Raw genomic sequence first — 461,373 nt, 5'->3', positions numbered from 1 at the left:
GCCGTCGCCGAGGACATCACGCGTCAGTCGGGAATAGCGGATCACGGCGCGCGGAATATTGCCGTATACAGGTCCTAGTTGCGGAAACCGTAGAGGGCAGCAGGGGTCGCGCTCAGGATCCGTCCTCTCGCATCATCGTCTGGGACCAGTTCTTCAAGCCAGTCCAACGTCTGTGCATAGGTTGGCGCATAGGCGTGCGCGGCCGTCACGTGCGGCCACTGCGACCCCCAGAGCAGCTGTTCCGGCCCGAGCCTCTCCAGCAGCCGACCCGCCGCTGCCTTGGCCCAACCATCCGCGACACGTCCGATGCCCGACAGCTTCACCCACACCTCGGCGCCTTCAGCGAGGGCCAGAAGCCGCTCCAATCGAGGGTCCCAGGTCGGATCGCGAGTGCCGTCCGCGAGTCCGAAGTCTCGGAACACCAGGCGATGGCCATCGGCCAGCAGCATCTCTGCGAGGCCCTCTCGTCCTTCGAGCCCGCCGGACACCTCCAGGTGGAGACCCGATTGAAGAGCAGCCTCGAAGGACTCAGCCAGCGGATCACGATCATCAAGGGTTACCGCCAAACCCACGGCGCCCGATCGGGCCCACTCCTCCAAGACCGCAGGCGCCAACGATTGCACGAGGGGTGGAACCAGTCGCACCGGAATTTGGGCCCGGCTCGCCTGGGTAAAGAGCTCTATCGGGTCGCCGTGCAGGAAAGTGGGTTGGACCAGCACCAGCCCGGTGATCGCGCAGCCGCGCGCCGCGCTTTCCAGCTGTTCCAAGGTGCCGTCGATGAGGGGCGTCTCCCGCCGGACCTCTTGGCGGAAGGCGTGAACCTCGCAGTCGATCCTCATGCCTCACTCTCCCGGAGCGCAGCCGGCAGAGCGCCGGCTGGGCCGTAGTGCATTCGAAATCACAACTCTGACGGCTGTCCAGCGGACGCGGACACACGCGAGCTTCTGCTTGGCACGCGGCGGACGACGTCCCGCTGCGCGTCTAGCTCGAAGCGCTCACTCTCCACGAATACGCCGATAGAGCCGCGCTCGAGGTAAATTACTCGCGCACCGTTGTAGTAGTGGCTCGCTGTAGGTGTTCATTTGGTTATTGGCTCAGGATTTCAAGCCTTCGCTCGTCTCCCTTAGCGCGTACGAGAAACAGGGACAATGGTGCCGAATGAAGCGAATCAAACCTTCGTACGTTTCGGACGAAGGTGCGCGCGATTCGGCGGCGGACTTGGAAACTGTGTTGACGGACCTTTTTCCTGGTCCGGACGAAGGGCTCGGCTTTGTCGTTGTACGGCGTTGACGTCGTCATCGATGTGTTCCTGAAGCTGCTTGAGACTTGTGAAGAAGGGGCCACTAAGCGACTGCCCGGCTCGGCCAACTGAGTATACCTGACGCTAAAGCCACCTCTTCAGGCGGGCAATAAATCGGGGACGCGCCGGCGTTCGCTCGGCCGCTTTGATGGACCGAATCACGGAGTCCCCGGCTCTGCCGGGGGATGCTTGGTTCTCTCACAACTTGCCCGCGGATATCGAAGGAAAGCTGAAGGGCTTCTGGACCGTCAGTGCCCGGCGGCGAGCCCCGAATTGCGGCGCGGATCGTTCGCGCCATAGAAGCGGTTGTTGCCGACCGGCTTGCCGCCCAGCGACGGCGCGCCGACGATGATGACCGCGAGATGGTTGGCCGGCTGCGGCGGGCCGAATTTGTGGCCGAAGCCTTCCAGAATTTTCCGCGTGTCCGGCGACAGCGCAAAATCCTCGACATTGGTGGCTTCGGGAAGCCACTGCTGGTGGAAGCGCGGCATGTCCACGGCTTCCTGCGCGTTCATGCCATAGTCGATGGCGTTGATCATCGTCAGCAGCACGGCGGTGATGATGCGGCTGCCGCCCGGCGTCCCCACCACCATGACCGGCTTGCCGTCCCTGGTGACGATGGTCGGGCTCATCGAGGACAGCGGACGTTTGCCGGGGACGATGGAATTGGCCTCCCCCTGCACCAGGCCGTAGAGGTTCGGCACGCCGACCTTGGCGGTGAAGTCGTCCATCTCGTCGTTCAGCAGCACGCCGGTTTTGGCCGCGGTCACCTTGGCGCCGAACCAGTCGTTGAGCGTGTAGGTCACCGACACCGCGTTGCCGTCCTTGTCGGCGATCGAATAATGCGTGGTGTTGCTGCCCTCGTGCGGCGAAACGCCGGGCTTGATGTCCTTCGACACGCCGGCCTTGGCCGGGTCGATCACGGCGCGGATCTTCGCGGCATAATTCTTGTCGAGCAGACGCTCGAGCGGATTCTTCACGAAGTCGGGATCGCCGAGATAGCTGTTGCGATCGACATAAGCGTGGCGCATCGCCTCGATCTGGTAGTGCACCGCCTGCGCGGAATGGTAGCCAAGTTCCTTCAGCGGGTAGCCCTCTAGGATGTTCAGGATCTCGCAGATCACGACGCCACCCGAGCTCGGCGGCGGCGCCGAGACCACGTGGTAGCCACGATAGTCGCATTCGACCGGCGCGAGCTCGCGAACCTTGTAGTTGTCGAGGTCCTCCTGCGTGAGCAGGCCCTTGCCGGCCTGGCTCGAGGCGACGATCGCTGCGCCCACCCAGCCCTTGTAGAAGCCGTCGGTGCCGCGCTTGCTGATCTCGCGGAGCGTCTCGGCGAGCTCGTGCTGCGTCAGCCGCTCGCCGACCTGGAACGGCTTGCCGTTGTTGAGGAAGATCGCGCCCGAGGCCGGATCGTCCTGAAAATCCTTGGTCGAGGTTTCCAGCATGCTGACGTCGCCCTGGTCCAGCACGAAGCCGTCCTCGGCGAGTTGCAGCGCCGGCGCGATCACATCCGCACGCTTCATCGTGCCGTATTTCTCGCGCGCATATTCCATGCCGGCCACCGAGCCCGGCACGCCGACCGCGAGATGCCCCTTGGTCGACAGGCCGGGAATGACGTTGCCATCCTTGTCGAGATACATATTGGCGGTGGCGCCCTTCGGCGCCGTCTCGCGGAAGTCCAGGAAGGTCTTGCGGCCGTCGGCGAGCTGGATGGTCATGAAGCCGCCGCCACCGAGATTGCCGGCGGCAGGATAGGCGACCGCCAACGCGTAACCGACCGCAACCGCAGCGTCGACCGCGTTGCCGCCCCGCTTCAACACCTCGATGCCGACCTGCGTCGCGAGATGCTGCGCGGATACCACCATGCCGTTCTCGGCGGCGACCGGCGCAACGGATGCCGCGTGCGCGGGGCTGACTGTCGCGAGACCGATCAACGCAACTGCTGTGATCAGTGACCGCACGGTCGTTCTTATATTCCGCAATGGAACCTCCTTGTATAGTCGACGGGGATAGAGAGTCCCGTCGCAGATGAGTGATGATCGCAACGACGCGGTTGACGGTGAATAGCGCATTTTGCTGCCAGCAATACGCTTGAGCCCTATCCACCTGTTGTCGCGCGATCGCGCTACGAACCACTCGTCTGTGACTTCAGCTACGAGGATCTAGGGACTGACGCGAGCTCAGATACTATGATGCTGAGCGGGCGCCCGCCCTTCGATCGGCGCGCGAAGTGGGCTGCTGACGACAGTATCTGCTGATGCTCCGGCGAAGTGCTCGTCGCCAGTCACGTGCAGGCCCGCCGTCAGGAGAGCGGAGCAGACGACTTTACGTGCGAAGCTCATGAGCATCTTCCTAGCGCATTCCAATTGTCCAGTTACATTCCGACGCCAGGCATATCTTATGCCAAGCGCCTCATAAGGTCGACTTATGCATCGTCGCGCTGCAGAGCTTGAGTTCGTAACCAAACGACGCCAGGAAGAGTTCGCCAAGCTGCAGGTGGACATCAATGATGAACGAGCCAGCCGATGACGCGCTGCGAAATCGCGGCGAGCTGACCTCTCGTATGCTCGGATTTGGAATGGTCGCGCTGCGGCGGGCTTCCCGTCGACGAAGGCGGGTCTAGGCGTTCACTGTCGCTTCGGCCTGGGCTACGTGAGCGATGATGTCGTCGAAGGACGGGACGTCTCCGAAGATCATCCCCGCCATCTTGTCGTATTCCGCCTTTAGGGCCGCGAGCATACCGTCGACTGGCACGATGCCGTAGGATCCAGGGGTGGCTTGATCGAGATCGAGAGGCCTCCGGTTGAAATACGTGTTGGACGCAGCTTTCGGCCAGCTGACGATCTGCCAAGGCCACGACGCCGTAAGAGTTGACGAGCCGGTAGATGTCGTAGTGGTGGCGCGAAAGCCGTTGGCCATCCTTGTAGAGGCTGCCCTTGTTCTGAAACCAATGGCGCAGCCCGTGAAGAATGATGATCTTGTCCCAGAACGTCCGCTCCGGTCTGATGGTGAGGACGTTCGGCACGGCCAGGTTCAATCCAACGGTATCCGTGGCGCAGTACGGCACGATGGTCTTAACGTCGTGCGGGTCGAGCGCCGACTTCGCTCCGGACTCGATCTTCACCACGCGACGGACGTAGTCATCGCCGTCCTCGACAAACGCGCTCGGATAGTTGAAAAGTAACGATTGGCCGTCGGGATCTTCCGCATCCGGCTCGATCTTATGTTGAAGGCCTTCGAGCTCCTCGGCTGCCACCTTCGCGAGGGCCTTCCGAAAATCCCCCTTGATGAAGCCGCTGCAGTGCTCCTTGATCTCGTCAAGCCGTCGGCCCCGCGCGTTCGACCCCATCGAACGGAGTTCGTCGTCGGACGGGAATTCGTCGCCGAGAAGGTCGGTTCTGAACACGGTGATGTCAATGTCTTCCGAAAACCGTTGGATCAGATCGAACGCTTTGGACAGCGACGCGCCTCCTTTGAAGAGCAGGCGCGGTTTGATGCCGGCTCTGTTGTAGAGCGCGTCGAGCGTCCACGCGACCCAGAAATCCCTTTCCACGTTCTCGGGAGCGCAAGCGAGGCGTTGGCCGGCCTGCTGAAATAGGCCCCGGCGGTCTTGGATACTGGCGCGGATGACTTCCGACAGATCGTTCATGGGCGACTTCCTACGGGCTAGGAGACGACTTGAAAGTGAGATCGTCCTCGGGCGACGGTCCGGCGCACGCGAGCAGGTCCTTCACGATGGGGACCAGCCAATCCGGCAAATCTCCGAGAAGGTCCTGCAGATCATGACGGATGAGGCCTCCATCCTTCTGCAGGATGGATTTCAGGCGCTTCATGACGTTGTCCTTGTCCGACGGAAGGACGTCTCTGAGCCAGATGAGAGCTTGAACGACTTGGGCGGCTGGTCTGTCCGCCCATGCGAGCCGGCTCGGGGCGACCTTCTTGAAGTCGATGACCATCCGATCGAGCTTGATCTACTTCACTCGCGCATCCGTCCACACCACCACCTTGGCCGGCACGGCATTTGTGAGACCGAGATTGTTCGCGGCCGTTATCCCGTCGACGAGAAACCTGGCGCGGTCGCGCCGCGCGACCGCCTGGATCACCGACTTGTAGTCGGGAGGTGAGATCTTTTTGGTAAGGCGGTTCGTGTGCGGAACGTCGTAGAGCCCGTGATCGATACGACGTATCTTCTGATCGCCCTGCAGTCTGTGGAGGGCAACGTCGATGGCCGACCGCGTCCCGATGTCCGCGAAATCGCACAGTCCATACTTTGGTGGACGAAGTGTCCTTCGTTATCAGATCGTAGATGCGAGTCGCAGTGCTGGCCATAGAAGCCTCCGCTGTAAGAAATATGCATCATAAATCTTACAGTTAAGCCTGTAAGAACAATGCTACATATCTCTTACATAAAACGTTATATAAAAATCAGATACATAGACATCAAAATGGCTTTCCATCCCCTGGCTTCCGGTTGCGTTGGGACCGCTGGCGCCGGTGCTGTGCCCGCCTCTTCCGGCATCACGGTAATTCGTTCGCCCGTGCCGATGCCGACCACGACCGAGCATGCGAGCTCTTGGCGAGACCATGGCGCATTGCAGCGCCCGCTTCCCGACGGGTCACGGAAGATCGTGGCGACCGCTGAGAAGGAAGATTGGGTGATCGCAGCGTAAAGAACACGGATGCTGGCCATACGGCAGGTCTCGACTTCAACAGTCGTGGCGTGCTTGGAGCAGCATCAGCGCGATCAAGCCGAAAGGCTCAAACCCGCCGGACGAGGACGACACCGCGCCCTGGAGGCTCGATCAGTTGCCCGAAGGCAACCGGCGTCAACGCCTCGGCTATCCTAGACGGGCCCCGACGAGCCCGACCCGGTTACGCGTCGTTCTCTGGGCCGAAGATCGCGAGCGGCCATGCCGCCGTGCGATCGTCAGGATGCCGTTGCCTGCGCCGCTCGCAGCAGGGCCAAGGACGCCGCGGCCCCTCCGCTAACAAACCGAGGACGCGAGCGCCGATCGGGTGCGTGACTACCGAAGCTACCACCTGCAGAACGATTGCAGTTCGTGGCGTTTGCGACGCAAAAACGCGCGCTCGGTGACAAGCTCGGTGTGCCGCGGTCGCTCAAATGGCAAGGGAATGTCGTTGACAACACCTGCCGAGCCTCACGCTCATGACGATGATCCGATCGGCCAGCAGCAGGCTTCCTCAGTGTCATGAGTGACGAACACGGTCGTCTTCGTCCAGATGTCGAGCAGCACCTCTTGCATCGAGGTAAGCCTCTGAGCATTCTTCAGTCGAAGCTGGCTGCGGCAAACCCTCGTCAGCTAACCTCGGTGAGGATATTGTCTTCTTTGTCGCATCGCGCTTCAGGCGCTCGCGTATTTCCTTGCCGGCCTTGAAGAACGGAAGACGCTTTTGGTCCATCTGCATATTTTTTCCGGTTCGCGGATTGCGGCCCATGCGGGCCCGCCGAAGCTTGACCGAAAATACTCCGAAGCCACGCAACTCAACCCGGTCGCCGCGAGCGAGTGCGTCGGCGATTTCGTCTAGGATTGCGCCTACGATTTTTTCGACGTCGCGCGGATAGAGATGCGCGTTGCGGTCGGTGATGCGCTGAACGAGCTCGGACCTGATCATCGACGGCGATGTCCACCATATTTCTTGCAAGAGGCCATATCCTCGAAAGCATCGACAATTGTCAAGCATGGCAGGTTTATGGCAGCACGGATCTATAACGGCCTTGCACGATCAAAAGCCAGGGCGTTTGCCGGCGGAACCTGGTTTCGTTTCAGCGCGCCCGACATACTCCAGCATTGACGCGCCCTGTCTTCCCTGCATTCGGCAAAAAAGAGCGTAAGAGAGCCGACGAGGGGGAGCGCGGCCAAGGCGGGAGCTCTCGACGTTCAACGCCAACGTTCCGACTTTCCGCACCGCGACACCAAAGTAAGAGGCCCTACCGGCATATCCAAATCGAAATGATTGTGGATTTGACAGCTCATACCAGCCCATTCGGTTCAGTGCCCTGTTTTGGTTTCTCCCTAACTCCTGCTGCAGCCCAATGACGATACCGCTTCTCCTCGCGCTCGCGGGCGAAACGCATCATCAAACGTCGAACAGCCGCGAAACTTCGGCTAGCGCAGTCCGCGCGCGGTCGAGATTGAGACCATGACAAAGCCTTCCCCACGCATTGCAGACGGGGGATAGTTCACACGAAATCTCCTTAATGGCCCTCCTGATCGGCACGTGCCATGCCAACTTCGCCTCAAGAACAAACACCTGTCCCGCTCCCGCGCGGCGATCGCCATCAACGGTGCGGGCGCTGCGGCGAAGACGAATGGACGTCACCAATTGACCAAGAAATCGTGCAGCGCGTGGTCGTGAGAGCGCGCCGGCAGCGCCCCGCGCCTTCCCGCAGGTGTGCACCACCAAGAGGTTTTCGCGCCCTTCAAATGATGCGGCGGGCCCGCGTCCCGTTCGCCGCAAATGCTTCCGCGGCATCAGCCTCTGACCTGAAGGTTTATGGTCGCCATTTTGAAAACACGCGAGCTCCTCGAAAAGACAAACACATATGACATCACACAAAAAATATGACGTGCAATGTTCAGCAAGCACTCGCGCGCTGCGAGCCCATCCATGAACGGAACGCGACATGCGCCGCCACCTCCGCCGATGATTTAGCTGCATGTCGGGGGCGGGATCTGGAATTTATGCGGGGGCAGCTCAAAGGCCTTGAATCGTACGTGACATCACGTTGTACGATCTCATCGTAGGTCACGAGGATCCCCGGCAGGTCGATGGGGGACCACGGCTTGCTGCCAGCGGTGAGACGATGATGCCAATGCGGGCTGTGTGTGTACAGCAGAGGGCGAAGCCGGTGCCCGATCATCGGCTATGAGATCGCGCGAACGGACTCCGAGCGCTCGCCTCCGAACCAGGTGGCTCTTCGCGGCCTCTTACTGGCGGATGTCCACAGGGGATGCCGCCTTGCTGCGCTCTGCAGTCGACACGTTGACGCCGGTGTTGAGCCGCATTCCGTGAAAAATCGTCTTGGTAACAAAAGAGGCGACGCCAGATTTGTCCGAGATCGATCGTTTCGTAATTGGAATTTGCGGTGAATGTTTCGCCGCAAATAACCGTCGGCAGCCCTCCCTCTGTCGACGGCAGTTGGCGGGATGCTTAACCGCCTCGCTCCCCCAGACTGAATTCCGCTCGGCCCTCGAAATGAGGCCGGGCGTTTTTTTATCGACTATGAAAGGCGGCTTGGTGTTCTAACCCGCGTCTGATGCGAAGGGTTAGCAAGACCAACCGTGTCCTGGAGGCTCATCATCACGGGATCGCCTTCTTGTCGCGACCAACGATTGTACGGGCATGAGTGTTGTTTGCATCGACCAACCCGTTGCCAGCGAGATCGGGGGCCTCAAAAACGCTGCCCCGCATGGCCCGTCGACGCATCCGGATTCGAGAAGTATCGGCGAGCGCCCGTTCGATCGTTCAAAAACACAGGCGGGTGGATTGGACAACCAACTTGAATCTCATGGATCTCTTCGACAGTCCTACTGCTTCCGGAAAAGCCGCTCGGTCATATTCATGCGATTGCCGCCTCGAAGGGCTTGAATCGCACGTTACGTCACATTGTACGATCTCACGGTAGCTCGCGATGATGCTTGGCAAACAGCGAGACCATACCGGGAAATCTGGGGCTCTCGCATAGACCTGCCGCACGTTCAGCGCTGAATATGGCAATTGTCTCACGGCGGCTGGTCATTAATGAATAGGACGCGATTGCGCACCATCGATGTTCGTTGCCAAAGGGTGGGATATGACGGCCGATATCGTTGATGTATGCGTGATCGGGAGTGGTGCCGGCGGCTCGACAGTGGCCTACGAGATCGCCCAACACGGATTGCGAGTGCTCCTTCTCGAGCAAGGTCGAGCGCTTCCTCCCGATGCCTCGCTGGCGAGCGTCCAAAATGGCATGGATACCGCCCTGGCCCGGTCTGCGGCGGGTACGATGACGCCATTCGGACGTCCGTGGACGGTCTGCGCGCTCGGCGGCGGGATGACTTTGTATGCCGGAATAGCCTTCCGGTATCGCACTATTGATTTTGACGCGCAAGCACATGTGGCCGGGGACGCGCTCGATCCGACCTGGCCGATCAGCTACGCCGAACTACGTCCGTTCTATGAGGAACTGGAACGGCGCATGGGAGTGGCCCGTCTAGCCGGGGCGGACCCTCTCGAGCCGCCGAGCGATCCGCCGGTTCTGCCCCCGCATCAGTACAGCGCGCGGGGCCGGTTGATTGCCGATGCGGGCGGACGCCTGGGCCAGCTACCGTTCCCCACCCCGTTGGCAATCAACTCGGTGCCATATCGCGGCCGGCCAGCCTGTCACTGCGACGGACCGTGCAACGAACATCTGTGTCCGACTGGCGCCAGGGCCGACGCACGCTCGCCGTTTACGGATATCTCCCTGCCGCCTGGCGCGCTCACGGTTGCGCTTGGCAGCAAGGCCGTGCGCATCGATCTGGGCAACGTCAGCCGCGCGGACTCGGTGGAATGGCTGGACACTCTCAGCCAACAACGTGCTCGGGTCCGCGCCCGCTGCGTGGTACTCGCCGGCAACGCTGTGCAATCCGCCGCCCTATTGCTACGGTCGGCGCAGCGGGCAGCGCCCAACGGCATCGGCAACGCCTCCGGCATGGTCGGCAGTGGCATCTCGTTTAAAATCAGCGGCTACGTGTCCGGTCGCACCGCGATCGATCCGCTGGCCGCGCACCCGGCCGGCGGCCCATTTTCCACCGTCGCGATCTCCGATCATTACCTGGACGACGAGGCTCCTTCCGGGCTCGGCGGAATGATCTACGAAGCAAGTCGGGTTGAGCGCACGGACCACGACGGAAAGATAACGCTACGGATGCATTTCCTGGCGGCCGACCAGCCCATGCGCAGCAATGCGGTCCGACTGGCCAACAGTCGGGACGGGCTGGGTTTGCCGAAGATCATTCTCGACTACGGGACCCACCCGCTGGACAAACGCCGGTTGGGCTATTTGTCCCGATGCGCGTCGAACCTGCTGGCCGAGGCTGGTGTGGAACAAGTCGATTATGAGGATTCCAATTATCAGTTTGGCAGTGGGCATCTGCATGGTGGCTGTCGGGCCGGGATCGATCCGACACAATCCGTGGTCGACCGCTGGGGCCGGGTGCATGACGTTGACAATCTCTATGTCGCGGACGGCGGCTTCTTCCCCTATTCCGGAGGCGTCAACCCGACCTTCACCATCCAGGCGAACGCGCTGCGGATCGCTCGAAGAATAGTCACGCAGCTGACCTAAGGGCATGATCATCAAACGGAGACGGCTCATGTCCATCGCCAAGCCGACTGTCACCGCCGGCGCCACCGACGGGCACAGATCCGCACTACGCCGCGCCCTGCGTGTCACCGCCTCGGAGAAATGGGATATCAACAGGCGTTTTCCGGTCGTGATGACGCGCGCTTCAGGCGCGCATGCATGGGACATCAACGGAAAGCAATACGTCGATTTCACTTCGTGTAGCGGGGCCGCGCCGCTCGGAGCCGGATATGAGCCGGTCATGGCGCATGCAGCCGCCGAGATGCGCCGTACCGGCGGCATCTTGCCCGGGCCGCTGTCGGTGCACCGGGTCGAACTGGCCGAACGGCTGGCGGAGATCTTCCCCGTCGCGGAACGCTCAATGTTCTTCCGCACCGGATCGTGCGCGACCACCGCCGCCGTCCGCCTCGCCCGCGCGTTCACGGGTCTGAACCATGTGCTTACAAGCGGATATCATGGCTGGCACGACTGGCAGTTGCAGGACCGCCCGGAGATGGGGCTGCCCAACCGCGACTGGGACAGCGTGGATTTCCGCTACAACCTGGACTTGCTCGACGACCTGGCAAGTGTCCAGCGCGTCGCCGCGGTAATCGTCACCCCCGAGGTCAACTTCTTCCCGCCCGAGTACCATCAGGAACTGCAGAGGTTGGTGCATCGGCATGGCGCCCTGCTCATTCTTGACGAGGTGATGACCGGATTCCGCTACGCCTTTGGCGGCTACCACATGGCGGTCGGCCTCACGCCCGATCTGATCACACTGAGCAAAGGACTGGCGAACGGATTTGCGCTATCCGCGGTGGCAGGGCGGGCAGACGTACTCGCCGCCGGCGAGAGGACATACATGGGCAACACCTACCAGCGCGAGGTCACCCCGTTCGCGGCCGCACTGAGCACCCTGCACGCGCTGCGCGACGGGACCATGCTGGCCCGGATGCGCGAGGTTGGCGAGCAACTGATCAAGGGGCTCAACGAGGTATTCGCCAGACAGCAGGTCGCGGCATGGGCGTTCGCCTGGCCCACCATGTTCGACGTCGTGTTTGCGGACGCCGAACTTGGTCACGACTTCTTCCAGGAGATGTGGGCGCGGGGCTTCCTCATGCAGTACGGAGGGCGCTTCATGCCATCGGCGGCGGTGTCCGACGCCGACGTCCAGGAGGCCGTCGAAGCTGCTGGAGAAGCCCTGCCGGCGGCGCTGTCCCGCATGGAGAGCACCGGTGGCGACCCGGATCCAGTGGCGGCCGCCGTACGGTTCGCCAGAGATCGTTTTGTGGCGAGCCCAGGGGCGGTTCGGCGCTGGTTCACCGCACCCGTCCACTGATGAGCCGCATCTCGAAGGAACGTGGTCATGCCGCAGCCCGATCCATTTTCCACATCGCCAGTGCTGCTCGGTGGTGAGAACCGCTCGGGCACTACCTTGCTGAGCATCGTACTGGACTCGCATCTGGATCTGGTAGTCGGGCCGGAGATCGACTTCCTCGAACCGCCCAATCTAGGACCACACATACTGCGCGCGATTGACCTGCTGGCGGCCGGCGATTCCCGAGTCACGGGCACGACCAAAAACGCGATTGATCCGTTCTGGTATGACGGGGTGCATTTTGTGGTGCAGTGCCGCCGGTTCGGTCTTGACTTCGATGACATGAGCGAGCTGGTCAGCAAGGTCGTGGTCGAGGCGGGCAATGACATTGTTTCGTTCGCCGACCGATGCCGGCTTATCAACGAGATCGGTGAGTTGCGCAGAGCGCGCAGCGGAGCCCGGCGCTGGGGATTGAAACTGCAGCGTAAGATCACCAAGATCGACGACTTCGTCCGGCTGTGGCCGCGTGCACATTTCGTGCATATCGTGCGGGACGGTCGCGACGTTGCCGCCTCGCATCTGAAAACCGTTCCCGATTGGGGGTACCGAACTGTTGCTGACGCCGCGCACGGCTGGCTTGACGTGGTGTCCCAGCCGCATCGGATCGCGCCACCCGGGCGTTATCTCGAGGTGCGTTACGAGGATCTTATAACCAGTCCCCGCCCCACTCTGACTCGAATCCTCGCCCACCTCGGCTTGCCCTGGGACGAGGCTGTGCTGCGTCACGCCGAATACGATCACGCATTGTTCGAACAACCGCACGGTCATCCGGCGGCGGAGGCTGCAGGAAAGCCGCTGCACCAAGGTCGGATCGGTCGTCACGTCCAAGATCTGACGCGAACCCAGATTGCCGAGTTCGAGCAGATCGCCGAAAGCGAGCTGGCCCGACTAGAGTATCTTTCAGTCCCAAGCCTGTCTGGCGACGCGTGAGGCACCGGCCCCGTTCCGCCGCGCCTCGCGGACTGCCACGCAGCTACCTTGCACTGCTCGTCGGCCAGACCATTTCGCTGCTGGGCTCCAACGTGACCATGCTGGCGCTGCCGCTGACCGCAATTACCTTGCTGGACGCGGGACCGGCGCAGACGGGGCTGCTGCTGGCCTGCGGTCGAGCGCCGTGCCTGGTTGTGAGCCTGTTCGCCGGAGTCATCGTGGACCGCCTCCCGCACCGGCGCATCCTTTTGACCGCCAACGTGGTGATGGCGGCAATGCTGGCCACGATTCCGTTGTTCGCCAGCCTTGGACATCTTGGAATGGTTCAGCTTTATACGACAAGCATACTGGTTGGGGTTGCCGCGGTGATCGCGGACGTGGCTTATCTGGCGTGCATACCCACGGTCGTAGACCGCTCTCAGCTGGTTCGGGCGCAGAGTTCACTGGAGCTTAGCCAGGCGAGCGCGATGGCTGTGGGTCCGTTCCTCGCCGGTTGGCTCGTCAACGCACTCTCCGCCCCGACCGCGATCCTGGCGGACTCGGTCTCGTTCCTGGTTGCCGCCGCGTTACTTTCGCTGGTGCCGATGCGTGCCGCCGGCTGCTCGGCAGCCGAGTCCAGCGCGGTGCTCGGCCAAGTGGCCGAGGGGCTGGCGGGCGTGTTTGGCAATCCGGTATTGAGGGCCGTCACGTTGGCCAGCGGCACATTCATCTTTTGGCACAACGCGTATTCTGCGGCTTTTCTGCTGCATCTGACCAAAGACCTAGGGTTCGACGGCCGGATCATCGGCATGGTGCTTGGCATCGGCGCACTTGGCGGTGTGGTCGGCGCCGCCAGCTCACCGTGGGCGGGCCGGGCAATCGGACTTGGCCCGGTCTTGATGATCGGTTTGGCGGTGAGCGCCGCAGGCATGAGCTTGGCGGCCCTGCTCATCCAACCCTTCTGGGCCGCGGTGGCATGCGTGGCGCTCTCCCAATTCATTCTGTGGATCGGCCAAGGGATCTACAACGTGCAGCAGGTTCCCATTCGATATGCGTTGGTCCCGCAGCGCTTGCAGGGCCGGGTCAATGCGAGCATCCGCGGCGTAGTGTGGGGACTGGGTTCATTGGGTGCGCTGGCCGGCGGCGCGGCCGCTGGTGCAACAGGCCTGCGCGCCACGTTGCTCGCGAGCAGCGTGCTTGGTACCGCCTCGATCGTTTGGATTTGGCTGTCGCCGTTGCGCCACACGCGCAGCCTGCCGTGACCATCGCGACGGACCTGCGCATGGACATCAAGGAATTTGGCGATATTGATCGGCAGCCGGTTCGGCTGGTGGTGTGGCGAGTCACAGTTCCCGACCCTGTCAGCTGGCGGCCCGATCCGCGCCGTGCGTCCCATGTTCAGGAGGAACATCTTCGCTCTGTCGGACAATGGCCGGCCAGGCTGGCTCGGCGCCGCGTTCGAGTTGCCAGGCGAGTTCAACGTAGCTGCGCTGACGAACGCGATCCTTGGCTGGGTCAACCGGCACGAGGCACTGCGCAGACGCTTGGCGAAGAATGGATCAGTCCTTCATCGCGCCACGATTGATCCAGGCGCGGCAGCGCTAGGGTGTTTAGTCCCGGCATTTGCTGGAGCGGGTTGAGTCTGAATCGTTCTGGCTGGGAAGTCCAGCATTTGCAGATGTGTTCGTAAGGCGTGAGGCTGTTCAGGGTCTTCAAGCGCCGAGCGTAGTTGTAGGCGGTGATGAAGTCAGCAAGGTAAGCTTCGAGCTGATCGTGTCGATCATAGTGGTAGCGTTGGACGGTCGCTTCCTTGATCGTGCGGTTCATGCGCTCGACCTGGCCATCAGTCCAAGGATGCTTGATCTTGGTCAGCCGATGTTCAATCCCGTTTTCTTGGCATCGCATATCGAACATATGCGTCACGTATCTTGCCGTCGGGCCGTCCGCATAGCGGGGCAGGAAGGTGAACTGGATCCCATTGTCGGTGAGCACCGTGTGGATCTTGTAGGGGACAGCCGCGATCAGAGCTTCGAGGAAGGCCGTGGCTGAGGTCTTCCCGTCTTCTTGACCAGTTGCCCGAAGGCGAACTTACTGGTGCGATCGACGATCGATGCGTTCGGTTGGATGGTATGTCGGGATGAGTCCGGTGAGCTTCCGGCTGCCCGATACGTTGCCGGAAATCATGCACGCCGCCCGGCTCGAACTCAAACGCGCCAAGAAGACAGCTCAGGTGCCATTTTCAAAGGCGATGTAAGAGATGAGGGCGATAATCGTACGGCTAAGCCAAATGAGTGTTGTTCCAGACAGTGACAGGCACAGTGCCGACTGCCATGTCGGATCTACAACAACTCAAATATCGCGAGCTAGCATTCTCACATGCATATTTTTTGCATTGAGCTAGCTGTGGCACAGCCGTTGCAAAGTCTTCGTTCAATAGGTGGATTCGTCCCTGCCGGGCGGACCGAATGGTTCTGCGGGATCACGAGCTGTTGGAATCATATTCGCATGCGATGACGCAGATGGTTCGAATGAGGCTTGCCACCAACGACGTAACGAAGAGATACAAACCGATTTATCCGGGTTTGAAGAAGCCGAAGAAGGAAGCCAAGGCGCGGGCTGCGCATCAACTACAGCAGCAAGGCGTCTATGTTGTCGCGCTAAATGAGCCCCCGAACGAGAGGACCATGCGACAAGCTCATCCAACGCTCTCCATGCACCCGGTCTCACGGGCGATCTTTATCTAGCCGAACGCTAATGCGTCAGTTCGCTTTAACTGAGACAACAATAGCAGGGTTAAGCGCGTGACGAAACTGGCGCATCTGAAGGAATTACGAGAACTGATGCAGTTGCTTTGGCATTTGTTCGAAGCAGTGCACCAGCTTCCCAGAGGGCCAGAGCATTCAGCAGCCGTTCGGAACATTAAGCGTTTCGAGCGCCGACTGGTCGTGTTGATCCAAGCATCAGAAAGAGCTCGGGCTGCTGACCGCGAAGTCGCCGGGCCTGTCGGCTCACAAAATAATCGACCCCGTGGGCGACTCTTACGGCAATCAACGAGACGCCCGACATAAGCAGCCGTTAGAAGCGCGTATTTTTGAGCAGCACATCACCTTCCACGGCGCGGGGATAATGGCTGCCACTTCGAATGACGGCAATAGGTCGCGAATGGCCTGCACGGACAGCTGCCCTCAAGCATGAGCGGCGCGTGAATTCGTCGCATGAGCATGACCGCGACGTTCAGCGCACTGAACACCAGTGCGCCGCCCTCCATGGACAAGCGCCCCGCCGGGTGTCCCACATATAGGGGAGTAGGCGATCAAGACCTTGCCATGGCCCGCCTCGACGGTCGCTTCCTACGTCTGATCGACAAGCTCGCGCGCGTCCAGTTGCTCATCGTGGATGATTGGGGCACTCACCCCCTCAATGACCAGCAGCGCCTCGATCTCCCCGAAATCTTCGAAGAGCGCTACAAGCGCAAATCCCCCCTGATCACGGCCCAGCTGCCCGTTGCGCAAGGGCATGATATGATCGGAGAGCCGATGACTTCATGATGCCTCCTTCCTCGAACGCTTGGTGCGTCGTACTCGATTACGAAGCTGACGGATTTGGTCATCTGAGAGCTCGATCTGCCATGGCTGGCCTTTGGCTAACTGACGACCTACCAACAATCCCCGCGCAAGATAGTCGAACACCGTTTGCGGGGTAACGCCGAGCTGAGCCGCTGGGCCCTGAATTGAGAAGCTCCCATCGGGCCAGCGTATCGGATTCTTGTCCACGCCGTTGATTTTGACGGTAGGAATGCCCCAGCGAGTCCGCAACAGCCAGACATTCTCGCCTTTGAAGGCGCAGCCTCTCGCCGCGACGAAGCCTTCTTGATTGAGTATTGCCGCGATCTCGCCGTCCATTTTGTGTTCAGCGTTCAACTCGACGATCCGTTTCCGCAATCGATCAACGTCGATGTAGTCGCGCTAGGTGTGAACACGCCGTTGCACGTGATGCTCGCTGGTTGCACCGGTCCGCCACACGATCTGAATCATACCTGACCTCGGGTCCGCTTCTGATCAAGAACGACTTCGCGGATCACAAATCGCAGAATGCGCTTGCGATCGGCTGCCGACGTGGTGGCCGCGTTCCAATCCGCGGCAGATTCTCGCCGAGCGCTTGTAACCCTGCGCATTCCGTCGGACCAATCAGAAGCGGCTCTTGCACGCGCCAACGCGCATGCTCCTGCTCGACCGCCTCGACGGCACGCAGCCTCTCTTCCCAAGCCCGCTCAAGTGAGCGCGCCACAAGACGGTTCTCGGGCTCTACGGCGTCATACTGGCGCCGAGCGCGCTCGGCCTCGTAGCAGGCGCGCTCCACCCGAAGCGCCCACTGGCGCTCGAGCTGGCGGCTCTCCTGCTCCAGTTGGCCCGCGGCTGCGAGTGCGATCTCAATCTGATCCGGCACCAGGGCATCGAGGACTATCCGCTCAACCAGCGTGTCAACCGCCAAGGCTCGGACTTCCTGGCACATTGCACTGCCTTGCTGGTCCCGATCCGAGCGGCAGCAATAGACCGGATAGTCGGCATTCGGGCCCGTGTAGCGCATGCTCATGCGCCGTCCACAACGACCGCAGACCGCAATTCCCTGTAACAGGGCTGCCCCCTTGCGCGGTACGCCAGAATGTCCTGCCTCATAGCGGCAGACGTTATCTGCCAGTCGCCCCTGGTTGGCCATGAACTCCTCCCAGCTGATATAGCCTGGGTGAGCGGCGTGGAGGCAAACCGCCCAATCGCCGATCGCTACCTTGACCGTTCCCGTCAGCGATCCCGGCCGGCATCGGCTCGGATCCTTTTGCCGGCGGCCATAAACATACGCCCCAGCATAGGCCGGATTCTGGAGGATATTAAGAACGCGTGCACTATCTGGCGCACGCCAGACGATCTCGTGTGGAGATGGTCAAGCAGCGGTCGAACCGGCAAGGACAATCCGTTCCGGTCCAGGTACCGCATCACACGGCGAGCGCTTTGCAGTTCCCGGAATTTGGCAAACACGAGATGAAGACGGGCCTGCACCTCCTCATCGGGATTGAGAACAATTGTGCCCGCTCGATCATAGGCGAGCCCGCCTGGCAGCGGCAGCCGCAGTTCGCCCCGCGCCGCCTTTTGGCGTTCGCCTTGGTGCAGGCGCATCCGAAGCTGATGCAACTCCGCCTCACTCATGATGGCAGACAAGCCCAACAGCAGGCGGTCGTGATAGGCGCGTGGATCGTAAAGCCGTTCGCCATCCGCAATGACCACGCCGAACACCGAGCACAGTTCGAGAAGCTGATGCCAGTCCCGGTTATTGCGGGCCAGGCGAGAAGCGTCGAGGCTCACCACCCGACCGGCGTTGCCAAGGCCGATCTCGGCAATGAGCTTCTGGAAACCATGACGATCCACGCCGCCAGCACCGGATTTGCCCAGATCCTCGTCAATCACCTGGACGCGCTCAGGCGGCCAGCCCAGACCGATGGCGCGATCGACGAGGCGGTACTGCAGCTCCGTGCTCTCCTGATGCTGGCGCACCAGGTTCACGGATGACTGCCCGCACGTAGACTAGGCCAACTTGGCCCGGTGTGCGGTCGTGAGCCGCTCGTCAGCGACGGTCGAACTGATCAGCACGACCCAGTCCCCTTCCGGGCGTGCCGCATCAGCGCGGCGATCGTTTGAGCAATCTGGGTTTGCGTCGCGGTCGACAGATTCGGCCACAGGCGCGGAATGTCGGCCGTCGGACGGCCGGGTGGATTTGCCAACGTTGGCAGGGGTCGATACGCAACGCGACCTGGGAGTGGTCGGTGGGTCATCGCGAATCACCTTCTCGTCGAGAAGGCTCAGACTCGCCCTCAAATGTTGCATCAATGGGATCAGCGTACGTACACTGATGCGCGGCAGATCGGCCGCGTTCGGGCGGGAAGCGATCGACGTCTCGGCAAGGTCCGTTGACGCGATCCGACCCCCCCGCCGCCGTCCGTCCGGCAGCGCGACAACGACGTAGGCGGGACCGCGCCCCGACCGCTCCTTCAGCACCTCAAGCCGGTGCCCGAACAAAAAATGATGCGGGTCGGTGATCGTGATGTGAGATACGACCCGTTCCAAAATAGGGGTACTCTGCCGTGTTCGGCGATCCCACCATCGCCGACGCCATCCTCGACCGGATTATCCACAATGCGCACCGCATCGCCCTCGAAGGCGATAGCATGCGGAAAAAAAGGCCGCGTCCCCCTTGACCAGCGCCGAAAACAGCGAAACCAATCTTAAGTAGCTTCAATCAGGCAACCGAAAGCCCGCCGCAGCAGTACTGTCCGTGATTTAGCGAAACTGCTGTCCCTTAGTTAGCGAAACCACTGTCCGGTTTTTGCGAAATACGCAACCATCCGCAATCTGTCGCCGGCGACGCAACGATCCGACATCAGCGTGGTTTCGATGTTCAGCCGCTATTTTTGGCCGATCGCCAGACCGGTTAGAGCTGGAAGACGTCCGCGCCTTCCAGGTGCATCTGGTCGCGACCGGCATCTCATGGCCGACGCTGAACCAGATCGTCTGTGCGGTACGGTTTTTCTACGGCGTCACGCTCGGCGAGGCGCTCATCCCGGAGCGCATTCCCTATGCGCGAGAACCGCGCAAGCTGCCGGCTTCCTCAGGTTGTAGCCTGGTGCGGCACGAGACCCAACCACGCGGCGAGGTCGCGTCCTTTGTCGAAGGTCGCCGCACTGCCAACGGCGGCCACCGGCGCGGTGGCGTTCAGCGCGCCGATGTCAGGAATGCCAGTCAGCCGACGAGCCCGGTTGTCGGCCCGGGCCATGGCTGAGAACTCAATTTCAAAGGCGGCGATGCGGCGGTCTAATTCCTCTCAGCGTGTGCGCATATCCCCAAGCAGGAACGTCATGCGCGGGCTCAATGTGCCCGAGCCGCAATCCAGGAGTTCGCGGAGCAGGAGACGTAGTCGAGCGTGGCCCTGCACCACGATGTGGCCCACGCTCCAGTAGAAGGCTCCTGATCTGGTTCGTCGATGATGTGCGTTCGCCGACTAGGCGGTCGCGCACTCGGTGCACCGTCTGAACGTCAAGCTGCTCCTCGCTCTTGAGTTCAACGAAGCGCATGGTGGGCCGGGTCGCCGCTTCGGCTATAGCCTCGGCGTCGCGGCAGTCGTTCTTCTGGGCCTTGACGTAAGGGCGCATGTACTCCGGCGACATCAACCGGACCTGTGCCCCTGCACCACCAGCGACCGGCCCATATTATGGGCGCCGCAGCATGCTTCCATCACCATCGTGCAGGGCGCCAGCTTTGCTGGCAAACGCAATCACGCGTCGCGACGCATCTGCCGTCGCACAACGACCGTCCCGCGCTCGTCCACCCCGACGACACTGCAGCTGTTCCTGCCCAGGTCGATGCCAAGGATCACTATGCTCATGGTCCGTTCCTTCCATTTCTGAACACCGACATCCTACACCGATGTCGGCGGGAGGGGCGGGCCATCCATAAGGGCCAAAGATCAGGCGCTGGGGCGTTCCCGAGGCGGACTGACCATTAAGATCCACCTGCTGGCCGATGCGCTCGGCCGGCCACTTCGCATCATCGTCACGGCTGGGCAGGCTAATGACATCACCCAGGGACCGGCGCTGCTCGGCGGCCAGAGCGGCGATGCCTTGATCGCCGACAAAGCCTATGACAGCAACGCCCTGCGTGCGATCATCGCGAAAATCGGCGCAGCGGCGGTGATCCCATCAAACCACACCCGCAGGATCATCAATTCCGCACGACGCCGACGCCTACAAACGGCGCAACCGCATCGAGCGCTGCTTCTGCCACCTCAAACACTTCCGACGCTTGGCGACCCGTTATGACAGGCGAACCGACAACATTACCGGCTTCATCCATCTCGAAGCAATGATCTGGATGCAATGAATGTCGATCTGTCCTAGGCTGGCGCGGCGGAAGCCTCTCTTGTTCCAGGCCTTCCAGCCATTCCACGAGATTTAACGCATATGCGGCGGTTGGGCTGCGATGCCCAGGATGCAGCAGGGTCGTGCGATCGTAGGTCACATCTGCGTTGCTCTGCGCTCGAACCGGGTCCTCAAGTGCGTTAAGGCGCGCGTAGATGCGGTGAGCCCGACTTGCATCGTTTGGCAGGGTCAGAACCGCGGTCAAACAAGCGTCGATCCGACTGATCTCCGTTAGCGGGTTGTGGATAATGTCATAATAATCGGTTTCGAGATCAGACCGGGAATGCCAAGTATTATAAATCGCCTGTTGGTCTCGGAACGCCTCGCGTACAGCTTCCCGCGTAGAGGCTAGCCATTCCATGCGCACGCGTGAACGTAAGCAATCTGCTAATGGGCGCCAAGTCGTTAGGACCAGATCGGCGGTCTGTGGCGCCTGTTGTGGGCTGTGGACCTTGATCAGGCGGATCCGCCCGGTCTCCGCCGGATCCAGATCTCCAATCCAGCCGGCCCAGTAGTCGGCGCCGGAGTCCTCTAGGATTAGACGCGCAACGTTAAATTGCCAAGTGCTGCCGGAACGATACATCCCCGCCGCGAGAATTGTTTTCATGGACCCCTGTTTCAATCACGTCTCCTCTTAGTTGTTCTCATAACCTAAAGCGCAAAGGTCGCCGCGTGTTGCACCCCACATCACATGCCTTTGTTCAGGGATGTGCGGTGCCGCTTCGATGCAGGGCAAGGCCAGCAAGTTATGGATAACGAGGGTAGAGGCAGCCGAGACATCGAAGGATGCAGTGGCGGAGATGAGGTCAATCGCCTCTTGCAAGGGAAGAGCTAAGAAGCGCGTGTTGCTCACGGTCTGCATGCCGCCGGCGATGATATCGGCCTCGGCTCCTTGGACATCCATCCAGATGAAATCGACGGCGTCCAGCTTGGCTTCGCTGCACCAATCGTCCAGCTGTCGGGTTTCAACCGAGAACGGGCGATCGAACCGAACCCAATCATACTCAGTAAGATGGTGCGGCGTATCGAGCCGGAGAAATCCCATTCCTTTGCGTCTCCATCCGCATTGTTCACCCTATCGAGGGACAGGTCCAGCCTCACCTTGAAGCGGGCGATTGCTCGCGGGTCCGACTACAAAGCAGTAGAGCTGAGCTTGTGGGCACAAGGCGAGAAACTCTTGCGTATCGGCTCCGTCATTGCAGCCGATATCCAAGATGACCGGATTCGGCTTCTGAAGAAGCGAGACGATGTGCTGATGTACTTCTACAGCTGACACAGGTTCTTCTTCCATTGGCGCGAAGATCTGTTGAATTTCTTTCTCGAACCCGCAATCACACGCCAGACGTTCGGGCACAACGTATATCAACGTATATAATCCATGTGCCGGCCCAATCCCGTTGATCGATCGGGGCAATTGGGATGCCGCCGAACACCAAAGGAAGCCTCTCGCGCCGGGAGTTGCAGCGATTGCCCCGCAACGTCAATTCTGCTGCAGTCGAGGCGGTCGAAAGGCTGGTGCTTTTACCAAATCGGACAATGTGCAGGAGGAGCGGATGGTGATGCCAGATCGTCCCTTCGGGTGCATTGTTCGGGCAATTGAATGGCGGCTTCGCCCGAACGCTAGCCCGTCAGTTGCTCGCGCTAGAGCGGCTCGAGCAGCGTGATCTCTCCTACGCAAGGCTAGCCAATACTCTCAGACCGCAGCTCCGAATACCAAAACTCTTCTCGTGCCGATAGGCGGTCGAGGGTGCGCACTGCGACCAGATCGACCGCTATCTTCTTCGAATCATCTATTGCGAGGCTCGCCAGGGTTTAACATTCCTGGATCGAGGCGAATCCCATATTTGGAAAGCGGGCGAAATGGCGTAAGTATCGCTCCGGCTCGAGATATGACATCTCGCTAGTCGCAAGTTGGAAAGGCTGGCGTCAGAGTGGCTGTGACCTGCAAACAGTCCTCAGGGCCGACGACCTTGATAGACCCGTTCTCTTTTGACGCCGGTTGCATGAGTACTTCCTCCAGCCAAATTCGTACGAGCGGCTTCGATGACAACGCCGACAATGGACAGCCGTAAGAAGCTACGGACCAGGAGACTCTCGGCGCTCGCTCGATAGCCTGGCCATTCATTGGCCCGCCGTTACGGCTTCCTGGCCTCCCGTGACCGGCCTGACCTTACTGTGACCGAGCATGCACGATTTTGGCCCAGCGCGTGGCGGTAGTTGACGAGAGCGATGTCAGTTTCGCGACAGCTTGGCGGGCTGTGTACATGAGGTCGTTTGCTTCCGGACGAACACACGCGAAGGCCAAGCGTGCGATTCAGCAGAATTGCAGGTACGGCTCGCCCCGCTCATTGCTGGCCTGTCTCTTGCTATACTGGGGCTGTTCACAATCTGCCCATCGTCAACTCGTTCAAATGCCCAGGAGGCCTACATGAATTTCCGTCCGCTTCACGACCGCGTCGTGGTCAAGCGCATCGACGCTGAGGAGAAGAGCGCTGGCGGCATCATCATTCCCGATACCGCCAAGGAAAAGCCCTCACAGGGCGAAGTCATCGCAGTTGGCCCGGGCGGCCGTGACGAGACCGGCAAACTGATTCCGATCGACGTCCAGGTCGACGATCGCGTGCTGTTCGGCAAGTGGTCGGGTACCGAGGTCAAGATCGACGGCCAGGAGCTGTTGATCATGAAGGAGAGCGATATCATGGGCGTTCTCACCGACGTGTTTTCCAAGAAGAAAGCCGCCTAATCTAGCGCTCGCACCGCTCACCCTGACGAGCGCCCGCCGGGCACGCCGAAGGATGAGAAAATAGAAGGACTGAGGGAATTCATTATGTCAGCCAAAGAAGTCAAGTTCGGCGTAGACGCGCGCGACCGCATGCTGCGCGGTGTCGACATCCTCGCTAACGCCGTGCAGGTCACGCTGGGTCCGAAGGGCCGCAATGTCGTGCTCGAGAAGTCGTTCGGCGCTCCCCGCATCACCAAGGACGGCGTCGCCGTCGCCAAGGAGGTCGAGCTGGAGGAGAAGTTCGAGAACATGGGCGCCCAGATGGTGCGCGAGGTCGCCGCCAAGGCGGCGGACGCCGCGGGCGACGGCACCACCACCGCAACCGTGCTCGCGGCTGCCATCGTTCGTGAAGGCGCCAAGTCGGTTGCCGCCGGCATGAACCCGATGGACCTGAAGCGCGGCATCGACCTGGCTGTGGAAGCCGTTGTCGCCGACCTCGTCAAGAACTCCAAGAAGGTCACCTCCAACGAGGAGATCGCTCAGGTCGGCACCATCTCGGCCAACGGCGATGCCGAGATCGGCAAGTTCCTCTCCGACGCCATGAAGAAGGTCGGCAACGAGGGCGTGATCACGGTCGAGGAAGCCAAGTCGCTCGAGACCGAGCTCGACGTCGTCGAAGGCATGCAGTTCGATCGCGGCTACATCTCGCCCTACTTCGTCACCAACACCGACAAGATGCGCGTTGAGATGGACGACGCCTACATCCTGATCAACGAGAAGAAGCTCTCCTCGCTGAACGAGCTGCTGCCGCTGCTCGAGGCCGTGGTGCAGACCGGCAAACCGCTGATCATCGTCGCTGAAGACGTCGAAGGCGAAGCGCTCGCCACGCTCGTCGTCAACCGCCTGCGCGGCGGCCTGAAGGTCGCGGCCGTCAAGGCTCCGGGCTTCGGTGATCGCCGCAAGGCCATGCTGCAGGACATCGCGATCCTGACCGGCGGCCAGGCCATCTCGGAAGACCTCGGCATCAAGCTCGAGAACGTCACGCTCGCCATGCTCGGTCGCGCCAAGAAGGTGATGATCGACAAGGAGAACACCACGATCGTCAACGGCGCCGGCAAGAAGGCCGACATCGACGCCCGCGTTGCCCAGATCAAGGCGCAGATCGAGGAGACCACCTCGGACTACGACCGTGAGAAGCTGCAGGAGCGTCTCGCCAAGCTCGCGGGCGGCGTCGCGGTGATCCGCGTCGGCGGCGCGACCGAAGTCGAGGTGAAGGAGCGCAAGGATCGCGTTGATGACGCGATGCACGCGACCCGCGCGGCTGTCGAGGAAGGCATCCTGCCGGGCGGCGGCGTCGCCCTGCTGCGTGCTTCCGAGCAGCTCAAGGGCCTGCGCACCAAGAACGACGACCAGAAGACCGGCGTCGAGATCGTGCGCAAGGCGCTGTCCTGGCCGGCCCGCCAGATCGCGATCAATGCCGGTGAAGACGGCTCGGTCGTGGTTGGCAAAGTCCTCGAGCAGGATCAGTACTCTTACGGCTTCGATGCGCAGACTGGCGAGTACAGCAACCTTGTCTCCAAGGGTATCATCGATCCGACCAAGGTCGTGCGCATCGCGGTCCAGAACGCCTCCTCGGTGGCGGCACTGCTGATCACCACGGAAGCGATGGTTGCCGAGCTGCCGAAGAAGAACGCCGGCGGCCCCGCGATGCCTCCCGGCGGCGGCATGGGCGGCATGGACTTCTAAGTCCAGCCTCTGAATCCATCGATGACAAGCAGGACCCTGGCAGCAATGCCAGGGTTTTCCAACTTCGGGCGGGCTTGCAACGATTGGCAGCCCTTGCAAGCTTGGAGGCGGATCGGCAGGTCGCGCGAGAACTCTAACGCCAATGCAGGCTGCAGTCAGCGTGCCGTTCGTGAGGTGGCCCTCGGGCAAGCCTTCGCGTCGTGCTACAGGAAGGGTGTTGGTGGCCGAGAGACCGAGGGCGCTTGCGGCCGCATAATAGGGAGCACGGCCGTGCCTGATCAGCGCGTCCATCGACCCTGGAGCAGACGCGCTGACACGTTCCCAAGCCGCAAGACACACGAGCCCTTTCCTCAAGAGGACAGGTACGGAGAGCCTCCCGAGATTCTCCGTGATGTGGATGCCAACTGCGACGCACCCGCTTACCCCTTGACAAGGCGACGTCGGGACAAAGGTGCCATGCTGTCGCATTCGGGATAATTCGGCAATGAGCGCCGCTCGCCTGAGAGACCATAGATCACAAACCATAAAACGGAGCTTGGGGATCTCCATCGAGAGAGAACGAAAAGCAAAGGGCTGGCTGGGTGGATAGCTGGAACACCCTTCTACCACGGGCTAAAGCCGATAGGTGGGGGCCACTACGGACCAGGTGTTCCCGTGCCCAGCGCGAAAGTTAATGCTCGCATCCGTCTCTTGAGACAATACGCTTCTTCATCACCGCTTAGCATGCGGTGTTGACAACGCAACGTCACGTTCCCGCCTTCTCAAATGATCTAAGATCTAGCTTCCTTGGGCCCGGTTGCCACTATCCTGAGTACTGTATACAGGATCACTCCTTTTGAAATGGAGGAAGTGACAGACATCATAGCACTCAGCATTGCTTATGCGGAAGCCACAGGCCGATATGCGCCTCTCCAGGAAGAACGGATCGAAAGCGAACGCCTGGAACCCGTGGAGCAGTCTAAGCGGACGTAGTCATCGGTACGCACTACACTCTGAACGGCGATGCCACAAAGATCATAGTATTCGAGGCGCGCAACCGTTGCCGTCTCGCTCGTTGAAAAGAGCGACAAAGCGAGATCAAAGGGCGCTCGGCAGACCAGTGCGAGAAATTCCATTGGCGCATCCATCGTACCGAGAAAATTAAATGGCAATATGCAAAGCACACGTCCGTCATATCGGATCATTATCTCATTGATCAGCCGGGTTCTCTTGAAGAATTTGTTAGCATCACATCGGATAACCGCTCCGCGCCCATTTTTTAACCGCCGTGTACGAGGTGGGTTTATATCGATGCCAAGGTAATCATTGTAATCGCCTTTGACGCCGATCAGGCGATAGGCGCTACAACCTACCTCAATGATCAAATCGTATCGGCTCGCGCGCAGGAGATCGCGATAGAAGCGTCTCTCATAATCATGGAACCGACGCACCTTGACGGTGAAGTGGTTCGGACACATGAGACGCATGCCTGCGTCGCAGAGATAGATCGTTCGATTGACTTGCACCGATTGGTGGGCGGAGGAGTTCACCGTTGCCTCACATCATTTCGCTTAAACATAAATTCTGCAGCATCGCCGCCCAATTGCTGTGGTCAATTCATCGCTCAGCATTTTCGCGGCTGACGCCATATCTGCCACGGTTTGCTCGGTGCAGATCAGGTCGACCAAAGTGCCCGGCGCCGTCCAGCTCTCGGGCAGATCTGTTACGTCAACAGTCATAAGATCCATCGAAACGAAGCCGACGATTGGCACGCGCGTCCCACATATAAAGGCATACCCTCGATTGCCTAGAATGCGCGGGAACCCATCGCCGTAGCCGATGGAGGCCGTAGCGACCCGCATCCGCCTCTCCGCGCGGTAGGATCCGTGGTATCCGATCGCTTCGCCACGCTTTACCTTACGGCATTGAATGATTTGCGTTCGCAGACCAACGACTTGCGACGGCTTGAAGCAGGGATCATCGGACGTCGAAAGGCCGAAAATCCCCCCACCGCACCTTGTGAGGTCAAAATGAAATTCACATCCCGCGAATAGTCCGGCCGAGTTCGACAGCGAAAGAATAGCCTTCGGGAACAAATAGGTGAGTTTGCGGAACCGCTTCAACTGTTGAAGACTGATCTCGTTTCGCCACTCGGCGCAGGCGAGCTGGCTCATGAACAGCGCTACGGGCAATTCCGACAGCCCGTTTTCATTCTCGGCGATTGTCTGCAACTCATCAATGAGAAAACCCAGTCGAGACAGGCCGGTGTCGACATGGATACCCGCTGGCAACGCGCGATTGCGAAGTCGGCAATGCCGAAGCCAGGCCTCCAGTTGCTCCCTGCTGTTGAGGATCGGCAACAACTCATGCTGCTCGGCCAACAGCTCCATACCTGGCATAACGCCGTGGAGCATGTAGATCTTTGCAGAGGACGGCAGCACATCGCGCACGGCAATGCCTTCCTCCACATCAGCTACAAAAAAATGCGTACAGCCAAGGTGAGCAAGGAACGGCGCTAAGCGCGCCGCGCCAAGGCCGTAGGCGTCGGCCTTGACAACTGCGCCGCAGGCGCTGTTTGGCGCAAGCGCCTGACACTTCCGATAATTGGATTGAATGGCGCTGAGATCAACTATCATGGTCGATCTCGAGCGATCGCGACAACCGGCATCTGCGAATTTGCGAGAGAGGTTGAGTTCGAAATCCATCGTATCTGGCATGGCCCCCTCATGTCACGGTGATGACATGGCGACTAGGGCGCATACAGGGCACGTATTGCCTCTTCCGCGCAGGCCGGCCCAAAGCGAAACCCGTTACCCGCTCCACCACCAATGACGTACAGACCGGCGACATTGCTAGCTGGCTGGGAGAACGGGACACCATAGTCAGAATAGCAATCGCAGAACACACGCGCAGAGGCCACCGCGGGCACGTCCGAGGAGAACCATTTTGCCAGGATTGCGGTGGCGCGCGCGAGATCATCCGGACTGACATGCAGCCCATCGGTGTCGGGCTTCACATCCCATTCCTGCGAGGTAAAGCTGAACAACCAATATCCCTCCTCGATCATGGGAACGAGGAAAGCGTAGTCATCGAGCAAGCCGATCATTGGACACGTCGGGGCGGGGCGTGCCGCCAAGTGAAGCGCGACCACCTTTTTAACTCGCAAACGCGGCTCCTCTGCGAGAAGCCCACGCAGGGGCGAATCGGGTAGCCACGGCCCAATCGCCAGGATGGCCCGCCTCGCCGTGATTTCGCCGCCATCAGAGGTTCGGAGAAGAAGATTGCTTCGTCCCTGCCGTATCCTTTCAATAGATGTCTTTTCGCATATCGAAATACCGACAGCTTTGAGCCTTTGGGCCAGATCCTGAACAATGGAATTCACCGGACTGTAAGACCCCCGATCCAGTGCCACAGCCATACCTCCGGGGATCACAAAACGGGGCAGCGAGGAAAGCCTCTCGGTCAGCGCAAAAGAAGTTGATGGGGTAGCACCGCCCACGCTACTCAGTCGGGCGAGTTCGTTGGGAGCGCGTGTCAACCAATACACGTCACAGTCTCGGCCGTTGCGCCAAAGCCCATGGGGATAGATACCTCGCCAGAACCTTGAACCAGGATTGACGAGGCTTCTTTCCTTTTCATTACAACAGATGTTGACTTGGATTCCGGGAGCAAACCCACTGGCACCTGCCCCAACGGTATCTCGTTCGAAGATGACGATTCTTTCGCGCGGACTATTGCGCGCTGCCATGAAGGCAGCACTCAGGCCCATGACGCCGGCGCCAATGACGGCAAGATCACAAACCCCGTCGGTCATCGGGCTTCTTTCCAGGAGATGGACAAGGCGCTCAAAACGTCACTGCCACGATTTTCCAAATGATGGGTTTGATCTGGGTGCAGAAACACCAGGTCTCCTGCCGTGACGACCAACTCACCATCGTCAGTTATCACCCGGCCGTGGCCGCTCGTGATGCGCCAGATCTCGCTGGGACGGATGGGAATGAGGCGTCGACGCCGCAAACGGAGCCAGCCGGAATTCGATGAGGTCCACCGGACAAGTGGTCTCGGGATCAGCTATTTCCTCGACGTGCTGCACCAATACACCGGGGCTATAGACCCCCATGTCGCCCAGGGTCATCAACCGTGGATTCTTCATAGTATACTCCGAATGAACATAGGGTGGTGGTGGCATGCTGCCGAGTTTTTCAACAAGAGCCCTCAAAGCCAACGCCACTCCACTTGACGACGCCCGTTGCAGGTCGACAATCGTAAACGACGCGGCCGATGATAGAATTGAGGACTGTTGAAGCGCGCCAAGCAACCAAGCTCAGATTTGTATCAGCGATGCCATGTTGAAAGCGCGCGCCATTCTGTCGTACAAGCGACATTCGTCGGGGCCATCAAAACGAGCCGAAAAGTCCGGCTCGACCACGATCTCTTGAGAGCCACCGGGGGCACTCACGACCGTGAGCCGGCTTGCGATCGGCTCCAGAAACGAAGGGATTTCGGTGCGGTAGCCGGTGGCTAAGACGACAATATCAGCGACATGTTCTGAACAATCGCCTGTCGTCCGCTGTCGTAAGCCAAAGCGAAAAGGAGATAGGCCGCGCAAGTCTTCAGCGCTGGTGTCGACGCGTATTTCTACGTGATTCGGGTAAGCCCGCTTATGAGCGACGCGATCGTACAGCGCGTTGTAGATAGCGCGTAGCGTTGAACTGTTGACGCCATCGCTGGCCAATGACTGCCGCTCCAGAATTTGAGTTCGAGTTGAGTCACTTTGCTCAAAGAACCAACCACCATATTGCGGAAAGAACCATTCATTGACGAAAGGGCTGTCCTCGAGCGCGAATATGTTTGCGCGACGCGTCACCCATGTCAGAGCCCCCAGCGCTCCGCATGCGCCACTCAGTAAATGAAGAAATATTTCTGCCCCGCTTTGCCCGCCGCCGACGACCACAGCGCGCTTGCGCGACAATTCGCGGCGCTGGAGCAGAAGAGTACTCGCGTGAAACACCTCGTTTGGTGGTGCATTGCGGCCCCAATCAGGGATAGACGGCACTCTTCCCACGCCAAGTACAGCCGTGGATGTTTGATATCTGCGGCGACTGGTTATGACCTCAAAGGAGTTGCCGCGGAGTTCGAGAGCAGTAACATGTTCGCCAAATCGAATGTTCGTCAGCTTTTTCGCCGCCCATCGCAAATAATCTTCAAATTCACTCCGGCTAACGCGGTCAAGTCCACGGACAATGGCTTGATAAAGTCGTCTTTGATCATGCAAATAGGCAAGGAAGCTGTATGCGCTCGTCGGATCCGCCGGTGTGACCAGGTCCTTTAATGGGCTGGTCTGCATAACGGCGCCTCCTATGAGCATGCCCGGATGCCACTGAAGCGTCTCTGACCTTTCCAGGATGTGCAGAGACATTTCCGGGATCGGTGCCGCAAGCGCTGCCAAGCTTAGATTCGCCGGCCCGGCACCGATCGCGATTACGTCACAGCCATCGCTTTCCTTCAGCATCCCATCATCCCTAAACGGAGCCGCTCAATGCTTCCCGCCGGTTGAGAACACTTGAATTGTAAGAAGTACGTCATTAGCGACGATAAGCATGATCGTGCTCATCAGCAGATGATCGAAGTTGCCGGCTTTCACGATCTGCGCGGCGATATATGGAAATCCGAATAGGCCGATGAAGTAGGAGAGCGTGAAGACCTGAGAAGCAATAGCCAACGATGTCCCATCGATACCTGCAATGTGGACAACCATGCTGTTCAATGTCGAATAGCTGAGACCATATCCCAGCGCGAACATCGTTGTGCCGAGGATATAGGTTGTCATACTACCTGCATTCACGAAAAGGATGACCAGTCCCGCGATTGTGCACACGATGAGAAACGCGGCCACGCGCTCAAGACGACACTTTCCGATTACCGGCGCCACCGCAAACCGCAAGAAGACGGCCGTCAGCGTGAAGACCAGAAAGAATGTATCGGGAGATTGCGCTCGCGACGCAGCGTAAAGCGCTTGAAAGGTTGAAAGGCCTGCGAAAACGCAGGCCCCGACACCGATCATGATTATCGGATAGCGCGTGTTCGATCTAAGGGTTCCCAGCACGCCCTCGAAGGTAAGTCGCACGGTCGACATTCTGATCCGAGGAGCTTGCGCCAGTGCCCCACCGGCGAACGCCAAAAGCGTCGTACCAACGAGACATGCGGCCGCAAATGAAACGTAAACTGCAATGTAGGATCCCGCCACTTTCGCCATGGCGCGTGCAAGGGGGGCAGCAAGCCCGATGCCCATCATTTGAGATCCGGAAAGCAAGGTAACATACTTGAGACGGGCGTCAGCTCGCACGTGACACAAGACTTGAAGAGGCGCCAGTATGTAGAACACTGACCATCCCCCCCGAGAAAAAGCCCGCCGATGTAAGCGAAGAGCGTCAGAATTGATGCTGATGCGAAACAAATCATCGCTATCGCCATCATCGCCGCGGCAAGGGTGATCGTTCGCATCATGCCCAGTACATCGGCAATGCGGCCAGCTACGAGCGAACAGAGTATTGTCGCGATGGTACCGGTCGAAATGATGGCGCCGGCGGTCGTGGCACTTTGTCCATTGGACCGCAGAGCGTCCACGAGAAAGAAACTTGAGCCATAGGATGCCGCTAAGCTGATGCTACCAAGCATGAAGGGGATTGAGATTTCCAACGAGACAGCATCGGGCAATTCTTCGACCGGAACGATGTTCGTGACCGGGGTCATGCCGCGATCTTCCCGGGAAGGCATCGATCAATATCTGCGGCCGCTAACCTGCTTCCGTTGAGTTTCGGCACAGTTCCGCTTCGCTGGGTTGAAGGCCTCGAAGCGCATGCGGCAAGGGGATGCCCGCCATGACCGAGCCAATGCCATACGGCTTGCGTTATCTTTGGCATCAGTGGCCAGGCCAGTATGCTAAACCCCATCAACCATGTGTAAGCTGTCTGAGGGTCCGGCGCGGAACCGACACAATCGACCCATTCGACAACCGACCTCGACGCTCGGGATACTCGCAGATGGTCTAGCGAAAGGGCGGCACATTGCTTCTCATAGAGCCGATCCAGCGTGACCATCATCGCAGACTCTACGTAGCACCCGGTGAGAGCCGGCACCCCGCTTATGGACTCCGTGCAACGGTCGATGGCTGCAGATATCTTATCGAAAACTGCGTTGCAGCGATCGGCCAACTGCTCTGACACCAAATCGGTCTCGGTCTCTTCCGGGCAGATTTCCGACAGGTACACCCGAAGAACATCGACAGATATGTTTGGAATTCGAGCGATTTCACCTGCCCAGATCACGTGACCTCGGCTGGTGGAGAACTTCGATCCGTTCAGCCGAAGGAAGTGGTTAAAGAAAATTCGATCAAACGGCCGAAACGAGTTCTGCCCCAATGCACATCCTGTAACTCCGACAAGCATCGGAATTGTGTTATCGATGCCTGTAGCGCTAATGAGGAACGCATCGGAATCGCGGGAAAAAGGACTGGGCTTACCGGAGCCCTCTGTGTCTTTATGCCCGCAATAGAGAGAATGAGCGTAGAGTAAGGAGGAATAGCTAAATAGTATCTGCTGTGTATTGCAATGCGGCGAATTCCAAGCCATTCCGTGCAGTCCCGGTACGGTCACCCGCATTTGCTGTCCTTTGCGTGCGACATACCGCTTCCCTATGTCCAGGAAGCTAGCTTCGATGGCCGTGTCCTCCCACGCCCGTCGGAGTCGGTCGTTTCCCGAAATTGAAAGAAAGGCGGAAATGTTGTCGGTCCATTCCACGATCCGCCCTCGCCGCGACACTGGGCTCAACGCTTCCTCGGGCTCGAAATGATGGCCACAGTGTTCGCAGAAGAAGCTACCTGCAGATGCTTCACAAATCGGACAGGTTGCACCAAACCAGCCTCCAATGCAGAAGCGCTCTTCTCGTGGCACAGCCGTCGAAACCGCATCGTCCACTGGTAAGCGTGCTGCACGGAAATGTAGCGCGCCGGCTGCTAGCAAGGCGTCCATGAGCGCGTTGCTGACATTCGAAAATCGTCGCAGATTCCCGCCATACGCCGGATCATCGAAATGATCGAAAACGAGACCTAGTGAGGCAAGATCTTCCACAATTTTGATATGGAAGCCATGTGCCAGGTCCGATGGGTCAACTTTTTCAAGAGCCGCTCGGACCAGGACATGGTTCTCGAAGCCGTCCGTCGTCAGCCCAGAGCGGACATGATGCCCCGCCCTCTTCAGGTGCTTCTGTACGACATCCATTCTGAGGAATGGCCCGGCAGCGTGCCCGAGATGTGCTCTGCCATTGGCGGTCAAGTTGACGGGCGAGATGTACACATCGATAGGATGCGTGTTCGCTACGTCTATCCGCGAGATGGTTGGGCTTCTTCTCATATCTGCAAAAAAACGTTCTTGAGCACAGAGATAGCCAAACAGATGCCCCGGAAACCACCAAGGCGCAGGCGGCTTGACGGAGTTGTGGACGCAATCGGGTTGCGTATTCCAAACCGGGCTCCACAGTCCGTCGAAAGCCTTTAGCGCTCTGTTTGAGGTTTTCGAGCAGACGCCCCTCTTCCGTAAGCGGCAAAGAGATCCCATCTGGCCGAGTGGGTGAGCGATCGGCTATCGGCTGCTGAGTTTGTGAGCCGATGTGAGCTTCTATGTCTGCGCCTAGTTCTGAAACTAGAACCTTCCATATGATCGAAGCGGTCGCCGAGCGTTTTGAGGGGGCGCCGCGACAGCTTCGCCGACGCTGGTCGGATGAGTTCAAGGCACAAGTTGTGGCAGAGGCGCTGGAGCCCGGCGCGAGTGTATCGGGGATCGCCCATCGGATCGGCATTCACCCGTCGCAGCTCTTCGCCTGGCGTCGCGATGCTCGGGCCGAACGAACTTACCTGTCGCGGCCTTCGAGTCGCGAAGCCGCGGTGGCGGGCATGGCGGACGCCGTGATCGAGATTGCCATTGGCGAGGTCGTCGTGCGCGCCGGCGTCGATGTCGACGAGGCCCACTTGATGTGTTCCGGGCCAAAAGAGCCGACAGAATCAAGATCGTATGGTGGGATGGCTCTGGCGTGTGCCTCTATTTGAAACGTCTCGAAAAGGCGACGTTCTGCTGGCCGCGGATCGGGCATCATCGGGTGCAGCTTACCCCCGCGCAGTTGATGGCGCTGGTGGATGGGATGGACTGGAAGCGGGTCCGGACTGTGCCGGTCAGGCCGCCGGAGATTGTTGGGTAAAAACGCTGCGACGAAGTGAATCAACTGCCTGAAAGGGCGAGAGAACCGGAGCAAAATGTGCTCTGGTCGGGTCAATGACGCCGCCCGATCTCGACCTCCCGAATGACGTAGAGACGCTGAAGACCATGGTGCTTGCCATGGCCGAGAAGGCGGCCCGTGTCGATGCTCTGGAGAGCGAGGTCGACGATCTCAAGGCCCGCAACGCCGATGCCGACGCGCGCATCGCGCGGCTGACGCAGATCCTGAAGGCCTTTGACCGCGCCCGGTTCGGCCGACGATCGGAGAAGCTCGGCCCTGCGAGCATCGATGATGAACAGCAGGTCTTTGCCTTCGAGGAGATCGAGACCGGCATCGCTGCGATCAAGGCACAGGTCAACAAGGGCCGCGAGCGTGCGGATGGCAAACGCGCACCTCGTCGGCGCAAAGGCTTCGCCTCCCATCTGGAACGGATCGAGGTTGTCATTGAGCCGGAAGCATTGGCTGAGCATGCCGGTAAGCAGAAGGTGCTGATCGGCGAAGACGTGTCGGAGCGTCTGGATGTGGAGCCGGCGAAGTTCCGCGTCATCGTCACGCGCCGGCCCAAGTATGCCTTCAAGAACGAGGACGGCGTGATCCAGGCGCCGGCCCCAGCCCACATCATCGAGGGTGGCATTCCGACCGAAGCCCTTCTGGCCCAGATCGCCGTCTCCAAGTACGCCGATGGCCAGCCGCTCTACCGGCAGGAAGCCATCTACGCCCGCGACCAGGTCGAACTTGACCGCCAGCTGATGGCGCAATGGATGGGCAAGCTCGGCTTCGAGCTGGAGATCGTGGCCAACTACATCTTCAGCGAGGTCAAGAAGGCGGATCGGATCTTTGCCGACGAAACGACCTTGCCGACCCTGGCTCCCGGCTCCGGATCCACGAAGACGGCCTACTTATGGGCCTATGCCCGAGATGACCGAACTTTTGGCCGCAGCGGTCCGCCGATGGTGGCGTATCGCTTCGAAGACAGCCGCTCCGGCGAATGCGCGGTCCGGCATCTCAACGGTTATCGCGGCATCCTGCAGGTGGACGGCTATGCCGCGTATAACAAGCTGGTGCGCCCGGATCGCGCCAATGACAGCGTCACCTTGGCTGGCTGCTGGTCACACAGCCGGCGCAAGTTCTATGAGCTGCATGTTGCAGGAAGTTCGAAAGTGGCAACGGCGACGGTCGAGCGGATGGCGACGCTCTGGCAGGTCGAGAAGACCGTGCGCGGTCAAAGCCCCGACGCACGCGTTGCCGCGCGCCAGCAAGCCTCCTCGGCGGTCGTCGCAGATCTCTTCGATCTCTGGCAGCAGACTTTGCGACGGATCTCCGGCAAATCAAAACTGGCCGAGGCAATCCGCTATGCAGTCTCGCGCCGTGCCATCTTCGAACGCTTCCTGGCTGATGGTCGCATCGAGCTCGACTCCAACATCGTCGAACGCGCCATCAGACCACAAACAATTACGAGAAAGAATAGCCTCTTTGCCGGTAGCGACGGCGGCGGACGAACCTGGGCGACCATCGCAACACTGCTGCAGACAGCAAAGATGAATAACGTCGATCCGTTCGCCTGGCTCAGCCTAACGCTTCAGCGTATCGCCAACGGCTGGCCGAGCGGCGAAATCGACGCGCTTATGCCATGGAACCACGCCGCCTGACGGCCGCAGCTTGCCGCTTACCCTCTTCCGCGTAATTCTTGACGAATAGCTCTACCGCAGCTCGCGACATGGCCAATCTCCCCGCCTCTGCTCAATGAGGACAATTATCCGCCTCCCTTGAAAGCCATCGACGATGACGCCGCGAACAAAGCAAGCAGCGCCCCAAGATGAAATTCCTGATTCTGCGCTTTGTCTGGACCTGCGTATCGTCGGCTTTCCGACGTTGGTCGCGAACCTAACAAGTGGCTCGGTAAAGGCGGATGAGAGCTCGTTGCTCCCAGAACGGCCGATCGGCAGCGATGCCGAAAACTGACGGTTCAGTATGCTGGACCAACCGGCCTCATCGTGCACCGTGAAACCGAAGTCTTCCGAGTACCGCCCAGTCTCGAAGAACCACTTCTTGTGACCATCGAATGTCTAGCTTTCGGCGAGTTCCCATTGGCATAGCTGCCGACGAACATCAGCCAAGGACATAATCCTTCGATGACGTGCGGCGTGAGCAACGTCTGCGTGGCCAAGTCAGACGAGCGCGGCGCCGTCTGAGGAGCGAGGCGGACCTAGCCGGGACCGTCTCCCACCAAAAGTTACCGGTCCGGCAAGTTGTTCTGTCATGATATCACAGTTGAAAGCCACGGACCGGCGTCGTCGATCGCACGCGTCGCGACGAGCGTGAGCCACGCAGGATGACGTAGCCGACGTCTGGCGGCTTGAGCACCGTGTATGAAGAGCGCCCGCAAGAGCAAGCGATCTCGTTGAACTCTCGGCGGCTCGCCACATAGCTTTCCGAGGGCCCTTCGTCAAGCCCACGCTCTAACATCTTCAGGGCTGCGGTGAGCTCCAGTATCGGCATATCTAGCGCACTTTGGCGGCGGCACAATCGGCCTTCGCGGCCGACGGTATTGCACCCCAGAGCCGATGCGAACGTTCTCAGTCTCGATCGCCGCCGTTCCGCCAGAGGATCCACGCGTGGACATCGGCAAGGTACGCCAGAAGCGCTAAAAAACTCAGACTATTTTTTGTGTGACGACCGTCGATATATCATGTCCGTTCAGGTTACTGTAGCGGTCGGCGAGACTTTTTAACAGCTCACCCAACTGATCTGACCGAACAGTGAATTCTCCATAGTTGGGATCAAAGAGGGTCGTCATTCCATTCGACGTCGACGTTGCCAATGTGTGTGCGCCACCTGCGGCGAACCGCAAGCCGAGCAAATAGATCGATGGGTCGTCGGTGACTTCGTTCACTATCTGGGCAACGCGCGAAGATGTACCAAACCTATACCGCGTCTGGTCGGCGGATGGATCCAGGCCCGCTTCGCGCAACATTGTAATTTTTGCCTGAAGGTTGTGAGAACCTCCCGCCCTATCGCTTCGCAGCAGCGTATCGAGATCTTCATACCGCTGCTGCCGCGTTGCCGCTGAGGCGTGGCTTTGAGCACCCGGGCGCAGCGCATTCATTCGGGAGGACGGACTGCGATTGAGATTGAGGAGCCACTCCGCTGTCAAACCAACGCAGATACCATTGACATTGGCCCCGGGCAATTCAGCAGTCCTGTATTGGAACAGGGGACGGATTGGACTGGCCGGAGAGGAGGGATTTGAGTCGGAGGACAGAGAGGATGTGCTGGGGTTTGAGGAGCCTGGACTGTAAACGTTTGCATCTGAGGTATGTGGCTTGCTGCAGCAGAGCCCCATTTTGTCGTACAGTTCCTCAGGTGCCAGGCTTTCGCGTTGCAGGAGATCCATAAGCGCTTGCGAAAAGTTGCTATTGTCTGGCGACTGCCCCTGTTCGTCAGCATGATCGATACGTTTCGATTGGCTACCAACTCGATTATCCATGGCGGCTGCCTCATGAGCGTACGTTTCCTCAGAGCGGGTGCGGACTGCTTGCGCCCTGCTCGCGAATGATATTGCGGCTAGCTGACGACGAGCTGACGAGCAAACAAGCTCGGACATGACGCCGCACCCATGCAGGCGATCTGGCGAGCCGACCGTCTTTACTCACCCAGCCCCGCTCCAGACGCGAGGGCGGTGGACGACGTGCTTGTGGCTCTTGGAAGGTGGCCGGCCATCGGCCTTGGTGAGATGCTGCTGTTGCTTGCGGACCAAAGTTCAGCGCGATTTCGCGAAAACTGGCGTCAATACCGGCAAGAACCAACTCCAATCTATCTTTCCGTCCACAATGGAATTGGCCGCACCTGGCATAAGAGACATCAGAGACATCTCTTGAACCGGTTCAGTACGCTGTCAGCCCTCCTGCTCGGCAGCAGCGATTTCACGCTTCAGAACCCCTGTACGTTGTCGACAGGCGGAAGAACCCGACATGTCCGCCGGTGGCGCGACCTTCCAGTGGCGCCGAACCGATGTTTCTGCACGCGCTCGGCCTCAACTTCGGCGCGGATATCGTTGACCCAACCCATCATGCGGTCGCGCGCATCCGTGCCGACAACATTGCCGCTTCGGATGGTCCCAGCCCAACGATGCCTACAAAACTCGGCGGGGGCATTGGAATGTCCTGATGAGTGGGTCTCCACAGATGCAGGCAATACCGGCTGTTATTCACATATTGCGAATGTGGCGGATGCAGTTGCATTACGCACTCCTCCTCATCCCAGAACAGGTTTTTGACAAAGCACATCTCTTCCCAGTTCGGACAACGCCGCGGCGTCGAGACAGCGACATGCTCCCAGCCAGGACGGAGCAATCCACTGATCTTCAATTCACACCCGCAAGGCCCCTGCACAAAGAACAGGCCGCAAGGGCCTGATCCCGGAACGCTGGCGAACTGGCCGTATTGTACGCGGCCGGCCTCCAGTTTCTCTATGATCTGCGCTCGCACGCTCCCTCCTTTGCCTCACGGATCGCTTTGAAATCGACGTAGATGACGTTGTCTCGCAGCTGGTTAGCCGGGGCCAGTTCGGTCGTCAGCGCAGCGTTTCCATACCACTGTTTAGCGAACCATCTGCTGAGAAAACCGCAGATGTCCATCATCACTTGTTCTCCTACCATCAGTTTTCGGAAGTTCACTTCGCGTTTCAGGGACCCGACGAACGCTCTCACGAGCTCCTGATTGCCTGAATGCGGACCCTGCACGATCTACTCGATCCGAATCAGCGCGCAAACTGGACTTTCACGCTGATGATGGGCCCGGCGAGTGGGCCCGCCAGATAACCCCGTCACCAAGCGAACCTCACGCAGGCATCTTGCTCATCGACGCCAGCAAGCGCTAGCCGCACATCGGCGAGCAGCGCGCGCTTCGGCAACAGAATTCTGCTCTTGAGCTTTCGGACTTGCAAAACAAGCTCTCCCTGCCCCTGCCCATTCCCCCCGGAGATGTGCTTGAGCATATGAAATTGGCCGATCGCGGCCCGTCAGTTCACCGCCAATAAATCTATCGTCATCCCGGCGTGCTCCATATAATGGCCTCCGACATCTACACTCCCATTATGGCTCGCAAGCCGCGTGGCACCCGCACCGGGTCAAAGGCGATATCGCGTCGGCGGCGATGCTGCTTCGTGATGCGGTATTTGATCATTCGCGGCCTTCTGGTTGCCGAGTCTGAAACATTGCCAATGCGTCATCTATGTGACCACCGTTGAGTTGTATAAGGACTAAATCGACTGGGCTCGCATCAGAGCCGCAGACGCTCGGCATACTACCTCCTTGATTGAACGCTGAGACAACATCTAGCGGATCGCCTGCCATCTCAGTGCCTCCTTACAAGGTGACGATCCGAGAACGTGATTAGTCCGCTGTATTGACTGCAACTGCGACCATCGGCGGGTCTTGCGCAGCGTCATTACGATGCAACTCCTAACGCATTGTTGCCGGTATGGCGCTAGCAGACCACTCACCTTTTACCTGCTACTTCCGGTGCTGTCTTTCAGACATCAATGTCGCGAATCCGACTACGGGCAGTTACGTGGAACACGACAGACACGTATTTTCTGTGCCAAAGCGGTGCCGGGACTTCTCCGCCGGTGGCATGCTGATTGCTGTGGTTAAAGAAACGCGAACCAACAGAACGTAATATATCCAAGCAACAATTCACAATGGACTATTGTTTGGTCCTGATCGATACAGTGAAAGCCGCGCGACAAAATCATCCGCTGGGTGCTCCCCGCGCAACAAACAAGATGATGACACCTGATCCTTTGAAAGCCGACTGCGAACTTATGACCGATACGAGGCATCCAGACGCCAGCCTTTTTCTGTGGACCGGCGTGGCGTGTGATGAATGACGCACTGTCGCACTCCAAAGCACCCCAGGATCAGGCATTACGGCGCTGATTGCCGATCTTGGCAGGCGCAAAGGAGGTGGAACCTGTGGCCGCTGGCCGCGCTTCTCCTAAATGCGCTGCTCTGGGCCGGTGTTTGCTGATCATCGCAGCGTTCTTATGAGTGCAATAACCTCGACGAACTCGCGAAGCTCACGACAAAATGGTGGGCGGGTATACAAGGCCTTTTCGACGCATCCTGCGGAGCCGACTCGGCCGGATCATCCGCGACATCCGCCGCAAGGTCGGCCAGTCCTCGAGGCGTTCGCGCTGCAGCTGGGGTGGGCCGCCGAGATCCGTTCGCAACAGCAGCGCAAGCGCGGCTGGAAGCTTTACTTCTTCCGCGCCTTCGAGGTCGAATGCATCGGCAAGGACAACGCCGCCGCGCCCTACGAATTCGGCGTCAAGCCTCCATCGTCTCCGTTAATCGGCCTGCCCCCGGCGGCTAGTTCGTGCTGTACGCCAGGGCGTTGCCGGGCATTCACGATTATTGGGAGCCATCTAACGCGACCCAAGAGCCGCCCGTGCGGCTCGCCATACGGCGTCACCTCAACGTCGCATGCAAGCGCCACTGACTTGCCCGCACCGAGCGACGCGTGACGTTTTGTTCTTCACCGATAACGCTGCGTAGCGGTCTATGCGGGCGTTTGATCGAGGCGCGGCGACGGCCTACAGATCCTGATCGGGCCATGCATCGTCCGAATTTCTGGGCGTCTGCCACTCTTGGGCACGCCGCGCCAGCTTGTCGTATTCCATGGCAGTCTTAAGAAGCCGATCTCTGGGTTTGCCGTAAGCGAGCGCTTCCGCTTTCTTTCGCGTTGCTTCCGCACGGCCTCGCCAGTGGTCGGGCTCGCAGAGTTTACTTTTCGGTTTCATGCCCAGAGCATGCAATTCGCAGATCAAAGAAATGCGACACCGGCGCTACGTACAATTACGTAACAGCACGCTGGAGGTCTCCGTTGCCCAATGCGATCGTCACACCAAAAGTCGGCGCTGAGTGTTGCTTGCGCTGCCCCGCACCCATGCACAGCCGCCGCCGTTCAGAAAACACGATGTGCGACCTTGCAGCCGAAACTCATACGAGATAGCGCACACCTCAGGCATCTTCATGTCTTCAGGCAACTGGACGCACGAAAAGGCTTGAATCGCACGTAGCGTTAGATTGTAGGATCCTAAGTGGGGACCACCTCCGACAATCTAGACGCTTCCCGACAGGTACTGAGAATTGCGAATGTCTCACTCATCCAGATTCGTTCGGCGAGACTCAATCACGATTCCAGGATCCTCCGATTGCACGGCTGTCTGCATTTCATTGGAGGCCGGTTCAGCCGCGGCTGAACGAAATCACGCGTTTCGGGATCTGCACGGGGACGCTCTCCCGTCGTACTAGCCGCGTGGAAACGGGCGCTCGGCAAAGGCTCGATCTCAGAAATCCCGCCCGTCGTCTTCACATCAAGTGGAATACAGGTTGCAAGGCTACAACACACATGACGTAGGCGCGCGCGACCATGGTTCGCTCCCCACCATCGAGTGCATCATTCGCAATGGCTTAAGCGCACCTTGCTTCTACCTCATCGCTCTGCCACGCGACACCTTGGCCCGGGCCGCAAGTCTTGTTCGATCCTACGTCGCGCCGGCTATGGCGTCATCAGGGGGCTGGCAGGTTAGTCGGCCGAGCCCGGCACCCTAAAGCATGCCACGCCCACGCAATGCCTCGCGACATCGAGGCATGGCAGACCCGACCACACGATCACCGGAAGCCTAAAAATGATTACTTGCTCGGCCAGCTCAGCTGCGAATACCTCCCGTCCGCCTGGGGCTCGGCCCCGACTACGACCAATGCTGATTGCGTCATGCCGACAGAGGACGAGCACCGTGCGTGGCTAGGTCCGCAGAGCGAAAGAGCGGGATCACAGGCACCGGCACTTAACCAGTTCCGGCCCGTTTCTCGTTTGACAGGTCATGTTGCGCGTCGCGCAGGAAGAACAATACGGCAGACCCGCCGACTTGAAGGAATAATCATGCTTGAAAACCAACGATTCCAATTGGCTACGCCCCTCAAAGCCTACCACTGCGCCATCGCTCTTGCTGTCGTAGTGACTGCTGTAATCCCCGAGCGGGTTCACGCGCGCGATCAAGAGCCGACCGCAGAGGAGAAAGAAGCGTGCATGGAGGACGTGTTCCGCCTGTGTAGCAGCCACATACCAGATCGCGCCGCTATCACGGCTTGTCTCGGATCCAAGCAAGCGAACCTCAGTCAGCAATGTCGCCACGTATTCTCCGTTCGAGATACAGGAAAGAGAAACAACGACGCGAAGTGAAGGATCGCGGATCAGGCGGCCTGTTCGCGTCGATCACGCTCAGAAGTCGCCCCAGCCTGACCTGCAGGACGGTCACGCGAGGACAGATGAACGAGCAAAGTCGCTCACAACTGACGGACGCTCTGGTTCCAGCGCGCTTGTCCGGATAGGCAAATGCACAAATTACCATTCGATACAGTTCTGATCGCCAATAGGGGCGAGATAGCCACACGAATCATCAAAACGTTGCGCACGCTTGGACTTCGTTCCGCAATTGCCTACCACGAGGTCGACGCGCAGACCCCCGCCGTCTCCATGGCCGACTTAGCGATTCCGATCACTGGCCGCACGCCGATCGCGAGCTATCTGGACATCGCGCAGATCATCGCGGCCGCCCACAGAGCGAACGCCGGCGCGCTGCATCCGGGTTATGGATTGCTTGCTGAGAATGCGGAATTCGCCAGGACAGTGACAAGGGCCGGTATTGCATTCATCGGACCCGCTCCAGAAACTATCGAACTCATGGGCGACAAGATCCGCGCCCGCAATTTCGTTCAGAGCAATGGCTTTCCAGTCGCGCCCTGCGCCATCGAAGAAGATGACCCGGCGACATTCGTTGCGAGGGCATGGGCTATTGGAGCTCCTTTGCTCGTGAAGCCATCAGGGGGCGGTGGCGGCAAGGGCATGCGGATTGTACACGATCTTGATGCATTGGAGGTCGCCATTGAGCAGGCGCGCGGTGAAGCGCACCGCTACTTTGGGGACAGCCGACTCTACGTCGAACGATACATCGAAAGCCCTCGACACATCGAAGTACAGGTACTCGGTGACTCCTTCGGTAACTTGGTCCATCTCTTCGAGCGCGAGTGTTCGGTCCAGCGTCGCTTCCAGAAAATCATCGAGGAATCGCCCTCGCCGGCGCTATCACCAGAATTGCGGACACAAATTTGCGAGACCGCAGTCGGCATCGCTCGTGCAGCGAACTATCAAAATGCAGGAACGGTCGAGTTCATCTTCAGCGGGAGAGAGTTCTACTTTCTCGAAATGAATACACGCCTTCAGGTCGAGCATCCAGTGACTGAGATGATCACCGGCGTCGATCTGATCGCCGAACAGGTCTATGCGGCAGCGGGTCGCGAACTTGCGCTTTCGCAGTCCGATATTGCTTCAAATGGGCATGCAATCGAGCTCAGATTGTACGCGGAAGCTCCGGAGCGCGGCTATGTCCCGACCATTGGGAAAGTACTTCTTCTCGAGTATCCGGATAACGTACGGATCGACAGCGGCATCACGCAAGGCCAGAACATCACGCCGGCGTTCGATCCCATGCTCGCCAAGATCATCGTGCATTCTCCAAGCCGCATAGAGGCTGCTCTGAAAGCCTACCGCGCGGTTCGGGAGCTGGTTCTCCTTGGGTGCGAAACGAACGCAAGCTTACTCGCCCGGGTCCTTTCCGACGAGGCATTTCTCGACGGTCAGTTCCATACGGGATACCTCGAAGAGAATCCGCATCTCGCAGCGGGCAACTTTGCTGCCGGAATGTCTGCGTTCCTGGCATCCGCTGCTCTGCTGACGAGGCCGGTCCGCGAGTCGGCCGATGCCGTGCCCGCGCTTCACGCGGCACTCGGCAGTTGGAGGAATTGACGTGTATCACTCATTCGAAGTCGACGGCGTAGATTACAGATTGTGGCTTTCAGCCAGCCAGCAGGGCTATCGGCTCCATCTGTGTGATCAAGTGATCGCCCCCGTCGCGTTCACCCGTCACAGCGACAGTAGCGGCATCCTGACCATCGCGGGCGAGAGCGAACCGGTTCGGTTCGCCATCGAGGGCGATCTCATCCACCTGCACATACGCGGCAGAACGCGCGTATTGCGCTACAATGACCCGTTGCGAACGCTCGTTTGCGGAAATGACGAGGCACGTCCGCGGGTTGCGCGGGCGCCGATGCCTGGCGTGGTTGTTGCGACCATCGTTTCGCCTGGCCAGGCAGTCTCGGCGGGAATGGCGCTGATGATGATTGAAAGCATGAAGCTGGAAACGATCATTCGCTCACCACAGGATGGCATCGTCGATCGAATTCACGTCAACGAAGGCGAGAGCTTCGAGCGCGACGCTGTGCTGGTCACGCTCTCCAAGGAAGGGCGCTGAAATGCAACGGATCGGTTCCGTGGTGGACGTGAACTCACGGGAGTTTCGTCGCAATGACCTCCACAACAGACAACTTGCGGCCGACTTGAGGGAACGCCAGCGCGTTGCCCGCTTCGACCGGCCCGAGCGGGACCTTGAGCGGCTGCGTCGGCAAAATAAACTGTTTGTTCGCGAGCGCCTCGCGGCCTTGCTCGATCCGGAAACCCCATTCCTGGAGCTTTCCACGCTGGCCGCCAACAAGGCATACGACGGCGAGGTGCCAGGCGCTGCGCAGGTCGTCGGCATCGGTATTGTGGCGGGTCGGGAGGTGATTGTTCACGCCGACGATGCCAGCGTGAAGAGCGGCGCATGGTATCCGCTCTCGGTCAAGAAGATCGTGCGGGCCTTGGATATCGCTATCGAAAACCGTCTGCCGGTGGTTCATCTGTGCGACTGCGCCGGCGGGTTCCTGCCTTTGCAGGCGGAGTTCTTTGCTGATCGTTACCATGCCGGTCGAATTCTCCGCAATCAATCCATTCTCTCGAAGATGGGAGTGCCGCAGGTCGCCATCGTGATGGGCCAATGCGCCGCGGCAGGGGCCTACGTCCCAGCGCTTAGTGAATACAACATTATGGTCGAAGGTGCAGGAGCGATTTTCCTCGGTGGCCCCCCGGTCGTGAAGGCTGCCACCGGAGAACAAGTATCCGCCGAAGAGCTTGGGGGCGCCCACATGCATACCAGCGTGTCGGGCAGCAGTGATTACTTCGCAAGCTCCGAGATTCATGCAATTGCGATTGCCCGCGACGTCGTCGCTCGCTTCCGCCAGCCGGCGAAGACCTGGATCGATCGAGTCGCCCCTGAGCCGCCCGCCTATGGTGCGACGGAACTCTACGGTATCATTCCAATGGACACGCGAGCGCAGTTCGACATGCGAGAGGTCATCGCTCGTCTGGTCGATGGCAGCCGATTTCATGAATACCAGCCGCGCTATGGGACATCACTCGTGTGCGGCTTTGCGCGGCTTCATGGATATCAAATCGGGATCCTTGCCAATGATGGCGTGCTGTTCGGTGACAGTGCGCAAAAGGGTACTCATTTCATCCAATTGTGCGACAAGAACCGAACGCCCCTGCTCTTTCTGCAGAACATCACGGGCTTCATGGTTGGCCGCGAATATGAGCGGCGTGGGATCACCAAGGACGGCGCCAAGCTAATCATGGCCGTGTCCGGAGCGTCCGTGCCGAAGTTTACGATCGTTTGTAACAGCTCGCACGGCGCAGGCACTTACGCTATGTCGGGACGCGCGTTTGATCCCCGGTTTGTGTTCAGCTGGCCGAATTCTCAGATGTCTGCGATGGGTGCCGAGCAGGCTGCCGGTGTCCTCACCCACGTCAAGGCGAGACAATTGGCCCGCGCAGGGGGACGCCTCTCGGAGCAGGAATTGGCAGCCATTCGAGAGCCCATCCTTGAAGAGTATCGCGAGCGGTCGAGCGCCTATTATGCGACCTCCGAAATCTGGGACGACGGCATTCTTGATCCCGTCGACACCAGAACCGCCCTCGCAATCACATTGAGCGCTTCGCTCAATGCGCCGATCGACGCACCACAGTACGGCGTGTTCCGGCTGTGAAGCGGGGCAGAACACGATGCATGGCTCGAGACATACCTCGTTCCGCTAACCGAGAGGTAGAATTATGATGATAACGGATCCCGCCAGCCGCGAAGGTGGTCGCCCCACAGTATCGATGGCGATGCCGCAATCGTCTTCCGCATCTGTCAAGGCTCCAAATTGGGCCGTGGCTCCCCCCAGTCGTTTAAGCGAGCGCTCGCCTACCGCTGCAACGATAAGGAGTTCTCGGTGGTATCATGAGAGAACAGGCAGCCCGTTGTTTGTGGATGCCTGCACATCTTCACTCGCGATCTGGCAGGGCATGAGGTGACGCTTCGATCTAACCGGCATCGATACTCCAGAAGCAGGTAGAGGAGGCCTGCTTCAAAGCTCCACTACGGCGGCGCCCGCAAGCCGAAACGCTTCGAAGGATACGGTGAATCGGCAGGAACGCCGCGATCGAGGCGGACGCGGCAAGTGGCCGCGTGAGATAGCCCCGTCGGCGTCCAGGCGCCTACACCGTTCTCGTCGGTCGACGATCTCCTCTTGACCGCTCCACGAAATGGAGAGCTTGACCCTCACGTAGCGTCAGGTTGTAGCCTCACCACGGGGCCCACGCTCAAACCGACCGATACCCAAGCGTCAATGAGGCATCTGCCGCGCGCAGACGGGGTGGGCACTGCATCAATGCAGCCGATGGCACGTCTCTTCAACGAAAGCCCCCGTTGGACGGAAGAGCCTCAGGTTTGGACAGGGACCGTGTAAGTTCGATGGAAGCGCTTAAATCGATCATTGGAAAAGTTGCCACGGGTGCCACTCTTACGCGCGAGGAAACTGCGTTAGCTTTCGACAGCATGATGTCGGGCCACGCGACCCCCTCGCAGATCGGTGGCTTGTTGATGGGAATGCGGGTCCGCGGCGAAACGGTCGAAGAAGTCACCGGCGCAGCCTCCGCGATGCGGAATAAAATGCCGCGGGTCGAGGCGGCATGTGACCCCATCGATATCGCTAGCACCGACGACGCCCCATTGTGTTCGATCAGCATGTCGACGTGCGCCTCCTTTATCGTCGCCGGGGTCGGCGTTCCTGTCGCCAAGCATGCCAACCGCGCTGCATCGTCAGCTTCCGGCGCCGCAGACGTGTTGGCACACCTCGGCGTGAAGATCGATCTCAAGCCTGACGCCGTTGCTCGTTGTGTGCACGAAGCCGGCATCGGCTTCATGTTTGGGTCGGCCCATTATCCGGCGATGCAGCGCATTGGTCAGATCCGGACCGCACTTGGGACCCACACGATCTTCGATCTAATCGGACCTCTGTCCAATCCGGCTGGGGTCAAGCGGCAGATCGTTGGGGTATTCTCGCGCGAATGGGTTCAGCCTCTGGCGCAGGTAGTAAGGAACCTTGGTGCCGAGTCGGTATGGGTGGTTCATGGCTCGGACGGGCTCGAAGAGATAACCCTCACCGGCCCAACCTTTGTTGCCGCGCTTGAGGCGGGCACCGTCCGCACCTTCGAAGTGACGCCGGAAGAGGCCGGGCTCCCGCGCTGCCGCAACGACGTGCTGGAGAGCGGCGATGCCGATATCAATGCCGTCGCGCTGCAAAACGTGCTCGACGGGGCACCAAGTCGACATCGTGACGCTGCGCTTTTGAACGCGGCGGCGGCATTGATCGTGGCCGGCCGGGCCTCGACGCTGCAGGAAGGTGTCGCACTTGGGCAAGAATCGCTTGATCGCGGCGCCGCTGCCGCTCGCCTGAAGCGCCTGATCGCGGTTTCCAACGCATGACAGCCGAGTTGACCGATGTCTCAAGATTTCGACCAAGACCAACACTCACAACCGCGGCCAGATTGCTTGCGCGAATGCGCATTGCTTCTGCGAGATTTCGGGGACGCTGCGGCGCCTGCTCGCGCGCGAATCAAAGCAATTCGCGCTGAGCACGCGGCGCGAGGGCCAACGCTCTTCGTCGGCGAGAGCCTGTTGCGGCACGCCGTTGAGGTCAGGGCTCGAGACGAAGTGCGCGCTGCGCTCCAAAGGAGATAATCGATGATGTCCTCGCAGACTACGGAAACACTCGGATCTATTAACATGATAGAACATATCATTCGAAAGTTTCGGGAATTGATCGATCGAGATAGCTCGATCCCGCCGGAGCTGCGGGGTGCGCTGCACGCGACGCTCGATGAGCATCTTCTCGATGCGAAAAAGCGTCTTCTCGTGAGAGTAGATGAGGGTGCCGATGCTGTTATATGCGGATAACATCTGGCAGGCGCCCGCCGGTAGCGGAATCGGCATCATCTTGTACGCACGGGAACATGGGAATGCTCCTGCCCAGCTGCTCCGATCGCGCCATGAATCCATGAGCACCGGCCGCCTCTTCGCCGTGGCAATTCGGCGCCAGGAGGTTTCTTGAGGAGCGCCCGTTTGAAAAAGGGTGGGCGGCAACTCGCACTCCTGCTGGCTACCCCAGATCCGGCGCGACGCGGCGAGATATTGCACGTCCGTCAGGGTCATCATTGTAGCTGATCTGGAGGAGATCGATGCGGTCCCCAGTACCAATCTGTGCTCGCCAGTCGAGGATCGAGGTCATCACTGCGTGCAGGAGACACTAGAAATGGAGTGCAACTCCAGAGACGGCTCATGAGTCACCAGCAGCTCCCTCCTACAATTCGAGATGTTCCGTCTATCCAATCGGCGGAGTTCCGTCAGGCGATGCGACATCTGGCGAGCGGCGTCGCCATTGTGGCGACCGGAGCCGCCGACGAACGACGTGGACTGACGGTTAGTTCCGTGACGTCGATCTCCATGGAGCCGCCGTGCCTGCTCGTTGGCATCAATGCCGGCTCCGAGACCAATGATGGGATACTGGCCAGCCGCAGTTTTGGAATCAGCCTTCTCCGCAGCGACCAGGAAGATCTTGCGCTGCGTTTTGGCGGCCAAGACGGTGCGAAAGGCGTTCACCGCTTCGATACCGCGCCCTGGATTCGAGGCGTCCTCGATGTACCGCTATTGCCGAACGCGTTTTGTTCGCTCGAATGCGTTTTGTACGACAATATGGTGGTTGGCACACATACCATCTTTGTCGGACGAATTGTCGCGACCCGGGCGGGCCAGGGCAATCCATTGATCAACTTCAGGGGCGCGCTTCGAACCTTGCTGCTTGATTGACTGCGATTTACGAGAATGCCGTTAGGAGAGAAGAACAGGACAATCCGCTGATCTCTGCTGAGTGGCCCCTCCTCTGCTTGGTCGCCCGAAGGACCGAGGCCCGAGCAGCAGCCTGCGAGAAGGTCGCAGCAAGCGCCCGCAAGGCCGCTGGATTGATGCCATGGGAATGCAATTTGCGAAGATATCGAAAGAAGATATCGAAAGGAGCCCTGATCGGAATGGCTACAACTCACCAGAACGGCCCAAGCAGGACAGACCCTTGAGCTTGTGCAAGTGCGTCGATACCTACCAGCCTTGGTAGCTCCTTTACTATCGGCAGGCGCGTAGCTTCCTTGCCGCGGCAAGGCCGAGCTTCTGAGGCAAACCTGTCCCACAACAGTTGGCAACTCTGAAGGCCTTCGCGCTCGATCAAGATGCGATTTTGTGAATCTTATCATGAACTTGTGCGAGCATGCCCTCAAAGTCACAGAGACACCCATGTCCAGCAATCCGTTTGGAACAGCTACGATCCTCGACGGCATCCGCCGCTGGGTCGAGATCGAGTCTCCGACGGATCGGCCGGATCAGGTCAACAAACTGGCTGATCTCGTCGCGGCGGGCTATCGTGACCTGTCGGTCACCATCGAGCGCGTTGCGGGCCGTGATGGCTGCGGCGATCATCTGGTCGCGCGCTCGTCCTGGGGGCAGGGCATACCGGGCATTCTGGTGCTGAGCCATCTCGATACAGTTCACCCGATGGGATTCATCGAGCGTCTGCCGTTCAAGGTCGAGGGCGGCAGGGCATTCGGCCCTGGTATTTACGATATGAAGGGCGGCGCCTACCTCGCCTATCACGCGTTCCGGCAGATTTGCGCCGACGATGTCCGCCCGCCGCTCGGCATCACCCATATCTACGTATCGGATGAGGAGATTGGTAGTCCGACCTCGCGGGCGTTGATCGAGGCCGAGGGCCGCAAGGCCAAATATGTGCTGGTGACCGAGCCCGCGCGCAACGGCGGCAGGATCGTCACCGGGCGCAAGGGCGTGGCGCGTTTCGACGTCTTCGTCAGCGGCTCGCCGGCGCATGCCGGGACGCGCCCCGAGGACGGCTGCAGCGCGATCCGCGAACTCGGAAATGTGATCCAGACGCTGGAGGCGATGAACGATCTCAAGCGCGGCGTCACCGTCAATGTCGGCGTGGTCCGCGGCGGCACCAGGCCGAACGTGATCGCCGAAGAGGCATATGCGGAAGTCGACATGCGGGTGCCGACCATGGCTGACGCCGACGAGCTGGTGCCAAAGGTCCTCGGCATCATATCACGCACCAAGGGCGTCAGAGTGAAGGTCCGCGGTGAATTGAAGCGTCCGCCGTATGAGAAGAGCAACGCCGGCGCCGCGCTTTACGAACACGCTAAGGAGATTGCCGCCGAGCTCGGCTTCAAGCTGCTTGACGTCTTCAGCGGCGGCGGCTCGGACGGCAATTTCACCGCGCCGCATACCGCGACGCTTGACGGCCTCGGCGTCGACGGCAAGGGCGCGCATACGTATTATGAGCAACTCTACGTCTCATCGATTGAGCCTCGCGCGCGGCTGCTCTACCGCCTCTATCAGACGCTGCGATGATCTCAGCACCAGGGAAGCCGCGACCGCGACGTGCGTGCGATGGCGGCCGCTCGCACATTCGCACCGCTCGTTGCTCGAACGGCGCAAAGAGCCATAAACTGCCTTCCCCATCAGGCCGACCTGATCGACAATTATCGTCGGATCCCACACTTGGCACTGCCGAGTCAGCGGCGGACAGGTACGACTGAACCATTCAATGACGACGCTGCGGACGTCAGGCACAAAATCGACTCCGATGGCGGCGAAGCACAGGCGTTTCCGACAACGGGCTCAGCTGCTGTGAATCTAATCTCAATGGGGTGACGACCTTTCTGACGCACGAAGCGCAGAATGCTGTCAACCCCACGTCGCTCGGCGGCGCTTTTCCGGCGAACCTGCGAGCTGTTGCCATGTTCATACCGGGTGCCAAGAGGGCTTGAATCGGACGTAACGTTAAGTTGTACGATCCTGAGATTGGCGCGAATCTTCGTGTGCCGTCGGGATTGTGAAGGATTACGAATGTCTCACCTGATCGGAACCGAGCCGCAATGGTTGGTCGCGATCCTCATCCCCGGCGGCGGGTCGGTCGAAATGGCTATGCAGCGCGTCATGATCGTGGCGCTACGGCGCGCAGGTAGTTGTGAATGGCCCGGCATTCCAGGACCGATGCTACGCGGTGGTCCTAAGCCGGGTCACCAGAGAGCCAATGATGTCAGAAAAGATCGACGTCGATTCCGATCCCAAGCCTTTGCAGGGCGCCGCCGCTTCGCGAATTTGAAACCGAACCCTTCGTCTGCTGGGATCCCCTACCGGAATCAGGCCGGCGAAGCAGCATTTCGCTCTGTTCACACCGCTTTCCAGGTGCTGGCAGGGGCCTTCTCATCGCGCAAGTGTGCGACAAACCGTGCGACCGCGGGGGTTTTCAAAAGGCTTGAGCTGCAAGTGTCGCCCGGCGTGACCCCCGCGACATCGGAAGAGATGGCTTGGCACTGCGGAGCAGCAAGTTGAAAGAGCCCGATGGTGTCCAGAAGGTCCTGTTAATCGACCACATTGAAGGCCAATGCCGGGCCATTGTCGGCTTCAAAGATGGAGATGCCAGAGCGGCGTATATGTGCGGCGAGCCTGTATATCAAAAACCAGGCAAGAGACAGTCGTCGTGGTGCGCCTATCACCACGCGCAGATGCACGCGACCGAGCAGAACAGAGTAAGTACTCAAGTGCCTGAACGTCCTCCAGCAATATCCATTGTTCGTTACCCATGACAACCATCAAGGACCGCGTTGTTCTGCTTAGGCCGTGTGAACAAAGCCTGTGCGAAGGACGACCGAAGCATGTGATCGAGGCGTCCCGAAGCAATTGCGCGCTTAGGCTTAACTGCATCAGTACAAACCTGTTGTGCCGAGCCGTGCCACACGGAGAATACATTGGATCTCTGCACACTGATTGAGCGCAACGCGGCGTATGCTCCCGACAAAGCCGCGATCCATTTCGAGGGACTGACTCTAAGCTACGCCGACTTCAATCAACGGATCGAGCGGGTTTCACGCGCACTCAAGAACCAGCTTGGCGTCGAGAGAGGAGACCGGATCGCGATCCTCAGCCTCAACCGGCCTGATTATCTGGCGCTGCTCTATGCCTGCGCGCGGCTCGGCGCAATCCTCGTACCATTGAATTGGCGCCTTGCAGCCGCCGAGCAGCTTTTTATCTTGTCCGACTCTGGGGCAAAGGTGCTCGTGCTTGAGCAGCCCTTCGACGCAGTCTTGCCCCTTCTGGCGGGGCACCTGCCCGATGCCTCCCTCGTGGGGTTGGACTTTGCGCCTCTGGGCGGAAGCAAGTTGGACGATCTGTTAGACGAAGACGGTGGTGACGAGCGCAATCCACGTGCGGACCTGACCTGCCCGCTTCTGATCGTCTATACGTCGGGTACCACAGGGCGACCGAAAGGCGCGGTGTTGCGTCAGGAAGCGTTGCTGTGGAACGGCGTCATGAGTCAACACATGCATGACCTCACCTCGGCCGATCATGCTCTGACTGTTCTGCCGCTCTTCCACGTCGGCGGTCTGAACATCCAGACGACTCCGAGTTTGCACCACGGCGCCACGGTAACTATCCAAAGCCGCTTTACGCCGGAGGCAACGTTTGATTCGTTTGAGCGTGATCGGCCCACGCTGGCAGCCTTGGTCCCTGCCATGATGCAAGCCATGACCAACCATCCGCGATGGGAAAGCACGGACCTATCCGCGCTCAAAGCAATCTGTACCGGATCGACGATGGTGCCGCAGCGCCTTGTCGAGCGCTTTGTCATGCGCGGAGTGCCAGTCTTGCAGGTTTACGGTTCGACGGAGACCTGCCCCATCGCTGTCTATACGAAGCTCGGCGGAGATCTCGTTCCTGAGGGGTCAAGCGGCCTGCCCGGTCTTTGTTGCGAAGCGGCGATCATCGATGGTTCCGGCAGCAAGTTGCCGCCCGGTACACCAGGCGAGATCGCAATACGTGGGCCCAACGTCTTCTACGAATATTGGGGAAATCAACGGGCTACGCGAGAGGCTTTGAGTAATGGCTGGTATCGCACCGGTGATATCGGCCGCCGCGACGCCGATGGATATTTTTGGGTCCACGACCGCAAGAAGAACCTGATCATTTCCGGCGGAGAGAACATCTATCCGGCCGAAGTGGAGCGTGTGCTTATGGGCCATCCGGATGTCGCGGAATGCGCCGTCGTCGGTCGCCCCGATCCGCGCTGGGAGGAAGTACCGATCGCTTATGTGATCAGGCGACCGGGGGCCCAGATCGAAGCGGAAGCGTTGATGGCGCATGTGCAATCACAGCTCACCCGTTTTAAGGTGCCGCGCGAAATCATTTTCACGCAAGAACTACCGAAAACGGCGTTGGGCAAGGTCCAGCATTTTGTGCTGAAGGAAGCCGGCACGCGATCAGACCCAAAAGGAGACAGCAATTGAGGATGGCCGATTGGCTGGCCGTACTTTCCCGCTACACCGCGGGTGTTATCGAGACGGCGCACAATCAGCTTCCGGTCGGGGACTGTACACGCTGCGCCGCAGCGAGGTCATCATTGCTGGCATGGCGGTCTCTGTCTGATCGCGCCAAGTGCCCGGGAGGTCGTTATTGCCTCGGATCCTAATCATGAATTCCGGCACGCCTCAAATGTCGGGCGGCGATCTAACAGCCGCTCAACTTTCCCTTGCCGCCAACTCGGCTTGCCGCTCAGCTTGGTTTGCGCAGGAGGGTGACCTCATAGTCTCTCCGGTGGCCATCCCGACAGATCTGCTATCTTTCATTGGCACCACGCTTGATTTTGATGCCTCGAGCCTCTTGCTGCTTGTGCCTGAAGGTACCCGCGAGGCGCGGGTCCTTAATGATTGCACGCTGCTGTCCAATACTGTTGTTGAACGAATCAACAGCCATATTCACCTGAAATCATCCTGGAGAATACATCCCTGCTACTCTAGTGAAGGAGTCGCGCGCCTGGCGGCTCTGCTGGGCATCCCGCAAAGCGGGGACGACTTCGCCCTGCAGCGAGGGCCTGATCTATTGAACCGCAAGAGCCACTTCCGTCAATTGGCGACAAGTGTCGGACTTCCTTTGCCCAATGGATGCGTAACCACGGACCCAAACGAACTATTCAGGGCAGTCACCTCGCTAAGGTCTGAGACCGGCAGCGTGATTGTCAAGTTGGACAATGGAGCGGGCGGGGTCGGGAATGTCGTCCTGACCAGCAACGAGAGCGGTCCACTGCCTGGGGCAAGAGATACCAGGCAGATTCCTTGGCCGTCGTTTGATCCTGAAGCACTTTGGTCTGAGATGACAACAGCATCGTGCGAGACGTTGGTCGTGGAATCGTACCACGTGGCTCGATCTTTGTTCTATCTCGAGTATGAGATCGGGCAGGATGGTTCAATCGTTTTCATCAACAGTGGAAACATACGTCTGCGTCGAAGCAACGATCGATTTGAACGGGCTCTCATCTGGACAGGACTTGAGCTTCCAAGCGACCTGAGGAATGAGCAATGGTTGACCGCCCAGGCGCACGCCTACCAATTTGTGCAGCTTGCGCGAACCCTTGGGTATCGTGGAATGATTAACATTGACGCTATTTTCGCGAGCGACGGGCGGCTGCTGTTTAATGAAGCGAACGGCCGATGGGGCGGAAGCTCGGTGTTGCACAGCATCGCTGTCCGCTTGCTGGGCTACGACTATTCCAGTTGCTACGTTATCTTATCCGTGAGAAACGTCCGATCAAGTTCTCTCCAAGCCGCGCATGATCGTTTCGTCGAGGACGGATTTCTGTTCGACGGCACACGCAAGGAAGGCGTGATCCCGCTTGCCGCTGATCAAGAGGCTGGCACGGTGGAGTGCCTCGTGATTGCGCGCGATAGGTCCGCAGCCCGCAATCTGCAGCACCGCCTATTGACAATGGTTTGATTGAGATCGCAGCGACCATATCTTAACTCCCTCCATTCATTCGAATTCCCCCTGCTTTTGAACGTGTGGTTGAAACCGGTACTTGGGACGTGACGTGAAGGTGTGCTTCGTCTCACTCGAGGCCGATACCCACCGTGAACGAGTATGCGCTACGAGGAGATACAAAGGCCTCTGTCCGAGGTGAGCGGCGTCTGTCGGCAGCTTACTCTCCAAAGCTAAATCGGGGGATCGGCAGATCCTCAAGGCGGAGTGGGCAGGTTCCCGCTCGACCAATATCGCAGCGCCATTCCGATTCGGTGCAAAAGGAGAGCCCGATGGCAGTGGCTCAGTGCGCGGACTATAGGCATTCATCGTGAAAGGTGCCGACCTCCTCTCTTCCGAGCAGCTTTCGCTGACGACGTGTCACCGAGCCTGACCGAGCAGCCCATATCGCACAGCCACGAAATCACCACAGGATATCTTCTGCCAGGACCGCTGCAAGGACCGCGCCACCGATCACCTCCCGAGAGTTCATCCGTTCCTCAACTCATTCGGAAGCCATTTCAGCTAACTCACCTCATGGGCTACCGGTAGAGCCTTCGATGATCCGGCGGTTCGCACCGCTGCGTCTTGAACAGAAGTACACCAGCGATCGTCGCTCTCCAGCGCGTACAGGCTTCACCTCATGCCGGACCTTACATGTGGTGACAAGCACGGCCCCAAATGGCGGTCGGAATACCTGCTGTTCGTAAGCGCTGGGATATACCACAAACTCACCTCCCTCGAACTCTCTCGCAAGCTGCACAATCACGGAGTACTCGAAATCAGGGTCGCTCTCAGCATCCAAATGGATGCCAACAAAGGAGCCAGGAGGCATACGATGCATTTGGCACCGGCGAATCACGTAATCTGACGATGCTCCCAAGATCTTTCTCAGCGCGAAGCTGCGGTCCTTCTTTTCCAGCAGTTCGATGATTTGCCTTGGAGCTGTACCATTCGCATTGCCAGGAGGGCGGCCGGGCGGATCCACCCTTACGCGTTTCACGAAGACATTGTGCGAGTCGCCGGCATCTCCCACCCGTACCTGTTCCTCGGGAATCTCAGTCTGCAGCTGGTCGATCCTCGCCAGGTCATCCTGGGTGAACAACGTCTGCGGGCCGATCACGACCGTACCCTTCACCAACAACTCTATGCGGTACTTCGTGAGAGCCTCTTCTGAAAGCAGACCGGATCTATCATTTACCGCGCGCGCCATTCGGGTTTCACTCCAAGGTTTGATCTTCAAGGGACGCCTTCATATCCTCGTGCATCGAGCGGAACGCTTGCTCCCAATGCTCGCCATCGAAATCATCTATTCTTATGCTGTCGATAGTTCTTCTATCCAAGCATCCAACATTCACGCTGAAACCGGAGGGGTTCGATCGCGGCCTATAGAATGGCTTTACGCCGCAATTCCGGCAAAACGTGTGTCGAGCGATGTTCTTGTTGAACTGGTATGAGGTAATGCATTGTTCGCCGGACTCAATGCTGAGCTTGTCAACTGGCACGAGCAAGTGCAGAAACCCCGACATTCGGCATATCGAGCAATTGCATCGAACTGCTGACAGCTGTCGCGGCGCTCGGACGCTGAACTTGACAGCACCGCAATGACAACGGCCCTGGTGTTCGATCTCCGCTCGACCATCTCCCTCAAGTGGGACAATTCGGAGCAGATCGCGGCACCACTGCAAGCTTAGCCGATAGGCTCGATCGAATTCATCGAAAAAGCGACCATTGCTGCTAGCCGGTACAAGTTCGCGAATGAGACGGGTTGTCATTTCTCCGTGATATTTCTCCGCGGGATCTTCTCCGCCGACATGACTGCGGAAGTACACAAGATCGTCCAAACGCACATCAAAGGCCTTGACCAGAGTAGTCCACAGCGACCGAATCATTTCCGCAGCATGCAGCTCGAAAGCGACCATGTAGGCGCAACGCACTACGGGGTCTTTCGATGACAATCCGGCAAAGAGAGAATGCAGGTACCGTTTCGTTGTGGCGCTGTAGTTAGGCTGTATTGCTCTGCCGAGCAGTCGCGATACATCCTGTCTAAGCAGATTTGAGTGGAAGTTTTCAGTGGCCAGAATATCGGGCAGCGCCGCCTTGCCGCCTTGGAGAACTCGGCCATAACCACCCGTCTCATCCCAACAGATGAAATTTCCGACCACGCTGGTCAGTTCAATATCTCTCGGAAGGTCGCGATTGTGATGCATTGCATCGAATATGAGGTCCTTTTGCGACCCCGCCTGCAGGTACGGGAACGCTTGTGACATTGCCAAGTATTCAGGCAGCAGGTTGGCAAGTTGGTCTTCAGTCAACTCCGCAGCGAGCGGATGCGGGCCGAACAGAGCTCGCGCCTGCTCGGTCAAATACTCGCAGAACATCTGCGAAGGCTGATCCAGTGTAAATTGAGACGCTTGAGAAGACCTCATTTGATTCCTGACTATGAGGAGAGAACGATCCTTGACGGGGCCACTTCGTGCCCGGGCCCACTATTGGCAGTAGCGAGATCGATGGTTCGCTGGGTCGACCCGGTCTATGGTCGCGTTCACCATTTTATCGTCGCCACGGCTCTTCAGATCACGTATCACGGGCCAGTGCTGCAAGATCGGTTTCGAGCTTTGGTTGATGCTTGAAGATGGCGTCAATCAACGCCTGCGCTGGTTGCTCGGTGGCCTCAACCAGCGCTGCTTTCTCGGCCCGCGCAGACGGAGCGAACACGCGCTTGACGACCGTCGGCGAGCCCCTAAGACCGCATTTTGAGACGTCCTCGACACCGGCATCGTGCGCGTTCCATTTCACGATTGGCGCGCGCGCGGCACGCAAGGCATCCGCCATCGCGCCGCGCCGAATCTGGTTTGTTGCCTCCAGCATGGTGATGAGACAGGGCAGCCTCGTGTGCAGCACCTGGACGCCACCTTCGGAGCGTCGCTCCGCTTCGATTGTCCGGGCGGTGAGATCCAGGGATCTGACCTTGGCGACGTAGGTAAGCTGCAGCACGCCGAGCCGTTTTGCGATGCCGGGTCCAACCTGCGCGGTATCGCCGTCGATGGTCTGCTTGCCGGTAAAGATGAGGTTTGGCGGGCCATACTCCTTACCAATTTTTCCGATCGCTGTTGCCAGTGCATAGGTTGTGGCCAGGGTATCGGAGCCCGCAAAGCAGCGATCGGTGAGCAGTACGGCGCGATCAGCGCCGAAGGTCAGCGCTTTTCGCAATGAGTCTTCCGCCGATGGCGGCCCCATCGTAAGCGCGGTTATTTCGCCGCCGAACCGATCCCGCAGCCCGAGCGCGGCCTCAAGCGCGAAGAGGTCATATGGGTTGATGATGGTCGGCACGCCCTGACGCATGATCGTATTGGTCACGGGGTGCACGCGGATCTGCGTAGAGTCGGGAACCTGTTTGATGCAGACGACATTGTGCACGGAGTTGCTCCAAAAGTTGCGATGGCCGCAAAGAGGACAGCAAGTGTTGTACCATCGCACCCGATTCGAAATCGCCTAGCCACAACAGAGACTTAGACGAGACTGATGCGCCCCTCTGGCTTGGTATTCCTGACGAACGAATACCGACACGCGTAGGAGCTACGACAGCCACGCGCACTGAGTGATGCCAAGATAGCTGGCGACAAATGACCGTCGTTAATCACAAGCGGGCAACGTACCGGTTGATGGTGAACAAAGCGCAGTCGGAATCACCACGGAATCGTCTGGCCTCGTAAGCGAAATAGCCGCCGTGTTTGGCGGCACGTTGAAGCGGGCCAGGCGGACACAATTGAGACAGGATCGAGGCTGCGTTAACGCGCTCGCGCTCGAACTCCCTTAGCAAACGTGTTCAAGGATTCCGTAAAAACGCCAAAGGCGACGTTAACGCTCGGCTGTTCAACGGTGGCGCAGTCTCGTTTCGACGCTGCCAGCGCTTGGTGCGCTTCGAGAATTGCCGCGGGCCACTTCGAACTTGATCGGCGGATGCGCTTGACACCTCGCTTGACTTCGGCCAACTGACCATTCCCCAGGGCTCTTGAACGAATAGGCGCCTGGGTGATGCTCTGCATTTCGCGACGAGCAACTCCATCTCTCGACGAACCACGCGAACTCGCGTTGCGACAGCGGCGCTCGCAAGCGGACAGGGTCCTTTCGCTCATGGCCAAGCTGTCGCCGAGGCGAACCATCCCCTTCAGATTTGGACGGGATTGGACGCCCCGAACGACGAAGATTGTCCTGCTAGCCATTTTCGTCAACTGTGATGGTCGCAGCTCCAGCCGCTGTGGTCCTTGCGTTCAGAACCGCTTGATCTCGATTCCGTATTTCCTCAGCGCGTAGCCAATCTGGCGCGGCGTTAGTCCGAGCACGCGCGCTGCCTTTGCCTGCACCCAACCAGATTTTTCCATGGCCGCAATGACCCGCTCGCGATCGGCCACCTTCGCGCCACTTACGAGGACTGTGCCGGGAGGCGCCAGCGAGGCCACGTCGCCGACGACGGGCGAGACCGGCGCGGCCGCTCCAGATAGTGGGATAATGGATTTCGCAGGCACCGGCACAGGCGCTGCCGGTCGGACTGTCATCTCGTCCGAGGTACTTTTCCACAGCATCGCGGAAAGGCACTGGCCGTGGCAGCATGCAAAGTCATTTCTCACGATCGACGGTCCGGCGCACATGGTCGCTGTGCGCTCGATGCAGTTTTCGAGTTCGCGGACATTGCCTGGAAAGCCGCAGTTCATCAGCACATCGATCGCGCTCGCCTCTAAGGTCAGCGTACGGCCGTTCTCGCTGTTGAAATTCCTGAGGAACTCGCCGGCCAGCAGCGGAATATCACTGCGCCGTTCCCGCAACGGTGGCAGCAGCAAGGGAACGACGCTGATGCGATAGTACAGGTCTGCGCGAAACTCATTCCTTGCCACAGCCTCTTCAAGGTTCCTGTTGGTCGCAGCTATGACACGAACATCGACTTTAATGGTCTGGTTGCTGCCGACGCGCTCGAACTCCTGCTCTTGCAGGACTCGCAGCAACTTCGCTTGGAACGGGGCCGAAATCTCGCCGATCTCGTCAAGAAATAGCGTCCCTTTGTCAGCAAGCTCGAAGCGTCCTTTGCGCGAGCTAAACGCGCCGGTAAAGGCTCCCTTCTCGTGACCAAATAATTCGGACTCCAGGACTGTCTCAGGGAGCGCCGCGCAATTCAGCTTAATGAAAGGCCGCTTGGCGCGGGACGATGATTCGTGAATGGCCTTGGCTACGAGTTCCTTTCCGGTACCCGATTCGCCGCGCAACAGAACCGTGCTGTTCGATTTGGCTACGATCGCGATCTTCTCGAGCAGCCCGCGCACCGCCGGGCTGTCGCCAATGATCCCATGGGCGTGGGCCTTCTTACGCTCCCGTGCAGGCCGCTTAAGCTCAAACAATTGCTTTTGTAGCCGGTTCTTCTCCCCCATCAGTCGCTCGCGGTCGCAGGCGAACAACCGATGCAGCCTCACTGTCTGTCCCACCAGGTTGGCAACCATGGCAAGCAGCCGCGCGTCATAATCGAGCCGGAGACTCGACCTGTCGTCACGGATGCGGTCGACCGTCAGCGTACCCACGACTTTCGGATCAATGCGAATCGGAACCCCGATGAACGACACCGGCACACTATCGGAGGCGCCGAGCACTTCCAGGTCCGCCGCGCCGAATGTCGGCTCGGCTGCCACGTTCTCGGCGACAAGAGGCCTCTCCGTCGCGACAATCTGGTCGATGGCCTTCCGCGGCAGGTTCATCCGGTAGCGCTCGTCGCTGCCTTCGCTCCAACCGGCGCCCACGGTAATGTCCGGCATCCCGTCATCGTCGAGCAGTGAGACGATGCCGTGTCGCATCTGCACAAACGACTGCAGAAGATCGACGACGTTGGCCAACGTGACTTCGAGCCGGCAAGGAGTTGTAAGTATCTTCGATATTTCGAAGATACCGGTCAGAGCGCTCTCGCGCAACGGCTCGACCAAGAGCTCGCGCTCCGTCTCCGGAAGTAAGGTCGGTCTTTCGCGTGCGGAAGCGATATGCAGCATGGGGCGGTCTCCGTTGTTTTGATCATCCTCCCTGGCACCTTGTTCGGATTTTCGAGCTTCGTTTTGCATGTCATTCTCGATCTAGCGCCACGTATTGACGAGATGACATGGAGGGGTAACACCTTTTCATGGCACGACGATAAACTTACAGTGCACTTGATTTTTTCTTTTCGCAATGAATGCGCGACGTTAGCGTAGAACGCAAAGTCCATCGCCGTAGCTCAAGTGAGCTAGCTGCATTGCTAGGCCGCCTCGTTTCACAGATGCTGCCCACCATTGATCGGCACCTCGGCCCCCGTGACGTAGCTTGCGGCATCCGAGCATAAGAAAAAGATGACCTTAGCCACCTCATCGGGCGTTCCCACTCTGCGCAGCGGGATGTTTGGCACGAGCCGCGCTTCTGTCTCGGGCGACAACATGTCCGTTTTGATTTCACCGGGCGCGATCGCATTCACGCGAATGCCATGCGGCGCATAGTCGTGGGCCATTTCCCGTGTGAGACTTGCAAGCGCAGCTTTCGACGTCGCATAGGCGCTGCCGGCAAACGGGTGCACCCGCGACCCCGCAATCGAAGTCACGTTGACAATCGATCCTGACGCGGCCCTTAGCTCGTCAAATAGACCCTGCGCCAGCAGGATCGGGGCCACCAGATTCAGATGGAACACCCTCATCCAGGTTTCGGTCGACGTTGTCAGCGACGTCAGCCGGTCACCATCGGGCGTCTTCGGTGAGATGCCGGCATTGTTCACTAGCGCGTGCAAAGGTGCGCCTGCCAAGCGTCTCCTGACCTCGGTGATCACGCGCGGCAGCATTCGATGATTGCTGAGGTCAACCTGGACATGATCCTCGGTCACGAACTCCCACGGGCATCGCTCGCCCTCGAACGGTTGGCGCGCGCAAGAAATGATGCGCCAGCCTGCCTCCGAAAACAGTTTGGCAGTGGCGCGACCAATTCCGCGCGATGCCCCGGTCAGCAACATCGCCTTTTGTTCTCCCCGATGGACGCGGACTTTATCGTCGTGCGAGGGACAACCCAAGTGTGTCGCCGACAGCGGACCTCCATCCAGATTGTCATTTGGCCGATCGAGACCCACGCCCGCCTCCTCTTCTCTAGCGCCGCTGGCGAAGCCGTAGCAGGATTTGGGCCATTGCGATGCACGCAAACGGGCGCTGGTTTCGCGTCCTAATGTCGCGCACGCGGAACGCTTGGCGGGTTCGAGACACCGCGTGTTTGCTTTGCGACAGCGACGGTGCAGCACCTACAAAATCCCCAGAGCAAGCTCGCCCCACTGCTAAGACCACACTACATGCACTCTCCTCGTGATCGCGCAACCATAAGGAGAGAGCGGATGGACGGCGCCTCTCATCGGAGCACCGATAGGGCAGGACAGCGCCCAGCAGCCGCGCCAACTTGTGATCGAAACTTGACGTTATACGTTTCCACGTTAGGTTTACCCACAACTGGCGCCGACTTCATGGCGCCCTGTGCTGTTGTGTCTGGCTCTGGCACATCGCCGCGCGGATTGATTTCGCGACCCACGAGCTGGCAAACACTGAATGTCTAGCCCCACGTAGTCGATCCCGAATGCGCCAGTCCGCGTGAGCGAGTGTCCCAGGGGGGGCGACGGAACTCGCCGGCTCAACGGAGACCCTTTCGATGACTTCATCCGCGATCGCCCACCGAGAAGGTCCCGCTTGCGGGTCCGCACGAGGCGAAGACGAAGATATGTTCCACCGCTCAGCACGCGGCAGCGCGTTAGGCCCCCTCTTGTCGAGGTCGAGCCTCAGCAGAAGGCGTTCCGGCCGCAGCATCTTTCCCTTCTCCAGTGAAAGGAGGCGTCGGAGCGTCAGTTCGGGCAACAACTTGCCGCGCGGAAACATAGTGACAGTACTGCTGGATGCAAAGAGCGGCCATCAGACCGATGAAACGGGTTACGACTTCATAAAGCCAAGAGCTCTTGCGAGGTCTCCTCGATCAGGATCAATCGGCTCGGATCGTTCAAATCGAATTCGATAACGCGTGGCGCAAAGAGGCGCGCATAACGCGTGAAGGCGCTCGTCGGCGGGAAACGGATCACTGTGTTGCACCGCGCAAGGAGATACATCTCAATGAGGGCGGAAAAGCCCCCATCGGCTCCGAGCGCGGCACCGTGCAACGGCCCGGCCTCAGGCGCCTGGAAACGTTTTGGAATCGTGAAAACCTCGGGAAACATCGTCGAAACCTTCTCAAGGACGAGCGCGCTGTCCGTGCACAGGAAGGGCCTCACAGGTTTTGCGTGCAGCAACGCCCTGGCCTTATCGATGGCACTATAGACCTGTCGCAAGGCGCGCTCCGGATCGGCCCAGTAAGGAGCATGCCCCATAATATCCTCGCCGTTGCCGTGCCGAACATGAATGCCGATCATGCTGTACGGCTCAAAGCGCTCGCGGTAGATGGCATCAATCCGAGCCTGAATTTCAGATCGCAGCTTAATGCTCCGAAAGATCTCTCGTTCAGCATCCTGATCGCAGCGCCACATCAAGCACGCGTCGCACACAACGGTGCTAGCGTCACTGTCTTGCTGGCTTTCAAACAGTTGGTCGAGTTCGTCGCGCTCCCGGAAAATCTGCTCGTCCGACCGATAGACGCAGTCTATGGACGGCTTGTTCCACCATGCCGGGAAGTATGGTCCCGGAAATGAGCGCTGGTTGATCTGGTCGTCGCAGATCACCCGCACGCCAGCAATGTCTTGAATTGGTTCGAAGAAGACCGGAAAGGCATTGGTGAATGGCTGATCGAGATAACAGGACCCCCGCCAATCGATGGCAAGCGTCCGTCCGGTCCGCTGTGCAAAACGCCAGGCTGCAGCGAGCGACCATAGGCAGTCGCCGAACCCCGTACGTCGCCGGGAAACAACGAACCGATCATTCCTCGAACTGCTAAGTATCTGCATTGCCTCGTTCCGGGCTCCTTGTTGGACATGAGACGTCATTGGAGACGCCCCACGTATGATTTCGTCCGACGTCATGGTCGGCCTTCGCGGTGCCGGCAAGCTGCGTCGATAGAACTTCATAGCAGCGATATCCCTGTTGTGGCGGGTTCGCTCAACGCTTTCGACCTCTTCTATTCAACGGTGTCGCCTCGACATAACCGATTTCAGCCGGATGCCGATTGCAACCGAACCCGCTGGCCTGCCTCTTCTCCAGATGAACGCGTAGACATAGCCATGCTCATGAGTTCCGGTTGGGCTTCGCCTTGCGTTTCATTGCAGTCGCAAACAGCGCGTGGCGGATGCAGCCGGACGCGGCGTTGCTCCCACACGAGTCGCAGTTCCTTCACGAGGTCTTCACGCTTGGCCTCGTCCGATTCGGTTGTGTCGAGAAGCCAGCCGAGCGACGCCTCACCTTCGATCCGCATCAGTAGCTCGAAAAGCTCATGTGAGACACGCATGCTGTCGTGGTCCGAACGTCCCGTGCGGATTTCGCAGACCGTTTCCTGACGATTTCCCGCCGTGTGGGAGCGAACGCGATGAAGCGATGCGTAGGGCGGCAATGAAACGCTCAGTGCGGTCCAATCCCGCCGTGTTGGTGCCCGCTTCTTGACGAGGAAGGGCCCAACAACAAGTCCGTCCAGGTCAGTCGTCAAGAACGTGGCGATCGCGTCTGAAACGGAATCCACGATCGGCTCGGCATTGTTGTTAAAGGACGTATTTAGAAGAACCGGGATGCCGGTTCGCTTCTTGAACGCATTAATCACATCCCAATAGGCGGGGTTTGTCTCGCGCGATACTGTTTGCAGCCGGGCGGTACCATCAATGTGCGTGATCGCACCGAGCACGCTACGCTGTGCTTCACGCACACGAACCACGAAGTTCATGAAGGGAAACTCCCGCTTGCCGTCCGGGAGCTCAAAGAACTCGCTCGCGTCCTCCTCCAGCACCGATGGTGCAAACGGACGATAGCCCTCGCGCTTTTTGACCATCGCGTTGATCCGGCCCTTGTTTTCGGCCGGCCGAGGGTCCGCAAGAATGCTGCGGTTGCCAAGCGCACGCGGCCCGAACTCAGAGCGGCCCTGAACCCAGCCGATCACAGCGCCATTTGCCATCCAGTCGGCCGCACCGCCTGCTATGTCATCACTTCGTTGAATATCGAGATGGCCGGACCATGCATTGAGCTCCTGTTCTATGGCTCGCTCGTTCCCGAGACCGGGCCCCCAATAGACGTCCCGCAGTCGCTCGCGCGGCACCGGCTTGCCCAACTCGTTAGACATCATTAGTGCGGCGCCCAGTGCGCAACCAGCGTCGTGCGCCGCGGGTTGGACGAAGATGTCGTCGAAAAGTCCGGAATAGAGCAGTTTACCGTTCACGGTGCAGTTGTGCGCTACCCCTCCAGCCAGGCACAAACGCGTCATGCCGGTCGCTTCGCGATGGTGCCGCAGGACGTGAAACACGATCCGCTCCAACGCCTCCTGGAGCGAAGCGCTGACATCCTGATGCTGCTGCGTGAATGGCATTCCCTTTCGCCGGATCTCGATGCTGTGGAGCAGGGCCGGACCGATTCGATCCAGGTGGACGCGATAGCCACCATTGTCCAACAACTCGTAGAACTGCGCGAAGAGCTCGCGATAACGAGCAGGGTCACCGTAGGGGGCAAGTCCCATGACTTTGTACTCATCGAACAGCCCGTAGCCGAGATATCGAATCGTCTCGAGATAGAACAGCCCCAGAGAGTTATGTTCTGGGAAGCTGGCGAGGTGCCTAATGTCGGTGCCAGACCCCACAGCCAAGAGGCCTGAGAGAAAGTCGCCACCTCCGTCGACCGCAAAAACGAGACTTTGCTCGAATCCAGACATGGCAAACGCGCTCACTGCATGGGCTTCGTGGTGATTTACGAAGGAAACCCGCGACGCGTCGACCTCGGCACCGAACTCCCGTGCCAGCAGCTCCCGCAGCACCAGTTTGGCGTCCAACGGAATGGGCTGGGAAACACACAGGCGCTCGAGCATAGTATTGCAGTAAGCTTCAGTCGCGTAGAACGCGATACGGTCGATCTCGCCAAGCTCGACTCCTGCAGCAGAAAGGCAGTATCGGATCGCGTTATTGGGGAACTTATTGGAGTGCTTGACCCGATTGAGGCGTTCCTCTTCGACGGCAGCGATAACGCGGCCATCCCGCACAAGAACTGCAGCGCCGTCGTGCAGAAATGTACTCGGTAACTCTGGCGAGCTCTCATAGACTCTGTCTAGACCGCCACTCACTCCTAGGCACAACATCACCTTCTCCATCTAAATCATGACAGGAATGTCAACTGCCGTTCCACCTACGTAGTCTGGACTGTTGCACTACGCCGGCTGCGCGGGACCGGACAGCACAACCAGGACTCTCGCCGAATCCGTCCCGACGCGTAGCGATCGGCGAGCAGCAATCGAGAGGCTAGTGCTCGCACCGATCAACCGATCAGCCGGCTAACCAGCTTGATCGCGACCTTTTGAACCCATGCAGCTACTGCTGTGGTGGGTCGGATCGTCTCGCGCCACCGCTCCGTGAAAGCGTCGTGCGACCGCATCGATTGAAGTTTCTCCGTTTTCAAAAGATTTCATGTCAACGCAGCAAGCGGCGCCGAAACAGTGCCGTCGATACGAAGAAGGGCAATATCGCGTACATGCAAAGCGCACCGACATGCAGGGCAGCGCCGCCGGCTGTGCGCTCAAGCATCACCGGGCGAATAAGGTCGACCGAATGTGCGAGCGGCAGCCAACCGGCGAAGTGCTGAAATGAGCCGGGCAGTTGGCTCATCGGAAACACCGCACCACACAGAAACACCATAGGGGTCATGACAAGCGTCTGGTAAAACACGAAGTAATCGTAACTTGGCGCAAGAGATATGACGACCATCGCCAGGCTGGCGAAGACAAGGCCGGTAAGGGCGACTGTCGGCACCGCATAGACAATGGACGGCCAGGATGCATAACCCAGCGTGGCAGCAACAATCCCAATCGCAGTTCCAGCTAGAACGGACTTACTGGCCGCCCACACCAATTCACCTAGAACGATATCGCCAAGCGTGAGCTGTGTGGACAGAATAGCTTCCCAGGTGCGCGTGGAATCCATGCGCGCAAAGGCTGCATACAAGGTTTCAAAGGTCGCAGCAGTCATGGCGCTGGTCGCGACCATGCCCGCCGCCAGAAACGCGATGTAAGAAGTTCCCTCGACGCGCCCCACGATCAGCCCGAGGCCAAAGCCAAGGCCAAATAGATTGGTCATGGGATCCGCGAGGTTGCCGAGAACCGATGCAAGTGCGACTTTCCTCCATGCTAGGAAGTTTCGACGCCACACCGCGATCCAGTTGTACGCGTTAGCGGGCATCACCGCCGCGTAACCTTCACCCATCGCTCACTTCTCCGTCTCGCGCCCCGATCAGCCGCAAAAACACGTCTTCGAGATTTGCCGGACGCTGCAGAATACGAAGGCCCGCTCGCCCGCGCAGTTGCACGCGTATCTGCTCCGGATATGGCGCGTAACAGAAGAGTGTCTCTCCACTCGTTTCGATGTGCCGCGCATGAGGCCTGATCAGCTCACGGAGCACCTGAGGATCACCGCCATAGATCTCGATCACGTTGCAGCCGATATGCTCGTCGATCAAGGCGTCGGGTTTGCCTTCAGCGATCTTGCGTCCATTCTCGAGAACACACAGCCGATCGCATAGGCGTTCTGCCTCTTCCATGAAGTGTGTGGCCAAGAGGATCGTCTTGCCACGGGAAAGCAGCACTCGCAGGCGTTCCCAGATCAGATGGCGTGCGTGTGGATCCAAACCGGTCGTGGGCTCGTCCATCACTAGCAGATGCGGGTCATTGATCAACGCACGCGCCAGCGTCAACCGCCGTTTCATGCCACCGGACAGCTCGGCGACGCGCATGTCCGCCTTGCCTTCGAGGCGCGCGAACTCAAGCAACGACGGCACGACTGCCCCGATCTTGTGAGCGCTCATGCCGAAGTAGCGGCCGAACACCAGCAGGTTCTCTCGTACCGTGAACTCGAGCTCAAGGTTATCGAACTGCGGCACCACGCCGATGCGCACACGTGCTACACGAGCGCGTGCAGGCACAGGTTCATCAAGGACTGTAATCTTGCCTGCGTCCGGCGAGATCAAGCCAAGGAGCATACGCGCAATCGTGCTCTTGCCAGCTCCATTGGGCCCGAGCAGGCCGAAGCATTCTCCGCGCGCAACCGAGAACGACAGCTCATTGACGATGATCTTGTCGCCAAAGGCCTTTCTTACGCCGGCAAGGTCGATTGCTGCGGTGGACATGCTCATCCTAGGCAGGCAGAAGTCGCTCAGCCGACGTTGGCCTGCGTACGACCGTTTTGGTCCAGAGCAAGCCGTCGCACCAGACATGTTCGACGCGTCCCCATTGGCAGGCTGCGGCTGCATCCGGGAAGAACCCACGTCCGTGGAGGTTGGCACTCGTATTACAGAGCAGCGGAATGCCCGTGAGTTGCTCAAATTCGACGAGGAGCTCGGCGATCTTGTGCGGAGAGTTGCGAGAGATTGTCTGCAATCGCGCAGAACCGTCCAGATGGACGACAGCGGGGACCTTGTCGCGCCATTCCGCGCGGGTCTGGTGATCGAACAGCATGTAAGGATCTGGCGTACCTGGGCTGAAGATTTCTGGCGCCCGGTCCTCCAGGCAGATCGGCGCGACAGGCCGGAAGTGCTCGCGATGCTTAATGTCGTTGAGATGATCCTTCATCGCTGGCGAGGTCGCGGCGGCAAGAATGCTTCTGCCGCCCAACGCCCGCGGCCCAAGCTCGGCGCGCCCGGAAAGAAAGATTACCGGCTTGTTGCCGGCGAGAATGGCCGCCAGCTCACGCAGACTACACGGCGCGGCCTCCCATTCTGACGGAATCTGGCTGGCCTGCAGGGCCGGACCACTATAGACCGACCATTCCAGCGGCCCGAACCCATTTTTCGCTGCCATCGCACTGCAGGCAGCACCGATTGCCGAACCGCTGTCATTCGGAAATGGCGGCACCCAGACATCATCGAACAGTCCCGTCGCGCGAAGTGCGGTATTCCACTTGATGTTGAGACCGCAACCACCGGCTACGCATAGATTTCGCGCTCCCGGGAGCGACGAGTACCGCAGCAGAACCATCGCGATTTCCTTGACAAGAAGACGTTCTAGAAACACATGGAAGGACGCTAGGACGTCCTCCGCTCGCTTGGTCTTGAGGCGCAGTGCGCTTGCCTCGAAGAAGTCGTGAATGGCTGCAAGAGATAATTCCGCGTTGTTGATGTCCGCGCGGTAGCGACGAGCCTGCTCGGTGTCGGCCGCGAAGCGCTTTTCGTAGAGCTGCAGAAACACTGCCATGATGCTTTCGTCGACAGAGCCAAGCGCGACGTAAGCCATCAGCTTGCCGGCGATGCCCAAATCCCAACTGGAGCGGTTCGGCTGCCTGTAAGGTCCGAAGTGAAGGCCGGCGGCAGCATAGGCGTGACCAATCATCGGAAACAAAGATCCAATGAGCCGCGCTCCCCGAGGTTCGACATAGTAAAGACGTGGAAAGATGCAGCCGTCCCATACCAGACAAAACGCGGGTTTCCCGGCCATGGCAAAGGGGCTGGTGCTATATGCTGACGCGACGTGGCCCGTGACGTGCGGGTAACTCTTGTAGGGGAACACCTTGCCGCCGAGGATCAGGCCAAAGCCATCGACGGAATCAAGAAGACCCTCAGCATGGCGCTCGACATATGGCGCCCCTTTCAACGCAATCGGCACCGCTCCGCTGAGGACCTGAAACTGCGATTCAATCTCGCCATCCCAGCCGTCGATGACGAACTGATCAATTTCGTGCGGTTCCAGGCCATGTTCCGCCAAGGCGAGCACGACTGCTTCGAGATTGTCGATGGATTGATAGCGTGGATTGCTGCCGCGTTTCTCTTGCTCGGTGCAAAAGACAAGCCGCCCGTCCTCGACGACAGCAATTGCGCCGTCATGTGTTAACTTGATGCCGCAGATACGCATACGACCCCCTGGCCTAATGACCGACATATGATTGTTCTGACGAGCGACCCAGCTTCCGGAATCGGACGAGCAAGCAGTCTTCGTTGACCGATTCGGTGCGGCAGTGCAGACGCTCGACCTCCGATAGACTCTCGTTGAAGAGAGCAATCGCCGTCTCGGCACCAGCAGCATGACCCCAACGTTGACACGTGGCATCACGCGCGGACCCGAACACCAGAATTCCATTCGGCGCAAGCATACTCACCAGGTTGCGGATAGCCGCGTGCATGTCGGCAATATCCTTGAGATAGTAGAGAATCTCGGCAACGACGATCAGATCAAACTGCTCGGCGGTCGAGAACTGTTGGATGTCGCAGACCACCCATGTGATATGTGACCACTTCCTGGTCCGTCGTCGCGCTCGCTCAATCGCCTGCGGCATCACATCGACCACCGTGACTCGTTGGCAATGCGGCGCCAGCATTTCCGTGAATGCACCGGCTGCACACCCGACTTCGAGGGCATGCGCATAATCCCCGTTGCAACGCGACATCCGGAGCATTTGCGCGTACCGCTCCTGCTCGAACGAACTACTGTCGAGGCGCCATGGATCGTCGACAGCCAATTCGCGCTCTAATAGCTGATGATTTGTGTCCAGGGTCATGAGCCAATCAACCTATTTGTAGGCAGTCGAACGATCGCTAGCGCAAACACGCTCCGTCACCGCCAAGCTCGATGGGCGGCGCGAAACCCCCGGCTGACGAATTGTGCGAGAGATTCTCGCCGTACTTGAAGGGCTTAATCCAGCGTTCGGGTGCGGAGTGACGGCCTGGCTTTCCCCTTCGGCCACGTTGGCGACCTTGCGCGACAGCCAGTCGCTATTGCTCAACGTACAAAGCGCATAGGCTTTCAAAGGAAGTAAGAGAAAAATGTTGATCGGTGTGTGGAGCGAGAAGCCGAGAAACCGCACCTCGCGAGCACGAAAGGCTGCCACACTGCACCGGACCATCGTCATTGCTGCAATCGTCAGCCCCGTCCACCAGGGTACCGACCCGCCGATTACGAGCTGTGTGAGCGCAGCCAGCGATGAAACGGCGAGAAGCAGCGGGCCGAGATTTTGCCCGATAACGTCCAGCGTGAGATAGCCATCGAGCTCTGGCAGCAAGCTTAGCGCAAGAAATGTGTCCCGAAAGGTACTGCGTGCCCAGCGGAGTTGCTGACGCAGATATGGTCCGAGGCCGTCCGGGACGACTGTTGCCGCGATTGCATCCGGGACATACTCGGTTCGAAACCCCGCCTTGAGCATGAGGATCGTTAGATGACGGTCCTCGCCGAAATCGCTCGGCTTTCCACGAAAGAATTGCGCTTCGTATTGATCAAGCAGCAATGCGAGAGCAGAGCGACGATACATCGCGCATGGGCCGCAGCAGCACATGACTGCCCCGAACCGAGCCTGTGCCGCGCGCTCTTCGTTGCACGCCAGCCAGTATTCCATGTCGATCAGCTTGGTCAGCCAGGTTTCGCCGCGATTGCTCGCTATCAACTGTCCCATGGCCGCACCGATCTCTGGCTCTCGCATCTTCAACGCAAGCTTCGTGACCACGTCGGTGGCAAGGATCGTATCCGAGTCGACGTTGAGCACCAGGTCTCCAGCGGAGCTGCGTATTGCCGCGATCTGCGCCTTGCGCTTTCCAACATTCTTGGGTAGCAAGGTGATGCTAAACCTCGGATCGTTCGCATAGATGTTGTGTACAGACCTCAAAACGTCGCGATTCGCTGATCCGTCGTCGACCACATAGACCCGCAGTTTTCCTGCGTAGTCTTGACTTGCAATCGACTCGAGACATTTGGAGAGCGTGTTTGGGTTCTCGTTGAAGCAAGGCACGATGACGTCTACGCTCGGTAGAGCTATCTCGGATTGTGCTAGATCGTCGTCCAGCGATGAAGCATTCGCCGGCTGGGCATAAAGCGCTTGCGCGCTCTTGTAGACAGCCGAGAGCAGCGCATAAGACGTAACAGCGACAGCGCTGGTTGTAGCGAGCAGGTCCATAGGGTGCCAGTTTCATTCAGTGAAGTTGAGGAAGCGGACGGACTGCAAACCCGCGCTGTTGTAACGTCGGAATCAGATATGACAGCGCCATCACCGTCTGATCACGCAGAGTGACATCAGTGCCCAGCCTCTCCTCACCCGGAGGATATCCGTCGTGCAGCAGCACAATTGCACCCGGGCGAACGGCCGCCAGCACCGATTTCACAATCCTATCAACCCCAGGGCGCGACCAATCTCTCGGATCGACCGACCAGTGCACAGCTGCGAGACCGGCCCTCGCTGACGTAGCAAGCACCTCCTGGGTCCATATACCGTAGGGTGCTCGCATGTGCCTGGGCGAGGCCTGCGGGCATGCCAAACGAATCGCCTTGCTCGCCGTTAGCACTTCATCGCGGACCACTGCTGGTTCGCATCTGGACAGATCCGGATGCGTCATCGTGTGGTTTGCGACTTCGTGCCCCTCCGCGATCATTCGTCGAATGAGTTCAGGCTGATCGGCCACGTACGTGCCGATCACGAAGAAGGTCGCCGGCACTCGATGTTGCGTCAGCACATCAAGGACGCCTGGCGTACAAAATGGATTTGGCCCGTCATCGAAGGTCAAATAGACGCTGCGACTTCCACTGACGTCAGCGTAATCGCGACGCACCGCAGATAGGGGGGCGAGTTCTTTCACAGCTCAGGCCCGTTGCGATCGATAATCGTCCCGGCCGGCCACTCGCTTATCGGGCGTCCAAGGGGGAAGACCACCACGAGAACGTCCTCGATCCGGATCGGCGACAGATTGGAATAAACATCGCGATGCGTAGACCGGACGCGAATGCCGGACATGAGGGTTGCCAGTCCCTGCCTTCCGACTAGTCTGGTAAGATGTTTCTCAAGCGTAGGCCGAACCGTACCAAAGGCGAACGGAACCCCGAACTCCTGCAGTGCAGGATACATCACGCGCATTGAGTGGCTGATTCCAAGCCCCTCAAGATCCGGACGCACCGCATATAGTCCCAGTTCGGCCACGAGTAGATCGACCCCGCCAATCTTGATAAATCGGCGTAGCAGGCCGACATGAGCAGCGACGCCGCGCGCGTCGTAACCAATTGCGCGGACCTCTGGCCTTGCACCGGCCCAACTTCGATTGCCTTCGAATGGCCGCGCATTGGACGACCCGGTCGGCCCGTAGCTGTTGCGGAAGAAGTCGGCGAGCTCGGCATGGTCAGCGAGCCGCAGTTCGTTTTCCCAGCGAAGGCTCCACCGGACTTGAGAGCGCGCTGAAGGACCTTCCGCAGACCGAGATCCTGGAATGTTCATGGCGCGCTTCCCTGCAGCAGTGGAGTTAGGAGCGGAGATGGCCACGTGAGCAACTCGCTATTCGCCGAACCGCTCAACAATACTGATATGCGCTGACATGCGGCATCGGAGCTCGGTCACCTCACCAGCACCGCGCCTGAGCAGATCGATCGGAAAGACGCCTTCAATAGCGGCGAGATCAACGGACAGGTTGCGCTCCTCGCTCCGACCGAGGCCACGGAGATATGGCAGGACATGCCGACGGGGCGACTGGATTGCCCACGAGCTAACGGCACCACGGAGCGGTTCCACCTCGTCCAGGATCGTTATCTGCGCTGTGCAGTCTGAGGGCTGGCCATCGAAGCGTGAGACCTCATCGAAGGCGCGTCCGATTGGCACCAGATCAACTTGGGTCTTATGCATTTTCAACGCGTCCTGAATGCGATGGACAGGCGAGCCGTTTGGCCATTCGCCCGAGATATTTGGCATTCGCAATCTGCGCCTACCGCTCGATCGCGATACTAGGGCGAGGCCGAGCGCACCCTCTAGTGTCCATGGGTAAACCGCCGATATGAAAAGGGATGGAATACACATACGAAAGTTTGTCGGCGCCCGCCTGGTGTCGTATCGAGCCCTCGCCGCATCGAGAAGCAGCGATGCAGGTCGCAGGGCGCGCGGATAGCCACCCCCACTCAGCGGATTCGGCAGGTGCCCGCACGTCCAGGAGTTCTTCTCGGGGCCCGCGTTACCACCAGCAGCCATCGCGATATGCCTGATAAATTATTCCAAACTGATGTTTGCTATCCGACATTCCACAATTTGGTAAAATCGATTGTTTCGATAGAATACATCCACACCATGGATACACTCACAACATGCGGTTCAAGGGACTTGATCTAAACCTTCTCGTTGCGCTCGACGCTCTGATGACGGAACGCAACCTCACAGCGGCGGCGCGCAAAATTAACCTGAGCCAGCCTGCTATGAGCGCTGCGATCGCGCGGTTGCGCACCTATTTCCGCGATGAACTGTTTACGATGAGAGGTCGCGAGCTCGTCCCGACACCTTGCGCGGAGTCGCTCGCGGGTCCGGTTCGCGAGGCCCTGCTGCACATCCAACTCTCGATCATTTCAACGGACGGGTTCGACCCGACTCAGTCGAGCCGGCGCTTCAGGGTCATTCTCTCCGATTTCATGACAATCGTGTTTTTCCGGAGAATTGTCGATCGTATCGCACAGGAAGCTCCCGCAGTGCGCTTCGAATTGCTGCCATTTTCCGATGAGCCCGATGAACTGCTCGGCCGCGGCGAAGTCGATTTTCTCATTCTGCCGGAACTGTTCATGTCGAGCGCGCATCCGAAGGCGACGCTGTTCGATGAGAGCCTCGTATGCGTGGGATGCCGCACAAACAAGCAGCTATCACGACAGCTTACATTCGAGGAATACAGTTCGATGGGGCACGTGACGGCCAAGTTTGGACGGGCGCTGAGACCGAACCTCGAAGAATGGTTTTTGCTTGAGCACGGCCTCAAGAGACGCATCGAAGTCGTTGTGCAGGGCTTTAGCCTGATTCCGCCTATATTGTTAGACACGTGCCGTATAGGGACAATGCCGTTACGTCTCGCCAGACACTACGAAAAGCAGATGCATCTGCGGATTGTCGAGCCCCCGCTTCCCCTGCCCACCTTCACCGAGGCTGTGCAGTGGCCTGCACTCCACAATACCGATCCGGCGAGCATCTGGATGCGTCGGATATTGTTGGAGGAAGCATCCAGCATGGCATCAGCGCATCAGAAGGCCCCAACTCGCAGGCGCTGCTAAATTCGCCACAAGCCGCGCTCGGCAGGTTGCAAATATACTAGCAACCCCTTCAACGTGCTCGGGCGCTTTGGTATTTCAACGTCTCAGACGGCGATGCTGTAACAGGGCCGTGCGAACCCGGCGATGGGTCGTGACGATTCGCTGTTGGCGAGCGTCGTGATCTCACAAGTTGTGGTTTGGCGCGCCTGCACTGCAAGCAGCGGCGTCCGGCACGATCGCGGTGACGTGTTCGGCTGCAATAATGTCTGGCTTGCCGAATTAAACTGCTTGAATCCCACACTGCGTCAGGTTGTAGATTGGCCGCCGTGACTAACGCTGCGCTACGCGGACGTCGACGGGGCAAATTGGCGAACTCCACGGCTCTGGCCGGATAGGCTCCGGGGCCGCCTGCCAACAATGTTATTGTCCAGTTCGCGCTGCGAATGTCGCCGGAGCGACGAGATCGATCATCGCGGCTGCCGACGGCTTCCGGCCGCTGGTGGTCCGCCGATCGCCTTGCTCGCCAATCTAACGATGATTCCGCGAGGTTCTTTTCACGATCGCGCGGTAGGAACGGAGTCGATTCGGGCGAGCCAATGGGACTGCTTCAAGCGCAGCCGTTGTCGCTCATTGTATGCACCGCAAAACGTCTTGCGCCGGATAAGAAGATATGCGTTTCAAAGGCTTGGATCTAAATCTCCTCGTCGCGCTTGATGCTCTCATGACTGAGCGCAATCTCACCGCAGCAGCGCGCAAGATTAACCTTAGTCAGCCGGCCATGAGCGCAGCCGTTAGCCGACTGCGGTCCTATTTCCGTGATGAGCTGTTTGCGATGAGAGGCCGGGAACTTGTCCCGACCTCACGCGCCGAGGGATTGGCGGCTCCAGTTCGCGAGGCCCTAATGCAGATCCAGCTCTCCATTATCGCGCGGGAGACGTTCGACCCGGCTCAATCGAACCGGCGATTCAGGATCGGCCTTTCTGATTCTATGACAGTCGTGTTCTTCCGAGATGTCGTGGAGCGTGTCGCGCGAGAAGCGCCCGCCGTCAGCTTCGAACTGGTGGCACTCGCCGATGAGCACGACGAGCTTCTCCGGCGCGGCGAAGTCGATTTTGTCATCCTGCCGGAACTATTCATGTCCAGCGCGCACCCGCGGGTGGCCCTGTTCGAGGAGAGGCTCGTCTGCGTTGGCTGCTGCACGAACGGCCAGCTACTACGGCCGCTTACATTTGATCGATATATGTCGATGGGCCACGTTGCGGTTAAGCTTGCAGGCACGCGCAACACCGCCTTCGAGGAAACCTTTCTATTAGATTTCGGCCTCAATCGGCGCATCGACATTCTAGTGCAGAGCTTCAGCATGATCCCGCCCTTGCTGGCAGGCACAAGCCGCATAGGGACTATGCCATTGAGGCTCGTTAAGCACTTCCAAAGAGCGACGCCGCTTCGCATCGCCGACCTTCCGCAGCCTTTCCCCACCTTTACCGAAGCGGTCCAATGGCCTGTCCTTCACAACAGCGACCCGGAAAGCACCTGGATGCGAGAGATAGTGTTACAGGAGGCAGCACGTATGGTGTCCGCGCGCGAAGAGCGCTCGATCAGCTGCGCTTCGGAACAAGCGGATACTGACGGAGACCTTGCTAGATCTGTCTAGCCGTTGTCGCAAGGAGCTTGCAAGGTGCGCGAGCCTTGCATCCGGACGGATGCTCGATGCACGCAATTTGAGCTTGCCCTGCTCTAACTTATTGCTGCTAGATCAAACGTCCCGCAGTTTTGGCTGCATGGACGGGCTGTCATGGCGACTGCTCGCCGTCAACTCTCAGAATGAGCAGGCTCCCAGCGAGCGGAGCCGGATACGGCTTCGCCGCAGCCGCACCATGACGGACAGCCAGCGCGGCGCCGATCGATTTTGCAGATGACAAGAATCGCCCGTGCGCTTTCGAAGCTGAGTGTCGCGCACCTGTGTTGCCGTATCGCATCACCTTCAAGCGCATCGGACCTTCATCGCTCTGCGCCGTCGGTCTGACTTCTTCTGGCCCTATCGCGGCCACACGTCTTGACGACGTGCGCTACCCCGGCGCAATGACAAAGAAGGAGCTGAACGTTGGCGCAACACAGCGGTGTATTTGATCCGGAAGAACTATCCGTCTTGGGAAGCCTTTTCGATGGCACAGTCACGGCGTTACCGCCATCGATGCGAACTCTGGAAAATCGAACGGCGATCGCGAGGCTCATTTTGGAGCGTACAGCGGTTAGCGAGGCTCAATTGGCGCGCTTAATGAACTTGCTGGACACCATTTCGCGTCAGGGTTGATCGCCCGCCATTCTGAGGATAGTGACCTCTCTTACGCTGGAATCAGAGACGATCCAGCTAGAGCTTTGAAATAGCTTGAATCATACGTGACGTCAGGTTGTAGGCTTTGAAATTGAACAACATGAGCAAAGCTACACCACGAAGGCGTCGATGGCGCATTGGCGAACTGGCGGAGGCGACCGGAGTAACGGTACGCACGCTGCATCACTACGAACACACGGGCCTGTTAGCCGCCTCAGATCGTACGGACGGCGGCCACCGGATGTACGACCGCGAAAGCGCTCAGCGGGTTCATCAGATTCGGGCGCTACGTGAGCTTGGCTTCTCTCTTCACGAGATTCGCAAAGCTATGGAGCGCACGACTTCACTCACAGACCTGCTGCGCAAACATTTGGAGCGGATTGAACTTCAAGTTGCTCGTGCGACCCTGTTGCGAGATCGTCTGCGCAACATGACGACAGACGGTGAAGTCCAGGTAAGTGTAGATGAGCTGCCTGCCACTTTGGATGCCATGGCGCGGGTCGAGACGCGCAGTCCGACGTCCCGATGCACATGCAAGTTGGCTGCAGAGCGCGAGGAGCGGTGGCGGCGGATCCGTGATGAGCTGCGTGATTGTATGGATGGGGGTGAGCATCCTTGTGGCGAGCGGGCAACGGCTGTCGCGATTGCGGCGCGCTTGCTGATCGGCGAGGTAGCCGGAGCCGATTCACGCGTTTCGACGATCTTGAAGGTACTTGCACGGTTAAGCGCCCCCCGCAGCCTGGCTGGTTGGGATCCCTGCCTCATGCAATATCTCGATCTCGCCCTTGCCGGGTTGGAGGATCAGCCGTACTGACGCCCTCACGGCGGATGCGCACAGATTGTCGGTCGGCTTTTCTCAAGCTGGGAGTGCGATGAAGTGTCGGTTGATCTGGCCGCTCTGATGCGCGCCGGCAGCTTTATGGACTCAACCGGACAGCTCTTCCCGCCCTGGCCTCGTCGATCCGCCCTCGCTGACACATTCATCGAATGCGCCCTTCAAGGGGGCTTGAATCGCACGTAACGTCAAATTGTAGGCTCTACCATGGTCGCGGTGTGGCCAAGCCGACGCGCATGACTTGGCTTGGCAGAAGCAACCGCGTCGATCTCTGCAGGCGCGTCTGACCGCAGAGGCTAGCAGTTCACTTCAGGTGAGAATTGGGAGCTCTACAATGTTAAATGGGCGTTACGCTTCAGCCGCAAGTACAGTGCTCGTCTTCTGCGCACTCACCTCGACTGCGCGCGCGTCCGACATCCATTTTGCCGGGGTTAGCCCGATCAGCGGAAGCAGCGATGCGTCCGGCGCGCTGATGCGCAGTGGTGCGGCTGCGGCGGTCGAGACGTTGAACGGTTCAGGCTTACTTTCCGATACCGAGGTGACATCGAGCACAGCCGACGACGCCTGCGACCCGAAGCAAGCCGCGGCAGTTCCCAATAAGCTCACAACAGACCAGGTCCGGCGGAGTCGCTGGTCATTCTTGTTCCGCTTCTTCGATCCGCGGCTCCGACGTCTACGACGAAGCGGACATGATTCACGGATCACCAGGCTCGACAAATCCTCAGCTGCCAGAACGTTGCTTTAAGACCGTCTTTCGGATCTGCGGCCACGACGACCAACAGGGTGTTGTTGCAGCTGTCGAGCAACACTGATCGGCACGAACACAAAGCCTCACCAAATTCAACCAGTGACACAGATGATAAGACGACGCTCTCACGACCTTGGTGCAGCGATACTCGCGTGCTCCCTTGTACTCGCGGCTTTCGGAGCATTTGTAGCGCTCGCTGCAGCGCTCGCGGAGCTTCCCGATGTCGATCTGCTGGAGGATGAATTACGTCAGATGATAGACAAATAGCACTTGCACCACCTCTCAGCGTTGCAACTCTTGCTTGCCAAGCCTGCTTTGATCAGCTCGACGGTTGGCCGCGTTGGGTCGTCGGCTTTCTTCTTCAAATGAGCCCGCCATACCGGATGGTACGCGCTTTGTTTGGCGGTGTCACGAAGTGATGGCCGCTAGCTTTCTCGCACAGTAGCCATGAAACTCAATTTGCCGCACAATTCTGTCCTATCGAGCTCGCATGCTGGCAACTGCACCGGCACCCCGCAACTTCCAGGGATCACCAAGTCGTGTGGCACAGGGCGAACTGTATGCCCTGCTCCCCGTGCGGTGGTGCGTCAGTCGGTCGTTCTGCTATCCGGCCGGATTGCTTCCCACGCGACTTGCGTCGACCTCGACATCAATGAAAACCGATTTCCGGTGCCCACACGCCTCATGCAATGGTCACTTGCCGCCGCCCTCGAACGGCAGTGCAGATATCGAGAGGACCGTCTTATCCTGGGGCACGCAGCCGCCAAGCCGAGCATGCCGAGACGCCAATCGGGTCACTTCGCAAGATCCAAAACGTTTTCAACATGATTGTGATCAGGTATGCCATCGGCGGCCGCATCCTTCATCGTTCTGCTTTCGAGGACAACCGTCGGCTTATCCGGCAAAAGCGGCAAGTCGTGGCAGCCCAATTTACTGAACTCGGACTTTCTGTATCGCCTTCGGACCTAAGCTTCGGGCCAACGCATGTGGCAGATGATTCCTCATCGCATATTTCCTCCCGCTGGAGTGCAGGTCCGGCCCCAAGAAGGGCGGACAGATGAAGCGACCAAGATTCACGGAACAGCAGATTATCGCGATACTGAAGGAGCACGAGGCTGGGGCGAAAGCGGCTGATTTGGCGCGCAGGCACAGGACGTCTGAAGCGGCGATTTACAATTGGAAGGACAGGTTTGGCGGCATGGACGTTGCTGCGGCCACGCGGTTAAAAGCCCTTGAAGAGGAGAATGCGAAGCTAAAAATGCTTGTAGTCGAGCACATGCTCGGTGTGGCGGCGCTTCGCGAGCTCCTATCAAAGTAGTGGTCGGGACCACCGACTGCAGGTCGTGATGGGCCGCTCGCATCGCGCACGCTTAGAGCCACGCATCCCAAAGAGACGACGCCAAGCGGCCAATGACGAACGAGACGAATTTGGGCGCGACGGACTGAAGCAACCAGGACCCTGTTCCACAATCGGAGATGATCGAGTGAAGAGCGACCTTCCTTCCAGACTAACCTGCGGCATTTTCGACCACTTGGACGACAACGGTCGCGATGTCGCACGACAATACGAAGATCGCCTCAAGTTAGCGGAAGCGTGCGACTCTCTGGGCTTTTACGCTTATCACCTGGCCGAGCACCACTGCTCACCACATGGCAGAGGGCCGTCGCCGAATCTGTTTCTATCAAGCGTCGCACAGCGCACCCACAGACTGCGCGTTGGTCCGCTGGTATTGTTGCTCAACCTCTATCATCCATTGCGCGCATTCGAAGAGATCTGCATGCTCGACCAGTTGAGCGCCGGCCGGCTTGAGCTCGGTATCGGACGGGGCTCGCAGCCGATCGAATGGGGCTATTACGGCATCAGTGCGGACGCGGCGCCAGGCCGTTATGAGGAAGCCAGCGAAATCTTAGATATTGCGCTGAAGGAGCATACGCTATCCTATCTGGGGCACCATTTTGAGCTGAGCGAGATACCTCTAACTTTGAGGCCTCATCAGCGCCCACATCCGCCGATCTGGATCGCGAGCAATCGGGCCGAGTCGGCAGAGTGGGCCGCTGCAAATGGTGCTAACCTGGCGTGCGCAGGCCCTTCCTCTACTGTCCGAAACATTACGGATGCGTTCCGCTCCCATCGCGCGAAAAATAGAAGAGCGGACGGTCGAGAGCCATTTCTTGGGTTGCTCCGCATGGTCGTGATCGCGCAGTCTGACCAAGACGCCCATGCCGCCGCCGAAACCGCTTATCGACGATGGTTGGAGAGCTTCAAATTCCTTTACGAGCGGAATGCCATTCCGACACCACCTAACCTGCCGCTGACTTTCGATGCAGCGCTTGAGAGCGAGTTGTGCGTCGTCGGAACGAGAGCTTCGGTCCGACAGCTCCTCCTTAATCAGATGGAGCAGGCAGGTGCCAACTACCTACTTTGCCAGCTTGCATTCGGAAACCTGCCGTTGGAGATTTCCCTATACACCGCAACCACAATTCAATCCGAACTCATCCCTCGGTCTGGGTGACAATATCTATCGGAGCTTTGCACCTCAGCAGGCCACCGCATCGCTACCTCCGTCTATGATCGAGCGTCTTGCCGACCGCAAAGGGCATATTGGCTGCTAATCTCGACCTCCCGCCTGCACTGCAGGAGGTCCACCGACAACAAGGACACCGGAGCGCGCCTCGAGCACCATCAGTCAGCCACTTGACCGATGTCATCGGTGATGACGTGATTGGCTTCGGGAGCGCTGGCATGACAAGTCGAATCTATTCATATGGGCTTGGCTGAGTGCGTCATTCAAAGCAGGTTGATCCTGCCCCGCGCGCTATCCGGGAGCTGGATGCGTCCCATCAAAACTTTCGATTTTACGGGTTTTAGCCAAATACCCCATAGTTAACCGCCGGTTTCCGGAAAGCACCTTTCACGAACGTCGTGTGACAATGGACCCTTTTTGCTTTCAGCATAGTCGCAGGCCAACTCAGACCCCTCGTGCCTGCATCGCCAACGGGCCTGCCCAATCTTTCAGATCGACGCACGTGCCGCCCCGTTGCAGTCAGATGGCCCATCGCAACGTCTGGCGCGCAATCTATCGCGTTGCCGCCGACCCAATTGCCATCGCCCCAGAGGTGCCCAAGAAGATTGGCTCTCACACACTCTCATTGGCCGGGGGCGATGCGTGGCGCCGCTGCCTAGAATTCGGACCGACGAACTGCGCTCTCAGCAAGCGCGGCCTGGACTTGTCGCCTTGAACAGCTGGGCAGCGCCGTCAAGCTGCCGCTGTGGCGGCCTGCCGACGACGCTGTGCTGGCTGCTAACCGGCTATCCCAATTGCGAGACACATGTCCTCCGGTCAGGACGAGGCGCTGATGTCGATCTGTGTGACCAGACCAGCTTCGCGGCCTCACTGCCCGGCCCTACGTCGTGTGATCGGATATTCTCATTACGCTCGCGTGCCCAGTCTTGCTCGGCGGCGGTCGCCAACACCTGCTTCCTATACGGCACCGTCGCCATCTCGTCCTGTGCGCTGCTCTCGACTGACCGCACGCGCACAGCTTTTTTGTGCGGCAGGAATTCGTTCCGGCCTCGCGTCCGCCACCTCGCGAATCGGAAAAACGAGACACACATTCTTACTCGACCTACCTGCTTTTTAATTACTCTGGAGCAACACCGTGGACCTTGACCCCTCCAATTCACGCAAACAGGACCTCGAGGATCGCATCGACCTGCAACTGGACATCGTTGCTGCCCTCGCCGGCGAACAAGGCAACCAGCTCGACACGATCCGACTACTTAGTGTACTCACAAACGAAATGATAACGGCAGAACTGGAGCTCAACCAGCTCGGCAATACGAGAACCGGAGGATGTACCGGCAATGGGCGAACGACGCGAATGTTCCGCGACCGCGGCGTTTACTATCCAGAAGACCTTCAGGTCTTGGGACGCGTTTTCGATCAAGCGATGGCGGCCTTACCGGAAGCTCTGCGAACTCCTACCAACCAGATGAAGATCGCGGCGCTGATTCTGTCACGTGCAACGGAGTGAGATGCCACCTGGTGCGTTTCTGCGGTGAAGGCGCGCTTACAGAACGTTCATTGCCGGGCCGACGGCCTTGTTGCGATCTTACCGAGTACCGCAGCAAGGCTGGGCTTACCATCGTGCAAGCGTGCCGCTTCCACTGGCTTATCCATTTCGCAGTCGCCCCCCCCAATCGCCGCCGGATTCGGCAGTGCGGCGCCGTATTAAACGATCTTGCGCCGGAGATGATACAGTTACCTTTCGATCTCAGCTGCGCACTTTCTGTTACTCGAGTACTTCATAGCTATAGTGCTACATGCCCACAGCCAACCTCGCCGCCGATAGCGGGCACGTGCGAAGCAACGCATGGGCGCGAGACACTGGCAGGGGCTGATCGCCGGCCGAATGTTTGGCTTTTCACGGATGGTTGCCCCCCTTGTTGCGGCCGTATTGCCTCTCACACGCCCACAACGACTACACGCCACACTTCTTGGCAGGACGACAACGAACCCACAGATCGTCGCGATTGCCCGCATCTCGTCATCCTCTCCTTTAGTGCGCTTTACTCGAGGCAAACGCCGCACTAAGGGCACGGGGCCCCATACCCACGGGTCGAACAACAGACCGAGGGGCATGGGCATGCGCATGCACATGTTACAAAGCAAACGAGCAATGTCCGGATTGCGCCACACGATTGGAGGACGACATCATAAAGACGGACGGTACTGCGGTTAGAATGCTCCTTGGCTTGACGCTACGAAAACGTCGCGAATAGCCACTTCGTCATGCACGGCTGTAGCAACGATTGCTAGGGGGCCGATCTTCCGGTTGCCTGGAACAAGAGCGACCAGTGTTGGCCCACACCAGGCAACACGAGAAATGGAGCAGAGACGCACCCGACAACGCATGTTCGAATTCAAGCGATTGAGAATTATTCGAACCGCGCTTGGCACTACGACATTCGGTCATCCGAACTTCAACAAGCATCTATATAAACATCATTGTAGCGCCGAGAGCATCTCGATACGCGAGCCGGCCGCGGACCCGATCTCTTGCTTGCTGGGACCGGTCATATGCTCTCGGTTTCACCTTGGACAGGTTACTTCCTTATCAGGACGTCGAGTGGAGTTTTGAGATGGATCAGGTTTTGTCCGAACAAGTACAAGCGCCAGAGGCTCTCGTGAGCGTCGCATTTGACAAAGCGTGGCGCTTTGTCGAGAAGGACCCGATCCTGGCGCACAATCTCAAGACAGTCCTTCATAGCCGATTGCGCGCTTTCCTGGAGTGCTCGATAAGGGACGGCGAACGGAATACTTTGCATCTGGCAAACGAGGCGATACGCAATTTACGCGCCGAACTGGCGCCATCGACCAAACAGTAGGTCGCTCGCACCTCCACTGGCAGGAGCAGTTCGGTCCATTACGGCTTTTCGTGATCTTACGCAGCAGGGAGCCGACCCGCATGGATCGTGGTTGAGCTGGTCTTCCTCTGCTGATATTCTGCCCGCAAACGGCGAACCACGTCCTCGACTACCGTAGCCTGCGCAACCCTCGTGGCGCTGCGCGACCAGTCAGCTACAAGCGAGAGCGATGCGATTACGAGCGAGACGGGCGCGCTATTCTTTACGCACTAGACGATCTGGAGGCCTTAGCGGATTTGATTGATGATCACCGCACCAGTGACGATCGCAAACGGTGGCATCGTCGTCTTGCTGAACGGATGAGCTTGATCGCCCCTGGAAGCGTGCTCTGTCAGCTCTCGGTCATCTCGGTCGAGGCTGTGCATGATGAAGGTTGCGCGCTTCACAAGCTGACGCAGCGTGCGTTTCGGCCCATTTCTTCCGGAACAATGTTGTGCTGCAGTTACAGCAATTCGCGATGATGTTGCTAAGACGCACGGCGCCGGGGGCATCGAAAGGAACGACACTCGAATGAAGAATTTGCTGATTCTGACTGCAAGCATCGGCGCACTCAGTGCGGCCGCGCCCGCATTTGGTGCGGACTTCGCCGCGCAGCCCATCACCATCAAGGCGCCTCCGCTGCTGGTCGCAGCCCCAATCAACGACTGGACCGGCTACTATATCGGTATCAACGGCGGCTGGGGATCAAGCCACAATTGCTGGGACTTCAATGGCGTCACTCCCGAGGGCTGCCATAATTCAACTGGCGGCACCGTCGGCGGCCAGATTGGCTATCGTTGGCAGATCTTCAAGACGGTCTACGGCATCGAAGGTCAGGGCAACTGGGCCGACTTCAGCGGCTCCAATGTCAGCACCGCCTTCCCAGGAACCACGGTTAGCACCAGGACAGATGCGTTCGGCTTGCTGACCGGCCACATCGGCTACGCCTTGGATGCCGTGCTGCTTTACGCGAAGGGCGGTGCTGCGGTGACCAGCAACATCTATCACATCAACTCAGTGGCGACTGGGGCCGAGGTTGCCAGAAACAACGATGTGCGTTGGGGCGGCGCGCTCGGCGCCGGCATCGAAGTCAGCCTCACGCCGAGCTGGTCAGCTGGCGTCGAGTATGACCACTTGCTCATGCAGGGCAGCAACGTAACCTTCCCAACAGCCGTTGGCGCCGACCGCGTCCACCAGGACGTCGATCTGATCACGGCAAGGCTCAATTACAAGTTCAGCCCGGTGTTTGCCAAATAATGATCACCCCGCGCTTGCGACGGTGACTCGAGAGCCCCGACCATCGGCCGGGGTTCTTTCTTCAAGCGCTCCTCTCTCCAACGGCATCCGTGCAGCACTTTCCGAAGCACCAGGCTCGAACTCGTCAGCGATATCCCTGGCTGGATGGCACGACGTCGCCGGGCCCAACATTGGCAGTCCATGTCAGTTGGTCCGACATGTCATCTGAAGGCTACGGAACTCCACGACCTGACGCGGCGTGAGGTTTCAAATCGCTCGTCTCGACGGAGCGAGTGTGTCAGCGGTTTCGGCAAATAGCGCCATGCTGATACTTGCCAGAAGCTGGGAGCAACAGTTCTAATCAATTGGCGCTTGCTCCATTCGAGTGAGGAACTCAAAGAACATTAAGCCGAATCGCCATAACGATCGCCTGGATTCGGCTGCTCGCCCCCAGCTTTCGCATCGCATTCTTGATATGAAAATTGACTGTATTCTCGCTGATTTGCAGGATCTTCCCGATTTCCCATGAGGATTTTCCCTCTGCCACCCAGCGCATGCAACTGATCTCCCGCTGCGATAGCGCCACTTTCCTTTCACAGCCGTTATTGCAGGGGCGTGCGATCTCGCCATAGGCGGTGTGAAAGTGCCACGCCAGTGCGTTGAGATGACCGATGCGGTCCTGAGGATCAGCATCGTCGGACGGAGATGCAAACGACACCACAGATACGCGGCCCAACGGTCCAAACAACGGCACGCTCATGCCATGCTTCAGGCCTGCCTCTCTGGCCTCATCGAGTACGCGTCTCTCGTCGGGTTGAAGTTGATAGTGGTCGGCGAGTTGATCCCACAAAAACGGCCGCGACAGCATGGGCGTCCGCCGGACCACCGGATCGATGGTATGGTACTTGCGTTTGAAGTATCGGTCGCACCAGTCTGGCGGCCACTTCACAGCCACAGTCGGGGGTGGATAGTCCGCCAGCCGAAGCGGCTCGACGAAGTTGAGGGCGCCGTAAGCAACTTCACTGAACCCCTCCTCGGTGGCACAGCTCACAAGAAGCTCGAACAGCGCTCTGAGCGAATGCGTCTGGTTTGCGCATTCAGTAAAGCTGAAAAGATCCATGATGGGCGCCTCAGGACGCCGATCAAGGTCGGTGTCACGGCGTTCGATTGCGCCTGTTTCAGGCGGAGCCAAGTTCCATTCCATGACCTGAACTCTTGGGTTTGTTCCTCGTGAAGTCTGGAGCGCTCGTTGCTGCGTCAGGCCCGAATTCGTAGCCCTGCCGCCAGCCGCGGCGGCGTGATCGTCGCCGTAAAACGGCCGAGGAGCCACCGCCATCCTTCGACCCAGGCCGAACGACGCGCCGCGACCACAGCGCCGATGCCCGTTCAATTTGATCTGTCCGGCTCGCGGATGACGCACTGGCGGAATCGATGATCGCCGCAATGTTGTCTGTGTTGATGGTCTGCGCCTTCGATGCCGTTCCGGCGACCAATTGCCCTGGTAATGCAGGCAGCGACAGAAGGCTTGATCGCTGGTCTGGCCGACATGCACGAGCGATCGATCGGAGGCGATCCGACGGTCGTAAAGACTTCACTGGCGATGCGAACCAAACAGCACCAGCGGCTACGACGTCAGCACAGGTCAGATGAGGTTGTGCGAGACCGGAGTCGGGCCTGACGGAAACTTCGTTCGGTCTCAAGGGCGAGCACAAGGGGGCTCTAGACGCTGCACTTCGCGATCTCGGCGAGTGAGAGCACGCCGGCTCGCTTGGAGGTGCCAGGCTCCGCCTGCTCGGTATCGGCATCGATGCTCTACTTGCGGGCGAAGATGACAGGGGCGTCACTTTTCTTCCCAATCTTGCGGATTGCTATCGCTAGCCCTCGGCCGGTCCTCCGCCGTTCGACGGCGTCGAGGGCGCGATTGATGAGCAACACGCAACAGTCGACGCGAAAGGTAGCCGCCCAGCATCAGTGCCCGGCCTCTGAGGCGCTCCGTCTGGCAGGTCCGACGCGAATGAATCGACGGGGCAAATAATGGTCGCGTCAGAGGCGCAACGGGAGATACGCGGAGTCGCGAGACCTGCTTGATGCAGAGGACACTTAGCATGCGCAACTCCAGAGGGGAGAGGACCTGTGGATCGGATCAGCAAGTGTCGTACCAATTGTCGGATTCGTCAGAATCAACTGTCCACACAAGCGCTTTAGAGGATAGCGATCGGTTCCCGCGTACTAAGCGCATTGAAGCAATCGTGACACCGGGAGGAAACGCAACAGCGCCGTTTGCGCCAGCTGCTGGGAGCCGGCTGGATGGTCAATCCGTTTCCGTCTCTTCGCCGCGACGACCTTCCAGCACGCGCGCATGGCTGCCAGCCCTCGCGTGGTGAGCTGACGGGACGGGATGCCGCCAAGGCGCCCCGACGCACTTTGCCGGGGTTGGAAGTGCGCCGGGGCCGCCCCAACATCATCAGTACATCCGTGATGATGCTTGCGGCAATGAGACAAGTAGCGTGGCGGAATTGAGGCTCAACCATTTTTCCAATTTGGGGTCCAAAATGTTTTCATGCGGGCTCCCAGGGACTTGAATCGCACGTAGCGTCAAGTTGTACAATCTCGTACTCGACGTTTTCATCTAACAAGCAACTGCTTGTCCGTGAGATCACTAGGCTTTGGATCGGGATTTCGATGGACGCTCTGCCGGGATTTTTGCTGGTGAGGCGAGACCCACCGAGACCAAGTGCCATTCCGCCCGAAGGGGCCAGGTCTAATCCGTGGGTTGTTTCCCGATGATCGAGTTGCCTTGAATAACTCCACAACATCCGAATGCAAACCTGCGGCACTATCGAAAACGTCTCCAAATCGCGAACGGCGCAGCGACCCCCGAGCTATCACTGCTTGTTGAAGCTTTCAGTGTACACAGAGGCTATTTGTTCGGCCTGCTTGCGCTTTTGATCCGTAGCGGCAGACAGACGTAGAGAATGCAGCAACGAGAGCGTACGACCATCGAACGGGAGCAGATTTCAAAGCGGTCGCGTTGACATAACGCAAAGACAGAGGGGTGAACATAGGTCAGCTTCATGCTGTATGAGCATGGGAATGTTAAGCCTTGCAGACATCACTCCTGAACAAGTATTGCGATGCTCGCCTGCCTTGGTACACCATCTACCCAACCGTACCTGATTTCACTGCGACCGTCGGCGCCGAAGCTTGTGAGACATGGTTGAGGCGGCTGCCGCCCGACGACCCCGTATCTCTCTATCTCCACGTTCCGTTCTGCCGGTCGATCTGCTGGTATTGCGGATTCCCCACGAGTCTCACTCGCAGCGAGCGGCCGATTCGTGATTTTCTGGCGGTGCTGCGGGACGAGATTCGATTGGTCGCAGAGCAAGTGCCGCGCACTCTGCCCGTAAGCGACGTGCATTTTGGCGGCGGAACGCCGACCACCATTGCGCCGGTCGATTTCCTGGCCCTGATGGAACTCCTACGCCGCTGCTTCGCGTTCAGCGAAGCGGCTACCGTCGCCATCGAGATCGACCCGCGCGCGTTCACGGCGGAGATGGCCGAAACCTTAGGCGCAGCCGGCGCCAGCCGCGCGAGCATCGGCGTGCAAAGCTTTGACCCCCTGGTTCAAAGGGCGGTCAACCGCCTCCAGAGCGAGGCGCAGACGGCTTCTGCCGTCGAAAGTCTTCGCCAGCATGGAGTAAGCCGCATCAACTTCGACCTCCTCTTCGGGCTGCCACATCAGACAGTGCAGTCCTGCGTGCACTCCGCGAGGACGGCCCTGGCCATGCGGCCCGACCGGCTTGCGGTTTTCGGCTACGCCCACGTTCCCTCCTATATGAAACGTCAACGCCGGATCGACGAGGCGGCGCTGCCGGACAATGTTGCCCGCGCCGAGCAAGCCGCGGCCGTGGCCGATACGCTGGTCTCCGCCGGCTACCGCCAAATCGGGCTCGACCATTTCGCCTTGCCGGACGACGAGCTCGCGCTGGCGCAGAAAGCCGGTCAGCTGCGCCGCAACTCCTTGGGTTATTCGGCCAATACCTGTAAAACCGTGATCGGCTTCGGTCCGTCAGCCATCGGCCGTCTCCGTGAGGGTTACGTCCAGAACGAGATCGCAACTGCTTCCTATATCCAGCATATCAGAGCCGGCCGTCTGGCAACCTCAAAAGGTTACTGTCTCGCCGCCAAAGATCGCCTCCGGGCCGCAATCATCGAACGTCTGATGTGCGATTTGCAGGCCGACGTACCGGCAATCTGTGCCTCCCACGGATTTGATCCGATTGCTTTGCTCGATTCAGCTGACCGCCTGCGAATGCTCGCGGAAGACGGGATAGTGGACATCGATGAGGGTTTCATCCGTGTCAAGCAGGAGCGCCGTTTTTTCATTCGCGCTGTTGCTGCCGCGTTCGACGCTCATTTCGACCGCCCCCCTTATTAGGAATAGCCACGCATGTGAGCGCACCCAAGCCCGCGCCTCCCTAAGAATAGCGCGGCTCAACCGCGGCGCTGTAGCTTCGTGTTTCGCAAGCCTGAACCGCCGCGATACTTTCGGAGCTGTACGTGGATGCCCAGACAGGGCGGCTTGTTCTTCTTCCCGCAGCCCTCAAATGCGTGCCCTGATCTAGCCCGTCTTATTCACGATGAGCTTTGAAGTGGCTGGCGGGTGTGGCGTAAGCCGCTGATGGGGCGTAGGATTCGGTTGCTGACACCAATTCTGCGCTGACATTGAGGCCGCCACACCCGCCATGGTCGACGATACGATTCTGCCCTTCATATTTCCAGCGTCGGACGCAAGAAGATCACAGCCGCTTTCGATGGCGGGCGACTGATGTCGGATGCAGGCGTCATGCTGCTGGTTTCGGAGAAACTGGCGCGCGTTTTTCGCGAGCGGCGCGATCCGGCCCGCATCGCACATCGCCTTGTCGATCTGATCCGCGCCCGGATCTTCGCCATCGCGTGCGGCTACGAGGACGGCAATGATCTCGACCAGCTGCGCAGCGATCCGGCCTTCAGGCTGGCCTGCGGCCGTCCACCGGACAGCGGTTTGAACCTCTGCTCGCAGCCGACCCTGTCGCGGCTGGAGAATGCCCCTGACCTGCGCGAGACGATCCGACTGAGCTATGCACTTGTCGACCTGTGGATGGACAGCTACTCACGCGCGCCGGGCGCTGTGACGCTCGATATCGACGACACCGTCGACGTGGTGCATGGGCGTCAGCAGCTATCATTGTTCAACGCCCATTACGACGAGCACTGCTTTCTGCCGATCCATGTCTACGATACCGAGCGCAGCCGGCCGGTTGCGGTCGTTCTGCGCCCGGGCAAGGTGCCGGGCGGCCTCGATCTTCGTGCCCATCTGCGCCGCCTCGTCCGTCACATTCGAAAGCGCTGGCCCACGACGCGCATCACCTTCCGCGGCGACAGTCATTACGCCCGCCCCGAGGCCATGGAGTTCTGCGAGCAAAACGGCATCGATTACGTCTTCGCCGTGGCCGGGACCAAGCCGCTCGCCGTGAAGGTCGAGCAGATCGCAGACGCGGTCCGCGTCGAACGGGCGATCGAAGGCAAGGCGGTGGTGCGGGACTACACCGAGGTCCGCCACGCCGCCGGCTCCTGGCACCACGAGCGCCGCATCGTCGCCCGCATCGAGGCGAGCGAGCACGGGCTCGATATCCGTTATGTCGTCACCAGCCTGGGCATCGGCTCGGCTCAATGGATTTACCACAGCCTCTATTGCCAACGTGGACAGGCCGAGAACCTGATCAAGCTGTACAAGAGCCAGCTCGCTTCCGATCGGACCAGCTGCCGCTCGGCGCTCGCCAATCAGGTCCGCCTCGTGCTCCACACCGCCGCTTATTGGCTCGTGCTCGTCATGCGCGACAGGATCCCGAAACTGCGCGACCCCGCCACCGCCGAGTTCGCAACGATCAGGCTCAGGCTTCTCAAGATCGCCGCTCGCATCGTCGAGACCACAAGCCGGATCCGCATCGCCTTCGCCGCAGCCTGTCCCGAGGCCGACCTGTTCCGCGGCCTTGTCAACGCATTCTTCCCTCAACCGCCGTGACCAACGGGGCGGCTGATGCCCCGTTCATCCCCATCGCTCCTCAAACGCGTTCCCCACATTCGACGCAAACCGCGGAAAACTCCGCAACCCTCACTCGCGACCCCACCCCGGGAACGCAAATGTGGCTTTCTTCACGCGGGCACATCGTGAATAAGACGGGCTAGAAGGTTGTTGTCGAAAGTGTCCGGTGCGCACTCGACAGTAATCTCAGATTTCCGGCTTCGTTTTGGAAATGCGGCATCGCGGGCGGCGAAAACCTTGCCGAATTGATGCTAAGTCAGCAAGGTTGGCGTGCGGCCGCCGAAATAGACACTTACAATCTCTCGATCACCGAAGTATTCTCTATATCGCGCGATGTGCTCCAGCAGTCGAACAACATAAGATTCCCTCGTCTCCGGTTTTTGACCCGTTGCAATGACCTTGCCCTCAAGTTTTATCCAGTTCTGAGTTCGCCCCTGCCGTTGGATTTGCCCGGTTGGGCGGTGGAAGCGACGGGGGGCTGGCGCGGAGCCTTCGGCATAGCGCAGCGCCAAATCCCGGCGCGGGTGGCATGTCATCGCGAACTCGGACGGGGTTCTCCATCCGAGCTGCGAGTGTGGTCGTGTGTCGTTGTAATCGGCCCGCCAACTTGTGCCAGTGACGTGAACAACGTCTCGTTCAACAGCTCGTCCCGCAGCCGGCCGTTGGTGGGGAAGACGGCCCCGCTCCCTTGGCGCCGACGATATACTGGCGATGGATGAACCCGCTAACAGGAGCAATTCACCAATGGAAGCCGCAACAATTGGGTTGGACATTTCGAAGCACGTGTTTCACGTCCATGCAGTCGACAGCCAAGGCCAAGTGACCAGTCGCCAGCGCCTCCGGCGAGGCGAGATCATGTCGTTCTTCTCCTCGCTCGCACCGTGCTTGGTCGGCATCGAGGCTTGCGCGACCGCTCATCACTGGGCGCGGGAGATTCGGCGGTTTGGACACGATGTAAGATTGATTCCGCCGGCCTATGTCAAACCCTACGTACGAAGAGGAGCCAAGAATGACGCCGCTGACGCGGCCGCGATCTGCGAAGCGGTCACCCGTCCAAATATGCGCTTCGTTCCAATCAAGAGCGTCGAGAACCAAGGATTCTTGATGCTTCATCGCGCAAGAGGCCTGCTGGTCCGCCAGCGAACCATGACAGCCTGCGCCATTCGGGCTCACTTTGCTGAGTTCGGTATCATTGTCGGACAGGGCCGGCAACGGGTGGATGGTCTGGTGGACTTGTTGAATGACGAGGGGTTGACGTTGCCGCCCATGCCCGCATTGCGCTGGCCGTTCTTGTGAACCAACTGAAGGAATTGGCCCGGCAGGTCGACGCTATCGAGCGTGAGCTGGCCCAGATCCAGAGAGTAAATCCGATGGCGAAGTTGCTGTCCTCAATTCCCGGCGTTGGTCCCATAACGGCCACGGCTCTTGCCGCAACCGTGCCGGACCCGACCATGTTCCGCTCCGGGCGGGAGTTCGCGGCCTGGCTGGGCCTGACGCCTAAGCAGAATTCTACCGGTGAGAAGGATCGGCTCGGTCGGATTACGAAACAGGGCGATTCCTATCTCAGGCACCTGCTTGTCATCGGAGCACGTAACGTCGTTCGGGACCCAAAGGCACGCTCCCGGGTGGGAGGCGGCTGGATCGAAGCCCTGCTTGAACGGCGTCGGCCCATGGTCGTCGCCATCGCCGTTGCCAACAAGTTGGCCCGGATATCTGGGCGATGATGACGACCGGAGAATTCTATCGGCCAAAGCTCGCGGCCTGAGCTGCCCGCGTATCCTGGGCCACCTTATGGTGTGAGGGCAAATGACAGCATGATGGACACCGGCGGAGCTGGGGATCGAGCAAGCCCGAAGAGTTTTAAGCGCAACAAGCGCGACCCGTTGATGAGGCCTCGATCCGCGATCTCCATCAGGGCCAGCGGCCATGGCATCGGTCGCACGAACAGGCCGTATACATGGACGCACCCGACCGGTATCCAAAGTGCTGCAGAAATCCCTTGCATCCGCGGGGCCGTCTATACATGAAGCTCTCGATGAAGGCGTTCTGCATGGGTTTGCCCGGCGCGATGTAGTGCCATTCGACACGGCACTGGTCGGCCCATACCAGGATGGCGTTGCTGGTCGGTTCGCTGCCGTTGTCGCTCACCACCATCCTGGGCTTGCCGCGCTCGATCATCAGCCGGTCCAATTCCCGCGCCACACGGACGCCGGAGAGCGAGGTATCGGCCACCAGCGCCAGGCACTCACGGATCCAATCATCCACGACGGTCAGGATGCGGAAGCGGCGGCCGTCGGCCAGCTGATTCGACACAAAGTCGAGCGACCACTGGTCGTTCGGCGTCATCGGAACCAGCATCGGCGCCCCGGTCCCGATCGCCCGCTTGCGGCCACCACGGCGGCGCACCGTCAGCTTCTCTTCCCGATAGAGCCGGAAGAGCTCTTTGTGGTTGATCCGATACCCCTCCCGCCTGAGCAGAACATGCAGCCGCCGATAGCCGAAACGGCGGCGCTCCTGGGCGATCGCCCTCATGCTCTGGCGAAGGCTGGCGTCGGCAGCCTGGGTCGTCCGGTATCTCATGGTCATGCGGCAGCAGCCGATGGCTTTACACGCCCGCCGTTCGCTCATCCCGAATGCCTCGCGCAGATGGACGACAGCTTTCCGCTTCCCTGCGGGCGTCACCACTTCTTTCCCACGAGGTCCTTCAGCGCCGCATTGTCCAGCATCGCCTCGGCCAGGAGCCGCTTCAGCTTCGTGTTCTCGTCCTCTAGCGTTCTCAGCCGCTTGGCCTCGGAGACGTCCATCCCGCCGAACCTGGCCTTCCATTTGTAGCTGCTGGCGTCGCTGACGCCGTGCTTGCGGCACAGATCGGCCACCGAAACCCCGGCCTCGTGCTCCTTCAAGATCCCGATGATCTGCTCTTCCGTAAAACGATTGCGCTTCATGCTCTGGTCCTCGTCTTGGGCCAGAGCGAACTTCAAACTGGATTATGCCAAGGGGGCAAGGTCACTCCAAAGCTGCGGGTGTTTTGCCGCCACAAAGCGCTTTGCGAAACGACGGCCCACCTTCTCGAGCCCGACTGAGGATCCGGCCACGTCTGTAGCCGTCCGAGACGTCAGGGCTCGCCTGTCTTCGGGTTTGCGATCACTGGCGCGCCTCCGACGGAAACAGGTCCCTGTGCTTTCGACCGCCCAACGCGTTTCTTGGCTGGGCTCGAAACAGCTTGGGCTGGCGACGAGGGAGGGACGGAAGGAGCAGCGGGGGCGGGTATTAATTTCTGGAGGGACTCGATCCGCGAACTCAGCACGGTGATCTGATCCAAGTTCGCTTTGAGGTCCTGCCTCTGGGCATCGAACCGGCGGTTGAGTTCTGAGATCTCATCGGCAGCCTTCTGCTGCGCCCACCTTATTTCGGAGAGGGATGCCCTGTCCTCCGGTGACAGGCCCATCGTTGAAGGGACCTCCCGGGCTACCGGCGTCTCGACAAACTCTCCGAGGTGGGCCCAAAAATAGGCACTAGCGGCACACGAGCCGAGGAGGACGAATGGGAGCACCAAACCCCAGAGAATGCGTCTTGGCGGCCTGTGCAAGAGCGGCCGCAAGTCCGAAGCAGCCGCTTGATCAATCATCTCCATCGTCCCTCACCCAACATCCCTGTTCCGATCGGCTTGTTTCGTTGACGCGAGAGCTTATGACGCTCACGCATTCCTGAGGCATTGACCGCCGACAATATCATTCTTCGCAGCCTCATCCCGATCGCGTGACCCATCGCCTTGATGAAAGGGCACCTATGAGGCGCCCAACACAAAGAGACACTTTGCGCGGGCTCCAGCACCATAGCGACACCAGCGAGCAATAGTTCTCGTCTTCGTCAGCGATGGCGCGACATTTTTCTATCATCAGACCCTTGCAGAATCTTGCCTTGCCGGCGCTCGAATGCGAACTGGCTACTGCTTCTGACTTGCCACCGAACTTTCATCCGGCGGCGGTTAGAGTCTCGGGGTTTTGTACGCCAAGTGGCGCGGGGTGGAGCAACGGACGATCGGCGGAGCTGGTCGGGGTTGCGTAGCCGGTCGTCCGTTGCGGTGAGCTGGGCGGCATAGGCCGCAGGGGTAAGGTATTTCAGCGACGAGTGAGGCCGCTGGAGATTGTAGTCGGCGACCAAGGTGGCGATTTTGGCGCGGGCGTCGTCGAGATCGAAGAACAGGGTTTCGTTGAGCAGTTCTTCCCGCATCCGGCCATTGAAACTCTCAATGAAGCCATTCTGCATCGGCTTTCCCGGCGCAATGAAGTGCCAGTCGATGAGCGTATCCTTGCTCCAGGCCAGCATGGTGTCGCAGGTGAACTCGGTGCCATGGTCGGACACGATCATTCCTGGCCTGCCGCGTCGTGCGATGATCGCCGTCAGTTCGCGGACGACGCGCCGTCCTGAGATCGACGTATCCGGAATGGCCCCCAGACACTCCTTGGTCACGTCATCGACGATGTTGAGAATGCGGAAGCGTTGGCCGCTGGCGAACTGGTCGTGGACGAAGTCCAGCGACCAGCGGACATTGGGCCTCGCTTCCACCAGGATCGGGGCCCGTGTCCCCACGGCCTTGCGGCGGGCATGTCGCTTGCGGACGGTGAGCCCTTCCTCCCGATAAAGCCGGTAGATCCGGTTGATCCCCGACGGCTCGCCCTCCCGCCGCAGCAAGACGAACAGCCGGCGGTAGCCGAAACGCCGCCGCTCGTTGGCGAGATCGCGCAACCGGCCGCGCAAAGCCGTGTCTGGAGGGCGGCTGGTGCCGTAGCGGATCATCTTCCGATCCGCGCCGACGATCGAACAGGCCGCCGTTCCGACAGGCTCATGACGGCCTGCAGATGCGCGACGGCAGCGCGCTTGGCGGTGGGCCCTACCATTTTTTTGAAAGAAGCTCGCGAAGGGCGGCCGCATCGAGCATCTGCTCGGCAAGGAGCTTCTTCAGCTTCGTGTTCTCCTCTTCCAGGCCCTTTAACCGCTTGGCCTCAGAGACCTCCATGCCGCCGAACTTGGCCTTCCAATTGTAGATCGTCGCCTCGGAGATTCCATGCTTCCGAGCCAGATCGGCCGCTTGGCCCCAGCCTCATGCTCCTTCAGCACCGCGATAATCTGCTCTTCCGTGAACCTTGCTCGCTTCATCTGTCCGTCCTTCGTCAGGCCGGACTCTAACTCCATCCGGAGGAAATACGCAGTCGCAGGTCACTTCCCGGAGTGTCTTCGCGATGGAGCCCGCCTTGCGGCTTTGCCGAGACCGGCGACTTGATCGAACCGTTGCGCATGGTCAACTACCAATTCCGGCAGATTGATCGAGATAACGGGTACATGGCAAGCGACTAACGAAAGCCGTGCACGTCGAGGGAGACCGAATGCAGGACAGATTTGGCCGGACCAACCGAGCCGATGGATTACCAACTGCTTGTCCACCCCCACCAAAGCTGCTGGAAGGCAAATTTCTCTGTTCTCGCGGGGCACCATGATGGAGGTTGTGGTGCGATCGCCGGGCGCACAGGCTCCAAGGCTCTCTGGCCTTCGAGCCTATCGATTGTCTCGCTTTTTCCGCGACAACGACACCAAGGAGGCCTCATGAGGCACGGCACGTGGCCGGCGAAGCTTGCTTTCTGGTAGCTGCCATTTCGCTGAGAACGACGCCTTCGATCAAGGTACGCGGCACCGCGAGACTCCTCCGACCCAAGTGAAGCAAGGTCGTCGTTCGCAATGTCATGGTGGCGAGGAAAGCCGAGGCTCCGCTCAGTCGTCGCCAACATCTCGCCGAGCCAGCGCGCGCCGCTCGCATGATGCACAAAGCAAGATACAACGAGATCATGCTCGCGTCTGCCAGTGACGAGGTTTGGCAAGGCTAAGTGGATCTCGCTGGATCGAGGGATCTCCTGCTGTAGGGCGTCCCCTTCGCCCTCTGACGCAAACAATTGGGAGCCCGCTCTGGGCCAATCAGAGCGAAGTGCAGTCCATTCATGGCCAGCAGACACGGACCGAAGTACACTATGCATGACTACATTCTCGCGACGACATCGCCTCGGATAGACTCGGCTGCACCGGCCCTTTCTTTCAACTTTCGACCAACCGGGAAGCGATCTGGGCTTGCCATCGCACTTTCGCTAGCCGCTTGTCTGGCCGGCAATTCCGTGCTGGCACAAGCCGCTAACGAACTTGATCCCAAGAGCGGCACTGCGGATCGGGCCAACAAGCGAAGAATTCAAAGGGCTTCCGATCCGGCCACAAAGGTCCGGATCGGCATGATCAGTCAGGCAATCCGCTCTCGTCCTTGGGCGCCAGCAGTAAGTCCCGGCATGTCCCTCGAGAAGCGCGACAGTGCGGATAGGGCTGCTGAGGCGAGAACGCAAAAGACGATCGAGCCCTTCGCGAGGTACGAAAATCTGCGTGAAAAAGGGTTGTGGCTCAACATACCCGGCCCTGCCGACACGATTGATCAGGACAAGCACGGCATCAGATCCGCGCTGGCAGACGTCGGCATCGGCTATATCGGCTGGACACATAACACCCTTGCAAACAACCAGCTGCCGAATGCAGCCAGAAGCAGTATCGCCAACCAGCTCTATATGGGCCAGAATCCGACGTTTGCTACGGCGAACTTCATGATCGTCACCTACGATCTCAGCCGGTTTGGCATCCCCGATGGCCAGATTGTCGTGGGAGCCGAGCAGCAATACTGGACATGGAAGCGCCCGGGGCCAGATCGAGTGGGACTGAATATGCTCGCCTACTACCAAACTTTCTTCGACAGGAAACTCGAACTCAAACTAGGTTATCTCAGAAATCAAAACGAGTTCACCGGCACATTGTTCGGAGGGATCTCAGGATCAAACATGTTTGCCTTGTTCCAAGCGGGCATGAGCACCAATCCCACGCCCACGCCCGCGGTTAACCTGAAGTACAATCTTGATGATCGTTTGTACAACAAAGTCTCTGTGCAGCGCTCGATCAGTCCAGATGGTCCCTATGCGCAGATAACCGAGAATCCATCCGGCTTGAACTGGAGCACGGCCAACGCGGGCATTCTTTTCGTTGATGAACTCGGCTACAAGAGCAAGGCTGCTGCCGGCGTACCCGACACGTGGCTGCGGGCGGGCGTCGGCTTCAACAGCAGTCACTACAAGAATTTGGCGGATCCAGATCAGCAAAGGGAGAGCGGGAATAATTTTCATTACATCGCAGCTGACAGGCAGCTCTGCCAGAGTGACGTTGAGGGGGCGCCATCTCGCGGCATCTATGGCGGATTCTCTATCATGGGAGCTCCGCCGGACCTGAACAGGATCAGCCGGTATTACGAGTTTCGTCTTTATGCGAAGGGACCTTTTGATAGTCGGCCCAGTGATCTGATCGCTCTCGTTGCCACCAACACGGCCTGGAGCAAGTTTGCAGTGGATGCTGCCTTGGCCAAAGGGCAGCTTGCGCATCGCGATACCACAGCAATCACGGGAACATATACTGCGCATCTCGCGCCTGGGATATATGCAAGCATCGGTTTGTCATACATTCATAACCCGACGAGCGTCACGCGCACGCCCCAAACGGAACATGCGCTCAATCTGCTGGTGTCCACGTTGATATTCTTCTGACTCATCGAGAATGTTCACCAATTCGGCCCGGAACTCCCGCTTCTGTGAATTGCCTGCCGATCGCGGCGACGATTGGCGCGACCGGTCGCGCAGCGATGTCCGCGGCGCAAGCTGGAACCACCGCGACGGACGTCACAATGCTAGCAGTCACAACAGACTGGTTCTTTATTCGAGCTTCAGTCGTTTGGACGACCACGGCTGCGCGGCGGCGTAGCAGCCCGAACGCCTATTCACTGCAATGTGCATGCGACATTCAGCTCGCAGGAATCACCTTGAATTTCAACGAGCGTCAGGATGCAGACTCGCATGGTCATTCATCACAATTGAAGACATGCGAGGTCTTGATGCGGCGATGGGACTGCGCATCAAGGCCAGAAGTGGAGTCAAGTGTGGTCAAAGCAAGCGCGACGACAAGATCACCGGCTGGAAAGCCGACCATCCTCGCTCCAGATGATGATCCCCTATCTGTGGTTGGAACAGGTCGAAGGCGCGCGGGCGCTGAAATTTGTCGAGCAACAGAATGGCAAGACGCTTCAGGTGCTTGGCGGAGCAGCATTCGAGTGGGATCGGGACGCGCTGGCGTCGATTTACGATAGAGCGGACAAGATCCCCTCTGTCAGCCCGTGCGGCGGTTATCTCTACAATCTGTGGAAGGACGCCGACAATCCACGCGGCCTCTGGCGACGAACCCGCACGCCGAACCCGTCATGGGACGTTCTGCTCGACATCGATCAAGTCGCCGCCAGCGAAGGCGGAGACTGGCTTCTGACGAGAGCAGCCTTCCTGCCACGGAATTGGACAGGCGATTTTAGCGTTGTCGCGCGGCGGCAGCGACGCCGTCACCCTGCGCGAGTTAGATACGGGCGTGAAGACCTTGTCCGCGATGGCTTCGGCCTGCCGGAAGCGAAGAGCGACGTTGAATGGCTCGATCCGGATACGCTGGTGCTGACGAGCTCTTATGGGTCGGGCATGGCGACCACTTGCGGCTATGCGCGCACGGTACGGCTGTGGTGGCGCGGCACGCGGACCGATCAAGCTCCGGTGATCTTTGAGCTTCCAGCCAATCATGTCATAGCCAAGTGCGGTGACGACCATACCGTCGTGCTAGCACGGATGTGGTTCGTCGATCAGCCGGACACCTTCAACTCCTTGTAGTGGGTTGGCGATGAAAAGGGCGCCACGACAAAGCTCGATCTTCCAAGTACATCCGCCTGCGAGCCCATCGCTACTGGCTTGCGATCAGGCCGCGCAAATCCTGGTCTCTGGGGCAGGGCAGACCTATGCCGCAGATCAGGTGCTCGTTATCTCGTTGGCAGCTTTCCTTGCAGGCAACCGTCCGTTCGAGGTTTTGTTCGGTAGGATGGAGGACTGGCGCGCCGGCAAGCCTTTTGACCGCGCCACGTTTCCCGTCCCCTCCACGTCGCACGCAGCGTGTGGATTTCCCGCACTGCGCGCCCCCATTTGCTTCACGCCAACGCTTATGGGACCTATCCTACTGGGGAAACTTTCGGCCCGTCGCGTCGCACTCTGTAGGCGTTGAACAACCCTAGAGTGTCGTACAGCCACCGCCTATTCCATCGTTCCCAGCCAAAGCCCTATCATTTCTGAGCATGCGCCAGATGGCGCCTGACCTTCTTCTCTGCCCAGTCTTTGATGAAGCTGAAGCACTCGCTGGAATGCCCCACCGCGAAGTAATTCACCCACCCCCGGAGCATCGGATTGATCAAGTTTATTGCCTGTTCAATCGGTTGCGACCGGTGTCGGCGGAACACCTCTTTGAGCGCCCGCACCAGCGCCGTTCGCTTCTTGAGCTTGGGCGTGTAACGCGGCCGCATCGCTCCGCTCAGACCGCGGAGGTAGCGGAACTCAAAACCTGGGAACCCGAAGCACTCACCGCGCTCAAGGTCCACTGTGCGGCTCTTTTCATCATTGATTTCAACCTGCAGCTTGCCGAACTCCTCCCGAAGCCGCTTGTCCACAGCCCTGATCAGCCAGTCATGACGTTTGTAGGCGTCGATCAAGATCACCAAATCGTCAGCGACCCTCGCATATTCGATGTAGGCGTACTTGCCATTTCGCGTGACCTCCCGCGCCCGCTCCAGCATCTTGCCCACCTCATTGAGGTACAGGTTGCTGAGCAAGGGCGAGATGACTCCGCCTTGTGGAACGCCCTTCTTGCCAGAAGCCTTCAACATAACCTTCAGGAGGTGCATGACGTCCGCGTCATCGATCCGTCGCGCCACTTTCGCCAACAAGCGGTCGTGCCGAACATTGTCAAAATAGGCGCGCAGATCAAACTCGAGGACCCGCGTCTTCCGCTGGACTATCGTCTCGGCAACTCGCTTGATCGCATCATGAGCTGTCCGCTTGGGGCGATATCCAAACGATCCCGGTTGGAAGTCCGCCTCGAAGACAGGCTCGAGTATGAGCTTGAGCGCGCCCTGAACCACTCTGTCGCGGATCGCCGGAATCGACAGGACACGGACTTTGCCCTCGTCCTTCGGTATCTCCTGTCTCCGCGCTGGGAGTGGCTGGTAGGTGCACCCGATCAGTTCGTCCCGTAACTGCTCGAGCAGAGCCTTTACGCCTTGCGCCTCGATGGCCTCGAAGGTGACCCCGTCTATTCCCGGTGCGCCATCGTTCTGTTTGGCCATCTCATCCTGATTGGGTTCTTCCGCATATTTGGTGCAGTTTGAGCAGCTGGGGGCGGATAGGTTGAGCGATCGTTCTCAGGCAGCCAGAAGGACGCGTCGACGTAATAGCGGGTAGCTTGCCCGACCATACATTTGTCGTTTGATGGCTTTGATTCTGCTGATCTGGCCTTCGACCGGACTGGTCGTCCAGGAGGTAGTTATTGCCGCTCGGACCGCATCGATGTCGCGCGCGATGTCGTTGGCGAAGCTCTTGAGCTCGCTGTTGCGTGTTTCTGTGATCCATTCATCGAGCTCCGCGATCACGCAATTGCGCTCCAGATCGCAGATGATCGTTCCATGTCACTGGCCACGACGCCAAGCCCAATCGTCGATACCGACGACGGTCGGGGCAACGAAATCCGGCAAGGGAGCCGAGTGAATCATTCGGAGCAAGGTGTCACTGCTGATCGGCATAGCCAGTTTGCGCGACAGGCGCGAGCCAGGCTCACCGCCGACCGCAAAGCCACCAGTTGGCTCTCGCCGGGGCGGGTTGTGCGTCTTGCTTTCGGCCGCACGGTTGCCGGTAGCCGCTCAGTGAATATCCGACGCGGGCATTGCGGATTCGCGCATCGAAACCGTCGCGCGTGAAGCCGAATTTCGACCACCTGACCTTGCCACGGCAGATCGGTTAAGCGTCGCACGTAATGGCTGTGGACGCGACCCGTCTGGCCGCCGCAACAGGGGCAGAGCGAGACCGCTGACTTCGGCCGAGCCACGAGCACCACCCTGTCGGTCTGGGGAAGGATCTGGACAATCGAAAGCTCGGGGGAAACCAGTGAACGGAAGGCATGGAGCAAGGCGTATCACCGGCGTCGAATGCGATTCCGACCTTATGCCCTTATTCGCACCGTCCGTGAATCCTGCACCTTGCACCAAATATGCGGAAGCCCCCCCGATTGTCGCGCTATACTCCTGTGATGAGGATCGGCTCGGTTCGCCCGAGCAACCCTCGGACGCGCAGTGTAGGGCGAGCCACCTCATCGGCAGAGGCGACGATGGATGCTGGTGGCCGTTCCCCGATAAGATGGAAGTACGGGCTCACGACCGGAAGCCGGGCCAAGCATCTGATGGAGAACAGCCATGGAAGAGTATATCGGCCTTGACGTCTCTCTGAAAGAGACGGCGGTATCTATTCGGCGCGGCGGCGAGCGTGTCTGGCGTGGCAAGTGCGTCTCGGATCCACAAGTTGTTGCAGGGCTGATCCGCAAACACGCTCCGTCGGCCAAGCGAGTGGTGTTCGAGAACGGACCGCTGTCCGTCTGGTTCTTTCCTGCCCTCACTGCGGAAGGGCTGCCGGCGATCTGCATTGACGCCCGCCACGCGAAAGCCGCGCTCGACATGGCAGCCAACAAGACCGACGCCAACGATGCCGGTGGGCTCGCGCATTTGGCGGAGGTTGGCTTCTTCGCGAAGTGCGGGTGAAGGGTTTCGACAGCATGCTCTCGCGGACTTTGGTCGCGGCTCGAACGAAGCTCGTGCGAGCGACGCTCGACGTCGCGAACCAAGTCCGCGGGCTCATGAAGACGTTCGGGCTCATCGTGCCACGTGGCATGGGCGGTCAATTCGAGGCGCATGTTTGCGTGTTTCGGCAATTTCCGGACAGCAATTTCGGTAATTCGCGGACAGCGATTTCAGTAATTCCGGGACAGGGATTCCGCTAAATCGCGGACAGTTGCGGGAGGTTGGTTTTCGGGAGCGCCGTTCAGGCAATGTTCTCTCTCAAGCTGTGAGTTTGAGAGGGGCAATGCCGAGACGGAAGCAAGCGAAACGAACCACTGTGAAGGACCTACGATCGATCCTGAGGCTGACGTACGAGCAGGACCTGTCGGTTCGGGAGATCTCGGAACGGCTGCAGATCAGCAAGAGTTCGGTTGCCACCTACCTGCTGCGAGCGCGTGAAGCGGGTTTGAGCTGGCCGCTGCCGCCGATTTACGAGAGCGAGGCGGCCTTGCAGCGAGCCTTGTTCCGGCGGGTCGGGCGGCCCCCGCAGGACTTGAGCGAGCCTGAGTGGCCACGGGTGGCGCAGGAGCTCAAGCGCAAGGGCGTGACGCTGACGCTGCTGTGGCAGGAATACCGGACGGCGCATCCCGACGGCTATGGTTACACGTGGTTCTGCGAGAAGTTTGACGCCTATCGGCGCCGGGCGAACCCGACCTTCCGTCATCGCCACGCGGCGGGTGCAGTGATGCAGACCGACTATGCGGGTCCGACGGTGGAGGTGATCGATCCGCAAACCGGCGAGATCCGTCAGGCGCAGATATTTGTCGCGGTGCTCGGGGCCTCGTCGCTGACCTTCGCTATGGGGAGCTTCGGTCAGCGACTACCAGATTGGATCGAAGGCCAGACCCGGGCCTTGTCGTACTTCGGCGGAGTTCCCAGGGCGATCGTCTGCGACAATCTGAAGGCCGGGGTCGTCAAGGCGTTGTGGTTCGAGCCGACGCTCAACCAAACCTTTGCCGCCATGGCCGAGCACTACGACACGACGATTTTGCCGACCCGCAGCCGCAAGCCGCGCGACAAGGGCAAGGTTGAAGGCGCGGTGCTGATTGTTGAGCGCTGGATTCTGGCACGGCTGCGCCATCGGCGGTTCTTCAACCTGACCGATCTCAATACTGCGATCGCCGGTTTGCTGGAGGAGCTGAACCATCGGCCGATGCGCCATATCGGCAAATCCCGCCGGCAGCTGTTCGAGGAGATCGAGCGCGCTGCGTTGACGCCGTTGCCGGGCGAGCCGTTCGAATACGCCGAATGGAAAACGGCGAAGGTCCACCCCGATTATCACGTCGAAGTCGACAAGACCTTTTACTCGGTGCCGCACCGGCTGATCGGCCGTCGGGTGGACGTCCGGCTCACCTATCGAGCCGTCGAGATCTTCCAGGATCACACGCGTGTTGCCAGCCATGTGCGCCGCTCTCAGCGCAGCGGCCATGTCACCGTGAACGAGCACATGCCCAAGGCCCATCAGCGTTACGCCAATATGACGCCGGCGAGCTTGATCAAGATGGCAGCGCGGATCGGCGTCAACGCCGCCACGCTGGTCGAGCGGATGATGCGTGAGCGCCCGCATCCCGAGCAGGGTTATCGCTCCGCCATGGGGATCATCGCCCTGGCGCGGCGCTACGAGCGCGATCGGCTCGAAGCAGCTTGCGAGCGGGCACTCGTCATCAACGCGATCAGCTACTCCTCGGTGAGCGCGATCCTCAAATCCGGGCTCGACCGCGCGAGCCCTGCTGCCGCCCCCGTCAAAGCCACCCCCTCGCACGCCAACATCCGTGGTGGGGGCTATTATCAATGAAGGAAAGGACCATCGCGATGCTGACCCACCCGACCCTCGACCAGATGCAGGCGCTCGGCCTTGCCGGAATGGCGGCCGCCTACCGGCAATTGGCCGAACAGGACAATGCCGCCGATCTCAGCCGCGACGAGTGGCTCGGCCTGATGCTCGATCGCGAAGCCGCCATGCGCGCCGACCGGCGCCTGACCAATCGGCTGGCCGCAGCCAAGCTGCGCTTCATCGACGCCTGTATCGAAGACGTCGACTTCGCGTCCCGCCGCGGTCTTGACCGGCGCAACACCCTGCAGCTGGCGCAAGGCGCCTGGCTGAAAGCCCATGAGAACTTCATCATCACCGGCCTGACCGGGACTGGCAAAACTTGGCTGGCGTGCGCCTTCGGACGCCAGGCGGCCAGGCTCGATCATTCCGTCCTCTATTTGCGTATGCCGCGCCTGTTCGAAGACCTCGCCATGGCCCGTCTCGATGGTCGCTTCCCGCGCCTCATCGATAAGCTCGCACGTGTCCAGTTGCTCATCCTCGACGATTGGGGCACCCACACCCTCAATGACCAGCAGCGCCTTGATCTCCTCGAAATCTTCGAAGAGCGCTACAGGCGCAAATCGACCTTGATTACCGCTCAGCTGCCCGTTGCCCAATGGCACGACATGATCGGCGAGCCAACCATCGCAGATGCTATCCTCGACCGGATCATCCACAACTCCCACCGTATCGCCCTCGAAGGCGACAGCATGCGAAGGAAAAAAGCTGCGCGCCCCTTGACCGACGTCGAAAACAGCGAAACGAATACCAACTGACTTCAACAACCAGGCAACCAAAAGCCAGCGCCGCCACGCTGTCCGCGATTTAGCGAAACTGCTGTCCGTCAGTTAGCGAAACCGCTGTCCCGTTTTTGCGAAATACGCAGCATGTTCGCTCCCTGCTCGCCGACAATGCCGCTCTCGCCCGAATCATCCTGCCCTTGCTCGAGGCATGGCGAAACCTACGCAGCCAGGCGGCCGAACTGGCCCGGCGGCTCCTCGCGGAGGCACGCCGGAGCCAGCAATGCCAGCTGTTGATGTCGATCCCCGGCGTCGGTGCGATTACCGCCACCGCCTACCTGACCGCCGTCGAGTATCCAGCGAACTTCAAACATTCGCGCTCGGTCGGCGCCTGGCTGGGGCTGACCACGCGACGCTATCAGTCGGGCGAGGTCGACTATGACGGCCATATCTCCCGACGCGAAGATATCCATGTCCGCTCGCTCCTCTATGAAGCCGTGGTGGTAATCCTGACCCGCAGCCACACAGACGGCGATGTGCGCAGCTGGGGCATGAAATTACGCGAGAAGATCGGCTTCAAACGCGCCGCTGTTGCCGTGGCCCGCAAGCTCGCCGTCATCATGCATGCGATGCTACGCTCCGGCGAACTATTCAAAAGTGCGGCAGCTACCGCCTGAAAACGAACTCGAAAGCGCCCATGGCGTGACGAGGCGTCCCTGCCGGGACGTAGGCTGGTCCATTCCGTTAAGACCGTTGCACGACGAGGTTGCTCGGAGTGCGTGACATACATTGGAAGAACTATCCCGCGAAGCGCCATGATGCGGCGGCTCATGCCGACCGCGTAGACGACCATGCTCCCGGCAAACAACGTCCCGTGCAAAAAAACGCTTGCAAATGCCGCTATTAGACGACGGTCTTACCCTATCTCTCAAGCCGGTCTGCATTCTTCACGGACGACGAAAAAGCTTTCGCGGCATGCGGCGCGCTTCACTTACTCGCGCTGACGCCGAGTAGCTGACGGCTGGATCCCAGCATCGAGCGCTGGTGGCCAAGACCAATTCCAAGCTTCAAGGCTTTCTGCCTGGGAGATCCTTCCGACCGCTTCATCAGCTTTGCGATTCTTCCGACCGGCGTTCTTACCTTCGAATGCTGCTTCAGCAACTTGATGTCAGCTGCGGCGTATGGCTTGCCTCATCGACTGCTTCATCCAAACCGAATGCAAAAACTACTTCGATGCCGCGGGATATGCTGCAACCTGATCCGCGATTGCTCTTGCGTTAAGGCGCCTCCGTCACATCATCTCGTCCGACACATAAGAACGGATCAGATCGCCAAGAGCCGCTCCAGCCAGCTCTACCAACCAACCGAAGTCCGCATGGGACGCGCCAGAGTCGTCGGACGCGTCCCACAGCCGTACCGCGGTCAGCCCCTGAGACGGTTTTGCAGTGCCTGCCGATCGACGACGAGGTTGCCAAGGTTCAGGTCTGGCTGACGTCTTGCCGCCAATCGACTAACTAGCGCCCGGGTGCTGTCCACGACAAAGACGCCGCAATCATTACCGTTTCTTTGCTGGCTTATGGGAGCGTCTTGCAGGTTGGCCCCCACCCGCCTTGCGAGCATTGCTGCGGGTCTGTCATTGTATCCCCGAGCGGAGTCGTAGTGATAGGCAACTGGCCTGTCGCGATCGCGGCGGTCCACCAGCAGCAACGACCAATGGCTGCCGCGGAGATGAGGATCCGCGCCGGCATCGTTCACTGGCATGAACAGGAAGTCGGCTGTATCGTTACCATTCCGATCATCGACAATGCGATGGAATGCGCCAAGCGCGTCGACGTTGGTACCCTGGCCCACCTGAAAGGCGATGAGAGGATCCACTAACCGAGTCCGGGCGGCAAGATTTGGATTGCTTTGCTGCAACTCCTGCGCAAGGAGCTCGTAATCCCTCGCGATATGTTCGTCACCCAGCCATTCCGTGGTTCCGAGCACCCGTCCGCTGCGGTCGCCGGCAGAGGCACTCGCAGTCGAAGCGCCGATCCGGGCATCAGGAACCGAGGACGGGCCAGGGTGATGGATCAGCTGCGCGTCGCGGCTTCCTCGCGGCCCCAATGCGATGGAGTAGGTCTCGCCGTTGATAGAGACCGGCTGGGGAGCCATTCGCGAACTCGGCAACAGCATTTTATTGTCCAATACATCGAGCAGCAAGTCCGGCACCGGCTGCGAGCCATGCTGCCAATCCTCGCCGACGAGATATCCGATATCCTCGAGCTCCTGCGGCATGCCTGATGGACTGATGAAGAACGGCGGTCTGCCGGCAGGGCTGAGCACCGGCCTTGACTGGGCATCGTCACGCATTTCCAGCGGTGTGGACGGCAGATCAGCGATAGATCCAAGACCGCGGTAAATTTCTGACGACCGAGCTGGTTCGCTCCGGGCCGGCGGCGCATAATGAGCATCATCAAGCACATCCTGCGGTGTGAACGGCAAATCAGCGATAGATCCAAGACCGCGGTAGATTTCTGACGACCGAGCTGGTTCGCTCCGGGCCGGCGGCGCATAATGAGCATCATCGCGCATATCCTGCGGTGTGAACGGCAAATCAGCGATAGATCCAAGACCGCGGTAGATTTCTGACGATCGAGCTGGTTCGCTCCGGGCCGGCGGCGCATAATGAGCATCATCACGCACATCCTGCGGTGTGAACGGCAAATCAGCGATAGATCCAAGACCGCGGTAGATCTCTGACGACCGAGCAGGCGCGCCTTCCGGACCTGGCCACTCCCTTGGATCAAAGTCGGACGGCACGCGCGGGGACCAGGTCGAGCTCGCCCCAGCCGGTTCCTGCAAGCCGGCCTGCCCAACCGGGCCTAGCACTGGCGGCCACCCACTTTCGGACGGCGGAGTCGGCAAATCTCGCACCCAGGTTGAGGTTGAGTTCGCGTCAGCCCTCTGCTGAGGGAAGGTCACACCCAGCGCCCTGTTTGCCTCGACGATTTGCACATACTGCGCAAGCCTCTTGAAGCCAATGCCAACGTTGCCTTCGGCTTGCGTGAACTCCCGGTAATCTCTGTCCAATGAATCGCGCTGATGCCAATCGCCGTTGATCCGGCTCGCGATGCTCTCCCTGCCCATTGTTCGGAGCCAATCACTGAACTTTCGTTGCCCCGAAGCAGTATTGCGGACGGTCTTGGAAGTCCGGCCGGATCCGAGCTTGCTCAACTCTTCCTCGACCAAGCCATCGATGATGTTGGCGTCGTCGTCATAAGGATGCAGCCCATGCTGGAGTTCATCGCCCTGGGGATGCCGAAGCTTGTTGATACCCAACCCAATGTACGGTTGGCCAATGGCTCGCTTGAACTCCGAAATATCTTTCTGCAGTTGTTTTTTCTGCTGCTCATTGCCGTTGAGTCGACTCGCTATGCTTTCCTTGCCCTCTCTTTGCAGCCACTCACTAAGCTTGCGCTGATTGCTAGCGATCTTGAGGAAAGGCGCCCTCTCTTTGGCAGTCGCGGCCGGTCCAAGCTTACGCAAGGCTTCGTTGGTCGCGTCGTCAATCATGTTGGCGTCGCTCTCATAAGCGCCCAAAGTACGGCGCCCCATCATGCGGGGCCCGGGTCCGAGCGCTTCGAACCCTGCCCCGTCAGGCTGAAGCCTTCGGAGATAATCGAGGGCCGTAAAGAGGCGGCCCTCGGGATCATTCTCGTCGCAGAATGCCATGATGTCTTCGGCTATTTCTTCGGTTCGAAACTGAGCCGTCAGGGATGGCCTCTGGTTGGCCGTGAGCCACTTAGAAAAGCTATTGAGAATCCTCGTATGAGACCTGATAGTTTTGTCGGGCACCTCATGTGCCCTGGCTGCTGCCGCGAACTGGTGAATGAGTAGCGCGTCTCCGGTAGGAGCAGGCGGCTGAGAACGAGGAGCTGGCGCGGGAGGCCGAGGCAACAACTCGCCGGCACGGAACTTCCGAACCGCTTCCAATGCCGCACGCACTCGCTTGACGCCCCCCGCGTTCACAAACTCATCCGCATGGGCGTTCAACTGAACAGGGCTTTCAACCAGACCGGCCAGTGTCAAGTTTTTAGAGTTGAGGAACTCGCTGAATCGGTTCAGTTGCTCCACCATCTTCTGAAGGGTGCTGGAAGCATAACTTCCTGCGGCCGCGCGCACGAACTCAGAAATGAGGGCTGTGTCCTCTTCGGACGCACGGGTGCGCTTATAGGCGAAGATACGAAGCTCTGAATCGACTGCATCCGACGCTGAGCCGCCCAACGGCCTTTCACCGCGACTTCCTCCAAACACTTTGCCAAGCCCCGACTTAACCTGAGAAAGCAGTCCACCGCCCTTTCTATCCTTCGTGCGCGCCGCAGGCTTCGGTTCCGATGACGCTGTGTCGCGCATGCTACCCAGTGCCCTGTTGCGTAAGTCAGCTGGAGAACCTTGCATGGCCGCGTCAAAGTGAGCGCGAGGAATGTCGACACTGTGCCGGATACTGCTGAACCGATTATCCTGCGGGTTGGATTGCGGCGGCATCCGCATCGAGCCGCCGAGGCCAGTGAGCATGGATACTTCCATGGCCCGTTGATTGTCGGGCGAGCTCAGCTCGGCGGACCCCTCCTCCGATGAGCTGAGCTGCAGGTGGCTCAGCTGCTGCTCAAAGCCGGCTTGGTCCGCCGGCACGTCGTGCGATTCCTGCCTCACACGCAGCAGCTCTTGCTGCTCAGCGTACCAATTGTTCCAATAGTTCGGATCGCTATGGTTCATTTCCACAGTACTCTCCCTGATCAGATGATTCCTCGGGCGCACTCTCGACAGTGACACGAGCCTCAGAAAGCCGATGCTAGGCTCGGCAACCAGAAAAGGAGGACAGCCGTCTCACGCACCTCCCAGTTCGCGCATTCCTCACACCAGCCCAGCTGGTACCTGCCGCAGAACAATTCGTTCGCCCTACCCAGCAGGTCAGGCCCGGACGCCAAAGCGCGGCCGTGGGACGATCCCGCTGATCGGAGAGGCTGGGACACTTGCGGGCCCGCACTCACAACAATCTCGAAAGAACAGCGCAAGAGAATGCTTGCGGCATCCGAACGCAACAGCATGCGGGACATCGGATTGAACCTGCCCCGCCGCATCGGTGCCAGGATGATGCCCGGATTGGTCTTGAACTGCACGAACTGCACGTCCTGGTCCAGCTCTTCAATTTGACGCCCCTCGCATTCGGTACGAATCGCTTCGGTTATCCCGCGAAGCTAGCTGCTTGGATGGCGCATCACGTGCCCTCTGTGTGGAAAGTGCAAGCGACAGCCGGCGGTAACAGAGAGTCCCGCGCCGTCGGCTTTCCGCTCGTCTACCCCCGGCCGCTCTAATTCGTTAGCTTGACGGCGCCGCCTGAGCTCCATCAGTAGGGGTATCTTGGTGTGCCGGCTCTCAGCCCCGGCACTGCGGTCTCGAACGATCGACCCATGCTTCCCGCACGTTCTAGGCGAAACGGGAGCGCACTCCCATTTCCCTATCCCCTTCGCGTCCGGCACGCAGGACATGAATATGATAGCCTTCATGCACGTTCCGTTCTTATCGAGACTCTCAGTCGGCCGGTCCTCCGCGGAAAAGAGCGCCCAATCCATGAACCAAGCAAAATAATCGCGGACGAATCTGTCTCGACATGTCTTTCGTTTTCGTCGCTACTTCGTTCAACGGTAAGCGAGCGAGCTGACAACAAGCTGACGCACAGAAGAGTGCATGCTCGGAACCCCTATTCGATCTACCCCCCGGTTCGCGCCGGGTCTTGGTTTGCTCGCCCTCGCCAATTCTCGATTCGCCCTGGGAAGTCGCGCTACGGAGGTTCAACCTAGGACACTTGCGCTGCGGAAATGTAGACGATAGCGCCGCGCTCAGCGCCTGTGACGCGCAGATCGTCGCGCAGCTGGCCTACATGCGCACTGTGGGCCGCCGCCGCGGCGGTTCAGCACACCTTTATGGATCGCATTGAGCGACTTTGACGATGCTGCTCCGACAAGGCTGGATCTTCGGTACGATGCTCCTTCGCGGATTGTCCCGGGCTCAATCATTCGCGGTCTATGCAAGCTTAAGGAGCGAGGTGTTCTTCAACGCGGCTCGTCAGCTGATCGACAGATAAGCTTCGTATGGGAACGCTTGCATTTGGACTGGTGCTGACCTGTCACCGAGTATTTCCGCTCGCATGCATGCAAGCGTGATAAAATCATGGCTTGAGATAGCTGCCCTTCCATATTTCTCGGCCGGCGCGCTCGGGGTAATGAACTTCCTGCCACGCAGCCAGCGTCCCTCGAAGCGTCCCAGAGCAAGCCGGTCGCATTGAACGGCAGGTTGTTCAACCGGCATGGCGCGTAGATTTTGTCCGAATGCTCGCGGATGTGGCGATCCTCCAAGGCAACGCGGTACGTTCGGTCGGCGCCGAAGCGCGGTCCAGCGCCACGTGGATAAAAGCCTTCTGAATCAGGAATTCGGGAGTGCGCCCGATCACGTTGCCAATTTGGCGCCTGAACTGCGGGAACGGATCGGCAAGATCATTCTGAAGGCGTAGCCGAGGGAGCGGCGCAGATCGATGTAGCGCTCGACCTTGTCGCCGAGGAATGCGGCGAAGGCGGTCATGCGGCGCCTCCCGGAACGGGGAGCGCGACCTCAGCGAGCTGCGAAGCCGCGACCTTCACGTACAGCGCCGTTGTGTTGATGCTTCGGTGCCCTAGAAGATCGGCGACCTCGTTGATCGGCCTTCGTCGCCCCACGAGCTGGGTGGCTAGACTGTGGCGCAGGAGATGTGCGCCTCCGACGCGACCGAGCTCGATCCCACCATGCTGCAATCGCTTCCGCACGATCCTCGAAACAGACGACGCGTACTTGAATGGTCCCACGGGCGGCGTGACGGACAGGAACAGATGCTGACTATCGACCTTCGGTCGAGCCCGCAGGATGTAGTCGGCTAGCGCGGCGCCGGTCTCCTCGATGAGCGGGGCCACTCGGTCACGCTTGCCCTTGGTGCGCCGGACAAAAACCTCGCCAGCGCCAGTCGATATCCCGGAGCTGAAGAGCGCGTAGCTCGCCGTTGCGAATGCCTGTGGTGGCGAGCAACACCAGGACAGCTCGATCGCGAAGGTCGATCGGCGTCGCCTTGCCGACCGCATCGATGACGCGGCGAACATCATCCCACGAAAGCCGGGGCGGTAAATGGGCCAGTCGCCAATATGGCGTTCTTGGAACGACGGGAGCCAGATCCTGCTCGTGGTGGCCACCCCAATGCAGAAAGCGGAGAAACGTTCGGATGTGAGAGATCGCCGTCGTGCGAGTGCCGGAGGTCGCCGAGAGCGACAGCCGATACTCGACAGCGGCAAGGACATGCTCTGCCGTCAACGCCTCGAGGTCTTGGCCAGGATGGCGATGGCGGAGCCAATCCAGAAAGCGCCGTGCGCCCAAGAGAACGCCATCGCGGGACCTTGGCTCAAGGCCTCGTACCCTGCTCAGATAGTCAGAAAAGGAGCGCAAAAGCGGAGCGTCCGGATCATCGACTACAATGGGCGTCGAAGCAATGAATCGTTCGGGCGCCACCCGTCGCGCGTATTGGAGCGCAGACACTGCCGCAATCCGCGGTGAGTCCGTGGTGAATGTGCATAGATAGCTATCGACGATAGCTTCGCCGATCGGCCGTGAACCGCAATGTGCTGCAGCAAAACGGCCGAACCGCGCGATCCGGCTCAGATAAAGTTTAGCGGATGCTTGCTTGTAACCGAGCGAGAAAAAGTGCCCCGCGATGCGATCCATCTCGGCGCCGAGCGCCCCGTCACGAAGGCGTTTAAGCACCCCGCGGTACGAAAAATAGAACTCGAGCATTGTGCCCCTCCGGCGTTACGGCGCAGGGGGATCCCGCGTCCACACGAGGGGCACGAAATATTATGTGGCGGAGGAATCCAGCCGTGGCCGGCCCTGGCTGGCGTTAGGGCGCCTCTGCCACATAATCTCGTCCGACACATAAGAATGGGTCGGCTCCGCCATCTCGCACCAGCGCCATCAAGCCGGTCGCTCCCTTCCGGAAGTCGACCGGCGTGCTGGCCACGTAAACTTGAATGCCTGCCGAACCGCCCGGATGACCGCGGCAAGGCGCTCAGGCTCCACGTCGCTACCGATGCGCACCGCGACATCGCCGACCACGATTTCCATCGTCTCGCCCGCCACGGCTTCAAAACGCGCGAACTTGACCGGTCGGGCTCGCTCGGAAAGCGGCGCGACCATTCCCGAGGCCAGCGCCTTGCGTCGCCACGCAAACACCTGCGATGAATCAAGCCCGTGAGCGCGCGCAATTGCCGACACGCTCGCCCCCGGCGCGAACGTTTCACCGACGATCCGCTCCTTCTCTTCCCGCGACCATGTACGGTAGCTCCGCCCCGGACTAACCGAAAGCCGCTCAGGTGTCGCCATGATAACTTCGAAGTTTCTTAGCGTCAGACCTATGTTCGCTCACATGATCTCCTGGGAACAAATCACCAGGAGATTCTCTGACAATCAAACGCCACCCGCTATGTGGGGTGACCTACACGCTAACCATCCTGCGGCACTGTCGCGACGATCAAGGCCGTCCGTTGCTCGGGCCGCCACGAAACAGCCCTGACACCAACGCCGATATTCCAGCGGCTGTGGAGACGCTCCGCCAGTGCTGGATGCCGATCCGCTACCCGCGCGCCCGCTGATCACCCCGGACGGTGGAGCTCATACCGGTTACAATCAGGCGCTCCCGACCGTGGGTGCGAAAGGCACGCTTGGAAGGAGCTGGTCAAGACATTTGACATCGAGGCCAGCAGCGGTGAGGACTACTCGATCGGCGGGACGAGGTTCAGCATCCACTCCTACCGCAGCATCCCCGCGGACGATGATTGATGGGACAGCGGCACAGCCGGGTCGAGCATTTCGTCCAATGTCTGGCCAACCAGGAACATTGAGCCTGGCACCGTGAGATGACCGGGGTCGAATGCGGTCAATTCCGACTCGTTCGGCCCGATCCGCGATAGGCAGCCATCGTCATTGCAGAAGATATTGCGCACCGAGATGTAGTGGATGCCAAGCTTGCGCGACAACGCGCTCAGCATGACATCCCTGCCTCGCGTCCACTCGTCGTTCGAGCGATAGAAGGTCCGCGCCGGCAGGACCGTCCCTGTTTGTCTGTAGTAATCCAGCACATTGGCCGACAACCCCCCACCCTGCCAGCTTGGCGGCGGCCCCATGAGAACGATACGTGCGATATTCGCAGCCTTGAGCTGTGAGACCGTACGCGGCAAATCCGCGCTTAGCGTCGGCTCGGCCTGTCCCCAAGTCGCATCGAGAATCACAACATCGGGATGCAGTTTGCCAATTCGCGCGACGACATCGTCATTGATGCTTTTGCACAACGGCCGCTCCGCGAGCGCGTATCCGATCAATGGCGGGCAGGCCGAAGCGGTGTACTGGGCAACGTCATACCCTCGCTCACGGGCAAAGTGCAGCAATCCGGGATAGAGAGCCCCGCCATACGAATCTCCCCAGATTAATAGCAGCGGATGACCGCCGTTACCGGCGCATTCGGGAGCGAACTCCGACGCAGGTTTCTGCAGCAACAGGCACCTGCCCGGTCGCCAGTAGATCGAGGTTTCGCTGCCCGACAGCATAAAGCCACGAATTGATTCCGGGAAGCGCACCGGCAGGCCGCGTGTATTGACGGCGCCAAACCCGATCAACCAGATACCCACCATCGCGACAATAAGAGGTGCGACCCTCAACTCGATCGTTGATTTGCCAAATCTGATGGGTCGTTCGACGAAGCGATAGGTCAACCACGCAAGGAGGAAGCTGAGGACGAGAAGCCCGCACATGGACAGCGTGGGCACCGTTACTCCACCGGCGTTCAGCTTGGCGAAGGCGATGAGCGGGAAGTGCCATAAATAAAGCGGATAGCTGATGAGGCCGACGAGAACCATCGGCCGCGCTGACAATAGACGACGATGAACGAGCGTGCCCGCAGTCGCGATCAAGGTCATCGCTGCCAGCACGGGAACCAATGTCAGGAAGCCTGGCCAAGGCCTGCTGCCACTGAGCCCCCAGAACGCGAACGCGACGCCGCCCAGTCCAGCAAAGGCGAGCGCGGTGTCAAACTGACGACGGACGACACCAGGGTCCTCCGGTAACCACAACGCGAGTAGAGCTCCGGCAAGAAGCTCCCACCCCCTGGTCGTCGGCGAATAAAATGCCCAAGCCGAATCGACCGGAGGCGTCAAAACGCAGGCCACGAAGGAGCAGAGCGCAAGGGCCAAGACAATGAGCACGCGCCGCGCGGGCCAAAGCGAGATGAGCCAAAGCGCCGCCGGCCACACGATATAGTATTGCTCCTCGATTCCGAGCGACCACAGATGCAGCAGTGGCAGGCGCTCCGCGGCAGGATCGAAATATCCGACGATCTGCTCGTGAAGGACGAAATTTTCTATGAACGCCGCCGCACCCTTGATGTTGGCTCCCAACGCTTCCATCTCGCCCACCGGCAAGACAAACCAGCCGACCATGAAGGGCGCGACAACGACGACAATCAGCGCCGGAAATATTCTCAGGACGCGACGGGCGTAGAAATTGGCAAACCTGAAGCGCTTCTCCAGCATTTCGCGGTGAATAATCCCGGTGATCAAATAGCCAGAAATGACGAAGAAGATATCCACGCCGGCGAAACCGCCCGGAATCAGTCGCGGGAATGCGTGATAGGCGATCACCGCCATGACTGCGACCGCGCGCAATCCGTCGATGTCGGGACGATATCCGCGAAAATGCGGCGTGTCGGCACCAAGCGCACGCACGATACCGACATTGAGCTCGCCTGCTCCACCGCCAATGTCCATCTTTACTCCTCTCTAGGCGTGAAACGCAGCTGTCTTCTCCAGCGCGCTGACGAGGTCGAGCATAAATTCGGCCGCGCCGTTCCCGTCGAGATACTCGCCTTTTCCGCAACTTCTCGCCGACGATAATCCGGCGGTGAAAATGACCCGCGTTCTCGATTGCCACAACACGTCGGAACCCATCGGGTCCGCGCGTGAGTTCCTTCGCAACTTAGGCGCGCCCGTTGTGCTGAATCCTCTTGGCAACGAGCCCATCGAGATTGTGTACTTGGAATTGGAATGCTGACATTCTTGCTGCGGTGACGTTGAACGAACGCGTCCGGCAAGGCCGAGCTGCCAGCAGAGCGCGCACGCCTGACCGACGGCCCTCGGCAATCAATTTCATTACCTGCTATGCTCCACAATTCTATCTCAACCGACGCCTTGACTAGCAGCACTCGATACGATTGATAAAATCGATTTTTCTGATGGATAGCTTCCACGCCGTGGATACAGGGAGGGAGATAAGCTTCATTATTATGCGATTCTAGGGAATGAAAAGGGTGCGGCCTTTGCGCTTTTGTTGGACGGTGGACGAATGCACGACCGTTGTGCCGGACAGGGGATTTGAGAGGTCTTCAGCAGGGGGAGTTTCACCGCGTGCTCGTTTGAGGCCGAGCTGATCGAATCGCGGATGCTCGCATGGGACCTCTCCGTCAACGATGCCTATCGCGAACGCTTCGCGCGCACTACGAACTGGCTCGACGAGATAAAGTGGTTATACATCAACTGAAGTAAAACTTGGGCCGTATGGATATCTGAAGTCGGCAATGGCCAAGCTTCCAGCCGAGCGAGCGTGGCGTAAAGCGCTGATGCGGCGTAGGATTCGGCTGCGAAGCCAATCCCATCACCTTCAACCGCGAACACCACGCCCACCATGACCGACGATACGATTCTGCTCCTCTCGTTTCCAGCCATTCACGCCAAGAAAGTCACAGCTACCTTCGATGGTGGGCGCCTGACCTCGAATGGGGGCGTGATGCTTCTGGCGATGGCCGAGCGGCGTATTGGTTTGGCTGACAATTTGGCCCGGGTGTTCCCGGATCGGCGCGGCGCGATCCGACGCGGGTCGTACACAGCCTTGTGGATATGTTCCGCGCGCGCGTTCGCGATCTGCTTCGGCTACGAGGAGGACAGCAGCGTTTTGAAGTAATGGCGAAACTAATCCAGTTCATGGACCGTGAGCTCCAGAGCGCGGCGGATGCCGCCGTCGCTAATGTGATGAAGCGACGGAAGTCGATGGATTTCGACGCCTTCGCGTGTTTGCCAGATGCCCCTGCTGAGAACGCGAATTGTGTCTTCGATTGCCTGCTGGAAAGCGGGAAGATTGCCCTCCTGATGAAACGGTGTTCGCAAAGCCGGGCGGCCAAATGCACAAGCGAGCATGGTCAAAGCCTACTCGTCGTCGATATCCGGGATTGGGCAACAAATTTACGCAATTCCGTTTCTGTGTCAGGAACCGGAACGCCCTCGACCAGGCGCCGCAGGAGGAATTGGGCTCGATGCCGGAGATGCCCCTCAAACTCTGGGCCAGACCAGATTGCCACTTTAGGGACACCGAGTTTCGCGGCTGCTGAGCGGATCTCGTCGCGACGCTGGGCCGAGACGCTGCCGCGGCACACGAACTTGAAAGCGCCAGGTTTGCCCGTCGTAGCTTTGACCGCAGCTGCCATATCCTTCTCGGCCTTCGCCTGAGTCAGGCTGCCGCGATTGCGCATTGAATGACGGTGCGTTCTTCCGGCTGGTCGTCGAACGGGCGTGCCGATGATGTCGCGCCCTCGGTCGCGGCCCGTTTGGCCACCAAGCGAGATCGGTCCAGCCATCACAGAGGTGATAGGCGAACACCAGTCGTCCAAACTCGGGGCCGCTGAAATCCTCGAAGTGAATCGGCCGGACCGTTCGAGCTATCGCCACCTGTCTTACGTCCCAACTAACTCCCAGAGCTGCGAAGCGGGTTGATGATCTGAACACCGTCCTTTTCATTGTCTGTCACGACGACGCAGTGGTTGCCTCAGCAATCGCAGCGATGATGGTGTCTAACGCGCTTCTAGGTCGCCCCTTGGTCCTGGCATCGGCCATGAGCCGCGCCCATATCAGGCCAACTTTCTCGTCGAACGAGAGAATCCGGCCTCCAAACAGGGCCTGAGGCCCCTCAGGTCCAGCGAACCAAGCGTCAAGCGCCTCACGCTTTCGACCTTTTGGCTTTTCGAGAATGCCTCGGCGGATCTCGGCGACGGTACGCGAAGCAATGAAGAGGTCGTCGTCCTTCTGAGCACCCATCCAAGCCAGCAGCGAGTCCGATGGCTCCGGCTTTATGATGTTGCTGATGATATTGGTATCAAGGAGGTAGCGCGTCACAGATCGACCTTACGTCCCTCTTCTCGCGGACGGCTGAGGCTGAGATCCGCGCCGACCATAGGTGAGCGACGCAGCGCAGCGAGAATACCACCCGCTTTTGGAGGCTCACCCGCCACTGCCCGCCGTATGGTCCGGCGAAGCTGGACGGCTTCCGGACCGTCCTCCGTTAATTTCCGGGCAAGGGATCGAAGCAGATCGCGGTCGACGTCGAGCGCCTGGATCTCGAACCGCGCGATGCCTCGCTCAGTCAGGCGGGACCGATAATTCTCGAGGGCTCTCTTCTGCGCACTGTTGCTCATCGCGTGCCTGCGTTCTATATCCAGATATATAACGACATTATCTTTGGATCGCAAGGCTGGCGGAATTGTTATCGGTCTCGCCAAATGAAGATGGCCTCTCCAAGGCATGGGTGCCCCCGGGGTTGCCACCATGACAAGACGCCCCTCTTCCAAGGGCGGCCGATCACCCAAATATTAAGCTACGACGACGATCAACCCGTGCCCCGCCGCTGCGCTGTCCCCCAGCATCCCAGGGGAATCGCATATGAGTAAAACGCGACTTGCGGATCGCTGTTTGAGAGATTCTGTCGTGGCTTTCTCTTTGCGGAGAAGGCCCGATGCAGTGTCTTACATCTCGACATTGCGAGAAGTGCGCGACCCACACGACATCAATGCTCGTCACCCTATTGGAACTATACTGTTTTTGACTCTGGCGGCGACGCTGTGCGGAGCGTTGAAGCTCGCGTGGAAGAGCTTTCCGCGATCGTCGATCTGCCACATGGGGCACCGAGCCATGATACCCTCAGTCGCCTGTTCCGCCTGCTCGATCCGGACGAACTGGCGAAGGCGTTTACGGCCTTTATGACCGCGCTGCGGGCGGAGCTGGGGTTGAGGCCGGCGCCGGGGGTTGTGGCGATCGACGGCAAAAGCCTGCGGCGCGGCTACGAGAAGGGACGGGCTTACCTGCCGCCACTGATGGTGAGCATCTGGGACACCCAGACACGAGTGGCCTTGGCCCAAGCGCGCGCCCGGCGGAAACGAGGTGGCCGCAACCCTGGAATTGCTGGGCAGCCTTGTGCTCAAGGGCTGCACCGTGACGGCAGATGCACTGCATTGCCATCCGGCGATGGCCCAGGCGGTATTGGACACCAAGGCTGATTATGCGTAACCGGCATGAGGCACCCACCTCGCCATCCTTCGGCTCGCCTGCGATACAGGCTGGCATGAGCTGATCGGTAGAGGTGGCGCGATGGTAAATGCCATGCTTGATGCCAGGCAGGAAGGTGACGCTTTTCGTCGCGTCGAGGTGATCACCGGGGAGCGCCGGCGGCGACGATGGACGGGCGAGGAGAAGGCCCGGATCGTGGCGGACAGCTTTGAGGCGGAGGCAAACATCTCCGAGGTGGCGCGGCACAATGGCGTTTCCCGCGGGCTGCTCACGGTGTGGCGACGCCAGGTTACGGCGGCGGTTGCCGGCAAGGCGCCGAACTTCGTGCCGATCCAAATTGATGCCGAGAGCAGTGGCGGGACAGCTGGCGAGTCTGAGCGTATTTCGCCGGCACTGATGGCGTCTTTGGAGATCGTCGCGCCGCCGGCCAAGCCCTGCGGGGCGGTCGAGATCGAGTTGAATGGGGCGCGCATCCGCGTCGAGCCAGGCGTGGAGCTGGCGACGCTTGCGACGGCGCTGGCGGCGCTTCGGGGCATACGGTGATCGCGTTACGGTCCGACCTCAAGGTGGTGCTGGCGGCCCAGCCGGTCGATTTCCGCAAGTCGGTGCACACGCTGTCGGCGCTGGTGAGCGAAGCACTGCGGGCAAACCCGTATTGCGGCGACGTCTTCGTGTTCCGCAGCAAGCGCATGGACAGAGTGAAGCTTCTGGCGTGGGACGGCAGCGGTATGGTGCTGGTGACGAAGTGGTTGCACGAAGGACGCTTCACCTGGCCGCCGATCCGCGACGGCGTTCTGCATCTCAGTGCGACGCTAGCTCGCGATGCTGCTCGATTACGCATGTTGATGCCCCTCCTCGTGAGGCTCAGTGATTCTGAGATCGAGCTGATCGAGTTCATGATTGCGTAGTTTTCGAACAGCCTCAATCACGCGCGACGTGTTGGAGAACAGATGTGCGCCGGAAGGATGACGATCGATCAAAAGGCGCCCTTGCCTGATCTGGACGTAGAGCCAGTTCACGGGAATGTTCAATACGCCTGCAAGTTGCTGTGCGCTGAGCAAGTCGGTTGAATGCCGCAATCGTGTACGTTGCTCGGTAAGCCCCTTGAGGCCGGCGTGCAAGCGAATGCGCTGAACGGTGATCGGCAGCACCTTGTCGGGGCAATTTGGTGACCGGTGTCCTTCGCTCGTCAACTTGGCAGCGATCTCGTCGTCGTGCATCTTGGCGCGGGCGAGCTCAAGCACGCGTTCTCGCATCTCCGCGCCTTGGGTAAGATCGGCTACTGAGTTGACACGCATCTTTACCTCGATGTCGGTGACGGCTCCGCCGCGCCAGACGATCCTCATTCTGACGACGTCGTGCTCGCCGCGGTCGAGGATCACCTTGTCAATAAGACAGCGCAGCAGCGCCTTGCGTTTCGCGTCGGTCGTGCTCGGGTCCGTCCAGATCTCAGGCAGACGGGCGGAGAGGCGGACGACTTTGTCGTTCAGCACCTTGTTGCCGACGGTGATCTGAGCGATAGCCTGGGGAGACTTCAAACGGGCCAGGGCCTCCTCTGCCACTCGGACCTCCTTCAGAGCCACCTCCCAACGGCACTCGAGTTCGGCGGCGAGAAGCCGGTTGTCAGGATCGACGCGGTTGAACTGACGTTCGGCGAGCGCTGCTTCATAGCGCCGGCGTTCGAGCTGCTGCTCGGCACCACTCTGCATTGCTTTGTACGCCTGTTGCTGAGCGCGACGAGCGCACGACAATGCGTCGATCTCGGCCGGCGCCAGCGCTGTGAGGAACGCTTGCGCCACGGCGGCGTCGACGCGGCGAGCACGGATGTATTGACATGCCGGCAGCCCTTGATGCGAACGCAAGTGATTGCAGACGTACTCGGCTCCCCCCTTGTAGCGAGCGTACATCTTGTGACCGCATCTTCCGCACCATGCGATGCCTTGCAGCAGTAGTTCGCCCTCACGTGGAGCACCCCTGGTCTTGTTGCGCATGTATTCTGCTCGGTTGTCGCTGACGATGCCCCTGATCTTCTCGTAGCTTTGCCAGGCGATATAGGGAGGATAGCGGTCCTTGACGATGATCCGCCATTGCTCGATCGGCTTTGGCACCTTCGTCGGCAATCTTCCGTCCGACGGTTTGCGCAGTCGTGTCCGTCCGTAGACGAAGGCGCCCGCATAGGCAGGATTCTTCAGAATCGCTGCGACCGCGGATGTCGTCGCCCGCGCCCAATGCAGATCGCCGTGACGATCGCGGCGCGGCAGCTCCAGACCACGGTCGTTGAACTCACGCATGACCTTGGCAATGGTGCGCACTTTCAGGAAGGTCTCGAACAACAGCTCGAGCCGTTCTTGCACCTCCAGATTCGGGTCCTTGACCACGACGCCAGACGGATCGCGGACAAGGCCGATCGGTAAGGTGAGCGCAAGCTCACCGCGCTCCGCCTTGGCAAGAAGACCAGCCGTCAATCGACTACGTATCGTATGGAGCTCGAGCTCCGATATCGTCCCCTTTAGGCCAAGCAGCAGTCGACCATTCGCGCTGCCAGGGTCATAGACGCCGTCACGGTCGGCAATGAGGCAGCCGTGCAGCCCGCAGATATCGAGCAGCGGATACCAATCCGAGCAGTTGCGGGCGAGGCGCGTCACGTCGATCGACAGGATCAGACCAACCTCTTTGAGCCCAACACGTCCGACCAACTCCTTGAAGCCGCTGCGCTGAGCCGCCGACGCTCCACTGATGCCGAGATCAGCGTCGATGACGTCGATGCCAGCTTCGGGCCAGCCGAGCTCGATGGCGCGTTGGCGAAGCGCGTATTGCAATCGCAGACTCTCTTGGTTGGTCACCACCTGATGGGTCGTCGATTGCCGGATGTACACGACCGCCCGTCGCGCCAGGTGTATCGGTTTGATCAGCTCGGATTTCATGACTTGCCTCCGCCAGCACCGCGGCGACCTCGCTGACGATTTGGCGCTGCAGTGTCGTTGACAGCGTGGCCCAAAGGTCTTTTGGATCGATCGGCATCGTGTTCGAGCTGCTCAACCAGAGAGGTCAGATCGTGTAGTGCCTCGACGCTCAGCTTCGTTCGATTCTCCATCGACATCCGTGGCTCGGTCGCCGCGAGCGGAATCAAAAGGCTGGCACCGTCTCGATATTCGACCTCGTACGAAAGCGGGAAGCCCCCGCCACGATGAACCGAGCGCCGAATGACGCGGAACGTGCGGCCGAACAGCGGATGCGTCGGTTCGCACACTGTAACTTCGATGGCAGGTGATTCGTCAGACTCCCCAGAGGGGATATTTCGATGTGCCCTCGCTCGACGGGCTTGAGTGGACGCGTGTCTCACCCAAGCCTGTGAAGCAGCCGGCCGTTGTCGGCTGAGAGGTGGAGACTTCGCTGGAGCCTGTGGCGCGCGGATGTATCGTCTGCTCATGGCGATTCGCCCCGAGGCTCTCCCGACCGATCCGTCAGCTCTGACCGAGATGGTGCTGGCGCTTGACGCCGAGAACGAGAAGCTGCGTGTGGCGATGCGGACGCTCAAGGAGATGATCTTTGGGAAGCGCTCGGAGCGACTTGCGGTGCTCGTGGACGAGCAACTCGCTCTTAAGCTGGGCGATCTCGAGACCGACGCCACGTTGCCTGTGCAGGCCAACGACGATGCGCCTGCGGCGAAGCCGCCCGGCAAGCTGCGCAAGAAGGCGCGCCGCAACATCGGCGCACTCCCAAAACACCTGCCGCGCTGCGAGCAGGTGCTGGAGCCGGAGGCGACGGCCTGCCCGTACTGCCAGGGTCAGCTCCACAAGATCGGCGAGGACGTCAGCGAGGTGCTGGACATCATCCCGGCGATCCCGCGGGTGCTACGCACGATCCGTCCCAAATATGGCTGCCTCAGCTGCACCGATGGTGTGGTCCAGGAGAAGGCGTTGCCGCGCCTGATCGAGAGCGGCATGGCCTCGACCGCACTCGTGAGCCACGTGGTGGTCTCGAAGTTCGCCTGGTATCTGCCGCTGTACCGACAGGTGCAAATCCTGGCTGGTCAGGGCATCCATCTCGACCGGGCGACGCTGGCCGGCTGGGTGAAGCGTGCAGCCTGGTGGCTCAAGAGCCTCTATGAGCTCCAGCTGCGCACGATCCAGACCTCGCCGCGCGTATTCTGCGATGAGACGCCAATGCCGGTGCTCGATCCCGGACGACATCGCACCCGCATCTGCCAGTTCTGGGCACATGCCATGGATGATCGGCCATGGGGCGGCCCCGCGGCGCCGGCGGTTGCCTACGTGTTCGCTGACGGCCGCGGCACGGAGGAGATCGCCGGACAACTGAAGGGCTTTTCCGGCATTCTGCAGGTACATGGTTATGCTGCCTACAAGGCGCTTGCCCGCGGTCATGGCGGCGCGATCCAGCTTGCTTTTTGTCTCGCCCATGCCCGCCGCAAATTCGTCGAGGTCTACAAGACGACCCAGTCGCCATTCGCGCGTGAGGTGATCGAACGCCTGCAGGCGGTCTATGCTATCGAGGCGGAGAGCACCGCTGATGGCGGCGCTCAAGGCGCGACTGACCGAGATGGTCGACCAGCTCTTCTCGCAGTCGAAGTTGGCGGAGGCGATCAACTATGCACTCAATCACTGGGATGGGTTGACGCTGTTTCTTCGTGACGGCCGCGTCGAGGTCGACAGCAATACGGTCGAGCGCTCCATGCGCCCGATTGCCATGGGAAGGCGCAACTCATTGTTCAGCGGCAGCGAAGGCGGTGCCGAGAGCTGGGCGATCCTGGCGTCGATCGTGAACACCGCAAAACTCCATGAGCTCGATCCGCAGGCCTATCTGGCTGACGTGTTGGAACGCATCGTGTCCGGGCGAACCAAGAGCCATCAGCTCCACGAGCTGCTGGCCTGGAACTGGAAGGCGGCGCGCCAGCACATCGCACAGGCTGCAGCATGAGCCCACGTCGCCCTAAAGCTTCATCGTCGATGGCTGCCGCCGCGATGCCGCTTGCGGAGCTCGAGCAATGGCTCCAGGCTCGCGTCGATCAGAATCCTGCCGCCACCAGTTCTCCCCATGCTCGACGGCTACGTTGCCGCGATCGTGACCGGACCGGTGTCGATAAACCCACTCGACTGGATCTGCCCGCTGCTCGCCATCGATGCCGATACTTTCAACCACGGCGGCCCCCGGAGTTCGCCGCGATCTCCGCGTCGCGCTGCGCTATAACGAGATCAGCCAGATCCTTTCGACTACGCCTCGTCAGTTCGAGCCGATGCACCGGCGCAAAGCCAATGGTGGCGTCGATCCGCGACCCTGGTGTCAGGGATTCTACGCCGCGATGCGGCTCAGGCTGTTGGCGTGGGCGCCAATGCTGGACGCCAGCAACGTCAATCACGGCCTGCTTCTGCCGATCCTGCTGCACTGTCGCGACGATCAGGGTCGTCCGCTGCTCGGACAGCCTCGAAACGGCCGCGAGACCCGGCGCGCCTACGCCGATATTCCAGCGGCTGTCGAGACCTTGCGCCAATACTGGATGCCGATCCGCTACGCCCGCTGATCACCCGCAAACGTGGGAGCTCATTCCGGTTACGATTATGCTCTCGGTCTCAAGGCCAACAACGGTCCGCTTTACGCGGAGGCCGAACGCGCCTTCGCAAAGGCCGGCGACGCCGTTCCTTCGCTGGCCACGGAGGAGAAGGCCCACGGCCGGATCGAGTGACGTCGCGCCAGCGTGGTGCCGGCTCCGGCCGCGGCGCGCGTCTTGCTGCCTGGCCTCAAGGCGCTTGGTCGCATCGAAGCGGAACGCACCATGGCCAGCGGCAAGCGCGAAATCGCCACGCGCTATATTGCGCTCTCGCGCAAGCTCTCGCCGGAAACAATGGCCCAAGTCGTACGTGCGCATTGGAGCGTCGAGAACCAGTTGCAATGGATTCTCGACGTCGTATTCGACGAGGATGCCGCACGTACCCGCAAGGATTATGGACCGGAAAACTTCGCTGTAATCAGTCGCCTTGCTCAAAACATCTTGCGAATGCATCCCTCCAAAACATCCATCAGCGGCAAAATGCGCCGCGCCATGTGGAGCAAAGACTTCTTCTTCGAACTCTTTACTCATATGCGATAGTCCTGCCCAGCATCCGCTCAGATTCACCATAAGCCTTTGATACAATCAGTCCTATCTTGCGCTGCGCCGTTACTAGAGTCATCATTGTCGCGAAACGGGGTATTCCGCGCGAGGACAAGGACGCGATCGTGGCGCGACCGAGACGTACAACAGCCGAAAAGCTTCGTGTGGTCGCCGACGCGGCCCGCGAACCGGCTGTGTCGGCGTCGTCGAAGCCCGATCCGCGCCTCGTCAATTTGGTCCGGCTGCTGGCGCGACAGGCTGCGCGGGACTTTGTTCAAGCCGAGACAGATAGCCGGAAGCGAGATCGCCTCCCGGAGTAAGAAGGTCACCTCGTGAAGGTCGCGCTCTACGCCCGCTACTCATCGGACAATCAGCGAGACGCCTCGATCGAGGAACAGTTGCGGCTCTGCCGCCTCCAGGATCGGCCTTCGGTCAGACCAGCCTCTATCGAGGACGCAGATGGAGCGCCCGTCGCGAAAACGCACGGAATGAAGACTGAGTGGCGTTCGTCGCGCGCCACATCACAAAGCAATGCGGACGTAACGACACGGAACGCTCCTCCTCGACGAAGCCGGCGGGTGGTTCGATTGCTGCTGCAGCACCGCCGATCGACCTGTTCCTCGCCAGCTTGCGAACGGCGTGGAAAGAGAGCGGCTCTCGACCGACGGACCGGCCGATCCTCAAAGTGAAGCAAGGTCGCCGTCGCCCTGATCCGCTCGTTCAGGCGACCCCACAGCTGCAGGAGTGGTTCAAGGCCGAGCCGTGGCGAACCGGCGCCGAGCTCCTGACGAGATTACAGGCGGAATATCCGGGCGCGTAGGCGACAGAACGGCGGCGGCCACGTTGTGACGATGGCGACCGACCGCGTGGCGCAGGGTCTCACCCAAACTGTTGAGCAGGTGCCAGCGGTCCGCCACCTGCACCGCGTCGGGCGCGCGGCAGCGTGCGCCATCAGCATAAAGTCCCGCACGGTCGCGGGCTACGACCTTGATGCCCGGCCAGCGCTTCAGCCAGCGCGCAACACTGTGGGCATTACGATCGGGAAGCAGGTCCAGCACGCAATTGCGCTCCAGATCGCAGATGATCGTTCCATATCGCTGGCCACGACGCCAAGCCCAATCGTCGATGCCGACGACGGTCGGGGCAACGAAATCCGGCAAGGGAGCCGAGTGAATCATTCGGGGCAAGGTGTCGCCGCTGACTGGCATGGCCAGTTTGCGCGACAGGCGAGAGCCGGGCTCACGCCGGCCGCCAAGTCGATCGCCAGCTGGCTCTCGCCGAGGCGGGTTGTGCGTCTTGCTTTCGGCCGCACCGTTGCCGGTAGCCGCTCAGTGAATATCCGACGCGCGCATTGCGGATTCGCGCATCGAAAGCGTCGCGCCTGAAGCCGGATTTCGACAACCCGACCCTGCCATGGCAGATCGGCTAAGCGTCGCCCGTAATGGCTGTGGACGCGACCCGTCTGGCCGCCGCAACAGGGGCAGAGCGAGACCGCTGACTTCGGCCGAGCCACGAGCACCACCCTGTCGGTCTGGGGAAGGATCTGGACAATCGAAAGCTCGGGGGAAACCAGTGAACGGAAGGCATGGAGCAAGGCGTATCACCGGCGTCGAATGCGATTCCGACCTTATCCCTTATTTGCACTGTTCGTGAATCCTGCACCCTGCACCAAATGTGCGGAAGAGCCCCTGATTGTCGCGCTATATCTGTGTTCCCAACCGACGCTGTCGCGCCTGGAGAATGCTCCGCGCCTGCGCGACTGATCCGACTGACCTACACTTTGGTCGATGCATGGATGGATAGTTATCCGTGCGAGCCCGCATCCGTCACCCTGGACATCGACGACACCTGCGATGTTGTCCAGGGCCATCAGCAGATCTCGCTGTTCAACGCTCATTATGACGAACGCGGCTTCGTGCCAATCCACGTCTACGACACGGAGAAGGCCCGTGGCGGTCGTGCTGCGACCCCCGGCAAGACGCCGGGTGGCGTCGAGGTGCGTGACCATCTGCGCCGCTGGTACGGCATATCCGCACGCGATGGCACAAAACGCAAATTACGTTCCGTGGCGACGGGCACTATGGTCGGCCGGAGGCCATGACGTGGTGCAAGAACAACGGCATCGACGACATCTTCGGTCTGTCCGGTACCAAGCCTCTCGCCAGAAAAGTCGACGAGGTCGCTGACGACATCCGCACCCTGACGCGCCATCGAGAACCTGGCTGTTCTGCGCGGCTATACCGAGACGCGCCACAAGGCAAAGTCCTGGGATCGCCAACGGCCCACCGTCGCCCATATTGAGGCGGCCATGCTCGGCCTTGAGCGCCGAAGGGACTTCAACTCCCATGATTCATGCGCTGCCCAGCGCACACTATTAGTCAGTATGCCTTCAACCCGGTCATCAAACCCTTCTCACCTCATCGGCTCGGCCAGCCTTACAAGCTTGTGCTTGGACCGGATGGATCTCCCTTGTTCACGTTCCTTCCTTTGGTTGCATGCTGACCGTACGAACCCCGGGAGCATCTCAGGCCGCTCGCGTTATCGCGGCCTGCGGTTCCTCCTTCCCCTTTGAGGGACAGGGTCGGCTACTCCGATCACGTTCGATTTCGGGGCTATTTTCCCGTTAACTTCATTCCGGCCTACAACCTCCCTGTCTACGCTTCGCAACGGCCGTTACCGGACGCCAGGCAAGACGCGATTCGCGGCTGCTCGCTAGGCTTTGCCGCGGCCGTCATCTCAGACGGCAGTTTTCAACGCGCTTGCAAGGCGCACCCCGTACGGATCCACGCGGACGGCGTTGCCGCACGTGGTTCCTACGTCGACTGGATGGCTGGCGAGGAACACCTCACCCCGGAGGGGTTCATGCCGAACCGGATCACTCGCTGCAGGTGTGCCGCATCGACATCCACGCCAGCGCGGTCACCAGCACACAGTCAGCCTGGTGTCGGCGAGGGCCGCTCCAGCCTGAGCTATCCACCCATGGCGACATCAGCCCCTGAGTCGGTTCTGCAGTGCCTGCCGATTGGCGACGAGGTTGCTGAGGTTCAGCAGGTCTGGCTCCCGTCCTTGCTCCAATTGCCTAACCAGCGCCCGCGTCCCGTCCACGACAAAGACACCGCAATCATAACTGTTCCGCTGCCGGGCCATGACAGCTGGCTCCAGGCGGAGGTCCAGCCTGCCTGCGAGATGTTCCGCATCCCTGTTGTTGAGTCCGCCGAAGGAATCGTAGTGATAGGCAACCGGCCGCCCCCGGTCTCTGCGATCAACGAACAGCAGCGACCAATGGTTGCCGAGTCTATTAGGATCTTCAGGATCGGCATTAATCACGGGCAGGAACAGGAAGTCGGCTGTATCATTACCATTACCATCATAGACGATGCGCTGGAATTCGGTTAGCACGACGCCATCGTGGTTAGAGCGCAGATAATTTAGCACGATGAGGGGATTCACGAACCGCGTCCGGGCGGCGAGATTTGGATGGTACCTCTGCAAATCCTGCTCCTGGAGCCGGTAATCCCTGTCGATATGCTCGTCGCCCAGCCATTCCGTGTCCTCGAGCACCAGCCCGCGGTTGTGGGACGAGGCTGTCGGATCTAAAGCCCCGATCTGAGCATCAGCGGAGGTGCTCGGAAACGGCCGCACATCGTCGCGCAATGGGGACGGTGCGGGCGCGGTCAGATCAACCACGGGAAAACCACGGTAGATGTCTGAGCGAATCCTGGCAGAGGGCGCTGGCGCAAAGTGAGCATCGTCGCGCAATTCGGACGGTGTGGGCGGATCCAGATCAACGAATGACGCAAGACCGCCGTAGATGTCTGACGGAGCCCTGGCAGAGGGCGCTGGCTCAAAGTGAGCATTGTCATCCAACTCGGCCGGATCCGGATCAAGCAGTGCCTCAAACCCACGATAGAGATCCTGAGCCCGGGCAGTTGACGATGCTGCCGGTTCTTGCATCTGCCGCGCAAGCTCCTCGCTCAACCAGGCCAAAGCATCATCGTCCGAGGAGGCTGGCACCGGAGAAAGCCCCTGCGGCGAGCTGAACTGTCGAGCGCCCTGGTGATGACCCGGTACCGGCCCGGCAAACAGCGGCGGAAAGTCAGGCGCCGGGCTCCAAGCATTGTCCCGCAACTCAAATGATGCGGGCGAATTCGGATTAACCGCTGCCTCAAGACCGCCGTAGGTGTCTGAGCGAGCCCTGGCAGCCAGCGCCGGCGCTGCTTCCAGGGTCGGCCACATACTCCAATCAAAGTTGAGCGGCATCTGCGGCAACCAGGTTGAGGCGAACCGGGCAGGTTCCTGCTGTCCAGCTTGGACGATGTCATGCGCCTGCTCAGGGGGACCCCCGGACCACGGTGGGGCCTCTTCCACCATCAAACGCAGATCCTGATCGTAACCTTCCGGGAGGACAAATGGCCGACTGACAGCTCCCTGCGGCGCGCTGTGCTGCGCAGCGGCGCCCCCGACGTACGTCGCGGCCGCATGCGGCGCCGTGGCATCTTCGTGCCCGCTCGCCTGCATCATCGGCTGCGCCTGCCATGGCGATGCCCCCTGTTGATGGGTGGGGGCCGGCGTCGCGGCGATCTCGCTCAGCTGCCGCTCAGCAAGGCCTTGCGGATTGTCTAGGGTCCTCAGCCTCTTCGCTGGCCTCAACTCAGCTGTGTCCTGCTCATCGTTGATGAGGACCTCCTCGCTTGGCGGGAGGTTGCTCCTGGCAAGTGCGGCCATCGACTCGTCCGGGAACTGCTGGCGGTCATGGCGCCAGTTCAGGGGACGAATGGACTCTCCGGGATCCGATGCCTGGTCGTGGCGCGCGACCGGCTCGAGAGATGACGACAGGCCGGGGTCGTCGATCAGCCCCAAAAGCAAATCCCGCTCGTGGCCTTCCGCAGGAAGCAGCTCCTCTGGCCAACTGCCAACTTCCTGCGAGCTGTGCTGCGCAGCGGCTTCGCCGACCCGCCCCGACTCCCTCAGTGCCGCGTCTTCGGGATCAGGACCGGGGGAAATATAGCGCGCGCGCTCCATCGCTTTAGCGCCCGCCTGTGATTTTCGGAGATGAGCCAGTGCGGTACCGATAGTCACATCCCCGCCGGCGACCTTCCTATAGCGCTCAACATCTTTATCCAACGTGTTGTCGGAAAGCCGAGCAGCAATGCCCGGCCTGTTGTTTTCACGCAGGTAGTCACTGAAACTGCGAAGAGCAGTTGCATGCCTCTTGCCGGACCCTGTCGCTGCTTCGTTTTTGTACTCATTGATGAGGGCCACGTCCTGGGGGTAAGGATTCAGTTCAGCGCGGCGTGCGGCCGTCACTCCGTCCGTCAACTGAAAGGTCCGGAGATGGTACAATGCCGCAAGGAGCCTCGCGGGATGCCCCTTTCCGAACTCGCGTGCATCATCGGTCAGCGACTTGTCATTGAGCCGAGCAGCAATGGGATCTTTGTTATTTGCGAAGAGCCAGCGGCCAAAGCTAAGAAGGGAACCTTCATAGGCCGCAGCGACGCGTTCGGTGACATTGCGATCAATGAGCGCCTCCTTAACCCCAGCCGAAATAACGCGAGCATCCTCGGAATAAAGAGGCTGCTTGCTCCGCCCCATCAAAACCCCAGACGGCAACGCCGAGGACGACGCGCCGGGTTCGTCCATCAGCCCCAAAAGCAAATCCTGCTCTTGGCCTTCCGCAGGAAGCAATTCCTCTGGCCAACTGCCAGCCTTCTGCGACGCACTGTGCTGCGCAGCGGCGTCGCCGACCTGCATCGACTCCCTCAGTGCCGCGTCTTCGGGATCAGGACCGGGGGAAATATAGCGCGCGCGCTCCATCGCCTCAGCGCCGGCCTGCGATTTTCGGAGACGAGCCAGTGCGGGACCGATCCTCGAACCAGTACCGGTGATCTTCCTATAGCTCTCGACATCTTCATCCAACAACGTGCCGCCAAGCCGACCAGCAATGCCCGGCCTGTTGTTGTCACGCAGGTAGTCGCTGAAACTGCGAAGAGCAGTTGCATCCCTCTTGCCGGTATCTGCCGCTACTTCGTTTTGGTACTCTTTGATGAGTGCCGCGTCCTGGGGATAAGGACGCACCTCAATGCGGCCTGCGATCGGCACGATTCCGCCCGTCGACCGCGAGATCCTGAGATGGTCTATTGCCTTAAGGAGTGCCGCGGGATTACCCTTTCCGAACTCGCGTGCATCATCGGTCAGCGACTTGTCGTTGAGCCGAGCAACAATGGGATCTTTGTTATTTGCGAGGAGCCACTGGCCAAAGCTGAGAAGAGTACGTCCATTGCCCTTGGCGGTGTCTTCCGCGGCCCCGCCCTTGATGAGGGCCTTCTCAAGCCCCGAAATAAGGGCAGCATCCTCGGAATAAAGAGGCCGCCTCCTCCTCCCTCTCAAAATCCCAGGAGCCGACTGCAACGCCGAGGACGACGCGCCGGGTTCGTCCATCAGCCCCGAAAGCAAATCCTGATCATGGCCTTCCGCAGGAAGCAATTCGTCTGGCCAACGACCAGCCTTCTGCGACGCACTGTGCTGCGCAGCGGCGTCGTCGGCCTGCACCGACTCCCTCAAGGCCGCGTCTTCGGGATCAATATGGCGCTCGAGCTCCATCGCCTCAGCGCCGGCCTGCGATTTTCGGAGACGAGCCAGTGCGGCACGGATGTTGCGGGCACCACCGACGTCCTTCTTATAGCTCTCGACATCTCCATCCAACAACGTGCCGCCAAGCCGACCAGCGATGCCCGGCCTGTTGTTTTCACGCAGGTAGTCGCTGAAACTGCGAAGAGCAGTTGCATACCTCTTGTCGGTATCTGTCGCTACTTCGTTTTGGTACTCGTTGATGAGATCCGTGTCCTGAGGGTGAGGATTTAGCTCAGGGTGGCCTGCGATCGGCACGATTCCGCCTGTCGACTGAAAGGTCCTGAGATGGTCTATTGCCTTAAGGAGTGCCGCGGGATTACCCTTTTCGAACAACTCGCGCGCATCATCGGTCAACGACTCGTCGTTGAGCCGAGCAACAATGGGACCTTTGTTATTTGCGAAGAGCCAGCGGCTAAAGCTGCGAAGAGAACCTTCGTAGGCCTTGGCGGTGTCTTTGGTGGCCCCGCCCTCGATGAGGGCCTTCTCAAGCCCCGAAATAAGGACAGCATCCTCGGAATAAAGAGGCTGCTTGCTCCGCCCCATCAAAACCCCAGACTGCAACGCCGAGGACGACGCGCCGGGTTCGTCCATCAGCCCCAAAAGCAAATCCTGCTCATGGCCTTCCGCAGGAAGCAATTCCTCTGGCCAACTGCCAACTTCCTGCAAGCTCCGCCGCGCAGCGGCATCGCCGACCCGCCTCGACTCCCTCAGTGCCGCGTCTTCGGGATCAATATGGCGCTCGAGCTCCATCGCCTCAGCGCCGGCCAGCGATTTTCGGAGACGAGCCAGTGCGGCACCGATGCTGAGGTGACCACCGACGTCCTTCTTATAGCTCTCGACATCTTCATCCAACAACGTGCCGCCAAGCCGACCAGCAATGCCCGGCCTGTTGTTGTCACGCAGGTAGTCGCTGAAACTGCGAAGAGCAGTTGCATACCTCGTGTCGGTATCTGTCGCTACTTCGTTTTGGTACTCGTTGATGAGATCCGCGTCCTGAGGGTGAGGATTTAGCTCAGTGCGGCCTCCGACCCGCACGATTCCGTCCGTCGACTGAAAGGTCCTGAGATGGTACAATACCGCAAGGATCCTCCCCGGACGCTCCTTTCCGAACTCGCGTGCATCATCGGTCAGCGACTCGTCGTCGAGCCGAGCAGCAATGGGATCTTTGTTAGTTGCGAAGAGCCAGCGGCCAAAGCTGCGAAGAGTACGTACATAGGCCTCGGCGGTGTATTCGGTGGCCCCGCCCTTGATGAGGGCCTTCTCAAGCCCCCAAATAAGGGCAGCATCCTCGGAATAAAGAGGCCGCCTCCTCCCTCTCAAAATTCCAGTTGACTGAGCCGGCTGCGGCGCCGCGGCGGCCGGCATTGCTGCACCACCTTCACCTGAACTGCCGATCTCGCTCAATTGCCGCTCAAAGGTCGCCGCGGCTGCAGACGGAGCCGCGGGTGAGCTCTCTTGCGGGCCCGTGCTGTCCGATTGTTCACGCACCCACTTGGTCGAGGGGAAATCCATCCGTTCTCCTTCCAAAATATGAACCAGGGCTTCGCTCTGACATGCTGGCAATCAGCAACAAACCACCTTTTACAGCCCTCGACCGGCACGCACCGTGAGCATCGGCAGGTTCTTCCAAGGCGACCAGCCCTGTATGTTTTGCTAAATGGGAAAGCTGTCGAGAACCTGATGACGACGTGCCGCGCCAAGACAGCATGATGCATGTGCCTGCGCGCTTCGCCGTCAACAGCCGATAGACCGAACATTCAGAGACAAAATACTGCTTCTCATCGGTGAGGCGTTCGGCCAGCTTTCGCGGCGAGGACTATCTCCAGCCAACATCTTGACAGGATGCGCTAAACGCGCGAGTCAAAATCGAAACGCAACCAACTTTTGGTGCCTCACAATTCAGTATTAATCTTGAGACGCCTATTGCATCGGGGTCGTCTAGAGCATTTTCCGACCGGAAAGAATCGGGTGGGTATTCCCAAAACGGCGCGAGTCAGATTCAAGCTACATGCTGGCGAGGGAGGCCAGCATGTAGGCCAGGGCGCTTTCGGTTGATCTTCGCCAAAGGGTGGTAGCCGCGGTAGACGGTGGCATGTCCTGCCGATAGGCTGCTGACCGCTTTGGTGTCAGCGCGGCCAGCGCGATCCGCTGGCGCGGTCGCCTCAAGGAAGTTGGCGACATCGTTCCTAAACGCCAGGGCGGTGACCGCAAATCGCAGCGCATCGAAGCCCATTCGCAGTTGATTTTGGACGCGGTGACAGCGAAGCCGGATATCACGCAAGCCGAGTTGCAGGAACTGTTGAAGCGTCGTGGAATATCGGCCGGCATCGCGTCGCTCTGGCGTTTCTTCCAGCGCAGAAAGATCACACTTAAAAAAGACAGCGCACGCCGCCGAGCAACGGCGCCACGATATAAACGCCGCGCGTGAGGAGTGGTTCGAAGGGTAAATCGATCTTGATCCTGAGCGTCTCGTCTTCGTCGGCGAAACCAGCGCCAACACCAAGATGGCACGGCTCTACGGGCGCTCGCCACGCGGCGAGCGATGTCGTGCAGCTGTCCCACACGGGCATTGGAAGACGACGACATTCACCGCTGGATTGCGCTTCGATGGTCTGATCGCGCCGCTTGTTCTGGACGGTCCAATGGATGGCGACGCTTTCCTGGCCCACGTCGAACAATTGCTCGCCCCATCGCTGCGGCCGGGCGATACCGTTATCATGGATAACTTGCCCGCTCACAAGGTCCATGGCGTTCGAGAAGCCATCCAGGCCGGCGGAGCAAGTCTGCTCTTATCTCCCGCCCTACAGTCCAGACTTCAACCGGATCGAAATGGCCTTCTGTAAATTGAAGGCGATGTTGCGGGCCGCGGCAGCGCGTACCATGCCCGATCTCTGGCAGGCAATCGCCAATGCTCTCAAACGCTTCTCACCCCAGGAATGTCAAAATTATCTCGTCGCGGCCGGTTACGACGCAACGTGATCGGAATATGCTCTCTAAGTGTGTTTGCAATCGAAGCCAGTCCGGTCCGGTTGCCCGCAATCTGTTTCTTGTCGCGACAATTCTCCTGTTCGCTCCGTGTAACATGGCGACAATCGGCGGACCGACCACGGCCCCGGCTGATGTCGACGTGCTCGACAAGGTCCGATCGCTCGACCTGCCGCGCGGCGAACAGCCGGTCGTGGTGGCCCAGGGACGGCCGAACGCCGACCGCGCGACGAGCCGCATTTTTCAGGGCTCGGTGATCTCCGGGGTCGCGGAGATCCGGCCACAGCCGACCTCGAACGGCCCGGCTACGACCTGAACTTCGAGAACACGCCCGTTGCCGCTGAGCGCGCTGCGACTTTCCGGCGTCGTACTGGTGCGCGACGCGGGCGGATACAAGTTGACGCCACTCGGTGATGCCGCTGGAACCCGTAATGTCGACGCCCAGGCTGGTCGCCCCGAAGCCGGCTACGGGTCTCGGTGGCACGCTGCAATATGTTGGAGCACAAACCATCCTCAAGCTGATGGACAGCTTTGCAACCCGCGCCGGTAGCGTCCGCGCTAACAACTCGCGAAACCTGCTTTTGACCCAGGGGACCGGAGCCGAGCGACGAACCGCCGTCGACACTGCCCTGAGCTTTGATGTTAACTGGATGCGAGGCCAGTCCGTCGGCATCTTCCCGGTCGGCTGCGGAGAGGCCAACTGTATGTCGCCTGGGAGGATGGGAGACGTTGCGGTATCCGTAAGAGAGCACGAGCTTGCCGTTCTCATTGGTCGGCGACGGCCGCCGAAACGACTGATGGCCTCAATGCCTAGGCCGGTGGCATCGGCCTGGGCGCGGGTAACCTCCTCGCGGTGGTCGCTGGCCCACATCCCTTCAGCCGCGAAGATGGTGTTGAGCTTTGTAATGACCGACGGATACTTATCGACGAAATCGGAGCCCGCGATGTAGAACGCGTTCGGCTTATGCACGTCCTTGTCGAAGACGACGACGCGTGCCTTGAGCTCCGCGAGCGCAAGGTAAGGATTTCAGATCGACCATCCGTCAACGGCGCCCTTGGCGAAAGCGACGGTTGCGTCGGCCGACGCCGGCGTAATGTCGTTCCAGGAACGGCCTGCTTTTTCGAGCCCTGCGACCAGCAGATTGTGCGCGCTGGATCCTCGACCGAATGCAATTCGCTTGTCTTTCAGATCGGCCAGCGTCTTCATCGGAGAGTCCCCCGGCACAATGATCGCCTAATTGTTGCCGTCAGACGTCACCGCGGCGACATAACGAATCTTGGCGGCGCCGGCTTGTGCGAAGATCGGTCAGCGCATCGCCGACGAACCCGAAATCAACGCTGCCGACATTGATTGCTTCGAGCAGCGGCGGCCCGAACCGGAAGTCGATTTACCTGACCTCGATGCCCAGCGGCTTGAATGTGTCCTCGACGGCGTGGCGCTGGCCGACGGCAGGAAACAGGCCGCCCTTGCGTCCCGATGCGGATCTCGGCTGGCTTGTCCTCTGCCCGTGCCGGCGCGATTGCGAATGCGGACAGCACCAGGGCGGCTGCAAGAATGTTACGTCTCGTGTTCATGTCTGTCCTTTCAGATGCCGATCAGATGCTCGGCGTGGGCGCGGGCTGATTCCTGACTTGCCGCCGCCGATCGACCAGCGCCCTCGCCGCACGTTCCGCGGCACGAGCGGAGCCAAAATAACCGCCGTCGAGGCGGTCAAAGGCACGTTCGGAGGAGAAGAAGCAGAAGCCGCTGTTATCGCTCACAACGATTCCCGCAGTGCGGTCGGATACTTCGATGATATAGGCTTGTGACATATGTGCTCGATCGCCGATCTTCGGCGCTCCTGTCTGATTTGTTGGTGGCTTTGGATTTTTTCGAAACGATCAACAACGGACGCCGGTCGCCACCGAGACGCAGCGATGGGGTATGCGGCTCCGCATGTCGCAAATCAACCTTCCGTCCTTCGTTCTCATTACGGTGACCCTAAGCGGCACAATCTGCTGCCGGCGAATATCCGGCGGAACAGCACAATGGTCAATGAAATGGGTATCCAAAGTTGAGCGACCGGCGCGATACCTCATTCGCCGCAGACGAAAAAATAAGCACAGTTATGGTGATACCGCTTGTCGATTCCATCCGTCAGAACAATTATCTCGCGGTTAACACCGACTCCACCCGGCGCAAACAACCACGTCTGCAGTCGGGAACCGGAGCAAGGTGGGTCTCAACAAGCCTTCAGTGAGATATCGCAGGAACGATTTTTTCCCTTCGCTCCTGAAGAGGGAATGGTGCTTCCGCAAAGCACCTCGACACATGCGTTTGATTTCATAATGAGTCACGCGCGCGACTTCCATGAGCGGCCAGAACAAACGCGTGGTATCCTCCGAGCAACTTGGGTTGCCAAGGAGGCTCTATCTTGCAGGAATCCTCTTGTCTTTGCGTTCTCGGTCGCACAGCCCGACGGCTGAAACGGTGGCGTCGACGGCTTGCGCGTTCTGCGAACCCGGACGGAAACGACAACTTCCACGAGATCTTCCTGTTTGGACCGCATGGCTGGTTGACTTCGCGTCCTTCTCGGTGGTCCAAGCCGACGCTTTGATCGCGTCGAAATATCGGCGGCTCATGACCTTGGCCGATGCGATCTATGGCTTCGCTTTCTGCAGTAACAAGTCTCTCGCGCCACACATTCCGTGCGGCGGGCTGATCGACAGGGCGGTAGCATGACGGGCTACGGTGAGCGGCACGTGATCATCGTCGGCGGTGGCGCCAGTGGCGTCCTGCTGGCCTACCAATTGCTGCATCAGCCGACCTGTCGGCTTCGTGTTACGCTGGTCGAGCAGCGCGCCGATATCGGCCGCGGCATCGCCTATCACACGGGTAATCCCGACCATCTGCTCAACGTACGCGTTGCGAACATGAGCGCGCTTCCGGACCAGCCGGATCACTTTTGGCGCTGGCTGATCTCGCGTGAAGTGGATGTGCCGCTGTGTCCAGACCCCTATTGTTTCGTACCCCGGCGCGTTTACGGCGATTATATCGCGAGCCTGCTTGAACATCGGACAACCGACTCGCAGGATCTGTCGATCGTGCACGGCACGTGCATCGAAATCAGCGAGGGACAGGCTGAGGTCGCGGTCATGCTGAGCGACGGTCGCCGCCTTAACGGTGACTTCGTGGTTCTCGCAACCGGACACGACACAAGAGCGCCCCTCCGCGGCCACGCCGATCCCTGGGCGCCGCCATCGTCCGCCCCCATTGATGCGGATGCGACCGTGCTGATCCTCGGCACCGGGCTCACCATGGTTGACTGCGTCCTGTCGCTACTGCGTGACGGACATCGGGGGCCGATCGTCGCCATGTCGCGTCGCGGTCTCCTCGCAAAACCGCATCGTCGGGTCGATGCGCTGAAGATCGATGAGGCCGATGTTCCCTTCGGCGTCAGCATCGGCAGACTGCTGCGCTGGCTTCGCGGTCGCATTGATACGCATGTCGCCCGGGGCGGCGACTGGCGCAGCGTCATCGACGGCCTTCGTCCCTATACACAGCGGCTGTGGCGCGAGCTACCACCCCGATCAAAACGCCGTTTCCTCGAACATGCGCGTGCCTGGTGGGATGTGCATCGGCATCGAATGGCGCCGGAAGTCGAGGCGCGCGTCACCGAGGTTCTCCATGCCGGAAAGCTTACACTGATGGCGGCAAAGGCGACAAGCATTGAGCCGAACGATGCGGGTGCCGAGATCACCTACCGCCGACGCGGCGACACCAAGGTCCATAGCATGCAGGTGGGCGCGGTCGTCGATTGCACCGGCATCGTCAAGGATCCACGCGCCACGGCCAACCTGGCCGTGCGCAGCCTGTTTGACCAGGGCCTGGCGCGCGTCGATCCCCTCTCGATCGGTATCGACACCGATGGCAGTTGCGCGATCATCAACCGCGACGGCACTCCGTCGCGGCGCCTGTTTGCCGTAGGTCCGCTGACGCGTGCGGCGTTCTGGGAGATCATCGCAATCCCCGACATCCGCAACCAATGCACCGGGCTCGCAACCGTACTGCTCCGCTCAGTTGCTGAAGCCGGCCGGAACGAAGGCCGGCAGCTTCTGCTCGATGAACTGCTTGAGCTTGAGTGAATTGCAGACGTGGATGAAGGCCTTCAACCGCGGATCGTCCTCTCGTTCGGCCGCGCCGTGAAGCGCAGCACCAGACCGTCGTATCAACGGTACGATCAATGAGCAGTGGCGATTTCGGGTCACCGCCGGCCGGGATCAGGTAGGTGATGTTGACCAACGCCAGCGTGACATCATCGAGCCAGTGACAGGTCTGCGCGGGATCAAGCTCGACGAGCTTCAGGTTCTTCGGGTTCTCGATGATATCGAACCGGCTGACCGAAAATCCCTTCCCCCCGCGCCAGCTTGATCAGCCCGGCGCGCTCGAGCAGGATCAGCACGCGCGCGCCATTGAGCGGCTCGCTCGGAATTGCGACGCTGTCGCCTGGCTTGATCTCGTCGAGCGACTTGATCTTCCTGGAGAACAGCCCGACGGGCGCGATCACGCCGACCTTTTTGTCGACCTGAACCAGATTGAAGCCGCGCTGCTCGTTCTGGATCGCGAGATAGCTGCCGTGCGGGAACAAATTGGCGTCGACGTCACCGCTGTTGACGACCTCGTTCAGCGCAACCCAATCGGACAGCTCTTGTGTACTTTAAAGCGCCTGAACTTCCGCATCGCCCAAGCCAGAAGCATCTGATTGACGTATCTGAGCAGTGGGTACAGAGCCGAGGGCGCCTATCGTCCGTAGTATTCGATCCACTCCCGCGGAGAGGATTGATCTGCCGTGCGATCTCGTCCATCCATCGGCAGAAGTCAATGCGGTCACCGTTGGCTCGTTGTGGATCCTTCTGAGGATCGTCAGCTTCTCGAAAGCTAACGCTCCTAGCATGAGACGCAGATATCCGGACGGTTGACTAGCGCAAGGCCTTCGAAGCGCTCTCGGCTCGGTCGCAATGCAAATTGCAAGGGGTAGATGACTGATTTCGACGGCGCGTAGAAGAGACAGACGGGGGTGTCTGACCTGACGCGCGTGGTTTCGACCCGGCTCGCGGGTTTACAGGAACGCAACCAACGAGCGCGTTCAGTAATGCTGAGGGCGGGGCGACTTCATCGTCCCGCCTTGCCTGTCCTCGCCGGTGTGAGTCATGCGCGAAGTCGGAATGGGCCGTACGGCAACTGCCGTATGATGGCTTGTTTTTCTTTTCCGGTTTTCGATCTCGACGATCACAGTCTCAAGCTGAAACCTCTGCGGACCGTCCACCAGATCCGGGCTTAGCTCCGGAGATTGCGAAGAGTCTGTCTGTCTCTTCCAGGGAAAGCGCTATGAAACCCGACAATTCAATCGACCCATTCAACACGGCGGCTTGGATGCAGGAGTACCCCGCTTTGCTAGAACAGCAGCGGGCGAGGCAACAGTCGGACAGCATGCCTGCGGGTCAAGCAGGCTTTGAACAGCAACTGAGCGAGTTGCAACTCAATTCCTCCGATGAGAGCTCCGCAGAGGCTAGCTCGCCCGATACTCGCCCCGTAGCGGCGCATGGAACGATCCGGCGCACTGAGATCGGCGGTTCGATGCAGATGCCGCCGCAGTCCGGCCTGCGGGATAACCGGTTCAGCAGCGCGCGCTACAGTGCAGACCTCCCTCACGCTCCCCTTGGGGGCTCGACCGGGGGGGCGTCGCAGTCAGACTTGCATGACAGCAGTGCGGACTACATCTCGATCTCGCCGCCCGAGGCGTGGCCCACGATGCAGACGAAGGATGGCAAAAACCGTGGCCTGTGGTCGCGCATTAAGTCAGGGGTTGGGAAAGCGTTTGGGGGAAGTCGCAGCGAAAACTCGTCCGGCGGCTGGACGTCGATCGTAGTCCATTCAGAGCTTCGAATGGATTTCGCCAAGCGCAGCCGCGCCCCCGACGAGCAGCTCATTTCCGAGTTCAGAAACAGGGCCGACAACGTCTATGCTGCCCCCAGGACCGTTGACAATTGGGTATCCCTTCTAGGCCAGTTCAGCACCTGGCTTCAGCCCAGGAACTTGACACTAACCAGCCTGCTTGAGGACCCTGATCAATTGAATGCCCGTGCGGCAGAGTTTGTGAACAAGGGTGGCAACAACCGTGTCAACAGGGCGTTGACAGCGCTCCAGGATGTCCGTGCCGGGAACGTCCTGCGGCACCGACCGTCCCAGGAGGACGAGCGGCTCATTTCCGAGTTCAGGAACAGGGCCCGCGACAACAACTATGCTGTCCCCAGGACCGTTAACAATTGGGTATCCTCTCTAGGCCACTTCAGTGCCTGGCTTCAGCCTAGGGACTTGACGCTGGCCGGCCTGCTTGAGGACCCTGATCAATTGAATGCCCGTGCGGCAGAGTTTGTGAACGAGGGTGGCAACAACCGTGTCAACAGGGCGTTGACAGCGCTCCAGGATGTCCGGGCCGGGAACGTCCAGCGGGGCCCCTCCCAGGAGGACGAGCGGCTCATTTCCGAGTTCAGGAACAGGGCCCGCGACAACGGCTATGCCACCAACACGGTTACCAATAGCGCATCCACTCTACGCCAGTTCACCATCTGGCTTCAGCCCAGGAATTTGACGCTGGCCAGCCTACTTGAGGACCCTGATCAATTGAATGCCCGCGCGGCGGAGTTTGTGAATGAGGGCGGCAACAACCGTGTGCATGGGGCACTGAGAACGCTCCGGGTCCGCGCTAGGAACGTCCTGCCGTCCCGCCCATCCCACCCGTCTCAGGAGGACAAATGGCTCATTTCCGAGTTAAGGGACAGTGCCCTCAGCACCGTTGCCCCTAGCACCGCTGGGGAGTGGGTAACCCTTCTAGGCCAATTCAGCGCCTGGCTTCAGCCCAGGGACTTGACGCTGGCCAGCCTGCTTGAGGACCCTGATCAATTGAATGCCCGTGCGGCGGAGTTTGTGAACGAGGGTGGCAACAAGCGTGTCCTTAGGGCGTTGAGAGCGCTCCAGGAATTTTGCGCCGGAAACGTCATCAGACCGCACGTACGTTCACCTCTTTATCCCGAAGACGCGGTCCTCGTGGAGCAGTTCGCGGCAGCAGCCGGGCGGCGCGGGAGTCTCAAACGAATCATCGAAGGAAATGCATACACTCTTTGTGGGTTTGCTGGGTGGCTCCAAGCAAACAACAAGCCGTCCTTGGCTTCTCGGTTTCGAGACGATGTACTAGCCGATGACCTCCTGGAGTACAGGAGCCAGGGTGGGGACCCTCATGACCTCCTCAAGTCGGCGCTGACTCATCTCCGGGGGCTCGGGCCTGGGAATGAAGAAATCGAAACAATCGGACCCGGATCCCGATTCATGGGACGTACCCGGGCTCCTTATCCCGAAGACGACCGCCTCATCGATGGTGCGCGCGGCCAAGCCTTGCACGACCTTGGAGACTCGACTGCGCAAATGCGGAAACCTATCAATGAGCGGTGTAGCCGTCTTCGAGGGTTCAGTGAGTGGCTTGAAAGGGAGGGCAGGGGGAGCATAGTTGACCGGCTCAACGGCACTGAGCAGCAATGGCAAACGTTGCAGCAAGATGCTGAGGATTTCAGGGCGTTTCGAGATGGGCGAGGTGCGCTACACTTTACGGATTTGACGTTCGTTCGAAACTACTTACAAGTCGTCGAGGCGAACCGGGCGCTGAGGCTGCAAGGCCGTGAGCAGCCGGGTTCGCCCTCCGCGGAGGGAACTCGGGAGCCCGGCTCATTGCAGAGGCCGGCTGATTCGACCTTCACGCGCTCGTTGCCGTCCAATTTCGATCTGCAGGACCTGAACGGCGCCGCGCCTGCAACGTCTGCCAGGGCTCAGTCGTCGGACATCTATCACGGTCTCGCTCCCCTGCTTCATCTGGATGCGATGAGGCCGCAAGAGCGCGGATGGACTCCCGTTCCCGAGTCGCCATCGGGCTTGCTGGGCAGCCGTTGGGACCAGCTTCCGATGACGCCGCAAGGGCGCCCGTGGTCTACGGAAGGACCATCGTCGTCCGGGAATCCGATGACGCCGCGGGGGTCGTATCCGGCAGTCCCGGGCTACGATGCAGGCGGCTCCGAGGAGGCCGGCCTGTCGTCGTCTGGCCGGGCTCGGTCGTCAGAGATCTACCGCGGTCTTGGATCTATCGCTGATTTGCCGTTCACACCGCAGGATGTGCTTGATGATGCTCATTATGCGCCGCCGGCCCGGAGCGAACCAGCTCGGTCGTCAGAAATTTACCGCGGTCTTGGATCTATCGCTGATCTGCCGTCCACACCGCTGGAAATGCGTGACGATGCCCAGTCAAGGCCGGTGCTCAGCCCTGCCGGCAGACCGCCGTTCTTCATCAGTCCATCAGGCATGCCGCAGGAGCTCGAGGATATCGGATATCTCGTCGGCGAGGATTGGCAGCATGGCTCGCAGCCGGTGCCGGACTTGCTGCTCGATGTATTGGACAATAAAATGCTGTTGCCGAGTTCGCGAATGGCTCCCCAGCCGGTCTCTATCAACGGCGAGACCTACTCCATCGCATTGGGGCCGCGAGGAAGCCGCGACGCGCAGCTGATCCATCACCCTGGCCCGTCCTCGGTTCCTGATGCCCGGATCGGCGCTTCGACTGCGAGTGCCTCTGCCGGCGACCGCAGCGGACGGGTGCTCGGAACCACGGAATGGCTGGGTGACGAACATATCGCGAGGGATTACGAGCTCCTTGCGCAGGAGTTGCAGCAAAGCAATCCAAATCTTGCCGCCCGGACTCGGTTAGTGGATCCTCTCATCGCCTTTCAGGTGGGCCAGGGTACCAACGTCGACGCGCTTGGCGCATTCCATCGCATTGTCGATGATCGGAATGGTAACGATACAGCCGACTTCCTGTTCATGCCAGTGAACGATGCCGGCGCGGATCCTCATCTCCGCGGCAGCCATTGGTCGTTGCTGCTGGTGGACCGCCGCGATCGCGACAGGCCAGTTGCCTATCACTACGACTCCGCTCGGGGATACAATGACAGACCCGCAGCAATGCTCGCAAGGCGGGTGGGGGCCAACCTGCAAGACGCTCCCATAAGCCAGCAAAGAAACGGTAATGATTGCGGCGTCTTTGTCGTGGACAGCACCCGGGCGCTAGTTAGTCGATTGGCGGCAAGACGTCAGCCAGACCTGAACCTTGGCAACCTCGTCGTCGATCGGCAGGCACTGCAAAACCGTCTCAGGGGCTGACCGCGGTACGGCTGTGGGACGCGTCCGACGACTCTGGCGCGTCCCATGCGGACTTCGGTTGGTTGGTAGAGCTGGCTGGAGCGGCTCTTGGCGATCTGATCCGTTCTTATGTGTCGGACGAGATGATGTGACGGAGGCGCCTTAACGCAAGAGCAATCGCGGACAGGTTGCAGCATATCCCGCGTGACCTTGCCCCCTTGGCATAATCCAGTTTGAAGTTCGCTGTGGCCCAAGACGAGGACCAGAGCATGAAGCGCAATCGTTTTACAGAAGAGAGATGGGGTATTCGGTCCCGATCGCCTGGCGGCCTATTTGCCGCGCAGCACGTTTTGACTGACGATCATGGACCAATTCCATTCAAGGAGGGAAAGCCATGATTTACGTCGGCCTCGACGTTTCGCTGAATTCCGTTGCGGTATGTGCGGTGGACGAGACCGGAAAGCTTATCCGGGAGGGAACGACGTTGGCGGATGCGCCATCGATTGTGCAATATCTCGAACCATGGGCTGATCAAGTTGAACGGGTGGGCCTTGAGGCAGGACCGACGTCAGAATGGCTGACCGCAAATCTAATCGAACTGGGCCTGCCGGCCATCAGTTTGGAAGCCCGCCAAGTTAAGGCGGCGCTTTCGGCCATGCCGGTGAAGACCGATCGGAATGACGCCCGTGGGATCGCGCAGGTGGTGAGAACGGGATGGTTCAAGCCTGTTCACGTCAAGAGCATCGGCAGCCAAAGGGCGCGGACGCTGGCCGCCGCTCGCAAGCATATCGTTCGCTCCATCGCTGCCGCAGAGCAAGTCATCCGTGGACTTCTGCGTCCGCTCGGTCTCAAAGTCGGAATCGTCTCGCGGACTCTGTTCGCGACGAGAGTTCGTGAGTTGGTCGGCGATGACGCCTTGCTCGAGGCGATCATGAATCCGCTGCTTGCCGGACGCGAAGCGCTGATGCGGGAGTACGCCCGACTACATCGCCTGGTTCTGAAGACCGTGCGCAGTGACCCAGCTTGTCGGCTCTTGATGACGATGCCGGGGATCGGCTCAGTCTCTGCGTTGACCTTCCGCTCCACTGTGGACGATCCCAGGCGATTCCTGCATTCCCAATCCGTCGGCGCCTATCTCGGGTTAACGCCCCGACGATACCAATCTGGCGAGGTTGATCGGGTGGGACGAATCACAAAAGTCGGAGATGGAGAGACGCGCACAGCCCTGTTCGAAGCTGCCAACGTCGTTCTCAGGCCATCAACCCGATGGTCTCCGATGAAGGCCTGGGCGGTGCGTGTTGCCCACCGGCAAGGAAGCAAACGTGCGAAGGTCGCGCTGGCCAGAAAGATGGCTGTCATCCTTCACCGAATGTGGGTTGATGGAACCGAATTCCGATGGACGGCGGTGGCGTAAGAACGCCATCGCCATCCCAAGAGACGCCCGTCGCGGGGCGTGGGGATGGTCGAGTTCGTATGATCTGTCGTGGCATCCGCCCTCCAGGTCGGGTGATTACGCCGAAGAGCTTGAACCGACCATTCAACCGAATCCCATCGTGTGGGCGGCTTTGCCGACCACGAACAGAAGCAAGGTACCCGCGGCACGCGCTCTTAAGGGATTGACAGAAGCAGACCGAATACAGAAGCAGATCATCGGGATCTTGAAGGAGCACGAGGCCGGGGTTTCGGTGGCCGATCGGTGCCGCAAGCATGGCGTCAGCGACGCCAGCATCTACAAATGGAAGGCCAGGTTCGGCGGGATGGACGTCTCCGGGGGCCAAGCGGCTGAGAACGAGCTGAAGCGGCTCCTGGCCGAGGCCATGCTGGACAATGCGGCGCTGAAGGACCTCGTGGGAAAGAAGTGGTGACGCCCGCAGGGAAGCGGAAAGGCTGCGGGACGAGCTGTTGAACGAGACGTTGTTCACGTCACTGGCACAAGCCCGCGTCACACTTGGATGTTGGCGGGAACTTAGAACTGGATAAAACTTGGGGGCAAGGTCATGCTCGCCCTTCGCGAACTCGATGACGCGCTTTCGTAGTCGGCCGTTAAGAAGCCGGATTGAGCTGAGCTGGAGAGTTGAGTGTCCGCCGGAGTGGGACCAGGAACAGGCACAAAAGTTCTCTGAGCCAGGCCAGGACACGGCGGAGGTTGTGGCCGACGGCTGAGAGGAGAACGTTGGCGGCGTCTCCGGCGCGGCCTTTGAGATAGCAGCGGCCGAGGTGGCCTTCGGTCTTCAGGTGTCCGATGATGGGCTCGATGGCGGAGCGGCGGCGCAGCTCGCGCTTGATGACACCAAAGACGCCGCGCTTCTGGCCAGAGATGAAGACGCGACGGGGATTTTGCGCGTCGTGACCGCGGTATCCCTTGTCAACATAGACCCCCTCGATCGCACAGCCGGTGAGTGTCTCGGTGCGGTCAAGGACGTCCCGCAAGGTGTGACCGTCGTACGGGTTGTCGGGCAGCGACCTGGCGTGCAGCACGAACAGGCCACCGGGGGCCCGGCGATTGTTGGTGACGATGGAGGCCTTCACGCCGAACTCGTAAGGTGCGCTGGCCTTGCCCTTGCCGATGCACTCCACCTCCGGGGCGTGGAAGGAATAAAGCTTGAAGCAGCGCTGGCGCTGCTGCTGCGAGCGAATCTGCCTGGCCCGGCCAAGCGGGAGGGCGAATGCCTCCTCCAGTGCGGGCTGGCCCTCTGTCTTGCGGCGGATGTCGCGGATGATCCGGCCCAGCCGGCTGCGCAGGATGCGCAGCTGCCGCTGATGCCGGTTGAACTGTTTGGCATGCGCGTAACGGCCCGCCATCATCGCTGCGTTTTTGGCCACGCGAGCATAGGATTGCCGCAGTCTGACCCCGTGCTTCCTCGCCAGGCGGTTCAACCCGCGGATCGCCGCATGCAGCAGTTTGGCGTCGGTCGGGAAGCTGATCGCCTTCGGCTGCACGGTCGTGTCGACCGTGACCCGCTTGAGGTCCTGGCTGCGTAACGCACCGGCCGCGTGCGCCACCCGAAGGCTCTCGGCCAACAACCGCTCCAGCTTGTCGCCGAGCCGTTTGCGCCAATGGCTCAGGTCTGAGCGCTCGTGCGGGAAAACGTGCGGGAAAAACTTATTTCGACAACTCTATGAGACCGCACAGGTCATGCTGACGCGGGTTCAGAAATGGTCCTGGCTCAAGGCGTGGGCCCTGCAGATCGCCAAACGACGCGGGCAGCAGAAGGCGATCGTCGCTTTGGCGCGGCGGCTCGCCGTCATTATGCACCGCATGTGGAGCGACGGAACGGAATTCCGCTGGACACGGGAGGCCACGCCCGCGGCACAATAGTGCGACGCGCGGTCCACACACCCGTTGTTTAGCGGGAGGAGGTCCCTCGCGGGACGATGGACGAGATGAACTCGCTTTGGGTTCTTGTACGGTCGCGTCCTTGCGATCAGCACGCGAGTCAGATTGTTCCGTCTCGTTCTACTGATCCCATGCTGGGAGAGCCAGCGGCTGATCCCGAAGAGAAGCACGGCCCCGCGAGCGGTACCGAACCCAAGGAGGCATTCAATCAAGCCCTTGACTAAATCCGGCCGAATAGAGAAGAGCCCTTATTCCATGCCGAAACACAGCGACGCCGGATCGCGTGCCGCGCCCGCCTATGTTGGCCTCATCTGGCCGATGAGCCGCTTCTCGTAAAAAATGACTGCATATCCGTCTAGCACCCCTTCCCGGCGGCGAACATAGCCAGCGCTCTCATAAAGTCTTTGAGCCCCTACCTGGATCATTGTCGTATCGAGCACGATCCACTTGAATTCCAGCGCAACGGCTCGCGCTTCCAGCTCACGAAGAATCCTTGTCCCAAGCCCCCGTCGTTGAAAGGAGGGATGGACCCGCATTCGCTTCAATTCTACGACGTCATGATCAAGCGGTTTCAGACCACCCATGGCAGCGAGACAGGAACCGACATGCGCAACCATGAAGTCGCCGCCTGACCTGATGTATACTTCCCCGATACTCCGTAAATCATCCCCCCACGTCCCATCCGGACTACAAACACCAACATGCTCCGACGCGATTCTGTGTAGAGTCCAGACATCATCAGTATCGGCTGACGAAAATCGACGAAAAATCACTTCGCCCTGCAACATCTATGACACCTTATACATTGGCATCGGACGCCCGCACCTCTCATGCCGCCGTCGGTTTCCGGGGCGGATACCTCCTTTCACCTATGAAGGCGGTGTCAACAGCCGCTGACAAAGGACATCCTCAATACTCTCCGACGACTCAATTCCGACAAGTGGTCGACCCGGCCCGACGGTATGCTTTAGAGCCGTGCTACGGTGCATCCGGGTAAATCGATCCAGCGCACAAACACAAGCCGCGTGTAGTTCTTTGATTTCGCGGCCGCGGTGCTCGATCAGGGGCGAAATGGTCGCAGACCTGGGAAAGCTTGCCTTCCCTTGAAGCCATGCAGGCTTGAGCAATGCGCAGTTGTTGTCTGGCGAAAGCCAGCGGAACACCTCGCCTATGCTCGCTTGCGGATAGTATTCGGACAGCCGATATAGATCCCTATAGAATTGAGGTTTTTGGCGGAACAGATCTTCACCGACCAGCAGAACCGAGACGGCTACTACGCGAGCTGAGAAACGGCCGCTGGGACCAAGCGTATTTTTGTAAGGATTTTTTCCATAGAATACGCGAAACTGGCTGAACAGGTCCGGCGACATATGCTCATCAAAGCGCGTCAAAACATCATGTGCTGACCGAAGCCGCGCCAGGCATCGCGCGAGACATTGAGGAGCATCCGCGCCGCCTACGTCGCGCAACTCAAGTAGCGCACCCATCGCTGATTGCAATTCGCTCTCGATCAGTTGATGGCCAATGCAAAAATCGCGTTCCTCGACACCAGCCACGCCAAGGCAATACAGGCGGGGGTCGGTCTGTATCGGATTCGTAAGGATCATGTCTTCATAGGAGAGGACACCAATGCTTGGCTGGCGCTGGCACGTCAGGCTCGCCAAGCGGTTCAATTCCGTTCCCACGGTCAATTCGGCGCTAGAAGGATCGAGGCCGGCAAAGGCCGACATCTGATAAGTGCAATTGACCAGATACTGGATGTCCGTTTTGGCGACTTCGAAATCGCATTGCGGCAGACTCACCAGCAGCGCGTTGTAGTCCGCCTCCCCAAGCATTGCGTTGACACCACGCCCGAACGCCTTTATCGCTTCGTTTGGTCGTTCACTGCATTTGACCTCCGCAATACACAGCGGCATTTTTTCAACGGTAAAGTTGCTCAGCTCTCCAAGCGGACGCTTTCGTTCACTCCGATTGATGCTATCGGTTAGATGAGCAAAAATGTCCCTCGGACATTTGGGCGACTGTTCCGTGACGGCTAACGCAACACTATTGTCCATGCTTGGCTCACCAACGATGTCATTGAAAGACAGCTTTCATCTGGATGCTTGAGCCGTATCTCGCCGCCGGTGAGTAATCATGTTTTTCGATAAGGTCAGTTCGCTTGTCGGCTATCCGACTGTCATTGTAAGCGACCTGCTCAAGCACATCATTCGAGAAGAACAGCAGAGACACTGCCCCAGAATTGATGATCCCGGCATCCGTTAACGAAAGCACGCCATCCGTTGAAATGCTGATAAGTCCCGCCTCCTTCAAGGTCTTAATCTCGCGGGTAAAGTATTTTTCAAGGGATACGCCGAATTCCCGTTCGAAGCGGGAGAGCAACACGCCGCTGCTTCGCAAGGCAAACATTAGCGTCCTGCGCATGAGATCATCCTGCGAGAGGACGACCCCTTTCCACACCGGTTTTTCGCCCCCTTCGACCCTCGACAAGTAGCGATCCAGATCCGCTTCGTTGTAGAACTGACACTCGCTCATGAAGCCAAATCCGCCCATCCCAAAAGGGATTAGATTATTGTCGTTCCAGGAATCGTATTTCCGGGCTTGTTGAACGCAGTGTGGCTGCGACATCCTAGTCCAATAGAAAATCGGCCCATGGCGGTAGCCGAGGCTCGTGAGGATGTGATCCGCCATGAAATGCATTATGACGCGCTCCTTCGCCCCGGCGAATTGATATCGTCCGCTTGCCAAGTGCCGAGCTACGGGATCTGTCGATTTGAACATCAAGGGGAATACGTTGAACTTTTCGACTCCCATATCGAGGAGGCCGATGAGAGAGTCGTACCAGCTGCGGAGCGTTTGCTCCGGCAGTCCATACATCAGGTCGAGCGACAGGTTCTCGACACCCATCTCTTTCAGCAACTTTACGGTTTGCATCACCTCATCCACACGGTGCCCCCGGTTGAGTATTTGCAAAATACCTTGATCTAGAGTTTGAACGCCCAGCACGAAGCGAGTTACGCCACCTTTAAGGAGAGTAGATATGCGATCAGTAGCGTCTGCCTGCTTGGCAAGAGACGGATGTAACTCGAAGCTTACCTCCGAGTTAGACAAGTCAAAGCGCTTTCCGATCATACCAAAGAATGTTTTGAGTTGATCGTTCGTCAAAAATGACGGGGTGCCACCTCCAACAAAAGCCGTCTCAATAGCTCTGCCGGCTAGCGCCGCGTCCGACCAGCTCATCTCTTTATCTAGAGCCGCCAGGTAACGTTCGACGCGTCCGGCCGGCGGATTGATCTCCTTGCCGAAGTGGCAAAAGGTGCAATACTGATGACAGAAGGGGATGTGGAAATAGAGATCAATTGATGGTGCAATCCGATTCAGCAACGTTTCTGGGTTGATCTCGCCCATCGCCTTGAGAGGCGGATATGTGCCCACGAGATAATCGTTAAACGTGTCAAGGTGCAAATTTCGCGACCTCAACATGTCAATGTTAACATCGTATGAGCGGTCGATCGCGAGTTCCAGGGCCTCGGAATAGGTCGGCGCACGCATTTTTCGGGCTCCTTAAGATTCTGCGTTACGGCTAGGTAGGACTGAAGCTCTCTTCGTTCGGCGACGACGCGCGGATGTCGCGCCGATGCGAACATGCTCGTGAGTTATGGGGCGAGGCGGGCGTTCACGAGCATTCCTCAAGAAACTCATGGATTGGTCCGCAGATATGATGAAGCGGACTTGGCTCTGTGAGTTCACTTTGATGCAAGCAGCTCTCGTACAGCGTCTCTTCGCTCCTTTCTCCGCCAGCAATGGCACTTGCTTTGATTAGTTGAGCAAGTCTGATCTAGACTCAATCCCTGGTCCCGCGACTGCGACACCGCCATGGTCGCGCGGATCGATTACTGGGTGCCAGCAAGCAACGTGCCACCAAAGATTGGCAAAGCTTGCTCTGAAAGAGGCACAAAGCAAAAGCGAACATGTGCTCCGGACCGCGAAGCGGTGAGTTCTTGCGTATCGGTGTTCCCTTTCGGACATAAAGATGTCTCCGGCCGTACGCAGCTGAGCCGGTATAGATTTGACCGCCGTGTCGAGGGATTTAACCGCTGCGGCGACATGAGGAAGTGCTCTCTTGTTTTTTTGGTGGAGCTGAAGCAAGCCGGTTGAAATGCGCGCCCCTTATAACGCTGTAGTGGGCGGCTTACGTCACGAGTTCCTCTCCGATTTGGCATCTGGCGCGGCGGGCTCCTGAGCCAGCACGCTGCAACAGGCTCCTTCAGCCGACGACTGTCTCCGCGGAGTATACATTGCTCGCCGTCACGGCTTGTGGGACAAATTGAAGGGTTTTGCGGAAGGCCGGATTTGATTCATCGCAGCCGGTAGGAGCGAAGATGAATCAGAAATTCGGACCGGGCAAAAGCGCCAGCAGAAGGATGGTATAGGACATTTTGAGAAGAATATTACTGAGCAGCTCCTGCTGGCACGAAGGCATTGCCTCCTCAATAGCAGCCACGGCTGATCCTGATCTCCGAGCGGGAGGCGATTTTCTCCGTAGGCGCTCGGCGCGCCTCGCCGATCCCGCTCGCTCACATTCCCGCAGATTAAAGATTTCGCGGATGGGGACCCGACGTCATATTCCCATATTCGATCGCGACGATCCGACAGCAGCTCGAACAAGGGCTCGCTGCGGACACCGTCGAAATGTTCTTGCTGAGCGACCAAGTTCGCCCCCCACTTCATTGCCGCACGCCAAAACGACGAGGAGTTCATTGGACATTAGTCATCCGCGAGAACAATCCGGCTGTCACCGATCGGCGCGGGCGCAAGTGAGCCATCCGCCTGGACGATCATGGGCCGAGAGAGAGGCGCGTCACGCGGCGGAACCGTCGATCGCCGATTTTGCGACATATAGGGGCGCGCAAACGCGGCGATTAGGTTCTGGCGGAGGCGGGCCTTCTCGACGGCTGCCTCTATAGCTGCCTCTTTGGCACATAGCGCAGCCCGGTATGCCCTTTGGCGCTGGCGACGCCAATCTTGCACCTCGCTTATCAGCCAATGCGCATCGCCGTTCAGGGCCGTCGCACGCGGAAAATCGGGCTCTTGTGCCCAACGGACGATTGTCGCTGGCGACTTCCTGAAGTGCGCGGCTAACTGCGCCGCTGTCATCTGCCCCCCGTGAGGTTCATCGGAGGCGATGCACCGTCCGTGGTGGCGGCGATCACATCGGTCGTGTTGTCGGTCATCAAGAGTGGCGTCCAAATGGTGAGATGCAGCTCAATTGCGAGTAGACAGGATGCCGGCTTAGGACACATGTCATCGAGAGCTCTGACGCAATGCAATCACACAGCGAGTTGTTCTCTTACAGGACAGGATCAAGGGAAGCGCAGCACATTTTGGTCGATCACGACCCGCGCTATCGGTAGCGACGGCGAAAAGCTATCCTATACCTCACATCTGTGACCTCCGGCTTGCGCGTACTCCGACGGAATCCGTTAGCACGGCCATGCTGCGAGTTCGCCGGCCGTCCAGCTCTGATGGGTAGCCATTTCGGCTTGAATAGACGACTGCTCGATCTGGTAGGTAATCTTAAGGTTGAAGGGCGTGCAGATACGCTTTGGTCTGGGGATGAGAACATCTCCGGGCAGCCAGGCGCCCCGAGCAAGTGGCCGCGATATCATGTCGGGTAACTAGAGCATTTTCCGACCGGAAAGAATCGGGTGGGGATTGGCTCGGTAGCGGCTCGGCGATATCGAATAAGGCGGGGAGCAGCGCATCGATATGTTCAATTGGTAGCTTTCCTGCCATTGCGGCCCGATCGAGCCGGTCCAGCATTTCTGGTAGGAGCCCGCGCTCACGGATGTCGGCTAAAGCTGCGTCGACATCTGCCCGGTCAGCGCAAACCTCGATAAAGCCCAAGAATTCCGAGTCCGATATTCTCCCGTCCGGCAAGCGAAGCGCGAAGTACCGATCGAAATTGCGCGCGCTGCATATCCGCCGTTCGGACGACCAGCCCTCTTCCCAATCGTATCCATGCCAGGCCGCGCCATAGGCCCATGCGATCACCGGAAATAGTTGCGACGCAGTTTGTTGGATGGCACGCGTGTTTTCTTGCGTCGCGCAAGCGAGCACCGCCTTGATCTTCTCCTTGTCAGTATCGCGACGATCCCGGGTGCCAGTGATAAGCGTCTTGTTTCGCCCGATTGCCTCGTACACATCCAGTTCGAATAGCCGCAGCGCTTCCAAGGCCACTGTGTCGATCAGATTGGTCTCGAGTAGCCGTACGTATCTGATCGAGCTCGAGGCGATCGAGGTCATCGATGACGACGAGGATGTTTCGCGACAGACTTACTCAGTCGATCTTCCAGCGCGGCCCGCGCGACATCTAACGGGTGAGAGTCCTCTCGATCCCGCCAGAAGAACGCCAAGAGCTTGCTCAAAACAAGAGTAAGACCTGCCAGAACGGTCAGCGAGAAGGCCAGCCATTTCGCCGGCAGATCGAGGGTGATTACGCCGCCGGCCAAGATCAGTCCGAAACCACCGAGCCAGGCGGCAAGCCCGGAAAGTCGATTTCCAGCTTGCTTGGCGCCACCGGAAAACTGCTCGAGCATCTTCGCGTAGCGTCCGAATTCATGTGCCCGCAGTCGCGCAGGTAGCGACTGCTCGCTGTCTCCGAGAGCGGCGGCGATCTCGCGGAAGAACGCGCGGTTGATCGCCTCGTCGGTTCCCCATTGCCACGGATTGAAGGTTACTACCTTCATTTTGGGCGCATCCTCCGGCGTCGGTGCTTCAATCACCAGGTTCTTAATCGACGTCTTTCCGGAACCCCAGTCACCGCGCAATACAATTACCAGACTATCGATCCCTCGATGATGAGAAATTACAGTGGCGAGACCACGAGCGAACGCACCTCTATTGAGGAGATCTTCGGACGAACGTTGGATCGGCAAGTCGGACGCAAACAGGCCTTCCCGCCGACTGCCGCTGTCTCTGTGCCAGATGTTGTCCCACAAAGATCGAATGTAAGCTGCGATTTTCATATCATCCACAAGCGCTTCTCCTCATTGCGGCGAAGCCGTTGCATCGTGACGCCGGACCTAAGCGTCACGGCACGCCAACCTTGGGGGCCGCAGCCATAACGGCGCCCACAAGTGTGGCGAGATCGACCTGCTTCGCCTGTGCCCAAGCCAAGAGATTTTCAGGACGGTAGGACGCGTCGGCCCGCCAGCGATCGAAGACCGAGCCATCGATCGTCTCGTTGATGCGCGCCGTTGTTGCTGTAAGCGTTCATTAGCTCGTGACAAGTTTGGCGTCGTAGCGGTCCAAGATGGAGACCTCTCAGTGTGCTTCACAAGGGACAGGCGAATCTTGGCTAAAAACGGTCCGACCAAGTTCCGCCGCATCAGTCCTCTTTATTCGCTATTGGCCGGACATCGCGCCGCATTCGCAGGCGGGAGCCTCGGATCAAGCTCCTCCTGCTCCAGCCACTTGGCATCATCACGTTTAAGGTAGGTGACGAGGTCGGAGATGGCCGACGGCATGACGCCGGTCGGCAGCCTTGTATGGTCAGCCGGCAGCTTACCCAAACTGTCGGCTAAATCTGCCGACATAAGGTGAGGCTTCAAATCCCGCGTTATCGAGGTCTCTATGGTGCGGAAGATCCACGTCCCGTCCGGATCGATGTCTGACCAGTGAAAGAACGGAACGTCAGTAGGCAGTGCTGTGGCAATCGCCTTCAAAGCATCCTGGGTCGCAAGTGAGGGGTATCCGCCTACATAGATGGACACGCCGGTTCGCTGCGGGTCCGCTTCCACGATATGGCGATTAAAGCTCGCGAAATTCTCGATCGTGAGCACGTATTGCGGTCGCTCTCGAAACTTCAGACGCTTAGCCTCGCCGGGCGGTATGCCGAAATACGTCGGCGCGGCGGCCGACAACTCGGCTACGTCGAAATCGAGCCGCCCCGACAGCAGCATCGGGGGCGCGAACTTCTCGAGCCCCAGCGTCCGCAGCGCATCTCGCGGACGGGCAGCGGGAGGGAGCTCGACAAGCCCGCTCAAAAGTCTAACAACCGGTCCTTCGAGCCGCTCAAGAGCTTTGCTGTCGCCGGCAAAGCGTCGCGAAAAGGTCCGGTAGTCCAGACCAACGTGCCGGTACTCGACGATTGCCCTCGCCATGACGAAGGCCGGCTTGAGACGATCCGCGTCCCCGAGCGAGAAGCCTTGCCACTCCCGGCCGCGGGACCAAGCAGACCGAAGCGCCTCCAATGAGCCGTCGAACTGGACCGGCAGTTCCAGTCCCTCCAGCAGTCGGCCGGTCGCCGCCTCCACCAACTCTCCGATCGGCTTCCGTCCGAGCACTTCGTAAGTCAGCGGGACATTATCAATCCTGACGTGTTTGATTTGGTCGCTTTTGAGCCCCCGCCCCCTGGCTATGCGGATAGCACCCCGTCCCTCCGCGTCGCGAAGGTCCCTTATGAATTTGTCCATCTGGGCAACATCGGCGAATCCGTCGTAGTCCGGATAGGCGATCGGGCTGTCGGTCCCGCCTTCGTAACGGTCCAGAAGATCCGACATCAGCAAGCGTGCGTCGGTGAACTGCCTTGGCATCTATTCCGCGGCCATCTTCTTGAGTTCATCATCCGACATGCGATCAGGATCCATCGCTTGGAGTTCTTTGCGAGCACGCTCCTTAAGTTCGGCCACCGCGACCCGAGCGCTTTCGCCAATTCGATCTACCTCGACTACCGTATCGATATGCTCAAGGACTGCGACCCTCTTCTCATTCGGCGCTGCAATGATGATCTGGAGTCCGAGCTTCTTGTAAAAGCTCATCATCTGCCGTTGATTTTTCCCATCCATCTTGGAGAACGCTTCGTCGAAGATCGCTACCGACATGCCCGACGGACGCCGCGCTCCGGACTTACCGCTGCCGTAGACCGACGCGAGCGACGCTCCGATAGCTACATAGATCGGGACCTGTTGCTCTGCGCCGGATCCCGTCCCCCGGCGCGTCTCCCATCGCGTCGGGCGACCAGTCACGATGTCTGTCATATGGATTTCGAACGTGAAGAAGTTGCGGTAGTCCTCGAAGAGACTGAAATCCTTGTCGGGATCCTCGAGCAGCGCCTCGATCTCCCGCAAGGTGTCTCGATGAGGAAAGTCCTCCGGTACCTCGTCCCCTTTGAACAACATGTCGAGCGCCTCAGGTGAAGTCTTGCTTATCTCGACGACCTTCAGAATTGGTTGGAATTCGACTAGGCGTGCGTGGTGGAATGAATACCGTTCATTGTGGAACGGGTGATCGGCCAAGCCGAGATTCATTGCAGAGAGCTCGCGCTCCATTTTGTTGATCCGAGACGTCAAGGCATTAATGAATTCGCCTCGCAGGAGGGTCTTGGCCTTATCGGCCGCTTCCGCTGCCTGTCGCTCGTACCGCCGTAGCTCGTTCTCCTCCATTTCCTGGATCAGCGTCTCCATCCAGGGCCTTACTTCCTGCAGAGGCTCGCTCTCGGTGCCCACCTGCGAAACGACACCAAATTGATCGAAATAATCTCCGAGCGCTTGCCGAACGCGACGCTCGATCTTGATCCGGTCATCATCCGCGCCGGCCGCTGCTTTCGATGCCTCGGAGGCGATCGTCCTGTGCCGATCGAGGACCGCTCGCGTCGAAAGAACTCCGAAACGAGCCCGGTAGGTCGCTCGCCCGGAAATCCGATCATAGAGCTTCCGGTACTGCCCATACGACGCCCAGGCGACCTTCACGCCAAGCCTCGAGCCCGAAGTACTCTCCCCGGACTCGATCGTGTGCATCGCGATGTCGGCGGCCCTTGTATGCTTGCGATGAGCCTCTTCTTGCGGGGTCCTCTGTCCCACGCGATGGCGCTTCAGTTCCAACTGGGCTTGTCGTTTTTGCTTCAGGCCTCCGTCACCGGCACCGTCCAGCGCTGCGATACGTTGCTCGAATTCTTTCCTCTCCAAAGTCGACTTTTCGTAGTCTTCGACGATAATCTTGAAGGACGGCAACTTGTCATCAAGGATCCTTCCGAGCTGTACGTACGCCGCATCAGCGAGCTTGGCCGCGCCGTTGGACCTTGTGTAGGCATCGGACAGCTGCTCTGCCTGATCCTTCAGGTCGTGAAGCGCCTGCGTCTGCGCCGCCTTTCCGATCTTGAAGTCCGATGGTTCGGCGGCGCGATGCGTCCGCACCAAGCCATCGTCATAGAGACCGTCCTTCATGATCGCCCGCCCCGGCTCGTTGAACTGGGCCATCGTATCCGCCAGACGCACCGCCCCATGCCTTCGGATTATGAATGCGATGGCATCCCGGTCGTCGGACTTGAAAAGGGCAGGAAAGGTTCCGGCGCGCAGCCCGGGACCGTTCGGATCGAGCTTGTTCAGGCTCACCAACGAAGCACGCCGGAAATCGCGACGCCCATCTTTGAAGAGAGCCGTGGCGCGCGCGATATCGGGCCGATCGACAAAGACCGCCTCACGGTCTCGGCCCAGGAGCCCCTCAGCTGCTGCCGTCCAGGAGGCATCCGATACTTCAACGAGGTTGCACAGCACTCGGGGAGACATCCCCGCCTGCCGCAACCTTAGGCACAAGCGCTCCGTGTCTTCGTGTAGATAGATCGAGCTTCCACCGCTCGCGTGGTTACGAAGCCGCTCTTCAAGCAACCGTGCTCGGCTCCTTTCCTCCTCAGCCTTCCGGATCAGATCGCGGCGCGCTTGATCCACTCTCGGTAGCAGCGTCCGATCGGACGTCAGCAGCCGCGCTTCCGCATCCAGCAAGCTGCCGGTTGGTCCCTCTACGGACGCGTCGGCAGCAACCTTCGTCAGCCCGGAAATCAACGGGATTAGCTCGTCGAAGCCGAAATCCCTCATGGCAATCAGCGCCTGCAGAGAACGGACAGAATCCAACCTTCGCTCGAACTCGATGATTGCACGCTGACTAGCCTGTAGGGCTGCGGTCAACGATTGAGCAAGCGTACTCCGTCCACTTTTTGCGTCATGCTCTGAGATTGCGATGTCCAACCTTCTGACTTCGGTCTCGATTGCCCTCAAGTCACCATCGATGAAGTCCATCTCGGCTTTGGCGGCGTCGCGCTTCTCCGTCTCTTCCTTGTATTTAGCAGCTTCCGCGAGATAGGCCGTACGTGCCACGAACCAGTTGGCACGCTTTGACATCCATCGTTCCAGGGCCTTCCGCTCATGGGAGTCGACAAGTTCGACAAGAATGGCTTTCAACGCGACAAGTGTCTCAAGCTTTTCGCGCATCGTGCGGATCGTATCGTTGATGTTGCGATAGGTGCGTATCGACTCCCGAAGCTCTCCCACCTTCATATTGTTCTTTTCGAGAATGTAGTTTCGCACAAACTCGGTGGCGGTCTGATCGTGATCCAGCGTCATCGCATTCACGACGGCCTTTTGAAGCGAGTTTGCGTTCTGCTCCCCCACGATGGACGCATGCGGGACCAGCTTGCGCATGTACTCTCGGACGTAGTCAATCGCCTTGTCCCGGTGATTCACGAAGTTCTCTTGCCCAACAGCCGAGACGATCCGATTGCGAACATCGTCCCATTCCGCCGCAAATCGCTTGCCTTCCCGCACTTCGACAAAGTCCGCCGCCTTCAATATCTTGCCGGTAACGACGAAGCGGCCCAGCACCGTTTCGTTGGTTTCAGACCGTCTGGCTTCGATCGCCATTCCGATCGAAACCGGAGGCCGCTTGCTTTCAGAATCTACAAACCCAAGACAGATGTAGGTGCGCGCCTGCTCTCTCTTGCGCACGTCCTCTCCCAAAGCGCCGAGGCAGTAGTCCACGATGGTTCGCTTGGAGGCGCTACGGCTTTTCCCCTTGTCGCCGGCGACCGCGTTAAGCCGCTGAACGTTCTTGTTCCCACCCGTCAGCACCACTTGAGCCATGTCGAGAATGGTCGACTTTCCTGACCTGTTCTCACCGAACACGCCGGCATGCCCCGTTAATTCGAAATCCTCGACGTCAAAAAGGTGCCAGTTGACCATGGACACATGACGCAACTCCATCACGGTTCGTCTCCATCGATCGCCTGTGGGGCACTCACCTCCTGAGATCGGACGTAACGTTCGATCCGTTGCAGGGCGTCCGAACCGCTGATCAGTTTTATCATCGGACGGATCGCTACCTCGAAGTCTTGCGCCTCGCTGTCGAAGTCGCCGACATCGACAAGGCTCCTTTGAGACGCCTCCTTCAGGATCTCCCTGAAGCGGCCCAAAGAGATCGCGCTCGAACCGTTCGGTTGAACCATGTCCTTGTAGCGGTCGAACAGATTGTTTACCGTCGTGACGACTATGGCGCGGTCTTCGACCGCGCCGACGTTGACCTCGTCCTGCCAGTGCGCTGCCAACACCAACACAACGATGGTCTCGTCGAGTTTCATGCGTGGCAACGGCACGTCTTCGCCAATAGCGGTAATGCCGGCCCATTGAGCCTCGGTGTCCCGATGCACGCGGTACCCACAACTATCGAAGAACTCATCGATCACCGACCGGAAGCGGCTGTCCATGATCACATTGTAGATCGTACCGGTTCGCGGATCGCCGGCGAAGAGGAACTGTCGCCTCAAGAGGAAGTGCACCGCCTTCCTGAGGTCGGCTGCCTTTTCAGTGCCTAGACTGCGCTCGATCGCTTCGAACTCACCGAGCATGGCGGCGCCTCGCAGCGGCATGACGCCTGACTATGAAATTTGAACACCGCAACCACTCGCTATCATGAGGCGGCGAATCCGGAGCAAACTCAAGTTCGAAGTGAAGGCCAACCTCCGGCGGGATTTCCTTCGTCAAAGCAAATCTGCGTGCAGCATCAAATGCCAGGAAATCGTCAACCGTCTCGAGCGCCATAAATCGTGCTTCTCTCGTCCCCGCGACCGGCACCTGGGCTTCGAGGAAGCGTTGGACCTCCTCAGGACCGGGCGCAATTCTCTCGATATATCGCGTGCGCAATTTCTTTCGGAGTTCGTAGAGAGGATCGTCGGGCCAATCGCCCAAGGGCTTCAGTTCGATGGGTTTGCGCGGCTCGCGGCTCGGTGCGTGATGGAATTCCGACCACGGCGACCGAAGTGGCTCGAGACTCCATTCGACCGTGGCGTTCGCATGGCGCCCTCGCGCGATGAGCCCGTCGAGGCGGCGCACCAGATCCCCTGCCCGCCCTACTAGGCCGTGGGTTCCACGCTCCGCGTATTTGATGGTGTTGCGGACGCGTGCTTCCAGTTGGCGGCGGAAGGTCTCGATCCGTTCAAACATTTCGCCAATATGACCGAACGTGCTTTCGATCGCGAGTAGATCACCTTCGACGTCGAGGATCGCCTCCGACATCGATGGCGAAACGCCCGCGGTTACGTACTCCTCCGAAAGCACCTGCATGGTCGCGGGCGTATGGGCAATCCGCCTCGCGAGATCGACGATGGTATCCCTGAAGCGGTACGGATGATTGAACGTCAGGATCGACTCGAAATCCCGCAGCAGCAGCTGCTCCACGAACTCCTCGAAGAACGCCTCGAGCCGATCGCCGACCGTCTTGGATTCCATGACAGCGCGACGGATCCGTTTCAGGTCCGACAGGATGGCCCGCAGGCTCTTCGTGAACTGATCTACCTGGTTACGCGCCTCCCGCAGCGCCAACGCTACTTCCCGTTGCTTCCTGTCCACGACTGTTGGATTGAGTTTCTCCACAGCCTCGAGGTTCACGCGGACAGTAACGATAAGACCGCCGAATCTCTGAGAGACATCCTTGTTCAAGCTGGCCAAGCGTTGGATCACCAGGAGTGGTCCCATCGACATATCGACGGTTACGCGCAAGCCGTATTCCTCCTCCTCGAGCCAGCCCCACGCTATCAGACGGTGGTACAGCTGGCGCGCGACGAGAAGCGCCCGGTCTGCCGTGTCGGTCTTGGTCGCCGCAGCGCGCTTGATCCGCCTGCGTCCTGCGGACACAACGTCGGGCAGAGGCTCGCCGAAGTCGTCGCTCTCATTCCAAAGCGACGGATTGGCCCGCATTACGTCGTAGATTGCGTGCGTGACCTCTTGCGGTGTCGGGAAAGCCGGAGCTCCGGTGAAGAAGCGATCGTACAAGTCCAGCAAAATCAGGGAGTACAGATGCTTGTGCTCTCGCGAAAATGCCAGAAATGCATCGTCATTGAGGTATCGGAACAGCAAAAAATCCCCCTGCCGGAAGCCGCCCTAGTCCAAGCGGGCAGGACGCCCCGATTGTTCCCTTTCCGTTCATGTTAATGGGACAAGCTGCGGTTGTCCATCCGTCGAAAGCGGTGAGCTGGAGATCACGATCGAGGATCGCTCCGTCGACATGATCGAGGAAGGATATGACTTGGTGATGAGGGTCAATGCGGATCCTGACGAAACCCTGGTCGGACGAGTCCTGATGCACGATCGGCCGGTTATCGTGGCGAGTCCTGCCCAGAGCCATGAACGCGGTACTTCGAAAACGTAAGTGGTGGGACTCAAGACGAGCGGCCGGCCACGGTTCCGACACCGCTATGCTTCCGCCGGATACATTTTCTAGCGAGGGCTCGGCTCGAATGTTGATATATTCTAACACGGTGTGACCGAGCGCCCAGCGAGCTGGGGAATGCCGACACCCAAGCAGATGTAAAAAATGGCCGCAGCTGCCGTCGGCAGAAAGGCTTCTCCCGTGCGCGGATTGGCTCCGAACGAGGCGCTTCTGGACGACCCTAGCGCCGACGGCGGCCATCCCGGCCCGGGCACGTCCGGAGGCCTGCTGCGCAGTGCCATACCCGCAAAGTCGCGTTCCGACACGGTCGGCCTTCTTGAGATCCGGAGTGATGGTTTCGACCTGCACGACATGCAGTTTACCAGGGCGGACCTTTAACTTGACGTCCTTGTCGTCGGAGACGATCAGACTCACTTCGGCTTTTTGGCCGGTTTGCGCGCCATGGTTACCTCCGGCGCATCTTTGACAACCTATGGTGGCACATTGTTCCTATTCGTCAAGTGCGGCCTCGCAAAGCAATGCTAGGAGCCGGAACAAACCCACCTAGCGACTGCCACGCTCGATCCTGTGCCGCCAAGCCCTTCTCGGTCGAGCTCCATCCAAGAGCAGGGATGCTTTCGAGGCCGCCGGCGCAAACCGGGCGGCCTGACGGTCGGCGGAATGTTTCGGCGGCGAACCGGCCCACGTTCACCGAAAGGCGGCGCCGCGTGGCTGCGCCACGTCGGACGCGGGTTAGAGGGGCCGACCGACCAAGAGGCTCTCTCGGAGGACCGAGATCCGTTTCCGGTTTTGAGAGCTCGGCTCGCAGGAGCGCCAGGGCGTGGTCAGGTCCGATTGCATAGGCTTGCACTTCGACGACTGACTTGGACGCAATGTCGCCGGTAGGCACTGACCAGGGTGCATCCCGGGCCGACATCCGTCCCTGATCCATCGGTGCGTCGTAGAGCACTGGTAAAGTGAACTGAATCGGTGCAACCTCAGGTAATAACAGGCGGAGACCTACATATGCGTCGCATGGCTTCTATCAGCCTTCTGGCCATGGCTCTCGGCATCGCGGCATCTCCGGCCCACGCATGGTGGGACGAAGGGCACATGCAGATCGCATATTTGGCGTACAAGCGCCTCTCGGATCCCGTCCGCGACAAGGCCGACTCGCTGTTGAAATTCAACAAGGACTACGCGAAGTGGACCGCCGGTGCCGCAGACGACAAGACCGCGACGATTGTACGCTTTCGTTTATGCCGCGACTTGGGCGGACGACATCAAGATCAAGGAGTATGGCTACACGCGTGACGCCGTCACTAGCCCGACGGCCAGCCAGAACATCGGCTACTCGGACCACAACCAACATGCCTACCGACATTTCAAGGACATCGACTTCACTCCCGACGGCACGCCCCTGCCGCCGCGGACCCGGTCGACTTCGTCACGCAGCTCAAGCTGATGATTGCTGCGCTGCCGGCATCCTCGAGCGCATCCGACGACGTACGCTCGTACGACCTCGTCTGGATTCTTCATCTCGTCGGCGACGCCCATAAGCCTCTGCACGCCGCCGCCCGCTACACGCTGCAGATCCCTCACGGAGACGCCGGCGGCAATGCGGAATCCGTGATGTCGGCGAGCGGATCGAGCATTGGCTCTGCACGCCTACCGGCACGCTGTATTCGGCGGTTATTCGTCGCCCTACGGCGCCATCTTCGACGCCGACGATAAGGACGGGCTGTCGAGCGTCGGTGTCAGTCAGGCCGAGGCACTGATCGCCGATCCCGTCCCGCCATCTGGGCTCAGGAAAGCGCCGAGCTCGCCAAGCAGTACGCCTGCGCTCCGCCGATAAGCACGGGAAAGAATCCTGTGCTTCTGACGCGCGACTACGAAACGAGCGTCAAGAACGTAGCGCGCGCCAGGGCGGCGCTTGCCATCGCCCGATTGGCAAATCTGATCGAGCATGCGCTTAGGTAGATTTTCGCCGGATCCCGGCAAACGATGATTTGGAGGGACCAGACCATGTTGAGACTTTTCGTAGCCGTCACCTTGTTCCTTGCTTCGCGTCTTTCCGCGCCCGCCTTCGCGGAATCACCTTTGGCGCAGCTGACGCCGACCTCCGGCACTCCCGTTTTTTCGACGCCAAGCGGATCACCGCGGTCACTTCGCTGCCGCCGGTCAACGAATTCAGTGTGAACGCCCAGACGTTCTCCCTTTCGCCGCAGATTTTCTTCCCGACGTCCGCCCAAATCGAATCGACCGCCCCGAGGGCACCAGTCACGCAGGTGCTGGGCGTCTTCGCGAACCTGATGGCGGTGAAGGAGTCCATAGACGACGTTCTGAAGCTGGCCGGCCGCGACCAGTTCGCCGAGTTCACCCTTATGGACGGCTCGAAGGTGTGGATGCGCGCCTTCGCGATCGGTTGCGTCTCTCACCAATTCCCGGCCGCTGAGGTTCCCGATGCAGGTAGCTTCGTTGGCCTCGGGCTTGCGCCCGGCCCGGCCACCGCATTGAAGGAAGACGTGGACGCGGTGCGCAAAGCTATCGAGCAGATCACTCCAAATTAACCGACGACGTTTCGCGCTCTGGCCGTCATCGCAATTGGGGCGCGAGCTCATAAGTCCGGGATCGGGGATGGCCGCTCTCGAGAGGTAAGCGGACACGTGGCGCGACCGCAGGGATGTCGCCTAGTAACCCCATAGCGGGCCTCGAATCGGCATCCGCGACAAGGCCAAATCGACAGGCGAACCTGCCAACGGTGTCATTGCGCAAGAAACGATGCAGGCCCCACTCCTCCATGGTGCATCTGAGCCCCGAGGGTCTCTACGGTGTGGACGTACCCAACCCGTGGAAGCTTGTGAAGGCTGCTCAGGAACTGAAGGAAGCCAACGATAATCTGCGTCGGCAGCTTGATACCCAACGCGCCGAGATCGAGAGGGTCGAAGGCCGGGGCCAATTAATCAGGGTTGGCGCCATTCGAACCATCAAGCAGTGTCATGCTGTCGTGCGGAACATGCTAACCATCATCCCGCACGACGAACTCGCCCGGGTCAGTGAGACCTATGTGTCCCTCTTCACGCTCGCACGCGAGCAGCGACTGAATATGTCCGGCTTGCTCCGCCGACTTCGGGCAGTCGGAGTGAAACCAGCTCCCGAACTCGAAGGTGTGGGCGCAACCTTCTTCAGGCGAAGCGATCTGCGTTCATAGCCGTTCGGCTCAATGCGTCGTCGTAAAAATGCTCCCGTCAGCGGGAGCATTTTTTGCGCCCCAACTCTGGCTTGCCACATTGGGCGTTCTGCGCGGACAGATTGGTCTGATATGACATGTCTATCGCCACACCGATTCAGAAAAGCCCGAGAAAGAAGGGTTTCGCCTGGATCCGACGCACAACCTCGCCTAGTTTTCACAGTGCGGAATGGTGTCTTCGTGCACGTTTCTCTACGTCCTATCTTGATGGTTGCTTCGACTGCCAATCTGTGTCACCTCCGAAGAATGCTTCCAGGAACCATTTGGCGACCTCGCTATCCGTCAGCTGGTGAGAGTAAGGCTCGCGCCCTGCGGGATTGGCGCCGATGCCGGAGGATCTGTATTCGGCATAGTAGGCCGTCCTCAGTGTATTGGTCTCCGGATTCCATTCGCGCCACCCTTCCGGTATGACCGGTGCATCGATCTTTGTCGACAGGAAGATCACTGTGGCATAGGGGCGCCAGGCCCGGCCAAGCGCAAGATAGCGCGCGGAAGAGTCGGCAGTCAGCCTGCAATGATCGAAAACATAGGCGCTGTCCTCGTCCGGCGTGCCTTTGCTTTGGGCGGTATACACAACCGCCTGGTTCGCGATGCCGTGCAACTCACAGCGCCGGAAATAGGCCTTGGCATTGCCAAATATGAAATCGACATGTCCTTCGATGTAGCAATCCGAGAAGTACTGTCGCGCCATGCGGCCGTTTGGCCCCTTACCGGCGAACAGCGTGTCCTGGGCGCCGAGCAGGCGGACACGGATGATAACGTCCCTGTCTCCGGTAACGGACAGCGCCACGGCCTGCGAGGATGGATTGGCAGGGTTCCGCGCGTAGTCGTTTTGGATCGTCAGATTGTCGAGCCGGAAGTCATCACCCGAAGCGTCCAGCGTCGCAGAATGAGCAGTCCCTCCGACATTGATCGCGCCGTCGCCGTATACAATGACCGTATCATCCGGCTTCTTCCCGGTAGCTTTGAGATGAACACCGGATTTGACGACTTTAACCTTCTCGCGATAGATGCCAGGGGCAATCTCGATATCCCCGCCTTGCGCCGGCAATGCGTCGATGGCTGCCTGCACGGAGTGATAGGCCGTCCCATCAGCGTGCGAGACAAAAAGCAGCTGAGCATCAGCTGCCGAGATGCAGCAACATCCGGCCAGAGCCGCAGCGCAAAGCGCGATAATTCGCATTTGATCTCACTCTTCATCCGTCTCGCTGCACGCTCGATGCGATCGGCCGCACCAAAACAGCACCGAAACTCGTCAACGCAGTGACCATGCCCACCGGGAACTGGCGCACGAATTCCAGAGCGGCCGAGTGTGATGAGGCTGTCGGAAGGCTTAGCAAGGAAGTCAGAGCGCCATGAAACCACGTCGGCGCAACGTCAGTGATCAAACCGCATCAAGGCGGAGCTAACCCGCCTGACGCTTGCGCGAAGTTGTTGTGGTTACTCATCACCAATTGCGGAAGGCCTTTGCACATCCTTCCCATCCGTCCGACACCTGTTCTCTGGCCTGCCCGGGCAGCGGCGGCGACACGCCAGAATGATTCGCGGTCACATTTGCATTTTCCAGCTGCCAAGTCGCGGTATCGGCAAATCGAACATCCTCCAGCGTCACGTCAAGGGCATGCCTCTCGTCTACACCGCGCATCAGCAGCGCGCCGTCGTCGCCACGCACATGGCGCAGAGCGATTTGGCGATACACTGGAATTCTTGTGCCTTGTGCGTGTGGATCGTACTTTGTATCGAAGGCGATCGGCCATCGGTTGCCCCGCAGACACACGTTCTCATACGTCACTCGCTCCACAAGGCCGCCTCGCCTGACATCGCTCTTGATGCGCAGGCCAGACGTCGTGCCGTCCAGGGTCAGGTCGCGAACCAGTATGTCGCTGGCACCGGAGTTCACTTCGCTGCCGATCGACATGCCGTGTCCCCAGCCGAAATAATTATCGATAATGGAGATATGCCGGGTTGGGCCATTGTCGCCGGCTTTGATGGCCACGTTGTCGTCTCCGGTGCGGATAAAGCTGTGGGTGATGGTCACATCCTGGCTGGCGCCAGGGTCGATACCGTCGGTGTTGCGGGCATCGGCCGGTGCATCGATCGTGAGGCCCCAGAACGTGGCGCCTTCGACCCGGTTCATCGCCACGTGGAAATTGGGCGCATTGCGCAACGTGACCCCATGGAACGTGATGTCCTGCGCATGGTCGATCTGGATCAGACGCGGGGCGTTCTGGTTGCCGCCCTCACCTTGCGCGCGGCGGGCCAGCTGCCACCAAGTCTCGGTGCTGCCTGCGATGGGTGCGCCACCCCGGCCGTCGATGATGCCGTCGCCATAGATGCCGCCTCCGTGCGTTGTGGAAAAGCTGATGAACGGCCGGCAACCGTCGCCTTTGCCAGCGATGCGACCACACTGGGCCCGGCCCTTGTCGTAAGCAGTTGGTTCGGGGATGGCAAAAAGCGTGGCGCCCCGTCCAATCCATAACGTCACGCCTGACTTCATCTCCAGCGGACCCGACCGGAACTCGCCACGCCCTAGATAGACCGCAGCACCGGCGGGGCAATGGTCGATGGCGTCTTGCAGTCTGCCCGTGTCGTTCTTGCCTGACGGCGCCGGACGGTCGCAGACCGTATGGGGCGCAAGAGGTTCGGTGACAATGCGGCGGTCTTGTCCTTTGGCGGCGGGGCAAACAGCCATGGAGGCAACGATGGACAACAAAACCCCTTCGCGCAAACGCTTTATCATCGACGTCCTCGTGCTTTGCCGCCCGCATCCTTTGCCGCGTGCTTTGTCTGGAACTGAGCGCTGGCTGGATCGGCCGCCGCTCGCCTCACTGGCCCGCGTAAGATGACATTTATAAGACATACGGGCGTGGCCTTGTGAGCTCGCAGCAGCAGCGTACCTGCGCGCGGCTAAAGCCCCCGATACGGTGCGGGTGGCGGATCGCTGACACTTGCTCAACAGTCTAGGTGAGGCCCGGCGCCACGCGGCCGGCCGCCATCGTCACAACGAGGCCGTCGTCGCGCAAATCATGGCGTCCGCACGACGAGCGAAGACCAGCGGTTCCACGTCGTCGCCTGGCCTTGCACAGTTGCGCGCGGATCGAACGGCCGCGGACGCGAGCGCTGAGATGAAATTTGTCGCCTACGCCAGCAAGGTTGCCCGACATCCGGGATCGCCCAATTGCTCGGCGTCGACAGGCGCATCGTTCAGCGCTGGCCGGCTGCAGGCGGCGAACCGGAGCATTCGCGTCCCGCGGCGCTCGCTACGGACGTGCGCTGGCGTGTGTCACAAAAGACCGCTGAGCCAAACTTGAGGCTGCGGCCGCGGCTCGCGCTCCGCCAGCTCTGCTTTAAACGTGGCCCACATCCGATCGAGCAGCAAGGAGCTTGACCTTGAGCTCGTCTCGTCGCCTCAATCCTTCCTCGAGCTCCCAACCGTCCCGCATCAGCTCGTTCGCCTTCTATGAGCGAGCTCGGGCCGGTGGCTGGCTGCCAGCCTCAAGAACATCGCTCAGCATCCTCCCGGCGTCAGATCGCTGCGCTTGGGCCCCAGCGTGACGTTTGCCAGATCGATCATGCGGAACCGCCCGCGGCAGGAACGTGGTGCGCCACTAACGCTGCAACAAGCTGATGGACTCTACCAATTCTAGGAGGAGATTGCCGGGCCCTAGTCGATTAGAAATCCTCACGTCTGACCTCCATCGGAACTGGGCCAAGTCTACGAGGCCGGCCGGAAGAGACAATGCCAGGAGATAACCAATTTGCCAACGGGAGGACATTCTCAGTCTTGCTTGATCGGACTTTGCGGCTCTGTCCAACGTAACCAGAGCAATCCTTTTCGCCCCTTTGTGCAACAGGGACGCTGTATCGCCAGCCAACCGCCCCTGACGGTGTTGGCACAGCTGCTCACTGCATCAGTCGCCAATGGTCGCCTCTTCAAGCCGTTTCGTCTGGCAGAGGATTTGCGCGCCCATCCCGCTGTCGTGCTCCTGCGGGGTGGTAGAAAATTTGTTCTCTCGCAATCTCTGGTCACGGCTGGAGCTCAGGCTCGTACAATCGGCACTCGAGGAGTCGATCTTGCTGGCCTCGCGCTGAGCCTGATGTATGTGCCCAAGACGCGGGAGGCCGGTCTGCTGTTCTCCTTTGGAGCTCGGCAGCCGGACGACGGCCTTTCCGTTACGCTCGATTCCCCGTCCTTGACAGGAGGTCTCCATATGCTCGGCAGTTTCGGTTCAAGTCCGTGCGCCCCCTCGCGCCGGTGCGAGCAATCCAGCGAACCCAGGCGACAATGGTCGGACGGCCGGAAATGGAGCCAGCGGTGAAAGCTGTGATTCTCGCGGGTGGACTTGGAACCCGAATCTCCGAAGAAACCCACCTTCGGCCCAAGCCCATGATCGAGATCGGCGGAAAGCCGATGCTGTGGCATATCCTCAAAATCTACTCGCACCATGGCGTCAACGACTTTGTCATCTGCTGCGGCTATAGGGGCTATTTGATCAAGGAATACATCGCCAACTATTTTCTACATGTATCGGATGTCACCTTCGACATGACAAGTAACCGGATGGAAGTCCATCAGCACTATGCCGAACCTTGGAAGGTGACGCTCGTCGATACTGGCGAGAAGACCATGACCGGTGGTCGGCTCAAGCGAGTTGCTAACTACTTGACCGATGACGATGCCTTCTGTTTAACCTATGGCGATGGCGTGGGAGACATCGACATAACCGCATTGATCGCCTTCCACCGTCGCCAGGGTACGCTCGCCACTCTAACCGCGACCTATCCGCCTAGCCGTTTCGGTGCCCTCAAAATTTGTGGTGTTCACCGTGTCGCCGCCTTCAAGGAGAAACCTCGGGGGGATGGGGAAATGATCAATGGCGGCTTCTTCGTGCTCTCACCTAAAGTCATTGACCTGCTGGCGGATGACTCCACTGTTTGGGAGCACGAGCCGCTGATGACCTTGGCCGATCAGCAACAGCTTTCGGCTTACGAACACCGCGGCTTCTGGCAGCCCATGGATACACTGCGTGACAAGACGTTCCTCGAAGCGCTCTGGGTTGAGGGCAAGGCTCCGTGGAAGGTCTGGGAAAAATGAGCAGTTTCTGCGCGGACAAACGCGTCTTTCGCCCGGGGAACACGGGTTTGAAGGGCTCGTGGCTCACGTTTTGGCTGCAACGTCCCAGCGGGTCGGCGGCATGGGGTCGATTCTTCTCGACGTGACCAACCGCGATTGACCCTCATGCCACCTCGTCGTCTACGGCAATTCGCCATGTTCAGGGTTCGAGCTGATGGGCACAGCAATTTCTGTCGTTAGGATGCGGCAATGGAAACGGTATTGGTGACCGGCGCACGAGGTTTTATTGGATCGCAGCTTTGCAAGAGGCTCGCGGGCTCGGGTGTCGAATTACACGCAGTCTCGCGCCAGCCACCAACCGACGTACCGGCCTGGTGGCAATCGATCGGTGGAGACGTTAGCGACGCCCGACACGCTGCCGCTATCCGTTGGTGGAACGTCAATCTGATCGACCTGCAGGCAACGCGAGAGCTGATCCAGACCGTCCGGCCTGACACGACCTATCACCTCGCTGGTCTGGTGACAGGTTCGCGCAGCTTTGAAATGGTGCTGCCGATCCTGCAAAACAACTTCCTCGCCGCATTTAACCTGTTCCTGGTCACCGCTGAAAGCGGCGTGGGCCGCATCGTGCTCGCGGGCTCCGTTGAAGAGCCGGATAGCCCCAATCCCTTACCCAGCTCGCCCTATGCCGCCGCAAAAGGGGCGACGTCGGGATATGCTCGGATGTTCGAGGCACTTTACCAGACCGAGGTCGTCATCGCGAAGATCTCCATGGTTTATGGCCCGGCGCAGGCAGACCTCACGAAGCTGATACCCTACGTTATCACCACCCTTTTGCGCGGCGAGCGTGCCGAGCTGAGCAGCGGCGTCCGGGCAATTGATTGGATCTACGTCGATGACGTAGTCGATGGCCTTGTGCTATGCGCCCACGCATCTGGCACCGAGGGGCGCGCGATAGGTCTCGGATGGGGAGAGGTGTGCACGGTCCGGGAGATTGTACAGCAGTTAACAGAATTGATTCCCGGTGCGCCCGAACCGCTTTTTGGAACAGTTCCCGACCGACCGCTCGAGCGAGCACTGAGAGCCGATCTTGCTCCTTCCTCTAAATTGATCGGCTGGAACCCGTCGACAACGCTACAGGCGGGCCTGCGCCGTACAGTGGATTGGTATCGATCCCGCCCCCCGGGTTGACCGGACCGCAGGGACGAAGCGTCATCCGTTGCTCGGTTAAGCGTGGCTGATGGGGGCTCGTCCTGACATGATCGCGTGGTGCGGCTTGCGTGTCGCCCCGCGGCGCGCGTTTCCAAAATGCATCATCAGAGGAGGAGACTTCGCGACATGCCGGGTTCAGATTTCGCAATTGCGACAGCTCGAACAGGACTTGAATGGGGTTTCGCCGAGCCCAGATAGCTTCGATAACGGCTTTGAGCATTGCTCAAGAAAGTGCTGCGGAGAATTTGCACAGGCAAAACATGGGCTACCGGCCCACTCGACAACAATATCTTCGACGCTATCCAAGCGGCAACGACGAGACGGCACCACGTCATCGACTTCGGCGCCTAACACGTCCTCAACGCCATCGAGCCGATCACTTGCAAGCTGAACTCGCGGCGATGGTGCATCCTTTGACCCGCCCCGATCATTCGGGACATGCGCGGATAAGTCCTGCGTCGAGTGCGATCCGTGCGGCGGACTCAAGCCGAGCAAAGGGCACGTCGGCCCGCATCGCCATGTCCAATAGGCTATGGCCGCCATCCGCGAGGTTGAGCAACCACAATAGGTCCATCTGTGTGGCGCCGCCCGCCTCACGTTGCCCAGCGATCGTTCTGTAGAGACCGCGTCTTCCGAGCTGTGGCTCGCATCGTCCGTCGACGCGCTCGTACGTGCAGTCTACATCAAGTAGATCCAAGACCGTCTCTACCATCGAATAAGATTGATCGAGGGCCTCCGGCTTCACGAAATCCAGATTGTCTGCCGACGTATGGTATTCGGCGAAAGCACCATGTACACCGCGCATAAGGCATCCTACCGGCAGATTGAGAGCAGGCGAACAAAACTGCCGCTCATCATATCCGTAGGGGGCGAAGCGCAGTATTTCATGGCCGACGCCGGAATGTCTCAGGACATGTGCCACGGCCCGGTCGATTGTAGCCCCCTTGCGGCTCTGCTTATAGTGAAATTGCCCGCTATCACCCAAACACGACAGCACGAGGCCATGCTTGATGTTAGCCAAGCCCGGCTCGTTGCGGGCAAGCCAGGTGATGGCCCCGATCGTCGCTGGAACGAAAAGAAAGCGATACCCTAGCTGTCGTCGTCTTTGGCGCGCCTGCCGCATGGCCAGAGCGGTCATGACCGCGATTCCCGAAAGATTGTCATTTGCGAGGCTGGGATGACAGACATGAGTGCTGAGCAATACTTCGTTCGGCGTCTCGCCGGGGAGGAAACATTCACCAAATGTCAGTGAACCAGGCGAGATATCGCTGTCAATCTCGACATGATAGACGTCATCATTCATGGTCTGCCAGAGATTATGAGGCAGGCAGAAGCCCCAATCGTCGGCGTAATAGCCAGTCCTGTATGGAATAAGATCTGGCTGATCGGGCAGCGTGTGGATGTGCCGTTCCAGTTCGGCATGCGTAAACACGCCCTGCACCGGCCTACTATATCCTAGAACGTGAAGATTGTTGTCGGCGAAGTCGACCAAGCATTTCCCGCCCACCGTGGAGATCGACCCGCGGCGAATGCTCCATTCCATCGGAACGTGCCAGTCGAAAACAGAAGTTCCCGTTTGGACTTCATTGATCTGGAGATCAATGTGGCGGGCGATGATGCTCAGTGTCTTGCGAACTCCTGATCCTGTTTGACTACGGTTGATCGGAAACAGCTCGCAGACCAGTTGATACAGGTCAATCGCAGGCTTCCTCTCAATTTCCCTTGCGTCAAACTTCATCGGCATCTCGTTTCCGCCGGGGTCACGACTGCGCGGTCCGTGATCGATCGGGCGTTATCGTTGGCCAAAAACAATGGCACCCGTCGAAGCGAACCCACCGGACAGGCCTTCGACTATTCCCATCAGAAATACGATAACCGTGCCAATACGGAAGAGGGTTACATGACATCATGTTCGTCTCCCGCTCGATGAATCCGATCGCGCCGGTTAGCAAGATTTTCATGTCAGGACCGTCAGTTCGGGAATCGCAATGACAAAGTTGCCGCCCCACCTTTTGATCTGCTCATGTTGCTGCATCACCTCGGCAGCGATGTTCCAGGGCAGGATCACCACCCAATCTGGCTGTCGCTTCACGAGCTCTGCTGGGTGAAGGATCGGAATGTGGCTGCCGGGCATGAACTTGTGCTGTTTCGAGGCTGCCGCGTCGCAGACGAAATTAATCAGGTCGTGTTTCAGGCCGGCATAGTTCATCAATGTATTGCCTTTGGCGGCCGCGCCATAGGCCGCGACCGACCTGCCAGCGCGCTTCTGCTCGATCAGGAAAGCCAAGAAGTCGTTCTTTACCTTGTCCGCCTTTCGCTGGAATGCCCGGTACAGACCGAGGTCTTGCAACCCCAGCCTTTTCTCCTCCGCCAACGTGGCCGTGACCGCAGGCGTGGTTTTGCGCGCATCATCGCTGTTGCAGCCGTAGATGCGCAAGGAGCCGCCATGCGTTGGGAGTTCCTCAAGGTCGAAGACCCGAAGACTGGCCTTTTCGAATAGTTGGACAACCGCTGTCAGCGACAGATACGAGAAGTGCTCATGATAAGCCGTGTCGAACTGGTTGTGCGCAATCATGTTCTTGAGATGCGGGAACTCCAGGCTCACCGTACCTTGCCGCTTGAGTAGAATACGCAGGCCCAACGTGAAGTCATTGATATCAGGCACATGGGCGTAGACGTTGTTGCCGCAGATCAGATCCGCTTGCTGCCCGCCTGCCGCCAGCCTGGTCGCGGTGGCTGCGCTAAAGAACTCACGAAGCACCGGCACGCCAATCTGTTCGGCAGCACTGGCGGTGCTGGCAGTCGGCTCGATGCCCAGACATGGCACGCCCATCGCTACAAAATTTTTGAGAAGATATCCGTCATTGGAGGCGACCTCGACGACAAAGCTGTCTCGGGTCAGATGCAGCATCTCGGCGATCTTTTCACAATAGGTTCTGGCATGTTCCAGCCAGCCCTGCGACGTCGAGGAAAAGTATGCGTAGTCGCTGGAGAACAATTCGTCCGCAGCCGTGTGATCTTCGGTCTGTACGAGCCAGCACGCGTGACAGACAAGGATCTTGAGCGGAAAGGTCGTCTCGGGGGCGTGGAGCTGCGACTTTGAAAGATAGGCGTTCGCCGGCGGCGCGTGTCCTAGGTCAAGGACCACGTGTTGTAACTGCGTCTTGCAATTCCGGCACTTCATAAGTCTAGTCTCTTGAGGTCCGCATCATGAACAGTCCGCCTTCAGATCATCAAATAGCGGCTCCTCGTCCGGCGACGAATTAGAACCACATAGAGGATAACGACGCGGGCCATGGCGCCGCGGTGCTCGGCCTGGCCGTGAAGCAGCACCCTCCACGCAACCAGGGGATGAGAGTTGACTCTCCGAGGCTGCCAATTCCTGCCGATAGCGCCGCGGCTAGCGGCCTGCCCGCTGGCCAAAGCCCCGGGGCCAGGAGGACGCTGCAAGTCCAGCTCAGCGCTATGGTGGGCGTGACGTTTGTCATGCGAAGCACTGTGATGCCGCGACGTGCAATAGGATTGAGACTGAAACTGCTGCAGTCTGGCAGCCCAGCGAGATTGCTGTGGTTACGGCGGACAGGCCCAGCAAGGTCCGATCCAGGAAGACTGACGTCCCGCTTGCAAAGTGGTCGTTTCCTGCCATTGGTCCCTTCTTGCCAGCTTGGTCGACAAGACTCATCTTAATAAAGCCTCTAGGTCCTTCTAACGGGCCTGAACTCCACAATCTCCTCCCAAAATTGGTAGAGCCTGTCATCGGCCTGCACCGAGACCGAGGTGTGGACCGCTCAGAACTAGAGTTTTGCGCCTCTCATCACGTTGTCAGGCCGATTGCGCAGACGTGGTTTTGCAGCAAATCGGCGCCTGTCTTCTGTGGTGGGCATGCAAAATGCTGTGCCCCGGTCAACTACCAGAGCCAGTATTTGATCTAGATGACGGAAGCTTGTTTCCTGTCGATGATCAACGTCGGCCGGTCCGATAATGCGGCCGGTCAAATGCACGGTCCGTTTCAAAGAAACCCGCAAACCTCACATCGCAGCGGTAACCACAAGGGACGTTTTTTGACCAACGGAGAGCGCACTCCGGAAAGCCCAAGCATGGCTCCAGCCGGTTCAATGGCGGCTACTTTCACCTTCCGTCGGTCCCTCTTGGATTACCTTGAATCGCGCCGTTCACGTGCTGGAGAATGCGCCCTCCACCGACCGCACCGAGCCACTGGTTGGCGCGACGTCGTCACGCCGGCTTCTGGACTTACATGGATACGCAGTATGACAAGGATCAACTCGAAGAAGCTATGGGTATCCCATCGAGCCCTGCGGGTTCACACCAACAACGCCCAGCCTTTCGTTCGGAGCGCTGCGTGACAATCAGCCTCATCGTCAAAGAAGATATCGAGCATATCCATGCGGCCGTGCCGCAAGGACGCTTCGCGGGAGCAACGGTCCTGCTCACGGGCTGCGCGGGCTTTCTTGGATATTACTTCCTCCAGTACTTCACACGAAAGGCGGCCGAACTCGGCCTAAAGCAGATTATCGCAGTCGACACATTCCTGCTGCATCGGCCGCGATGGCTGACCGATCTGAGTGAGGAGTTTCCGGCGGTGCTCAGGACGCACACGTTCAACATCGCCAGGGACGACCTTCGAACGGTCGACGGCGCTGGCGCGGCGGACTACGTCATCCATATGGCCTCGATCGCTTCGCCGACCTTCTACCGGCAGTATCCGGTCGAGACCATCGACGCAAACATCTGGGGACTGCGGCGGCTACTCGAAAGCTATCGGGATTCGGATCGCCTCAAGGGACTATTGTTCTTTTCAAGCAGCGAAATCTATGGCGATCCGGCGGAGACGGCGATCCCGACCGACGAGGAATACCGCGGTAATGTAGCGTGCCTGGGCCCGCGAGCCTGCTACGACGAATCGAAGCGTTTCGGCGAGACGCTGTGCTACGTCTTCTCCAATACGTATGGCATGCCCATCACCGTCGCTCGCCCCTTCAATAATTATGGACCCGGCATGCGCATCGACGACCGTCGGCTTCCAGCCGACTTCGCGCGATGTGTGATCAATCGACGCGACATCGTTATTTTTTCCGACGGCAGCCCGACCCGCACTTTTTGCTACGTCTCGGACGCGATCACAGGTTATCTCCTCTGCCTTCTACATGGGAGGTACGATTACTTCAACATCGGCATCGATGGGCCCGAGATCTCCGTCCACAACCTTGCCGAGATCTATCAGCAGGCCTCGCTGGAGCTTTTCGGACGCCGCGGCGCGGTCGTCTTCGAGATTAGCTCCGACTCAGAGTATCTTGTCGATAATCCAAGCCGGCGCTGCCCCGTGATCAAGAAGGCGCGGAACATTCTCGGGTACGCTCCCAAAGTCCCCGTAAATGATGGCGTGCGCCACTACCTGTCCTTTCTACGCGACGATTTGAGGGCGTGATGCGCGTCACAGTTGTTGGCTCAGGTTATGTGGGCCTCGTCTCCGGAGTGTGCCTGGCGGCGAAGGGACACGACGTGACGTGCGTCGATCTGCGGAAGGATGTCGTCGGTCAGCTCAATGCCGGCGTGCCGCATATCCATGAACGCGGCCTGACTGAACTGCTCAAGTCAGTACTTGCATCGGCCCGTTTTCGGGCGACCACCGACCTTCACGCTTCGATCGAGACAGCGGAAATCGCCTTGATCGCAGTCGGCACGCCGTCCAAGAACGGCGCGATCGACCTTAGCGCCGTCCGACAGTGCGCTCGCCAGATTGGCGCGTATCTAGCGACCAGCCTTCATCACCTGTCGGTTGTCGTGAAGAGCACCGTCATCCCGGGGACAACGGACACGATCGTGCGGGGAGAGCTCGAGCACTCGTCCGGAAAGGAGCTTGGGGCATTCGGCTTGGGTATGAATCCGGAGTTTCTTCGCGAAGGAGAGGCGATCGAGGATTTCATGGAGCCCGATCGCATCGTGATCGGTCAGGAGGACCAAACGACGCTGGAGCGGCTCGAGGAACTCTACGCTCCATGGAATTGCGACAAAGTGCGGGTGAACACCCGCACGGCCGAAATGATCAAGTACGCCAACAACGCAATTCTGGCTACCCAGATATCCATCGTGAACGAGGTGGCAAATCTTTGCACTGCGATCGGAAGCGTCGACGCCCTCGACGTCATGCGCGGCGTCTATCTGGACAAACGCTGGTCGCCGATCACGCCCTTTGGACGCCTCGCTCCACAGATCCTGACTTATCTCGTTCCGGGCTGCGGGTTCGGCGGGTCGTGCTTTCCAAAGGACATACAGGCGCTGCGCAGCCAGGGCGAGAACCTTGGCCTCCCGATGAACATGTTGAATGCAGTTCTCGACGTGAACACCGCGCAGCCGGGCCAGATCGTCGCTACCCTCGAGCAGAAGCTCGGAGCGTTGTCCGGCCGGCGAACCCTCGTTCTCGGCCTCTCCTTCAAACCGAATACCGACGACGTCCGCGAAGCCGCCTCGATCAAGATCGTTGGCGATCTTCTGCGGGTCCAAGCGGACGTCAGGTGCTACGATCCACTCGCGACGGAGAACTTCAAGCTCGCCATCGGAGACGCGGCGAACCGTATCCAGTTCTCATCTGACTGGCGGCGAGAGGTCGATTGGGCCGAGATCGTCATCATTGCGACTCGGACACAGGAATACAGCGAACTTGCCTCCTTGCGAGTCAGCGGCAAGACGGTGTTCGACGCGCGCCGACTAATCAACCCCGCCGACGTGGCCACGGCGGATTACCTCACCTTTGGTCGGCGCCCGAACTGAGATGACTACCGCGTGATCCACGAACGTGCCCTCACCGGCGCCTCCTCGGCAGTCTCAAGCGTGGCGGCGGCGATCGCAACGATCTGGCTCGCGTCTTCTGCGCTTAACGTTCGGTGCGCGCCCGCGACCTAGTCGGCCGTTAAGAAGCCGGATTGAGCTGAGCTGGAGAGTTGAGTGTCCGCCGGAGTGGGACCAGGAACAGGCACAAAAGTTCTCTGAGCCAGACCAGGACACGGCGGAGGTTGTGGCCGACGGCTGAGAGGAGAACGTTGGCGGCGTCTCCGGCGCGGCCTTTGAGATAGCAGCGGCCGAGGTGGCCTTCGGTCTTCAGGTGTCCGATGATGGGCTCGATGGCGGAGCGGCGGCGCAGCTCGCGCTTGATGACACCAAAGACGCCGCGCTTCTGGCCAGAGGTGAAGACGCGACGGGGATTTTGCGCGTCGTGACCGCGGTATCCCTTGTCAACATAGACCCGCTCGATCGCACAGCCGGTGAGTGTCTCGGTGCGGTCAAGGACGTCCCGCAAGGTGTGACCGTCGTACGGGTTGTCGGGCAGCGACCTGGCGTGCAGCACGAACAGGCCACGGGGGGCCCGGCGATTGTTGGTGACGATGGAGGCCTTCACGCCGAACTCGTAAGGTGCGCTGGCCTTGCCCTTGCCGATGCACTCCACCTCCGGGGCGTGGAAGGAATAAAGCTTGAAGCCGCGCTGGCGCTGCTGCTGCGAGCGAATCTGCCTGGCCCGGCCAAGCGGGAGGGCGAATGCCTCCTCCAGTGCGGGCTGGCCCTCTGTCTTGCGGCGGATGTCGCGGATGATCCGGCCCAGCCGGCTGCGCAGGATGCGCAGCTGCCGCTGATGCCGGTTGAACTGTTTGGCATGCGCGTAACGGCCCGCCATCATCGCTGCGCTTTTGGCCACGCGAGCATAGGATTGCCGCAGTCTGACCCCGTGCTTCCTCGCCAGGCGGTTCAACCCGCGGATCGCCGCATGCAGCAGTTTGGGGTCGGTCGGGAAGCTGATCGCCTTCGGCTGCACGGTCGTGTCGACCGTGACCCGCTTGAGGTCCTGGCTGCGTAACGCACCGGCCGCGTGCGCCACCCGAAGGCTCTCGGCCAACAACCGCTCCAGCTTGTCGCCGAGCCGTTTGCGCCAATGGCTCAGGTCTGAGCGCTCGTGCGGGAAAACGTGCTGGAAAAACTCTTCGCCAGTGAAGAACTGGAAGTACGGGTCGTGGACCCAGCGCTCGCACACGCCCTCATCGGACAGCCCGTAAATGTGCTTGAGCAACAACAGCCCGATCATGAAGCGGGTCTCGATCCCCGGCCTGCCGTTCTCGCTGTAGAGCGGGGCTATCTCCCCGTCGATCCAGTCCCAATCGATCTTGCCGGCGAGCAAAACCAGCTCGTGCTTCATGTTGATGATCTGGTCCAGCCGTGCCCGGAATAGATCGTTCGATCCCGTCGTCTTGTGCTCTTCGGCCGCATCGTCCCCTCGATGCGCCACACAAGCACGGTTCACAGCGAAGGGGAATCCACAAAACGAATTTGCAAGGTTTGCGGCGCTCAAGCTTCAAATCCCTGCAAATCTCAAACGCTCCCAAACCCCAAAAACAGAATCCCGCTCAATCGCTTAGAGACTTGTTTACGGGCGACGACCTAGGGGATTCACACGCATCAACAACTCGGAGACTGCGGCCGTGACGGTCTCTCGCTCGAGCTCGACGATGCTTCGTGAAACGCACCGATCCAAGCGACTCTGTGCGAGGATAGGAGTGGATTGCATCCTGCTCTGGGCCCTTCGATGGCGTGGCTGGAAGATTTCCGCCGCGCGCTATCGCAGACATCCCGGAAATCGTCGAAGCCTATCGCCTAGCAGGGCGAAACCGACTGTCGTCTTCGCCTCGTACTGCCTAGCGTGGGAAGTCTATGACGCCGCTTATAAGACGTTGATTACGCGCGGCCCGACTTCTCTGACGTTGGCTCCTTCATGTGCATGGAGGAACTGAAGTTCACTACCGGTCGTACGACGGGAAACTGCCGGACGATTCGATTGTCAGACTTGAGACCACTGTCAGCAAGTTGACGCTACACACTCTTACGAAATGCCTGCGGAAGATGCGAACTCAGTCGGCACGCGGCTTGCTTCGCTCAAGCCTCATCACCAATCGTTGTGCGGTGATCTTCGCGGCGGACTCAACGCTCGTTTCCGTTAGCGTCTGGTTTGCCCCAACGGTTTGCTGTGCGGCGATGACGCGAGGAGCCGGTTAGTAGACCGGAAAAGTACAAGGCGAATCTTTGATGCGATCTAGAGTTCTTTTTTGGGGCGCCACAACAGTTGCGATCGTCGCAAGCGGTGCAGCCAAGGCAGCGGACCTTGAGTCAGAAGTAAGACTACCGCCGGCAGTGTGGAACTGGTCCGGAGGCTATATTGGCGGGCACGTCGGCGGCGGGTACGGCCGAACCTCCTTCAGCAATCCCTACGGTCCATCAATTTATGGCGGCGGCGTCGATACTCCCGTAGCCCTTGCAGGTGGCCAGATCGGCTACAATTGGCAGAACAACAGCTGGGTGTTTGGCGTCGAACTGGATGCCAGCCGTGTTGCCTCCGACGGCACAAATACCTGCCTCGCCGCCTCCGGCTTTATTGTGAGCGCAAACTGCAACGCTGGTCCCAAGGTCTTTGCCACCGGGACCGGTCGCGTTGGTTATGCGTTTGGCGCGCTCGGCCGCACGCTGGCCTATCTCAAGGCAGGTGTGGCCTGGCAAAACAACCGGGGCGACGTCATCAGCAACTTTGAAGGCGGCTGGCCACAGGAGAAAACCCATTTCGACTATGGTCGGGTCGGTGGCATCATCGGGCTGGGCGTCGAGCAAGCCCTGACGCCTGCCTGGTCGGTCCAAGTCGAGTATGACTATCTGCATTTTGGCGGACCGAGTGTCGCGACCACTTCGACAGTGCAGTTTCCACCGCTCGCAATTCTGCCGCCGAACACGACCAGCCTGTCCAGCAACTATCATATCGCAAAGCTCGGTCTGAACTACCATTTTGGTGCCGAGGCGCAGGCCGCGCAATGGTCCGATACGCCGCTGTACGCGAAGGCACCCGCCGGCGTGCCGCCCATTCCCCACGCGGCGGGTTGGTCATTCGAAGGCGGCTCGCGGCTATGGCTCAGCCGGGGACGGTTCCAATGGGACCACAGCGCGGTGGACTATGGCTGGCCTCAAGACCCCAGCATCCTCGCATCGAGGCTCACCTATCACGGACTGGACGGACTTTCCGGGGAGTTATTCGGCCGTCTTGATAGCCCTTGGGGATTGTTCCTGAAGAGCAATATTGGCATCGGCCACTTCGACAAAGGAAACATGAACGATGAAGATTGGGGCGCCCCGTACGTCAACACCATATCAGGCCAAGCAAACGGAAGGTTCACGTATTACACGGCCGACGTCGGTTACGATTTCTTGCACGGTACCGACTACAAGATCGGCGGATTTCTAGGCTGGACTTATTACGGCCAGAGCTCGGACTCGATCGGATGCGTGCAGATCGCTAACCCCCTCTATTCATGTCTGGCGCCGGGTAACACCAGGGTCGTCGGGAGCGAGGATACTCAATGGAATGCGCTTCGGATCGGCCTAAGTACAGAAACCATGCTGACCGAGCCTTGGCGTTTGAGCACTGACGTCGCTTACCTGCCTTGGACCGATTTCAAGGGCCGTGATTATCATCTCTTGCGCGACATGAGCACCTTTGTTGAACAACGCGGCGATGGTGGCGGCGGGGTCCAAATTGAAGGCGTGTTGTCGTACTTCATCACCAAGAACATCAGCGTCGGCGTCGGTGGCCGCTATTGGGCCATGTGGACCAAAAGGCGGGGTGACTCTCTGTGCAGCGGCAGCGGCTGCGTCGGTCAGCCGCCCCAATTTGCGAAATACAGCATGGAGCGCTGGGGAACATTCTTGCAGGCCTCCTACAAGTTCAATTGAAAAGGCTCGCCACAGCCAAGCTCCAGCCTCTTCGACGGCATCCTGAAGCCGGCTGGTGACAATCAACGTCGGCGCCAACAGTGGCGCCGACACCGTTGTCATGGCGCGGCTCGGCCCGCGTGAGTGAAGCCCGGATCTAGATCAACGGCATGGACAAGGCGAGCGCAACTCCAATGCTCGGACCAAAACTCATCTCGACGGCACAGAATGCTGGTCGATCTGTTGACCCAGGACGAAACCCACATCAGCAAATATTGACCCGTTGCGGTTGCGCAATTGTCGCTGGTTGGACACATTTGTCATGAGCGCAATCAGCGGATCACCTGTCTTGAAATCTGCGCGCATCTTGCGCCATGACCGAATGAGCGCTGTTATGGAGATCAGCCGCCGCCGCAAAGACTTTCTGGGCCGTGAGCTGCTGGTGGAGCTAGCCATCAACCTTCTCATTGAGCGCGCGAACATCATTGGTTTGTACCGAAGCTGTCCGCGAGAACGCCGGAACGGCATCCGTGCCCCGCAGAGATATCCGCTCAGCGATCAAGAACGAGAACTCCGCTGCATGTGGCGAACCTCGTCGTGTGTTGACGGCGGCATCAGATCGTAAAGGAGCTGCGGCGGCATCGCTTGGGCCGGCGGGCCGAGAGGCTTCCCAGGAAGCGGATGCTGCTGGGCCTCAAGGACGTCCGACAGGTCGCAGCCTGTATGGAACCCGGCCAGGATGAGACAGCTCCGGAAGGCCAGGTGGCGCGCGCACCCAAGCATCGCCAACCGTGGAGCATTGCCGCACGTCTGCCGGGGACCGAAGTTGTGGTCGACATCGATGACAAGACCCGTCCATGCTGCAGCGCGACCTGCGCGGAATCGGCGAGGGTCGGAGCCAGCGGTTGGAGCCGGCGCTCAATCCGGCACTCGAGGTCGTCCGCGACATGGCAACATGGCGCGGCCGGTGCAAGCTCTAACCAGAACGAGCCGACGACGATTGGGAAGTCCGAGCACGACGACAAGCACGGGCGCGACAAGCCGCAGGGCCAGTTGACAATCCGCTTGCGGTGGCCCCTGAACTTGGCTTACGGCCATCAACCCAGCGAGGGAAGCATTCAATCGCCTGCACCTAACGGCATTGCGAGATCGCCGCATTGTAGATGGTATGCAGCGCGACCTCGGTGAGAATGGCGTATCTCCACGGGCGCAGCGAGTTTTTTTAGCCGCTACTGTGAATATTTTTCGCTCCGGATCATGGCGGCAATTCTCTATCCTCAGCCCCGCATGACTGACCGCGCATTCGCCGGTTACTCGTGCCTGAAGGAAGGAGACCGCGATGAAAAAGAAACTTGCTGAGATCAGGACAACCATCCGCACGACCACTCCGTACAAAGGTACGGTCTAAGCTCGTCGGCGGCACGCTTTGAATAAACCTGCTTTGAGACAGGCACAACGATGAGCATCGGAGGGTGGTCCTTCGACCACCCTCCTTTGTGATGGCTCCAGGAGGGTACAATGGTTGATCTGTTCCAGCTGAGCATTGCGCCGACCATCTCAACATCTGTCGATGTCAGCCCAATCACGATCTTGAAGACGGAACCCGGTATGGCGCCGACGCCGACGATCAAATCGGCACTCGAGAGGTCCGCTTCACTCGTATCAATTTCGGATGGTGATTGGCGGACCGGCGGCTATCTCGCGGGTCTACAAGATGTCATCGATGCCGAATTGAGATGGGCTACTGACCATAGGCCACAATTGGTCGAAGCGGCACAGCAATCCTTGAAGCGGTTGTTCCCTCTCTTGGTCAGCGACGCCTTTTCCGTCCCGAAGGATCTCACCAACACCTCGAGCAAAGAGGAGCGCACGCGGTTCTATCATCACGAATATCAAAACAAGCTGCTGGTCGGATTAGCGGAATTTCTGATCGAATGTGCCCGAGAACGCAACGAACGCAACGCAAGTCGGGTCATCGTCATCGATCGGGCTTCCGCCCTCTCCAATTCGACCAAGCATCTGATCAAGCTTCTCGTCAGGCTGCAAGACGGCACGAGCCTGTTTCGATTTGTCCTCATCGATTATGAACAGCGCCTTTACTTTCCTGATGCGAGCGAACTGCATTTCGGCAGATATAGTCAGGAGGAGATAGCGTCGATCCTCAGTCAGGATCTCGCTCCGGAGAAGCAGCGACAGATCTATGAGGCGAGTGGCGGCAATCCGCTGATCGCGGAGGCCTTGAATAAATGTGAGGCGGCGGGATTGCCAGTCATTGGTTATCTCGACCCAATAGCGATTGTGGACCTCTATTTGGCGAGCCTCAAGGGCGGTGAACGGCGCGGCCTCCTTGAATCGTATATCGAGTCCAATTGCACAATCCCTGATCTGATCGCGCAGCGCAACTACGCGATTTTCGAGCACGCGACTGCAGATCATCTGCACGAGCAGTTACATCGCAGCTGCATGGATCGCTATCTCGCCGGCGAGGCACCGCTCGTCATGCTTCATGCGCTCTCTGTCCGGGACAAATGCAAGCGTCTGGAATTGCTGGCGGAGCCGAGTGAGATCCTGCAGAGCATCGGCCTGTATGATCTATGGTTTAGCTATTTCGGCGAGATTTTTGCTGATCCGGCGCTCCGCGGTTATGGAACGGGAGATGCTCCGGTGAACGCGGCCTTCATCAGCGCGGCATTTGTACTGTATTCCCTCGGATGTGGCCGGGTGTCGGTTCCTTATCTCGAAGAATTCTACAAAACATTCCCCAAGAGCCAATACACACCGACCGTTCTCTATGCCCAATCGATGACTTACGGACGCTATCAACAGCCGGTCAACTTGACCGTGGCCGAAGAGTATGCCGTGCGCAACCTCCAGACCATTGAGCGCGATTTCAAAGATCACGAGAAGTATCATTATATCAAGGTCTTCGCAGAGAACGCTTATGCTTACATCAAGGCCAAGCAGGAGAAGTATGATGAAGCCCTCACCCTTTGCGCAGAAGGGCATGGGAAGATGCTGGAGGTCTATGGCGACCAGCGTTTCAAACTTCACCAATCGATCCTCATCTACAATACGAGCCAAGTCTATGAACTCGTCCATGATCTGGATCGCGCCGAAAAGCAATTGCGTGAGGCCATCGCTTACGATCCCTATTATGGCGAATATCAAAACGACCTGGGGAATTTGCTTTCAAAAGTGCCCGGCCGTGAATCTGACGCTCTAGGGGCATATGGTCGCGCAATTGAGCTATGCCCGCCCTATTACGAAGCCCATCTCAACAGGGCAGCGCTGCGCGCCAGAATGGGGGACGCGGCTGGTGCTCTGAGTGATCTCGACAGGGCCCTTACAATCAAGCCGAACGAATGGCGAGCTTACTTCGAGCGGGGCAACATCCTGATGAGGCAAAACAAGGCGCACGCCGCTCTACAGTCCTATCTCTCGGCCTCCGAGATCAATTTCAAGAACGCCGATTTGCAAAGCAATCTCGCCCTCGCCTATTCCGAACTTGGCAAGGGTAGCGAGAGCATTACGCACTATCTTCGTGCCCTTGAAATCAATCCCCGGCACGCGCTCACGCACAACAATCTGGCAATTGAGTATTTCAATGAGGGTTGGCTAGATCTGTCGCTTAACCACGCCACAGTTGCCGCCGAGATCGGCGGGGACCCGGACTACGTCTCTACCCACGAACATATCCAGACGAGGATGCAAGCTGATCTTGATTCTCGGAGAGGGAGAACGCCTACGTCTTCCCCGCGCCCATGAGGCAAGTTGCGGGCCGAACGATGGTGCCTCGCTACTCCCGGTCAGCGATATTGCAATACGGTATGCCAGCGAATGAGCCCCGCAGCGTCGAATTTCATTGAAGATATCTGGCAGACTCCGTCTGCGGCGCTGAAGTCCTGCAATTCCGTTTGCGATCAGATTGACGACATTGGGGTTCGTGCCCGCCTATGCTGCGGTTTCTTCCGAACGGCCCCCCACGAGGCAGACGCAAATATCGGGTGTCTCGAGCAGCCGTTAGCGAGCGAGGACGTCGATCGCGCCCGGAACAGCGCCGCAATTCCCCCACTGCCGATCGATGGGCGTATCCCGAATGATCGTCGTTACGATAACGTCATCGGTGGCACAATCTGGCGCCAGCTGAGTGGGCCAACCGTCGTAAGCGGCGCATCGGTCGGCAGCTCGGCTGGAGCTGGTGCTGTTCTACCCGGTAGCAACGCAACGGCTCCCCCGACCGAACAGGCGAGCTACTTCCGCCCTGATCCCCCTCTTTCCGAACCCCGGCCAGCCGAAGCATCTCGATCTCGTCAGCGACCTGGAGGAGCCGCGACGCCCCGGGCCTCATCGGACCGATATCGCAGGACATGGCACGACTGCATTGTCTCGCCGGCGCCCCCAACCGCAATCAAGCTCTCTCAGCTCAATGGCGCTTCCGTGGGGATCGGCTAACAATGAGCATCCCGACCATACGGCGGCTCGTGTATCTGTCGCATCTCATCGTCCAGATCGGTAGTTGGGCGTTCAGAATTGGCATCCTCATTGGCCTGCTTCAATCCAGTATGAGCGCTGCCGGCGTTGGCGTTGCGGTTATTTTTGTCCCGATCATGCTCGGCAGTCTCTTGCTGTCCCCCCTGGTCGACAGAAGCGACCCGCTGAACGCCATGATGATCGTCAATGGTGTTCGAATTTGCGCGCTCCTTGCCATGTCTTCGACTACGCAGATTGACTCCGTTTCGTCATACGCCTCCATCGCCGTGTTGAGCTTGGTTCAGCCTGTCTACTTGTCGGCCGAAGTCTCCTTCTTCCGCCGTATTTTGTCAGAAGACAGTATGATCGCGGCCTTACGCAACATTGCCAATATCGACTGGCTCACATATCTCCTGGGCGTGTTCGCAGGTGCCATGCTCGTCAGTCAATTGCGCCTGCCCGGAGTTCTGGCTCTCAATATATCGGCGGTATTGCTTTCACTGATGGTGCTCTTTGCCATCAAGCAATATTCAATGAAGCTCCGATCTACAACCGAAACGCCCTCCTCCGGAACGATCTTCGATTTGACGCCGCTCTATCCCGCCTTCCTCGCGGTCTTTCTTCTTAATCTGGGTGCGGGCATCATCAACGTCTATCCTGCAATCCGTGCCACGGCAGGTGGGGAGCTTGATAGAAACGTTCTTTTGATCATCGTCCTGAGCAACGGCGCTTTCGCTCTCCTGGGAGCGCTGTCGGTTAAGCCAATCTTCGATCGGCTGGGCGCCTTGCCAACAATAGCCGGCGCGGCAGCGCTGCTTGCGGCATGCCTGGTAGCCATGTCACTCGATGCCAGCCTGCCTCTGGTGGTCGCTTCCAGCAGTGCAATGCTGGGGTTGGGTCAGATATTTGCGGCTGCCGCTCACACGCACATGGTTTCGTCAGTTGCGCCGGATCGGGCCGGGCGCCTTTCGGGCCTGTTTCAATGCTGCACTTACAGCGGCGTCGGAGGCAACGGTCTGCTTTTCTCGATGCTGGGTGATGAGCTCTCTTTCGGACTGATCGTGCGGATGTGTGCGGGTAGCGCATTTCTCGCCTCCGGTGTCGCGATCTTCGCCATAGCGCGATCCACACATGTCAAAGCGTCACCTACGATCGACTGATAAATCGCAAAAGCAATCCATGCCGCGGGATCAGCTATTTCTGCTACAACAGCCCTTCGAAGATCCGGCATTCCCCGGTCAAGAGTTCTATTGCTGGCACTGTGCCCTGATCGAGGGGGTGCTATCTTCGTTTCCAAGCTGGGGGGCCAACCTTGACGTGCGCCGGCTGGCTTGGGCGCGGCCGAGAGCCGAGCTTATCGAGAGGCTCGACGTCGATCATCAGTCGCTGCCCGTTCTCATTCTCGGAAAGGCAAGCTCTGCGCCGCAGGCCGCACGGTTCCTGAAGGGGCTCGCCTATGTCGACGATGCGTTGACGATCCTTCAGCTCCTGGTTTCGCTTCACGGATTTCCGGCCCCCCATCCGTAAGGATCTAATCGGTGAAGGCTGCTCGGAGTCAACATGTGGAGGCAACATACCCTAACCAGCTACCGCAGAGCTGATTACGACAAAACGGCTATGCCCCGAAGCGTCAGCTCGGTCGCTCAAGGAAATCGATTGTGCCCGCGCCATGACTCAAGCTCGATATCTCCTGACATTTGCATCACATTCACAAGCAACGTCGCATTGCTCCTTTGCGCGCCAAAAAGCGTGACCCGCCGGTCGGCATTGGTAGGCGAGTTGCACACCGTCATGCGGGAGCATCCGCGGACGGCATCGCACCGAATGCAGCAGCAGCCACGCTACCAATAGAATCCGCTTTTTGACCCTCTCGAGTCGCACCTCGTCAGAAGCAATCCCGGCTATGCTCGGCTGAGTATCTCTGCCATAGCCCAGCGCCGGAACTCCTTAACTGCGACGATAGTTTGTGCATGCTCGCTGACCAACATATAGATTGAGCGATCGACGGGCGTGAAGCCGAACGGAGCCACAAGTTCTCCCTTCTCAAGGTTGCTTCTGACCAGCACCTCCGGCGATATTGCCGCTCCAAGTCCGCCTTTCGCCGCCTCGATAGCTAGCGAAAACGAATCAAAAACAATATCACGCGATCCACGCAAGCATATCGCAGTGGCCTTTGCCCATTCGTTCCAGGCGTCCAACTTGAGCGATTCATGCAGTAGAGGAATTGACAAAATGTCTGCTGGGCCTTTCATCGCATCGAGTGCAGTTGGCGCGCATACGGGCCCAATCATCTCGTTCGAGATGTGTACCTCATCGACGGGCAGCGGCTGCTTCAATACACCGCAAACAAACATTACGTCCAGGGCACCGACAGCCACCGAATTTAGATCCGCATCTGTTTTGAAAACAAACTCGATATCGGAATGCGCCTGCCGGAACGCACCAATCCGCGGCAAGAGACTGTGCGACAAGAATATAGCTGAGCTCCCCACCACAACAGATCTTCCTGCATCACACCTCCGCAGTTCGTAACATCCTTTCTCAAGCGTCGTGAATGCGCTCTCACACCTGCGCTTCAGCTGTTCGCCATCGGACGTAAGCCGCACTCCCGTGCTGTGACGGACGAACAATCTCTTCCCGAACCAATCCTCGAGAGTGCGCATCTGGTAGCTTACCGCACCTGTGGTCATGTTTAGACCATCAGCGGCCTTTGAGAAGCTTGGAAACTCGCTCACCGCCTCGAACAGGTGAAGGCTTTTTAGAATCGGCAACTTGCGCATTTAGTTTACTTATTCCCCTGCTCCCCAGACCCATTCAACGGGCATCGGGCATGCTGTGCGCTCGGCTCTCTCGGCCCTACCCTTCTGCACTCTCGATCTACCCCCTTAGTCTCGAGCGTTTGGACGTAGAGATGTACAGCCGCCGCGAATATCTGTGCCCTGCAAGTGGAGTCTCACAGAGATGACATTGTGCATGCGACCGCGCGAGAGCTTTGAACGGTGTTTGAGGTGAGGATAGCAAGTGTTGGGCCAACCCTGGGGTTTGCGAGGCCTTGGCTATCGACCGATATCTGCAGTGACCTCGCTGCACTTGATAGGGGCGGCCATTGCTCATCTCGAATTCGAGCACGTGACCAGCTCGTGGTGAGTTCTCAACGCCCGCTGCTTTGAAGTGAGCAACTCCCAAGGCCGCGTCCGCAAGCTGAGTGCGAAAGCGAATGAACAGCCGACCAGACCATCAGCTTGTTCATTTCGGTCTGCTGAAGCGACCGCAACTGGGTCGCTGGGCCGCCAAGCTTCGCAAAGGGACGCTCCCTTGCGACCGGCTACGGCTTCCGGCGCTTCCTTCTCCGACTTCACCCGGGCCGTCCCCGCGCCTTTCAGGACGCGCTATCGAGCCGGTCGGCATTCCTGAATCGTCGCAGAACTCCTCGTAAAACGTTGAAGGACTTTGGCGTTGGCGAGTTTGAGGATCGCACTGCATCGAGCTGTGGCAGGAAATATTCCGTGATCTCGCTGCTCGCAAACTGGTCCTGAATTTTGCAACCTAATGATCCTTTTCCCGGCCGGCTTTAATCAAATAGGTCCGTATGGCCAAGGCGTCGTCCCTCGACAAAATAGCGCTGAAATCGCCCATTCCCTTGTTGGCGCGAATTCCACCGAGAACGATATCGAAGAATTGTCGCTGCGCCGCTGCTTGCATTGGAATCAGGATCGGAGCGTTACCGCCGACATGACACAGTGCGCAATTTTGTTCGAAAAGTTGCCGCCCGGCGTTCACCAGCGTCGGGTCCGTGACTTGCCCCACTCGCGCCGATGCGCCGGATTCCGCGACAGCGGCGCTCTGGGATTGGGTGGGCGGAGGAACGACATTTCCGCCGAGCCGGAGCGCGACAATTCGTGACTTCGCGCCGTCGCTGCGGTCGCCTGCGAGGAACGCCACATATTGAACCCCGCGGACCATGTAAGTCATTGGTGCTGCCACGATCGGATTGCCGATGAATATGCTTTTTAGCCTGGTCCCGTCGCGGGCGTTTCGCACGTCGAACGTTCCGTCCAGATAGCCTTCGAAGACCAGATCGGCCGCGGTGGACATTACTCCGCCCGGACGGCTAACGCGGTTCTTGTCCTGGGTGTTTGGCGTGGTATCCGCTTCCCATTTGATCTTCCCGCTTACAGGATCCATTGCACGCAAAAACGATCGAGGCGGAGTCTTGGGTTGTCGCTTGATAACGTCCTCCAGATCGGGGCAGACGCTGACCTCGCAGAAAAGATCAAAATGCCCCCTTGCATCCGGCCAACCTAAATCGACGTGAAAATTGACATGGGATTTCTTGTAGGAAAACGCTTCGGCAGATAGCGCGAATACCTGCCCCATCTCCAATACTGGGATGTATACCAACCCGGTCTCACGATTGAACGCCATTGGCTGCCAATTGTGTCCGCCACCAACATTCGGGAATATGAGGCGCGGCGACTTCCAATATCGGGCTTGCTCACTCACGATAGGGCGACCCGTCGTCATATCCACTCTGGCGGCCCATGTAAGCTTTTTCAAATATGGCCGTGCGGAGAGAAGTTCGCCGGTCACTCGGTCCAGAACGTAGAAGAATCCATTTTTTGGAGCCTGCATAATGACCTTGCGAAGCTTCCCACGGATGCGGAGATCAGCAAGGATCATTTTTTGGGTAGCGGTGTAGTCCCAACTGTCGCCAGGTGTGGTCTGGTAGTACCATTTCAGGCGACCGGTTTTCGGATTGATGGCCAAAATTGAGGAGAGAAACAGGTTGTCGCCGCCACGTGGACTGCGGATGATCTGAGGCCAAGGTCCACCATTCCCGGTGCCGACATAGAGGAGATCCAGCTCTGGATCGTAAGCCATGCCATCCCAAGCTGTACCGCCAAGCCCGGCGTCCCAGCGACTATCTTTGTCCCAAGTCTTGGCGGCCTTCTTGAGCTCCGGATGCTCGAAGCCATCGCGCGGGTTCGCTGGAACGGTGAAGAACCGCCACGCCAAATTCCCAGTTTGAACATCGTAAGCGCTTATATAGCCCCGCGCGTCAAATTCTGCGCCGCCATTTCCAATGACTACGATATCACCGGCAATATAGGGCGCGCCCGTGCTCGTGTAGGCGCGGGACTTGTCAATGATTGTATCAACCTTCCAGTCGACGTCCCCGGTCTTCGCGTTGAGGGCATACAGCGTTCCGTCAAATGCCGCCACATAAACTCGATCTTTCCAAAAGGCGACGCCGCGATTGGCGGGTCCGCAGCAGGATTTCGCGTATAAAGTTGCAAAACTTGCCACGCCTGGATCAAATCGCCAAAGTTGCTGACCAGTCTCCGCGTTGAGAGCATAAACCATGCCCGCGATGCTGCTGGCATACATGACATTGTCCACAACGATCGGCGTCCCCTCCAGCGTCGTGGAACCTTCGATGTCGCGCGACCAGGCATATCCGAGCTTCCCCGCATTGTGCTTGTTGATCTGTTTGAGCGGAGAGTCATAGCTCTGGCGCCAATCGTGCCCACCGGTCACCCATTGGCCGCCATCCTCGTTGGTCTTCAACCGGTCTATCGTCACCGCACCGGTCGTGCCTGAAGCGCATGGCTTAGAAGATATGGCTATCAGCAAAAACGCAGATATTGAGAGAACGATCGCACCTCTAACGACCGCCTTTCCTTTTTTTGTGGCCACCTTCACCTCACCCATGGGGTTGGGCAATCGACGCCGCCCGATCGCTTGCACCATTCGTTGCTGATGCCAGCCGGACCCGTCATATGTTCCTAACAAGATCACCCGCCGCGCCACTGGTAAGACGGATGCACGCAAAGCGCTCCGCCCTGGCGGCAGCTTTCGCGAGCTCGTGAAGACGCCTAGTGACGGCGGGCGCTGTGTCATTCCCTCTCCGACTTGCAACACCTCTTCAGCCCGGGTGCACACCTCCTCGTCCCAATTCCTGCTGACTTACTTCAGCATTCGCTAGATTCATTCGCCATGACGGTGCTCTGCTTTCAAGGGTGAACGACAGCAAGGGACGTGCCAGCGCTCCGATCTCGCACTAAGCGCTTGCGCGTTTGGGCAGTTGGCGGCGCAAGAAAGCGTGCGGTGGCATGACTCTCACACGGGTCCCTTTAGCCGTTGTTAGCAACCTGACAACGAGCGGGAGGCGGGGCGCTGCCGGGCCATGCCGACGGACTTAGATCGTCGGTTAAGCTTCGCTCTGGCCCCAAGGACGACGAGACTGGGGCTGGCACCGATTTTTCGTGAGGCCTAAGCGTTCAGACGAAAGCGGCGGTGGGCAAATTGCCGGGACGCCAAATTTTCAACTCCGATTTGCGCTCGCAGCGAACCATCAGACTTGCCTCGCTGGCGATACTCTGAACTTGGCTGTCGCCCGGATGAAGATCAGGGCATGAAGCGCAAGCCGTCTTACGGAAATCGGGATCGCGGTCCGGTGATCATAGCGGATAGGCGCCATCTCTGAAATCACGACGGCCGGGTCGGCGATCCCCGTGCGGGCAGATCAGCGTGCTCTTGATCGGCCTTTTTCTGCGCTCCGACGCGTCGCTCGTAGTGAGCGGCCAGCTGTAACAGGCGCTTCTTGATGAACGGGTCAGCTTGCTCTGCAAGTGCCCGCACCGTCCGCGCCCTCTCTCTACAAAACTCGTCGTCCATGGCATCCCGCTGAAATCTCAGCGGGATAGTGCCAGCTAAGCGGTTGGGCTGCGTGTGATGCAGGTTACATTGCGTAGGATTTTCCCGGCAATTCCGCGGCGCTTTGGAAGCAAGCGCCCGCCTCACTCAGTGACAAACGCGGCCCCCGCCCATGCGCCTTTTCGCCAGACGACATTGCACAAGTACGTCTTTTTCGGCCGAACGATGAGGGTGAACGGGTCCGGAAGGGATGATGGCGGGTCTGCCTTCAAAGCTGCGCCATCCTCTGTGATGTCTCGCACGACACAGCACAGTAACGGACGACCAGACCTGATCACGGCATTGTCCAGCGATGGATTGCGCGCAGGCCTTCGCCTGTCAGAAAGGACAATCATGTCCGAGCCCACCAATAATTCGTGCAAATTTGATCGATGCGGCGCGAGAACAATTGAATTTCAACGCGCAATTGGCGTGCCGCGCACCTGCTGAGGGACCGTGGGCGACGCTGCTTTATGCTGTGCGCTGATTGGATCGGCCTTTCCCGCGGCGACGCCGCGACCTCTGACGGCGACTTCGGGGAGGATCAAGTGATTTTGTCGCATCCGTTACCGGTTGCGCCGTGGGTTCGCTGGATGGCGGATCGATGGTTGATCGAGGCGGCTCTCTTCGAACGGCCGCGGCCTTTTCGAGCGCAGAGAGGAATTGCCGCCCCTCTTCCGTGATTTCCCAGCCAAGAGCATCCCGAAACACGAACCTGGCCGAGAAGATATTCAGGTCAGGCGCGTGCTCGGCCAGCCGCTTCATGCGATCGGTCCAGTCATGGCCGCTGTTCATCAGGAGTTCAACGGCGTACCGTATTTCGGCAACGGAAGCCCGCCCGGCAGGTTGGCCGGCCAGCACTTTCAGGACGGTCAGCTGGAAGGACACTTCCACCTCTCCGGTGGGCCGGGTGTGCAGTTTCGGTGCAATGGATCAAGTATAGAGGCGCAAAGTCAACGACATGGCGCGGTTAACCTCAACTATATTGGCTAACCGCGAGCGCTGACGTTCCAGATTTACCTCACCGCGCGGCATCAAGGTCAACGCGCGAGCTCGCTTGCCTCGAGTCGCGAAAGGCGTCCGGCATCAGCGTAGCGGACATTGCCCTCCAGCCGCAGCGCCGCCGGGCCTGTATGGTCCCTGCCTGGCGGACGCAAGCTTCAGCTACGGCATCAATTTGACCTGCCGACGACATCGTTGCCTGCGCCGGTCTGTGCGCGGCATGCACCTCGGCCTACGGGGGACGACGAGCGTCCGATTCGGACCGTTCTTCACCGCCTGACAAGGAGTATCTCGCCATGCCCGAAACACACCTCGCCTGAAAAGCGTCAGTTTCCTGCGGGCGCTGGTCGAGCGCGGTTTTACGAGACTGTACGAAGCTGTTAGTGTAGCCTGTTACACATCGTAACGCTCGAACGGAGAGAGCGGTACGCGAAATCGCCGCGCGCCCGCGACAGCCAGATCGGATTAGCCAACCCGAAGATCTTCGGCTGACATCTTGCCGGTACGACCAGCCTTCAGCTCGTAGCTTACCCGCGCCCCCTCTTCGAGACCGGTGTAGCCGGCCTTTTCGACGGCGCTGATGTGCACGAAGACGTCGGGACCTCCATCCTCCGGCCTGATGAAGCCATACCCTTTTGTTGCATTGAACCACTTCACAATACCCGTTGCCACGGCACCGTCTCCATAATCGAACGATTGTGATCTAACGAAAAGTCTCGCAGCCATCAAGGTCGGCGGCAAGAGACGCACGGCCTGGCTGCGGACATCTCACGTCCTCGACTTTCTTGCCGCGAGGCTTACGCGAGCGCCGCTGGATGCGGGCCGCAAGCGAGGCCTTAACCACGAGGACACCTCGCTTTGAGGTTCGGATTTGGACGGTGTTTTGACCTGAGTGTCATTCGGCGAGCTTAGCGATTGCAGGAAAGTTGCAGTGAAGAGACAATGCCGCGCTGATCGAGAACCGAGCCAGAGCGGATCGCCCGATCACCCTGGCAGACCCACGCGGCCAAGAACTCCTTCGTGCAGCCCGGAGCAGGATCACCAAGCTGCTCCATGCTTACTTTGAAGGTACATTCATCTTGACCACCACAGGCTGCGGCGAGCGCACCCGTGGCGTTGCCGCGGGCCGAGACCCAACGGCAGTTGCCGCCATACGTGCCAGCAACCACTGAAATACCTGGCTGCGTGACGTCATCACGGGTTGCAGCTCGCAGCGCATACGTGGCGGCCGCGATGATCAGGGTAACAAAACCCACACCACCCAATCGAACGAGCTGCCCGCGCAGTTCTGGCGAGGCCGCTTGAAAGCATCCACGAATGAGCCTTCGTGCGGGCACCTCGAAACCGAAATGCAGCAGGATTGCGACGCAAGTCGCTAAAGTGAAAGCCAGTGCGAGCGCAGCGAGGTGGCCGAGCAGTTCACTTCCGGTTTCCCAGCTGACCACCGGAAAGCGCTGAAAAATGATGAGGTGCACAAGATAAAGAGCAAAGCTGGCTTCTCCCAGGAAGACAAGCCACCTTGCCGACAACAACCGTCCTGCGCTGCTGACGGGCTGAGCCGCCGCGATAAGAATTAGCGCGACCGGCGCCGCCAGAGCGATATTGTTGCGTGCAATATCGAACAAGCTCATTGAAGCCCCAAACGGCGGTTTATGGGCGGTAAACCAGAAAACCCAGGCCATCGCGACGACACCGATCACTGCGGCGGTATCAAGCAGAGCTCGAGGTGGTCTAAAATCCTGAGCCAGCCACAGTTCATGAAGTTTCGCCAAACAACAGCCGAGGACAAATTCCCATACCCTGCAAAACGGCGCGAAGTACACGATCCAGAGGATGAGACTGTTTTTCCAGTTCGGCAACGCCGCCTCCGTCCCATAGGCATGAAGCGCAAACAGATTGATCCGGTTCTGATGCATCAACACCGCAACGTCGAGACCCAACTCGATTGTGACTGCTCCAATCGCGCACAGGATCGCGGCGGGCACAGTTCGGATCCGCGCAAATAACGGGCAAACGATCGGAAAAACGAGATAGAAGAACCATTCGGTACTCACTGACCAACTGACGATGCCGATCGGCTCGTACTGCCAGACGGGCGCGACACCAGCCACGTTCGCGAAGAACCAAGTCTGAATCATTCCAAGCTGAAAGGGGACAATGTGCCAGGAAAATCCCTCTGTCGCCCTCGGCGTTCCCAGAAGCCACGGCCAAACCATCGGTCCGGTCAGCAGTTCAACAAGGAAGAGAACAACAAAGAGCGGATAGATTCGCGCTATGCGCGCCACGAGGAATTGCGGGATCGCCTTCCGCGGGCTGTCGGCAATCGAGGTGCCATAGTTGTATTGAATAACAAAACCACTCAGCGTGAAGAAGACGGACATCCCGAACAGGCCCAGTGTCCCGATACTGATATCGAGTGTCAGGCTGGTGCCCTCCAAGAACAAGCTACCGCCGTGAGACACTGCCACCGCCGCTGCTGCGATAAACCGGATGCCGGTCAACGCGGGTATCTGCTTCACCATCGATGTCGCTCGTCAGTCGCGGCAGTGTGTATCAATCTTGGCGGTCGATGGGAGCAAGGGGCAGTTTGGCAACAGACCAAAACTCTCAATTCCAGGACGAGAGCAAACGAGAAGAAGCGCCGAGATCGCGTCGCACGCCATATGCGGCGATCCGCTAACTCCTTCGGTCGGTCAAGCGCGCTCTCGATGCGCCTGCGCAGCTTATCGAGAAGCCGCTTGAGGCTGAACCTCTGCCTTTTGGTAGGGGTGGCGTGGAATCGACGACCAAGTCCGCGTTCGATCACTTTTAGTGCAAGGCGCGATCTTTCAATCGGTGAGCGACATACGTTCCCTGGGTGGGGGACCGTTTTGTAGCGGGGCGCAAATCATACGCCGCATCCCAGGAAGAAGATTGTTCTCAACGACTTATTGAGCAGCCAAGCTGGGTCCGTCAGATTCTTGCTTACAAAAACGTCGGCGCTTCGGCGTGCCATCGCGCGAGACCGTCGATATCTACCAAAACGATTTTTTCCGACAGCACAGCAGATTCTTTCGCCTCCTCGGTGAACGTGGACGTGGAGACAACGTAGCCCCGAAGTGCGCCCTGCTCTTCAATCACGCCCTTGAACTGTTGGATAGTCGGTCGCCCCACCCTGTTTGCGGAGGAGTTTCGCTTGCATTGAACGATAATCAAACCATCAGGATGAACGGCGAAGCCATCGACGCCGAAGTCATTTGAGTCCGCGTCGCCCAGGCCTTGAAGCCCGCCGCGTCGAAAAAGCTCATCGTGTGACGCTCGAAGTGAAAAGGGTCCATGCTGAGCAGATAAGCACGAAGAGCCAACTCTTCGGGAGGAACTGCGAACCGGGTGGGGTCCATGGGCTGCTCTTTCATCGCAGCCTTCATTTGAGCGCTAGCTCGACGCAAGCGCTCGTCTTGGACTATGGCGTCAATGATTTCGGCAATGTGGGGCCGCGCTTCCGGGTTTGTAACGGCGGCTTCGATGATGGACGTAATGCCTGCTGTACCGAGAACAATCAGCAACAGCACCGGTACACCGACAGCGCCGCCAAACGCCGCTACTCCGGCGGCGTGTCCTCCGACCAACGGGATGGCGGCCAACGTTGCGGGAAGAGCGATCTTCATCGACAACGGCAGATCAGAGTTCCAGTAGTTTGACACTGCCTCCGAAACGTTCTTTGCAATCGCAACGATTGTCGCTCGCGAATTAACGAGTGAATCCAATTCCTTGAATTTTGCTGTCGGGCTCAAATCACTCCCGATGACAGCGCGAGATTCGCTAAGCCATCGTACGGCGGCTGCCCGATCCTCCGACCGCGTCGTATGCCTTATGGCTGACGCAAACCGGGCGACCAGCCACTTTCTTATTCCTTCTGTGATGGCATCAAACATAGCTGCTTTCATAACGCGGACCGGTGCCATCAGTCCTAAAGTGATGCACTTGTCCCCTTCCCCCGCATTCAACATCTTTTAGCGCGTCGACAATCTATGCTTTGGACGCACCAGCTATTGCGCGCATCTGCTGGTTGATATTTTATCCGACCCAAAGGGTCCGGGGGCGCTTTCAATGCGAATAGTTTTCACAATCTTTGCTTTGCTCGCGGCCAATTTGACGTTCGTTGTCATACCAGTTCAGGCCGGCGACAGCCCCCCTGGCAGGCTAGACAGGATCACCAAGTCTGCCCGCGAGATGATGCCCTCGATGCCGTCCGTCCCGTTACCGTCAATGCCGGACCTATCGCTTTCCGATCTATCCGATCCAGCCGGTAGATTGATGGCCGAGTTTAACTCGTTCACGCAACAGGTCGGCGACGCTTTGCCCCTACTCGAACAGATGGGTTACGAGGTAACCACGTTCAAAGTCACTTGGGGCCTTCCGCCTAAGGCGCGGTTGCGGCTAAGGTCCAACAGCAATAGCGACCCCCAGAAGGTAACCGCTATCGCAGCAAAGACTCCGAGCAACAGCGTATTGGTGTCCGCCCTTATCTCCAGTGCGGCGACCGCCAAGCGGATTCAGAGCAACATGAAATTGGGCACGGCATTTCTTGATGTTGACTTCGCAGTTCCGCCACGCGTGAGCATGAAGTTCGTAAACTCAAGGGAAGGCATTAGAGAAGAGCCGCGCGATATGGATGACCTGGAAATCGCCTGCAGGTGACGAGGCGTCAAGTTTAAACCGCCCGCTGGAATAGAGCTAAGAAAAAACTCCAGAAGCTCGGAATCTCCGCTCCGCCATAGCCATTACCTCAACAAACCGAGCACGGCCGCGTATAGGCACGTTGCGGATGGGCTCCCTCGCAGCAGTCCCTGGTAAGCCACGCTGGTTCGCCTGGTGTCCAAATTGCCGCTGGCTCGAGAAGAGGCGGTAAGCGGCCCGCGATATCCAGTTCGTTCGCAGCCGTGGCGCCGCAACGGTAGCAATCGTGCCCTGACGCTGCGAAGATGGGAAAGAGCCGCGGTGTTCATTCCGTTCGGCACGTCGCCTTCAAGCATCACGCCACCTACGTTCCACGGCAAGAGCCGCTAAGCTGTTGATTTGGCGTGCTCATAAGCCGTGGCGCTCGCGTTGTTCGCGGTGATTTCACCCAATTCGTTGCTGTTTCGCGGCGTTCTCAAGATGATGTAAGCTTGGGGCCATTCGCCGGCATTTCGGTTTACGTTTCTGACCAAACTGTCAGGAGATGAATGTGTCCGACCGTATTCAAAGCGCCGGCGCCTCGCACGCTGAGTTTATGCGAGCCGCGAATGACGAACTTGCCAAGTTCGAGCGCCACGAGCGGGAGTTTCGAAAGAAAGACCGCGACGAACGGGCCAAAAGATTGCAGTTGCCGGTGGAAAAGTACGACGCAGAAGATTGGCGCGTGCGGAAACTATCAATATCAAGCCCGCTTCATCGAACGTGAGGCCGCGCCTACCGGCAGGTGACATGAAACATGCCTCGAGATGTCCGATCAAGAGGCTCCGGGCTCATGCATGTACTCATGAGCATCAACCTGCGATTCGGTCTTTATCCCCATCACACCACATGCTGTGGCCAGCTCGTTTAGACCGTTCAAGCCCCAAGATTCGGCGTCCTGGCACTTAGGTTCGTCAACCGCCTTCGTTTTGAGGGAGACGAGCACCAAACACGTCAGCCTGTCCGGCTTCACCGCCGGGGGTTGGCGTGCTCGGTAGCCGAGACCACCTTCCCCGCTAGAGAAGCCACAATACAGAAGCGGCTTTGGCAATGTGGTCTAACCTTAAGTCCCTCAAATTGGCGTGCCAGTCCCTCAAATTAGGTGCGCGTCAGGGAAGAGGGAACGATGCTGCCGGTCGCCGGTTTTTCGACAGTGCCGTTTTCAATCGGACGTGGCTCTGATTCCATAGCACGGACCAGCTCGCGGCTGGCTCGAGGCGCGCCGATGACGTGCTTTAACGCGGCGCGCTAACCACACACCTATTCGGACTTTTGCGAAGGAAGGGTGCCGGTGTGGAGTGCTGCGAGCAGTGAACCGTCGTCAGCAAACAGGTCCCAAATCATGATCCCGGCAAGTTCATGGGCGCGCGCGTACATTGCCTTGCGTGCGAGAGAGAACGGATCGTCGTAGCTGATCCATATGCGCCGTTCGGCATCATAGAGCCACGGCACCTGGGCCGCCTCGCTCCAATACCGGCGAAAGCCCTACTCTTCTGGTCGCCGGGCCACGAGATCCCGATAATCGATGCCGTCACTCCCTCCCCACTCCGAGCTTGCTGTCGTCCCCTTTTGGAAGAGCCCGCCGTTCTCGGGCGGAACGTCCGCAACGGCTCGGCCGTAGAAGGCGACCCCGAGCGTCACCTTGGTCGGCGGCACGCCGGCCCGGATCAAGGCCTTCACGCTCGCATCGACATTGAGATCGGGATTTGGATCGTCGGCGCAGGCAAACAGCGGGGCATTGAAGCCGGCAAAGGCCGAGCCGGCGTGATAGTCGTAGGCCATCAGATTGATCCGGTCGACCAGCCGGGCCAGAGCGGATGCCTGTAGATTGACGATTTTGTCGGGGGCGGCCGACACGGCAATGGTGAGCTCCAGCTCCCTGCGCTCCGATGCGGAAAACCTGTCGAGCTTTCGGCGAAGTTCCGCGATCAGGAGCGTGAAATTGTGCCGGTCCTCAGGGCGCGCGAGATTACCTTCACGCCCTCCCGAGACGGGAAACTCCCAATCGACATCCACACCATCGAACAGACCCGGATACGGCCGAAAGAATGCCTCGATGACGGATTGGGCGAACCGCGCGCGCGAGATCGGCGTGGCAGCGGCTACCGAGAAGTATTTCGATCCGCTCCAGCCGCCCAACGAAATCAGGATCCGAAGCTCCGGATTGTTCCGCTTCAATTCGGCGAGTTGGAGGAAATTGCCGCCGATCGGACTCGACGGCGAGGCGTCGTCGCAGGCTCCCGCGTCCGGACAGCGATCGGCAGGTCCGGCCAGTCCCTGCGCCGAAACGGTGCCGAACGCGTACATCAAGTGGGTTAACTCGCGCGCCGGGATCGTCTTGATGCTTGGACCGCCCGCCCGAGCCTTCCACGGAGCGACGTAGCCGGCGACCACAGGGCTCCTGGCCGACGTGGTCCACCCCTGGCGCATCAGCGCGCATCCGAATACGAGCGTCGAAAACCCGGCTGCAGCGAAGCTTCGGCGATCAACTGCCACGGCTCACGACCTTAGCTCTCTGCCAGATTGCGCCCTGCACCAACCGATAACGCGATCACCTCCATGACATGACACCGTCTCACTACCTAGAACCTATCGACATCAAAAGATCAATTAGTTGTCACACAGGCGACGGCTCAAAGGTCCATTCCGGCCGTTCGCTCCAGCGTTGATTGGGCCACTAAGCCTGCTGTGTATCGGCCTGAAGCTGATTGAGCCTGCGCCCGCGCGATTGGCCGTCCGTACGGGCTTTCGGCTTGCGCTGGCTCCCGAAATGCTCATTCAGCACGAGAGCCCATCTTGATCGCAAGGTCTCGAAACGTGTCTTGCACATCACCCTACGGCAGCTCGCTTGTGGGATGCACGTTGAGCTACTCTTCGGATTTCCCTGCTGGTCGTTAAATCGCTGTCAGCAGCTTTGACCACCGTACGATGAATAAACGTGAAGCCTTTTCAGGCGATTGCACTATCATGATACCGCGTCAAATCAATGTCCAAAGCTGTTCCTCAAATGACACGCCTTGCAAGCGCTGGTCGAAGGCCACGCGCAACATGGGCGCGCCGGGGACATCAGTCCGACCGGCCCCTCACGCTCCCGAGAGATAAACTTGACGATGCAGACGTCAGGCCTATCGCATGGCTATACGTACCTTCACCTGATTGCTGGGACAGCGGCGCTGAGACTGAGCCTGGCGCTTGCTGCAAGGAACGGGACACCAATAGGTCGCCGCCTTAACGCGCACTGGCGAGAGGCACAAACAAGGCCGGCAGTCCCGACCGCGCGCCAAACGAACGAAATTGCGGCTCGCCGTCCTTGGCCGATTCGGCATGGGCTGCGGTTGGTACGAAGCGTACGCTCGCGATTGAGCCTGAAGCACGTCGGCAGTCCGTTATGTACAGATTTGTGCGTCGATAGCAACATCATCGCTCAGAAGTCGTCCTGTTGGGAGCATCCCTTCGCGACTCCAGCAAAATAGGCTACGAGCGGGCTCCAGCCTCCGCCGCTCGCGGTTGCGTCGCGCAGGGGGGGGAGGAGCCGCGCACGAGAGGCGCTCGGCGGTGTGGGCCGCACCGTAGCGGCAGCAACTGGTCCACAGGCGATCGCAGTGATGGCCCGCGGTACTGGTAGTTCATTTTTGTTTGCTTCGGTTCCGGAGTTCAGCCGAAACGAACTGTCTGTACTGAACATCGCCGAATCTCGCTCCTTGGTATTGCTACCGCATTAAAGACGGCAGACCATCGATCTGTGCGGCTTCTGAATCCTCAGAACTGTGGATGGCCGAATGGCCCTGGTTATCGTCGTTCGTTACAGACGGGCCCCCCGATCAGACCGACAATGCAGTCATCGCCGCGGTAGCAACAAGGCAGAGAAGCGAAGAATTTGCGCGGATAGTCCGAGTCGGTGCACGCGCCTCCGCTCGGCTTGGCTGAAGTTCGTCGAAGACAGGCCCCGCAACGCCGGATTTGAGCGTCGATGCGGTCCTCATTGCATCAATCAGGATGAAGATGTTGCTACATTCGTTGATCAAGTTCTCGTTACGGTCAGCGCACAGGCCGGCAAAGGCCGCCTGCCAGGGGAGGGACCATGACCGATCGCGTGCCCACTGTCCTCGAAGCGCTTGACTGCACCGCAGATGCAGCTCTCAAGCAGCTGCCCGGCACACGGCCGGCGCTTCACCGGTCTTTTACGGTGCGTCCTGCGAAGCGGCCCTTTGCGAAGAACGTGATCCTGGCGCGTCTTTCCGTGCAACACCTTGCGGCGATAGGGGAGTGCCTTGAGCCGATCATCTTGAAAGAGCGCATGGTTCTTCAAGAGCCGAAAAGGCAGGTCGAGTACGTCTACTTCATAGAAACCGGCCTCGTCTCGCTGAGAGTTGTTGCCGCCGGAAGCATGCTTGAAATGGCGGTCATAGGATATCGGGGCGTGGTTGGCGCTTCGTTTTTGTGGGGAGGTCATCTTTCGACGCATCAATCTGTTGTCGTCTTCCCTGGAAGCGCGCACAGAATCCGGGTTGAGGATTTGCGTCGCGTGATGAAGGTGCATCCTGAGGTCCGAGAAGGTCTGTTTGAGTACGTTCAAGCGGTGACATTTCAGTGCGTCCAGACAGGACTGTGCGGGGTTCGGCACCATCGTGAGCAACGGCTTGCGAGCTGGCTGTGTCTTGCAAGTGAAGCTGTTGACACCCGCGTACTGCCAGTTACCCATGATTACCTGTCCTCAGTGCTTGGACTGCGCCGCGCCGGGGTCACGGAGACGTTGCTCCGATTCGAAGAGCAAGGGCTGATTCGCAAGATGCGCGGCGTCTTGCAGATCGATGAACCAAAATTGCTCGAAGAAAAGGCATGCTGTTGCTACAAGCTCGTCTCAGGTGCCTATGCCTGCTCGTCGGCCCGCACCCTGAGCGAGGAACAGGCGAGCTAACAACTTGCGCAAGGCGCTCCAACTCTTTTTTTTGTGACACGAATTGCTGGGGCACTCCAACCGCCCGAGCAAAGGCCGACATGGTCCGAAGCGATTCAAGTACAAGGTTGATCGGTCTCTTCCGTGACGGTTACGAGCTCAGTGTGAGCTAAAAGCGGTTGGAGGGATTTTTTTTTGTGAAGATGGAGAGCGCTCCTTGGCTTCATGCGAGCGGTAGTCTCGCGTCCATGCGGCGCGAGGCCGCGATGTTCTTTGACGATCTAGCCGGAACGATCTCCTCCTTTGGCTCGGCCCGTCGCCAGAGCTGGGCTACAAGATGGACAGAGATTGGAGATGCTCAGTGCCTCCGTGCTGACCTGAAGATCAAGCAGATGGCCTTCGATGAGGCGACCGAAGCCTGGCTTTGTGGTTTAACTGCCTTTGAAGTTGCCAGGCGTCTCGCTGATGACGGCGACCCGAAACGAGACGATATCTCCGCGAAAGCCGAGGCCAACATAGAGAGGTTCGGACCGCCTTTGCGGCAAAACATCGAGCGGGTAGAAATCACATGCTGCGACGAAGCGGGCTTTCAAGCCTATTATTTGCCTGCCGGCAGTCACGATTCACGGGCACCGGCAGTCATTTGCATCGGCGACGAACAAGAAAGCGGAGCAACGCTGCTCGGCAGGCTGTTGCCCGCGGTGGCTGGCCGAGGCATGTCTGTGCTGGTTGTCTCCCACGATGACGTTGCGGGCCGGCCGGATGTCCAACCGGGTTCGTTGCTGTCCTGCTGTTTGGATTATCTCGTAACTCGGCCCGACGTTGATGCCGCCCGGATTGGCACCTACGGAGACGGCGTGTCGGCTGCTCTAGCGACTGATTTTACAGTCTCCGATAACCGCATAGCCGCGGCCGTTTGCGACGGTGGTCTTTGGAATTGGGCGCGAATGCTGGCATCTGTCGGCTGGATGACAAAGCTCGCCAATGAAAACGATGAGGACGGAGCCTCGAGGCTTCGCTCACGCATGGTACGACGGTTGAAATGTCCAGTACTCGTGGTAGCTGGCGGCCGCAGCCTTGTCAGCACGTCGGAGGCGGTCAAGCTTCAAGCTGAGTGCTCGGCGGAGCACGTCGACATCGATTTGGCCGTACCGTCGATAATCCGGGTAGCATCCGAAGAAATCGACAATTTCATATCGTCGGATGAGAGCATCTTTGGATGGCTGGAGTACAAGCTATCACAATCCGACTGCGCATGGGGCCGTCAAACGGAGTGCGTTAGCGGTCCGGTCATGATGTCAACAACACGAGAGTCGCTCGATCCTTCGAAGCCGAGCTGACACGTTTAGGCGAGATATAAGACTGTTCCCGCGGCGGGGTTTGTCGGCCTGTGGAAACGTAGTCGATGTGAGGCACTCGTCGATTTCCGCGAAATCCGCCTGAATTGCCCTCTACCGCGATATCCTCAAATGGCCCGCAGTTGCACCCAACGTTCTCGCAACCAGATCGTCTGCTTCTCGCGTCTCTCCGAAACAACATGTCGCCATCAAGCCGCGCGCGCGTTCCGCGCTCCGGCGACGTGGACCTCAGAATGGGCCGTCAACTATTCGACCGGCGCACCGTCGATTATCCACCGGATCCTGATCTGCGCTGGCATACGAGGTCGCAGTACGTCGCCTGTCGGCCCATAGGGTATGCCGAGAATGCGCGAACTCACGCAAAGTTCGCAAAAACTTTTGACGGCTTCCGCACTAGTCTGCCGCCAGAGGGAGATAGAGATGGTTGGTTCGCTCAATTCTGACTTTCACGAGGGGCTTCATGTCCTGAAGGATCCAGCAACTGGACTGACCGGACTTATTGCGGTGCATTCAACCGCTCGTGGACCTGCCGCTGGCGGAACACGATGCTGGAGCTACACGAGACACGAAGAATTGGTCGTAGATGCCATGCGGCTTTCTCGGGGCATGAGCTACAAGAATGCGATTGCAGGGCTTCCTTTTGGAGGAGGTAAAGCTGTGATCCAACGGCCGCCTGTCAACTTTGACCGTGAAGCGCTGTTTCGCGCATTTGGCGACGCGGTTGCTAACCTGCGCGGCCAGTATATTACCGCAGAAGATGTCGGCACGACTGTCGCTGATATACAGGCAGTCAGAAGCCGTACGAGATTCGTTGCTGGATTGCATAGCGAAGGCGAGGCGGCCGGGGGGCGATCCTTCACCGTGGACCGCATTGGGCGTGTTCGAGTGTCTGAAGGCTGCGTCCCTGGAAATGTTGGGACTGTCACTGCGCGGCACGACCTTCGCGGTCCAAGGTGCGGGGAATGTCGGCAGCAGGTTATGTCATCTGCTGGAAAACGAGGGAGCGAAACTGATTGTAGCAGACGTTGACAACGTTCGCGCTCGGGCGCTCGCCGAGCAACTGGGGCGAAACAGCTCGATTCGCGAGAGATCGCGAGCGTCGAAGCTGATATTTTCGCACCACGTGCGCTGGGGGCGGTCATCAACGATGAGTCGCTCCCAAATCTCAAATTCAAGCTCATTTGTGGGGGAGCCAACAACCAGCTCGCGAACGAAGATCATGGTGAGTTGCTCAGGCAACGCGGCATCGTATGCGCGCCCGACTACATCGTGAACGCCGGCGGGATCATCAATGTCTGTGCCGAATACCTCGGGGAGAATTCGGTCGATGTTGAAGGTCGCGTGCGCGCTATTCCTTCTCGATTGGTCTCTGTCCTCCGGGAAGCAAAGACGTCTGGGCGAGCAGCCAATCTTGTGGCTGACGATCTGGCCCGTCGAATTATCGCAGGCGCAGGCTAAGCAGGTTCGTCATTGTTTGCAGGCCTGCGATGGGTCGAGATGTGTTAGTCACACACCGCGAACGCCTCAGCTAACGCTCGGCGCCGGATGCGCTCTTTGCGCCTTTCTTCGGATTCGCTCCAGTGCACCAGAAAGATAATCACGAGAATCCGGGAGCTTGAGCCCCCTTCTCGTCGTTCTCCGGTTCGTCTTTGGGATCATTCTTGAGATTCGACAGCATGCTATGGCAGGTGCTGGCGATGTATCCTTCGATCTGCTGGTACGCCGGGGACTTCTTGGCCGCGTTCATTTCGACGACCACGCCGGGCAACGCTTCTAGAACTGCTTGAGACAGCGCCGCGACTCTGCGCTTCACCTGGGTGGCTGAAAGGGCATTTTCCTCGGCGAAGCGATCCCAGTGTCTTGCGCCGATGTAGCGACCGCGATTCTTCCCGGCGATCTTCATTGCGAGGTTCCTCGTCACGCCCTCGTAGGTCTCCCCGTTCATCACATCGTAAAGCGGAGCCATCGTCACGGCACCGCCTTGCTCGAGCAGTAAGGAGTAGTTCTTTGCGTGCGCGTCGACGTTTCCTGCAAGGACGTTGAACACCATGTAGTCCACGAAACGAACTTTGTTTGCAGCCGCGTTGCCGGTCGGGGTCAACACGTCCAGGCAAGCTTTCAATCCCGGACCGGGCTGCTTGGTTTGCGGATTCCATTCGTATTTCAGATGCGGGATGTATCCGGTCGCTTGGCAGAAGTCCTCCTGATGGATCCGGCGAACCCTTCCGCTTCGGACCTGTCGGTCGTAGCGTTTCACCAACAGGTATTCGACATCCTCCGCCTTTCCTATCGAATAGTCCGCGACGGGCAGCTTCACCGCGGCGGCCAGGCGAAGGCAGAAGGCCTCATTCTCGACGGCGGAGTGGAATCTCTTGTTTGCCGGTTTGAGGATGTGGGTCGTCGGCATACCGTCCAGCGCTAGCCCTATTGCGCCATCCGGATATTGGACCACAGGCAACTTGTCCTGAGCGCCCGCCAAGGACATGTGGATCCCCTCGTCTCCGACGAGAAACGGCCTTTCCGGAAGCCTTCGAAGAGTCTCCGCCAGCTCGGCTTCGGTCAGCTTCCGGTATCTCGGATTGCGCTGCGGCCTTTCGTGTGCGGAACGGGATATCTCGAGCGCCCCCGGAAGGTCTTGGCCCATCTCTTCCAGAAGAGCGAAAACATCGGTTTCTGCGATCCGAAGGATCGCACCGATCGTCTGGAGCGTGCGGCCCTCCGGAAGCAAATTGAGGAACCAAGTATAGACAACGTCCGGGTCGTGCATGTGACGAGCCAGCGGCATGCGTGTTGAAACCGGAAAGCCAGCGGGGTCCGACATCCACGCTTCGTCGTAGACGAATTCGATATCCTGGACGGCCTCAGTTCGCCGACGGATTCGACCCACCAGCTTGTCCTCGTACCGGACCTCGAGACTATCGCCGGCCACTGCCGGAGCGTTTTCCTGCATTCTCATTGGGATGGTGTCGGGTTATCGGGATCGAAAATACCGCTGTCGTCGTTCTCCGTTCGGGAAGGCAGCGCGGGCGCTGGCGCCATGTTGGCTTGGAGCGATATGCCGAGCGCCTTGAGCAGCCTGAGTACCAGTCCGATTTGGCTGGTTTCCTTTCCGCTCTCGATATCGACTATGAAACGCACGCCGACATTGGCGGCCAATGCAAGGTCCTGCTGACGCAACCCCAATGAGTTCCGCCGTTGGCGAACCAAGGTTCCAAGAGTGGTCGTGTCTGGAATATCGGTCACGATGATTTTCCCGATCGGGAATTTAGAACTGAATTCAGCCAACGTCAAACAAAACTTTCCCGATCGGGAAAATGGTTAACCAAAACCAGGTCGCCTCGGATTTACCGATCGGGAAACTTTACCAGGAAAGTATCGATCTGACCGTATATTTTACCGAGCGGGAAACTGAGCGAGCGTGGTCTCGATCGTGCGAGCAGCGCGCCAGCTGCAGTCGGCTAATCGATGAAAGTTCATGCGGCCATCAATGAGCGCGGGAAGTCGTCCATTTCGAAGGCTGGCCACGACGGGGCAACGCCTGGCGAGTACTCTCCGGCTCGGAGTTCTGGTTGAGCATTGAATATGCGAGCGATTGCGCTCACCGATCCGTCACAGTGTCGGGCCTTGTCGCAGAAGACGGACTCTGTCGATCCTGTAAAGCTCACCCGGCTTCATCGAGAGCGCACAGATTCGAATGTCGGACCACACCACTCAAAAGGCGCGAGTCGAGGTTTTGAGCTTCAGCCCAGCTGCGGGACGCGAGCTCTGATCATGGCGGCGCTTATGTAGCTTACGCCAAGGCGAACCAGTCCCTTTGTCTACCCGACCCGCAGACGGCCAGTTTTCGACGCACGAGCATCTGTCCGGCCCTTGAGACTTCCCATGGGATCTCGTCGAGGTCAGCGGCGATCTCCTCGGCGCTACGCAGTTCGCGCCTTCGAAGCGACGCGAGCACGCGCCGTTCGAGCGTGACGAGATCGAACGTCGGTTCGACGTTTCCTTCTTCGAAACGGTCGCACCAGAGGAGGTGACCGCGCCAGACGATGAAATGGCTGCCGCATCCTCCGTCTCGCCAGACCGAAGGATAAAGGGTCGGCTTGCCGGTCCTCATGTCAAGACTCCAGGCCTTTCCCGCGCGCGGATCGAGATTGACGGCGAGCGTTTCACCACATCCATCCGGGCAGCGGATGAGGAGCGACCGCAACGCGCCTCGTTGGATCACCACCGCATCCCCTGGAGCCGCGAGCATCTTCTGTCCATCCTCGCGGTATTCCGCCGCGCCGAGCAGGTTCACTTTTCTCGCAACCATGCTCATGCATCCCCGTCCGTCAGTGCGCGCGCCAGGCCGGCCGCAATGGCGTATCCTTTCGCGCGTCTGAAGCGGTCCGCCGCAGGACCATCATCCCATTGACAGCGCCTGAGGAGTTGAACGGCGACGGCGGCCTGGTATTCGGTGGAACAGGACTGTATCGCGATTCCCATGCGCCTCAGCTGCCGGACCACGGTGGACATCCAGCAGAACTTGCTGGTCGGATCGCAAGGCCCGGGCGGATGCAGGAAGGATGTCGGGGCGTATAGGCGATCGATCTCCGCCGCCCAAATGGCATCTTCGTATTTCTGAGCGTCGCACTCGGGTGGCAAATGAAAGGCAAGCCATGTCTCGAGAGCGGCTAGATCCGCCGTCAGAGGAGCAGAGCGGACGACGGTCGCAAGATCTATCACGATCGCATGGTCGTTGCGCACGCGCACGTTTTCACCATGCAGATCGCCATGCGCCGGCGCGGCACGATAGCGCTGGCTCAGTTTGCGCAACTGACCGAGGATGATCTCCGGCTCTGCAGTGATCCCAAAGCGGGAAGCATCTTCGGTGTGGCGCGACTTCAGCTCACCAGGACGCAGAAGCCCGGCGTCAATCATCGCTTGGGCTACCGAGCCTTCGACCGAGTCTTTTCCGTACGCCTGATCTCGCCAGCCTCCGAGTGTTTCCTCGATCAGCGACGTCACAGCCCGCGCCGCAAGATTGTGGCGCGCCAAATTCCACAAGGATTCAGATCGGTCAACGAAGTTTCCGACCAAAAGACCACGCTCCGCGCCGAATACCGGGTCGTGAATGTTCGGTCTCAGGCCAAAAGGAATATATCGATCCGCGTATTCGCGGTAGTTCCGGTACTCCTTCTCGATCTTATCACGTCGATCAAGTTTCGCGAAATCAGGCTGTGGCCATGCTCCGGCATTGGACGTATGGACGGTCATGTGAACGGCGAACACCCGAGCCTCCGACAGCCCGCCCGTAAGTTCCTCCAGCACGATGCGGCTGCAGTGCGCGAATGCGCGTTTGAAGAGTATCTTGTCGACCTCGCGCACTGGCTCGCGCTCGCCGGCGACCTCGATCTGGAGGTCCGCCCGAGGTCTTTTTCCGGCGTCGTGTCGTGCGATCTTCTCGGCCAGGGAATGCGCCGGCAGGTCAGTGCGAGCCGCCACTCCAGACATGTTAAGAACGGATTTCAAGAGGGCCTGCACACGCCCCATCGTTTCGTCATCAGCCGCGACGATATCTATCCTCAGCCCGCTGTCGATCAGCGTTCTCGCGTGAGCATTGGCAGCGCGCAGCACATCCTCTGGTGGATCAGACCCGAACTGAAACACGGCGGCACTGGCGTTCGCTGCATCGACGGTCGTCCCGGAGGCGCAATATCGCAGGAGGAGGTCCCGCTGCAGGAATTCGCGCTCGGTCTCTGCCGAGGGCGGCGGCCCGAACCACAATACTTCGGGTCGCGCATCAGTCATTCTTCGTCCTCGTCCGGACCGGTAGCACCCATGAGAGGCCCTTCGCGAGCGCGCCTCGTCGCGAACAAACGATGCAATCCTCGACTCTTCTCGCTTGCGTCGGCCGTACCGTGCCTCTGACTCCGTCGTAAAGCTGGAAGCGCGCCTGGCCCGGCATCGAGGTCACGGCGGCCATGAACATGGTGGCCGCCAGTGACGCCGCCGTCGCATTAATCGACATCACGGCCGGTTGCGGCTCGTGCGCCCCGACCAGGTAGGGATCCGACGCGCGGTGTTCCGGACTCATCATCTCGCGTCGAATCTGATTTCCGTCGAGCGCGGCCGTGCACGTCAGACACGGCAACTCGGGAGCCAGCATTTGCACGCGCCCGGTGATGTGGGTGACCGCGCCGTCCCGGACGGTAATGCTGGTCCCCATGTCGATTGTGGGCACCAGGTATTGGTAGGCGATGTGGCAGACCACTGCCCTGCTCGCATGGGAGTCCGTGCAGAGGAAGACGAAGTTGAGGCCGACAAGCTCCGCCGCGACGTTCGCATCGACCACGTCGGCTCTCAGTCCCCGCACTCGCGTGGTCGGCGAGCACAGGAGTATCTCCCTTTCCGCGACGGCGATCTTGGTCATGCCCACGTCTGCCGGGCCGGCTCCGGCCAAGCGATTGAGGTTGGTGGTTTCGACCACGTCCGGATCGATCAGCACGAAATCGCGAACGCCCAGCCGGGCAAGCTGTTGGACCAGCACCGACCCTGTGCCACCCAACCCGACCACACCCACCTTCAGCGACGAGATTGCACGCTGACCATCGGCACCGAAGGCGCGCACCTGTCGATCGTACCGGACCTCGCTGCCCTCGGTGGATCCGTTGGACGACAGCAGGACCAGTCGCTCGCCGACCTCCCAGACTGGCACCTCTTGGCTGGTGCCGATCCGCCGCGCCCGGCAGCCGGCCTGCCCCAACACGAGCGCCAAGTGTTCGCCTGCAGGAGAGCGGCGACGCAGGTAGTCGGCCAACGCGACCTCCCCCCCATCATCGACTGCGGAAAATCGCGGATGCCCCTGTTCGAACGGATGCGTATGCACCAGCACGACGCTTCGTCCCTGGGCGCGCGCGCGGTTGGCGACCTCGACGATGAATGCGGGTCGGAGCGTGGCTGACACCTCGTCGCGATGCTCGTAGGCCGAGGCAGCCACCGCCTCTACCTCGTCCACCAACCACGTACCGGTCTGCGGATCGTGCACCGAATAGGCCACCCCGCAGCTCTCGAGGGGCGCTGAGGCCAGCAGGTCGGTCGATGCCCTGCGATACGCCGGCGAGGAGAAACGCAGTCCGGTCATTTCAATCGCCTCAGGCGATCGGCGATGGTGTTCATCCAGCTTGAGAGCGTGTCGCGATTGGGATTCCATGCTTGGACATGCCAGGAGAACCAGAGCCCGGGGTCCGCGGTCTCCGGGATCACGTTGTTGTTGCCGGCGTTGCACGGCACGCGTCCACCCTCGAGAAGCAGATCGTTATCTGCCCAGAAGCAGTCGGGTGCGGCAAAGGGGTAGCCGGCCGGAACCAGAAACCGGATCGAGGTCGCTGCCTTGCTCCAGCCAGCCGGCAGAGATACCAAACCGATCGTCACCAGGATTGCGCCGCTCGGCAGCCCTTGCGTACGCACATCCGGCCAGCGCCGGCGCAGATCCTCGATCTGGACGTCCGCGGCAGCGCCCATCAACCGAAGTTCGCCTTCGGGGCTGACGAGAAGCGCAGCGGCCCCTTGTCCTTCTCCAACGAGACCAGCTCATCGTCTCCGATGATCCGATCGGGGTCGTTTCCGTGCCCTTCAAGAACCAGATCGTGCGTGGGATCCCAGTCGGCCACCCGCGCCTTGATTTGGAGCCCGGTCAAAGCCGCCCGGTCGGTCTCGTACTTCTTGCTGCCGACGAAAAAGAAGTAGGTCTCTTGGTGTCCGTTCTGCTTGTCACTCATCTGTTCGACCCTGTTGACGCCACCACGGCCCGAGCCGCGGAGGTCTTTCCTCTCGGCCGAACATGTGCGAACCTGTGCAAATCACACGATGCTGGTTCCCAGCCCGTGTGTCAACCCGTGTTATTCGCACAAAGGCGATGAATTCCTTCGAAAAGCGTTTGATCGACGCCGTTAGGCGCAAGAGAGAGGCTGAAGGGCTTAGCATCCGCGCTCTTTCGGCCCTAGTAGGCGTCAGCTTCTCCACGCTGGCGCGAATCGAGCGCGGCGAAGGACTTCCCGACAACAACTCCAAGATCAGGCTGCTCGAGTGGCTCGGACCTGAAGCCGAGGAGACTGGTCTCAGCTTCGACAACGTGGCGTTCGTCCATTTCCGCGCGGCTAAGAACGTTCGCTCGCCAACAGTGCATGCGCTTCTCCGGGCAGCCGAACTCATTCGGAAGCACACTGGCGTATCGGGAGAGGCGGCTTCGGCTCCAGCCCAAGCTGGCGAGGCGATAGCTGCGTCCAAAGAAGAGCTGGAAAAGACCGCAGAGCGATTCCGAGAGGAACTGGGATTGTCGGCGGACGAACCGCTCGATTCTTTACGCGTCGAAGTCGAGGGAACGCGGCTCTTTAAGTTGACGGAGACGGAGTTTTTCGGTCGAGCACTCGTTGACCGCCTATCGCTTGTCACTTGCGACGAATGGTCCGCGATGAGCGTTCCGCTCAACTATACCGATGACCTATGGGCTGTGCTCCTTAACGATTGCCACACCGTTGAGCGACAGCGGGTAACGGTGATGGAGGAATATTGGCACATTCTGCTCGGGCACAAATTGACCAAGATCGCGCGGGTGGCCGACGGTTACGGCCGCACCTACGACCAGGCCGAGGAGCACGATGCTTTCTACCTTGCTTCTGCCACGTTGCTTCCGCGGGCGGCCATCCTTGACGCAGTGTCCCGTCGGATGACTTCGGCAGACATCGGGCTGACGTTTGGCACCTCTAGCGAACTCGTCGACTACCGCATCAAGAGATTGGGACTTTGGCGCGAGCACATCGGCAAGAGGGTTGGACTGTCTTCTGACTAGACACCCGCGGAAGCGCGGGGCCGGGTCAGCGGATCAAGGCCCTGCCTGTTCTCCATACGCGGGACCTCGGCCGCCTCATGCTCAGCGCCGGCACTGCTGCACCGTTCGCTTGCAATCGACAAGCCGATAGGAATATTGCCGCGGCGCACCTGCATGCGCGGCACGGAGCGATGCAAAAGACCTGACGCTCCAACGAACGTCTGTCAGGAATCCTGATCGTCTCTCCAGAGCATTTCGGCAAAGAAGAATGCCTAGTCGTCCGTAGCCATGCGCTTACAGCCAAAACGCGCGGTATTGACGCCAAGAACTGCACATCGGCGATTAAATCCCGCGCCTAGCGGGCCATTTTCGACAAGTTCAGGAGGCGTGACGTGATAGATGGCTGTTGCAGTAGTTGCTTTGAATTATCGGCTCCTTTTTGTGGCTCTCCAGGTGCGTACCTACCAGCTCCTACGTAGTGGTTAGGACGGTCCTGACGGCCAACCCAAGGAATAAGGAATGTCATTCATTCCGTCGCAACCATCAGCGAAGCCGGGCGAGATTCGGCACGATGGTTCCTGGCTCCGTCGCCGCGCGCTGGGATATTCTTGCTCAACGCGGGGGGGCATCTGCCGGAGGACATCCGATGTCGTTGCGCGCCCGCGAGGAAGCAACGGACAATCCGAACGATGGGACTCGCGAGCCAGTCGCTGTTCTCACGCACACGGCCAACCTACTTCATCGAGAAGCTGATACTCGCCTCGGCTGGTGCTCGATGACGCGATTGCGCTTGCGAATGATGATCAATTCGAGGTTGTCCTTGGAACACTGGCGGACGCTCCGGAACGAAAGCATCCGTCATCGTGACCTGCCGCACCAGCGATCATCGCAACCCCGGCGGCCGAACTTAGCCTCATCGATCTGACTGCGGAGTGTTGATGGCGGCGAAGAGCGACGCGGACATCGCGCAGGAATTTGCGCAGAACGTGCTGAGCGTAACCCCTGTGATCATACTTGGGAGCGGCGCCTCGGCAGCACACGGTGTGCCGGGTATGGGTGTTTTAGCAGCGCATTTGTCCGCGGCTCCGCTTCCTGGCAAATGGACAGCTGAAGAGAATTCCGAATGGGCCTCGTTCCTCGGTCACATTAAAGTTGGCGCGGATCTTGAAAATGCGCTGCAGGCGGTCCGCCCGACCGAACGTCAGACCATGTTCATTGCGGGCCTGACGCGGGACTTTCTGCTGCCCCACGATCTGGCCGCCCTCGCATCGGTGTTGGCCGATCGCAACGCCTTGCCGCTCACCCGGCTCTATCGGCATCTGTTCGACAGCACGCATATCACCATTCACGTCGTGACGCCCAACTATGACCGGTTGGCGGAATATGCAGCCGACGCGGCTGACGTCAGCACGTTCACCGGTTTCAACCATGGCTACCTGCAGACGCGGGCACGAGACGCAAACACCCGCGTTACGGTAAACGGGCGACAATCGCGCACCGTGGCCGTCTGGAAGGTCCATGGCTCGCTCGACTGGTTCCAAGACGCCGCCAACCAGATCGTCGGCGTGAGAAGTGCTGTGACGATCCCAGCCAACCACGGGCCTCTCATGATCACGCCCGGCATCGACAAATATCGTCTCACACATGGCGAGCCATTCCGTACGATCCTGAGCTGCAGCGACAAGGCGTTAGATAGTGCCCGCTCCTATTTTTGCGTCGGCTACGGCTTCAATGACGAGCATGTTCAAACCAAGCTGATCGAGCGCTGCGACCGAGATTCCGTCCCGTTGGTCGTCATCACAAAGGAGTTGACGGCGAGTGCAAAGATCTTTCTGACCGGCGGCCGATGCCGGCGCTATCTCGCCATAGAAGATGGCCCCGCTGGCGCACGCGCGTATGTGCACCACGCGCCGACCGGGTTCGATCTCGACAAGCCGCTTTGGCGTCTCGACCATTTTCTCGATCACATCATAGGAACACGCACATGAGCATCCTGGACTTTACCGATCAAGAGGCGCTCGGTCGCGTTCAATCGGTTGACACCGCTACCGTGATTGTTCGTGTCGATGACATCGAGGCGTTGCGGGCACTCCAAGTCAATCGGCTGGTGGCCCTGCAGAGCAGTTTGGCTGGCCACAAGCTGATCGGTGTCATCCACAAGATCACGCGCACTGCGCTCGAGGAAGCGAAGGTGGCCGACTTGGAACGAGCCGAGGAGGCTCTCCCCGAGGTGAACCTGGTCCGCATCGCCTTGATTGGTACGCTGCTCGACCGGAATGGGCTCCGCGCCAACGTATTCCGGCGCACGCTCGAAACCGTTCCGGAAATCGACGCATGCTGCTTTGCACTTGAGGGCGAACGGCTGACCCGCTTCATGGGCGTGATCTCTGAAGTGGCCACCGGAGCCCAGCGTCTGTCGCTTGGTTCCTACACTCTTGATCTCAACGCCGAGGCCTATGTCAACGGCAACAAGCTGTTTCAGCGCCACGCTCTGGTCGTCGGCAGCACCGGCTCTGGCAAATCCTGCACGACCGCCCGCCTCCTTGAGCAAGTGGCCGAGCTGAAGAGCGCCAATGCGATCGTATTCGACATGCACGGCGAATATGCGTCCATGGAAGGCGACGGTTTTGTCCATCTTCGCGTGGCGGGCCCTGGCGATGTCGACGCGGGCAAAGGCTTATCTGAGGGCGTGCTTCATCTTCCGTACTGGCTCATGAGCTACGAAGCACTTGTCTCGATGTTCGTCGACCGAGCCGAAGAGATCGCACCCAATCAAGCCATGCTCATGTCCCGCGCCATCGTCGATGCGAAGACCAGCTTTTTGACCGCCGAAGGCCATAAGGACGTGCTCGCCAACTTCACGATCGACAGCCCGGTCCCTTTCACGCTGGCAAATGTACTTGCAGAGCTCAACCGCCTCAACACAGAGATGGTCCCAGGCGCAAGGTCCGAGAAGCAAGGCGACTTTCACGGCAAGCGCAGCCGTCTGATCCAACGCCTCGAAAGCAAGCGCACCGACCGTCGGCTAGGGTTTCTTTTCCCGGCCACAGGTGTCGCGGATAGCTATGCGTGGCTCGAGCAGATGGTGACACTGCTGCTGGGCAGCCGCGCAGCCAAAGGCGGACATGGCGGCGTAAAGGTGGTCGACTTTTCGGAAGTGCCCTCGGACATTCTGCCGCTCATTGTCGGAATGGTCGCGCGCATGGCCTTTCATGTGCAGCAGTGGAGCGTACAAGGTGCCCGCCATCCCGTGGCGCTATTCTGCGACGAGGCTCATCTCTACATTCCCCAGGATGCCAGCTCCGGTGCTGCTGAGAATGCGATCGCGATATTTGAGCGCATCGCCAAAGAGGGTCGAAAGTACGGCGTCGGCCTGGTTGTGATCAGCCAGCGGCCGGCAGAGGTGAACCGTACGGTCGTCAGTCAGTGCAACAATTTGATTGCCATGCGACTAACCAATGGCGACGATCAAACGGTGGTCCGCCGCCTGCTGCCCGACAGCCTGGGGGGATTCGGCGATCTGCTGCCGGTTCTCGACACCGGCGAAGCCCTGGTGGTGGGCGATGCGATTTTGTTGCCCACACGCATCCGGATCGCCAAGCCGATCAACGAGCCGCTCAGCGGCACGATCGAATTCTGGGACCGTTGGGCGGATCCGGGTACTGCGGCCGCACTCGACAAAGCGGTCGAGAGCTGGCGCCGCCAGACGCTGATCAAATAGCACGAGCAACCGACTGATTTGCAAAAACCAATTATCAAGCCAATGCTCTCAGGGACCTGCCCTCCACGCGCGCCTATCTGACTTGCTTACCTGCACAACGACGGCAGGACTCATCGGTCTCTCAGGCAACCGGACCCATGGCAGAAGCTGGCGGAGTGACCTCCGCAGTAAGGTAATCGAAAGCCATGCACGAGCTATGGCTCGTTTATTCCTCGATCTCGAGCTGCGGACGAGAAGATCAGCCTGACTGATCGATGGTCGACATTCAAGGCGCTGAAGGGGGGGCTTTTCTTCAGATTATTGACGAGGACCTGAGAAAAGTCCTGGGTGAAGGTACCGAGTCCCTGAAGCATCGACCGCATCGTCGGGACAGAAGCAACGGCAACGCCGAAGTCCTCACGGCATTCTCAAGTATCGTCCAGCGCGCTCGGGCCGAGCATCCTCGCGGAATCCTTATGTCGTCCCAGAACTGGTAGGAGAACTCCGTTCGCGCTTGACGTATTCTTCAAGCCAAAGTCGATGCTCGGCTCGCGGCATGAGCCAAAAACTATGGGTGGCCTGCCGTGGGGATCGGTCATCGACGCCATGACATGGGTAGCCCGCGAGAGCCGTCAAATTCGACAATCTGTTCGCAGTCGCGAATTGGACGGTGGTCCGCTATGGATTTTCCGCACCTCAACTGGTGGGTCTGAGCTGCCGGATCACGGAGGAGACCTGATGATTCAGCTCTTCGAGCATCCTTCGCGTGGCTCCGCTCCGCGGATCGTTTTTGTTGGCAGGAATCGGCGCGGCAATTGGGTTGTCCGCGAACAAAGGGGGAGCTTTGGCGGCCTCTTTATCAACCGCGCCCAAGCTTTGAAATACGCTCTCTTCGAGAACGGCCGCCATGCGGAGAGCATCATCGAGGTGACGCGTGAAATCGAACTCGATATTCGCACCACCCCATGAATTGACATCGGCGCGTCGGCGAGGATCGCCTCACGAACCAGGACGGATCACCGAAATTTCGGCGCGCCGCCAAGTTCGAAAATCAATCGCTCTCATGTTCCGCAAGCTGGGCCCGCAGCCAGCCCAGCATTTTCCCACGGCAGATGAAGATGGATCCTGCCGGGCGAGGCCGAATTGTACGGAACGGGCGATAATCGTGGCTTGCGCATTTCGACCATCTCGTTAGAGTTCTTGCTGAGGTTGTGCGACCTAGATATTGCAAGGTCTTTCGACCTCAACGGGTGTCAAACGAAGCAGGGGAGCTCGTTGATGCGACCGTGGGGTTTTTCAGTCGACTGTTTATGCGTGGGGACGCATTATGTGGGGCACATTTCGCCGCGTTGTGAGCGTTTGTCTTTCTACTCTCTTGGCCGGCTGTGCAAGCCTTTATGCGGTCCACGATCCTTCCACCGGTGTCCTGACGACCGGACAGGTGCAGGGCTTCCTGAAATCGCTTCGCTGCGAACTGATCACGTTCTATGAACTGGAGCGCAGCAGAAAGGCCGCCTTCCTCAAGGCGCGCAAGGCAGGACTACTCGAGGCGTATGCAAACTACGCGTACTTCGACGTATCTCCGTCCCTGTTCGGCGCCATTACCCTCGAACTCAAGATTACAGACGGCGCGTCGATCGGATCGGGCACGGTTTTCGATTATCGACTCCCGCCGGACTTCTCCAAGAACACCATCGCCCATCTCGGTCCAACGGCAAGCGCCCAGGGCGTCTATGACCTCATCTGGAGCTTCCTGCTCAAGCAGAACGCTAAACTGACCACCAGCGCGAGCCTGCCAGCAGAGGCGGATCCCATGGTCAAGGAGCAGATCTGCTTCAACGGACCGGGTCTCGGCGATCTCGCGGCCCTTGAGGCGCTCGCCGAAGACGCCGCTCCCCAAAGAGCCCTCTTTACCCGAATAAAGGTCGATTTCGGCAAGCCACTGGCTGCGTGGTTGAGAGACAAGGCCACCATTATCAGCGCCGGCCAGCTCCTGCCTGCGGCAGATTTCGAAAACGCCGAGGCAGCGCAGATGTATTACCAATTTGCAGTGCAGGTTGTTGCGGGCCTCGACGCCAAATATTCACTGACATCGGTGCATTGGAATGCGCTTGCGGGCAACGCTTCGGCGTCTCTGCAGCAAAACAGCTATGTATCGCTCTACATCAATGGTCCCGGGGCTGCGTACGTCAATGGCGCGAAGTCCGGATCTGCCGGCTTCCTGCCGAAGGGCCCGGAACTGGGTAGCGCCGAGAACCCGATGCATGTCGTCACCCAAGGCGGCAAGCCGGTCGTCGGGGGCGCCCAGGAAGAGGGTCCCCAGACGGTCGTCCGTCCCCCGCGGCGACGCGAACAGCGCTATTTGCTGGCGCCTGTCCCGATCTTCCCGCCAAGCGCAACGCCATAGAAGAGTAAGGCCAACCGCCAAGGAAATTGCCATAGTCGCGAGCCCAGCCAACCAATCAGGGAATTTCGTATGGCCCGCGCCCACACCCATCATCACGGCCTATTCGTTTTCGCGGTTCTGGCCTGCTTCGCAGGCGCTCTTGGAGCGCAGGAAACGGGCTCCAGCGCCAGCGCGGCGCTAGCGCTCGACGAGGCACCATCAAAGCCGCTTGAGCTGCGCTCTGGCCGAAGCCTCTTTGTGTCGCTCGCCCGCTCTGGCGGTACCGGATTCTTCTGGGACGCCACAACCAAGAGACCTGACATTGCAACCGTCGCCTATGTCACGTCAAAGCGGTCGGCTCCCGCCCCTCGCACTGTCGGTGCACCCGAGCGGGACATCTTCGAGATGCAAGCTCACGCCCCCGGCGAGACCTCCATCCTGTTTGCGCTCAAGCGCGCAAATGGCGAACCGATCAACAGGATTGACGTACCCGTTCATGTTCTAGGCAACTAGGAAGGAAACATCCGATGACGAGGCAAGGCGCGGCCGCCGTGGCAATCTTACTGTTCGCAAACGTAGCTGTCCTCGCGCAGAGCGCCCAGCCTGCGCCGCCGTTTACCGAGCAGGCGCCGACCTACACGACGGGGGACACCGGCGTTTCCGATCGCGACCTCCAGAAGATTGCCGCGACCGCCGTGCCGCCGACGCTTGCCTTGCAGGCGCAGGCTCAATTTAAGCTCTCTGTGTCGGTAGCCAACAATCCGGCAGCTCAAACGCTCGGCGCCAAGCCGGCGGCGACTTTGCTCGAGGGCTGCGATCCGCAGGCGGCCGCCTTCAACTGGTTCGACAAAGGCGCCGTGTCTCCCGTAAAGGATCAGAAGAACTGCGGCGACTGCTTTGTTTTCGCCGCGACCGCGGCCTTCGAGGCGAGCTGGTATCTGCAGAACCATGAGCGGATTTCCGTGTCCGAACAGCAGTTGCTCGACTGTGCGGGAGCAGGCAATTGCAGTGGCGGCTGGCATGGCGACGTCTTCAATTTTCTCAAATCCAAGGGTGTAACCGACGACACCAAGGTGCCGTATACGGGAGCATCCAGCGGCGGTTGCAAGGTCAACGATCATCCTTATACCGCCGTAAACTGGAGCTATGTCGATCAGAGCGGAGCAACTGCAAGTCTAAAGAACGTCAAGCAGGCCCTGTGCGCGCACGGCCCTGTCGTATCAGCCGTTTACGCCACCCGCTCGTTTCAGCGCTATGTGAGCGGCGTCTTCAACGAGTTTGCCGAGGGTGACGGGACCAGTTCCGTCAATCACGACGTCCTGATCGTTGGCTGGGATGACCAGAAGAATGCTTGGCGCATCAAGAACAGCTGGGGCGACAAGACCTGGGGCGAGAATGGCTATATGTGGATCCGCTACCGCAGCAATTACATTGGTTTCGGCGCTGCCTGGGTCGACGCGCTCAAACGGCCGGGCGTACAAGATTCGGCCAAGGCTCAGGCGTCCGCAAAGCAGATCAATATCGATTCGGCCAAGAGCGTTGCTGATGCGCTCAAGGGAACCGACCTCAAATTCAAGTCTCTGCCAGCGTCGCAGATATTGAACTCACTGGGCATCCGATTCTAGCGCATTTTCCGATCACGTTGTGTCGTAACCAGCCGCGACGAGATAATTTTGATATTCCTTGGGTGAGAAGCGTTTGAGAGCGTCGGCAATTGCTTGCCAGAGATCGGGCATGGTACGCGCTGCCGCGGCCCGCAACAGCGGCTTCAATTTAGAGAAGGCCATTTCGATCGGGTTGAAGTCTGGACTGTAGGGCGGGGAATAGAGCAGGCTTGCTCCGCCCCCCTGGATGGCCTCTCGAACGCCATGGACCTTGTGAGCGGGCAAGTTGCCCATGATAACGGTATCACCCGGCCGCAGCGATGGGGCGAGCAATTGTTCGACGGAGGCGAGGAAAGCGTCGCCATCCATTGGACCGGGTGAATGTCGTCGTCTTCCAATGTCCGTGTGGGACAGCTGCACGACATCGCACGCCGCATGGCGAGCGCCCCGTAAAGCCGCGCCATTTTCGTGTTGGCGCTGGTTTCGTCGATGAAGACGAGACGCTCAGGGTCAAGATCGATTTGCCCTTCGAGCCACTCCTCACGCGCGGCATTTATATCGCCGCGCCGTTGCTCGGTGGCGTGCGCTGTCTTTCTTTATCTGTGATCTTTCTGCGCTGGAAAGAACGCCGGAGCGACGCGATGCCAGCCCGATATTCCACGAGGTTTCAACAGTTCGCGCAACTCGGCGAGCGTAATAACCGGCTTCGCAGTCACCGCCTCCAGAATCAATTGCGAATGTGCTTCGATGCGCTGCGATTTGCGGTTACCGCCCTGGCGTCTAGGAACGATGTCGCCAACTTCCTTGAGGCGGCCGCGCCAGCGGATCGCGCTATGCCGAGCCATGAAGCGTCATCGGCAGCTTGCGGCCACAAGATGACGGCGATCACCATTGGAAGCTGAAGAAGGGGAGACCCAACTATGCTCCCCGTACCGGAGCGGACAGCAATTTGAGTATCCTCATGAGGTGCTCTTGTTGCGGCTCAACAGTGTCGAACACTGAGAGTAAATTGAAGTGCGGCGCATCACCAACGAGCTACATGCGACAAATGAAAAACTTGGTACGATACGTACGTTCCCGCGTGACTCTTTCTCGGGGTGAATAGGAGTGAATTACTAATCTCCTCACGACCCCAGCACATCGTCCGGGATTTTCGAGAGACATCTGTTTCAGGTAAAGGCGAATACTCAGTTATTCGATGTACGGTCCTCACTTACCTGGCACTGACGACGCCGGGGGCTCTAGGCGTATCCGCGCAGCGCGCCTCTTTGCGGTCCTGGGGCAACGTTTCGCTCACTACTTTAGGGTTGATCTGGCAACAATTTCGCGCAATTGTATTTTCTGATTTCCTACGGCACTATTCAAACAAAGTGACTTGACCAATGAGATTGCTAATCATTCTCTTGATCCTGAATGCAATTCCGGGTGTTGCTTCAGCGCAAACGCCTACACTGAACTCGATCGTGAAAGAAGTTGTCGACGATTTTCGGCAGCATCGATCGCATGGTGGGTACGATCTGCACAAGGCATTCACGCGTGATTTAAAGTACGGAAATGATTGCTGCATCAAGGCTACGGATCCGCCTGCGACGATGTGTGTCGCGGGCGTCGCGGAAATCGTTGTCGAAACGCTAAACCGCTACGCGGCGAGTGCAAACGATCAAAGCCCGTTTCAAAAGCTGCCCCTAACCAGCTGGACAAGAGGCAATCTGACTTCAATACGGGCGAACATTTTTATGTACGATGGCACTGGTTCGAGAGGGACGGGACATGCGTTCGAAAAGCTTGGCCTCGGGAAGGAGAAGAGCTTTTCGGAATTGAAGCCATACGACTTTGTCAACTTAAACAGAACGTCGGGCAGCGGGCACGCCGTGGTATTTATAAGCTTCCTCGATGCGAACTCGAACGAAACCTCGAACTACTCGGCCAACGTGATTGGCTTTCACTACTTTTCGGCGCAAGGTAAGGGCAAGCCTGATGCAGGGTTCGCCGATCGGTTCGCCTATTTCGATGGAAAATGTCCAGACCAACCCGTTGCGGGACGGCCTCGCGACTGCGGCGTAATCCGTAGTAGCAACAGGGCCCTGCTGGATGGTGGAGAGTTGTGGTCACCAACTGCCTGGACCACAACGCAGGCGATATCTCGAATCACGACTCGTGTTCGGGGCGTTTTGGAATCGCGGTTTGCCGGGCAACCCAGAGGCTTTATCGATACCAAACTAAATGTGGAGCTCGAAAAGGAGCTGACGCCGAACCTCGAGCAGTTCAACGGTGAGACAACAGATTAGGGGTGATTAGCATGGTTTGTGCGCGTGAGCCGTTTTCTCTTAGGGCGCTTGCGACGGCTGCCGTGCTTACTTTGCTTGCTTGTTGCGTTGCGAGCGCCGCAACGCCAGCGCGTCCTCGCTTTGCGTTGCTGATTGGAAACGATACTTACAGTCCGTCTCAACCAGCGTCCAGCTTACCGGCCAATGCCGATCCATCCCTGCCAGATCTGCATAACGCGTGTAGCGACGTAATGGCGGTCGGCGCGCAGCTTGAGCGTGTTGGCTGGAAGGATGAGGATATAACGGTCAAGTGCAATCTTACGAAGCCGCAGTTGGCCACGGAAATCGAGTCGTTCCTCGATAGGCTTCAGCAATCGGATGAGGCAACGGCGATATTCTACTTCTCGGGGCATGGCATCGAGGTCGCTAAGAAGAGCTACATATTTGGAACTGACGCCCGTCCGGACGTTGGTCACGCGGTGGATACGTATCTTCGATTTGCCAACGCCACGCTTTTTGGAAATGATGCAATCGATGTGAACTGGTATCTGCTAGGAAGAATCGGAGAAACCTATAACAACGCCGTCCTGATTGTTCTCGATGCGTGTCGAGAAAATCCGCTACTAGATGAGCTCAATCGAAGACTTGTGCAACGAACCCGATCAGTGAACGTGCAGGCACGTCCAGATTGGCTTGTTACTGCGCTCAGACCGCCTGATAATCCTCCAGATGGAATTGTGACCGCCTTCTCAACATCCAATGGTGATTTGGCCGCTGATGGATTTGGCTCGGTCAGTCCCTACGCGGACGCGCTGACCCATAAAATTCGTCCGAGCATTACCATCGACCAAATTCTTAATGAGACAATGGCGCAAGTCCATGATCGAACTCGATATACTGCGCGCGAGCAGCGTCCTGATCGTCGAGGATTCTTTCGTCCGCCACCGCGGTGTTTTGCAGGATGCATCGACCAGGCGTCGCAACCTGATCCCAGTCCTAGCCCAGCCAATAAAGATGGTTTGTTAAATTTAAAGGGGGCTGCCGCTCCGACCAGGGTGACTTTGCGGACCGGCGACATCGCTCCTGATCAACCAGCCGCACCGAGCTCGGTCGTACAGCTTCGGTTTGCTCAGTCAAACCCTTCTATTGAATTGCCTGACATGCGGAAGTCTCAAGTTTTGCTGGACCAATCGCCTTTGAGTTTAGGCAAGATTATAAAGGATCCGGCAACCGTGACGCAGCTCGCCGTAGACGTTTTCTGGTGCAGTGGTGATTCTTTGGCCCAGGCGCGCTGGGTGAGGGCAACCGAGGTAGCGTCTTCAATCGCAACCGCCGCCAAAAGCAATCCGCTGATCGAAAATGCAATGGTGAGCAGGGTTGCCGTAAAGCCGATCCCTTTGGGCTCGAACAGCAAACGATCGTTTGATACGGACTCGATTGTCCTGGAATATTCGTCCTCGTTGCCGAGTAACAAAAAGTGGGCGGAAGTGCTTCAGTCCAGTTCGATCGTGCCTATTCGTATTCAAGATGCTGATGCACTGAACCCAAAATATCCTAATTATCTATCGGTCTATATCTGTCAGAACCTTGTTCAGGAGAAGTCCACCAACAGAGTTTTCATGCAGGTGGCGGACGGCTCGCAGGTGAAGCTTGCGCAGACCATCAATGCTGGCCTCGCATCAACCGGCGATTTTGTCGTTGCGGAAAGCATAGAGGTACAGCCTGTTGCATCTCACCCAGACACGGAAATCCGTTATTTCTTTGAAGACGACAAACCTGCGGCTGAAAAGATCCTGGGCGTAGTTGCGGCTAATGCAAAGCTCCCGGCTCATCTCGTGTACCTGCCTAGCTATAAGCCGAAGACGAGCCAAGGTTCGTTTGAGGTCTGGCTCGGCAGTCGCTTGATCTTCGCACATGACGACACCACAGCGAATAATCTTGATACCGCGAGCGAAATTGTTAGTGCCTCCGATGTTAGTGCGCGCGACGGTCAAGGCAATACCGTGGGACGATTGAGTAACATTGTATTGTCCTTAACGGGCCAAAGCGCGAAGTCGGATTCGGCTCAAAGCAGTTTCTATTCGTTGAAATACAGCTTCTATAATGGTTCAGGAACTCAGCGAGGCGACCAGACCGTTACATTGACATTCAAAGGAGAAAATGACGCGATAGTTGCAATCGATAAATTTCCGCTCGACCGTCACCGATGTATATATGGCGGACCAGAAGTTCGGTTTCAGAACGGCGTGGTCCCTGTCGCAAAGGAAGCAATTCATAACATCGATATCACGATTACACCTGTTTCGGGCGTGCAAACACCCTGCTAATCTTGGGGAGCATTACTGACCTTTGCGATGCTCGCCATGCGGAGAATTGCCCCGCGCGGAGACGTGCTTGAGTATCTTGGGGCCGAAGACTGCGCGGCTTCGAAAAAGCTCATTAGCTCTCCGTATTGATTAGGAAACGATGCCGCTGCATTGCCGTTCGGATTTGAAATGTGCGCGCCCTAGGTTAAGTGCCGAGGCCGACCTGCTGGCTCCAGAATTTGATCCGCTGCTGCAGCGCCGCTGGCCCGACCGGAGCCCGTACCGGGCGCCTGGATACGGGGCAGCTGTGCATTCTTGAGTCGCCGCTGTATCCATCTCGCAGTCGCAAGCAGCTGGTGGTTGTTCGAAGCCACAGCATCTTCGGAAGATCGGTTCGCCACTTCAACTACTGATACTGCAGCTGAATGCCGTTACTTGAATCGTTTTGCGATTATGCCCCGCCCCTCGCCAGCAACGGTTAACACTTTCGAATATCCTTTGCTGGGCCATCGGCTCGCCATAGACGTTACCGGAAGTGGAGCTCCAGCCAAGCAGCAGAGATCCCGCCGGGGTCTGCGTCGACGACCATCCGTTTTGCCAGAACTGTTCCTTCAAGCATTCAGGCAAATGCAACCTGCGGCCTTGAAAACGGGGATGCTCTCAATTGAGTGTCACAGCCCCGACAGAATGTCGTAAAAATTGACCGCTGAAAGGACCAGCCAGACATTGGCCCCAGAGAAGGCCAGGCACACATCCCGCGCCATACGCATTGGTTAAACTGCGAATAAAGCAACGATTAGATGAGGTCTTTAAAGACGGCACCTTGAAGCCTCGATCTGGAATACCTTCATTTCGCACCCAAGCCCGGTGTTGAGCCTCAAAGCGCTAGTCGGCGTAGCCAGCCGTTCTTGATCTGCATCAGACCATCGAGGTGGAATTCGTCCGTGGCTTTAAAATGCCATCCCGCATTCACAGCGAGATGATCCCGTTCTACCCGCGCCACCTACCAGTTCTAGCCATTGATCGAGATGACCGAAACGTGTCACGTCGAGCGATGAACGCCGGCCGGTCGAGGCACAGGGAATTGGCATGCAGGATCATTCACAACCTCTCCTCGCCAATGGCATTGATCAACCCGTTGATTTCTCTCGAGCTGATGCTTTGCGTGCTGAGGTCTGCTCCAGCAGCGAACTCTCCTTCCTCATGGAGGCGCATGACGGCCTGTCCGCCGCGATCGCCGAGCGTGCCGGTTTCAAGGGTCTGTGGGCATCGGGTCTATCCATTGCCTGTTCTTTGGGCTACCGCGATGCGAATGAAGCATCATGGAGCCAGCTTGTCGACGCCGTTGAGCGGATCGTGGATTCAAGCCAGCTTCCTGTCCTGGTCGACGGAGACGGCGGCTTCGGCAATTTCAACAATGCTCGCCTCCTGGCTCGCAAACTCCGTGACCGCGGCGCTGCCGGGGTTGCATTGGAAGACAGCTGTTATCCGAGGATAAATTCGTTCATTGGCAACCGTCATCCGCTCGCCGACGTCGATGAGTTCTGCGGCCGACTGCGCGCCGTCCAGGACACGGTCGCTGGGGATCTCGTCCTCGTGGCCCGGATCGAAGCATTAATCGCCGGCCACGGAATGCACGAGGCAATCGCACGTGCTCACGCATACCGGGAGGCCGGGGCCGATGCGATCCTTATTCACTCACGAAGCAGCTCCGCGGACGAAGTCCTTTCGTTCACGCGCGCCTGGCAGAACAGGCTGCCGGTCGTGATCGTGCCGACGAAGTATTATCGGACACCGACGTGCGAGTATCGCCATGCCCGCATCTCGACGGTCATTTGGGCCAACCATTCCATGCGAGCTGCGGCAGCCGCAATGCGCCACGTCTGCGGCCGTATCTTCGCCGAAGAGAACGTTGCGATTATCGAGCCGGATGTCACAGCCCTCGACGAGCTTTTTGAGATGTTCGACTACGATGAGCTCGCCGAGGCGGAAACGCGCTACGTTCATCCTGACAAGCTGCGGCAATAAATAACGGCTGCGTTTTCCGCTCTAACCGTCTCGAGATGTGTGTCGAATTGCTGCGCTTTGGAACGAACGACAGATCCTCGACGGCAGGTGCGATCAAATGGCTATCAACGGTCCCAGGAAAGCAGTCATTCTCGCTGCCGGCCTCGGCTCTCGCCTGCGACCGCTAACGGATCTGCGACCGAAACCTTTGGTCGAAGTCAACGGTACGGCTATCCTCCATAATGCTTTGCGAAACCTAGACGCGGTCGGTGTGGAGGAGGTGACGGTCGTCGTCGGCTACCGCAAGGACGCTATTGAATACGCGTGTGGTCACCGCTTCGGCGGATTGGAGATCAAGTATCTCTACTCGCCTTCTTTTGGCAGTACCGGAAGTGCCTATTCGCTGTGGCTTGCGCGCGACATACTGCTATCTGGCGACTGCTATGTTCTCGAGGGAGACGTCTTTTTCGAGCAGGATGTTTTGCGCTATTTGATGAGGGGCGACGCTCCTGATGCAGCCGCCGTAGCTCCCTTCGATGAAATGATGGAGGGATCGGCCGTTGTGCTGTCGGAAAGTGGATTGATTTCCGAATTCCGGATGAAACAGACTGCCGGAAACCTCGCCGCCGACGGTCCCCCTCTCTACAAGACGATGAATTTGCTGCGGTTTGCGGCGTCGACTCTCACAAGCACGATCGTTCCCGCGCTCGACGAGATCATCGGCTCCGGCGCCACGCGGGCCTATACCGAAGAACTCCTCGGTTATTTGATTGAACGACGCGGACTGCAGCTTGCGGCAGCGCGGTGCGACGGCCTGAGGTGGTATGAGATCGACACTCCCGCCGATTGGCGGATCGCCGAGAGCATCTTTGCGGATCGACCAGCACTGCCGCCAAGATCGACGTAACAAAACAGCTCAGAGGATTCCTCGTTGCGATGTTTCTCGGCTGGAGCAAAGGGATCGCCAGTCCGCGCCGCAATGCCGATTTCGATCGAGCAACAACGCTGCAAGGGTTCACTGCTAGCGACGCCTCTTCCGCCCCCCCAAATGGGAGGCACCGATTTCCAGCTCAACGCCCTCTATTCTTCGACCCAACCAAGGCAGACGCGGTCTGAACTGAATGCGCGACGAAAGGAAACGATGTTGGGCAAGGCTAAAGTCTCATCAGAAACAGTTCCAAAGCACGGTTTGCGACAATGAACACCAGCTGCCATCCGGAAAGCAAAGATCTCGCACCATAGATCCGAGACAAGCCGCGAGTGGCCATCTGCGGGGGCTGAGTGTAGTTCCATGACAGGAGCAAGGAGATGATCGGATATTTGGGCGATTATGCAAATGCCATCACGGCTTGCGCCCATCTGTTTGCTGTCATTGGCGTCTGCCTGGCCCTCAACGGAAGACTGGAGCTCGGCACCGCGGCGATGCTCTGGACCTGGTTTTTAGATCATTGGGACGGGCATGTGGCTCGAAAAACCCACCATGTTCGTCGCCCAGGAATGGCGGCGTTCGGAAAGAGCTTCGATGGCCTTGCCGATTTTATCCATGGCGTCTGGTTTCCCGCCATTATCATCCTGCTTGTTGGCAACGGTTCGGCGCTCTCGTTTGTTGCAAGCCTGGCGCTGGTCATGTCGGGGGCGATCAGGTTGAGCTATTTCGAGAACGTCGGGTTGACGACTGAGGCGAAATTCATCGGGATTCCGGTTTCATATGATACGCCATTGGTAGCCCTGATGTTGCTGGTTCGACCGCTCATGGCAGAGGAAACCTTCCGGACAGTATTGTCGCTTGCTTTCACAGCGCTTGCCCTTCTCCACGTCTCCGATTTTGTGCAGGTTCCGGCGATCCGGGGCCGAGCGATTCCAATTGCAACGATTGCAGCGATTGCGCTCTCGCTGGCGTTGGTGGCGATCAGCCTGATGTAGCCGGAAGCCAGCTATGGAAAAAATAGAATCCCGGCACCGACGCTTGGCGGCCGCACGCGCCGGGAAGAAGCGCAGCCATACCCCGGTCGGAGCAAGGATCACCAAATCCCGACTGCTGGAGGCAACTCCCAGGCGTGCCGCCTATGATGCCGCCACGGCCGACAGAGCAGCGACAAGGCGATCAAGTTCCGCCTCGGTTGTGTAGATAGCCGGACAAACGCGGATACATTCGCCGGCGGCGACGCCGCTCCGACGCACCGTGAGTACTTTGAATTCGTCCCTGAGCCGCGCCACTATGGCAGAAGTGTCCGTCTGACTAATCTTCCCCCTGATCCGGAACGAGGTGATGCCGGCGTGCATCAGCGGATCATTTGGTGTCAGAATCTGGATGGCTCGGATGTCGGCGATGCGCTCGACCCAGTAGTTGCGCAGATAGCTCAACCTGGCATGCTTGGCCGTCACTCCAATTGCCTCATGCAGCTCGAGCGCCTCGGGGACGGTGAGCGCGGCGGCGAAGTTGAGCGTACCGGTGTGAATGCGCGAACGGATATCGTCCAAGGGCCAATCTTTATCACCCATATGGACGTCGATGTCGGCAAGACGAGCCCTGCGGATGTAGATGAAGCCGAGACCAGGCGGTGCGCCGATCCATTTGTGCAGGTTGAAGCCAGCGAAATCGACGTCAAGACCGGCCATGTCCAGCGGGAGCTGACCCCAGCTATGCGCTGCGTCGAGAATGACGTCGACGCCCCGGCTGCGGGCCATAGGCTGCGATTTCACGCACCGGCAGAACCAATCCGGTCCGGTGCGACAGATGGGTAAGCAGCAGAAGCCTCGCCGCGGCCGTCTCGTCCAGTACCTTGCGGTAGGCGTCCAGCACCGAGGCGCGAGTAGCGGGCTCAGGGATGGCGAAGCTTTTGACCGTGACGCCGCGGCGCGTTTCGAGCATTGCCATCGCATACTGCATGGAGTCGTAATCCAGATCGGCATAAAGCACGACATCGCCGCGTTTGAGCCTGTTATACCCTGCTATCAAGGTCTGCAGGGCCTCCGTGGCACCACGCGTGAGGGCGATTTCCTCGGCCGCAACCCCAAGGGCGACAGCGAGACGGTCACGAATCGCTGCGATATCGGCATCGAACGAGCTGCGCACATATATCGTGTTCTGCCGGTTCACGTGCTGAATGTTCCGCAGATAGGTCTCCAGCACGGGCAGGGCCATGATGCCCCAGTAGCCGTTCTCGAGATTTGGCAATGGAGCGGTCGACGTCATAGAGCTCGCGCACCGCAGACCAAAAGCCAGAATCGCTGGCCCCCTTCTGGTTCGGCGCGAACAGCATCGTGCTCAACCGGAAAGACTGGATCACGCTCGGCCATCGCTCATGCAGTTCCGTCACCCATGCTCTGACAGATCCGCCGCACGGCATCGGCAGTTGTCTGTCCCCAAATCCGGCACTCGGGCTACTATGGGACACGCATCGTCCACCGCTTCAGTCCTCTCGTTCTATCAAGGCGCTTGCAATGTCCAACGTGCGCTGCTGGCTTCCGCCGGTCACGAACGGGGTGGCGCATACCTGTCGGTCACCCCGGTGCATCGCGACACACTCCAGCTCTCAAGCCCTGCAACGAGAGGACGTCGATATTGCGGGTAAAATGACCAGCCGGAAACTGCTCCATTTGGCGGGGTGAAACGGCGCAAAAATCAGCCTGTCGCGCTGCGTGGAACTAGACTGCTGGCCACAAGGGCAATCCAATTGGACGGCGCGCGGGGTCGCGAACGTCGTCACTTGAATCTCGCCTCCCATCGCGCCCGGATCGCTTTTCCACCGTCGCTATAGTGAGATTGGCTCGATATCTGCGCTCTCCTCACCCAGAAAGGCTTCACGGCGGTCGATAAATTGCCGGACCCAGACCTCCGCGGTTATCGCATTCCATAGCCAACGGACCTCGACAGGTTTGTAGGACCGCTTTCCCCGTCTCAACAAGCGCTGCACGTCTGCAAGGTCGACGACGCTAACCCTGCCCTGCTTGCTCGGAGCAAATAGCCTCGAATACAGATGGTCGATCACATCCGCCATTTCCGCGTCATACGGAAACTGTTGAATATATTTCTTCCTGTGAGTGACGACACGGGGAAGAACCAATTCCGCCGCCTTGCGTAGGATCGCCTTCACTTGACGTGGGCCAACCTTCTGGTCATCCGGGATCCTGAGCGCGAGATCGATGAGGTGTTTGCTGGCGTATGGCATGCAAGACTTCAAGCCAAACTCCGCCGCGAGCACCTCCTGCCCAGCCATCCTGTTGTCCCATGACGTCAATGCCGAGCACAACATCCTAAAAAGCGGCGCGTCCTCATCAGCGAACGCCATTTCCTCCACCGCCAGACGACTTTGGTCTGAACCGGCTGAGCACGGCGCCGGCAACGGGTGCCTGCCGTTGGTCGCGTAAAAGACCGCACGTGCGATCCAAGAGGAGGGAAGCGTGCCCGAGAGCTCCGCAGAGCGCAGTTCGCGCAAAATCCTCCCGGCGCCGGGCACATAACGTCCAAGCCATAGGCGGCGATGCGCCGGCATGCCTGCGAACAGCGTGTCGCACATATTGCCAGAAAACAGCGTGTCGACCTTCCCGGCCGCCCCACGCGCCAACGCATAGAGCTGCGGGAACTCGTCATAGCCACCGGGATCTTCCAGACACCAGACGGTTGTTGGAAGGAGCTCGATCAGATCCTTCGGTCTGACGATGAACTCGTGGTGAGAGGTTCCGAGAATGGACGCTGTCTGTCGCGCACCAACAATATCCGGATCGGATTCGCCATGTCCGACCGTAAAGGTGCACAATCGCGTTCGAGGAAAGCACTTGCGCAGCAGAGCCGCGATCAAGGCCGAATCGACGCCGCCACTCAGCGACATGCCAACTCTGGCAGTTGCGTCCTGGGCATACGAACTAACAGATCTTTCGACGGCTTCGAGGACATCCTTGGGCGTGACAGGCTCGCTCGGCACCTCATAATCGCAAGGTCGGGGCTTGGTGCGGACAATCTTCGGCTCCTTTGCGCCGACCACCACGGCGCTGCCGGGCAGGACCGGCCGAATGTCCTTGAAGAAGGTCCGACCCGGCGGCGCCCAACCGTTGTAGAAGAACGTGTTGATCGCCGGCAGGTCTGGTTCGGAACTGATCTGCGATAATGCAAGAAGCGCCTTATAGTGCGTTGCAAAGGCCGTCCACCCCTCGCCCTGTGCAAAAACCAGCGGCATCACCCCGAACGGGTCGCGGGCGAGCACCAGACAGTGAAGCGAGGCGTCCCAAACAGCGATCGAATAATGACCGTCCAAGTCGTCGAAACACCGGATGCCCTTTCTTCGATAGCCCTCCGCGACGTCATGCACGGACAGGGGCAGCCCTTCCACACTGAGCAGATGGCCTGTACAGGCGATGAGTGTATTGCCCGAACGTTCCACGCCACCATGGGAGCTCGCGCGCATAGCGAAATGCGCCAAACCATATTCCAAGATGCGAACTTCCGGTCCGCCTTGCGGGAGCAGCCGTCCCATTCGGTTCATCAGCGGTCCGTCAATGCGCCCAACAAATCCGCACATGCTGCTCATCGACGATCTCGCTCAGTCAATGTTGAGAGGCATTGCCGCCTGCAAGGCGAGCCAATATTGTCGGGATCGACAGGGATGTTAGGAGGGCGGCAAGAGGCGCTGCATATTACGGCTGACTCCGCTCACGGCAACTCACCTCGCCACGATGATCCGCGCTGCTCGGCTCAAGATCACGGTCGCAAAAAAGGACCTTTGATCGACGTCTCGAGGCTTGAGCCGACCGGCAGGCCGACCGCGGCGAGCCGCAGACCGTCTGACAGGCGACCTGAAGTAGGCCTGCGGAGCGCTTCGGTAAGCGACAGCGCGCAGAGAGCGAAGGCTCTGGTCGCAGGACGGGCTGGGGATTCAGGGCGGGCTGGCGACATCTTGTGAGGTCGTAAGGCAACTGCATTGTCTCGAGCCTTGTTACGTTCCTGGCACCCGCGCAGACGTAAACCGGCGGCGCCTCGATGCTGATCAAAGAACCCAGCCCATAGGTCACAGCGTGCCGAGCTCCTCGTCTTGGATATCTGGCGCGTGCGAGAAGCAGCGAGACTGCAAGATACCGGCTAGTAGGCTCACTCAGCGAGATTCGGGGCCGGTGCTTCGCTCGTCTGTCCAAACGCGAACGCATCAGAGAAGGTTCGCTGCGGCAAGCCAACTACCAATGCTGGTGATTGATCCTGATAGCAGACGATGCACAGATCGGACGATGAGGATTCGATCGTCAGCGCCGAATGGAGTTCGACATGCGTCATCGACAGGCTTGGTTATCGTCATCGGTTCTGGTCCCTGCCTTGTTCCATCGTCCGCAGGACGATCCGAGATCCGCCATCTCTGTCGCAGGATTGCATGACGGATTCTCCGAGCTGATCGCCGATCTCCCCATAGCTGGAAGGTCTTCAGCGCCAGTCACATCAACGCTGCCTGTGACTATTGAGGCAAATAACGGGCCCAGGCCATTTCCATAACGCACCTGACGGGACGCGGGCTGCATCATTCGTGTCGGTTGGCGAGAACAAGGGTCACGAGCTCACTTCAGGCTCCGCTTCCGCGGATGAATTGTCACGGCGCGCTCGCCGGACGCGTGGTGTCCGGAATGATGTCGATGATTCTGGCGTCGCGGATCGCGTGGGGATGCACCACGACGTCGCGACCGTTGACCAGGATGACGCTGAAATATGGCTCGACCTCGATATGCCGGACGATGTCGGTCTGAAAATCCAGCATGACTTGATGCGTGAGACCTGCCGCGACCGTAAAGGGAATGCCTCGCCAGGAGCCGGCGACGTTTCGGTGCATATGGCCGAAGAACATGTGACGGATGCGCGATTTGAACGGGGCGATGACATGCCAGAATTCATCCTCGCCCTGCAGCGCGATATGATCGAGCCGCTTCAGCCCCACCCTGACCGGTGCGTGATGCATGAAGATCAAAACAGGATGATGGCCATCGGCAAGCTGCGCCCTGAGCCATTCGAGGCGCAGACGATCAAATGCACCGCTATGCGTTCCCGATGTCAAGGTATCAAGCAGCAGGCCGACATGATCGCCCAGATCGAATCTTCTATGTGCGTAGCCGTCAGAAGCCAAATGCTCGGGAAAGACCGCAGCGAACACGCTGCGACGATCATGGTTGCCGACAGTGATATGCAGCGGCGGCAAGGCGAACTCGGCCACGACATCGCGGAACAGCTCGTATGACGCTCGATCCGCCAGATCGGTGACATCGCCGCTGATGACCAGCGCGGCCGCATCAAAATGGTGGACTTCGATCTCGGCAAGACAAGCCCGCAGACGCGCCTCCGGATCAATCCCCCTCAGTAAGGTTCCCTTCGGTACCAGATGAGGATCGGTCAGCTGGATGATTTTCATTGGGTCGCCTTGTTAGCTGGATTGAACGGCCCGAAATCCATCACGAGGGCCGAATAAGGCGCCCACGCAAGCTTCCGGCGCTTGGCGTAGAAAGCGCCATTGTTATGCAGGATGATGAACGGGACTTCCTCTGCGAAGATCTCCAGGGCACGTCGAGCGAGCTGCTTGCGTTGTTCGCCATCGCTTGACTGCGCGAAGGCCGCACCGACCGACTGGTATTGCGGCGAATCCCATATCTTGAGGGCGTGTTGGCTGCCGCCCGGGGCGTGCTGACGCCAAACCATGGACGTCGGATCGGGCCAGGATGGCAGAAAGGATTCATCCCAGATCGCATGCGCGGGCTTCGCATAGACCTGGCTGAAATTCTCCATCGGATGGAGCACGACGTTGAGGCCGACAGCCTTCCACATCTGCACCAGGATCTGGGCCGTCAGCACCTGGTTTGGATACCAGTTGTTGAGCAGACGATAGACGATCGGATCGCCATTGTAGGCGGCTTGCCGCACCAATGTGCGCGCCTTTTCGGGATCATAGGCAGGCGCTGGAAATGAGGGGTCGTAGACGTCCCCAAACATCGGATACTGCGCCCCATTGGGGACATCGATGCGTCCCCGCCAGAGCTGTGCGATGATGAGATCGCGGTCGATCGCAAGGCTCAGCGCCTGACGAATGCGCCGGTCCGATAGAAAGGGAGCGGTCGTATCGATCGCCAGCACGCGCAGATTGGCGATGGCGCCGCCCGCAATATCGAACCGGGAGGCGTCAATTGACTCGAACTGGTCCGGGAGCAGGTCCGATATCAGATCATAATCGCCGGCCAGAAGCCCATTAACTCGCGAAGCGACCTCCGGGACGATCCGGAACTCGATGCTCGCAAATGGCGGCAGGCCGCCCCAATACTCATCGTGCGACTTGAGGACGAGACTGACATCCTTCTCGTTGGAGATCACACGATATGCGCCGGCCCCAACCGGCGCCTTGAACCAATTTTCCCAACCGCCGGCTTTGCGAAAGGCGGTTTCGCTGACGATTTGCGCACTCCATGCCGCGAGCTTCTTGTCGATCGCCGGATCTGGGCTCTTTGTCGTGACCAGGACGGTGCTGGGACCCGTCGCCTGCACCGAGGCGATGGTCTGCTGGTATTGCGAGGCGACCGTATTGCCGCTCCCGGTGGGTCCGAGCCTGCGCTTCTTGCCAAGCGAAAAAACGACATCGCTGGCAGTAACTGTCGAGCCATCGTGAAACTTGACGCCGGGGCGGAGCGTGAATTCGACGCTGGTGCTGTCGATCCGCCGCCACGTTTCGGCGATCGCCGGTTTGACCGCCATGTTGACGCTAAAGTCGATGCGCAGCAGGCCATCGAACGCATTAGAGAGCATGCGCAAGGCCGGCGTGTTATTGAGCATCACCGGGTCCGCGTAGTCCGGTTGCGTCGGCACGGCCACGACAATCCTGGGCCGGCCTGATTGGCCGAAAGCCCGCGGTGGCATCGCCGCACCAACCGCAACAGCTTTCAGCAAAGATCGTCTACTCAGGCCGGGCATGGGACGGTCCTTTTTTTGTGAGGGGAGGAATGCGAGCATTACCGGAGCGTCCCGTCGAGGCGATCGCGCAGCCAGTCGCCGACGAGCGAGACCGACAGCGCCGTCAGCGAAATGACGAGGGATGGCATCATCAGGATCCAAGGCGCGCGGGCGAGATAGTCGCGACCATAGCCCACCATCGCACCGAGCGATGTCGATGGCGGCTGCACGCCGAGGCCAAGGAAGCTCAAGCCGCTTTCGACCAGAATGATTTCTGGAAACGAGATGGTCATTGACACGATCAGTGTCGCGGCCACGTTGGGAAGGATATGGCGCCAATAGACGTGAAGCGGATGGGCCCCGAGCTGGCGGACAGCGCCGGCATAACCTTGGGCATTGGCGCTGATCGCAAGGCCCCTGGCGATCCGCGCATAACGTTCCCAACCATGCAGCGCGAGCAGGCAGACGAAGACCGCAAGCGAGTTACCGATGAAGGCAAGCACTGCGAGCGCCAGGATCAGAAATGGCATCGTGGCCTGGAAATCAACCAGGGCCAGGATGGCCTGCTCGACCCAGCCACGGAAATGGGAGGCAACAAACCCGAGCGCGGTCCCCAGCACCGCGCCAAGACCCGTCGCACCAAGCCCGATAAAAACGCTCATCTGGATCGACAGGACCAAGCGGGACAACATGTCCCGTCCGAGCTCGTCGGTGCCGAGCGGATGAACGCGCGAGCCGCCCCATCCGATCGGTGGCGACAAGCGGGCTTTCAGATCGATCGCTGCCGCGTCATAGGGGATGATGAATTGCGCCAGCGCGACTGTCACTCCCAGAAGCAGAAGATATGCGAGCGCGATGTAGACAGCCAGGGGCGTGTCGGGTCGCGCGGAGCTCCGCCTCAAGGATAGCCGTTCGGGCGTGGTCCGTTGCAGCATCACGCGCGCCCTCCCCGCCGGGTCCGCGGGTCGAGCAGGCCATAAAGGAAGTCAACGGCAAGGTTGGAGGTGACCATGGTTATGGCGATCAGAAAGAGCACGCATTGGACGACCGGCAGATCACGACTGGCGACCGAGGACACCAGCAGCCGGCCGACGCCTGGCCATGAGAAGACGCTCTCGACCAACACCGCGCCGGCGATCAGCTGTCCCACCATGAGGCCGACGATCGTGACCGTCGGGATTGCGGCATTAGGCAACGCGTGCCGGTAGACGATCATGTGTCCCGGCACGCCCTTGGCCCGTGCGGTACGGATATAGGGCTGGCCCAGCACTTCCAGCATGGCGCTACGGGTGTAGCGCGCCAGAACAGCTGCGCCGCCGGCCCCCAGCGTGAGAACCGGGAGAATGGCGTGGTGCCAGCTGCGCGCACCGCCCGACGGCAGCCAGGCGAGCCAGACGGAGAAGACCAGCACAAGCAGCAGACCGAGAACGAAGGAGGGTATGGTGAAGCCCGCCACCGCCACAAGCATGACGCCGCGGTCAAGAAGACTATTGCGGTGGAGCGCAGCAAAGATGCCGGCCGGAATGCCGACCAGCAGATTGATGAGGAGCGCAGGCACCGTGAGCACAAGTGTGACGGGGATACGCCCGGCCACGACGGCGAGCGCGTCACGACCTTCGCGCATCGAATTGCCGAGATTGCCGGTCGCGACATGTGTCACATAGTCCAGGAATTGGACCCAGATTGGCTGATCAAGTCCCCACGCCTTGCGGAACGCTTCACGGGCTTGCGGCGAGGCATCATTGGAGAGGATTTCCAGCGCTGGATCACCTGACAGGCGCAGCACAATGAATGCAAAGCCGACCACAACAAGGATCGTGATCATGGCGCGCGCGAGCCGCGTCAGGACGAACCACGCCATCAATGCGCCCTCGCCAGCTGGGGCGCTTCTTTTTCCGCAACCAGGTGGCAGGCGACCTTGCGGGCGCCAGCCCCGCTGTTGAGAAGCAAGGGTTGCAGATTTCGGCAGGCTGGCTGAGCGAGGGGACAACGCGGATGGAAATCGCATCCACCGGGGCGCTCGGCGGGGCTCGGCGGGTCGCCGGCCACGCTGATCCGCCGTGTTCTTGGCTTGCGCACGTCCGGCACGGCCGACACCAATGCGCGCGTATAGGGGTGAAGCGGAGCGTGCAGGATATCGTCGGTTGTTCCCTCCTCGACGATACGACCGAGATACATGACCGCGACGCGCTTGCTGATCTGCCGCACCGCCCGAAGGTCGTGGCTGATGAACACCATCGCGAGCCCGAATTGTTGCTGAATGTCGGCAAACAGGTTGATCACGTGGGCCTGGATCGAAACATCGAGCGCCGAAATCGGCTCATCGCACACGAGAAGATCCGGCGATGTTGCCAGGGCACGCGCCAGGACCACGCGTTGTCTTTGCCCGCCGGACAGTTCATGCGGCAAGCGGGCTCCATGTTCTTCGGAGAGCCCGACGCGCGCTAAAAGTGTTGCCGCCCTCGCCATCCGCTTGGCGGGATCGTCAATACGATGAATGCCGAGCGGCTCGGCGACTTGTTCGGCAACGCTGAGCCGCCGGTCCAGCGCTCCCAAAGGATCCTGATAGACGAGCTGCATCCTTGCGCGCAGCCGCCGCCAGGCCGCGGTTTTGCTGGGCGGCATGACGTCCTTGTCGAACGTCACCAGGCCCGCATCAGGCTTTTCGAGACCGAGCAGCAGGCGTCCGAGCGTCGACTTCCCGCAACCGGACTCGCCGACGAGACCGAGCGTCTCGCCCTTGCCAAGCGAAATCGAAACCCCATCGACGGCCAGCACCCGCCGCCGCGATTCGAACAGGCCGCCCGGTGAGGGATAGGTCTTGGCAAGATCCTCGGCCATCAAAAGTGCGTCGCTCACGCCACGACCTCCAACGGCCTGACGTCGTCTGACCGCAGGCAGGCGACTCGCCAGCCGTGGCGGTCAGCGCTAAGTTCGGGCTCCAGGTGGCCGCAGACGCCGGCGCGATCGGGGCATCGCGGAGCGAAGGCACAGCCTTGCGGCGGCAAGCCTCCGCCGGCCGCGCCGTCCGAAATGCCGTTTAATCGCCGCAAAGGACCATCGAGGCTCGGAAGCGCCTGGAGCAGGCTGCGCGTATAGGGGTGACGTGGCGCAGCAAACAATTGATCGACGGGTCCGCTCTCAACGATCCGGCCGGCATACATTACATAGGCGCGGCTACAGACCTCGGCGATCACGCCAAGATCATGTGAAATCAGAACCAGGGCCATTTCGGTCTCGCGCTGGACATCTCGCAAGAGATCGAGAATCTGGGCCTGGACGGTCACGTCGAGCGCGGTGGTCGGCTCATCAGCGATCAACAGGTCAGGCCGGCCGGCCAATGCCATCGCGATCATGACGCGCTGGTTCTGCCCGCCCGATAGTTCGTGGGGATAGGATTCGAGCCGTCGCTCGGCTGAGGGAATCCGGACGAGGTCGAACAGGCGCTTTGCTTCCGCCCGCGCGGCCGCACGGTCCAATCCGCGATGCAGCCGCAAGACCTCGATCACCTGGCGACCAACGGTCAGAACTGGATTGAGTGCGCTTTGGGCATCCTGGACGATCATCGCGATCCGCTTGCCGCGGATCCTTGACAGGCTTTCGGTCGATGCGCCGAGGAGCTGCTCGCCGTTCAGGAGGACGCCGCCGGAGATGGTTGTGCTTGGCGGCAGCAGGGCGAGAGCCCCGAGCCAGGTCACTGACTTTCCCGATCCACTCTCTCCGATGATGCCGATGGCCTCGCCCCTGCGGATCTGAAGATCGATCGCTCGCACAGCCTTGATTGGCCCGAAGCTGACCGACAGCTGCTCGATGCTCAGGAGTTCGCGCACACCGTGCCCCTGGTTTTGAGGCGCAAGCACGCGAGCATCACGGAAATGCCAGGGCGGCCTAATTGCCTTTCGACCGACCGCTTGCCGCCCATTACATGCGCAAGCGAGCAGGAAACAGCAAAAAGCACAGCTGTCGCGCCGCTCTTTTTCTTGAGGCTGTCGGCCAAGGCAGATGCCATTTGCTACTTCCTTTCACGTCAGTAAGACCGCGCTGCCACACCGGCTGTCACCGAGAAAAGCAGCTACGCAGCACCGGATTGAAGTAACAGAACTCCAAGACCGTCCCTGCTACAGCCGGATGACACTCATCGTCTAATGAGATGCAAACATCGAAAGATGCGATAGCGAAACGGTGCCTTGCAGAAAAGCCAGTCCAAAAAGGCAGGATGTCGCTCAGGGCGAAGCAGCGCCTGGGGCTCCTATGCGACAGCTGACGCAACCAGCGGCGGACCTTGTAGCCGGCAGATGAGATCGCGAAGACAAGCGGCGAACGACGACTCCACCATTGCGCGCCGCGCCGCTCGCCAAGGCCTGCGAAGGGATCCCGGTCAACGTCAGCGCACGCATGGACCTATCAAGGACGTAGGCAAACCGACGCACCAGCGAGCTGCGAGCTCGAAGAAACCAGCATACGGCGTACCCGCTCGTTTTGCCTCTGGCGACAAGGTCATGATTTCGACCTGCACCGGTACTTCGTCGCTGCGCTGAGCGGCGGTCTGCCCGTCCATTAGCATCGGTTTGGGTAAGTCGTTGCACCTTACGGTGAGCCGCTTGGTGAATCCCTTTGTACTGCGCGTGTAAGTCGTGCGCGCTCATCGAAGTGGACTGCAATCGGCTTGGTCTCGACGATCTTGCTCGAGCAGTGCGAGCAAATTGACGAGCGGACGGATCGCCGCTGTGCTCGACCTCGACGACGCTGTCGCACATCTTGCTTCAGCGTCTTCTGAACCGGCTAGCCTACGCCTTGAGGTCAACAAACCGCCGCAGGCTTGTATCAGGACCGAGAACCAAGCCCTATCCTTCCTTCGGGCCTAAGGGCCCGCGAAGGGCCGTTAGGTCGTGTTGGCTGTCAGCGGGCATATGCTCAATATCCGAAAAGACTCCGCCGGACGCGAAGTCGATTCTGCACCTCAGCAGCCGCCTCATAAGGCAGTCGTACTGAGTTTGCCGAGTTTCTCGAGCCTTGCCCCTCGTGCCCCTGTCGCAGAACATCACCAGTTGCGCTGGGCCCGGAGCAGCATGGTCACGGTGCTCTGATCCTTCAGTTCGTATAGAGCGTTCGGCTTGGCGATGCTCGATTGCAGCGGCAGTGTCACGACACTACCGTTCGCATACTTCTGATCGAGCATGGTGTAGGCTATGTCGGCCGAGAATGTCAGGTTCTTGACCGGCGTCCAACGTGTGATGAGGCCGACGGCTCCGTAATTGAAGTCCGGATTACAGCCAGTAAGACCGCTCGATAGCGACAGGCCTGTGACGAAGGCTCCACAGATATAGGCTTTAGCCGTGCTGTTGTACCGAACGGCCGCCCACCCGCCATAGACCCCGGTATTCCAATATGGATCCCAATTATGGGTGTACCCAGCTCGGAAGCCGTAGGTCGTGGTCAACTCCTGTTCGCTGTTGGCCACAAACACAGAGTCGGACAGACCCGCAAGACCCAGGCTCTGATAAGCGCCGCCAATTGCCGTACCGCCGTACATTGCATAGGTGGTCGACATGTTCTCGTTGAAGTCGTAGCGGCTCGCCCCCTTGGTATACACGCCCGACATGCTGATGGTGTCACCCGGTCCGGTCGGGACGTTCTTGATGGAGAGGGCCAGCTGAGCGGCCCAGCCCCATTTGTCGCCGGGATGGCCGGTCGTTTCGTCAGCGCCATAATAAGCAGCATGGTTGTCATGCGCCGCAACGGACGCCTGGAACAGTCCCCACGCCTGATCGACGCGCAGCATCGCAATAAAGTCGGGAGCTGCCGTGCCGCCGATGTCGCTGCCCCCGTACGCACCCGCCGCAAGACCTGCGGCGGTCGCAGCACTGACGTTCCAGACGTTGGTTGTGGCATGGGCGACTTGATCCTGAGCCGAGAAGGATGCGGTAACGCCCTGGCCGAGGTTTGCCGTATAAGTGAACTGGTTTACGCCAGTGACCCAGCCGGTGCCGCCTGGCAGGTCATCATAATTGTTGGCGGGATAATTCGTCCAAGGCACCGAGAACTGCGAGATCGCCTTCCCCATGGTGAACCCGGCGAACTGAATGAACGCGGAGTAGACGCCGAGGGTACCGGCTGCGACGCCACCTGAGTTGGCGTTGTTCGGCGCCTGAACGCCGCCGATCGATGAGTAAACGGTCGCACCTGTCCCGGCGCCGCTGTAGGTCGCATCCGTCCAGGTTAATCCTGTCTCGAAGAAGGTGCGAACCGTTCCATATTCGGTCGCGGTTCGCGTATCAATGTTCAGATCTCCGCGGGAGCGCGACGTATATGCATTGCCCAGCCGGGTCCGGGCGCCCGCCACTCCATTGTAGGCCGGGTCGAAATCACTGTTGCTGTTCACGACCAAGTCGGTGCGCAGGTAACCGCCCAGTTTGACGCAGGTGTCCGTGCCCGGGATGTAATAGAAGCCGGCGCCATATTGCGAACAGACCCTTATGTACTCGACCGCTTTGGCCTTCAGCGGCAGGTCCGCCGCTTGTGTGCCGCTGCACGCCATTAAGCCTGCCGCAAAGCCTAGAACGCCGCACCGAATCCTACGCTTAAAATCAAAGCTCTTAAACCCGAATGTCATTGCCCCTCTCCTTGCCAGCACTTATGCGGCCCGCCCAAGTAGCGTCGGGGGACAACCATTCGGTGACACACATCGAGTAATTCGATCGAAAGCCCCTGGCTTGGAGATGTTAATAGGATGGTTATATCCAGTGGTTTGATGACCATCGCAATGCGGCCGCCGAGACGTTGCAACCGAAACGAGGTCGTAGCGAACTCCTTGACAAGAGGGACGCTGCGCGCGGGCAGCAACACCAGGCGACAGCACGCCGCCGGGCACGACGCAGTGGAAAGCGGCAGCGACAAGACCTGGTGCGGCAACAGCAGGCCGATCAGCACCATTCCGAAAAGCAGGTCACGACCGGGAAACCGCAGCTTGGCGAGGGCATAGGCGCAGGGTGCGCAGAAGAGAATCTGCAGCCCCAGGATCGCGGCGCAAACGAACAGACCATTGCCCATGTAACACGGCAATGGCGCACGGTCAGCGCCTTGGCATAGTTTTCGAAGCCGTAGAATTGGGTGGGCCAGAACGAGAAAGATGCGCGGAAGATTTCGCCTGGCGGTGTGATATGGATGTCGACGCCATCCACACGAAGGGGACGAGGGCGAGCGCTCCGGTGGTGAGCAGCACGGCATGTCGGAAAAAGCCGGCGGGAAACGATAGGCGATTGCGGACGGTGCTCATTGGTAGCGCACCTTCCTGTCCAGAATCCGGGTCTGGAGCAGCGTAAGTGTCACGACGATGGCGAGGAATATGACGGCAACGGCGGCACCAAATCCGGAGCGAAGGTATTCAAGGCTCTCGCGATAAAGAGTGTAGGGCAGCACCTCGGAGGCATGGCCGGGACCGCCCCGCCTCAGCACTTTCACGGTGTCGAATGCTTCGAATGCCCTGAGCGCCACGACGATGCCAACGAACATTGAGACCGGTCCGATCATGGGCAGCCTGACGGTACGCGGCCGATCGAGCCAAAGGTCGGCTCCGTCGGCGTCGGCAGCATCGTAGAGATCCTGCGGGATGCTCTTGAGCCCGGCCAGAAACAGGACCATGGCATAACCGAGATTCTGCCAGATGCCGATCACAGCCAGGACAGGCAGCGCCGTGCTCTCGTCGCGCAGCCAATTGGCGGTCGGAAGACCAAGTGCGGCGAGCGTCTGATTGACCAGACTGATCGTGGGATGCAGGAGCGCCTCCCAAGCAATTGCCATCGCCGTAAGTGTCGCCATGAACGGCAGGAAGTGAATGGCGCGGTAGAACGCCCGGCAGGATTTCCCGCTTTCGATCAGAAGCGCGACGAGCAGCCCCAGGACCACGGTACCCGGCACGACGATCAGAACGTAGATGACTGTGTTGAGGAGCGATGTTTTGAAACCCTCATCCGCAAAGACCTCGCGGAAATTTGCCAAGCCACGAAAGAAAACGAACGCGCTCCAAGGTGCCAGTCCGTGAATGCGATGACGAAGACGCCGACCACGGGCAGGAAAAACAGGCCGAGCAGCAAGACGACCGCCGGGCACGCCAGACACCAGGCTGCGAACGCTTCTGCAAAGCCCCGCCTGCGGGCCGGCGATGCGGATAGCGTCTTTGGAACTCCGAGATCGGCCGCGGAAGCGGCAGCGTCATATTCGCTGCGACCGTCATATGCGGATAGAGCGCGTAGGACTGGAACACCATGGCGATGTCTCGCCGCTTCGGGCGTAATCCGTCCACCACCCGCCCGCCAACCGAGATGGAACCGGTGTCTTGTATCTCGAGGCCGGCCAGAATACGCGGTAGCGTCGATTTTCCGCAGCCGGAAGGCACCCCAACAGCGTCAGAAATTCACCATCCGCTATCGACAGCGAAACACCGCGCAGGACCGATGCCGGGCGAAAGCTCGTTCGGATGCCACGGATCGATACGGATGCCATTGCCGATCCTTCACGTGGCCATGAACTGTCCGAAGACCACAACAGTCGTCCCTCAGCAAAGATTGCGGACGAGAGGGCCTTAAAGGGCCCGAATTGCTACGGTCGGATGACGCTCATCTACTAATTCGATGCATACTTACGATAATGCGATGGCACGGTTCGGGGGGACCTGATTGAGACGGAAGGAAAGAACTGGCGTTGCACAACGGCCGATACCCGCTTCCCCTGCAGTTCCGATGCTGATGACAGCAACTTTGTCGCTCGCCAATATCTCACCGCAGGTTGCGCGCTCTGCACGATGTAGCGAGACGCCTGGTCGTTGAGGAGCTAGCCTTGCGCGATGCAGGAACAACCGTCACCCGATCTTTGGAGCTGCAGCTTCGTATCGCTTATTCCTACTTGTCACTCGCCAGGGCGCGGCAAACATGTCGCGCGAGACGATATCCTCAGTTTTCGATCTCTTCATTGAAAAACCAGATGAAACGATTGGTTGGGTTGCTTGATAGCGAGTAGAAGCCTTTAAAAGTGCTTCTGAGCTTCGCGGGTCGTCAACCTTGTCCCTTATTGCAGAACGTCTGAAAACCGTCCGTCCCTCCGAAACCAAGGCCATGACCGCCCGAGCCGCCGAGCTGCGCGAACAGGGCGCGGATGTGATCACGCTCAGTCAGGGCGAACCTGATTTCGAAACGCCACTTCCTGTTTGCGAGGCCGGCATCCAGGCAATTCGCGACGGGCGCACGAAATACACGGCGGTCGCCGGGATCAAGCCGCTGCGCGAGGCAATCCGCAAAACTTTCAGTCGCGATCACGGGCTCGACTACAGCATTGATCAGATCACGGTTGGTTGCGGCGCAAAGCAGGTCGTATTCAACGCGCTTTTTGCAAGTCTCGATACCGGCGACGAGGTCGTGATCCCCGCCCCTTGTTGGGTTTCCTATCCTGACATGGTGCTGCTGGCCGGCGGGAAGCCGGTTCTCGTTTCCTGCGATGAGGCCCATGGCTTCAAGCTCCGCCTCGCAGCCTTGGAGGCCGCGATTACCTCACGGACCAAGTGGCTGATGCTGAATTCGCCGTCCAATCCGACGGGCGCGGTCTACAGCCGAAACGAACTCCTCGCACTTGCGGCCGTGCTGCGCCGGCATCCCCACGTCCACGTTCTCTCCGACGACATCTACGAAAAGCTCACATATGGCTGCGAGTTCGCGACCATGGCGGCGGTCGCGCCGGACCTGTACGGGCGCACACTGACGATCAATGGCGTTTCGAAAGCCGACGCAATGACCGGTTGGCGCGTTGGGTATGGCGCAGGACCTTTGGCTCTGATCAAGGCCATCAATCTCGTCCAGAGCCAGACATCATCCCACACGAGTTCGATCGCGCAATATGCAGCTGTCGAGGCGCTGTCCGGTGGGCGGGACCATGTGAGGGAATTCGCGCGCGCCTTTCTGCAACGCCGCGACCTTGTGGTCGCTAAGCTGAACCAGGCGGAGGGACTTTCGTGCCGCCTCCCCGACGGCGCATTCTACGCGTTTCCCTCCTGCGCCGGCTTGATCGGCAAGCGCACGCCGGACGGCAAGGTGATCGAGACCGACACCGATTTCGCGATGTATCTTCTCGACGCATTTGCGGTCGCTGTGGTGCCCGGCAGCGGCTTCATGGCCTCGCCCTACATCCGTATTTCCTATGCGTCCTCGCTCGAGGATCTCACCCGCGCCTGCGACCGGATCCTCGCCGCTTGCGCTACCCTGTCTTGAAAGATCTCAGATGGCCCGTGCCAAACACCTCCGCGCCCGGATGGCCGAGACCGGCCTTGTTCAGATCATGGCAGCTCACAGCCCGCTTTCGGCGATCCTCGCGGAGGAAGCCGGCTTCGATGGACTGTGGGCCTCCGGCTTCGAACTTTCCGCTCTTTATGGCCTGGCGGACATGAGCCTGATCTCGATGACACAGCATCTGGATATGCTGCGAGCAATCGCAGGATGCACTGCATTGCCGATCGTCGCCGACATCGACACCGGCTACGGCAACGCGATCAATGTCATTTACGCGATTGGCGAATATGAGCGGGCCGGCGCCAGCGCCATCGTCATCGAGGACAAGACATTTCCCAAGGTTACGAGCCTTGCTGCTGACGGTCGCCAGGAACTGCTGCGCGTTGAGGAGTTCCAGGGCAAGATCGAGGCTGCTATCGCCACAAGACGGGATCCAAACTTTCTTGTGATCGCAAGGACCGAAGCACTCATCGCAGGCCTGGGCGAAGCTGAAGCTCTGGACCGCGCGCGAGCCTATGTGAAGGCTGGTGCCGACATGATCCTGATCCATTCAAAGAAGAAAGACCCTGGCGAGATCGAAAGCTTTTCTCGCGCCTGGACCAGTTCGGTGCCGCTGGCCATTGTGCCAAACGCCTATCCGGATCTGGATGCCAATCGGGTCAAGGATTTGGGCAACATCCAGATGATGATCTATGGCAATTACGGCATCCGGGCCGCAAGCACGGCCTTGAAGGAAACCTTCCGCCGGATCATCGCCGATGGCGGCGTCCAGAACGTCCACAAGGATATTCTACCGGTAGAGGAAATTTTCAGACTTCAGGGAATGGACGAGGTTAAGGCAGCAGAATTGCGCTTCCTGCGCTGAAGCAGGACTGAAAGCGATCTCTCATCTCGCTTGAGCGGTCTCAGCTGCAATCCCGATGGCTGGAGCCGACACATCGATCGAAGCTGAAACCCATTTCGTTGAACGGGGTGCCATCGGCTCGGTCTCATCGAAAATCTCTCTTGGCTCGAAGCGGCTCGAGCAAATGGACGAACAGACAGATAATGCCAGACGCACGATCTCCTCGGCACTGTAGCTCCTCTGCTTTTGGCGTCTTGTTGATCCATTAATCTCCCAGAAACGGCCATGAATTTACAGCTGAGCCAGTTTAGGGAAGAAGCCAAGCAAGGGCGCTTTACGCGCCTGCGGTCTCGATGGTGAAAGATCTACGCGGTCTTGACTGGTCACCCAGGGAACCAGCATTCTGACGCCCAAAAGGACGCCGACGGGCGTATCGGAGTTCCTCCTTGGAGATTTAGTCCATGGCTCCCCCGACAAGGGAGGCGCACCGGCGCTTGACGAGCTTCTCAAGCCCTACTTCCATCCCCGTGTTGAAGCAACAAACCGGTTGCGCTGATCCCGCAGCAGCAGGGCCCACCGTGACCTGATCCTTCAGCTCACAAACAGCAATCGGCCTGGCAATGCTCGCCCGCAACGGCAGTATCACCGCATTTCCACCCGCATACTTCTGATCGAGCATCGTGTAGGCAATATCAGACGAGAAGGTCAGGTTCTGTACGGAAGTCCAACGTCCGATAAGGCCGACAGCCCTATAGTCGAGTCTTACAGCCAGCAAGACCGTTAGCGCGAGGCCCGCGAAGGCACCACAGATATAGCTTTGGCCGTGCCGCAGTATCGTGCGCGCATTCCAGTCATGGCGTAATCGGCACGGAGGCCGTAGGCCATGGTCGATTCCTGTCCACCGCCAGTCACAAACAAGGAATCAGACGGAGCGGCACGACCGCGGCTTTGGCAAGCATCCACCAGACCCTTACCGCCGTCCATTGCATCGGTGGTCGCCATATCGTCGTTGAAGTCGTAGCGGCTCGCCGCCTTGGTGTACACGCTCGACATATTGATCGTGTCTCCCGGTCCGGTTGGGTGGGCTCGGTCAAAATCGCTCTTGCGGTTCACGACCAAGTCAGCACGCAGATAACCACGCAGTTTGACGCAAGTATCCGCGCCTGGGACGTAATGGAATCCAGCACCATACAGCGAGCACACTTTGACGTACGCGACAGCGTTGGGCTTGACAGGAAGGTCAGCTGCCTGTGCCCCCGGCGTCACGCAATTAAGCCTGGCGCAGACCTCAGAGCGATCCGCTTGATTGTGCCGTGCTAGTCAAAGCTCGTATTTAAGAATGTCATTTCCTTCTCCTCGCCAGAACTTGTCGGGCCGACCGAGCAACGTCGGGGAACAAGCATTCGGTGACAGACATCGAATATTTCGATCGGACGGCTCTGGTTCGATGATGGTTTATAGGAGGGATATATCCAGTGGTTTGATGAGCATCCGAATGGCTGCTTTCGCGCATGAAAGCTCGTGCGCTTGTGGCGTACAATGTGCGCCGGATCCGCGTCGATCGCGGTATTCCGCAAGAACAATTGGCCTACGATGCCGGCATTGACCGCTCCTATATGAGCGGACTTGAGCGGCAAGAGGCAAACCCGACAATTGATCTTCTCGACCGTGTTGCCGAAACGCTAGGTGTTCATTTGTCGGAGTTGTTTATCCGGCCACTCAAAGGTGCGACGCCCCTCGAGACGTTGCCCAAAGGTCGCAAGCCAACGCGTCCTGATCGTAAGAAACAATAGTATTCCTCACGTCAGACGCACTTGATGGCCGGCAGAGTTGCAGCGGCATCGCCAACGGTTCCAGCTCGGCTTGATTGTGCGCAAGCAACAGGACTCATAAGCCTGCCAGGATACATAGGCCGAAGAGGTCGCACGAAAGGTCTCTGCGGACCCTCGGACGTATTCAAAACCGTTCGTTCAGCCGATGTCGTGTTTCGTGAGAGGCTGGCGCCGAATTGGTCGTGATCCAACAAAGAGAAAAGCCTTTCCGAGATTGATCGAGAGGTCATCAGGGGCATGCACTGGTCGGCGCCCCTGGCGATCGCACCCAACGCCTGTCCGGATATTGACGCCAGGCGGAACATGACGCGGCGTCATATCGCATGGTGATCCAGGGTAGCCGCGGTAACCGTGCTGCTGCAACTGCCTTACGACCTTCGACCGAATCATGGTCCAGGACATCCAGAAGGACTTTCTGCCATTGGAGGAGATCCTCATGCCCAAAATATGCAGGGGAAGGCTCTCAACTTGGCTCCTGCGCTGAACGCTGCCTTTGGTCCCCTATCGAAACTAACTAGTGAGACCTTGAAGCAATCTCGGCGCAGCTCGGTCAGGCGCCCATGGCGCTGTTCGGACAATTTGAGCGGCCGTTGCCTTAAGAAAGTCGCGTGTCGTCGACGGCAAGAGCGATGATGGCACGACCACGTTACGCGGGTGCGCTCACACCTGCACCTCCAAACACGTCGACAGCAATCGAAGCGAGCGAGCCAAAGCGTCCGAATCGTACAGATTATGCTGATTTTACGCGCAAGATAACGTTGATAAGCTGCAATCCGGCTATACACATCGAATAACGTGATGGGCCGTTCATTCCCGGCGAGAGCCAGTATTGGCAATCTGTGGACATTGCGGAAGCTACCGGAGCGGAAGATGGCTGCCGAACACGATGAAGTGCCCCTCAATGCAATCCGGGTGTTCGTGACAATTGTGCGAGAAGGAAGCGTAACGCGTGCCGCTAGCGCATTGGGAACGACACAGAGTTCAGTTAGCCGCTATCTGGCGGTATTACAGGACTATCTCGGAACAGACCTCGTGGAACGGCGAGGTCGGCGGAGCCAATTGACGGAATTCGGAAGGCTCTTCGCGAACACGGTCACTGAGCCGCTTGACACCGTGTGCTTCACGGCCAAGAGAATGCGGCGCCGGAACCGATCGGACACCAACCGGATTGTGGTTCGCACGTCACTTTCGACCTTCGCTTACTCATTTCTGATTCCGAACCTCCAGGCGTTCTCGGCTGAGATGGATGGCGTCATCGTGGACGTGATCAGTTCATTGTCGCCGCCGACATCCTCCGACCATTACGACATTTTGATCACTCGCGACCTTTCCGTCATTGAACCCGCCGACGATTGGGAAATCTACAATGAGACGCTGGTATGCGTTGGCTCGCCAAATCATGTCGCGGGAAAAACGCTCTCAATTGCTCGTTCAATGCCAATTCTGAACATCACATCGCGGCCCGATATACTGCCCACATGGCTGAGGGCGATGAATCTCGCCACAACCGACATCAAGTCGGGAGCGCGATACGATCACAACTACCTTGCTCTTCCGGCCGCGATCACCGGAAACTGCCTACTGGTAGCGCCTGAAATCATTGTCAGCGATCTCGTGCGCGGCGGGGTGCTGCATGCGATACCAGGATCGCGTGCTCCAAGCGGCATGCAGTATCGAGCTTACGCGGTCGACCGCAGCGACAATCCCGAGATCGCTCGGGCCTTCTGCCGATGGGTTGCTCGGCTTTGCAAAAAGGCCGCAATTCCGGAAGCCGCCTGACATCGCATCAGCGCCATCACAATAGATGAATAGACGTCGTTCTAGCCGCCAAGCTACACGTGGCCGAAGCGGACCGTTCAAGCGACGAGAGGAATGGTCAAAACCAGCCTCTCCCGTTACATTCGACGACTGCCCTTCCGCGGCCGCGATAACCGAACCGAAATAATGCCGCGATGATACCGCGCGCCATGATGACATCACTCGCGTACCTGCGAGGCATCATTTTCCAAGACAACACTTGCAGCTACCCAGTCAGCCAAGAGCCTAGGATCCGTCGGACTTGTCTTTGCGCCTGTGACGGAGCAACGCGCGATAACCGCCCCGTATAAGACGCAGCCCCGTCTTGACCAGGCGAATGGTCAGGCTGCGCAGATCGCTTGTTTTCCAGCCTCGATAGGGAATACGGTGTGCGCCAAACAGGCCTTGCGCGATTTTGCGATAGTCATTCCCTTCCAGCCATCCATCTACAGCACGCAGAGCACGAATGAGCCTCTGCCGGGTCTGGATCGGCAGAGCGCGTGGGGGCGGCCCGAGAGCGCGCTGTTCGAGCGCTCGCCAAAACCGCTGTGCGGCCTGCAAACGAATGTCGAAATCGCGGTCGAGCGGCAGATCGACGGCAATTGCTGAGCCGCTCGATGGCAATTCTCTCAGCCAGAGCCGATGCTTCGCTCCTCCGAGCTCCACGATAGCGTGCCATCCATCTTGCGCCCGGCGAAGCTCGCTGCCCGCCAGTTTGGCGAGATCCAGATCGTACCGTTTGGACGCCGTAAAACCGATAGCGGGACGGACGAGCAGCACCGTCGACAGCGCCTCGGGCGCCCAGAAAATGGCTTGCTTGTCGAAAGCCGTTTGCGGATCCGCAGCAAAACGAAAGCCCCCACTTCCGTCGGAAGTCATCCGCCCTCACGTTGGATCGTTCGTTGTTGACCAGAACCTCATAGTCTCGTTGGTATTCAAGGTCGCGACGTAGACATTCCCAAGCTATGTCCTCCGTTTCTGCCGCGCGGGCATCCGGATATGCTTCCTTCGATCTCCAGTCAGCAGCTACCATTGTGCTTCTTCCCCGCACGTTCACCAAAGGGAAATTGCAGCCCGACGATTGTGACGATTTCTGGTTGCACAAACGCATTATCGAACGTTGATTGCACCCACTCGATGGAACAATCTACTTTTGCGATTACAGTTCGAGACGTAGTCACGACTCGATCGCATGACTATTCACCCTTCGGCCAACCGCGCCGCAGCAGATGGCGATAACCATGACGCGCCATCCATTTGGCGCGAACCAGATGACTGTCGAAAGCACGGCGCGCGCGATCCGGCTCAAGGGCAGGATCAATACAAAGCACAATGCGTGCGACCTCACGCCAATCTGCGTTATCGGCCTCTGCATCGAGAAGGCGCATGTAGGTAACCGCGTGCTGCTCATCGTAAGGCGTAACCTCGGGCGCACTGGGTGCTACATCTGCGATTTTCGGATCAGTCGGCACTAGCTGGAACTCCTACCAACTGAAAAATCTCTTTCCAAATCAAAGCGACAGTAGCCGTATTCATGGCACCTTGGTACCGCCCATTTTGTCGCGATCCGCGAGATATTTTTTTGCGGAACCTTAATTGAGGGCGTGTATCGAAAATCCCGGCGGCAAGACAGCTGTCGTTCGGTCATTCCGATTTTTGGCAAGGTCGATTTGATCACGGTTTCGATGACCCGGGAGCGTTTCCACAGACTTGCCGTCCAGCAAGCGTCGCGCGTTTTGGTTGCCAGGGGATAGGCGCATGCGGTTCGGGTACGCGCCTGCTCGCTAGTCAATGTTTTGACTGCACTGTCCTCAAATGGGAGAGTTCTGTTCTCAATTGCCAACTCCAACCGACGGATTTTGCTATTTGGAAGCGCCGCAAAGCAAACAAGCCGCGGTAACGGTCGGCCATTCATGTGCACGCGCCAATTGGCTATCCAAGGCTTCGCCAGCGCGCCTAGCCCAGCGATCTGGATCGATGTGCAGCACAATCCGATCAACTTCTCTTCGGTAAATGTCCTCGGCATCAAGCATGGGCCGTGATCAGATGCTGCTCGTGATCGATCGTCAGCACCGGCTTATCTGGCGCGACATCGACAACGGCTGGATCCATCCGGCTGTCTCATTGAAGCTAATCCGCGGGCTTGCTCATCTGCATTCTGGACGAATCTACCGTAATAGGCCGGTTATAGCCAGTGGTTTGACGGCTTCCCGAATGGCTGCTTTGGCGCATGAAAGCTCGTGCGCTTGTGGCCTGGAATGTGCGCCGGATCCGCGTAGATCGCGGCATTCCGCTAGAGCAATTGGCTTACGATACCGGGATCGACCGCTCCCATATGGGCAATATTGAGCTGAAGAAGGAGAACCCGACGATTGATCTGCTCGATCGTATCGCCGAACGGCTAGGCGTTCATGTGTCTGAATTGTTTGTTCAGCCGCCCAAAGGAGCGAAGCCTCCCAAGACCTTGCCTAAAGGTCGAAAGCCGGCACGTCGTATAAAGAAATAGCGCTCCTCACGTCAGAGGCACTTTAAGGCGCGCGGATACGTAACGGCTTGCTAGGCGCCAAGAGCGTTGGGCTTAAAGTGATCCGAGAAGTAAGCGCTAGCACTCGGTAAGCGGCAAGTACCCATTGCTGCGACCCATAACCGCGCCCGGCGCCCCTCCTCAACTTAAGCTAGGAAGTCGCGCCCTAGGCTTCTCGTAGTGGATCGCTTTGCATCGATATGCCTTACTCCGTGGTCGTGCGAACCGTTCTGTTAACCGAGCCTGATCCGGTGAATGCCGATGCAAATCGCAAGCGTATCACGTATTCTGTCGCGGAGGCGCTGGGAAACCGGTGGATGCCGCAAAGCGTCTGATCAACACATGCGCCGAGGCACGGATGAAGGTCATCGAGCCTGAGGTGCGCGCGGAGCTCGTTGCGTGACGTCCGGCCGATCTCGAGGGGCCACCGAATCGCGTTCCAGGACCCTCACAGGATAGCGCGGCCGGTCGCCGCCACGCTGGACATTATGGGACAGACACTCGCTGCCGCCGGCCTGATCGAGGCGTCCGCGATCGCGAGCGAGCCGGTGCTCACAACGACCGCAAACGGCGCGGCACCACAGCGGCGTGGGCAGGCACCGATGAAGCGGAAGTTTTTCAATCTCGGGAACTGTCGACTTCTCGAAAGTGCCCAGATCGAGCACTTCCCGTCCTCGCCCTCGCCAAAATGTTGGCAGAGACCTGATAGGGTGCACGCAAAAACTACATAGCCGTGACCAAGGACAATCTACGTGCTGAGGGGGCTTGACCGCATGACCGCGGCCCCCTGAACGCTCTGGTCTGGCCTTGTTTGCTTATAACAGTTTCCCGCGTTTGAATGCCAAACGGCCCTTACGACCTCTGCTCAAAACGATGCCGCGCCAGCAGAACTTCGCGACGGCGCCCGCAGGCTTCCGCTCCAAGAAGCAGAAAGCTGCGGCATCTTAAAGCCAAGTTAAAGCTCGAGTATCTTTGGAAGGAGCGCTTACGCTGCTTGCGTGAACCCATTGAGTGGCCGTTTGAGACCGAGGTTCTCCCTTAGAGTTTGTCCGGAGCTTGCGGGTCTGAATTTGCCGCGTCGGCGCAATTCGGAAACGACGAGCTCCACAAACTCCTTGAGCCCGCTCGGAACAATCGCCGGAATTACGTTAAATCCATCGGCCGCATATTGATCGAAGGCACTGATCATGGCTTCGGCTATGTCATCTGGCGTCCCGACCACCATTAGATGTACGCGCGAATCCGATATTATCCAGATCAGCTGTCTCCAAGTCAGTCTTTCGCGCGCAGCTAGCTCCAGGAGCACCTTGCGCCAATCTGCATTGTCCGCCTGTACATCGAGAAGACGTATGTAAGTAACGACGTGCTGTTCAGCGTATGGCGTAAGCTCAGGCGCGCTGGGCACCACATCTGCGATCTTCGGATCGGCCGACACTGCCTGGAACTCCTAGCAAACTGAAAAACCTCTATCCAAATCGAAGCGAAGGTAACCGTATTCATGGCACCTTGGTACCGTCCAATTGTCGCGGTCCGCAGGAATCCCGCTGAAATCGATTGGAGCCCACCACCGGAACCTTTGGCATCCTTGGTTCTGTCGATCGTTTTCCATTCCGCTCGCCCCGATTTTGGTCAATTGGATTTGATTGCAGTTCATGTCGCTCGCAGCACGATCAGCAGATTTGCCATCCAGCGCATGTGTGCTCGCTTCTTGCCTGAGAGACAGATGCGAGCTGTGCGATTTGTGCGACACGTTGCGTGCACGCTACCGGATGGCTTTGTCGCTCGGTCCGGCTGGCTGATAAGCACTGCGTTCTCAATTTCGAACCCCACGTATCCTCAAGTTTGCTATTTGGCCGCGCAGCCAAGAAACACGGTAATCGTAGTTGCCTGTCCGTTTTGCGCCCGCATTGGCTAACGAACGCCTCGCGAGCACGTTCTGCCAGCGATCTGGGTTGGCATGCTGTACGATCCGACCAACTTCTTTCCAGTCGGCGTCAGCGGTTTCGGCATCAAGAAGTTGCTAGCAGATGACAAGGTCTGCTCGTCACGGGCAGTGAGCACTGAACTATCCGGAGCAAGATCGGTGAGGATTGAGTGACGGGATCCGGTTGATCTTAAGCATGCGCAGCAGATTGACGCAGTCTCCGTTCATAACGGACACGAGAGGCCATTTTGTCAAGTATATCGAGGTGCAGTATATCGAGCAAGCGGCATCCTTTCCCGCATGGACTTGCGGGAGACATTCGCCACCAATTTGCGCCGTTTGCGCAATGCGAGGGGATGGTCGCAAGACGAGCTTGCCTTCGAGGCAAAGATAAGCCGGGGCTATTTGAGTCAGCTTGAAAAGGGCGAGTACTACGTCAGCATTAAAGTTATAGGTCGCCTTGCCGACAAGCTCGACGTTGAGCCTGCTGGGTTCCTGAAACGGCCTGCAAAGAGAAGTCGCTAGGTAGGACAGCTCAATACACGTCTTACTCTCAATTCATTTCTTCTGATCTCTTCGGAAGCCATTGAAGGCTTCATCTAGGTGATTTCCGCGGGATGATCCTACGCATGCGCAGCAGATTGACGTTTCGGTTCATAAGGTGCATGAGACGACGCTTTGTAAAGTATATCGAGGTGCAATATACTGACCAAACGGCTTCCTTTCCCGCATGGACGTGCGGGAGACATTCGCCACTAATTTGCGCCGTCTGCGCAATGCGAGGAGATGGTCCCAAGACGAACTAGCCTTCGAGGCCGAGATCAGCCGGGGCTATTTGAGTAAGCTTGAAATCGGCGCGTACTACGTCAGCATCAAAATCATAGGTCGCCTTGCCGACAAGCTCGACGTTGACGCTGCCGAGTTCTTGAAACGGCCTGCAAAGAGAGACCCGCACAGCCCAACTCGCGTCTTACTCCCAATCCATTTTTCTGAACTCTTCCGTAGCCCTTGAAAGCTGGTCTGGTGATTTCCGTCGGTCTCGCATAGGCTTTCCAGGGGATCTCCCCCGTCATCGGCCACGTCAAGGCCGAACACCGCATGGACCGCAGCTATCTCAAGGGACGCTTCGGCGGCCGCATCAACGCCGTCGTCGCCGCTGCCGGCTACAACTTCGACCTGCTCCTGCGATGGCTGGCAGAGCTTCGCGCGCCATCCGTACGTTCATCGAAACCGTTTCAGCTGGGAGATGACCTATGGTCCGGCCCGATCTGCAAGTGCATTTGAGGTGTCGAACCGCGTGGTCTGCATCAATCTATTCGGCCTGTTTATGGAGCGGTCTTTGCCATGATAGAATCCGCGCGTCCGTTCCCAGCTAAATAACCCGGCCTACGAATTGACAGCTCTGTCGACCTTGCCCCACGGGCTGAAGTTCGTTCTGGCCCACCACAAGGACCAGAGCATGAAGCGTAGCCTCTTTTCGGAAGAGCAGATCATCGGGATTTTGAATGAGCACGAAGCTGGCGTTTCGGTCGCCGTGCCGCAAGCACGGCGTCAGCGACGCCAGCATCTGCAAACGGAAGGCGAAGTTCGGCGGTATGGAGGTGTCGGAGGCCGGCCGGCTGAAGGCGCTGGAGGATGAGAACACGCGGCTGAAGCGGTTGCTGGCGCCATGCTCGACAATGTCGCGCTGAAGGACTTGCTGAAAAAGAAAATGGTTACGCCCGCGGCTGAGCAAAAGCTGTCGCCCATCACATGGATGCTCACGGGATGAGCGAACGGCGGGCGTGTAAAACCATGGGCAGCTGTCGTATGACTATGAGATACAAGACGATCCGGACGGAGGATAACGACCTTCACCAGCGTATGAAGGCGGTCGCTCATGAGCGTCGCCGCTTCGGCTATCGGCGCGTGCATGTTCTGCTCGAGCGGGAGCACTATAGGGTCAACCACAAAAAGCTATTCCGGCTTTACCGAGACGAGAAGCTTGCAGTGCGCCGCCGTGGCGGCCGCAAGCACACCGGGTCCCGATGGCGCCAAACGACCGCTGGTCGCTCGACTTCGTGTCGGATCAGCTAACCTGGGCCGCCGCTTCCGCGTCCTCACCGTGGTCGATGACTGCACCCGCGGGTGCCTAGCGCTGGTCGCCGATACCTCGCTCTCCGGCATCCGCAGGCGCGGAAACTGGACCCGCTGATCGAGCGCGGCAAGCCGAAAATGGTGATCAGCGACAACGGCAGTGAGCTGACCAGCAGCGCCATCCTGACATGGGACGATCAGAGCCGCGTCGCATGGCACTACATTGCGCCTGGCAAACCCATGCAGAATGCCTTCGTCGAGAGCTTCAACGGCCGGCTGCGGGATGAATTGCTGAACGTGACGCTGTTCACGTCACTGGCCCAGGCTCGCGTCGCACTCGGATGCTGCCGGGCCGATTACGACGACGCACGACGACCACACTCGCAGCTCGGATGGAAGACGCCATCCGAGTTCGCCCTTTCCTATCGCCCGCGCCGGATCTGGCGCTACGCTATGCCGAAAGCTCCGCGCCAGCTCCCGACGCTACCACCGCCCAACCGGGCAAATCCAACTGCCAGGGCGAACTGAGGATTGGATAATCATGGGGCAAGGTCACCTTCCATCCGGTTCTCGGAAAACACCGGTTGACCGTTGCTCCATTATCCTCCTTTCACGCTCGTAGACCTCGCTCACGCCCTGCGTCATCGCGAAGATCGCGCCAAGGCCGGAACAAGACCCGGCGCATCTAACGCGAACCAGGCGTAGCAAAACGCCCAAGCGTCGCGTCAAGGCCGCACTGCGCGATAGCCGCGCGATGCGCTCAAATAAGACCTGGGTGATGCACTTCGTCGATAGCCAGTTGGCGACAGGACATGAGCCTGGCGTGCTTCCCATTGTTTATATCTCTCCCGGTCCTTGCCGGCGCTGGAGCCACTATTCACCTTCCGGAGTGTCTTTGCGCTTCATTCTGATCGCTCCACAATGCGCCCATCGCAACTTCGGTCGCCAACAATCCAACTCAATAGCGAACGAGTCGGTGCGCTCCACTTACTGGAGGCAGGACAGAAGCACAGCCATCGCGCCGAAAACCTTATTATGCGCCTGTTTGAATGCAATGCTGTCAGAGCCGTCCAAAACCGCAGCGGTGACTTCCTCACCTCTGACTGCAGGCAGGTCATGCATGAAAGTGGCACCACTTCTGCTAGCGTTCCTCATTAATGTGGCGTCCACGCGGAACGGCTCAAAGTCATCCCGCCAATTCGGCTTTTTGCGCGGTACCCCCATTGTCTGCCAGCGGGTTGTGTACACGGCGTCCGCGTCATTTGGCATGCATTCAACGCTGTGGTACTCACGGATCACCGCGTCCGTGCTGGCGCTCGTTCTGGCACATTGTTGAAGAATATCCGCTTGCAACCCATAACCAGGTGGCGTTAGAAACGTGCTCTTCATGCCAGGCGTCAAGGCGGTTGCCATTGCCAACGAAGCCGCGGTGTTATTCCCCTCCCCAACGTATAAGAGATGTATTCCGTTCAGTGATTTGAAGCGTTGGCGCAAGGTAACGAAATCGCTGACCGCCTGAGTCGGGTGTTCCAAGTCGCTCATCGCGTTAATCACTGCCATCTTTGATTGCTGTGCCAAGGCTCGCATTTCCGACTGCGGACCATTCGTCCGGACGACGAGGGCATCAAGCATTCCGGCCAGTATTCGCCCGGTATCCGAGATCGTCTCGCCGGTTGATATCTGAAGGTCGTTCGGTCCGTAAGGGAGAGGGACAGCACCGAGTTTCACTGACGCCGTCGTGAACGCTGTTCTGGTGCGGGTAGAAGGAACAGAGAACTGAATTCCGATCAAATGCCGATCAAGGCTACGTCGCTCCACATTCCCGCATCTTGATAGTTCGAGTCCCAGCGCCACGATGTCTCCAAATTCAGATGGGGTAACGTCACTTAGGCTAATGAAATGCCGCATCGCCTTCTCCAGTTGATGTTCGGGAACGTAAGGTCGGAAAGGGAAATGGCTTGATCTACGCATCACCAGAGCCATTGGTACCGAGTAGTACGGCTGCTAGCGACATGCGACCGGAGGCACCAAGCAAGCAATCGAACACATTACGTTGGGCAGGCTTTGGCAGCGTCGCCGAACATTTTTCGAACGACTTGCGGTGTAGTTGACCAACGGATCGCGTCAGGTTCGTACAAACCCTCATTTCATTCAGCCCGACGGCGGTCATCGGCGTGATCTCTTGCAGATCCGGCGGTAACCCTTCTTGTAGTGTCGAAATCGTCGCTAATCCTTTGGAATAGCGCATATAAAGGCGTTGCAATTCATTGCTGCGGCGGACAGGCTCACTCGTGGAGCTAGCGATCCAATGCGCCGATCGCACGCTACGACCTCCTGTCGAAAGACAAACTACCAAGCAGCTCTCGTTGCGCATCGAGAACAAGCTCCGTTGGGTGCTCGCCCATCATTTCGCCGGCGACGTCGAGCGCGGAAAGACACTGCCTCCTAGCCCCCCGCCAGTCAGCGGAGACCCACCGACAACATGATGCGAAGCCGCCCGAATGGCGACTCCCTGCGGCCTACAGTTGAGCCTGCAGGACGGAAGGATACCTCAGTTCTCTGAAGACCATCCACGCCCAAACATATGCGCGTAACTCTCAATCCACCACTACCAGTCTTAAGAGTGGCTAGCAGAGCCTAAGATAGCTCCCCTTGTTCAATGGCCCTTTGATAGTGTCACAACAGGATGTCGCGGACGCGCTCGGCTCCGCCGGCCGGTCGGCGAAATGGCTACGGCTCAGGCGCAGCCTCAGGCTGCGCACGGTCCGATGAACGACAAAGGAGCTCTGGGCTGACCACAGGCAACGATTCCTCCGATTGGAGATCCACATCGCGGGCTTCCACGCAACGATCCAGAATTTGAAGCCGGCGATAGCAGCTTTGCCCGCCGTGGATGCGCGAAAGTTCCCAAGCTTGCGTAAGTCTCTCATCCACAACCCAAGGACCAGCAGATGTGCCGACAGATAATACAAGCACACGTGAATCCTGGCTGGGACAAGGTTGGCCAAGGCTGCGAGTGTTGACGAAGGTTACCCCCTCGATGAGGTCGTCGTCTGGGTTTCGCGAGAAGCGTTCGACCCTGCCGTTAGTTTGTGGCCATAGGGCTTGGTATAGCATGCTTGATGCCAAGCGCGATCAGCACGGCCTCGAAGGGATGCTCTTCAGGGGTGGTACGGGCGGCGAACTCGGCCTCGTTGTCAGACAGGCTCTCGGCGAACTGGACCCTCGCACACTGAGGGAATAACGGCGACAATTGAATCGCTCAGCCGTTCGAGATCACATCGGCACTACGACGGTTGAATTCCCTTAGGCTTTCTTTCTGCCATCGGCTCATCGGTAACGACGTAGCTGTAGCTGTAGTTACTTCAAACATATGTGAGGGAGTTAAAGAGATCTCACGCTTAGATTCCGCATTTTTATTGCGCCCATATGACACACGGCAGAGCGCTGCCAACAGCGCCCTTAAGAAATCGTCAGCAGTTCCACTGCATCGGACTGGCCTGAACCTTGCCCTCAGTATGGGGCGACAAACCGAGGACAAAGCTATGCCACTCGACGGCCCGCCTCCCATTTTCTTCGAACACTTACGAATTTGCGTATCTTTTTACTGCAATCTTTATTGCAAGCACTGTTACGTTCCTAAAGAACGTCGAACTCAATACAGGAGATTCTTTGAGCCGTTTCAATTGTCCATCGACGAGATGACGAACTTCATCGATCTTCTCGTCGACGAATATTGCTTGAGGATGGTCTCGGTCACGGGTGGTGAGCCACTTCTCGAAATCGTCTTTCCACGCACCGCAGCCGTGATGGCCCATGCGAACAAGCGAGGGCTCCACGTCCAACTGTACACTGGCGGCCTCGGCCAAGTTCCCATTCATGAGGTGGTTTCGATCTTCGAAGATCCAGGGAAGCTGAGTTTTCAATTCAGCTTCGACGGCGCAAAGCCGGACACGGTGGATCGCCTCCGCGGCAAAGCGGGTGTTTATGAGTCTGCGCTTCGGCAAATTGCTGAAGCGGTCAATTGCGGAGCCTCTGTACATGCCAGGATGACCGCCAATCGGCACAACATCGGGGAGGCGCAGGACGTATATCGGCTACTGTCCTCGATTGGCGTTGACTGCTTCAGGATCAAGCCGATACTGGCCTCAGGTGCCGCCCTCGACAACGAGGATGCGTTTTTAGGCACGGCTGCGGAGATTAGAGATTTGCAGGAAGCTCTGATCGCTATGGCTGCAAAGAGTTCAGCCCGCCTTGAACTCTCGCCGCCGATTTTCGTCGACACCAAGGAACTCAGGCCAAACGTTAAATTCAACGAGTGCAGCTGCGGAATCACCTCGGTGTACCTCTCGGCAAATGGCGACTTGTATCCATGCCCGTACGTAATTGGTGATCCCGACAGCCACAAGTTCCTCATCGGCAACATCCGAGCGCCGAAATTTGATTTGGAAACTGCTTGGCGGAATTCGCCGGCGCTAACCGACTACGGGGCGAACAGTGGCTGCACCCATTGCCCATCGCAAGTAGCCCTTCTGAAGAATATCGTAAACCGCGCGCTCGCCGGCGTATGAATTTGCTAGTTGCGAACCGAAGCAGTGCTGCGTTGCCGGTTCTGGAGGAGAAGCACACGCCATGATGCTTCGGGTCTGGGGAAGCCACCCTCACCGGCTTGCTAGGTCGAACGTCAAAGGCAATTGCCTCGGCCGGGCCGGACGAGGGTCCGTCTGTGCTATCTTCGCCAAGCTCTCGGACTTAGCCTTAATGCCTGGCCGACAAGCCTATCGTTCTTGCCATCGCTTCGAAGAGGCCCCCCAAGCGGCACAGATGGCCGCAACGGTGACAAGGAGAGACTTGTCTGCGCGTAACGGCGACGAGGGAGCGGATAACCCAGACCGCGGCTGCAGACGATCTTCGGCAACCGCTGCCTTGTGCACACTCGGCTTGCCCCACGTCGTCGTCAATTGGCCTGCTCGACGGCCGGCTTCGCCAAGTCGCTGTGATCCAAATCAAGGTCGCAGCTATCAGCGACGCGTGCAGGCGGATTTGCCCTCAAGCAATTTTCCCGAAGAACTACCGTCGGCAATCCATTTCGCCGCCCCTCAAACTCTGCGGCCCCGGAACACCGAAGCGTCGATCATGCACATGGCATGATCCTCGTACCCGGGATTTTGCTGTGTCACGGTCATTTTTCCGTCGAGGGCGGGTCATCAATCAAGTGTGAAGTCTCTCAAAAGCATCTGGCCCGCTCACCTCCTACGAATGCCTCATCGGTGTCGTCGATGTCGCAGGTTAATCATAAGCTTGGCGCCCCCCGGCGACGCTGGTCATCTCAAGCTATTGCTGAACGAACTGCGGCCGCCGGCAATCAAATTGCCGTGGCTGCAATTTGCCGAGTAGTTCGAGAAGGAGGTTGGAGGGCGGCCCTGCCTCTTCCTAGCCACCATTGCTAAGCCCGGATCGCCGAGCACAACCGGCACCGCGTCGAACGCCCGCCCCGAAAGTCCTTCGACTCGTTCCACTCGAGGGAGTTTCCAATGCGCAAGTGAGCGCACTGGCCGCCAGCGAGAGAGTACGATGGTGTAAAGACTGCGATACCCACCTCAATCGCGCCGTTGAGCAACTTCCACTTCGCCCCGGTGTCAACTTTGTGACGCGGCAGATGCGATCGTTGGACAGACCGCGTGCCCGATAACCGTCTAAGACTCTTCGTAACGAAGTCTCCAAGGCTTTTTATCGTCGTCAACTGTCCAGATCTTGTGACGAGGAACCGCCATCCTCTGCTCCTCATTGCGTCGTTTACGTCTGATGATTGTTGATGTCGGAGAATACCGATAACCAAGCAATCCGTTCCACGTCGGCGGGCACGAACATTTCTACTGCCTCACTCAAGCCGCGCATACTATCCCCGGAAGTGGCACGCCGCTTGCTTGGACGAGAGGATTATGAAGGGAGTTACCGATGAGGATCGGCCGATCAATCCCAACAAATGCGCCAACGCACCTACTGTTCGCAGCCCTAGAATCAACATCGCTTCGCGTGAGATTCGTGGTAGGCACCCATCCAGTTCATCCTGGCAATGAAATACGAAAGCCGGCCTCCCGGGCGTTCCTGCATCACAAGCGCAAACGCAGAGAACCTCAGATCCGGTCACCACTCTCGACCATTCTTCGCCGACGCCCTCTCTCCAATGACCTGATTGAGGTATGTCAGCACGGCTCTGAAAGCCAGCTCCAAGTACGCGATGGTACGCTCGCGCGTTTGCCTCGTGCAATTGCTGATGAAGTTGGGACGGTCCCGCGTTCGCATTGCTTTCAAATGAGCATTCCGGCCTTCTAAGCCAGCCCGAGCAGCGGGCGATTTGCGCGCGATTTAGGAAAACACCGTTTGTAAGAAGGACCATGTGCGTGACCACTACCAAACCTCCCTCGTGCAACCTCAAACCGCGAACCGTGTTCGTTGGCAAGGATCGTTATGGAAACTGGATCGCTCGCGAGCGAAGCGGCATGTTTGGCGGCCTTTTCGTAAGTCGAGCTCAAGCGCTTAAATACGCGCAGTTCAAGAATGGCCCTCACCCAGAAACCATCATAGAAGTCTCCTGCGAAGCTGAGCTCAACATTCCCGGTTTGGACATCCCTACTGCTCATCGGCCAGACAAGCAGACCTAATCCTACTCTGAGCTGATGTGAGATGCTATGTCGACCATCCAGCCTAACGAATTCGAACGCTGCGTTCACCAGCACTTTTTTGCCGCACGCTCACTCAATTTTCTGTACTTGCAGATGCGACGTGAATGAGCACGATGGCGACATTGCTCCGTAAGTCTCATCCAATGCTAAGTTCGCACTGGCCGTCCGATCTGCCCCGATTGGGTGGCGGTAGCGACGGGCCCCTCCGGAAACGGGCGTACACCAAGACGGACCACATAAGGGTCAAGCAGTCAAGCAATGTGAAACTGCGACGATTTCAAACTGCACAAGCGATGAAATCAATTTTGAAGCAGCTCAGATGCTCGCCAGGCAGATCGCTGAACAAGGAGGCAACACTCGGGCGTGGCCTTCCATCTGAGGTGCGAGTGTGGTCGCGTCACATTGTAGTTGGTCTGCCAGCATCCCAGCGTGACGCGGATCGAGGCCAGCGACGTGAACAGCGGGATATAATACCACGCGACACACGCTGGTCGGCCCTAGTCAGGATGGCGTTGCTAGCACTGTCGCCGGTCCCACGTGCCGACTCCCAGCTTCCGACGACGCACCGCAACCGGCAAGACGCCGTACTGGACAACGCCAGTTCCCGGCTGGGATAGATCAGATGGTTCTCCTTCTTCGGTGGTCCAGCAGATAACGAATAGTTGCGTGGTCTCGTGTTTGCTTGTTGTCTGAATGAACGGCAGGTTCACTGCAGCGAAGCACTTTGCTTAAGTGTTACTGTCAGCGCTTCCTCGAATATGTCAAGACCGTCATTGAGTGTCTGAAGGTCAATAGTGAGTGCAGGCAGGATTTTTAGGACCTGATCAACAGGTCCGCATCGTTCGATAATCAAGCCCTTTTCGAATGCCTTCCGTGCGGTAGCTTCTGCGAGTTCAGCTCTCTGACAATCAAATCCCAACGCCATGCCTCTCCCCCGAACTGCAAAACTGCATCCACAATTCGCGGAGATGATCTCAAGTCGGCGCCGCATAAGCTTCCCCGTGCGCTGAATTTCCTCTGAGAAGCTCTGGTTGCGCCAATAAATGTCTACGGCTGCAGTTGCAGACACAAGCGCAAGGTTATTGCCTCGAAAAGTGCCCGTGTGTTCTCCGGGCCGCCATACGTCGAGCGCATCTTTGATTAGTAGCACTGATAATGGCAAACCGTACCCGCTTAGAGACTTCGAGAGAACAACAATGTCTGGCGACAGCTCCGCAAATTCGAAGCTAAAGAAAGCGCCTGTGCGACCACAACCCATCTGAATATCGTCGACAATCAACAGCGCGCCAACATCTTTCGCTATGGCCTGAATTGATCGCAGCCATTCCTTGCTAGCAACGTTTATGCCACCTTCCCCCTGCACAGTTTCGACGAGAATGGCAGCCGGCGAATCGACGCCGCTGCTTTCGTCCATCAACGCCTTTCGCAAGTAGTCGGCAGTATCAACAGTGGACCCGAGATAGCCATCATACGGCATGAAAGTTACGCCCGGCAAAGAACTACCCGAGGCTGCACGATAAAAGCGATTACCGCTCGCAGCCATCGCTCCTAAACTCATGCCATGATATCCGCGTGTGAACGAAATTATATTTTGGCGTCCCGTTACTTTTCGGGAAAGCTTTAGAGCTGCCTCAATAGCATTTGCGCCCGTCGGCCCCGTGAATTGGATTCTGTATTGCAGACCTCGTTGCCGCAGTATGACTGAATTGAAAGTCTTCATAAATTCCAATCTTGCGGGAGTGCCCATGTCAAGCCCGTGAACCACGGCGTCCGAAGCTAGATACTCAACAATAGCAGCTTTGATCCTGTGATTGTTGTGGCCGTAATTCAGCGCCCCCGCACCTGCGAGGAAATCAATACACTTCCGGCCAGCATCTGTTAACAAGATGGAACCACGCGCACGACTAAAAATTGCTGGAAACGAGCGTGAGTACGATCTGACATTTGATTCTAAGGATTCGATCGCCTTGATGCCACGTTGCTCGCCAATGATTTCACCCATCGCGCTCCCTCTGCAAGTACTCATGCAACAACCGGCTTATCGAGATAAGAAGAGTCTTTAGACATACACCTCGAAACGACGCCCCATTTGACCGTGAGGCGGTTATGCGGGCGCTTGTTACGAAAAGCGTCCCGCTCCATTTACCTGAAGAGTCGGGAAAACCCGCCTATCTAGGCTGGTAGTGTTCGTTCAAACCTAGGCATGCTTGCGCAATCAGCGGCGCCCGCCCTCGATTTCGTACTTGGAAAGCCCTGCGCAGGCGCGTGGAGTACCGTCCCAGTAGACGATCTCAACGTCGACTAACCCACCCTCGAAATTCAAAGATCACACCATGCGCGACAACACTCGGACTTATCATTGTGATGCGTAGTGCCGGTGGTAGTACAGTTCGCGCAAAACTCTAGTAGTGGTCCAAACTTCGGGTCTCGCTGCAAACACCAGAGACTTCTAACGGCTGCCGGATGAAAAAGGATGCGGGTGTGGCAGAAGAACAAGCTCACGTATGGCTGGGCCAGAAAGGGATCGCGGCCGCTGGCCGCTCACGACCAACGCACGCAATCGGCCCACCTGTTCGGTACCGTGCGCGCGGAGCTCGCAACCGGCGCGGCACTGGTCCTGCACTTCCGTAACAGCGAGGCCATGCAGCTTCATCCCAACGAAATAGAAAGCAAGGTCTGGCATTTAGTGCGTCAAAATTGGCCGTCAAACCACGTCTTCAAATCCTATGGCGATATCGTCAATCACTGCTGTTACGCCTAGAACACTCTCATCGATAAGCTGTGGAAGATCATGTCAATCCCGCTCCGCGATTGGGCCTTACATCGGTCGATCGATTTGAAGATCAGTATTATACGACAACAATTGAAATGTCCGGGCCGCTCTCATGCCGGTAGCAATAACGTTCATGTCGGTCCAGCAAGCGAACACGAGGAGAACGCAGGTCTAGAGCGGGATGGGTCTAGCTTCGACTTGGGATTCCCAAATCGGAAGGCTTCTGATTCAACATGCTGGCTGGGAAGGAGGCCAGCATGGATGGGACGAGCCTATTCGGATGACCTTCGTGAGCGGGTGGTGAGAGCTGTCATCAAAGGCGGCCTGTCGCGGCATCAGGCAGCGGCTCAATTTGGGGTGGGCATCAGCACGGCGATCAACTGGGTACAGCGCTTCCACGAGACCGGCAGCGTCAAGCCAGACCAGATCGGGGCTATCGGCCAAAGAAGATTGCGGGGCCGCACCGCGAATGGCTGATGCAACGGTGCCGAAACGATTTTACCGTGCGCGGGCTGGTGGCCGAACTCGCTGAGCGTGGCCTGAAGGTCGATTACCGCACGATGTGGGAGTTCGTCCACGCCGAGAAGCTCAGTTACAAAAAAAGACGCTGATTGCCGCCGAGCAGGATCGTCCCGATTAAGCCTTCCTTGCCTATATCGAGAAGGTTCTGGTCCCGACCCTGCGGCACGGCGACATCGTCATCATGGACAATCTCGGCTCGCACAAGGCCCACGCCGTGCGTCGCGCCATCCGTGCCGCCGGCGCCCCGCTCTTCTACCTGCCGAAATACTCGCCTGATCTCAATCCGATCGAGCAGTTCTTCGCCAAGTTCAAACACTGGCTGCGCAAAGCCGCACAGCGAACCACCGAGGCCGTCTACGATGCTATCGCTCCGATCCTCGGCACTGTCTCACCGGCCGAATGCGCCGACTACTTCGCAAACGCCGGATATGACCAAAACTAAACTCATCACGCTCTAGCAAAGGCGCAGCGGCTCGCCAGAGCCATCCTTCGGTTGACACTCTTCATCGAGGCTCAGGCCTCGATCAGCGTGCCATCGACCGAGAAGTGATCGCTCGATAGAAGCCTCTTCACCCTGCGCTGCGCCAGCACCGCGGCAAGCAACTGCACCGCGATGTCGCCTTCCAGCAGCCGGTCGCGGTTCTTCGACAACACCGAATGGTCCCAGGCTGCGTCGTCGACGCCGATTCCGACAAACCAACGGAACAGCAGGTCGTATTCCAGCCGCTCCATTAAAAGCCGCTCCGAGCGGATCGAATAAAACGCCTGCAACAGCATCGACCGCAGCAGATTCGCCGGCGGGATCGACGGCCTCCCAATCGGCGAATAGAGCGCGGCAAACCGCGCTCCAGCTCCGACAGCGCCTCGTTCACAATCCTCCGGATCGCTCGCAGCGGATGATCGCGCCGCACCCGCGCCTCCAGGTCGACGTAGCTGAAAACAACTCCCCCGTTCGATTGTCGCCGCCGCGCACGCACCATCTCCGAATCTCGTCGGAGCCAAAATCACGCTCGCAGGTTGGTGGCGAGTACCTTTTTCGACAGCCCGCTCTCATGTTTGCCGTCAAGGGCCTTGATCAAGCGGAGCCGCTTTCCGGTTGAGCGCCCGGACGCTGGACTCCCTGGCCAGGCGCGCTCTGATCGAGGGGCATGGACATCCGCAGGGACCGGCTTCGTAGCGAAAACTTGCCTGCCGGTTACCCTTGGCAAGCTTCTTCGCCAGCTTGTCGATCTGATCGGCGCGATTGGGGATGATCCCCAATTTACGAACTTCCCCGCCGCGCATCCCTTCGGCCACCGCAAGCGAAATCGTCGCCTTGTGCACATCCAGCCCCATGAAAATGCTATCGTTCATCCGGCCCGCTCCCCATGCTTGAGGCTCGGCGCCGGACCATCTGGCGCAACCCCGATAGGAGCTTGACGCGGGGCGGGCCGCCCGTCACCTCAGAGGGCGAATATAGGGTCTAGGGCTGTCGTCCGAAGCCCTTCAGAGCATCAGCGTATGGGAGCGTTGGCAGCCGACAAATGGTACGTGAACGTCGTCCCATGCACGGTCGGCCCTCGTAAATTGAAGCCCGACATCCGCTCCAAAAGCTCCCGTCACCGCCGCGCGTTGGCCGCCACCAATCTCACATGGTTAACGTCGACGAGTCCAGGCACGCCGGATCCATAACGCCGCTGTTCCGAGGAGGGTGAAATCATGGCACTCGTCCATCGCCGTCATCGCACTGACCACTTGTTGCTCCGAAAGTTGATCTAAATGTCGCGGAGTTAAAACCCGACTCTCGCAGGTTAAGCATTGCCCGATCTATGTTTTCGGTCGTGTTTTCGTTGGCTGGATCGAACATCAAGCCAACCACCGTTCCACTATGAGCGACCTGAACACCGATAGCGCCATATCGGGTACCAATTGCCTCGATTTCGTGCAGGCGCGGCTTTGGAAGGAATCTTTCGTTAATCAGCGCACTCGCGGTAGCGACTCGGCCAAGTAAGCCGAGATCTGACTCTTTTATCGCTTTGCCCAATAGGCGCCGGAGCGGACGAAAGCTCTCGATCTCTGTCCGATTGTAATCTGCCGGCTGGAGTGCGACCGTATCGACCGTGTGGCCCGGAGCTGTGTCAATACTGATGAAATCGATCGGCGGGAGCGAGTTAATGAAGGATTCTATTACGTCCCCCTCGCGATGCGCGAACAGTACGGCCTGCTGCGAGAACAGCGTAGAATCGCATGCCGTCTCAGCTCTCACCGCAATTTTCATTACGCGATCAGGCGATAGCTGAATAGCCAGATAATCGAGAACCGCCAAGATACTGGCCAGCACGTCGGCGGTAGATGAGCCCATGCCGCGCCCAACAGGGATGTTACTTTGTACGGTTAGATGACCACCCCCCCTGAGCCGGCCGAACGTCTTGAGTACGAGTTCCGCGGCGCGTCTCGACTTTTCACAACGCCGTGGACTGACCGATAAGATATCTTGGCCGTGCGCCTTGAACATTGCTTTTGACCTAAGCTGTCGGCAAGGCAACGACGTTAGCCCACGACGCAAATGGCCATTTTCGTCCTCGAAAATCCCCTGAATAAGCTCGCCATGATGACCAATGGCTTCACCGTATCCTTCTATTGCGCGCATAGCAAATCTCTATAGATGCGGCCAGACTTCGGTTGCAGCGAATTCCGCAAATCCGGCGCTTGGATACGTGAGCGGGCCAGCGTTTCTTTGCAGTGCGAGTTGTGAGTGCTCGTTTGCCACTTGCGAAAAGAGGCTTCAAAAGTCGTGCCAGCCGCCCAGGAAAGCCCTCAAAGAATGATTCTAAGCCTCTTTCCATGGCCAAATTTTCAATGGCCAAATTCGATGGCCCGCAGCAAGGCAGTTCAATCGCAGTTACCCGGAGGGCTCGTCGCAAGCACGACAGCAATTGTCGATTGCTGAACAACTTCGAAGTGAATGCATCCCGCGATGACTCTAAACCGTCTCACGCTCGGCCGCGGCCGAATATCCTGATATAGCCTGATCGGGAACACTTGCTCTGTCTCGTCCCCTGAGTCAGAGCAGAGCTGCATTACGTCATTGTGTTTGCACGGCGTCCACCGAACTGCATAGCAGTTCGTTGTGGGAAACAAAGGCTCTGGGGCAAGCTCCTATCAACTTTATCGAGCCGAGCGCCCTACATCGGGGAGCTCCGCGCAGCAAGCGCAGAGTTCAGCAGGACTCGGTATCGAGTTGTTGCTCCAACACACGCTTGGCAGTGGCACGACTCTTGATGGTAATCAGAACCGAATGTCGATGTTTACCCCGACCGCGGCGATTACAGCGAAGAGTGGAAATAGCATGTCGCCAGCTAGTCGCGCACTTAGCAGAGCCAATGGGTCTAACTCTATTCCGAGCCGAGAAGCGCCTCGTTCTAGGGGAACGAAGAGAACAGATCCCACGTTATGAAATCGTCGTATGATGTTAGGCTCGAACATTTAGGAGCAAACGGAAGTATGACTACATCCACGAAATCATTTAGCGGAAATGTCATCGAAACACTCGCGTTTCCGACGTTCGTGCAGGTTGCCCACAATCTCGTTGCCGCAAAGTTTGAGCTTATGAAGTTTGCTCCGGCGAAGTATATTCTTGATATCGCATTGGCAAATGGCCAGTTGCGGCCGGGGGGGCATGTGATCGAGTCTAGTTCTGGCACGTTCGCTCTAGCTCTCTCTATCCTTTGTTCTCTATATGACCTGGGCCTCACGCTGGTTACTGGGCCACTCCCTGACGTCGTGCGTTGGCGATTGGAGAATTTGGGTGCAGTCTTGCATGCGATTTGCGACAGTAAGGGCTGCAAAGGAGGACTACAGCAGGCGCGGCTTCAAGCGCTGGGTGAGCTACGCTCGTCAATTCCCGACAGCTTCTGGCCGCAACAGTACACAAATCCTTTGAATTCGTTGTCTTATGGACCAATCGCCGAGCGGGCCCTTTCTAGACAGCAGAAGATCGACGTGATCGTTGGCACAGTCGGCAGCGGGGGGTCGCTCTTTGGAATGGCTTTGGTTTTGCAGCGAGAGAACCCGAAGTTGGAAGTAATCGCCGTTGATCATAACAAAAGCGTGATTTTTGGTGCCCAACCCAAGCGGATCACCAAGATGTGCAGGGAAGCCTGGACGATGCTTGGCGTGGGCTCCGGGATTCCTATGGGCAATGTAAATTTTGAACTGTGCGATGAAGTTCACTGGGTTCCGGTTCCAAAGATGGTGCAAAAGGTGCACGACCTTCACCGACGTACCGGAATGCTTGTCGGGCCATCGAGCGGTGCAGCTCTAGCTGTTGCGGAGTGGCGTGCAGCTCGGGCCCCCTCGCAGAACGTTCTGACCATTCTACCGGACGGCGGCGTCCGCTATACAGATACGCTTTTTAATCCCGCATGGCTACATAATTACAATCAGGATCTCATTCGGAGTTGGAGCCGGCCAAGGGATATCGCTTCATTGGAAGAGGTGTCGCAGGATTGGTGCCGGTTCGCATGGGGTAGGCGGAGATACCGAGATGTGACCGGAAGCGATCCGGCTCCCCGTCCGGCTGGGTACGATCCGTAGGTTGCTCTCGTGGGGCACGCACTATGATCGTGTGTGTATGTGGCGGAGCGAGCTGGACACGCAACGTCCCCCTGACGCTTGTTCGATGCAGCCACAGCCTAAATAAGTTTTAGCCGCATTTCGGTATCGAAAATACGGCGGTCATCAAAGATTCAGTCTGTCGAAGTGACAGCATTGACGACTATGGCGAACTACGGGCGAGTTGCGCTACGATACTGTAAGCGTGAAGCTGACCCTTAGGCTTAATCCAGTTTGAAGTTCGTCCTGGCCCTCGAGAATGACCAGAGCTGAGAGGCGGATCGTCGGAATTTTGAAGGACCATGAGGCCGGCCTGTAGGTCGCTAATCTGTGCCGCGAGCACGGCCTAATCTTGGAGGCCAAGCGCCTGAAGAAACTGTGAGGACGAGAACCCGGCTAAATGTGTCCGGCTCTCGCGATTGGACTGCTATTGCAAGGAGCTTTATCGGATAGCGGTTGCCGCATTGTTGACGCCAAGCAGTGTCTGCTTTCCCGCCAGTCGAGTGCTGTCTGGGCACCAATCCAAGCCAGGCACCACGGATCTTGCGAGACTGCAGTCCATTGCCGATCGGGGCAAGCACAGCGGTCGCACCCAATGTGCCGATACCGGGGATTAGCATTAGCCGGCCTCAAGGTCTGTCACAAATTCGGTGCAGAGCTTGACGATCGACCTGGTTGAACTCCTTTCACCTCGACGAAGCGCATTGCCGGCCGTGTCGGGACACTGCTTCGGCTTCGGCGCCGGCGGTATCGATCTTGTTTGGCCTCACGTATGGTTTCGCAAATTGCGATGGGATCAATTGCACTTTGTAGCTACGCGCCTGTATCTTCTGGCCGAGCTGAACCAGCGCAAGCGTTCATACCGACCACGATTGGCATTGCGCACGCAAAGAACTGAAGAAGAGTGCACACGTCGAGAGCGAACTCTCTGAACAGGGGTTGCCGTCGCAGCCTTTGCCAACGACATGGAAGACGTTCTTGCCAATGTCGATTGGTGGCAGACTGCCGTGGGCTGTGGCAAATTCCCGATAGCCATCGTGCTGTCCTCGATTGATCTGACCGGTCGCGGTAGGCCCATAGGTATTCCGCCCCTCGAACGGTTCCGTACCTGCAGAACTACTGCATACGGTTCCTACCTCAAGTTATGGCGTAAAGTGCCGGTTGGGATAGGATGCAGGGGCACTTGCACCATGTGGCGAGCACGAGTTTGGCATGACGGGCTGACCAGTGGTGTTATAGCTGACCACACACACTTCCCGTCATGCTTGTCGAGTCCCCGACAGATTGGCATCCTGCATCGCTTCCTGCTGTACGCTCATGGAAGCCATCGAACATGTAGAAACACGTACTTCGAGACTATTCTGCACAGTTGGCACGACTTTTGAAACTCCGCCTTAGAGAGCCGCTCAGCACCGACATCATGTCATGAGTGAGCCATTAATTCACTCTTGAGCAGAGATTGAACCCTTTGCCTATGCGAGGATCCAGTATGTGCGCGACGCTGAAAACTCTATCTTACCTTGATTGCGCCGCAGTCGCCCATCTGACACTTGATCCCGAACAAGAACAGTTTGCGGGCTCCTTGGATTTCGTGTTTTCTGAGCTTCGGAAGAGCTCACATTCCGATCTGGAGCATCCGTTCTCGATTGTGGTCCGAGGAGAGATTGTTGGATTTTTTGTTCTTCGCGAAAAGGCGGCCTTGCCGGAATGGGCACCACCAGACGTAATCACTTGGCACAGCCTTCGAATCGGCGACCTGTACCAGGGCAATGGATATGGCAAGAAGGCGTTTGACCTTGTAGCTCGATGGATTTGCGCAAACCGACCACATATCAGCCGGGTCATGTTTGCCGTCAACGCACGCAATCTTGGAGCTAGGAGTGCCTTTCTGAAGGTTGGCTGTCGAGACACCGGCGCTACTTACTGCGGCCCAATCGGCCCTCAGAATATTCTTGAATATAAGATTGGTCCCCGATTATGAGCGTGCCGTGCTTCTCTTTGGCTTCCATCGGGGGTAGCGCGTCGGTTCGCACATCACTCCTGAGAGGAACAATTGCTTTCGTGCCCTGTTGGCATAGCTCTCTGCACGAGAACGTTGCGCGCGAAAGACGATGACTTGCCGACTGATGTTTTTGCGAGTCGATCGCGATATAGGGAGTGCAATGCGCCGGGCCACTGCTGGCAATCTACAGGGTGCGTTCGGAACGGAAGATGATTGAGCAGACCGACTACAATCTGCGGGTTCATTGGCCCAGCGATGAACGGACCGGTCAGGCATGCGACCGCATCCTGCAAGAAACCGGGGTCAGTTGCTCGACGGCAGCATCGCAGCCACGTTCATCGATTGGCAATAGTCCACCATCCAGCAAGCGATGAGAACAGACGTCCGGCGCGCAAGCCTGAGTGCCACTTCCCTGACGAGAAGCGAACAAGCAAAATGCGTTCCTCGACGACCGACCCCCGCTCGTTCGTCGCGGCCACTGGCAAAGAGTTTACGTTCCACCACATGGGGCAATCTGACGATGGAGAACCGGCACGGCCTATCGTCGGCCGAGAATTCAACCTGTGTTTCATCGCGTCATCAATCACCCTGCGGCAGAAACAATCGTACCGAGCATCGCTGCTGCGCTATCTCAACCGCGCGGCACGCAGAGAATTGCGCATTTTACTCGCATCTTAAAAAGCCAGCTTGCGTGCGAGGTGAGAAGGTCATCGACTGCTGGACGACAATGCGCGCACGATATCCGCCAATCGGGACTCACTCACTGGGAACATTAGCCTCATCTTGATCGCGAGGCCTTCTTTCGGCGACTGGCGTCTTTCTTGCTTAGTTCGGATACCAACGCTTATCCCGTGGTCGCCTCCAGTTTGTCAACCGCAAGTGCACTCGATATTCTCCGATGCCGCCCATTCCGAGTCACTTTCCGCTCCGATCCAAGCCAATCAATTCCGCACAACAAATGGCCCATGACATCTCAATAGTATTCATTCTGACTGCCCGCGCCATTCGAGGTGAACGTCCCTTTCGCATCGGCGCCGCGTGCTCCTTGCCAGTTTTTGCAAATCGTCTGGCAAGATTGTGATTAGCATCGGTTTTGAAAGTTTGCAGAATGCCTAAAACTGTTGCCGGCGCGCTGCACGAGAAGATTCGACAAGAAATCATGCGGCGAATGGTCAGAAATGAATATAAGGTGGGGGATCTTCTGCCGTCCGCTGCTGCATTGGCAGAGGAGTTTGGTGTCAGCGCAATAACTGTCACGCGTGCGCTTCGGGACCTTCAACCCACTGGCATGCTTCGATCTGTCCCTGGAGTTGGGACCTTCGTGCGAGAGAGGCGCAGATTCATTCGTAACCTAGACTTCACATTCTCGTCTATCGGAGTCGCTCAACGACTTGGGCGCAACCGTCCCATTCAATCAACGTCCGTGACAAGAGAGAAGATTCGAAACCCCGTCCTCAGTGATTTTGACGCGCCAACGAGCGCGATGGTTTGCATTAGAAAGATGCTATCGGTCGACGGAACACCGATAATGTTTGATACTTCGTACCTACCGCTTACTTTGAACGATAAGGTCGTTGCTGAGCTTGGAGATAAGTCCGTAACCGAGGCCCTGCGCGATCAAGGAACTCGTTTTCTCAAGGGAAGACTTCTCATCGAGGCCGCTCCAGCCTCAGAGGAGGTACAGCAGGCATTTGGGCTTCCTAACGGATATCCAACAGTGAGACGACTTTATCAGCTGACAACCGGGGATCCGTCATTCTCGATCTTTGGAATCACCGAATCTCCATTTGATCGGCTGGCATGGACCATAGAGTTAGATGTGTCTCAGCGAAACCGCTAAGGAACAGTAATCGCTGTTTTCTCGATGTCAGCCAGCTCGAAAAAGCCCCGCCACGCATGAGCAAGGCAAAATCGGCCGCGCCTTCTTCTGCGGGTTCGAACAGCGGCTCGAAGCCGTTGTACCAATCGGCTTGCAGGATACCAGCGAAGGCAGCCAGATGCAGCTGGGGACGCTCGCCTAGTCGGTCGCATGAGGCATAATAGACCGCCGCCGGCGGCGCAGGCCCGGCGAAGGGCCGGTCATCCCGTACATAAGTCCAGATCCGGCCGGTCGTGCACTTGCCCTTCGCCAGGACACGGTGCGTGTTTCGGCAATTTCCGGACAGCAATTTCGGTAATTCGCGGACAGCGATTTCAGTAATTCCGGGACAGGGATTCCGCTAAATCGCGGACAGTTGCGGGAGGTTGGTTTTCGGGAGCGCCGTTCAGGCAATGTTCTCTCTCAAGCTGTGAGTTTGAGAGGGGCAATGCCGAGACGGAAGCAAGCGAAACGAACCACTGTGAAGGACCTACGATCGATCCTGAGGCTGACGTACGAGCAGGACCTGTCGGTTCGGGAGATCTCGGAACGGCTGCAGATCAGCAAGAGTTCGGTTGCCACCTACCTGCTGCGAGCGCGTGAAGCGGGTTTGAGCTGGCCGCTGCCGCCGATTTACGAGAGCGAGGCGGCCTTGCAGCGAGCCTTGTTCCGGCGGGTCGGGCGGCCCCCGCAGGACTTGAGCGAGCCTGAGTGGCCACGGGTGGCGCAGGAGCTCAAGCGCAAGGGCGTGACGCTGACGCTGCTGTGGCAGGAATACCGGACGGCGCATCCCGACGGCTATGGTTACACGTGGTTCTGCGAGAAGTTTGACGCCTATCGGCGCCGGGCGAACCCGACCTTCCGTCATCGCCACGCGGCGGGTGCAGTGATGCAGACCGACTATGCGGGTCCGACGGTGGAGGTGATCGATCCGCAAACCGGCGAGATCCGTCAGGCGCAGATATTTGTCGCGGTGCTCGGGGCCTCGTCGCTGACCTTCGCTATGGGGAGCTTCGGTCAGCGACTACCAGATTGGATCGAAGGCCAGACCCGGGCCTTGTCGTACTTCGGCGGAGTTCCCAGGGCGATCGTCTGCGACAATCTGAAGGCCGGGGTCGTCAAGGCGTTGTGGTTCGAGCCGACGCTCAACCAAACCTTTGCCGCCATGGCCGAGCACTACGACACGACGATTTTGCCGACCCGCAGCCGCAAGCCGCGCGACAAGGGCAAGGTTGAAGGCGCGGTGCTGATTGTTGAGCGCTGGATTCTGGCACGGCTGCGCCATCGGCGGTTCTTCAACCTGACCGATCTCAATACTGCGATCGCCGGTTTGCTGGAGGAGCTGAACCATCGGCCGATGCGCCATATCGGCAAATCCCGCCGGCAGCTGTTCGAGGAGATCGAGCGCGCTGCGTTGACGCCGTTGCCGGGCGAGCCGTTCGAATACGCCGAATGGAAAACGGCGAAGGTCCACCCCGATTATCACGTCGAAGTCGACAAGACCTTTTACTCGGTGCCGCACCGGCTGATCGGCCGTCGGGTGGACGTCCGGCTCACCTATCGAGCCGTCGAGATCTTCCAGGATCACACGCGTGTTGCCAGCCATGTGCGCCGCTCTCAGCGCAGCGGCCATGTCACCGTGAACGAGCACATGCCCAAGGCCCATCAGCGTTACGCCAATATGACGCCGGCGAGCTTGATCAAGATGGCAGCGCGGATCGGCGTCAACGCCGCCACGCTGGTCGAGCGGATGATGCGTGAGCGCCCGCATCCCGAGCAGGGTTATCGCTCCGCCATGGGGATCATCGCCCTGGCGCGGCGCTACGAGCGCGATCGGCTCGAAGCAGCTTGCGAGCGGGCACTCGTCATCAACGCGATCAGCTACTCCTCGGTGAGCGCGATCCTCAAATCCGGGCTCGACCGCGCGAGCCCTGCTGCCGCCCCCGTCAAAGCCACCCCCTCGCACGCCAACATCCGTGGTGGGGGCTATTATCAATGAAGGAAAGGACCATCGCGATGCTGACCCACCCGACCCTCGACCAGATGCAGGCGCTCGGCCTTGCCGGAATGGCGGCCGCCTACCGGCAATTGGCCGAACAGGACAATGCCGCCGATCTCAGCCGCGACGAGTGGCTCGGCCTGATGCTCGATCGCGAAGCCGCCATGCGCGCCGACCGGCGCCTGACCAATCGGCTGGCCGCAGCCAAGCTGCGCTTCATCGACGCCTGTATCGAAGACGTCGACTTCGCGTCCCGCCGCGGTCTTGACCGGCGCAACACCCTGCAGCTGGCGCAAGGCGCCTGGCTGAAAGCCCATGAGAACTTCATCATCACCGGCCTGACCGGGACTGGCAAAACTTGGCTGGCGTGCGCCTTCGGACGCCAGGCGGCCAGGCTCGATCATTCCGTCCTCTATTTGCGTATGCCGCGCCTGTTCGAAGACCTCGCCATGGCCCGTCTCGATGGTCGCTTCCCGCGCCTCATCGATAAGCTCGCACGTGTCCAGTTGCTCATCCTCGACGATTGGGGCACCCACACCCTCAATGACCAGCAGCGCCTTGATCTCCTCGAAATCTTCGAAGAGCGCTACAGGCGCAAATCGACCTTGATTACCGCTCAGCTGCCCGTTGCCCAATGGCACGACATGATCGGCGAGCCAACCATCGCAGATGCTATCCTCGACCGGATCATCCACAACTCCCACCGTATCGCCCTCGAAGGCGACAGCATGCGAAGGAAAAAAGCTGCGCGCCCCTTGACCGACGTCGAAAACAGCGAAACGAATACCAACTGACTTCAACAACCAGGCAACCAAAAGCCAGCGCCGCCACGCTGTCCGCGATTTAGCGAAACTGCTGTCCGTCAGTTAGCGAAACCGCTGTCCCGTTTTTGCGAAATACGCAACACGGATGGTTGGGTGAGTAGGCCGGAGGGATTTCACCTCCGGCCTCTCGCAGAACCAGGGCGTGAGGCTCTCACCTCACCCGGCTCCCGTCAGGCAAGCTTGTCGCCAATACCGAGTTGCCAGTGAGCAAAGAGTCTGCGGTTCTCGCGAGCGATCTTCTCCAGGAAGATGCGAGCGCGCCCCAACCGATGGCGGAAGCGCTTGTACTTCGTTTCAACCAGATAGCTATTGTTTGGTTGATGTAGCGGGCCATCGGATATAGCTCCGAGCGCATGTATTGCCCGTAGTACGCGATCCACCCCCGAACTATCGGGTTTAGTTCGCGGGCAATGTCGTCCAGCGTCAGATTTGGCCGCCTACGAAAGTTCAAGTCTCGGATCGTTGCCCGCATCGCGTTCAGCACTGACTTGCTGACCGCCGGAGTGAACCCGCAGAAAGTTTTCTGCGAGTACGGCCCCCGGACTGACCTCGGCCGGAAGCAATATCCGAGAAAGTCGAACATAACCGTCTCGCTCTTGCCTCGGCGTCGGTCGTCCTTGCAGTAGACAATCCTCGTCTTCGTCGGATGCAATTCCATGCGACACTCGGCCAGTCGAATTTTCAGTGCTTCGCAAACGCTCTGCGCCTCCACCTCACTCTGGCAGTGTATCAACCCGTCGTCAGCATACCGGCACCACCTGAGTTCAGGGAACGTTCGTGCCATCGAGAGATCAAAATGTATAGTGCATGAAGAGATTGGCGAGAATCGGGCTCACTACTCCCCCTTGCGGGGTGCCGCAGCTTCGCTCGACGACAGCACCATCCTCTTGCACAATCGGCGCTGTCAGCCATCGTTCGATGTAGAGCAACGCCCATTCGCACTTTACATGCTTCCGGACAGCCCGCAGCAGAAGCTCGTGGTCAATGTTGTCTCCCTTGATATCGAACTCTAGAACCCAGTCGTACTTCCAGCAACGCTTGCGCGTGATGCCTACGGCATCAAGAGCCGATTTACCCCGCCTATAACCATAGGAATCCGCCAGAAAGATTGCGTCCAGAGTCGGTTCAATGAGCTGTTTGGCAACTGTTTGTGCCACGCGATCCGTTACAGTGGGCACCCCGAGGATCCTTTGGCCTCCGCTCTTCTTCGGAATGGAGACGGCGCGAACAGGTGGCGGGAAGTAGGCGGCTGAGCTCATTCGATTCCAAATCTTGTAGAGGTTACTCTTCAAGTCGGATTCAAATTCCTCAATCTCACTCCGTCGACACCGGCTGCGCCACCATTGGATCGCACCTGCAGATACGCTTCGTACACCTTTCTTTTGTCGATGTTGTTGAACGGCTTGCTTGGCTGATTCACCGCCGTCCTCCTGTTGCCAGTTGCAACGATGGCCAGCCCACCTGATCCGATCCCTTCGCTCCAGCCCCATTACGAGCCTTCGTCGCTTGTATGGATCGGTCCGCCCCAGTGCTCCGCATTGGTACTCTTGCCTCGCGGTTTTCTCCGCTTGTGCTTCTCCCTTTGCATCGGAACGACTGGTTCCTGCAGTTCCGTGACAACGCCTGCATCCGGTTCACACCCCCTCAACGCCGGTCGCCGCCCGCCCAGTCATCAGGCTTCCAGCGGACTGTTCCCAGAGGGACGACACACCTCTGGTTTTGACGACGATTTCCATGTTACGACGCTTCATCTGCGGGTTCATTTTCATTCGTCTCTCGGATGCTCATCCGCTCGGGTATTTCCCGATCGTTAGCTTCAACGCTCACGACCGCGCCTCTTAAGCGAAGCCGCTTGAAGTGATTTGGGACCTGCTCCTGAAAGCCGATCCCGAGGGGCCTTCCCTCATCGCTGTCACAGCTTGTGCTCACAGATTATCAGATCATCACGATCATCCTTTCTGTGTGCTTCTGCAGCACACTATCGTCGCCATGAAGGCGAGCGGCAGCGAGTACATGGCGTTAGACGGTCGGCGACCGCTTCGATCATATGGAAGGTTCTAGTTCCAGAACTAGGCGCAGACATAGAAGCTCACATCGGCTCACAAACTCAGCAGCCGATAGCCGATCGCTCACCCACTCCGCCAGACGGGGTCTCTTTGCCGCTTACAGGACCTGCAGCGCTCGCGTCCGTCAAACGAGGCGGCCCTCAAGGGAGGGATACCTGGGTTCTTGCGTTCTTTGGTTTTGATCTGGAACGATCTGTGATTCCCTGACGGCGTGTCGCCGACATGAGGGCGATGGCAAACCGCGGGATGATCGTCAGAAGGAGCTGCTGCTTCCTGCGCGAAATGGGCCACCCGCTGGTGCGGGTGGCGGCTCCGATTGACCGGAAGTTTCTCGATGACCGCTTTGGTTCGGTATGCCAACCCGGTCCAAGATAGCCTAGCTTGTCGCCGGCCTGTTCATTTTTATCACCACGATCCCAAAATCATCCGCGCAGCAGGTCAAGTCGTAGCCCAGTATCGTCGAATTGATCGACAAGCTCCTCGACAAGCACATCTATTCTGAGATTACCGAACTCCTCGACCTGCAAGGATATAGGCCGGGGGATTAGCGCGGTGGCGCAACGATGCCCGCTCACGGCCTTGAAGGTCGCGTATCTCGTCCAACGCTACGGCCAGCGCTCGCGCTGTGACCGACTGCGAGATCGTGGAATGCTGACAAAATGGGAGGTCGCCGCGCGCCTCTACATTCACGAGACGACCCTCGCTAGGTGGGCTAAACATGGACTCGTCACGAGGCACGCCTACAATGCGCACCATTGCATCTAAACGTCCTCACCTCGAACCCGCCACGCAATCAATGCAACCGATGGAATCGTCTTGCCGACGAGCCGCCGCCCTCAAGACGCTAATCGTTCCAAAACCCTCAACTGAAGCTGAAGGAGGTGTAGTATGAATGCATGTAGTTGCGAACAGGCACAAACCCGTACCATCCCAAAAGATCAGCCTGATCCGGTCCGCCCGCTTGGCGCGGAACACATAAACAGCACCTGAGACTGGATCGGCCCTCATGTGCTCGCGTACCAACATGACTAGGACCATTCCGGACGGGCCGATCAGCGGCTCGCCTTCTGTGCGTCGACGATGGCCGAAATCATCGCCGCAGCCTGCCCGGATGGTGACGTCCTCAGTTTCGATCTCGCGGAGCTGGACGTCTGGCTTGGCCTTGCATCGCGCTGTCTTGCGTTCATGGCCACAGCCAGGGCGGGCGCCGTGGCGTCTACTACCGCCGGTACAAACGGCGGATCTTCAGCCTTTGTTGTAGGCAACTGCCGTGTCTGGCCGGCGCCATGTAAACACATGCTGCGGCGTCAGCCCATGCCCTCGGGCAATCTCAGAACTACCGTGCTCGGAACCAGCGTCTACTCGACAATCTTGGCCTTGTCGTCTCTGGAATCCAACGACGTTCGCCCAAAGCTGCAAACGCCGCATCCAAAAATCGACCTCCTCTCAATGATTAGGAGATTATTCACAAACGACCAGCAAAGGCGTGTTAAGAGTTGAGTCTACGCAGGCTAGACCTCCGCGAAATTTGTGAACGCGTTTAGACGACATTCACGGGTGGCTGCTTGATGACCTTCACCCGCGCTATACTGCGCCGGCCATCGACACTGACGGGCAGCTCACCATGGATGGCCGCGCGACGAACGATGCGAGCCTGGTCGCCGTAGTCATTTACCCCACGATGCATCGTGGCGCGGTTGTCCCAGATAGCGACGTCGCCCTGCTTCCAGTTCCAGCGCACGGTGTTTTCCGGCGCAATAACATGAGACTCGAATACATCGAACAATTTCTGGCCGTCATATTTTGGGATATCGACAAAACGTGTCACATAAGAGCCGAGCACCAGCGTGCGCTCGCCGGTCTCGGGGTGGACCCGCACTACGGGATGCTCGGTCTCGAACCTGTTTCTGTTGAACTCCTCATACTTCTTCTTATCGACTTCGCTGGGGCGGACGGTTACGGCGAAGTCGTACGCGCTGCTGTGAAGAGCCCAGAGCTGATCCGCAAGTCGTTGCAGCGGCGCTGGCATATCGAGATATGCGGCTGCGGTGTTTGACCACACCGTATCGCCGCCGAGTGATGGAATCACAACGCCTCGCAGCACCGAAATCTTAGGATAGGCATCGCAGCAGGACCAATCAATATGCCAATTGTCGGCCCTGACACCTCCGCGTGGGGTGTCAATCTCGAGGATCGACACTGTTCCCTCGACAGCACCTAACGGCGGCGGTACGAGCCTCCCGAAACGAAGAGCAAAGCGCTCTTGCTCGACGTCGTCGAGATGACCTTGGTCGCGGAAGAAGATGACCTTGTGCTCAAGGAGCAGGCCGTTCATCGCAGCGATGGTCTGCTCCGGCAAATCGCCCGACAATTTGATATTTCTGATTTCAGCGCCAATGTGCGCCGCGCGTTTGACGACGTGCGTACGCGGAATAACATCCTCGATCAAAGCCGCTTCAATCATTGTATATTCTCCTACGTTGCTGTTTCTTTCCATACGAACCTTTCGGCCGCAGAACCGAACGGGAACGCTGTGTTGGAAAAGCATCCAAGACCTGCGGTATCGGCCCGTTCGTGCGATGCCAGGCGAGATCGACCACGCACCCGCCGTTCATTAGTATCATTTGCCACCTCGATGAGTCGTTCGTGATCGCGGATGCGGTCTCGTTTCGCTCCAAGTGTATGTGCATCTCGCTCGGGTGCGGGTGGAAGGTGGGTGAGATTGCTGGCTTTCATGAGTAGGGCTCGTTACCGGGTGATCCTCAGCAAGAGCCGTGCCAGTCAAGAGAGCCTCGCCTCGAGCCGTTCTCGTTATCAGAAGGAAATGACTGATACTGCCAGGGTCAGGCGCCGCGATGGGGCGAGGCCGAAGTTCTTGTCAACGTAATCTCAAGGAAGTTACGCCGGTCGTGAAGCGCTTCGCCTGCAGGTCGAGCATCCCGTGACCGAATTGATCACCGGCATCGACCTCGTCGAGCAAATGATCCGCTCCGCGGCGGGTGAGAAGCTCGCGATTGCGCAGAAGGACGTTGGGCGGTGGAATCGCGCGTCTGTGCCGAGGATGCGTTCCGCAACTTCTTGCCGTCGATCGGCCGCCTGGTGAAGTATCGCCAGCCGGCCAAAGTCATGACGGCATCACGATCCGCAACGACACCGGCGTGCAGGAGGGCGGCGAGATTTCGATCCACTACGATCCGATGTCGCCAAGCTCGTCACCCACGCGTCGTCGCGCGCCGCGACTATCGAGGCGCAGGCGACTGCGCTCGATACGTTCTATGTCGACGGCATCAGGCACAGTATTCCCTTCCTGTCAGCCCTGATGAACCACCCGCGTTGGCGCGAGGGCCGGCTGTCGACCGGCTTCATCGCGGAGGAATTCTCGAAGCGGTTTCGGCGCGTCCCCTGCGAAGTGAGATCGCGCGGTGGCTGGCTGCGCCGTCGCAGTCTGGCTCGATCGCGCCGAAAAACGCACTCGACGTTGCGCCTGAAGACGATGCCATTGCGGTGCGCTTCATCAGCATCGACGGGCTGCCGGGGCAATCCGCACAACCTGGTGTCGAGGTGGGTGCCGAGCGAGCCGGTCTGGCAGGGCACGATCGACAGCAACTTCGTCGCCGTGCAGGCGCGTGTGACCAGCAACGGCTTCCGTCTGGCCCATCAAGGCTGTGAGGTGCCGGTCTTCACCAAGACCGAGGTGACGTCCGCACGGCTGATGCCGGTGGTCTCGGCGGCCGATGCTGCTGTGCCCGGTGCCGCGTTCTCGTGGTGTCGATTGCATCACCAAGGGGTAGGAGATCAAGGCCGGCGAGACGCTGGCGGTGCTGGAAGCCGTGAGGATGCAGAACGCGCCACGCGCCGAGCGCGACGGCACGGTGAAGAAGATCCAGGCCGCCCCGGGTGCCACAGTGGCGGTGGACGTGTTGATCCCTAGAGTTCGCATGAATCCGCCACAAGCCAAGGCGGCCGCTGGCGGCCCATCGTTGGGAGTAAAGACAGCGTTACGCGGCATTTGCCCGATGCATAAGGTCCACACCTTGCTTAGAAATTAATGCCGCTCGCCCAGTGTGTGGAAATGGCATTAGCATCTCGCTTCCTTGAGACGAGATGCGAGCTCGTGCAGCTGAAGCTAAAGAACCTCTTCAACCGCTGATTTTCTCTTTCTGGGCGCTTCTTAAAGGGGGGAGGTCATACAAAGAGACGCCACCCACCGCCTTCGCTGAAGCGATGGAGACATCCGCCTCGATGATCCTTTCGGATCGGAGCCCTTTTAGGCGTCGTTGACAGGCGGTAGCCGAAAGCCCACCGTTCGCCGATCACATCAGGTTAGGCGACTGCTCTTTTGCACGATCTCGAGAACGGACGTCTATTCGGTATATCGCATAATCCGCTCCGGGAGGCTTTCACCGCAAAATGCCTCTGCAATGCAGGAATTCCTCCGAAGCACAGGAAAATGCGACGAAATCTCCTTGCACCCTCAGTATCCCGATTGTCGAGAAAATTTCAATAGATGATCAGGCAGGCTCCCAAATGGCGTTTTAACATATGTAGCATCAGTAATGTCCCCTCGGAAAAGTGCGAAGAGACCGCAGTGAACCACTCGCGTAAGCTCAATTTTCCAAAAAGAGGATCGACTACGTTGTCCTTGTCAAGCGTTCTGATCTCGACCGCAATATCAATCGCCCTGTCGATCGCTATTCCCCAGAGCGTAAATTCCGAATCGATCAAGGTTCGTGTTTTGCGCGAAGGCCGGATCACGATCGGGATCCTCAACCAGGCGCCCTGAGCTACAAGACCGAGAGTGGTGACTTGGCCGGTGCCGGTCCTGACATGATCAAGGCTGCGCTTGAGCCCGCTGGAGTCAAGAGGTCGACTTCGTCATTATGGAGTTTGGAGCGCTGATGCCCAGCCTTCTGAGCGGGCGCATCGACGTCATCGGTGATCACTCCAACTCGTTGCGAACTAGTTATGTTCAGCGAACCCACCATTGCTGACAAGGGTGCACTTCTTGTGAAGGCGGGCAATTCTTTCGCCATCCATAGCTTCACGGATATCGCTGCCAATCCGAAGATCCGGCTAGTAGTCGGATGCGGCAGCACGAGCGGCGACAATGCCTTGAAGACCGGCGCGGCGAAGTCGCAAATCCTGCTGCTCCCGGGAGAACAAGATTCCCAACTCTCTGCAATTTACAGCGGTGGCGCAGATGCCATTTCCGCGTCAAAGACGACCCTCAGCGCGTGGCTTAAAGATCCGAATGTGAAGGGCCTGGAGCTCGCAAAGCCTTTTACCGGGTACGTCGAGAAGGGGCGTGAAACTACAATCTACACCGCGATCGCGATCGCGATCAGGCCGGAAGACGCGGTGCTGCGCGACCTCTATAACGAAAATCTGAAGAAACTCAGGGCCGACGGCACTGTTGACAAGACTTTGGCGAAGTACGATTTCACTGATCTAGCACCAAAAGATGTGACCACACGCGAGCTCTGGGTTGACAAGTACCGCTGAAGGTATCGTGAGTTTTCCCGCCGGTCCTTGCAGGAATTTTAGAGGGCTTCTGCGTCACAGCGGCGGTTGCGGCACTTCGCAAACTGGGAGAGGGCCAGGTCCAAGCGATAGTTGATGTGCGGTCCTGAGGCGCGAGGTCGACGTGTTCGATGACAGGGATATGATTCTACCACGATCACATGGATCTCCCTAATCCAGGCATTTTGCGCACTGGCACACCGCACCATTATTGGGGCGCTGAACCTATTCAGCCATTCAATTGCGGCCGCTGCTGCCAAAGCGGTTTCTCGACATCTTCGAGCAGGAGCGACTAAGTGAGCGCGCCAGGATCGTTGGCTCGCATTTTCAAAAGCGGCCTAAGGAATGCTTTGCGCAGCTGGAGATCACCGGAGAAGTGACGGAGTGAGCTTGCTCGGCGCCTCGAGTTCGTTGGCGATCGGCAGACGAAACGCCGATTTGATGTGCAGCTTAAGGTGGGGGCTCGTATCTCCAGGTCCGTTCGTGATCCTGGACTTATCGCTCGTGCAAAGCTCCATGGAGACATTCTTGGCTTTGCCCCACCTCTCATTGTGTCCGAAACTGAAATAGACAAGATTGTCGAAATAGCCTACTCGTCGACAGGACAAGTGAACGAGTTCGCGAAAGAGGCAGCTCGTTGAAAGTCGAGGTCTGTTTGGTCTGGACCTCTGACTCCGCGGTGCCATTGGTTGAACCGGTCTAGCAGAGAGCGCCCTGTGGTTCGGCTGAGCGATAGCTTGGCGGTCGGCGACCGTAGTAATCTAAACAAATGACGGCAGTGTACTTCTACCCGCAGCTCTCCATCCGAGGCCTATTATCCGACCAACGATTCCGACCCGTCAGGCTGCGGCGGCGCTGAAGCAGCTCACGTACACAGTCGGCTTCGCTCAGAGCGTCGCCGTACGCTTCAGCGGCAGATATTGCCGTTCCACACAAACATCTGGAGGGTGAGCGCCGCGACGGCGACTGGTCCCGCAGCCGAGCGGTACGATTGTCACGTCGTCAGGCTGCTCCGCTGCGCGCCTGATTCCGGGTCTTCACGGTTCGATTGCGCTTCCTCCATCCCTCGCGTTTCGAGATGTAACTCTAAGTTGGCAGTTGGTATTTTTTATACATGGTATATCTTGGGGAGCCGGGGGACAACCCCGTGCGAAAAGCGTCGGGTATTGCTCGCGACCATGTCTGGGAGCGCAACTGAATGGAGAACTCTAGTGAATAACTTACAACTGCGGGGGGCATCATCTCTCCATGAGTCGGTCCGTGAGGAGCTGCTCAAACGCATCAAGAGCGGTATCTATCTGCCGGGATCTCCGATCCCATCCACGGCCATGCTCAGTGAGGAATTCGGCGTCAGTCCGATCACTATCAAGCGGTCAATACGCGATTTGCAGACGGCTGGAATGCTAATCGCAGTCGCTGGCAAAGGCACGTTTGTTAAGGAACGAAGGCGATTCTTGCGCGAAGTCGATGTCTGGCTGTCCTCAATCGACAACGCGCGCAAGTTGGGCTTCAGGCCGAGATTGCAATTGTTGTCAATCACGAGGGAAAAAATATCGGATGCAACAATGAGTGTCCTCAATCCACCCCAAGATGCTATGCTCTGCGTCCGGAAGACGGTCCTTGCGGACGATCTGCCCATCATGTACGACGCCACTTACCTTTCATCGGACATTGACGAAGATATTGTCGAGAAATTCAGTGAATGCTCTGTAATTGACGCGCTGGAGCAACATGCAATTCGTATTGTGAACACCCGTCTAATCATCGACGCTGCGCCCGCTGCCGGAAAAGTAGAGGAAATATTCGCAATTCCGAACGGTTATCCGATGCTGCGCCGACTCTACAAAGTTACAACAACCAAATCACGCATTACTATTTTCGGCATTGTCGAATCTCCATTCGATCGACTTGCATGCTCACTAAATCTTCCAGCAAATCAAATGAGCGGAAGCTATTTGAAAAGCAAGAAGTGACTACTTCAAAGTCCTATCCCAAGCACGTGTTCTATGATGTTTCCTCTCGCTGCACCGAAGCCGAACTTCCGAAGCTGCACACGCCCGACCCGAAAGGTCGCAGGAACTGAAAATTCCAGTTGAAACTCTCCATCTTGCACAGTTGTCGATCCGCTGGGGTATGCGGTTTGTCTCAGCTTAGCATCCTCAAGAAGCCAAATCGTGTCGGAAGCCGCGGTCCTTCGTCGCTTCCTCAAGTTGGAACACACCAAGCGCCCACGCGTGCCCTCGCGAACAGATCATGTCGACCAAAATGCATCATTCTTAGCCAAGGGCGAGCCTGCGGCTCGCGTGTGCGAGCACATGAAAGCTAACCAATCTCGGGGGCCGCATATGTGCTCCGCGAGAGCAAGCCTAGATCAGGCCCCTGGTGGCCAAGGATAGGAGATACGCCTCCATCATGATTGCAGTTCCTTTGCGGTGGCGCTCAGGCGACGGGACATTGTTGACGGTAACCGGTATGAGCTGCCACGTTTGCGGTGATCAGCGGGCGCGCGCGTATCGGATCGGCAACCAGTACTGGCGGATAGCCTCGACGGCCGGTGGAATATCGGCAAAGGCGCGTCGGGTCTCGCGGCCGCTTTGCGGTGGTCCGAGCAGCGGCTGCCCCTGATCGTCGCGAGAGTGCAGCAGGATAGGCAGAAGCAGGCCGTGATTGACATTGCTGGTGTCCAGCAACCGCGCCCACGGCGACAGCCTAAGCCGCATTGCGCCATAAAAAACTTGGCACCGGCGAGGCGGATCGACATCGCCATTGATTTTGCGGCGGTGCATCGGGGCGAACTGGCTAGGCATGGTCGAAAGGATCTGGCTGATCTCATTATGGCGCAGCGCGCGACGGCGGAGATCGCGGCGAACTCCGAGGTTGAAAGCATCGGCATCGATGGAGAGCAGCGGGCAGATCCAGTCGAGCGGGCTGATCGACACTGGTCCGACCACGATCGCGGCGACGTAACCGTCGAGCATGGGGAGATTGGTGACGGCGGGATGCTGATCGACGCGATCCTAGAGTCATCGCTCGAGGTCCGCGAGCAGCGTCGCGGCGGCAGCCATCGACGATGGTCGTCCGGGATCGAGCATCGGCATTGACGTCTCGTCGCAGAACACGCGCGACGCGGCTGGATCGTGCGCAGCTGGAGGTCATAGAGGCTCCTGAGCCACCAAGCCGCGCTTCACCCAGCCGGCAAGCGTCGACCGGTCGAGATGGACGCCCTAGCCGGCCAGAATCTGCACCTGTCGGCACAGCGGCAGATACCAGGCGAACTTCCAGAGCACCACGTGGCTCACGAGTGCGGTCGAAGGCCATGCCGCTCTCGATGAGGCGCGGCAGCACCTGCTGACGTCCTCGCCGAACTTGTGGAGCTGACCTCGGCAGCACGGGCAGGCGGTTGCATCCGGCTCCAACACCTGCACAGCGCGGTAGGTGCTTTGGAAGCGCCCCGATGTTGCGGCGCGCCTTTTTGCGCGGTTACCGGATGGCTTCGCCACAGCCACATCGTTGGCGGGCGCAGGCAGCGTAGCGTCGGCCTCAAGACCGCCCAGCTCGAGCGCAAGCTGCTCGTCCACGAGCACCGCAAGCGCTCCGAGCGCTTCCGAAGATCAACTCCTTGAGCGTCTGCATTGCTACGCGCAGCTTCTCGTTCTTAGTCAAGCGCGAGCACCATCTCGCCCGGAGCCGCCATGATCGGTCGGGAGAACGTCGGGACGAATCGCCATGATCAGACGGTACATCCGCGCGACCCGCTCCAGCGAAATCCTCACCCCTCAGCCGACAATGGTCGGCTGCTTCACAGGCTTGGGCGACACGCGTCCACTCCAGCCCGTCGGGCAGCCTGCAGCTGCGTCGCACTGAGATGCACAACACCGTCGCGGATCGGCGGCCAAGTGAAACATCCTTGGTGCAACCACTTCGTTCCCAGCACCATGCCGCTGCCGTCCCACGCCAGAAGGTTCACTCCGTCAGCGCTTGCTGCGGAACACGAAGACGTCGCCGCAATATGGGTTCGCACGCAGTGCTTCACTCACCAGCACCGACGGCGTGTGCACTGACTTGCGAAAGTCGACCGGCGGGGCTGCCGTTACCACCTTGAGGTCAGACCGTAGCGCAATCACCGGATCCCTCGAAGCGCCGCCAGCACCGTCGCCAGGTCCACGCCCGGCTCGACCCGGATGCGCGACCCCTTCATCTCGATCTCGACCACTCCACAGACCTTGGTCGGCGGCGCGGCAATCTGCAAGGGCTTCATCCGTAGCGGCGAAATACACTCGTCAGCTCTCCCGCCATCGCCCTCGGCACCAATTTGGATCGGCACGAAGTTCTGGGCTTTGCCGGCCACCGCCGCCGCTACTTGGCGTCGCCACACTGTGAGCAGTCCGCGGGAATCGCCATTGCGCCGCGCCACCTCGGAGATGTTCGCCCCCTCCTCAAAGCTCTCCGCCCCGATCCGGGCCTTCTCCTCGCTCGTCCACCGTCGCCGCCGGCGCTCCCCGGTGATCATCTCGACGCGACGATAAGAGTCAACTTCCTGCCTGGCATCTAGCATGGCAGTTGCCATTGCTTCACCTCCGCCATCGGCTCATGCTAGGCTGTATCCCAAGCGAACCGCGCGATGACGAGGTGGAGGCCTCATGCCGGTTACCGTTGACGCTCTTGTCTGATTGCAGACTCGGGCATCGAGCAATTCGACGATCATTCCATCGTTGGTGCCGCGGTCGGCGAAGCATCGATCAATTGACACACAAGAAGCTAGCGATCGATACAGCTCCAGAGCCTATGGAGAGCACCATGCCCTCTTACATTCCTCTGCGTCTTATCTTTCGCATAAACGCGATCGCCGAGGAAGCGTGGAACATTCGGCAAGGATCTTTTTAGCGGTATTTTTGTCCGCAGAGGTCGCGTGTCGTAATGCCATGTGGCGCAACGTCCGCGGCAGTAAATCCGTATTTTGTCAGGACTTTATCGACGGTACCGTCTGCTATTCGCTTGGTGAAATTCTCGTTATAGAGGTCGCGCAGGGCTACGTCTTCGAGCCTGAATGCCATAGCGATATAGACGGTAGCTTCATGACCGTGTTCGACATAACCAGTGAACGGCATCGCCCTCTCCAAGCCCTTTACGTTCGGATCGCTAAGGTACGCAATGAGAGTGCCGGATGATGCAGCTATAGCATCAACTCGACCACTGTAGATCGCAGAGAGAAGAGTTGGCGCATCGCCAGGGAACTGCTGAATTTGCGATTTCAATACGCCAGCCTTGAGGGCATTGTCGTTGCTCGTACTGCCCCGCCCGGTCGCCAGCTGAATCTTGGGGTTCGCCGCGATATCCGCAAAGCTGTGAATGTTAAGCGGATTACCCTTCTTCACGATGAGTGCATCCCTAATGGCGAGGTCGGGCTCGCTAAACGTAACTTGTTCACAACGAGTTGGAGTTATCCCTAATCCGGTAGCGATCACATCGAAGCGATGGCTCATAAGTCCGGGGATCAGCGCCCCCCATTCCACAACGACAAAATCGACCTTCTTGACGCCGGCGGGGCCGAGCACAGTCCTGAGCATGTCAGGGTGAACTCCAGCGACCTCACCTGTGTCGGTCTTGAATCCCCACGGTGGTTGATTGAAAATCCCAATCGTGGTGCGTCCCTCCTGCATGATGCGATCCGTGAGCGTTTCGGAATAAGCTCTCTGCGGACTGGTAGCTGTGGACGCGAAGCAGATGGCGGCTGAGACAAGGAGCTTCCGCAGGGACATCATGTTCGATTCGTTCTTGGAAAGGTGAGCTCACGCTAACGATTTCGCCGAGGGCACTACCGGCGCAACGGCAGGTCGAGTCATGCACGTATACCAAGTATATCTTAATCGAGGTTGAAATGTCCAGTCCGGCTTCCTCCTCGCCTGCGATGTCCGGTCTGAGGCCGGCAACTGACCATTTTTGACTAGAGTTTTCGCTGCCGAATCCCCCTCGGTTGGGAGGGGCGACGGACAATGAAGACGCTCGAAGTTTTGGGACGCCCAGAAGGCGTTCATCCTGGAGTAGGGCAACGATGCGTTGCGGTTGCGGAAATCTGCCGCATTGTCAAGATCAGCCAGGCGACCCGCACTAAGCGAAGAGCCGATGACGAGCAAGATGCTCCTCTTCCAGACCGCTGGGAAAAGCTCGTTGACCGCGCTGGCGTGGTCGATCGGCGAGTATTGGTGGGCGCACAAGCAGACGTCCGAGCCGGCGTCGTCCATGAGCTTCAGGATGGGCAGCGGCGTGTTCACGCCGGTGACCGACTGCGGCTATGGCGATCCGGACTGTGCTGGCTGCCGATGTTTTCAACGCGCTCGCAGGAGGCGAGCATAAGGCATGAATGCGGTGCTGACATTCTAAGCGATGCTTGGGACCCGCATCGCGGATTGGTTGAAATTCATCGAAGGAGAGCCTCTTAGCGCGGGATTTGAGCGTTGATACGGCGCTCGTTGCATCAATCAACATGAAGACGGTGTTAAAGTAGCAAGCAAGTTTCGTTACAGTCAGTGAGCGGGGATCCAAAAGTCGCATGCTAGGAGAGGTACGATGACCGATCACCAGCCGGCCGTCCTCGAGGCGCTAGACTGCTCTGGAGACGCAGCTCCCATGCGGGTGTCAGCCACACAGCCGATGCTTCATCCGCCTCTTACGGTGCGTTCTAAGAAGCAGTCCATTGTCAAAAATGCGATTCTGGCGAGAATTTCTCTGCAAGACCTCGCCGCAATAGGGGAGTGCCTTGAGCTTCGTCTCAGTCCGCATTCTCAACACCGGAACCGGTGAGCTAGCAGATTCGTCAAGGTGCTCTGCCTCAATGATTTCGGCGCGGGGTGCTCATTCTTCCGTAACGGTTGCGCGCTCAATGTGGAGAGCAGTTTGGAGGTTCTTTGTGAAAATGGAGAGCGCTTACCTGGGCCCTATGTGAGGGGCGATCTTGCGTCCATGCGGCGACCTGCCGGGGTGACCCTCGTCATACACTTAGGATTTCGCGCGGCAGGCGCCGTCGGTCCGGTCCTGTCGACACCCGGTAGATCCATACTTGAATTTCAGCTACAAAAATGCGCCCAAACCGCTTTCGCTAGGAGCAAAGCCGGCTCCCCGTTTCGGTATAGCGAAAAGTGCTCCAAGTGCCTTCGGGGGAGCCGAATGAGCCAGCCGGATCGTCGGCGTTAGCGCCCTGGTAGGGGTCTCCCCTCCAGCGGTCCTCCGGCGGCGGCCGCCTTGTGTAGTTTGTCCGTCTTTCTGAGGATGTGAACCTTAAGTCTAGCTTTAAGGTCACGCAGCGAATGCAGGTGAAGGTACTGGGCGCCGAGCGTCGGCGCCGATGGAGTTACACGAGAAGGTTCGTCTGGTCGAAGAGACCTTGCAAGCTGGTGAGACTGTTTGTGGGGTTCGCGCCGGTATGGAGTGGCTCCGAGCCTAACTGTTTACTTGGCGTCGGCAGGCGCCCAGGACTGCTTATGTGGCGGGACGTGCCGGCTCTTGTTCCTGTCGAGATCGCTTCAGCGCCAGCTCCGACATTGATGGAGGTGCCGCAATCGTCGTCTTCGCCTCCTGGGCAGCGCGCAAGGGCCGGAATCATCGAGATCGAGCTAGGCGGCTGTCGCGTGCGCGTTAACGCGCTTCATCGATGACGGCCGCATCGAACTCGACAACAATACCGTCGAACGTATCCCTCCATTGAGGGCCGCCTTGTTTGACGGACGCGAGCGCTGCAGGTCCTAGGGGTAATCCTAGGAGAAGCGCTATGACGATTTCGCGGGCAGAGGTGATCACAACGGTCGAGCGGCGGCGTCGGTGGTCACAGGATGAGAAGGAACGGCTAGTTGCAGCATCGCTCGAGCCCGGAGCCACTGTTTCCGAGGTGGCTCGCATGGCCGGCCTTCATGTGAGCCAGCTGTTCAGGTGGCGCAAAGAGCTTTGCAAGCACAGTGAAACGAGTGTAGCGCCGTTGGTGCCGGTCGAGATTGGGCCGTCTGTGCCGCCGCGGGATGTGGCCGAAGCGCCATTGACGACGGCGACGGCGCGTCGACGGAGGAGCCAGGGCATCATCGAGATTGATCTCGGTAGCGGACACCGCATCCGGGTCGACGGTGACGTTGATGGAGACGCGCTGCGGCGAGTTCTCGATGCCCTGGTGCGCCGATGATCCCGGTTCCGACAGGCGCGCGAGTGCGCGGCGGCGATCAGGGTGAGACGCCGCATTGCGCCGCCTGAAATGTTCCTGAATGCTGGGCCGTTGCCTCACGTAATTTGCTCCCCAGTGGAATGGGACTGCGGGGGCGATAATGAGGCAACTGAGCATGGCGACTCGAAGAGAACTGACGGCCGCTGTGGGGCAGCGCTACAGGGAGGCGAGCCGCGCGGAGAAGGTGCGAATTCTCGACGAGTTTGTGGTTGTGACGGGCTTCCATCGAAAGCATGCGATGCGCCTGCTCCGAGGCGATATCGGGCAATCCTCGGTTCGGCGCACCCGTCGCCGGATTTACGAGGAAGCTGAACGAAATGCGCTGGTAGTTCTTTGGGAGGCCTCGGACCGGATTTGCGGCAAGAGACTGAAAGCGCTGCTGCCGCTCCTGATCGAGTCGATGGAACGGAACGGCCACATGGGCCTGGCGCCTGAAATCCGCGCGAAACTGTTGACGATGAGCGCGTCCACGATCGACCGGGCGCTGGGCAAGATCCGACAGGAGGACGGGCGCCAGCGCTGTCGGCCGGTGGCAAGCACGTTGCGACGGAGCATCCCGGTACGGACGTCGGCCGACTGGGATGATCCGGCGCCGGGCTTTGTCGAAGCCGATTTGGTTGCCCACAGCGGACCCTCGGCGCGCGGCAGTTTTATCCAGACGCTGGTGCTTACGGATATTGCCACCGGTTGGACGGAGTGTGCGCCGCTGCTGGTGCGCGAGCAAACGCTCCTGAGCACCGTGTTGACAGAACTTCGGCGACAGCTGCCGTTTTTGCTCCAGGGCATCGATACCGATAATGATTCCGTGTTCATAAACGAGACGCTGAAAGCGTATTGCGAGCAGGCGAACATTGTCTTCACCCGTTGCCGGCCTTACCGCAAGAACGACCAGGCGTTTGTCGAACAGAAGAACGGAGCCGTGGTCCGACGGATGGTCGGTTATCGGCGGTTTGAGGGGCTCGAGGCGGCTGCGTTGCTCGCAGAACTCTATCGCTCAGTGCGCCTGTTCGTGAACTTCTTCCAGCCGTCGTTCAAGCTGATCGGAAAACAGCGCGATGGCGCACGCGTGCGTAAATCTTACAGCGCACCAGCGACACCGCATCAAAGGCTGGCAACCGACCGACGCACCCCCGATGCGGTTCGGGACCGACTGCAGGAAATCTGCGCCAACTTGGACCCGGTCGCGTTGCTGCGCGACATCCGGGCCGCGCAGCAACGTCTGGCCGACCTCGCCGATGTGAAGCCGGCGGGTGGTTCGATTGCTGCTGCGGCACCGCCGATCGACCTGTTCCTCGCCAGCTTGCGAACGGCGTGGAAAGAGGGCCGCTCTCGACCGACGGACCGGCCGATCCTCAAAGTGAAGCGAGGTCGCCGTCGCCCTGATCCGCTCGTTCAGGCGACCCCACAGCTGCAGGAGTGGTTCAAGGCCGAGCCGTGGCGAACCGGCGCCGAGCTCCTGACGAGGTTACAGGCGAAATATCCGGGCGCGTACCCGGACAAGCTGCTGCGAACGCTTCAGCGCCGCCTCAAATCCTGGCGCAGCGAGCAGGCAAGCGCGCTGCTGTTTGGATCGGCGGATCATGCGGCGCAGATCGACGCGACACAGGTCGTACGGTGACCGCGCCCGCCCTCCGGTACGGGGGAGGCCGGTCGTTGCGCAACCCCGACCAGCTCCACGACCGGCCTCCCCCGTACCGACCGTCCGTCCTCTGGGGAGCAAAATAAATGAGGCAACAATCGCGCCTTCGGGAACATTCCTCCATGAGGCAATACGCCGCTCTCATCCTGATCGTCGCGCTATACGCGAGTGTGGCTCGCGACAGGCTACACGGATATGCGCAGAGGCTTTCCGTCGTTGGCACTCCAAGTGCAGGAGGTGTTGCGCAAAGACCCGCTGGGCGGTCATCTGTTCGTCTTCCGCGGTCGCCGCAGCGATCTTGTGAAGATGATCTGGCACGATGGCCAGGGAGCATGCCTGTTTACCAAAAGACTCGAGAGAGGAAGGTTCATCTGGCCATCGGTTGCCGGTGAATCGGTAACGATCTCTGCGGCGCAATTGAGCTATCTGTTGTCCGGGATCGATTGGCGCAACCCTCAAGAAACCCGGCGTCCGACGCGGGTCGGTTAGTCGTTTTACAGGTTTGAATCTGCTGCTTGATCTGATTCAATGGCTTCATGATATCAAAGCCGGACGATCTTCCATCGGACCTTGTCAGTGCCCTGGCGGCGCTGCAGGCCGAGCGTGAGGCGCGGCTGCGAGCTGAGGCGGTGGCTGCCAGTGCGCGGGCGGAGCTGTCGGACAACGAGGCGCTGGTCGCGCATCTAGAGCTGCGGATCAAGAAGCTCAAACGCGAACTGTACGGGCAGCGCTCCGAGCGCACGGCGCGGCTGCTCGAGCAGTTGGAACTGGAGCTCGAAGACCTCGTCGCCACGGCGAGCGAGGATGAGCTTGCCGCGCAGGCCGCAGCGGCGAAGACGCAGAACGTCCGCCCCTTCACGCGCAAGCGGCCGGTGCGCAAGCCCTGGCCGGACGACATCGAACACGAGCGCGTCGTCATTGACGCTCCGACGAGCTGCGCCTGTTGCGGCGGATCGCGGCTGGCGAAGGTCGGCGAGGATGTGACCAAGACGCTGGAGGAGATCCCGCGTCGCTTCAAGGTCATCGAGACAGTGCGCGAGAAGTTCACCTGCCGCGATTGCGAGAAGATCAGCCAGCCGCCTGCGCCGTTCCATGCCACGCCGCGCGGCTTCATCGGCCCACAATTGCTGGCGACGATCCTGTTCGACAAGTTCGGCATGCATATCCCGCTCAACCGCCAGAGTGCGCGCTTTAAGGCCGAGAGGATCGATTTGCCGCTGTCGACGCTGGCCGACCAGGTCGGCCACGGGACCTTCGCCGTCATGCCGCTCTTCCACTTGATCGAACGCCATATGCTCGCTGCTGAGCGCCTTCATGGCGATGACACCACCATCCGTATCCTGGCGAAGGGCAAGTGCACGACCGGGCGGATCTGGACTTATGTGCGGGATGACCGGCCCTTTGCCGGGCCTGCGCCGCCGGCGGCGGTCTATTACGCCTCGAGCGATCGACGAGGCGAGCATCCCCAGAAGCATCTGGCCGCCTTCGCCGGTATCCTGCAAGCCGACTGCTACAACGGCTTCGAGCCGCTGTTCGACCCGCAGAAGAAGGTGCTGCCGATTACGCCGGCGTTCTGCTTCGCCCATGCGCGGCGGGGCTTCTTCGAGCTGGCCGACATCGAGAAGAGCGCCCGGGAAGGCCACAAGGGCAAACCGGTCTCTCCGATCGCGCTGGAGGCGGTCAGACGCCTCGATGCGTTGTTCGAGATCGAGCGCGCCATTAACGGCCGCGGCGCCGACGAGCGGCGCGCCGTGCGCCAGGAAAAGAGCAAGCCGCTTCTCGAGGACATGCACGCCTGGTTGCTGCATGAGCGCGAAACCCTCTCGCGCTCCTCCGAGGTCCTGAAGCCTATGAATTACATGCTCAGGCGCTGGGACGACTTCGCCCGCTTCCTCGACGATGGCAGGATCTGCTTGACCAACAATTGTGCTGAGCGCGCATTGAGAGGCATCGCATTGGGAAGGCGCAACTGGACCTTCGCCGGCAGCCAGCGTGGCGCCGACCGTGCCGCCATCATGCTGACGATGATCACGACCTGTCGCCTCAACGACGTCGATCCCAAGGCCTGGCTCGCCGACGTCCTCGCCCGTATCGCCGATCTTCCCGCATCGCGTCTGCACGAACTGCTGCCCTGGGAATGGAAGCTCCTGCGCAAAGCCGACAAACCCACAGATCAGCAGGCCGCCTGACCCTCACGCAACGCCCAGCCATCATAGAACTCGCCGCTCTCACGCGCATGTGCCAATCTGGCGGCCTTCGTCGTGCTTCGTCGTATGCGTACCGTCGAACGATCAATCCCTGGTATCAAGCTCAGTCGCAAGAACGCGCTGTTTGCCGTATCCGACGGTGGTGCCGAACACTGGGCTGTCGTCGCGTCCCTGGTCGAGACTTGCAAGCTCAACGACGTAGATCCGCTCGCTTATCTCACCGACGTCCTGACCAGGATCGTCAACGGGCATCCAAACCGCGACATCGACCAGCTACTGCCCTGGGCCTACCGCACTCCAGCCCTGAAAGCCGTGGCCTGAGAACGACGCTCTGATGTCCGCGGTCAAGAATTAGAACGCAGAGCATTGTCCGATCGTCGATCGGGCTGTTCATAGAGATTGTCGTGCATAGGTTGCGTATTTCGCAAAAACGGGACAGCGGTTTCGCTAACTGACGGACAGCAGTTTCGCTAAATCGCGGACAGCGTGGCGGCGCTGGCTTTTGGTTGCCTGGTTGTTGAAGTCAGTTGGTATTCGTTTCGCTGTTTTCGACGTCGGTCAAGGGGCGCGCAGCTTTTTTCCTTCGCATGCTGTCGCCTTCGAGGGCGATACGGTGGGAGTTGTGGATGATCCGGTCGAGGATAGCATCTGCGATGGTTGGCTCGCCGATCATGTCGTGCCATTGGGCAACGGGCAGCTGAGCGGTAATCAAGGTCGATTTGCGCCTGTAGCGCTCTTCGAAGATTTCGAGGAGATCAAGGCGCTGCTGGTCATTGAGGGTGTGGGTGCCCCAATCGTCGAGGATGAGCAACTGGACACGTGCGAGCTTATCGATGAGGCGCGGGAAGCGACCATCGAGACGGGCCATGGCGAGGTCTTCGAACAGGCGCGGCATACGCAAATAGAGGACGGAATGATCGAGCCTGGCCGCCTGGCGTCCGAAGGCGCACGCCAGCCAAGTTTTGCCAGTCCCGGTCAGGCCGGTGATGATGAAGTTCTCATGGGCTTTCAGCCAGGCGCCTTGCGCCAGCTGCAGGGTGTTGCGCCGGTCAAGACCGCGGCGGGACGCGAAGTCGACGTCTTCGATACAGGCGTCGATGAAGCGCAGCTTGGCTGCGGCCAGCCGATTGGTCAGGCGCCGGTCGGCGCGCATGGCGGCTTCGCGATCGAGCATCAGGCCGAGCCACTCGTCGCGGCTGAGATCGGCGGCATTGTCCTGTTCGGCCAATTGCCGGTAGGCGGCCGCCATTCCGGCAAGGCCGAGCGCCTGCATCTGGTCGAGGGTCGGGTGGGTCAGCATCGCGATGGTCCTTTCCTTCATTGATAATAGCCCCCACCACGGATGTTGGCGTGCGAGGGGGTGGCTTTGACGGGGGCGGCAGCAGGGCTCGCGCGGTCGAGCCCGGATTTGAGGATCGCGCTCACCGAGGAGTAGCTGATCGCGTTGATGACGAGTGCCCGCTCGCAAGCTGCTTCGAGCCGATCGCGCTCGTAGCGCCGCGCCAGGGCGATGATCCCCATGGCGGAGCGATAACCCTGCTCGGGATGCGGGCGCTCACGCATCATCCGCTCGACCAGCGTGGCGGCGTTGACGCCGATCCGCGCTGCCATCTTGATCAAGCTCGCCGGCGTCATATTGGCGTAACGCTGATGGGCCTTGGGCATGTGCTCGTTCACGGTGACATGGCCGCTGCGCTGAGAGCGGCGCACATGGCTGGCAACACGCGTGTGATCCTGGAAGATCTCGACGGCTCGATAGGTGAGCCGGACGTCCACCCGACGGCCGATCAGCCGGTGCGGCACCGAGTAAAAGGTCTTGTCGACTTCGACGTGATAATCGGGGTGGACCTTCGCCGTTTTCCATTCGGCGTATTCGAACGGCTCGCCCGGCAACGGCGTCAACGCAGCGCGCTCGATCTCCTCGAACAGCTGCCGGCGGGATTTGCCGATATGGCGCATCGGCCGATGGTTCAGCTCCTCCAGCAAACCGGCGATCGCAGTATTGAGATCGGTCAGGTTGAAGAACCGCCGATGGCGCAGCCGTGCCAGAATCCAGCGCTCAACAATCAGCACCGCGCCTTCAACCTTGCCCTTGTCGCGCGGCTTGCGGCTGCGGGTCGGCAAAATCGTCGTGTCGTAGTGCTCGGCCATGGCGGCAAAGGTTTGGTTGAGCGTCGGCTCGAACCACAACGCCTTGACGACCCCGGCCTTCAGATTGTCGCAGACGATCGCCCTGGGAACTCCGCCGAAGTACGACAAGGCCCGGGTCTGGCCTTCGATCCAATCTGGTAGTCGCTGACCGAAGCTCCCCATAGCGAAGGTCAGCGACGAGGCCCCGAGCACCGCGACAAATATCTGCGCCTGACGGATCTCGCCGGTTTGCGGATCGATCACCTCCACCGTCGGACCCGCATAGTCGGTCTGCATCACTGCACCCGCCGCGTGGCGATGACGGAAGGTCGGGTTCGCCCGGCGCCGATAGGCGTCAAACTTCTCGCAGAACCACGTGTAACCATAGCCGTCGGGATGCGCCGTCCGGTATTCCTGCCACAGCAGCGTCAGCGTCACGCCCTTGCGCTTGAGCTCCTGCGCCACCCGTGGCCACTCAGGCTCGCTCAAGTCCTGCGGGGGCCGCCCGACCCGCCGGAACAAGGCTCGCTGCAAGGCCGCCTCGCTCTCGTAAATCGGCGGCAGCGGCCAGCTCAAACCCGCTTCACGCGCTCGCAGCAGGTAGGTGGCAACCGAACTCTTGCTGATCTGCAGCCGTTCCGAGATCTCCCGAACCGACAGGTCCTGCTCGTACGTCAGCCTCAGGATCGATCGTAGGTCCTTCACAGTGGTTCGTTTCGCTTGCTTCCGTCTCGGCATTGCCCCTCTCAAACTCACAGCTTGAGAGAGAACATTGCCTGAACGGCGCTCCCGAAAACCAACCTCCCGCAACTGTCCGCGATTTAGCGGAATCCCTGTCCCGGAATTACTGAAATCGCTGTCCGCGAATTACCGAAATTGCTGTCCGGAAATTGCCGAAACACGCACATAGGTGGAGGCGGAGCCGAAGCACGTCGGTGATCAAGCTCTGATGCGCGGATTGGCTACCGCATTCCCGATTGTGCGTCCGAGGTCTTCTCCTATCTTACTGTGGGCGTCGCCGTTCTTGCCGGCCACAAAGCGTCTGACAGGCATTCCCTCTGCCGTGGTCCCCCCTCCCCCATGCACGATGATAAGAAGGGCGCCCCGTCAGGCTGTCTGCACTTGCCAGGCAACCGCCCACATGAACCGACCAGTTCACGGGCGATAGCGGTGCAGACCACCGTCATTCGTTTGCCGCGGTAGCGTCTTGATCTTGGGTATACCAAGCATATGTTGTTTTAAGCTGCAGCGATCGCCAGAATTCGATTGGGCGCTAGTCCCAAACCAAAAGTTCACGGCAATTGAACCTTCGCAGGCGAGTTGTAAGAGCAGAAGCGTTCGACCTGATTGAGCCAGGATGAACTGGTTGGCGTTAGGTGGACGTGCCAGCGCGGCCTCTTGGCCAGCCAGTTGCGGATCAACGGTGTCTTGTGGGTTGCGTAATTGTCCATGACGAGTCGGACGTCCAGATCGTCTGGAACAGCGGCTTCGATCGCATCAAGAGACTTGCGGAACTCTTGGCACGATGGCGTCCATAGCATTTGCCAATGACCCGGCCCGTTGCGATGTCGAGGACGGCAAACAGCGATGTGACGCCATGGCGTTGTAGTCGTGAAACGGCGCGCCGGTTGGCCAGGTCGCATGGGCTGGCTGCGGTCCAGCGCCTGAATTTGCGACTTCTCATAGACACACAGTACGATGGCGGGCTCGGGCGGAATTACGTAAGGGCCGACGATGTCGCGAACCTTGGCGACGAAGTCGGGATCGGTTGAGAGCTTGAAGGTCTCCAACCGATGCGGCTGCAGGCCGAAGACGCGCCATATCCGCTGTGCTGTTGCGAATGACAGCCCGCTGGCCCGCGCCATGCTGGCGAACTCCAGTGGGTGGCGTCGGGAGGCTGGGTCTCAAGGGGGCGGATGATCACCGCTTCGATCCGGGCATCCTCAATAGTGCGCGGCGTCCCGATCGCGACTCGTCCCAAAGACCTTCAAGCCGATGCTCGACGAAGCGCAGCCGCCACTTGCCGACCGAGTCGGGATCGACAGCCAGACGGGCCGCCACGACTTTGCTCTGCTTGCCCTCAGCGCAGGCCAGGACGATCCGAGCCCGCAGTACCAACGCCTGAGCAGTGCTTCGACGCGACGCCAACGACGTCAATCGCCCACTCACACTGACGTCTTACGCGCGGATGCGCGCTCTGTAATCCCGGCCTCGCGCATTCCTCGGAGCTCTGGACCACAGCAGGAACTTTACAAGAGCGAACCCTAACGCAACAATTGGCCAAGGAACTTCTTGGTTCGCTCATGTTCCGGATGGCTGAAGAAGTGCGCGGGGGCCGCGCACTCTACGATCTCTCCCCGATCCATGAAGACAACTCTATCCGCGATCTCGCGCGCGAACCCCATTTCGTGCGTGACGCAGATCATGGTCATGCCGTCCCTGGCAAGGCTGGTCATCACATCGAGGACCTCCTTGATCATCTCGGGATCGAGGGCCGAAGTAGGTTCATCGAACAGCATGATCTTCGGCTTCATACAGAGCGCCCTTGCAATCGCCACTCGCTGCTGCTGGCCTCCTGACAATTGACGGGGGTATTTCCTTGCCTGCTCGGGGATGCGGACGCGTTCTAGGTTCTTCATAGCGACTTCTTCAGCTGCCCTGCGGGGCGTCTTCCGTGCGTGGACCAAAGCTAATGTGCAGTTCTCGATCACCGTCAAATGCGGGAAAAGGTTGAACTGCTGGAAAACCATCCCAACGTCACGACGTACCTCCGCTAACCCTCGCATCCCGGCGCGTACTTCAGTGCCGTTTACAAGGATTTTGCCCTTCTCATGTGTTTCCAGCTGATTGACGCACCGGATTAAGGTCGATTTACCGGAACCCGAAGGACCACACACCACGATCCGTTCGCCGACGGCGACCTCGAGATTAACGTCTCGAAGTACTTGAAATGACCCATACCATTTCGAAACATCGTCGATCTGCACTGCGATCGGCGCCTCTGTTGCGTGCAGTTGGATCGCGTTTGTCTTCAGGTTCGTGATCTTTGATGCCATTGCTCCTCCCATTTTGTTTTCCCCAAGCGAGTCTAGCGAGACGAGCCGATGAGCCCCAGACGTCTCTCGACAAGTGTTACAAAGGCGACTGCGATTAAAGCCAAGATGAGGAACAGAACGCCGGCCACAAGCATTGGCTCGGCATACCTGTAGGTGTCAGAGGCCACATCAAACGCGCTGCCCAACATCTCCGGAACTGCGATCACGGCGAGCAGCGGTGTAGTTTTGAGGATCGCGACAGAGTACGATCCTAGCGGCGCGGCGACGTTGCGGAGCATCTGTGGTACGATTACAAAGCGTACCGTGTCAGGCCAGCTAAGCCCCAGAGTTTGCGCAGCTTCTCGCTGTCCCTGAGGAATCGCGTCAATGCCAGCTTTGAAGACCTCAGATAAGTAACCCGAGTAATAAAAGCTGATGCCGAAAACCCCGACGAATAGCGCAGGCAAGACAACCCCATAGTAAGGCAGTACGAAGAAAAGGAAGTAGATCTGAACCAGCGCAGGCGTTGATCGGATCGCATCGACTATCAATTGCACGACCGGACGGACAACTGGATGTGAGCGCCGAAGTATCTCCCAAACAAAGCCAAGCGCAGTAGCACCGATGAAGCTGAGAATCGCGACCGCTATCGTGTTCCCAATCCCCTCCAACACGTGAGGAACGATCTTGATGGCAAAGCCGAAATCAAAGCCCATCGATCTGCCTTCCTGCCGTTCCGTGTGATACATAACGCCCGAGAATGGTCACGGGATAGCAAATGATCAGGTAAGACAGCAGAAGACCTGAGTAGATCCCGACAGGATTGTAATCCAACTGCGCGATCTGCTTGGCGCGAAAAGTCATATCTGTGAGAGTGATGAGCGAAACCAGTGCCGTTCCTTTGATCAATTGGATGGCCTCATTTATAAACGTTGGGATCATAGTCCTGATTGCTTGAGGCAACTCTATTAGTCGAAGGACGTCGAAGCGACTTAGTCCCAGGGCTAAACCTGCTTCACCTTGTCCTCGGTCAAGGGCCTGCAGTGCGGCGCGCACAGATTGGCTCGCATATCCGCCTGCATTTAGACCCAGCACCATTGCACCAACGGTGACAGCCGAAAGGAAGATGCCGAATGCAGGTAGCGAATAGTAGAAAGCGTACAGGAGCACGATGACCGGTGAACTGCGCCAGAACTCGATAACCGCTGTAACAATCAACCGGTAAATGCCCTTAGCAAAGTGCTGAAACACGCCAGCTACCAAGGCGAACGGTATCGCGTAAAGCAACCCAAGTAGCGTCACTTTGGCAGTAACGCCAAATCCTTCAAAAATGCCGGACATGATGTCCAGAAAGCTCATGAGTCCTGCTCCTCTCCCAGCTAGTTACGGCAGGTCTTCTTACAGATAAGCGTTTGGTAGACGCTCCTCAGGGGGAGGGCCTCATCGTGGCATTTTCCCTAAAGCCGTAACTTGGCTAGTGCCTATCTTAAGGCTCCTTCGGACACTTCCGCTTTTTAGGACCTTGGCGAGATCGCGCAAACGATCTTTGAGAAGCGATGCGCGGGGCAGCTCTCTACTCGCGTGCCCATTCGAAAGCACCAGCGCGATTAGAGCGCCTCGGCGGCAGGCTTCTGAAACAACCATCTTTGCTCAACTTTAGTTGACGAAGTGAGTAATCTATGCTAGGTATACCGACCTGTCAATTAGCTTGACTGATTGCACCAGGCATAGGATCGCGCGCGCTTGCGTAGGCGCTCCTCGGAATTTTGCACCAGACGGCCTGCCGAACCCAACTACGACTTTGATCCCTCAACAAGCTCTACCAAGCGCTCCACCAGTTTCCGGTAGAGTGAAATGTTTCGCTATCCACCCAGAGGATGGGCTCTTGCCGAACAAAATGAACGTCAGAATCACTGGGATGCAGTGCATTACGTGTAAGGCCGCCCTCCCAGTAATGGACTATTTTGAGGGATGCCCCGCCTGCCTGCGTGCCGGTACACCTTCAAGTGTTGCGCTGCGCTACGCCGAGCGCCCCCCTCTTGGATTTCACACGATTGGCGATTGGCTTTCATACCCGCAGGTAGCCAGTTTAGGCGAAGGCAATACACCGCTCTCAAGTCTACCCCGACTCGCAGAGTCTCTAGGCCTGAACGCGCTGTATACAAAAAATGAGTTCGCCAATCCCACAGGCTCTCATAAGGACAGAATGGGAAGCATGGTTGTGCAGCGGGCTATCGATGTCGGAGCCAAGACGGTCGCCGTGGCCTCCAGCGGAAATGCGGGAGTCTCGGTGGCCGCCTACGCCGCGCGGGCCGGCCTCAAATCCGTGGTTGTTACTACTCCCGATATAAGCCCGAACTGGCGTCGAGCTATCGAGATGCACGGTGGGATCCTTATGGCGACAGAACATTCGGATGATCGCTGGGCGCTTATCGCACATCACGCCAGAAGAGGCGACTGGTATCCAGTGACAAACTACAAGATCCCTCCTGTTGGGAGTAATCCGTTTGGTGTCGATGCCTATCGTGCGATAGCACTTGAGCTTCATTTGCAACTCGGAAAGAACCCACCAACAGACATCGTAGTGCCAACAGCCCGCGGAGATCTGCTCTGGGGGATCTGCCAAGGTTATCAAGATCTGAAGGACGCCGGCCTCGTGTGGGCGATTCCCAAAGTCCACGCAGTTGAGCCCTACCCTCGTATTCGAGGCGCCCTCTCCGGCCACGGTATGGTCAGGGACTTTTCCGGCAATACAGAAATGGTTTCAATCGGTGGTGACAGCGTCACGCACCAGTCGCTGCACGCACTTGAAATGGTAGGGGGCTCATCGGTCGACGTCAGCGATCATGACGTTGCGGCCGATCAACGAATTATTGCAAGAGAGGGGCTCTACCTAGAGCATTCAAGCGTCGCCGCGCTCACAGGCCTGCGCACGCTGATAGGAAACATGACGATCCTGTCGGGCGCTAGGATTGTCCTGGTTGCCACGTCCCATGGCTACAAAGAGTACGTTCGCTACGTCGATCGGCTGCCGGTTTCCGACTTGCCCAGGTAGGTCTAACCGGCGATGCAAGCCCTCCAATATGGTGACGATGCCTCGTACAAGAACGCCTATCATGGAGAGTGAATTTCCATGGCCTCGCGGCATTCCGATACTTCGCGTCCACTACCTCGGAAATTGCGCAATGCCAAAGCCGAGCGCAGACTACCATGTGAGTAATTGCGCACAATGGTGAACGCCATAGAACTCGTTACTTGGGCTGGGCTGCCTTGTTGGCAAATTACTTCCCGCATGGCAGCCCAAGTCTCAGTAGTCGATGAAATCAGGCTGCGATGCAGTGTGAGCGTACCCGCTTGAGATTAACTTATAACAACAGCACACCATTTGCTCTAAGCTTTTGCGCCCATCAATTTGCAATACGCCGCGCATTTTGCGGATCATGCCCTGCTCTTCAAACCGGTTTAGGGCTTCGGTTACGCCGGCGCGACGCAGCCCCAAAACGCAAGAAAGGTAGTCGTGAGTGACAGGGAGTACGTTGGCATCAAGGGCGTCGCTTGCTAAGCAAAGCCACGTCGCCAGCCGCTTTTCTCGATCGTGGCGAACGCCACACAGCGCTGTTTGAGCGCAGTGCATCGTAAGAGCTTGAATATAATGGAAGAGGGTTTCACGGATTTTCGGATGCGTCTTCATGACGATGCGCAAATCGTCGACGGGTATCCTGTGGGCGCTCCCGGGAACAAGTACAACCGACTGATGTGCTGACAGGTTGCCAATTGCTAAGAGGGGAGCGCCAACTGCCCCGCGATGTCCGATTACCGCTGTTTCGAGGATGCTCCCGGGTGCAACAATTCTAAGCGAAATGAGGCCACTCTCTACGAAATGGATGTGATCAAGCTGCTTGCGGGGCTCCTGAAGCACCATGCGTCCTTTTAGGACGATCGGCTCAAGATACCTTCTCAATGCTGCAAGATCTTCCCGCGGAAGCCGAGCTAGAATCTCATTCTTAACGTGCGGCTGCTCATTTTGACAAGCCGACGTTGCCCAAGAATGTGCAGAGCGCTTGCCCAGATCTTGCATCATAGCGTCCAACTCGATTCAGCTGGGGCGCAACGATCAAGTCGGGTGGACGATAGAAGAGGTGATCGGAAATGCGCAGCAAACGGATCGCGCGAGCTGGTCCAAAATGTCGCCGACCTAGACATTTCGTCGTTAGTACCTGACGCTCGGCCGAGCACCCAAAGACATTCACCCCTTCCACTGACCGTCACTATAGAGGCTTTTGCGAACATCCTTCGTCTCTCTGAGGTCTCCCCCGAGTGTATCGCAATGCTAGAATGATCATATAGCAGGTATAACAGGAATGTCAAGATCGCCGAGGTCGCGTGTAAGTCGGTGTTGGTGGGAGCGGTTTCCTTTGCGCGCATCGTACTAAGGTGTCGCCTTGCCAGCACACTCGGCTTCCAATGCCCTTCAGACGATGCGGCTGGCATTTTCTTGAGGTGATCGTTGGTCTAGTTACCGCGAACGAGGCGACGAGCGGGCCGCTTGTTAGAGCTACAACGCAAATGGGGGCTACGATGAAGACCCGCGCCGCAGTCGCATTCGAAGCAAAGAAGCCGCTTGAGATCGTCGAGCTCGACCTGGAAGGCCCCAAGGCCGGCGAGGTCCTTGTCGAGATCAAGGCGACGGGCATCTGTCACACCGATGCCTACACGCTCGACGGCTTCGACAGCGAAGGCATCTTTCCGTCGGTCCTCGGGCACGAAGGCGCCGGCATCGTTCGCGAGGTCGGCGCCGGCGTGACGTCGGTGAAGCCGGGCGATCACGTGATCCCGCTCTACACGCCCGAATGCCGGCAGTGCAAAAGCTGTCTCAGCCAGAAGACCAATCTCTGCACCGCGATCCGCGCCACCCAGGGCAAGGGCGTGATGCCCGACGGCACCTCGCGCTTCAGCTACAAGGGCAAGCCGGTTTTCCACTACATGGGCTGCTCGACCTTCTCGAACTTCACCGTGCTGCCCGAGATCGCGGTGGCCAAGATTCGCGAGGACGCGCCGTTCGACAAGAGCTGCTACATCGGCTGCGGCGTCACCACCGGCGTCGGTGCGGTGGTCAACACCGCCAAGGTGACGCCAGGCTCGAACGTCGTCGTGTTCGGCCTCGGCGGCATCGGCCTCAACGTGATCCAGGGCGCCAAGATGGTCGGCGCCGACAAGATCATCGGCGTGGACATCAACGACTCCAAGGACAATTGGGGCCGCCAGTTCGGCATGACGCATTTCGTCAACCCGACCAAGGTAAGCGGCGACATCGTCCAGCACCTGGTTGGGCTGACCGACGGCGGCGCCGACTACACCTTCGACTGCACCGGCAACACCAACGTGATGCGTCAGGCGCTGGAAGCCTGCCACCGAGGCTGGGGCGTCTCGGTGGTGATCGGCGTTGCGGAATCCGGCAAGGAGATCGCGACCCGGCCGTTCCAGCTCGTCACCGGACGGGTCTGGAAGGGCACCGCCTTCGGCGGCGCGCGCGGTCGCACCGACGTGCCGAAGATCGTCGACTGGTACATGAACGGAAAGATCCAGATCGATCCGATGATCACCCACGTGCTGAAGCTCGAGGAGATCAACAAGGGCTTCGACCTCATGCACGAGGGCAAGTCGATCCGTTCGGTCGTCGTGTTCTGAAATCAAAACACCAAGCACTAGCGTCTCTCTCGCCAAGAGCGTCAAGCCATCCGCGCCCTTTCTGAAGTTCACAGGCTGGGTCGCAACGTAAATCATGAGGCCCGCAGTGGCGTCAGCATGAACAGGTCCGTCGGAGCGCCAAAAACACATCACTCGGCAGGGCAAGGCCAGGCGTTCCGCGTACCTCCACCCGTGCACCCAGGAACTCAACCGTAACAGCAGCTACGTCGGGCGATCCGGAAGGCCCCGCAGCCGCGGATAGCGAAGATTCCGACACCAACGGCACGAACGACAGTGCATCATAACCAACATCGCGAAGCGAGTGCGCAACTTGGAAATCGGCCTGTCCGGCCCCAGTGATGACAATGTCCTTCCGCCTATCCGTTTCCGATCTCTGTTCTGCCACACGGTTTCAGCATCCCAAGTGGAGGACCCGGGTTGTTCGGCTTGTTTCCCACAACGATCAGCTTTCCGCAGAATTCCTCAAAGAGGAACCAGGCGCGAGTGTCACCGTGAGACCATCGATATCCTCGGAGAGCTCAATCTGACAGGACAGCCGCGAATTCTCACTACGGGCCTCGACGAAATCCAACATCGCGGCCTCGATCTCGCTGGGTGGCTCGAGTTTGACGCACCAAGCATCTTCGACATACACGTGACAGGTTCCGCATGATGCTGAACCGCCACATTGAGCGACTATATGCAATCCCGCATCACGGATTGCCTGCATAAGCGTTTTTGAGGCAGGCTCATCGAGCTGGACCGCCCGTCCCGTCTCGTCATATACCAAGACCTTCATGATAGGCTGCTCTTAGAAGAGCACGTGTAGTGGAGCAAATGAGCGATGCGTAAATCCCCTGAAGTGCGGAGGCTCCATCGATGGATCAAGACGGAGGTTTGGAAAGCGATGGACTAGTGTTTTGAGACACTCTCGGAGCTCCAACCTTGCTAGAGGCATACCGACGCAAGTCCGCGGACCAACATTGAACGCCAAGTGATCATTGGGCCGCTTCCGCTCCAAGTCGATCATGTGCGGACATGCGTAGTGTTCGGGATCCCGATTTGCAGCCGCATGCAAGAGGCAGATCAAATCGTCCTTCTTTATCGTTGCTCCGCCGTGAGACACCTCGCGGTTTGCCTTTCTGAAGCGCCATTGCGGAGACCCGAGGGTTCTCAAGGCCTCCTCGATCAGAGAATTTAGCTTCATATTCTGATCCTTCGTCACCGCTTCACGCAGCGCTGGGTCGGACAAAAACAGATAGATTGCATTGGCGAGAGCGTGCACAGTCGTATGCGCCCCTGCAGCAATGAACTCCTTCGCGACTGCCAACATATCATCCGGTCCAACGTCTCCGTAGTCTTTGGCGGCCCGAACCCACATTTGGCTTACGAAGTCATCGCCGTGCCCATCCTGACGCTCCAGCACATAGGGGAGGATCATGCGACTTGCTTCGTCGGCAGCCGCCCTTGCTTTTTGAATCAGTTCATTGTTGTTCGGATGCCCCATACCGGTCCAGGCCACGACATCCCCACTTGCGGTCAGCAGCCGGGACACAAAATCATCGTCCTTCCAGGGAAGTCCGCAGAGGGCCATGATCACTCGAATCGGCGTCACCTCGCAGAGCTGGCTAAACAGCTCAGCTCGCCCCGCATGGGCGAATTGCTCGATGTTGTAGTTTAGTATTGGAATAACATACCTGTCGCGGTACGTAGCTATCTGTTTAGGACTGAAGAGCGTCATATAAATACGACGCATACGCGCGTGCTTCTCTCCCACCAGCGTCGAAAGGCCGCTCTTACCGCCTCTGATGTCGATCATCCAATCAGGAAGGTCGGCGGGGACGATCCGATAGGCAGCCTCGTCGGATTCGATCATGCTGCAAAGGTCATAGCTCAATATAAGCCAGCATTGCATACCAGGATCCCAAACCACCGGCCCCCTTTTTCTCAGTTCGTCATAGCTCGGAAACGGATCATTGTTCGCGAGCGACGTCATGGACCATTGCGGCGAAGACGGCTGAAGCGAAGAAGTGTTCATTTTACCCTTTCGTGCTACAGCAAGAACCTGATATACCAGCCATACTTTGACTGCGATTCCTCAAGTCGATCAAGCGAAAAACGACCCCCGAACCTCGTAATAAGCGGTCATTTTGGCTTGGCTCTGCGCTTAGCGCCGGCTTGAGCGTTCCATATTGCTAACGATCACGGCCGACAACAGTTATAGCTTAGACCCAACATCACGCAGCACTTCACCAATTTCCTGCAAATCATCGCGGAATATCGGCGCAAAGCCCCTTATTGGAGCCGGACTGCTGCATCTGCACCACTGATGTTACGAGGCCTGTCCGACGGTCCATGGCCTGCGCCATCTGATCCGATCGCTTGGCCACGAAAGCACTGCAGTTGAGGAAGGGGAACGACGCGGGTGCGACGCCCCTTGCCGTGAAGCAGCACCTGCGGGCGCCTTAGCTCCAACCGGAGTCGTGGGAGAGGCGGATGCCAGCTCTCGGCAAGAACGATAGAAGGGCCCGGTCGCGCCGGCCGCAGGACGTCGTCAGATCAGGGGCGCCCACGACGGCGTCGACTTGAGCGCTGGTGAGGCGGTGTGTCACCTCGATGTGCGCGCGCTTGGATCTGCGGCGGCGCCGTAATGCGCGTTGCGACTAAGTTATTTGGCCTCTCCTCGAGTTCATCGTAAGCGTCGTTTTCAAGCCACGGCTTTGAGGGCTGCTTGGGCGCGGTAGGCCCAGGGCAGTAGCTGGTCGATGTCGCGGTTGGGATGATCGTTGACGATCCGCGTCAGGACGTCGGTGAGATAGGCAAGTGGGTCGACGTCGTTGAGCTTGCAGGTCTCAACCAGGGACGCGATGACGGCCCAATGCTCGGCACCTCCGTCGGATCCGGCAAACAGCGCGTTCTTGCGACTGAGTTTTGATGCCACGGATTGATCGTTCGACGGTATTGTTGTCGAGCTCGATGTGGCCATCATCGGTGAAGCGCGTCAGCCCTTGCCAGCGCGAGAGGGCGTAGCGGATGGCGGCGGCGAGTTTGATCTTTTGGCTGATGAGCGACTGCTTCGCGCGCAGCCAGGCCTCGAAGGCATCAGCCAGCGGCCGGCTCTTCTGTTGTCGCACGAGGCGGCGCTCCTCGGCGCTGCGGCCGCGGATCTCCTTCTCGATCGCGTAGAACGCGGCGATGTGCGTCAGCGCCTCGCTGCCGATCGGCGCGGGGCCGGCGACCGCGAGTTCGTAGAAATTGCGCTGCATGTGCACCCAGCAGAAGGCGAGCTCGACCTCGCCGCGATCGGCAAGCTTTGGATAGGCGTTGTAACCATCGACCTGCAGGACGCCCTTGAAGCCGGCAAAATGGCTGAACAGCCGCACGGCTTTGCGGTCGGGTGCGTAGACGTAGGCTATTCCGGGCGGATCGAGACCGCCCCAGGGCCTGTCGTCGGCGGCATAGCTCCACCTCCACGTTCACAGGTTGGTTTCGCAATCTGCTACCTACACAGACTCGCTGCAGTAACCCTGACAGCCGGAAGCTCGTTCTCAGTATAGCCATAGGCCTTCAGGATATCGAGCAGCTTGCCGCTGTCTCTCAACTTCTCAAGTTCAAGGTTATACGCATCCCTAAGATCCGCGTCCGCTTGGCGAAATGCTAAAGAAGAGTAGCCCAAAATATGTTTGCCGTCGGCGCCTACTGGTTGGGTACGTGGGTTCGCACGCTCGACGTGGTCATTGGTGGCAGCCATGGCGTTGACGCTGGCAACCGCTAATGCCACTGCATCGACGCGTCCGGCGAGTAACGCCAACATTTCCGAGGGGACATCCGAGAATTGCAGAATCCTGCTGTTTGGCACTCCAGCATTGAGGGCTATAGGCAACTTTGCTGTCCCTCTGCCTATGCCGAGCATTCCGTCGGTCTTTTGCGCGACGTCAGTAGAGCTGTGCAGGGATTTCGGGTTACCCTTCCGACGAGACTCTTCTTCGCCGTGTTTGAGGTGGAAACCTCATCCGACGAAATGCCCATACCCGCTTTTAAAAACAGCCTCTTAGGTTGAACAGTTTCGCCACTTAACCTGCGCCTGCGTCACCACAGAGACGTCGATGCGCTTTTGACGTGCCACTGAGTTTTCATGCGGCAGCTGTTAAGAGCTTCGGGCTCTTCTCGTCGTCGCGCACCGGCCTGGGCGAGCGCATCATCCATCCGAAGGTATGATCGACGACCCAGCGGCGGGGTTGGACCTGTCGGCGATGGTGAGATTGACCATCAAGAGCCGCCCATCCGTATCGACGGCAATGTATCACTTGCGGCCAACAGTCTTCTCGGGGCGTGTAGCTTATTGTTTCAGCCTGCGAAGCCTTGACCGATCGGCTGTCGATTACCTCGGCCAATGGGACTGGCCTCGTGCTCGGCACGCTCGCGATCCAGCATTAGCGCCACGTCGTGGATTGAACAGAAAGCGCCGTGTCAACTCACAGAACCAGCCGTAAACCGTCTGCCAAGGCCCGAAATGGCTCGGCGGCATCCGTCAACCACAACCGGAGCGGACCAGGTAACGCAGGACGCTGATCACCTCCGGAAATCAACCTCGCGCGGTCAGTCACGACGCCTTGGCTTGGGCACCAGCGGAGTGATCCGCGAAACTTAAGGGGCTGTGCGATGTTGTCCAAACACACCATCGATCAACTGTTTTCCTTGACCTTGTTGTATCAGGACCCCAAAGCCGCGGGCGGAGAGCGGCGTTCCAATTTCGACTGACGCGGAATGAACTCCAGCGCCTCGGTCGTGTATCTTAAGAGCGGGTCGTGGGGAATGAACCCCATTGCTCGAATGCCGACACCATCTGTTGGGTTTGTCGGGGCCGCAACATAAGCTTGTTTGCCAGTCGTTCACTTTGCCCCGCAGACTAACCCGCTGAAGGCAATCAAACACTTCTCTTTCGACCTTGGCCAGGCAGGTTGGCACGAGTCTTGACTTGTTCTCTTACGAGACGGTGGGATTGCTGCCAACCGCAGTTTGGCGCGGCCACAGTTCTAAAGAAATCATCAAGGTAACGGAGACGAAGATGCAAGTTGCTAAGAAGCGCTCGTTTGGAGACTTTTCCGAAATAGCAGAGTTCTATCCGTCGTTTCCACCTTACTCACGGCGAGTACTTCAGACGCTTCTTGATCAAGTAAAACACGTAACCGAGAGTCCAATCTTCGGGGACATCGGCGCAGGTACGGGCCTCATTGCCTATGCCTTAGCCGATATGGGGCTTACAGGCTACGCAGTCGAACCGGAGAGTCAGATGGTTGCGGTGGGGCGGAGGTCTGGCACAAATTGTCCAGCGGTCTCTTGGATCAATGCACCGGGAGAATGCACCGGCTTGGTCGAGGCGTCGCTGGATTGGGTTTGTTACTGCATGTCGTTCCATTTGATGAGTGCAAGCGAAGCGCTTCGCGAAAGCATGCGAATCTTACGACCCCGCGGTTTCTTTACAATTGCGACTTACTTTTCGGATCTTGAGACTGATCCGTTTCAACTGGAAGTTGAAAACCGGATCCGCGATATAGCGCCAGCCCTACGACGGGCGTTTACTCCACTCGTTGGTCAGATGACAACCTATGAGGCGCTCCTCAACCAATATCCCGGACTGAGGAACTGCATCTCTATCGCGGCCACCGAATCGGTTCCCATGAGCGAGGAGCGGTATGTTAATTATTGGGCGGGGAGACATGATATCCCGAGTCAAGTCTCCCCCGAGGTTTGGAATTCCGTATTACAAATGATAGCCGAGACGTTCCGAAAGTGGCAGCCAGCCACCCTCCGATTTCGCTCTGTTGCATGGCATGCTCAACGCGAGTGAGGTGATCGCTCGCGGCGTGCTACCGAAACCCTACATTTTTCCGCAAAAGGACGGAATTTTCTAGCTCGCTGAAGAGGTGGGAAGCAAGTGCGGCCGTGATGATCAAGGTCCGCCTGATGGAACGCTTCGGCCTCCAGGAGGTCTGTCGCATACACAATCGGCTGGCATCCCCATCAGCACCTCTGGTATCCGGCGAAGTCCGATGATGGTGGCATATGAGCCATATGACAGCGTCTGCATCAGAATCGAAAGCCATGGCAGCGTATCTTAAGACCGTATGTCCGCCTCTGCCGATGAGGTGGCTCGCCCTACACTGCGCGTCCGAGGGTTGCTCGGGCGCACCGAGCCGATCCTCATCACAGAAGGACGAGCCGTGGCAGATTATAGGGAAGCATTCGTCGGAATCGATGTGGCCAAGCGGAGAAATGCCGTCGCGATTGCTGACGCAGGCCGGGAGGGGGAGGTTCGGCTCTTCGGTGAGGTCGATGCTTCGGCCAGCAACCTGCGCCGCGTCTTAGGGCGGATCGCTAACCGGTTTGGACCGCGTGCATTTCTGCTACGAAGTCGGCCCGACCGGCGATCGGTCTTCGCATGATAAGGTCGCTCGGCCACCAATGCACGGTGGTGGCGCCATCGCTGGTCCCAAGGAAGCCGGGCGATCGTGTGAAGACGAAGCGCGGGGACGCCGTTTTTCTCGCGCGGCTGCTCCGCGCCGGCGAGCTGACGGCTGTGTGGGTTTCCGATGAAGGTCACGAAGCGATGCGCGACCTCGTTCGCGCCCCATCGGCAGCGGTTGAGACGCTGCGGATCCACCGACAGCAGGTGAGCGCCTTCATGCTCAAGCATGGCCGCGCCTATCCCCGCAAAAAGGGCTGGACGATGCGCTATTTGCGTTGGCTCCAGGAGCAGCAGTTCGATCACCCCGCACATCAGATCGCGCTACAAGAAATGGTCGATGCAAATCGCGTTGCCAGGCAGCGGATCTCCGGCAAATCAAAACTGGCTGAGGCGATCCGCTATGCCATCTCGGGCCGTGCCATCTTCGAACGCTTCCTGACCGATGGTCGCATCGAGCTCGACTCCAACATCGTCGAACGCGCTATCAGGCTACAAACAATTACGAGAAAAAATCCCCCTCTTCGCCGGCAGCGGACGAGCCTGGGCGACCATCGCCACACTGCTGCAGACAGCGAAGATGAACAACGTCGATCCGTTCGCCTGGTTTACCGTAACGCTTCAGCGCATTGCCAACGGCTGGCCGAACAGCGAGATCGAGGCGCTTATGCCATGGAACCACGCCGCTAGCAGTGGGTACAATTATCACACGAGGCTTAGTGACCGGCCGATCTCCAGGCTGCGGCGCATCCACCGACATTCGCTGTCGTTGTCACCGCCTCGCTCGGACATGCCTAGTGCGGCTGTTGGGTGCACAAATTAACAGCTCTTGTCTCGCTGGATGGCTTCGTGGGCGTGTCGGTTGACGGCTTCCACTTTGAAAAGTGCCTCGAAAAGGAATGCTGTTCGGATCGTGGAACAATCTCTCCTCGATGTTGGGTCAAGCCGGGACCACGGCGTTTGCGACAACCGGCTTGGATGCCATACACTGCGGACAGAATTGATGACCTGCATGAATCATCGCAGAGCCTTGCAATGAGATGAAGAGGGTGATCGACCCTGGTCGACGAGTTTCTTCAAGCTTGGCGTGACTAGCTGCTACACGGGACAAACTACTCCCAAAGGACGAATTGCCGGCACTCCAAGCGACCGACAATTTGTCGCGCACAGCGCTGAATATTCGATTTCGCTGCTCCTGCATGCTCTAAGCTGATAAAGGCTATCCCGCCAACAACGTCTGAAGTTCTTTCAGCGAGGGCGCCTCATCAAGCTTCATAATCGCTCTAATTAGCTCTTCACCGCGATACTCTAGAGACGTTCCCTTCACGTTGGCCAGAAACTTGTTCGCAACGTCCGATTCGCTCATAGGTCTAAGCCAGTGCCCCGGTGCCAAGTCAACAGTTGCTGTATGCATTTCTCCATTAATCAAGGAGACGTTTACCGTAGAAGAAAACTTATTATCCCAAAACCCCCTTTCAGCAACCGGATCGATCTCAACTGAAATCTTGCTCATAAGCTCGCCGACACGGGGATCTGCCAAAAGTGCGGGGGTATACCATTCGCGGCCAGGCCTTAGACCGAGGAGTGCCATCGCGCATACGTATTGAACCGAGAGTTGCGCGTCGATATCGGAGGCAGGAGCGTTGTCCGAAAACCAGTCCGCGATTCGGCCAAATGTCCGAATAGTAAGATGTGCAATGCTTCGTGGGTCGATCTTAATTTCGCTGACGATCTTACTCGCAGCGTCAACTGACGTGTGAAGGAAGCCGCACGCAGGAAACGCTTTCAGGCAAGATTCCCGTATTCTCCAGATTTTCCTTAGTCCCGCGCTTAGCTGCTGGGGGTCGAAACGATCCGATCCAATGATGTATGCGAAGCCTCTCTCAGCATCGCTCAACATCGCGAACGGTCCAACGATTCCCTCTCGTGCGCACAATGCTGCGTCGACTCCACCGAGCGCCATTTGGCCAAAATTTGCTTTCAATGCATGCGCAGGTCGCCCGTACTGCACGTACCAAAGAGGAAGAGAAGTGTTGGCGGCCGCATGGCCCAGAGCAGATCGCACTTGGTCCTCAGTTCCTCCCGCCGTGACGATCGCAGCCGCCCCAGCAGCAATCCCGTGCCATGCGTGATAAACCGCGAAGCGCTTATAGACTTCCGGTGTCGCCTGCGTGGCATCGTGAAAGCGGGTGCCTGCCTCGTAGCCTGCGACAATGCCGGCCAGAAACTGCCTCGGTGAAGCGCCAAGGTATTCCGCTGTTGCCAGCGCTGCGGGTATAACAGTTGCAGACGGATGGCCGAGGCATGTATCTTCAAAGTCGAGCACATCGGATAACCACGCGTTGACCTTGGCTGCCATCGACGGCGGCAGGCGTGCGGAAGTGCCGGGTACGGAACATCCAGCGGATGATTGCTGGGTAGCATAGGTTGCGAGTATGGATCGCCCGAGTGGAGTGTCGCTTCCTGCTGCGATGCATCCGATTGTATCCAGAGCGATAACCTTGGCTCTGTACACTGCATCAGATGGAATTTCCTCATACGCCAAGGTCGAGAGAAATTTTGCCAGTAGCGATGCGTCCTGATGGATGGGCGCGCGGGGAAACAAAATATGCTCAAACTCGCCGGCGATAGGCTCGGCAGCTTTGTTCGTACCGTATGAAGCAGCTGACATTGATGTCTCCCAGCTCATGGAAATTGCGCGAGCTGCCTAGACCCAAGCGATTCTCAGATGGGCACTGACTACAGGCATTTGCGCGAACGCTAGAATTCGATGATGCGCCGATTACCGTCGTCGCGGCGCGTGGTCCCGACATACTGGAGAATATGTCTTGACTGCAGTCCGCTATCAATACTAGGTATACGTGGTTGCTGCAAGCTAATTGAGTGGCCCGAGCAGTTCGTCCCTTCAAGGAATGCTTGGGATGGCATGGCTCCGTGAAGGATGGGGACGATGACGTACAACAATATGGAGCCGAAACTGCACCTCCCATTGCGATGCTGTTTAGCGATGGTGACTTCTATTACGGTCGCCCCCCTTCCGGCCGAAAGCTCCGAGCAGGTCACTGCATTTGGGACCGACTTCCGAGCAACTTACGGCGGATATCCAGCAGATCGGAATCGGATCGCGAGGCGTGGGGAGCCGTCTCAGTGGGAGAAGAAGACATATACGGCGGTGCGTTCGCTAACTATCGATCTTGCCAAGGCCATTTAGCCTAGATTGCGCTGCTGCGAAATTTTCATTGAGTTCAAGCGTCGCTGGGCGGAAGCCGACCTTGGTCCGGGTTTACAACCAAGTTTCACGAATTGGTCACGGGGGTGGACCGGACTTAACTGAGCCGCCATCGCTTGCGGCCAAGCTGAAACGGAAATTGAGGCCGGCATAATATTCCATATCGAGCCTAAACTTGAGCAAAAACGGTGCCGTGTTCAGTTCGAGGAAGTCCTATTCGTTCGCGAGAATGGTCCCGAGTTTCTCAGCGAACTATCCCATGAGCGCATTCCAGTAATCAAATCCGTCGGTTGGGCACGATTCATGAAAGTACAGACGAGAATTTGGACGCCGATTGACTTCAATCGCGATGGAAAATTCGTCGACTGTTTGCGAGTGCCCTATTCGAGCGACAGATCGGCGTATGGGTGGATTCCAATCCCGATCGTGTCCATTCGCAATGGCGACGGGCCAACGGCTGTGCTGATCGCCGGAAACCACGGCGACGAGTACGAAGGGCAGATTGCGCTGATGAATCTAGCTCGCGAGCTCAAGCAAGATGACGTTGCCGGTCGGGTCATCATCATTCCGTCCCTGAACTATCCCGCCGTCAAAGCTGGCCGACGTGTATCGCCGCTGGATGAGGGAAATCTCAACCGCATGTTCCCTGGTAAGGCTCTGGGAAGTCCGACAGAAATGATAGCTCACTACGTGAGTGACGTGCTTTTGCCCATGGCAGATCTTGCCGTGGATTTGCATTCAGGAGGCTTCTCATTCGATCATATGGTATGCGCCCTCATTCGGCCTGGTCGGAACAGTGAAGAAACAAAACAACTTCTCGAGCTGGTTCAGGTATTCGGAGCACCAGCCAGCTTCATCAGCAATGGTGACGGGGGAGGGGGAGCCACAACGCTCAACGCCGTAAGCCGAGAACTTGGTGTGCCTACCATCACCACGGAACTGGGCGGCGGCGCAACCTTGTCGCCGCTCGGCCTGCGGGTGGCCGAAGAAGGTGTGCGGCGCCTCCTCAAGCATATGGGTATTACGCCTGCAATCGTAGTCCCTCCCAGCGGGGGTAGCGAGCTGATGGAGATTCCTGGGCGAGATTACGCCATCTACGCAGATTGTGAGGGACTGTTTCAGCCTGCCGCTAACATCGGGGACGATGTTCATGAAGAGCAAATCGCTGGTTCGCTACATTCCCTTGACAACCCTAACCAGCCCCCTTTGCAACTTCGTTTCCCGAGAGCCGGACGTGTATTGTGCCGGAGATTCCCATCGCTCACCTCGCGAGGCGATTGCTTGTTCGAACTCATGCGGGCGGTCGAGCGCAAGGAGTGAGGCCGCCGCTCCGCGTGCGGCGCCTATTCGCTGAGGCGATAGTTGAAGCGTAAGCGGCAAGCTGAGTTCAGGCGGCGTGGTTCCATGGCATAAGCGCCTCGATCTCGCTGTTCGGCCAGCCGTTGGCAATGCGCTGAAGCGTTACGGTAAACCAGGCGAACGGATTGACATTGTTCATCTTCGCTGTCTGCAGCAGTGTCGCGATGGTCGCCCAGGTTCGTCCGCTGCCGGCGAAGAGGGGATTTTTTCTCGTAATTGTTTGTGGCCTGATAGCGCGTTCGATGATGTTGGAGTCGGGTTCGATGCGAACATCGGTCAGGAAGCGTTCGAAGATGGCACGGCGCGAGATGGCATAGCGGATCGCCTCAGCCAGTTTTGATTTGCCGGAGATCCGCCGCAGGGTCTGCTGCCAGAGATCGAAGAGGTCCGCGACGATCGCCGCGGAGGCTTGCTGGCGCGCGGCAACGCGAGCGTCGGGGCTTTGTCGTTGCCACTTTCGAGCTTCCTGCAACATGCAGCTCGTAGAACTTGCGCCGGCTGTGTGACCATCGGTGCGTTGCGCGCCTTGAGATCGGCGACTTCGCTCTCCAGAGCATCGGCACGAGCCGCCTTCTCAGCCATGGCAAGCACCATGGCTTGCAGCGTCTCCGCGTCATTCGGGAGGTTGAGATCGGGCGGGTCATTGGGCCGACCAGAGCACATTTTGCCCCGGTTCTCTTGCCCTTTCAGCCCGCTGATTCACAATCTCCGGCGGCTTGACCGCCATGGCCCGGACCCGCTTCCAGTCCATCCCGTCGACCAGTGCCATCAACTGCGCCGGATTGAGCTGCACCCGATGATGCCCGATCCGAGGCCAGCAGAACTCCGCCTTTTCAAGACGTTTTAAATAGAGGCACACGCCGGACCCATCCCACCATACGATCTTTATTCTGTCGGCTCTCTTGGCCCGGAACACATAAAGCGCACCGTCGAACGGATCTGAGCCCGCATCGCGCACAAGCGCAACAAGGCCATCGATAACCTTGGAGAAGTCGACTCGATGGCTGGCGAGGAACACCTTCACCCTCGCGACTTGAAAACCGCGAGGGACAATGCAACTCGGCCCGGGCATCACGGCGCCAGGCAAACAGCCGCGACGGGTGAATGCCGGTACGCTCGCGCCAGGCTCCAGCGCCTCTGCCACAACTTGCGCCTTGAACTCGTCCAAGCAATTGCGATCAGGCTCAAGACATCGAGCTTTTAGAAGTAGTTGGCGGGCTTTCCAGCCGACTGCCTACGCCGAAATTGTCGACTACATCGGATGATAAACTGAAGCTTATTGGTCCAGAAGTTCCGGCTTACGGATACGACCGGCTGCGCGCCGTCTCAATCTTCCAATCATCGTCCTGCGGCAACCAGCGCAGGACAGAAGCTCTCGACAGCTACGGAAAGATGGGTAGAAAAGTTAATGATCTGTTTAGCGATACTTGTCACCACAGAGCTCGCGTGTGGTCACGTCTTTCGGAGCTAGCTCAGTGAAGTTGTACTTCGCAAGGATCTTGTCGGCGGTGCCATCGGCCTTGAGCTTCTTAAGGCTCTCATCGTAGACGTCGCGCAGCGCCGTGTCTTCCGGCCTGAATGCGATCGCGGTGTAGAGCGCTGACTCTCGCCCCTTTTCTACGTACCCGGTAAAAGGTGTTGCGAGCTCTACGCCCTTCACCTTTGGGTCTTCAAGCCACGCGCTTAAGGTCGTCTTGGATGCAGAAATGGCATCTGCTCGGCCGCCGTAGACCGCGGCGAGCTGGGACTCTTGTTCTCCTGGAAGCAACAGCAGTTGCGACTTCGGCACTCCGGCCTTCACGGCATTGTCACCGCTCGTACTGCCTCGTCCAACCACCAGCCGAATTTTCGGATTGGCAGCAATATCCGCGAAACTGTGAATGTTGTCCGGATTACCCGCCTTTACAAGAAGCGCATCCTTAATTGCAATAGTAGGTTCACTGAACACTACTTGTTCGCAACGAGTTGGAGTTATCGACAAATCGACACCGATGACGTCAATGCGCCCGCTTAACAAGCTCGGAATCAGCGCTCCAAACTCCATAATGACGAAATCGACCTTCTTGACCCCGGCGGGCTCAAGCACGGCTCTAATCATGTCAGGGCCGGCTCCGGCCAAGTCACCTTTGGTTGTCGTGTAGGCCCAGGGTGCCTGGTTGAGGATCCCGATTGTGATCCGCCCTTCGCGCAAGACACGGTCCTTGATCGGTTCAGCATGCGCGCCTTGGGAAATAGCGACCGACAGGCCGACTGACATCGCAGCCCAGATTAGAACTCTGGACAACGGCATGGTGGCCAATTTTTTTTCTATGAAACTGAGCATATGCGGCGATTGTCCTTGCTAGGTCTTGGGAAGTTGAAACGCCATTCGCGAATGATAATCAATTGGGAACATGGCGGCAGTAGAATACCGACGCTGCCCAGAGATTTGCGGCGCTTTCCTGGTGTCAACGAGGAATTCCTGCACCGCGAAGGCATTTTGCATTGAAAGCCTTCGCAGCGGCCGGAGCGATGCGATAGAACGGACGATCGTACAAAGTATGATCTCGAGCTCCAATCTTGTTCGGCAGAAGTGCAATCCCTACGGCAACCCTGTCACGCGCTGGAAAAGACGCAGATCCGAAGAAATGATCAATGCAGATTCTTAACCAACAGCTTCTGTTTCCGCTATGTGGTGCGCGCGCTTCGGAGCTCGTCTCAAATCTGGGAAACAACTCCATCGCAGATGCTCATTGCATGTGCAACCGTGACTCGATGAAGGTGGATTCCTTACCTGCGGTAAGTCTCTTAGACATGATTATCGCGCTGACCCCGGCAAATTGCTCGCCGGCCGCGTGCAGAGGTTTGTCAGCTCTCGACGACGATGCCGACCCCTGTAGCCTCAGCCCGAGAAAAGGCGAGCGAGGCAATGCTGGTGTCTTGAATGCCGGTGCCGGTGAGGTCCGCCATCGTGATTTGCATCTCGCTTGTGCGGCCAGGCTTTGACACGGCAATCAGTTCGCCAAGCTCCGGAAAGATCGCTTTGTCTGTAACAAGGCCTGCGGCAATAGCATGGTGCAGTTCGCCAAGGCGCCGCGTTTGCTTGAGACTGTCGGCGACGTACAGGTCCGCGCGGGCGATTGCCATAGGGTCGATCTCATTCTTATGTTCGGCGTCTGCCCCCATTGCGGTTATATGCTGGCCCGGCTCCATCCATGCCGCCTTAAGAATCGGCATTGCGGACGGCGTCGTGGTAACGATGATGTGCGAACCGGCCACGGCCGTCCTAAGGTCAGCATGCGCCATTATCGGAAAGCCGAACTTCGCCGAGAGCTCCCGCGCAACAGTTTGAGCCTTGGAAGGGGTTCGCCCCCAGATCCGTGCCTCGCGAATCGGGCGAACCATGGCGAGTGCCTCCAGCTGCAGCCTCGCCTGAACTCCCGTCCCCACGATAGCAGCCACAGAAGCGTCTTTGCGCGCTAGATGCTTTGCCGCAACTGCACCTGCGGCGGCCGTGCGCACATTCGTCAAGTATCCGTTGTCGAGCAATAGCCCTTGCATCAGACCGGTTACGCTCGAAAGCAGCACCATCAAACCGTTGACGCTAGGCAGCCCAATCTTGGGATTGTCAAAAAAGCCAGGGCTAACCTTGACGGCAAATCCCTCGATACCCGGCACGTAAGCCGCTTTGACATCCACCTCACCGCGATATTCGGGAATCTCAAGTCGCATGATAGGGGGCATCATGACGGCCTTGGTAGCAAGCGAATGAAACGCACTCTCCACGCATTGCACTGCGATAGGGTCGAGGGGAACAATTCTTCTGAGATCGCGCTCTGTTAGTATTCTTACTTTTGCCACTCAGACCTCCTGCCCAGGAGGATTGTTCATCCCGTTTATGACTTGTCGATGCAATTGCAGTTCGACATTGCCGCCCGACAGCACGATAACGACGGGTCCGCGGAGCGCATCAATTTTGTTAGCAAGCAGCGCCGCAATGCCGACAGCGCCCGCTCCCTCGACGACCTCACGCTCTTGCCGATAGGCATGACGAATGCCCGCCGCTATCTCGCTTTCGCTCAACAAGACCAGATCATCGAGCAGAACTCGGCACATAGGGAACGTCAGCTTGTTCTCCAGACCGATTCCACCGCCAAGAGAGTCAGCAAGACTGGAAAACTCTTCCACCTGGACAGGCTTCCCGGCATCCAAACTTGCCTTCATGGCAGCGCCCCGTTCCATAGTGACTCCTATAATTCTAGCACCCGGCCTCCTAGTCTTCACCGCGACCGCTATTCCGGCCGCCAACCCGCCGCCGGAAAGCCCCACGATTACTGTGCCGACATCCGGCACCTCATCAAGGATTTCGAGCCCGATCGTTCCCTGTCCGGCGATGATATCCGGATGGTCGAACGGCGGTAGCATGACGAGGCCTTGGGAGACCAGGTAATCAGCCTCTTGCTGAGCCTCGTCTTGTGAGCAGCCGACGATCCGGACATCCGCGCCGAGATGCCGGATCTCCGCGACCTTGTTTTGCGGCACCAGCCGCGACATGCAGATTGTAGCGCGCGAATTTTGGGCACGGGCCGCATAAGAGAGTGCTCGACCATGGTTGCCGGTCGAGACTGCGACGACCCCCCTTGCCCGATCGGCCGGCGCAAGCCGTAGAATCGCGTTGGTCGCACCGCGCAATTTGAAGCTGCCCGTAGTTTGACGATTTTCAAGCTTGAGGCCTACGGGAATGCCGCACCTATGTGAGAGCGAGGCCGAGTGTACGATTGGCATCGAGATGATGTGATCGGCGATGCGACGTCGCGCATCCTGTATGGCTTCAAGATCAATCACAGACACCCCTCGAGTTCAGCAAGGTCCAAGCAAATACAAAGCGGCTACAGTCTTCTCTTGATATTATGAGGAGCGGCCGACCAACAGTCGCCAATACCGTGGAGCTGCCGAGCCTAATCGCGGTTTGCCCGCAACGATGGGAGCAAACTCGTCCCAAGATCGAGAAGCACGAGTTGAGAACTCCAAGACGAAACCTGCGCGAATCGCAGCAAAATGGGCTTGGCGTGTCGTCACCTCGGGACAGGCCGAAGCAACTCTACAGTGCCAAGGAGCTTCAGCCGCAGTTCGATATCTCTCAGCTGCGCATGTGCTCAGCGGGCATCCACAGCTATTAGACCATGTATACCGAGCATGTCAACAAATCCGCTGAGCGAACTCGTGGAGCGGATGCAATAGCCAAAACGGCAGCCTCGGATAGCAGCAGCATTAGCAGCAGCATTTCGAGCGCTGTTCATTGACACTAACATTATACCAAGTATACTATGTATGATGCAAAGGCACGCACATCAAAAAGGCACGCACATCAACAGGAGACTAGTAATGGCGACGGGTTCACACGGCGAGGAAGTGGCGCGGAGAATCGACAGGCTCCGTTGTGAGATGGCTCGTCGCTCGATTGACGCCTTCATCCTGACTGATCAAGCGAACTTCGAATACTTCACTGGGTACAGGTCTATGTTCTGGGCCTCCAAGACGCGCCCGTTCTTCTCAATCATCTTCGCCGACGACAGCACACAGCTCGTTATAGCGAGCATGGCTGAGTCGAGGACCGTGAACCAGTCAATTGGCATGCCGGCAAACCTCCGCTTCGAGTTCTACAGTGGTTTTCTCGAGGCAAGCCTGGCGAAATTGATGGAAGTTGCCACACCCAAATTACCCGCCTCGCCTGTCATCGCGGTCGACTACGGGAATGACCACTTTGGGCGCGGGTCGCTGGCGCTCCCCACAATGTGGCGATCAAACTTTCCGAACAGTCAAGTCATTGATGGATCGGCCGATATCTGGGCTGTTCGCATGATCAAAAGCGAACATGAAATTAATGCAAAGCGGAGGGCTATGAAGGTCGCTACTGACGCCTTTTTCACCTGCATTGAATCGCTCCGCATCGGGCATACGGAAGAGCAGTTCGCCATCTCGTTGAAGCGCGAGATGATTGCGCAAGGCGCAGAGAGCATACCTTGGCTTTCTCTTCGATTTGGACACAAAAACCTAGCGTACAGCCTGCGGCCGACGCAAAGAACGTTAGCTGAGAATGATTACATTTGGGCAGATATGGGATGCCTCTGCGAGGGCTACGCGTCAGATGTCAATCGAATCGCCAAGGCCGGTCCAGTGACGGATGAAGAGCAGAAGTCGTATAACACCGTTCGGACGTTAACGCTCGATATGCTGCATTCTATCCGGGTCGGCATGACCGGTGGCGATGCGTTCAGAAAATGTGAGGAACTCGCTTCCGCAACCCCTCTTGGTGCTCCTTACGGGGGAGCATCGCGTATCGGGCACGGCTCGGGCATTGATCTAACCGAACCTCCTTCGATCATGGCTTCGTCTGAGGAGACGCTCAGGTCTGGAATGATCATTCATATTGAGCCCAAGTATGAGACTGAGCTCGGTCTATTCCAAGTTGAGGAAGTTGGTGTGCTCCGCGACTCAGGTATGGAAATGCTGACGATACCGGCACCTGAGGCGCTTCCCACTATCAGGTTGCTTAGTTGAGGCGCGAACCGCCGCCTCCCAACCAATTCAGCGCCGATGGCGCGCTATCTTTCATAGATAGCGCGAGTCGCGTGTGTGATCAGAGTGGGATTCGGTTTACTTGCAACGATACGAGCTACTTGGATATCGCTTCTGCCGAGTCGACCGCGTTGCGCAGCAGGAATTTCTGGATCTTGCCGGTCGAGGTCTTCGGGATCACGCCGAACACCACTGACTTCGGCGTCTTGAAGCCCGACATGTGCTCGCGGCAATAGGCAATGATCTCGGCCTCGGTCGCCTTGGCGCCGTCCTTCAGCTCAATGAAGGCGCAGGGCACTTCGCCCCATTTCGGGTCCGGCTTGGCGACAACAGCCGCGAACAGCACGGCCGGGTGCTTGTAGAGGACGTCATCAACCTCGACGGAGGAGACGTTCTCGCCGCCGGAGATGATGATGTCCTTGGAGCGGTCCTTGATGATGACGTAGCCGTGCTCGTCGAGCACGCCGAGATCGCCGGTGTGAAACCAGCCGCCGGCGAAGGCTTCCTGCGTCGCCTTCTCGTTCTTCAGGTAGCCTTTCATCACGATGTTGCCGCGGAACATGACTTCGCCGATGGTCTCGCCGTCGCGCGGCACCTCGCGCATGGTCTCGGGATCGAGCACCGTGACGCCTTCCTGCAGCGGATAGGACACGCCCTGGCGCCGCTTCAGCTGCGCGCGCGCATCAGCCGACAATTCGTCCCAGCCCGGCTGCTCGGCGCAGACGGAGGCGGGGCCATAGACTTCGGTCAGACCGTAAACATGAGTGAGCTTGATGCCGATGCGCTCGGCGCCCTCGAGCACTGCAACCGGCGGCGCCGCGCCCGCAATCAGGCCGCCCACGGGCCTGGCCTTGCCGCCCGTGGGCGCATTGGGGGCGTTGATCAGGGTGTTGTAGACGATCGGCGCACCGCACATGTGGGTGACGCCGTGCTCCGGGATCAATTCGAAGATTCTTGCAGGATCGACCTTGCGCAGGCAGACATTGACGCCGGCGGTCGCCGCGATCGTCCACGGGAAGCACCAGCCGTTGCAGTGGAACATCGGCAGCGTCCAGAGATAGACCGGATGCTGGCCGAGATTGCCGGCGAGGATATTGCTGACGGCGTTGAGATAGGCGCCGCGGTGATGGGTCACCACGCCCTTCGGATTGCCCGTCGTGCCCGACGTGTAGCTCAGCGCGATCGCGTCCCATTCATCGGCCGGCGGCCGCTCCACGAACGCCGGATCGCCTGAGGCGACCGCCGCCTCATACTCGATCTCGCCGATCCGCTTGCCGCCGGGGAACGCGGCGTCATCAACGTCGATCACGAACGGCTTCGGGCCCTTCATCAGGGTCAAGGCTTCCGCGATCACGCCGGAGAATTCGGGATCGACCAGGATGATCTTCGCGCCGCCATGGTCCAGCTGGAATGCAATCGACGCCGCGTCGAGGCGGATGTTGAGCGCGTTCAGCACCGCGCCGGACATCGGCACCGCGAAATGCAGTTCGTTCATCGCCGGGATGTTCGGCAGCATCGCGGCGACCGTGTCGCCATGGCCGATGCCGTGGCCCGCGAGATAGGATGCAAAGCGCTTGCAGCGCTCGTAGGTCTCTTTCCAGGTGAAGCTGCGACCCTCATAGACCGCGCTGACATGGTCGGGATAGACCGCGGCCGAGCGCGCCAGGAAGCTCAGCGGCGTCAGCGGCACGTAGTTGGCAGGCGTCTTGTCCAACCCGATCGTGTACTGGTTTTGAGCTGCACTCATGGCTCTATCCCATCCGCAAGGTGCTTAGAGGAACCCGATCGATATCCAGGGGAAGATGGCGACGATCTACCTGCCCGATGGCATAGGTCGCATGCTCGTCACGCCGAGCTATTGCATTTGCGATAGGTCTCCCCTTTGGGGGAAAGTCCAAACGACAACCGGCCTTTGGCCTTTAACTGGTTGACGTTACCTTCGCGAGTTCATCCATTACCTGCCTAGTCGCCGCGTAGGCAAGGTCAACGATTTCGTCTATCTCAGCGTCGGAAACGACGAGCGGCGGGGCAAAGCCAAGGATGTCTCCATGGGGCATTGCTCGAGCGATGAGCCCGCGATCACGAGCAGCCTTGGAAATGCGAGCACCCACCTTGAGCTGCGGATCAAACCTACGCTTCGTTTGCCTGTCCGCAACGAATTCGAGGGCAGCAAGCAATCCGACTCCTCGCACTTCCCCGACGATCTCCAACTGTGCGAAGCGTGCCTCAAGTCGCTTCTGGAAATGCAAGCCAGCGATCCGGGCGCGGTCGCTCAGTTGCTCCCGCTCAAAAATATCGAGAACCGCGTTGGCAGCCGCAGCCGCAATTGGATGACCCGAATAGGTATATCCATGCGAAAATGCTCCGACCCGATCGGCAGCCTGTTCCATCACGCCGTATACTTTCTCGCCGACGATAGCGCCCGAGAGCGGCATATAGCCGGAGGTCAGACCTTTTGCTACCGTCACAAGGTCCGGCTCGATCCCGTACAAGGTGCTGCCGAAGTCCGCGCCGGTTCGACCGAACCCGCAAATAACTTCGTCCGCGATCAAAAGAACGTCGTAGCGCCTGAGGATTTTCTGTACTTCATCCCAGTAGCTCGCGGGCGGTGGCGTTATCCCGCCAGTGCCCAGAACCGGCTCGGCAATGAACGCACCGATCGTTTCCGGTCCCTCGCGTACAATCAGCTCTTCGAGCTCGGCCGCACGCCGACGAGAGAACGCTTCCTCGGTTTCACCTGGTTCGGCGCCCCAGTAATGGTGCGGCGCGCCTGTATGCAGAATACCTGGATAAGGTAGATCCATGTGATCGTGGTAGAATGACATCCCAGTCATCGAGCCAGAGATTACCGAGCAGCCATGATAGCCTCGCTCGCGGGAGATGATCTTTTTCTTCTTCGGCTGGCCACGCAGATTGTTATAATACCAAACAAGTTTTGCTTGGGTCTCATTGGCATCAGAACCAGACATCCCGAAGAATACCTTGCTAGGCTTACCCGGTGCTATCCGCACTAGTCGATCCGCCAGCCTGGCCAGCTCCTCGGTCGTGTGAGCAGCGTAGGTGTGGTAGTATGCCAAGTTGTACGCCTGCCGAGCGATCGCCTCAGCTACCTCTCTGCGACCATAGCCGATGTTTACGCAGTAGAGTCCCGCAAAGGCATCGATGTAGCTGCGCCCATCCGCCTCCTGGATGCGCACGCCCTTCCCGCCGGTGACGATCGTCGGGTCACCCAGTTTACCGCTCGCAAAATCCTTCAGCTGTGTGAAGGGATGCAGAACTGTCGCGCGATCCTGTTCAGCGATCATTCTGATGTCGGTCATCTACAGTCTCCTACCCCGCTAAGTCACCGAAACAAACGTATTTTAGCTCCATGTATTCCGCTAAGCCGTGCCGCGATCCTTCTCGACCGAGTCCAGATTGCTTCCAGCCTCCAAATGGAATGGGCGGGCCTGTGAATGATGCCGTGTTGATGCCGAGCATACCGCATTCGATTTGTTCAGAAAGACGGAGCGCCCGACGCAGACTATCCGTGTAGACATAGCCGGCGAGACCCATCTCGTTGGCATTGGCTCGAGCGACCACTTCCTCTTCGGTATCGAACGGAAGCACAGCTGCGACAGGCCCAAATGTCTCCTCGCGCGCGATCAACATTTCTTCGGTGACGTCACTAAGAAGCGTTGGAGAAACGAAGTTAGGACCCAGGCCCGCCCCCTGATTGGCGGAGGATGCACGCGCGCCTTTTTTTAACGCATCTTCGACATGCTCTCTGCACTTGTTAGCGACGGACAACTTGGTCATTGGCCCGATATCCGTTGCAGGCTCCAAGCCGTGGCCGACCTTCAACTGGGCAATCGCTTTCGCAAAGGCATCAACGAATGGATCGTAGATGCCCCTTTGTACATAGATCCGGTTTGCGGCCAGACAGTCCTGCCCCGAAGTAGCAAACTTTGCGGCCATCGCACCCTTGACCGCTTTCGCCAAATCCACGTCATCAAAAATCACAAAAGGCGCATGCCCACCGAGCTCGAGCGACACCTTCTTGACCGTGTCGGCCGCGCCCTCCAGGAGTAGGCGCCCCACCGCTGTCGACCCGGTAAACGATAGAGCGCGTATTCTTGTGTCGCGCAGTAGAGGGGTTGAAAGTTCAACTGGATTACCAGTAAGTACCTGGATCACACCCGGCAGAACCCCCGCTTCCTCAGCCAATCTCGCCAATGCAAGAGCTGAGAGCGGCGTCTCGGGAGCAGGCTTAACAATGACCGGACAGCCGGCGGCAAGGGCAGCACCCGCCTTTCGCGCGATCATGGCAACAGGAAAGTTCCACGGGGTGATTACTGCTACCACTCCAATCGGCTGCATCCGGACCTGAACGAGACTTCCCGCCTTGTGGCTGGGGATCGTCTCGCCGTACGCGCGCTGTCCTTCGGCTGCAAACCACTCCAGAAAGCCGGCGGCGTACGTAATCTCATAGCGGGCTTCGGCGAGCGGCTTCCCTTGCTCACTAGTCACCAGAATCGCAAGCTCTTCCAAGTGTTCGAGTAGCAGCGAGGCCCATGAGCGAAGAATTGCACCACGCTCCTCCGGCAACAAATCTCGCCATTCTGAGAACGACTGCTCAGCCGCCTCAATTGCCAGGTTAGCGTCTGCGGCGGTGCATCTAGTAACCTTCGCGATCTCTTCCTGGGTCGCAGGATCGACAACAACGTCTCCCTTGTCGCCAGAAACCCACTGGCCGTTGATAAATGCGGCTCCAGCGAGAAAATCGCGACGGTGGAGAGTCTGCAGATACTTACCCGCACGACCGCCCGCGCATGATTGTTGCCGAACAGGTTGGGTCGTCATTTGGAAGCCTGTCTGATCGTCTATTGAAATTGTCTCAGCAATCAGGATACTGGAGGCCGCGAAGAGATTTGCGTCGCATTTCCCTGTGATTTGGATGAAGTTCTGCACTGCACAGGCTTTTTGCGACGAAAGCCCCCGGAGCGGATTATGCGATATGACCGGATAGACGCCCGGATTCTCGAAATAGTACAAAAGAACAATCGCCTCACCTCCGACGTGATCGGCGAAATGGCCGGCCTCTCGGCTACCGCGTGCCAACGGCGTTTGAAAAGGCTCCGATCCGAGGGGATCATCGAGGCAGATGTTTCCGTCGTTTCAGCGAAGGCGGTGGGAAGACCGATTCAAATGCTTGTGCTGGTGAGCCTGGAACGGGAGCGCTCAGACATAATCGATAAATTCAAAAAGGCGATCAAAGCGTCGGCCGAAGTCGTCAATGGCTTTTATGTGACAGGCGACGCCGACTTTGTTTTGTACCTCACCGCCCGAACGATGGAGCATTACGAGCAATTCACGCGACGGTTCTTCTACGAGAACTCCGACATAAAGGGCTTCAAAACGATGGTCATCATGGATCGCGTTAAATCCGGATTTGCGATTCCAATCGAACCTCCATCTGATGATGTCTGAGCGGTGCCGAGTCACTTGCTCAAGCTAAACTCTTTCGCCCATACTAATCGTTTAATCGCACAGAACGCAGAAAACCAGCTCGGCGGCGCAACTATTGTGTGTTCATTCAAATACGTTACTTGCCGGCGAACTAGATTTTGATTCGACGAAATTGCATGTTTTCCGGTCGCGGATCGAGCAGAATGCAGCAAGAGTAAACGCCAATCGGTTGCGGGAGCTAGTTGACCGGCAAGGGCAGTTCCTGCCTTTGAAGCGTTCGAGACGAGAGGCTTATGCTCAGTGCTACGCGAGCAGTGCTGATGGAGTACAATTGCGTGCGCGCCAAATGTTGGCGATGCTGTAGCGTCGAGACTCGAACAACGCGACGTGAACTGAGGCTCGGCTTCTTGGCGCTTTGTTGCTGGAGATCGTACCCAACGAGAATACCTCGCGAGATTGGCGAGCCTGAGCTCCCAAGCGCTCAACTGATCTTCGGAACGAAACCATGGCAGTCGGGCCAGAGGCCAAAACGACGCATCAGTTCAATCTGATGCTTACCGGATCCGATGGCGTCATCGTACCGTTACGCTATGTAACTTTCTGCCGCGTTTGGCTTGCGAGCCTTCCCACCAATCTCGGTATCTTGATCCAAGGCATCGGCGCCGTCTGGGCGATGACGCAGATGACGTCATCCGCCGGCCAGATTGCATTGGTGCAGCCTTAATGCTGCCTGTAATGCTGATCGCGCTGCCGGCTGGAGCCATCGCCGACATGTACGATCGCCGCATCGAGGGGCTAGTTGCTCTCTCGATCGAGCTGCGGCGCACCCCTCCTAACAGTGCTCGACTGGCTCGGTCTTACGACGCCGAACGTCCTGCTGGCACTCTGCTTTACAGTCGGCAGCGGAATGGCGCTGATGGGTCCAGCTTTGCAATCGTCCGTGAGCGAGCAAGTGCCCGCCGAAGCGCTGCCCGCAGCCGTCGCGCTAAACGGTATCAGCTACAATGTCGCGCGCAGCGTGGGCCCGGCTCTCGTAGGCATTGTGGTCGCTGTGGCAGGCGCAGAAGCCGCTTTCGCCCTCAATGCGGCTCTCTATCTGCCGCTCATTGTGGCGCACTCGGTTTGGAAGCGCATCGCCAAGCGTCGCGTTTGCCGCCCGAAACGCTTAGCCGCGCCGGTGTCACCGCGTGCGCTATATTCTAAATTCGCCATCGATCAAAGTCGTGCTACTACGCTCCATGGTCACGGACGTGATCGGCGGCGCGATTATTGCCCTTATGCCGCTGGTAGTCCGAGATCGCTTGCATGGCGGCGTTGAGACTTATGGTATAATTGGTATAATGCTCAGCGCCTTTGGCGCGGGCGCCGCGATCGGCGCTTAACATTACAAAGATGCGCAAGCGGATGAGCGGGGAAGCAACAGTCCGCGCCTGCACGTTGTCTATGGGCGGGCAATCGGCGCAGTAGCACTGAGGCGCCAACCAATTTTGTCGGTCGCGGCGCTGGTCTTGGCCGGCGCGACATGGATGATGACGTGGGTGGTATTTAGCGTTGGCGTGCAGCTGCCTGCACCGCGGGTCGCGGGACGATCGCTTGCGGCGTATCAGGCGGTGAGTTCCGGTGGGATTGCAATCGGCAACTGGGGATCGGGTCATTGGACCGACGCCGCCGGCGTCAAACAACACTCCTGGTCTCGGCCGCTTTGATGTTCGCCTCTCCGCTGCTCGGGCTTTCGTTGCCTATGCCGCGGGTCGAGGCGCTTGAGGCATTTGAAGATCCCAAAGTCCAGCAGCCCTTGACCGGGCGCAGCCGACCGCTCGTGGTTGAGATCGAGTATTGGGTCGCAACGGAAAATGCGCGCACCTTCCACAGCCTAATGCCCGAGATATAGCTCCTTCGACAACGCAATGGCGAATATGGCTGGTCGATTGCTCGCGACATTGCTGTCCCGAGCTCTGGACCGAGTGTTATCACTGCCCAACTTGGCTTGATTACTTGCGGCACCGCAATCGATCCACACAGCCAGAACGCGATTTAGATGGACAAGCTAAGGCATTCCATATTGGTCCGGAATCGGTTCGAGTCCGATGTATGCTGCAACGATCGAGCGAAAGCGCCTTGGATCGAGCCGCAATCGAGGCTCTTCCAACCAACTGGAAACATTAGCGGCATTCCGCCTCAGCTAACGCTCAAAGCCGTTGATTGACACGGGCCTTAGACCCAGATCACCCGCAGGATTGCGGTGATCATGGGATGCGGCGGATCGACAGCTGTCTTCAAACAATGAAGGCGTCGACGGCAAACATCACCTCAACCCCCGCGAGGTGAGAGCCGCCATCTTCCGGATCATCTAATTTGCTCCAGACTAAGCTTCGTGCACTAGAAAAAAGGGCCACTCCGAAGAGTGGCCCAGGTCAGAGAACACGTCTTTATGAGGACATCTGGGATCAAGCCGCTGCTTGATCAAACGGTGAAAATGGGAGGCCAAGGCTCTCGGCCACCGCCTTATAAGTGAGCCGTCGTCCCTTACGGTTATTGAGGCCAGCCCGCCGATGTGGATTCTCAATAGCAGCCGAAAAGCTCCCTGTTCGCCAGAGCTAGGCCGAACGGCAACTTGGCATTATTCAATGCCTGACTCGAAGTCAGCGGAACAGCTCCAGGCATGTTCGCAACGTAGTCATGAATGAAGCCATCCACTTCGAAAGCAGGATCAGCGTGCGTCGTTGGACGCGAGGTCTCGAAACAACCGCTCTGATCGATGGCAACTTCCACGATCACCGAGCCTGTGCGCATCGAGCCCAGCATTTTTCTGTCAACGAGCTTGGGGGCGCTCGCTCCGGGGACAAGAACCGCTCCGATTACGACGTCTGCGGCAAATACTTCTTCCTCTACGCCGCTTATCGTCGCAAGCTTGGTACGAACTCGCCCTTCAAACGATTCATCCAGCTCGCGAAGACGATGTAGCGAGCGGTCAACTATCGTAACTTCGGCGCCTAGACCGACGGCCACACGCGCAGCGTGCGTTCCGACAACACCGCCTCCGATCACTACGATTCGGGCGGGCTGAACACCTGGAACGCCGCCGATCAAAAGTCCTCGCGCGCCTGCATATCGCTTCAGGGCTGCTCCTGCTGCCACGACTGCAAGTCAGCCCGCAACTTCACCCATGGGTGCGAGCAGTGGAAGGCCGCCACGCACACCGGTCACAGTTTCATAAGCGATGGCGGTGCAGCCGGATTTCAACAAGCCTTCAACCTGCTCCGACTCCGGACCGAGATGTAGATAGGTGAAAAGAACTCTGACCTTCTCGCAGTAGCCCCCATTTCGAACACTGCAGTTCTTTGACTTTCACGATCATCTCGCTCGAAGCAAATACGTCCTGAGACGGTTCCACGATCGTCGCGCCAGCATTGCGGTAATCATCATCGACTGAGCCGATCCCTGCGCCGGCGTCGGTTTCGACCATTACTTTGTGGCCTGCGGTGACGTACTCTCGTACAGCTCCAGGCGTCAGACCTACGCGGTATTCATGCGTCTTAATTCCCCTCGGGACGCCGACGTTCATCGCAATCTCCTTACTCAGATCAGCCATTGTAGCCGAGTGATCACGCAAACCTCGCACTTAGTTGGCCAAGAGACGCAGAACGTTGGCGAGTTTTTCTCGTTTGCGCATCTTTTGAGTTCAGACATGACCTATGGAATCGAGCTAGCAAGACAGACTTCTCAAAGCGTCACTTTGATCGCGCGTCGGGGCGTAGATCTCGAGCACACCATAACTGTTCTTCTCCAGTCGCGCGCAAGCGTTTCGTCGGATTCATTAGCTATGCGCATCCTGCTCGCGCAACGAACGCTTGATGCTGACGGACGCCCTGTATACCCGTTTGAGCAGGCCAATGCGGCTATTCTCACGCTTAGCTAGAGCTCATTTGAGTCAATGGCCGCGACGCGCACTCTTGATCGAGGCAGATCGCGGCGTCTATAGAAATAGCAGATGGCACAGCCGGTTCAATGAAGGAGCCTCATCAACCCGCATGATCACGTCAAGAAACTCCTGACTGCATCGTTGCAAAGACGTACCACCAAGGTTCGCCAGAAACTTCTTGATCACGTCACCCTCTTGCATTGGCCTCTGCCAATGCCCCGGCGCGAAGTCGGCTGTTGAAGTGTATACATCGCCAGTGGTCAACGAGATCGTTGCTGTGGACGTATAGAAGTGCCGCCTCTCCCAGAACTCCTTCTCGGCAACTGGATCGATCTCAACCGAACTTTTGCTTGAGAGTCCTGCAACGCGTGGATCCGCGATCACTTGGGGATCGTACCATTCGCGTCCTGGTGACAAGCCAATCAAAGCCATAGCGCACGCATATTGAACTGAGAATTGCGCATCGACATCGGACGTCGGAGCGGCGTCTGAAACCATTCGGATGTTCGGGAAACGGTACGAATTGTTACAGCTGCTGCGATCTTGCAAACTGCCTCAATGGAGGTGCGAACAAAGCCACAGGCAGGATACGCCTTTTGGAAGATTCTCGTATTCTCCAAATCTGCCCCAATTCAGCGCTCCGCTCGTAGCATCGAACCGTTCCGATCCAATGATGTACGCAAATCCTCTCTCCGCATTACTCAACATAGCAAATGGCCCAAGAATGCCCTCTCGTGCGCAAAGGACAGCATCAATTCCGCCGAGAGCCATTTTAGCCAACGTTCGCCTTCAAGTCATGTGCGGGGGCCGACCATAATGAACATACCAAGGCGGAATCGATGTATTTGTGTCCAAGTGTAGATCTCACCTTCTCGTCAGATCCTACCAACGTGACAATAGCCGCGGCTCCGGCGGCGATCCTGTGCAAGCATGATAAACGGCGAAACGCTTATATACTTCACGCTTTGCAAGGGTGGCGTCATGAACGCGAACGCCCGCCTCATAGCCTCCAACAACACAAGCTAATAGAAGTTCGAGCGATCGCCTACTTCGACTCCCATACTCCGTCAGTTCTCGCGCAATTCACCGATAAAGCGCACCAAGTTGCAGGAAATCATCCGGATTGCGGCAATAAGCGCCTTATATCAGTTTTTCTGGATTGGTATTCCTAAGACGGCGTCATACTCGCTGCCAAACGCCGGTGGATGGGCGTGCCCCACGGCTGCCGAGGTCATCACGATGCGGCAATTAAGCACGGAGCTTCAGTAGCATGGGTCGGTCCGCCTCGAACTTGCAGATCAATTCTGCCAGACTGTGGGATTCAATTCACGACACTGCAAAATTCGGTGGCACCGCGAAAGGCGGAGTGCGTCGACTAACCCTCACACAGGAAGATAGACAAGTCCGCGACTGGTTTCGCGAGGCGAGCGAGGCGGCCGGACTCATCGTGCAGGTGGATGCGCTGGGCTCGATGTTCGCCCTTCGCAAGGGACGGGATACGAGCAAGCCTCCGGTCGGGATAGGCTCGCATCTCGATACTCAGCCAACGGGCGGCAAGTTCGACGGCGTGCTCGGCACACTCGCCGCTCTGGAGGTAGTACGCACGCTTAACGACGCGGGAATCGAGACCGAGGCCCCGCTCTGCGTTGTAAACTGGACCAATGAAGAGGGCTCGCGCTTTGTGCCTGCCATGATGGGCTCCGCTGCTTACGTCGGCAACTTCACGATCGAGGACATATTATCGCACAAAGATGCCGAAGGCGTCTCGGTCGGCGCCGCGCTCGATGCGATCGGTTATCGCGGCGAAGTACCGGTCGGCAGACAGAAACTCAGCGCTTTTGTGGAATTACATATCGAGCAAGGGCCCATCTTGGAGGCAGAGGGCAAGACAATAGGCGTCGTCGATTCGGGTCAAGGCGAGTTGTGGTATGATGGCCGTATTATTGGGTTCGAGAGTCATGCAGGGTCGACACCGATGCCACTACGACGGGATGCCTTGGTGGCGCTGTCCGAAATTGTACTGGCTGTAGAAGAGATTGCGAAGAGGCATGCCCCCAATGCGGTCGGCACTGTCGGTGAGGCCATGATTGCAACGCCGTCTCGTAACGTTATTCCGGGCGAGATCGCTTTTACTGTTGATTTGCGTAGTTCGGATGATGCCATCATGCAAGCATTAGACGGCGATCTTCGCAACGCGCTCACCGAGATCGCGACTAGGCGTAATGTTGAGACCTCGCTGGAGTTAGTCTGGCGTATGCCACCCACTCATTTCGACCCAACAATCGTCAAAGCGCTCGAGAACGCAGCAAACACGCTTGGTTATTCCTGGCGCCGAATCACCTCCGGTGCTGGCCACGACTCATGCAATCTCAACACTAAGATTCCTACTGCTATGGTGTTTGTTCCCTGCAGGGACGGCGTCAGCCATAATGAATTGGAAGACGCAAGCCAAGCTGACTGCACCGCTGGTGCAAATGTGCTGCTACACACAGCGCTGGCGCTTGCCAAAATAGCCTCATAGCGCGCCAAAATCCTGCAGCGAATGTATAGGCCGCTGCACGCAATATAAGGGTTGGCCCTCAAGCCAATTATCAAGCGCGTGGCTGACGTCCATTCGGACAACCAAGCTTGGCGCCGAGACTTCTAGGCGCATCCTGAGCTTGACAACGACGTCCATCGCACATCTCATTTTGTTGCGCCGCGCTTACGCGACTTTGGCTGCGACTAACTCGTGACCGGACTCGGCAAAGATAGACCTTACTTCGTGGACGGCGATCCCGTCACTTTCAATCATAGTGCGCAAATCGATTTTGCGAAACGAGTGGCGGCGGCCGTCATGGGCGAGGACAATGTACTCGAGAATCTGCCCGGGATGGCGGCCGATGATTTCGCCTACATGCTCGAAGCGCGGCCTGGCCGCTTACACTTTATGTGAAAGTGGCGCTAGCGCGGGGCTTCATCATCGCGGCTACGATTTCAATGATTAGGCAGTTCTTTACGGGATCACTCTGGATCAAGCGCGTGGAAAGCGCCCTCGCTTGGTAGATCCGCGAAGCCCACTAGTTGCGGCGTACACATCCAGTGTAGGCCAGCAGGCTGGTTGGATCAGTTCCCGTTGCCAGCGCGTGAGCAGCTTGGGGTTTTCCTTGTAGAACCCGACGAGCTCGATCAGGTTTTCGATGCCAAAGTCAGTGAACGCCGACACGTCTTCGCCGACGCCATAGACTCAGATCAAGCCGTCCTCGCACCTCCAGGCGCCCCTTCGGGGCTCCTGCCATTGATAGAGCGCTCGATCTCGAACGCGCATCGATCCGCTGTACGACCTCAACCGCGATGGGCGAGAGCGGGATCTCCTTCGTGGCGGCGGCCTTGCGACGCGCATTCTCTTCGATATCAGCCATGGCGAAGAACGGGCGCCGAGCATGGACCCAACTTGCGTCGGGACAAGTCCTGGAAAGGAGGAAGAATGTGATCTGAAACCTTCCAACGTGACCCAGAGGGCTCGACACGGTCCCGGCAAAGGCGGTGCCCGCTGGCCGGAAGCGAATCTTGCATGTGGGACGGTAATGTCGCTCGTGAAGCGTAGACAGCGGGTACCTAAGCCCTGCGGCAGCCTCGAAATCATGTGATTGCTGAAGCCTTCGTCGTGTTGGGGCCGGCGGCAGCATCGGGAAAGCCGCTATGGTCAGATTCACCGGTTCGGTCGGTGAGAGCCGGCGCAGCAGGGGATCCGCGACGCACAGGCCGATCCCACGGCGTGCGCCATGGCCGACAGCGCGGATCGACGCGCCTTCCAGGGCATAGGCTCAGCCTGGCGGTTTAAGGGCTGACGTTGACCGTCTCGAACATGATCATGGCCAACGGGCTCGGGCCGTTCCCATCGCCGCGCGACGGCAGGGAATGGCGCCGGGGTCTGGCTGATCTTCTGTAAGCGGCAAGCTGAGGCCGTCAGGCGACGTGGTTTCATGGCATAAGCGCGTCGATCTGGCTGCTCGGCCAGCCGTTGGCGATACCCTGAAGTGTTAGGCTGAGCCAGGCGAATGGATCGACGTTGTTCATTTTCGCTGTCTGCAGCAGCGTTGCGATGGTTGCCCAGGTTCGTCCGCCGCCGTCGCTGCCCGCGAAGAGGCTATTCTTTTCTCGTAATTGTTGGTGGCCTGATGGCGCGTTCGACGATGTTGGAGTCGAGCTCGATGCGGCCGTCGGTGAGGAAGCATTCGAAGACGGCACGGCGCGAGACGGCATAGCGGATCACCTCAGCCAGTTTTGATTTGCCGGAGATCCGCCGCAAAGTCTGCTGCCAGAGGTCGAAGAGATCTGCGACGACCGCCGCGGAGGCTCGCTGAGCGGGGCAACGCGACCGTCGGGGCTTTGCCCGGCAAGGTCTTCTCGATCTGCCAGAGCCTTGCCATCCGCTCGACAGTCGTCGTTGCCACTTTCGAACCTGCAACATGCAGCTCGTAGAACTTGCGTCTGCTGTGTGACCAGCAGCCAGCCAATGTGATGCCATCATTGCCGCGATCGGGGCGCGCCAACTCGTTATAGGCGGCATAGCCGATGGAGTGGACGCCCCCCGACGGCATTGATTGTGCCAAGGTGCGGGTGTTGAAACCCGGTAAGGAGGACGTCCGTGGAAGAGGTTAGCATCGTTGGTTTGGATCTGGCCAAGAACGTGTTTCAGGTCCACGGCGCGGGGCAGGATAGAAGGATGGTCCTGCGTAAAAAGCTCAACCGCAGCAGGTTGCTCGAGTTTTTCGCCAAGTTGCCAAGATGTGTGGTCGCAATGGAGGCCTGCGCCAGCGCCCATTATTGGGGACGGGAGATCGGTAAATTCGGTCACGAGGTCCGGCTGATCCATCCCTCTTACGTGAAACCCCTCGTTAAGCGTCAGAAGAACGATGCCGCCGATGCGGAAGCGATCGCCGAAGCCGCGTTTCGACCAACGATGCGCTTTGTCGGCGTTAAGAGCGCCGAGAAGCAAGCCTCCTCCATGGCATTCAAGGTTCGTGATCTCTTAGTTCGACAGCGAACACAGACGATCAATGCTTTGCGCGGACATCTTGCGGAATACGGTTTGATCGTGGCTCAGGGCGTCAGACATATCCGCCCATTGCATGAGTTCCTGGCAACATATCCGGACCTACCCGACCTCGCTCGTGGCCTTTGCCAATCTCTTGAAGCACGTGGAATCCCTGTCGGAGTAGATTGCAGAGCTGGAGAAGGGACTGCGAGTGCGCGCGAGACAGGACGAGGTGGCCTCTCGCTTAATGACCATTCCGGGGATCGGTGCAATCTGCGTCACAGCGATAGAGGCCTTGTCGCCGTCGGCGGAGACCTTTTCCAAGGGGCGCGATTTTGCGGCCTGGATTGGTCTCACGCCCAAACAGAATTCTTCCGGAGGCAAGGATCGGCTGGGCAAAATCTCCAGGATGGGCCGGCGAGATCTCCGGCGCCTCCTTGTGCTTGGTGCGACCGCCGTCGTGCGATGGGCAAGACGATATGGATCGCCAGCAGGATCCTGGCTCGCGAGAATGCTCTCGAAGAAGCCACCAAAGCTTATCGCGGTCGCTCTAGCGAACAAAATGGCGCGTATCGCCTGGGCCTTGATGGTCCGCGGTGGTGCTTATCAAGCTCCAGCGTCTGGCGCTGCGTAACGCAAGGCCAGACGCCGGGAGACGTCGGGATGTGGTAAGGTCTAACGGAGGGTTATGGGCAATCGGTCAGGGACTGGGATTGGAAGAATCAATAAGTGGATGAGTGCCACGAGCACGCATAGCCGAATTGGATCCAATCCACGCATTCCATAAGGGCCCGCGACGTGTCGAGGTCGCATCACGAGGCCGGACACACGTCAGCACCCGACCACATGCCTGTTCCGAAGTTAAATTTTGCTTGCATTTACTGGGGCGTCCACACACATCCGCTTGCAGGATGCCCCGATAACCATTGAGATGGCGGACCGCGCATTCGCCGGAGCGGCTGTCTTCGAAGCGATAGGCCACCATCGGGGGACCGCTGCGGCCAAAGGTTCGGTCATCTCTGGCATAGGCCCATAAGTAGGCCGTTTTCGTCGATCCGGAGCCGGGAGCGAGCGTAGGCAAGGTGGTTTCGTCGGCAAAGACCCGTTCGGCCTTCTTGACCTCGCTGAAGACGTAGTCGGCCACGATCTCCAGCTCGAAGCCGAGCTTGCCCATCCATTGCGCCATCAGCTGGCGGTCGAGTTCGACCTTGTCGCGGGCGTAGGTGGCCTCCTGCCGGTAGAGCGCATCGGCATATTTGGCGACGGCGATCTGGGCCAGAAGCGCTTCCGTCGGAATGCCTCCTTCAATGATATGGGCCGGGGCCGGCGCCTGGATCACGCCGTCCTCGTTCTTGAACGCGTACTTGGGACGGCGCGTAACGATCACACGGAACTTCACCGGCACCACATCCAGACGGTCCGACACGTCCTCGCCGATCAGCACCTTCTGCTTGCCGGCATGCTCAGCCAGCTCTTCCGGCTCAATGACCGTTTCGATCCGTTCCAGATGGGGCGCAAAGCCCTTGCGCCGACGCAGTGCACGCTTGCCGTCCGCCTGCTCACGGCCTTGCTGACCTGGGCCTTGATCGCAGCGATGCCGGTCTCGATTTCCTCGAAGACAAAGGTCTGCTGTTCATCGTTACCGTTCGCAGAGCCGAGCTTTTCCGATCGTCGGCCGAACCGGACGCGGTCGAAGGCCTTCAGGATCTGCGTCAGCCGCTCGATGCGCGCATCGTCATCGGCGTTGCGCGCCCTGAGATCGGCGACTTCGCTCTCCAGAGCATCGGCGCGGGCCGCTTTCTCGGCCATGGCATGCACCATGGCTCTCAGCGTCTCGACGTCATTCGGGAGGTTGAGATCGGGCGGCGTCATTGGCCCGACCAGAGCACATTTTGCCCCGGTTCTCTTGCCTTTTCAGCTCACTGATTCACTTCGCCGCAGCGCTTTTACCCAACAATCTCCGGCGGCTTGACCGCCACGGTCCGGACCCGCTTCCAGTCCATTCCATCCACCAGTGCCATCAACTGCGCAGGATTCATCTGCACCCGATGATGCCCGATTCGCGGCCAGCAGAACTTCGCCTTTTCAAGACGTTTTAAATAGAGGCACACCCGGAGCCATCCCACCATACGATCTTTATTCTGTCGGCTCTTTTGGCCCGGAAGACATAAAGCGCACCGTCGAACGGATCTGAACCGGCATCGCGCACAAGCGCAACAAGGCCATCGATACCCTTGCGGAAGTCGACTGGATGGCTGACGAGGAACACCTTCACACCAGAGGGGATCATGCCGAACGGACCGCCCGGATCACCCGCTGCAAGTGCGCCTCGTCAACATCCACGCCGGCGCGCACGACCACCTCGCCAATCGCAATTTCGATCACCGCGCCTGCCACAGAAGCCACCACACCCTCGCAACTCGAGGGCCGCGAGCGATAATGCCGCTCGGCCCGAGCATCACGGCGCCAGGCGGACAGCTGCGACGGGTGAATGCCGATCCGGCGGGCGATCGCCGCGCCTTGAACTCGTCCGACCAGCGTCGGCGAAGCTGACGCGGCGCTCCCTCAAGACGGTCGGCGACCGCTTCGATCATATGGAAGGTTCTAGTTCCAGAACTAGGCGCAGACATAGAAGCTCACATCGGCTCACAAACTCAGCGCCGATAGCCGATCGCTCACCCACTCCGCCAGACGGGGTCTCTTTGCCGCTTACGATCTTCTCGCAGTCGCGGCAGGAGATTTTCCCGGACCGTCTCGATCACCTTAGCTTCTGCTGGACGATCAGCGCCTCGTCTTGCGATACTTTTGCGCGGGCGACCGCGAGCTCAGCAGCGATCGCCGAACCCTTCGCACGTTCGACCGCCAGAGCTTGTTTCAGGGCGGCAACGTCATCGGTAGCAGCGTCGCGATCAGCATTCATGCGAGGCAGTGAATCACCGATCGGGCGCGATGGGACTCCCCAAAATTCCCGCACAACCGCAGTTTCTTCCCTCAGCCCGCACTCCGCGGCCGCCAGGTCAGTTGCGGATTCCGCCAGTCGATTCCTTCCAGCATATAGGCATCTGTGCCGCTGAGATCGATATCGCGCCGGCCGCCGCCGAAGGCCATATGAACTTCCCGCGGCCAAGGCCTTGGCGTAGAGCGACAGTCCGATGCCATCGTGCCACAGGATCTTGACCAGATCGCCCCTGCGCCCCCGGAAGATGTAGAGATCGCCCGCATGCGGATCGCGCTTCAGGCTTTCCTGGACCGTAAGCGTCAGGCTTCGCATGCCGCGGCGCATGTCCGTGTGGCCAGTGGCGATCCAGACCCTGACGCCGCTCGGGATCGGGATCATCGCCGTCTCAGAAGCTCAAGAACCCGTTGCAGTGCCTGAGTGTCCACGTCACGGTCAACGCGCACGCGACAGCCGCCTAGCTCGATCTCGATGATTCCGGCCCTTGCGCGCTGCGCAGGAGGCGAAGACGACGATTGCGGCACCTCCATCAATGTCGGAGCTGGCGCTGAAGCGATCTCGACAGGAACAAGAGCCGGCACGTCCCGCCACATAAGCAGTCCTGGGCGCCTGCCGACGCCAAGTAAACAGTTAGGCTCGGAGCCACTCCATACCGGCGCGAACCCCACAAACAGTCTCACCAGCTTGCGAGGTCTCTTCGACCAGACGAACCTTCTCGTCGTAACTCCATCGGCGCCGACGCTCGGCCACCTGCATTCGCTGCGTGACCTTAAAGCTAGACTTAAGGTCACATCCTCAGAAAGACGGACAAACTACACAAGGCGGCCGCCACCGGAGGGAGACTTTTGCGGCGGCGCCAAAATCGATTGAATTGCTGGGTATTTCCCCTCGGACGACAGGCGGCGAGATTGCCTGGCTGCGTCTGATTGATGTAACCACGATTGCTCGCTCAATTTGAATGCCTCTAACTTCGTTGGCAAACCTGCCGCGCGCGGGATATTCGATATCGCATACACAACTGGTCCCTAACAAATAGCATTAACAGTGGCGCGACGCTAGCTTCAGGGACAAGCGTACTAGGTCTAAAACAGAATGAGACCTCCGGCGGGCATGCCGGAGGCCTTCTTGAAGGCCGAACTAAAGAGACACTTCTCTCTTGTTGCGACTTAGAAGTTGCGTTGGGCAATGATCTGAAGTTCGAAGCTGTCTTGGTTCCTCAGCTGATACACTGCAGCCGGCTTTCCAATCCCCGCTTGAACTGGCAGCATTACCGTGCTTCCGTCCGCGAAGTTTTGGTGGATCCTGCTGTAGTCGAGCTCCACTCCGAAGGTCAGCCCCTTTACCGGAGTCCATGCAGTCTTTGTACCGACGATCGCATAGTCAAAGTTAGGATTGCAGCCCCCCAATCCGCTCGAGAGAGCTAGATTGGCAACGAATGCGCCACAGATGTAGCCCTTGGCTGTGTTGTTATAGCGCACGACGCCAACGCCACCGAAAATACTGGTGGTCCAATGCGGATCCCAATTGTGATTAAACGCTCCGTTGAAGCCGTAAGCGGTTGTCAGTTCTTGTTCGGAGCCCGCAACGAATACGGAATCGGAGAGCCCGGCAATTCCGACGCTTTGGTAAGCGCCAGCTAAGGTTGCCTTACCGTAGCGTGCGAAATTGCTCACCATGTCCTGGTTAAAGACATATCGACCTGCACCGTTTGCATATACGCCCGTAATGTTGACGGAGTCGCCGGGGCCAGTCGGTATGTTCTTGATCGACAAGGCCAACTGACCAGCCCAGCCCCACTTATCATCTGGATGGCCGGTCAACTCTGTCCCGCCGTAGTAGGCGGCATGGTTGTCGTGCGCGGCAACGGACGCTTGGAACAGACCCCAGGCCTGGTCCACGCGCAGCGACGCAATGAAATCTGGAGCGGCCGTACCAGCGTAATTGTTTCCTCCGTAGACGCCGGCGGCGATACCTCCTGCCGAGGCGACACTCACATTCCATAGGCCGCCCTGGGTACTTGCGACCTGATCTTGGGCAGACACCGAGAGCGTGACGCCCTGACCAAAGTCAGCGGTGTAGGAGAACTGATTGACAGGTTGCCAAGAGCTGCTGCCCGGCAGCTCAGTGTAGTTGCCAGGATATTCACCCCAAGGCGTAGAAAACTGGGAGATGGCCTCTCCCATCGTGAAGCCAGCGAATTGGATGAAGGCGAACCAGACACCCACTGTACCACCAGCTACGGCGCCGGGATTCGCGTTGTTTGGCGCTGAAACGCCACCGATAGACTGGTAGACAGTCGAACCATTGCCGAGCCCATTATAGGTCCCGCTCGTCCAGTTAAAGACAAGCTCGGCGAAAGTGCGGACCGTTCCGTATTCCGTCGCGGTGCGCGTATCAATGTCTATGAGCTCTCGCGCTCTCCATGTGTAGCTGTTAGCAAATCGATTGCCAGCACCGCCCGCGCCGTAATCAGGATTAATTCCCATACCGTTGTTATTGAATGTATACCAGCCGCGCGTGTAGCCACCGAGCTTGAGGCAGGTGTCCGTGCCCGGTATGTAGTAAAATCCAGGACCGTACAGTGAGCATATCTTAATGTATTCAATGGCTTTCGCCTTAACGGGCAGATCAGCTGCCTGGACAGCGCCGCCGAGCGCGAACAACCCCGCCGTAGAACCAAGCAAAAGGCTCTTTGCCAGTTTCATGAAAAAGTCCTCCAACTCTTCGAAGGCAGGCAAGCCGCTAAACTTCGACGAGCCATCTTCGTCCCCCAATAGCTTTCCGCGAGCGGAACAGTGCGAGGCGGCATATCCGCCACTCGCAAGCCCGAGGTTGACAGATAACTTTCATAATTGGCCCGCGAAGTTTGTACGAAACGGACGATTTTCGGAAGCCTTTAGAACTATGTGATCCAACCGCGTCATATCGGTACGAATGGTACCGACATGACGATCAAAACGTTGGCTTGCTGCCACTCTTTATTCCGAACGATGAGCTTCCTAGCATCATTCGGTGTGACGATCGCCCTCGGCGAACTCAACAAACTTAACCGCGCCACAGAGCTGAAGCGATGGCGCCAGCCGTGATTTGGCTGAACGCGAGGATCGTTGACACCTAGAGAGCAGACCCACTCCGCAAGCCTCTCGCCCACCTTCTTGTAGTGGGGATTGGAGTCCTTTCCGCCGCGGCTGCGCTTGGGGTCGTAGAAGAGCGGTCGGACTCCCCTCGCCTTTGCGAACCTGAACAGGCCCTGCCCGAGCAGATCGCTGTGGATCGGGACCTCGCGAAATTTTCGTGTCTTGCTGTTTCCGGCTCGGATCCGGATCATCGGGATGCCATCTCGCATGAAGAAGTCATGCCCCGTCAGCGGAGTGATCTCGTTGACCCGGGCACCGGTATAAGCACAGATCCAAGGAATCCAACGCCGCGCGGCCGCCATCTCCAAACTGATCGTATCTGACGGCTTTTTTAGCGTCGCCCTGAGAACGATGGCTGCTTATTCCGCGGTGAAACCCTTTTCGCGGATTGGAGCGGAATGAAGAGGGTCCAGATCGCCATTCAGGCGATAGAGCGGCTCCTGCTTGGTTCGAGTTACCAAGTCCAGCGGGAAATCTGGCGGGCCGTTGAGTAACGGATGGCTCGTTGGATCGGACGCGAGGAGGCACCGCCGCCGCGCAGAAAGGTAGTAGTTTCCGTGGTAGCCAGCAGCGCTGCGCTCTTTATTTCTCTGTGCTGCTCCCGAGCAGTAGAGCAGGTGGGCCATCGACTATCGGCAACTGCTCAACTATCCCATCCTCGAGGTCCGCCAGACTATTCGTCGGCAGGACAGCAACGTCACATCACCATTCAGACTAACGATGGAAACAACTACTCCAGCAAAGGCGGATGAGCTTTACGTCACTTCGTACGTGGCAACTCGGGCAAGCGCAACGGTGGCTGCCGGTCAGGTCCCGACCGCCCTGATGGTATCCTCGAAATTGCGCAGGCCGACACGTGGGGCATTGACTAGGACGGCTATGTTCCCCGGCTTTTGCAGGTTCTTCCACATCTTGGTGTGGGCTCGAGCGATATCATCCCACGAGAATACCTCGCTCATGCAGGGCGCGACGCGACGATCGAGCACGAACCGATTCGCTGCGCTGGCTTGCTTGAGATTCGCAAAATGCGAACCCTGGATTCGTTTCTGGCGCATCCAGACGTAGCGCGCGTCAAACGTGAGGTTGAACCCTGTGGTGCCGCCGCAGAACACCACCATGCCGCCGCGCTTAACGACCAGGGTCGAGACAGGGAATGTCTGCTCACCTGGATGCTCGAATACGATGTCGACGTCACGCCTTCCGGTGACATCCCTGATTGCCCCGCCGAACCGCCGAGCCTCTTTGATCCAGGTGTTATACTGGGGTGAGTTTACCATCGGCATGGCGCCCCAGCAGTTGAAGTCGTTGCGGTTAATGACACCTTTGGCGCCGAGCGCGATCACGTACTCGGTTTTACTCGCTTCCGAGACGATGCCAATCGCGTTGGCGCCAGAAACGGCGGCAAGCTGGACCGCGAATACCCCGAGCCCGCCCGCGCTTCCCCATACCAACACGTTATCGCCCGGCTTGATAGTGTGCGGCGCGTGTCCGAAAAGCATACGGTAGGCTGTGGCGAGTGTTAGCGTGTAGCAAGCCGACTCCTCCCAGGTCAAATGCCCCGGTTTTGGCATCAGCTGTCGCGACTGCACACGGCAGAACTGGGCGAACGAGCCGTCGGGAGTCTCGTGTCCCCAGATTCGTTGGGAGGACGACAACAGCGGCTCGCCGCCATTGCACTCCTCGTCGTCGCCGTCGTCCTGGTTGCAGTGGACAATAACCTCGTCTCCGACCTTCCAACGCCGCACCTTGGTGCCTACCGCCCACACCACTCCGGACGCGTCTGAGCCAGCAATATGGTAAGAGACATTGTGCTCGTCGAATGGTGAGATCGGCTTACCCAGCGCGGCCCAGACTCCGTTGTAGTTGACGCCACCCGCCATCACGAACACCAGTACCTCGTCTTCCGCGATCGGCCAGGTTGATACCACTTCGACCAGCATCGAGGTCTCCGGTGGCCCGTGGCGCTCTCGGCGTATGGCCCACGCGTACATGCGTTCGGGAACATGTCCGAGCGGCGGAATTTCCCCAACCTCATATAGCTCCTTCCGACCGGATAGCGGCCGTGACAGTTCATGAGCAACGAGCGACATGGTCACCTCAACGTAATCTTTGCCGGCTAAAGCGGGCGCCGTTAAAGCGAGTTAAACCACTCGCTACGTCGCTTGTGCAGCTACTAAAATAGACAGGGTTAGAATACGTACAGGTGTGGTAGTGACGGTGAGCCGCTTTAGACAATTGAATCCAGACGCGCGCCCATCTTCGTGAGGTAACCAATTAACGGGACGGTAGTTCTGGGCGTGGGCCGTGGTACGAGCGCGGAGGCAGTAGCATGCCACGGGTCCTGGCTTCGCTATATTCGCGACAGGTGTATGCATGCGTCGCGGCTTCCTACGGATCGTGGCATCCGCTTTGCGTTTTCTTTGACCACCGAGAACGAGAGTCTTGCGCCTCTAATCACGTTGGCGGGCTGGTTGCGCCGACGTGGTTTTGCAGCGAAATCAGCGGTCGATTGTCGATCGCCCCATGGGGCTGCTCTTTGTTGTAGTATCTGAGCCAATCCTCACTTTGGATGGGCGTCCGCAACGGACGTGAACCAATGGGCGTTAAGGCATTCGGCGGGGAAGCGACCGTTGAAGGCCTCGATGAAGGCATTGTCGGCTGTCTTGCCGGGCCGTGAGAAGTCCTGCAAGACGCCGCGCTGGTAGTCTCCCTCCGGTGGCGGCCGCCTTGTGTAGTTTGTCCGTCTTTCTGAGGATGTGACCTTAAGTCTAGCTTTAAGGTCACGCAGCGAATGCAGGTGAAGGTACTGGGCGCCGAGCGTCGGCGCCGATGGAGTACGACGAGAAGGTTCGTCTGGTCGAAGAGACCTTGCAAGCTGGTGAGACTGTTTGTGGGGTTCGCGCCGGTATGGAGTGGCCCCGAGCCTAACTGTTTACCTGGCTCAATTTAGCATCGCTCCTTACAACAATCTCGCCAGAGGAGTCGTAAGGCTTTAAGCAAATATCCGATCGATTATTTTCACATCGACATTGCTGAGCTCCAGACCGCCGAAGGCAAGCTCTACCTCTACGTCGCCATCGATCGCACCAGCAAGTTCGCCTTCGTGCAACTGGCTAGGAAGACGGGAAGGACCTCCGCCTCGGCCTTCCTCGAAGCTCTGATTGCGGCTGTCCCCTATAAGATCCATACGGTTCTCACCGACAATGGGATCCAGTTCACTTTCGCACCGCGCTACGCCGACGGCCCGACGGCAAGATACGTGACACACATGTTCGATATGCGCTGCCAAGAGAATGGCATCGAACATCGGCTGACCAAGATCAAGCATCCCTGGACCAATGGGCAGGTCGAGCGCATGAACCGCACGATCAAGGAAGCGACGGTCCAGCGCTACCATTACGATCGACACGCTCAGCTCGAAGCACACCTTGCCGACTTCGTAAACGCCTACAACTAGGCTCGGCGGCTGAAGACCCTGAAGGGCCTCACGCCCTACGAATACATCTGCAAAGCCTGGACAAGAGAGCCCGAACGATTCATCCTCAATCCGTTCCAGCAAATGCCGGGACTAGACATTTAGCGCTGACTTCGGTTTTGTATTACTTTCTAGTGGTGCGGCCTATTGCTTGCCTCCCCCGGGATTGCTTGCGCAGATCGCTAAGACTGCGCTCAATGCGCGATCACGACTCCAAATCGGCCCTTGCGGGTGAGCTCGTGGCGAGCCCGGTCGGGTTGCCTTTACCGAGAGGCAGAAATGGGTGGCTGCATTTCACGACTGAGCGCACGGCACGAGACCTCTCGGGACGATGGACACGCGCAGGTGGCCGAGTTTGCTGCTCACCTGGATTCCATGCGATCGAATCCGCCTAGATTCATTGATGAATGGGAGCACTCGGCCGGACCATCTCGCGAGGCCGACCGCGGAATCACGTCTCAACCTATTCGTCCAGCCCGCATTGACGAAAAGCTTCAGTTGCTCGGGTTGAGCGTGCCAGCCAAGCGGGAATTTCGTCCGGGCTAATGGAGTACGGTCAGCAAGTGGCTCGCTATCTGTCCGCCAACACCCAGACCGCTGAGGACTTGTTGTCCCTCGATGTCGACAATATTCATTGTTTGGGGGACAGCTATAACAAGCGCTACCCGGACCGCAATCTCAGGTACATGGGCTCGCCCGCCAAGTTTCTCGAGGCGTTGATAGACCGATCATCGGACAGTGCTTGGCGCGCTGTGGTGCGGTTGGCAGACAGCGAGATGGCAGATCTGGGAACGGATCCGAAGTGGGCCTTTATCGGGGTTGGCGCGCAGAAATCAGCCGGCGATTGCTTGATTTGCAGCATGCAATTTGCGCTAGCGGCACGCCAAAAGTCATCAACCTTCGATGACTAGCATAACAATCTTCATCGGCATGGGACGATTGCCGACTAGGGGTTTCGATCGGTTACATTCCTTCAGCTGACGCCATGCTGGAATATGCTGGCATAAACCTGTTTCACGGGAAAAAGTTCCTCCCGTCGCGTTGAGGCCGCGCAGGAGACTTTCGTCGCTCTGACGCGCGTGCACACCGCCGTCCGCGCGCCCGGTCAGTAGGAGATCGGCCACGTGATCGTGGTCAGGGAGGCCGACGGAAGCGAGTGCGTTTACGTGTCCTTCGGTCTGACTGACGAGGAGCTGGACAACGACGAGCTGATGCAGCTGCTCATCGACGGAGAGGATGAGAAGTGGCTGCTCAGCGCATGAGTTCGGGCCGGTCGCCTCGCGGCGAGTGGTTCCGTCACCCGGCAAGTCCGGGCGCGGACAAGTGAGCGAGTGTCCGCGACAATCGAAACAACACCCACAGCGGGCGACCAGGCTCCTTCGGCGCGGCCCGCGCCCAAGCGTCCTCGTCGAGGGCGGGCCGCGGCGATGCCTTTCCTTCCGGGCGTCGTCGCGGCTCACGCTCCGACGCTAAACCGGGCGTGCCCCCGCTGCTGCCCCGGCTCGACCCGCCCCCGAATATTCCCTATTTTGCGTCGGGTTTCGTCCAGCCAATGCCGCGCTTTGCTTGAGGTGCACCGAGAGGAAATGAGCGATGCTGTCACTTGAGCGCCCGTTGCCGGGCGCCGCAGATAAGCAAGCAGCACCGATCTCCTGAAACAATGGGTTTGTGTACACCGGCAATACCCCTCAGTTACCCGCAAACTGTTGTCGTGGCGCTCCTGGCTGTAGGTGGCGCAGGCATCTGGCACAAGCGTCACGAAATAGCCAAGGTCACACGCGTCCCGTACGGCAGATTCCACGCACTCGTCGGTAACCACCCCGGCCAATACCAGCTGCCTGACGCCAAGATAGCGCAGCAGGTAATCGATATTTCTGGATACAAAGACGCTCGAAGATGATTTCGGCAGCACGATTTCGTCATCGCCGGGCGCAAGCTGTCAATGACCTTGCCATCCCATGAGCCTCTCGGGACGTTGAAGCCCACGATCTTGTAGTTCAGACCACTATCACGACCATCCTTTGTGAGATTTTCGATCGTCGTGTAAAGTACTTCCATGCCTGCAACACCGAACGCAGCCTGCAAGCGCTGCATGTTGGGTATGGCAACACTCTTCAAACGATCAAAATAATAGCCTTGTAGCAGGTGGTGTACGGACCAAACGCCTCGGGCAGATCACGCCAAGGTGCTCCGGAGCGCAAGACGCAGAAGATGCCATTGAGGACGCGGCGGTCGTTAACCCGTGGAACGCCACGCGGCTTGTTCGGCAGCATGGGCTTGATGGCAGCCCATTCATAATCCGCGAGTTCATAGCGCATGATCGAGCTCCCAGTTCGGGAGTTTGAATCACGGCGGTCTGGCCGAAAGCAACCTATCCCGGTCCTCATGGCGCTTCGGGGGCAGAAGCGGACATCAACCAACCGACAACCCCTGCCGAAACCGTCGAGAATGACCCGTACCTGATATCAATGAAAGTCGCCCTTCGACCGGCCAAGCTCAGTTTCCCGTCGGCTCCAGACTGGAAGAAATGCCAAAGCGATTGGCTTGTTCTCGCACGGCAATCAGAGGTATTGTTGAGCAGACTGCCTCGGCTGGGAGGCGAGGTCATGGCCAAGAGCATTTTTCTGCTAGCCGACGGCACGGGCAACGCCGCGGCCAGTCCGTTCAAGACCAACGTTTGGCGACTTTATCAAGCGATCGACCAGACCGGGTTCGATCAGATCGCATTCTATACTGACGGCGTGGGGACGGAGACCTTCAAGCCGCTACGCGCGTTGGGTGGCGCCTTCGGTATCGGTCTCGCGCGCAACGTTAAGCACGCTTATCAGTTCCTTTGTCGCAACTATGATGATGGCGACCGCATCTTTCTTTTCGGTTTCAGCCGCGGCGCATTCACAGTTCGGATTTTGGCGGACCTCATTTTGCGCTGTGGAATCATCGTGAAGGCGCCGAACGAACACCTGCTCACCGATTACGTCGAGCACGCCTATACGGAATACAAGCGCGACGCAGCAAAGCGCGCCACCGCTACACCCGCGACGCGTTGGAATATTTATGGATTATGGCTGCGCTTGTTTGAGTCGAACCGGCGAAAGTGGAAGAAAGCGCGTTTGCTGCCACGCGTTTTCTGGTGGAAGAGGTGGCAGACCGGTTGCCTGCTTCCAGATTCGTGGCAAACCGGTCGCTCTGATCGTCGCCTGGGGCTCCACGCATCCGGACTCAGATATATCCCGAGATTGATTTCATCGGAGTTGTGGGACACAGTCGATGCGTACGGCATGCCGATCGACGAACTCAAGGTGGCGATCGACAAGTGGCTGTGTCCGATGACGCTCGCCGACCGCAAATTTCCCGATGATGTGCGGCGTGCTTGTCATGCGCTATCGCTTGATGATGAAAGGCCCACATTCCGCCCTGTGCTATGGACAGATCCCAGCGTGGAGCCCGAACGGCTGATGCAGGTCTGGTTCGCCGGTGTGCACGCCAATGTGGGCGGCGGCTACCCGGACGACGGGCTTGCCTATGTCACGCTGCAGTGGATCATGCGGGAGGCTGTCCTTGTCGGAGCGAGGTTCCTGCCGGACCATATGGCGCAGGTAGATGCTCGCTGTGACGCCCATGGCCGTCAATATAGTTCGCGCGCAAGTCTTGCCGGCTATTATCCTTATGGTCCACGAAATGTTGACGATCTGTGCAACGATCCGGAGCACGGCGTACAAGTAGCTATTCCAGTCGTTCATGCTGCTGCTTGGGCCCGCATCAGCGGTCGCCGAGTTGCCTACGCGCCAACCTCGTTTCCAACCAGGTATTTGCTCGCAAAGTCCCCAACAAGTGACACGCCACCGCAAGCGGATATCCAGGCTCAACGCACAATCTTATTGTACCTATCGGAAAACCTTGTGGGGGTCGGGGAGAAATTTCTGTCGAACATCTCAGCATGATGGAGCTGTTTGCCATCGCCGAGCGGCTTGGGCTCCCGCTCGTCCAAATCTACCTAGATGCCCTCGGTACTCTATCAGGAGGGCCGTTGAGCAGGCCTGAGGAGACACACCAAGAGATTGAGGGCCGAAAAAAGGAGATGAAGACTGTCAGGAATGCGATATGGCGGCGGAGATTTGCTTACTTTGCGACGGTGTCCTCTTCGGCAATTCTAGCACTGTTGCCGGTATTCGACGGGATCAGAGGCCTTTCCTTCTGGCAAAGCATCATTGGCGCTCGGACGTCTTGGCTGCTCTCACCGGTAATCGACGGAATCAGAGACCTCTCCTTCTGGCAAAGCATCATTGGCACGTGGACGTCTTGGCTGCTCTCGATGCTTTCGCCGGATCATTGGTTAGCACCCGTCCTGAACTTGGCGGTCAAAGAGAGATTCGGCCCCGGTTGGGCAGCACCGTGGCTGACGTCTTTTGCCAACCATCCGACGTTGTTCTTGCTGTCTGCGACCTTATTGCTCTGGCTGTTTCTGAGAAAGTCGCAGTTGCTTCAGACAAGAATCTTTCACCTTGCTCAGTATGCTTGGCGGCACGCGTGAGGTATTGACATGGAAAATGGCGAGCAAGAAGAGCCCGGGAGAGAAGAGGAAGAAGAGGACGAAGCGAAGGCTTCCCGTAGGCAACCGGATGCGGGAATTCCGCTCGCCCGCGCAACCATGCTAGAGCGCCCGCGGCCGGTATTCCCAGATCCGCCGCGTGAAGGTCTTTCGGACGAGATAATTAGCTTCCTCCGGAACAACCGGGTCGTAATGTTTCTCTATACGGGGCTAACAGATACGGTGGTACCATTTGTTCTCGCGGTGGTCATCGTTGTGCCGGTCGGGTCGCACTGCTGCTGTTCTTCCTTCCGAAATTCTTTTGGAATCGGCGGCGCCGGCGCCAGTACGGCGTCAAAGTCATGCCGGCCTCTTCGGCGGCGAGTAGGACGACTACAAAGACCTGACGAGTGCCGGATGTCCCAACCTGGCTCTTCGCGTCTTTTGCTGCGCCAGCGCAATGGTGGTCACTATCGGGGGCGAAGCGGACGCTGTCGAAATTTATGAGTACGCGTCCTAGCGGGACTGCGCCTGTTGCTCCGCGTGCCCTGAAGTAATGCCTAATATCTAACTTGATGTGTTTTGCACACATCCAGCATGCAGTAGTTCATTGCCGTTGCGCACCTGAAAAGATTGACCGCGCGTGGCGAGGGCGACGTTGCGGGCTCTTAGCTGGCCGTGGTGACCTGCTCGATCGGACGGCGAGGTTTCGACCGCCGGTGGCGGTACCCCAGCCAATCGGCGACCTTGAACTGTCGTGGTTGAGAGGCGTCCGCCAGTCGATCCCTAAGACGAGAAATTTCTTGGATCTCGCGCGATCAAGGACGCCTTCAGAATCAAATACGGCTTATTTTCGTCCTGCCAAATCAGGATTGCAAGGAACAGGTTTGTTCCCACAAAATCATCTTCTGAAAATGCCAAACGGAAATGCATCTCGACCTCCGAAGCCCAGGCTTGGGCAGGGCGTCGATTCCCGAATTTATCTTGCAGTGCCAACCCTAACATTGCGAAGAAATCGTGCCCGTTTGTCAATTGCTCGTCGTCAATGCGACCGGCGAGGTGATTGTTGATCCGCCTGCTCATCTCCTGTTTCCGCTGCTCAACAGCGTAGCGTCCCGTAGAGACGTGCTCGACCAGAAGTCTGACATCGATGACCCAATCAACACAAATGTCGCCGTGATTGATGCGGTCCAGACGGTACCCCATTTTCTGCGTGTGGCTTATATGGCGAAGGACTGAAAGTGGCCTACAGGCGTCGTAGACCCAAGTGCGCACAGCCTCATGACCGCCGACAACAGCGCACTTCTCTTGATTTGCAACCTCGTCGAGATACCGACGCAACACGTCTGATCTAGAGATGTCGAGATCGAAATCGTGGGTCTCCGAATAGATGACGGCCTCATTGCGAGCCAAACAACCATTCAGCCTATCGAAGTCGGCATCGGCCAAACCGAGAACGCCCGGAAAGCCTTCGTCGATTAGTAATTCAATCGCGCCCAAGAGGTTCTCTCTGCCGAAGCAGTTTTGGATGGAGCAAGCGTTCTCATCTACGAACTTGCTGAAGCGTTTTATGTCCCTGTCGCCCTCAAGGAGCAGAAACGCCCCCTTATGAATTTGCCTCTCCTGCCTGATCTCTTGCGCGATGTCGTAAGAGTCCAACTCTCGTGCAATCGAAATCATTCGTCGTCCACCTTCCCAAGCTCCACAACCAAATCTGTCCAGCGACTGACCAGTGGCGGCGAATGCGTAGCTAGAATTACATCAAACTGATTTAGCGCAATTATTCGGTTCAGGTCTGCAATGAATTTTTTTTGCCATGCCACATGCAGCGAGAGTTCCGGTTCGTCAATCAATATTAGTGCGTTCTCTCGCAGCTCGAACAGCAGTTCGAAGAAGAGCACAAGTTGGTGCTGTTCGCCTGAAGATAGCTTCTCTAGCGGCACCCTGCCCCCGCGCCCCGATATGCTAAAGCCGGTATCTTTCGACACTAAAACCGACTTCGTGGAAAAGCGCTGGCTGATCAGCTCAATGAATAGTTCAATTCGAGCCTGCAGCTTAGACAACGAATCCAGCTTTTGAACGGTGTCTTTGGCGTAGACACTTAGAACCCTTGCGATCGCATCCTCCAGCGGACCTTCCGGTAACGTAACGGGCGTATCTGCTTCGGAATCCAGGATTCCAGCTTCCATCAGGCTCGCACGCTTGCTCTCGAGGTCTGCCAGCTTGGACTTCAAGTCCTCTGGTGCCAGGACCGCTCGTTGACCGAGTTCGATCACCCTCCTCGGGAAGGTGCGATCCAGGGATTGCGATAGCGCCGCATACGCTGTGAGCTCGCGCGCGACTATCGTTTTGAGCGTTTGCGCTTTCTTCGAGATCGTCAAACTCGATCGCTGCGGCCGCTGTCGATAAGGGTCTCCGTTTTCTTCTCGAAGAATAAGCAAGCGTTGCGTTTCGATTAAGTGGCAATCAATGTTGGAAATAAGGCTTTTGAGCGCCGCGGGCTCCTCACCGTACACAACGGTCCGATACGATGGCGGGAGGTATTCCGCGAACGTCTCAATTGCTTCGAAGAGCGTGTAACTTTCGCCCGTTTGGTCGTGCACAAACAGATTTGGCGATCTGCGCGTAATAAACGGAAGGTACCGTTCTGGGGAGAGAGCACGGCCCTTTAGATCAGGATTACCTGGCTTCCACTGGATCGGCTTGTGATCAGGGACCTGAATTACAATGGAAACCCCGAGCCTGCCAGATCGATCGGTGTCGTCCACCAAACGATCTCTGCGAATGACAATTTGGCGTCCAGATTCGAAAGCATACTTCGCTGTTCCAAACTCGAGATCAGTGAAGAATGACCACTGCCTCGCAAACAATGCTGCAACCATTCGGAGGCAGATAGTTTTTCCGCTGCCGTTTGGCGCAATGATTGCGGTTACCCGCCTGTCAGTCTTTACCGGGATCCGATAGCTGAACTCGCCAAACAGGTTCTCAACTTCAAAATTAACCAGACGGTCCAATGTTGCGCCGTCAGTTGATGACGTTACTGCCGTGATCATCAATGCCCCCATTAGACCTTAGGTTGAGTAAACCGAGAGATTTGTCAACCAGAATGCTGCACGGCGATTCCGGCACTTAGTCGTGTCATGCATCTTGCGCCGCGAAGCTTGCGCGAGCCTTGATGTGCTCGAGGCGAGCCTCGAACTCGACTGCGTGAGCGGACAGCCAAGCCGCAATTCGATCTTCAGAGATGCCGGCATCAGCCAGCAGCCGGCGCCGGTCGGCCATCCGGGGCGCTGCGAGGCATGCGCGAGAGCTGTATCGGCCAGCGGCAGTCCAGAAATCACGGTCAGCGCATCCTCGACGGCATTGCTTCCAGGTCCTCGAATGCGGCAAGGGGGACGCGTCCGGGCGCGACAATGATGCTGCCGGAGATCGGCATGGAGAAGTTTCGAGCTCTCGATGTGCAGCATGCAAACACCTATGCTTCCAAGGTCTGAAGACGGCACTCCGATCAATTCGCTGCGCTGCGCAGCAATCCAAAACCCAGCGCTTGCCGCCAACGGATCAACTATGCCTGAGATCGGCTTCATCGATCTCGTTTCGGAGATCGCGTCGGCCGCTTCAGGCGTGCCGGTGACCTGGCCGCCGGCCGTATGTCCCCGATCCGAAAGCCTGATCGCGATCATCGATCGAAGAGCCTCCGCAAGTGTTTCAGCCAACCTTCGGGCCTCTCGATGGCACCACCTGGCGTCCAAGGTCCATGAGGTGCTGCCATCGCCTTCTGGGGCGGCAGCTCGGTCGCATGACAGACTCGCGCATCCCTTCAACGCGGCGACTTCTGCCGGAGCCCCTCCGGCGACTTAGGCTTTCGCGCCACGCCATAAACTATCTACCTTCAGGGTGCACGACCAGGAGAGAAGGCGCGAAGTCCCAAGCGCCTCTTTAACGAGGCCAATGATTCTCCCGATCATTTCGACGACGACCGGAAATCCCCGATCTACGGCCAGATTGCGTTCAGCACCTCAGCGAGCCTGGCCCCTGCCTTGGCCAGTTGCCGTCGCTTCACGCCGTCAGCCAGGCGCAAATACGCGTCTCGATCCGGGAAGGTAATGCTCCATTTGCTGCCGCCAGGCGCGTCGCTCGCGCTAGAAAACACTTCCTGCGCAATGAGAATTGTGTCCGTTGCCCAGTTCGCCGACCAGTTTTCAGGTCGGCCATGATCTGCCGGCAGCACCTTCGCGGTGGCAAGAAGCTCGGGGGTCGCTGCCTCACCGAGATCTCCGGGGATGCCGTCCCACTCTGCGTGGAAGTTCTTGTGATCATCGGTGATTGAGTTACCACCCGCCGTTTCCGTTGCCGGATCCACAGCGTGCGTCACGTCCGGGTCAACAACGTGACCGGCACTGTCCAGATAAACGGCTCCAACATGCAGTGGCTGATGCAGGTCACCGATCAGATGCGACAACACAAACAATGCCTCTTTCTTGTCTTTGATCGCAAATGGCGGCGGCGACGGTCTCCCGAGCAGGACGGCAATCGCAGCATTCGTGGCTGCAACCAGGTCGTGGTCGTTTGTACCCTGATAGTTGCGATCGAAGCGATCCCGCAGCACGGCGACATCATCAAAATGATAGGTATTGTGACATCCGCGCTCCACGCCAGACGTCATATAGCTGCACTGTGTCCAGTTGCGCGCGACGTAGTCCTCCATCCGCTGCTGCTCATCTGGCGTCCTGAATGACGCGCACGGCACTTCGTATTCCGGATGATTGGGATCGGTGGTGTAGGAAAACGTACCATCGGCTTTGCGCATGACGCTCTTTACGCAATCAAGCCAGGGGCCAGCAGATTTCAGGTCGACCCCCAAGATCTGCGCGACATGCTGCTTTGCATTGTCAGTCAACAGCTGATCAGCGATCGATCCGACCACGCGATGACCCTTGTATCCCCAGACAAACGAGGAAATCGGGTGCAACACAGTCCAAAGGAGGCCAAGCAAGCCAAGGTACCTGCTAGTGGTTGGGAGACAGGTGAGCATGATGAACACTCAAAATTTGAGCAAGGAAGCGGACGGTGAGGAAAAGTACGTATCGGACAATAACTCTACTTGAACTTGTACCACGATTTTATAGCTTGCGGCGGGGCATAGCACAATCTTGATGTCAGCGAAGCTGTCGCATCAGTCTAGCGCGTCCGGGGGTTCGTGTTGTTGTTTCGGCGACGAGAGGGCTGGGTACGCAGGCTTTTTGCGGGACCAGAGTATGTCGGGGGTCTTTCGCGCAAATTGTTGAGCAGACGGTCCGTCGCACTTGGCACCGTTTGCTCAATCCGGTTTTGAATGTTGGGATCGGCTCCGCCGACAAGGGGATCGGCCCGGCTCCCGTCTGTTGCCCAGATCCAGGCCACAAGCGCAAGTACGGTTCGTACGCGCGCTTGATGGTTTCGCGAATGTTGTTTCAAATTTTTGCAGGAGTCGATCATGCGCTGCACGTTTATATTACTGGGCTCAGTTGCCGCACTAGCCGTTTACTCTACCGCCGCGGTTGCTCAGGTCGACCCAAATCTACAGGTTCGCATCGAGAATTTGACGCCTCCCAAGGATCGGAAACCAGACCTTCCGAAGACCGAAGTCGTGACAAAAACAAGGGTTCAGACCTACACGACGACCGAGACTGTTGCCGTGCCTCCTGCGGAGCGACGCCGTCGCCTTCAAAAGGTCCTTGCCGAGAAGCAGTTGATGCTGCCTGCGGACGCCGAGGCGATTCAAAGGGCGCACGAAACGTACGGTATCAAGGACCACGAAACCCGCAAAGTTCGGAAGAAGAAGGTGATCACCGAGCACGTCGTAACGACCAAGCCGCGAGAAACCACCGTCACGGCATCTGTTTCGACCCAGTCAGTGTTCGACAACAACGCGAGCAAGACTCCCATCCACGTGGGCGACACAGTTTTTGGGACCACGGGCCTGCTTACCGTCAATATTCCTGTCGGTCTTGCCGATAGCTTCATCCTGCAGAGCGGCGTGAGCGACCAGCGTTATGCGCGCCTGTTCGCAAAGAACATCGACATCCTGGTGAACAACGCCACTTACAACCAGGTTCTCAATCTCGCCGGCCCGGGCAGGACAAGCGGCACGACGACGTCCGACGTAATGAGCTATTCGGTTGCCTCCAGCACCGTCTACGGATCCGGATTTAGTCCCTACCAGGTGGAGCTTTTCACGCCTTCAGTCGCCTGGGCTCGCAACAATCAGGATCTGGCTGGGACAATCTGCGGTCCGAAAGGCCAGGAAGCTTTTTGCGTCGCGGGCACTTTCGTCGCAGAGGGCGAGTTCACGTAGGATATCGCCAGCCAACAAAATTTCTCCTCCAGGCTGTCTGGTGGCGTGACCTGGCAAACGCCAGTAACCGGCCTGACCACATCAGCTGGCGGCTACGTTCAAGGGCGCCATTTCACAGATTTTCCCGGCGGTCGTGACGATCTCATATTACAGGCATCAGCTTGAGCAGACTGGACGCCGAACAGCTACGTCCAACTCAGCGGCGTCCTGCAGGTCACACAACAGTTTTCCACTGTGAAGGCTCTGGAATGGAACGGCTTTGCAGCGTATCCGTACGTGAAGCTAAAGGTCACGTTTTGAGCTACCAGGGTTTAAGCCCGGCTTCGCAGGAGGTCGGATCGTCGCGGCCATCAAGTCGTCGCCTTACATGCTGCGCCACCCGGCGCCAACTGCACCTCCGTGGCGCCCCCCCCGTTCGATTGGTCTCGGCCTTCATTGCCGCGTGCAGACGGCGGCTTCGAACAGTCCCATGCACTTGAAGGGCCCCGGCGCTGCCTTCTGGTCCGACGGCATCGACCGTGAAGCTCTCAAGCCGGCCGCGCGCTCCCAAGGCACGCGACATTTTCGTCGCCTTGGCTGCCGCCGACGCAACCACAGTCGCAGCACCCGTATGAACAGCAACTCGCCTGACTGGACGACGCACCGACCAACAAAAGACCGACAGCAACGAGCAAAAGAATTCCCAACCGCGTCATATTGTCCTCCCGTGCTCTAGCGAAGCAGAACCGGCTTTCCGATCTCCAAGGAACGCGCTGATGGCGCTGGAATCTTGTGGGAGCTGCAACGACGCAAGGAGCTCGCGTACACGACGCGTTCGGAGCCAAAGTAGCGGGTTGATCCGTTGTAGGGCACTTCCCGGCACGTGACCGATCCCCGGACCGGCCTCTACGCTATCGGCGTGGAATGCGACGCGCCACTACATCGATTGCTGGAAAGAGCGCGCGCTCGCGAGATCTGGCGTCCGAAGGTGTTGGAAAGAGCCGTCCCCTACGTCCATAGAGTATCGTCGTATGCTTGGGCGCAAGCCGGAGACGCCGAACGCCTGCGGCTCAAGAACGCTGTAGAACACGCGCTCCGCGGGGGAGGATCGCAATAAGCGGGCCCAAAGCATTCAGGATCGTTACCCGAGCCGAGGTCATCGCCATCTGTCATCGCAACCTGGCGCGGCTCGACGCCACGATCGAAAGCTGGACCACAGCCGGCAGACGCAACGGGACGATTGAGCAGAAGGACATCGAAAAGGTCATAGCCCGGCGATACGAGCTTCGACGCCAGCTCAACGCCGATCGTTTCGTCGAACTACAAAAGCAGGTTGCAGCCGAGATCGGCTTCCTTCAAGTGGACTCCGAGCGCCACGTCGAAAGGGCTGCCGAAATAGCGGCACGCTCGAAGCACGATTTGAGGCGCTCGAAAGCGGCAGCCGAGGCGCTGGTGCAGAGACTGCAAGCGCTGAAAGTCGAGATTCCCGCCGACATTCGAAGCGAGCTCAGTGGCTCGGCCAGATCTTCCGAGCGCTTGGAAGCCACTATGGCAAGGGCGTTCCTGCTAGTTCCTTCTCAGGCGCTGGATACCTCGCCGGATCGCCAACGCGCGCTTGCCGACCGGCTTGGCGCCGGCGAACGCCGTGAGACGCTGCAAGAATGGCTTTCGCGACAACATCGGGAGATGGAGGATCCGGCCCTGGCGCGCGTCGATGCTGTCCTTGGCGAGCTACGCGGGCTTGGCATCGATTCGTCCCCGTTCTCGGACCGTGTCGCACTCCTGGAGGCAGAATCCCCGGCTCGAAGATCGCTTGTCGCGGATAGCCTTCTGTTGGACTTGGCAGTGGCCGTGAAGGATGGCCGCGCCCGGGTGCGACTAGCCAACGAGCTTCGGCAACGACGCGCCGAACTGTCTGTGATGAAGTCAACGGAAGCGGCCTCGCTGCGCAGCGAAATTGAGGAGACCCTTTCTTCACCGTCGGCCAGCAACGGCCAAGAACTCGTCAAGCGCGCAGATTGTCTCATCGAGGAGGAATTCAAGGCGATGGCCGCCGAGGAGCGCAGGCGCGTGCTGGAGGGTCTTGCCAGCCTGGGCTACGAGGTGTCCGAAGGAATGGCGACCGCCTGGGTCGATAACGGCCAGATCGTGCTGCGCAAGGCAGCCAATCCTGACTACGGCGTAGAACTCTTGGGCGGGTCGAGATCGGATCTCCTGCAGGTGCGGGCCGTGGGTATCGGCAGCTCGGCCGAAATTCGCGATCAGAATCGTGACCGCGACATGGAGACGATCTGGTGCGGCGAGTTCGATCGATTGAAGGCGTTGGTAGCTAAAGCAGGCGGAAATGTTGTGATGGAATTCGCAAGGCCGGTCGGTCAATTCCCTCTGAAGATCGTCTCAGATCCGGGTGTAGCCACCAAGCGGAGATTGCCGAAAGAGCGAGAACTACCACTCAACCGCCACAATTAGGGATTCGTCAAAACCCCAGCCTCCAGCCCAAGAATTGCGCAATCGAGAGCTTTTGCGGCGACAGCTCTATAGCCGTCCCTTATGATGAGGCTGTCTATTGCCCGCGCACAAGTTCTGGATTGAGCTTATTGATCTGAACGACGGTGTCGACCACGTGTCGATATGGGCCACCATCTCGCCGCAACGTCTATCACGGCCACGACAACTGCCCGGCCGGAAAGCACATCAAGCAATGGCACAGACCCGGCTCAGCTGGTAGGCCATGTCGCCCGTGAACTGATCGTTCAGCCGAGCTGATGTTGCGAGCCACCGGCTATTCCGCGTATATGATGATCGTGATGAACTGGATCTGATCATCCAAAAGCTTTTCGGGACCATGAAGAACGCTGCCCGAAAAGGTGAATGCGTCACCGGGTTCAACGAGAAAGGTTCTGTCGCCAAATCGGTACTGCATACGGCCGCTCAGCATGTAAATGAATTCCGTTCCAGGATGTTGGAATCGAGGATAGCTCTCGCTTTCCTTGTCCATGTTGATAAGGAACGGTTCAAAGGCTTTCCGCGGGCCTTTGTGATACGATAATAGCCGATAGGTGTGCCCGTGCTTGGTACCTGAGCGGACAACCACCATCTGGTCATCGGCTTTGATAAGTTGAGCCTCGCCCGTTGGTTGCTCCACCTCCCTAAACAAGGTCGACAGGTCCGTTCCCAACGCAGCGCAGATCCGCTCAAGCAGCGCGAGGCTGGCGGTCGACTGACCATTCTCAACACGACTGATCATCGGGACCGAAATGCCAGCCGCCGAACCAACATCGCTGAGCGTAAGCCCGCGCTCCGGCCCGGCGCGCCGCATAGCGGCGCCCATTCTCTCATCGATAGGCGGCTTTGCGACGGCCGTATCAAGGGGAGGAGCAATCTGCTCCGGAGCGTGAGATCTCCTGGACTTACTCCGGCGCTTCTGATTCGCTTGTTTGACTTTGCTCAACTCAACGTCTCCCGCAATCTTTGCAGGATACGACGTCCAAAGCGTTTTTGTGCTTAGCGACGGCCCTTTATCGCCACTGCTTCTCCTCGCTAATCCACCATGATCCTGGCAGCGCGCCGGGCTTTACGAACGCTTCAACGACGTTCGCCAGAAGCCGGGATACGTTGTTGTCGAAGCTCTTGACCGGCAGAGCCTGCCCAAACGCAACAGAGCCTGCTGAGAAGACTGCACCATGATTGGGAGCCGTGAAGAAAGCCATATCGGCGCGGACTCGGTAATCGTAAGATCCCGACAGGCCTTCGAAGGCATAGTGGATGACCTCCGGGTATACGAGATAGCTGTCCGTGTGACCGCCAGAGGAGGCGATAAGTTTTACATGGGGTGGCGTGCCAAGGCTGGGATCGCAGCGATCAAGAGCGACACCGGCAGCGCCACCATAGGCCAGACCGAAGTCTCCGATGATCTCTCCCTCAATACCCTTGGTCAGCCAGGACACTGTACGGTGATAGCTGTCAGGCATCCGCCGGTAGAATTGACTTTTTCCGTAACCTTCTGAGATGAAGCCAACACCCACGACCTTTTGTGCCGGCCGTCCCTGTGCACGCCATGCACCACCTTTTTGGCCATTGCTGGCCATGTAATATTCGCCGGGACGCGCATCCCAAGTCTTCCATGCTGGCCCGAATTTGCGGCACTCAACAACCCATGGCTCGTCTGGGCGGAACGCTACACTCCAATGGAAACCGTTGCCGCCGAGATATATGTAGCGCCCACCGCCAGCGATATAGTCTTCCGTCGCATCGAGCATCCGTTCGGAATAATACTCCGGATGCGTGCCACTGATGATGCAGGTATACGGCTCGAGCGCCTCGATACCTTCGCGTTCCAGATCCTCGTCGGTCAGCACGTCGTAGTCGTAGCCCCGGTGTTCGAGCCAGGCGATGACCGACAGATCAGCCGGAAATTGCCAAGCAACATTCGCGCTGGAGGAACGGTATTTCGGCCGCATATTGACGATCGGACGATGGTAGGAGCTGTAGCAGACGCCCTGACCGTCGGCCCAGTGATCGCAGGCCGAAAGACCCAACTCGTCGCGCTTACCAAGCTCAATATCGATATCAGACAAGATGGCCGGCATGCCTGTGACCGGCTGGGTGATCGGCGCTTCGAAGCTCTGCCGTTCATTGGCGTAAGCGATATAGCTTGCAGTCGGAAACAAAAACGCTATCCGGCTGGTCGGCTTGGTAGGACGCACGAAGAACGGGATATATTCTTCACCGAGGCCAGTCCCCTCACCTGCCCGCAAGCGGATGGCGTAGGCTCCGCTTCGCAAAGTCTGAGGCAGCTTGACCGCCTTCGTCACTTTCCAGTCGCAGTCCGTCAGCGCATCGGCATGGAATTCGATGCCGCCATATTCCTGTGGCGCCAGGCGAAAGGAGTCATTGCGGCCACTCCAATTCCAGCCCGTTTGACCGCGGACCGGTCGATTGTGTCCCTCGGCATGCAGCCTAAACGGCCCTATGTCGGTGACGACATCCCCGATCCCCGCGTCGGTGTAACCTGCGGCTGTATCCCAATAGGCCACCAACCCCTGCGGGGATGGCTTTTGGCCAAATCCGATCTGCTCCGATTCCTCGCGGGACAGCGCGCGGTCGAAAAGGCCAGGCCGATCGATTTTACCACAATAGAGTTGCGAGACGAGCTGCCCCCGGCCGTCCTGCCAATCGCGCGCGCCTCCGATCAAAAACGGAGTGGCTGGGAGATTCTTCTGTCGTGATCGAAAGGTTGCAGAGACATGAGCGCTGTGCTGGACCAGCGCCACCCTGCTCAAAGGCTATTGTAGCGATTGAGTACGCCTTCCTGGAACAAGCTCGCCCGACCTGTCTTGGCTTCGAAAGCCGCCGCGACGAAGTACCAGGTGTTGGCCTGCATAGGGACGTCAGCCTCGAGGCGATCAACCTCGGCACCCTGTCCTACCGTGAACTCAAGCCGGCCATTCTGGGAGATGCCGAGGTAGAACCCGCAGCCCTCCCTGTTGTCCCATCGGCCAATCAGGGTTTGACGGCATTCAAGTTGTGGTCGCGTCGGGCAGATGAAGGCAAAAACCGTCAGGCTACCCTCCAGAGCCAAACGGCTCGAGCTATCCGCCACTTGCAGGAATGAGCCGAGCTGTGTGTACTGCCTTTCGACCTGCCACGTCCCGTTGGCGTGACAATCGATCTCTTCCTCCATGAATCCTGGCCCGGACGGATGTTGATCGCCATGGATCAGCCGCACCAACTTTGCTTCGGCGCGGTCTGTGCCTTCGCCATTGACGTAGAATTGGAGAAGGTCACCCGGCTTTACCGACAGCTTGTCCGAATAGCCGAAGAGCTTAGGCTTGGTCATTTACGAACTCCAAAATTTTCCGGCTTCAGTTCGGCGGAACAGGATCGACTGAACGCGAAACTCATGCGTCAGGACTCCAGCAAGTCCTGCACGTTGCGCATGAAGACTGCGTGCTGCGCTTCCGTGTGAGACGTGTAGATCTTCTCGTCCACCTCCTTCGGCGGCACGCCTCGCTGTCCTGAAAGGATCACGACCCGATAGGCCTCGAATGGTCGGACAGTCACGATCGCGTACCTCTCAGCCAATGGTCGACGGTTGAAATAGATGAGCAATCGATCCAACGGCTCGGTGTGCTGTCCCAGAGGGGAGAGACGATGCTCTTCGATCACTTCTGGCGTGACGAGCGTTCGCAGGAACTCTCGCTGCCTTGTCTCGAATATACGCCTGAAGACTTCGTCCCTGTCCTCAACTTGCGCCGCGTCCTGCATCATCTGTCTCCTTGTCAGTACCCCGCAACTTACGAAGCAACAGACTCGGGCTTTGGCACGGCTTCCACGGGTGCTGTGTCCGGCAGCGGTCCAGGTTTGACGAACGCGTTGACGACATTGGCCAGAAGCCGAGAAACATTGTTCTCGAAGCCATTTACTGGCAGCGCCTGGCCAAAAGCGATCGAACTGCAGGACAAGACCGCGCCGTCATTGGGAGTGGCGAAGTAGGTGATGTCCCCACGCACGCGATAATCGTAGCTGCCGGTGATCCCCGGATGCTGATGCAATTGAACCTGCACATGCGTAATGTAGTTGTCGGTATGGCGGCCAGACGAAGCAATTACCTTGGCGTTCGGTGGCGTGCCGAGCGTCAGATCGTAGCGGTCAAGCGCGACGCCGGCGGCTCCATTATAAGCAAGGCCGAAATCGCCAATGATCTCGCCCTCGATACCCTCGGTGATCCAGGACAGTGTCGGATCATAACTGTCCGGCATGCGGAAAAACGGCTCACTCCTGCCAAATCCCTCCGACACAAAGCCAACCCCTATGATCTTCTGAGGCGGCCTGCCCAGGCATTTCCAAGGACCGCCTTTTTGCCCCGTGGTCGCCATGTAGTGTTCGCCCGGACGTGCCTCCCAGGCCTTCCAGGTGTCTCCGAACTTGCGGCACTCGAGCACCCAAGGCTCATCCTCACGAATGGCCACGTTGCAGTAGTATCCGTTGGCTCCGAGGTAGATGTAACGGCCGCCGTCCTCGATGTAATCCTCGGTCGCATCCATCATCCGCTCGGAATAACATTGCGGGTGCGTCCCGCTGATCACGCAACGGTATGGCTTGAGCGCTGCAACGCCCTCGAGATCGAGATCTTCATCGGTCAAGACGTCGTAGTCGTATTTATGGTGTTCAAGCCAGGCGATCACTGACAGGTCGGCAGGATACTGCCAGGTGATGTCCATGCTCGAAATGCGGTACTTCGGCCGCATGTTGACCACTGGACGACGATAGGAGCTGTAGCAACCCCTTGGCCGTCGGCCCATGAATCGTAGCAACCGTGCCCAAACTCAGGGTTCTTGTACATCTCGACATCGATGTCGGTCAGGATCGGGGTCATCCCCGTCATGCCCTGAACAATGGGCGCATCGAAGCTCAGATGCTCGTTGGCGTAGGCTAAATAACTTGCCGTAGGCACGAGGAAGGCAATGCGGCCGGTCGGCACTTTCGGGCGAACAAAGAAGGGGATATATTCCTCCCCCAAGCCGGTGCCCGGGCCTGCGCGCAAACGCATGGCGTAAGCGCCGCTGCGCAGCTCATCGGGCAGCTTCAGTGCCTTGGTAACCTTCCAATTGCAATCGATGAGGGCATCGGAGTGGAATTCGACCCCGCCGTATTCATTCGGTGCCAGCCGGAAGCAGTCGTTGCGTCCGCTCCAGTTCCACCCGGTCTGCCCACGAACTGGCCGATTGTAACCCTTGGCGTGCAACTTGAACGGACCGACGTCGGTCACGACATCGCCGATTCCTTGATCGGTGTACCCATGGGTCGTGTCCCAATAAGCCACCATGCCTTTGGATGGCGGAACGTACCCGCTTCGGATGAGATCGAGCTCATCGCGGCCCAGCACACGATCAAACAATCCGGGTCGGTCGATTTTTCCGCAGTAAAGTTGAGAGACGAAATGCCCCCGCTTCTCGTGCCAGTCCCGCGACCCCGCCATCAAGAACGGCGTGTCCGCCAAATGCTTGGGACGGAAGCGGAAGAGTTCAGAGACATGCGATCTGAGATCAAGAGGGGCGACCTTGCCGAGAACGCTGTTATAGCGATTGACCACGCCCTCTTGATAAAGCGTGGCGCGACCGGTTTTCGCGTCCAAGCTCGCCGCCACGAAGTACCACATGTTAGCCTGGAGCGGCACCTCGGCCTCCAGGTAATCGACTTCGTCACCCTCACCTACCCAGAACTCCAAGAGCCCGTTCTGCTTGATGCCGAGGCCAAAGCCACGGTTTTTGTCGTTGTCCCAACGTCCGATCAAGCACTGCCGCATGCCAACTTGGGGCCATAGCGGATGGATGAACGCAAATACCGTGAGGCTGCCCTCGAGAGCCAACCGCCGCTCTGGGTCCGCGACCTCGAGAAACGAACCCACTTGCGTGTATTGCTTCTCGACGCGCCAATCTCCGTTGACGGAACAGTCGATCTCCTCTTCCACGAATCCTGGACCTGCCGGATGCTGGTCACCGTGGATCAGGCGCACCAGCTGCGCCTCCGCGACATTTGTCCCGTCGGCATTGACATGAAATTGGATGACATCTCCCGGCTTGACCGAAATCTTGTCCGAATAGCCAAAGAGCTTAACTTGCGCCATCTAGTGACTCCCCACTCACATCTATGCTCCGCGTCTCAACTCGCGGCCTAGGATTCGAGAAGATCTTGGACCCGGCGTAGAACCACACCGTGATAGGCTTCAGAGGGTGACCTGTAGATCTTGTCCTCGGCCACGCGGGGCGCGACACCCCGATGGCCTGAAAGCGCGGCTATGCGGCAGCCCTCGATCGATTGAAGCGCGGTGATCGCGTATTTGTCCGGCTGCGGCTGATTCCTGAAGTAGATCAGTAGCCGCTCCAATGCCTCGCTATGCTGCCCCTGCGGCGCGCGTCGATGCTCATCAATCACTTCAGGCGTCAGGAGCCTCTTGAGAACTTCTCGTTGCTTCTTGTCATAGCGGCGACCGTAGACGTCATCCACGCTGCTGGCTTCAGTCGCTTCCTCGGGCAGCATTTCCCCGCCCTTTTCGGCGCGGGTAGAGCGGCGTTCGCTCTTCTTCTTGTTTCTCCAGCTGCGGAACTGCTGCTTGATGCCGAACAGGCCGTTGCGAAGATAGAGCACAACAAACAGCATGATCAGCCCGATGATAATCAGGCGCATCGGCCCCTGCGTGATCAGGACTTTATCAAAAAAGACTACGATCAGGGTGCCGACCACCGCGCGCTGGTATCCAATCTGTCCCCGCCAGCGGAAGCCGTGTCATGGCCGCTGGAACCCCTTTCACGATGACGCGGACCCGCACTGTCCGCGATCGCCTCGATCAGCGCATCGAGTTGGTGCTTGGTCGTCCCCGGCGTCACCACTACATGACTAACGTCTTGAGTGGCTATCTGCCACTTCGCTTTGACACCCTCTTCGACAGGCGGCAAGACAACAGTTAGCGCATGGGGATTACGCCACGCGCCGACACCGCGCTCGTTAAGCTCATCGGCGGTATAGGCAGCCAGTTGCTCGCATTGATCGAACATGCGCTTGATCCCCGCGATTCCCAGACAGCGGATCGCGTACCAGAGGACAATCGGGCTATACGCATTTCGAGATCCGCTCAGCGTCGTATCCGAACTGCCGATATAGTCGATCGCGCGCATGACCCGCCGTACGTTTGACTTACGCGCGAGAACAACACCGCACGGCATCGGCGCCCCAAGAAATTTGTGCCCACTGATCGTGACCGAGTCCGCCCCATCCTCGAAATCGAAGGACGGCTTCGGGTTTAGAAATGGAGCGTATGGCCCGCACAATGCCGCGTCGGCATGGACATAGCTCTCACGAACTCCGACCTCCCGCAGGACCGCACGAATTTTTGACGTGTCGTCCCTACCTTCCTTCATTGTGGTGCCGATGTTTGCGACTATCAGAGCCGGCCGATTTCGTTCATTGCTCGCCTTTCGCGCCAGATCGTCATAGTTAATTTCTCCGTGTGATTGCGACTCCACAACGGCGTGCTCCAGCCGGAGCAGACGAGCCGCTTTACTCACACTATAGTGCGAGTCCCGCGAGAAGTACGCGACGCCATCTGGATAAAGTTCGCGACCGAGATACAGCCCATAAATATTTCCCTCGGTTCCGCCGTTTGTGATGTAGCCCCAGAAGCCGTCATCAGGCGCCCGGAATAGCTGAGCGAAAAACTCAACCACTTCGCACTCGAAGGCATGCGAGTTGACACGATAAGTCCCTGGTTCGAACGGATCTCCGAGGTTGTTTCCAGTGAACTTTAGGAAGCGCCACAACGGCTCATAGTTGAAGTCCTTAGCAAACGGGTAGCCCAGAAAGCATGCATTCGCATCCTGCATGGAGTAAAACAGTTGATCAAGTCGTGTGAGATTCTAGGATCCTAGCGTCACGAGTGCCTCGCCGCGGTCAACGTCGATAGACTTGGCTTCAGATTCTGATTCACGAGCGGGCAGACCATGCTGTCTGGACCCGCTCGCTGGCGCCTCGCTTAAGAGGAAGGGCGGAGCATTGGGAAAAACGGCGGCGAACTGCCGATCTGGACTTCACCCACGATCTGCCATCCCAGGCGCTCATACAGACGCGCCGCGCTAAGGCTGGTGGCTTCTAAAAATGCCAGTCCTTTCGCCTCGTCCAGGATGGCGAGACCGTGCCCAAAGAGAAGGCCTCCTAAGCCCGATCGCTGGTGTATCGGATCGATGCCCAGCATAGTGAAGTACCAGTGCGGCTCCTTCGGATGATACTTGCCGAACTCCTCGAATATCTTTTCCGTTTCCGTTCGTCTGTAATCCGGCACACTGCCAAGCAGGAACTTCATCATTGCTGCATCATCGCGAGGCGCCTTGTCGGTCAACCACAGAAGCGCCCCTTTATCGCCGCCATCAAAATACGCTCCGCTTTGATCTGCGTACGGATCGCCGGCATAAAAGTCGAGAAAGCCAGCGAAGTGACGTAGAAAGCGATCTGGCTCTGGGTACAACCACCTCAGTAACGGGCACATCGCAAAAGCTATTGTCAGAACGGCAATGACCCTAGGGCGGTCCTCTGGGGCGACGACCTTGATCGACTCGCGCTGTCCCGACTGGGATGACATGATTGCACCTCTCACTAATTGCGATTGGAATGATCGAGCGACGAAGCGGAGCTAGAAACGCATACGCAAGCGTTCAAACCCAATGACGATAATCCGCATCACTCACACCTTCGGACCCGTTCGCCGCACTCAGCAGCCTCGGTCGAGCCGTGCTGCCACAGAGAGTATTGCAGGAGTTGGGCCACTCAGATGCTGGCTATTGCCTTACCTTTTCCGAGCCACACGTCGTAATCACGACAGGTTGTCGGGTTGCAATCGTGGAGCCGCGTTTACTTTTGGACAGAAGATCGCGCAATCCGGGCTCATCTATCGAGCTGCGGAAACCGACCGCCGGCACACCGTCCCAACAGTTTGCTAGTGGACACATTCATGCCCTCGGCGGCTCGCATCATGCAGACAGACAGTCGTCCATGCCGTTTCGGGTCCACTTGCCATAACATGGCATCACGTGGCTCTGAAGTTCTCAAACCTTATGAATAGCGATAAACACTCAGCCACCCGGTCGCAGCGACGCCGGGTCTCCGCAACAGCATCGCAACAAGGTCGGCTCGCCGCCTGACCATTTTGCGTGTCGCGTGATCCCGATCTCGACCTGCTGGCCACCGGGCGGGGCGGCAGGCGGCACTGCGCGCATCTGGGAGCCGTCCACCACATCTTCGTCGAGGAAGACCAGTCCGAGCACCTTGCAAACCCGACCATGGCCGCTACTGCCAGTCGCGATTTTTCATTCATACACTCGACGCTGCCGCTAGTGGCTTAATCAACGTGGAGCCAATGAGCAAAGCATCGGCCCTTCCTGAAGCGGCTCAGGAGAAGATCGGCCGCGAATTACTTGAGAGCGTGGAGACCATCGCTCTTCTTAGAGCTGACATCGTAGTTGGCATCCGCGATGCTCGACGCCGGTTTGGGTGACGAGCTCCACATGTCAGACGTAATACGGAAAGCTCGCGGTACGTACAGTCGCAGCTAGTGTCTGAACCAGAAGTTCGCAACATCCGGTCGTGTTTTGCCCGGAGATTGTAACGGCTGAAGCGCTCGATGGAAGCAAGGATATCATCGGCAGATTTGGTCCGTCGGAACGGTTTGGATTGGCGTTGTGTCGTTCGATGAACGAGGCAACGTCCGCCCTGAGGGCGGCGACGCTGCGATAGACGCCTCGCCTGATCTTCTTATCGGTGAGGAGCGCGAAGAAGCGTTCGACTTGGTTGAGCCATGACGAACTGGTCGGGGTCAGATACACGTGCCAACGCGGCCTTTTGGCCAGCCATCTCTGGATCATTGGGGTCTTGTGCGTGGCGTAATTGTCCATGACAAGATGGACGTCGAGTTGGCGCGGCACGGCAGCCTCGATCTCGTCAAGGAACTTGCGGAACTCGGCGGTGCGGTGGCGCCCGTAGCACTTGCCAATGACCTGTCCGGTCGCAATATCGAGGGCGGCGAACAGCGATGTGGTGCCATGCCTTTTGTAGTCATGGCTCCTTCGGGCCGCCTGCCCGGGACGCATCGGCAGCATCGGCTGGCTGCGGTCCAGCGCATGGATTTGGGACTTCTCATCCACACACAGAACGATTGCGTGCTCCGGTGGTGAGACGTAGAGGCCCACGACATCGCGCACCTTGGCCACGAAGTTCGGATCGGTCGAGAGCTTGAACATCTCCATCCCGTGCGGCTGGAGCCCGAAGGGCCGCCAGATGCGTTGTACCGTCGATACCGATAGGCCGCTGGTCTTCGCCATGTCGCAGGAGCTCCAATGAGTGGCGTTCTCAGGGCAACTCTCCAACGTCCTCACGATCACGGCCTCGATACGGGCATCCTCAATCGTGCGCGGCGCGCCAGAGCGCGGCTCGTCGTGCAGCCCAGCCACGCGCTGCTCCATGAAACGCCGCCGCCACTTGCCTACGGTCTGCCGGCCCAGCCCCAGCTTGGCCGCCACTTCCGTGTTCTGACCACCTTCCGCACAAGTCAGCACGATCCCGGCTCTCAGAGCCAGCGCCTGCGCCAGCGCCTGCGCCGTCTTCGCCGCATCGTCAGCGACGTCAGCGACGTCAGTTCGGCACGCTCATCATCGCTCAATATCAGGGGAGCAAGTCGCTGGACCACCATCGCAGACTCCGTCGCCTTTGCCTCCACCCTTGGCACAGCAACGCGAAGCTACCGCGAATCTATGATTGCGAACTTGTGACTCAGGACAATGGCTGTACTTAGGCAGCCTCCCGATCATCTTTCATTTCATCGCCAACTTGGGCACCAAGAAAACTTTCAAGATTTATGAATACTCTCGCGTATGAACGGTTCGTGTACGCGGAGTTCGGAAAGCCAGGCCGTGGGGTCACAGGTCACCGAGTATGGCAACGGGCTAGATTGCTCGAGGATGAGGCGCGGACGTTAGCACCGAACCTCGCTTGCCATTCGAGTTTAGATAGAACTAGTCACGTGAATCTAAAGTTCACCACATAAAGTCTGGTGGGCTTTGTGGCAGAAGCGTTTGACGGAAGCCAAAATCTGGTCAGCAGACTTAGTCCATTTGAACGGCTTCGGGTTTTTGTTGTGCAGGTCGATGAAGGTGCGGATGTCGACCTCGAGCTGCTTGACGGAGGGGTGAACACCTCGCTGGATTTGCTTTCTGGTGAGTTCAGCGAACCATCGCTCGACCTGATTGATCCAGGACGCAGAAGTCGGCGTGAAGTGAACATGACAGTGCGGCCGCCGAGCGAGCCACGCTTTGATCTTGGGCGTCTTGTGGGTGGCGTAGTTGTCCATGACGATATGGATAGCGAGCCCCTCAGGGATTTGAGCGTCGATCTCTTTGAGGAACTTCAGAAACTCGACTGCCCGATGGCGCTTGTAGCATTTGCCGATGACGAACCCCGAGGCGGCATCGAGCGCTGCAAAAAGCATGGCCGTGCCATGCCGCACGTAGCTGTGCGTACGACGTTCCGGCACGCCGGGCATCATCGGCAAAACCGGCTGCTCGCGATCGAGGGCCTGAATCTGGCTTTTCTCATCGATGCTGAGGACAAGGGCTCGGTTCGGTGGGCAGAGATAAAGGCCGACGATATCGCGTACCTTGTCGACGAACAGCGGATCGCTCGACAACTTGAATGTCTGACTACGGTGCGGCTGCAAGCCGAACGCCGACCACATTCGGCGGATCGTGGTGTGGGAAAAGCCAGTTTCCGCAGCCATCGAGCGGATCGACCAGTGTGTCGCGTCGGCCGGCGTCGTACGCAAGGTTCGCTCGATCACGGCGGCAACCCGATCGTCGTCGATGGTGCGAGGGCGGCCAGGGCGGGCTTCGTCAAGCAGGCCATCACAGCGATCCTTCAAAAATCGACGGCACCACTTGCCAACGGCGTGTTCATGGATGCCGAGTTCGGCAGCCACAGACTTGCTTGGCAAGCCATCCGCACATCGCAGGATCGCGCGGCATCGCTCAGATAGCGACCGCGCAACACGATGACGACGAACTTGCCTCTCTGGGTACGTGCGCTCCTGCGGATTGAGCACTAACGGCCGATCGGCCGGCCTCTCACCCGGCATTCCCCACAAGCGCTCTCCTCGACAAAGATTCGAGCTATCAACTAATGTGACGAACTTCCGTTCCAGATGACTAGCTAGGGCGCGTACTCATCTGTGGACGCCCCGCCAGATGCAAGCGGTTTTTGAAGAAGATTGGCACGTGGTCGGATGCTGCCATCTGTCCGGCCTCTGATGCAGCGATGAAGCTGCGGGCCCGTATGGGAGTTCGCGGACCGGAACCAAATCATAAATGCGTGCTCTGGGCACGATGGGTACATCTGGTTCTTCCGGCCCCGTCTCACCGACTGTTGCGCCATACCCTCCTTCGACCGACTACACCTGCGACGACCTCAGGCCCGCCAGGCTCACGCCTTGGCTGCCACCGGAGCCCTGTAGTTCTCCTGCTTTATAAGCAGCGCCCAGACGATCCGCGCCATCTTGTTCGCGAGCGCGACGGTTACCAGCATGCGCGGTTTGCGAGCCAGCATCTGTTCGAGCCAAGACCCCTTTGGCGCGCCGCGTTTGTTCGCCTGTTGCACGACGGCGCTGCTGCCGATGATCAGGAGCCGTCTGAGCGTGCGCTCGCCCATTTTGGACATCGCACCGAGCTTCTGCTTGCCGCCTGTCGATCTTTGAAGAGGCGTGAGACCCAACCAAGCGGCGAAGTCACGGCCTTTGGCAAAGGTCTCGGCCGGCGGTGCTAGAGCGGCGATCGCGGTGGCGGAGATTGGGCCAATGCCGGGAACGGTCATTAGCCGGCGCGATACTTCGTCCTCGCGAGCACGTCGCGCGATTTCCTGGTCGAGGTCCGCGACCTTGCCATTGAGGTCGGTCAGCAGGTCCAACATCAATCGGAACATGGCGTGGGCCGCTTTGGGAAGCGAGCTGGCCATCTCTTCTTCCTCGATCAGGTCGGTAAGCATCGCCACGTGCGACGGCCCCTTAGGTGCGACCCAACCATATTCAGTGAGGTGTCCCCGGATCGCGTTGACGAGCTGCGTTCGCTGCCGCACTAACAGGTCACGGGTCCGAAACACCAGACCCGCCGCCTGTTGCTGTTCGCTCTTCACGGCCACGAACCGCATGCTCGGCCGCTGCGCTGCTTCGCAGATCGCCTCGGCATCGATCGCGTCATTCTTTTGCCGCTTCACAAACGGCTTTACGTAGGCGGGAGGGATCAGCCGAACTTCATGGCCAAGCTGGGCGAGTTGACGGGCCCAGTGATGGGCTCCGCCACATGCCTCCAGAGCTACCGTGCAACTCGGCTGGGCTGCGAAGAAATCCAGCAGCTTTCCTCGGCTGATCCGTTTGCTGAATATAGCTCGCCCTTTCCCGTCTGCTCCATGAGCGTGGAAAACATGCTTGGCGATATCCAGACCGATTATGATAACCTCTGACACGGACGCCTCCCTTAAGTGGTGCTCAACACCTCCACTTTGGCACATCGATGCCGTCGGGCGGGGCGTCCACCCCATCATAAATCGGTCGGCGCTTGGTGTCCGCTTGTGCCCCGGTAGCGGCTCAGAAAGCAGACATGCCGGGAGTTTCAAGAAGGGCCGAGTTCGACCCTGAGCGAACTTCAACCGGTAGCTACTTTCGTTTGACTTCGACCTCGACGCACCTCTCCATGTTTTCTGCTTCGGTACATCCCCTTTGATCGGCTTCAGGTGTCCACGTCTTGAGGGCATCACTGGCTCGGCGTTGATGTTTGCAACGACCTTCCGCAGCTCGTTCATCGGCGAGAGAGCGTACCATCGAATGTCCGGTGCTGGCCAATCCGCCTGCGACTTGCAAGTCACGTTGATCGATGCACAGACTTGCTGACAAATCCACGCCATCTACAAGCGTACTCGACCGCAAAATCAACTATGCGCTGCTTCAGCGCACCATTCCTGCTCGCTCTCTGGGAAGATTGCACTTTTTTCGCATGATTAAGCGGTATGCTACCTATGGTATGAGAATTCTCACCGAGGAGCCTTCGCCTTCCTGAGAGGAAACGCACCGGGAAGCGAGCCGCTTCACAATGAGAGTGGTTTTTGGAGTAGTCGAAACGCGTGGACTCCTGTACTCTTTGTGGCCGCTGTTATTGTGTTAGCAGAACGCGGCCAGCACCAATCTGACTTTTTGCCGTGTCGGAACCGCGTCCTGCCGGTGGTGAACGTGCCATTACGGCAGTTCAGTTCGAATAGTAGCTTGCACCTGCAGATGCTTTCAGATTTGCGGCAACTGCCGCCGTTTCCCGCGAGGGTCAATTCGCCAGGCTTTGGAGCGCCCCTGCGCTGGCAGGATAGTCGAAATCGCAACGATCAACCGCTGGAGCCTCGTCCAGCCGGCCAGTCTTGCAAAATTGGCTGGCATATTCGAGCATCCTATTCCGTAGAAGAAGCGCAGCTATCACGTCGCTGGTCACTTCGCGACGCTGCTATGAGCTGTATCGGGTCGAAGCAGCATGATCATCGCCTGCATCAACAGCGATCAACGCATCGCGTTTGGCTACCGCGCTTGGACGCTGTATCGCGCCGGGAACATCCTTGTGATCCGTCCCGGAATCGAATCATGGTAGATCATACCGCTCCGACATGACCGATCCAGCTAAAGTCCAGACAGGGGGCGCCGACGGCATCGCGGCTCCGCTGCGGCACGCGACCTTCCGACGCATCTGGCTTGCGAGCCTCGTCTCCAACCTCGGTATCTTGATTCAAGGTGTTGGCGCGGCCTGGGCGATGACGCAGATGACGTCCTCGGCTGACAAGGTCGCGCTGGTGCAGACGGCGCTGTTGCTGCCGGTGATGCTGATCTCGATGCCAGCCGGCGCGATCGCTGATATGTTTGACCGTCGCATCGTGGCGCTGATCTCGCTTGGTATTGCGTTCGCCGGCGCAACCGGACTGACGGTGGTCGCCTGGCTTGGCCTGGTCACACCGAACCTCTTACTTGCGCTCTGCTTCGTGGTCGGCAGCGGCATGGCGCTGATGGGACCGGCCTGGCAATCGTCGGTCGGCGAACAGGTGCCCTCAGATGCTCTGCTGCCTGCAGCCGTCGCGCTGAACGGCATCAGCTACAATATCGCGCGCAGCGTGGGTCCGGCGATCGGCGGAGTCGTGGTGGCGACCGCGGGCGCAGTCGCCGCATTCGCGCTCAACACCTTGCTCTATCTGCCGCTGATGGTCGCGTTATTCCTTTGGAAGCGCATCAGCGCACCCTCGCGCCTGCCGCCTGAGAGACTGAGCCGCGCCATGGTGTTAGGCGTACGTTACATCACCAATTCGCCATCGATCAAAATTGTGCTCATTCGGACCCTGGTGACCGGCCTCATCGGCGGCCCGGTCATTGCACTGATGCCGCTGGTGGCGCGCGATCTTTTGCATGGCGACGCCCAGACCTACGGTATTATGCTCGGCGCCTTTGGCCTGGGTGCGGTGGTCGGCGCGTTGAATATCGCCGAACTGCGCAAGCGGATGAGCGGCGAGGCCGCGATCCGCGCCTGCGCGCTGTCAATGGGCGGGGCGATCGCCGCGGTCGCGCTCAGCCGCCAACCGGTGTTGACGGCGATGGCGCTGGTCCTGGCCGGCGCCGTGTGGACGATGGCGTGGACGGTGTTCAGCATTGGCGTGCAGTTGTCGGCGCCCCGATGGGTGGCCGGACGCTCGCTTGCGGCCTATCAGGCGGCGAGCTCAGGCGGAATTGCCGTCGGCAGCTGGGGTTGGGGCCATCTGACCGACGCGGCCGGGGTTGAAACTGCGCTGCTGCTTTCGGCCGCCCTGATGGTCGCCTCACCACTCATCGGCCGTTGGCTGCCCATGCCCCGCGTCGGTGCGCGGGGTGAGGAGGCCGAGCTGCTCGCCGATCCCGAGGTACGGCTCGCCTTGACCGGACGCAGCGGGCCTCTCGTGGTCGAGATCGAATATAGGGTTGCACAGGAAAATGCGCGGGCATTTCATAATGTCATGCAGGAGGTGCAATTGTCGCGCCAGCGCAACGGTGCCTATGGCTGCTCGGTCGCGCGCGACATTGCCGATCCGGAATTGTGGACCGAGCGCTACCACTGCCCGACCTGGTTCGACTACCTGCGCTTGCGCAACCGTCCGACCCGGTCCGAGCGTGCACTGGAGCAGCGAGCAATTCACTTCCACATCGGTCCCGCGCCGGTCCGCGTCCGCCGCATGCTGGAGAGGCCATTCGGCTCAGTACGCTGGAAGGACGACACGCCGGACCACGCGACCGCCGAAATGCTGCCGGAGATCCCAAGCGACAAGGGCCGGACACAGCCGGTCGCTCCGGCTGATCAGATGACCCAGCGTGCCGAGAGGCACCGAAAGGCCGCCAAGCGCGTGAAATGACAGAAACCCCGAGTGACTGGCGGGTTTGACGCTGATCCATCGTGCGACAGGCTGATCCGATCCAATCGCGACGGATATGGCATTCGCCAGACGCCCGGGCGGCGTCTATTTCTACGGAATCCCCGAAACTCACTACGCTTCGTCATCGCGCTGTACTTCGACGAAGCATGAGGCATGCGGATTGTCCTCAACATAGTCGCGCGCGGCCCGAGCCATCGTCTCACCTTCCGTGTCGGACAAGCACTTGATCCCTGAGACGGCAGCGCAAGACATGCAGCTTCCCAGCGGACATCATGAAGGCCAATCGCGGCCACGTTGCTCGTCGACTGAACACCGCTTCGTCGTCTTGCAATCTTGAGCAGAGAATCAAGAATCATCTCATCGTGGCTCCTTGTCGTTGCTCTGACTTTTGCCATCGACACGGCGCTGGCTGGTGTTCGACACGCCGTGTCGTAAGGATTTGCCAACCATGCAGGATTGCCGCTCTGCTCGCTAACCAATCGACAATCCTTCTGGCACAACTTGCAAGCAGGATGGAAAGGGGAGATTCGAACGTGACCGGGCTCGCTGTTATGGAAAACGTGCGTCGCTACCGCGCAATAGCTTCGCTGTGCCGTCAGGCCGCGACATTCCGTCCGGTTCAACGAACCTCGTTGCTCACGCAGGCTGAGGAGTGGGAGCGGCGAGCGGTCGTCGAGCTCGAAGGACATTTTGGCGCCTTGGATGGATGTCGTGGATCTAGAATGGGAGGGCTGAGCCAGCCGTCGTTAGACCTCGCCGGCTCAGTTTAGCATCGCTCGTTACAACGATCTCGCCAGAGGAGTCGTAACGCTTGAAGCCGGCACCCCTCTACCAACGGTACGAGAAGCGCGGGTGATGTACCGAGAGATCGCAGGAACTCCAGTCGTGCAAAACAGGTTTCCGACCTCGGCGCCGGGAACACTTGCGTCAACCGGCCATCCGCCATTGGCGCCGGCACGGCGGAAACTGCCACCGCGAATATTAAGGCCGGAACCCAGCAGATTGCCCTGGCAGTAGCTAGGTGGTCGGACCAGCCCGCGAACTCGCCAGATTTCCCATCCCACGGGCTTCGGTTTCTTTGCACCAGGCTAGGCGCGGCGGCACTTCTGTCTGAAAGCAGGCGCCACCTGTTCGGCGCCTGACAATGATGTCGCGAACTCGACCTTACACACGAAAGCCCGACGGCCGCGCGCCCCGACAACTGCATCGGGCTCCTATATTCATCCTTTGCCGGCGATTGCTGCGATCAGTTCTATTCCAGTGGGATAGCAAGAGCAGGCATTTTTATTGCACGCGTTGTCGTGAGCTTCGTCGTGGCGTGCTTCACGCCACTCGTGGAAGACCGGCGCGCGGGCCGGCCGCATCCAGATGGAGGCCGCGTGCGGCAAGTGCAGCGCAAGTGCGACCCGGCTGGTCGAACTTTGCCCGCCATGATCGCGCTCGAGACGGATCGAGGATGGCCAGACAATTCACTCGGGAGAGGCTGGAATGTGTATCGGCGTCTCAACGATTGCCCGATGGAAAATCGAAACAGCTGGACGCGCTCATCTCACCCTCACCTTTCGAAGCACTGATCGTCGGAGCATCCAAAACGAACTACTGCATGCTCGGGTCCGGTTCAACGTACGATGCGGAGCGATCACGCCTTGGGAGGCGGCGGTTCCCTAGTCTGGATCAGCTTGGTCGGGAAGGAGGGGCTCCTCACCGAACGGACGGTTGATAATGCTGAGCGCCTCGGGAGCAGCATACACGCGGTTACGTGCGTAGCCGGTCCGCTCTTCCAAAATGTCGGCCTCTTCCAATTGGGCAATGGCCTGATGGACTTGCGGAGGACTGATCTCGAGAATCTCGCCGAGCCGCTTAGCGGTCAGAACCGGATAATTATGAAGTTCGTCGAGAGCACGCAGGGCAGCGGATCCCTTGCGGAATTTCCGACGCTCCTGCCAGAGTTCGGATAACTTTGACAATGCGTCGCGGGTTCGAATGAGTTCCTCGACGGTGCCGGCGACGGCGTCAGCCATGAAAGTGATGATCGGCTGCCAGTCGAGCCGCTGCTGAGCATCCTTGAGGGAAGCGTAGTACGTGCCCTTTTTGCTCTCGATGTAAGGCGAGAGATATAGGGGAATATGCTTTTCGGCCGCCATCATCAGAGGGAGAAGAAGACGGCCGACACGGCCGTTGCCATCGCGGAAGGGATGGACCGCCTCGAAGTGAGTGTGCGCAATCGCCATGCGTGTGATGAGGCCTTGCGTCATCTGCTGCATCCCCTCATTCCGGAGATAATCGACAGTCTGGGCGAGACAGTCTGGGACGACGGCGGGAGGTGGAGGATTCAGACTGGAGTACGCGATGTTGCCTTGTCCGCCGATCCACACCACGCGGGTTCGGATTTCGCCGGGAATGTCCTGGTAGTCAGGATCGTCCTTCATCACCGCCCGATGGAGATTCTTGATCAGGTCCATCGTGAAGACGCCGTAGCCGTCTTTGGCCGCAAGCGGAATGAATCCGTCGAGCGCGACAGCGTAGTTGCGCACCTGGCGCGCCTCGTCCCGGGCGTCGTCGTCCCCCGTTTCCTCGATGGACAGCAGTTCATCAAGAGTGCTCTGGGTCCCTTCGATGGACGACGAACTGACGGCTTCGCGTCTGGTCAGGACGCGGCTGACGATGTAGGGGTCCTTCATCTCTGCGGCGATGGCATCGACCCGCCCAAACGCGGCTTGAGCGGCGTCGAGGGCTTTCGTCGCCCCGGCGACCGAAATCCCGTTTTCCGGAGGTGCCGGCGGCACGATCCCGTAGTGGGAATCGTACGGAGGCGGCAATCGCTTGAGCGTCTCCCGGACGGTGGGGCTGAGATCGCTGCGCTTCATAAAAACCGAATTTAGAGATGAGATTCCGCAATTATATTTAGGGTTTCTATATAAAACCATAACTAGATGCGATCTCGGGATGCCAAATTAGAGTTCCCTATTCGGGTTGAGCTCCGAAGCGAGCGCCTTTGTTTCCCATATGTTCTGGAACAAGCGATTTGAGCCTTCACATCCGAGACGTTGTTGCCGGATCCCCCTCATCTCGCCTCCAGAAATTTGTCATCTTCCCGCTTGCAAACTAGGCAACCGCTCGCTCCAGGAGACGCAACGTACGGCCCCCCAGCGGACCAAAGCTTCGCAGCCGGCACGTCAACACGATGATCTGCTGCTTCTTCCCGGCGCGGCTAAGGGCGTCGAACATGCGCTGAATCCGATCATCGTCGCAGTAGACGAGCGCGTCATCGAGAATGATCGGGACCGCGGAGCCCTTTTCCGCGAGCATCGCTCCCATCGCCAGCCGAACCAGAACGGCGATCTGCTCCTGCGTGCCGTCGGACAGGCGGTCGAAAGCCTCGGCACGTTCGCGCCGGATGCCCGTGACAGCGAAATCATCCCCAAGCTCAAGCTCCGCGCCCGGAAACAGGTCATTGAGGAACGGCCGCAGATTGCGCCGCACCGGCTCGTGATAGCGATCGCGGCCTTCCGTCAAGCAGGCCGAGATCGTATCGCGCAAGAGCTTTAGAACCGCAACACGCTCCTCCAGTTGCGCGCAGTGCCGCTCCGCGATCGCGCGCTGCTCCGTCGCCGCAGCCGACGCTTCGCCAACCCCGTCACCGCCGGCTGCTTGGATTTGCCCTGTGAGCCGCCCAACGTCGCGTTCGAGCTGCCGCAGCTCGTCGTTACGGTTGGTGGCGGCCTGTTCAAGCCGGTCGAAACGCGCTTGCCGGCGCTCGATCTCGTCGGCGCCGGGCGCTGTTTGGCGCCGGCCCGTGAGCGTCGCTGCCGCAGTCTGGTGCGCGGCCTCGGCATCCGCCACCTGGATCACAAGCGCCGTGTCGCGTGCCGCGCGCTCATCGTCCGGACAAAGCGCGGCATCCTCGGCGATGCGGTTTCGCAAGCTTTCCAGCTTCGATTCCGCACCGCTCCGGGCAGCGAGAGCGGATTCCAGCGCATCCCGCTGCTGGCGTTGCGTTTCACCCAGACTTTCGCGACGAGCCTCGGCGATCGTGCGGTCCTGCGCCAGAGACACTCGTTGCTTTTCTATCTCAGCGTCCGTCGGCAGGCGTCCGTCTTCTGCCTCCGCGATCACTGCGGCAATCGCAGCTTCCGAATCGTAAAGCGCATTCTTGAGTTTGACGATGCTAGCCTCAGGATCATCGGTCGCGCCGAGAGTGTTTAGTTGCGCGAGGGTGCCTTTGCGGCTTGCTTCAAGGTCTCGGCGCTTGGCGAGAAGCGCATGCGCCTCGGTAACTGTGCCGACCCCAGTGGCTCCGAGTAGCGCAAGACGGCGCTCCTCCAGTTCGGCGCGCAGTTCCTGCCTTGGCTGGACAGCCGGCGTGATCTTGATGATGGCCAGATCAGCGACGGTGATCGTGGTGGGCGTCATGATCGCGGTGCTGTACGGCCCCTCGGCGCAAACGGACCCGATGCGAACCTGTCCGGCCCCCTCGGGCTTGACTTCGACTGCAAGCTGGGCGGCGGCAGCCGACAACTGCGCGTCCAGCGACGCGATCTCCCGCTCAAGCTCATCGAGGCTTTCCACGGTCTTCGGATTGACCTTGATTTGGGCAGACTGCGCATTCGTTTCGCGCAACTCCCCGACCGCCGTCTCAAGAGCCTTCAATTGGCGCTCCAGCTCCTCCTTGCGTTGGTCACGAAGCACGGCCCCGGCAAGACGTTCAAGTTGCCGCTCGCGCGCCGAAAGCGCGTGCAGGGTCTTTTCGACGCTGACAATGTCGAGCTGGGTGCCCGCAAGCGCGACACGCGCCTCCTGCTCCCTCGCTCCTTGTTCCAGCACCTCTCGCGCCAGCGCGGCTTCGGCAACACGGTTGACGTCGATGCGCGCGGTGAGGTCGCGAAATTGCTTGAACCGCTGTGCCGCGACCTCAAGCCCACGCCTGGCTGCGATCTCCTCAGCCTCTAAGCGTCGAAGCTCCTGCGCTGCAGACTGCGCTTCCGCAAGCGTTTCCTTCGCCGCGAGAAGATCAGCGGTGGCTTGTTTCGTCGCCGCCGGATCAGTCAGGTCGCGGTGGCGGCGCCGATATTGCACCAACTCCTGGAATTGGCTGTCGAGCGCGGCAAGCTTGCCGCGGTTCTCGGCTTCAGCGGCTTGCCAGCGCTCGACCTCCGCGAGGGCTCGGTGTAACGGGCCATCGGCGCGTGGCCGTTGTTCAGAATCGGTGAGGTAGCGCTGCAGCTCTACGTTGATATCGTCGAGCGCAAGCCTCGCCCGCTCACCGCCGATCAGCGCCCCGACTTCGGATTCAATGGCCGCATTCATCATAGAGGAGGCGCCGGTGCCGAGAACCGGCGTCGTAAAGGAAGCCCCCTGCCCAACCCATAACAAGCCGAAAGCACCATCATCAAGCGCTCGACCGCTGCCGGGGCTCACGCCCAGAATATCCCACACCGCCTCGTCAGCCTGTTTGGACCTGGCAATTTCGCGGCCGTCTTCGGTGAGGCTCGCGCTGGGCGACCGCAGGAAAGCCTTGCGGATCACATACGCGCGTCCGTTCTGCTCAAAAGCGATCTGCACGGTGGCGGGCAATTGGCTGCCGTCCGAACCAATATCGCGAATCTCCTGCGCCCGGCTATCATGGCGGCAAAACAGACCGGTTCGGATCGCTTTGAACAATGTCGACTTGCCCACCTCATTGCCGGCGGCGAGAACGTTGACACCGTCGCCAAAGCCTTCGACCTGCACCGGGCTCGAGAACCGTCCGAATCCCTCGACGGAAAGCGCCTTGATAAGCATTACGCAGCTTCCTTGCCGTTCTTGCTTGCGACGCGAACAAAGAGGTCGACGAGAGCTTCCTTGGCGTGGCGCCGCCGGTCCGGCGATTGCGCGGGATCATCGCACGTACCCTTCAGGCGATCAGCGGCTCGTGCAAGAACGCCGTCGAAGTCGATCATTTCAAGGTCTGCCTCAGTCGGGCGCACGACGAGTTCGGTTTGGTCGACCTCAAGGTGGAAGGCGGCCGCCTCGAGATCAACAAGACGGCGCTGCAGATCCGCGGCTGCAGCAATGGACAACGCCCCTTCGAGCTTGAGGCGGACGATTGTGTGCGCAAGATCGGGTTCGGCGCGCAGGCGCTGGTCGAGATCGGCGCCCGCCTCAACATCGGCAACCCGCTCGCTGCGGGTGATCCAGCGGTAGGTGCCGGTCGCAAGCGGCGTCACCGCGGGAGGGGCGCCGGCGCCAGCAATATCGACCAGCAGCGCCGTACCGGCCTCCTGTCGCCCGGCGCGGTCAGGCTCTGGTGTCCCGGAGTACCAAACGCAGGGGCCGACCTGCATGGTGCGGTGCCAATCGCCGAGCGCGAGATAGTCGAGGCCCGCACGGCTCGGGCGGGCTGGATCGATCGGATTAGAGGCTTCGCCTTCCTGCCCAAAATTGACGATCGACCCGTGCGCAAGTCCGATTCGCACCGCACCGGCCGGCGTCGGCGCGGAATCCATCCACATCGTAACATCGTCATATTCAGTCTTACGGCAAAGAGGGGCAGGCATGAGGAACGCTCCGTCACCAAGAGGCACCACAACGGGCGAGAGATGGAGATGGACGTGACCAGGCAATCCCAGCTTTGCGAGGCGATCCCAAATGCCTTCTGGCCGGTGCGGATCGTGATTGCCCGGCAGCAGGTGCCATTGAATGTCCGGGAACAACTTGATCCGCTCGATCGGTTCCCGCAGCGTGATCGGATTTGGTGCCTCACTGTCGTAGACGTCCCCTGCGACGAGCACGTGGGCCACGCCATGGGTGCGTGCGAGCTGGCCGAGCCGCTCAACCGCACCAAGACGTGCCTGCCGCAAAGCCTCCTCCTTGACACCAAACTGCTTAAAGACCTTACCGATTTGCCAGTCGGCTGAATGAATAAAGCGCATTGCCGCTCCCATCACGAAGGTTGTCGTTTCAGTATCTCATCCACAGAGGGTGGGCGCTCCGAAAGCGCGCCGGAAGGGCGGACGCAGGGCCGGACCGACCATGCTCATTTCGAACTTTCGAAGGCTGCGATGGTCGATCATTTGAGAGCGACCGTCGGCAGCGACATCTGTAAGCCGCTATCGAATAATTGAACTTGGCTGACTGGACGCCGTGGAATCTGGAGTTGAGGTCCCGGCTGCTACGCACGGAAGGCACAGCCTTGAGCCAGCGCATCAGCAGCACCCCTGATTGACGAGCAGCCGCAACAGCAGGTTTTCACTCCTCGAAAAAACGCCTGCAGCGATGTCGGCGAGGATGAAATGCGTCGGTTTCATCGAGATTTACCTCTGTGATGCAATATGGCGGCATCACGACAACCGCCATCGCTTGTCTTCAGATCGAATGCGGCCATGGCGCCGGTTAAAGATAAGCCCCATCGCCGCGCAAAGACCCTTGTCATCTCGTCCTTAAAGCGCGTGTTGCGTGAACGGATGATGCCAGATCGACGATTTCTTCTTTAGCGTCATGGCTTGAAATCATCGCGGCGGAAGGAGGCCATGAAAGCGGCCTGCAGCGTGTCTGCGGACAAAGGAGCAATCCAGGGCAATCGCCCCAACCACCGCACCCGGCCGATCTCGCAAATTGCCCTCACAGCATCCGAATTCCTTTCGCCAACGAAGGCTATTCCGAGAATGTCGATCTGACGTCTTCGAAGCGCGTCTATGGAAAGCAGTGAATAATTGACTGTCCCCAGAGCAGAGCTCGCGCAGAGCACGACGGGAAGTCGCCATCTCTCGAAGACGTCAATGTAAAGCGTGCCACAATTCAGCGGCTCCATCAGTCCGCCGGCCCCCTCGATCACGAGCGGCTGTCCTCCGGTGTCCGGCACGTCGAGCGAATCCGTGTTGATGCGAACGTCGTCGATCTCCGCGGAACAGTTGGGCGAAACGGCCGTTTGCAGGCGGTAATGCTCGGGCACGATGCGATCGGACGAAAGACTGCCAAGCCGAGCGACGCGCTCGGTGTCGGTCTCTCCTTCGAGGCCAACCTGGATCGGTTTCCAAAAATTCGCGCCGAGGAGATTGACGAGTCCCGCGCAGAAAACCGTCTTTCCGACGCCGGTCCCTGTACCGGCCACCACAATCCGCTGCTGGCTCATCGAGCTTGACCTCCTGTCTCATCGACCAGAGTAGCCAGCATTGTACGCACCTCATCCTCCACGCAATTCAGCGTCGGTCCACAAACGGTATGCCAGTCGAGAGGACCGCCTTACACTTGGGAAGATCGGCAGTTGCAGCGTGCGCAGATTGCTCGGCGGAACGGCCGGATCCAGCGGCATACGATCGGCGCACGGTAATCCGACCTCCCAGCGAATCGAGCAACTGTCTCGTTCGGCGCCGCATCACCCCAGTCAAAAACGGGCCTGTCCCCGTATGCCTACTGAGAGGTTGAGTCATAGAAGTTGCTGCGCACGCCATCGCGCCTTCTCTGAGTTGCGTTTCGTGGGTTGTGACAGGTTAAGATTGTTATCGGCGCACAAATACCGTCCGGATCGGACGAAGGCATTTACGTCCGACAGAATGTGTCCGAATAGATGCAGAACGGTACGATACGAACGAAACTGTACATTGGTGACTGAGTTCACTTGGTTGGCGTCGTTGAAATAGTACTCAATCGTCTTGCGGGGAAAACATTCAACGACGCATATATAGTCGCACCGCAGTGATCTGCGCGTTCCCGACTTGTGCGCGCGCGTATCCATGGATGCGTCGGGCGGTTGGGTCGGTTCTCGCACAAGCGATCGCGATGATCCCGCCAAAGAGCAGTACGGTCCCTCTGCCAAGAAGTGGCAGCTTCTGCTTCGCGACTTTCGTGCTCCCCGCAATCGCCGCGCGAAAGCCGCGCCCGTCGGCCTCGAGCGGGGCCAAAATGACCTTTTCATATGCGTCGCGCTCGCCAGCGCAAGGTCGTCGTCCGAAGCAAATTCAACCCCTGTACGCGGCCTGAGGCTGCACAGACGATGCTCTTTTTCAAAACGTGCACGGCCGCGACATAATCGATTACCTTGGCCGATGAAATCGAGAACCACACGCAGACCAGGGCGCGGCTCGCGATCAGCCTCGTTGGCACATGCGCTTCATCCTGGCTCAACCAAGTGGGGGATTTCATGAAGATACTTTTTCGGCGCCTGCGCTTGCAGTTGCGCTCTGTTCTTGCAGCGCAGCTACAGGCAACTTCACGGATAGAAATACGCTGTCGTTACTCCCGAAATGGCCGCTTCGGTTGCCGGCATACAAACCTTTGCAAACCCATCGCCGACCGACAAGGCTATTGGTCCAGTCAACGCTTCTGGCTGTCAGAAATTGGCGTCAGACCCAATACCGACATACCGACTGAAGAGCACGCGGTTTCTGCTTAAGCCACAGGCCGCTGCGAGAGGCGCGAATGCTGTAGCGAACGTTTCCGCCAGCACTGGATACGCGTCAGTCATCGCCAATTGCTGGACGACAGCGACGGCCAACGGTGTCGCTATTATTCACCGAAACTAGCTTCACAGCTTAAGCAGATCGTCCTGCGAGAGATCGCTGAAGGGGTTTGGAATAGCCCGTCTCGCAACGAATAGACCAATCACGCGGACTTGCGGGGCGCGCTCCAAAATCATCTCTTTGACGGCCTTGAAATGAGAGCCCGTCGTGAGGACGTCGTCGAAAATACCTACGATACCTCGCAGGTTTGGTAGTTGGCTCTCCGCGATCCGGTAATTTTGCTTGAGTTCAGCCGGCGACTTCCTGTTGCCGCCCTTGAACGTGTCGGTGGAGGCGATCTGTTCGACCAGTTCACGGACGTCTGGCGGAGACGCCGCGCGGATTGCCCTGCAAACCTGAACCATCCGATCATCGTAGGCCGGATCAGCTTTAATTTTCGACGGTGGAACCGGCACCAGAGTAGCTTGCGCCAGCCAATCCGCGTTCAGGACCGATGATAGGTCGTGTGCGCATCGAGCAATCGCCGGAGCCTTGTAGTGGTACCCACAGTCGCTTCGCTTCTTCTGAAGATTGTGGATCAACTGGTTGGTCTCGCCCCCACGCCATCCCTGACCAGCCGTGTACTCATAGAGAAAATGACAGTCGTCACCCTCATCGAGGTACGAATGATCACGCCGGTTCGTCTCGTCAATTTGCTGGAGCAGGCGTGCCATCACCTAATGCGCCCCAGATATCGTCGAGATCGCGAACACGGATCGCGCCTCGCTTCTCAAAGTTTGCCGGCCACGTGATGTCATCCCGCTTGAAACAAGAATCAAGGATGAAGAGCTTGCGACCCTGCTGAAGGGCGGCCCTCGCCTGCGTGAGCGTTCCACTCGTGTCGCTGGCCTCGACGATGATTGTCCCCTCAGTTAGGGCACTCATCGTGACGTTCCGCTCCGGGAAGAACAGCTTATTTTGCGGCACGTGCTGGCTGGCGTACCGGAGCACTGGCACCTGAGAAATGAGCAGATGCTCCTCCGCGATCCCGCGCTGGAGAGTTTGATTTTCCCTTGGATAGTAGGTCCCGATCGGCGTTCCGATCACTGCGATGGTGTGCCCCTTCGCCTCAATCGCAGCAGTATGAGCTGCAGTATCGACGCCCGTTGCCAGTCCTGACACGACAGTGAAGCCGCGCTCGACCAATGCACGTGAGAGCTTGCCCGCACGCAATTTCCCGTCTTCGCTCGGATTTCGACTGCCCACGACGGCGACACACCGAGTCTCGACTAGCTCCCAAGCGCCCTGGAAGTACAACAACTCGACCGGATGCCTCGCGTCGCGAAGCTTACCTGGATAGTTGCCCGTGAAGTTCAAACGAGTGCCAAACCTGGAAACTCCAGCTTTCTTGAGCGCCGTCAGAACCTCAGCCGCGCGAGCGTCCGCTATGGCCCCGGGTACGAAGTCGGAAGGGACAGCAGTCGGATCTGAGGCAAACTTCTCCGCGATCGTCTTGAAGGTCGCACCCTTTTCGAGCCAGAGAGCCTCGTACGCTCCCAGCTCCCTGCGCGGCGAGATCGACCGTATGGCTGGGCCGTCATTCATTCGTGCGAGAAGATTCATCGTTCAACCCTAGCTAGCCGTTGCGGCGGCGTCGAATCCTGCTGCGCCGAAGTCCACTAGTTTGCGGGACGACGATTCAGGACCTTGAACCGCCGCCAGTAGTAGCTGCCAATAGAGAACAAATCAAGAATATATCGATAAACGCATGTAGATCATAAACTTACATGGTAAACCGTTGATAAACTCCTCGGTTCCTGACGGAACCGGACCCAAGAATCGTGCGCCTCCCGTCGCTTACGCCAACACCCGCCTCGCCTTCGCATCTTTCACCGCAGCGACAACGCGCGTTGGCAATTCAGCGTTCTGGCGGGCCGGAGCCTGATTGACCAGCGCCACGGTCTTTTCGCTGGCGTCACCTTGGATGTAGACCGACCCACCGTGCCCCCACGATTGCAGGTGGGAGAGAATGTATTCGAGTGGAGCGTAAAGACGCCGTCTTCCAGGTCGATGTGGCGCTCAGTCAATGGCCAACTTAGTTTGCCAATCCGGAAACGCAGTCGCCGCAAGGCCAATTTTCAGGACACCTGCGGCAATCTCATCAGTTCCTGTGGTCGCGGCAAGGAACTGAAGCAAGCCTGTGGAACACCGCGGGCGTACGACCACGTTGCGAATTGCGGGTGCAGCTCTTCTCTAAAGGCTTTAGCCTCCGCAATCGTGAGGTTCTTGATCTGAGAAAATTTCCCGTCGTACTCAGCGTGGTGATCCATGCACATGAACGCCAAATTGCCCGGATCGTCGTTGCCAGGGTCGCGATCCAGATGAGCGATTTGCCCTCGTTTCAGACCATCGTCGCGCTTCAATCCGAAGCAAATGCAGCATCGACGACGCGAGTTTAGCAGGACCTCCGTTTCGACCGCACCAGCGGTACGTTTTCGCCTCGCCATCGGGCTGATTCACGTCCCAGGGGATCGTTGCTTGCGCCGGAGCCAATTGTCGTGAGCCTGCTGCGGCGAAATGCCCTTTTTGCGTGCCGTGCGCCGTATGTTGCGCATTGTAGCCCACGTGGTCGCGCAAGAGAGTTGGGGGACAAGGGTGCTACTACGGGCTCCAGGGAAAATCAGCCCTCTCCACGTAACGAACGGCCGCAATGGCAACAGCTAACGCGATGAGCATGCCGACCACCGAAGTAGCGGCTGTTCGCAACCAGCTCGCTGCTGATTAATGGCATCGCGAATCCGGCTCATGTCACGCGCCGCGTCAAGTCTTCCGGGAAGAAGGTAGATCGGCATGCGAGATGGGCGACAATTGTCTCGATGAAGCGTTCGATTCTTGCAGGAAGGTCTGGTGTTGGACATCAGACATCGTGTCATGAGAGAGCGATCGTGTTGCTTCGAAATGAGTTTCGCATTTGGCACGGTACCTGCAGGGCCATCGGCAAACGCGCTGCGTCATGGACTAAGACGAACTCATCCCTTGGTCGGGCGTGACGAACATAGCGGTTGCTACAGCCAAGAACTCCGCTCTTGAGCCGACGGAGGAGCCTGGCCGCAAGAGACTGAGCTGCGCAGATGCAGCCGCGCTGTTTGAAGCGAAGCTCTTCGCGCGGGAACGTGCTTGGACGGCGATCGCACAGGAGACGGGCAATCGCAAATGCACACCGCATCGCACCAGTCCGTCAGGGATCGCCAATAATGCTTGGCCACCTAAATCGGAGAAAATACATGCTCATCAATCAAGGAGACAATCTCCCTGCAAAGTTCCAGTGGGGGCACGCGGCGATCTCGCATGTTCTGTCCAAGGTCGACAATGCGGCAGAAACCGGACCGCGATTTCCCTGCTTCTTCGGGCAGCACGCTGTCAAGCACGGCAATTTACGCTTTCTCCTCATTCCATACGATTTCGAACGATTACGGTACGAGCTTGATCTTTTGGTTTGCGGCTTACGCGCTTACATTGACGATGTTGATATCGACGCCCTCGACATCAAGCGCCACCGTCCGTTACTCGCGCTTTTTGAGCCGATCGCCACCCTCACGACCACGAGTCAATTCAAGCAGGTCTTCGTAGAAGCGATGCAGCTTCTAATCGAAGAAGATCGGCGACCCTGGCCCGCGCACGTGCCCAAGGATCCTGTGCATCACAGGTGGACGATGTGCTTTCACGGCTGTGAACTCTTCGTAAACGTAAGTCATCCATCACACGTTCTTCGCAGAAGCCGAAACATGGGAGCCGGGTTGGCCTTCGTTGTCAATCCGCGCAAGATCTTTGACATCGCTGCTCCCGCCGATCGGCGAGGCAGAGCTATTACGGCAAAGATCAGACACAACATCGACGTCTACGATGGCGTCGCCCACAGCCCGCTTCTGGGGTCATACCTTCTAGGCGAAGCGCAGTGGCCTCAGTACATGATCCCCGACAACAATGAGGATGCCCCGCTCGAGTGCCCTCTGCACTTCAAGTGACCGGCAGCGCGTCAACGGCTTCGTTCGCCCCGGATCGCAGGGTCCATTTGGGCGTCAGGCAATCTGGCGAGTGGTGCTTGGCTCTCCTATCCGGACGACGACATGAGCCGGATCAACGGCTTGTAAATCAGAGCCCCGGCGACGGCGCCCTCTACCAGCAGACCGTCGATGAGTCGATCTGGCCACCACAGCGAAACGTCATTCAGAGGCCAGCATGAACGACGAAAGCCAGAGCGAATTCAACGGGCACCTGGAGCTTGCCTCCGGGATTTTGCTTGTGGTTACAGTCATTCTTGGATCCGGCATTCTCGTACTTCCTGGACTCGTGTTCGAGCGAATCGGCGGGGATGGCATCTACGCCTGGCTCGCATGCTCGCTGCTCACAGTGCCGATCCTCGCCACGATGGTGATGTTAGGGAGTGCCTATCCGAGCGCAGGCGGGGTTGCATACTATGCGAAGCTTGCTTTTGGTCCGTACTCCGAGTTGCTCGTGGCATTGCTCTTTCTTGGAGCCGCAACGCTAGGCTTACCATCGATCGCGATTGTGGGGGCGGCCTACCTGCAGAAGCTGATTGGCCCCGGTGTCGGCATTCATCTGCTTGCCACACTGTTGATCCTGCTTGCCAGCTTCCTTGCCCTGCCCGGTGGTGAGACCCTCTCGAGGAGTATAAGGCTGGTGGGCGGTTCGTCGTTATCTCTTTTGGTAGCCGTCCTCATTGTCTTGCTCGTGCTAGCAGTACGGGCCAATGGCGTTGGGTTCAGTCGACCTGAAAATTTTTCATCGATCGCGGGTCAGATTCCGTTGATCTTCTTCTCCTTTACAGGTTGGGAAATCGCCTCGCATCTGGCTGCAGACTTTCAAAATCCGAGCAAGACTTTTGGCCGAGCCATGTTCTGCTCGTTCCTTCTTGTCTGTAGCGTATACATCGGCAGCGCGGCGCTGGTGCATGTTGCTGATATCAAGTCGAACTTCAACACGCCAATATTTCAGGCCGCGGCGCAGGTTGCGCCATCCGCGCCAGGCTGGCTGGTTGCTCTGCTTGGCGTATCGCTGATCGCCGCCAATCTATTCGGGTCAGTTGTGGCCGTCTCGCGAATTATTCTCTATCTCTCCTGCCGGCGCATCCTTCCTGCCAGTCTCAGCTACTTGCGCAATGGAGCGCCTCGCAACAGTGTCTATTTCGTGGCTGCATTGCTGATCGTGGTCGTGGCCTGCGACCGGATTGGACTGGTCGATATTGAAATGATGTTCCGCTTGGCCGCAATGAACTTTCTGGCCATTTACATGATTTCGGCCATTGCACTCGTCAGACTCCGGCAATCCCTGGTTTCGTGGCTGCTCGCTGCCGTGGTTGTGGGTCCATCTGTGCTGATCATACTCAGCGCCGCATCTTCTCCTTCCTATATCGCATTGACCGCCCTTATTGCCTACTTGCTGAAGCGCAACAATCGAACGAGTTCGACATGAATCAGCTCTACATCGATGAGGTGTTCAGTACCATCTCGATCAAGGAGGGGCTGCTACCCGTGAAGGTCACGCCATTCTATGAAAGTAAGATCAAGGAAGAAGTTGAGGCGCTCGGCAATCATCTGGGGCCGCTTCACCGAGTGTCGTTTCCGACGCAGGACAGAATCTCATTAAGGGCGCCCAACGAGGTAAAGGACTTCGTCGATGACCGGTCAAATGCCTGTGGCCGCACTAATAGGACGTCGGCGGTCAGAAAGTATGCCGACCGCGTACTGTTCCTAACCACCTCGAAGTGCTTTGGGAACTGCCAATATTGCTTCCGCGCGGACGCACTCAACGAGAGCGTCGGCATGGACGCGCGAACTGAACAAGATGCCGATTTACAGCAACTGATCGAATACCTCCATAGCCAGCCGGACGTCACTGAAGTGATCCTGTCAGGCGGAGATCCGCTAATCCTGCCCGCGCCACAGCTGTCGGCCATTATCGAAGGAGTTCGATCGGTTTCATCCGTGAAGTCAATCCGAATTCATACAAGGGCGATCGTCTATGAGCCGAGAGCTTTCACTGCGGAGAAGATTGATCTGCTTGCGGACCATAACCTCCGCCTTACCTTCCACATCGTGCACCCATATGAAATCTGTGAAGAAGTGTCGGAGAAGATTGCAGAGCTTCGACAGCACAAGCTTAGGCTCTACAACCAATTTCCACTGTTGCGTAACACAAATGACCACCATGTGGTCCTTTATCGGCTCCTGGAAAAGCTCGACGAGATCGGCGTACGCAATCTTTCAATCTTCATTCCGGACCCTATTCACTTCTCCGCGGCATTCCGTGTGCGTTTGAGCCGCATCTGGCGCATTTCCGATCATCTTAACTTCATTTCACCATCATGGATCAATTCCACACGCTTCGTGTTCGACTCCCATCGCGGAAAGGTGAGGCGAGAGCATTATAGCGCAACGAATGGCGACACTGATGTCGCCATCTTCGTGCGAGACGGTGATCAGATTTCTTTTCCCGATTTTCCTGAGTATCTTGATGTCCCCGGCAGGATCGAATTCATGCTATGGAAGGAAAAGTGGTGCTCTTAAGCGACGACGTGTGAGATATGATCTCCCGCCAGCTCTGTGGATTCGAGCACCGCATCATCACCGGCACGTTGAGGGAGCGGAAGCCGGGTCTGCCGGCGGCCTTTGTCGCGAACGATGAGTGTCGCGTACGGCCAATCGAGGTCAGGAAGGCGGACACCGGCCGGGGCGCTATCGTCTGCGCATATTGCGACGGATCGTTCCGCTTCAAGGTCCTGCGGTGCGCAGAAGGACAGAGGGCTCGCTGAGGCGTCCAGGCCTGCAGCAGCGCCCCTGAGCGCTGGGAGCCCAGGACACCGCAACCACGACGCATCAGCGCGCTCCGTGCCGCTCGGGATAACTGGCATATTCCTCTCGCCTGGCCGGTTCGCCTTCGCCCATCCCGATTTTGCATGCGGCGCGAAGCGAGCTCGCATTCGACGGCGGCCACAGCCACCGGCATGGGTTAGAAGCAGGAATGGTAGTCGTTCACCGCTCTCGCCCGTTGCGGATCCTCCCAGTTCCAGTCGTTGTCATTGCCATATTCCGGCGCTCCCTGCAGCCTTTCCACAGCGAGGTTGGGCCGGCAGCCGCCGAGACCCGTATCGTCATTCAAGGATCGCAGCGTAGCTGGGAGTGATCGTAGCCGATCCCCCAGAAGCCACCGAAGCCGAGAACCGCGTACGACAGCTGACTGCCGGCCTTGTCGACCATCACACGCTCGACCGAGCCAGTCTTCTGGTTGTCGGCGTCGTACACTGCGGTCGCCTCGACCTTTGGTTTGGCGATCAGCATCCCTGTTTGGCGCCTTTCCGTTTCCTTCGCAAATCCTCCTCGTCTTGAAAAATAGATGCCGGATAACGGCGTACGCCAGTTTCGGACGCTTTTGTTGCAAGGCCGGACCTCGCGCAGCGTCGAACACCCCTCCTGCTGCCAACTTCCCGACAGCATTGCGCCGGGCTTGATGCCGATATAAGAACGGCAGTTGTAGCGTCACGTTTGCAGCCATCATGATCCGTCACATCGTCTTCTTCACAGCCAAGGATCAGGCCAGTATCGACCAGATCGTCGAAGGTCTGTCAGTTCTCACCTCGGTCCCGTATGCACGCCGGCTTGAGATTGCGCGCAACCGCAAGAGCGATCAGCTCGGCAACGAGATCGACGTCGTGGTGTACGGAGAGTTCGAGAGCGAGACGGATCTCGCTGCGTACAAAACGCACGATATTTATCAAGAAGCGATCCGGCGCGTCCGGCCACTTCGGGAACTGCGGTTTGCCGCTGACTACGAACTGTCAGCAGACGTCTATTTCGCTGGAACGTCAGGGTGAGCCAAGTTGCTCGACGCCCCCCACGAGCTGGCCGCAGCCAAGCTTGATGATGATCAGCCTCGAGGCTTTGTACGTGCCGGACGGAAGTTACGCTTGTTCGCGGCAGGACAACGATCAGAGCCTGCTTCACAGTCTACCCGTTGTCGGTAACCGATAGCCCCATGCACGTCCGAGAGTTGCAATGGATCGAGCCTGTCGTGGCGCTTCGGTGCCTTGCGCAGCGTCCGCAGCTTACCTTTCTCGATAGTGCGGGAGGGCATGAGCTGCTCGGGCGGTACTCATATCTGGCCTGCGAACCGTTTGGCACCTATGTGGTCGCCGATGGACAGGCAAGCTGGAATGCGGAGGCCGTTCGTGGCGATCCATGGGATGCCCTCCGCAACCTTCTCTCCAGATACCCAGAAGCGCATCGCCCCGATCTCCCGCCGTTCCAGGGCGGAGCTGCCGGCTTCCTTGCCTACGATCTGAACCGCACACTGGAGCGGCTGCCTGCCCCGTCAATCCCCGGTCTCCGATTACCTCAAGCGATTCTACATTTCTATGACGTGGTGGTCAGCTTCGATCACCGGGACCACAGGTGCTGGATCGTCTCGACCGGATGGCCGGAGCAGGAGGCCGCTCGACGAACCGAGCGGGCGCGTCGCCGCGCCGACGAGTTTGCAGCATTGCTTGCCAGGCCAAAGTTGCCGAGGATTATAATCCCGAGCACAGCTGGCGCATGGCATTCGAACTTTAGCCGTGAAGGCTTCATGGCGGCGGTTCAGCGCGTCATTGAGTTGATTCTGGCTGGGGAGATATTCCAGGCGAACATCGCGCAATGCTTCAGCGCCAGGGTGTCGCCGCTGTTCGATCCGTTGACCTTCTATTGCCAGCTCCGGTCATTGAACCCGGCGCCCTTTGCAGCCCTCTTGCGCTACGGCAAGCTGACGATCGCATCGAGCTCTCCGGAGCGATTTCTGAAACTGGACGGACGACAGGTCGAAACGCGCCCCATCAAGGGCACAATCGCGCGTTCCGCTGATTCCAAGGAAGATCGGCGCCGCGCCGGAGACCTTCTCGCGTCCGAAAAGGATCGCGCCGAGAACATCATGATCGTCGACCTGCTGCGCAACGACCTGTCACGCGTGTGCACAGACAATTCGGTCGAGGTTACAGCACTATGCAACCTCGAATCCTATGCCTCAGTGCACCACCTCGTCTCGATCGTCAGGGGCGCACTTGCCGCGGACCAAGACGCGGTTAGTCTGCTTCGCGCCTGCTTTCCGGGCGGTTCCGTGACCGGCGTTCCAAAGGTGCGAGCAATGGAAATCATTGCGGACATCGAGAAAGTGGCCCGAGAGGTCTATTGCGGGGCGATCGGCTTCATCGGATTCAATGGCCACATGGACACCAACATTGCGATCCGCACGGTGACGATCGACGACGGCTTGGCTATTTTTCATGCAGGCGGAGGAATAACGGCGATGTCAAATCCCGAAGCCGAATATGAGGAAACGCTTGCCAAAGCACGGCGACTCTTTGACGCTTTTGGTTCCGAGGTATCTGGTGCATTTTGATTCTCATCATCGACAACTACGACTCCTTCGTGTTCAATATTGCGCGTTATTTCCGCAAGCTTGGCGCTGCGACGACAGTAGTCCGGAATGACGCGATCAGTCTCACCGATCTCGTTGCTTTCAAGCCGCTTGCGATCGTCATTTCTCCCGGTCCCTTCACGCCAATGGAGGCCGGCATATCCACTGCGGTCGTCCGCGAACTTTCGGGTCGTGTCCCAATTCTTGGCATCTGTCTCGGACACCAGTGTATTGGCAGCGTTTTCGGCGGACGCGTGGCGCGTGCAGGCCGTCCCATGCACGGCCGATCCTCGTACATAACGCATGATGGCCGAGGGTTGTTCAAGGAACTCCCGTCTCCACTTTCTGTCGGACGCTACCATTCTCTCGCGGTCGAACTCGATCAGTCAGACGCGTCGCATCTCGTGGTGACAGCCCGTTCGGATGAAGGTGAGATCATGGCTTTGGCACATCGGTATCACCCAACCTATGGCGTACAATTCCACCCGGAGTCAGTACTTACTCAGCAAGGTCACGTGTTGCTTCTGAATTTCTTGCAACTTGCAGAGAGTTTCCCTGCGTGAGGATCGAGACTTCGTTGCGCGCGTGGCAGCCTACGAGCGTATCGCAAGCCGCCACCCGATGAATCTAGCTCGGCATAACGGCGTACGAAACAGCTGTGGCCTGTTGAAGATGTAACGAAAGCGCGAAAGAGCTCAATTGGTACGCTGCGTACGCAACTTTTTCTTTTCGTGCGGGCTCAATTGAATTATTTGAGCTATCAATGCGTTGCTCATCGACTGGCCTCCATTTGACAAATTGGCGGCTCATCCTTTGGCCAAGTCGCAAGATTCTTATTCGAGATCCGCCAAGCGATTGGCGGTGCCTTGCGGTTGCCTTGCTACCGCTGCCCTAGCGGGCGTTTCCTCCCTTGACTTGGCCGCCGGTCCCATTGGATCGGCGGCCTCTTGTTACGTTAAGGCTCTCATGATTGGCATGGATCAATCAGCGCTGAACCGAGGACAGCGCCGAACGGAGACAACGTGCGCGATCGGGATTGACAAGAATTTATGCAGCACAGAGGCGTACAATTCAGCATTCGAGAAGCGTTGCCAGGCGAATGGCGCTACAGTTTTGAGATCGATGGCAAGACGATCAGTGGCAAGACTCAAACAAGGTTGCAGCTTCTTGCGGTCCGTAGGGTCAAGGATCGCATTAATCGTGAGCTGAATCGTAGCGCGGAAAGTGAGAGTTGATATTGGAGTGGGCTTCTCACGTCGCCAAACCTGCTTGCCCGGTGAGTGCCACGTCCCTCGCGCAAACTGGTTCATTTTCTTGTGGGACAACCATAACTGGTGCTTGCGAGAAGGAACCCGGTCCGCCAGCATGTATCAGAACTCACAAAGGATGGGGCGATGGCCAAAAAAGCCAAAAAGGCCAAAAAAGCCAAAATGGTCAAAAAGGCGATCGGGCGTCACGTTCCGGCACGCTCGACGGACTGGATGCGTCCTCCCCGCAGCAAGGCTAAGAAAAAGCGATGAGCAGAGACCAGAAGCCGGGTTCCGGGGGGCCCGACAGTCACAGACCACATGAACGCCCTCAGGAAAGACCTCGTCCGGCCCAGGAAGAATGGATTCGTCGCGACGATTCCCAAGGAAATCGCAAGGTTGAGAAAACCACGGACTGGATCAAGCCTCCGCCTGAGAAAAAGAAGTGAGCGACTGGCCTGACGCAGGCGGCGGCTATTACTACGTTGCCTTCGCAGTCGAGAAATCCCGACGATATCATTCGAAGATGCGGGCATTCTACGAGTGGTGCTACTATCTTACTCGAGCCGCGACCGCGCTGACAGGAACGGCAAGCTTTTTCGTTGTTCTCGCAAAGGATCTAGGAATTGCGAAATATCTGACGGGAGTTGTCGCGGTCTCTGCCGCTCTTGATTCCGTTTTTCGGTTCAACCGCAAAGCGCGAGTACACGACCTTTTATGTCGACGATTCACCGATCTCAGCGCAAAAATAGCTGTTTGGGAACCAAAGCCCGCCGCTTTGAGGAAAGCAAGAGCCGAGAGGCTTCGCATTGAGCGCGACGAACCTCCAGTACGACGGCTGATTGACCTACAGGCGCACAACGAAGAATGCAGGGCGTTAGGCAAGGCCGAAGGTCTGCTCATCCCACTGGACTGGTGGCAACGGACGTTTGGCTACGTCTTCACTTTCGGGATGAAGCGCTTGGAACAATGGCGCGCCGATCAAGAAAAAGCGGGATCGATTCAGACAGCCGAGCCAACTATCGTTGATGCTTTACCAAAGCAAGATGAAGCCACGGATATTCTGGCGACTGAAACGGGCAGCGAAAAAACTCCTGAAGGCGGGTCCTCCGGAGAGATTTTGCCCGTCCGTAACGTCGAGGAAAGTAAAACCGATTTCAGTGGGCCGCGCCCCGCTCCCCCGAGACGATAGAAGACCTCGATGCAGTCAATGAAAGTGTCAGAGCTTCTTGCCGCCCTGGATGAATTCAGGAGCAAGCTGACGGAGCACAGGGAGTTATGGAGCAAATCGTTAAACAACATCGTCCCCGACTTCCCGATCAGAAATCAGAAGGAGCTTGAAGAGCAAAGCCATTGGCTGACGCGCCGTCTTGGTGCACTCCGCCCTTATATCGAGAGGTTCGATTCCAATTGGATCATGCAGCATCCCGCTACTGGCTCGCTGTGGGATGGACTCGACGCCGCTTCGGGTCTCAGCTCCGTCTCGCAGATCAAGGGGCCATCCCTACGGAGCACAATCGAAAAACTAAACACCATTGCCGGTAGGATTGAAGGGCTCGATCAGAGTGACGCGGTGCCGTCGGATCGCAACGTGCCGATGCGGTCGGGCTTGGGGCCGGATCGCCTGATGTTCGCATACACAGCCCATTTACATCCGTACATCGCAAAAGGATGCTTCAAGCTCTTTGTCGACGAACACTACGCACAAGCCATCGAAGAGTCAGCAAAGGCGGTATTTCAGTATCTTCGAGAGGTAACCAGCCTGACGCTTGACGGGTCTGCGCTCGCTCAGCAGGCGTTCAGCTTGAAGAAACCTATTCTTGCGTTCAGCGACCTAGCTGACGAAACAAAGAGGAATGAGCAACTCGGATTCATGGAAATGCTATCGGCTTACGCGAAGGGTGTCAGAAATCCCCTTGCTCACACGCACGGCAAGCAGGAGGAACAGCAAAAGGCATTTGAGTATCTGTGCCTAGCGTCGCTCCTTTGCAGGCGCATTGATGATGCGACACCAGAGCCAGGGTCAGGCCACTGAGCTGGGGGACGTGGCGTCGGCCTTGGCTCTGTGTCCGCTACGGGTCAAAGTGCTGTTGCGATTGCCCTTATCTCATCAGCGCTCAACGTGCCGTTGATGAAAGCTTGCATGATCGTTTCGGGTTCGGCATCGTCCAATTCAACGGTGCGGGCCGGTGGCAGGCAATAACGCAAGACTAACTCCAACGCTTTCCAGTGCGATGAACTTTCTTTGTCGTTGAGCGCTTCGCGAAGTCGTTCGATAGCGTCCTTCCTCATTTCCTTGATGCTTGCGAGCATCTCGGATGACAGCTTGTTGCGAGCGCCGACTGGCCTAACAGTATTAGCCGGACCGGACACGAAGCGGCCCCGTTCGTCCTTTGCGGCCGTTAATTTACCGGGAATAACGGCTAGGTCAGGCGGCATGGTCATCGTTCTAAATCCATCGAACGGTGAAACGACTTAGCATCCCGATACGATTGCTGAAATGGCGCTCGCTCATACCATCAAAAACAAGACCGAAAGAGGTCCAGCTCGAACATACGTGTGATTGAACCGTTAGAAGCCCAGCGCAGTGTCAAACTTCATAGCCACGTACGACTTGGTCGAAACACGCCCAGATCAGCATGAAACCTTTTTCGAGTAGGCGATGGCACGCGTTGGAGTGTTTGGAAAACGGGAGGCGACGGCCGCTCGTATCGCCTGCCGAACACGGCGCTTGCGCATTCCAGGGATGGCGATCAGCGATTGCAGGCGATCGTGATCACGGTTTCCAGACGATGGTGATCACTTGCGGAGGCGAACACGACTGACGTGTTTATCTGTGCTGGAAATGGTCTTCCTGGTCAAGACGGGCGGGAGGGCTTGGAGATCGGTCCAGCGGTCCATGGGAGGGCCCCGCGCGCGGCGCGGAGTGGCCCCCACGAGCGACGCAGCGGCGCGCGCGGGAGGGACCTGTGGGCCGGTGGGGCGATCGGGCGCGCGGTGGTCACGCTGTTGTCCTATCGTCGGCCCGTCGACGCAGGCTGTCGCCTTTGAGCTCGATACGGTGGGCGTTGTGAATGATGCGGTCCAATATGGCGTCGCCGAGTGTGGGATCAGCAATAACGTCATGCCATTGCGACACGGGGACCTGACTCGTGATCAACAATGATCCCTTGTCGTAGCGATCATCGACGATCTCGAGTAGATCACGGCGCTGGTCGGCAGTGAGCGCTTCGGGTCCCCAGTCGTCAAGGATAAGCAGGTTGACGCGCTCCAGCGCCGCGATCAGGCGGGCGAGACGACCTTCGCCACGCGCTTGGGCGAGATCGGCGAACAAGCGGGGCACGCGCTTGTAGAGGACGGAGAAGCCATCGCGGCAGGCTCTGTTGCCGAGCGCGCAAGCCAGCCAGGACTTGCCGGTGCCGGTCGGACCGACGATGACGAGATGGTTGTGCTCGCGGATCCATTGGCAGCTGGCGAGGCTCTGCAAGAGCGAACGGTCGAGACCACGAGCGGTGCGATAGTCGACATTCTCGATGGTGGCGGCCTGGCGGAGCCTGGCACTGCTCAAGCGCCGTACGAGGCGGCGGTTGTCGCGGGCGGTGACCTCGCGATCGACGAGGAGACCGAGCCAATCGGGGTGCGGCATCTCGGCGGCCTCGGGATTGTTCTGCAGTTCGATGAGGGTATCGGCCATGGCGGTGAGGCCGAGCGCGCGTAGGCGGTCGACGGTCGGATGAATGAGCACAATGATCTCCTGATTAGTTGTAGTAGCTGCGGCCGCGGATGTTGGCGTGGAACAGGATGGGCGCCTCCTGGGCGGGAGGAGCGGTTTTATCGGTGGCGTTCTTGAGGATGGCGGCGACCGACTTGTAGGAACGGGCATTGAGCAGCAGCGCACGGGCGCAGGCGGCGTCGACGCGTTCCTGACCATAGCGCTTGACCAGCCCGAGGATGCCAATGGCCGAGCGGAAGCCCTGTTCCGGATGCGGCCGCGCCCGCAGGATGACGTCGATCAGCGTCTCGGTGTCGGGGCCCACTTTGGTGGCTTCACAACGAATCCGCTCAGGAGTCCAGTCGCGGTAGCGGCGATGCGAGCTTGGCATATGCTCGGCGATCGTCGTTGGTCGATGCGGCAGAGTGCTGCGCAGATGCGACGCGACGCGCTTGCCGCGCAGGAAAATCTCGACGGTCCTTCGGGTGATCCGCGCCTCGACCTCCAATTGCGATAATTATCCAGATATTCTTGAGATGCATGTAGCCCAGTGCGTATCCGCAGACGAGCAGGATACCGCCGAAGGATATCAGCAGGAACATCGGCACCAGCGCTGTCAGATGCCCGCCGGCCCTTCCAAACCGCTTCGAAGCAATCAACTCCGCGATTATTGAAAGCGCTTCTCCAAAGAAAATCGCTGCCACCGCTACAATCTTCAATATTGAGCTCATCGCCTGACGTATCGAAAACGCAAGACTAAAGGTGCCGGATTCGCAAAGGCTGGCCAGGCACCACCGCTCACGGCACTCCTCGCAGGCGCTTCAACGCCTGTCCGATTGGCTCCCTGGCTCTCAAGATGCAGTAACGCCTTCGCACAGATCGAAAGCGCCTTCGGGTACGGTGCAGCGGCGAGCCTGGTCAAAACGGGACGGAACCGCGCTGCGGCTGTCGGTTCCCGTGCTAGAGCATCACAGCCTAAGCTGCAATCTGCACAGGGAGTGCGGAATAGCCGTGCACAAAGTTAGATTCAATTCGGTCGGGTTCGCCGACAACCTCGACCTCTAGCCGCGCATTCAACATTTCTTCCCAGAGGATTTTCAACTGCAGTTCCGCAAGATGTCGACCAACGCAGCGATGGATGCCAAATCCGAACGAGAGATGTTGCCGCACGTTCTTGCGGTCAATCACGAAGCTGTTGGCGTTCTCGATGACCTCATCGTCCCGGTTACCAGAGATGTACCACATGACGACCTTGTCGCCTTGCTTGATTTGTTTCCCACCTAAGATGATATCGGCGGCGGCGTTGCGGCGCATATGTGCGATGGGCGTCTGATATCGAATAATCTCGGACACGGCGCTCGACACCAGCTTCGGATTATCGCGCAGTTTTCGCTGCTCGGAGGGGTTTTGATTCATGAACAGGAGGCCCCCGGTAATCGAATTGCGTGTGGTGTCATTCCCTCCCACGATGAGCAGAACCAGATTTCCGAGAAATTCACTCGGCTCCATATGGCGTGTCGCGGGCGAGTGCGCCATCATGGAAATCAGGTCGACGCGCGGCTCGGCATTAATGCGCTCGTTCCAGAGTCGAGTGAAATAGTCCAAGCACTCGGACAAGATTGCGCTTCGCTTTTCCCAGCTGTCGATCGCATGGTCCATTTTCGGAATTGCAACGGCTACGTCCGACCAATAAGTCAAGAGCCGCCGATCCTCAAATGGAAAGTCGAATAGCGTGGCGAGCATCTGCGTCGTCAACTCAATGGAGACCATGTCCACCCAATTGAAGGCATCGTTGCGCGGCAAGCCGTCCAGAATCGTCCTGACCCGACTGCGGATTAAGCCTTCGAGCTTCGTCAGGTTTTCCGGTGCGACTATCGGACTCACAGTATCGCGCTGCTGGGCATGTTTAGGAGGACCCATCTTGATGAAACTCTGAGTCCAGTGCTTATCAGGCACGTCGACAATAGTGACACCGCGCTCAGACGAAAATACCCTATGATTTGTATCCACCGCTACGATATCTCGGTATTTGGTTACGGACCAATATGGACCATAAGGGCTATCTTGGCAGTAGTGAACGGGATCTTCCCTTCGCAGCCGCTCGAAGCAGCCCCAGATGCTATCATTTTGAAAGCGCTTGGCTTCGCTTACATCCAGATTGCTCAGCGGGATACCGCACGCATCATCGGTTCCATAGTTTGCCAATCGAATATTCATGATCGCTTCCGCAGATTTTTCTCTCTCGAGAGGTTACGAATCCTCAGAACGCGATCCATGGTTTCGCGCTTGCCCTGACGTTTTGGTTGTGAGCGGTCGTCGCTCGAACAGAGTATCCCAAAGTGCAGGCAGCCTCCCCTACCATGTCTGGCAGTAAGGATCGCGTTGACTTTCTAAATCGATCTGCGCCAGTGAATCGATGAGAATTATCACCGATACACAGGCGTCCCCCAGTGGCAGCTGCGTCGCCGCTTGAACTATCAAAGAGGGCGCAAGTAAGCATTCTTTAAACTGGCCGCCGCCACGTCTACGGCTCCCCTATCGCCTGTACGACAAACTGAAGAGGGGTCCGGCGCCCGAGCTCTCATCGAAAAAATACGATGTCCAGCGGGGCGGGTCAGATCCCTCCCCTGAGTGCGAGGATCGCGAGGCAGCGCCACCTCCTCACTCTTACCGTCATGCACCTTCAATTACCGGTTGTATATTTTGAACGCTCTCTCTATGATCGCAGTCAGGTTAGAGGAACTCAATTTGGCGACGAGTTGCGCTGGATGTCCGGCAATTCACCCTGTAAGAGGCCAATAGCCACTACCGCTTTCTGAGAGCAGAAAATGGACCCGGTCCGGGTCACCAATTTTTGCCAACCAGCGCGATCAAGTCACGGCGGTCGGCGATCAGCGCCCCCAATTTTGACATCAATTCAGCGAAGCTCAATTGATTGCGCGCGTCATCACTTGACCAAGTGGGCATCAACCGCCCCGGCGTGCTCCAACTCGGCGGTGTTCTTGACGTGGACAGCATTCGCACCGGCGCGGTGATCGGACGCAATCGCGACATAGAGCGCGGGCAGCACGAAGAGCGTGAACAGCGTGCCGATGGACATGCCCGCGACGAGCACGAGCCCAATCGAGAAGCGGCTCGCGGCGCCAGCCCCCCTTGCGGTCAACAAGGGCAAGAGACCGGTGACCATCGCCGCCGTGGTCATCAAGATCGGACGAAGTCGAACGCGCGCCGCCATCTCGATAGCCGAGCGGCGGTCGAGCCTCTCCTTGAGCTGCAGCTCATTGGCGAACTCAAGCAATAAGATACCGTGCTTGGAAATCAGCCCCACCAGTGTCAACAGCCCGACCTGAGTGTAGATGTTCATCGTCGACAGGCCAAAGAATAGCGGGATCAAGGCCCCGACGATCGCCATCGGAACGCCGATCATGACGATGAGGGGATCGCGCAGGCTTTCGAACTGCGCCGCAAGCACCAGAAAAATGATGATAATTGCAAACGCAAAGGTGATGGCGAGTTGATTACCCTCGCGCACATATTGGCGAGCGTCGGCAAGGAAGTCGTGGCTAAAGCCTGCGGGCAGCTTCTTTGCCTCCCGGTCCAAGTACTCCACAGCTTGACCGATCGTGACGCCAGGCATCGGTACGGCCTGGAAGGTCGCGGAGTTGAGCTGGTTGTAGTGGGTGAGCGTATTCGGATCGGTCGCAGTCTCGATGGAGACCACGGTCGACAGCGGCAGCATCGAGCCTCTCGCAGTCTTCACATAATAGCTTCCGAGTGAATCCGGCGTCAGGCGTTTTTCGCGCGCCACCTGCGGGATCACCTGGTAGGAGCGCCCCTGCAGGTTGAAGCGGTTCACGTAGTTGCCGCCGAGCAGGGTCACAAGCGCGCCACCGACGTTGTCCATGGTGATGCCAAGATCGCTTGCCTTGGATCGATCAACCTTGATTTGCACCACCGGCTGATTGAACTCAAGGTCAGAGTCGCTGACCGCGAACAGACCGCTCTTACGAGCGGTATGCTTCAGCTTCGACATCTGCTCATAGACGGACTGGAAACCTAGCGTCGAACTGATCACCATTTGCACCGGTAGGCCGCCCGAACCGCCCGGAAGAGGCGGCAAGCCAAAGGCAAACGCGTTGATGCCTTCGATTTTGGACAGCTCGGCCTGAACGGACCATTTCAGCGCGATCGATGATTTCTTGCGCTCGTCCCAAGGTTTGAGCAACATGCCGGCCATGCCGCCCTGCGGATCGCTGCTGCCGTTGAGCACGAAGCGCAAATCGGTCTCGGGAAACTTCTGGAACGCTTTGTCGAGCTTGGCGCCGTAGTAATCGAGGTAATCGATATTGGCGTATTTCGGCGCTTTGGTCAGCGCGAATATGATGCCCTGATCCTCCTCGGGTGCGAGTTCCTTGGACGTATGCATATAGAGAAAGCCGACAAGGCCCAGCATGGTCAGCGCAAACAGCCCGGTAATCGGACCATAGTCGAGTGAGCGGTCGAGGTTGCGACCGTACCAGCGGGTCGTGGCGCCGAACGCGCGGTTCACAACTCTTGCAAATCGCCCCTCTTCAGAGCTCTTCAGAAAGACCGAACACATCATCGGAGACAGCGTCAACGCAATCACGCCCGATACGATGACGGAGCCCGCCAGCGTAAACGCAAATTCGCGGAACAGCGCGCCAGTGAGGCCGCCGAGAAAGCCGATTGGCGCGTACACGGCGGCCAGCGTGATCGTCATGGAGACGACGGGACCAACGATCTCGCGCGCCCCCTGGGTCGCGGCCAGCGCGGGTGGCGCGCCTTGTTCCAGATGGCGAAGAATATTCTCCACCACGACGATTGCATCGTCGACCACGAGGCCAATCGCAAGCACCATCGCGAGGAGGGTCAGAAGATTGAATGAAAACCCCAGCGCCAGCATCATGCTGCAGACGCCAATGAGCGACAGCGGAATGGTGACGACGGGAATGATGACCGACCGAAACGAGGCCAGGAACAGGAAGATCACGACCACCACGATCAAGACGGCCTCGACCAGTGTTTTTTCCACCTCATCTATCGATGATTGAATGAACTTCGTGGAATCGTAGGTCACTTTCATCTTCAGCGATGGCGGCAAGTTGCGCTTCATGTCTGGAAATAGCGCCCGAACCCCTCGCACTATGTTCAGTGGATTGCCTTGAGGGCTCGCCTGCACGCCGATGAAGACCGCGTGCTCGCCGTTCATGGAGACGCTGGCGTCTGCGGTCTGCGCGGCAAGCTCGACCGTCGCAATGTCCTCCATGCGTACAAAGCCGCCGTCATTGGCCTTGACGATCATGCGCTTGAAGTCATCGACACCCCGCAGATCAGTGTTGGCCGTGATGTCGGAGATAGTGAGATAGCCCTTGACCTGACCGGCCGCGGCCTGGAAGTTGTTGGCGGCAATTGCAGCCGAAACGTCCGCCGGCGACACGCCATGCCCCGTCATTTTCGCAGGATCGAGCCATAGCCGCATCGCAAAACTCTGGCCGCCCAGGATGTCCGCCGCTGCGACCCCCTCTACAGTCGACATAACCGGCTGCACCACGCGTGAAAGATAGTCGGAGATCGCGCTGGCCGTCAGTTCCTCGCTGGAGAAAGCGATATACATGACAGCCGTGGTCTGACCGGCTGACTTGGTGACGACCGGATCGTTTGATTCCTTCGGAATTAGATATTTGACCGAGTTGACCTTGGAGAGCACTTCGGTAAGCGCCTCGTTGGGATCAAAATTGAGCTTGATGTAGACTTGGATCGTCGAGCTACCGAGCACCGATGAGGACGTGACGTAGTCGACGCCCTCGGCGGATGCCACTGCCTGCTCCAGGGGGGCCGTGATGAACCCCTGGATCATGTCGGCGGAGGCACCAGGGTAGGAGGTCGTGATATTGACGACCGTGTTTGACAGCTTCGGATACTGCCGGATCGGCAAAACGGCGGCCGCGCGAAGACCGATCAGCAGGATCAGCAGACTGATGACGACGGATAACACCGGACGTTTGATGAAAAGCTCGGCCAATGCCATCGAGGCTCTCGCATTCGGGAGGGTGACGCAAATTCGCTGGCACTGGCAAGTCGCGCTCCAGTTGCGGTCATCAGCGCGGCTGACAGTGGCTCGGGCCGATAGCGAGAGGAAAGCGGAATTGGCTGCTCTAACGTCTAGTTCCTAGGCAAGGGTCCGGTGCTCCACTTCTCCATCGCCATTCCTTGGATAAATCTTGGCCTGCGGTTTGATCGCTGATCGCGATCTCTAGTATGGACACACCTCTTCAGGATAAAGACCCATGTCATTTTGTGCGCAATCGGCCCGAGGTCCGACTCAAAATACGGAAGCGGGGCTCGCGCATTTCCATCCCGCTTCATCCTCACGCCTCAATGGTACGCAACGCCTTCCAGCAAGCGGATCAGTCGACACTAACGGTTTCCCGCGCCACACCGGTCGAACGATCCAGCGGCGACGTCGAAAGTACAAACAACTCGACGAGTGACTCAACTCTACAAAGGCAAGCGCGCGATATAGAATGGGTTGCCAAACCTACACCAAGGTTTGTCGACGCCTTAAGCCGGCATGAGCCGCGCGAGACTTGCGACGTTACCCCGGCGCCAAGATGGACCGGCGCACAAATGCATTCCAGAGTCCCGTGACGTCGAGCGGCTCCGGGGTGATGCGAACCTCGTCAATCTCCGGCGAATATGGGGAAACCGCCGCTTGCAGGCGATACCGCTCGGGCACGATGCGACCGGATGGAAGACGGCCGAGCCGAGCGACGCGCTCGGCGTCGGTCCTGCTTCGAGGCCAACCTCGATCGGTTTCCAGAAATTCGCGCCGAGTGCTGCCAGCTTCCGTACAGCATTGTGTTGAGCTCGATCCCGATATAAGAACGCCACGTTGCAGCGTCACGATTGCGGCCAACCATGATCCGTCACATCGTCTTTCACAGCCAAGGAACAGGCCAGTATCGCCCAGATCGTCGAAGGTCTGTCAGTTCTCACCGCAATCCCGTATGCACGCCGGCTCGAGATTGCGCGCAACCGCAAGAGCGATCAGTTCGGCAATGAGGTCGACGTCGTGGTGTACGGTGAGTTCGACAGCGAGATGGATCTCGCTGCGTACAAAACGCACGATTTGTATCAAGAAGCGCGATCCGGTGCGTCCGGCCGCTTCGGGAACTGCGGTTTGCCGCTGACTACGAACTGTCAGCAGATGTCTATTTCGCTGGAAAGCAAGTTGCGCGACGGCTCGGCGTCTCCGCAAACCCGCGATGGCGCCGCGTCCAGTTTCGGCAGCGGGCTGCCTTGGCGGCGGCAGCGGCGTCATTCCGACAGCGTGTCGGGCCTTGTACGCAAGTGCTCGATATGATCGAGAGGTTCAGGTTGGAGCACTACTCCTGACGTGCTGCGAGCGGTTTTGCCGGGCGAAGCTGCCGGCCCCGGCGTGTGCCACCGTCTGTCAAACCATTCGCACGGACACGATATCGGTTGGTTCCAGCGCCACTGCATTCATCCGGTGCCGGAATGCAACCGGGGCCGGGTGTGTATAGTCTACCGAGCTGCATGCTACTCTGCGCTACATGGCGATGAGCTCGGATCACCATGTCTCCGCTCATTTGCAAATGTTTAATCGTCTGGTCGAGGGCAACGGCGGTTCGCTACGGGCAGAATGGGTGTGCCATAGCGATCGCCGTGCCCGTGCGCCATGCTCGGCCGACAAGTACAACCGAGAGGATCAGGTGGGCTGATCGGTGATGTGCATGATTGAGAAATAGTTGTCCGGGTGGTGCAGAACGTCGCCAGCATTCACATTTGAGAGCGTAATTGAATTGCCCTCTCCGAGGTGGACGACCGTGCTAATGGGGCCAGCCGCCACGATGTGACTGGTAAGATCGGCAAGCGTATGAATACCAGTGTGATTAATCCCGTCCTCGATGTGCAGTTTATCCCCCACCGTGAAGTCCATCACCAAATCGTCGACGTTCCCGCTCGTGAACATGAAGTTGTCGCCGCCGTAACCGCCGACCAGAGTATCGTTGCCCTGATTGCCGTACAAAAAATCGTCGCCGGCACCACCGTAAATCGTGTCGGCTCCCTGATTGCCTTCCAGTTCATCGTCGCCCGTACCTCCGACAATCAAGTCGTTCCCGCCCCGCCCCTGGATGAAGTCCTATCGGGTGTCCCAACCACGTGATCGTTGAAGTTCGTGCCGCGCATTACAGCCATTTCTTCTCCTGTGTTTTGTCTGCCAGACGAGCGGTCACGGAAGTGTGGTGCTCTGGCTGAGGAACATACACACCGGATCTGACGAAAACCTGACTTGCACACCCAACCAAAACGGTGCGATGGGTTATCCAATTGCAGACCGTTGTGCAAATCGTTTCACAAGCCGGCGGCTCCGCCGAATGGACAAAGTCGACACGGGTGAAGTCGTCGGGCCGATCCAAGCCATTGTACGAGGAGCAACGGTCGCATCACGCCAAGCGGCGAACTCGTGATCACGCAATCCGGCACTCATTGGCAGACAAGCGATGCCAGCGAAGCGCAACCTTGACCAAGTTCATGCCCTCCTGCTGTTCAAGCAGCAGCTCGCACGGCTTCTCATGCGTTTGTGGTTTACGTTCAGATCGCTCAGCGGGATGCAAGCATCGTCGGCTCCAACATCTGCCAATCGAGTTTCCATGATCGTCTCCGCAGATCTTGCTCGCCCGAGAGCTTACGGATCCATAGTAGCGATTTAAGGTTTCGAGCTGTCGTGGCGTCTTGTTGGGAGTCGTCGTTCGACACAGTATCGCAAAGTTTACGCCCCCCCTACCATTTCCGGCAGTCAGGGTCGCGTTGACTCTCTAAATCGATCTGTTCCAGTGGATCGATGGGAAACTACCACCGGTAGACAGGCGTCGCGTCATGGCAGCTGCATTACTGCTCGGGCTATCGAACAGGACGAAATGTGATCATTCTTTGAACATGGCTAACCCCGCCATCTTCGGCTGCTCGGGACAGCCCCTCAACTTATTACTTCGTTGGCCGCAGGATGGTGGACGAGAACTGCAAAAGCGATCGTCATCGACAAAATCATCTACCGTTCCGCCGAGAGAAGCCAATTTGTTCTTCAACACAGCGACTAGCCTGCGAGCATCCATCATCCTGAGGAGCAATTTGCCATTGAGACAGGCAGGACGTCTTCGCGAACGATCGGCATCGAGTTCGCGAGGCGCGATCGCTTGCCGCACCGCATACATCCCCCCAGATCGGCCGCGTCGGTTGCCGCCTGCGCGAACGAGAAAAGAGGATCCGGCACCCGACCTGATCGCAGAAAATAGGATGTCCTGCTGGGGCGGGTCGAATGCAGGTTCCGCATCGCCCCTTTGCGAAGCATTTCGCATCCGCTGCGGTTTGGTGGCGTCGCCCCCGCTGCAGAACGCCGCGCTGCTTGCAATTCCTTGCGCCGGGACCTGAAAGGATCAGACGAATGACAGCACACCTCATGGCGTTAAAGGACCTAAATCCCAGCGGCCGGGAACTGGAGATTACGACGACGACAGGGTGCATCGTCCGATGTTCCTATTGTCCCCAGGATAAGTTCGCTGAACGCCAACGACCCGTGTCCCAAGCGAAGCACCTTGGTCTTCAGGATTTCAAGCGATGTCTGGCACGCGTACCAGCCGGTATCGATATCGGCTTTGCGGGTTACTCGGAGCCTTGGCTCCATCCGGAGTGCACGACGATGGTTGAGTATGCTTACGCGCGCGGCCATGGCATTCGAATTTTCACGACCGTTGTCGGAATGAATGGGAGTGACGTTCGGCGATTGCAAATGCTGCGGTTCCAGGCTTTTGTCGTACACGTCCTGGATGACGGAACTTACATGAATAGCCGTCTTGTCGGGAAGACGCATCTCAACGTCATGCGCCGACTGGTCGACGCGAACATTCCTTCAATTCGATTCGTCGTCTTTGGCAAAATCCATCCCGATCTCGCCGACATCGTTCCCGCCAAAGCACTGGAGCGCTTGCGGCCCTTGAGTAGCAGGCGAGGACGAATTGATCCGAATATCATTAAACCACGACAGCCGGTTACCGGAAGTTTGACATGCATCAGCAAACGGCAATATCGGAATGTCCTTCTCCCGAACGGCGACGTTACCCTGTGCTGCATGGATTTTGAGCGGCGTCATGTCCTGGGCAATCTTCTGCGCGACCAATACGAAGATCTGTTCGAAGGCCGAATGTTTAGCGAAATTGTCAATCGCATGAACGGAATCGATGGCTTTCTGCTTTGCAGGACGTGTGAGTTTGCCAGTCCGCAGACGTCGGGATGCTGCACGGATGCCGACCAACTATCGTGACGACAGGACCGCGCGAGTGCAGATGCTGAGACTTTTCTGAAGAACGATAAGCGACCAAAGCCTATTCGCTCGCTGCTTGCCAGGAATGGCCAAACCGACAGGAAACTCGCCGGACCGGATATACCCTGACAGCAGGCGGATCAGAGCCGCGCTTCAGTGAGGTGAACCAGCTGAGATCCTGCTCTGTAGAGGGCCTCACGGGCGGCACGAAACCGCCGGTGTTCAACCGGCGCGGCAGGAAGCGGTAGATCTATTTCCGCAAGGTGCCCGAGGACATAGGACGCCAGCACACGGCCGAAGACGGTCCCGGTTGCAATACCGCGCCCGTTGTAACCACCGAAGGTGACCACGTTGCGGTCGAGCTTGTGAAAGCGCGGCAGGTGGTCGGAAGTCATCCCGATCATCCCGAACCAGCCGGTTTCGAACTCGAGTTCACCGAACTGCGGAAACAGCCTGCGTAGCGACCTCACCGCCCAGGCTCGGTGAACCAGGGCGCCGATACCCTCCAGAGCGCCCACGCTGCCGAACACCAGACGGCCCGACCGATCGAAGCGAAACGAGGAAAGGACCTCGCTGGTGTCCCATGCTCCTTGCCGTTCGGGCAAGATTGACGTCCTTGGACGGTCTGATAGGGGCCGCGTGGCCAAATTGAAGTAAGGCAAGCGGATCTGCTCCCGCTGAACCTGCGGCCAAGTGGTTTTGCCGTAGGCGTTGGTGGCGACGATCACCCACTCAGCACATACGGATCCCGTTCCCGTGCCAACCCTCCAGCGCAAACCCATATCGCGGACTGTGGGGACCTCAGTCTGCGTGAATATCCTCGCGCCCGCTGCAAGGGCAACGCGTGCCAGGCCGCGCGCATAAGCCAGTGGCTGTATTGTACCGGCGCGCTTGTCCAGGAGGGCGCCGGTATAGTTGCCACCGCCAATCTTTCTGCGCGTTTCCTCCGGATCAAGCACCACGACCGGAGCGCCACGCTTCTGCCACTGTTCGGCACGTATCTGGATTTGCTGGAAGCCCCTGCGGCCGACCGCGCAATGCAGGGTCCCCGCGCGCTCAACTTCGCAGTCGATCCCATGTCTCTCGATCAGTTCAAAAACCTCTTGCGGTCCCCTACCCAGTAATTCGATGAGCCGCTCTCCAAACGGAGGCCCGAGAGTAGCTGAGAGCGTGTCGGGCATGACCCACATGCCCGCGTTGACGAGCCCAACGTTGCGCCCGGAACCACCGAATCCAATTTCGGATGCCTCCAACAGGATTGCGCGCGCGCCTGCCTTCGCGAGGTGAATAGTCGCAGAGAGTCCGGTATATCCACCGCCGATCACAACGACATCCGCTTGCGCGTCGCCCACAAGAGGACCCGTATACGGCGGAACTGGCGCCGTCAGCTCCCACAAGCCGTGCGATTTGGGGTTGCCGTGCATCCGACGAACTCGTTCGGGCCGCTGATCATGAACGACATTGACCTACACATCGTGACAGCCGCCACAGAAATCAACTCCAGTAATTGTGGAGCCGATTTTTCTCTCAAAGGCGTACCTGTGACGCAAGAGTATTGGACAACTGCCCGGTTCTGGTGAGGTCGTGTTCTCCAAAATCGAAGATCCTGTGATTTCCCTCAAATTTAAAGGGTCTGCATTACCGCATTGACCTCGTGAGGGTCGCCTTCGGTGTCAAAACGCCGATCCGAACAGGACCAGTACTGAATTGGCACTTCAAACAGTTGACCGGCAGTAGCAGCGGAAGAGGCTTCACCGAACCGTGAGCTCCCAGATGCGGATGTGCCCCCCTTCAATCGATGGTCGGAAACTATGCATGCTTTTACCGCGCAGCTTACTGTCATCGATCAAGTTCAGGAAGAGCTGAGGCCATGGCCCTGTGATCTTCGTCAAAGCAAGAACGCTCCAGGTCGTCCTTTGTCTTTTCGTTCCAATACGGGGCGGCAAAGAGAATAAGCTCAACTTTTTCATTAGGCTGCAGCGCAGAATAAATGTCACTGAGGCGCGCTTCTGCGTGCTCGGAATAACCTAACCGCTCGTTGTTTAACTTTGTGGTGAGAACGGCTGCGGATTAATATCGAGAGCCACCAGGCGTTCTGCCCCAGCGCGGAGTGCCGCCAGCCCCAGCACACCTGATCCGTATCCCAGATCTAACACTGTTGCTCCAGATTGGATGTGCCACTTCGATATCAAGGCATCGGGAGCATGACTTAGACGTGGCGACAGAACGCCAGGGAGAACGTGCAAAAGCATACCGCACACTTCCACATCGTGCGGGTGTTCGCACGACCGGAGATCAGCGATCATTGCGTCTACGTCGGTCGTTTGGCGCCGCGCCGATATGCCTGAGGAGGCAATCATTTCAACTCTCCAGTTCGGTAGCGCGTTCGGCACCCGTTTTGCGTCATCGTCGTCCCGTCCGATCGATGGAATGCCCGATTGGGCGAGTACGACAGCTGTCGCAGGCTCCGTGCTCTGTACAGGGCACGGCGGTTTAAAGGAGTTGCGAACATGGTTCGTCCTGTGTGTCTGAATGCGCTCTTCGCTGACCATCGTTTCCTCCCAATAGCAACGGCCGTGCCATCGGCACTCAAAACGCGCTCGGCTTCTGATTTTCCTTGAAGAACGGCCGCCGGCGGGCCTGGGGTGTTCTGCCGCCCAGCGTGTCGGCACCAGTGTCGGAAACCGAACACGTATACCCGAGTTGGTGTACGAATGGCTTCGTGTCGCGGCCATTCGCACGGCAGTTGACCAGAAAGCAGAAGTTGCGGCCTACATTGAAAACTCACGTTTCAGCGAAAGCTCGTCAGGAACGGACAACACTTCGCCCAATTCACGGTTTTGATGCCGCCCAAATGGCTATCTGGCTGATCAAGGAGCGAGACGTCGCCCTGCGCCGGGTTTGCACTGCGACCGATCGAAAACTCGCCCAACAGCATACAGGTCATGCGATCATAGCTCCATACTCACCGCCATCGAGATCGGGAGGTCAAGACGATCACGATCATCAGTGCAGCGGCATGCGCAAAATGGAGCTCACTTCCTCAACTGATAGCTTCTTTTGTCATCTGACGTTTTCCTTGGTGGACAGGCCGATGGTGCAGCGTCTTTCGAGAAGGGTTACGCACTGGCCATCGTTCATTCTACCTCTCACTAGGCCACGTCGGGCTTTGGAGGGCTAACGTTATTGGCTCGCCGTCGATCGTGCGGGCATCGGGTCATCAGCAACTCCCACTGGCACCTGAACCCGGAGAGTTGGTTGGCGCCGACTGGAGGCGCGCCCCCCAAGGAGGCTCGCCTGTGGCGATCGACATGCTCCCAAACCTGGTCGTGAGATCGTCGGTCGGAGTGGCTCAACGGCATAAGTGCAAATCACCTCACTGCCCGCGTGATCGTCACTTCGAGGTCACCTACCAGTTGTTGAAATTGAAGTTCATCCCCCCGGGGAAGAGGTAATCTCGACACCGTATTGGACTGCACCGACGTTTATGTCGCCAAAGTACCCCTTCGACTTGATCCACTCCAGGATGCTCTTGATGTCCACTGTTCCGCTGTTGGTTTTCGAAGTGCGCAGCAATGAGATGACGTTGTGACCATTGAAGCCTTCAAACACGTTCCAAGTCGCCCCGCCTAGATTGACGTTGCTGTAGACCGGGATCGCCGCACCAGAGGGGGCATAATGATAAGAAATGGGCTTAACGTTGCCGCTTCCGTCCGGGTTTCCGGTGTAGTTTGTCCAGAGCATTATCTCATGCTGGTTTGAACTGTCCGAGATATCGTAGGCGACGTCCCAGGCGCCGCCGCTGGGAGGAACGTCCTGATTGAAGCTCGAGGTCTGAGTGTTGATTGAACTGAGCCGTTTTCCGATATTGAAAGCCTCGTGCGGATAGCTCTTGATGCCAGCAGTATTAGGCTGGTTCGACCACACGCCCCACTGGTTGACTGCCCTCACCGAAATCGTCTGAGGTCCAGCACCCGGCCCCATACGACGTTGTTCCAAGAGTAGCCATCGCGTGAAAAAGTCCCGTATGGAGCGCTCGAACTCCAAATCGGTGCCCTTGCCGATACAGGGCGCCAGATGATGGTGACCCGGCTCCATTCAAGGCCTGCCTGAACAGATCATGATCCTCCTGTGTCCGGACGTATCCCGTTGGGGACGCCCCATGCGAGCCGGCACCGTTTATCCGACTGGACTCCATAAAGCTCTCTTTCTGGTTATGAGAACAACGTCTCTTGCAGATTCGCCGAGCGAGCGCCCGAGGTTCGTGAGTTAGATGGCATCGGCATCTAGAGATCAGGTCCGAATGCTAGGAAGGTTGCCTTTCGAGGAGCTGACGAACTCGAGGAAAACGGTGGACCCGCGCCCGGAAGAGCTGTGATGGGGAAATGCGATCCGGCAGGCGCCCCTCGCTCCACGCTCGATCGCCTCTCACAACTTGCGCCTTTACCAGATGAACTTCGCGCCATCAGGCAGTTCGCAAATGAATTCGCCCTGGTTCACGAGTTCGGTCGTCCCGACGACAAGCTTGGACGCCCGCACCGTGAGCTTGCCTTCGCGGCTGAGGCTATGGCGAATGTATTCGGTCACGGCGTGACCGGAGCTGTCCACCGTTTGGTGCGCATTAGCAAAGCTGATACCGTTCTGGGCGGTCACCCTGAAGGCATTGATGACCAGACCGGCCTGCGTCGCCGGCCCGGGCTTGCCACCGTCGGCGGTGGTGCAGTGATTCATGTCCAGTATAAGCTTCACATTCTTGCCGGTCTGCAGGGCATTGAGCACTTCGGCGTATTTCGGCGAGGGCTCATCGGCCTTGGCCATCGGGCTCATGCTTGGCGCCGAAAGCAAGGACAATAGGATCGACAGGCCTTTGCCAGTAAACTTCATATGTTGATCTCCCTCGAATAAGAACCACAGATCGCACAAGCGCAACCTTGCAAACCGTCGTGCTCGCTTTGTTTGGCGGATTCCAGACATCAAGCGCGGTCGCGCTTGCGACAAAGACAGCCTGTCGCGACCAGGCGCAAGTGGTCGTGACGTCTATTCCAACGTCACAACCTCGTAGGTCAGGTTTGCTAAAATAGCCTCCCCTCGTGGGAAGACGCTGAACGATTTGATCGGGAGGTGGCCACCTGGAAACCACGGACCGCAACGGTCGAGCCAATCCAACGGAGCCCGATATTATGCGGCTCTCACATATGCGTAAGCGCGGGATTTCCGGAGAACACTTCGACCAGCCTGCATCTTGCGAGCTTGTTCACGTTGATATCTGGGATCGCCCCTCTGCCACCGAAACAATAGGTCCGGAATGGGGTTGGCGCCGAACCTGATGCGGCGGCGTAAACAAGTCTTGCTCAGTCAAAGCACCTGATCTCGGCCTGGCAAGAAGGCCAGATGGCGCAAAGCAGCGTCACCGACTTTTGAACTACCGCTTTGCGCGGCATTCGTCCGGCTGACCATCTACCGCACTGAACCGAATCCATCCGTCACCCCTGAAGCGGGTACGGGCTTCTTTCCTGGTCCGTCAACCCCTCGAAAGCTGTACCTGCAAGAATGTGCACGAACCACCCGCACGAGCGCAGGCCACACGAACCAAGCTCGAGCAGCCTGCGCATCAAGCTACCAGCAAACGGCTGAAGCGATGCCGCATCCTAAGAGCGGGTCCGACGTCTGGGGCCCGCACGAACCGCTCCTCCAAGTCCTTCTTTGGCGTTGCTCGTTCGGGCGCATCGGGCATCCCGGCATAGACCCGATCGCCGCGGCCACATTCGAAACCCGGCTCGGTGACGTGATGCGTTGAAAGCCTAGCTTCTGCTCATGGCTGTCTCGGCATTGTACTGGACGCGCGTTCGACGAGAAAAGCCCGTCAGACCCGATCGCACCGCCAAGCGGCAGTAAAAGCCGCATCCGTCATTGCAAGCGGTACACCGCGCTACGGTCTATCCGTGGCCTGAATGCGCTCCACCAAAACAATCGATTTTGTCGATCTTGCCTGAAGGCTCCATAGTCGGGGCCGAGCTTGGGGGCAGCGTCCACGCTTGTTGATTGTCACGTGAGAGGCGATCGGCAATCGCACTCCCGACGTCCAGGCTTGCCCTTAGAGCGTAGCAAGAACGACTGACTCTTCACACCATCGGCTGCGGCTCAAGCTGCACCTCCCAGGATTTGGACAGACGAAATGCTGACGAGTTGAAAGCGAGACCGAACGCGATCGGCAGGTCGATGGCCGTGTCCAGTCTGTGTCGTCGTCCCTTCAAGATTGCCCGCACGTTTGAGGGCACTCCTGTGACCAAGCGTTAAAGGCACTTGAATCCCACCTAACGTCAGATTGTAGGATTTCCGACAACATCGCGACATAGATCCCCGCTCGCGCGAACACTTCCTGACAGGTAACGAGAATTGCGAACGTCTCTAAATCTTAACACCGCCCCGCCTCGTCCCGTCACGTGGGTCGATCACTCCTCTCGAAGGCGTGTTCTCAACACTGCCTATGTTCAGGACGGAGGAACCATCGCCGCCCCTGTCGAAACCGGAGCAGGATGTAGCCGTCGAGTTGAAAGCGGGCTCTGTTTACCTCGCCCTGTCCGTGCGCAGCTCAACTCAAAGTTCGAGCTTCGATCATTCGGCCGTCGTTCATCTCAAGTGATAAGGTGCAACTGGCGCAACGACCTCAACCAGCGGCGTCATGGCCGCGGCGTGCGGTCCTATCTGGCCTTCGTTCGCTGCTTTCGATGGGGTGCAGCGTCCGGGTCGTCGGACGCGGACGAACGCCGGCATCGTTGGCGTCCTGCATGTCCATCACCGGCTGGCGAAAGGTTTTCTCCCTAGCCGCGAGGCGCATCGATCATTTCGTCGCAGCGTCGCGGCCTCTGGAGGCATCGGCCAGATGCGGGCGTGAACTGTCTTCACGCGGAAACACTTGCTTTGTCATGACCTGGCGACGCCACAGGCTCCATAGCATGGCAATGCTGACCGCAGGACTGAAGTAAGGTGGAGGGGTCCCAAATGTCGATTTCGCTAGACTATTCAGCCACAAATCCAGCCGCTCTCCCCTGCGCTTGGGCTTCGATTGCGCGGCCTTGCGCTATTGATACCGAACGCGGCGGCTCAGTGCGTGAGGACATGGCTGCGATCGGCGCCCAGATGCGTCAGCCTGCTGCTACTGCTTTCGGCCTCGTCAATGATCTCGAGGTTCTTCCTGGCACAGAGGGTGTGTTGAGCATCGCCGACAACAATATGCAGTCCCCGGCAGGCCGTAGCATCTTTCCATCCGGTGACAAGGGAATCATCGGGAGTGATCACGCGCGACCATGCTCTGCTTCGTCGCTCTCGGGCTTTGATGTTCACGTCAGAGCGGGCGTCTCTGAGTTTCGTCGAACCTTCTGGTCAACCGTGACGCGCGCAGGTCTTGGCGCGGATGGATGGGAGGCGATGAATTGCGAATTCTCCTGATTGATCATCATGCGGGCTTTGCCCGCGCGGTGAAGGAAGCGCTCCTAAATTGCGGTTTCGCCGTTGACGTGACACGCACCCTGGATGAGGCGGCGGCCGCGCTGGATTGCGCCAGCTACCACATTCTCTTGCTCGACTCGGTTTTGCCGGATGGAGACGGCTTGGATTGGCTGAAGCAAATGCGGCGCGAGGGGCGTTCAATGCCTGCCATGATGATGAGCAGTTTCAACGATCTCAGTCGGCGGATTGCGATTTTTAATGCGGGCGCGGATGATTTCCTGGCCAAGCCCGTCTCTATCGACGAACTCATTGCTCGCATGCGAGCCATTTTGCGACGGTCAACGCAAATGACGGCGCCGGTCGTGACGTTCGGCAATCTGCATTTCGACCCGATCGGGAGGCAAGTCTCGGTCGGCGGTCGAATACTGAGAATTGCGCGCCGGGAAGTGTGCATCCTTGAACATTTACTCAGCCGCGCTGGCCGCACGGTTCCGCGCGCGTCACTGGAGGATAGCCTGTATGCGTTCGACGACGAAGTCTCGACCAATGCGCTGGAAGTGGGGATCTATCGTTTGCGCACGCATTTGAACCAGGCGGGTGCGACGCTAAGGATCAAGACCGCGCGCGGTGTCGGTTACACCCTTGAACTCATTGGCGCAGCATCGGCTGCCTAGCCGATCAAACTTGAAAGCAACAATCCCTTGAAGGTCGTAAACAATTCTGCCAGCGCTGATGAGCCGTCGATGATCGCCAGGGCGCCACGCTCTGCAGCTCTGCCTCGTCTCTGCCACACCCTCTGCGCGCTCGCTCTGCTATTTCCACTTGCTGCCGCGGCCCAGACCAAGCGGGATGGCAAAGGAGAGTCGCCGCGCGCGGCGCCTGGCAGCACCACCGCCGCGCTGAACCTTACTTCCTCGCAGGGCAAGACAGTTCATCTGACCGCGCCAGCGGCAAGCATCTTTGTTGCGGATCCGACGATCGCGGATTACCAGGCACCGTCGAACACGACGATCTTCGTGTTTGGCAAAAAATCCGGACGGACCAGCCTGTTCGCCCTGAACGAGAACGGAGAGGCTCTCGCCGAGCTGCGTGTTGTCGTCACGCAGCCGATAGAGGATCTGCGTGCCACGCTGAAAGCCGAGGTCGGCGACTATCCGATCCAGGTCAGCTACACTCCGCGCGGGGCGATCCTTAGCGGGACGGCGCCCAATGCCGATGTCGTCGAGACCGCCAAGAAAGTCACGGAGCAGTTTCTCGGCGCGGGTGCGCTGGTCGTCAACAAGATCCAGGTTGCCGGCTCATTGCAGGTGAATCTCAGCGTGCGGGTGGCAGAAGTCTCGCGCAGCGCCGCCAAGGAGCTCAATATCAACTTCTCCGCCTCGGGCCCAAACGGCGCCTCCATTGTCACCGGCAAAGGTGCTGGTTCCGGCGCGGCAGGCGGCGGTGGCACGATCGGTATCGGGTTTAGCGCCGGGAATATCAACCTGAGCGCTGTTCTCGACGCTCTCGCCAGCGAACACCTCGCCTCGATCCTGGCTGAGCCGAATTTGACGGCGATGTCCGGCGAGTCCGCGAGCTTCCTGGCCGGCGGCGAATTTCCCATTCCTGTTATGCAGGACAATCGGCAGGTTTCGGTGCAATTCCGGCAGTTCGGAGTGAGCCTCGAGTTCGTCCCGACGGTTCTCAACAACAATCAGATCAACGTCCGCGTGAAGCCCGAAGTCAGCGAACTGTCGACAGAAGGCGAAGTCAAGATCAACGGCATGGCGGTCCCTGCCCTTTCGACGCGGCGGGCCAGCACCGTTGTCGAGCTCGCCAGTGGTCAGAGCTTTGCAATCGGCGGGCTCATCAGGCGCAACTTCAACACTGACATCAGCGAGTTTCCTTGGCTCGGCGACGTGCCGATCCTCGGTACGCTGTTTCGCTCCTCATCGTTTCAAAAGCGCGAAACCGAGCTGGTCATTATTGTCACGCCTTACATCGTACGGCCGGGATCGAACCCGACCCGAATGAGTGTGCCGAGCGACCGCATCGCTCCGCCCTCAGACGCGGGGCGCATTTTGACGAACACGCTGGCACGGCCGCCCCGAGACCGCGATGCGCCCCGTACGAGCGTACCAGGATTGACGGGCAGTGCCGGCTTTATCATCGAATGAGGATCGTCAAATGACCTTGCGACATTTATGCCACTTGATCGTTATTGCGGCAGCATTAGGGGGATGCGCAAATAGTGCCTCGATCCATTCCGGGCCGCCTGAACAACAGATCCAGGTGGACCGGAAGAACAGTGTCTTGTTCCTACACAGCCTTCGTGGCTCCGAAAGGCCTCGGCTGCGGAGCTTCATTGCGAGTGCGAGTGGCGGCCGACGGGATGCGCTTCATGTGGATGTCACCGGCTCACCCCGGCTCATTGCACAGGTGGCCCACGAGGCCCGCGCCATGGGCGTTGCCCCCTACAACATCCGCCTGTCCGCCTCCCCCCTCGATCCGCCCCTTCGTTTCGGGGTGAGGATCGAGGCGATCACCTATGAAGCCCATCCTCCTGTCTGTCCGTCGCTTTCCATCGTCGGGCCCGCAGTAAACGAGAATTCGTTCGAAACGACGCTTGGCTGCTCGACCAGAAGCAATCTGGCAGTCATGGTCAACGATCCGCTCGACTTGCTGGACAATCGATCTGTCATGACAAGTAACGGCGATCGTGCCGCCATTCCGATTGCCAGCTACGGAACCTTTGCCCCTCGCAACAAGAGCAACGGAGACGATGGAGCGAGCAACAGGGCAGCGCCGGAAGCCCCAGCGGGGGCAACGAGGGACGTACAGCCGCCTCGATAATGGGCGTTCGCAATCGCGGCGCCACGGGCCAACATGATCTAGACCAGCCCGGCGGCATGGAGCGCTTTCGCAACCGACTCGAAGTACTGCGAAGGAACCGGATTGCCGAGCCTTGCTTTGCCCAGGAGCTGGCGCGCCAGAACCTCGTCATCCACAATACTGATGTGGAGCGCGCGCGCCTCATGCAGGAGCCGTGAAGCAGCGTCGCCTTCGCCACGGCAGACCAAGACCGGCACGCCGGTTTCGCCGCGAACATATCGCAACCCAATCAAAGTTGCCGGTCCCCTCAGTATCAATGTGGCGCGATCAACGCCCAGCGGAGCCTCGTTCGCGGACTCCTGCCGCAGACGACGGTGTTCGCGCTTCACCTGCGGGCTGCCTTGCTGTTCCTTGTTCTCACGCTTGGCCTCGGTTTCCGTCATGCGCATGTCCTGCATAAACAGCCAGCGCTGGATCAGAAGGTCAGCCAATCCGCCGACCAGAAATGCCCCAGCGGCAATCCCGGTCAGCAGTTTGACCTCGGTGAAGACCACTCCGAGACAGCCCATGCCGCAGACCGGCAGGTACACCAGCGCTTTCCAGCTCGCGGTAACGGTGAGGTAAAAACACGCCCCGAGGAGCACCACCTTGACCAGCGTCTTGCCAAGCTCGATAAACGAACGTTTCGATGCGATCCGCTTCAAGCCTTTGATGGGATCCAGTTTCTCAAGCTTCGGTTTGAGCGGCTCCAGAGCAAACATGAAGCCGCCATTGGCCAGAACGTTGGCCAGAAGGGCGGCTGCCACGGCACAGGCAAGCAATGGCCCGACCGATGCAATCGAAAGTTCCAGCAAGCCGTTGAGCGCTTGCGAAACGGCGCTCTTGAAGGATTGCTCCTGCAGTTTGTCGATCAGTCGGATCGTTTCCTGCCATTTGTCTTCGATCGCCCCCGCTCTCCACCACAGACAGCCGAAACCGGCGCATGCACTGACCCCGCTCACCAAATCGGAGCTGCGCGCACTCTGTCCCTTCTTGCGTGCATCGCGCAACTTCTTGGGAGTCGGAGGAAGCTTTTTCTCCTCGCTCGTGCCGCTCATTTCAAGAGCTTCTTCAGATACTCGAGCACATTGTTCGACGTGAGGATTTCGGTTCCCGCGTATTCAAGGAGATAGACGGTGTAGCTGACCATGATGAGCCCGAAGGCGACATTCTTGATCGTCGGGGAGAGATCGTTCAGCTTGAGCTGCGATGCAAAGCGGCCGAGCATCATGATCGATACGTCGACCAGCAGCAGCAGGGCCAGCACGGGCCCGGCGACCAGCAGGGTCGTCTCCATGATATGATCGAGAAGGGTCAGACATTCCATTGCGCCTTGCGCCGTCACCGCAGGCAGGAACTGATACACGGGCCAGATCAGGTAGCTGCCATAAAGGCTTCTCAGCGTGGTCTGGAGGCCGCCGGCCAGAACGAAGATCGTGACAGCAGTAATGCCAAGAAAAAGTCCGGTTCCGGACGCTTGGCTGTGCGTTGCTGGATCCTCCGCCGCGACCTGGCTCGAAATTCCTCGCTGGGTGTCGATAATGTCGCCGACCGCCTGGACACTCCATAGGGGGATACTGAGCAGGATGCCGAGCAGAAGACCGACGAACACCTCCTTTAGACCGAGCATGGTGACGCTAACCAGACGCGTGTTCGGATCCAGCGCCTGGAGGCCGAGCTTGATCTGCGCCAGACACGGCAGGCCGATCACAATCGTCAGGCTGCCCCGGATCAGGCCGCTGATACGCGGCCGGGTAAAGACGGGAAGCACCAGCATGATGCCTAAGGCGCGGGCCGCACTCAGACCGGTTGCGGCGACGAGTTCGATCGCGCTCTTGACGAGAGCTTGCGCATCTGCGGGGGACAGGCCGGCCATCTAAGCTCTGCTAGTATCTCGCCGTGAGTGCGGGAAACTCGCTGAAGATGCGCTCGGCCTGTTCGATGAGCGGGGCACTAAGCACCGGAGAAAACACAGCGAGCACGGCGACGACGACCAGCAGCTTCACCGTCAGGGGCAAGGTTTGATCCTGCAGCTGGGTTGCCGCCTGGATGAGGCCGATGATCAATCCGGAGACCAGAGCTGCGACGAGCGGTGGCAGAACCCAGATCATGAAAAGGACGAGCGATTGGCTCAGGTGCGTGAGGATGCTGGCTTCGTTCATCGTCAACCTCCCGGTGTCGTGTAGCTCAATACTAGCCCGTGCATGAGACGTGACCAGCCGTCGATGGTGACGAACAGAAAGAGCTTGAAAGGGACGGATATTACCGTTGGGGACACCATCGACATGCCCATGGCCATCAAAATCGTCGTTACGATCAGGTCGATGGTGATAAAGGGAAGATAGAGAAGAAAGCCGATTTCGAAGCCACGCTTGAGTTCAGAGATCAGGAAAGACGGCACAAGAATCACGAAATCATCAGCCGTAGCGCTGCCGCGCATCTCCTCCGACCAGATGTGTTCTGTCGAGGACAGGAAAAACCGGCGCTGCTCTTCATTGGTGAACTTCTTCAGATGGGCGCGCAGCGGCTCCTGCCCCTCCTTGGCGGCGCTCAGCCAGTCATCGAAGGTTTGGTAGCGAAGTTGAGGATCGGTCAGGCGGTTGTAGGTCTGCTCAAAGACCGGAGCGCTGATGAAGACGGTCAGGATTAGTGCCGCGCCATACAGGACGATGTTCGGCGGTATCGATTGGGTGCCGAGTGCGTTGCGCACCAGGAACAGAACAACGGAGACCTTTATGAAGGCGGTGGTCGTGACGACGGCGAATGCCAGTAGGCCGAGGCCGATCGTCACCGCCAGGAGCGCGAGGATGCTGGGTTGAATCTCAGTCATTGACCGCCAACCTGCCGCGTAACCTGACGGCCAGTTCCTCGCCAATCCGCACGATGTCGCCGCAGCCGATACGTTTGCCGTTGGCAAGGATATCCACCGGACCGTCGAGCGGCCTGCCAAGTTCGAACACATGGCCTTCGTTGATGCTTCGCAAGATTCCCAGCGGCATCGGCCAGCGGCCGCATTCGAATACAAGCGTGATCTCGAGACTGTCGATGTCGGCCTCAGAGGGGAGCTGCTGCGCTTCGGATTGTGTCGCCATATGTCCACTTTTCAGAGGGTGGGATTGCAAACGGAATGGCCCGCGCAGGATCAGCCTGTCGCTGGCAATCTCTGCGGGGGCCCACAATCGGTCCGCGGTCAGGATTACCTGGCCGCGAGCAAAGGGAATTGCATCCGGCAGCAGCGCGTCACCTTGCTGGGCTCGACGAACAAGACCTATTGCGATGCGCAGCGATCCAATCTGGCCTGCAATGATGACAGGGAGTTCAGGACGAAGCTTGGGCGCCTGTCGCGGCAATCGGCCAAGCTGCTCGCCGAGGGCGCTGAACGCCGGCGGAACCGGACCGTCAAAAGACGAGAATAGAAGCAGGCGAGCCTTGCAGGTGAGCGGACCATAGGCGACGTCGAATTCAAGATATGGACCTGACCTCGCCGCTTCGTCGGTGCGGACAAGCCGCAAATGCCGTTGCGTCAACCTCTCCAGTGGAGCGAGCAACGGTTCAAGCGCAAGTTCGAGGATCAGCGAACGACTTGGCTCGGAAGGTAAGGTCAAACCGTTCTGCACGGTCGCAATCAGTGCTTCTGCCAGCGGACCGGGCAAGGACAAGACGACCGTTTCGCCGCCGGCGTCAAAGACACAGTCGAGCATCGATGTCGCAACCGGCTCCTCCTGCCAGACCAGCCGGTTCATACGCAGCGATAGCGCTCTATCGCCGAGACGGCTGTTGAGAGGGACGCGGAAAGCCGCGATCTGATTGAGCCATGAGACCACAGCATGAGAGAGGGTCAGCGCCGGCCTGAATGGCACGGATTCAGCCGGCAATCGTGTCGCAGGCGTCGCTTTTACATCACCGCACCCTCGCGCTGGCGTAGGAGAAAAGGCCATCAGGTCGACTGGCCTCCCACTTGCACGGCCAAGCCTCTCCGGTACCGAAGCAAGACCTCATCATCGGCTTCGATTTCGGCGGCGATTTCACAATGAGCGTTGGTGATGCGCTGAACGTCGCGCTCAATCTCTTGCCATTTGTGGCTCGCCGCCGAACGTTTGGCCCAGAGGGTCCGCGCCTCAAGAACCGCAGCCTCGGCATGGTCTTGAGCGGAACGTGCCTCATCGAGCGTTCGCTGCGCCGCTGCGATCGCCTCTGTGAGTCGCCCCATGATGAGATGGTACCGGCGCTCGAGTTCGGTGACCGATATCGCATCGGCAGATAACATTTCCCGATAAAGCTCGGCTTCGACGCTTGCGCGGCATCGTTCGGCATTTGCACAATGCTCGGAAGCTTGTTCGACGGCTTGAACCGCGATGCGGCGCTTGGTTTCCATGTTGGACAGCTCACGAAGGGCGCTCCGCTCCCTCATGTCCTTGACAAGCCGCAATTTCGACGCATGAACGGGATTCAGGCGATCAGACGCGACATCCATGCGACCGTCTCCTCAAAACTGCATGCCTCGTCCTGCCCCTGGCGCAAAAATGCCCGCAACTCCTCGATCGAGTCGATTGCCCGGTCCGTCAACAGATCAGAGCCTTGCTTATATTCGCCGACCTTGATCAAAAACTCGGCCTCAGCGTAGCGCGAGAGCAGATCACGGAAGAAGGATGCCGCCTTGCGATGCGGCACAGACACGATTGCATCCATGACGCGGCTTCGGCTCGACAGCACATCGATAGCCGGAAAATGCTCTCGCGAGGCGAGCGCGCGAGAGAGAATGATATGGCCGTCAAGAATGCCGCGTGATTCTTCTGCGATTGGATCGCCCGTGCCGTCGCCTTCGACAAGCACGGTATAGAATGCCGTGATTGAGCCATGCTCGCCCATGCCAGCACGCTCCAACAGGCCCGGCAACAGCGCAAAGACGGAAGGCGGAAAGCCGCGCCGGGTCGGAGGTTCTCCTGCGGCGAGGCCGATCTCACGCATGGCGCGGCTAAAGCGCGTCAATGAATCCATCATCAGAACGACGCGCAGTCCTTGATCACGAAAATATTCGGCGAGCGCCGTCGCCATATGGGCGCATTGCGCTCGCTCCATCGCCGAACGGTCAGAGGTTTCAACGACGACAACCGAACGGCGCAGCGCCTCGCCAAGATGACGTTCGATGAATTCACGCACCTCTCGGCCTCGTTCGCCGATCAGCGCGACGATAGTGACATCGGCGGCCGCACCTTTGACGATCTGCGCCATCAGCGTCGACTTGCCACAACCAGCGTCACCATAGATTCCGATTCGCTGGCCTTCCCCACATGTTAGAAGCCCATCCAGGACACGAACGCCGAGCGGAAAAGGCAGTTCGATGCCGCGTCGTTTCATGGGGTTGGGAGCCTTGCCGCGCAGCGGCCGAGCTTCACCAGCTTTTATTGGGCCCCTACCATCGAGTGGACGGCCGAAACTGTCGATCACGCGGCCGAGCAAATCGGGGCCGACTGGCACTTCCTGCATTCGCCCGGTCGTGACCACTTCCGCACGGTTGGACAAGCCGACCATGTCACCGATCGGCGTGAGCAACACCCCGTCCGGCAATAGACCGATCACTTCGGCCTCGAGCGACCATCCGCTGCGGGGATCTTGCAAGAGGCACAGTTCCCCGACACGGGCCTCCGGCAAGACGGCATGCAGCAGCGTGCCGATCGCCCGCGTGATCCGACCGCGGACGGCGCGCGTGTCAATTTGCTTTGCGGAAGATCTTAAGGATGAGAGTGCAGCGTGGACAGCTCCTTCCCCTGCCGCAGCATCATGGATTGGTCGTTGCGTGGTCACGGCTCACCTTCCTGCGAAGACAAACCAAGGCCGAGACGAAGCGCGCGAAGCTGCGCGGCAAGTCCAAGGTCGACATTGCCAAACTCGCTCCACAAAACGCACTGGTCCACCGTCAGCGCAGGATCCGGCTCAATCCTGACCTTGGGCCGACCGTCCCGTCCGTCGTAGGCCGCGAACTGACTGGCCAGCAGATCGGCTTTCAGGGGGGATACGTGAAGGCAAACCTCCGTGTTGCTATACTTTTTCTCGATGGCATGACGAACACCCCGTACGAGCATCTCGCCGGGATCAAAGGCGCCCAGTAAATCGCTCACGATCTCAATAATCAGTTGCGGCAATTCCTGCTCCAGAACCGCCTTTCGCTGTGCTAGTTCACCAGCAGCCTGCGCAATCAGCTGCGCCATTTCCTCCGCGCCCGTCTTTACGCCCTCGGCATGGCCACGCGTCCGTTCTCGCTCGTAAGCTTTGCGCCCCCAGCTACGAACGCGTTGCAGATGGCGCTCGGCAGCGGCCCGCGCGCATACGGCATCATGCCAGATCTTGAGCTCTGCTGCCGGAATCAGGGGCCCGAGCGGGCGAATCTGCGGGGCCACAGGCAATGCTGAGACATCGGCGGTCATCCCCTGGCAACCTCCGTCCCCAAATGGGCGATGACTAAGGAAAGCAGTGGGCCTGCGGCACTACGGTATTCGGCCGCCGGATCGTCTGCGGCGGTCCCAACGGGCAAGCGTAGAAGCACGCGGGTACGCTCAAGCGCTGGAACCCTATCGAGCCAAGCGCCGAGACACCCAAGTCCATCGTGTTCAATCTGTCGCGACAGTTCCTCCGGATCGGCAATCGGCGTCGTTGCGACCGCATCGGATAGATGTCGGATCCCGAAAGCATGCGCTTCAGCACCGATCATTTCGACCAAGATCGATAAATCGCGCCTTGAAACCAGCTTCAGGACCGAACGTGCATGCCAGATACTGCCCGCGAGCAGGGCCATCCGGCTCGGATCATGCCCGAGCAGAAGGTCATCATTCCAGCCAGCTCCGCTCACATCCACGTCGTTGCCAAGCAGCAGCTCGGCCAGCCTTGGCTGCAGTCTGGAGCTCTGCTGCAGCCGTAGCCTTGTCGGAGGCGACAGCAGGGGATCGAGGCGCGCAGCGAAGCGACTCGGATGGATCGAGGCAGCAAGCTCGCGCAGCCGATCGGAAGGCAGCGTGAACGAACGGCTGGGCTCGGTGGATGACACGTCGACATGCGTGTCCTGGCTATGTCGCATCGGAAATCGTCTTTTTGCCGGCAGCATGGACAGCCGGCGCGCTCGAACGTCCGCCAAACATGGCCAGTTTGCGCAATGATTGCCCGAACTGACGAATACGTGCACCCACCAAGACGTAAGATACGATGCCGAATGCGACGCCAGCGCCCCCCACCTCGAGCGCAAACAACGGCGTTGAAGCTGACTTGGCTGGTTGAGCTGAACTCGCTGCCCGCGCCTGCTCAAGCGGAGCACGCTCAACCGGCACAAAGACGACCGCCACCTTGTCGTAGGACAGTCCTTCGATGCTGTTGGCGACGAGCATCTTGATCTGCGGTAACAGCGCCGCGAGCTTCGCGTTGGCGCTGTGTCGAATGAAGATCGATGCCGAGGACGGGGTCGCATCTTGCCGCAACAGATCATTCTTCGGCAGAACAACGTGTACACGCGCCGAAAGGACGCCATCGATATCACTAATCGTGCGCGACAATTCTTCGCTTAGCGCATAAACGTAACGGGCGCGCTCCTCGATCGGTGAGGCTACCAGGCCCGACCCCTTGAACACCTCGCCAAGATTCTTGAAAGTCTGACGTGGCAGCCCCTCGACATTCAGCAGGTCAATGGAATACGCGAGCTGCTTTTCCTCAACCTGGATTGTGCTGGTTCCGTCCTTGGCAACAACACGGACGGCATCCACACCCTTGCCGAGCAGAAGCGCGAGCATCTCATTAGCCTCACGCTCCTGAATCTTGGTGTAGAGATCAGCCTTGCAGCCAATCAACGGAAGAAGAAGTGGTAGGGCGAGACAAATGCGAAGCCGTCGCCACGATTGACGGCCGCCACTGTTACTTCTCGGCATCACATCAATCATCAGCCTCACTCAGCCCGCCGATAGCAGTTTGTTCAACGACGAGCTGGCAGCGCCGGCGCTCTTGGAGACGAGGGAAACCTGAATGACGTCGCTGTAGACATCCCGCAAGTTCCCCATCATCGAATCGAACTCCACCCCGACCGATTTGGCCGCCGCATGCGCGCCGACGTTGCCCACCTGCAAGACCGGCTGCGCAGCCGGTCCAAATTGCGCGCCATTCGGAGCAGGCGGCGCGCTACCGGCAGCCGGAGAAACGGAGTGGTGCCGGCACATAGTGGAAAGGACTTGAAGGACGCGATCGCCCAGCGGGCTCGCCAGCGCGTTCGCGCGCTGAATCTCCGATAACGGAGAAACGACCGCCGCTCCACCTGCGCCTGGGGAGGCCACGGCCTGATTGGAAGCCGCTTGAGCTAGGGACTGCTCAAAATGAGCCTGCTCGACAGGAGCAGCCGGCGAACAGGCACTGGAAAGACAGTCGACTGAATTGGGAGAGATCGGCGTTGCGCCTACCATCATAGAAGGGTTCATTGTGCTCGTGTAATCAGGCCAAGCGTTGTTGACCGATGAACAGATCAAGATCTGTATACTGGCGAGCTGACGAAAACCTGACGAAAATTCCGCTGATTGCGCCATCTAAAGATCACGTTTGGCTTCCAAGTTGGAATGACGATCCAGGTTTTCTTCTCAGGCGGAAGACCTGCGGGAATACTCGTCCGATCCACGATGGTGCACATCTTGAAGAGAGTTCTCTGTGTCGGGGTTTTCATTTGTCTTGGAATAGTGAGGGCGCTTGGCGCATCCCTATCCCTGCCGTCGACCCCTTATAGCTATACGGTTCTGGATCAGGACCTTTCTGCCGCGCTGCAGGAGTTCGGCAACAATCTCAATATCAAGGTCAATGTCAGCACTGAGGTAAGGGGCCGGATTAGCGGGCGAATGCCCGACCTGCCACCACGGGAGTTCCTCGAGCGTTTGACCAACCTGTACAATCTTCAATGGTATTATGACGGGCTCGTGCTTTACATATCCGCGGCCCATGAGGCGCAAAGCCGGCTCATTGTGTTGACCCCGATCAGCTTCAATGCGTTCAAGACCGCGCTCGATGCGTTCAACATCTCCGATGAGCGCTATATCGTGAAACCGGCCCCGGGAGATGGCCTCGTCCTGATTTCGGGCCCACCGCGCTTCATCGCGCTGGTGGACCAAACGCTCACGGGCCTTGTGGCGGAGGCGCAGGCGCGGCGGAATCCCGCCGCAGGCGAAAAACCGCCGCGAGATTCGGTTTTGATGTTGTTTCGCGGCTCCTCGAGCATGGTCGTTCGCGACGGACGACCGGAAAGCCATTACTCTTCCGAAGTGCCGCATCAGGACGGCATCGTGCGCGAACCTGGTGCAGGCCAGAAGTGACTCAAAGATGCGAGAAGGCCCCGAGACTCTAACCGCCGCCGGATAAAAGTTCGGTGGCAGGTCAGATCATATGGAAGGTTCTAGTTCCAGAACTAGGCGCAGACATAGAAGCTCACATCGGCTCACAAACTCAGCATAGCCGATCGCTCCCCCCCGCCAGACGGCAGGGGAATCGCATATGGGGTTTCGCTGGCTATTGCATTGTAAGGCAACACCGATTCTGAAGACGACTCCCGGATTAAGGAGGGGGTCGGATGAAGAAGTTCAAGAAGGCCTTTCGGCGGTTGCCGGACCCGCGCGCGGACAATGCCAGGCACGATCTGTTGGAAGTGCTGTTCATCGCACTGGCGTCGATGCTGTGCGGGGCGGAGTCGTGCTCGGACATGGCGGACTTCGGGCAGTCGAAGGAGGAGCTGTTGCGGCTCTTTCTTCACCTGGAGCATGGCATCCCAAGCCACGATACATTCAGTCGGGTGTTCCGCCTGCTCAAACCGCAGGCCTTTGAGTGCGCATTTCGTCGCTTCATGGCGGCCTTTGCCAAGGCCAACCGCATCAAGCTGACTGGGGTCGTGGCGGTTGACGGCAAGGCCCTGCGCGGGGCCTACGAACGCGGCGGCAAGGCCACCCCGCTGCACATGGTCAACGTCTTTGCGGTGGATGCCCGCATGGCCTTGGCTCAGCAAAAGGCATCTGGTCGCAACGAGACGGCGGGCGCTCTGGAGGTACTGGACCTTCTGTCGCTGGAAGGCTGCATCGTTACCGCCGATGCGCTGCATTGTACCCGCGCGTTTGCGGCTACGGTGCGCGAGCGCGGCGGCGACTATGTTCTGGCGATCAAGGCCAACCGCGGGCGCTTGTTCACCGCGGTGACCCAACAATTTGCGCGATCGGGCAAGCGCAGCACAGCCGAGCAGATCGACCCTTCCACCCACGATCGACGCGAAGTGCGACGTGCCACAGTCATGCGCAATACCAGTTTGGCGGACCTCTATGGCTTCCCAGGGGCCGCCGCGATAGGACGCATCACCTCGCGCAGACGCCTGCGGAAGCAGCGCGCCGATGCGCCTGTCGTGCGTCACTATCTCCTGTCCAAATACATCGCTCCCAAGCGGCTGCTCCACGTCACTCGCAGCCATTGGGGCATCGAGAACCAACTCCATTGGGTGCTCGACGTCCATTTTGCCGAGGATAGCAACCGCTCACGCTGCGACCATGCGCCCGAGAACCTTGCCATTCTGCGCAGGCTCGCCCTCAACATCCTGCGAACTCACCCGGATCCAGCCTCCCTGCGGCGCAAAATTAAGCGCGCCGGCTGGGACAATGCCTTCCTCATGGCAGCCCTCAGCCATATGCGATAGCCCTGCGCCAGACGGGGTCTCTTTGCTTCCAACTACCCACAATTGGTGGTCGATTTAGACGACGCGTCCGAGGCGAAATCTTGAATCGGCAGAATCTGTTATGATTCATTGTCGAGCACCTGATTCGCAATTTGATGGTGCTCGGTGCGTTTGGTATTAAAGGATCCTGCGAAAGCGCGTGCTCAGCGATTGACGACCGGCGTCGAGACGTGGGTTGATCGGGAAGTTGCGGGGTGTGCATTTAAAGACGAGCGGCTCGGCCGCCGATTTTGCAAATTGCTCGGGCAGATCGGGAGCGACATGGGTCAGAGCATCCCGCTAGTTTGTCAGGACTGGGCGAACACGAAGGCCGCGTATCGCTTCTTCTCCAACGAACGGGTCAACGAGGCGGATATTCTTGACGGCCACTTTGAGGCGACGCAGGGGCGCGCGAGTACAACGGAGGAACGGATCCTTGTCCTCCATGACACGACGGAATTCAGCTTCAAGCGCGAGAAACCGGATCTGATTGGCTTTACGGGCAAGACGGCAGGGCGCACGCAGTGCGGCATCCTGATGCATTCGAGCTTGGCCGTGACGACCGATGGACTTCCGCTCGGCCTGGCGGCAATCAAGTTCTGGACACGCAAGAAGTTCAAGGGGACGACGGCGCTGAAGCGTAAGATCAATCCGACATGGGTTCCGATCGACCAGAAGGAGAGCGTCCGTTGGCTGGAAAATCTGCGGCAAGCGACCGACCTTCTCGCTGCACCTGGACGATGCGTTCATATCGGCGATCGCGAGAGCGACATTTATGAGCTGTTCTGTCTGGCCGAGGAGATTGGAACGCATTTCCTGGTGCGAACCTGCGTTGATCGACTCGCCGGGGACGGCAATCAACAGTTACCGACGAAATGGACAAGGTCGCGGTCAAAGGTCTGCACCGGGTGGCTGTCAAGGATGACAAAGGTGATCCGGATGAAGCGCTTCTTGAAATTTGCTTCCGTAAGCTTCGAATTCTGCCGCCGATCGGCAAGCAGAAGAAATATCCTGCACTCACTCTGACCGTGATCCATGCTCAAGAGCGGGGAACGCCGAAGCGGCGAAAGAAAATCGAGTGGAAGCTTCTCACCGATCTCCCGGTCCAATCGCGCAAGGACGCGATCGAGAAGCTCGAGTGGTACGCGCTGCGGTGGAAGATCGAGGTCTTCCATAAGATCCTCAAATCGGGCTGCAAGGCGGAGGAGTCGAAATTGCGAACCGCTGAGCGCTTGGTCAATCTGATCGCGGTCTTCTATTGTGAGCTGGCGCGCCTTCTGGATGACGATGCTCAATCGCTCCACGCCGAATGCGCCGCCGCAAACGGCGCTGACGGACCCCGAAATAAAGCTTCTCGATCATTTGGTGAAGGATCGGGACGCCAACCGCGCTCAACGAACCACGATCTCCCACTACGTCGTCAAGATCGCGCGGCTCGGAGGATACCTGGCACGGGCCAACGATCCACCTCCAGGAAATATCGTGATCTGGCGCGGACTATCGCGACTCACCGACCTCGAACTGGGAGCCGCCACGGAGCTAAAATTATGGGTAATTGAAAGGACCGCACCGACGTCGCCCGAACACACCATCGCCACAAGCCGCTCAAATCCAGGCCGCTGAGTGCTGCCGGAACCTGAGCGGCCAAGATCGTCGTCAATGACCGTCACCAACTTAAATCCGGCGGTTTCCGTGCCCTGCGCCAGCTCATATTGCCGCCGCTGGCCTTCGAGATTTCCCATGACTTGGGACATCGTCGATTGGCGAACTTAGACGACGGCGGCGCGGCTGAGGTGATCACGTGCGCGGCGGCGATCAGGGTGAGACTCCGCATTGCGCCGCCTGAAATGTTCCTGAATGCTGGGCCGTTGCCTCACGTAATTTGCTCCCCAGTGGAATGGGACTGCGGGGGCGATAATGAGGCAACTGAGCATGGCGACTCGAAGAGAACTGACGGCCGCTGTGGGGCAGCGCTACAGGGAGGCGAGCCGCGCGGAGAAGGTGCGAATTCTCGACGAGTTTGTGGTTGTGACGGGCTTCCATCGAAAGCATGCGATGCGCCTGCTCCGAGGCGATATCGGGCAATCCTCGGTTCGGCGCACCCGTCGCCGGATTTACGAGGAAGCTGAACGAAATGCGCTGGTAGTTCTTTGGGAGGCCTCGGACCGGATTTGCGGCAAGAGACTGAAAGCGCTGCTGCCGCTCCTGATCGAGTCGATGGAACGGAACGGCCACATGGGCCTGGCGCCTGAAATCCGCGCGAAACTGTTGACGATGAGCGCGTCCACGATCGACCGGGCGCTGGGCAAGATCCGACAGGAGGACGGGCGCCAGCGCTGTCGGCCGGTGGCAAGCACGTTGCGACGGAGCATCCCGGTACGGACGTCGGCCGACTGGGATGATCCGGCGCCGGGCTTTGTCGAAGCCGATTTGGTTGCCCACAGCGGACCCTCGGCGCGCGGCAGTTTTATCCAGACGCTGGTGCTTACGGATATTGCCACCGGTTGGACGGAGTGTGCGCCGCTGCTGGTGCGCGAGCAAACGCTCCTGAGCACCGTGTTGACAGAACTTCGGCGACAGCTGCCGTTTTTGCTCCAGGGCATCGATACCGATAATGATTCCGTGTTCATAAACGAGACGCTGAAAGCGTATTGCGAGCAGGCGAACATTGTCTTCACCCGTTGCCGGCCTTACCGCAAGAACGACCAGGCGTTTGTCGAACAGAAGAACGGAGCCGTGGTCCGACGGATGGTCGGTTATCGGCGGTTTGAGGGGCTCGAGGCGGCTGCGTTGCTCGCAGAACTCTATCGCTCAGTGCGCCTGTTCGTGAACTTCTTCCAGCCGTCGTTCAAGCTGATCGGAAAACAGCGCGATGGCGCACGCGTGCGTAAATCTTACAGCGCACCAGCGACACCGCATCAAAGGCTGGCAACCGACCGACGCACCCCCGATGCGGTTCGGGACCGACTGCAGGAAATCTGCGCCAACTTGGACCCGGTCGCGTTGCTGCGCGACATCCGGGCCGCGCAGCAACGTCTGGCCGACCTCGCCGATGTGAAGCCGGCGGGTGGTTCGATTGCTGCTGCGGCACCGCCGATCGACCTGTTCCTCGCCAGCTTGCGAACGGCGTGGAAAGAGGGCCGCTCTCGACCGACGGACCGGCCGATCCTCAAAGTGAAGCGAGGTCGCCGTCGCCCTGATCCGCTCGTTCAGGCGACCCCACAGCTGCAGGAGTGGTTCAAGGCCGAGCCGTGGCGAACCGGCGCCGAGCTCCTGACGAGGTTACAGGCGAAATATCCGGGCGCGTACCCGGACAAGCTGCTGCGAACGCTTCAGCGCCGCCTCAAATCCTGGCGCAGCGAGCAGGCAAGCGCGCTGCTGTTTGGATCGGCGGATCATGCGGCGCAGATCGACGCGACACAGGTCGTACGGTGACCGCGCCCGCCCTCCGGTACGGGGGAGGCCGGTCGTTGCGCAACCCCGACCAGCTCCACGACCGGCCTCCCCCGTACCGACCGTCCGTCCTCTGGGGAGCAAAATAAATGAGGCAACAATCGCGCCTTCGGGAACATTCCTCCATGAGGCAATACGCGCTCTCATCCTGATCGTCGCGCTATAATCACGCGTGATCTTGACGCTCATGGTCACCTCCCGACATCTGAACGGTCTCGACGCCTGCCGCTTCCAGCAACAGGTCGGCGAGCGCCTGGATCAGATCTTTGGGATTGGTGCCCAGCGGGTCTGGGGAGTCTGACGACCCAGATCCAGGCCGAGTTGCATCGGCTCGCGATATTGGCTTTTTCTCCGAACGTCCTTTCTCCCTCTTCGTCGAAGAACGGGATCGTGCGCCCGACGCCTGATTCGTGCCGAGAAGCTTCAGAACAACGGCAAGTTCGTTGAGCCCCTCGATACTGACCTGCGGCGGTCCAAGCGCCATGCCGGCACAGCAACTGTCGTCGAACATCCAATTGGGCACCTCACGACTAAACCCACGCCGCTCCTCCGTGTAAAGGCACTTCAAATCCTTGCCGCGTCGGAACGGTGCGACTTGAAGCGTTCGTCCAAAAAGGGGATGCCAAGGATATGCAATTGTCGCGCTTCGAAGACTGTATGCAGAATGTCGCGTGTTGAGCTCATTTCGAGCGGAACACGAAGGTTGCTCCGCTGAGCGGGTCGAGATGAAGCATCTCCTGCACCTTCGTCGCAAGCCCATCGTGGCCACAGCGGAAGTCGATCGGCCGCGTGGCAACGTAAATCTTCAGATCAGCTCCGGCCGCGATCATCCTGACGCTCGCACCGCACGGATCACCCGGGATAGCTGTTCGGCATCAATGGCCGTATCCGTCCGCAGCACGACATCACCGATCGCGATCTCAAGCTTGATCGCCGGAGCCTGATGCTCCTCCAACGCACCTTCCGCGACCAGCGGCGCGAATGTCGGCGGGGACGCCTCGCACGGCGGCAACATGCCTCGCTGTCGAAACCGCCGTCGCCAATCGTAGATCTGCCAGCGTGTCGCTCCGTGCTTGCGCGCCACCTCGGACACCTGAGCACCGGGTAACAGACTCTCGGCGACGATCCGAGCTCTCTCAGCTTTCGAACACACGCGGCGCCCCGACGGTCCTTCAAGAACTTCCAGCCGACTCACCGACCCCGCCGATGAGCCGTCTAAATGGACGTCCTTTTGCTGTCCAATCCCATCCCAAACCTCCGTCCAAGCCGGAGGATTCTTCGCACAGCTATCCAGATCCCGAAGCAAGGGTTCCGGCTAAGCGCTTACGATATGCCGGGTGACCCGTCCATATGGATTAGAACCCAGATCCTGGATCATGGCATCGCGATATGGGGGCGGCCGGCGCGGCACGCCGGCGTCCGAAAACCACCGTCACGCAGCAACGGCGAGTGGAAACAGGATTGACGCTCCTCGCAATTGGATGGCCGCTTCACAGCTCAACCGCGTGGTCCCCGAGCACCTGGCGCGTTAGAGCGCCCTTGATCTCGCGGGCGATCTCCTCGCGAATCTGGGCTCCGAACTGCAACTCCGCATCGCTGTTGCCGGTCAGGTCTTGATCGGCAAGCCGTTGGTCGAGGCGGCTCTGGAACTCCCCGTCCATCGCCTCGGCGAGCCGGTCCTGCATCTCTGCATAGGCTTCGGGGGCGATCCGGCTCACCACCGTCTCCCAGGGTTGCCAGCGAGTTGCCAGATAGTCGGCGAACCCCGCCGCCTCCTCATTCCGCACCTGCGTCTCGGCTGCGGTGAGATCGTGCTCAGTAACGTAGGCGACATCAAAGAACCGCATGTCCGGAGCGACGAGCTGCAGCTCAAGCCGCTCACGTAGCTTGACCTGATAGGCGAGATAGACTTCGATCTCGTCGACGAACGGGAGCGAGCCGACCTTCTGACGGGCAATCGGCTCGAGCGCGTCCAGGCGAAACAGGACCCGGGCCTGCTGGATGAGTTCGCCGAGTCGGTCGTCATAGGCCCCGTCCTCGACATCAGCGTTCAGGCGTGCGGTCTGCATGCCGTTCCAGGTCAGGGTGATGCGATCCTGGCAGTTCTCGCTCGCCCCGAAGGCCAGCTGAAAATACTGCTGGCGCAATTGCGGCCTGATCGCTGCCTGCCGCAGATCCTCGGCCACGACCTGCTGGAAATGGGGATTGTCATAATTCACGGTCTCCCGCAGCCTGTCGAGGAACAGCGCGTATTCCGAGGCACCCGTCTCGTCGGCGAAGTTCTGCCAGGCGGCGATCGCCTCCGGTTCGGCCTTCATCCAGTCCGCTACCACCTCGGCCAGCGGCCGTTCCTGACCCACCGCCGTCCCGCCGCCCATCGAGAAGAAGACCTGCGGGCCGGCATAGCTCAGGGTATTCAGGGCTCCCGCCAAATTCGTCCGCACCTGCTCGGCCAGCGGATTATCCTCCACGTAAACCATGCACTCAGAACCTAGCCGGGTTAGCAGGGTCTCCGGCAGGCTGGTCAGCCGATTGTCGCGTGCCTCGAGCACCTGGAGCTCGGGCGGGAGGGTGTCGGGCAAGCTGGTCAGCCTGTTGCTGCTGACGTGGAGTCTCTGGAGTTCAGGTGGGAGGGTCTCGGGCAGGCTGTTCAGGTGGTTCTCGCGCGCGAAGAGCAACTGGAGCTCGGCGGGGAGAGTATCGGGCAGGCTGGTCAGCCGGTTGCCATCGGCTTCGAGCTCTTGGAGTTCGGGCGGGAGAGTGTCGGGTAGGCTGGTCAGCCTGTTGCCGCCGACAGCGAGCAACTGAAGTCCGGTCGGGAGGGCGTTGGGCAGGTTGGTCAGCAGGTTGCCGCGGACATCGAGGTCCTGGAGCCCGGCTGGCAGAATGTCTGGCAGGCTGGTCAGCCGGCTGTTGCCGACGGCGAGTGTCAAAAGGCCCGCCGGAAGGGTTTCGGGCAAGCTGGTCAGCCGGTTTCTGCCGATGGTAAGTGACTGGAGGCCCGTCGGCAAGGTGTCGGGCAGGCTGGTCAACCGGTTGCCGCTGGCGTTGAGCGTCCGGAGTCGGGACGGGAGGGTGTCAGGCAAGTGCACCAGCTCGTTGTCGCTCACGTTGAGCGACTGGAGCCCCGGCGGAAGGGCGGCGGGCAATGTCGTCAGGCCTAGGTTTAACAGCTCCAGCCCTACATAGACGTCGCCGGCCTCTCCCCAGGCACGCATTCGTCTTACCGCCTCTTGCCGGTCCTCGTCTTCCGTCTGCCCCTCCGCGCCGGCCCAGGTGTCCAAAATCTGGTCAAGCCGCGATTGCCCGAGGACGGGGTCTTCAAGGTCCGTCGAACCGCCTGCAGGGCCTGAGGCCCGCGTGCCGTACAAGGCTTCGGTCCACTGCGCCGCGGTCGGGCTGAGCCGGCGGCCTCCTCTTGAAGTATTGCCATCGCCCGGCCATGGCTCTCGGCCGAGGATCGATGCCCCGAGATTTTGCTCCCACGGAATTTCGGAAGTCGTTGGCCACTCCGGCACCACGTCAACGACCTGCGCCCACGATCGCTCCTCCTGATCGACACTATGCGTCGGCCAATCGGCAGCTGCATCCATGCCGTGCCAACAATCCGTTAGACCGAAACTGCCGGCCGGCAACTGGCCAGCGCGATCCGCCGCCGCAAAAAGCATATGCTGATTGACCCCTTGTTCAGACCAGGCGGGCGGATCCGAGAGCAACCGTGAGGTGCCTTGCCCGACATGATCCTCGTCCGGCACTCTCAAAGGATTCACATTCAGGTGCTGCTGAAACCCCACTTGGTCCGCCTGCGGCTGTTCTAGCCCGTCGTAATACGTCCACTCGTCATCTGGGTCCTCGAGTTGGTTGAGATTGTTGAACGGATCCACCCCATTCTCCTTCGACAGGTCTGAGCAGCTAACGCCGGACACGGATAAACACGTTCTTGGTAAGATGCTTGGCTTTCGAGAAGCTGACGAGAAATTGGCATCAAATGCGTTTCAACGTGAGAGTCGTAGGCAGAACCCCGGGGAGGTCGGTCAGCTGATTGCCGCTAATCGCGAGCGAGGTGAGCCTGCTCGGGAGAGTGTCGGGCAGGCTACTTAGTCGGTTGTTGTTTGCGTTCAGGATCTGGAGCCGCGCCGGGGAGGTTGGCCGGCAGACTCGTCAACCCGTTACCGTCCACCTCCAGCCGAAAGAGGCTTGCCGGAAGAGTGTCCGGCAAACGGGTCAACCGGTTATGGCTAACGAGAAGATGCTGGAGACCGGTGGGAGCCTGGCAGGCAGGCTGCTTAGCTCGTTCCGCATGGCGCGGAGTTCCAGCAGCTCGACGGCAGGGCGGCGGGCAAAGGGGTGAGGAAGAGGGACGACAAATCTACCGAATGCGAGCCCATGTTGTCTGAAACCCTAATTCGTGAAACCCCCTGTTGCCCGATTCTCGGCTTCGCCCTGCCCCTCTTCGGCAACCCAGTTTTCCAGGATTTGCTCGCGCGAGGAGTCGGGGTCCGATACCATGTCAAAACTTCGACCCAATCCGCCACGGCTCTGGTGAAGCCGCGGAGGTAGCTTTCCTGCTCCTCCTCTTCAGAAGCGTTCGGGGAACAGCCTACACTCTGCTGCGCCTGTCCTGTGCTCATAGTACCTTTCTCCGACCTCAGAACCAAAGAATACGCCCGCCGCTTCTCAAGGCAGCGAAGCAGGTGTCGCGCAGCGCAATGATCATTCGAGAGCCAGTACACGTTCGCTGCGGCTCCCAACCCCGACTTGATACAGGTCCACACGAATCGCACCGCCGCAAATGGATCGATACTGCTGCGAGGCTTCCTGCCAATTCGTTGACCAGATAAATCCGGACGACCGTCAATACGGAAGCGTTCTGCGCTTAGCCGGCCTACCTGTCGATCGGCTGACGAGTGTCGCTGCAGAACACCCAGTTAGCTCGACTGTTGCCATCAGCGACCGAAGCAGGTCCACCTTGCGGGTAAGCCGGTCATGCCTCGCTACTGGATGTGCCGCTGGGGCGTATTCGTGCGCACACGACGGCATCGGAGCTTGCCTCTGCGATGAGCGAAGAACCGCCCTCTCGCCGATTACATTCGGCGCCTTCGGGAACTGGCGATCGTTGACCTGCCATCCGGCGCGACCGAACTGGCGGCCGGCTTGGCCGAAGACATTCGCCGGGTGGATTGGATTTTGCCGGAGCCCTTCGAGCAGGTCTCGCTCGCCGCTAACAGCTTCGGCGGTACAGCGACCTCGCTCAGCTGCCGCTGAAAGGCCGCCGCCTCTGCCGACGAGGCATCTTGCGCGTCCACGCTATCCGTTTGTTGACGCACCCGATTCATTGAGACGAGGTTCATCTGTACTCACTTTCGAAGATGAAGGGCCAGGAGCGCTGATCGTATGCGCCTGGACTTGAGCCGACATATCGTCGGCATTTGACGGTTCAACTGCCAAGCGAAAAGAAGTCGGGGTCACGATGCTCTCGATCGAATTTCAATCGGACCCCGCTGTCGATCTGTTCGAGGAGCCCGCGCCGGCTTCGAGCTCATCGAGGATTTCCGCTCGGTGATAACCGTCTGCTTGATGGTGTCACCACAGCAACGCTCTGGCGCGTATGGCGCGACAATCGGGGGGGCTTCCGCATATTTGGTGCAAGGTGCAGGATTCACGGACGGTGCGAATAAGGGCATAAGGTTGGAATCGCAGTCGACGCTCGTGATTAACCTTGCTTCATGTCTTCCGCTCGCTGATTTCTCCCGAGCTTTCGATTGTCCAGATCCTTCCCCAGACGGACAGGGTGGTGCTCGTGGCTCGGCCGAAGTCAGCGGTCTCGCTTTGTCCCTGTTGCGGCTGCCAGACGGGTCGCGTCCACAGCCATTACGTGCGACGCTTAACCGATCTGCCGTGGCAAGGTCAGGTGGTCGAAATTCGGCTTCACGCGCGACGGTTTCGATGCGCGAATCCGCAATGCCCGCGTCGGATATTCACTGAGCGGCTACCGGCAACCGTGCGGCCGAAAGCAAGACGCACAACCCGCCCCGGCGAGAGCCAACTGGTGGCTTTGCGGTCGGCGGTGAGCCTGGCTCGCGCCTGTCGCGCAAACTGGCTATGCCGATCAGCAGTGACACCTTGCTCCGAATGATTCACTCGGCTCCCTTGCCGGATTTCGTTGCCCCGACCGTCGTCGGTATCGACGATTGGGCTTGGCGTCGTGGCCAGTGACATGGAACGATCATCTGCGATCTGGAGCGCAATTGCGTGCTGGACCTGCTTCCCGATCGTAATGCCCACAGTGTTGCGCGCTGGCTGAAGCGCTGGCCGGGCATCAAGGTCGTAGCCCGCGACCGTGCGGGACTTTATGCTGATGGCGCACGCTGCGGCGCGCCCGACGCGGTGCAGGTGGCGGACCGCTGGCACCTGCTCAACAGTTTGGGTGAGGCCCTACGCCACGCGGTCGGCCGCCATCGTCACAATGTAGCCGCCGCCGTGCAAATCATGATGTCCGCGCAACGAGCGAAGACCGGCAGTTCCGCGCCGCCGCCCGGCCTTGCACAGTTGCGGACGGATCGAAAGGCTGCACGACGCGAACGCTGGGATGAAATCCGCCGCCTACGCCAGCAAGGTTACCCGACATCCAGGATCGCCCAACTGCTCGGCGTCGACAGGCGCACTGTTCAGCGCTGGCTGGCCGCTGGCGGCGAACCGGAGCATTCGCGTCCTCACCTACCTTCGCATCTTCTCTCGCCCTTCGAGGCATGGCTCGAAGCGCGGTGGACCTCCGGTTGCCAGGTGGGCCAGCAGCTTTGGCGAGAGCTTCAGCAACAGGGTTATATTGGAAGTCGGGTGACCGTCGCGCGATGGGCCGCTGACAGGCGTGCACAGGCAGACGCGGGAGGAGCAGCACAACCGCCCCCGACCTGGAAAGCTCCCCGCGTCGTCGCTGCGCTTGGTATTTGAGCCAGGATTTGGATCAGATCGATGCCGAAGCCAGGCTGTTCCTCGGTCACCTGTTTGCGAAAGCTCCGGAACTCGCCACGGCGGCCGAGCTGGCGAAGCGGTTTGTGTCCCTTCTCAGTGGTAGCGACATCGCGGAGCTCGATGAATGGATCACAGAAACACGCAACAGCGAGCTCAAGAGCTTCGCCAACGGCATCGCGCGCGACATCGATGCGGTCCGAGCGGCAATAACTACCTCCTGGACGACCAGTCCGGTCGAAGGCCAGATCAGCAGAATCAAAGCCATCAAACGACAAATGTATGGTCGGGCAAGCTACCCGCTATTGCGTCGACGCGTCCTTCTGGCTGCCTGAGAACGATCGCTCAACCTATCCGCCCCAGCTGCTCAAGCTGCACCAAATATGCGGAAGAACCCAATCAGGATGAGATCGCGTATTGCCTCACGTATCGATGCTCCCGAGTGCGATCGGTCGCCTCATTTATTTTGCTCCCGGCTTGGGTTGAGGAGGAGGCCGGGTGCGAAGATGGCCGGGGTTTCGGAGCGCCCGGCCTCCTCCGCACATCATTGGGGTGTTGTGACCTCATACCCCGGAAGCGTTTCTTCCGTAGGAACGAACAGTAGCGCGTTCGCTTGCTCGCTGCGCCAGGATTTGAGTCTACGTTGAAGCGTTCGAAGAAGCTTGTTCGGATAGGCTCCAGGATATTCCACCTGCAACCGGGAGAGCAGTTCGCTGCCAGTCCGCCAGGGTTCGACTTCAAACCATTTTTGCAAATCTGGCGTTGCCCTGATGAGCGGGTCGGGACGGCGCCGGCCTCTCTTCGCTTTCACGATTGGCCGATCCGTTGGTCGCATAGCTCCGTCCTTCCAGGCGAGTTCGTAGACTTGCCAGAAAGAGATCAATCGATTGCGATGCCGCAGCAGGATTGACGATTGGCTGGGTATCCGCAAGCGCCGCAAGGCGTTCCTGCGCGCCGCGGATATCGCGCAACAGCGCGACCGGGTCGAGAGCGGCATAGATTTCTTGGAGATGGGCGCGAACCGCGTCGGGCGTTCGGGCGTCGGCGGCTAAGCGCTGGTGTGGTGTTGCCGGCGCGCTGTATGCCTTGCGCACACGCGCCCCATCGCGCTGCTTGGCTATCAATTTGAACGAGGGTTGGAAGAAGTTCACAAACAGCCGCGCCGATCGATAGAGTCCAGCCAGCAGCTTGGCCGCTTCCAGGCCCTCGAACCGACGATACCCGACCATCCTGCGCACGACGGCGCCGTTCTTCTGCTCGACGAACGCCTGGTCATTCGTTTGGTAGGGCCGGCAACGCGTGAAGACGATGTTGGCCGCCTCGCAGTAGGCTTTCAGCGTCTCGTTCATGAATACGGTATCATTGTCAGTATCGAGGCCGAGCAGCGCAAAAGGCAATTGTTTGCGCAACTCCGTCAGCACGGTGCGCAACAGCGCCTGTTCGCGCACGATCAGAGGCGCGCACTCCGTCAGCCGGTAGCAATGTCGGTGAGCACGAGGGTCTGGATGAAGCTGCCGCGCGCAGATGGACCGCTATGCGCTACAAGGTCGGCCTCGACGAATCCCGGCGCCGGATCATTCCAATCTGCCGACGTCCGTATTGGAACACTGCGACGCAACGAATGCGTCGCGTGCCGCCGGCGCTTGCGACCTAATTCTTCTCGCCCCCGCACCAATGCGCGGTCGATCGTCGCCAAAAGTTTGCGCGGATCTCGGGGGCAAGGTCGAGGTGGCCGTGCCGTTCCATCGCCTCAATCAGCGCAGGCATTAACGCCTTCAGCTGCTTCCCGCGGATCCGGTCTGACGCCTCCCAAAGGAGCACGAGCGCGTTGTGTTCTGCCTCATTATAGACTCGACGTCGCGCCCGTCGGCCTGGGCGTGCGTCTTCCTGACCTCGAAGTAGTCGCATCGCATGCTTGCGATGGTATCCGGTGATGTCGACGAACTCGTCCAATATCCGCGCCTTCTTCGCGCGATCCGAACGCCGATAGCTTGCGCCTGCTGCTGCCGTCAGTTCCTTCCGCGTTGCCATGCTTAGCCACCCCATCTTCGCCCCCGCTCTTCCCCGATCCAAGAGAGCAATTTACGTGAGGCAACGGCTCAGCATCCGGTAACAATTAGGGCGAGGCAATGCGGAGTCTCACCCTGATCGCCGCCGTGCAGCCGCGAGACAATCAGGTAACTACATCCCGAGGCGCGCGAACTGCATCGACGCGTGCTCCGCCTCGGGCAGGGGGTGCCACGGAGCGATGCTCAACAACGACTTACAGAACGCAGGCGTGAGCTTGCCACGGTGAATCACAACGTTCTCGTGCCCCGTGGCAGCTCGAGCGCTCTGCCACTGCTGATTGTAGCCACGCTGTTCATTGGACTTCACGTGGCAAGCGGCGAAGTCGGCGGCAGCCAGCGACGCCAACTGCCACGCATGTACCGGCCGCCTCGTATGGATGTGTACCCACATCGGACTCGGCATCGCACCATTGCGCAGCGCCTTGGGCTGTAGCTTGATCTCGAACAGCGTGCCCGGATCATCCTTCAACGCGCGCGGTGGATCTGGAGGCGCCAACTCCCCGGCCGCCCGCAACCGTTCAAGGTACTTCTGCGACGGAAACGCGTAGGTCTTCATGCAATCGATCGTGATCGCCGCTTTTCGCGCGTTCAATGAGTTTGCCTGTCCCTGAACCTCGGACAACATCGCCTTAAGCCGGACTATTTTGTCGTGCACTTCGGGCACTTGCGCAGGCGTGAGTAGGCCACGTCGGCGAGGCTCCTGCAGCGCGGCTAAACAGGCCTCAATCTCGGCGGCCTGCGTCTGCAGGCGCTTAACGACGAGATCCACGACGTGATCGGCGTCCTCGGGCTTCATCTGGCGCGCTTGCGAGACGACGCTTTGCTGAGCCGGCAGGTCGAACTGCAAAAGTTCGTCCAATCGCTCGAGTAATCCGTTCAGTGCCTTCCTGGAGGGCGGAGCCTGCCACATCTCCAGGTGCCCGGCCGTCGATGATGACGCCCTCGCGCGCGCCTCCTCTGCACTCGCGAGTTTCTTCGTACCCAGATCCGAGAGTACGATAACCTTGGCTGTCGAGTCCGTGCCGGCGTCGGGCCCGGCGAGCTGCGGCTCACGCAGCCCGGCCGTTGAACTCCCCTCGCCTGCGGCCGGTGCGCGCTTTCCTTTCCCCTTCCTGCGCGCCGCATGGCCCTCAGCCACTAACACGGTATTTTCCGGTATCGCAGCCTGCGCAGGCGGTTCAATCAGGACTGGCCTCTTTGGCTGCACTGCCAAAAGTCGCGTGACTTCGTGCGCGGTGACCCATGCACCTTCCACGATCTGGTCCAACAGTTCCAATGGAAGGTCGGCATCCGTTCTGGCATCCCTTAGCCTGGCAACGATGCCGTGCACCCCTGAGGCAAATTCCGAAAGCCGTTCCATGACTCCTTCCAGAACGGTGCGGTGCTCTGCGTCGAGTGCCGCTCCGTTGTTGGACAGAACGGCTTCGGCCGTCGAGAGGAATGCCGGAAAAACATCCTCGATAAAGGTCCCGAGCAGACGCACCCGCCCGTTCTCACCCATGAGGGCGTCGCTTACAGCGGGTTCGAACGTGCTCGCCCGCGACTCAATCATAAGTTGCGCAAAAGCAATCCGCGATTGCAGATACATGCACTTCGTATAAAGTGCCCAGCCGGTCTGCAGGCGTAGTGCGGCCTCGTCGGCCTTCTGCATCTCAGGCGTGGTGCTCGGCAAGTTGGCGGTGGCCGCGTAGACTGACTGCATCCGTTCCGAGCGCAATGCCTTCTTTCCCCACCACTCCATGCAGGCCTCGTAGCGCTTCGCCACGCTGGATACCGCTCGGCTCAGCTGGTCAGGCTGAGCGTTGGCAACTCGCATCTTCTCGAGCAAGGCTGCTGCTTTCTTCCTGCTCGCCTCCAGGTCGTGGACAATCCAAGTGGCCACGGCATTGCATTCGTTTCCCGCAGCGATAGTTTCCTCGCGGAGTCGGCGAGCCCGACCGTCGGAAAGAAGCACGCGCGCCATGTCCGGGGGGAGGCTCGCGTAATAGTCCAGAACTTCCGAGCCTGCCTTGACGACTTGATCGATCAGCTCTTGCGCCTCCGACGGGCTCCGGGCTTGCGTGGCTGCATTTCGAGAACTACCAAGGTCCTCAAGCAGGCTGCCCATTTTTTGCTTCGCGGCTTTGATTCCATCGCCACTCGGGGGCATCCAGACTGCCGAACCGTACGCGGGTTGCTCACCCATGAGCGCGGTTCCATCTTGAGGTCCGGAACGCATCCGCTCAACGACGGAGTCGAAAGATTGCCTGCCTTCCCCGGGGGCGAAACCGGGCTCCGGGCTCGAACTGCTCGATCCCCATGTGCTGTCGGCTCCTGCGGGCCCAACGTGCGATTTGCCAGGTCGGCCGATGCCCGTCATCTTCCAGCTCCAATCAAGTCGAGAGTGCGTAGCCTGTCTGGATAGACTGGCTGGCTGACGAGTAGCTGACGAAGGGCGGTTTTCCGGGATTCACAGGAAAACCCAGATCACCGTGGGTTGCAGTTCTGGTGGATTGTGGTGAGGCAAAAATACCCGGCGAATATCGATTGGTGGACCTTCGGCTGCCGCGCGTCCTGCTCTTCGGGAAGGGATGCGAGTCCGAAGAGCTTATCCGGCGGTGATGTACCAATCCTGACCACGAGGCGCATGTCCTGCGTCGCGCGGCCCCCCGGCCATAGGCGCGCATCGATAAGGCTCGATGCGCGCCTGTACCCAACTCGCCCATGTCTGCGAGGTCGGAGAGGCCGAGCTGGCCAGGCTCATGGATCTGGCGGAAGATTACCCCTGCTCCTCGCCGTGGATTGCCCGCCAGGCACGGATACGACGTTCCAGGGTACGACGGATACCGGTGCCGAGATCCGGGTGACGTCGGAGCATCTCCTCGAAGGCCGCCACCGGGCGTAAGCCAGGGGCCGACTTCAGGATCGGGACGATCTCGGTCTTCGAACACCTCGCTCAACGGGTCCGGTCGCCGCCGGCCGCGGGGAGCCTTCTTTTGCGATGGAAGTCGGGGATCTCTCTCGATCCGATAAGCGGTCGACGCACTGAATGATGCCTTGGCCGCCGCCACTGGCGGGCTATCGGTCTGATGGTACTTCATGTAGAGCCTCATTTGGTGATCTGTGATGTGTCGGCCGGGCAAGCGAGTGATCCCTCTCGGCGGAAGGACCACTTGCATAACCTGCCGGCCACGATCACCAGTCGGCGCGGTCCCTCGCGGATCGCGACGACGCCGGGCTCGTAACTCCGGTCGGGCTACGCCCTCGCTACGTCATGAGCCCGGCGAAACTCTCTCACCTTGATTGACGCGCTCTTCCATCCTGATCGCCGCGCGACACCTCATAAACATAAGCGGTTGAGAGTGCGCTTGAGGTTCGCGAACAAGATCTCGCTCTGCGTGCAGGAGCTGGGACGAGGTGCGCCCCTCCCATGATCGTGCAATCTGGCGGGCCATGCCGCGCGCGCCCGCGCAGATCGAGCGCGGTATCTCCGTAAATGCTTGGTGTAACACTGAGACTTCAATGCGCAACAATCGCAATCGCGCTGGCTGGAATGGCCCAGTATTTTGGCACTGTCGTTCACCAGCGTTCCGGTCGTGGGTAAGGACCTTGCCGCCGGGGCAGCGGCAGACCTCACTTACGTGGTCATAGGCGAAGTCGAGGGAGACTCAATCTTCGTCAGCTTTTCGCAAGCTGACCCTGCTAGCAAAGAGAGCAGGTCATCTTGCGGCGACGCCGCTATCTGAGTGTTATGACATGAACGCTGGCGCACCCGATATCGGAGCAACAGGACCACAGGCTGGCGACACCGCCGAGAATGACGGTGATGGTGCGCCCGCAGCGCAACTGCGCCGAGCTTTCGAAAAGGCTCTCATTTCCGTCGCCACGCAAGTCCTAAGCGATTCCCAGTCGGATACGGATGAGGCCATGAGCGAGCTAGACGATGGATGAGCCCGGATGCTCGGCGCCACATAGGATATGTCCGGCGTGGTGATCAAATCGAAGCCGACTGGACGCACCAGGTGAGACTTGGCACGGCAGGCGTAGCGCCCCACGGCCCTGAACAAAGAGGGCTTGATAGATAGCTTCGTGGCTGATGCGCATCGTCTTGTCGTCCGGGAAGTCGATCGGCAAGCGTCGGGCAATCTGCTCAGGGCTCCAGGCTTTGGCCCATCGCCGATCCTTACGCGGCCCATGCCGGCGGCCCTTCCACGGAACGGCGGGACCAAGAACGAGAGTGCCGCTCGGAGCCACGACGACACCGACAAGTCGCTCTTCCACATAAGTGGAGCGCAAGCTTGGTCAGCTTCGGACGACAGGCCGATCGATCTGCATGCCACCGGGCAGTCGTCGCCCGGTACTCCAACCCGCCGCTGCGGGTGGCCGCATTGCGCCGCAGTTCACGGGAGATTGTCGAGGCAGCCCGCGCGAGGCGGCGCCCAATCTCCTGTATGGAATGGCCCTGCACCTTGAGGAGTGCGATCTCCTCGCGCTTTACCAATGGGAGGTACCGCCCAGAGAGCGGCCGAAGATCTGAACATCGCTGGTGGCATGCCGCCACCCTTTCGGAACCATCTGGTACCGACAGGTTGCGACACTCCTGCTTCGAGCGCAGCCTCTTCGCTGCTCAGCCCGCTGGCGATTGCCCGCCAGAATCTATTCTCTGAACTCCAGCGAAGATCGCAATGGACTTTTTTAGAATGTCGCGCTCCATGCGCAGCCGCTCCTTCTCTCGCTGCAAACGGGCGATCTCCGCCGCGCGGTCCGCCGACGGCAGCGTCGCCGCGTTGTGGGGCGCCGCGCCGCTGCCGTCGGCCCCAGCCTGGCCCCACGTTGCTCACCCACCCCCGCAACATGGAATCGCGCAGGCCAAGTTCCTTGGCCACCGATCCGATCGAGCGGCCACTCGATGTGACCAGATCAACCGCTTGCCGCTTGTAGTCGTCCGTAAACGACCGACGTTGACGTCCTTCCATCCGACACCTCCTGGCTCTTCGAGCCTCCTACAGGTGTCCATCAGTTCGGAGGGGGTTCACCCCCTTTCAGATCGGTGACGCGAGCGAATCCGAATGCACCCAGATCTTTTCGGCGGCGCGCTGCTGCGACTTTCCTTTGACCTTCCGCAGCAGCAGACGTGGACAGCGATGCTGATGCACAAAGCCATGGCGCACCGCCGCCGGCTTCCTGAAAACCTGCTGGACCTCCCACGACGCAAAGATTGACGCACACCCCTCTCCGCACGCCATAACAAGCGGGCTCAACACGAAACCGGGCGATAGCTTCCCCTTTTTGAGTTGATGATAGATCGCACTGCTCAGGCCGTCCTCAATCTGATCGCGCCAAGCCTGCGAACCTGCCCAGTACAGCGATCTTATAGGGATTTTTCCCCGAACACCCGCATCGGCAGGGGCGTTGACGTGCAGAGAACCCTGAGGCGTCGTTCCGATGCAGTGCTTCGCCGGCAACTGGCCGGGTAGCATCGAAGATACACGCCGCAGCAATTCTGGTCGGGTACCGAAGCCATGAGGCTACAGCCCCGTTTGTTGGTGAGGTTAGCGCCAAGGCTGTGGTTGCCGAGATCATCTAGATGACAGCGGTGATGCTGGATCGATAAGCTGCCGCGCCCGTCCTTCTCTTGGCCGAAATGAAAGCGGGCGCTTGCGCCCGCTTTCACGACTTGCCGACACGCCTCACGCCGGCCCTGCATCGCGACCGAAAATGCGCCGGAACATCCTCTCGCGCATCACCGTCTTAAAATCCGGCGGCGCGTCCGGGTTCTCATTGTGGTCGATGACCGACTGCGTCACCCTGCGTCCGGAGTTGTCAACCCAGCCCTGATTTTGCTCATGGATTGTCTGAGCTCCATCCGACGTCAGCTGATCAATGGTCCGCCCAGCATTGGACTGCGTCACCGTCAGATTGTTCTTTCCATCCTTGTCGTCGCCGAGCCCCTCGACGACAATGGCATTGTCGCCGTTGGTGATGGTAAGCTTCGAGGAGATGGTTTTGCCCTTACCATAATCGACCGTGTCCACGGTAATCTTCGTGCCATCGTCGAGCTGGAAAGTCATACCTTTCTTGAAGTCGAAATCGTCCTTGCCGTCGCCATCCGCATCGACGTGAGGATCGCCATGGACCTTCGTGACATGGCCAGTCTGGTTGTTGCGAACGGTCCAGGTACCGTCCTTCTCATCGGCTGTGATCGTGTATTTGTCACCAAGGTTGATCGTCGCCTTGCCGTCCTTGACCTCATGCGACCAAACTGGCGCCGGTTCATATGACGGCGCTGGCCTCTGAGCGACGACAACCGGCACCATCGCAAGAGACGGCGGCGGAGGAGGCACGAAGAAGAAGGGGCTTGCAGACTGGTAATTACCCGGCGCGCGTCCCTGTTCACCGTCATCGATACTCGCCTGATCCACCTCGCGTCCGGAGCCATCGACCCAGCCTTGGCCGCTCTCATGGATCGTCTGGGCACCATCGTCTGTAAGCGCGTCAAGAGTCATGCCAGCGTTTGATTGGGTTACCCTCAGATTGTTTTTGCCATCTTTGTCGTCGCCGAGCCCCTCGACAACGATCGCGTTGTGACCATTCGTAATGGTAAGTTTTGAGGAGATGGTCTGGCCATTACCGAAGTCGACATTATTGACGGTAATCTTTGTCCCATCGTCGAGCTGGAAGGTCATATCTTTCTTGAAATCGAAGTCATCCTTGCCGTCTCCGTCTGCATCGACGTGAGGATCATCATGGATCTTCGTGACATGGCCGGTCTGGTTGTTACGAACGGTCCAGGTGCCACCCTTCTCGTCGGCTGTAATCGTATACTTGTCGCCTAGGTTGATCGTGGCCTTGCCATCCTTGACCTCATGCGTCCACACCGGATCGACCGAAGGCTCCGAGCCTTGGTTCAGCCGGCGCCACAGCATGTCAGGAGGAGGCGGCGCCATCATGTACGCGGAAGTCACCACAGCGGGCGTGACGACGACAGGGACGACGCCCCCAGAAACGACACCGGCAGCGGTACTTACCGGCCGGTAATGGTAGGCACCAAGCGGCCCCAACAGTGTATTAAACGCGGGACTGGCAATCGCTCCTTCCGGCCCCACTCCGTTCATCGTCGCATCGAGCGCGCCGACTACGGGGAGACCGGCCATGGGAAGATACGGCATTTAGTTCACTCCTGTTGCATCGAAGAAAGCGGTAAAATTGCGAGCGTACGCGCACAATCAACCAGGAACTATTTCAGAACGCACCATTAGCCCGATGGCGAGCGAATGGATCCCTCTCGCTGCCAGCGCTGGCAGCCTTGATGAGGCTCCTCCGTCTCCCAGTTCAACCTCGCAGCGGCTCGGCACGAGCATATCGCGCGCATCCAACTCGCGGGAACTCTACCCGCAGTACCTGTCGAAAAGCTGACAACAACAAACCGCCGACCGAGCATCTCAGCCGTCGCCATCATCCGAGGGGGACGTGGATCGCACGACTTCTCGCGGCGGCTGGCCGTCGCGACAGACCACCTCTGGGTGTTTAGTCCCGAGCTTTGATGGTGCATTCTTGTCGCACGATTCGAACGATGCGCTATGGGACAAGTTTTACACGGCTGCGCCACCACGACGGAGGCAATCCGTCGAGCAATACAAAATAGTCAAGAGAGCCTGAGAGCACTCGCCAGGCGCTACGGGATCAACCAAAAGACCGTCGCGAAGTGGAAGGCGCGCGACCGTCGCCGATCTCTCGACAGGCCCGAAGGAAGCCAAATCGACCGTGGTTTCAATCGAGAAGGAGGCGATCATCGTCGCTTTCCGGCGGCATACGCTATTGCCGCTCGACGATTGCCTCTATGCGGCTGCAGCCGACCATCCCACATCTGACGCGGTCATCCCTGCATCGCTGTTCCAGCGCCACGGCATCAGCCGATTGCCGGAGGTTGAAGGCGGTAAGCCTTCGAAGAAAAAGTTCAAGGCTTATCCGATCGGCTATTTCCACATCGACATCGCTGAACTCCAGACTGCCGAAGGCAAGCTCTACCTCTATGTCGCAATCGATCGCACCAGCAAGTTCGCCTTCGTGCAACTGGTCAGGAAGACGGGAAGGACCTCAGCCTCGGCCTTCCTCGAAGCTCTGATCGCGGCTATCCCCTACAAGATCCACACGGTGCTCACCGACAATGGGATCCAGTTCACCTTCATCCACTCGGCCGAGCCGACATCGAGGCTGGTGACGACGAAACGGATGTCGAGGCCGAGCATGGTCGCCTCAATACGGGCGACGGTGCGCCGTTCGCGATCCCGGGACTTTGCCTTGTGGCGCGTCTCGGTATAGCCGCGCAGAACCGGCAGGTTCTCGATGGCGCGTCGCGTGCGGATGTCGTCGGCGACCTCGTCGACTTTTCTGGCGAGAGGCTTGGTGCCGGACAGACCGAAGATGTAGTCGATGCCGTTGGTCTCGCACCACGCCATTGCCTCCGGCCGGGCATAGTGCCCGTCGCCACGGAACGTAATTCACGTCTTGTGCCATCGCGTGCGGATGTGCCGTACCAGGCGTCGAAGATGGGCACGCACCTCGACGCCGCCCGGCGTCCTGCCGGGCCGCAGGACGACCGCCACGGGCCGGCTCGTCTCCGTGTCGTAGTGGATCGGCAGGAAGCAGCGTTCGTCATAATGAGCGTTGAACAGCGAGAGCTGCTGATGGCCGTGGACGACATCGCAGGTATCATCGATGTCGAGCGTGGCGGATGCCGGCTCGTGGGGGTAGCTATCCATCGATGCGTCGACCAAAATGTAGGTCAGCCGGATCACGTCGCGCAGGCGCGGAGCATTCTCCAGCCGCGACAAGGTCGGTTGGGAACACAAATCCCGGCCCGTGTCCGGTAGCCGACCGCAGGCCAGTTTGAATGCCGGATCGGACCTCAGATGATCGAGGTCGTCGGCGTCCTCGTAGCCGCAGCAGATCGCGAACATGCGAGCGCGGAACATATCGACCAGGCTGTGCACGACCCGCGTCGGATCGCGCCGATCCGGGAACACCCGGGCCAGATTGTCGGCCAAGCCGAGACGCCGCTCGGCCATCGCCAGAAGCATCACGCCCCCGTTCGAGGTCAGCCGACCGCCGTCGAAGGCAGCTGTGACTTTCTTGGCGTGAACGGCTGGAAACGAGAATGACGGAATCATATCGTCGGTCATGGCGGGCGTGGCGTTCGGGTTGGCTTCACAACCGAATCCTACGCCGCATCAGCGCTTTACACCACGCTCGCCAGCCTCTCGGGCGCCCTCTGACGAATAGGACGGGCTAAGCTGGACAACAGCTGCCCGTCAGTTCGCCATCAGCTTGGCTGGGTACCCTCGCAGCAGGGCTTAAGCAGCCCGAATCGATACGTAGGGACTAGCGCAGCACAGAAAGGTGAATCGTCATGTACGATCGAATCAGTGGTTCATCGACACGCACTAGCCAGGCTGACGAACTGAGTCAGTCGGTGGATAGTGGAAGCTTTACAGAAACACTTGCCGATCTCGCGGCTCAGTGGAGCTCACAATCTGGGGAGTTGCCTGACAAGATGGGGGCCTGCTGCAGCAAGCCCCATACCTCGGATGAAAACGACGTTCGAACTTCCAGCGCCTCCGACCCCAGTACATCCGCTCCAGAGAGTCCGGCCACCTCCTTGTTTGATTACAGAACGGCCGATCTGCGTGATGCTAATGTGGACGGCATCTGCGTTGGGCTGACTGCGGAGTGGTTCCGCA

General features: G+C 58.9%; 328 protein-coding genes and 78 pseudogenes (2 of these 406 running past the window's edge). 170 read left to right on the top strand and 236 right to left on the bottom strand.

The genetic code is table 11. The features are described from left to right. Positions 1-78, top strand: partial view of a hypothetical protein gene (locus ACE103_RS10240; RefSeq protein WP_375779302.1) — the final stretch only. It extends 213 nt beyond the left edge of the window; only the last 78 of its 291 coding nucleotides appear in the window; the start codon falls outside the window, past its left edge; the stop codon is at positions 76-78. On the opposite strand, the gene ACE103_RS10235 is transcribed toward ACE103_RS10240, so the two are convergent. The 9 genes and pseudogenes from ACE103_RS10235 to ACE103_RS10195 all read right to left on the bottom strand — a co-directional run. Continuing rightward, entirely contained in the window at positions 75-839 is a 765-nt protein-coding gene (locus ACE103_RS10235; protein ID WP_375779301.1) for an amidohydrolase family protein, read from the bottom strand. The genes ACE103_RS10240 and ACE103_RS10235 overlap by 4 nt on opposite strands. A 358-nt stretch (positions 840-1,197) precedes the next feature. After that, positions 1,198-1,357 (bottom strand): annotated as a pseudogene (locus ACE103_RS10230) (IS630 family transposase); the annotation flags it as partial. 191 nt (positions 1,358-1,548) lie between these two features. After that, positions 1,549-3,264, bottom strand: coding sequence for a gamma-glutamyltransferase (gene ggt / locus ACE103_RS10225; RefSeq protein WP_375779300.1), 1,716 nt, complete (start codon positions 3,262-3,264; stop codon positions 1,549-1,551). Between the two features lie 542 nt (positions 3,265-3,806). Beyond that, the gene (locus tag ACE103_RS10220) at positions 3,807-4,952 is read right to left on the bottom strand and encodes a nucleotidyl transferase AbiEii/AbiGii toxin family protein (RefSeq protein ID WP_375779299.1); all 1,146 of its coding nucleotides are present in this window, start codon (positions 4,950-4,952) and stop codon (positions 3,807-3,809) included. A 10-nt stretch (positions 4,953-4,962) separates the two neighbouring features. Beyond that, the gene (locus ACE103_RS10215) at positions 4,963-5,136 is read right to left on the bottom strand and encodes a hypothetical protein (protein ID WP_375779298.1); all 174 of its coding nucleotides are present in this window, start codon (positions 5,134-5,136) and stop codon (positions 4,963-4,965) included. 138 nt (positions 5,137-5,274) lie between these two features. After that, the gene (locus ACE103_RS10210; RefSeq protein ID WP_375781077.1) at positions 5,275-5,508 is read right to left on the bottom strand and encodes a DUF6088 family protein; all 234 of its coding nucleotides are present in this window, start codon (positions 5,506-5,508) and stop codon (positions 5,275-5,277) included. A 209-nt stretch (positions 5,509-5,717) separates the two neighbouring features. Then, positions 5,718-5,993, bottom strand: a complete 276-nt coding sequence (locus ACE103_RS10205; protein ID WP_375779297.1) for a hypothetical protein — start codon at positions 5,991-5,993, stop codon at positions 5,718-5,720. 665 nt (positions 5,994-6,658) lie between these two features. Continuing rightward, positions 6,659-6,937: pseudogene (locus tag ACE103_RS10200) on the bottom strand (integration host factor subunit beta); the annotation flags it as partial. A gap of 707 nt (positions 6,938-7,644) precedes the next feature. Further along, a pseudogene (locus tag ACE103_RS10195) lies at positions 7,645-7,771 on the bottom strand (8-amino-7-oxononanoate synthase); the annotation flags it as partial. Between the two features lie 1,348 nt (positions 7,772-9,119). Here ACE103_RS10195 and ACE103_RS10190 point away from each other — a divergent pair. The 4 genes from ACE103_RS10190 (at position 9,120) to ACE103_RS10175 (ending at position 14,180) form a co-directional block, all read left to right on the top strand. After that, positions 9,120-10,634 carry an FAD-dependent oxidoreductase gene (locus ACE103_RS10190; protein ID WP_375779296.1) on the top strand — a complete coding sequence of 505 codons (1,515 nt, stop codon included), beginning with the start codon at positions 9,120-9,122 and terminating at the stop codon, positions 10,632-10,634. 28 nt (positions 10,635-10,662) lie between these two features. Next, on the top strand, positions 10,663-11,970 hold the full coding sequence (locus ACE103_RS10185) for an aminotransferase class III-fold pyridoxal phosphate-dependent enzyme (protein WP_375779295.1): 1,308 nt from the start codon (positions 10,663-10,665) through the stop codon (positions 11,968-11,970). Between the two features lie 27 nt (positions 11,971-11,997). After that, the gene (locus tag ACE103_RS10180; RefSeq protein WP_375779294.1) at positions 11,998-12,939 is read left to right on the top strand and encodes a sulfotransferase; all 942 of its coding nucleotides are present in this window, start codon (positions 11,998-12,000) and stop codon (positions 12,937-12,939) included. A gap of 98 nt (positions 12,940-13,037) precedes the next feature. After that, a complete protein-coding gene (locus tag ACE103_RS10175) occupies positions 13,038-14,180 on the top strand; it encodes an MFS transporter (protein ID WP_375781076.1) in 1,143 nt (380 codons plus the stop codon). A 253-nt stretch (positions 14,181-14,433) separates the two neighbouring features. On the opposite strand, the pseudogene ACE103_RS10170 reads toward ACE103_RS10175, so the two are convergent. Continuing rightward, positions 14,434-15,023: pseudogene (locus ACE103_RS10170) on the bottom strand (integrase core domain-containing protein); the annotation flags it as partial. A 1,215-nt stretch (positions 15,024-16,238) separates the two neighbouring features. Here ACE103_RS10170 and ACE103_RS10165 point away from each other — a divergent pair. Beyond that, a pseudogene (locus ACE103_RS10165) lies at positions 16,239-16,454 on the top strand (ATP-binding protein); the annotation flags it as partial. A gap of 6 nt (positions 16,455-16,460) precedes the next feature. Here ACE103_RS10165 and ACE103_RS10160 read toward each other — a convergent pair. From ACE103_RS10160 to ACE103_RS10145, 4 genes are all read right to left on the bottom strand, one after another. Beyond that, positions 16,461-16,820, bottom strand: coding sequence for a hypothetical protein (locus ACE103_RS10160; protein ID WP_375779293.1), 360 nt, complete (start codon positions 16,818-16,820; stop codon positions 16,461-16,463). A gap of 175 nt (positions 16,821-16,995) precedes the next feature. After that, positions 16,996-17,802: a recombinase zinc beta ribbon domain-containing protein gene (locus tag ACE103_RS10155; RefSeq protein WP_375781075.1), complete on the bottom strand. Its 807-nt coding sequence runs from the start codon at positions 17,800-17,802 to the stop codon at positions 16,996-16,998. Continuing rightward, positions 17,718-18,473, bottom strand: coding sequence for a recombinase family protein (locus tag ACE103_RS10150; protein ID WP_375779292.1), 756 nt, complete (start codon positions 18,471-18,473; stop codon positions 17,718-17,720). Before ACE103_RS10150 ends, ACE103_RS10155 begins: the two co-directional genes overlap by 85 nt. Before the next feature lie 21 nt (positions 18,474-18,494). Next, positions 18,495-19,034, bottom strand: coding sequence for a hypothetical protein (locus ACE103_RS10145; protein ID WP_375779291.1), 540 nt, complete (start codon positions 19,032-19,034; stop codon positions 18,495-18,497). Between the two features lie 8 nt (positions 19,035-19,042). Between ACE103_RS10145 and ACE103_RS10140 the strand changes: the two are divergent. Together ACE103_RS10140 and ACE103_RS10135 are read left to right on the top strand one after the other, a co-directional pair. Further along, a pseudogene (locus ACE103_RS10140) lies at positions 19,043-19,165 on the top strand (ATP-binding protein); the annotation flags it as partial. A gap of 145 nt (positions 19,166-19,310) precedes the next feature. Further along, positions 19,311-19,569: pseudogene (locus tag ACE103_RS10135) on the top strand (phage integrase N-terminal SAM-like domain-containing protein); the annotation flags it as partial. 9 nt (positions 19,570-19,578) lie between these two features. On the opposite strand, the pseudogene ACE103_RS10130 reads toward ACE103_RS10135, so the two are convergent. Further along, positions 19,579-20,349, bottom strand: a pseudogene (locus ACE103_RS10130) (IS110 family transposase); the annotation flags it as partial. Positions 20,350-20,416: 67 nt separating this feature from the next. Here ACE103_RS10130 and ACE103_RS10125 point away from each other — a divergent pair. Next, entirely contained in the window at positions 20,417-20,782 is a 366-nt protein-coding gene (locus ACE103_RS10125; protein WP_375781074.1) for a transposase, read from the top strand. On the opposite strand, the gene ACE103_RS10120 is transcribed toward ACE103_RS10125, so the two are convergent. Together ACE103_RS10120 and ACE103_RS10115 are read right to left on the bottom strand one after the other, a co-directional pair. Then, positions 20,685-21,503 (bottom strand): hypothetical protein, encoded by an 819-nt coding sequence (locus tag ACE103_RS10120; protein WP_375779290.1) that lies wholly within the window; start codon positions 21,501-21,503, stop codon positions 20,685-20,687. The two genes, ACE103_RS10125 and ACE103_RS10120, sit on opposite strands and share 98 nt — an antisense overlap. Before the next feature lie 12 nt (positions 21,504-21,515). Then, entirely contained in the window at positions 21,516-21,926 is a 411-nt protein-coding gene (locus ACE103_RS10115) for an FkbM family methyltransferase (RefSeq protein ID WP_375779289.1), read from the bottom strand. Positions 21,927-23,309: 1,383 nt separating this feature from the next. Here ACE103_RS10115 and ACE103_RS10110 point away from each other — a divergent pair. Beyond that, positions 23,310-23,624: a co-chaperone GroES gene (locus ACE103_RS10110; RefSeq protein ID WP_342710144.1), complete on the top strand. Its 315-nt coding sequence runs from the start codon at positions 23,310-23,312 to the stop codon at positions 23,622-23,624. A gap of 84 nt (positions 23,625-23,708) precedes the next feature. After that, the gene (groL, locus tag ACE103_RS10105) at positions 23,709-25,349 is read left to right on the top strand and encodes a chaperonin GroEL (RefSeq protein ID WP_375779288.1); all 1,641 of its coding nucleotides are present in this window, start codon (positions 23,709-23,711) and stop codon (positions 25,347-25,349) included. An 878-nt stretch (positions 25,350-26,227) separates the two neighbouring features. On the opposite strand, the gene ACE103_RS10100 is transcribed toward groL, so the two are convergent. The 9 genes from ACE103_RS10100 to ACE103_RS10060 form a co-directional block, all read right to left on the bottom strand. Beyond that, the gene (locus tag ACE103_RS10100) at positions 26,228-26,878 is read right to left on the bottom strand and encodes a hypothetical protein (protein WP_375779287.1); all 651 of its coding nucleotides are present in this window, start codon (positions 26,876-26,878) and stop codon (positions 26,228-26,230) included. A 21-nt stretch (positions 26,879-26,899) separates the two neighbouring features. Continuing rightward, positions 26,900-28,045, bottom strand: coding sequence for an alanine racemase (alr, locus tag ACE103_RS10095; RefSeq protein ID WP_375779286.1), 1,146 nt, complete (start codon positions 28,043-28,045; stop codon positions 26,900-26,902). Between the two features lie 32 nt (positions 28,046-28,077). After that, positions 28,078-29,142, bottom strand: coding sequence for an NAD(P)/FAD-dependent oxidoreductase (locus tag ACE103_RS10090; RefSeq protein ID WP_375779285.1), 1,065 nt, complete (start codon positions 29,140-29,142; stop codon positions 28,078-28,080). After that, positions 29,139-29,276 carry a hypothetical protein gene (locus ACE103_RS10085; RefSeq protein WP_375779284.1) on the bottom strand — a complete coding sequence of 46 codons (138 nt, stop codon included), beginning with the start codon at positions 29,274-29,276 and terminating at the stop codon, positions 29,139-29,141. The genes ACE103_RS10090 and ACE103_RS10085 overlap by 4 nt, the downstream gene beginning before the upstream one ends. Beyond that, positions 29,266-29,481, bottom strand: a complete 216-nt coding sequence (locus ACE103_RS10080; protein ID WP_375779283.1) for a hypothetical protein — start codon at positions 29,479-29,481, stop codon at positions 29,266-29,268. The genes ACE103_RS10085 and ACE103_RS10080 overlap by 11 nt, the downstream gene beginning before the upstream one ends. Before the next feature lie 171 nt (positions 29,482-29,652). Beyond that, positions 29,653-30,840, bottom strand: a complete 1,188-nt coding sequence (locus ACE103_RS10075; RefSeq protein WP_375779282.1) for a SidA/IucD/PvdA family monooxygenase — start codon at positions 30,838-30,840, stop codon at positions 29,653-29,655. Between the two features lie 24 nt (positions 30,841-30,864). Continuing rightward, positions 30,865-31,623 (bottom strand): hypothetical protein, encoded by a 759-nt coding sequence (locus ACE103_RS10070; RefSeq protein WP_375779281.1) that lies wholly within the window; start codon positions 31,621-31,623, stop codon positions 30,865-30,867. Then, positions 31,620-32,081 carry a hypothetical protein gene (locus tag ACE103_RS10065; protein ID WP_375779280.1) on the bottom strand — a complete coding sequence of 154 codons (462 nt, stop codon included), beginning with the start codon at positions 32,079-32,081 and terminating at the stop codon, positions 31,620-31,622. The genes ACE103_RS10070 and ACE103_RS10065 overlap by 4 nt, the downstream gene beginning before the upstream one ends. Beyond that, complete coding sequence (locus ACE103_RS10060; protein ID WP_375779279.1) at positions 32,078-33,607, bottom strand: class I tRNA ligase family protein; 1,530 nt, start codon at positions 33,605-33,607, stop codon at positions 32,078-32,080. Before ACE103_RS10060 ends, ACE103_RS10065 begins: the two co-directional genes overlap by 4 nt. A 434-nt stretch (positions 33,608-34,041) precedes the next feature. Between ACE103_RS10060 and ACE103_RS10055 the strand changes: the two genes are divergently transcribed. The 3 genes from ACE103_RS10055 (at position 34,042) to ACE103_RS10045 (ending at position 36,247) form a co-directional block, all read left to right on the top strand. Further along, on the top strand, positions 34,042-34,431 hold the full coding sequence (locus tag ACE103_RS10055; protein ID WP_375779278.1) for a transposase: 390 nt from the start codon (positions 34,042-34,044) through the stop codon (positions 34,429-34,431). Then, the gene (tnpB, locus tag ACE103_RS10050; protein WP_375779277.1) at positions 34,359-34,580 is read left to right on the top strand and encodes an IS66 family insertion sequence element accessory protein TnpB; all 222 of its coding nucleotides are present in this window, start codon (positions 34,359-34,361) and stop codon (positions 34,578-34,580) included. The genes ACE103_RS10055 and tnpB (ACE103_RS10050) overlap by 73 nt, the downstream gene beginning before the upstream one ends. A gap of 74 nt (positions 34,581-34,654) precedes the next feature. Beyond that, positions 34,655-36,247 (top strand): IS66 family transposase, encoded by a 1,593-nt coding sequence (locus tag ACE103_RS10045; protein WP_375779276.1) that lies wholly within the window; start codon positions 34,655-34,657, stop codon positions 36,245-36,247. 1,004 nt (positions 36,248-37,251) lie between these two features. Here ACE103_RS10045 and ACE103_RS10040 read toward each other — a convergent pair. Continuing rightward, positions 37,252-38,085: a YopT-type cysteine protease domain-containing protein gene (locus ACE103_RS10040; RefSeq protein ID WP_375779275.1), complete on the bottom strand. Its 834-nt coding sequence runs from the start codon at positions 38,083-38,085 to the stop codon at positions 37,252-37,254. Positions 38,086-39,066: 981 nt separating this feature from the next. Next, entirely contained in the window at positions 39,067-39,237 is a 171-nt protein-coding gene (locus tag ACE103_RS10035; RefSeq protein WP_375779274.1) for a hypothetical protein, read from the bottom strand. A 1,431-nt stretch (positions 39,238-40,668) separates the two neighbouring features. Here ACE103_RS10035 and ACE103_RS10030 point away from each other — a divergent pair. After that, positions 40,669-40,969, top strand: a pseudogene (locus ACE103_RS10030) (IS5/IS1182 family transposase); the annotation flags it as partial. Positions 40,970-42,433: 1,464 nt separating this feature from the next. Here the strand turns inward: ACE103_RS10030 and ACE103_RS10025 are convergent. Further along, complete coding sequence (locus ACE103_RS10025; RefSeq protein WP_375779273.1) at positions 42,434-42,796, bottom strand: hypothetical protein; 363 nt, start codon at positions 42,794-42,796, stop codon at positions 42,434-42,436. Positions 42,797-42,997: 201 nt separating this feature from the next. Here ACE103_RS10025 and ACE103_RS10020 point away from each other — a divergent pair, with 201 nt between their 5' ends. The 4 genes from ACE103_RS10020 to trpD all read left to right on the top strand — a co-directional run bounded on the left by ACE103_RS10020 (position 42,998) and on the right by trpD (position 48,344). Then, positions 42,998-44,467 carry an acetyl/propionyl/methylcrotonyl-CoA carboxylase subunit alpha gene (locus ACE103_RS10020; protein WP_375779272.1) on the top strand — a complete coding sequence of 490 codons (1,470 nt, stop codon included), beginning with the start codon at positions 42,998-43,000 and terminating at the stop codon, positions 44,465-44,467. Between the two features lies 1 nt (position 44,468). Next, positions 44,469-44,972 carry an acetyl-CoA carboxylase biotin carboxyl carrier protein subunit gene (locus tag ACE103_RS10015; protein ID WP_375779271.1) on the top strand — a complete coding sequence of 168 codons (504 nt, stop codon included), beginning with the start codon at positions 44,469-44,471 and terminating at the stop codon, positions 44,970-44,972. A gap of 1 nt (position 44,973) precedes the next feature. Next, on the top strand, positions 44,974-46,581 hold the full coding sequence (locus tag ACE103_RS10010) for an acyl-CoA carboxylase subunit beta (RefSeq protein ID WP_375779270.1): 1,608 nt from the start codon (positions 44,974-44,976) through the stop codon (positions 46,579-46,581). Between the two features lie 749 nt (positions 46,582-47,330). After that, a complete protein-coding gene (gene trpD, locus ACE103_RS10005; protein WP_375779269.1) occupies positions 47,331-48,344 on the top strand; it encodes an anthranilate phosphoribosyltransferase in 1,014 nt (337 codons plus the stop codon). 45 nt (positions 48,345-48,389) lie between these two features. On the opposite strand, the gene ACE103_RS10000 is transcribed toward trpD, so the two are convergent. After that, on the bottom strand, positions 48,390-49,073 hold the full coding sequence (locus ACE103_RS10000) for a hypothetical protein (RefSeq protein WP_375779268.1): 684 nt from the start codon (positions 49,071-49,073) through the stop codon (positions 48,390-48,392). Between the two features lie 123 nt (positions 49,074-49,196). On the opposite strand from ACE103_RS10000, the gene ACE103_RS09995 reads away from it, so the two are divergent. The 4 genes from ACE103_RS09995 to ACE103_RS09980 all read left to right on the top strand — a co-directional run bounded on the left by ACE103_RS09995 (position 49,197) and on the right by ACE103_RS09980 (position 55,748). After that, positions 49,197-49,724: a flavin reductase family protein gene (locus tag ACE103_RS09995; RefSeq protein WP_375779267.1), complete on the top strand. Its 528-nt coding sequence runs from the start codon at positions 49,197-49,199 to the stop codon at positions 49,722-49,724. A 477-nt stretch (positions 49,725-50,201) separates the two neighbouring features. Next, complete coding sequence (locus ACE103_RS09990) at positions 50,202-51,326, top strand: M20 family metallopeptidase (protein ID WP_375779266.1); 1,125 nt, start codon at positions 50,202-50,204, stop codon at positions 51,324-51,326. Positions 51,327-52,729: 1,403 nt separating this feature from the next. Continuing rightward, positions 52,730-54,265 (top strand): class I adenylate-forming enzyme family protein, encoded by a 1,536-nt coding sequence (locus ACE103_RS09985; protein WP_375779265.1) that lies wholly within the window; start codon positions 52,730-52,732, stop codon positions 54,263-54,265. A gap of 184 nt (positions 54,266-54,449) precedes the next feature. Then, positions 54,450-55,748 carry a peptide ligase PGM1-related protein gene (locus ACE103_RS09980; RefSeq protein ID WP_375779264.1) on the top strand — a complete coding sequence of 433 codons (1,299 nt, stop codon included), beginning with the start codon at positions 54,450-54,452 and terminating at the stop codon, positions 55,746-55,748. Between the two features lie 556 nt (positions 55,749-56,304). Here the strand turns inward: ACE103_RS09980 and ACE103_RS09975 are convergent. The 15 genes and pseudogenes from ACE103_RS09975 to ACE103_RS09905 form a co-directional block, all read right to left on the bottom strand. Further along, a complete protein-coding gene (locus tag ACE103_RS09975) occupies positions 56,305-57,012 on the bottom strand; it encodes a 2OG-Fe(II) oxygenase (RefSeq protein ID WP_375779263.1) in 708 nt (235 codons plus the stop codon). Then, a complete protein-coding gene (locus ACE103_RS09970; protein ID WP_375779262.1) occupies positions 56,990-58,150 on the bottom strand; it encodes a GFA family protein in 1,161 nt (386 codons plus the stop codon). Before ACE103_RS09970 ends, ACE103_RS09975 begins: the two co-directional genes overlap by 23 nt. 196 nt (positions 58,151-58,346) lie before the next feature. After that, positions 58,347-59,189, bottom strand: a complete 843-nt coding sequence (locus ACE103_RS09965; RefSeq protein ID WP_375779261.1) for an electron transfer flavoprotein subunit beta/FixA family protein — start codon at positions 59,187-59,189, stop codon at positions 58,347-58,349. Positions 59,190-60,043: 854 nt separating this feature from the next. Beyond that, entirely contained in the window at positions 60,044-61,867 is a 1,824-nt protein-coding gene (gene nifA / locus ACE103_RS09960; protein ID WP_375779260.1) for a nif-specific transcriptional activator NifA, read from the bottom strand. A gap of 188 nt (positions 61,868-62,055) precedes the next feature. Next, complete coding sequence (locus ACE103_RS09955; protein ID WP_375779259.1) at positions 62,056-62,892, bottom strand: SDR family NAD(P)-dependent oxidoreductase; 837 nt, start codon at positions 62,890-62,892, stop codon at positions 62,056-62,058. Between the two features lie 846 nt (positions 62,893-63,738). After that, positions 63,739-64,851, bottom strand: a complete 1,113-nt coding sequence (locus ACE103_RS09950; RefSeq protein WP_375779258.1) for a nodulation protein NodZ — start codon at positions 64,849-64,851, stop codon at positions 63,739-63,741. Between the two features lie 83 nt (positions 64,852-64,934). Then, complete coding sequence (locus ACE103_RS09945) at positions 64,935-67,049, bottom strand: carbamoyltransferase (RefSeq protein ID WP_375781073.1); 2,115 nt, start codon at positions 67,047-67,049, stop codon at positions 64,935-64,937. 328 nt (positions 67,050-67,377) lie between these two features. Then, entirely contained in the window at positions 67,378-68,166 is a 789-nt protein-coding gene (locus ACE103_RS09940) for an ABC transporter permease (protein ID WP_375779257.1), read from the bottom strand. Positions 68,167-68,169: 3 nt separating this feature from the next. After that, positions 68,170-69,091: pseudogene (gene nodI, locus ACE103_RS09935) on the bottom strand (nodulation factor ABC transporter ATP-binding protein NodI). Position 69,092: 1 nt separating this feature from the next. Next, complete coding sequence (nodU, locus tag ACE103_RS09930; RefSeq protein WP_375779256.1) at positions 69,093-70,802, bottom strand: nodulation protein NodU; 1,710 nt, start codon at positions 70,800-70,802, stop codon at positions 69,093-69,095. A gap of 13 nt (positions 70,803-70,815) precedes the next feature. After that, the gene (gene nodS / locus ACE103_RS09925) at positions 70,816-71,445 is read right to left on the bottom strand and encodes a nodulation methyltransferase NodS (protein ID WP_375779255.1); all 630 of its coding nucleotides are present in this window, start codon (positions 71,443-71,445) and stop codon (positions 70,816-70,818) included. A gap of 12 nt (positions 71,446-71,457) precedes the next feature. Beyond that, a complete protein-coding gene (gene nodC / locus ACE103_RS09920) occupies positions 71,458-72,831 on the bottom strand; it encodes a chitooligosaccharide synthase NodC (RefSeq protein ID WP_375779254.1) in 1,374 nt (457 codons plus the stop codon). Positions 72,832-72,847: 16 nt separating this feature from the next. Then, positions 72,848-73,507, bottom strand: a complete 660-nt coding sequence (nodB, locus tag ACE103_RS09915) for a chitooligosaccharide deacetylase NodB (protein ID WP_375779253.1) — start codon at positions 73,505-73,507, stop codon at positions 72,848-72,850. Then, the gene (locus ACE103_RS09910) at positions 73,504-74,136 is read right to left on the bottom strand and encodes a NodA family N-acyltransferase (protein ID WP_375779252.1); all 633 of its coding nucleotides are present in this window, start codon (positions 74,134-74,136) and stop codon (positions 73,504-73,506) included. The genes nodB and ACE103_RS09910 overlap by 4 nt, the downstream gene beginning before the upstream one ends. A 57-nt stretch (positions 74,137-74,193) precedes the next feature. Next, entirely contained in the window at positions 74,194-74,604 is a 411-nt protein-coding gene (locus ACE103_RS09905) for a hypothetical protein (RefSeq protein WP_375779251.1), read from the bottom strand. A gap of 386 nt (positions 74,605-74,990) precedes the next feature. On the opposite strand from ACE103_RS09905, the gene nodD1 reads away from it, so the two are divergent. The 3 genes from nodD1 (at position 74,991) to ACE103_RS09890 (ending at position 79,063) form a co-directional block, all read left to right on the top strand. Further along, complete coding sequence (nodD1, locus tag ACE103_RS09900; RefSeq protein WP_375779250.1) at positions 74,991-75,935, top strand: transcriptional regulator NodD1; 945 nt, start codon at positions 74,991-74,993, stop codon at positions 75,933-75,935. Between the two features lie 649 nt (positions 75,936-76,584). Then, positions 76,585-77,568 carry a transcriptional regulator NodD2 gene (gene nodD2 / locus ACE103_RS09895; RefSeq protein ID WP_375779249.1) on the top strand — a complete coding sequence of 328 codons (984 nt, stop codon included), beginning with the start codon at positions 76,585-76,587 and terminating at the stop codon, positions 77,566-77,568. Between the two features lie 781 nt (positions 77,569-78,349). Beyond that, positions 78,350-79,063 (top strand): MerR family transcriptional regulator, encoded by a 714-nt coding sequence (locus tag ACE103_RS09890; RefSeq protein ID WP_375779248.1) that lies wholly within the window; start codon positions 78,350-78,352, stop codon positions 79,061-79,063. Between the two features lie 369 nt (positions 79,064-79,432). On the opposite strand, the gene ACE103_RS09885 is transcribed toward ACE103_RS09890, so the two are convergent. Further along, positions 79,433-79,636 carry a hypothetical protein gene (locus tag ACE103_RS09885; protein WP_375779247.1) on the bottom strand — a complete coding sequence of 68 codons (204 nt, stop codon included), beginning with the start codon at positions 79,634-79,636 and terminating at the stop codon, positions 79,433-79,435. 1,253 nt (positions 79,637-80,889) lie between these two features. Here ACE103_RS09885 and ACE103_RS09880 point away from each other — a divergent pair. The 5 genes and pseudogenes from ACE103_RS09880 to ACE103_RS09860 form a co-directional block, all read left to right on the top strand. Next, positions 80,890-81,147 (top strand): annotated as a pseudogene (locus ACE103_RS09880) (transposase); the annotation flags it as partial. 169 nt (positions 81,148-81,316) lie between these two features. Beyond that, complete coding sequence (locus tag ACE103_RS09875) at positions 81,317-82,345, top strand: LLM class flavin-dependent oxidoreductase (protein WP_375779246.1); 1,029 nt, start codon at positions 81,317-81,319, stop codon at positions 82,343-82,345. Positions 82,346-83,492: 1,147 nt separating this feature from the next. Beyond that, on the top strand, positions 83,493-83,867 hold the full coding sequence (locus ACE103_RS09870) for a NolY (RefSeq protein ID WP_375779245.1): 375 nt from the start codon (positions 83,493-83,495) through the stop codon (positions 83,865-83,867). Positions 83,868-84,975: 1,108 nt separating this feature from the next. Then, complete coding sequence (locus tag ACE103_RS09865; RefSeq protein WP_375779244.1) at positions 84,976-85,221, top strand: hypothetical protein; 246 nt, start codon at positions 84,976-84,978, stop codon at positions 85,219-85,221. A gap of 549 nt (positions 85,222-85,770) precedes the next feature. Beyond that, positions 85,771-86,496 (top strand): outer membrane protein, encoded by a 726-nt coding sequence (locus ACE103_RS09860; protein WP_375779243.1) that lies wholly within the window; start codon positions 85,771-85,773, stop codon positions 86,494-86,496. Between the two features lie 373 nt (positions 86,497-86,869). On the opposite strand, the gene ACE103_RS09855 is transcribed toward ACE103_RS09860, so the two are convergent. Continuing rightward, positions 86,870-87,595, bottom strand: a complete 726-nt coding sequence (locus ACE103_RS09855) for a LuxR family transcriptional regulator (RefSeq protein ID WP_375781072.1) — start codon at positions 87,593-87,595, stop codon at positions 86,870-86,872. Positions 87,596-89,578: 1,983 nt separating this feature from the next. Here ACE103_RS09855 and hemN point away from each other — a divergent pair. Together hemN and ACE103_RS09845 are read left to right on the top strand one after the other, a co-directional pair. Beyond that, positions 89,579-90,913, top strand: a complete 1,335-nt coding sequence (hemN, locus tag ACE103_RS09850) for an oxygen-independent coproporphyrinogen III oxidase (RefSeq protein WP_375779242.1) — start codon at positions 89,579-89,581, stop codon at positions 90,911-90,913. 307 nt (positions 90,914-91,220) lie between these two features. Continuing rightward, a pseudogene (locus ACE103_RS09845) lies at positions 91,221-92,539 on the top strand (IS1380 family transposase). Between the two features lie 433 nt (positions 92,540-92,972). On the opposite strand, the pseudogene ACE103_RS09840 reads toward ACE103_RS09845, so the two are convergent. Further along, positions 92,973-93,224: pseudogene (locus ACE103_RS09840) on the bottom strand (integrase core domain-containing protein); the annotation flags it as partial. Between the two features lie 80 nt (positions 93,225-93,304). On the opposite strand from ACE103_RS09840, the pseudogene ACE103_RS09835 reads away from it, so the two are divergent. Next, positions 93,305-94,325, top strand: a pseudogene (locus ACE103_RS09835) (IS110 family transposase). 146 nt (positions 94,326-94,471) lie between these two features. Here ACE103_RS09835 and ACE103_RS09830 read toward each other — a convergent pair. From ACE103_RS09830 to ACE103_RS09815, 4 genes and pseudogenes are all read right to left on the bottom strand, one after another. Then, complete coding sequence (locus tag ACE103_RS09830) at positions 94,472-94,630, bottom strand: hypothetical protein (RefSeq protein ID WP_375781071.1); 159 nt, start codon at positions 94,628-94,630, stop codon at positions 94,472-94,474. A gap of 15 nt (positions 94,631-94,645) precedes the next feature. After that, positions 94,646-95,302, bottom strand: a pseudogene (locus ACE103_RS09825) (DDE-type integrase/transposase/recombinase); the annotation flags it as partial. Further along, positions 95,239-95,505: a transposase gene (locus tag ACE103_RS09820; protein ID WP_375779241.1), complete on the bottom strand. Its 267-nt coding sequence runs from the start codon at positions 95,503-95,505 to the stop codon at positions 95,239-95,241. The pseudogene ACE103_RS09825 and the gene ACE103_RS09820, both read right to left, overlap by 64 nt. 1,029 nt (positions 95,506-96,534) lie before the next feature. Beyond that, positions 96,535-97,720: pseudogene (locus ACE103_RS09815) on the bottom strand (IS3 family transposase). Between the two features lie 863 nt (positions 97,721-98,583). On the opposite strand from ACE103_RS09815, the gene ACE103_RS09810 reads away from it, so the two are divergent. Further along, the gene (locus ACE103_RS09810; RefSeq protein WP_375779240.1) at positions 98,584-100,179 is read left to right on the top strand and encodes a carbohydrate porin; all 1,596 of its coding nucleotides are present in this window, start codon (positions 98,584-98,586) and stop codon (positions 100,177-100,179) included. 453 nt (positions 100,180-100,632) lie between these two features. Beyond that, positions 100,633-101,334 (top strand): hypothetical protein, encoded by a 702-nt coding sequence (locus ACE103_RS09805; protein ID WP_375779239.1) that lies wholly within the window; start codon positions 100,633-100,635, stop codon positions 101,332-101,334. A gap of 443 nt (positions 101,335-101,777) precedes the next feature. On the opposite strand, the gene ltrA (ACE103_RS09800) is transcribed toward ACE103_RS09805, so the two are convergent. Both ltrA (ACE103_RS09800) and ACE103_RS09795 read right to left on the bottom strand, forming a co-directional pair. Further along, positions 101,778-102,833 carry a group II intron reverse transcriptase/maturase gene (ltrA, locus tag ACE103_RS09800; protein ID WP_375779238.1) on the bottom strand — a complete coding sequence of 352 codons (1,056 nt, stop codon included), beginning with the start codon at positions 102,831-102,833 and terminating at the stop codon, positions 101,778-101,780. A 75-nt stretch (positions 102,834-102,908) separates the two neighbouring features. Continuing rightward, positions 102,909-103,648, bottom strand: a pseudogene (locus tag ACE103_RS09795) (transposase family protein). A gap of 304 nt (positions 103,649-103,952) precedes the next feature. On the opposite strand from ACE103_RS09795, the pseudogene ACE103_RS09790 reads away from it, so the two are divergent. The 4 genes and pseudogenes from ACE103_RS09790 to ACE103_RS09775 form a co-directional block, all read left to right on the top strand. Beyond that, a pseudogene (locus ACE103_RS09790) lies at positions 103,953-104,512 on the top strand (transposase); the annotation flags it as partial. Positions 104,513-104,616: 104 nt separating this feature from the next. Then, entirely contained in the window at positions 104,617-106,167 is a 1,551-nt protein-coding gene (gene istA, locus ACE103_RS09785; protein WP_375781039.1) for an IS21 family transposase, read from the top strand. A 17-nt stretch (positions 106,168-106,184) separates the two neighbouring features. Next, complete coding sequence (gene istB, locus ACE103_RS09780) at positions 106,185-106,961, top strand: IS21-like element helper ATPase IstB (RefSeq protein ID WP_375781038.1); 777 nt, start codon at positions 106,185-106,187, stop codon at positions 106,959-106,961. A 113-nt stretch (positions 106,962-107,074) separates the two neighbouring features. Further along, a pseudogene (locus tag ACE103_RS09775) lies at positions 107,075-107,602 on the top strand (transposase); the annotation flags it as partial. Between the two features lie 310 nt (positions 107,603-107,912). On the opposite strand, the gene ACE103_RS09770 reads toward ACE103_RS09775, so the two are convergent. The 7 genes from ACE103_RS09770 to ACE103_RS09740 form a co-directional block, all read right to left on the bottom strand. Further along, entirely contained in the window at positions 107,913-108,092 is a 180-nt protein-coding gene (locus ACE103_RS09770) for a hypothetical protein (protein WP_375781070.1), read from the bottom strand. Positions 108,093-108,347: 255 nt separating this feature from the next. Beyond that, entirely contained in the window at positions 108,348-111,683 is a 3,336-nt protein-coding gene (locus tag ACE103_RS09765; protein WP_375779237.1) for a Ulp1 family isopeptidase, read from the bottom strand. 1,731 nt (positions 111,684-113,414) lie between these two features. After that, positions 113,415-113,546: a hypothetical protein gene (locus tag ACE103_RS09760; RefSeq protein WP_375779236.1), complete on the bottom strand. Its 132-nt coding sequence runs from the start codon at positions 113,544-113,546 to the stop codon at positions 113,415-113,417. Continuing rightward, complete coding sequence (locus ACE103_RS09755) at positions 113,543-113,911, bottom strand: tyrosine-type recombinase/integrase (RefSeq protein ID WP_375779235.1); 369 nt, start codon at positions 113,909-113,911, stop codon at positions 113,543-113,545. Before ACE103_RS09755 ends, ACE103_RS09760 begins: the two co-directional genes overlap by 4 nt. A gap of 4 nt (positions 113,912-113,915) precedes the next feature. Beyond that, on the bottom strand, positions 113,916-114,779 hold the full coding sequence (locus ACE103_RS09750) for a tyrosine-type recombinase/integrase (protein WP_375779234.1): 864 nt from the start codon (positions 114,777-114,779) through the stop codon (positions 113,916-113,918). A 177-nt stretch (positions 114,780-114,956) separates the two neighbouring features. After that, positions 114,957-115,364 carry a transposase gene (locus ACE103_RS09745; RefSeq protein WP_375779233.1) on the bottom strand — a complete coding sequence of 136 codons (408 nt, stop codon included), beginning with the start codon at positions 115,362-115,364 and terminating at the stop codon, positions 114,957-114,959. 425 nt (positions 115,365-115,789) lie between these two features. Further along, positions 115,790-117,799: an acyltransferase family protein gene (locus tag ACE103_RS09740; protein WP_375779232.1), complete on the bottom strand. Its 2,010-nt coding sequence runs from the start codon at positions 117,797-117,799 to the stop codon at positions 115,790-115,792. A 913-nt stretch (positions 117,800-118,712) separates the two neighbouring features. Here ACE103_RS09740 and ACE103_RS09735 point away from each other — a divergent pair. After that, on the top strand, positions 118,713-118,988 hold the full coding sequence (locus ACE103_RS09735) for a transposase (protein WP_375779231.1): 276 nt from the start codon (positions 118,713-118,715) through the stop codon (positions 118,986-118,988). A gap of 8 nt (positions 118,989-118,996) precedes the next feature. Here ACE103_RS09735 and ACE103_RS09730 read toward each other — a convergent pair whose 3' ends face one another. The 3 genes and pseudogenes from ACE103_RS09730 to ACE103_RS09720 form a co-directional block, all read right to left on the bottom strand. Continuing rightward, the gene (locus ACE103_RS09730) at positions 118,997-119,227 is read right to left on the bottom strand and encodes a hypothetical protein (RefSeq protein WP_375779230.1); all 231 of its coding nucleotides are present in this window, start codon (positions 119,225-119,227) and stop codon (positions 118,997-118,999) included. Between the two features lie 538 nt (positions 119,228-119,765). Next, positions 119,766-120,193: pseudogene (locus ACE103_RS09725) on the bottom strand (type II toxin-antitoxin system VapC family toxin). Continuing rightward, on the bottom strand, positions 120,190-120,492 hold the full coding sequence (locus tag ACE103_RS09720; RefSeq protein ID WP_375779229.1) for a hypothetical protein: 303 nt from the start codon (positions 120,490-120,492) through the stop codon (positions 120,190-120,192). The pseudogene ACE103_RS09725 and the gene ACE103_RS09720 overlap by 4 nt, the downstream one beginning before the upstream one ends. A 423-nt stretch (positions 120,493-120,915) precedes the next feature. On the opposite strand from ACE103_RS09720, the pseudogene ACE103_RS09715 reads away from it, so the two are divergent. From ACE103_RS09715 to tnpB (ACE103_RS09700), 4 genes and pseudogenes are all read left to right on the top strand, one after another. Next, positions 120,916-121,173, top strand: a pseudogene (locus ACE103_RS09715) (transposase family protein); the annotation flags it as partial. 61 nt (positions 121,174-121,234) lie between these two features. Continuing rightward, positions 121,235-121,360 (top strand): hypothetical protein, encoded by a 126-nt coding sequence (locus ACE103_RS09710; RefSeq protein ID WP_375781324.1) that lies wholly within the window; start codon positions 121,235-121,237, stop codon positions 121,358-121,360. A 93-nt stretch (positions 121,361-121,453) separates the two neighbouring features. Beyond that, positions 121,454-121,903, top strand: coding sequence for a transposase (locus ACE103_RS09705; RefSeq protein ID WP_375779228.1), 450 nt, complete (start codon positions 121,454-121,456; stop codon positions 121,901-121,903). Continuing rightward, positions 121,900-122,169: pseudogene (gene tnpB, locus ACE103_RS09700) on the top strand (IS66 family insertion sequence element accessory protein TnpB); the annotation flags it as partial. The gene ACE103_RS09705 and the pseudogene tnpB (ACE103_RS09700), both read left to right, overlap by 4 nt. A gap of 24 nt (positions 122,170-122,193) precedes the next feature. On the opposite strand, the gene ACE103_RS09695 reads toward tnpB (ACE103_RS09700), so the two are convergent. Then, positions 122,194-124,284: a recombinase family protein gene (locus ACE103_RS09695; protein ID WP_375779227.1), complete on the bottom strand. Its 2,091-nt coding sequence runs from the start codon at positions 124,282-124,284 to the stop codon at positions 122,194-122,196. Between the two features lie 504 nt (positions 124,285-124,788). Here ACE103_RS09695 and ACE103_RS09690 point away from each other — a divergent pair. From ACE103_RS09690 to ACE103_RS09670, 5 genes and pseudogenes are all read left to right on the top strand, one after another. After that, positions 124,789-126,298 (top strand): annotated as a pseudogene (locus ACE103_RS09690) (IS66 family transposase). A 202-nt stretch (positions 126,299-126,500) separates the two neighbouring features. Then, complete coding sequence (locus tag ACE103_RS09685) at positions 126,501-126,899, top strand: UPF0149 family protein (RefSeq protein WP_375779226.1); 399 nt, start codon at positions 126,501-126,503, stop codon at positions 126,897-126,899. Between the two features lie 12 nt (positions 126,900-126,911). After that, entirely contained in the window at positions 126,912-127,061 is a 150-nt protein-coding gene (locus ACE103_RS09680) for a hypothetical protein (protein WP_375779225.1), read from the top strand. 42 nt (positions 127,062-127,103) lie between these two features. Next, positions 127,104-127,466, top strand: a complete 363-nt coding sequence (locus ACE103_RS09675) for an ISAs1 family transposase (protein WP_375779224.1) — start codon at positions 127,104-127,106, stop codon at positions 127,464-127,466. Between the two features lie 592 nt (positions 127,467-128,058). Next, positions 128,059-128,283 (top strand): annotated as a pseudogene (locus tag ACE103_RS09670) (ISNCY family transposase); the annotation flags it as partial. Here ACE103_RS09670 and ACE103_RS09665 read toward each other — a convergent pair. Both ACE103_RS09665 and ACE103_RS09660 read right to left on the bottom strand, forming a co-directional pair. Further along, positions 128,219-128,647 carry a transposase gene (locus ACE103_RS09665; RefSeq protein ID WP_375781069.1) on the bottom strand — a complete coding sequence of 143 codons (429 nt, stop codon included), beginning with the start codon at positions 128,645-128,647 and terminating at the stop codon, positions 128,219-128,221. The pseudogene ACE103_RS09670 and the gene ACE103_RS09665 sit on opposite strands and share 65 nt — an antisense overlap. Next, a complete protein-coding gene (locus ACE103_RS09660; RefSeq protein ID WP_375781068.1) occupies positions 128,644-128,982 on the bottom strand; it encodes a transposase family protein in 339 nt (112 codons plus the stop codon). Before ACE103_RS09660 ends, ACE103_RS09665 begins: the two co-directional genes overlap by 4 nt. Positions 128,983-129,173: 191 nt before the next feature. Here ACE103_RS09660 and ACE103_RS09655 point away from each other — a divergent pair. Then, a pseudogene (locus ACE103_RS09655) lies at positions 129,174-129,814 on the top strand (transposase); the annotation flags it as partial. Between the two features lie 643 nt (positions 129,815-130,457). Here ACE103_RS09655 and ACE103_RS09650 read toward each other — a convergent pair. Further along, a complete protein-coding gene (locus ACE103_RS09650; protein ID WP_375779223.1) occupies positions 130,458-135,611 on the bottom strand; it encodes a Ulp1 family isopeptidase in 5,154 nt (1,717 codons plus the stop codon). 580 nt (positions 135,612-136,191) lie between these two features. On the opposite strand from ACE103_RS09650, the pseudogene ACE103_RS09645 reads away from it, so the two are divergent. Next, positions 136,192-137,078, top strand: a pseudogene (locus ACE103_RS09645) (IS630 family transposase). A gap of 103 nt (positions 137,079-137,181) precedes the next feature. Next, positions 137,182-137,400, top strand: coding sequence for a hypothetical protein (locus ACE103_RS09640; protein WP_375781323.1), 219 nt, complete (start codon positions 137,182-137,184; stop codon positions 137,398-137,400). 462 nt (positions 137,401-137,862) lie between these two features. Here the strand turns inward: ACE103_RS09640 and ACE103_RS09635 are convergent. After that, positions 137,863-138,659 (bottom strand): annotated as a pseudogene (locus ACE103_RS09635) (ABC transporter substrate-binding protein); the annotation flags it as partial. Positions 138,660-138,680: 21 nt separating this feature from the next. Then, entirely contained in the window at positions 138,681-138,896 is a 216-nt protein-coding gene (locus ACE103_RS09630; RefSeq protein ID WP_375779222.1) for a hypothetical protein, read from the bottom strand. Positions 138,897-139,434: 538 nt separating this feature from the next. Between ACE103_RS09630 and ACE103_RS09625 the strand changes: the two genes are divergently transcribed. Together ACE103_RS09625 and ACE103_RS09620 are read left to right on the top strand one after the other, a co-directional pair. Continuing rightward, positions 139,435-139,806: a hypothetical protein gene (locus ACE103_RS09625; protein WP_375779221.1), complete on the top strand. Its 372-nt coding sequence runs from the start codon at positions 139,435-139,437 to the stop codon at positions 139,804-139,806. Continuing rightward, complete coding sequence (locus ACE103_RS09620) at positions 139,803-141,209, top strand: FAD/NAD(P)-binding protein (RefSeq protein WP_375779220.1); 1,407 nt, start codon at positions 139,803-139,805, stop codon at positions 141,207-141,209. The genes ACE103_RS09625 and ACE103_RS09620 overlap by 4 nt, the downstream gene beginning before the upstream one ends. A 142-nt stretch (positions 141,210-141,351) precedes the next feature. Here ACE103_RS09620 and ACE103_RS09615 read toward each other — a convergent pair. After that, positions 141,352-141,429 (bottom strand): annotated as a pseudogene (locus ACE103_RS09615) (hypothetical protein); the annotation flags it as partial. Then, positions 141,410-141,751: a MetQ/NlpA family ABC transporter substrate-binding protein gene (locus ACE103_RS09610; protein ID WP_375781067.1), complete on the bottom strand. Its 342-nt coding sequence runs from the start codon at positions 141,749-141,751 to the stop codon at positions 141,410-141,412. The pseudogene ACE103_RS09615 and the gene ACE103_RS09610, both read right to left, overlap by 20 nt. A 701-nt stretch (positions 141,752-142,452) precedes the next feature. On the opposite strand from ACE103_RS09610, the gene ACE103_RS09605 reads away from it, so the two are divergent. The 4 genes and pseudogenes from ACE103_RS09605 (at position 142,453) to ACE103_RS09590 (ending at position 148,284) form a co-directional block, all read left to right on the top strand. Then, a complete protein-coding gene (locus ACE103_RS09605) occupies positions 142,453-146,325 on the top strand; it encodes a Ulp1 family isopeptidase (protein ID WP_375779219.1) in 3,873 nt (1,290 codons plus the stop codon). Positions 146,326-146,698: 373 nt separating this feature from the next. After that, on the top strand, positions 146,699-147,718 hold the full coding sequence (locus ACE103_RS09600; protein ID WP_375779218.1) for an IS110 family transposase: 1,020 nt from the start codon (positions 146,699-146,701) through the stop codon (positions 147,716-147,718). 202 nt (positions 147,719-147,920) lie between these two features. Beyond that, positions 147,921-148,189, top strand: a pseudogene (locus ACE103_RS09595) (transposase); the annotation flags it as partial. Positions 148,190-148,206: 17 nt separating this feature from the next. Continuing rightward, on the top strand, positions 148,207-148,284 hold the full coding sequence (locus ACE103_RS09590) for a hypothetical protein (RefSeq protein WP_375781066.1): 78 nt from the start codon (positions 148,207-148,209) through the stop codon (positions 148,282-148,284). A 63-nt stretch (positions 148,285-148,347) separates the two neighbouring features. Here ACE103_RS09590 and ACE103_RS09585 read toward each other — a convergent pair. After that, positions 148,348-149,409, bottom strand: a pseudogene (locus tag ACE103_RS09585) (IS5 family transposase); the annotation flags it as partial. A 10-nt stretch (positions 149,410-149,419) separates the two neighbouring features. Here ACE103_RS09585 and ACE103_RS09580 point away from each other — a divergent pair. Then, a pseudogene (locus tag ACE103_RS09580) lies at positions 149,420-149,623 on the top strand (IS110 family transposase); the annotation flags it as partial. A 314-nt stretch (positions 149,624-149,937) separates the two neighbouring features. Here the strand turns inward: ACE103_RS09580 and ACE103_RS09575 are convergent. The 9 genes from ACE103_RS09575 to ACE103_RS09535 all read right to left on the bottom strand — a co-directional run bounded on the left by ACE103_RS09575 (position 149,938) and on the right by ACE103_RS09535 (position 163,824). Next, complete coding sequence (locus ACE103_RS09575) at positions 149,938-150,216, bottom strand: GNAT family N-acetyltransferase (RefSeq protein ID WP_375781065.1); 279 nt, start codon at positions 150,214-150,216, stop codon at positions 149,938-149,940. Positions 150,217-150,510: 294 nt separating this feature from the next. Beyond that, the gene (locus tag ACE103_RS09570; RefSeq protein WP_375779217.1) at positions 150,511-151,698 is read right to left on the bottom strand and encodes a hypothetical protein; all 1,188 of its coding nucleotides are present in this window, start codon (positions 151,696-151,698) and stop codon (positions 150,511-150,513) included. Between the two features lie 19 nt (positions 151,699-151,717). Next, positions 151,718-153,193 carry a coproporphyrinogen-III oxidase family protein gene (locus ACE103_RS09565; protein ID WP_375779216.1) on the bottom strand — a complete coding sequence of 492 codons (1,476 nt, stop codon included), beginning with the start codon at positions 153,191-153,193 and terminating at the stop codon, positions 151,718-151,720. 2,025 nt (positions 153,194-155,218) lie between these two features. Next, positions 155,219-155,947 (bottom strand): hypothetical protein, encoded by a 729-nt coding sequence (locus ACE103_RS09560; RefSeq protein WP_375779215.1) that lies wholly within the window; start codon positions 155,945-155,947, stop codon positions 155,219-155,221. Continuing rightward, complete coding sequence (locus tag ACE103_RS09555) at positions 155,944-156,669, bottom strand: P-loop NTPase fold protein (RefSeq protein WP_375781064.1); 726 nt, start codon at positions 156,667-156,669, stop codon at positions 155,944-155,946. Before ACE103_RS09555 ends, ACE103_RS09560 begins: the two co-directional genes overlap by 4 nt. Before the next feature lie 372 nt (positions 156,670-157,041). Continuing rightward, positions 157,042-158,238, bottom strand: coding sequence for a Wadjet anti-phage system protein JetD domain-containing protein (locus tag ACE103_RS09550; protein WP_375779214.1), 1,197 nt, complete (start codon positions 158,236-158,238; stop codon positions 157,042-157,044). Further along, positions 158,239-161,676, bottom strand: a complete 3,438-nt coding sequence (locus ACE103_RS09545; RefSeq protein ID WP_375781063.1) for an SbcC/MukB-like Walker B domain-containing protein — start codon at positions 161,674-161,676, stop codon at positions 158,239-158,241. Beyond that, positions 161,676-162,317 carry a DUF4194 domain-containing protein gene (locus ACE103_RS09540; protein ID WP_375779213.1) on the bottom strand — a complete coding sequence of 214 codons (642 nt, stop codon included), beginning with the start codon at positions 162,315-162,317 and terminating at the stop codon, positions 161,676-161,678. Before ACE103_RS09540 ends, ACE103_RS09545 begins: the two co-directional genes overlap by 1 nt. Beyond that, positions 162,307-163,824, bottom strand: a complete 1,518-nt coding sequence (locus ACE103_RS09535) for a Wadjet anti-phage system protein JetA family protein (protein WP_375779212.1) — start codon at positions 163,822-163,824, stop codon at positions 162,307-162,309. The genes ACE103_RS09540 and ACE103_RS09535 overlap by 11 nt, the downstream gene beginning before the upstream one ends. 115 nt (positions 163,825-163,939) lie before the next feature. Here ACE103_RS09535 and ACE103_RS09530 point away from each other — a divergent pair. From ACE103_RS09530 to ACE103_RS09505, 6 genes and pseudogenes are all read left to right on the top strand, one after another. Next, positions 163,940-164,080 (top strand): annotated as a pseudogene (locus tag ACE103_RS09530) (LysR family transcriptional regulator); the annotation flags it as partial. Positions 164,081-164,281: 201 nt separating this feature from the next. Continuing rightward, positions 164,282-164,515, top strand: a complete 234-nt coding sequence (locus ACE103_RS09525; RefSeq protein WP_375779211.1) for a hypothetical protein — start codon at positions 164,282-164,284, stop codon at positions 164,513-164,515. Between the two features lie 627 nt (positions 164,516-165,142). After that, positions 165,143-165,430, top strand: a complete 288-nt coding sequence (locus ACE103_RS09520; RefSeq protein ID WP_375779210.1) for a hypothetical protein — start codon at positions 165,143-165,145, stop codon at positions 165,428-165,430. 150 nt (positions 165,431-165,580) lie between these two features. Beyond that, the gene (locus ACE103_RS09515) at positions 165,581-165,850 is read left to right on the top strand and encodes a S1/P1 nuclease (protein ID WP_375779209.1); all 270 of its coding nucleotides are present in this window, start codon (positions 165,581-165,583) and stop codon (positions 165,848-165,850) included. Positions 165,851-166,125: 275 nt separating this feature from the next. Then, on the top strand, positions 166,126-166,686 hold the full coding sequence (locus ACE103_RS09510; protein ID WP_375779208.1) for a hypothetical protein: 561 nt from the start codon (positions 166,126-166,128) through the stop codon (positions 166,684-166,686). 230 nt (positions 166,687-166,916) lie between these two features. Then, positions 166,917-167,327 (top strand): hypothetical protein, encoded by a 411-nt coding sequence (locus ACE103_RS09505; protein WP_375779207.1) that lies wholly within the window; start codon positions 166,917-166,919, stop codon positions 167,325-167,327. Positions 167,328-167,565: 238 nt separating this feature from the next. Here ACE103_RS09505 and ACE103_RS09500 read toward each other — a convergent pair whose 3' ends face one another. Together ACE103_RS09500 and ACE103_RS09495 are read right to left on the bottom strand one after the other, a co-directional pair. Then, positions 167,566-168,549 carry a pectinesterase family protein gene (locus tag ACE103_RS09500; protein WP_375779206.1) on the bottom strand — a complete coding sequence of 328 codons (984 nt, stop codon included), beginning with the start codon at positions 168,547-168,549 and terminating at the stop codon, positions 167,566-167,568. 264 nt (positions 168,550-168,813) lie between these two features. Then, positions 168,814-170,106, bottom strand: a complete 1,293-nt coding sequence (locus tag ACE103_RS09495; RefSeq protein WP_375779205.1) for a glycoside hydrolase family 28 protein — start codon at positions 170,104-170,106, stop codon at positions 168,814-168,816. A gap of 1,575 nt (positions 170,107-171,681) precedes the next feature. On the opposite strand from ACE103_RS09495, the gene rfbF reads away from it, so the two are divergent. Next, positions 171,682-172,461: a glucose-1-phosphate cytidylyltransferase gene (gene rfbF / locus ACE103_RS09490; RefSeq protein WP_375779204.1), complete on the top strand. Its 780-nt coding sequence runs from the start codon at positions 171,682-171,684 to the stop codon at positions 172,459-172,461. Positions 172,462-172,689: 228 nt separating this feature from the next. Further along, positions 172,690-173,631: an NAD-dependent epimerase/dehydratase family protein gene (locus tag ACE103_RS09485; RefSeq protein ID WP_375779203.1), complete on the top strand. Its 942-nt coding sequence runs from the start codon at positions 172,690-172,692 to the stop codon at positions 173,629-173,631. 448 nt (positions 173,632-174,079) lie between these two features. Here ACE103_RS09485 and ACE103_RS09480 read toward each other — a convergent pair whose 3' ends face one another. Then, positions 174,080-175,396, bottom strand: coding sequence for a DUF4910 domain-containing protein (locus ACE103_RS09480; RefSeq protein WP_375779202.1), 1,317 nt, complete (start codon positions 175,394-175,396; stop codon positions 174,080-174,082). A gap of 213 nt (positions 175,397-175,609) precedes the next feature. Next, positions 175,610-176,836, bottom strand: coding sequence for a methyltransferase domain-containing protein (locus ACE103_RS09475; RefSeq protein ID WP_375779201.1), 1,227 nt, complete (start codon positions 176,834-176,836; stop codon positions 175,610-175,612). 1,176 nt (positions 176,837-178,012) lie between these two features. On the opposite strand from ACE103_RS09475, the gene ACE103_RS09470 reads away from it, so the two are divergent. Continuing rightward, a complete protein-coding gene (locus ACE103_RS09470; RefSeq protein WP_375779200.1) occupies positions 178,013-179,098 on the top strand; it encodes an NAD-dependent epimerase/dehydratase family protein in 1,086 nt (361 codons plus the stop codon). Then, the gene (locus ACE103_RS09465) at positions 179,098-180,441 is read left to right on the top strand and encodes a UDP-glucose dehydrogenase family protein (protein ID WP_375779199.1); all 1,344 of its coding nucleotides are present in this window, start codon (positions 179,098-179,100) and stop codon (positions 180,439-180,441) included. The genes ACE103_RS09470 and ACE103_RS09465 overlap by 1 nt, the downstream gene beginning before the upstream one ends. A gap of 139 nt (positions 180,442-180,580) precedes the next feature. Here the strand turns inward: ACE103_RS09465 and ACE103_RS09460 are convergent. After that, positions 180,581-181,926: pseudogene (locus ACE103_RS09460) on the bottom strand (IS5 family transposase). An 813-nt stretch (positions 181,927-182,739) separates the two neighbouring features. On the opposite strand from ACE103_RS09460, the gene ACE103_RS09455 reads away from it, so the two are divergent. The 5 genes from ACE103_RS09455 (at position 182,740) to ACE103_RS09435 (ending at position 190,404) form a co-directional block, all read left to right on the top strand. Beyond that, positions 182,740-184,428 (top strand): outer membrane beta-barrel protein, encoded by a 1,689-nt coding sequence (locus ACE103_RS09455; RefSeq protein WP_375779198.1) that lies wholly within the window; start codon positions 182,740-182,742, stop codon positions 184,426-184,428. Positions 184,429-184,729: 301 nt separating this feature from the next. After that, on the top strand, positions 184,730-185,032 hold the full coding sequence (locus ACE103_RS09450; RefSeq protein WP_375779197.1) for a hypothetical protein: 303 nt from the start codon (positions 184,730-184,732) through the stop codon (positions 185,030-185,032). A gap of 893 nt (positions 185,033-185,925) precedes the next feature. Further along, the gene (locus tag ACE103_RS09445; protein WP_375779196.1) at positions 185,926-188,172 is read left to right on the top strand and encodes a tetratricopeptide repeat protein; all 2,247 of its coding nucleotides are present in this window, start codon (positions 185,926-185,928) and stop codon (positions 188,170-188,172) included. Between the two features lie 689 nt (positions 188,173-188,861). Next, positions 188,862-190,037: an MFS transporter gene (locus ACE103_RS09440; RefSeq protein ID WP_375779195.1), complete on the top strand. Its 1,176-nt coding sequence runs from the start codon at positions 188,862-188,864 to the stop codon at positions 190,035-190,037. Beyond that, positions 190,009-190,404: a DUF3088 domain-containing protein gene (locus ACE103_RS09435; protein WP_375779194.1), complete on the top strand. Its 396-nt coding sequence runs from the start codon at positions 190,009-190,011 to the stop codon at positions 190,402-190,404. The genes ACE103_RS09440 and ACE103_RS09435 overlap by 29 nt, the downstream gene beginning before the upstream one ends. A gap of 374 nt (positions 190,405-190,778) precedes the next feature. Here the strand turns inward: ACE103_RS09435 and ACE103_RS09430 are convergent, their stop codons facing one another. The 8 genes from ACE103_RS09430 to ACE103_RS09395 form a co-directional block, all read right to left on the bottom strand. Then, positions 190,779-191,657, bottom strand: coding sequence for a LysR substrate-binding domain-containing protein (locus ACE103_RS09430; protein WP_375779193.1), 879 nt, complete (start codon positions 191,655-191,657; stop codon positions 190,779-190,781). Between the two features lie 766 nt (positions 191,658-192,423). Continuing rightward, a complete protein-coding gene (locus ACE103_RS09425; RefSeq protein WP_375779192.1) occupies positions 192,424-194,589 on the bottom strand; it encodes a PQQ-dependent dehydrogenase, methanol/ethanol family in 2,166 nt (721 codons plus the stop codon). 777 nt (positions 194,590-195,366) lie between these two features. Then, positions 195,367-195,555, bottom strand: a complete 189-nt coding sequence (locus ACE103_RS09420) for a hypothetical protein (RefSeq protein ID WP_375779191.1) — start codon at positions 195,553-195,555, stop codon at positions 195,367-195,369. A gap of 489 nt (positions 195,556-196,044) precedes the next feature. Beyond that, positions 196,045-196,461 (bottom strand): hypothetical protein, encoded by a 417-nt coding sequence (locus ACE103_RS09415; protein WP_375779190.1) that lies wholly within the window; start codon positions 196,459-196,461, stop codon positions 196,045-196,047. Positions 196,462-197,040: 579 nt separating this feature from the next. Then, a complete protein-coding gene (locus ACE103_RS09410; RefSeq protein WP_375779189.1) occupies positions 197,041-197,247 on the bottom strand; it encodes a cold-shock protein in 207 nt (68 codons plus the stop codon). A 236-nt stretch (positions 197,248-197,483) separates the two neighbouring features. Then, positions 197,484-199,097, bottom strand: coding sequence for an acyltransferase family protein (locus ACE103_RS09405; RefSeq protein ID WP_375779188.1), 1,614 nt, complete (start codon positions 199,095-199,097; stop codon positions 197,484-197,486). Between the two features lie 442 nt (positions 199,098-199,539). Further along, positions 199,540-199,830, bottom strand: a complete 291-nt coding sequence (locus ACE103_RS09400) for a restriction endonuclease (protein WP_375781062.1) — start codon at positions 199,828-199,830, stop codon at positions 199,540-199,542. Further along, positions 199,767-200,489, bottom strand: coding sequence for a restriction endonuclease (locus ACE103_RS09395; protein ID WP_375779187.1), 723 nt, complete (start codon positions 200,487-200,489; stop codon positions 199,767-199,769). Before ACE103_RS09395 ends, ACE103_RS09400 begins: the two co-directional genes overlap by 64 nt. A 175-nt stretch (positions 200,490-200,664) precedes the next feature. Between ACE103_RS09395 and ACE103_RS09390 the strand changes: the two genes are divergently transcribed. Further along, on the top strand, positions 200,665-201,255 hold the full coding sequence (locus tag ACE103_RS09390; protein WP_375779186.1) for a hypothetical protein: 591 nt from the start codon (positions 200,665-200,667) through the stop codon (positions 201,253-201,255). Between the two features lie 529 nt (positions 201,256-201,784). Beyond that, complete coding sequence (locus ACE103_RS09385) at positions 201,785-202,000, top strand: hypothetical protein (protein WP_375779185.1); 216 nt, start codon at positions 201,785-201,787, stop codon at positions 201,998-202,000. 533 nt (positions 202,001-202,533) lie between these two features. Here the strand turns inward: ACE103_RS09385 and ACE103_RS09380 are convergent. Continuing rightward, positions 202,534-203,667, bottom strand: a pseudogene (locus ACE103_RS09380) (glycoside hydrolase family 18 protein). 1,687 nt (positions 203,668-205,354) lie between these two features. Here ACE103_RS09380 and ACE103_RS09375 point away from each other — a divergent pair. The 5 genes and pseudogenes from ACE103_RS09375 (at position 205,355) to ACE103_RS09355 (ending at position 208,986) form a co-directional block, all read left to right on the top strand. Beyond that, positions 205,355-206,191 (top strand): Crp/Fnr family transcriptional regulator, encoded by an 837-nt coding sequence (locus ACE103_RS09375; RefSeq protein ID WP_375779184.1) that lies wholly within the window; start codon positions 205,355-205,357, stop codon positions 206,189-206,191. Positions 206,192-206,436: 245 nt separating this feature from the next. Next, positions 206,437-207,510: an alpha/beta hydrolase family protein gene (locus ACE103_RS09370; RefSeq protein WP_375779183.1), complete on the top strand. Its 1,074-nt coding sequence runs from the start codon at positions 206,437-206,439 to the stop codon at positions 207,508-207,510. Between the two features lie 354 nt (positions 207,511-207,864). Beyond that, positions 207,865-208,269: pseudogene (locus ACE103_RS09365) on the top strand (Glu/Leu/Phe/Val dehydrogenase dimerization domain-containing protein); the annotation flags it as partial. Between the two features lie 16 nt (positions 208,270-208,285). Then, a pseudogene (locus ACE103_RS09360) lies at positions 208,286-208,483 on the top strand (amino acid dehydrogenase); the annotation flags it as partial. A gap of 134 nt (positions 208,484-208,617) precedes the next feature. Next, positions 208,618-208,986, top strand: a complete 369-nt coding sequence (locus ACE103_RS09355; protein ID WP_375781061.1) for a hypothetical protein — start codon at positions 208,618-208,620, stop codon at positions 208,984-208,986. Positions 208,987-209,125: 139 nt separating this feature from the next. On the opposite strand, the gene ACE103_RS09350 is transcribed toward ACE103_RS09355, so the two are convergent. The 7 genes from ACE103_RS09350 to ACE103_RS09320 all read right to left on the bottom strand — a co-directional run bounded on the left by ACE103_RS09350 (position 209,126) and on the right by ACE103_RS09320 (position 215,285). After that, on the bottom strand, positions 209,126-210,484 hold the full coding sequence (locus tag ACE103_RS09350; protein ID WP_375779182.1) for a type II toxin-antitoxin system HipA family toxin: 1,359 nt from the start codon (positions 210,482-210,484) through the stop codon (positions 209,126-209,128). Further along, the gene (locus tag ACE103_RS09345) at positions 210,481-210,819 is read right to left on the bottom strand and encodes a helix-turn-helix transcriptional regulator (protein WP_375779181.1); all 339 of its coding nucleotides are present in this window, start codon (positions 210,817-210,819) and stop codon (positions 210,481-210,483) included. Before ACE103_RS09345 ends, ACE103_RS09350 begins: the two co-directional genes overlap by 4 nt. Positions 210,820-211,318: 499 nt before the next feature. Then, positions 211,319-211,843 (bottom strand): DUF6527 family protein, encoded by a 525-nt coding sequence (locus ACE103_RS09340; protein ID WP_375779180.1) that lies wholly within the window; start codon positions 211,841-211,843, stop codon positions 211,319-211,321. Continuing rightward, positions 211,840-213,315 carry a hypothetical protein gene (locus ACE103_RS09335; protein ID WP_375779179.1) on the bottom strand — a complete coding sequence of 492 codons (1,476 nt, stop codon included), beginning with the start codon at positions 213,313-213,315 and terminating at the stop codon, positions 211,840-211,842. The genes ACE103_RS09340 and ACE103_RS09335 overlap by 4 nt, the downstream gene beginning before the upstream one ends. Further along, the gene (locus ACE103_RS09330) at positions 213,308-214,648 is read right to left on the bottom strand and encodes a ThiF family adenylyltransferase (RefSeq protein ID WP_375779178.1); all 1,341 of its coding nucleotides are present in this window, start codon (positions 214,646-214,648) and stop codon (positions 213,308-213,310) included. Before ACE103_RS09330 ends, ACE103_RS09335 begins: the two co-directional genes overlap by 8 nt. After that, positions 214,645-215,028: an E2/UBC family protein gene (locus tag ACE103_RS09325; RefSeq protein ID WP_375779177.1), complete on the bottom strand. Its 384-nt coding sequence runs from the start codon at positions 215,026-215,028 to the stop codon at positions 214,645-214,647. Before ACE103_RS09325 ends, ACE103_RS09330 begins: the two co-directional genes overlap by 4 nt. Next, positions 215,028-215,285 carry a multiubiquitin domain-containing protein gene (locus tag ACE103_RS09320; protein WP_375779176.1) on the bottom strand — a complete coding sequence of 86 codons (258 nt, stop codon included), beginning with the start codon at positions 215,283-215,285 and terminating at the stop codon, positions 215,028-215,030. The genes ACE103_RS09325 and ACE103_RS09320 overlap by 1 nt, the downstream gene beginning before the upstream one ends. A gap of 137 nt (positions 215,286-215,422) precedes the next feature. Between ACE103_RS09320 and ACE103_RS09315 the strand changes: the two genes are divergently transcribed. From ACE103_RS09315 to ACE103_RS09285, 7 genes are all read left to right on the top strand, one after another. Further along, the gene (locus tag ACE103_RS09315) at positions 215,423-216,355 is read left to right on the top strand and encodes an ImmA/IrrE family metallo-endopeptidase (RefSeq protein ID WP_375779175.1); all 933 of its coding nucleotides are present in this window, start codon (positions 215,423-215,425) and stop codon (positions 216,353-216,355) included. A gap of 917 nt (positions 216,356-217,272) precedes the next feature. Then, positions 217,273-218,322, top strand: a complete 1,050-nt coding sequence (locus ACE103_RS09310; protein ID WP_375779174.1) for an SIR2 family protein — start codon at positions 217,273-217,275, stop codon at positions 218,320-218,322. Further along, entirely contained in the window at positions 218,319-220,055 is a 1,737-nt protein-coding gene (locus ACE103_RS09305) for an ATP-binding protein (protein ID WP_375779173.1), read from the top strand. Before ACE103_RS09310 ends, ACE103_RS09305 begins: the two co-directional genes overlap by 4 nt. A 549-nt stretch (positions 220,056-220,604) precedes the next feature. Beyond that, complete coding sequence (locus ACE103_RS09300) at positions 220,605-221,003, top strand: hypothetical protein (protein WP_375779172.1); 399 nt, start codon at positions 220,605-220,607, stop codon at positions 221,001-221,003. A 358-nt stretch (positions 221,004-221,361) separates the two neighbouring features. Next, positions 221,362-222,441 carry a hypothetical protein gene (locus tag ACE103_RS09295; RefSeq protein WP_375779171.1) on the top strand — a complete coding sequence of 360 codons (1,080 nt, stop codon included), beginning with the start codon at positions 221,362-221,364 and terminating at the stop codon, positions 222,439-222,441. Between the two features lie 69 nt (positions 222,442-222,510). After that, entirely contained in the window at positions 222,511-222,933 is a 423-nt protein-coding gene (locus tag ACE103_RS09290) for a protease inhibitor I42 family protein (RefSeq protein ID WP_375779170.1), read from the top strand. Between the two features lie 14 nt (positions 222,934-222,947). Continuing rightward, entirely contained in the window at positions 222,948-224,045 is a 1,098-nt protein-coding gene (locus ACE103_RS09285) for a C1 family peptidase (RefSeq protein WP_375779169.1), read from the top strand. 12 nt (positions 224,046-224,057) lie between these two features. Here ACE103_RS09285 and ACE103_RS09280 read toward each other — a convergent pair whose 3' ends face one another. Next, a complete protein-coding gene (locus ACE103_RS09280) occupies positions 224,058-224,393 on the bottom strand; it encodes a transposase (protein ID WP_375779168.1) in 336 nt (111 codons plus the stop codon). On the opposite strand from ACE103_RS09280, the gene ACE103_RS09275 reads away from it, so the two are divergent. The 6 genes from ACE103_RS09275 to ACE103_RS09250 all read left to right on the top strand — a co-directional run bounded on the left by ACE103_RS09275 (position 224,393) and on the right by ACE103_RS09250 (position 232,527). Then, positions 224,393-224,926, top strand: coding sequence for a hypothetical protein (locus tag ACE103_RS09275; protein WP_375779167.1), 534 nt, complete (start codon positions 224,393-224,395; stop codon positions 224,924-224,926). The two genes, ACE103_RS09280 and ACE103_RS09275, sit on opposite strands and share 1 nt — an antisense overlap. 480 nt (positions 224,927-225,406) lie before the next feature. Beyond that, positions 225,407-226,312 (top strand): hypothetical protein, encoded by a 906-nt coding sequence (locus ACE103_RS09270; protein WP_375779166.1) that lies wholly within the window; start codon positions 225,407-225,409, stop codon positions 226,310-226,312. 11 nt (positions 226,313-226,323) lie between these two features. Beyond that, positions 226,324-228,618, top strand: a complete 2,295-nt coding sequence (locus tag ACE103_RS09265; protein ID WP_375779165.1) for a caspase domain-containing protein — start codon at positions 226,324-226,326, stop codon at positions 228,616-228,618. A gap of 1,068 nt (positions 228,619-229,686) precedes the next feature. Next, positions 229,687-230,625 (top strand): phosphoenolpyruvate mutase, encoded by a 939-nt coding sequence (aepX, locus tag ACE103_RS09260; protein WP_375779164.1) that lies wholly within the window; start codon positions 229,687-229,689, stop codon positions 230,623-230,625. Positions 230,626-230,722: 97 nt separating this feature from the next. Next, positions 230,723-231,511, top strand: a complete 789-nt coding sequence (locus ACE103_RS09255) for a phosphocholine cytidylyltransferase family protein (protein WP_375779163.1) — start codon at positions 230,723-230,725, stop codon at positions 231,509-231,511. A gap of 401 nt (positions 231,512-231,912) precedes the next feature. Next, a complete protein-coding gene (locus tag ACE103_RS09250) occupies positions 231,913-232,527 on the top strand; it encodes a CDP-alcohol phosphatidyltransferase family protein (protein ID WP_375779162.1) in 615 nt (204 codons plus the stop codon). Positions 232,528-232,668: 141 nt separating this feature from the next. Here the strand turns inward: ACE103_RS09250 and ACE103_RS09245 are convergent, their stop codons facing one another. The 13 genes and pseudogenes from ACE103_RS09245 to ACE103_RS09185 form a co-directional block, all read right to left on the bottom strand. After that, positions 232,669-233,292, bottom strand: a complete 624-nt coding sequence (locus ACE103_RS09245; protein WP_375779161.1) for an aminotransferase class V-fold PLP-dependent enzyme — start codon at positions 233,290-233,292, stop codon at positions 232,669-232,671. Next, positions 233,246-233,800, bottom strand: a complete 555-nt coding sequence (locus tag ACE103_RS09240; protein ID WP_375779160.1) for an aminotransferase class V-fold PLP-dependent enzyme — start codon at positions 233,798-233,800, stop codon at positions 233,246-233,248. Before ACE103_RS09240 ends, ACE103_RS09245 begins: the two co-directional genes overlap by 47 nt. Positions 233,801-234,359: 559 nt before the next feature. Beyond that, positions 234,360-236,132, bottom strand: coding sequence for an asparagine synthetase B family protein (locus ACE103_RS09235; protein ID WP_375779159.1), 1,773 nt, complete (start codon positions 236,130-236,132; stop codon positions 234,360-234,362). A 1,044-nt stretch (positions 236,133-237,176) separates the two neighbouring features. Next, positions 237,177-237,986: a metallophosphoesterase gene (locus ACE103_RS09230; RefSeq protein WP_375779158.1), complete on the bottom strand. Its 810-nt coding sequence runs from the start codon at positions 237,984-237,986 to the stop codon at positions 237,177-237,179. Continuing rightward, entirely contained in the window at positions 237,983-239,530 is a 1,548-nt protein-coding gene (locus tag ACE103_RS09225; RefSeq protein ID WP_375779157.1) for an ABC transporter substrate-binding protein, read from the bottom strand. Before ACE103_RS09225 ends, ACE103_RS09230 begins: the two co-directional genes overlap by 4 nt. A 38-nt stretch (positions 239,531-239,568) precedes the next feature. Beyond that, positions 239,569-240,441 carry an ABC transporter permease gene (locus ACE103_RS09220; protein ID WP_375781060.1) on the bottom strand — a complete coding sequence of 291 codons (873 nt, stop codon included), beginning with the start codon at positions 240,439-240,441 and terminating at the stop codon, positions 239,569-239,571. A 2-nt stretch (positions 240,442-240,443) separates the two neighbouring features. Continuing rightward, on the bottom strand, positions 240,444-241,370 hold the full coding sequence (locus ACE103_RS09215; protein WP_375779156.1) for an ABC transporter permease: 927 nt from the start codon (positions 241,368-241,370) through the stop codon (positions 240,444-240,446). After that, the gene (locus ACE103_RS09210; protein ID WP_375779155.1) at positions 241,370-242,368 is read right to left on the bottom strand and encodes an ABC transporter ATP-binding protein; all 999 of its coding nucleotides are present in this window, start codon (positions 242,366-242,368) and stop codon (positions 241,370-241,372) included. Before ACE103_RS09210 ends, ACE103_RS09215 begins: the two co-directional genes overlap by 1 nt. Then, a complete protein-coding gene (locus ACE103_RS09205; RefSeq protein WP_375779154.1) occupies positions 242,365-243,369 on the bottom strand; it encodes an ABC transporter ATP-binding protein in 1,005 nt (334 codons plus the stop codon). Before ACE103_RS09205 ends, ACE103_RS09210 begins: the two co-directional genes overlap by 4 nt. 1,181 nt (positions 243,370-244,550) lie before the next feature. Next, positions 244,551-246,122, bottom strand: a complete 1,572-nt coding sequence (locus tag ACE103_RS09200) for a porin (RefSeq protein ID WP_375779153.1) — start codon at positions 246,120-246,122, stop codon at positions 244,551-244,553. Then, complete coding sequence (locus ACE103_RS09195) at positions 246,119-246,559, bottom strand: hypothetical protein (RefSeq protein ID WP_375779152.1); 441 nt, start codon at positions 246,557-246,559, stop codon at positions 246,119-246,121. The genes ACE103_RS09200 and ACE103_RS09195 overlap by 4 nt, the downstream gene beginning before the upstream one ends. 222 nt (positions 246,560-246,781) lie before the next feature. After that, positions 246,782-247,618 (bottom strand): carbohydrate ABC transporter permease, encoded by an 837-nt coding sequence (locus ACE103_RS09190; RefSeq protein WP_375779151.1) that lies wholly within the window; start codon positions 247,616-247,618, stop codon positions 246,782-246,784. A 61-nt stretch (positions 247,619-247,679) separates the two neighbouring features. Beyond that, a pseudogene (locus tag ACE103_RS09185) lies at positions 247,680-248,011 on the bottom strand (ATP-binding cassette domain-containing protein); the annotation flags it as partial. A 554-nt stretch (positions 248,012-248,565) separates the two neighbouring features. Between ACE103_RS09185 and ACE103_RS09180 the strand changes: the two are divergent. Beyond that, positions 248,566-249,765, top strand: a complete 1,200-nt coding sequence (locus ACE103_RS09180) for a pyridoxal phosphate-dependent aminotransferase (RefSeq protein ID WP_375779150.1) — start codon at positions 248,566-248,568, stop codon at positions 249,763-249,765. 10 nt (positions 249,766-249,775) lie between these two features. After that, positions 249,776-250,648 (top strand): isocitrate lyase/phosphoenolpyruvate mutase family protein, encoded by an 873-nt coding sequence (locus ACE103_RS09175; RefSeq protein ID WP_375779149.1) that lies wholly within the window; start codon positions 249,776-249,778, stop codon positions 250,646-250,648. Positions 250,649-251,407: 759 nt separating this feature from the next. On the opposite strand, the gene ACE103_RS09170 is transcribed toward ACE103_RS09175, so the two are convergent. Further along, positions 251,408-251,740, bottom strand: a complete 333-nt coding sequence (locus ACE103_RS09170; protein ID WP_375779148.1) for a hypothetical protein — start codon at positions 251,738-251,740, stop codon at positions 251,408-251,410. Between the two features lie 2 nt (positions 251,741-251,742). Beyond that, positions 251,743-251,934: pseudogene (locus ACE103_RS09165) on the bottom strand (porin); the annotation flags it as partial. Positions 251,935-252,138: 204 nt separating this feature from the next. Between ACE103_RS09165 and ACE103_RS09160 the strand changes: the two are divergent. Together ACE103_RS09160 and ACE103_RS09155 are read left to right on the top strand one after the other, a co-directional pair. Next, the gene (locus tag ACE103_RS09160; protein ID WP_375779147.1) at positions 252,139-252,420 is read left to right on the top strand and encodes a helix-turn-helix domain-containing protein; all 282 of its coding nucleotides are present in this window, start codon (positions 252,139-252,141) and stop codon (positions 252,418-252,420) included. Positions 252,421-253,329: 909 nt separating this feature from the next. After that, the gene (locus ACE103_RS09155; protein ID WP_375779146.1) at positions 253,330-254,238 is read left to right on the top strand and encodes a LysR family transcriptional regulator; all 909 of its coding nucleotides are present in this window, start codon (positions 253,330-253,332) and stop codon (positions 254,236-254,238) included. Positions 254,239-254,502: 264 nt separating this feature from the next. Here ACE103_RS09155 and ACE103_RS09150 read toward each other — a convergent pair whose 3' ends face one another. The 3 genes and pseudogenes from ACE103_RS09150 to ACE103_RS09140 form a co-directional block, all read right to left on the bottom strand. Continuing rightward, positions 254,503-255,135 (bottom strand): DUF2285 domain-containing protein, encoded by a 633-nt coding sequence (locus ACE103_RS09150; RefSeq protein WP_375779145.1) that lies wholly within the window; start codon positions 255,133-255,135, stop codon positions 254,503-254,505. Positions 255,136-255,163: 28 nt separating this feature from the next. After that, positions 255,164-255,289: pseudogene (locus ACE103_RS09145) on the bottom strand (transcriptional regulator domain-containing protein); the annotation flags it as partial. 163 nt (positions 255,290-255,452) lie between these two features. Then, the gene (locus ACE103_RS09140; protein ID WP_375779144.1) at positions 255,453-255,728 is read right to left on the bottom strand and encodes a DNA -binding domain-containing protein; all 276 of its coding nucleotides are present in this window, start codon (positions 255,726-255,728) and stop codon (positions 255,453-255,455) included. Between the two features lie 758 nt (positions 255,729-256,486). On the opposite strand from ACE103_RS09140, the gene ACE103_RS09135 reads away from it, so the two are divergent. Continuing rightward, positions 256,487-256,762: a helix-turn-helix domain-containing protein gene (locus ACE103_RS09135; RefSeq protein WP_375779143.1), complete on the top strand. Its 276-nt coding sequence runs from the start codon at positions 256,487-256,489 to the stop codon at positions 256,760-256,762. Between the two features lie 1,003 nt (positions 256,763-257,765). On the opposite strand, the gene ACE103_RS09130 is transcribed toward ACE103_RS09135, so the two are convergent. Beyond that, positions 257,766-258,215, bottom strand: coding sequence for a hypothetical protein (locus ACE103_RS09130; protein ID WP_375779142.1), 450 nt, complete (start codon positions 258,213-258,215; stop codon positions 257,766-257,768). A 789-nt stretch (positions 258,216-259,004) separates the two neighbouring features. On the opposite strand from ACE103_RS09130, the gene ACE103_RS09125 reads away from it, so the two are divergent. The 4 genes and pseudogenes from ACE103_RS09125 to ACE103_RS09110 all read left to right on the top strand — a co-directional run bounded on the left by ACE103_RS09125 (position 259,005) and on the right by ACE103_RS09110 (position 261,319). Continuing rightward, positions 259,005-259,229 (top strand): helix-turn-helix domain-containing protein, encoded by a 225-nt coding sequence (locus ACE103_RS09125; RefSeq protein ID WP_375779141.1) that lies wholly within the window; start codon positions 259,005-259,007, stop codon positions 259,227-259,229. Positions 259,230-259,434: 205 nt separating this feature from the next. Further along, entirely contained in the window at positions 259,435-259,716 is a 282-nt protein-coding gene (locus tag ACE103_RS09120) for a helix-turn-helix domain-containing protein (RefSeq protein ID WP_375779140.1), read from the top strand. A gap of 47 nt (positions 259,717-259,763) precedes the next feature. Then, positions 259,764-259,988 (top strand): annotated as a pseudogene (locus ACE103_RS09115) (hypothetical protein); the annotation flags it as partial. 175 nt (positions 259,989-260,163) lie between these two features. Continuing rightward, positions 260,164-261,319: pseudogene (locus ACE103_RS09110) on the top strand (IS3 family transposase). A 448-nt stretch (positions 261,320-261,767) separates the two neighbouring features. Here ACE103_RS09110 and ACE103_RS09105 read toward each other — a convergent pair. Then, complete coding sequence (locus ACE103_RS09105; protein ID WP_375779139.1) at positions 261,768-262,688, bottom strand: ornithine carbamoyltransferase; 921 nt, start codon at positions 262,686-262,688, stop codon at positions 261,768-261,770. A 55-nt stretch (positions 262,689-262,743) separates the two neighbouring features. Continuing rightward, a complete protein-coding gene (locus tag ACE103_RS09100; protein ID WP_375779138.1) occupies positions 262,744-263,103 on the bottom strand; it encodes a hypothetical protein in 360 nt (119 codons plus the stop codon). Between the two features lie 1,195 nt (positions 263,104-264,298). On the opposite strand from ACE103_RS09100, the gene ACE103_RS09095 reads away from it, so the two are divergent. Continuing rightward, a complete protein-coding gene (locus ACE103_RS09095) occupies positions 264,299-265,351 on the top strand; it encodes a radical SAM protein (protein ID WP_375779137.1) in 1,053 nt (350 codons plus the stop codon). A gap of 1,827 nt (positions 265,352-267,178) precedes the next feature. Beyond that, a complete protein-coding gene (locus ACE103_RS09090; protein WP_375779136.1) occupies positions 267,179-267,445 on the top strand; it encodes a hypothetical protein in 267 nt (88 codons plus the stop codon). Positions 267,446-267,765: 320 nt separating this feature from the next. On the opposite strand, the gene ACE103_RS09085 is transcribed toward ACE103_RS09090, so the two are convergent. Together ACE103_RS09085 and ectB are read right to left on the bottom strand one after the other, a co-directional pair. Then, positions 267,766-267,894, bottom strand: a complete 129-nt coding sequence (locus ACE103_RS09085; RefSeq protein WP_375781059.1) for a hypothetical protein — start codon at positions 267,892-267,894, stop codon at positions 267,766-267,768. 278 nt (positions 267,895-268,172) lie between these two features. After that, on the bottom strand, positions 268,173-269,468 hold the full coding sequence (gene ectB, locus ACE103_RS09080; protein WP_375779135.1) for a diaminobutyrate--2-oxoglutarate transaminase: 1,296 nt from the start codon (positions 269,466-269,468) through the stop codon (positions 268,173-268,175). A 471-nt stretch (positions 269,469-269,939) separates the two neighbouring features. Between ectB and ACE103_RS09075 the strand changes: the two genes are divergently transcribed. Further along, positions 269,940-270,227: a hypothetical protein gene (locus ACE103_RS09075; RefSeq protein ID WP_375779134.1), complete on the top strand. Its 288-nt coding sequence runs from the start codon at positions 269,940-269,942 to the stop codon at positions 270,225-270,227. Between the two features lie 273 nt (positions 270,228-270,500). After that, positions 270,501-271,203, top strand: a pseudogene (locus ACE103_RS09070) (transposase). A 74-nt stretch (positions 271,204-271,277) separates the two neighbouring features. Here ACE103_RS09070 and ACE103_RS09065 read toward each other — a convergent pair. The 3 genes and pseudogenes from ACE103_RS09065 to ACE103_RS09055 all read right to left on the bottom strand — a co-directional run. After that, positions 271,278-271,734: pseudogene (locus ACE103_RS09065) on the bottom strand (transposase); the annotation flags it as partial. Between the two features lie 89 nt (positions 271,735-271,823). Then, positions 271,824-272,114 (bottom strand): hypothetical protein, encoded by a 291-nt coding sequence (locus ACE103_RS09060; RefSeq protein ID WP_375779133.1) that lies wholly within the window; start codon positions 272,112-272,114, stop codon positions 271,824-271,826. 343 nt (positions 272,115-272,457) lie between these two features. Beyond that, entirely contained in the window at positions 272,458-273,390 is a 933-nt protein-coding gene (locus ACE103_RS09055; protein ID WP_375779132.1) for a GHMP kinase, read from the bottom strand. An 854-nt stretch (positions 273,391-274,244) separates the two neighbouring features. On the opposite strand from ACE103_RS09055, the gene ACE103_RS09050 reads away from it, so the two are divergent. After that, entirely contained in the window at positions 274,245-275,336 is a 1,092-nt protein-coding gene (locus tag ACE103_RS09050) for a pyridoxal-phosphate dependent enzyme (RefSeq protein ID WP_375779131.1), read from the top strand. A gap of 341 nt (positions 275,337-275,677) precedes the next feature. On the opposite strand, the gene ACE103_RS09045 is transcribed toward ACE103_RS09050, so the two are convergent. Continuing rightward, complete coding sequence (locus ACE103_RS09045; protein WP_375779130.1) at positions 275,678-275,974, bottom strand: transposase; 297 nt, start codon at positions 275,972-275,974, stop codon at positions 275,678-275,680. 869 nt (positions 275,975-276,843) lie between these two features. Here ACE103_RS09045 and ACE103_RS09040 point away from each other — a divergent pair. Next, positions 276,844-277,335, top strand: coding sequence for a GNAT family N-acetyltransferase (locus ACE103_RS09040; RefSeq protein WP_375779129.1), 492 nt, complete (start codon positions 276,844-276,846; stop codon positions 277,333-277,335). Between the two features lie 936 nt (positions 277,336-278,271). Here the strand turns inward: ACE103_RS09040 and ACE103_RS09035 are convergent. Beyond that, positions 278,272-278,613: a hypothetical protein gene (locus ACE103_RS09035; protein ID WP_375781322.1), complete on the bottom strand. Its 342-nt coding sequence runs from the start codon at positions 278,611-278,613 to the stop codon at positions 278,272-278,274. Here ACE103_RS09035 and ACE103_RS09030 point away from each other — a divergent pair. Then, entirely contained in the window at positions 278,516-279,196 is a 681-nt protein-coding gene (locus ACE103_RS09030; protein WP_375781058.1) for a GntR family transcriptional regulator, read from the top strand. The two genes, ACE103_RS09035 and ACE103_RS09030, sit on opposite strands and share 98 nt — an antisense overlap. A gap of 11 nt (positions 279,197-279,207) precedes the next feature. Here ACE103_RS09030 and ACE103_RS09025 read toward each other — a convergent pair. Further along, positions 279,208-279,491, bottom strand: a pseudogene (locus ACE103_RS09025) (transposase); the annotation flags it as partial. Positions 279,492-279,662: 171 nt separating this feature from the next. On the opposite strand from ACE103_RS09025, the gene istA (ACE103_RS09020) reads away from it, so the two are divergent. Together istA (ACE103_RS09020) and istB (ACE103_RS09015) are read left to right on the top strand one after the other, a co-directional pair. Next, on the top strand, positions 279,663-281,213 hold the full coding sequence (istA, locus tag ACE103_RS09020; RefSeq protein ID WP_375781039.1) for an IS21 family transposase: 1,551 nt from the start codon (positions 279,663-279,665) through the stop codon (positions 281,211-281,213). A gap of 17 nt (positions 281,214-281,230) precedes the next feature. Continuing rightward, positions 281,231-282,007, top strand: coding sequence for an IS21-like element helper ATPase IstB (istB, locus tag ACE103_RS09015; protein WP_375781038.1), 777 nt, complete (start codon positions 281,231-281,233; stop codon positions 282,005-282,007). 200 nt (positions 282,008-282,207) lie between these two features. Here istB (ACE103_RS09015) and ltrA (ACE103_RS09010) read toward each other — a convergent pair. From ltrA (ACE103_RS09010) to ACE103_RS09000, 3 genes and pseudogenes are all read right to left on the bottom strand, one after another. After that, positions 282,208-283,487, bottom strand: a pseudogene (gene ltrA / locus ACE103_RS09010) (group II intron reverse transcriptase/maturase). A 1,387-nt stretch (positions 283,488-284,874) separates the two neighbouring features. Continuing rightward, positions 284,875-285,111 carry an IS66 family insertion sequence element accessory protein TnpB gene (gene tnpB / locus ACE103_RS09005; protein ID WP_375781057.1) on the bottom strand — a complete coding sequence of 79 codons (237 nt, stop codon included), beginning with the start codon at positions 285,109-285,111 and terminating at the stop codon, positions 284,875-284,877. 532 nt (positions 285,112-285,643) lie between these two features. Then, complete coding sequence (locus tag ACE103_RS09000) at positions 285,644-286,567, bottom strand: TauD/TfdA dioxygenase family protein (RefSeq protein ID WP_375779128.1); 924 nt, start codon at positions 286,565-286,567, stop codon at positions 285,644-285,646. A gap of 456 nt (positions 286,568-287,023) precedes the next feature. Between ACE103_RS09000 and ACE103_RS08995 the strand changes: the two are divergent. Continuing rightward, a pseudogene (locus tag ACE103_RS08995) lies at positions 287,024-288,152 on the top strand (biotin/lipoyl-containing protein); the annotation flags it as partial. 153 nt (positions 288,153-288,305) lie between these two features. Here ACE103_RS08995 and ACE103_RS08990 read toward each other — a convergent pair. Then, positions 288,306-288,451: pseudogene (locus tag ACE103_RS08990) on the bottom strand (ArsR family transcriptional regulator); the annotation flags it as partial. A 152-nt stretch (positions 288,452-288,603) separates the two neighbouring features. Beyond that, a complete protein-coding gene (locus ACE103_RS08985; protein ID WP_375779127.1) occupies positions 288,604-288,858 on the bottom strand; it encodes a hypothetical protein in 255 nt (84 codons plus the stop codon). A 210-nt stretch (positions 288,859-289,068) separates the two neighbouring features. Here ACE103_RS08985 and ACE103_RS08980 point away from each other — a divergent pair, with 210 nt between their 5' ends. The 3 genes and pseudogenes from ACE103_RS08980 to ACE103_RS08970 all read left to right on the top strand — a co-directional run bounded on the left by ACE103_RS08980 (position 289,069) and on the right by ACE103_RS08970 (position 291,596). Then, positions 289,069-289,605 carry a hypothetical protein gene (locus tag ACE103_RS08980; protein WP_375779126.1) on the top strand — a complete coding sequence of 179 codons (537 nt, stop codon included), beginning with the start codon at positions 289,069-289,071 and terminating at the stop codon, positions 289,603-289,605. Positions 289,606-289,857: 252 nt separating this feature from the next. Further along, positions 289,858-290,264 (top strand): annotated as a pseudogene (locus ACE103_RS08975) (aminotransferase class III-fold pyridoxal phosphate-dependent enzyme); the annotation flags it as partial. A gap of 570 nt (positions 290,265-290,834) precedes the next feature. Beyond that, the gene (locus tag ACE103_RS08970; RefSeq protein ID WP_375779125.1) at positions 290,835-291,596 is read left to right on the top strand and encodes a GntR family transcriptional regulator; all 762 of its coding nucleotides are present in this window, start codon (positions 290,835-290,837) and stop codon (positions 291,594-291,596) included. Between the two features lie 522 nt (positions 291,597-292,118). Here the strand turns inward: ACE103_RS08970 and ACE103_RS08965 are convergent. The 5 genes and pseudogenes from ACE103_RS08965 to ehuB (ACE103_RS08945) all read right to left on the bottom strand — a co-directional run bounded on the left by ACE103_RS08965 (position 292,119) and on the right by ehuB (ACE103_RS08945) (position 295,382). Beyond that, complete coding sequence (locus ACE103_RS08965; protein ID WP_375779124.1) at positions 292,119-292,601, bottom strand: UPF0149 family protein; 483 nt, start codon at positions 292,599-292,601, stop codon at positions 292,119-292,121. A 246-nt stretch (positions 292,602-292,847) separates the two neighbouring features. Continuing rightward, a complete protein-coding gene (locus ACE103_RS08960) occupies positions 292,848-293,207 on the bottom strand; it encodes a hypothetical protein (RefSeq protein WP_375779123.1) in 360 nt (119 codons plus the stop codon). 192 nt (positions 293,208-293,399) lie between these two features. Next, positions 293,400-293,747 (bottom strand): annotated as a pseudogene (tnpB, locus tag ACE103_RS08955) (IS66 family insertion sequence element accessory protein TnpB). Beyond that, the gene (locus ACE103_RS08950) at positions 293,744-294,190 is read right to left on the bottom strand and encodes a transposase (RefSeq protein WP_375779122.1); all 447 of its coding nucleotides are present in this window, start codon (positions 294,188-294,190) and stop codon (positions 293,744-293,746) included. The pseudogene tnpB (ACE103_RS08955) and the gene ACE103_RS08950 overlap by 4 nt, the downstream one beginning before the upstream one ends. A gap of 313 nt (positions 294,191-294,503) precedes the next feature. Further along, a complete protein-coding gene (gene ehuB, locus ACE103_RS08945; RefSeq protein WP_375781056.1) occupies positions 294,504-295,382 on the bottom strand; it encodes an ectoine/hydroxyectoine ABC transporter substrate-binding protein EhuB in 879 nt (292 codons plus the stop codon). A 364-nt stretch (positions 295,383-295,746) separates the two neighbouring features. Here ehuB (ACE103_RS08945) and ACE103_RS08940 point away from each other — a divergent pair, with 364 nt between their 5' ends. The 6 genes and pseudogenes from ACE103_RS08940 to ACE103_RS08915 all read left to right on the top strand — a co-directional run. Continuing rightward, positions 295,747-295,977 (top strand): hypothetical protein, encoded by a 231-nt coding sequence (locus ACE103_RS08940; protein WP_375779121.1) that lies wholly within the window; start codon positions 295,747-295,749, stop codon positions 295,975-295,977. A gap of 1,411 nt (positions 295,978-297,388) precedes the next feature. Next, positions 297,389-297,790, top strand: a complete 402-nt coding sequence (locus ACE103_RS08935) for a transposase (protein ID WP_375779120.1) — start codon at positions 297,389-297,391, stop codon at positions 297,788-297,790. A 139-nt stretch (positions 297,791-297,929) separates the two neighbouring features. Next, positions 297,930-299,447 carry an ISNCY family transposase gene (locus ACE103_RS08930; RefSeq protein ID WP_375779029.1) on the top strand — a complete coding sequence of 506 codons (1,518 nt, stop codon included), beginning with the start codon at positions 297,930-297,932 and terminating at the stop codon, positions 299,445-299,447. A gap of 237 nt (positions 299,448-299,684) precedes the next feature. Continuing rightward, positions 299,685-299,957 (top strand): IS66 family insertion sequence element accessory protein TnpB, encoded by a 273-nt coding sequence (tnpB, locus tag ACE103_RS08925; RefSeq protein ID WP_375779119.1) that lies wholly within the window; start codon positions 299,685-299,687, stop codon positions 299,955-299,957. A gap of 47 nt (positions 299,958-300,004) precedes the next feature. Further along, positions 300,005-301,657: an IS66 family transposase gene (locus ACE103_RS08920; protein ID WP_375779118.1), complete on the top strand. Its 1,653-nt coding sequence runs from the start codon at positions 300,005-300,007 to the stop codon at positions 301,655-301,657. A gap of 93 nt (positions 301,658-301,750) precedes the next feature. Further along, positions 301,751-301,996, top strand: a pseudogene (locus ACE103_RS08915) (transposase domain-containing protein); the annotation flags it as partial. Positions 301,997-302,198: 202 nt separating this feature from the next. Here ACE103_RS08915 and istB (ACE103_RS08910) read toward each other — a convergent pair. The 7 genes from istB (ACE103_RS08910) to ACE103_RS08880 form a co-directional block, all read right to left on the bottom strand. After that, positions 302,199-302,975, bottom strand: coding sequence for an IS21-like element helper ATPase IstB (gene istB, locus ACE103_RS08910; RefSeq protein ID WP_375781038.1), 777 nt, complete (start codon positions 302,973-302,975; stop codon positions 302,199-302,201). A 17-nt stretch (positions 302,976-302,992) separates the two neighbouring features. Next, positions 302,993-304,543 (bottom strand): IS21 family transposase, encoded by a 1,551-nt coding sequence (gene istA / locus ACE103_RS08905; protein ID WP_375781039.1) that lies wholly within the window; start codon positions 304,541-304,543, stop codon positions 302,993-302,995. Positions 304,544-305,097: 554 nt separating this feature from the next. After that, positions 305,098-305,670: a transposase gene (locus ACE103_RS08900; protein ID WP_375779117.1), complete on the bottom strand. Its 573-nt coding sequence runs from the start codon at positions 305,668-305,670 to the stop codon at positions 305,098-305,100. A gap of 55 nt (positions 305,671-305,725) precedes the next feature. After that, on the bottom strand, positions 305,726-305,866 hold the full coding sequence (locus tag ACE103_RS08895) for a hypothetical protein (RefSeq protein ID WP_375781055.1): 141 nt from the start codon (positions 305,864-305,866) through the stop codon (positions 305,726-305,728). Between the two features lie 203 nt (positions 305,867-306,069). Further along, entirely contained in the window at positions 306,070-306,873 is an 804-nt protein-coding gene (locus ACE103_RS08890) for an amino acid ABC transporter ATP-binding protein (protein ID WP_375779116.1), read from the bottom strand. A 20-nt stretch (positions 306,874-306,893) separates the two neighbouring features. Further along, on the bottom strand, positions 306,894-307,556 hold the full coding sequence (gene ehuD / locus ACE103_RS08885) for an ectoine/hydroxyectoine ABC transporter permease subunit EhuD (RefSeq protein WP_375779115.1): 663 nt from the start codon (positions 307,554-307,556) through the stop codon (positions 306,894-306,896). Then, complete coding sequence (locus ACE103_RS08880) at positions 307,546-308,199, bottom strand: amino acid ABC transporter permease (protein ID WP_375779114.1); 654 nt, start codon at positions 308,197-308,199, stop codon at positions 307,546-307,548. The genes ehuD and ACE103_RS08880 overlap by 11 nt, the downstream gene beginning before the upstream one ends. A 595-nt stretch (positions 308,200-308,794) precedes the next feature. On the opposite strand from ACE103_RS08880, the gene ACE103_RS08875 reads away from it, so the two are divergent. Further along, positions 308,795-309,895, top strand: coding sequence for a pyridoxal-phosphate dependent enzyme (locus tag ACE103_RS08875; RefSeq protein WP_375779113.1), 1,101 nt, complete (start codon positions 308,795-308,797; stop codon positions 309,893-309,895). A 252-nt stretch (positions 309,896-310,147) separates the two neighbouring features. Here ACE103_RS08875 and ACE103_RS08870 read toward each other — a convergent pair whose 3' ends face one another. Beyond that, a complete protein-coding gene (locus tag ACE103_RS08870; RefSeq protein WP_375779112.1) occupies positions 310,148-310,918 on the bottom strand; it encodes a Crp/Fnr family transcriptional regulator in 771 nt (256 codons plus the stop codon). A gap of 500 nt (positions 310,919-311,418) precedes the next feature. On the opposite strand from ACE103_RS08870, the gene ACE103_RS08865 reads away from it, so the two are divergent. Continuing rightward, on the top strand, positions 311,419-312,528 hold the full coding sequence (locus tag ACE103_RS08865) for an S-(hydroxymethyl)glutathione dehydrogenase/class III alcohol dehydrogenase (protein ID WP_029080046.1): 1,110 nt from the start codon (positions 311,419-311,421) through the stop codon (positions 312,526-312,528). 463 nt (positions 312,529-312,991) lie between these two features. Here the strand turns inward: ACE103_RS08865 and ACE103_RS08860 are convergent, their stop codons facing one another. From ACE103_RS08860 to ACE103_RS08840, 5 genes and pseudogenes are all read right to left on the bottom strand, one after another. Then, the gene (locus ACE103_RS08860) at positions 312,992-313,327 is read right to left on the bottom strand and encodes a 2Fe-2S iron-sulfur cluster-binding protein (RefSeq protein WP_375779111.1); all 336 of its coding nucleotides are present in this window, start codon (positions 313,325-313,327) and stop codon (positions 312,992-312,994) included. Between the two features lie 12 nt (positions 313,328-313,339). Then, entirely contained in the window at positions 313,340-314,566 is a 1,227-nt protein-coding gene (locus tag ACE103_RS08855; RefSeq protein ID WP_375779110.1) for a cytochrome P450, read from the bottom strand. Between the two features lie 669 nt (positions 314,567-315,235). After that, positions 315,236-315,995: pseudogene (locus tag ACE103_RS08850) on the bottom strand (IS66 family transposase); the annotation flags it as partial. Positions 315,996-316,027: 32 nt separating this feature from the next. After that, positions 316,028-316,441 carry a hypothetical protein gene (locus ACE103_RS08845; RefSeq protein WP_375779109.1) on the bottom strand — a complete coding sequence of 138 codons (414 nt, stop codon included), beginning with the start codon at positions 316,439-316,441 and terminating at the stop codon, positions 316,028-316,030. Between the two features lie 300 nt (positions 316,442-316,741). Then, a pseudogene (locus ACE103_RS08840) lies at positions 316,742-317,172 on the bottom strand (transposase); the annotation flags it as partial. Positions 317,173-317,506: 334 nt separating this feature from the next. On the opposite strand from ACE103_RS08840, the gene ACE103_RS08835 reads away from it, so the two are divergent. Both ACE103_RS08835 and ACE103_RS08830 read left to right on the top strand, forming a co-directional pair. Continuing rightward, complete coding sequence (locus ACE103_RS08835) at positions 317,507-318,379, top strand: class I SAM-dependent methyltransferase (protein ID WP_375779108.1); 873 nt, start codon at positions 317,507-317,509, stop codon at positions 318,377-318,379. A gap of 978 nt (positions 318,380-319,357) precedes the next feature. Next, positions 319,358-319,679 (top strand): annotated as a pseudogene (locus tag ACE103_RS08830) (transposase domain-containing protein); the annotation flags it as partial. A 534-nt stretch (positions 319,680-320,213) separates the two neighbouring features. On the opposite strand, the gene ACE103_RS08825 reads toward ACE103_RS08830, so the two are convergent. After that, positions 320,214-321,665 (bottom strand): MmgE/PrpD family protein, encoded by a 1,452-nt coding sequence (locus tag ACE103_RS08825; RefSeq protein WP_375779107.1) that lies wholly within the window; start codon positions 321,663-321,665, stop codon positions 320,214-320,216. A gap of 861 nt (positions 321,666-322,526) precedes the next feature. Between ACE103_RS08825 and ACE103_RS08820 the strand changes: the two genes are divergently transcribed. Continuing rightward, positions 322,527-323,543, top strand: a complete 1,017-nt coding sequence (locus ACE103_RS08820) for a succinylglutamate desuccinylase/aspartoacylase family protein (protein ID WP_375779106.1) — start codon at positions 322,527-322,529, stop codon at positions 323,541-323,543. A gap of 67 nt (positions 323,544-323,610) precedes the next feature. Here ACE103_RS08820 and ACE103_RS08815 read toward each other — a convergent pair. The 5 genes and pseudogenes from ACE103_RS08815 to eutB form a co-directional block, all read right to left on the bottom strand. Next, positions 323,611-324,091: pseudogene (locus tag ACE103_RS08815) on the bottom strand (transposase); the annotation flags it as partial. Between the two features lie 131 nt (positions 324,092-324,222). Then, positions 324,223-324,750 (bottom strand): IS66 family insertion sequence element accessory protein TnpB, encoded by a 528-nt coding sequence (tnpB, locus tag ACE103_RS08810; RefSeq protein ID WP_375779105.1) that lies wholly within the window; start codon positions 324,748-324,750, stop codon positions 324,223-324,225. Between the two features lie 249 nt (positions 324,751-324,999). Beyond that, positions 325,000-325,905, bottom strand: a complete 906-nt coding sequence (gene ehuB, locus ACE103_RS08805) for an ectoine/hydroxyectoine ABC transporter substrate-binding protein EhuB (RefSeq protein WP_375779104.1) — start codon at positions 325,903-325,905, stop codon at positions 325,000-325,002. A 524-nt stretch (positions 325,906-326,429) separates the two neighbouring features. Then, positions 326,430-327,422, bottom strand: a complete 993-nt coding sequence (gene eutC / locus ACE103_RS08800; protein WP_375779103.1) for an ectoine utilization protein EutC — start codon at positions 327,420-327,422, stop codon at positions 326,430-326,432. Further along, positions 327,423-328,346, bottom strand: coding sequence for a hydroxyectoine utilization dehydratase EutB (gene eutB / locus ACE103_RS08795; RefSeq protein ID WP_375781054.1), 924 nt, complete (start codon positions 328,344-328,346; stop codon positions 327,423-327,425). It lies immediately after the preceding gene. A gap of 600 nt (positions 328,347-328,946) precedes the next feature. On the opposite strand from eutB, the gene ACE103_RS08790 reads away from it, so the two are divergent. Continuing rightward, positions 328,947-330,122, top strand: coding sequence for a M24 family metallopeptidase (locus tag ACE103_RS08790; protein ID WP_375779102.1), 1,176 nt, complete (start codon positions 328,947-328,949; stop codon positions 330,120-330,122). Positions 330,123-330,237: 115 nt separating this feature from the next. Here ACE103_RS08790 and ACE103_RS08785 read toward each other — a convergent pair whose 3' ends face one another. The 3 genes from ACE103_RS08785 to ACE103_RS08775 form a co-directional block, all read right to left on the bottom strand. Beyond that, complete coding sequence (locus tag ACE103_RS08785; RefSeq protein WP_375779101.1) at positions 330,238-331,887, bottom strand: acyl-CoA synthetase; 1,650 nt, start codon at positions 331,885-331,887, stop codon at positions 330,238-330,240. A gap of 172 nt (positions 331,888-332,059) precedes the next feature. Beyond that, complete coding sequence (locus ACE103_RS08780) at positions 332,060-333,460, bottom strand: aminotransferase (RefSeq protein WP_375779100.1); 1,401 nt, start codon at positions 333,458-333,460, stop codon at positions 332,060-332,062. A gap of 10 nt (positions 333,461-333,470) precedes the next feature. Further along, positions 333,471-334,982 (bottom strand): NAD-dependent succinate-semialdehyde dehydrogenase, encoded by a 1,512-nt coding sequence (locus tag ACE103_RS08775; RefSeq protein ID WP_375781053.1) that lies wholly within the window; start codon positions 334,980-334,982, stop codon positions 333,471-333,473. Positions 334,983-335,129: 147 nt separating this feature from the next. Between ACE103_RS08775 and ACE103_RS08770 the strand changes: the two genes are divergently transcribed. The 3 genes and pseudogenes from ACE103_RS08770 to ACE103_RS08760 all read left to right on the top strand — a co-directional run bounded on the left by ACE103_RS08770 (position 335,130) and on the right by ACE103_RS08760 (position 337,754). Beyond that, complete coding sequence (locus ACE103_RS08770) at positions 335,130-335,609, top strand: Lrp/AsnC family transcriptional regulator (protein WP_375779099.1); 480 nt, start codon at positions 335,130-335,132, stop codon at positions 335,607-335,609. Between the two features lie 484 nt (positions 335,610-336,093). After that, a pseudogene (locus ACE103_RS08765) lies at positions 336,094-337,479 on the top strand (MFS transporter). Continuing rightward, entirely contained in the window at positions 337,425-337,754 is a 330-nt protein-coding gene (locus ACE103_RS08760) for an MFS transporter (protein ID WP_375779098.1), read from the top strand. Before ACE103_RS08765 ends, ACE103_RS08760 begins: the two are co-directional and overlap by 55 nt. 281 nt (positions 337,755-338,035) lie before the next feature. Here the strand turns inward: ACE103_RS08760 and ald are convergent. Then, a pseudogene (gene ald, locus ACE103_RS08755) lies at positions 338,036-339,153 on the bottom strand (alanine dehydrogenase). A 411-nt stretch (positions 339,154-339,564) separates the two neighbouring features. Next, a complete protein-coding gene (locus ACE103_RS08750; RefSeq protein ID WP_375779097.1) occupies positions 339,565-340,008 on the bottom strand; it encodes a hypothetical protein in 444 nt (147 codons plus the stop codon). A 772-nt stretch (positions 340,009-340,780) separates the two neighbouring features. On the opposite strand from ACE103_RS08750, the gene ACE103_RS08745 reads away from it, so the two are divergent. Further along, positions 340,781-342,031, top strand: coding sequence for a Zn-dependent hydrolase (locus tag ACE103_RS08745; RefSeq protein ID WP_375779096.1), 1,251 nt, complete (start codon positions 340,781-340,783; stop codon positions 342,029-342,031). 255 nt (positions 342,032-342,286) lie between these two features. After that, positions 342,287-342,497, top strand: a pseudogene (locus ACE103_RS08740) (M20/M25/M40 family metallo-hydrolase); the annotation flags it as partial. A gap of 274 nt (positions 342,498-342,771) precedes the next feature. Here the strand turns inward: ACE103_RS08740 and ACE103_RS08735 are convergent. From ACE103_RS08735 to ACE103_RS08725, 3 pseudogenes are all read right to left on the bottom strand, one after another. Then, positions 342,772-342,947: pseudogene (locus ACE103_RS08735) on the bottom strand (IS66 family transposase); the annotation flags it as partial. A 279-nt stretch (positions 342,948-343,226) separates the two neighbouring features. Beyond that, positions 343,227-343,450, bottom strand: a pseudogene (locus tag ACE103_RS08730) (IS66 family transposase); the annotation flags it as partial. Between the two features lie 23 nt (positions 343,451-343,473). Further along, positions 343,474-344,066 (bottom strand): annotated as a pseudogene (locus tag ACE103_RS08725) (transposase); the annotation flags it as partial. A 74-nt stretch (positions 344,067-344,140) separates the two neighbouring features. Here ACE103_RS08725 and ACE103_RS08720 point away from each other — a divergent pair. Then, positions 344,141-345,164 (top strand): annotated as a pseudogene (locus tag ACE103_RS08720) (IS110 family transposase). Positions 345,165-345,407: 243 nt separating this feature from the next. Here ACE103_RS08720 and ACE103_RS08715 read toward each other — a convergent pair. From ACE103_RS08715 to ACE103_RS08685, 7 genes and pseudogenes are all read right to left on the bottom strand, one after another. Continuing rightward, positions 345,408-346,402, bottom strand: a pseudogene (locus ACE103_RS08715) (IS66 family transposase); the annotation flags it as partial. 74 nt (positions 346,403-346,476) lie between these two features. Next, positions 346,477-346,820 (bottom strand): annotated as a pseudogene (gene tnpB, locus ACE103_RS08710) (IS66 family insertion sequence element accessory protein TnpB). A gap of 882 nt (positions 346,821-347,702) precedes the next feature. Then, positions 347,703-347,801, bottom strand: a pseudogene (gene tnpB / locus ACE103_RS08705) (IS66 family insertion sequence element accessory protein TnpB); the annotation flags it as partial. An 851-nt stretch (positions 347,802-348,652) separates the two neighbouring features. After that, positions 348,653-350,191 (bottom strand): porin, encoded by a 1,539-nt coding sequence (locus ACE103_RS08700; protein ID WP_375779095.1) that lies wholly within the window; start codon positions 350,189-350,191, stop codon positions 348,653-348,655. A gap of 215 nt (positions 350,192-350,406) precedes the next feature. Further along, positions 350,407-350,931, bottom strand: coding sequence for a hypothetical protein (locus ACE103_RS08695; protein WP_375779094.1), 525 nt, complete (start codon positions 350,929-350,931; stop codon positions 350,407-350,409). Between the two features lie 498 nt (positions 350,932-351,429). Further along, entirely contained in the window at positions 351,430-352,713 is a 1,284-nt protein-coding gene (gene ccrA, locus ACE103_RS08690) for a crotonyl-CoA carboxylase/reductase (protein ID WP_375779093.1), read from the bottom strand. 364 nt (positions 352,714-353,077) lie between these two features. Beyond that, positions 353,078-353,327: pseudogene (locus ACE103_RS08685) on the bottom strand (transposase); the annotation flags it as partial. Between the two features lie 279 nt (positions 353,328-353,606). Here ACE103_RS08685 and ACE103_RS08680 point away from each other — a divergent pair. From ACE103_RS08680 to ACE103_RS08670, 3 genes and pseudogenes are all read left to right on the top strand, one after another. Then, a pseudogene (locus ACE103_RS08680) lies at positions 353,607-354,203 on the top strand (integrase core domain-containing protein); the annotation flags it as partial. Positions 354,204-354,661: 458 nt separating this feature from the next. Further along, positions 354,662-355,009: a hypothetical protein gene (locus ACE103_RS08675; RefSeq protein WP_375779092.1), complete on the top strand. Its 348-nt coding sequence runs from the start codon at positions 354,662-354,664 to the stop codon at positions 355,007-355,009. A gap of 213 nt (positions 355,010-355,222) precedes the next feature. Further along, positions 355,223-355,360, top strand: a complete 138-nt coding sequence (locus ACE103_RS08670) for a hypothetical protein (RefSeq protein ID WP_375779091.1) — start codon at positions 355,223-355,225, stop codon at positions 355,358-355,360. 401 nt (positions 355,361-355,761) lie between these two features. Here ACE103_RS08670 and ACE103_RS08665 read toward each other — a convergent pair. Together ACE103_RS08665 and ACE103_RS08660 are read right to left on the bottom strand one after the other, a co-directional pair. Next, a pseudogene (locus tag ACE103_RS08665) lies at positions 355,762-356,234 on the bottom strand (isochorismatase family cysteine hydrolase); the annotation flags it as partial. Next, positions 356,225-356,416 (bottom strand): annotated as a pseudogene (locus ACE103_RS08660) (transposase); the annotation flags it as partial. The pseudogenes ACE103_RS08660 and ACE103_RS08665, both read right to left, overlap by 10 nt. Before the next feature lie 288 nt (positions 356,417-356,704). Here ACE103_RS08660 and ACE103_RS08655 point away from each other — a divergent pair. Together ACE103_RS08655 and ACE103_RS08650 are read left to right on the top strand one after the other, a co-directional pair. Further along, entirely contained in the window at positions 356,705-358,039 is a 1,335-nt protein-coding gene (locus ACE103_RS08655; RefSeq protein WP_375779090.1) for a DUF2235 domain-containing protein, read from the top strand. Next, positions 358,036-358,629 (top strand): hypothetical protein, encoded by a 594-nt coding sequence (locus ACE103_RS08650; RefSeq protein WP_375779089.1) that lies wholly within the window; start codon positions 358,036-358,038, stop codon positions 358,627-358,629. Before ACE103_RS08655 ends, ACE103_RS08650 begins: the two co-directional genes overlap by 4 nt. A 783-nt stretch (positions 358,630-359,412) precedes the next feature. Here the strand turns inward: ACE103_RS08650 and ACE103_RS08645 are convergent. The 4 genes from ACE103_RS08645 to ACE103_RS08630 form a co-directional block, all read right to left on the bottom strand. Next, positions 359,413-360,306, bottom strand: a complete 894-nt coding sequence (locus tag ACE103_RS08645) for a hypothetical protein (RefSeq protein ID WP_375779088.1) — start codon at positions 360,304-360,306, stop codon at positions 359,413-359,415. After that, positions 360,303-361,679, bottom strand: a complete 1,377-nt coding sequence (locus ACE103_RS08640; RefSeq protein ID WP_375779087.1) for an AAA family ATPase — start codon at positions 361,677-361,679, stop codon at positions 360,303-360,305. The genes ACE103_RS08645 and ACE103_RS08640 overlap by 4 nt, the downstream gene beginning before the upstream one ends. An 18-nt stretch (positions 361,680-361,697) precedes the next feature. Continuing rightward, complete coding sequence (locus ACE103_RS08635; RefSeq protein WP_375779086.1) at positions 361,698-362,309, bottom strand: hypothetical protein; 612 nt, start codon at positions 362,307-362,309, stop codon at positions 361,698-361,700. A gap of 311 nt (positions 362,310-362,620) precedes the next feature. Beyond that, positions 362,621-363,553, bottom strand: a complete 933-nt coding sequence (locus ACE103_RS08630) for a S1/P1 nuclease (protein ID WP_375779085.1) — start codon at positions 363,551-363,553, stop codon at positions 362,621-362,623. Positions 363,554-364,102: 549 nt separating this feature from the next. Between ACE103_RS08630 and ACE103_RS08625 the strand changes: the two genes are divergently transcribed. Then, the gene (locus ACE103_RS08625) at positions 364,103-364,963 is read left to right on the top strand and encodes a hypothetical protein (RefSeq protein WP_375779084.1); all 861 of its coding nucleotides are present in this window, start codon (positions 364,103-364,105) and stop codon (positions 364,961-364,963) included. Positions 364,964-365,977: 1,014 nt separating this feature from the next. Then, complete coding sequence (locus tag ACE103_RS08620) at positions 365,978-367,411, top strand: hypothetical protein (protein WP_375779083.1); 1,434 nt, start codon at positions 365,978-365,980, stop codon at positions 367,409-367,411. Positions 367,412-367,724: 313 nt separating this feature from the next. Here the strand turns inward: ACE103_RS08620 and ACE103_RS08615 are convergent, their stop codons facing one another. The 11 genes and pseudogenes from ACE103_RS08615 to ACE103_RS08565 all read right to left on the bottom strand — a co-directional run bounded on the left by ACE103_RS08615 (position 367,725) and on the right by ACE103_RS08565 (position 380,995). Further along, a complete protein-coding gene (locus tag ACE103_RS08615) occupies positions 367,725-368,393 on the bottom strand; it encodes a helix-turn-helix domain-containing protein (RefSeq protein ID WP_375779082.1) in 669 nt (222 codons plus the stop codon). Between the two features lie 67 nt (positions 368,394-368,460). Continuing rightward, a complete protein-coding gene (locus ACE103_RS08610; protein ID WP_375779081.1) occupies positions 368,461-370,215 on the bottom strand; it encodes a N,N-dimethylformamidase beta subunit family domain-containing protein in 1,755 nt (584 codons plus the stop codon). Positions 370,216-370,220: 5 nt separating this feature from the next. Continuing rightward, a complete protein-coding gene (locus tag ACE103_RS08605) occupies positions 370,221-370,781 on the bottom strand; it encodes a LamG-like jellyroll fold domain-containing protein (protein ID WP_375779080.1) in 561 nt (186 codons plus the stop codon). 68 nt (positions 370,782-370,849) lie between these two features. Continuing rightward, the gene (locus ACE103_RS08600; RefSeq protein WP_375779079.1) at positions 370,850-371,209 is read right to left on the bottom strand and encodes a hypothetical protein; all 360 of its coding nucleotides are present in this window, start codon (positions 371,207-371,209) and stop codon (positions 370,850-370,852) included. Between the two features lie 29 nt (positions 371,210-371,238). Next, a pseudogene (locus ACE103_RS08595) lies at positions 371,239-373,571 on the bottom strand (N,N-dimethylformamidase beta subunit family domain-containing protein). Positions 373,572-373,618: 47 nt separating this feature from the next. After that, positions 373,619-374,188 (bottom strand): hypothetical protein, encoded by a 570-nt coding sequence (locus ACE103_RS08590; RefSeq protein WP_375779078.1) that lies wholly within the window; start codon positions 374,186-374,188, stop codon positions 373,619-373,621. Then, positions 374,173-375,324: a histidine decarboxylase gene (locus tag ACE103_RS08585; RefSeq protein WP_375779077.1), complete on the bottom strand. Its 1,152-nt coding sequence runs from the start codon at positions 375,322-375,324 to the stop codon at positions 374,173-374,175. Before ACE103_RS08585 ends, ACE103_RS08590 begins: the two co-directional genes overlap by 16 nt. 149 nt (positions 375,325-375,473) lie before the next feature. Beyond that, positions 375,474-376,076, bottom strand: coding sequence for a GNAT family N-acetyltransferase (locus tag ACE103_RS08580; RefSeq protein ID WP_375779076.1), 603 nt, complete (start codon positions 376,074-376,076; stop codon positions 375,474-375,476). 1,028 nt (positions 376,077-377,104) lie between these two features. Next, a pseudogene (locus tag ACE103_RS08575) lies at positions 377,105-378,179 on the bottom strand (IS630 family transposase); the annotation flags it as partial. A 336-nt stretch (positions 378,180-378,515) separates the two neighbouring features. After that, positions 378,516-379,609 (bottom strand): annotated as a pseudogene (locus ACE103_RS08570) (IS630 family transposase). Positions 379,610-379,960: 351 nt separating this feature from the next. Continuing rightward, a complete protein-coding gene (locus ACE103_RS08565; RefSeq protein ID WP_375779075.1) occupies positions 379,961-380,995 on the bottom strand; it encodes an IS110 family transposase in 1,035 nt (344 codons plus the stop codon). Positions 380,996-382,174: 1,179 nt separating this feature from the next. Here ACE103_RS08565 and ACE103_RS08560 point away from each other — a divergent pair. Next, positions 382,175-383,935 carry an MFS transporter gene (locus ACE103_RS08560; protein ID WP_375779074.1) on the top strand — a complete coding sequence of 587 codons (1,761 nt, stop codon included), beginning with the start codon at positions 382,175-382,177 and terminating at the stop codon, positions 383,933-383,935. 533 nt (positions 383,936-384,468) lie between these two features. Further along, positions 384,469-384,726, top strand: coding sequence for a hypothetical protein (locus ACE103_RS08555; protein WP_375779073.1), 258 nt, complete (start codon positions 384,469-384,471; stop codon positions 384,724-384,726). An 894-nt stretch (positions 384,727-385,620) separates the two neighbouring features. Here ACE103_RS08555 and ACE103_RS08550 read toward each other — a convergent pair. The 6 genes from ACE103_RS08550 to ACE103_RS08525 form a co-directional block, all read right to left on the bottom strand. Beyond that, complete coding sequence (locus ACE103_RS08550; protein ID WP_375779072.1) at positions 385,621-386,823, bottom strand: Fic family protein; 1,203 nt, start codon at positions 386,821-386,823, stop codon at positions 385,621-385,623. Between the two features lie 238 nt (positions 386,824-387,061). Beyond that, positions 387,062-389,737, bottom strand: a complete 2,676-nt coding sequence (locus tag ACE103_RS08545; RefSeq protein WP_375779071.1) for an AAA family ATPase — start codon at positions 389,735-389,737, stop codon at positions 387,062-387,064. Further along, positions 389,737-390,867, bottom strand: a complete 1,131-nt coding sequence (locus ACE103_RS08540; RefSeq protein WP_375779070.1) for an exonuclease SbcCD subunit D — start codon at positions 390,865-390,867, stop codon at positions 389,737-389,739. The genes ACE103_RS08545 and ACE103_RS08540 overlap by 1 nt, the downstream gene beginning before the upstream one ends. A gap of 563 nt (positions 390,868-391,430) precedes the next feature. Further along, positions 391,431-392,066 (bottom strand): dethiobiotin synthase, encoded by a 636-nt coding sequence (locus ACE103_RS08535; RefSeq protein WP_375779069.1) that lies wholly within the window; start codon positions 392,064-392,066, stop codon positions 391,431-391,433. Between the two features lie 1,392 nt (positions 392,067-393,458). After that, positions 393,459-394,106 (bottom strand): hypothetical protein, encoded by a 648-nt coding sequence (locus ACE103_RS08530; protein WP_375779068.1) that lies wholly within the window; start codon positions 394,104-394,106, stop codon positions 393,459-393,461. Then, on the bottom strand, positions 394,081-394,995 hold the full coding sequence (locus ACE103_RS08525) for a DNA-processing protein DprA (protein WP_375779067.1): 915 nt from the start codon (positions 394,993-394,995) through the stop codon (positions 394,081-394,083). Before ACE103_RS08525 ends, ACE103_RS08530 begins: the two co-directional genes overlap by 26 nt. Before the next feature lie 617 nt (positions 394,996-395,612). Here ACE103_RS08525 and ACE103_RS08520 point away from each other — a divergent pair. The 4 genes from ACE103_RS08520 (at position 395,613) to ACE103_RS08505 (ending at position 399,959) form a co-directional block, all read left to right on the top strand. Next, entirely contained in the window at positions 395,613-395,831 is a 219-nt protein-coding gene (locus tag ACE103_RS08520) for a hypothetical protein (protein WP_375779066.1), read from the top strand. Positions 395,832-396,656: 825 nt separating this feature from the next. Then, positions 396,657-397,397, top strand: a complete 741-nt coding sequence (locus ACE103_RS08515) for a YqcI/YcgG family protein (protein ID WP_375779065.1) — start codon at positions 396,657-396,659, stop codon at positions 397,395-397,397. A gap of 214 nt (positions 397,398-397,611) precedes the next feature. Beyond that, the gene (locus ACE103_RS08510) at positions 397,612-398,865 is read left to right on the top strand and encodes an APC family permease (RefSeq protein WP_375779064.1); all 1,254 of its coding nucleotides are present in this window, start codon (positions 397,612-397,614) and stop codon (positions 398,863-398,865) included. Continuing rightward, positions 398,862-399,959 (top strand): radical SAM protein, encoded by a 1,098-nt coding sequence (locus ACE103_RS08505; protein WP_375779063.1) that lies wholly within the window; start codon positions 398,862-398,864, stop codon positions 399,957-399,959. The genes ACE103_RS08510 and ACE103_RS08505 overlap by 4 nt, the downstream gene beginning before the upstream one ends. A 588-nt stretch (positions 399,960-400,547) precedes the next feature. Here ACE103_RS08505 and ACE103_RS08500 read toward each other — a convergent pair. After that, complete coding sequence (locus ACE103_RS08500) at positions 400,548-400,730, bottom strand: PRC-barrel domain-containing protein (protein WP_375779062.1); 183 nt, start codon at positions 400,728-400,730, stop codon at positions 400,548-400,550. 215 nt (positions 400,731-400,945) lie between these two features. Between ACE103_RS08500 and ACE103_RS08495 the strand changes: the two genes are divergently transcribed. The 6 genes from ACE103_RS08495 to ACE103_RS08470 all read left to right on the top strand — a co-directional run bounded on the left by ACE103_RS08495 (position 400,946) and on the right by ACE103_RS08470 (position 406,119). Beyond that, positions 400,946-401,263 carry a Dabb family protein gene (locus ACE103_RS08495; protein ID WP_375779061.1) on the top strand — a complete coding sequence of 106 codons (318 nt, stop codon included), beginning with the start codon at positions 400,946-400,948 and terminating at the stop codon, positions 401,261-401,263. A gap of 161 nt (positions 401,264-401,424) precedes the next feature. Then, the gene (gene pabB / locus ACE103_RS08490; protein ID WP_375779060.1) at positions 401,425-402,819 is read left to right on the top strand and encodes an aminodeoxychorismate synthase component I; all 1,395 of its coding nucleotides are present in this window, start codon (positions 401,425-401,427) and stop codon (positions 402,817-402,819) included. Then, complete coding sequence (locus ACE103_RS08485; RefSeq protein WP_375779059.1) at positions 402,816-403,400, top strand: anthranilate synthase component II; 585 nt, start codon at positions 402,816-402,818, stop codon at positions 403,398-403,400. The genes pabB and ACE103_RS08485 overlap by 4 nt, the downstream gene beginning before the upstream one ends. 831 nt (positions 403,401-404,231) lie before the next feature. Beyond that, a complete protein-coding gene (locus ACE103_RS08480) occupies positions 404,232-404,357 on the top strand; it encodes a hypothetical protein (protein WP_375779058.1) in 126 nt (41 codons plus the stop codon). A gap of 172 nt (positions 404,358-404,529) precedes the next feature. Then, positions 404,530-405,276 (top strand): hypothetical protein, encoded by a 747-nt coding sequence (locus ACE103_RS08475; protein WP_375779057.1) that lies wholly within the window; start codon positions 404,530-404,532, stop codon positions 405,274-405,276. 9 nt (positions 405,277-405,285) lie between these two features. Beyond that, entirely contained in the window at positions 405,286-406,119 is an 834-nt protein-coding gene (locus tag ACE103_RS08470; protein WP_375779056.1) for a TIGR02391 family protein, read from the top strand. A 44-nt stretch (positions 406,120-406,163) separates the two neighbouring features. Here the strand turns inward: ACE103_RS08470 and ACE103_RS08465 are convergent, their stop codons facing one another. The 5 genes from ACE103_RS08465 to ACE103_RS08445 form a co-directional block, all read right to left on the bottom strand. After that, positions 406,164-406,529 carry a hypothetical protein gene (locus ACE103_RS08465; protein ID WP_375779055.1) on the bottom strand — a complete coding sequence of 122 codons (366 nt, stop codon included), beginning with the start codon at positions 406,527-406,529 and terminating at the stop codon, positions 406,164-406,166. 556 nt (positions 406,530-407,085) lie between these two features. After that, complete coding sequence (gene istB / locus ACE103_RS08460; protein WP_375779054.1) at positions 407,086-407,829, bottom strand: IS21-like element helper ATPase IstB; 744 nt, start codon at positions 407,827-407,829, stop codon at positions 407,086-407,088. A 13-nt stretch (positions 407,830-407,842) separates the two neighbouring features. After that, positions 407,843-408,304 carry a hypothetical protein gene (locus tag ACE103_RS08455; RefSeq protein ID WP_375779053.1) on the bottom strand — a complete coding sequence of 154 codons (462 nt, stop codon included), beginning with the start codon at positions 408,302-408,304 and terminating at the stop codon, positions 407,843-407,845. Positions 408,305-408,771: 467 nt separating this feature from the next. Further along, positions 408,772-410,013 (bottom strand): cytochrome P450, encoded by a 1,242-nt coding sequence (locus ACE103_RS08450; protein ID WP_375779052.1) that lies wholly within the window; start codon positions 410,011-410,013, stop codon positions 408,772-408,774. Positions 410,014-410,743: 730 nt separating this feature from the next. Continuing rightward, the gene (locus tag ACE103_RS08445; protein ID WP_375779051.1) at positions 410,744-413,845 is read right to left on the bottom strand and encodes an efflux RND transporter permease subunit; all 3,102 of its coding nucleotides are present in this window, start codon (positions 413,843-413,845) and stop codon (positions 410,744-410,746) included. Between the two features lie 933 nt (positions 413,846-414,778). On the opposite strand from ACE103_RS08445, the gene ACE103_RS08440 reads away from it, so the two are divergent. Continuing rightward, a complete protein-coding gene (locus ACE103_RS08440; RefSeq protein WP_375781052.1) occupies positions 414,779-415,180 on the top strand; it encodes a Dabb family protein in 402 nt (133 codons plus the stop codon). Positions 415,181-415,546: 366 nt separating this feature from the next. Here the strand turns inward: ACE103_RS08440 and ACE103_RS08435 are convergent, their stop codons facing one another. Beyond that, complete coding sequence (locus ACE103_RS08435; RefSeq protein WP_375781051.1) at positions 415,547-415,975, bottom strand: hemolysin-type calcium-binding protein; 429 nt, start codon at positions 415,973-415,975, stop codon at positions 415,547-415,549. A gap of 1,308 nt (positions 415,976-417,283) precedes the next feature. On the opposite strand from ACE103_RS08435, the gene ACE103_RS08430 reads away from it, so the two are divergent. Further along, positions 417,284-418,159: an SPASM domain-containing protein gene (locus ACE103_RS08430; RefSeq protein ID WP_375779050.1), complete on the top strand. Its 876-nt coding sequence runs from the start codon at positions 417,284-417,286 to the stop codon at positions 418,157-418,159. A 140-nt stretch (positions 418,160-418,299) separates the two neighbouring features. Here ACE103_RS08430 and ACE103_RS08425 read toward each other — a convergent pair whose 3' ends face one another. From ACE103_RS08425 to ACE103_RS08405, 5 genes are all read right to left on the bottom strand, one after another. Further along, positions 418,300-419,583: an NAD(P)/FAD-dependent oxidoreductase gene (locus ACE103_RS08425; protein WP_375779049.1), complete on the bottom strand. Its 1,284-nt coding sequence runs from the start codon at positions 419,581-419,583 to the stop codon at positions 418,300-418,302. A gap of 618 nt (positions 419,584-420,201) precedes the next feature. Next, positions 420,202-420,411 (bottom strand): 50S ribosomal protein L11 methyltransferase, encoded by a 210-nt coding sequence (locus ACE103_RS08420; protein ID WP_375781050.1) that lies wholly within the window; start codon positions 420,409-420,411, stop codon positions 420,202-420,204. Positions 420,412-420,950: 539 nt separating this feature from the next. Further along, complete coding sequence (locus ACE103_RS08415; RefSeq protein WP_375779048.1) at positions 420,951-421,106, bottom strand: hypothetical protein; 156 nt, start codon at positions 421,104-421,106, stop codon at positions 420,951-420,953. 485 nt (positions 421,107-421,591) lie between these two features. Continuing rightward, positions 421,592-422,257 carry a glycosyl hydrolase gene (locus ACE103_RS08410; RefSeq protein ID WP_375779047.1) on the bottom strand — a complete coding sequence of 222 codons (666 nt, stop codon included), beginning with the start codon at positions 422,255-422,257 and terminating at the stop codon, positions 421,592-421,594. Between the two features lie 345 nt (positions 422,258-422,602). Further along, on the bottom strand, positions 422,603-423,043 hold the full coding sequence (locus ACE103_RS08405; RefSeq protein WP_375779046.1) for a VirK family protein: 441 nt from the start codon (positions 423,041-423,043) through the stop codon (positions 422,603-422,605). A gap of 2,235 nt (positions 423,044-425,278) precedes the next feature. On the opposite strand from ACE103_RS08405, the gene ACE103_RS08400 reads away from it, so the two are divergent. Genes ACE103_RS08400 through ACE103_RS08385 form a run of 4 tightly spaced genes read left to right on the top strand, consistent with a single transcriptional unit; the run spans position 425,279 to position 428,440 of the window. Next, positions 425,279-425,608, top strand: a complete 330-nt coding sequence (locus ACE103_RS08400; RefSeq protein ID WP_375779045.1) for a hypothetical protein — start codon at positions 425,279-425,281, stop codon at positions 425,606-425,608. After that, complete coding sequence (locus ACE103_RS08395; protein WP_375779044.1) at positions 425,593-426,282, top strand: response regulator; 690 nt, start codon at positions 425,593-425,595, stop codon at positions 426,280-426,282. The genes ACE103_RS08400 and ACE103_RS08395 overlap by 16 nt, the downstream gene beginning before the upstream one ends. Before the next feature lie 27 nt (positions 426,283-426,309). Continuing rightward, positions 426,310-427,764 (top strand): type II and III secretion system protein family protein, encoded by a 1,455-nt coding sequence (locus tag ACE103_RS08390; RefSeq protein ID WP_375779043.1) that lies wholly within the window; start codon positions 426,310-426,312, stop codon positions 427,762-427,764. A gap of 10 nt (positions 427,765-427,774) precedes the next feature. Beyond that, positions 427,775-428,440 (top strand): CpaD family pilus assembly lipoprotein, encoded by a 666-nt coding sequence (locus ACE103_RS08385; RefSeq protein ID WP_375779042.1) that lies wholly within the window; start codon positions 427,775-427,777, stop codon positions 428,438-428,440. A gap of 38 nt (positions 428,441-428,478) precedes the next feature. Here the strand turns inward: ACE103_RS08385 and ACE103_RS08380 are convergent, their stop codons facing one another. From ACE103_RS08380 to ACE103_RS08330, 11 genes are all read right to left on the bottom strand, one after another. Continuing rightward, complete coding sequence (locus ACE103_RS08380; RefSeq protein ID WP_375779041.1) at positions 428,479-429,516, bottom strand: EscU/YscU/HrcU family type III secretion system export apparatus switch protein; 1,038 nt, start codon at positions 429,514-429,516, stop codon at positions 428,479-428,481. After that, complete coding sequence (gene sctT, locus ACE103_RS08375; protein WP_375779040.1) at positions 429,513-430,334, bottom strand: type III secretion system export apparatus subunit SctT; 822 nt, start codon at positions 430,332-430,334, stop codon at positions 429,513-429,515. The genes ACE103_RS08380 and sctT overlap by 4 nt, the downstream gene beginning before the upstream one ends. Before the next feature lie 10 nt (positions 430,335-430,344). Next, positions 430,345-430,620, bottom strand: a complete 276-nt coding sequence (locus ACE103_RS08370; protein WP_375779039.1) for an EscS/YscS/HrcS family type III secretion system export apparatus protein — start codon at positions 430,618-430,620, stop codon at positions 430,345-430,347. Between the two features lie 2 nt (positions 430,621-430,622). Next, the gene (gene sctR / locus ACE103_RS08365; protein WP_375779038.1) at positions 430,623-431,288 is read right to left on the bottom strand and encodes a type III secretion system export apparatus subunit SctR; all 666 of its coding nucleotides are present in this window, start codon (positions 431,286-431,288) and stop codon (positions 430,623-430,625) included. After that, on the bottom strand, positions 431,281-432,282 hold the full coding sequence (gene sctQ, locus ACE103_RS08360; RefSeq protein ID WP_375781049.1) for a type III secretion system cytoplasmic ring protein SctQ: 1,002 nt from the start codon (positions 432,280-432,282) through the stop codon (positions 431,281-431,283). The genes sctR and sctQ overlap by 8 nt, the downstream gene beginning before the upstream one ends. A 113-nt stretch (positions 432,283-432,395) precedes the next feature. Further along, positions 432,396-432,932: a hypothetical protein gene (locus tag ACE103_RS08355; RefSeq protein ID WP_375779037.1), complete on the bottom strand. Its 537-nt coding sequence runs from the start codon at positions 432,930-432,932 to the stop codon at positions 432,396-432,398. Then, a complete protein-coding gene (gene sctN, locus ACE103_RS08350) occupies positions 432,908-434,263 on the bottom strand; it encodes a type III secretion system ATPase SctN (protein ID WP_375779036.1) in 1,356 nt (451 codons plus the stop codon). The genes ACE103_RS08355 and sctN overlap by 25 nt, the downstream gene beginning before the upstream one ends. After that, a complete protein-coding gene (gene sctL, locus ACE103_RS08345; protein ID WP_375779035.1) occupies positions 434,260-434,883 on the bottom strand; it encodes a type III secretion system stator protein SctL in 624 nt (207 codons plus the stop codon). The genes sctN and sctL overlap by 4 nt, the downstream gene beginning before the upstream one ends. After that, on the bottom strand, positions 434,880-435,530 hold the full coding sequence (locus tag ACE103_RS08340; RefSeq protein ID WP_375779034.1) for a nodulation protein NolU: 651 nt from the start codon (positions 435,528-435,530) through the stop codon (positions 434,880-434,882). Before ACE103_RS08340 ends, sctL begins: the two co-directional genes overlap by 4 nt. Further along, positions 435,520-436,380 (bottom strand): type III secretion system inner membrane ring lipoprotein SctJ, encoded by an 861-nt coding sequence (sctJ, locus tag ACE103_RS08335; protein WP_375779033.1) that lies wholly within the window; start codon positions 436,378-436,380, stop codon positions 435,520-435,522. Before sctJ ends, ACE103_RS08340 begins: the two co-directional genes overlap by 11 nt. Positions 436,381-436,389: 9 nt before the next feature. Then, positions 436,390-437,013, bottom strand: coding sequence for a nodulation protein NolB (locus tag ACE103_RS08330; RefSeq protein ID WP_375779032.1), 624 nt, complete (start codon positions 437,011-437,013; stop codon positions 436,390-436,392). Between the two features lie 90 nt (positions 437,014-437,103). Between ACE103_RS08330 and ACE103_RS08325 the strand changes: the two genes are divergently transcribed. The 4 genes from ACE103_RS08325 to ACE103_RS08310 all read left to right on the top strand — a co-directional run bounded on the left by ACE103_RS08325 (position 437,104) and on the right by ACE103_RS08310 (position 440,786). Then, positions 437,104-437,787 carry a secretin N-terminal domain-containing protein gene (locus tag ACE103_RS08325; RefSeq protein ID WP_375781048.1) on the top strand — a complete coding sequence of 228 codons (684 nt, stop codon included), beginning with the start codon at positions 437,104-437,106 and terminating at the stop codon, positions 437,785-437,787. Positions 437,788-438,041: 254 nt separating this feature from the next. Beyond that, complete coding sequence (locus tag ACE103_RS08320; RefSeq protein ID WP_375779031.1) at positions 438,042-439,145, top strand: ISAs1 family transposase; 1,104 nt, start codon at positions 438,042-438,044, stop codon at positions 439,143-439,145. A 189-nt stretch (positions 439,146-439,334) separates the two neighbouring features. Further along, positions 439,335-440,189, top strand: coding sequence for a transposase DNA-binding-containing protein (locus ACE103_RS08315; protein WP_375779030.1), 855 nt, complete (start codon positions 439,335-439,337; stop codon positions 440,187-440,189). Between the two features lie 255 nt (positions 440,190-440,444). After that, complete coding sequence (locus ACE103_RS08310; RefSeq protein WP_375781321.1) at positions 440,445-440,786, top strand: hypothetical protein; 342 nt, start codon at positions 440,445-440,447, stop codon at positions 440,784-440,786. On the opposite strand, the pseudogene ACE103_RS08305 reads toward ACE103_RS08310, so the two are convergent. Beyond that, a pseudogene (locus ACE103_RS08305) lies at positions 440,723-441,022 on the bottom strand (hypothetical protein); the annotation flags it as partial. The gene ACE103_RS08310 and the pseudogene ACE103_RS08305 sit on opposite strands and share 64 nt — an antisense overlap. 58 nt (positions 441,023-441,080) lie before the next feature. On the opposite strand from ACE103_RS08305, the gene ACE103_RS08300 reads away from it, so the two are divergent. Next, positions 441,081-442,598 carry an ISNCY family transposase gene (locus ACE103_RS08300; RefSeq protein ID WP_375779029.1) on the top strand — a complete coding sequence of 506 codons (1,518 nt, stop codon included), beginning with the start codon at positions 441,081-441,083 and terminating at the stop codon, positions 442,596-442,598. A gap of 184 nt (positions 442,599-442,782) precedes the next feature. On the opposite strand, the gene ACE103_RS08295 is transcribed toward ACE103_RS08300, so the two are convergent. The 4 genes from ACE103_RS08295 to ACE103_RS08280 form a co-directional block, all read right to left on the bottom strand. Then, a complete protein-coding gene (locus ACE103_RS08295) occupies positions 442,783-443,127 on the bottom strand; it encodes a hypothetical protein (protein ID WP_375779028.1) in 345 nt (114 codons plus the stop codon). A gap of 169 nt (positions 443,128-443,296) precedes the next feature. Beyond that, complete coding sequence (gene tnpB / locus ACE103_RS08290; RefSeq protein ID WP_375779027.1) at positions 443,297-443,446, bottom strand: IS66 family insertion sequence element accessory protein TnpB; 150 nt, start codon at positions 443,444-443,446, stop codon at positions 443,297-443,299. Continuing rightward, positions 443,443-443,709 (bottom strand): hypothetical protein, encoded by a 267-nt coding sequence (locus tag ACE103_RS08285; RefSeq protein WP_375779026.1) that lies wholly within the window; start codon positions 443,707-443,709, stop codon positions 443,443-443,445. Before ACE103_RS08285 ends, tnpB (ACE103_RS08290) begins: the two co-directional genes overlap by 4 nt. 397 nt (positions 443,710-444,106) lie before the next feature. Continuing rightward, positions 444,107-446,500 (bottom strand): NEL-type E3 ubiquitin ligase domain-containing protein, encoded by a 2,394-nt coding sequence (locus ACE103_RS08280; RefSeq protein ID WP_375779025.1) that lies wholly within the window; start codon positions 446,498-446,500, stop codon positions 444,107-444,109. A 1,907-nt stretch (positions 446,501-448,407) separates the two neighbouring features. On the opposite strand from ACE103_RS08280, the gene ACE103_RS08275 reads away from it, so the two are divergent. The 3 genes from ACE103_RS08275 (at position 448,408) to ACE103_RS08265 (ending at position 449,920) form a co-directional block, all read left to right on the top strand. Continuing rightward, complete coding sequence (locus ACE103_RS08275; RefSeq protein ID WP_375781047.1) at positions 448,408-448,752, top strand: transposase family protein; 345 nt, start codon at positions 448,408-448,410, stop codon at positions 448,750-448,752. A 116-nt stretch (positions 448,753-448,868) separates the two neighbouring features. Beyond that, positions 448,869-449,567 (top strand): helix-turn-helix domain-containing protein, encoded by a 699-nt coding sequence (locus ACE103_RS08270; RefSeq protein WP_375779024.1) that lies wholly within the window; start codon positions 448,869-448,871, stop codon positions 449,565-449,567. A gap of 8 nt (positions 449,568-449,575) precedes the next feature. Further along, positions 449,576-449,920: a transposase gene (locus ACE103_RS08265; protein ID WP_375779023.1), complete on the top strand. Its 345-nt coding sequence runs from the start codon at positions 449,576-449,578 to the stop codon at positions 449,918-449,920. 209 nt (positions 449,921-450,129) lie between these two features. Here the strand turns inward: ACE103_RS08265 and ACE103_RS08260 are convergent. From ACE103_RS08260 to ACE103_RS08230, 7 genes and pseudogenes are all read right to left on the bottom strand, one after another. Further along, positions 450,130-451,631 (bottom strand): annotated as a pseudogene (locus tag ACE103_RS08260) (ISNCY family transposase). 135 nt (positions 451,632-451,766) lie between these two features. Beyond that, complete coding sequence (locus ACE103_RS08255) at positions 451,767-454,013, bottom strand: hypothetical protein (protein ID WP_375779022.1); 2,247 nt, start codon at positions 454,011-454,013, stop codon at positions 451,767-451,769. A 331-nt stretch (positions 454,014-454,344) separates the two neighbouring features. Next, positions 454,345-454,812 (bottom strand): annotated as a pseudogene (locus tag ACE103_RS08250) (IS21 family transposase); the annotation flags it as partial. A gap of 862 nt (positions 454,813-455,674) precedes the next feature. Beyond that, a pseudogene (locus ACE103_RS08245) lies at positions 455,675-456,174 on the bottom strand (transposase); the annotation flags it as partial. 348 nt (positions 456,175-456,522) lie between these two features. Further along, positions 456,523-456,609, bottom strand: a pseudogene (locus ACE103_RS08240) (hypothetical protein); the annotation flags it as partial. A 66-nt stretch (positions 456,610-456,675) separates the two neighbouring features. Further along, on the bottom strand, positions 456,676-457,113 hold the full coding sequence (locus ACE103_RS08235; RefSeq protein WP_375779021.1) for a hypothetical protein: 438 nt from the start codon (positions 457,111-457,113) through the stop codon (positions 456,676-456,678). A gap of 210 nt (positions 457,114-457,323) precedes the next feature. Next, positions 457,324-458,802: a DUF1521 domain-containing protein gene (locus ACE103_RS08230; protein WP_375779020.1), complete on the bottom strand. Its 1,479-nt coding sequence runs from the start codon at positions 458,800-458,802 to the stop codon at positions 457,324-457,326. A 411-nt stretch (positions 458,803-459,213) separates the two neighbouring features. Between ACE103_RS08230 and ACE103_RS08225 the strand changes: the two are divergent. Continuing rightward, positions 459,214-459,817, top strand: a pseudogene (locus ACE103_RS08225) (DDE-type integrase/transposase/recombinase); the annotation flags it as partial. 2 nt (positions 459,818-459,819) lie between these two features. Here ACE103_RS08225 and ACE103_RS08220 read toward each other — a convergent pair. Further along, a pseudogene (locus ACE103_RS08220) lies at positions 459,820-460,815 on the bottom strand (IS1380 family transposase); the annotation flags it as partial. 227 nt (positions 460,816-461,042) lie between these two features. Here ACE103_RS08220 and ACE103_RS08215 point away from each other — a divergent pair. Further along, positions 461,043-461,373, top strand: the beginning of a protein-coding gene (locus ACE103_RS08215) for a YopT-type cysteine protease domain-containing protein (protein ID WP_375779019.1). The gene runs 488 nt beyond the window's last position; 331 of the gene's 819 nt are visible here — the first part of the coding sequence; it begins with the start codon at positions 461,043-461,045; the stop codon falls past the right edge of the window.

The organism is Bradyrhizobium sp. ma5 (assembly GCF_042258955.1).
Classification (GTDB): Bacteria; Pseudomonadota; Alphaproteobacteria; order Rhizobiales; family Xanthobacteraceae; genus Bradyrhizobium.
This window is presented reverse-complemented; position numbering and strand designations above follow the sequence as displayed.

Excerpts from the sequence above, each read along its gene's own strand:
- sctJ (WP_375779033.1), bottom strand. The coding sequence starts at position 436,380 with ATGATTGATGTGATGCCGAGAAGTAACAGTGGCGGCCGTCAATCGTGG.
- ACE103_RS09450 (WP_375779197.1), top strand. The coding sequence starts at position 184,730 with ATGAGCGCAATCAGCGGATCACCTGTCTTGAAATCTGCGCGCATCTTG.
- ACE103_RS08650 (WP_375779089.1), top strand. The coding sequence starts at position 358,036 with ATGATGGAGCTGTTTGCCATCGCCGAGCGGCTTGGGCTCCCGCTCGTC.
- ccrA (WP_375779093.1), bottom strand. The coding sequence starts at position 352,713 with ATGTCGCTCGTTGCTCATGAACTGTCACGGCCGCTATCCGGTCGGAAG.
- ACE103_RS09620 (WP_375779220.1), top strand. The coding sequence starts at position 139,803 with ATGACGGGCTACGGTGAGCGGCACGTGATCATCGTCGGCGGTGGCGCC.
- nodD2 (WP_375779249.1), top strand. The coding sequence starts at position 76,585 with ATGCGTTTCAAAGGCTTGGATCTAAATCTCCTCGTCGCGCTTGATGCT.
- ACE103_RS09285 (WP_375779169.1), top strand. The coding sequence starts at position 222,948 with ATGACGAGGCAAGGCGCGGCCGCCGTGGCAATCTTACTGTTCGCAAAC.
- ACE103_RS09335 (WP_375779179.1), bottom strand. The coding sequence starts at position 213,315 with ATGACTGATGCGCGACCCGAAGTATTGTGGTTCGGGCCGCCGCCCTCG.
- ACE103_RS09155 (WP_375779146.1), top strand. The coding sequence starts at position 253,330 with ATGGCTGCCGAACACGATGAAGTGCCCCTCAATGCAATCCGGGTGTTC.
- ACE103_RS10035 (WP_375779274.1), bottom strand. The coding sequence starts at position 39,237 with ATGATGGACATCTGCGGTTTTCTCAGCAGATGGTTCGCTAAACAGTGG.
- aepX (WP_375779164.1), top strand. The coding sequence starts at position 229,687 with ATGCAGGATCATTCACAACCTCTCCTCGCCAATGGCATTGATCAACCC.
- ACE103_RS10045 (WP_375779276.1), top strand. The coding sequence starts at position 34,655 with ATGACGCCGCCCGATCTCGACCTCCCGAATGACGTAGAGACGCTGAAG.
- ACE103_RS09150 (WP_375779145.1), bottom strand. The coding sequence starts at position 255,135 with ATGACTTCCGACGGAAGTGGGGGCTTTCGTTTTGCTGCGGATCCGCAA.
- ACE103_RS09405 (WP_375779188.1), bottom strand. The coding sequence starts at position 199,097 with ATGGTGAAGCAGATACCCGCGTTGACCGGCATCCGGTTTATCGCAGCA.
- ACE103_RS10080 (WP_375779283.1), bottom strand. The coding sequence starts at position 29,481 with ATGAAGAATCCACGGTTGATGACCCTGGGCGACATGGGGGTCTATAGC.
- ACE103_RS08310 (WP_375781321.1), top strand. The coding sequence starts at position 440,445 with ATGACGATGCTCAATCGCTCCACGCCGAATGCGCCGCCGCAAACGGCG.
- ACE103_RS09705 (WP_375779228.1), top strand. The coding sequence starts at position 121,454 with ATGCTTGATGCCAGGCAGGAAGGTGACGCTTTTCGTCGCGTCGAGGTG.
- ACE103_RS08525 (WP_375779067.1), bottom strand. The coding sequence starts at position 394,995 with ATGAATCTTCTCGCACGAATGAATGACGGCCCAGCCATACGGTCGATC.
- istB (WP_375781038.1), top strand. The coding sequence starts at position 281,231 with ATGCTGACCCACCCGACCCTCGACCAGATGCAGGCGCTCGGCCTTGCC.
- ACE103_RS08415 (WP_375779048.1), bottom strand. The coding sequence starts at position 421,106 with ATGACCTGTATGCTGTTGGGCGAGTTTTCGATCGGTCGCAGTGCAAAC.
- ACE103_RS08430 (WP_375779050.1), top strand. The coding sequence starts at position 417,284 with ATGACAGCACACCTCATGGCGTTAAAGGACCTAAATCCCAGCGGCCGG.
- ACE103_RS09200 (WP_375779153.1), bottom strand. The coding sequence starts at position 246,122 with ATGACATTCGGGTTTAAGAGCTTTGATTTTAAGCGTAGGATTCGGTGC.
- ACE103_RS09950 (WP_375779258.1), bottom strand. The coding sequence starts at position 64,851 with ATGAAGTTCTATCGACGCAGCTTGCCGGCACCGCGAAGGCCGACCATG.
- ACE103_RS08450 (WP_375779052.1), bottom strand. The coding sequence starts at position 410,013 with ATGAATATTCGATTGGCAAACTATGGAACCGATGATGCGTGCGGTATC.
- ACE103_RS08255 (WP_375779022.1), bottom strand. The coding sequence starts at position 454,013 with ATGACGGGCATCGGCCGACCTGGCAAATCGCACGTTGGGCCCGCAGGA.
- ACE103_RS08465 (WP_375779055.1), bottom strand. The coding sequence starts at position 406,529 with ATGACCATGCCGCCTGACCTAGCCGTTATTCCCGGTAAATTAACGGCC.
- ACE103_RS10180 (WP_375779294.1), top strand. The coding sequence starts at position 11,998 with ATGCCGCAGCCCGATCCATTTTCCACATCGCCAGTGCTGCTCGGTGGT.
- ACE103_RS09630 (WP_375779222.1), bottom strand. The coding sequence starts at position 138,896 with ATGTCACAAGCCTATATCATCGAAGTATCCGACCGCACTGCGGGAATC.
- ACE103_RS08540 (WP_375779070.1), bottom strand. The coding sequence starts at position 390,867 with ATGCGCTTTATTCATTCAGCCGACTGGCAAATCGGTAAGGTCTTTAAG.
- ACE103_RS08635 (WP_375779086.1), bottom strand. The coding sequence starts at position 362,309 with ATGATCGCGATCAGGCTTTCGGATCGGGGACATACGGCCGGCGGCCAG.
- ACE103_RS08500 (WP_375779062.1), bottom strand. The coding sequence starts at position 400,730 with ATGCTGATCGCCAAACCAAAGGTCGAGGCGACCGCAGTGTACGACGCC.
- ACE103_RS09120 (WP_375779140.1), top strand. The coding sequence starts at position 259,435 with ATGGACGTGCGGGAGACATTCGCCACTAATTTGCGCCGTCTGCGCAAT.
- ACE103_RS09650 (WP_375779223.1), bottom strand. The coding sequence starts at position 135,611 with ATGGATTTCCCCTCGACCAAGTGGGTGCGTGAACAATCGGACAGCACG.
- ACE103_RS09255 (WP_375779163.1), top strand. The coding sequence starts at position 230,723 with ATGGCTATCAACGGTCCCAGGAAAGCAGTCATTCTCGCTGCCGGCCTC.
- ACE103_RS10175 (WP_375781076.1), top strand. The coding sequence starts at position 13,038 with ATGCTGGCGCTGCCGCTGACCGCAATTACCTTGCTGGACGCGGGACCG.
- ACE103_RS09215 (WP_375779156.1), bottom strand. The coding sequence starts at position 241,370 with ATGGCGTGGTTCGTCCTGACGCGGCTCGCGCGCGCCATGATCACGATC.
- ACE103_RS10070 (WP_375779281.1), bottom strand. The coding sequence starts at position 31,623 with ATGATGGGCATCGGGCTTGCTGCCCCCCTTGCACGCGCCATGGCGAAA.
- ACE103_RS08625 (WP_375779084.1), top strand. The coding sequence starts at position 364,103 with ATGCGCTGCACGTTTATATTACTGGGCTCAGTTGCCGCACTAGCCGTT.
- ACE103_RS08645 (WP_375779088.1), bottom strand. The coding sequence starts at position 360,306 with ATGATTTCGATTGCACGAGAGTTGGACTCTTACGACATCGCGCAAGAG.
- ACE103_RS10235 (WP_375779301.1), bottom strand. The coding sequence starts at position 839 with ATGAGGATCGACTGCGAGGTTCACGCCTTCCGCCAAGAGGTCCGGCGG.
- ACE103_RS08470 (WP_375779056.1), top strand. The coding sequence starts at position 405,286 with ATGCAGTCAATGAAAGTGTCAGAGCTTCTTGCCGCCCTGGATGAATTC.
- ACE103_RS09075 (WP_375779134.1), top strand. The coding sequence starts at position 269,940 with ATGCGGGTGTGGCAGAAGAACAAGCTCACGTATGGCTGGGCCAGAAAG.
- ACE103_RS08980 (WP_375779126.1), top strand. The coding sequence starts at position 289,069 with ATGTTCAGCGAACCCACCATTGCTGACAAGGGTGCACTTCTTGTGAAG.
- sctR (WP_375779038.1), bottom strand. The coding sequence starts at position 431,288 with ATGACTGAGATTCAACCCAGCATCCTCGCGCTCCTGGCGGTGACGATC.
- ACE103_RS08480 (WP_375779058.1), top strand. The coding sequence starts at position 404,232 with ATGGCCAAAAAAGCCAAAAAGGCCAAAAAAGCCAAAATGGTCAAAAAG.
- ACE103_RS08820 (WP_375779106.1), top strand. The coding sequence starts at position 322,527 with ATGAAAGTACAGACGAGAATTTGGACGCCGATTGACTTCAATCGCGAT.
- ACE103_RS09540 (WP_375779213.1), bottom strand. The coding sequence starts at position 162,317 with ATGCTCGGTGAGTTCGAAGCGATCGAGCGCAGTCTAGGCACTGAAAAG.
- ACE103_RS09905 (WP_375779251.1), bottom strand. The coding sequence starts at position 74,604 with ATGCCAAATATCTCGGGCGAATGGCCAAACGGCTCGCCTGTCCATCGC.
- ACE103_RS09720 (WP_375779229.1), bottom strand. The coding sequence starts at position 120,492 with ATGAGCAACAGTGCGCAGAAGAGAGCCCTCGAGAATTATCGGTCCCGC.
- eutB (WP_375781054.1), bottom strand. The coding sequence starts at position 328,346 with ATGCCAATCGTACACTCGGCCTCGCTCTCACATAGGTGCGGCATTCCC.
- pabB (WP_375779060.1), top strand. The coding sequence starts at position 401,425 with ATGCACGTCCGAGAGTTGCAATGGATCGAGCCTGTCGTGGCGCTTCGG.
- ACE103_RS09465 (WP_375779199.1), top strand. The coding sequence starts at position 179,098 with ATGCGCGTCACAGTTGTTGGCTCAGGTTATGTGGGCCTCGTCTCCGGA.
- ACE103_RS09600 (WP_375779218.1), top strand. The coding sequence starts at position 146,699 with ATGATTTACGTCGGCCTCGACGTTTCGCTGAATTCCGTTGCGGTATGT.
- ACE103_RS09290 (WP_375779170.1), top strand. The coding sequence starts at position 222,511 with ATGGCCCGCGCCCACACCCATCATCACGGCCTATTCGTTTTCGCGGTT.
- ACE103_RS08320 (WP_375779031.1), top strand. The coding sequence starts at position 438,042 with ATGAAGAAGTTCAAGAAGGCCTTTCGGCGGTTGCCGGACCCGCGCGCG.
- ACE103_RS09550 (WP_375779214.1), bottom strand. The coding sequence starts at position 158,238 with ATGCCAAGGCAGTTCACCGACGCACGCTTGCTGATGTCGGATCTTCTG.
- ACE103_RS09485 (WP_375779203.1), top strand. The coding sequence starts at position 172,690 with ATGGAAACGGTATTGGTGACCGGCGCACGAGGTTTTATTGGATCGCAG.
- ACE103_RS09305 (WP_375779173.1), top strand. The coding sequence starts at position 218,319 with ATGAGCATCCTGGACTTTACCGATCAAGAGGCGCTCGGTCGCGTTCAA.
- ACE103_RS09475 (WP_375779201.1), bottom strand. The coding sequence starts at position 176,836 with ATGAAGTGCCGGAATTGCAAGACGCAGTTACAACACGTGGTCCTTGAC.
- ACE103_RS09505 (WP_375779207.1), top strand. The coding sequence starts at position 166,917 with ATGGTGCATCTGAGCCCCGAGGGTCTCTACGGTGTGGACGTACCCAAC.
- ACE103_RS09940 (WP_375779257.1), bottom strand. The coding sequence starts at position 68,166 with ATGGGTGAAGGTTACGCGGCGGTGATGCCCGCTAACGCGTACAACTGG.
- ACE103_RS09455 (WP_375779198.1), top strand. The coding sequence starts at position 182,740 with ATGCGATCTAGAGTTCTTTTTTGGGGCGCCACAACAGTTGCGATCGTC.
- ACE103_RS08845 (WP_375779109.1), bottom strand. The coding sequence starts at position 316,441 with ATGCTCGGCATAGGCAGAGGGACAGCAAAGTTGCCTATAGCCCTCAAT.
- ACE103_RS08355 (WP_375779037.1), bottom strand. The coding sequence starts at position 432,932 with ATGGATGTCGCGTCTGATCGCCTGAATCCCGTTCATGCGTCGAAATTG.
- ACE103_RS09055 (WP_375779132.1), bottom strand. The coding sequence starts at position 273,390 with ATGCGCGCAATAGAAGGATACGGTGAAGCCATTGGTCATCATGGCGAG.
- istB (WP_375781038.1), bottom strand. The coding sequence starts at position 302,975 with ATGCTGACCCACCCGACCCTCGACCAGATGCAGGCGCTCGGCCTTGCC.
- ACE103_RS09040 (WP_375779129.1), top strand. The coding sequence starts at position 276,844 with ATGTGCGCGACGCTGAAAACTCTATCTTACCTTGATTGCGCCGCAGTC.
- ACE103_RS08400 (WP_375779045.1), top strand. The coding sequence starts at position 425,279 with ATGGCTGCGATCGGCGCCCAGATGCGTCAGCCTGCTGCTACTGCTTTC.
- ACE103_RS10075 (WP_375779282.1), bottom strand. The coding sequence starts at position 30,840 with ATGCTGAAGGAAAGCGATGGCTGTGACGTAATCGCGATCGGTGCCGGG.
- tnpB (WP_375779027.1), bottom strand. The coding sequence starts at position 443,446 with ATGATCGCGGCCGGAGCTGATCTGAAGATTTACGTTGCCACGCGGCCG.
- ACE103_RS09175 (WP_375779149.1), top strand. The coding sequence starts at position 249,776 with ATGGCCCGTGCCAAACACCTCCGCGCCCGGATGGCCGAGACCGGCCTT.
- ACE103_RS09330 (WP_375779178.1), bottom strand. The coding sequence starts at position 214,648 with ATGACCGGACTGCGTTTCTCCTCGCCGGCGTATCGCAGGGCATCGACC.
- ACE103_RS08700 (WP_375779095.1), bottom strand. The coding sequence starts at position 350,191 with ATGAAACTGGCAAAGAGCCTTTTGCTTGGTTCTACGGCGGGGTTGTTC.
- ACE103_RS09420 (WP_375779191.1), bottom strand. The coding sequence starts at position 195,555 with ATGGACGACGAGTTTTGTAGAGAGAGGGCGCGGACGGTGCGGGCACTT.
- istA (WP_375781039.1), top strand. The coding sequence starts at position 279,663 with ATGCCGAGACGGAAGCAAGCGAAACGAACCACTGTGAAGGACCTACGA.
- ACE103_RS08405 (WP_375779046.1), bottom strand. The coding sequence starts at position 423,043 with ATGAAGTTTACTGGCAAAGGCCTGTCGATCCTATTGTCCTTGCTTTCG.
- ACE103_RS10110 (WP_342710144.1), top strand. The coding sequence starts at position 23,310 with ATGAATTTCCGTCCGCTTCACGACCGCGTCGTGGTCAAGCGCATCGAC.
- ACE103_RS09945 (WP_375781073.1), bottom strand. The coding sequence starts at position 67,049 with ATGTTGTGCCTAGGAGTGAGTGGCGGTCTAGACAGAGTCTATGAGAGC.
- ACE103_RS08640 (WP_375779087.1), bottom strand. The coding sequence starts at position 361,679 with ATGATCACGGCAGTAACGTCATCAACTGACGGCGCAACATTGGACCGT.
- ACE103_RS08295 (WP_375779028.1), bottom strand. The coding sequence starts at position 443,127 with ATGTTCGACGACAGTTGCTGTGCCGGCATGGCGCTTGGACCGCCGCAG.
- groL (WP_375779288.1), top strand. The coding sequence starts at position 23,709 with ATGTCAGCCAAAGAAGTCAAGTTCGGCGTAGACGCGCGCGACCGCATG.
- ltrA (WP_375779238.1), bottom strand. The coding sequence starts at position 102,833 with ATGGCCAAACAGAACGATGGCGCACCGGGAATAGACGGGGTCACCTTC.
- ACE103_RS10215 (WP_375779298.1), bottom strand. The coding sequence starts at position 5,136 with ATGAAGCGCCTGAAATCCATCCTGCAGAAGGATGGAGGCCTCATCCGT.
- ACE103_RS08340 (WP_375779034.1), bottom strand. The coding sequence starts at position 435,530 with ATGCGACATAGCCAGGACACGCATGTCGACGTGTCATCCACCGAGCCC.
- ACE103_RS09970 (WP_375779262.1), bottom strand. The coding sequence starts at position 58,150 with ATGTTCTGCGAGTATTTGACCGAGCAGGCGCGAGCTCTGTTCGGCCCG.
- nodU (WP_375779256.1), bottom strand. The coding sequence starts at position 70,802 with ATGCGTATCTGCGGCATCAAGTTAACACATGACGGCGCAATTGCTGTC.
- ACE103_RS09440 (WP_375779195.1), top strand. The coding sequence starts at position 188,862 with ATGAGCATCCCGACCATACGGCGGCTCGTGTATCTGTCGCATCTCATC.
- ACE103_RS08505 (WP_375779063.1), top strand. The coding sequence starts at position 398,862 with ATGAATCAGCTCTACATCGATGAGGTGTTCAGTACCATCTCGATCAAG.
- ACE103_RS08325 (WP_375781048.1), top strand. The coding sequence starts at position 437,104 with ATGGTGCACATCTTGAAGAGAGTTCTCTGTGTCGGGGTTTTCATTTGT.
- ACE103_RS08870 (WP_375779112.1), bottom strand. The coding sequence starts at position 310,918 with ATGCAAGATCTGGGCAAGCGCTCTGCACATTCTTGGGCAACGTCGGCT.
- ACE103_RS09515 (WP_375779209.1), top strand. The coding sequence starts at position 165,581 with ATGATTGCTGCGCTGCCGGCATCCTCGAGCGCATCCGACGACGTACGC.
- ehuB (WP_375781056.1), bottom strand. The coding sequence starts at position 295,382 with ATGTCCCTGCGGAAGCTCCTTGTCTCAGCCGCCATCTGCTTCGCGTCC.
- ACE103_RS09240 (WP_375779160.1), bottom strand. The coding sequence starts at position 233,800 with ATGACGTCGACCGCTCCATTGCCAAATCTCGAGAACGGCTACTGGGGC.
- ACE103_RS09060 (WP_375779133.1), bottom strand. The coding sequence starts at position 272,114 with ATGAACGATAGCATTTTCATGGGGCTGGATGTGCACAAGGCGACGATT.
- ACE103_RS10205 (WP_375779297.1), bottom strand. The coding sequence starts at position 5,993 with ATGGCCAGCATCCGTGTTCTTTACGCTGCGATCACCCAATCTTCCTTC.
- ACE103_RS09480 (WP_375779202.1), bottom strand. The coding sequence starts at position 175,396 with ATGCCGATGAAGTTTGACGCAAGGGAAATTGAGAGGAAGCCTGCGATT.
- ACE103_RS08750 (WP_375779097.1), bottom strand. The coding sequence starts at position 340,008 with ATGGTTTCAGACGCCGCTCCGACGTCCGATGTCGATGCGCAATTCTCA.
- ACE103_RS09250 (WP_375779162.1), top strand. The coding sequence starts at position 231,913 with ATGATCGGATATTTGGGCGATTATGCAAATGCCATCACGGCTTGCGCC.
- ACE103_RS08560 (WP_375779074.1), top strand. The coding sequence starts at position 382,175 with ATGACCGATCCAGCTAAAGTCCAGACAGGGGGCGCCGACGGCATCGCG.
- ACE103_RS09520 (WP_375779210.1), top strand. The coding sequence starts at position 165,143 with ATGCGTCGCATGGCTTCTATCAGCCTTCTGGCCATGGCTCTCGGCATC.
- ehuD (WP_375779115.1), bottom strand. The coding sequence starts at position 307,556 with ATGGGCTTTGATTTCGGCTTTGCCATCAAGATCGTTCCTCACGTGTTG.
- ACE103_RS09105 (WP_375779139.1), bottom strand. The coding sequence starts at position 262,688 with ATGCGGCATTTCATTAGCCTAAGTGACGTTACCCCATCTGAATTTGGA.
- ACE103_RS08420 (WP_375781050.1), bottom strand. The coding sequence starts at position 420,411 with ATGCTTTTGCACGTTCTCCCTGGCGTTCTGTCGCCACGTCTAAGTCAT.
- ACE103_RS09395 (WP_375779187.1), bottom strand. The coding sequence starts at position 200,489 with ATGTTTGATGCCATCACAGAAGGAATAAGAAAGTGGCTGGTCGCCCGG.
- ACE103_RS09280 (WP_375779168.1), bottom strand. The coding sequence starts at position 224,393 with ATGGATGGCGACGCTTTCCTCGCCTCCGTCGAACAATTGCTCGCCCCA.
- ACE103_RS08585 (WP_375779077.1), bottom strand. The coding sequence starts at position 375,324 with ATGCAGGATGCGAATGCATGCTTTCTGGGCTACCCGTTTGCTAAGGAC.
- ACE103_RS08655 (WP_375779090.1), top strand. The coding sequence starts at position 356,705 with ATGGCCAAGAGCATTTTTCTGCTAGCCGACGGCACGGGCAACGCCGCG.
- ACE103_RS09640 (WP_375781323.1), top strand. The coding sequence starts at position 137,182 with ATGGCGACAATCGGCGGACCGACCACGGCCCCGGCTGATGTCGACGTG.
- ACE103_RS09995 (WP_375779267.1), top strand. The coding sequence starts at position 49,197 with ATGAGTCACCAGCAGCTCCCTCCTACAATTCGAGATGTTCCGTCTATC.
- ACE103_RS08860 (WP_375779111.1), bottom strand. The coding sequence starts at position 313,327 with ATGAAGGTCTTGGTATATGACGAGACGGGACGGGCGGTCCAGCTCGAT.
- ACE103_RS10000 (WP_375779268.1), bottom strand. The coding sequence starts at position 49,073 with ATGATGACCCTGACGGACGTGCAATATCTCGCCGCGTCGCGCCGGATC.
- ACE103_RS08950 (WP_375779122.1), bottom strand. The coding sequence starts at position 294,190 with ATGGCAACTGCCATGCTAGATGCCAGGCAGGAAGTTGACTCTTATCGT.
- ACE103_RS09495 (WP_375779205.1), bottom strand. The coding sequence starts at position 170,106 with ATGATAAAGCGTTTGCGCGAAGGGGTTTTGTTGTCCATCGTTGCCTCC.
- ACE103_RS09890 (WP_375779248.1), top strand. The coding sequence starts at position 78,350 with ATGAGCAAAGCTACACCACGAAGGCGTCGATGGCGCATTGGCGAACTG.
- ACE103_RS09560 (WP_375779215.1), bottom strand. The coding sequence starts at position 155,947 with ATGACCTCGATCGCCTCGAGCTCGATCAGATACGTACGGCTACTCGAG.
- ACE103_RS09315 (WP_375779175.1), top strand. The coding sequence starts at position 215,423 with ATGAATTCCTTCGAAAAGCGTTTGATCGACGCCGTTAGGCGCAAGAGA.
- ACE103_RS08880 (WP_375779114.1), bottom strand. The coding sequence starts at position 308,199 with ATGAGCTTTCTGGACATCATGTCCGGCATTTTTGAAGGATTTGGCGTT.
- istA (WP_375781039.1), top strand. The coding sequence starts at position 104,617 with ATGCCGAGACGGAAGCAAGCGAAACGAACCACTGTGAAGGACCTACGA.
- ACE103_RS09855 (WP_375781072.1), bottom strand. The coding sequence starts at position 87,595 with ATGGATCTTTTCAGCTTTACTGAATGCGCAAACCAGACGCATTCGCTC.
- ACE103_RS09745 (WP_375779233.1), bottom strand. The coding sequence starts at position 115,364 with ATGGCGACACCTGAGCGGCTTTCGGTTAGTCCGGGGCGGAGCTACCGT.
- ACE103_RS08780 (WP_375779100.1), bottom strand. The coding sequence starts at position 333,460 with ATGACCGACATCAGAATGATCGCTGAACAGGATCGCGCGACAGTTCTG.
- ACE103_RS08380 (WP_375779041.1), bottom strand. The coding sequence starts at position 429,516 with ATGAGCGGCACGAGCGAGGAGAAAAAGCTTCCTCCGACTCCCAAGAAG.
- ACE103_RS09350 (WP_375779182.1), bottom strand. The coding sequence starts at position 210,484 with ATGAGAATGCAGGAAAACGCTCCGGCAGTGGCCGGCGATAGTCTCGAG.
- ACE103_RS09225 (WP_375779157.1), bottom strand. The coding sequence starts at position 239,530 with ATGCCCGGCCTGAGTAGACGATCTTTGCTGAAAGCTGTTGCGGTTGGT.
- ACE103_RS10065 (WP_375779280.1), bottom strand. The coding sequence starts at position 32,081 with ATGACCCCGGTCACGAACATCGTTCCGGTCGAAGAATTGCCCGATGCT.
- ACE103_RS09805 (WP_375779239.1), top strand. The coding sequence starts at position 100,633 with ATGATCCCCTATCTGTGGTTGGAACAGGTCGAAGGCGCGCGGGCGCTG.
- ACE103_RS08825 (WP_375779107.1), bottom strand. The coding sequence starts at position 321,665 with ATGTCAGCTGCTTCATACGGTACGAACAAAGCTGCCGAGCCTATCGCC.
- ACE103_RS09340 (WP_375779180.1), bottom strand. The coding sequence starts at position 211,843 with ATGAGCATGGTTGCGAGAAAAGTGAACCTGCTCGGCGCGGCGGAATAC.
- ACE103_RS08865 (WP_029080046.1), top strand. The coding sequence starts at position 311,419 with ATGAAGACCCGCGCCGCAGTCGCATTCGAAGCAAAGAAGCCGCTTGAG.
- ACE103_RS10055 (WP_375779278.1), top strand. The coding sequence starts at position 34,042 with ATGATCGAAGCGGTCGCCGAGCGTTTTGAGGGGGCGCCGCGACAGCTT.
- ACE103_RS08445 (WP_375779051.1), bottom strand. The coding sequence starts at position 413,845 with ATGGCATTGGCCGAGCTTTTCATCAAACGTCCGGTGTTATCCGTCGTC.
- ACE103_RS09125 (WP_375779141.1), top strand. The coding sequence starts at position 259,005 with ATGGACTTGCGGGAGACATTCGCCACCAATTTGCGCCGTTTGCGCAAT.
- ACE103_RS09865 (WP_375779244.1), top strand. The coding sequence starts at position 84,976 with ATGGATCAGGTTTTGTCCGAACAAGTACAAGCGCCAGAGGCTCTCGTG.
- ACE103_RS09820 (WP_375779241.1), bottom strand. The coding sequence starts at position 95,505 with ATGAAGCGCAATCGTTTTACGGAAGAGCAGATCATCGGGATCTTGAAG.
- ACE103_RS08510 (WP_375779064.1), top strand. The coding sequence starts at position 397,612 with ATGAACGACGAAAGCCAGAGCGAATTCAACGGGCACCTGGAGCTTGCC.
- ACE103_RS09300 (WP_375779172.1), top strand. The coding sequence starts at position 220,605 with ATGGGTGGCCTGCCGTGGGGATCGGTCATCGACGCCATGACATGGGTA.
- ACE103_RS09030 (WP_375781058.1), top strand. The coding sequence starts at position 278,516 with ATGCGGCGAATGGTCAGAAATGAATATAAGGTGGGGGATCTTCTGCCG.
- ACE103_RS09570 (WP_375779217.1), bottom strand. The coding sequence starts at position 151,698 with ATGGACAATAGTGTTGCGTTAGCCGTCACGGAACAGTCGCCCAAATGT.
- ACE103_RS09195 (WP_375779152.1), bottom strand. The coding sequence starts at position 246,559 with ATGGGCAATGGTCTGTTCGTTTGCGCCGCGATCCTGGGGCTGCAGATT.
- nodC (WP_375779254.1), bottom strand. The coding sequence starts at position 72,831 with ATGGACCTGCTCGCTACAACCAGCGCTGTCGCTGTTACGTCTTATGCG.
- ACE103_RS10220 (WP_375779299.1), bottom strand. The coding sequence starts at position 4,952 with ATGAACGATCTGTCGGAAGTCATCCGCGCCAGTATCCAAGACCGCCGG.
- ACE103_RS08370 (WP_375779039.1), bottom strand. The coding sequence starts at position 430,620 with ATGAACGAAGCCAGCATCCTCACGCACCTGAGCCAATCGCTCGTCCTT.
- ACE103_RS08495 (WP_375779061.1), top strand. The coding sequence starts at position 400,946 with ATGATCCGTCACATCGTCTTCTTCACAGCCAAGGATCAGGCCAGTATC.
- ACE103_RS09980 (WP_375779264.1), top strand. The coding sequence starts at position 54,450 with ATGAATTCCGGCACGCCTCAAATGTCGGGCGGCGATCTAACAGCCGCT.
- ACE103_RS08875 (WP_375779113.1), top strand. The coding sequence starts at position 308,795 with ATGGACTATTTTGAGGGATGCCCCGCCTGCCTGCGTGCCGGTACACCT.
- ACE103_RS09990 (WP_375779266.1), top strand. The coding sequence starts at position 50,202 with ATGTCCAGCAATCCGTTTGGAACAGCTACGATCCTCGACGGCATCCGC.
- ACE103_RS09135 (WP_375779143.1), top strand. The coding sequence starts at position 256,487 with ATGAAAGCTCGTGCGCTTGTGGCCTGGAATGTGCGCCGGATCCGCGTA.
- ACE103_RS09090 (WP_375779136.1), top strand. The coding sequence starts at position 267,179 with ATGTGCGTGACCACTACCAAACCTCCCTCGTGCAACCTCAAACCGCGA.
- ACE103_RS08410 (WP_375779047.1), bottom strand. The coding sequence starts at position 422,257 with ATGGAGCCGGGTCACCATCATCTGGCGCCCTGTATCGGCAAGGGCACC.
- ACE103_RS09160 (WP_375779147.1), top strand. The coding sequence starts at position 252,139 with ATGAAAGCTCGTGCGCTTGTGGCGTACAATGTGCGCCGGATCCGCGTC.
- ACE103_RS09810 (WP_375779240.1), top strand. The coding sequence starts at position 98,584 with ATGCATGACTACATTCTCGCGACGACATCGCCTCGGATAGACTCGGCT.
- ACE103_RS08230 (WP_375779020.1), bottom strand. The coding sequence starts at position 458,802 with ATGCCGTATCTTCCCATGGCCGGTCTCCCCGTAGTCGGCGCGCTCGAT.
- ACE103_RS10185 (WP_375779295.1), top strand. The coding sequence starts at position 10,663 with ATGTCCATCGCCAAGCCGACTGTCACCGCCGGCGCCACCGACGGGCAC.
- ACE103_RS09050 (WP_375779131.1), top strand. The coding sequence starts at position 274,245 with ATGACTACATCCACGAAATCATTTAGCGGAAATGTCATCGAAACACTC.
- nodD1 (WP_375779250.1), top strand. The coding sequence starts at position 74,991 with ATGCGGTTCAAGGGACTTGATCTAAACCTTCTCGTTGCGCTCGACGCT.
- ACE103_RS08745 (WP_375779096.1), top strand. The coding sequence starts at position 340,781 with ATGGGTCGGTCCGCCTCGAACTTGCAGATCAATTCTGCCAGACTGTGG.
- alr (WP_375779286.1), bottom strand. The coding sequence starts at position 28,045 with ATGCCAGATACGATGGATTTCGAACTCAACCTCTCTCGCAAATTCGCA.
- ACE103_RS08580 (WP_375779076.1), bottom strand. The coding sequence starts at position 376,076 with ATGTCATCCCAGTCGGGACAGCGCGAGTCGATCAAGGTCGTCGCCCCA.
- ACE103_RS09735 (WP_375779231.1), top strand. The coding sequence starts at position 118,713 with ATGACCGACGATACGATTCTGCTCCTCTCGTTTCCAGCCATTCACGCC.
- ACE103_RS09605 (WP_375779219.1), top strand. The coding sequence starts at position 142,453 with ATGAAACCCGACAATTCAATCGACCCATTCAACACGGCGGCTTGGATG.
- istA (WP_375781039.1), bottom strand. The coding sequence starts at position 304,543 with ATGCCGAGACGGAAGCAAGCGAAACGAACCACTGTGAAGGACCTACGA.
- ACE103_RS10190 (WP_375779296.1), top strand. The coding sequence starts at position 9,120 with ATGACGGCCGATATCGTTGATGTATGCGTGATCGGGAGTGGTGCCGGC.
- ACE103_RS09390 (WP_375779186.1), top strand. The coding sequence starts at position 200,665 with ATGCGAATAGTTTTCACAATCTTTGCTTTGCTCGCGGCCAATTTGACG.
- ACE103_RS09230 (WP_375779158.1), bottom strand. The coding sequence starts at position 237,986 with ATGAAAATCATCCAGCTGACCGATCCTCATCTGGTACCGAAGGGAACC.
- ACE103_RS08770 (WP_375779099.1), top strand. The coding sequence starts at position 335,130 with ATGCGATATGACCGGATAGACGCCCGGATTCTCGAAATAGTACAAAAG.
- sctT (WP_375779040.1), bottom strand. The coding sequence starts at position 430,334 with ATGGCCGGCCTGTCCCCCGCAGATGCGCAAGCTCTCGTCAAGAGCGCG.
- sctL (WP_375779035.1), bottom strand. The coding sequence starts at position 434,883 with ATGACCGCCGATGTCTCAGCATTGCCTGTGGCCCCGCAGATTCGCCCG.
- ACE103_RS09500 (WP_375779206.1), bottom strand. The coding sequence starts at position 168,549 with ATGCGAATTATCGCGCTTTGCGCTGCGGCTCTGGCCGGATGTTGCTGC.
- ACE103_RS08785 (WP_375779101.1), bottom strand. The coding sequence starts at position 331,887 with ATGAGTGCAGCTCAAAACCAGTACACGATCGGGTTGGACAAGACGCCT.
- istB (WP_375781038.1), top strand. The coding sequence starts at position 106,185 with ATGCTGACCCACCCGACCCTCGACCAGATGCAGGCGCTCGGCCTTGCC.
- ACE103_RS08330 (WP_375779032.1), bottom strand. The coding sequence starts at position 437,013 with ATGGCGCAATCAGCGGAATTTTCGTCAGGTTTTCGTCAGCTCGCCAGT.
- ACE103_RS08550 (WP_375779072.1), bottom strand. The coding sequence starts at position 386,823 with ATGAAGCGCAGCGATCTCAGCCCCACCGTCCGGGAGACGCTCAAGCGA.
- ACE103_RS08515 (WP_375779065.1), top strand. The coding sequence starts at position 396,657 with ATGCTCATCAATCAAGGAGACAATCTCCCTGCAAAGTTCCAGTGGGGG.
- ACE103_RS09760 (WP_375779236.1), bottom strand. The coding sequence starts at position 113,546 with ATGACCGCCTTCGCCGCATTCCTCGGCGACAAGGTCGAGCGCTACATC.
- ACE103_RS08930 (WP_375779029.1), top strand. The coding sequence starts at position 297,930 with ATGAGGCAACTGAGCATGGCGACTCGAAGAGAACTGACGGCCGCTGTG.
- ectB (WP_375779135.1), bottom strand. The coding sequence starts at position 269,468 with ATGGGTGAAATCATTGGCGAGCAACGTGGCATCAAGGCGATCGAATCC.
- ACE103_RS09295 (WP_375779171.1), top strand. The coding sequence starts at position 221,362 with ATGTGGGGCACATTTCGCCGCGTTGTGAGCGTTTGTCTTTCTACTCTC.
- ACE103_RS08605 (WP_375779080.1), bottom strand. The coding sequence starts at position 370,781 with ATGACCAAGCCTAAGCTCTTCGGCTATTCGGACAAGCTGTCGGTAAAG.
- ACE103_RS08900 (WP_375779117.1), bottom strand. The coding sequence starts at position 305,670 with ATGGCGCGGGCCAGCGGGCTGTCATTCGCAACAGCACAGCGGATATGG.
- ACE103_RS08920 (WP_375779118.1), top strand. The coding sequence starts at position 300,005 with ATGATATCAAAGCCGGACGATCTTCCATCGGACCTTGTCAGTGCCCTG.
- ACE103_RS09625 (WP_375779221.1), top strand. The coding sequence starts at position 139,435 with ATGAGCGGCCAGAACAAACGCGTGGTATCCTCCGAGCAACTTGGGTTG.
- ACE103_RS09265 (WP_375779165.1), top strand. The coding sequence starts at position 226,324 with ATGGTTTGTGCGCGTGAGCCGTTTTCTCTTAGGGCGCTTGCGACGGCT.
- ACE103_RS09545 (WP_375781063.1), bottom strand. The coding sequence starts at position 161,676 with ATGGAGTTGCGTCATGTGTCCATGGTCAACTGGCACCTTTTTGACGTC.
- ACE103_RS09740 (WP_375779232.1), bottom strand. The coding sequence starts at position 117,799 with ATGGACATTGGCGGTGGAGCAGGCGAGCTCAATGTCGGTATCGTGCGT.
- ACE103_RS08935 (WP_375779120.1), top strand. The coding sequence starts at position 297,389 with ATGACGATTTCGCGGGCAGAGGTGATCACAACGGTCGAGCGGCGGCGT.
- trpD (WP_375779269.1), top strand. The coding sequence starts at position 47,331 with ATGGAAGCGCTTAAATCGATCATTGGAAAAGTTGCCACGGGTGCCACT.
- ACE103_RS08425 (WP_375779049.1), bottom strand. The coding sequence starts at position 419,583 with ATGCACGGCAACCCCAAATCGCACGGCTTGTGGGAGCTGACGGCGCCA.
- ACE103_RS09685 (WP_375779226.1), top strand. The coding sequence starts at position 126,501 with ATGCCGATACTTTCAACCACGGCGGCCCCCGGAGTTCGCCGCGATCTC.
- ACE103_RS09695 (WP_375779227.1), bottom strand. The coding sequence starts at position 124,284 with ATGAAATCCGAGCTGATCAAACCGATACACCTGGCGCGACGGGCGGTC.
- ACE103_RS10160 (WP_375779293.1), bottom strand. The coding sequence starts at position 16,820 with ATGGACGGCGAGATCGCGGCAATACTCAATCAAGAAGGCTTCGTCGCG.
- ACE103_RS10040 (WP_375779275.1), bottom strand. The coding sequence starts at position 38,085 with ATGGATAATCGAGTTGGTAGCCAATCGAAACGTATCGATCATGCTGAC.
- nodS (WP_375779255.1), bottom strand. The coding sequence starts at position 71,445 with ATGACCCTGGACACAAATCATCAGCTATTAGAGCGCGAATTGGCTGTC.
- ACE103_RS09375 (WP_375779184.1), top strand. The coding sequence starts at position 205,355 with ATGACCGATCGCGTGCCCACTGTCCTCGAAGCGCTTGACTGCACCGCA.
- ACE103_RS09320 (WP_375779176.1), bottom strand. The coding sequence starts at position 215,285 with ATGAGTGACAAGCAGAACGGACACCAAGAGACCTACTTCTTTTTCGTC.
- ACE103_RS10090 (WP_375779285.1), bottom strand. The coding sequence starts at position 29,142 with ATGACCGACGGGGTTTGTGATCTTGCCGTCATTGGCGCCGGCGTCATG.
- ACE103_RS08555 (WP_375779073.1), top strand. The coding sequence starts at position 384,469 with ATGGAAAGGGGAGATTCGAACGTGACCGGGCTCGCTGTTATGGAAAAC.
- ACE103_RS09435 (WP_375779194.1), top strand. The coding sequence starts at position 190,009 with ATGTCAAAGCGTCACCTACGATCGACTGATAAATCGCAAAAGCAATCC.
- ACE103_RS09425 (WP_375779192.1), bottom strand. The coding sequence starts at position 194,589 with ATGGGTGAGGTGAAGGTGGCCACAAAAAAAGGAAAGGCGGTCGTTAGA.
- ACE103_RS09445 (WP_375779196.1), top strand. The coding sequence starts at position 185,926 with ATGGTTGATCTGTTCCAGCTGAGCATTGCGCCGACCATCTCAACATCT.
- ehuB (WP_375779104.1), bottom strand. The coding sequence starts at position 325,905 with ATGCTCAGTTTCATAGAAAAAAAATTGGCCACCATGCCGTTGTCCAGA.
- ACE103_RS10060 (WP_375779279.1), bottom strand. The coding sequence starts at position 33,607 with ATGGATGTCGTACAGAAGCACCTGAAGAGGGCGGGGCATCATGTCCGC.
- ACE103_RS08965 (WP_375779124.1), bottom strand. The coding sequence starts at position 292,601 with ATGCTCGACGGTTACGTCGCCGCGATCGTGGTCGGACCAGTGTCGATC.
- ACE103_RS08530 (WP_375779068.1), bottom strand. The coding sequence starts at position 394,106 with ATGGCACGCCTGCTCCAGCAAATTGACGAGACGAACCGGCGTGATCAT.
- ACE103_RS09310 (WP_375779174.1), top strand. The coding sequence starts at position 217,273 with ATGGCGGCGAAGAGCGACGCGGACATCGCGCAGGAATTTGCGCAGAAC.
- ACE103_RS08855 (WP_375779110.1), bottom strand. The coding sequence starts at position 314,566 with ATGAACACTTCTTCGCTTCAGCCGTCTTCGCCGCAATGGTCCATGACG.
- ACE103_RS08235 (WP_375779021.1), bottom strand. The coding sequence starts at position 457,113 with ATGCTACCCGGCCAGTTGCCGGCGAAGCACTGCATCGGAACGACGCCT.
- ACE103_RS08385 (WP_375779042.1), top strand. The coding sequence starts at position 427,775 with ATGACCTTGCGACATTTATGCCACTTGATCGTTATTGCGGCAGCATTA.
- ACE103_RS08940 (WP_375779121.1), top strand. The coding sequence starts at position 295,747 with ATGACGAGCAAGATGCTCCTCTTCCAGACCGCTGGGAAAAGCTCGTTG.
- ACE103_RS08600 (WP_375779079.1), bottom strand. The coding sequence starts at position 371,209 with ATGCAGGACGCGGCGCAAGTTGAGGACAGGGACGAAGTCTTCAGGCGT.
- ACE103_RS09430 (WP_375779193.1), bottom strand. The coding sequence starts at position 191,657 with ATGCGCAAGTTGCCGATTCTAAAAAGCCTTCACCTGTTCGAGGCGGTG.
- ACE103_RS09665 (WP_375781069.1), bottom strand. The coding sequence starts at position 128,647 with ATGATTCACTCGGCTCCCTTGCCGGATTTCGTTGCCCCGACCGTCGTC.
- ACE103_RS09235 (WP_375779159.1), bottom strand. The coding sequence starts at position 236,132 with ATGAGCAGCATGTGCGGATTTGTTGGGCGCATTGACGGACCGCTGATG.
- ACE103_RS10020 (WP_375779272.1), top strand. The coding sequence starts at position 42,998 with ATGCACAAATTACCATTCGATACAGTTCTGATCGCCAATAGGGGCGAG.
- ACE103_RS09910 (WP_375779252.1), bottom strand. The coding sequence starts at position 74,136 with ATGAACATTCCAGGATCTCGGTCTGCGGAAGGTCCTTCAGCGCGCTCT.
- ACE103_RS10115 (WP_375779289.1), bottom strand. The coding sequence starts at position 21,926 with ATGGGATTTCTCCGGCTCGATACGCCGCACCATCTTACTGAGTATGAT.
- ACE103_RS09245 (WP_375779161.1), bottom strand. The coding sequence starts at position 233,292 with ATGGCCCGCAGCCGGGGCGTCGACGTCATTCTCGACGCAGCGCATAGC.
- ACE103_RS09270 (WP_375779166.1), top strand. The coding sequence starts at position 225,407 with ATGAGATTGCTAATCATTCTCTTGATCCTGAATGCAATTCCGGGTGTT.
- ACE103_RS09750 (WP_375779234.1), bottom strand. The coding sequence starts at position 114,779 with ATGCTCGAGTTCTATTTTTCGTACCGCGGGGTGCTTAAACGCCTTCGT.
- tnpB (WP_375781057.1), bottom strand. The coding sequence starts at position 285,111 with ATGAGGGCCGATCCAGTCTCAGGTGCTGTTTATGTGTTCCGCGCCAAG.
- ACE103_RS09325 (WP_375779177.1), bottom strand. The coding sequence starts at position 215,028 with ATGGGCGCTGCCGCGGACGTCCAGATCGAGGATCTGCGCCGGCGCTGG.
- nifA (WP_375779260.1), bottom strand. The coding sequence starts at position 61,867 with ATGCAAAACGAAGCTCGAAAATCCGAACAAGGTGCCAGGGAGGATGAT.
- ACE103_RS09000 (WP_375779128.1), bottom strand. The coding sequence starts at position 286,567 with ATGATTGAAGCGGCTTTGATCGAGGATGTTATTCCGCGTACGCACGTC.
- ACE103_RS09555 (WP_375781064.1), bottom strand. The coding sequence starts at position 156,669 with ATGAAAATCGCAGCTTACATTCGATCTTTGTGGGACAACATCTGGCAC.
- ACE103_RS09765 (WP_375779237.1), bottom strand. The coding sequence starts at position 111,683 with ATGAACCATAGCGATCCGAACTATTGGAACAATTGGTACGCTGAGCAG.
- ACE103_RS09095 (WP_375779137.1), top strand. The coding sequence starts at position 264,299 with ATGGGGCGACAAACCGAGGACAAAGCTATGCCACTCGACGGCCCGCCT.
- ACE103_RS10010 (WP_375779270.1), top strand. The coding sequence starts at position 44,974 with ATGCAACGGATCGGTTCCGTGGTGGACGTGAACTCACGGGAGTTTCGT.
- ACE103_RS09525 (WP_375779211.1), top strand. The coding sequence starts at position 164,282 with ATGGCCGCAGCTGCCGTCGGCAGAAAGGCTTCTCCCGTGCGCGGATTG.
- ACE103_RS08300 (WP_375779029.1), top strand. The coding sequence starts at position 441,081 with ATGAGGCAACTGAGCATGGCGACTCGAAGAGAACTGACGGCCGCTGTG.
- ACE103_RS08535 (WP_375779069.1), bottom strand. The coding sequence starts at position 392,066 with ATGAGCCAGCAGCGGATTGTGGTGGCCGGTACAGGGACCGGCGTCGGA.
- ACE103_RS09370 (WP_375779183.1), top strand. The coding sequence starts at position 206,437 with ATGTTCTTTGACGATCTAGCCGGAACGATCTCCTCCTTTGGCTCGGCC.
- ACE103_RS09045 (WP_375779130.1), bottom strand. The coding sequence starts at position 275,974 with ATGCTAATCCCCGGTATCGGCACATTGGGTGCGACCGCTGTGCTTGCC.
- ACE103_RS08790 (WP_375779102.1), top strand. The coding sequence starts at position 328,947 with ATGGCGACGGGTTCACACGGCGAGGAAGTGGCGCGGAGAATCGACAGG.
- ACE103_RS08775 (WP_375781053.1), bottom strand. The coding sequence starts at position 334,982 with ATGACGACCCAACCTGTTCGGCAACAATCATGCGCGGGCGGTCGTGCG.
- ACE103_RS09860 (WP_375779243.1), top strand. The coding sequence starts at position 85,771 with ATGAAGAATTTGCTGATTCTGACTGCAAGCATCGGCGCACTCAGTGCG.
- ACE103_RS08890 (WP_375779116.1), bottom strand. The coding sequence starts at position 306,873 with ATGGGAGGAGCAATGGCATCAAAGATCACGAACCTGAAGACAAACGCG.
- ACE103_RS09565 (WP_375779216.1), bottom strand. The coding sequence starts at position 153,193 with ATGCGTGCGCCGACCTATTCCGAGGCCCTGGAACTCGCGATCGACCGC.
- ACE103_RS08545 (WP_375779071.1), bottom strand. The coding sequence starts at position 389,737 with ATGCTTATCAAGGCGCTTTCCGTCGAGGGATTCGGACGGTTCTCGAGC.